415 protein-coding genes, 10 tRNA genes, 1 other RNA gene, 4 pseudogenes and 1 riboswitch (1 of these 431 only partly in view) are annotated in these 461373 nt (G+C 62.5%); of the genes and pseudogenes, 220 read left to right on the top strand and 210 right to left on the bottom strand.

The features are described 5' to 3' along the window. The 10 genes from lolB to CXP40_RS04845 form a co-directional block, all read left to right on the top strand. Window positions 1-159, top strand: the 3' end of a protein-coding gene (gene lolB, locus CXP40_RS04885; protein ID WP_106732853.1) for a lipoprotein insertase outer membrane protein LolB. 459 nt of this gene lie to the left of the window's left edge; 159 of the gene's 618 nt are visible here — the last part of the coding sequence; its start codon lies off the left edge, out of view; it ends in the stop codon at window positions 157-159. Between the two features lie 219 nt (window positions 160-378). Further along, a complete protein-coding gene (ispE, locus tag CXP40_RS04880; RefSeq protein WP_106732852.1) occupies window positions 379-1254 on the top strand; it encodes a 4-(cytidine 5'-diphospho)-2-C-methyl-D-erythritol kinase in 876 nt (291 codons plus the stop codon). Window positions 1255-1280: 26 nt separating this feature from the next. Continuing rightward, window positions 1281-1355: transfer RNA gene (locus tag CXP40_RS04875), tRNA-Gln, on the top strand. Between the two features lie 56 nt (window positions 1356-1411). Then, a tRNA-Gln gene (locus tag CXP40_RS04870) sits at window positions 1412-1486 on the top strand. A gap of 46 nt (window positions 1487-1532) precedes the next feature. Further along, on the top strand, window positions 1533-2474 hold the full coding sequence (locus tag CXP40_RS04865) for a ribose-phosphate pyrophosphokinase (RefSeq protein ID WP_106732851.1): 942 nt from the start codon (window positions 1533-1535) through the stop codon (window positions 2472-2474). Between the two features lie 105 nt (window positions 2475-2579). After that, a complete protein-coding gene (locus tag CXP40_RS04860; RefSeq protein ID WP_099522359.1) occupies window positions 2580-3194 on the top strand; it encodes a 50S ribosomal protein L25/general stress protein Ctc in 615 nt (204 codons plus the stop codon). Window positions 3195-3254: 60 nt separating this feature from the next. Further along, on the top strand, window positions 3255-3845 hold the full coding sequence (gene pth, locus CXP40_RS04855) for an aminoacyl-tRNA hydrolase (protein ID WP_106732850.1): 591 nt from the start codon (window positions 3255-3257) through the stop codon (window positions 3843-3845). 25 nt (window positions 3846-3870) lie between these two features. Continuing rightward, the gene (gene ychF, locus CXP40_RS04850; protein WP_106732849.1) at window positions 3871-4971 is read left to right on the top strand and encodes a redox-regulated ATPase YchF; all 1101 of its coding nucleotides are present in this window, start codon (window positions 3871-3873) and stop codon (window positions 4969-4971) included. Between the two features lie 326 nt (window positions 4972-5297). Beyond that, window positions 5298-6095 (top strand): HipA family kinase, encoded by a 798-nt coding sequence (locus tag CXP40_RS23630; RefSeq protein ID WP_157831679.1) that lies wholly within the window; start codon window positions 5298-5300, stop codon window positions 6093-6095. Next, a complete protein-coding gene (locus CXP40_RS04845; protein WP_106732848.1) occupies window positions 6095-6922 on the top strand; it encodes a DUF3037 domain-containing protein in 828 nt (275 codons plus the stop codon). Before CXP40_RS23630 ends, CXP40_RS04845 begins: the two co-directional genes overlap by 1 nt. Before the next feature lie 44 nt (window positions 6923-6966). Here CXP40_RS04845 and CXP40_RS23625 read toward each other — a convergent pair whose 3' ends face one another. Then, on the bottom strand, window positions 6967-7536 hold the full coding sequence (locus tag CXP40_RS23625) for a hypothetical protein (RefSeq protein ID WP_157831678.1): 570 nt from the start codon (window positions 7534-7536) through the stop codon (window positions 6967-6969). Between the two features lie 434 nt (window positions 7537-7970). Between CXP40_RS23625 and CXP40_RS04835 the strand changes: the two genes are divergently transcribed. The 12 genes from CXP40_RS04835 to CXP40_RS04785 all read left to right on the top strand — a co-directional run bounded on the left by CXP40_RS04835 (window position 7971) and on the right by CXP40_RS04785 (window position 17441). After that, entirely contained in the window at window positions 7971-8243 is a 273-nt protein-coding gene (locus CXP40_RS04835; protein WP_176450372.1) for a DNA-binding protein, read from the top strand. A gap of 14 nt (window positions 8244-8257) precedes the next feature. Beyond that, window positions 8258-8629, top strand: a complete 372-nt coding sequence (locus CXP40_RS23620; RefSeq protein WP_157831677.1) for a DUF5447 family protein — start codon at window positions 8258-8260, stop codon at window positions 8627-8629. Between the two features lie 453 nt (window positions 8630-9082). Continuing rightward, a complete protein-coding gene (locus CXP40_RS04830; protein WP_106732847.1) occupies window positions 9083-9436 on the top strand; it encodes a hypothetical protein in 354 nt (117 codons plus the stop codon). Between the two features lie 340 nt (window positions 9437-9776). Beyond that, window positions 9777-9902 carry a hypothetical protein gene (locus CXP40_RS23915; protein ID WP_256579240.1) on the top strand — a complete coding sequence of 42 codons (126 nt, stop codon included), beginning with the start codon at window positions 9777-9779 and terminating at the stop codon, window positions 9900-9902. Window positions 9903-9913: 11 nt separating this feature from the next. After that, window positions 9914-10216 carry a hypothetical protein gene (locus tag CXP40_RS04820; RefSeq protein WP_106732846.1) on the top strand — a complete coding sequence of 101 codons (303 nt, stop codon included), beginning with the start codon at window positions 9914-9916 and terminating at the stop codon, window positions 10214-10216. A 4-nt stretch (window positions 10217-10220) separates the two neighbouring features. Continuing rightward, entirely contained in the window at window positions 10221-11750 is a 1530-nt protein-coding gene (locus CXP40_RS23615) for a hypothetical protein (protein ID WP_157831676.1), read from the top strand. Then, window positions 11750-12121, top strand: a complete 372-nt coding sequence (locus CXP40_RS04810; protein ID WP_106732844.1) for a DUF5455 family protein — start codon at window positions 11750-11752, stop codon at window positions 12119-12121. Before CXP40_RS23615 ends, CXP40_RS04810 begins: the two co-directional genes overlap by 1 nt. A gap of 9 nt (window positions 12122-12130) precedes the next feature. Beyond that, window positions 12131-13234, top strand: coding sequence for a zonular occludens toxin domain-containing protein (locus CXP40_RS04805; RefSeq protein WP_106732843.1), 1104 nt, complete (start codon window positions 12131-12133; stop codon window positions 13232-13234). Between the two features lie 6 nt (window positions 13235-13240). Further along, window positions 13241-14590, top strand: coding sequence for a secretin N-terminal domain-containing protein (locus tag CXP40_RS04800; RefSeq protein ID WP_256579239.1), 1350 nt, complete (start codon window positions 13241-13243; stop codon window positions 14588-14590). Window positions 14591-14663: 73 nt separating this feature from the next. Then, window positions 14664-15947 (top strand): hypothetical protein, encoded by a 1284-nt coding sequence (locus tag CXP40_RS04795; RefSeq protein WP_106732842.1) that lies wholly within the window; start codon window positions 14664-14666, stop codon window positions 15945-15947. Beyond that, entirely contained in the window at window positions 15944-16939 is a 996-nt protein-coding gene (locus CXP40_RS04790) for a tyrosine-type recombinase/integrase (RefSeq protein WP_106732841.1), read from the top strand. The genes CXP40_RS04795 and CXP40_RS04790 overlap by 4 nt, the downstream gene beginning before the upstream one ends. A gap of 64 nt (window positions 16940-17003) precedes the next feature. Continuing rightward, complete coding sequence (locus CXP40_RS04785; protein WP_106732840.1) at window positions 17004-17441, top strand: hypothetical protein; 438 nt, start codon at window positions 17004-17006, stop codon at window positions 17439-17441. 64 nt (window positions 17442-17505) lie between these two features. Here CXP40_RS04785 and CXP40_RS04780 read toward each other — a convergent pair. Beyond that, window positions 17506-17582, bottom strand: a tRNA-Met gene (locus CXP40_RS04780). A 223-nt stretch (window positions 17583-17805) separates the two neighbouring features. Here CXP40_RS04780 and CXP40_RS23610 point away from each other — a divergent pair. From CXP40_RS23610 to CXP40_RS04775, 3 genes are all read left to right on the top strand, one after another. Further along, window positions 17806-18033, top strand: coding sequence for a hypothetical protein (locus CXP40_RS23610; protein WP_177429626.1), 228 nt, complete (start codon window positions 17806-17808; stop codon window positions 18031-18033). Between the two features lie 105 nt (window positions 18034-18138). Further along, on the top strand, window positions 18139-18303 hold the full coding sequence (locus CXP40_RS23790; protein WP_099522372.1) for a hypothetical protein: 165 nt from the start codon (window positions 18139-18141) through the stop codon (window positions 18301-18303). Window positions 18304-18328: 25 nt separating this feature from the next. Beyond that, on the top strand, window positions 18329-18775 hold the full coding sequence (locus CXP40_RS04775; protein ID WP_106732839.1) for a hypothetical protein: 447 nt from the start codon (window positions 18329-18331) through the stop codon (window positions 18773-18775). Window positions 18776-18993: 218 nt separating this feature from the next. Here CXP40_RS04775 and CXP40_RS04770 read toward each other — a convergent pair whose 3' ends face one another. Beyond that, window positions 18994-19908: a DMT family transporter gene (locus CXP40_RS04770; RefSeq protein WP_106732838.1), complete on the bottom strand. Its 915-nt coding sequence runs from the start codon at window positions 19906-19908 to the stop codon at window positions 18994-18996. Window positions 19909-20206: 298 nt separating this feature from the next. Beyond that, complete coding sequence (locus CXP40_RS04765) at window positions 20207-22132, bottom strand: bifunctional UDP-sugar hydrolase/5'-nucleotidase (protein ID WP_106732837.1); 1926 nt, start codon at window positions 22130-22132, stop codon at window positions 20207-20209. A 173-nt stretch (window positions 22133-22305) separates the two neighbouring features. Here CXP40_RS04765 and CXP40_RS23785 point away from each other — a divergent pair, with 173 nt between their 5' ends. Continuing rightward, complete coding sequence (locus tag CXP40_RS23785) at window positions 22306-22470, top strand: hypothetical protein (RefSeq protein WP_177429625.1); 165 nt, start codon at window positions 22306-22308, stop codon at window positions 22468-22470. 103 nt (window positions 22471-22573) lie between these two features. On the opposite strand, the gene moaE is transcribed toward CXP40_RS23785, so the two are convergent. The 4 genes from moaE to CXP40_RS04745 all read right to left on the bottom strand — a co-directional run bounded on the left by moaE (window position 22574) and on the right by CXP40_RS04745 (window position 25460). After that, complete coding sequence (gene moaE, locus CXP40_RS04760) at window positions 22574-23029, bottom strand: molybdopterin synthase catalytic subunit MoaE (protein ID WP_106732836.1); 456 nt, start codon at window positions 23027-23029, stop codon at window positions 22574-22576. A gap of 73 nt (window positions 23030-23102) precedes the next feature. Next, window positions 23103-23345 carry a MoaD/ThiS family protein gene (locus CXP40_RS04755; protein ID WP_099522377.1) on the bottom strand — a complete coding sequence of 81 codons (243 nt, stop codon included), beginning with the start codon at window positions 23343-23345 and terminating at the stop codon, window positions 23103-23105. Further along, window positions 23342-23818 (bottom strand): cyclic pyranopterin monophosphate synthase MoaC, encoded by a 477-nt coding sequence (gene moaC / locus CXP40_RS04750; RefSeq protein ID WP_003459465.1) that lies wholly within the window; start codon window positions 23816-23818, stop codon window positions 23342-23344. Before moaC ends, CXP40_RS04755 begins: the two co-directional genes overlap by 4 nt. Before the next feature lie 250 nt (window positions 23819-24068). Beyond that, window positions 24069-25460, bottom strand: a complete 1392-nt coding sequence (locus tag CXP40_RS04745; protein ID WP_061240684.1) for a PhoH family protein — start codon at window positions 25458-25460, stop codon at window positions 24069-24071. Window positions 25461-25966: 506 nt separating this feature from the next. Here CXP40_RS04745 and yaaA point away from each other — a divergent pair. From yaaA to CXP40_RS04660, 17 genes are all read left to right on the top strand, one after another. After that, on the top strand, window positions 25967-26746 hold the full coding sequence (gene yaaA, locus CXP40_RS04740) for a peroxide stress protein YaaA (protein ID WP_106732835.1): 780 nt from the start codon (window positions 25967-25969) through the stop codon (window positions 26744-26746). 707 nt (window positions 26747-27453) lie between these two features. Continuing rightward, the gene (gene algD / locus CXP40_RS04735; RefSeq protein ID WP_106732834.1) at window positions 27454-28764 is read left to right on the top strand and encodes a GDP-mannose 6-dehydrogenase; all 1311 of its coding nucleotides are present in this window, start codon (window positions 27454-27456) and stop codon (window positions 28762-28764) included. Window positions 28765-28815: 51 nt separating this feature from the next. Beyond that, the gene (gene alg8 / locus CXP40_RS04730) at window positions 28816-30297 is read left to right on the top strand and encodes a mannuronan synthase (RefSeq protein ID WP_106732833.1); all 1482 of its coding nucleotides are present in this window, start codon (window positions 28816-28818) and stop codon (window positions 30295-30297) included. A gap of 26 nt (window positions 30298-30323) precedes the next feature. Next, on the top strand, window positions 30324-31487 hold the full coding sequence (locus CXP40_RS04725) for an alginate biosynthesis protein Alg44 (protein WP_106732832.1): 1164 nt from the start codon (window positions 30324-30326) through the stop codon (window positions 31485-31487). Between the two features lie 10 nt (window positions 31488-31497). Continuing rightward, entirely contained in the window at window positions 31498-32874 is a 1377-nt protein-coding gene (gene algK, locus CXP40_RS04720; RefSeq protein WP_106732831.1) for an alginate biosynthesis TPR repeat lipoprotein AlgK, read from the top strand. A 14-nt stretch (window positions 32875-32888) separates the two neighbouring features. Beyond that, the gene (locus tag CXP40_RS04715) at window positions 32889-34328 is read left to right on the top strand and encodes an alginate export family protein (RefSeq protein ID WP_106732903.1); all 1440 of its coding nucleotides are present in this window, start codon (window positions 32889-32891) and stop codon (window positions 34326-34328) included. Window positions 34329-34339: 11 nt separating this feature from the next. Then, the gene (gene algG / locus CXP40_RS04710) at window positions 34340-35875 is read left to right on the top strand and encodes a mannuronan 5-epimerase AlgG (protein ID WP_106732830.1); all 1536 of its coding nucleotides are present in this window, start codon (window positions 34340-34342) and stop codon (window positions 35873-35875) included. An 11-nt stretch (window positions 35876-35886) separates the two neighbouring features. Next, entirely contained in the window at window positions 35887-37308 is a 1422-nt protein-coding gene (locus CXP40_RS04705) for an alginate O-acetyltransferase (protein ID WP_106732829.1), read from the top strand. A 10-nt stretch (window positions 37309-37318) separates the two neighbouring features. Then, the gene (locus CXP40_RS04700) at window positions 37319-38395 is read left to right on the top strand and encodes a mannuronate-specific alginate lyase (protein ID WP_106732828.1); all 1077 of its coding nucleotides are present in this window, start codon (window positions 37319-37321) and stop codon (window positions 38393-38395) included. 199 nt (window positions 38396-38594) lie between these two features. After that, window positions 38595-40046 (top strand): MBOAT family protein, encoded by a 1452-nt coding sequence (locus CXP40_RS04695; RefSeq protein ID WP_106732827.1) that lies wholly within the window; start codon window positions 38595-38597, stop codon window positions 40044-40046. Window positions 40047-40059: 13 nt separating this feature from the next. Continuing rightward, the gene (locus tag CXP40_RS04690) at window positions 40060-41193 is read left to right on the top strand and encodes an alginate O-acetyltransferase (protein WP_106732826.1); all 1134 of its coding nucleotides are present in this window, start codon (window positions 40060-40062) and stop codon (window positions 41191-41193) included. 25 nt (window positions 41194-41218) lie between these two features. Next, a complete protein-coding gene (locus CXP40_RS04685) occupies window positions 41219-41866 on the top strand; it encodes an alginate O-acetyltransferase AlgF (protein ID WP_106732825.1) in 648 nt (215 codons plus the stop codon). Window positions 41867-42128: 262 nt separating this feature from the next. Continuing rightward, window positions 42129-43565: a mannose-1-phosphate guanylyltransferase/mannose-6-phosphate isomerase gene (locus CXP40_RS04680; RefSeq protein ID WP_106732824.1), complete on the top strand. Its 1437-nt coding sequence runs from the start codon at window positions 42129-42131 to the stop codon at window positions 43563-43565. A gap of 272 nt (window positions 43566-43837) precedes the next feature. Then, on the top strand, window positions 43838-44302 hold the full coding sequence (locus tag CXP40_RS04675) for a multidrug transporter (protein WP_106732823.1): 465 nt from the start codon (window positions 43838-43840) through the stop codon (window positions 44300-44302). A 217-nt stretch (window positions 44303-44519) separates the two neighbouring features. Continuing rightward, complete coding sequence (locus CXP40_RS04670; RefSeq protein ID WP_106732822.1) at window positions 44520-45350, top strand: SDR family oxidoreductase; 831 nt, start codon at window positions 44520-44522, stop codon at window positions 45348-45350. Beyond that, window positions 45347-45715: a hypothetical protein gene (locus CXP40_RS04665; RefSeq protein ID WP_106732821.1), complete on the top strand. Its 369-nt coding sequence runs from the start codon at window positions 45347-45349 to the stop codon at window positions 45713-45715. The genes CXP40_RS04670 and CXP40_RS04665 overlap by 4 nt, the downstream gene beginning before the upstream one ends. A 21-nt stretch (window positions 45716-45736) precedes the next feature. Beyond that, window positions 45737-46897, top strand: a complete 1161-nt coding sequence (locus tag CXP40_RS04660; RefSeq protein ID WP_106732820.1) for an AAA family ATPase — start codon at window positions 45737-45739, stop codon at window positions 46895-46897. 93 nt (window positions 46898-46990) lie between these two features. Here the strand turns inward: CXP40_RS04660 and trxB are convergent, their stop codons facing one another. Beyond that, window positions 46991-47938: a thioredoxin-disulfide reductase gene (gene trxB, locus CXP40_RS04655; protein WP_106732819.1), complete on the bottom strand. Its 948-nt coding sequence runs from the start codon at window positions 47936-47938 to the stop codon at window positions 46991-46993. A 260-nt stretch (window positions 47939-48198) separates the two neighbouring features. Here trxB and cysZ point away from each other — a divergent pair, with 260 nt between their 5' ends. Both cysZ and CXP40_RS04645 read left to right on the top strand, forming a co-directional pair. Continuing rightward, complete coding sequence (cysZ, locus tag CXP40_RS04650) at window positions 48199-48930, top strand: sulfate transporter CysZ (RefSeq protein WP_106732818.1); 732 nt, start codon at window positions 48199-48201, stop codon at window positions 48928-48930. Window positions 48931-48996: 66 nt separating this feature from the next. Next, window positions 48997-50193 carry a glycosyltransferase family 1 protein gene (locus CXP40_RS04645; protein WP_106732817.1) on the top strand — a complete coding sequence of 399 codons (1197 nt, stop codon included), beginning with the start codon at window positions 48997-48999 and terminating at the stop codon, window positions 50191-50193. 126 nt (window positions 50194-50319) lie between these two features. Here CXP40_RS04645 and CXP40_RS04640 read toward each other — a convergent pair whose 3' ends face one another. The 4 genes from CXP40_RS04640 to rluD all read right to left on the bottom strand — a co-directional run bounded on the left by CXP40_RS04640 (window position 50320) and on the right by rluD (window position 53916). Further along, window positions 50320-51429, bottom strand: coding sequence for an NADH:flavin oxidoreductase (locus tag CXP40_RS04640; protein ID WP_106732816.1), 1110 nt, complete (start codon window positions 51427-51429; stop codon window positions 50320-50322). A gap of 27 nt (window positions 51430-51456) precedes the next feature. After that, window positions 51457-52047 (bottom strand): TetR/AcrR family transcriptional regulator, encoded by a 591-nt coding sequence (locus CXP40_RS04635; RefSeq protein WP_256579236.1) that lies wholly within the window; start codon window positions 52045-52047, stop codon window positions 51457-51459. A gap of 166 nt (window positions 52048-52213) precedes the next feature. Further along, a complete protein-coding gene (pgeF, locus tag CXP40_RS04630; protein ID WP_106732814.1) occupies window positions 52214-52945 on the bottom strand; it encodes a peptidoglycan editing factor PgeF in 732 nt (243 codons plus the stop codon). Beyond that, window positions 52942-53916, bottom strand: a complete 975-nt coding sequence (gene rluD / locus CXP40_RS04625; RefSeq protein WP_106732813.1) for a 23S rRNA pseudouridine(1911/1915/1917) synthase RluD — start codon at window positions 53914-53916, stop codon at window positions 52942-52944. Before rluD ends, pgeF begins: the two co-directional genes overlap by 4 nt. A gap of 138 nt (window positions 53917-54054) precedes the next feature. Here rluD and CXP40_RS04620 point away from each other — a divergent pair, with 138 nt between their 5' ends. The 4 genes from CXP40_RS04620 to CXP40_RS04605 all read left to right on the top strand — a co-directional run bounded on the left by CXP40_RS04620 (window position 54055) and on the right by CXP40_RS04605 (window position 58401). Continuing rightward, complete coding sequence (locus CXP40_RS04620) at window positions 54055-55047, top strand: outer membrane protein assembly factor BamD (protein ID WP_106732812.1); 993 nt, start codon at window positions 54055-54057, stop codon at window positions 55045-55047. Between the two features lie 192 nt (window positions 55048-55239). Continuing rightward, window positions 55240-55476: a PP0621 family protein gene (locus CXP40_RS04615; protein WP_099522406.1), complete on the top strand. Its 237-nt coding sequence runs from the start codon at window positions 55240-55242 to the stop codon at window positions 55474-55476. Further along, complete coding sequence (locus CXP40_RS04610; protein WP_106732811.1) at window positions 55466-57058, top strand: PAS domain-containing sensor histidine kinase; 1593 nt, start codon at window positions 55466-55468, stop codon at window positions 57056-57058. The genes CXP40_RS04615 and CXP40_RS04610 overlap by 11 nt, the downstream gene beginning before the upstream one ends. A gap of 2 nt (window positions 57059-57060) precedes the next feature. Further along, a complete protein-coding gene (locus CXP40_RS04605) occupies window positions 57061-58401 on the top strand; it encodes a sigma-54 dependent transcriptional regulator (protein WP_106732810.1) in 1341 nt (446 codons plus the stop codon). A gap of 87 nt (window positions 58402-58488) precedes the next feature. On the opposite strand, the gene thiO is transcribed toward CXP40_RS04605, so the two are convergent. After that, entirely contained in the window at window positions 58489-59583 is a 1095-nt protein-coding gene (thiO, locus tag CXP40_RS04600) for a glycine oxidase ThiO (protein WP_371916928.1), read from the bottom strand. Between the two features lie 112 nt (window positions 59584-59695). Here thiO and CXP40_RS04595 point away from each other — a divergent pair, with 112 nt between their 5' ends. The 7 genes from CXP40_RS04595 to CXP40_RS04565 all read left to right on the top strand — a co-directional run bounded on the left by CXP40_RS04595 (window position 59696) and on the right by CXP40_RS04565 (window position 66909). Beyond that, window positions 59696-60220, top strand: a complete 525-nt coding sequence (locus tag CXP40_RS04595; RefSeq protein WP_106732809.1) for a GspH/FimT family pseudopilin — start codon at window positions 59696-59698, stop codon at window positions 60218-60220. A 97-nt stretch (window positions 60221-60317) separates the two neighbouring features. After that, on the top strand, window positions 60318-60794 hold the full coding sequence (locus CXP40_RS04590) for a GspH/FimT family pseudopilin (RefSeq protein WP_106732808.1): 477 nt from the start codon (window positions 60318-60320) through the stop codon (window positions 60792-60794). Continuing rightward, the gene (pilV, locus tag CXP40_RS04585) at window positions 60791-61252 is read left to right on the top strand and encodes a type IV pilus modification protein PilV (protein WP_106732807.1); all 462 of its coding nucleotides are present in this window, start codon (window positions 60791-60793) and stop codon (window positions 61250-61252) included. Before CXP40_RS04590 ends, pilV begins: the two co-directional genes overlap by 4 nt. Beyond that, window positions 61249-62241, top strand: coding sequence for a PilW family protein (locus CXP40_RS04580; RefSeq protein ID WP_106732806.1), 993 nt, complete (start codon window positions 61249-61251; stop codon window positions 62239-62241). The genes pilV and CXP40_RS04580 overlap by 4 nt, the downstream gene beginning before the upstream one ends. Further along, the gene (locus tag CXP40_RS04575; protein WP_106732805.1) at window positions 62238-62711 is read left to right on the top strand and encodes a PilX N-terminal domain-containing pilus assembly protein; all 474 of its coding nucleotides are present in this window, start codon (window positions 62238-62240) and stop codon (window positions 62709-62711) included. Before CXP40_RS04580 ends, CXP40_RS04575 begins: the two co-directional genes overlap by 4 nt. A gap of 38 nt (window positions 62712-62749) precedes the next feature. After that, the gene (locus tag CXP40_RS23910) at window positions 62750-66451 is read left to right on the top strand and encodes a pilus assembly protein (RefSeq protein WP_256579235.1); all 3702 of its coding nucleotides are present in this window, start codon (window positions 62750-62752) and stop codon (window positions 66449-66451) included. Beyond that, entirely contained in the window at window positions 66451-66909 is a 459-nt protein-coding gene (locus CXP40_RS04565) for a type IV pilin protein (RefSeq protein WP_106732804.1), read from the top strand. The genes CXP40_RS23910 and CXP40_RS04565 overlap by 1 nt, the downstream gene beginning before the upstream one ends. A gap of 65 nt (window positions 66910-66974) precedes the next feature. Here the strand turns inward: CXP40_RS04565 and ispH are convergent, their stop codons facing one another. The 6 genes from ispH to murJ form a co-directional block, all read right to left on the bottom strand. Beyond that, complete coding sequence (ispH, locus tag CXP40_RS04560; RefSeq protein WP_106732803.1) at window positions 66975-67919, bottom strand: 4-hydroxy-3-methylbut-2-enyl diphosphate reductase; 945 nt, start codon at window positions 67917-67919, stop codon at window positions 66975-66977. 139 nt (window positions 67920-68058) lie between these two features. Continuing rightward, window positions 68059-68496 (bottom strand): peptidylprolyl isomerase, encoded by a 438-nt coding sequence (locus CXP40_RS04555; protein ID WP_106732802.1) that lies wholly within the window; start codon window positions 68494-68496, stop codon window positions 68059-68061. Then, window positions 68493-69002, bottom strand: a complete 510-nt coding sequence (gene lspA / locus CXP40_RS04550; RefSeq protein ID WP_099522419.1) for a signal peptidase II — start codon at window positions 69000-69002, stop codon at window positions 68493-68495. Before lspA ends, CXP40_RS04555 begins: the two co-directional genes overlap by 4 nt. Further along, entirely contained in the window at window positions 68995-71826 is a 2832-nt protein-coding gene (gene ileS / locus CXP40_RS04545; protein WP_106732801.1) for an isoleucine--tRNA ligase, read from the bottom strand. The genes lspA and ileS overlap by 8 nt, the downstream gene beginning before the upstream one ends. Next, window positions 71823-72791, bottom strand: a complete 969-nt coding sequence (gene ribF / locus CXP40_RS04540) for a bifunctional riboflavin kinase/FAD synthetase (RefSeq protein WP_106732800.1) — start codon at window positions 72789-72791, stop codon at window positions 71823-71825. Before ribF ends, ileS begins: the two co-directional genes overlap by 4 nt. A 79-nt stretch (window positions 72792-72870) precedes the next feature. Then, the gene (gene murJ, locus CXP40_RS04535; protein ID WP_106732799.1) at window positions 72871-74412 is read right to left on the bottom strand and encodes a murein biosynthesis integral membrane protein MurJ; all 1542 of its coding nucleotides are present in this window, start codon (window positions 74410-74412) and stop codon (window positions 72871-72873) included. 191 nt (window positions 74413-74603) lie between these two features. Here murJ and rpsT point away from each other — a divergent pair, with 191 nt between their 5' ends. Then, window positions 74604-74882: a 30S ribosomal protein S20 gene (gene rpsT, locus CXP40_RS04530; RefSeq protein WP_003243036.1), complete on the top strand. Its 279-nt coding sequence runs from the start codon at window positions 74604-74606 to the stop codon at window positions 74880-74882. A gap of 133 nt (window positions 74883-75015) precedes the next feature. Here rpsT and CXP40_RS04525 read toward each other — a convergent pair whose 3' ends face one another. Beyond that, window positions 75016-75303, bottom strand: a complete 288-nt coding sequence (locus tag CXP40_RS04525) for a PA4642 family protein (protein ID WP_092380120.1) — start codon at window positions 75301-75303, stop codon at window positions 75016-75018. Window positions 75304-75475: 172 nt separating this feature from the next. On the opposite strand from CXP40_RS04525, the gene dauA reads away from it, so the two are divergent. Beyond that, window positions 75476-77215: a C4-dicarboxylic acid transporter DauA gene (dauA, locus tag CXP40_RS04520; RefSeq protein ID WP_106732798.1), complete on the top strand. Its 1740-nt coding sequence runs from the start codon at window positions 75476-75478 to the stop codon at window positions 77213-77215. Between the two features lie 60 nt (window positions 77216-77275). Here dauA and CXP40_RS04515 read toward each other — a convergent pair whose 3' ends face one another. Further along, a complete protein-coding gene (locus tag CXP40_RS04515; protein ID WP_106732797.1) occupies window positions 77276-77833 on the bottom strand; it encodes a hypoxanthine-guanine phosphoribosyltransferase in 558 nt (185 codons plus the stop codon). Window positions 77834-78071: 238 nt separating this feature from the next. Between CXP40_RS04515 and upp the strand changes: the two genes are divergently transcribed. Together upp and CXP40_RS04505 are read left to right on the top strand one after the other, a co-directional pair. Continuing rightward, entirely contained in the window at window positions 78072-78710 is a 639-nt protein-coding gene (upp, locus tag CXP40_RS04510) for a uracil phosphoribosyltransferase (protein ID WP_106732796.1), read from the top strand. Window position 78711: 1 nt separating this feature from the next. Further along, complete coding sequence (locus tag CXP40_RS04505) at window positions 78712-79974, top strand: uracil-xanthine permease family protein (protein ID WP_106732795.1); 1263 nt, start codon at window positions 78712-78714, stop codon at window positions 79972-79974. A 55-nt stretch (window positions 79975-80029) separates the two neighbouring features. On the opposite strand, the gene CXP40_RS04500 is transcribed toward CXP40_RS04505, so the two are convergent. After that, window positions 80030-81043, bottom strand: coding sequence for a DUF481 domain-containing protein (locus tag CXP40_RS04500; protein ID WP_106732794.1), 1014 nt, complete (start codon window positions 81041-81043; stop codon window positions 80030-80032). Between the two features lie 144 nt (window positions 81044-81187). Beyond that, window positions 81188-82180, bottom strand: coding sequence for a DUF481 domain-containing protein (locus tag CXP40_RS04495; RefSeq protein WP_106732793.1), 993 nt, complete (start codon window positions 82178-82180; stop codon window positions 81188-81190). Between the two features lie 16 nt (window positions 82181-82196). Here CXP40_RS04495 and CXP40_RS04490 point away from each other — a divergent pair, with 16 nt between their 5' ends. Together CXP40_RS04490 and CXP40_RS04485 are read left to right on the top strand one after the other, a co-directional pair. Next, complete coding sequence (locus CXP40_RS04490) at window positions 82197-82571, top strand: MGMT family protein (protein WP_106732792.1); 375 nt, start codon at window positions 82197-82199, stop codon at window positions 82569-82571. A 43-nt stretch (window positions 82572-82614) separates the two neighbouring features. Next, the gene (locus tag CXP40_RS04485; protein WP_106732791.1) at window positions 82615-84411 is read left to right on the top strand and encodes an AmpG family muropeptide MFS transporter; all 1797 of its coding nucleotides are present in this window, start codon (window positions 82615-82617) and stop codon (window positions 84409-84411) included. 55 nt (window positions 84412-84466) lie between these two features. Here CXP40_RS04485 and CXP40_RS04480 read toward each other — a convergent pair whose 3' ends face one another. Further along, the gene (locus CXP40_RS04480; protein WP_106732790.1) at window positions 84467-85294 is read right to left on the bottom strand and encodes a mechanosensitive ion channel family protein; all 828 of its coding nucleotides are present in this window, start codon (window positions 85292-85294) and stop codon (window positions 84467-84469) included. 103 nt (window positions 85295-85397) lie between these two features. Then, window positions 85398-85877: a YajQ family cyclic di-GMP-binding protein gene (locus CXP40_RS04475; RefSeq protein ID WP_017678988.1), complete on the bottom strand. Its 480-nt coding sequence runs from the start codon at window positions 85875-85877 to the stop codon at window positions 85398-85400. 135 nt (window positions 85878-86012) lie between these two features. Between CXP40_RS04475 and CXP40_RS04470 the strand changes: the two are divergent. The 4 genes and pseudogenes from CXP40_RS04470 to CXP40_RS04455 all read left to right on the top strand — a co-directional run. Then, window positions 86013-86978, top strand: a pseudogene (locus CXP40_RS04470) (response regulator); the annotation flags it as partial. Beyond that, entirely contained in the window at window positions 86975-87886 is a 912-nt protein-coding gene (locus CXP40_RS04465; RefSeq protein WP_106732789.1) for a putative 2-dehydropantoate 2-reductase, read from the top strand. The pseudogene CXP40_RS04470 and the gene CXP40_RS04465, both read left to right, overlap by 4 nt. A gap of 71 nt (window positions 87887-87957) precedes the next feature. Next, on the top strand, window positions 87958-89976 hold the full coding sequence (locus CXP40_RS04460; RefSeq protein ID WP_106732788.1) for an ATP-binding protein: 2019 nt from the start codon (window positions 87958-87960) through the stop codon (window positions 89974-89976). A 3-nt stretch (window positions 89977-89979) separates the two neighbouring features. After that, a complete protein-coding gene (locus CXP40_RS04455; protein WP_106732787.1) occupies window positions 89980-90555 on the top strand; it encodes a cob(I)yrinic acid a,c-diamide adenosyltransferase in 576 nt (191 codons plus the stop codon). A 104-nt stretch (window positions 90556-90659) separates the two neighbouring features. Here the strand turns inward: CXP40_RS04455 and CXP40_RS04450 are convergent, their stop codons facing one another. From CXP40_RS04450 to CXP40_RS04425, 6 genes are all read right to left on the bottom strand, one after another. After that, window positions 90660-91115 carry a transposase gene (locus CXP40_RS04450; RefSeq protein WP_106732786.1) on the bottom strand — a complete coding sequence of 152 codons (456 nt, stop codon included), beginning with the start codon at window positions 91113-91115 and terminating at the stop codon, window positions 90660-90662. A 104-nt stretch (window positions 91116-91219) separates the two neighbouring features. After that, entirely contained in the window at window positions 91220-92170 is a 951-nt protein-coding gene (locus CXP40_RS04445) for a Nudix family hydrolase (RefSeq protein WP_106732785.1), read from the bottom strand. Continuing rightward, complete coding sequence (locus CXP40_RS04440) at window positions 92167-92799, bottom strand: glutathione S-transferase family protein (protein WP_106732784.1); 633 nt, start codon at window positions 92797-92799, stop codon at window positions 92167-92169. The genes CXP40_RS04445 and CXP40_RS04440 overlap by 4 nt, the downstream gene beginning before the upstream one ends. A 130-nt stretch (window positions 92800-92929) precedes the next feature. Beyond that, a complete protein-coding gene (gene argJ / locus CXP40_RS04435) occupies window positions 92930-94147 on the bottom strand; it encodes a bifunctional glutamate N-acetyltransferase/amino-acid acetyltransferase ArgJ (protein ID WP_099522440.1) in 1218 nt (405 codons plus the stop codon). A 140-nt stretch (window positions 94148-94287) separates the two neighbouring features. Further along, window positions 94288-97023, bottom strand: coding sequence for a preprotein translocase subunit SecA (gene secA, locus CXP40_RS04430; RefSeq protein WP_106732783.1), 2736 nt, complete (start codon window positions 97021-97023; stop codon window positions 94288-94290). Between the two features lie 238 nt (window positions 97024-97261). Beyond that, window positions 97262-98182, bottom strand: coding sequence for a M23 family metallopeptidase (locus tag CXP40_RS04425; protein ID WP_106732782.1), 921 nt, complete (start codon window positions 98180-98182; stop codon window positions 97262-97264). 78 nt (window positions 98183-98260) lie between these two features. Between CXP40_RS04425 and CXP40_RS04420 the strand changes: the two genes are divergently transcribed. Next, window positions 98261-98716 (top strand): DUF721 domain-containing protein, encoded by a 456-nt coding sequence (locus CXP40_RS04420; protein ID WP_106732781.1) that lies wholly within the window; start codon window positions 98261-98263, stop codon window positions 98714-98716. Window positions 98717-98870: 154 nt separating this feature from the next. Here CXP40_RS04420 and lpxC read toward each other — a convergent pair whose 3' ends face one another. From lpxC to rsmI, 18 genes are all read right to left on the bottom strand, one after another. Beyond that, complete coding sequence (gene lpxC, locus CXP40_RS04415) at window positions 98871-99782, bottom strand: UDP-3-O-acyl-N-acetylglucosamine deacetylase (RefSeq protein WP_092380093.1); 912 nt, start codon at window positions 99780-99782, stop codon at window positions 98871-98873. A gap of 111 nt (window positions 99783-99893) precedes the next feature. After that, on the bottom strand, window positions 99894-101087 hold the full coding sequence (gene ftsZ, locus CXP40_RS04410; RefSeq protein ID WP_021488111.1) for a cell division protein FtsZ: 1194 nt from the start codon (window positions 101085-101087) through the stop codon (window positions 99894-99896). Between the two features lie 42 nt (window positions 101088-101129). Beyond that, window positions 101130-102377 carry a cell division protein FtsA gene (ftsA, locus tag CXP40_RS04405; protein WP_017678973.1) on the bottom strand — a complete coding sequence of 416 codons (1248 nt, stop codon included), beginning with the start codon at window positions 102375-102377 and terminating at the stop codon, window positions 101130-101132. Window positions 102378-102392: 15 nt separating this feature from the next. Beyond that, window positions 102393-103259, bottom strand: coding sequence for a cell division protein FtsQ/DivIB (locus CXP40_RS04400; RefSeq protein WP_092380089.1), 867 nt, complete (start codon window positions 103257-103259; stop codon window positions 102393-102395). Window positions 103260-103262: 3 nt separating this feature from the next. Further along, on the bottom strand, window positions 103263-104204 hold the full coding sequence (locus CXP40_RS04395) for a D-alanine--D-alanine ligase (RefSeq protein ID WP_106732780.1): 942 nt from the start codon (window positions 104202-104204) through the stop codon (window positions 103263-103265). Continuing rightward, complete coding sequence (gene murC, locus CXP40_RS04390) at window positions 104201-105601, bottom strand: UDP-N-acetylmuramate--L-alanine ligase (protein ID WP_218238949.1); 1401 nt, start codon at window positions 105599-105601, stop codon at window positions 104201-104203. Before murC ends, CXP40_RS04395 begins: the two co-directional genes overlap by 4 nt. Before the next feature lie 34 nt (window positions 105602-105635). Next, the gene (murG, locus tag CXP40_RS04385) at window positions 105636-106706 is read right to left on the bottom strand and encodes an undecaprenyldiphospho-muramoylpentapeptide beta-N-acetylglucosaminyltransferase (protein WP_106732778.1); all 1071 of its coding nucleotides are present in this window, start codon (window positions 106704-106706) and stop codon (window positions 105636-105638) included. Next, complete coding sequence (gene ftsW / locus CXP40_RS04380) at window positions 106696-107913, bottom strand: putative lipid II flippase FtsW (RefSeq protein ID WP_099522447.1); 1218 nt, start codon at window positions 107911-107913, stop codon at window positions 106696-106698. Before ftsW ends, murG begins: the two co-directional genes overlap by 11 nt. Further along, window positions 107913-109259, bottom strand: a complete 1347-nt coding sequence (gene murD / locus CXP40_RS04375; RefSeq protein ID WP_106732777.1) for a UDP-N-acetylmuramoyl-L-alanine--D-glutamate ligase — start codon at window positions 109257-109259, stop codon at window positions 107913-107915. The genes ftsW and murD overlap by 1 nt, the downstream gene beginning before the upstream one ends. Window positions 109260-109265: 6 nt before the next feature. Then, entirely contained in the window at window positions 109266-110348 is a 1083-nt protein-coding gene (gene mraY, locus CXP40_RS04370) for a phospho-N-acetylmuramoyl-pentapeptide-transferase (RefSeq protein ID WP_099522448.1), read from the bottom strand. Further along, the gene (murF, locus tag CXP40_RS04365; RefSeq protein ID WP_106732776.1) at window positions 110349-111719 is read right to left on the bottom strand and encodes a UDP-N-acetylmuramoyl-tripeptide--D-alanyl-D-alanine ligase; all 1371 of its coding nucleotides are present in this window, start codon (window positions 111717-111719) and stop codon (window positions 110349-110351) included. Then, window positions 111712-113175, bottom strand: coding sequence for a UDP-N-acetylmuramoyl-L-alanyl-D-glutamate--2,6-diaminopimelate ligase (locus CXP40_RS04360; protein ID WP_106732775.1), 1464 nt, complete (start codon window positions 113173-113175; stop codon window positions 111712-111714). The genes murF and CXP40_RS04360 overlap by 8 nt, the downstream gene beginning before the upstream one ends. Then, window positions 113175-114902 carry a penicillin-binding protein 2 gene (locus CXP40_RS04355; protein ID WP_106732774.1) on the bottom strand — a complete coding sequence of 576 codons (1728 nt, stop codon included), beginning with the start codon at window positions 114900-114902 and terminating at the stop codon, window positions 113175-113177. Before CXP40_RS04355 ends, CXP40_RS04360 begins: the two co-directional genes overlap by 1 nt. After that, a complete protein-coding gene (gene ftsL / locus CXP40_RS04350; RefSeq protein WP_106732773.1) occupies window positions 114899-115192 on the bottom strand; it encodes a cell division protein FtsL in 294 nt (97 codons plus the stop codon). Before ftsL ends, CXP40_RS04355 begins: the two co-directional genes overlap by 4 nt. Then, window positions 115189-116133 (bottom strand): 16S rRNA (cytosine(1402)-N(4))-methyltransferase RsmH, encoded by a 945-nt coding sequence (rsmH, locus tag CXP40_RS04345; RefSeq protein WP_099522453.1) that lies wholly within the window; start codon window positions 116131-116133, stop codon window positions 115189-115191. The genes ftsL and rsmH overlap by 4 nt, the downstream gene beginning before the upstream one ends. Before the next feature lie 2 nt (window positions 116134-116135). Then, window positions 116136-116591 carry a division/cell wall cluster transcriptional repressor MraZ gene (mraZ, locus tag CXP40_RS04340; RefSeq protein ID WP_003459315.1) on the bottom strand — a complete coding sequence of 152 codons (456 nt, stop codon included), beginning with the start codon at window positions 116589-116591 and terminating at the stop codon, window positions 116136-116138. Between the two features lie 308 nt (window positions 116592-116899). Next, window positions 116900-117247, bottom strand: an RNA gene (gene rnpB, locus CXP40_RS04335) — RNase P RNA component class A. 203 nt (window positions 117248-117450) lie between these two features. After that, the gene (rsmI, locus tag CXP40_RS04330; RefSeq protein WP_106732772.1) at window positions 117451-118350 is read right to left on the bottom strand and encodes a 16S rRNA (cytidine(1402)-2'-O)-methyltransferase; all 900 of its coding nucleotides are present in this window, start codon (window positions 118348-118350) and stop codon (window positions 117451-117453) included. A gap of 89 nt (window positions 118351-118439) precedes the next feature. On the opposite strand from rsmI, the gene CXP40_RS04325 reads away from it, so the two are divergent. The 4 genes from CXP40_RS04325 to CXP40_RS04310 are packed head-to-tail and all read left to right on the top strand — an operon-like array spanning window position 118440 to window position 121753. Then, entirely contained in the window at window positions 118440-120248 is a 1809-nt protein-coding gene (locus CXP40_RS04325) for a penicillin-binding protein activator (protein WP_106732771.1), read from the top strand. Continuing rightward, a complete protein-coding gene (locus CXP40_RS04320; protein WP_106732770.1) occupies window positions 120245-120604 on the top strand; it encodes a YraN family protein in 360 nt (119 codons plus the stop codon). The genes CXP40_RS04325 and CXP40_RS04320 overlap by 4 nt, the downstream gene beginning before the upstream one ends. Before the next feature lie 25 nt (window positions 120605-120629). After that, the gene (locus tag CXP40_RS04315) at window positions 120630-121223 is read left to right on the top strand and encodes a phosphoheptose isomerase (protein WP_099522457.1); all 594 of its coding nucleotides are present in this window, start codon (window positions 120630-120632) and stop codon (window positions 121221-121223) included. Beyond that, complete coding sequence (locus tag CXP40_RS04310; RefSeq protein WP_106732769.1) at window positions 121220-121753, top strand: BON domain-containing protein; 534 nt, start codon at window positions 121220-121222, stop codon at window positions 121751-121753. The genes CXP40_RS04315 and CXP40_RS04310 overlap by 4 nt, the downstream gene beginning before the upstream one ends. A gap of 48 nt (window positions 121754-121801) precedes the next feature. Here the strand turns inward: CXP40_RS04310 and CXP40_RS04305 are convergent, their stop codons facing one another. The 7 genes from CXP40_RS04305 to rplM all read right to left on the bottom strand — a co-directional run bounded on the left by CXP40_RS04305 (window position 121802) and on the right by rplM (window position 126685). Beyond that, the gene (locus CXP40_RS04305; RefSeq protein ID WP_106732768.1) at window positions 121802-122215 is read right to left on the bottom strand and encodes a ClpXP protease specificity-enhancing factor; all 414 of its coding nucleotides are present in this window, start codon (window positions 122213-122215) and stop codon (window positions 121802-121804) included. Window positions 122216-122228: 13 nt separating this feature from the next. After that, window positions 122229-122846: a glutathione S-transferase N-terminal domain-containing protein gene (locus CXP40_RS04300; protein WP_106732767.1), complete on the bottom strand. Its 618-nt coding sequence runs from the start codon at window positions 122844-122846 to the stop codon at window positions 122229-122231. Window positions 122847-123011: 165 nt separating this feature from the next. Further along, on the bottom strand, window positions 123012-123791 hold the full coding sequence (locus tag CXP40_RS04295) for a cytochrome c1 (RefSeq protein ID WP_106732766.1): 780 nt from the start codon (window positions 123789-123791) through the stop codon (window positions 123012-123014). Next, the gene (locus CXP40_RS04290; RefSeq protein ID WP_099522462.1) at window positions 123791-125002 is read right to left on the bottom strand and encodes a cytochrome bc complex cytochrome b subunit; all 1212 of its coding nucleotides are present in this window, start codon (window positions 125000-125002) and stop codon (window positions 123791-123793) included. The genes CXP40_RS04295 and CXP40_RS04290 overlap by 1 nt, the downstream gene beginning before the upstream one ends. Next, on the bottom strand, window positions 125002-125595 hold the full coding sequence (petA, locus tag CXP40_RS04285; RefSeq protein ID WP_099522463.1) for a ubiquinol-cytochrome c reductase iron-sulfur subunit: 594 nt from the start codon (window positions 125593-125595) through the stop codon (window positions 125002-125004). The genes CXP40_RS04290 and petA overlap by 1 nt, the downstream gene beginning before the upstream one ends. Before the next feature lie 254 nt (window positions 125596-125849). Then, window positions 125850-126242, bottom strand: coding sequence for a 30S ribosomal protein S9 (gene rpsI, locus CXP40_RS04280; RefSeq protein WP_003459292.1), 393 nt, complete (start codon window positions 126240-126242; stop codon window positions 125850-125852). A 14-nt stretch (window positions 126243-126256) separates the two neighbouring features. Continuing rightward, entirely contained in the window at window positions 126257-126685 is a 429-nt protein-coding gene (rplM, locus tag CXP40_RS04275; protein ID WP_037004174.1) for a 50S ribosomal protein L13, read from the bottom strand. Between the two features lie 247 nt (window positions 126686-126932). Between rplM and CXP40_RS04270 the strand changes: the two genes are divergently transcribed. Further along, the gene (locus CXP40_RS04270; RefSeq protein ID WP_106732765.1) at window positions 126933-127970 is read left to right on the top strand and encodes an NADP(H)-dependent aldo-keto reductase; all 1038 of its coding nucleotides are present in this window, start codon (window positions 126933-126935) and stop codon (window positions 127968-127970) included. A gap of 59 nt (window positions 127971-128029) precedes the next feature. On the opposite strand, the gene CXP40_RS04265 is transcribed toward CXP40_RS04270, so the two are convergent. Further along, entirely contained in the window at window positions 128030-129169 is a 1140-nt protein-coding gene (locus CXP40_RS04265; protein ID WP_106732764.1) for an acyl-CoA dehydrogenase family protein, read from the bottom strand. A gap of 247 nt (window positions 129170-129416) precedes the next feature. On the opposite strand from CXP40_RS04265, the gene CXP40_RS04260 reads away from it, so the two are divergent. Continuing rightward, a complete protein-coding gene (locus CXP40_RS04260) occupies window positions 129417-130322 on the top strand; it encodes a GlxA family transcriptional regulator (RefSeq protein WP_177429628.1) in 906 nt (301 codons plus the stop codon). A 132-nt stretch (window positions 130323-130454) separates the two neighbouring features. Beyond that, on the top strand, window positions 130455-131417 hold the full coding sequence (locus CXP40_RS04255) for a hypothetical protein (RefSeq protein WP_106732900.1): 963 nt from the start codon (window positions 130455-130457) through the stop codon (window positions 131415-131417). Between the two features lie 93 nt (window positions 131418-131510). Here the strand turns inward: CXP40_RS04255 and zapE are convergent, their stop codons facing one another. The 3 genes from zapE to CXP40_RS04240 all read right to left on the bottom strand — a co-directional run bounded on the left by zapE (window position 131511) and on the right by CXP40_RS04240 (window position 134811). Beyond that, window positions 131511-132605 carry a cell division protein ZapE gene (gene zapE, locus CXP40_RS04250; protein ID WP_099522468.1) on the bottom strand — a complete coding sequence of 365 codons (1095 nt, stop codon included), beginning with the start codon at window positions 132603-132605 and terminating at the stop codon, window positions 131511-131513. A 108-nt stretch (window positions 132606-132713) separates the two neighbouring features. Next, complete coding sequence (locus CXP40_RS04245) at window positions 132714-134060, bottom strand: tryptophan--tRNA ligase (protein WP_106732762.1); 1347 nt, start codon at window positions 134058-134060, stop codon at window positions 132714-132716. A 121-nt stretch (window positions 134061-134181) separates the two neighbouring features. Continuing rightward, window positions 134182-134811 (bottom strand): alpha/beta hydrolase, encoded by a 630-nt coding sequence (locus CXP40_RS04240; protein WP_106732761.1) that lies wholly within the window; start codon window positions 134809-134811, stop codon window positions 134182-134184. 266 nt (window positions 134812-135077) lie between these two features. On the opposite strand from CXP40_RS04240, the gene CXP40_RS04235 reads away from it, so the two are divergent. After that, window positions 135078-135509: a YhcB family protein gene (locus CXP40_RS04235; protein WP_099522471.1), complete on the top strand. Its 432-nt coding sequence runs from the start codon at window positions 135078-135080 to the stop codon at window positions 135507-135509. A 199-nt stretch (window positions 135510-135708) separates the two neighbouring features. Here the strand turns inward: CXP40_RS04235 and cysN are convergent, their stop codons facing one another. The 3 genes from cysN to CXP40_RS04220 form a co-directional block, all read right to left on the bottom strand. After that, on the bottom strand, window positions 135709-137604 hold the full coding sequence (cysN, locus tag CXP40_RS04230; RefSeq protein ID WP_106732760.1) for a sulfate adenylyltransferase subunit CysN: 1896 nt from the start codon (window positions 137602-137604) through the stop codon (window positions 135709-135711). Window positions 137605-137616: 12 nt separating this feature from the next. Continuing rightward, the gene (gene cysD / locus CXP40_RS04225) at window positions 137617-138534 is read right to left on the bottom strand and encodes a sulfate adenylyltransferase subunit CysD (protein WP_099522473.1); all 918 of its coding nucleotides are present in this window, start codon (window positions 138532-138534) and stop codon (window positions 137617-137619) included. A 132-nt stretch (window positions 138535-138666) separates the two neighbouring features. Next, a complete protein-coding gene (locus CXP40_RS04220) occupies window positions 138667-139425 on the bottom strand; it encodes a Nif3-like dinuclear metal center hexameric protein (RefSeq protein WP_106732758.1) in 759 nt (252 codons plus the stop codon). Between the two features lie 110 nt (window positions 139426-139535). Here CXP40_RS04220 and algW point away from each other — a divergent pair, with 110 nt between their 5' ends. From algW to CXP40_RS04205, 3 genes are all read left to right on the top strand, one after another. Continuing rightward, window positions 139536-140678 carry a Do family serine endopeptidase AlgW gene (algW, locus tag CXP40_RS04215; protein WP_099522475.1) on the top strand — a complete coding sequence of 381 codons (1143 nt, stop codon included), beginning with the start codon at window positions 139536-139538 and terminating at the stop codon, window positions 140676-140678. A gap of 87 nt (window positions 140679-140765) precedes the next feature. Further along, a complete protein-coding gene (locus tag CXP40_RS04210) occupies window positions 140766-142847 on the top strand; it encodes a TonB-dependent siderophore receptor (RefSeq protein ID WP_106732756.1) in 2082 nt (693 codons plus the stop codon). A 13-nt stretch (window positions 142848-142860) separates the two neighbouring features. Continuing rightward, window positions 142861-143580 carry a DUF4198 domain-containing protein gene (locus CXP40_RS04205; protein ID WP_106732755.1) on the top strand — a complete coding sequence of 240 codons (720 nt, stop codon included), beginning with the start codon at window positions 142861-142863 and terminating at the stop codon, window positions 143578-143580. Window positions 143581-143655: 75 nt separating this feature from the next. On the opposite strand, the gene hisC is transcribed toward CXP40_RS04205, so the two are convergent. The 10 genes from hisC to CXP40_RS04155 all read right to left on the bottom strand — a co-directional run bounded on the left by hisC (window position 143656) and on the right by CXP40_RS04155 (window position 151703). Further along, window positions 143656-144708, bottom strand: coding sequence for a histidinol-phosphate transaminase (hisC, locus tag CXP40_RS04200; protein WP_106732753.1), 1053 nt, complete (start codon window positions 144706-144708; stop codon window positions 143656-143658). 79 nt (window positions 144709-144787) lie between these two features. After that, window positions 144788-146095, bottom strand: coding sequence for a histidinol dehydrogenase (gene hisD / locus CXP40_RS04195; RefSeq protein WP_106732751.1), 1308 nt, complete (start codon window positions 146093-146095; stop codon window positions 144788-144790). Window positions 146096-146217: 122 nt separating this feature from the next. After that, entirely contained in the window at window positions 146218-146853 is a 636-nt protein-coding gene (gene hisG, locus CXP40_RS04190; protein WP_106732749.1) for an ATP phosphoribosyltransferase, read from the bottom strand. A gap of 176 nt (window positions 146854-147029) precedes the next feature. Continuing rightward, window positions 147030-148295 (bottom strand): UDP-N-acetylglucosamine 1-carboxyvinyltransferase, encoded by a 1266-nt coding sequence (gene murA / locus CXP40_RS04185; protein WP_106732748.1) that lies wholly within the window; start codon window positions 148293-148295, stop codon window positions 147030-147032. A gap of 22 nt (window positions 148296-148317) precedes the next feature. Beyond that, window positions 148318-148557 carry a BolA family protein gene (locus CXP40_RS04180; RefSeq protein ID WP_003459267.1) on the bottom strand — a complete coding sequence of 80 codons (240 nt, stop codon included), beginning with the start codon at window positions 148555-148557 and terminating at the stop codon, window positions 148318-148320. A gap of 117 nt (window positions 148558-148674) precedes the next feature. After that, complete coding sequence (locus CXP40_RS04175; RefSeq protein WP_106732746.1) at window positions 148675-148983, bottom strand: lipid asymmetry maintenance protein MlaB; 309 nt, start codon at window positions 148981-148983, stop codon at window positions 148675-148677. Continuing rightward, window positions 148980-149612, bottom strand: coding sequence for a phospholipid-binding protein MlaC (locus tag CXP40_RS04170; protein ID WP_106732744.1), 633 nt, complete (start codon window positions 149610-149612; stop codon window positions 148980-148982). The genes CXP40_RS04175 and CXP40_RS04170 overlap by 4 nt, the downstream gene beginning before the upstream one ends. 14 nt (window positions 149613-149626) lie before the next feature. Further along, window positions 149627-150097, bottom strand: a complete 471-nt coding sequence (mlaD, locus tag CXP40_RS04165; RefSeq protein WP_017678927.1) for an outer membrane lipid asymmetry maintenance protein MlaD — start codon at window positions 150095-150097, stop codon at window positions 149627-149629. Beyond that, complete coding sequence (mlaE, locus tag CXP40_RS04160) at window positions 150097-150894, bottom strand: lipid asymmetry maintenance ABC transporter permease subunit MlaE (RefSeq protein ID WP_106732742.1); 798 nt, start codon at window positions 150892-150894, stop codon at window positions 150097-150099. The genes mlaD and mlaE overlap by 1 nt, the downstream gene beginning before the upstream one ends. Beyond that, window positions 150894-151703 carry an ABC transporter ATP-binding protein gene (locus tag CXP40_RS04155; RefSeq protein WP_106732740.1) on the bottom strand — a complete coding sequence of 270 codons (810 nt, stop codon included), beginning with the start codon at window positions 151701-151703 and terminating at the stop codon, window positions 150894-150896. Before CXP40_RS04155 ends, mlaE begins: the two co-directional genes overlap by 1 nt. A gap of 508 nt (window positions 151704-152211) precedes the next feature. On the opposite strand from CXP40_RS04155, the gene CXP40_RS04150 reads away from it, so the two are divergent. The 10 genes from CXP40_RS04150 to CXP40_RS04105 all read left to right on the top strand — a co-directional run bounded on the left by CXP40_RS04150 (window position 152212) and on the right by CXP40_RS04105 (window position 159195). After that, window positions 152212-153186 (top strand): KpsF/GutQ family sugar-phosphate isomerase, encoded by a 975-nt coding sequence (locus CXP40_RS04150; protein WP_106732739.1) that lies wholly within the window; start codon window positions 152212-152214, stop codon window positions 153184-153186. Next, window positions 153186-153707 (top strand): HAD family hydrolase, encoded by a 522-nt coding sequence (locus CXP40_RS04145; protein WP_003459242.1) that lies wholly within the window; start codon window positions 153186-153188, stop codon window positions 153705-153707. The genes CXP40_RS04150 and CXP40_RS04145 overlap by 1 nt, the downstream gene beginning before the upstream one ends. An 8-nt stretch (window positions 153708-153715) precedes the next feature. Further along, a complete protein-coding gene (gene lptC, locus CXP40_RS04140; RefSeq protein ID WP_106732737.1) occupies window positions 153716-154282 on the top strand; it encodes an LPS export ABC transporter periplasmic protein LptC in 567 nt (188 codons plus the stop codon). Next, window positions 154269-154808, top strand: a complete 540-nt coding sequence (gene lptA / locus CXP40_RS04135) for a lipopolysaccharide transport periplasmic protein LptA (protein WP_106732735.1) — start codon at window positions 154269-154271, stop codon at window positions 154806-154808. The genes lptC and lptA overlap by 14 nt, the downstream gene beginning before the upstream one ends. Then, the gene (gene lptB, locus CXP40_RS04130) at window positions 154808-155533 is read left to right on the top strand and encodes an LPS export ABC transporter ATP-binding protein (protein ID WP_013714100.1); all 726 of its coding nucleotides are present in this window, start codon (window positions 154808-154810) and stop codon (window positions 155531-155533) included. The genes lptA and lptB overlap by 1 nt, the downstream gene beginning before the upstream one ends. A 136-nt stretch (window positions 155534-155669) precedes the next feature. Next, window positions 155670-157163, top strand: coding sequence for an RNA polymerase factor sigma-54 (locus tag CXP40_RS04125; RefSeq protein WP_106732733.1), 1494 nt, complete (start codon window positions 155670-155672; stop codon window positions 157161-157163). A 99-nt stretch (window positions 157164-157262) separates the two neighbouring features. Continuing rightward, window positions 157263-157571 carry a ribosome hibernation-promoting factor, HPF/YfiA family gene (hpf, locus tag CXP40_RS04120; RefSeq protein WP_003459233.1) on the top strand — a complete coding sequence of 103 codons (309 nt, stop codon included), beginning with the start codon at window positions 157263-157265 and terminating at the stop codon, window positions 157569-157571. A gap of 12 nt (window positions 157572-157583) precedes the next feature. After that, window positions 157584-158048 carry a PTS IIA-like nitrogen regulatory protein PtsN gene (gene ptsN, locus CXP40_RS04115; RefSeq protein ID WP_099522490.1) on the top strand — a complete coding sequence of 155 codons (465 nt, stop codon included), beginning with the start codon at window positions 157584-157586 and terminating at the stop codon, window positions 158046-158048. A 2-nt stretch (window positions 158049-158050) separates the two neighbouring features. Next, on the top strand, window positions 158051-158908 hold the full coding sequence (gene rapZ / locus CXP40_RS04110) for an RNase adapter RapZ (protein WP_106732731.1): 858 nt from the start codon (window positions 158051-158053) through the stop codon (window positions 158906-158908). Window positions 158909-158922: 14 nt separating this feature from the next. Next, window positions 158923-159195, top strand: coding sequence for an HPr family phosphocarrier protein (locus CXP40_RS04105; RefSeq protein WP_099522491.1), 273 nt, complete (start codon window positions 158923-158925; stop codon window positions 159193-159195). 57 nt (window positions 159196-159252) lie between these two features. Here CXP40_RS04105 and pmbA read toward each other — a convergent pair whose 3' ends face one another. Continuing rightward, entirely contained in the window at window positions 159253-160599 is a 1347-nt protein-coding gene (gene pmbA / locus CXP40_RS04100; protein WP_106732730.1) for a metalloprotease PmbA, read from the bottom strand. Window positions 160600-160728: 129 nt separating this feature from the next. Here pmbA and yjgA point away from each other — a divergent pair, with 129 nt between their 5' ends. Next, the gene (yjgA, locus tag CXP40_RS04095; RefSeq protein ID WP_256579234.1) at window positions 160729-161247 is read left to right on the top strand and encodes a ribosome biogenesis factor YjgA; all 519 of its coding nucleotides are present in this window, start codon (window positions 160729-160731) and stop codon (window positions 161245-161247) included. A gap of 12 nt (window positions 161248-161259) precedes the next feature. Here the strand turns inward: yjgA and tldD are convergent, their stop codons facing one another. The 8 genes from tldD to mreB form a co-directional block, all read right to left on the bottom strand. Beyond that, window positions 161260-162702 (bottom strand): metalloprotease TldD, encoded by a 1443-nt coding sequence (gene tldD, locus CXP40_RS04090; RefSeq protein ID WP_106732727.1) that lies wholly within the window; start codon window positions 162700-162702, stop codon window positions 161260-161262. Window positions 162703-162704: 2 nt separating this feature from the next. Next, on the bottom strand, window positions 162705-163553 hold the full coding sequence (locus tag CXP40_RS04085; protein ID WP_106732725.1) for a carbon-nitrogen hydrolase family protein: 849 nt from the start codon (window positions 163551-163553) through the stop codon (window positions 162705-162707). A 49-nt stretch (window positions 163554-163602) separates the two neighbouring features. Beyond that, window positions 163603-167424 (bottom strand): YhdP family protein, encoded by a 3822-nt coding sequence (locus tag CXP40_RS04080; protein WP_106732723.1) that lies wholly within the window; start codon window positions 167422-167424, stop codon window positions 163603-163605. Between the two features lie 17 nt (window positions 167425-167441). Then, on the bottom strand, window positions 167442-168899 hold the full coding sequence (gene rng / locus CXP40_RS04075; protein ID WP_106732722.1) for a ribonuclease G: 1458 nt from the start codon (window positions 168897-168899) through the stop codon (window positions 167442-167444). Window positions 168900-169002: 103 nt separating this feature from the next. Further along, complete coding sequence (locus CXP40_RS04070) at window positions 169003-169605, bottom strand: nucleoside triphosphate pyrophosphatase (RefSeq protein ID WP_106732720.1); 603 nt, start codon at window positions 169603-169605, stop codon at window positions 169003-169005. 49 nt (window positions 169606-169654) lie between these two features. Next, complete coding sequence (gene mreD / locus CXP40_RS04065) at window positions 169655-170143, bottom strand: rod shape-determining protein MreD (protein ID WP_106732718.1); 489 nt, start codon at window positions 170141-170143, stop codon at window positions 169655-169657. Continuing rightward, complete coding sequence (mreC, locus tag CXP40_RS04060; RefSeq protein ID WP_256579244.1) at window positions 170143-171132, bottom strand: rod shape-determining protein MreC; 990 nt, start codon at window positions 171130-171132, stop codon at window positions 170143-170145. Before mreC ends, mreD begins: the two co-directional genes overlap by 1 nt. A gap of 152 nt (window positions 171133-171284) precedes the next feature. Continuing rightward, window positions 171285-172322, bottom strand: coding sequence for a rod shape-determining protein MreB (mreB, locus tag CXP40_RS04055; RefSeq protein ID WP_045734124.1), 1038 nt, complete (start codon window positions 172320-172322; stop codon window positions 171285-171287). A gap of 228 nt (window positions 172323-172550) precedes the next feature. Between mreB and gatC the strand changes: the two genes are divergently transcribed. The 6 genes from gatC (at window position 172551) to CXP40_RS04025 (ending at window position 177943) form a co-directional block, all read left to right on the top strand. Further along, complete coding sequence (gatC, locus tag CXP40_RS04050) at window positions 172551-172838, top strand: Asp-tRNA(Asn)/Glu-tRNA(Gln) amidotransferase subunit GatC (protein WP_106732715.1); 288 nt, start codon at window positions 172551-172553, stop codon at window positions 172836-172838. 15 nt (window positions 172839-172853) lie between these two features. Further along, window positions 172854-174305, top strand: coding sequence for an Asp-tRNA(Asn)/Glu-tRNA(Gln) amidotransferase subunit GatA (gene gatA / locus CXP40_RS04045; RefSeq protein WP_106732713.1), 1452 nt, complete (start codon window positions 172854-172856; stop codon window positions 174303-174305). A 118-nt stretch (window positions 174306-174423) separates the two neighbouring features. After that, a complete protein-coding gene (gene gatB / locus CXP40_RS04040) occupies window positions 174424-175872 on the top strand; it encodes an Asp-tRNA(Asn)/Glu-tRNA(Gln) amidotransferase subunit GatB (RefSeq protein WP_106732711.1) in 1449 nt (482 codons plus the stop codon). Window positions 175873-175945: 73 nt separating this feature from the next. Further along, complete coding sequence (locus CXP40_RS04035; RefSeq protein ID WP_106732709.1) at window positions 175946-176368, top strand: septal ring lytic transglycosylase RlpA family protein; 423 nt, start codon at window positions 175946-175948, stop codon at window positions 176366-176368. A 91-nt stretch (window positions 176369-176459) separates the two neighbouring features. Beyond that, the gene (locus CXP40_RS04030; protein WP_106732707.1) at window positions 176460-177554 is read left to right on the top strand and encodes a calcium/sodium antiporter; all 1095 of its coding nucleotides are present in this window, start codon (window positions 176460-176462) and stop codon (window positions 177552-177554) included. Window positions 177555-177556: 2 nt separating this feature from the next. Continuing rightward, window positions 177557-177943: a carboxymuconolactone decarboxylase family protein gene (locus CXP40_RS04025; protein WP_099522504.1), complete on the top strand. Its 387-nt coding sequence runs from the start codon at window positions 177557-177559 to the stop codon at window positions 177941-177943. A 57-nt stretch (window positions 177944-178000) separates the two neighbouring features. Here the strand turns inward: CXP40_RS04025 and CXP40_RS04020 are convergent, their stop codons facing one another. From CXP40_RS04020 to CXP40_RS04010, 3 genes are all read right to left on the bottom strand, one after another. Then, window positions 178001-178942, bottom strand: a complete 942-nt coding sequence (locus CXP40_RS04020; RefSeq protein ID WP_106732706.1) for an AEC family transporter — start codon at window positions 178940-178942, stop codon at window positions 178001-178003. Between the two features lie 189 nt (window positions 178943-179131). Continuing rightward, on the bottom strand, window positions 179132-179692 hold the full coding sequence (locus CXP40_RS04015; protein ID WP_106732704.1) for a response regulator transcription factor: 561 nt from the start codon (window positions 179690-179692) through the stop codon (window positions 179132-179134). A 15-nt stretch (window positions 179693-179707) separates the two neighbouring features. Then, window positions 179708-180961 (bottom strand): ATP-binding protein, encoded by a 1254-nt coding sequence (locus CXP40_RS04010; protein WP_099522507.1) that lies wholly within the window; start codon window positions 180959-180961, stop codon window positions 179708-179710. 197 nt (window positions 180962-181158) lie between these two features. On the opposite strand from CXP40_RS04010, the gene CXP40_RS04005 reads away from it, so the two are divergent. The 3 genes from CXP40_RS04005 (at window position 181159) to CXP40_RS03995 (ending at window position 185352) form a co-directional block, all read left to right on the top strand. Beyond that, entirely contained in the window at window positions 181159-181872 is a 714-nt protein-coding gene (locus tag CXP40_RS04005) for an SIMPL domain-containing protein (protein WP_106732703.1), read from the top strand. Between the two features lie 225 nt (window positions 181873-182097). Further along, window positions 182098-183696, top strand: coding sequence for an ABC transporter substrate-binding protein (locus CXP40_RS04000; RefSeq protein ID WP_106732899.1), 1599 nt, complete (start codon window positions 182098-182100; stop codon window positions 183694-183696). Between the two features lie 60 nt (window positions 183697-183756). Continuing rightward, window positions 183757-185352 (top strand): ABC transporter substrate-binding protein, encoded by a 1596-nt coding sequence (locus CXP40_RS03995; protein WP_106732701.1) that lies wholly within the window; start codon window positions 183757-183759, stop codon window positions 185350-185352. Between the two features lie 53 nt (window positions 185353-185405). On the opposite strand, the gene CXP40_RS03990 is transcribed toward CXP40_RS03995, so the two are convergent. Further along, window positions 185406-186635, bottom strand: a complete 1230-nt coding sequence (locus tag CXP40_RS03990; protein ID WP_106732699.1) for a Xaa-Pro peptidase family protein — start codon at window positions 186633-186635, stop codon at window positions 185406-185408. Window positions 186636-186823: 188 nt separating this feature from the next. Between CXP40_RS03990 and CXP40_RS03985 the strand changes: the two genes are divergently transcribed. The 6 genes from CXP40_RS03985 (at window position 186824) to CXP40_RS03960 (ending at window position 193303) form a co-directional block, all read left to right on the top strand. Continuing rightward, window positions 186824-187390, top strand: coding sequence for a cupin domain-containing protein (locus CXP40_RS03985; RefSeq protein WP_106732698.1), 567 nt, complete (start codon window positions 186824-186826; stop codon window positions 187388-187390). Window positions 187391-187567: 177 nt separating this feature from the next. Next, complete coding sequence (locus CXP40_RS03980; protein ID WP_371916933.1) at window positions 187568-189157, top strand: ABC transporter substrate-binding protein; 1590 nt, start codon at window positions 187568-187570, stop codon at window positions 189155-189157. Between the two features lie 177 nt (window positions 189158-189334). After that, window positions 189335-190345, top strand: coding sequence for an ABC transporter permease subunit (locus tag CXP40_RS03975; RefSeq protein WP_106732695.1), 1011 nt, complete (start codon window positions 189335-189337; stop codon window positions 190343-190345). 117 nt (window positions 190346-190462) lie between these two features. Further along, window positions 190463-191365 (top strand): ABC transporter permease subunit, encoded by a 903-nt coding sequence (locus CXP40_RS03970; RefSeq protein WP_106732694.1) that lies wholly within the window; start codon window positions 190463-190465, stop codon window positions 191363-191365. Window positions 191366-191375: 10 nt separating this feature from the next. Next, window positions 191376-192332: an ABC transporter ATP-binding protein gene (locus CXP40_RS03965; RefSeq protein ID WP_106732693.1), complete on the top strand. Its 957-nt coding sequence runs from the start codon at window positions 191376-191378 to the stop codon at window positions 192330-192332. Then, the gene (locus tag CXP40_RS03960) at window positions 192332-193303 is read left to right on the top strand and encodes a peptide ABC transporter ATP-binding protein (protein ID WP_106732691.1); all 972 of its coding nucleotides are present in this window, start codon (window positions 192332-192334) and stop codon (window positions 193301-193303) included. Before CXP40_RS03965 ends, CXP40_RS03960 begins: the two co-directional genes overlap by 1 nt. Before the next feature lie 62 nt (window positions 193304-193365). Here the strand turns inward: CXP40_RS03960 and CXP40_RS03955 are convergent, their stop codons facing one another. Further along, window positions 193366-194538 (bottom strand): HD-GYP domain-containing protein, encoded by a 1173-nt coding sequence (locus CXP40_RS03955; protein ID WP_106732689.1) that lies wholly within the window; start codon window positions 194536-194538, stop codon window positions 193366-193368. A gap of 170 nt (window positions 194539-194708) precedes the next feature. Between CXP40_RS03955 and ada the strand changes: the two genes are divergently transcribed. Further along, window positions 194709-195731: a bifunctional DNA-binding transcriptional regulator/O6-methylguanine-DNA methyltransferase Ada gene (ada, locus tag CXP40_RS03950; protein ID WP_106732687.1), complete on the top strand. Its 1023-nt coding sequence runs from the start codon at window positions 194709-194711 to the stop codon at window positions 195729-195731. A gap of 82 nt (window positions 195732-195813) precedes the next feature. Here ada and CXP40_RS03945 read toward each other — a convergent pair whose 3' ends face one another. Then, window positions 195814-196365, bottom strand: coding sequence for a DJ-1 family glyoxalase III (locus CXP40_RS03945; protein ID WP_106732685.1), 552 nt, complete (start codon window positions 196363-196365; stop codon window positions 195814-195816). A gap of 199 nt (window positions 196366-196564) precedes the next feature. Here CXP40_RS03945 and CXP40_RS03940 point away from each other — a divergent pair, with 199 nt between their 5' ends. Both CXP40_RS03940 and trmA read left to right on the top strand, forming a co-directional pair. Next, window positions 196565-197857 carry an NCS2 family permease gene (locus CXP40_RS03940; RefSeq protein WP_106732684.1) on the top strand — a complete coding sequence of 431 codons (1293 nt, stop codon included), beginning with the start codon at window positions 196565-196567 and terminating at the stop codon, window positions 197855-197857. A gap of 247 nt (window positions 197858-198104) precedes the next feature. Further along, complete coding sequence (trmA, locus tag CXP40_RS03935) at window positions 198105-199193, top strand: tRNA (uridine(54)-C5)-methyltransferase TrmA (RefSeq protein ID WP_106732682.1); 1089 nt, start codon at window positions 198105-198107, stop codon at window positions 199191-199193. 23 nt (window positions 199194-199216) lie between these two features. Here trmA and CXP40_RS03930 read toward each other — a convergent pair whose 3' ends face one another. Beyond that, complete coding sequence (locus CXP40_RS03930) at window positions 199217-199600, bottom strand: DUF4345 domain-containing protein (protein ID WP_106732680.1); 384 nt, start codon at window positions 199598-199600, stop codon at window positions 199217-199219. A 129-nt stretch (window positions 199601-199729) separates the two neighbouring features. Here CXP40_RS03930 and CXP40_RS03925 point away from each other — a divergent pair, with 129 nt between their 5' ends. Continuing rightward, window positions 199730-200164, top strand: a complete 435-nt coding sequence (locus CXP40_RS03925) for a DUF411 domain-containing protein (RefSeq protein ID WP_106732678.1) — start codon at window positions 199730-199732, stop codon at window positions 200162-200164. Window positions 200165-200215: 51 nt separating this feature from the next. Next, on the top strand, window positions 200216-201076 hold the full coding sequence (locus tag CXP40_RS03920) for a neutral zinc metallopeptidase (RefSeq protein WP_106732677.1): 861 nt from the start codon (window positions 200216-200218) through the stop codon (window positions 201074-201076). Between the two features lie 9 nt (window positions 201077-201085). Here the strand turns inward: CXP40_RS03920 and CXP40_RS03915 are convergent, their stop codons facing one another. From CXP40_RS03915 to CXP40_RS03905, 3 genes are all read right to left on the bottom strand, one after another. Next, a complete protein-coding gene (locus tag CXP40_RS03915) occupies window positions 201086-202255 on the bottom strand; it encodes a Bcr/CflA family multidrug efflux MFS transporter (RefSeq protein ID WP_106732675.1) in 1170 nt (389 codons plus the stop codon). A 90-nt stretch (window positions 202256-202345) separates the two neighbouring features. Then, window positions 202346-205483: an efflux RND transporter permease subunit gene (locus CXP40_RS03910; protein ID WP_106732673.1), complete on the bottom strand. Its 3138-nt coding sequence runs from the start codon at window positions 205481-205483 to the stop codon at window positions 202346-202348. A gap of 5 nt (window positions 205484-205488) precedes the next feature. After that, window positions 205489-206640 (bottom strand): efflux RND transporter periplasmic adaptor subunit, encoded by a 1152-nt coding sequence (locus CXP40_RS03905; RefSeq protein ID WP_106732671.1) that lies wholly within the window; start codon window positions 206638-206640, stop codon window positions 205489-205491. Window positions 206641-206764: 124 nt separating this feature from the next. Here CXP40_RS03905 and CXP40_RS03900 point away from each other — a divergent pair, with 124 nt between their 5' ends. Then, complete coding sequence (locus CXP40_RS03900) at window positions 206765-207385, top strand: TetR family transcriptional regulator (RefSeq protein ID WP_106732669.1); 621 nt, start codon at window positions 206765-206767, stop codon at window positions 207383-207385. Window positions 207386-207397: 12 nt separating this feature from the next. Here CXP40_RS03900 and CXP40_RS03895 read toward each other — a convergent pair whose 3' ends face one another. Continuing rightward, entirely contained in the window at window positions 207398-207595 is a 198-nt protein-coding gene (locus tag CXP40_RS03895) for a heavy-metal-associated domain-containing protein (protein WP_099522528.1), read from the bottom strand. Window positions 207596-207707: 112 nt separating this feature from the next. Between CXP40_RS03895 and CXP40_RS03890 the strand changes: the two genes are divergently transcribed. The 3 genes from CXP40_RS03890 (at window position 207708) to cueR (ending at window position 210968) form a co-directional block, all read left to right on the top strand. Continuing rightward, entirely contained in the window at window positions 207708-208100 is a 393-nt protein-coding gene (locus CXP40_RS03890) for a hypothetical protein (protein WP_106732667.1), read from the top strand. Between the two features lie 64 nt (window positions 208101-208164). Then, window positions 208165-210534 (top strand): heavy metal translocating P-type ATPase, encoded by a 2370-nt coding sequence (locus CXP40_RS03885; RefSeq protein WP_106732665.1) that lies wholly within the window; start codon window positions 208165-208167, stop codon window positions 210532-210534. Next, a complete protein-coding gene (gene cueR, locus CXP40_RS03880) occupies window positions 210531-210968 on the top strand; it encodes a Cu(I)-responsive transcriptional regulator (RefSeq protein ID WP_106732663.1) in 438 nt (145 codons plus the stop codon). Before CXP40_RS03885 ends, cueR begins: the two co-directional genes overlap by 4 nt. A 95-nt stretch (window positions 210969-211063) precedes the next feature. Here the strand turns inward: cueR and CXP40_RS03875 are convergent, their stop codons facing one another. Together CXP40_RS03875 and CXP40_RS03870 are read right to left on the bottom strand one after the other, a co-directional pair. Continuing rightward, on the bottom strand, window positions 211064-211951 hold the full coding sequence (locus CXP40_RS03875; RefSeq protein ID WP_106732661.1) for a PA4780 family RIO1-like protein kinase: 888 nt from the start codon (window positions 211949-211951) through the stop codon (window positions 211064-211066). 88 nt (window positions 211952-212039) lie between these two features. Further along, a complete protein-coding gene (locus CXP40_RS03870) occupies window positions 212040-212927 on the bottom strand; it encodes a LysR family transcriptional regulator (protein WP_106732660.1) in 888 nt (295 codons plus the stop codon). A gap of 100 nt (window positions 212928-213027) precedes the next feature. On the opposite strand from CXP40_RS03870, the gene CXP40_RS03865 reads away from it, so the two are divergent. Next, the gene (locus tag CXP40_RS03865) at window positions 213028-213669 is read left to right on the top strand and encodes an NAD(P)-dependent oxidoreductase (RefSeq protein ID WP_106732658.1); all 642 of its coding nucleotides are present in this window, start codon (window positions 213028-213030) and stop codon (window positions 213667-213669) included. A gap of 55 nt (window positions 213670-213724) precedes the next feature. Continuing rightward, entirely contained in the window at window positions 213725-214015 is a 291-nt protein-coding gene (locus tag CXP40_RS03860; RefSeq protein ID WP_106732657.1) for a DUF2218 domain-containing protein, read from the top strand. A gap of 4 nt (window positions 214016-214019) precedes the next feature. Here the strand turns inward: CXP40_RS03860 and CXP40_RS03855 are convergent, their stop codons facing one another. Beyond that, the gene (locus CXP40_RS03855; protein ID WP_106732656.1) at window positions 214020-214763 is read right to left on the bottom strand and encodes a 5-oxoprolinase subunit PxpA; all 744 of its coding nucleotides are present in this window, start codon (window positions 214761-214763) and stop codon (window positions 214020-214022) included. Window positions 214764-214991: 228 nt separating this feature from the next. On the opposite strand from CXP40_RS03855, the gene CXP40_RS03850 reads away from it, so the two are divergent. Continuing rightward, window positions 214992-217217 carry a TonB-dependent receptor domain-containing protein gene (locus CXP40_RS03850; RefSeq protein WP_106732654.1) on the top strand — a complete coding sequence of 742 codons (2226 nt, stop codon included), beginning with the start codon at window positions 214992-214994 and terminating at the stop codon, window positions 217215-217217. A 248-nt stretch (window positions 217218-217465) separates the two neighbouring features. Here CXP40_RS03850 and CXP40_RS03845 read toward each other — a convergent pair whose 3' ends face one another. Together CXP40_RS03845 and CXP40_RS03840 are read right to left on the bottom strand one after the other, a co-directional pair. Next, entirely contained in the window at window positions 217466-218629 is a 1164-nt protein-coding gene (locus tag CXP40_RS03845) for a type III PLP-dependent enzyme (RefSeq protein WP_017678861.1), read from the bottom strand. 436 nt (window positions 218630-219065) lie between these two features. After that, window positions 219066-221594 (bottom strand): sulfite reductase flavoprotein subunit alpha, encoded by a 2529-nt coding sequence (locus CXP40_RS03840; protein ID WP_177429624.1) that lies wholly within the window; start codon window positions 221592-221594, stop codon window positions 219066-219068. Between the two features lie 236 nt (window positions 221595-221830). Between CXP40_RS03840 and CXP40_RS03835 the strand changes: the two genes are divergently transcribed. Beyond that, on the top strand, window positions 221831-223414 hold the full coding sequence (locus tag CXP40_RS03835; RefSeq protein ID WP_106732651.1) for a peptide chain release factor 3: 1584 nt from the start codon (window positions 221831-221833) through the stop codon (window positions 223412-223414). A 38-nt stretch (window positions 223415-223452) separates the two neighbouring features. Here the strand turns inward: CXP40_RS03835 and CXP40_RS03830 are convergent, their stop codons facing one another. Beyond that, window positions 223453-225870, bottom strand: a complete 2418-nt coding sequence (locus CXP40_RS03830) for a membrane-bound PQQ-dependent dehydrogenase, glucose/quinate/shikimate family (protein ID WP_106732649.1) — start codon at window positions 225868-225870, stop codon at window positions 223453-223455. 382 nt (window positions 225871-226252) lie between these two features. On the opposite strand from CXP40_RS03830, the gene cobB reads away from it, so the two are divergent. Then, on the top strand, window positions 226253-226960 hold the full coding sequence (gene cobB, locus CXP40_RS03825; RefSeq protein ID WP_106732647.1) for a Sir2 family NAD+-dependent deacetylase: 708 nt from the start codon (window positions 226253-226255) through the stop codon (window positions 226958-226960). A 162-nt stretch (window positions 226961-227122) separates the two neighbouring features. Here cobB and CXP40_RS03820 read toward each other — a convergent pair whose 3' ends face one another. From CXP40_RS03820 to ptsP, 4 genes are all read right to left on the bottom strand, one after another. Further along, window positions 227123-229303, bottom strand: coding sequence for a hypothetical protein (locus tag CXP40_RS03820; protein WP_106732645.1), 2181 nt, complete (start codon window positions 229301-229303; stop codon window positions 227123-227125). A gap of 147 nt (window positions 229304-229450) precedes the next feature. Next, the gene (locus CXP40_RS03815) at window positions 229451-231172 is read right to left on the bottom strand and encodes a fructose-specific PTS transporter subunit EIIC (RefSeq protein ID WP_106732644.1); all 1722 of its coding nucleotides are present in this window, start codon (window positions 231170-231172) and stop codon (window positions 229451-229453) included. Between the two features lie 12 nt (window positions 231173-231184). Continuing rightward, on the bottom strand, window positions 231185-232105 hold the full coding sequence (pfkB, locus tag CXP40_RS03810) for a 1-phosphofructokinase (RefSeq protein ID WP_106732643.1): 921 nt from the start codon (window positions 232103-232105) through the stop codon (window positions 231185-231187). Beyond that, entirely contained in the window at window positions 232105-234966 is a 2862-nt protein-coding gene (gene ptsP, locus CXP40_RS03805; RefSeq protein ID WP_106732642.1) for a phosphoenolpyruvate--protein phosphotransferase, read from the bottom strand. Before ptsP ends, pfkB begins: the two co-directional genes overlap by 1 nt. Window positions 234967-235292: 326 nt before the next feature. Here ptsP and cra point away from each other — a divergent pair, with 326 nt between their 5' ends. Continuing rightward, window positions 235293-236279 (top strand): catabolite repressor/activator, encoded by a 987-nt coding sequence (gene cra / locus CXP40_RS03800; RefSeq protein WP_106732640.1) that lies wholly within the window; start codon window positions 235293-235295, stop codon window positions 236277-236279. An 82-nt stretch (window positions 236280-236361) separates the two neighbouring features. On the opposite strand, the gene CXP40_RS03795 is transcribed toward cra, so the two are convergent. After that, window positions 236362-238416, bottom strand: coding sequence for an AsmA family protein (locus CXP40_RS03795; protein WP_106732639.1), 2055 nt, complete (start codon window positions 238414-238416; stop codon window positions 236362-236364). Between the two features lie 135 nt (window positions 238417-238551). Here CXP40_RS03795 and CXP40_RS03790 point away from each other — a divergent pair, with 135 nt between their 5' ends. Continuing rightward, window positions 238552-239331 carry a TatD family hydrolase gene (locus CXP40_RS03790; RefSeq protein WP_106732638.1) on the top strand — a complete coding sequence of 260 codons (780 nt, stop codon included), beginning with the start codon at window positions 238552-238554 and terminating at the stop codon, window positions 239329-239331. Between the two features lie 276 nt (window positions 239332-239607). On the opposite strand, the gene CXP40_RS24220 is transcribed toward CXP40_RS03790, so the two are convergent. The 5 genes and pseudogenes from CXP40_RS24220 to CXP40_RS03770 form a co-directional block, all read right to left on the bottom strand. Next, entirely contained in the window at window positions 239608-240312 is a 705-nt protein-coding gene (locus tag CXP40_RS24220; RefSeq protein WP_371916932.1) for a methyl-accepting chemotaxis protein, read from the bottom strand. 150 nt (window positions 240313-240462) lie between these two features. Further along, window positions 240463-240669, bottom strand: a pseudogene (locus CXP40_RS24215) (HAMP domain-containing protein); the annotation flags it as partial. A gap of 1323 nt (window positions 240670-241992) precedes the next feature. Further along, window positions 241993-242826 (bottom strand): regulatory signaling modulator protein AmpE, encoded by an 834-nt coding sequence (gene ampE, locus CXP40_RS03780; protein ID WP_106732636.1) that lies wholly within the window; start codon window positions 242824-242826, stop codon window positions 241993-241995. A gap of 2 nt (window positions 242827-242828) precedes the next feature. Continuing rightward, the gene (ampD, locus tag CXP40_RS03775) at window positions 242829-243380 is read right to left on the bottom strand and encodes a 1,6-anhydro-N-acetylmuramyl-L-alanine amidase AmpD (protein WP_106732635.1); all 552 of its coding nucleotides are present in this window, start codon (window positions 243378-243380) and stop codon (window positions 242829-242831) included. Between the two features lie 226 nt (window positions 243381-243606). Further along, window positions 243607-245910, bottom strand: a complete 2304-nt coding sequence (locus CXP40_RS03770; protein WP_106732634.1) for a DUF1631 domain-containing protein — start codon at window positions 245908-245910, stop codon at window positions 243607-243609. Window positions 245911-246332: 422 nt separating this feature from the next. Between CXP40_RS03770 and nadC the strand changes: the two genes are divergently transcribed. Beyond that, window positions 246333-247181 carry a carboxylating nicotinate-nucleotide diphosphorylase gene (nadC, locus tag CXP40_RS03765; protein WP_106732633.1) on the top strand — a complete coding sequence of 283 codons (849 nt, stop codon included), beginning with the start codon at window positions 246333-246335 and terminating at the stop codon, window positions 247179-247181. Between the two features lie 555 nt (window positions 247182-247736). Here the strand turns inward: nadC and CXP40_RS03755 are convergent. Next, on the bottom strand, window positions 247737-249128 hold the full coding sequence (locus tag CXP40_RS03755) for an O-antigen ligase (protein WP_106732898.1): 1392 nt from the start codon (window positions 249126-249128) through the stop codon (window positions 247737-247739). Window positions 249129-249392: 264 nt separating this feature from the next. After that, complete coding sequence (locus tag CXP40_RS03750) at window positions 249393-249836, bottom strand: pilin (protein ID WP_106732632.1); 444 nt, start codon at window positions 249834-249836, stop codon at window positions 249393-249395. Between the two features lie 222 nt (window positions 249837-250058). On the opposite strand from CXP40_RS03750, the gene pilB reads away from it, so the two are divergent. The 5 genes from pilB to yacG all read left to right on the top strand — a co-directional run bounded on the left by pilB (window position 250059) and on the right by yacG (window position 254832). Further along, complete coding sequence (pilB, locus tag CXP40_RS03745; protein ID WP_106732631.1) at window positions 250059-251762, top strand: type IV-A pilus assembly ATPase PilB; 1704 nt, start codon at window positions 250059-250061, stop codon at window positions 251760-251762. 2 nt (window positions 251763-251764) lie between these two features. Then, window positions 251765-252985: a type II secretion system F family protein gene (locus CXP40_RS03740; protein WP_106732630.1), complete on the top strand. Its 1221-nt coding sequence runs from the start codon at window positions 251765-251767 to the stop codon at window positions 252983-252985. After that, window positions 252986-253855 carry an A24 family peptidase gene (locus tag CXP40_RS03735; protein WP_157831674.1) on the top strand — a complete coding sequence of 290 codons (870 nt, stop codon included), beginning with the start codon at window positions 252986-252988 and terminating at the stop codon, window positions 253853-253855. A gap of 177 nt (window positions 253856-254032) precedes the next feature. After that, window positions 254033-254641, top strand: coding sequence for a dephospho-CoA kinase (gene coaE / locus CXP40_RS03730; RefSeq protein WP_106732629.1), 609 nt, complete (start codon window positions 254033-254035; stop codon window positions 254639-254641). Beyond that, window positions 254638-254832: a DNA gyrase inhibitor YacG gene (yacG, locus tag CXP40_RS03725; protein ID WP_099522571.1), complete on the top strand. Its 195-nt coding sequence runs from the start codon at window positions 254638-254640 to the stop codon at window positions 254830-254832. The genes coaE and yacG overlap by 4 nt, the downstream gene beginning before the upstream one ends. A gap of 113 nt (window positions 254833-254945) precedes the next feature. Here the strand turns inward: yacG and CXP40_RS03720 are convergent, their stop codons facing one another. Together CXP40_RS03720 and CXP40_RS03715 are read right to left on the bottom strand one after the other, a co-directional pair. Beyond that, entirely contained in the window at window positions 254946-255161 is a 216-nt protein-coding gene (locus CXP40_RS03720) for a hypothetical protein (RefSeq protein WP_106732896.1), read from the bottom strand. A 105-nt stretch (window positions 255162-255266) separates the two neighbouring features. After that, complete coding sequence (locus tag CXP40_RS03715) at window positions 255267-255956, bottom strand: energy-coupling factor ABC transporter permease (protein ID WP_106732628.1); 690 nt, start codon at window positions 255954-255956, stop codon at window positions 255267-255269. A gap of 197 nt (window positions 255957-256153) precedes the next feature. Here CXP40_RS03715 and CXP40_RS03710 point away from each other — a divergent pair, with 197 nt between their 5' ends. The 5 genes from CXP40_RS03710 to CXP40_RS03690 all read left to right on the top strand — a co-directional run bounded on the left by CXP40_RS03710 (window position 256154) and on the right by CXP40_RS03690 (window position 260959). Next, entirely contained in the window at window positions 256154-256783 is a 630-nt protein-coding gene (locus CXP40_RS03710; protein ID WP_106732627.1) for a DUF1780 domain-containing protein, read from the top strand. Then, complete coding sequence (locus CXP40_RS03705) at window positions 256780-257328, top strand: MOSC domain-containing protein (RefSeq protein WP_106732626.1); 549 nt, start codon at window positions 256780-256782, stop codon at window positions 257326-257328. The genes CXP40_RS03710 and CXP40_RS03705 overlap by 4 nt, the downstream gene beginning before the upstream one ends. Before the next feature lie 24 nt (window positions 257329-257352). Continuing rightward, window positions 257353-257526, top strand: coding sequence for a DUF3094 family protein (locus CXP40_RS03700; protein ID WP_099522576.1), 174 nt, complete (start codon window positions 257353-257355; stop codon window positions 257524-257526). A gap of 63 nt (window positions 257527-257589) precedes the next feature. Further along, window positions 257590-258891: an NAD(P)/FAD-dependent oxidoreductase gene (locus tag CXP40_RS03695; RefSeq protein WP_106732625.1), complete on the top strand. Its 1302-nt coding sequence runs from the start codon at window positions 257590-257592 to the stop codon at window positions 258889-258891. A gap of 187 nt (window positions 258892-259078) precedes the next feature. Beyond that, window positions 259079-260959: a potassium transporter Kup gene (locus CXP40_RS03690; RefSeq protein ID WP_106732624.1), complete on the top strand. Its 1881-nt coding sequence runs from the start codon at window positions 259079-259081 to the stop codon at window positions 260957-260959. Window positions 260960-261005: 46 nt separating this feature from the next. Here CXP40_RS03690 and CXP40_RS03685 read toward each other — a convergent pair. From CXP40_RS03685 to CXP40_RS03675, 3 genes are all read right to left on the bottom strand, one after another. Further along, window positions 261006-261081 (bottom strand) — tRNA-Lys (locus CXP40_RS03685). Window positions 261082-261086: 5 nt separating this feature from the next. Further along, window positions 261087-261163, bottom strand: a tRNA-Pro gene (locus tag CXP40_RS03680). Between the two features lie 9 nt (window positions 261164-261172). After that, window positions 261173-261248: transfer RNA gene (locus CXP40_RS03675), tRNA-Asn, on the bottom strand. A gap of 206 nt (window positions 261249-261454) precedes the next feature. On the opposite strand from CXP40_RS03675, the gene CXP40_RS03670 reads away from it, so the two are divergent. After that, on the top strand, window positions 261455-263779 hold the full coding sequence (locus tag CXP40_RS03670) for a DUF1631 domain-containing protein (protein ID WP_106732623.1): 2325 nt from the start codon (window positions 261455-261457) through the stop codon (window positions 263777-263779). 9 nt (window positions 263780-263788) lie between these two features. After that, window positions 263789-264121 carry a PilZ domain-containing protein gene (locus tag CXP40_RS03665; protein WP_099522580.1) on the top strand — a complete coding sequence of 111 codons (333 nt, stop codon included), beginning with the start codon at window positions 263789-263791 and terminating at the stop codon, window positions 264119-264121. Window positions 264122-264185: 64 nt separating this feature from the next. Here the strand turns inward: CXP40_RS03665 and ettA are convergent, their stop codons facing one another. Further along, window positions 264186-265853: an energy-dependent translational throttle protein EttA gene (gene ettA / locus CXP40_RS03660; protein WP_099522581.1), complete on the bottom strand. Its 1668-nt coding sequence runs from the start codon at window positions 265851-265853 to the stop codon at window positions 264186-264188. Window positions 265854-266367: 514 nt separating this feature from the next. Here ettA and CXP40_RS03655 point away from each other — a divergent pair. Together CXP40_RS03655 and glyA are read left to right on the top strand one after the other, a co-directional pair. After that, a complete protein-coding gene (locus CXP40_RS03655; protein WP_371916926.1) occupies window positions 266368-270525 on the top strand; it encodes an EAL domain-containing protein in 4158 nt (1385 codons plus the stop codon). 147 nt (window positions 270526-270672) lie between these two features. After that, complete coding sequence (gene glyA / locus CXP40_RS03650) at window positions 270673-271926, top strand: serine hydroxymethyltransferase (protein WP_106732622.1); 1254 nt, start codon at window positions 270673-270675, stop codon at window positions 271924-271926. Between the two features lie 61 nt (window positions 271927-271987). On the opposite strand, the gene CXP40_RS03645 is transcribed toward glyA, so the two are convergent. Beyond that, the gene (locus tag CXP40_RS03645; protein ID WP_106732621.1) at window positions 271988-272494 is read right to left on the bottom strand and encodes a DUF3015 domain-containing protein; all 507 of its coding nucleotides are present in this window, start codon (window positions 272492-272494) and stop codon (window positions 271988-271990) included. 165 nt (window positions 272495-272659) lie between these two features. Here CXP40_RS03645 and CXP40_RS03640 point away from each other — a divergent pair, with 165 nt between their 5' ends. Continuing rightward, window positions 272660-273031: a PilZ domain-containing protein gene (locus tag CXP40_RS03640; RefSeq protein ID WP_099522584.1), complete on the top strand. Its 372-nt coding sequence runs from the start codon at window positions 272660-272662 to the stop codon at window positions 273029-273031. Between the two features lie 161 nt (window positions 273032-273192). On the opposite strand, the gene CXP40_RS23780 is transcribed toward CXP40_RS03640, so the two are convergent. Both CXP40_RS23780 and radA read right to left on the bottom strand, forming a co-directional pair. Beyond that, complete coding sequence (locus CXP40_RS23780) at window positions 273193-273339, bottom strand: hypothetical protein (RefSeq protein WP_177429622.1); 147 nt, start codon at window positions 273337-273339, stop codon at window positions 273193-273195. 183 nt (window positions 273340-273522) lie between these two features. Further along, window positions 273523-274881: a DNA repair protein RadA gene (gene radA / locus CXP40_RS03635; protein WP_106732620.1), complete on the bottom strand. Its 1359-nt coding sequence runs from the start codon at window positions 274879-274881 to the stop codon at window positions 273523-273525. A gap of 97 nt (window positions 274882-274978) precedes the next feature. Here radA and CXP40_RS03630 point away from each other — a divergent pair, with 97 nt between their 5' ends. Further along, the gene (locus CXP40_RS03630; RefSeq protein ID WP_106732619.1) at window positions 274979-275473 is read left to right on the top strand and encodes a GNAT family N-acetyltransferase; all 495 of its coding nucleotides are present in this window, start codon (window positions 274979-274981) and stop codon (window positions 275471-275473) included. Window positions 275474-275548: 75 nt separating this feature from the next. On the opposite strand, the gene CXP40_RS03625 is transcribed toward CXP40_RS03630, so the two are convergent. Both CXP40_RS03625 and CXP40_RS03620 read right to left on the bottom strand, forming a co-directional pair. Further along, window positions 275549-275827, bottom strand: a complete 279-nt coding sequence (locus tag CXP40_RS03625) for a YdcH family protein (RefSeq protein ID WP_099522587.1) — start codon at window positions 275825-275827, stop codon at window positions 275549-275551. A 68-nt stretch (window positions 275828-275895) separates the two neighbouring features. Beyond that, entirely contained in the window at window positions 275896-276144 is a 249-nt protein-coding gene (locus CXP40_RS03620; RefSeq protein WP_099522588.1) for a YdcH family protein, read from the bottom strand. Window positions 276145-276340: 196 nt separating this feature from the next. On the opposite strand from CXP40_RS03620, the gene CXP40_RS03615 reads away from it, so the two are divergent. Beyond that, window positions 276341-277366, top strand: a complete 1026-nt coding sequence (locus tag CXP40_RS03615) for a CNNM domain-containing protein (protein ID WP_106732618.1) — start codon at window positions 276341-276343, stop codon at window positions 277364-277366. Here the strand turns inward: CXP40_RS03615 and CXP40_RS03610 are convergent, their stop codons facing one another. From CXP40_RS03610 to CXP40_RS03580, 7 genes are all read right to left on the bottom strand, one after another. Beyond that, complete coding sequence (locus tag CXP40_RS03610; RefSeq protein ID WP_106732617.1) at window positions 277367-278143, bottom strand: ferredoxin--NADP reductase; 777 nt, start codon at window positions 278141-278143, stop codon at window positions 277367-277369. Between the two features lie 76 nt (window positions 278144-278219). Then, window positions 278220-279398: a glycine hydroxymethyltransferase gene (locus CXP40_RS03605; protein WP_106732616.1), complete on the bottom strand. Its 1179-nt coding sequence runs from the start codon at window positions 279396-279398 to the stop codon at window positions 278220-278222. Between the two features lie 15 nt (window positions 279399-279413). Further along, complete coding sequence (locus CXP40_RS03600) at window positions 279414-280148, bottom strand: amino acid ABC transporter ATP-binding protein (RefSeq protein WP_106732615.1); 735 nt, start codon at window positions 280146-280148, stop codon at window positions 279414-279416. A 13-nt stretch (window positions 280149-280161) separates the two neighbouring features. After that, window positions 280162-280854: an amino acid ABC transporter permease gene (locus CXP40_RS03595; protein ID WP_106732614.1), complete on the bottom strand. Its 693-nt coding sequence runs from the start codon at window positions 280852-280854 to the stop codon at window positions 280162-280164. Window positions 280855-280856: 2 nt separating this feature from the next. After that, window positions 280857-281594, bottom strand: coding sequence for an amino acid ABC transporter permease (locus CXP40_RS03590; protein ID WP_106732613.1), 738 nt, complete (start codon window positions 281592-281594; stop codon window positions 280857-280859). 69 nt (window positions 281595-281663) lie between these two features. Continuing rightward, window positions 281664-282563 (bottom strand): transporter substrate-binding domain-containing protein, encoded by a 900-nt coding sequence (locus tag CXP40_RS03585; RefSeq protein WP_106732612.1) that lies wholly within the window; start codon window positions 282561-282563, stop codon window positions 281664-281666. A 237-nt stretch (window positions 282564-282800) separates the two neighbouring features. Then, window positions 282801-283460 (bottom strand): GntR family transcriptional regulator, encoded by a 660-nt coding sequence (locus CXP40_RS03580; protein WP_256579229.1) that lies wholly within the window; start codon window positions 283458-283460, stop codon window positions 282801-282803. A 226-nt stretch (window positions 283461-283686) separates the two neighbouring features. On the opposite strand from CXP40_RS03580, the gene CXP40_RS03575 reads away from it, so the two are divergent. Then, the gene (locus CXP40_RS03575) at window positions 283687-284811 is read left to right on the top strand and encodes a class I SAM-dependent methyltransferase (RefSeq protein ID WP_106732610.1); all 1125 of its coding nucleotides are present in this window, start codon (window positions 283687-283689) and stop codon (window positions 284809-284811) included. A 5-nt stretch (window positions 284812-284816) separates the two neighbouring features. Here the strand turns inward: CXP40_RS03575 and CXP40_RS03570 are convergent, their stop codons facing one another. The 6 genes from CXP40_RS03570 to CXP40_RS03545 form a co-directional block, all read right to left on the bottom strand. Beyond that, on the bottom strand, window positions 284817-286136 hold the full coding sequence (locus CXP40_RS03570; RefSeq protein WP_106732609.1) for a TldD/PmbA family protein: 1320 nt from the start codon (window positions 286134-286136) through the stop codon (window positions 284817-284819). Further along, window positions 286136-287578 (bottom strand): TldD/PmbA family protein, encoded by a 1443-nt coding sequence (locus tag CXP40_RS03565; RefSeq protein WP_106732608.1) that lies wholly within the window; start codon window positions 287576-287578, stop codon window positions 286136-286138. Before CXP40_RS03565 ends, CXP40_RS03570 begins: the two co-directional genes overlap by 1 nt. 70 nt (window positions 287579-287648) lie before the next feature. Beyond that, complete coding sequence (locus tag CXP40_RS03560) at window positions 287649-287795, bottom strand: DUF2474 domain-containing protein (protein ID WP_004425073.1); 147 nt, start codon at window positions 287793-287795, stop codon at window positions 287649-287651. Window positions 287796-287805: 10 nt separating this feature from the next. After that, window positions 287806-288813, bottom strand: a complete 1008-nt coding sequence (gene cydB, locus CXP40_RS03555) for a cytochrome d ubiquinol oxidase subunit II (protein ID WP_106732607.1) — start codon at window positions 288811-288813, stop codon at window positions 287806-287808. Window positions 288814-288815: 2 nt separating this feature from the next. Then, on the bottom strand, window positions 288816-290255 hold the full coding sequence (locus CXP40_RS03550) for a cytochrome ubiquinol oxidase subunit I (RefSeq protein WP_106732606.1): 1440 nt from the start codon (window positions 290253-290255) through the stop codon (window positions 288816-288818). A gap of 419 nt (window positions 290256-290674) precedes the next feature. Next, window positions 290675-291952, bottom strand: coding sequence for an acetyl-CoA C-acetyltransferase (locus CXP40_RS03545; protein WP_106732605.1), 1278 nt, complete (start codon window positions 291950-291952; stop codon window positions 290675-290677). Window positions 291953-292183: 231 nt separating this feature from the next. Between CXP40_RS03545 and CXP40_RS03540 the strand changes: the two genes are divergently transcribed. Next, window positions 292184-293539, top strand: a complete 1356-nt coding sequence (locus CXP40_RS03540) for a 3-oxoacyl-ACP reductase (protein ID WP_106732604.1) — start codon at window positions 292184-292186, stop codon at window positions 293537-293539. Between the two features lie 140 nt (window positions 293540-293679). Here CXP40_RS03540 and CXP40_RS03535 read toward each other — a convergent pair whose 3' ends face one another. Next, window positions 293680-294672: an AraC family transcriptional regulator gene (locus CXP40_RS03535; protein ID WP_106732603.1), complete on the bottom strand. Its 993-nt coding sequence runs from the start codon at window positions 294670-294672 to the stop codon at window positions 293680-293682. A gap of 190 nt (window positions 294673-294862) precedes the next feature. Here CXP40_RS03535 and CXP40_RS03530 point away from each other — a divergent pair, with 190 nt between their 5' ends. From CXP40_RS03530 to CXP40_RS03505, 6 genes are all read left to right on the top strand, one after another. Then, the gene (locus CXP40_RS03530; RefSeq protein ID WP_106732602.1) at window positions 294863-295720 is read left to right on the top strand and encodes a MaoC/PaaZ C-terminal domain-containing protein; all 858 of its coding nucleotides are present in this window, start codon (window positions 294863-294865) and stop codon (window positions 295718-295720) included. 223 nt (window positions 295721-295943) lie between these two features. Beyond that, entirely contained in the window at window positions 295944-296249 is a 306-nt protein-coding gene (locus CXP40_RS03525; protein ID WP_039965079.1) for a nucleotide pyrophosphohydrolase, read from the top strand. Beyond that, window positions 296246-296995, top strand: a complete 750-nt coding sequence (locus tag CXP40_RS03520; RefSeq protein ID WP_106732601.1) for a methyltransferase domain-containing protein — start codon at window positions 296246-296248, stop codon at window positions 296993-296995. The genes CXP40_RS03525 and CXP40_RS03520 overlap by 4 nt, the downstream gene beginning before the upstream one ends. Window positions 296996-297070: 75 nt before the next feature. Continuing rightward, window positions 297071-297652, top strand: a complete 582-nt coding sequence (locus tag CXP40_RS03515) for a DUF4136 domain-containing protein (protein ID WP_099522608.1) — start codon at window positions 297071-297073, stop codon at window positions 297650-297652. A gap of 21 nt (window positions 297653-297673) precedes the next feature. After that, on the top strand, window positions 297674-298228 hold the full coding sequence (locus CXP40_RS03510; protein WP_106732600.1) for a DUF4136 domain-containing protein: 555 nt from the start codon (window positions 297674-297676) through the stop codon (window positions 298226-298228). Window positions 298229-298244: 16 nt separating this feature from the next. After that, complete coding sequence (locus tag CXP40_RS03505) at window positions 298245-298727, top strand: GNAT family N-acetyltransferase (RefSeq protein ID WP_106732599.1); 483 nt, start codon at window positions 298245-298247, stop codon at window positions 298725-298727. A 33-nt stretch (window positions 298728-298760) separates the two neighbouring features. Here the strand turns inward: CXP40_RS03505 and CXP40_RS03500 are convergent, their stop codons facing one another. Both CXP40_RS03500 and CXP40_RS03495 read right to left on the bottom strand, forming a co-directional pair. Then, a complete protein-coding gene (locus tag CXP40_RS03500; protein WP_157831673.1) occupies window positions 298761-299657 on the bottom strand; it encodes a hypothetical protein in 897 nt (298 codons plus the stop codon). A 2-nt stretch (window positions 299658-299659) separates the two neighbouring features. Further along, entirely contained in the window at window positions 299660-300370 is a 711-nt protein-coding gene (locus CXP40_RS03495; protein ID WP_106732597.1) for a hypothetical protein, read from the bottom strand. A gap of 251 nt (window positions 300371-300621) precedes the next feature. On the opposite strand from CXP40_RS03495, the gene CXP40_RS03490 reads away from it, so the two are divergent. After that, a complete protein-coding gene (locus tag CXP40_RS03490) occupies window positions 300622-301071 on the top strand; it encodes a DMT family transporter (protein ID WP_106732596.1) in 450 nt (149 codons plus the stop codon). A 161-nt stretch (window positions 301072-301232) separates the two neighbouring features. Continuing rightward, window positions 301233-302360 carry a diguanylate cyclase gene (locus tag CXP40_RS03485; RefSeq protein WP_106732595.1) on the top strand — a complete coding sequence of 376 codons (1128 nt, stop codon included), beginning with the start codon at window positions 301233-301235 and terminating at the stop codon, window positions 302358-302360. A 3-nt stretch (window positions 302361-302363) separates the two neighbouring features. Here the strand turns inward: CXP40_RS03485 and CXP40_RS24210 are convergent, their stop codons facing one another. The 4 genes and pseudogenes from CXP40_RS24210 to CXP40_RS03470 form a co-directional block, all read right to left on the bottom strand. After that, a complete protein-coding gene (locus CXP40_RS24210) occupies window positions 302364-303092 on the bottom strand; it encodes a methyl-accepting chemotaxis protein (protein WP_371916931.1) in 729 nt (242 codons plus the stop codon). Between the two features lie 135 nt (window positions 303093-303227). After that, window positions 303228-304250 (bottom strand): annotated as a pseudogene (locus tag CXP40_RS24205) (cache domain-containing protein); the annotation flags it as partial. A gap of 247 nt (window positions 304251-304497) precedes the next feature. Then, window positions 304498-306822 carry a peptidoglycan glycosyltransferase PbpC gene (gene pbpC, locus CXP40_RS03475; protein ID WP_106732593.1) on the bottom strand — a complete coding sequence of 775 codons (2325 nt, stop codon included), beginning with the start codon at window positions 306820-306822 and terminating at the stop codon, window positions 304498-304500. 68 nt (window positions 306823-306890) lie between these two features. Next, complete coding sequence (locus tag CXP40_RS03470) at window positions 306891-311789, bottom strand: alpha-2-macroglobulin (protein WP_106732592.1); 4899 nt, start codon at window positions 311787-311789, stop codon at window positions 306891-306893. Between the two features lie 145 nt (window positions 311790-311934). On the opposite strand from CXP40_RS03470, the gene CXP40_RS03465 reads away from it, so the two are divergent. Genes CXP40_RS03465 through CXP40_RS03455 form a run of 3 tightly spaced genes read left to right on the top strand, consistent with a single transcriptional unit; the run spans window position 311935 to window position 314807 of the window. Beyond that, a complete protein-coding gene (locus CXP40_RS03465; RefSeq protein ID WP_106732591.1) occupies window positions 311935-313281 on the top strand; it encodes an MATE family efflux transporter in 1347 nt (448 codons plus the stop codon). Between the two features lie 14 nt (window positions 313282-313295). Then, complete coding sequence (locus CXP40_RS03460) at window positions 313296-314333, top strand: diguanylate cyclase (RefSeq protein ID WP_106732590.1); 1038 nt, start codon at window positions 313296-313298, stop codon at window positions 314331-314333. Between the two features lie 12 nt (window positions 314334-314345). Next, window positions 314346-314807, top strand: coding sequence for a DUF2214 family protein (locus CXP40_RS03455; RefSeq protein WP_106732589.1), 462 nt, complete (start codon window positions 314346-314348; stop codon window positions 314805-314807). 3 nt (window positions 314808-314810) lie between these two features. On the opposite strand, the gene CXP40_RS03450 is transcribed toward CXP40_RS03455, so the two are convergent. The 7 genes from CXP40_RS03450 to CXP40_RS03420 all read right to left on the bottom strand — a co-directional run bounded on the left by CXP40_RS03450 (window position 314811) and on the right by CXP40_RS03420 (window position 320948). Next, window positions 314811-315242: a carboxymuconolactone decarboxylase family protein gene (locus CXP40_RS03450; RefSeq protein ID WP_106732588.1), complete on the bottom strand. Its 432-nt coding sequence runs from the start codon at window positions 315240-315242 to the stop codon at window positions 314811-314813. Beyond that, window positions 315239-315862: an FMN-dependent NADH-azoreductase gene (locus CXP40_RS03445; protein ID WP_106732587.1), complete on the bottom strand. Its 624-nt coding sequence runs from the start codon at window positions 315860-315862 to the stop codon at window positions 315239-315241. The genes CXP40_RS03450 and CXP40_RS03445 overlap by 4 nt, the downstream gene beginning before the upstream one ends. 1 nt (window position 315863) lies before the next feature. After that, window positions 315864-316232, bottom strand: coding sequence for a GNAT family N-acetyltransferase (locus CXP40_RS03440; RefSeq protein WP_106732586.1), 369 nt, complete (start codon window positions 316230-316232; stop codon window positions 315864-315866). A gap of 355 nt (window positions 316233-316587) precedes the next feature. Beyond that, window positions 316588-318501, bottom strand: coding sequence for an arginine decarboxylase (speA, locus tag CXP40_RS03435; RefSeq protein WP_099522624.1), 1914 nt, complete (start codon window positions 318499-318501; stop codon window positions 316588-316590). Window positions 318502-318622: 121 nt separating this feature from the next. Beyond that, a complete protein-coding gene (locus CXP40_RS03430; RefSeq protein ID WP_099522625.1) occupies window positions 318623-318994 on the bottom strand; it encodes a translation initiation factor Sui1 in 372 nt (123 codons plus the stop codon). Window positions 318995-319335: 341 nt separating this feature from the next. After that, complete coding sequence (locus CXP40_RS03425; RefSeq protein ID WP_099522626.1) at window positions 319336-319887, bottom strand: NUDIX hydrolase; 552 nt, start codon at window positions 319885-319887, stop codon at window positions 319336-319338. Next, window positions 319887-320948, bottom strand: a complete 1062-nt coding sequence (locus CXP40_RS03420) for a DUF2333 family protein (RefSeq protein WP_099522627.1) — start codon at window positions 320946-320948, stop codon at window positions 319887-319889. Before CXP40_RS03420 ends, CXP40_RS03425 begins: the two co-directional genes overlap by 1 nt. 258 nt (window positions 320949-321206) lie before the next feature. Between CXP40_RS03420 and CXP40_RS03415 the strand changes: the two genes are divergently transcribed. The 21 genes from CXP40_RS03415 (at window position 321207) to urtE (ending at window position 348577) form a co-directional block, all read left to right on the top strand. Beyond that, entirely contained in the window at window positions 321207-322820 is a 1614-nt protein-coding gene (locus CXP40_RS03415; protein WP_106732585.1) for a PleD family two-component system response regulator, read from the top strand. Between the two features lie 101 nt (window positions 322821-322921). Continuing rightward, window positions 322922-324886 carry a methyl-accepting chemotaxis protein gene (locus CXP40_RS03410; RefSeq protein WP_106732584.1) on the top strand — a complete coding sequence of 655 codons (1965 nt, stop codon included), beginning with the start codon at window positions 322922-322924 and terminating at the stop codon, window positions 324884-324886. Between the two features lie 211 nt (window positions 324887-325097). After that, window positions 325098-326885 carry a protein-disulfide reductase DsbD gene (gene dsbD, locus CXP40_RS03405; RefSeq protein WP_106732583.1) on the top strand — a complete coding sequence of 596 codons (1788 nt, stop codon included), beginning with the start codon at window positions 325098-325100 and terminating at the stop codon, window positions 326883-326885. Window positions 326886-327053: 168 nt separating this feature from the next. Then, window positions 327054-327500, top strand: coding sequence for a type II 3-dehydroquinate dehydratase (gene aroQ / locus CXP40_RS03400; RefSeq protein ID WP_024306841.1), 447 nt, complete (start codon window positions 327054-327056; stop codon window positions 327498-327500). Window positions 327501-327550: 50 nt separating this feature from the next. After that, entirely contained in the window at window positions 327551-328012 is a 462-nt protein-coding gene (gene accB, locus CXP40_RS03395; protein ID WP_106732582.1) for an acetyl-CoA carboxylase biotin carboxyl carrier protein, read from the top strand. Between the two features lie 17 nt (window positions 328013-328029). Further along, on the top strand, window positions 328030-329385 hold the full coding sequence (accC, locus tag CXP40_RS03390) for an acetyl-CoA carboxylase biotin carboxylase subunit (RefSeq protein ID WP_099522632.1): 1356 nt from the start codon (window positions 328030-328032) through the stop codon (window positions 329383-329385). Window positions 329386-329696: 311 nt separating this feature from the next. Next, a complete protein-coding gene (gene prmA / locus CXP40_RS03385; RefSeq protein ID WP_106732581.1) occupies window positions 329697-330575 on the top strand; it encodes a 50S ribosomal protein L11 methyltransferase in 879 nt (292 codons plus the stop codon). 53 nt (window positions 330576-330628) lie between these two features. Continuing rightward, a complete protein-coding gene (locus tag CXP40_RS03380) occupies window positions 330629-331906 on the top strand; it encodes a DUF3426 domain-containing protein (RefSeq protein ID WP_106732580.1) in 1278 nt (425 codons plus the stop codon). Window positions 331907-332135: 229 nt separating this feature from the next. After that, the gene (gene dusB / locus CXP40_RS03375; protein ID WP_106732579.1) at window positions 332136-333134 is read left to right on the top strand and encodes a tRNA dihydrouridine synthase DusB; all 999 of its coding nucleotides are present in this window, start codon (window positions 332136-332138) and stop codon (window positions 333132-333134) included. After that, complete coding sequence (gene fis / locus CXP40_RS03370) at window positions 333131-333451, top strand: DNA-binding transcriptional regulator Fis (protein WP_003242613.1); 321 nt, start codon at window positions 333131-333133, stop codon at window positions 333449-333451. Before dusB ends, fis begins: the two co-directional genes overlap by 4 nt. Window positions 333452-333525: 74 nt before the next feature. Continuing rightward, on the top strand, window positions 333526-335133 hold the full coding sequence (gene purH / locus CXP40_RS03365; protein ID WP_106732578.1) for a bifunctional phosphoribosylaminoimidazolecarboxamide formyltransferase/IMP cyclohydrolase: 1608 nt from the start codon (window positions 333526-333528) through the stop codon (window positions 335131-335133). Window positions 335134-335248: 115 nt separating this feature from the next. Beyond that, entirely contained in the window at window positions 335249-336538 is a 1290-nt protein-coding gene (gene purD / locus CXP40_RS03360; protein ID WP_106732577.1) for a phosphoribosylamine--glycine ligase, read from the top strand. 110 nt (window positions 336539-336648) lie between these two features. Further along, window positions 336649-339435, top strand: coding sequence for a hybrid sensor histidine kinase/response regulator (locus tag CXP40_RS03355; protein ID WP_106732576.1), 2787 nt, complete (start codon window positions 336649-336651; stop codon window positions 339433-339435). A gap of 42 nt (window positions 339436-339477) precedes the next feature. Then, window positions 339478-340074 (top strand): MarC family protein, encoded by a 597-nt coding sequence (locus CXP40_RS03350; RefSeq protein ID WP_074936284.1) that lies wholly within the window; start codon window positions 339478-339480, stop codon window positions 340072-340074. Between the two features lie 251 nt (window positions 340075-340325). Beyond that, window positions 340326-342125, top strand: coding sequence for an allophanate hydrolase (gene atzF, locus CXP40_RS03345; protein WP_177429621.1), 1800 nt, complete (start codon window positions 340326-340328; stop codon window positions 342123-342125). An 8-nt stretch (window positions 342126-342133) separates the two neighbouring features. Then, window positions 342134-342838 (top strand): GntR family transcriptional regulator, encoded by a 705-nt coding sequence (locus tag CXP40_RS03340; RefSeq protein ID WP_106732574.1) that lies wholly within the window; start codon window positions 342134-342136, stop codon window positions 342836-342838. A 73-nt stretch (window positions 342839-342911) separates the two neighbouring features. Next, the gene (urtA, locus tag CXP40_RS03335; RefSeq protein WP_106732573.1) at window positions 342912-344177 is read left to right on the top strand and encodes an urea ABC transporter substrate-binding protein; all 1266 of its coding nucleotides are present in this window, start codon (window positions 342912-342914) and stop codon (window positions 344175-344177) included. Window positions 344178-344278: 101 nt separating this feature from the next. Then, the gene (gene urtB / locus CXP40_RS03330; RefSeq protein ID WP_106732572.1) at window positions 344279-345847 is read left to right on the top strand and encodes an urea ABC transporter permease subunit UrtB; all 1569 of its coding nucleotides are present in this window, start codon (window positions 344279-344281) and stop codon (window positions 345845-345847) included. Beyond that, on the top strand, window positions 345847-346938 hold the full coding sequence (gene urtC, locus CXP40_RS03325; RefSeq protein ID WP_099522643.1) for an urea ABC transporter permease subunit UrtC: 1092 nt from the start codon (window positions 345847-345849) through the stop codon (window positions 346936-346938). The genes urtB and urtC overlap by 1 nt, the downstream gene beginning before the upstream one ends. Continuing rightward, window positions 346935-347777 carry an urea ABC transporter ATP-binding protein UrtD gene (urtD, locus tag CXP40_RS03320; RefSeq protein ID WP_106732571.1) on the top strand — a complete coding sequence of 281 codons (843 nt, stop codon included), beginning with the start codon at window positions 346935-346937 and terminating at the stop codon, window positions 347775-347777. The genes urtC and urtD overlap by 4 nt, the downstream gene beginning before the upstream one ends. A 101-nt stretch (window positions 347778-347878) precedes the next feature. Further along, entirely contained in the window at window positions 347879-348577 is a 699-nt protein-coding gene (gene urtE, locus CXP40_RS03315) for an urea ABC transporter ATP-binding subunit UrtE (protein WP_099522645.1), read from the top strand. Window positions 348578-348748: 171 nt separating this feature from the next. Here the strand turns inward: urtE and CXP40_RS03310 are convergent, their stop codons facing one another. Continuing rightward, window positions 348749-349534, bottom strand: a complete 786-nt coding sequence (locus CXP40_RS03310) for an aldolase (RefSeq protein ID WP_106732570.1) — start codon at window positions 349532-349534, stop codon at window positions 348749-348751. A 182-nt stretch (window positions 349535-349716) separates the two neighbouring features. Here CXP40_RS03310 and CXP40_RS03305 point away from each other — a divergent pair, with 182 nt between their 5' ends. Then, on the top strand, window positions 349717-351036 hold the full coding sequence (locus tag CXP40_RS03305; protein ID WP_106732569.1) for an aspartate aminotransferase family protein: 1320 nt from the start codon (window positions 349717-349719) through the stop codon (window positions 351034-351036). A gap of 74 nt (window positions 351037-351110) precedes the next feature. Here the strand turns inward: CXP40_RS03305 and CXP40_RS03300 are convergent, their stop codons facing one another. Continuing rightward, on the bottom strand, window positions 351111-352604 hold the full coding sequence (locus CXP40_RS03300; RefSeq protein WP_106732568.1) for a PLP-dependent aminotransferase family protein: 1494 nt from the start codon (window positions 352602-352604) through the stop codon (window positions 351111-351113). Between the two features lie 176 nt (window positions 352605-352780). Here CXP40_RS03300 and CXP40_RS03295 point away from each other — a divergent pair, with 176 nt between their 5' ends. The 5 genes from CXP40_RS03295 (at window position 352781) to CXP40_RS03275 (ending at window position 356812) form a co-directional block, all read left to right on the top strand. Continuing rightward, window positions 352781-353662 carry a transporter substrate-binding domain-containing protein gene (locus CXP40_RS03295; RefSeq protein WP_177429620.1) on the top strand — a complete coding sequence of 294 codons (882 nt, stop codon included), beginning with the start codon at window positions 352781-352783 and terminating at the stop codon, window positions 353660-353662. Between the two features lie 187 nt (window positions 353663-353849). Then, the gene (locus tag CXP40_RS03290) at window positions 353850-354491 is read left to right on the top strand and encodes an amino acid ABC transporter permease (RefSeq protein WP_106732567.1); all 642 of its coding nucleotides are present in this window, start codon (window positions 353850-353852) and stop codon (window positions 354489-354491) included. A gap of 10 nt (window positions 354492-354501) precedes the next feature. Then, window positions 354502-355164, top strand: a complete 663-nt coding sequence (locus CXP40_RS03285; protein ID WP_106732566.1) for an amino acid ABC transporter permease — start codon at window positions 354502-354504, stop codon at window positions 355162-355164. Next, the gene (locus CXP40_RS03280; protein ID WP_106732565.1) at window positions 355157-355915 is read left to right on the top strand and encodes an amino acid ABC transporter ATP-binding protein; all 759 of its coding nucleotides are present in this window, start codon (window positions 355157-355159) and stop codon (window positions 355913-355915) included. The genes CXP40_RS03285 and CXP40_RS03280 overlap by 8 nt, the downstream gene beginning before the upstream one ends. Before the next feature lie 138 nt (window positions 355916-356053). Continuing rightward, window positions 356054-356812 (top strand): SDR family NAD(P)-dependent oxidoreductase, encoded by a 759-nt coding sequence (locus CXP40_RS03275; protein WP_106732564.1) that lies wholly within the window; start codon window positions 356054-356056, stop codon window positions 356810-356812. A 129-nt stretch (window positions 356813-356941) separates the two neighbouring features. Here the strand turns inward: CXP40_RS03275 and CXP40_RS03270 are convergent, their stop codons facing one another. Continuing rightward, window positions 356942-357652, bottom strand: a complete 711-nt coding sequence (locus CXP40_RS03270) for a sulfite exporter TauE/SafE family protein (RefSeq protein ID WP_106732563.1) — start codon at window positions 357650-357652, stop codon at window positions 356942-356944. Window positions 357653-357830: 178 nt separating this feature from the next. On the opposite strand from CXP40_RS03270, the gene CXP40_RS03265 reads away from it, so the two are divergent. From CXP40_RS03265 to ureC, 6 genes are all read left to right on the top strand, one after another. Next, complete coding sequence (locus tag CXP40_RS03265) at window positions 357831-358667, top strand: urease accessory protein UreD (protein ID WP_106732562.1); 837 nt, start codon at window positions 357831-357833, stop codon at window positions 358665-358667. 82 nt (window positions 358668-358749) lie between these two features. Next, the gene (gene ureA, locus CXP40_RS03260) at window positions 358750-359052 is read left to right on the top strand and encodes an urease subunit gamma (RefSeq protein ID WP_017678731.1); all 303 of its coding nucleotides are present in this window, start codon (window positions 358750-358752) and stop codon (window positions 359050-359052) included. A 3-nt stretch (window positions 359053-359055) separates the two neighbouring features. Continuing rightward, on the top strand, window positions 359056-359565 hold the full coding sequence (locus tag CXP40_RS03255; RefSeq protein WP_106732561.1) for a GNAT family N-acetyltransferase: 510 nt from the start codon (window positions 359056-359058) through the stop codon (window positions 359563-359565). A gap of 4 nt (window positions 359566-359569) precedes the next feature. Then, window positions 359570-360100, top strand: a complete 531-nt coding sequence (locus CXP40_RS03250) for a GNAT family N-acetyltransferase (RefSeq protein ID WP_106732560.1) — start codon at window positions 359570-359572, stop codon at window positions 360098-360100. After that, window positions 360100-360405 carry an urease subunit beta gene (locus CXP40_RS03245; protein ID WP_106732559.1) on the top strand — a complete coding sequence of 102 codons (306 nt, stop codon included), beginning with the start codon at window positions 360100-360102 and terminating at the stop codon, window positions 360403-360405. Before CXP40_RS03250 ends, CXP40_RS03245 begins: the two co-directional genes overlap by 1 nt. Window positions 360406-360492: 87 nt before the next feature. After that, entirely contained in the window at window positions 360493-362193 is a 1701-nt protein-coding gene (gene ureC / locus CXP40_RS03240) for an urease subunit alpha (protein WP_106732558.1), read from the top strand. 39 nt (window positions 362194-362232) lie between these two features. Here ureC and CXP40_RS03235 read toward each other — a convergent pair whose 3' ends face one another. The 7 genes from CXP40_RS03235 to CXP40_RS03205 all read right to left on the bottom strand — a co-directional run bounded on the left by CXP40_RS03235 (window position 362233) and on the right by CXP40_RS03205 (window position 367736). Then, on the bottom strand, window positions 362233-362676 hold the full coding sequence (locus CXP40_RS03235; protein ID WP_021487915.1) for a hemerythrin domain-containing protein: 444 nt from the start codon (window positions 362674-362676) through the stop codon (window positions 362233-362235). Between the two features lie 75 nt (window positions 362677-362751). After that, entirely contained in the window at window positions 362752-363018 is a 267-nt protein-coding gene (locus CXP40_RS03230) for a DksA/TraR family C4-type zinc finger protein (protein WP_106732557.1), read from the bottom strand. A 76-nt stretch (window positions 363019-363094) separates the two neighbouring features. Beyond that, on the bottom strand, window positions 363095-363958 hold the full coding sequence (locus CXP40_RS03225) for an oxaloacetate decarboxylase (protein ID WP_106732893.1): 864 nt from the start codon (window positions 363956-363958) through the stop codon (window positions 363095-363097). Between the two features lie 137 nt (window positions 363959-364095). Then, window positions 364096-365097 carry a type II secretion system F family protein gene (locus CXP40_RS03220; RefSeq protein ID WP_106732556.1) on the bottom strand — a complete coding sequence of 334 codons (1002 nt, stop codon included), beginning with the start codon at window positions 365095-365097 and terminating at the stop codon, window positions 364096-364098. Window positions 365098-365150: 53 nt separating this feature from the next. Next, a complete protein-coding gene (locus CXP40_RS03215; RefSeq protein WP_106732555.1) occupies window positions 365151-365909 on the bottom strand; it encodes an ABC transporter substrate-binding protein in 759 nt (252 codons plus the stop codon). A 50-nt stretch (window positions 365910-365959) separates the two neighbouring features. Continuing rightward, window positions 365960-366733: an ABC transporter substrate-binding protein gene (locus CXP40_RS03210; protein ID WP_106732554.1), complete on the bottom strand. Its 774-nt coding sequence runs from the start codon at window positions 366731-366733 to the stop codon at window positions 365960-365962. Between the two features lie 88 nt (window positions 366734-366821). Further along, window positions 366822-367736, bottom strand: a complete 915-nt coding sequence (locus tag CXP40_RS03205; RefSeq protein ID WP_106732553.1) for a substrate-binding domain-containing protein — start codon at window positions 367734-367736, stop codon at window positions 366822-366824. Window positions 367737-367902: 166 nt separating this feature from the next. On the opposite strand from CXP40_RS03205, the gene CXP40_RS03200 reads away from it, so the two are divergent. The 6 genes from CXP40_RS03200 to CXP40_RS03175 all read left to right on the top strand — a co-directional run bounded on the left by CXP40_RS03200 (window position 367903) and on the right by CXP40_RS03175 (window position 372747). After that, complete coding sequence (locus CXP40_RS03200) at window positions 367903-368631, top strand: VC0807 family protein (RefSeq protein WP_106732552.1); 729 nt, start codon at window positions 367903-367905, stop codon at window positions 368629-368631. 33 nt (window positions 368632-368664) lie between these two features. Then, entirely contained in the window at window positions 368665-369102 is a 438-nt protein-coding gene (locus CXP40_RS03195) for a YqaA family protein (protein ID WP_106732551.1), read from the top strand. A gap of 212 nt (window positions 369103-369314) precedes the next feature. Continuing rightward, window positions 369315-370292, top strand: a complete 978-nt coding sequence (locus tag CXP40_RS03190; RefSeq protein WP_106732550.1) for a lysylphosphatidylglycerol synthase domain-containing protein — start codon at window positions 369315-369317, stop codon at window positions 370290-370292. 62 nt (window positions 370293-370354) lie between these two features. Continuing rightward, window positions 370355-371620: an Hsp70 family protein gene (locus CXP40_RS03185; protein WP_106732549.1), complete on the top strand. Its 1266-nt coding sequence runs from the start codon at window positions 370355-370357 to the stop codon at window positions 371618-371620. 168 nt (window positions 371621-371788) lie between these two features. Further along, the gene (locus CXP40_RS03180; RefSeq protein ID WP_099522666.1) at window positions 371789-372322 is read left to right on the top strand and encodes a hypothetical protein; all 534 of its coding nucleotides are present in this window, start codon (window positions 371789-371791) and stop codon (window positions 372320-372322) included. Window positions 372323-372327: 5 nt separating this feature from the next. Further along, window positions 372328-372747: a VOC family protein gene (locus tag CXP40_RS03175; protein ID WP_106732892.1), complete on the top strand. Its 420-nt coding sequence runs from the start codon at window positions 372328-372330 to the stop codon at window positions 372745-372747. Between the two features lie 76 nt (window positions 372748-372823). Here the strand turns inward: CXP40_RS03175 and CXP40_RS03170 are convergent, their stop codons facing one another. The 5 genes from CXP40_RS03170 to CXP40_RS03150 all read right to left on the bottom strand — a co-directional run bounded on the left by CXP40_RS03170 (window position 372824) and on the right by CXP40_RS03150 (window position 378195). Further along, window positions 372824-373993: an iron-containing alcohol dehydrogenase gene (locus CXP40_RS03170; protein WP_106732548.1), complete on the bottom strand. Its 1170-nt coding sequence runs from the start codon at window positions 373991-373993 to the stop codon at window positions 372824-372826. Window positions 373994-374003: 10 nt separating this feature from the next. Then, complete coding sequence (locus CXP40_RS03165) at window positions 374004-375392, bottom strand: aldehyde dehydrogenase family protein (protein WP_106732547.1); 1389 nt, start codon at window positions 375390-375392, stop codon at window positions 374004-374006. Between the two features lie 95 nt (window positions 375393-375487). Further along, complete coding sequence (locus tag CXP40_RS03160) at window positions 375488-376861, bottom strand: glutamine synthetase family protein (protein ID WP_099522669.1); 1374 nt, start codon at window positions 376859-376861, stop codon at window positions 375488-375490. Window positions 376862-377092: 231 nt separating this feature from the next. Beyond that, the gene (locus tag CXP40_RS03155) at window positions 377093-377869 is read right to left on the bottom strand and encodes an SDR family oxidoreductase (protein WP_106732546.1); all 777 of its coding nucleotides are present in this window, start codon (window positions 377867-377869) and stop codon (window positions 377093-377095) included. After that, entirely contained in the window at window positions 377866-378195 is a 330-nt protein-coding gene (locus tag CXP40_RS03150; protein ID WP_106732545.1) for a nuclear transport factor 2 family protein, read from the bottom strand. The genes CXP40_RS03155 and CXP40_RS03150 overlap by 4 nt, the downstream gene beginning before the upstream one ends. A 116-nt stretch (window positions 378196-378311) precedes the next feature. On the opposite strand from CXP40_RS03150, the gene CXP40_RS03145 reads away from it, so the two are divergent. Then, a complete protein-coding gene (locus CXP40_RS03145) occupies window positions 378312-379229 on the top strand; it encodes a LysR substrate-binding domain-containing protein (RefSeq protein WP_106732544.1) in 918 nt (305 codons plus the stop codon). A gap of 28 nt (window positions 379230-379257) precedes the next feature. Here CXP40_RS03145 and dctP read toward each other — a convergent pair whose 3' ends face one another. From dctP to CXP40_RS03120, 5 genes are all read right to left on the bottom strand, one after another. Then, window positions 379258-380310: a TRAP transporter substrate-binding protein DctP gene (gene dctP / locus CXP40_RS03140; protein WP_106732543.1), complete on the bottom strand. Its 1053-nt coding sequence runs from the start codon at window positions 380308-380310 to the stop codon at window positions 379258-379260. Window positions 380311-380435: 125 nt separating this feature from the next. Then, entirely contained in the window at window positions 380436-381761 is a 1326-nt protein-coding gene (locus CXP40_RS03135) for a TRAP transporter large permease subunit (RefSeq protein WP_106732542.1), read from the bottom strand. Beyond that, window positions 381761-382267 carry a TRAP transporter small permease subunit gene (locus CXP40_RS03130; protein WP_099522674.1) on the bottom strand — a complete coding sequence of 169 codons (507 nt, stop codon included), beginning with the start codon at window positions 382265-382267 and terminating at the stop codon, window positions 381761-381763. The genes CXP40_RS03135 and CXP40_RS03130 overlap by 1 nt, the downstream gene beginning before the upstream one ends. Before the next feature lie 158 nt (window positions 382268-382425). Further along, the gene (locus tag CXP40_RS03125) at window positions 382426-383373 is read right to left on the bottom strand and encodes an alpha/beta fold hydrolase (protein ID WP_106732541.1); all 948 of its coding nucleotides are present in this window, start codon (window positions 383371-383373) and stop codon (window positions 382426-382428) included. A gap of 92 nt (window positions 383374-383465) precedes the next feature. Beyond that, a complete protein-coding gene (locus CXP40_RS03120; protein ID WP_106732540.1) occupies window positions 383466-384365 on the bottom strand; it encodes an AEC family transporter in 900 nt (299 codons plus the stop codon). A gap of 273 nt (window positions 384366-384638) precedes the next feature. Here CXP40_RS03120 and CXP40_RS03115 point away from each other — a divergent pair, with 273 nt between their 5' ends. Next, complete coding sequence (locus CXP40_RS03115; protein WP_106732539.1) at window positions 384639-385022, top strand: hypothetical protein; 384 nt, start codon at window positions 384639-384641, stop codon at window positions 385020-385022. An 87-nt stretch (window positions 385023-385109) separates the two neighbouring features. Here CXP40_RS03115 and CXP40_RS03110 read toward each other — a convergent pair whose 3' ends face one another. Beyond that, window positions 385110-386231, bottom strand: a complete 1122-nt coding sequence (locus CXP40_RS03110; RefSeq protein WP_177429619.1) for a fatty acid desaturase — start codon at window positions 386229-386231, stop codon at window positions 385110-385112. Next, window positions 386189-387271: a ferredoxin reductase gene (locus CXP40_RS03105; RefSeq protein WP_106732537.1), complete on the bottom strand. Its 1083-nt coding sequence runs from the start codon at window positions 387269-387271 to the stop codon at window positions 386189-386191. The genes CXP40_RS03110 and CXP40_RS03105 overlap by 43 nt, the downstream gene beginning before the upstream one ends. A gap of 148 nt (window positions 387272-387419) precedes the next feature. Between CXP40_RS03105 and CXP40_RS03100 the strand changes: the two genes are divergently transcribed. From CXP40_RS03100 to CXP40_RS03060, 9 genes are all read left to right on the top strand, one after another. Then, window positions 387420-388055, top strand: coding sequence for a TetR family transcriptional regulator (locus CXP40_RS03100; protein WP_106732536.1), 636 nt, complete (start codon window positions 387420-387422; stop codon window positions 388053-388055). 163 nt (window positions 388056-388218) lie between these two features. Further along, the gene (gene ureE, locus CXP40_RS03095) at window positions 388219-388719 is read left to right on the top strand and encodes an urease accessory protein UreE (protein ID WP_106732535.1); all 501 of its coding nucleotides are present in this window, start codon (window positions 388219-388221) and stop codon (window positions 388717-388719) included. A 34-nt stretch (window positions 388720-388753) separates the two neighbouring features. Then, the gene (locus tag CXP40_RS03090; RefSeq protein ID WP_106732534.1) at window positions 388754-389428 is read left to right on the top strand and encodes an urease accessory protein UreF; all 675 of its coding nucleotides are present in this window, start codon (window positions 388754-388756) and stop codon (window positions 389426-389428) included. A 16-nt stretch (window positions 389429-389444) separates the two neighbouring features. After that, window positions 389445-390059 carry an urease accessory protein UreG gene (ureG, locus tag CXP40_RS03085; RefSeq protein ID WP_013713893.1) on the top strand — a complete coding sequence of 205 codons (615 nt, stop codon included), beginning with the start codon at window positions 389445-389447 and terminating at the stop codon, window positions 390057-390059. Window positions 390060-390079: 20 nt separating this feature from the next. Beyond that, a complete protein-coding gene (locus tag CXP40_RS03080) occupies window positions 390080-390652 on the top strand; it encodes a HupE/UreJ family protein (protein ID WP_106732533.1) in 573 nt (190 codons plus the stop codon). A 188-nt stretch (window positions 390653-390840) separates the two neighbouring features. Continuing rightward, entirely contained in the window at window positions 390841-391755 is a 915-nt protein-coding gene (locus CXP40_RS03075; protein WP_106732532.1) for a glycerophosphodiester phosphodiesterase, read from the top strand. 514 nt (window positions 391756-392269) lie between these two features. Continuing rightward, a complete protein-coding gene (locus CXP40_RS03070; RefSeq protein WP_099522685.1) occupies window positions 392270-392884 on the top strand; it encodes a LysE family transporter in 615 nt (204 codons plus the stop codon). A 236-nt stretch (window positions 392885-393120) separates the two neighbouring features. Continuing rightward, a complete protein-coding gene (locus CXP40_RS03065; protein WP_041976613.1) occupies window positions 393121-393708 on the top strand; it encodes a TIGR00730 family Rossman fold protein in 588 nt (195 codons plus the stop codon). Between the two features lie 207 nt (window positions 393709-393915). Beyond that, complete coding sequence (locus CXP40_RS03060; protein ID WP_106732531.1) at window positions 393916-394851, top strand: DUF808 domain-containing protein; 936 nt, start codon at window positions 393916-393918, stop codon at window positions 394849-394851. A gap of 319 nt (window positions 394852-395170) precedes the next feature. On the opposite strand, the gene CXP40_RS03055 is transcribed toward CXP40_RS03060, so the two are convergent. The 5 genes from CXP40_RS03055 to CXP40_RS03035 all read right to left on the bottom strand — a co-directional run bounded on the left by CXP40_RS03055 (window position 395171) and on the right by CXP40_RS03035 (window position 404487). After that, window positions 395171-396067, bottom strand: coding sequence for a transglutaminase family protein (locus tag CXP40_RS03055; protein ID WP_106732530.1), 897 nt, complete (start codon window positions 396065-396067; stop codon window positions 395171-395173). Further along, complete coding sequence (locus CXP40_RS03050; protein ID WP_106732529.1) at window positions 396064-398550, bottom strand: circularly permuted type 2 ATP-grasp protein; 2487 nt, start codon at window positions 398548-398550, stop codon at window positions 396064-396066. Before CXP40_RS03050 ends, CXP40_RS03055 begins: the two co-directional genes overlap by 4 nt. A 107-nt stretch (window positions 398551-398657) precedes the next feature. Beyond that, the gene (locus CXP40_RS03045; RefSeq protein ID WP_106732528.1) at window positions 398658-401951 is read right to left on the bottom strand and encodes a DUF2126 domain-containing protein; all 3294 of its coding nucleotides are present in this window, start codon (window positions 401949-401951) and stop codon (window positions 398658-398660) included. Window positions 401952-402136: 185 nt separating this feature from the next. Next, the gene (locus CXP40_RS03040) at window positions 402137-403243 is read right to left on the bottom strand and encodes an SO2930 family diheme c-type cytochrome (RefSeq protein ID WP_106732527.1); all 1107 of its coding nucleotides are present in this window, start codon (window positions 403241-403243) and stop codon (window positions 402137-402139) included. Window positions 403244-403245: 2 nt separating this feature from the next. Further along, complete coding sequence (locus CXP40_RS03035) at window positions 403246-404487, bottom strand: parallel beta-helix domain-containing protein (RefSeq protein WP_106732526.1); 1242 nt, start codon at window positions 404485-404487, stop codon at window positions 403246-403248. Between the two features lie 179 nt (window positions 404488-404666). Here CXP40_RS03035 and CXP40_RS03030 point away from each other — a divergent pair, with 179 nt between their 5' ends. Beyond that, complete coding sequence (locus CXP40_RS03030; protein ID WP_106732525.1) at window positions 404667-405395, top strand: bifunctional 2-polyprenyl-6-hydroxyphenol methylase/3-demethylubiquinol 3-O-methyltransferase UbiG; 729 nt, start codon at window positions 404667-404669, stop codon at window positions 405393-405395. A gap of 119 nt (window positions 405396-405514) precedes the next feature. On the opposite strand, the gene CXP40_RS03025 is transcribed toward CXP40_RS03030, so the two are convergent. Further along, window positions 405515-407815, bottom strand: coding sequence for a YgiQ family radical SAM protein (locus CXP40_RS03025; protein ID WP_106732524.1), 2301 nt, complete (start codon window positions 407813-407815; stop codon window positions 405515-405517). A gap of 289 nt (window positions 407816-408104) precedes the next feature. Here CXP40_RS03025 and CXP40_RS03020 point away from each other — a divergent pair, with 289 nt between their 5' ends. Then, entirely contained in the window at window positions 408105-410012 is a 1908-nt protein-coding gene (locus tag CXP40_RS03020; protein WP_106732523.1) for a diguanylate cyclase, read from the top strand. Here CXP40_RS03020 and alr read toward each other — a convergent pair whose 3' ends face one another. From alr to rnr, 8 genes are all read right to left on the bottom strand, one after another. Continuing rightward, window positions 410013-411089 (bottom strand): alanine racemase, encoded by a 1077-nt coding sequence (gene alr / locus CXP40_RS03015; RefSeq protein WP_106732522.1) that lies wholly within the window; start codon window positions 411087-411089, stop codon window positions 410013-410015. Between the two features lie 113 nt (window positions 411090-411202). Next, window positions 411203-412597 (bottom strand): replicative DNA helicase, encoded by a 1395-nt coding sequence (gene dnaB / locus CXP40_RS03010; RefSeq protein ID WP_106732521.1) that lies wholly within the window; start codon window positions 412595-412597, stop codon window positions 411203-411205. 117 nt (window positions 412598-412714) lie between these two features. Continuing rightward, window positions 412715-413161: a 50S ribosomal protein L9 gene (gene rplI / locus CXP40_RS03005; RefSeq protein WP_037005852.1), complete on the bottom strand. Its 447-nt coding sequence runs from the start codon at window positions 413159-413161 to the stop codon at window positions 412715-412717. Window positions 413162-413182: 21 nt separating this feature from the next. Next, the gene (locus CXP40_RS03000) at window positions 413183-414076 is read right to left on the bottom strand and encodes a hypothetical protein (protein ID WP_106732520.1); all 894 of its coding nucleotides are present in this window, start codon (window positions 414074-414076) and stop codon (window positions 413183-413185) included. Between the two features lie 36 nt (window positions 414077-414112). Beyond that, window positions 414113-414343, bottom strand: a complete 231-nt coding sequence (gene rpsR / locus CXP40_RS02995; RefSeq protein WP_003246847.1) for a 30S ribosomal protein S18 — start codon at window positions 414341-414343, stop codon at window positions 414113-414115. A 28-nt stretch (window positions 414344-414371) separates the two neighbouring features. Further along, the gene (rpsF, locus tag CXP40_RS02990) at window positions 414372-414794 is read right to left on the bottom strand and encodes a 30S ribosomal protein S6 (RefSeq protein ID WP_003246846.1); all 423 of its coding nucleotides are present in this window, start codon (window positions 414792-414794) and stop codon (window positions 414372-414374) included. A 174-nt stretch (window positions 414795-414968) separates the two neighbouring features. Next, on the bottom strand, window positions 414969-415721 hold the full coding sequence (gene rlmB, locus CXP40_RS02985; protein ID WP_037005855.1) for a 23S rRNA (guanosine(2251)-2'-O)-methyltransferase RlmB: 753 nt from the start codon (window positions 415719-415721) through the stop codon (window positions 414969-414971). Next, on the bottom strand, window positions 415718-418225 hold the full coding sequence (gene rnr / locus CXP40_RS02980) for a ribonuclease R (protein ID WP_106732519.1): 2508 nt from the start codon (window positions 418223-418225) through the stop codon (window positions 415718-415720). Before rnr ends, rlmB begins: the two co-directional genes overlap by 4 nt. Window positions 418226-418432: 207 nt before the next feature. Between rnr and CXP40_RS02975 the strand changes: the two genes are divergently transcribed. From CXP40_RS02975 to CXP40_RS02960, 4 genes are all read left to right on the top strand, one after another. Beyond that, a tRNA-Leu gene (locus CXP40_RS02975) sits at window positions 418433-418519 on the top strand. 83 nt (window positions 418520-418602) lie between these two features. Continuing rightward, window positions 418603-418689 (top strand) — tRNA-Leu (locus CXP40_RS02970). A gap of 83 nt (window positions 418690-418772) precedes the next feature. After that, window positions 418773-418859 (top strand) — tRNA-Leu (locus tag CXP40_RS02965). Between the two features lie 83 nt (window positions 418860-418942). Beyond that, window positions 418943-419029: transfer RNA gene (locus CXP40_RS02960), tRNA-Leu, on the top strand. A 123-nt stretch (window positions 419030-419152) separates the two neighbouring features. On the opposite strand, the gene CXP40_RS24200 is transcribed toward CXP40_RS02960, so the two are convergent. The 14 genes and pseudogenes from CXP40_RS24200 to CXP40_RS02895 all read right to left on the bottom strand — a co-directional run bounded on the left by CXP40_RS24200 (window position 419153) and on the right by CXP40_RS02895 (window position 434220). Then, window positions 419153-420037 (bottom strand): methyl-accepting chemotaxis protein, encoded by an 885-nt coding sequence (locus tag CXP40_RS24200; protein WP_371916930.1) that lies wholly within the window; start codon window positions 420035-420037, stop codon window positions 419153-419155. Then, window positions 420011-420172: pseudogene (locus tag CXP40_RS24195) on the bottom strand (HAMP domain-containing protein); the annotation flags it as partial. The gene CXP40_RS24200 and the pseudogene CXP40_RS24195, both read right to left, overlap by 27 nt. A gap of 1074 nt (window positions 420173-421246) precedes the next feature. Further along, window positions 421247-422542, bottom strand: a complete 1296-nt coding sequence (locus CXP40_RS02950; protein WP_106732517.1) for an adenylosuccinate synthase — start codon at window positions 422540-422542, stop codon at window positions 421247-421249. 56 nt (window positions 422543-422598) lie between these two features. After that, window positions 422599-423786: an ATP phosphoribosyltransferase regulatory subunit gene (locus CXP40_RS02945; RefSeq protein WP_106732516.1), complete on the bottom strand. Its 1188-nt coding sequence runs from the start codon at window positions 423784-423786 to the stop codon at window positions 422599-422601. A gap of 37 nt (window positions 423787-423823) precedes the next feature. Then, window positions 423824-424009: a DUF2065 family protein gene (locus CXP40_RS02940; RefSeq protein ID WP_003459207.1), complete on the bottom strand. Its 186-nt coding sequence runs from the start codon at window positions 424007-424009 to the stop codon at window positions 423824-423826. A gap of 105 nt (window positions 424010-424114) precedes the next feature. Further along, window positions 424115-424984, bottom strand: coding sequence for a protease modulator HflC (gene hflC / locus CXP40_RS02935; RefSeq protein ID WP_106732515.1), 870 nt, complete (start codon window positions 424982-424984; stop codon window positions 424115-424117). Further along, window positions 424984-426153, bottom strand: a complete 1170-nt coding sequence (gene hflK / locus CXP40_RS02930; protein WP_106732514.1) for an FtsH protease activity modulator HflK — start codon at window positions 426151-426153, stop codon at window positions 424984-424986. The genes hflC and hflK overlap by 1 nt, the downstream gene beginning before the upstream one ends. Before the next feature lie 97 nt (window positions 426154-426250). After that, the gene (gene hflX, locus CXP40_RS02925) at window positions 426251-427552 is read right to left on the bottom strand and encodes a ribosome rescue GTPase HflX (RefSeq protein WP_106732513.1); all 1302 of its coding nucleotides are present in this window, start codon (window positions 427550-427552) and stop codon (window positions 426251-426253) included. 12 nt (window positions 427553-427564) lie between these two features. Continuing rightward, a complete protein-coding gene (gene hfq / locus CXP40_RS02920) occupies window positions 427565-427825 on the bottom strand; it encodes an RNA chaperone Hfq (protein ID WP_024306757.1) in 261 nt (86 codons plus the stop codon). Between the two features lie 100 nt (window positions 427826-427925). Further along, window positions 427926-428897, bottom strand: coding sequence for a tRNA (adenosine(37)-N6)-dimethylallyltransferase MiaA (gene miaA, locus CXP40_RS02915; RefSeq protein ID WP_106732512.1), 972 nt, complete (start codon window positions 428895-428897; stop codon window positions 427926-427928). Window positions 428898-428950: 53 nt separating this feature from the next. Further along, window positions 428951-430831, bottom strand: a complete 1881-nt coding sequence (gene mutL, locus CXP40_RS02910; protein ID WP_177429618.1) for a DNA mismatch repair endonuclease MutL — start codon at window positions 430829-430831, stop codon at window positions 428951-428953. Beyond that, on the bottom strand, window positions 430831-432246 hold the full coding sequence (locus CXP40_RS02905) for an N-acetylmuramoyl-L-alanine amidase (RefSeq protein ID WP_106732891.1): 1416 nt from the start codon (window positions 432244-432246) through the stop codon (window positions 430831-430833). The genes mutL and CXP40_RS02905 overlap by 1 nt, the downstream gene beginning before the upstream one ends. 22 nt (window positions 432247-432268) lie before the next feature. Next, window positions 432269-432736 (bottom strand): tRNA (adenosine(37)-N6)-threonylcarbamoyltransferase complex ATPase subunit type 1 TsaE, encoded by a 468-nt coding sequence (tsaE, locus tag CXP40_RS02900; protein ID WP_106732890.1) that lies wholly within the window; start codon window positions 432734-432736, stop codon window positions 432269-432271. Beyond that, a complete protein-coding gene (locus tag CXP40_RS02895) occupies window positions 432724-434220 on the bottom strand; it encodes an NAD(P)H-hydrate dehydratase (protein ID WP_106732510.1) in 1497 nt (498 codons plus the stop codon). Before CXP40_RS02895 ends, tsaE begins: the two co-directional genes overlap by 13 nt. A 61-nt stretch (window positions 434221-434281) precedes the next feature. Between CXP40_RS02895 and queG the strand changes: the two genes are divergently transcribed. Beyond that, window positions 434282-435346, top strand: a complete 1065-nt coding sequence (gene queG / locus CXP40_RS02890; RefSeq protein ID WP_106732509.1) for a tRNA epoxyqueuosine(34) reductase QueG — start codon at window positions 434282-434284, stop codon at window positions 435344-435346. A gap of 99 nt (window positions 435347-435445) precedes the next feature. Here queG and orn read toward each other — a convergent pair whose 3' ends face one another. Further along, window positions 435446-435988, bottom strand: a complete 543-nt coding sequence (gene orn / locus CXP40_RS02885; protein WP_099522717.1) for an oligoribonuclease — start codon at window positions 435986-435988, stop codon at window positions 435446-435448. Window positions 435989-436017: 29 nt separating this feature from the next. After that, window positions 436018-436812 (bottom strand): class I SAM-dependent methyltransferase, encoded by a 795-nt coding sequence (locus CXP40_RS02880; RefSeq protein WP_106732508.1) that lies wholly within the window; start codon window positions 436810-436812, stop codon window positions 436018-436020. 87 nt (window positions 436813-436899) lie between these two features. Between CXP40_RS02880 and rsgA the strand changes: the two genes are divergently transcribed. Next, a complete protein-coding gene (rsgA, locus tag CXP40_RS02875) occupies window positions 436900-437931 on the top strand; it encodes a small ribosomal subunit biogenesis GTPase RsgA (RefSeq protein WP_106732507.1) in 1032 nt (343 codons plus the stop codon). On the opposite strand, the gene motB is transcribed toward rsgA, so the two are convergent. Both motB and motA read right to left on the bottom strand, forming a co-directional pair. Next, a complete protein-coding gene (gene motB, locus CXP40_RS02870) occupies window positions 437925-438929 on the bottom strand; it encodes a flagellar motor protein MotB (RefSeq protein ID WP_106732506.1) in 1005 nt (334 codons plus the stop codon). The two genes, rsgA and motB, sit on opposite strands and share 7 nt — an antisense overlap. 3 nt (window positions 438930-438932) lie before the next feature. Next, complete coding sequence (gene motA / locus CXP40_RS02865; RefSeq protein ID WP_099522721.1) at window positions 438933-439784, bottom strand: flagellar motor stator protein MotA; 852 nt, start codon at window positions 439782-439784, stop codon at window positions 438933-438935. A gap of 120 nt (window positions 439785-439904) precedes the next feature. Between motA and CXP40_RS02860 the strand changes: the two genes are divergently transcribed. From CXP40_RS02860 to CXP40_RS02840, 5 genes are all read left to right on the top strand, one after another. Further along, the gene (locus tag CXP40_RS02860; protein ID WP_106732505.1) at window positions 439905-441428 is read left to right on the top strand and encodes an HDOD domain-containing protein; all 1524 of its coding nucleotides are present in this window, start codon (window positions 439905-439907) and stop codon (window positions 441426-441428) included. 50 nt (window positions 441429-441478) lie between these two features. After that, complete coding sequence (locus CXP40_RS23900; protein ID WP_106732504.1) at window positions 441479-442294, top strand: rhodanese-like domain-containing protein; 816 nt, start codon at window positions 441479-441481, stop codon at window positions 442292-442294. A 69-nt stretch (window positions 442295-442363) separates the two neighbouring features. Continuing rightward, on the top strand, window positions 442364-443224 hold the full coding sequence (gene asd, locus CXP40_RS23895) for an archaetidylserine decarboxylase (protein WP_106732503.1): 861 nt from the start codon (window positions 442364-442366) through the stop codon (window positions 443222-443224). A gap of 167 nt (window positions 443225-443391) precedes the next feature. Beyond that, window positions 443392-445194: a molecular chaperone gene (locus CXP40_RS02845; RefSeq protein ID WP_106732502.1), complete on the top strand. Its 1803-nt coding sequence runs from the start codon at window positions 443392-443394 to the stop codon at window positions 445192-445194. Window positions 445195-445256: 62 nt separating this feature from the next. Next, complete coding sequence (locus CXP40_RS02840; protein ID WP_106732501.1) at window positions 445257-447326, top strand: EAL domain-containing protein; 2070 nt, start codon at window positions 445257-445259, stop codon at window positions 447324-447326. A 63-nt stretch (window positions 447327-447389) separates the two neighbouring features. Here CXP40_RS02840 and serB read toward each other — a convergent pair whose 3' ends face one another. Further along, window positions 447390-448604, bottom strand: coding sequence for a phosphoserine phosphatase SerB (gene serB / locus CXP40_RS02835; RefSeq protein ID WP_013713838.1), 1215 nt, complete (start codon window positions 448602-448604; stop codon window positions 447390-447392). A gap of 174 nt (window positions 448605-448778) precedes the next feature. Between serB and CXP40_RS02830 the strand changes: the two genes are divergently transcribed. Next, window positions 448779-450311 carry an AhpA/YtjB family protein gene (locus CXP40_RS02830; protein WP_106732500.1) on the top strand — a complete coding sequence of 511 codons (1533 nt, stop codon included), beginning with the start codon at window positions 448779-448781 and terminating at the stop codon, window positions 450309-450311. Window positions 450312-450324: 13 nt separating this feature from the next. Here the strand turns inward: CXP40_RS02830 and CXP40_RS02825 are convergent, their stop codons facing one another. From CXP40_RS02825 to CXP40_RS02810, 4 genes are all read right to left on the bottom strand, one after another. Continuing rightward, window positions 450325-451233, bottom strand: a complete 909-nt coding sequence (locus tag CXP40_RS02825; RefSeq protein WP_055984254.1) for a hypothetical protein — start codon at window positions 451231-451233, stop codon at window positions 450325-450327. 288 nt (window positions 451234-451521) lie between these two features. Continuing rightward, window positions 451522-452331, bottom strand: coding sequence for an aldo/keto reductase (locus tag CXP40_RS02820; protein WP_106732499.1), 810 nt, complete (start codon window positions 452329-452331; stop codon window positions 451522-451524). After that, window positions 452328-453503 (bottom strand): FAD-binding oxidoreductase, encoded by a 1176-nt coding sequence (locus CXP40_RS02815; protein ID WP_055984260.1) that lies wholly within the window; start codon window positions 453501-453503, stop codon window positions 452328-452330. Before CXP40_RS02815 ends, CXP40_RS02820 begins: the two co-directional genes overlap by 4 nt. A 63-nt stretch (window positions 453504-453566) precedes the next feature. Beyond that, a complete protein-coding gene (locus CXP40_RS02810) occupies window positions 453567-453899 on the bottom strand; it encodes a multidrug efflux SMR transporter (protein WP_013713833.1) in 333 nt (110 codons plus the stop codon). An 89-nt stretch (window positions 453900-453988) separates the two neighbouring features. Here CXP40_RS02810 and CXP40_RS02805 point away from each other — a divergent pair, with 89 nt between their 5' ends. Both CXP40_RS02805 and waaA read left to right on the top strand, forming a co-directional pair. Then, the gene (locus CXP40_RS02805) at window positions 453989-454876 is read left to right on the top strand and encodes a LysR family transcriptional regulator (RefSeq protein WP_055984262.1); all 888 of its coding nucleotides are present in this window, start codon (window positions 453989-453991) and stop codon (window positions 454874-454876) included. Window positions 454877-454919: 43 nt separating this feature from the next. Next, on the top strand, window positions 454920-456185 hold the full coding sequence (waaA, locus tag CXP40_RS02800; RefSeq protein WP_106732498.1) for a lipid IV(A) 3-deoxy-D-manno-octulosonic acid transferase: 1266 nt from the start codon (window positions 454920-454922) through the stop codon (window positions 456183-456185). Window positions 456186-456379: 194 nt separating this feature from the next. On the opposite strand, the gene CXP40_RS02795 is transcribed toward waaA, so the two are convergent. Continuing rightward, window positions 456380-457822 (bottom strand): TolC family outer membrane protein, encoded by a 1443-nt coding sequence (locus CXP40_RS02795; RefSeq protein ID WP_106732497.1) that lies wholly within the window; start codon window positions 457820-457822, stop codon window positions 456380-456382. A 223-nt stretch (window positions 457823-458045) separates the two neighbouring features. After that, window positions 458046-458152: riboswitch (TPP riboswitch) on the top strand. A 97-nt stretch (window positions 458153-458249) separates the two neighbouring features. On the opposite strand from CXP40_RS02795, the gene thiC reads away from it, so the two are divergent. From thiC to CXP40_RS02780, 3 genes are all read left to right on the top strand, one after another. Beyond that, the gene (thiC, locus tag CXP40_RS02790; protein WP_099522734.1) at window positions 458250-460133 is read left to right on the top strand and encodes a phosphomethylpyrimidine synthase ThiC; all 1884 of its coding nucleotides are present in this window, start codon (window positions 458250-458252) and stop codon (window positions 460131-460133) included. 98 nt (window positions 460134-460231) lie between these two features. Beyond that, entirely contained in the window at window positions 460232-460831 is a 600-nt protein-coding gene (locus CXP40_RS02785; RefSeq protein WP_106732496.1) for an NUDIX domain-containing protein, read from the top strand. Continuing rightward, window positions 460822-461274 carry a DUF1249 domain-containing protein gene (locus tag CXP40_RS02780; RefSeq protein WP_106732495.1) on the top strand — a complete coding sequence of 151 codons (453 nt, stop codon included), beginning with the start codon at window positions 460822-460824 and terminating at the stop codon, window positions 461272-461274. Before CXP40_RS02785 ends, CXP40_RS02780 begins: the two co-directional genes overlap by 10 nt. Window positions 461275-461373: the final 99 nt, after the last annotated feature.

Here is a 461373-nt window from a genome sequence, read left to right as displayed (position 1 = left end):
CACCTGGCGCAGCTGGAGCAGGACGGCTGGAAGGTCGAATACCAACGCTACACCGAGCAGAACGGCTACGCCCTGCCGGAGCGCCTGAAGCTCTACGGCCAAAACCTGGAAGTGACCCTGGTGATCAAGGACTGGCAGCCGCGTCAGCTCGGCCAATAAGCCAGCGGCACAACCTGTGGGAGGGGCTTCAGCCGCGACAGCTTGCCCAGCGCCTCCCATAGCACGCAGCCGCGTGGATAGGCCACGCGGCGGACCACTCCCTCTCCCATTTATGGGAGAGGGCCGGGGAGAGGGTGATTTGCCGCCCCTCTCCCCCGCCCCTCTCCCGCAAGCGGGAGAGGGGAGACAAGCCCCTAACACGACTCTTCAGCGCACCCCATGACCAACACCGCCATCCCCGCCCACGCCGAACTGATCCTGCCCGCCCCCGCCAAGCTCAACCTGATGCTGCATATCCTCGGCCGTCGCGCCGACGGCTATCACGAGCTGCAGACCCTGTTTCAGTTTCTCGACCACGGCGACGAGCTTGGCTTCAGCGTCCGCCAGGATGGCGAAATCCGCCTGCATACGCCTATCGACGGCGTGCCACATGACAGCAACCTGATCGTGCGCGCCGCCAGGCGTTTGCAGGAAGCGTCAGGCACCGCGCTGGGCGCCGATATCTGGTTGGACAAACGCCTGCCCATGGGCGGCGGCATCGGCGGCGGCAGTTCGGACGCTGCCACCACCCTGCTCGGCCTCGACTATCTGTGGAACACCCAATTGGGCGAAGATCGCCTGGCCGAACTGGGTCTGGCCCTGGGCGCCGATGTGCCGGTATTCGTGCGCGGTCGTGCGGCCTTTGCCGAGGGTGTTGGCGAGCGCCTGACGCCCGTCGAACTGGAGGAACCCTGGTTCCTCGTCGCCGCACCGCAAGTCTTTGTAAGCACAGCAGAAGTTTTCGGCTCGCCCGAGTTGACACGGGATACGCCGCCCATTAAAGTTCGCAGCCTTCTTGCGGGGGGTGGTCGAAACGACTGCCAGCCGGTCGTAGAGAAGCGTTACCCTGAAGTTCGTAACGCTTTGATCTTGTTGAACAAATTTGTTCAGGCTAGATTGACCGGCACTGGAGCTTGCATATTTGGGAGCTTCCCAAATAGGGACGATGCTGATAAAGTCGCCCGCCAACTTCCAGGCACTCTGCCGAGTTTTGTCGCTCAAGGTCGCAACATTTCGATGCTGCACCGCAGGCTCCAAGCATTGGCCAAGAAGTGAATGCTCAGCATTCGGTTATACGATACAGGGGCGTCGCCAAGCGGTAAGGCACCAGGTTTTGATCCTGGCATGCGTTGGTTCGAATCCAGCCGCCCCTGCCATAACCTCCTCCGGGAGGCATCGCAAACCGAGTCAAGCAGCATTCGATACTGAATATAGGGGCGTCGCCAAGCGGTAAGGCACCAGGTTTTGATCCTGGCATGCGTTGGTTCGAATCCAGCCGCCCCTGCCATTTTCCATACCCATCCAGGTATACCCCCAGCCGGCAGGTACTGCGCGTGTCCAAGATGATGGTCTTCACGGGGAACGCAAACCCCGATCTGGCGCGACGGATCGTTCGTCAGCTGCACATTCCCCTCGGCGATGCGTCGGTCGGTAAGTTCTCCGACGGCGAAATCATGATCGAAATCAACGAAAACGTCCGCGGTAAGGACGTCTTCCTGATTCAGCCGACCTGTGCACCCACCAACGATAACCTGATGGAACTGGTCGTGATGGCTGATGCCTTCCGCCGTTCCTCGGCGACTCGCATCACCGCAGTCATTCCCTACTTCGGCTACGCCCGTCAGGATCGCCGCCCGCGTTCTGCACGTGTGGCGATCAGCGCCAAGGTAGTGGCCGACATGCTCACCGTGGTCGGTATCGACCGCGTGCTGACCGTCGACCTGCACGCTGACCAGATCCAGGGCTTCTTCGACATTCCGGTGGACAACATCTACGGCTCCCCGGTCCTGGTCGACGACATCGAAGACCAGCGCTTCGACAACCTGATGATCGTCTCCCCCGATATCGGCGGCGTCGTTCGTGCCCGCGCCGTGGCCAAGAGCCTGGGCGTCGATCTGGCGATCATCGACAAGCGTCGTGAGAAAGCCAACCAGTCCGAAGTGATGCACATCATCGGTGATGTCGAAGGCCGTACCTGCATCCTCGTCGACGACATGGTCGACACCGCCGGTACCCTGTGCCACGCCGCCAAAGCGCTGAAAGAGCGCGGTGCCGCCAAGGTCTACGCCTACTGCACCCACCCGGTGCTGTCCGGCCGCGCCATCGAGAACATTGAAAATTCGTCGCTGGACGAGCTGGTGGTCACCAACACCATCCCGCTGTCCGCTGCAGCGCAGTCTTGCTCGCGTATTCGCCAGCTCGACATCGCCCCGGTCGTCGCCGAAGCGGTTCGCCGCATCAGCAATGAAGAATCGATCAGCGCGATGTTCCGCTAAGGAACCCGCTGACGTTAAGCGCCCCGCCTCGTGCGGGGCTTTTTGCCCTACCGCCCGAGGCTGGTCGCAAGCCATAAGGCGGTTTGGTTATTTTGGAGAAGTGAAATGACTGTTGAATTTGCCCTGAATGCCGAAGTGCGTTCCGACCTGGGGAAAGGTGCGAGCCGCCGCCTGCGTCGTAACGTGTCCATGGTGCCTGCCGTGATCTACGGTGGCGACAAAGCCCCGCAATCCATCAGCCTGCTGGCCAAAGACCTGGCCAAGCTGCTGGAAAACGAAGCTGCCTTCAGCCACGTCCTGAGCCTGGACGTTGCCGGCACCAAAGAAAACGTACTGATCAAAGCCCTGCAGCGCCACCCGGCCAAAGGCTTCGTTCTGCACGCTGACTTCGTTCGCGTCGTTGCCGGCCAGAAACTGACCGCCCACGTACCGCTGCACTTCATCAACGAAGCCAGCTCCGTTGGCGTCAAGCAAGGCGGCGGCGAAGTTCTGCACGCCCTGAACGAAGTCGAAGTTTCCTGCCTGCCGAAAGACCTGCCGGAATTCATCGAAGTCGACATGGCTGCCGTCGCTGTTGACCAGACCGTTCACCTGTCCGACATCAAGCTGCCGAAAGGCGTTGAGCTGGTTGCTCTGGCCCACGGCAGTGACCTGCCGGTAGCCAGCATCCACCTGCCGCGCGTTCGTGAAGAAGCTGCCGGCGAAGGCGCTGCCGAGTAATCGTCAGTAGCTGGCCCGGCATGCGATCACGCCGGGCCATGTTCACGAAAGGGCTCCTGTATGACTGCCGTACAACTGATCGTTGGCCTGGGTAACCCCGGCCCCGAATACGACCAGACCCGGCACAATGCAGGGGCCCTTTTCGTTGAGCGCGTGGCAGCCAGCCAGCGCGCCAACCTCTCCGTAGATCGCAAATATTTCGGCCTGGTGGGCAAGTTCGTCCATCAGGGGCGCGAAGTTCGTCTGCTCATCCCCACCACCTACATGAACCGCAGCGGCCAGTCCGTGGCGGCCTTGGCCAATTTCTTCAAGCTCAAGCCTGAAGAGATCCTGGTGGCTCACGACGAACTCGACATGCCACCCGGCGTCGCCAAGCTCAAACAGGGCGGCGGCCACGGCGGGCACAACGGCCTGCGCGACATCATCGCCCAGCTCGGTAACCAGAATAACTTCCATCGCCTGCGGCTCGGCATTGGCCACCCAGGGCACGCCAGCCTGGTATCCGGCTACGTGCTCGGACGCGCCCCACGCAGCGAACAGGAATTGCTCGACAAGAGCATCGACTTCGCCTTGGACGTCCTGCCGGAAATACTCGCCGGCGACTGGACCGTGGCCATGCGCAAACTGCATAGCCAGAAGGCCACCAAGTAACCACCTTTCCCCCGAGGGACACATCATGGGATTCAACTGCGGCATCGTCGGCCTGCCCAACGTCGGCAAGTCCACCCTGTTCAACGCCCTCACCAAGTCCGGCATCGCCGCAGAAAACTTCCCCTTCTGCACCATCGAGCCGAACAGCGGCATCGTGCCCATGCCCGACCCGCGCCTGGATGCCCTGGCCGAGATCGTCAAGCCCGAGAAGGTCATCCCCACCACCATGGAATTCGTCGACATCGCCGGCCTGGTAGCGGGCGCGTCGAAAGGTGAAGGCCTGGGCAACAAGTTCCTCGCCAACATCCGCGAGACCGACGCCATCGCCCACGTGGTGCGCTGCTTCGAAGACGAGAACGTCATCCACGTCGCCAACAGCGTCGACCCCAAGCGTGACATCGAGATCATCGACCTCGAACTGATCATGGCCGACCTCGACAGCTGCGAGAAGCAACTGCAGCGCGTGGCTCGTACCGCCAAGGGTGGCGACAAGGAATCCGTGGCGCAGAAGGCACTGCTGGAAAAGCTCATCCCCCACCTCACCGAAGGCAAGCCGGCGCGCAGCCTGCTCAAAGACCTGGGTGACGACGAGAAGCGCCTGGCCAAGACCTTCCACCTGCTCACCACCAAGCCGGTGATGTACATCGCCAACGTCGCCGAAGACGGCTTCGAGAACAACCCGCACCTCGACGTGGTGCAAGCCATCGCCGACGCAGAAGGCGCCATCGTCGTACCGGTGTGCAACAAGATCGAAGCCGAGATCGCCGAACTGGACGATCTCGAAGAAATGCAGATGTTCCTCGAAACCATGGGCATGGAAGAGCCGGGCCTGAACCGCGTGATCCGCGCCGGTTACTCGCTGCTCAACCTGCAGACCTACTTCACCGCAGGCGTGAAGGAAGTACGCGCCTGGACCGTCAAGGTCGGCGCCACCGCCCCGCAGTCGGCAGCAGCGATCCACACCGACTTCGAAAAAGGCTTCATCCGCGCCGAAGTCATCGCCTACAACGACTTCATCCAGTACAAGGGCGAAGCCGGCGCCAAGGAAGCCGGAAAATGGCGCCTGGAAGGCAAGGACTACATCGTCAAAGACGGCGACGTGATGCACTTCCGCTTTAACGTTTGATCGTTGTAAGCAGTGCATAAGCAGAACCCCGCGAAAGCGGGGTTTTGTTGTTTTTGGGGTAGGGAATTGTTGGGTTGGGGCGGCGTGAGATGAGGATTATGAATCCGCTACGAACCGCCCTACTGAGCCAGAAAGCCCCATAAATCGGGGTTTCCAGCCCTCCCCTACGCTGGCTAGACCAGTCCTTTCCAGAAAAGTCGAGGGATGTAGTCACAACCCCTTTCGTTCCTCTAGACTCACTAGTGCATCACCCACTACAAATGGGTATGATCCCAAGCCGTTTCGCCTCACACAAAGCTAACGTTACGACTACTCAAGGATGCAGAATGACTGACACAAAGCCGAGTGGCGAGGCCTCTCCTATCATCCTTCCATCGTCTATTGCCTATCAAAAACGCTTATTTCCTATCGAAATAATAGCGTCGTACCCTAATAACCAGGGCTCTGCTGATCTCGGCATGATAGGTAGTGGCCGTGATGGCAGAGATTACGCCATCAAGACAACCAAGGATGGCCGCGGGCATGTTCCAGCATCTGAAGCTTTCTCTTATGAGCTAGCTCGCCGCCTTTTGATCCCTACACCACCTTATGAGTTTGTATCTCTTCCTGGTGGTGAGATTGCTTTTGGCTCAGTATGGGAGGGCGGTGTACGAAAGCTCAGTGATCAGACACAAATTCTTCAGTTGCTTCAAGGCAATCCTAAAGTTAATGGAATAAAGCGATTCTTTAGCCGTGTATATGCTTTCGATATTTTCATCAACAATGTTGACAGGCATTTTGGTAACTATATTTGGCGGGAAAGCTTTAATAACAACTTGATAGGCCTCGCTTTCGATTTTAGTAGAGCTTGGTTTGAAACCGACCCGTACGGCTTACACGCTTTGGATCTCCAGCAGAATACTGCTCGTTCAAAGCTTGCAATTTCAGTAACTGGAAACTATGACCGTAATGAGGCTCTTAGCTGTTTAAGCGATATAGAAGGCATTGATCGCTCAGAAATTGAAGAAATTCTTTCGAACATTCCTAACGATTGGATGTCGAAGGCGAAGAAGAATGAATATAAAGCTTGGTGGCGCTCAGAAATCTGGCTCACCAGAATTGAAACTATTAGAGGCGTTCTCTAATGCTTAAGTTCGATTATGCCATATTAAAATATATGCCGGATTCTAAGCGCGGAGAGGTCGTAAACTTTGGCCTTGTAATCTATCTTGAAACCGGCCTTGACATCAGAGTATTGTCTTCAGCCGCAAAGCTAAGACTTATTGATGGTGAATCCTCACTAGAAGATATCGAGTCTTTCAAAGACTCCTTAAAGAGCATCTCGTCCTATTGCTCCAACAAAGAAGACCTTCACTCTCTTCTTCAAGTATTCAAAGGCTCCGCTTATGTTTCAGACAGCGGATTCTTTATGATCGACCATATACAACAATACGAATCCAAAGTCCTCAAATTATTTAGCGACCTTGTCAAGCCATACTCAATAAAAGAACGCCAGACTCGCGTATCAAGGATTCACACTATCCTTAAGCACCGCTTTGAATCTATGAACCTACTTGCCAAAGACATTGGTGAGCTCAGTACGCACAAGGTCGTTCATAACTATCCAATCAATGATAAGTCTGGATTTACGGCTGACTTCCTTCTAAAGAATGGAAGATTTCATATCACTGAGGCCATAGACTTTAATGTAAACGATACCAACTCGAAATTTAAAGAAGCAACAATGAAAGTCATGACCTTTATGGAGGGTAAGAAATTCCTTGGAGATGACTCTGCTTGCTACTTTATTTATTCAGCCACAGCTATAAAAGAAAAAGAAATCATTCCCCATTTAAATCTTGCCTCCGACTACAGCGACAAGGTTTTTAACCTTGAATCGAAAGAGGAAGAAACATCCTACTTCAATCTTATTTCAAGCCTCGCAATGAGAGACATGCCTCACTTTCATTAAAACCAAAAGAAATGGCTGTAATGAACCCCCATTACAGTCATTCTTTATTTATCTAAATGAAAGTCCAACTCAGAATTCACCCTTCTACTTGCCCTAACATTGGCAATAACCTTACTTCCGTCCCAAAACGCGCCATTACTCCACTCAACACTAAAGCGCTTCATTGCTCTAGCACGAAAATTTGAACACTCCATCTGCGACCAACTCATAGCATTTGGATTGCATGCCGGGTGCTGAATAAAAATACTGTTGAATATTTGCACCTGAAAACTCCAGTCGACTGGAGGCATTCCTTTCGGATGCACGTAATACGCCGAAGACTCTCCACTCTTTGGCTGTACGTTTGTTCTTTGTGGCACTGACGTTTCTGGAGTTGCGGTAACTTTAGGCTGCTCCCTTGCTGGCTCATCGCTCCAGCTTTTTGGCTCAGCCTTGCCATTCACTACGAAGGCTTCCTTCAATTTCTGAAGGTCTATCGTCACTCCCCATCCTGTTGAATAGAGGTAGATCATCCCGCTTGAGAGCAAAGCTGAAACGGCTATTGCTGCCGCATACGGTCGCCACCTTGCATGGCTGACCTTTCTTTGCGGCCGATCGTGGATATCTACCTTCACTCCCCCTCCTTGGCATCTCTTCGGGCGTACCAGCGCCTAGCTACTTCCTGTGTGATCGCTATCCCGCGTTTGGATTGGCCAAGTTTCGGTTGGCTTCGTCGAATTCGGGGCTGGTCTGGCCTATCTCCGGCGCAATCTCGCCGCTGACCAGCCATAACGAATACTGAGGAAATACCTTCACGACGGCATCTATCTCGGCGTCAGACAGTCGTGCCTTCCCGCTACGGATGTTTCCCCACCGGTATCGGTCGATGCCGGTTTCCTTCTCAAACCAGACGCTCGTCCGCTTACTGTCGAAAAGGCTTATAAGCCGATCTCTTATCATTCCTAAAAATTCTACTTAGTAGCTTGTACTTAGTAGGAAAGCGCCCGACAATGGGGCTACCTAGTAAATATTACTTAGTTGGTCTGTCAGGCAATTATAGGACATTCGCATGGAACAGTCTGGTGTAGTGGGGCTTTCGATTTCGGGAGACGCCCAACGCGTAACGGATCTCCGCGACGCACCGTTCTGCACGAAATACGTGCTGGCTCAGCTCCTGGGCATGGAGCAAATCACCGAAGACGTGGTGCGCGGCTGGATCGAAAGCCACACCGTCCCGACCGTGAAAATCGGCCGTCACCGCGTCATCAACCTGCACCGCATCCGCCGCGACCTCGACCGAGGCAAAACGATTTTCTGCGCGGGGGATTACAGCGATGACTAATCAGGTGCCCGCCCATGAATCCCTCCCAGTACCTGCTATCGCACCACAAGGATTGCGGCTGCCAGAGCTGCTTTGCCCGCAATCCGCAGGGCAAGACGTTCGCCTTTCGCCGTCACCCGCACGCCGAGAACTGCGACTGCTCTGTCTGCTGGTTAAACCGAAACTGGCAACCACCGAAGCCCGCCGCCTCCCCGTCCACACAATGCACCGACTGCCGCCCCGCTCAATGGCGCATGGTCGATGGGCGGAACTGTGTGACAGCTGCCTTGTACTGCGAGAAACACAAGCCGTCGCCCCGTCCGCCGAAGTACTGGCACGTTGTGAGCGACACCGGCAAACCCACGCCCTTCGTGCCCCTGCGCGAACCGTTCGAGCTGGTGGGGTGACTGCATGATCACTGAATGGATCATTTCACTAGAGGCCCTGTTAGCAGCACTTGGGAAGCTGCTCTTTCAGGTTCTCCACCTCTCCGCTCTGATTGTCTGCATCTTGGGTGTCGTGGCTTTTCTCTGCTTGCCCCTAATGATTGCGTATTGCGGTTATGTGCATCGAAAAGAGGCCGCCAAGAAGTCGCCTCCGGCGTCCGTGACTGGCCACCCCGGTCTGCCAGACCGAACAGCGCAATCACCGCCAGTCGCGGGCGACGGTGGCGAAACGGGATGACAAGGGCGCGGCCCTTGGTGTTAACGAACTAACAGGCTGCACAAGCGGCAACTGAAAACCTCTGCAAGTCGAGAACCCCACTCGGGCAAAAGTTCAAACTTTGTCCGCGTGGACTCGCTCGGCCTGCTGAAAGGCAAACCCGCGCAATAACGCGCAACCAAGCGAGGAAACACAACATGGCACGCACCACTATGGAACTGGCATTCATCAGCGCTGAGCGCGTGAAGTTCGACAACGTGGATCTGGTCAAGCTGTACCTGGGCGACGAACCGGACGGCGAAAAGGACGTGGGTATTTCGCTGCTCTCGATGCAGGTCTCCGAAGACGTCCGCGAAGAAGTGTGGAACGCCTGCAAAGGCCTCGACGTGCTCGAAACCGCCCGCGTAACCGTGGAAATCGAACGCGGCTCCAAGAACGCAGGCAAGTTCATCGTCCTGCACGTCGAGTCGGCCAAGCCCGCTCAGGCCGCCAAGCCTGCTGCCCAACCCGGCCAGCAACAGCCCAAGTCGGCTGAAGCTCCCAAGGCCTAACCCTGCCCACCGCCATGCTGATTCACGGCCGCGTCCTCTGTGACCTGTGCTTGGCCAACATGGGCCAAGTCTACGGCCAGCCCGCTGACTCTAGCGGCTGGGCGGCTGACTTCGGCATGGCTCCCGACTACGCCGTCTGCCCTGACTGCAAGGCCCTGGCTGAGCAAGAAGAAGACGGCGCAGCGCTCACGGACACAACGCAATAGGTGCCGGTATGGGATCGCTCGAAAGCTACCTCGCCAACGTCACCCTGGGTGATCTGTGGGCCCTGCAATTCATTCAAGGGATGGTCTATCTGGCCGCCTTTGGCCTCATTCACGGGCACCAGAGGTAACGGGCAATGGCATTCACCTGGGGGCAATACCTCGTTATCGCTGGGCTCTACATCGGCTCTCTCGGGCTCGGCGTCGCCTGGGGTGCTTTCCGGCTTGGCTGGAAAGAAATCATTGACGCATCAACCAACTGAGGAAACTCACCATGTACCAAAGCAAGAAAGAAGTCGCCATTCGTGGCGCACAGGCTGCACATGGCGATACCAGTGTCGGTAAAGCACTGGGCGCCAAAGCGGCTGCCACCTTCACCGTTGCCGCCGCTGGCATGACTGCCGGTGCGGCCAATGCGGCCATCACCGTTCCACCTGAAATCCTCGAAGTCTTCGTCGATCTGGCCACTGCCTTCGGCACCCTGATGGCTGCCGGTGCCGTGCTGTTCGGCGTCATCCGTGGTGGCGTTGCCCTGTTCAAGCTGGCAGGTCGCCTGTTCAGCGCTGCGGGCGCCTAAACCGATGGCGGCCAAGATTCGCGGCCTTGGTCGCCTGCTGGTGGCCCTCACCCTTATGGGGTGGGGGCATTTGGCGTTTGCTGAGGATTATTACTGGGTGATAGGTAGTGCTACTTCACCTCGGTATCCGAGCGCTCAGGCTGCTTTCAGCGCACTAGAGTCATCTAGCTCGACAGTTCGCCATGAGATTTATAACCAGTCTGAAGCATCCTGGTCTTACAGGTCCTACAGGATAAGTGACGGCGGTTATCTGGGATTTGGCTCCATCAACCGCAGGGGCTCTGGCTGTACCTCCCCGGCTGTCTATAACCCAACAACTGGCGGATGTGAAACGCCTAAAGACTGCGCCTCTACATCCGGTCAGCAAATCACCGCCGCTCAAGAATGCACCTACAACGCAAGCCTCAAAACTTACATCTGCCCTGACCAGATTCAGCAAGATGGCTGCCTTTATACCGGCGGCCCTAACCGTAAGTGCGTTGCTGACCTAACCGGCGGCAAAGCCATCTGTACCGGCGACTTCTACGGCTCCGGCCAACCTGCAGGCGAAGGCCCTGATTCCTGTACTGAAGAATCCTGCACCCCTCCTCGTGATCCCAACGTCCCGCCTGCTGAAGAACAGTGCGTCACCAATGGCGACTTGACCATCTGCCACAAGCCCCAGGAAGAAGGCTGCGGCACCGTCAATGGCAAAGAAGGCTGCTTTCAGGAAGAGCCCGGTTGTGGCTATTACAACGGCACCTATGGCTGCTACCCGACTGATAAGCCGCATAGAAACTGCACTTACTTCAACGGCAAGTTGACCTGTGTTAACCCCAATGACCCTACTAAGCCGATTGATGAAACCTCGCCTGACCATCCCAACAACGGCGGCAACGCCGATGGCAACGAAAACAACGACCCCAAAGCACCGGGCGACACCAACGGTAGCCCTCAAGGCTCCGACGAAGGCGCCACCAATGAAGCCATTGGCAAGCTAGGTGACGAACTCGGCGACAAGATCGGCGAAGGCAACGACCTGCTGGGCGATATCAAAGGGATTCTTGAAGGTATTGCTGAGGGTATCGAAGGCCTGACTGAAGGCTTGCTTGGCGACGAATACGACGGCTCAGGCGATGGTGACGGCGATGGCACAGAGGGCGCTGGTTCTGACCTGGGTAATGAACTGGCCGGCATGCTTGGTGACCAGATGGGCGATGCCCAGGAAGAGCAATTAGTCGCCGATGAACTCAGCCTTGATGAAATCGCTGACCGTGTAGGCGGTGATCAGTGGTTCGGTGATAACTCCCAGGTAGCTTCCCTGCTCGACTTCGCTAAAGACCTGCTTCCTTCTCACACTGGCTGCGCCGATGTGGCATATGCCTTCAATCTCGGTAGCTACAACAGCCGTATCATCCTGCCTGTCTGCGACCTCTCCCGACTCAAGACCCTGCTTGAGTGGATCATCTACGTTGTCACAGCCATCGGCCTTTGGAAAATTGCTTATTCCACCCTCCGCATGGAAGACGCCAAGGCGTCTAAGGGTGGCTTCTGATGAACTGGATAATCGGATTCTTCAAGAAGTTCTTCCCCAACCTGTTCGGCGGCCTGTCCAAATTCATCCTGGGCTTTCTCGGTCCACTGATCGGTCCCTTCATCCAGTTCTTCACCAGCTTCCTGCGTAAAGTCGGCCTGTTCTTTTTGGTGCTCGCCGCCATTGCCGCCGCCATCTTTGCCTTTGCCACCATCATGGAAACGCTGATCAGTGAAGTCGTCAGAGCGACCGCACCCGAGTGGATCGACATAGGCCGCATGTTCCTGCCGTCGAACATTAGCTATTGCCTTGGGCTGCTTATCGTCGCCCGCCTGAAATCGCTGGTGTTCATGTGGGTCACCCGCCTTTCTGAAAAATTCCTGCACACCTGAGTCCCTGCCATGGCCGTCTATATCGTCACCGGCAAGCTCGGTTCCGGCAAAACCCTGCTGCTGGTCATGCGCATTCTCGACTACCTCAAAAAGCGTCGTCGGGTCGCCGTCAACATCGATGTGAAAATGGGCAAGCTGTGTAAGCGCGACAACAAATACTCGCGCCTTGTCCGTCTCCCTGACCTGCCCGGCGCTGATGACCTGATCGGCCTTGGCATGGGCTGCGAAACCTACGATGAAGAACAGTTTGGCGGGATCTTCCTCGACGAAGCCGGCGTATGGCTCAACTCCCGCGACTGGAACCAAGGCGGCCGCTCCGACCTGCTCAAGTTCTTCCTGTTCCTGCGCAAGCGCCGTTGGGACCTCTGGTTGTGCGTCCAAAACGTCAACGTCATCGACAAGCAAGTCCGCGAATCCATCGCTGAACACGTCGTCTATATCAACCGCTGGGACCGCATAAAACTACCGTTCCCCGTTGGTCCGCTGCTGCGTATCGCCACCCTCGGCTTCTTCAAAGGCCGCCTGCCGAAAATGCATCAGGCCATCGTCAAGTACGGCGCCAAATTCAACTCGCCCAAGGTCGATGACTGGTTCTACCGCGGCGAAGAGTTCTACGACTACTACGACACCACCCAGGAATACGACAAGGGCTACGACAAAGGCTCGTACTCCATGCTGCCGCCTGGGTACTGGCGTCGTCCGCTCCCATCAGCCCAGCGCAACGCGGGGTTCTTCATGCGCACCACCAAAATCTTCTTCCGTCGTACTCGCGTCCTCAACGCTTTTGCCTTGGGCGCTTTTTTCGCCCTGGTGATCAGCGTTCCGGTATTTGGCGCTATCGCCTACAGCCGCCTGCCTGTGCAGCAGGCCCAACAGCAAACCGCACCCACAACCGCCATCCAGCCGGAAAACACCTTGGCGGATGACTTCCGCGACTACCGCATCGCCACCTACGGCCTGTTGGCCGGCCAGACCTTCTACGTGTTCACCAACCCCAACGGCGACCGCATCAGCTCGGACGACCTCATGGCTCGCGATGTGGTGGTGAAAGACCGAGGCCCCCGCGAAGCCCTGCTTGTTCGCGGTGATCAATACATTTCCCTCTACAGGTGATCCGCCATGACTGATCGTTCGGATAAGTCCTTTGCCTTGTTCTTCCTGCTGCCCCTGCTGCTCTTCCTGGTATTCACCGCACCGGCCAAATCAGCCGAACGCATCGAGCTGTATGACGCCACCCTGCAAGACTTCGTTGAGTGGTCGTCGCAGATGCTCAACAAATCCGTAGTCGTCGGCTCGGATATTCGCAGTGCTCCTATCAGCATCTTCGCCACCTATGACGGCAACGTTGAGCTTGAAGCGCTGATCGCCAACGCCGTCGCGTCCGCTGGCTTTCACCTCACTGCACGCGGCAATACGCTGCTGATCAGCGCGCAGCCCATACCCGAACCGCTCGATCTAAAGACTCGTGTCTTCCAGCTCCAGCACCTGCAAGCCGACTTCGCCTATCAATCCGTCCTCGACGTGCTACGGGCACAAACTGAACGCAACGAAAGCGGTATGCCGTCGCTGATGGCTACCCCATCGCCCACTTCAAACGCCGTCATCGTCACTGCCACACAACAGCAGCTCGATACCGTCGCAAGCCTGCTCGGGGAAATCGACAAGCCACGTCGCCAAGTGGTCATCACCGCCGTGGTGGCTGAGCTGGCCGACAACGACTTCGAAGCCCTCGGCCTCAATGTCGGTGCCAAGAATGACCGAACCGATCTGGGTGGCATCAGCCTGCGCGGCTCCGACAAATCCGACCTGGGATTCAGCCTCACCTTCAACGGGCCAACGCTCTCGGCCTTCCTGCAGGCGGTGAAAGTCAGCGGCAACAACCGTATCCTCTCAACGCCCCAGCTTCTCACCCTCAACCGGGAAGCTGCCTCCATCGTCGTCGGCCAGAACGTCCCGTTCATTACCGGGCAAACCACCAGTGGCTCTACGCCTGCCTCTGATCCCTTTCAGACCATCGTCCGCCAGGATGTGGGCGTCTCGCTCGATGTAACGCCCTTCATCACGCCATCAGGGGCCATCGAACTCAGCGTCAACCAATCCGCCTCGACTGTCTCTGATGATCGCAGTGCTGCCGACATCATCACCAACACCCGCCGCATCACCACCAAGGTTCAGCTGCCCGATGGCGGGGGCGTGCTCCTGGGTGGCCTCCGATCAGAGCAACGGGACGAATCCGTCTCCCGTGTGCCCTTCCTCTCCGATATCCCGCTTATTGGTCCCGTCTTCCGCTCGACCTCTGTCCGCACCCGTGGAACCAACCTCGTTGTGCTGCTCACCGCAGCCATACACACCGAAGACAGAGGGGTAGCTGTCCCTGATGCAGTAAGTCCGCTTGTTCCGCAGGCGGTCGAGCAGGCGCGCGGGCACTTCGGCGCAGCCGGTGGGACCGCGCGCCTAGCCGACCGCTAGGCGCGCTGACGTCCCTGTAGCACGTCAGATAAACCAATTTTAGTAACCACGTTACACCAGAGAGATACAGAGAATGAGCGCACCAAAGGACTACTACCGCATTGATATCGAAACCGGGAAAGAGAACCCGAAAAGTCGTCTGTTCTGTGATCCTCGGGCGGGTGGTTTCGTGGATCTATCCAACGTTCGAATCCTGGCCTGTAGCGTCGATACCGTCCGCCAGCTGTATCGCGGCCTGATCCGCCCGGAAATCATGAGCCTCTTCGAGAAGCCCGGCACCATCGTTGACTTCGCGGGCCAGCGTTGGCACTCGGGGCGTGTCAGCAAGGATTCCGGGTATCAGTACAAGCTGCAGAATGCTGACCTGGGCATCATCCTGCTGGTGAAGAACTTCAACGCCAAAATCGAGAACATCGGCCCACACCTGAAAATCGAAGTGTCACCCCATGCTATCGACCAGTTCTGCCCTGAGCGTCTGCAGGAACGCCTCGACTACTACGCCAGCCACGTCCTGACCAACGTCGAACGCAACCAATGCGCCGTCCACCTCGCGCTAGACTTCCAGGGCTGGCAACCGCCCGCCGATCTGGTCGCCCGTATGCACTGCCGCGCACGTTCTGCCCGTGATATTTCCGGCATCAAGGAAATCCAGTGGACGCTTGAGTCTGCCACTTACGGCAAAGGCCAGTCCTACCTGTTCGGCTCTGCCGGTGGCGTCCAGCTCGGTATCTACAACAAAACCGAACAGGCCAGAGCCATCGACAAGCTCGACTACTGGGAAAACGTCTGGAAGCGTCGCGACAGCTTCGACGAAGCCGACCCAGACAACTACAACCCGGAACAGGACGTGTGGCGCGTAGAGCTGCGTTACCACCACTCTGTGATCCAGCAATTCGCTTCCGGCTCGTTCGATCTGCACAGCGGCGAAACCATCGAAACCAACAGCTACGCCGCCTTTGCTCCGCACCTAGACGGCCTATGGCGCTATGGCCTACGCCAATTCAAGCTGCTGGCTCGCCCTGGCTACTTTGAGCCGATTTGGACACTGATCCGTGACGATGTGCGTGTGGATCTGCCGGTGGATTCCCTGGTCGATGACACCGAGTACAAGCGCCAATACAAGACCTCGCGGGGCTTCTCCGGCAAGAACGTCGAGTTATTCCTGGGAAACTTCGTCAGCCTGCTGGCACGGGAGCGAGTGGGCGCTAGGCGAGCATTTCACCGGCTCAAGGATTGGGAATGCTGGCCGGTGATCCGCGACCACTATGCCGCCAAAGGCATGGATGAAGACGGGCTGTATAAGCACATCAAAGGCATCCTGGAAGAACGCCATGTGCGTTGGGGGCGTGCTGTATGACGGCCAGGAAAGACGGCAACACCTGGACCGCTGACTTCTACGAAAACGGTCGCTCGGGTCGTCGCATTCGCAAGAAGGGTTTCAAGACCAAGGCCGCAGCCCAGCGCTATGAATCGGAGTTCTTCGTCAGCCTCAACACTACCGGCCGGCCGCTCGATGATCGCCTTTCGGATCTGGTGACGCTCTGGCATGACCTGCACGGCTGCTCGCTCAAGGATGCCAAGCATCGTCTTGCACGCACTCTGGCTACGGTCGAACGCCTCGGCAATCCGATGGCCTCCAACTTCGATGCACTCGCCTGGGCACGCTATCGCCAGACACGCCTCAAGGACGTCAGCCCGCACACCGTCAACCATGAACAGCGTTACCTGTCGGCGGTCTTCTCCGAGCTGATCCGCCTGGGTGCCTGGGTCGGCAACAACCCGTTGGCCAAGGTTCGCCAGATCAAGACCGACCAGACTGAGCTGACGTTTCTGACCTTGCAACAGGTCGAACAACTGCTGGAAGAGTGCAAGCGCTCGACCAACAACCATACCTATCCGGTTGCGTTGATCTGCTTGGCCACAGGTGCCCGATGGGATGAAGCGGAATCCCTGCCACGGGGTGCGCTATTCGGCGGTAAGGCCCACTTTCACCGGACCAAAAACCGCCAGTCCCGGTCGGTGCCGATCCCCAAAGAGGTCGAAGAGATTGCGTTAAAGGTGGGGATGCCGGGGAATGGTCGGCTGTTCATGCCTTGCCGGTCAGCATTCCGATCTGCTTACCAGCGTTGCGGCTTCCACACTCCTGGCCAGATGACCCACATCCTTCGGCACACCTTCGCCAGCCATTACATGATGGGCGGTGGTGACATCCTGGGCCTGCAACGCATCCTCGGGCACTCCACCATCACCATGACCATGCGCTATGCACACCTGTCGCCTGATCATCTGGAGTCGGCGCTTAGGCTCTCGCCTTTGGCACAAATCGGGGTGAGCGTTCATGCTCATTAAGCTTCTGAAAGCTGTATGGCTCAGGTTAAGGTGTGTACTCCCCAACCAGCCATCAGAGTCCTACATGGAAAGTAAGATCCCGCTCCCGACAGACAACATCTATAAGTTTTATGCGTTATTCGCGCTGTTTGTCTTCATCTTCTCGATTGGTGCAATCCTTTACATCAACCAAACCCACAATGATCGCGTGCTTCTTCTCTACCCAGAGCTGGAGGCGCTGAAGCACTCACAGGAGCTATCCCCTCGTGACCAGACTCGAAGGGATCTACTCCAGACCCTTTTTGAGGTTCAGAAATCGGATCTTAAGTTTTACAAGAGCGCACTTGGCTTACTATCGGGAATAGCGTTCTGGGGGATGATGTTTGGCTTCTGGCGCTGGCATCGAGAAGTACAGCCACGTATCGATGAGGCAAACCGCATTCAGCTAGAGATTGCGAAGCTCCAGCTTACAAAGCTTCAGGCTGAGATTGCGCCGCGTGAAGGCGATGTAGACAGGGTGTAGTCACTTCGTAGTCACTACCCCAGAAACGACAAAGGGCTAGCCGAAGCTAACCCTTTGAAAAATATGGTGGCTACACCGGGACTTGAACCTGGGACATCAGCATTATGAATGCTGCGCTCTAACCAACTGAGCTATGTAGCCAACGGCGCGCATTGTCCGCGTCTCGCCTATCGCTGTCAACCCCAGATCATCGATAATTTTACGTTTTATCAAGCGGTTAGGCTTCGCGAGTGGCGACTCGCTGAATCGCTCGTTTCTGAGCCTGCGGCTGACCTCTCAACTGCTCGGACGGTGCTTGCGGGGCTGTCGGGCGATGCCGGAAAATCCGCCTCCAGCAGGCTGCAGCGCCGTCGCGCGCTGGCCCATGAACCAGGAGAGCACCTTGAGAGCAAGAGACGACTTCGACGATCTGCGAGCGGAGCGTGATATGCCGACGCATTACCGCAACGAACCCAACCGCCATGCCGGGCTGTGGAAGCAGATCGCGATTGGCATCGTCGTCGGCTACAGCGTGTTGGGTATCCTCAGCGCGGTTGCCTGGATGATCATTGCGCGCTTCATGCTGGGCGATCTGTCCATCACCCTGCCGTAACAGTCACATCTCTGCATCAGCGGACGTGGTGACGATGGGGTTGGCACTTGCCATCCCCTGCCCGCCTCTTCATCCTGCCCCATTGTTTACCCAGCGAGCCCTGTCATGACGCCCATCCAGAATCTCGGCCTGGCGCTATTCGTTGTGCTTTCCATCGGTTTCGCCATCGGCCACAAGACCGAATGCAGCGATGGCCGCGTGGTTGAAACCTATCTCGCCAAAGGGCTGGCTTCGCAGTTGCTGGGGCATGATCTTTGCCAGCAACCCTGAACAACCGTCATTAAGGAATGATGTGATGAAACAGTTCGCCTTGCTTGTCAGCCTTGGCCTTCTCGGCGCTTGCGCCAATCTGGGTTCGCAGCCACCGGTGCCGGTGACGTCGCCCGTGGTGCAGGCCTTTCGCGATATCTGCCTGCAGACGGCGCCGAGCTTTGCCGAGGCGCATCGCGTGGCGCGGCAGTATGGCGTCACCGAGATGACCGACATGGGCTTCGCCACCATCGGCTTCAATGCGGACAAGAGCCTGAGCATTCAGGTGAAGGTCAGCCACGAATGCGTGGTAACCAGCGAGGCACAGGTGGATGACAGCCTGACTCGTCAGTTGCTCAGCGCCGCGGCGATCAACGCCGGCACTACGGTGCCGCGCAAGGTGCCGGTGAAGCTGATGATCGCCGGGCAGCCGTTCATCCTGATGCATGATCGCGAAGGCGGTGAGGCCTTTGTGATGCTGAAGCCGGAATGAGCGGATCGCCGCAGGGCGGATGACGCCTTTTTCATCCGCCGCCGCTGAAAGGTGGATCGAGGCGTGGTCCAACCGCAGCTAACAAGCGGTGCAGCCTTGCGTAGGAGCCCCGCCCCGGGGCGAAGCTTTTGCTTTCGCGGTGTTCATGCGATTCGCCGCGAGGCGCGGCTCCTACAGGGTGATGCAGTGCCTGCTGCGTTTGTGTAACCCCGCCGCGCCTACAGCGTTTTGCCTGGTCGCGTGGCCAGCAGCAGGCCGCCAAAGATCATCGCGGCGCCCAGCCAATGGTAGACCTGCAGGCTCTCGTTCAACAGCACCCAGCCCAGCAATGCGGTGAATACCGGCATGACGTAGTTGGTCAGCGCCGCCTTGGCCGCACCGATCACGCGGATACCGTGGTTCCAGGCCAGGTAGGCCAGCAGCGAGGCGAACACAGCGGTGTAGGTGATGGCCGAGAGGTTGGCGACGTTGAACGCCAGGTGCGCCCCCTGGCTCAGCTCGTAGAGATAGAACGGAAGGATCAGCGGCACGCCGAGCAGGATGAATGCCCCCAGCAGCGCCAGCGGTGGAATCGGCTGCAGGTAGGCCGCCCAGCGCCGCAGCAGCAGCGAATACAACGCCCAGTCGACCACGGCCAGCAGCATGATCAGGTCGCCCTGATTGAACGACAAGCTGGCCAGGCGGCTCCATTGCCCCTGGCTGATCAACACCGCCAGCCCTGCGACGGCCACCAGCATGCCCCACCAGGCACGGCGCGCCGGCCATTCGCTGAGCAGTAGCCCGGCGCCGATGAAGGTCACCAGCGGCAGGCAGGTGTTGACCAGCGAGATGTTGATCGCCGCCGTGGTCTGTGCAGCGCAGTAGAGCAGTGAGTTGTAGCCGGCGATGCCCAGCGCCCCGAGCACTAGCAGGCGCCAGCCTGCATGCCGGAGGGCTGCGCGGTGACGCCACAGCGGCACGGCAACGAAGGGCAGCAGTAATGCCAACGCCAGGCACCAGCGCCAGAACGACAGGGTGAACGGCGCGATTTCACCAGCAAAGGCGCGCGCCACCAGGGCGTTGCCGGACCAGCAAAGGTTGGCCAGCAGCAGGCCGAACAGCGCCAGCGGGCGCGAATGATTGAGTGTGTTCATAAGGCGAGCACCGCGCCGTTGGCGCGGCCTTTATCCGGGCGAGGGTTGGACGGTTGAGCACGGTCACCGAGCAGGCAGTGCTGAGCGATCATTGCATAGCTTCCGAATCAGGCGGCTTTGCACCATACGGAGGCACGCAAGGCTTGGCAAGGTGGCGGACCCTCGGGTGCGCCATGCGCACCAAGCCAACGAAGTCATGACGTTCAGCCGGGCGCGCCCGGAAACTATGGGCGCGTTGTGCGAATTTGAAGGTCGAATAGCGCGTCATTCCCGGTGCGCGCGGCGCTCCCTGCGGTCGTCAACGCTGACTGCGGCGGCGGCGCAGGGGGCGGCTCAGCAGCCAGAGAATCAGCAGCACGCCGGCCAGGACCACGGCACTGGTGCCCCACTGCATCGGCCCGGCCAGGCGGAACATATCGGCCGGATGCAGGCTCGGCGCGCGGATCATGCGCGCTTCGGCTGCCGCGCCGGTGGTGGGAATGTCGGCCAGACCGTCACCGTCGAGATCCGGCAGGCTGCGGATATGGTCGAGTAACACCTGCCATTCCTTGAGTTCCTGTACGCCTTCTTTATCCGGGTCCTGGTCGACGATGGCGTCTTCGATACGCGGCAATGGGCGGCCCTCGGCGTCCTTGGGCATGACGTCGAGCAGGCCCTTGGTCAACTCCGGCACCAGCCAGGTGAAACTGCCAACGTAGCTGGTGGCGCCGATGCTGTAGAGACGCGTGTCGTCGAGATCCAGGTCGCGGTAACCCTTGACCGCATCACCGATCTCGATGCGGCTGACGCGGTCGAACGGTACGCGCCAGGGGTTGTAGGTAAAGCGCACGCCGGAAACGCGCGGGTAATAGCTCTGGCTGTCACGCAGTTGATAGGCGAGTAGTAGCACTTCCAGCAACGACTTGATTTCGCGCGCGCTGATGTAGGCCTTGATCATCGGGTAGCCGGGCTCGTCGTCGAATTCGCCGATGCCCAGCGGGGCGATGCGGAACAGGTCGGAGACGTCCTGCACGCCGTTGCGGCCCTTGAGCAGGTCATCGCGGATGGTGCCATTGCCGGTGAACGCCAGGTCGGCATCGACGGCATGACGCAGCGCGTCGGTCACCAGGTTGGCGAGGGTCTGATCGGTGAAATCACGACCCAGACTCTGGTCGACCTTGGCCAGCGGCTGGTCGAATCGGTAGCCCTTGGGCGTGAGCATGCGCTCGCTGACTACCTGCTTGAAGTCTTCCACCTTGGCGGTGATGGAGGCATCGCCGGCGATGCTGTCGTTGACTGGATGCAGGCGGTAGTCGCGCACACGCGGTACGCCGTCGTCGCCGAGGGTCATGCGCAGCTCGCCGAGGTACTGGATTTCCGATCCGGCCTGCACCACCGGGGTATGCCCGTTGACCAGCACCGGCTGCGGCAGGGCCACGTGCGAGTGGCCGCCGACGACGATATCGATGCCCGGCACCTGCTCGACCAGCTCCACTTCCTCACCGCGCCAGCTGCCATCGGCCTGCTGGGTAACGCCCATGTGCGACAGCAGGACGACCACCTCGGCGCCCTCCTCGCGCAGCTTGGCCACGGTTTCCTTGGCGGTGGCGACCGGGTCGGCGAAGGTCAGCGGCTTGATCATCGGGCTGACGGCCACGGCATCGTTGCCGAGCAGGCCAAACAGGCCGAAGCGGATACCACCGCGCTCGATCAGCTTGTACGGCAGGATGCGTCCGGCGTCGGCGTGCGCCTGGAGGCTGTCGTCGGCCCTGCTGGTCGGATCGAAGCGCATGTTGCTCGATAACAGCGGCACCAGCGCATCGCCCTTGGCCTTGTGTGCCGCGCTGATCATCGCGGCGAGCCCGGCCGGACGGAAGTCGAATTCGTGGTTGCCGATCACTGCGGCGTCGTAACCCAGCTCACTCATCAGGCGCAGTTCGCTGCCCATCTCGCGGGCGATGGTGTGAAACAACGTACCCATGGTGAAGTCGCCGCCGTCGAGCAGCAGCAGAGGCTCTTCGCCGGCAGCCGCGCGGCGCTCGTTCAGCAAGGTGGCCAGGCGCGCGACGCCGCCGACGGTGTCGTCATCGTTCACCGTCGCCGGGGTGTATTCGTTGTTCGGGCCAAAACCGAGCAGGCGCGACTGCCAGTCGTTGCTGTGCAGGATGGTGAAACTGCGCTCGGCAGCAACCAGCGGTGTGGCGGCCAGCAGGCCGGCGAGCAGGAGTGAGGGGAACAGGCGCATGGACGATCCTTGACGATGACTGCGCACAGTATGGAGCAGGCCCTGGCGCCAGACAGCGACCAATCGAGACGCCCTTTGTCGCCAATCGAGTCAGGTATTCATTGCCCCAGGTCAGCGCCCAAGCCAAACGGCGGGACTAAGCTGTAATCAGGACTGCAACGTGGAGAAGCGCCATGGACCACTATCACCTGATGCTGATGCTGCTGATCGGTGGCTTTCTGCTGTTGGGCGTAGGCTTCAACTTCCGCGAGCACGAATGGGGCGTGCGCGTACTGGGCTTGGGCATATTGCTGATGTTGGTGCCGATTGCGTTGCGGGTGCATCTGGCGCTGGCGTAGGGCTCAAGTCAGCGTAGGGTGCGCCATGCGCACCGAGCGATGTTGATGATGTCGCTGTCTATTCGAGCGCAGTGTAGCGAAGGGCCGGTGCGCGCGGCGCACCCTACGGGCGCTGCCAACGCTCGGCGGCGCTCTGGTCGCTGCAGCGGCCTTCGACCCAGCGCGAACCTTCGCTGGTGTCTTCCTTCTTCCAGAACGGCGCGCGGGTTTTCAGGTAATCCATGATGAAGTTGCAGGCATCGAACGATGCCTGGCGGTGGGCGCTGCTGGTGCCGACGAAAACGATGGGTTCGCCAGGTTCCAGACGACCGATGCGGTGGATGATCTCGATGCCCAGCAGCGGCCAGCGCTCGCGCGCCTCATCGGCGATTTTGCCCAGAGCCTTTTCGGTCATGCCGGGGAAGTGCTCGAGGAACATGCCACCGACTTCGCGGCCATCATTGAAGTCGCGCACGTAGCCGACGAAGGTGACCACCGCGCCGATGCCGAGGTTGGCGGCATGCAGGGCGTTGAGCTCGCTGCCGGGATCGAAGGGTTGGGCTTGGACGCGGATGGTCATGGGAGGCTCGTTCGGTGAGGCGTTTTCAGAGTCGGTTTGGTGGGCTAAAGCCCACCCTACGGCTGGATCGGCATCAACCGCCGGTGACGGTGGGGAAGAAGGCGACTTCATCGCCTTCGGTCAGCGGCTCGTCGAGGCTGCACAGTTCCTGGTTACGCGCGCACATCAGGTTCTGCTCACCCAGCACTTCCCATTCGCCGCCACGGGCCACCAGATGCAGGCGCACGTCGTCGAGGGTGGCGAAGTCGCCGCTCAGTTGTTCATCGTCACGGCCCAGGGCTTCACGGTAGCGGGCGAAGTATTGCACGCGGATCATGCTTGTTCCTCCAGCTTGTAGTGACCGCTCTTGCCGCCGAGCTTTTCCAGCAGGCGTACCTGCTCGATGACCATGCCGCGATCCACGGCCTTGCACATGTCATAGATGGTCAGCGCGGCGACGCTGGCGGCAGTCAGTGCTTCCATCTCGACACCGGTTTGCCCGGACAGTTTGCAACGGGCAGTGATATGTACGCTGTCGTCGCCTTCGGCGCGCAGCTCGACCTTGACGCCAGTGAGCATCAGCGGGTGGCAAAGGGGGATCAGGTCGCTGGTTTTCTTCGCGGCCTGGATGCCGGCGATACGTGCCACGGCGAATACGTCGCCCTTGGGGTGCTCACCGGCAACGATCATCTGCAGGGTGGCAGGCAGCATGCGCACGCGCGCTTCGGCGGTGGCTTCGCGGAAGGTGGTCGCCTTGTCGGTGACGTCGACCATGTGCGCGCGGCCTTGGGAATCGAGGTGGGTCAGCACGGGAAAGCTCCTGGCGGGAATCGGCCGATTGTAAACCTGCAAGTCAGGATTTGTCCGGGGCCAGAGCGGCAAAAATCCCCGGATTTCAACCGGGCTACTGACTGCATCCGTCGACACAACTGTAGGAGCGGATTTATCCGCGATCATCGCGGCTGAAGCCGCTCCCACGAGACCGGTAGACATTCGTTGATGCAGACTAAAACGCCCCTGCTCTTGCGAACAGGGGCGCCAGTGTTTCACAGCTGAAGGGTTACATATGGGTTTCCGCGTACTCCGCGAGGATCGAGCGCGGTACGCCTTGCAAGGTGATGTGCACGCCGTGCGGGAAGTCCTTGAAGCGTTCGGTGAGGTAGGTCAGGCCCGAGCTGGGCGCAGACAGGTAGGGGGTGTCGATCTGCGCCAGGTTGCCCAGGCACACCACCTTCGAACCGTTGCCGGCGCGGGTGATGATGGTCTTCATCTGGTGCGGGGTGAGGTTCTGGCATTCATCGATGAGGATCAGGCTCTGCTGGAAGCTGCGCCCACGGATGTAGTTCAGCGACTTAAATTGCAGCGGCACTTTTTGCAGGATGTAGTCGACGCTGCCGTGGGTGCTCTCGTCCTCCATATGCAGCGCTTCGAGGTTGTCGGTAATCGCGCCGAGCCAGGGCTCCATCTTCTCCGCCTCGGTGCCGGGCAGAAAGCCGATTTCCTGATCCAGTCCCTGCACGCTGCGGGTGGCGATGATCCTCCGGTAGCGCTTGCTGACCATGGTCTGTTCGATGGCCGCGGCCAGTGCCAGGATGGTCTTGCCGGAGCCGGCAGCGCCGGACAGGTTGACCAGATGGATGTCCGGGTCGAGCAGCGCGAACAGCGCCAGCGCCTGATGGATGTCGCGCGGCTTGAGGCCCCAGGCTTCCTGGTGCAGCAGCGGTTCCTGGTGCATGTCGAGGATCACCAGCTCGTCACCCTTGATCGCCTTGATCCAGCCGACGAAGCCCTGTTCATCGAGGATGAACTCGTTGACGTGCACCGCCGGCAGGTTATCGGTCAGTTGCACGCGGTGCCAGGTACGGCCATGGTCCTGACGGGTGTCGACCTTGCTCACGCGATCCCAGAACGAGCCGGGCATGTCGTGATACCCCTTCGACAGCAGCGAGACGTCATCGACCAGTTGGTCGGTGTGATAGTCCTCGGCGTCGATGCCGCAAGCGCGCGCCTTCAGGCGCATGTTGATGTCCTTGGTCACCAGCACCACGGACAGGCCGGGGTTACGGGTTTTCAGCTCCACCAGCTGGTTGATGATCTTGTTGTCGTTGAGGTTTTCCGGCAGCCAGGTCACCGGCGCCGCACTTTTACTCATAAGGATGGAAAGACGACCGCAGGGGCCACTCTTGCCGCGCTGGATGGGTACCCCGTACTCGACGTCCTCAGGTTCGGCACCGGCGAGAATCTGATCGATCAGGCGGATGGCCTGGCGACATTCAGCGGCGACGCCGTGCTTGCCGGATTTCAGTTTGTCGAGTTCCTCCAACACCGTCATCGGGATGGCGACGTGGTGTTCTTCGAAGTTGAGCAAGGCGTTGGGATCGTGAATCAGGACGTTGGTGTCGAGAGCGTAGAGGGTTGGAGCGGTGGGCTTGGAGCGTCCGTGGTCATCCATACGTCGGTCACCTTCTTGTAGTAGCCAGGCGACGCAATACCTGGGGCGGTGCTGCGCCGGACAGAGACCGCCGACTTTTTCAGGTCGGGGCCGAAAGGTGGCAAGCAAGGTGAGGGCCAATGGCCGCCACCTGTATGCAGGTTTCGGCGGTCTTGCTTTTTTATTACTCCAATTCACATGACAGAAAAACGTTTTTTTATCGTCATGCAGGTTTATTTGCAGACGCGACAGATAGTGCTTGGCGAGCCGCCAGCACCCCGTTACAGTCCGAAGTCCTACCTGCTGTCACTCCCTTCGCTACCCCGCCCCCTCTTGCAGCATGCCGCGCCAATCAGGTGCAGGGCGCTGTTCGTTTCGCCTGACTATCTGCGATCCCGTCAGCACTGATCGCCAGCAAGCCGGCTCCCACAAAAGCATCAATGCTGGTCCTCTCAATCACTCCGATAGGTGGTCTTGCCGATCCCTGACCTCTAGAATCGCCGTCACGCTTTCTGGAGATTCCGCACATGCTGATGGTGATTTCACCGGCCAAGACCCTCGACTACGAGACGCCGCCCGCCACCCCGCGCTTTACCCAACCCGAACACCTCGACCACGCCCAGGAACTGATCGCTCAACTGCGCGACTTCAGCCCGGCGCAGATCGCCGAGCTGATGCATCTGTCGGACAAGCTTGCCGGCCTCAATGCCGCGCGTTTCGGTAGCTGGGAGCGGCCGTTCAACCCGTCCAACGCCAAGCAGGCGCTGCTGGCGTTCAAGGGCGACGTGTACACCGGGCTGAACGCCGAGGTCTTCTCCGAAGAGGATTTCGACTTCGCTCAGACTCACCTGCGCATGCTTTCCGGCCTGTACGGTGTGCTGCGCCCGCTGGACCTGATGCAGGCCTACCGCCTGGAAATGGGCACCAAGCTGGCCAACGGTCGCGGCAAGGATCTGTACGCCTTCTGGGGCGAGCGCATCAGCGGCTGGCTCAACGAAGCGCTGGCGGCTCAAGGCGATGACGTGCTGCTCAACCTGGCCTCCAATGAGTACTTCGGCGCGGTCAAACGCAAGGCGCTGAACGCACGCCTCATCGACACAGAGTTCAAGGACCTGAAGAACGGCCAGTACAAGATCATCAGCTTCTATGCCAAGAAGGCCCGCGGCCTGATGGCGCGCTACGTGATCAAGGAGCGCCTGACCAACCCTGAAGGCCTGAAGGACTTCAACTATCAGGGCTACCGTTATTCGGCCGAGCATTCCAAGACCGACAGCCTGGTTTTCCTGCGCGACCAGCCACAAGACTGACCCCTCCTCCAGCCAAGCCCATGCACCGCTCATCGGTTGTCGCATGGGCTTGGCCGCTGCGCTTGCTCACTCCCGCCTCTCTCTCGCCTGCCGCTTCGCTGCAGCGCGAGCGTTGCGTTTGCCTGTGGTTCCTGCGACCACAGGCTTGCACCTGAAAACCTGCTTGGCGTCACACTTTCAGCGCAACTGCACTTCTTTGAGAACTTATTGCCCGGCTTAGTTATCCGATAGTTTCAAGCATATTAATGAACATATTGCCATCATGCATTTTGCAACTTGCCATTATATTGCAATCAAATTAGCCGTTCAGCTCCGGTTCAGCTTCAGGACGAACGGTAGGAACTATCCGAAAGGGCCGCCACTCATACAGCCCGTAACACATTTCAATACATAACTTTCTGAACACTTGAACCTGCCAGATAGCGAATTAACTTTCGCCGGACAGTTTCACCCAAAAGAAAGTTTGTGCGCGTCAAAGGGAGAGATGGCAACCCGCCACAGTACCGATATAGAGGCCTCAAGCGAGGCGACAGCGACAACATCAAAGGGCCATCCTTCAATATAAAGGCCCGCACTTGGTGCCACTTCTGGCGCCCACTCTACTTATGCCTGAATGAACTCAAACCTATTAAAACGGTGAGTTCACGGACGAGTTTTGGCCATAAGGCCAGTATTTAAAATTGCATCAAACGGACGAGGTTAATACCATGCGAATCAGTATCTTTGGTTTGGGTTATGTAGGTGCCGTTTGTGCCGGCTGTTTGTCGGCACGAGGTCACGACGTGATTGGCGTGGATATCTCCGCGAACAAGATCGACCTGATCAATAACGGCAAGTCGCCCATCGTTGAACCGGGCCTGGAAGAACTGCTGCAACAAGGTCTGCGTCAGGGCCGCCTGCGTGGCACCACCGACGTTGCCGCTGCCGTTCTGGAAAGCGATGTGTCGTTCATCTGCGTCGGTACGCCGAGCAAGAAGAACGGCGACCTGGAACTGAACTACATCGAAGGCGTGTGCCGCGAGATCGGTTTCGCCATGCGCGACAAGCAAGAGCGCCACACCGTAGTGGTTCGCAGCACCGTACTGCCGGGCACCGCGAAGAACGTGGTACTGCCGATTCTCGAAGACTGCTCGGGCAAGAAGGCTGGCGTCGACTTCGGCCTGGCGGTGAACCCCGAGTTCCTGCGCGAGAGCACCGCGATCAAGGACTACGATTTCCCCCCGATGACCGTCATCGGTGAGCTGGACAAAGCCTCCGGCGACCTGCTGGAAAGCATCTACAGCGAGCTCGACGCGCCGATCATCCGCAAGGACATCGAAGTCGCCGAGATGATCAAGTACACCTGCAACGTCTGGCACGCCGCCAAGGTCACCTTCGCCAACGAGATCGGCAACATCGCCAAGGCCGTCGGCGTCGATGGCCGCGAGGTGATGGACGTGGTCTGCCAGGACCACAAGCTGAACCTCTCCAAGTACTACATGAAGCCCGGCTTCGCCTTCGGCGGCTCCTGCCTGCCCAAGGACGTACGCGCGCTGAACTACCGCGCCGGCAGCCTGGACGTGGAAGCTCCACTGATCGGCTCGCTGATGCGCAGCAACGCCGCACAGGTGCAAAAGGCCTTCGACATCATCGCCAGCCAGGATTCGCGCAAGGTCGCCCTGCTCGGCCTGAGCTTCAAGGCCGGCACCGATGACCTGCGTGAAAGCCCGCAGGTGGAACTGGCGGAAATGCTCATCGGCAAGGGTTTCGACCTGAGCATCTACGACCGCAACGTCGAATACGCCCGTGTCCACGGGGCCAACAAGGAATACATCGAGTCGAAGATCCCGCACGTTTCCTCGCTGCTCAACAGCGATCTCGAAGACGTCGTGGCCAAGGCCGACATCATCGTTCTGGGCAACAGCGACGAGCGTTTCGCCAAGCTGGCTGAGCAGGCGCCGAGCGGCAAGCGGGTGATCGACCTGGTCGGCTTCATGCCCCACGCCAGCAATGGCGTGGCCGAAGGCATCTGCTGGTAAGGACCCGAACGTACCTGCGCGCCCAGCGCGCGCAGGTACTCGGAGACGCATATGGACAAGCTCAAGAACGGCCTCAACCAAGCCAGCGGCTGGATGCTCTATCTCAGCCTGCTGATGCTGCTGGCACTGGCCCTGCCACGCACGGTGTTCGACCCCGAAGCGCGGGACTTCATCCTGCTCATCGGCATCGTCGGCATCTGGCGCTATTCCATGGGCGCCATGCACTTCGTGCGCGGCTGCCTGTTCCTTTACCTGGTGTACCCCTGGTATCGCCGCAAGGTTACAAAACTCGGCAAGGACGCCGACCCCTCTCATGTGTTCCTGCTGGTCACCAGCTTTCGCATCGAGGCGCTGACTACCGCCATGGTCTACCGCTCGGTGATTCGCGAAGCCATCGACTGCGGGTATCCCTGCACCGTGGTCTGCTCGATCGTCGAGCTCTCCGACGAGTTGCTGATCAAGAACCTCTGGGCTCAGGCCGAGCCGCCGGCGCATGTCACCCTGGACATCGTGCGCATCCCCGGCACCGGCAAGCGTGATGGTCTGGCCTATGGTTTCCGCGCCATTTCCCGGCAGATGCCGGACCGCGATGCGGTGGTGGCGGTGATCGACGGCGATACCGTGCTCGAGCCGGGCGTAGTGATCAAGACCGTGCCCTGGTTCAAGCTCTTCCCCAACGTCGGCGGGCTGACCACCAACGAGTTCTGCGAGGTACGCGGCAGCTACCTGATGAGCGAGTGGCACAAGCTGCGCTTCGCTCAGCGCCACCTCAACATGTGCTCGATGGCGCTCTCCAAACGCGTGCTGACCATGACCGGGCGCATGTCGGTGTTCCGCGCCAGCGTGGTGACCGACCCCGAGTTCATCCGCGACGTGGAGAGCGATCACCTGGAACACTGGCGCCTGGGGCGCTTCCAGTTCCTCACCGGTGACGACAAGTCCAGCTGGTACAGCCTGATGCGCCTGGGCTACGACACCTTCTACGTGCCGGATGCGGCGATCAACACGGTCGAGCACCCGCCGGAGAAGAGTTTCATCAAGGCCAGCCGCAAGCTGATGTTCCGCTGGTACGGCAACAACCTGCGGCAGAACTCGCGCGCCCTGCGTCTGGGCATGGGCCGCCTCGGCGCCTTCACCAGTCTGGTGCTGTTCGACCAGCGTGTGTCGATGTGGACCTGCCTGCTGGGCCTATCCGTAGCGATCATCGCCAGCATCAAGTACAGCCTGATGTACCTGCTGATCTACCTGCTGTGGATCGGCAGCACGCGGCTGATCCTGACGCTGCTGCTGATGTGCTCCGGCCACCGCATCGGCCCGGCCTACCCGGTGCTGCTCTATTACAACCAGATCGTCGGCGCGCTGGTGAAGATCTACGTGTTCTTCCGCCTCGACCAGCAATCCTGGACGCGCCAGAACACCAAACTCAACCGCGGCCTGTCCAGCTTCGCCAACTGGTTCAACAGCTGGTCGTCGCGTGCCATGACCTTCTCTGCCGCCTCTGTCTTCATCGCCGCGCTGCTGGCGCTGGTGTGACCGTACTCGAATAGGAATTAGCCACCATGAACTCCGTCGCCAATCACAACGTCGTCCATGAGTCCGAGGCCCAGCGCCAGCATGCTCGCGTCAAGCTGCCAGGACGCTTGCGCTTTACCAATGCCAAGGGCGAACGCATCGACGCACGCCTGCAGGATGTCTCTGCCGGCGGTTTCAGCTTCACCAACGAGAAGACCACACATAAGGTCGGTGATTTTCATCGCGGCCAGTTGCAGTTCCAGCTCGACAGCCTGGTGCTGGGGCTGGACGTGGAATTCCAGGTCAATGCCGTGCAGTCCGAGCAAAACCGCGTCGGCTGCCAGTTCCACAACATCGGTGCGCGTGAAGCTGCAGCCCTGCGCCACCTGATCAGCGCGCACCTGGCCGGTGAGCTGGTCAACGTCGGTGAGGTGCTGCACATCCTCCAGCGCGACAACTTCACCAAGGCGCGCAAGAGTGGCGCAGCCGGTGGCATGGGCATGTTCGGCCGCCTGCGCGCCGTGACTTTCAGCGGTGCGATCTTTCTCGTCGGCCTGGCCGCCTTCGGTTACATCGGCAAGTCGATCTACGGCCTGTACTTCGTCACCCACGCGCAATCGGCGCAGATCAGCCTGCCGGCGCTGCAGGTGACCATGCCACGCGAGGGCAGCGTGCAGAGCCTGGCGCAGCCCGATGGCATCGTCGAGAAAGGCGCACCGATCGCCACCTTCACCACCAGCATGCTGGAAATGCTCAAGGGCCACCTGGGCGACGATCAGCTCGAGCCGAGCCAGATCGAAGCGCTGTTCGCCCGCGAGATGCAGGGCACCCTGACCAGCCCGTGCAACTGCAAGATCTCCCGCCAACTGGTGGCCGACGGTCAGTTCGCCAGCAAGGGCGACGTGATCTTCGAACTGGTGCCGCAGGATGGCGTGGCAACCGTCGCCGCCAGCTTCCCTTATCGCCACCTGGAGCAGACACGCCCTGGTACCCCGGTGACCTTCAAGGTGGCCGGCGAAGACCAGTCGCGTCGCGGCGAGATCATCAGCAGCGCACTGCATGACGGCGGCCTGAGCTCAGACATCCGCGTGGTGATCCAGCCGGAAGAAACCCTGCCGGCCAGCCTCGCCGGGCAACCGGTGGACGTGGTCATCGACCGTGGTCCGTCCTTCGGCGGCCTGGTCGATCGCGCCGTCGCGGCAGGTCGCTAAGGAGATCGCCGTGAGCATGCCCCTTCTTCGCCCTGCCCTGCTCGGCCTCGCCGTCAGCGCCACGCTGGCCGGTTGCACCGGTCTGCCGGATGAGCGCCTGGCGCGCGAAGCTCTGCAGAGCGGCGACCAGCAGACGGCCGAATGGCATTTCCGCCAGCTCGCCGAAATGGGCTACAGCGACGCGCAGATCGGCCTGGCCGACATCTACGCCGCCAATGGCCAGACTCAGGATCTGGATGAGGCCGAGCGTATCTACCGTCAGGCCCTCGACGGCTCACCGCGCGCCAAGGCGCGCCTCGGCAAGCTGCTGGCGCGCAAGCCCGGCAGCAGCCTGGCCGAGCGCCAGGAGGCCGCCGAGCTGCTGGAGAGCGCAGCGCAGGCTCACGAGCCCAGTGCGCTGCTGCCGCTGACCGAACTCTACCTGTTCTACCCACAGGACTTCCCCGCCATGAACCTTGCGCAACGTATCCAAGACTGGCGCCAGCAGGGTCTGCCCCAGGCAGAACTGGCGCAGATTCTTCTGTACCGCACCGATGGCACCTACGACCAGCACCTGGGCGAGATCGAGCGTATCTGCCAGGCACGCCTGGCCAGCAACGACGCCTGCTACGCCGAGCTGGCCACCGTGTACCAGAAGCAGAACCGCGAAGACGACCGTCAGGCGCTGATCGAGCAACTGCTAGCGGGCTACCGCGCTGGCACTGTATCTCCCAACCAGGTCGACTCCGTGGCCCAGGTACTCAGCGACCCTGAGCTCGGCCAGCCGCAACCGCAGCAGGCACAGGATCTGCTCGAAGCCATCGCGCCGAGCTATCCCGCCGCCTGGGTCAGTCTCGCGCGTCTGCTCTACGACTATCCGGGTCAGGGCGATACCGAAACCCTGCTCGGTTATCTGGACAAGGGCCGTGCAGCGGCCCTGCCGCGCGCCGAGCTGCTGCTCGGACGCCTGTACTACGAAGGCAAGCTACTGCCGCAGGAGCCGAAGAAAGCCGAAGAACACCTGCGCAAGGCCGCGCCCAGCGAACCCAGCGCCAACTACTACCTGGGGCAGATCTACCTGCGCGGCTACCTCGGCGAGGTCTACGCCCAGCGGGCGCTCGACCACCTGCTCAGCGCTGCCCGTGCCGGCCAGCTCAGCGCCGACTTCGTCCTCGCGCAGATGTTCAGCCAGGGCCGTGGGGTCAAGCCCAACCCGGTCAACGCCTACGTATTCAGTCAACTGGCCCTGCCGCGCAACACGCCGCCGACCTTCGAGCTGGCGCATGAAGTGGCCGAGAGCCTGACCCCGGCACAACTGGCCGAGGGCCAACGCCTGCTGCGCGAGGAGCGTGATGCCCGCGGCATCGTCCTGCAGCAACAGGCCGCCCTGCAGGTCAGCCAGCCATGAACAAGGATGCACGCATGCAGCTAAACCGTATCGTCAGCCAATTGGGGCTGAGCGCCAGCCTGCTGGCAGCCAGCGCTGCCTGGGCGGCGGATGCGCCGAAGAATTTCGGCCTGGATGTGAAGATCACCGCGCAATCGGAAGACGACCGCGACCTCGGCACCCGCTCGGGTGGCGACGTCAACGGTATCGGTCTCGACCTGCGCCCCTGGGCCTACGGCGAGCGTGGCGACTGGAGCGCCTTCGCCATGGGCCAGGCGGTTACCGCCACCGACACCATCGAAACCGACCCGCTGCAGGACGACGGCGAAGGCAGCGAACAACGCAGCGACGCACGCCAGCCGGACAAGAGCTACCTGGCCATGCGCGAATTCTGGGTCGATTACGCCGGCCTCACCGCCTACCCGGGTGAACACCTGCGCGTCGGCCGTCAGCGTCTGCGCAGCAACGAAGGCACCTGGTGGGACACCAATATCGAAGCCGTCAATTGGCGCTTCGATACCACCCTGCTGCAAGCCACGGTCGGCGTTGCCGAGCGCTTCTCCGATTACCGCACCGACCTCGATGACCTGGCGCCCGAAGACGAAGATCGCCAGCACTTCTTCGCCGGCCTCGACTACCAGTGGACGCCCGGCCACCGCATCGGCGCCAAGCTGCACCACAGCCGCGACGACGGCCGCCTGGCCAATCCTGGCGAGCGTGTCGACGAACTGAGCAAACGCTACACCGGTGACCTGACCTGGTTCGGCCTGCACGCCGATGGCGGCTTCTTCGAGCGCAATTCGCGCAACCGCCTCAACTATTGGGCGCAGCTGACCTGGCTGCAGGGCGATACCGATCAGTTGCAGCAGGAAGTGGTCGGCAACGACCGCATCGCCAGCGGCTCGCGCAGCCAGGATGTCGACGCCTGGGCGATGGACCTGGGCCTGCGCTACAGCCTCGATGACAACTGGAAGATCGGCGCCGCCTATGCCCGTGGTAGCGGCGGTGGCGATGAAGGCAAGTCGCGCCAGTTCATGCAGACAGGCCTGCACAGCAACCGCGCCAACTTCACCGGCGTCGAATCGCGCCTGCACCGTTACGGCGAGGCCTTCCGCGGCGAACTGTCGAACCTGCAGGTGGCCAGTGCGTTCAGCTCCTGGCAGCTGGGCGAGGACTACGACGCCAGCGTCGTCTATCACCGTTTCTGGCGCGTCGATGGCGACCAGGACGTCGGCGACAGCGGTATCACTGCACCGCTGGTAGCGGGCGAGAAAGACATCGGCCAGGAAGTCGACCTGGTGCTGACCCGCTACTTCAAGCAGGGTCTGCTGCCGGCCACCGTCGCCGAACAACTGGATGATCGTTCGGCGCTGGTACGCCTGCGCGCCGGCGTGTTCCTGCCGGGCGACGCCTACGGCAGCGGCACCGATTCGGTGATGCACCGCGCCTTCGTCGACTTCATCTGGCGCTTCTGAGGGATCGGATCATGCAACCCAACGGCTTAGCCCTACCCCTGCTGCTCGGCGCGCTGTGCCTCACCGCGCCCCTGGCCCAGGCCAACCCGACACAGCACCAGTTCGACTACCGCGTGCGCAGCGCCCCGGCGGACGAACTGCATATGGAAGCGCCCAAACTGCCGGACCTGTCCGGCTACACCAAGGAGGCCGTGCTGGCCAAGATTCCGCGTGAACAACGCGGTCAGGTGGTGGTGCGGCGCATGCTGCGCCAGGACGCGCTGAAGGATTTCACCGGTGGCAACGAGCGCCTGCGCGAGTGGATCAAACGCCAGCAGGGCATGCCCCAGGCGATCTTCATCGAAGGTGGCCTGGTCACCGCTCAGGATCTGGCCAAGGCGCTGCCTGACAGCCAGTTCGCCGAGCAGGAGCCGGGCGTGTACATCGCTCGCCTGCCCATCGTCGTCGCCGAGGGCGCGACGCTGCATGTGGGCAAGGAAACCCGCGAGCTGCGCCTGTCGCAGGAGCGCGGTTCGTTCCTGGTCAACGATGGCCAGATGTTCCTCACCGACACCCGCGTCACCGCCTGGCGCGAGGCCGACAACGGCCCGGCGACCATGCGCGACAACGGCAAGGAGTTCCGCCCGTTTCTGGTGTCCTGGGGCGGCAGCGAGCTGTATATCGCCAGCAGCGTGCTGACCAGCCTGGGCTACGACAATTCCAAGTCCTACGGCGTGTCGATCACCCAGTACACACCGAGCATGCACGAGCGCCTGCAACGCGAGGAGCCGACCGGCTGGCTGATCGATTCCGAGTTCGTCGACCACTGGTACGGCTTCTACTGCTACGAAGCGCAGAACGTGGTGATCAAGGGCAACACCTACCGCGACAACATCGTCTACGGCATCGACCCGCACGACCGCTCGCACGGCCTGATCATCGCCGAGAACACCGTGTTCGGTACCAAGAAGAAGCACGGCATCATCATCTCGCGCGAGGTCAACGACAGCTGGATCATCAACAACGAAAGCTACGACAACAAGCTCTCCGGCATCGTTATCGACCGTAGCAGCGAGCACAACCTGATCGCCTACAACCGCGTGCACGGCAACCATGCCGACGGCATCACCCTGTACGAAAGCGGCGACAACCTGCTGTGGGGCAACCAGGTGCTGCGCAACCAGCGCCATGGCATCCGCATCCGCAACAGCGAGAACATTCGTCTGTACGACAACCTCTCGGCGATGAACCAGCTGACCGGCGTGTACGGCCACATCAAGGACCTGTCCGACACCGACCGCGACCTGGACCTCGATCCGTTCGATACCAAGATCTCGATGATCATCGTCGGCGGCACTTTGGCCGGTAACGGCTCCAGCCCGATCAACATCGACTCGCCGCTGTCGGTCGAGCTGTACCGCGTGAAGATGCTTGCCCCGCGCAAGAGCAGCGGCATCCAGCTCGCCGGCATCCTCGGCGAAAAACAGGACGAAATCCTCGACCTCATGGTGCGCCAGCGCCTACCCGTGCTGATCGATCCGATCGAGCCCGAGAAACTGACCAATTGATGAGGCCAACGATGATCCCATCACCCTTCAAGTCCCTTTCCCTGGCCGTGGCCTGTGCCCTGGCCAGCACCGCCCTGCAGGCGCAAGAGCGCCAGGCGCCGCAGTACCAGGTCGAAGACTGCTGTTCGCTGTGCCCGGCTGCGCACGACGCCAGCCGCTACACCACCAACTACATGAAGAACTTCGTCACCCTGCTCGATGCCGAGGAAGGCTGGCTGTTTCGCAGCGTCGAAGACCTGCGCACCGAGTTCGGCACCAGTGAAGTCGGCTACCAGCGCCTCAAGGAGCTGCGTGACGGCCTCAAACAACGCGGCGTGGAGCTGGTGGTGGTCTACCAACCGACCCGCGGCCTGGTCAATCGCAACAAGCTGTCGCCCGCCGACTACCAGCGCTTCGACTACGACAAGGCGCTGCGCAACTACCGCCAGGCGCTGAGCCGCTTCGAGCAACTGGGTATCTGGGTGCCGGACCTGACCCCGCTGACCGACGAAAACAGCGACAAGGAGTTCTACTTCCGCCGCGACCAGCACTGGACGCCCTATGGCGCCGAGCGCACCGCACGCCTGGTGGCCGAGACGGTCAAGCGCATCCCCGGTTTCGAAGATATTCCGCAGAAGGAATTCGTTACCGAACGCATCGGCCTGATGGGCAAGACCGGCACCATGCAGAACGTCGCCAGCCAGCTGTGCGGCACCGGCTACGCGGTGCAATACGTCGATCAGTTCATCACCGAACCTAAGGACGCCAGCGATGGCGACGCGCTGTTCGGCGACGAGAGCAGCCCGAAGGTCACCCTGGTCGGCACCAGCCACAGCGGCAAGAACTACAACTTCGGCGGTTTTCTCGAAGAGTACCTGGGCACCGACGTGCTCAACGCAGCCTTCCCGGGTGGCGGCCTGGAAGGCGCGATGCTCGAGTACCTGGCCAGCGATGCCTTCCAGAACGACCCACCGCAGGTTCTGATCTGGGAATTTTCTCCGCTCTACGACCTGGCTTCCGACCGCATCCACCGCCAGCTGATGGCCAGCCTGAGCAATGGTTGCAGCGGCCAGACCGAGGTGCTCGCCAGCGAGAAGCGCCTGCATCCGGGCAGCAACGAAATCCTCGTCAATGGTGAGAACAAGCTGCTGACCCTGGCCGGCAATCGCCACCAGCTCGACCTGCGCTTCAGCGACCCTGCGGTCAAGCGCGTCGACGCCACCATCTGGTACCTCAACGGCCGCCGCGAACAGCTCAAGCTGGAGAAACCCAACACCGTCGATACCGACGGGCGTTTCACCGTCGAGTTGCGCGACGAGCCGGGCTGGGGTGAACAGAACTTCTTCGCCCTGGAAATCCAGAAGCCCGAAGACAGCGCCGACGACCTGAAAGTCCAGGCCAGCCTGTGCCAGCGCCCGAGCGGCGCCAGCCAGCAAGTCGCGCGGCACGATTGAGGAGGCCACCATGCCCATACGACTCGCTCCCTTGACCCTGATGGCCGTGCTGCTCAGCGGCCCGGCCTTTGCCGAACTGCAACCGCCAGCGGGCTACTACGCCGCCGTCGGCCAGCGCGACGGCAAGGCACCCGCCTGCCCGGCGGTGCCGCAGCCGTATACCGGTGAGCTGCAGTTCACCAGCAAGTACGAGGGTTCCGACAAGGCGCGCGCCACACTCAACCGCCAGGCGGAGAAGAACTTCCGCGAGCAAACCGAGGGCATCGTACGCCTGGAGAAGGAGGGCGGACGGATGATCACCAGCTACATGCGCACCGGTCAGCCGGAGCGCCTGGAATGCGCCATCGAATGGCTCGACCAGTGGGCCAGTGCCGATGCGCTGGAGTCCGAGCAGTTCAACCACACCGGCAAGTCGATGCGCAAATGGGCGCTCGGCAGCCTGGCCGGCGCCTGGCTGCGCCTGAAGTTTTCCGAGTCGCAGCCACTGGCCGCCTACCCGCAGCAGAGCGCACGCATCGAGGCCTGGTTCACCCGCCTGGCCGAACACACGGTACGCGAGTGGAGCGACCTGCCGCTGCGCAAGATCAACAACCACAGTTACTGGGCTGCCTGGTCGGTGATGGCAGTGGCGGTCATCGATGATCGCCGCGACCTGTTCGACTGGTCCGTCAGTCAATTCCGCATCGCTGCCAATCAGGTCGATGACGAAGGCTACCTGGCCAACGAGATGCGCCGTAGCCAGCGCGCCCTGGCCTACCACAACTACGCCCTGCCGCCGCTGGCGATGATCGCCGCGTTCGCCGAGGCCAATGAAGTCGACCTGCGCGGCGAGAACCATGGCGCCCTGCAGCGCCTGGCCGAACGCGTACTGCAAGGTGCGCGCGACCCGGCTGCGTTCGCCCAGCGCACCGGCTCCAAGCAGGACATGAGCGAGCTGCGCAAGGACTTCAAGTACGCCTGGCTGGCGCCCTACTGCAGCCTCTACGCCTGCAGTGAAGAGACCCGCGAACTGAACCAGGAAATGGGGCCGTTCAACAGTTTCCGCCTCGGTGGTGAGGTGACCCAGGTATTCGGCGGGGGCGGCTAACCCTCTCCCCCGGCCCCTCTCCCGCAAGCGGGCGAGGGGAGAAAGCTACACACCGTTCAAGCTCCCTCTCCCATTCATGGGAGAGGGTTGGGGAGAGGGCAAGAACCACTCCCTGCGCCCAGTAAGCAGGGCAAACACAAACCCTCCGCTCGCGGGGGGAAAGGGGGGCGCTGCCCCGGCTGTTCACGGAGAAGCACGGATGGTCTTTTCATCCAACGTCTTTTTGTTCCTGTTTCTGCCGATCTTTCTCGGCCTGTACTACCTGTGCCCGAATCGCGGGCGCAACCTGCTGATCCTGATTGGCAGCTACGTCTTCTATGCCTGGTGGCGGGTGGATTTCCTCCTGCTGTTCGCTGCGGTAACGCTGTGGAACTACATCTTCGGCCTGCGCATCCAGGCGCATGCCGGCACAGAGGCGGCGCGCCGCTGGGTGGTCGCAGGTGTGGTCGGCAACCTGGCCACGCTGGGCTACTTCAAGTACGCCAACTTCGGTGTGGCCAATATCAACGCCGTGCTCGAATCGATGGGGATGGAACCCTTCGTCCTCACTGCGGTGATCCTGCCGATCGGTATCTCCTTCTACATCTTCCAGTCGATCAGCTACCTGATTGACGTGTACCGCCGCGATACCGAGCCAACGCGCAACCTGATCAACTTCGCGGCCTTCATTGCCCTGTTCCCGCAACTGATCGCCGGCCCCGTGCTGCGCTACAAGGACCTGGCCGACCAGTTCACCGACCGTACCCACAGCCTCGACAAGTTCAGCGAAGGCGCCACGCGCTTCATGCAGGGCTTCGTCAAGAAGGTATTCATCGCCGACAGCCTGGCGCCGCTGGTGGACCACTGCTTCGCCCTGGAAAACCCCAGCACCGGTGATGCCTGGCTGGGCATGATCGCCTACACCGCGCAGCTCTACTTCGACTTCTCCGGCTATAGCGACATGGCCATCGGCCTGGGCCTGATGATGGGCTTTCGCTTCATGGAGAACTTCAACCAACCCTATATCAGCCAGTCGATCACCGAGTTCTGGCGGCGCTGGCACATCAGCCTGTCCACCTGGCTGCGTGACTACCTGTACGTACCGCTGGGCGGCAACCGTCACGGCACGTTCAACACCTACCGCAACCTGTTCCTGACCATGCTGCTGGGCGGCTTCTGGCACGGCGCCAACTGGACCTTCCTGATCTGGGGCGCCTGGCACGGCATGTGGCTGGCCATCGAACGCGCCCTCGGCGTGAAAGCCGCACCGATTGTGTTCAACCCACTGAAATGGGCCTTCACCCTGCTGCTGGTGATGCTCGGCTGGGTGATCTTCCGCGCCGAGAACCTGGAAGTGGCCGGGCGCATGTATGCCGCGCTGTTCAGCTTTGCTGACTGGCAATTGAGCGAGCTGACCCTGGCGCGCATCACCGGGCTGCAGATGGTCACGCTGGTGCTGGCGTGGGTAGTGATAGCCGTCAACGGCGCCCGCCAGTTCCTCGCCAGCCGCAACCATGAGCCGGGCCTGACCCTGGCCAGCGCCGGCATCGCCCTGCAAGCCATCGACCTGCGCCTGGTGGCCCTGCGTGGCGCCCTGCTGCTGTTGTTCTGCGTCTCGCTGCTCAAGCTCTCGGCGCAGAGCTACTCCCCCTTCCTCTACTTCCAGTTCTGAGCGGAGGCCGACAATGAATCGCCCCATCAAGACCCTATATGTCGCGCTGTTCGCCTTGCTACTGTTGCCGGTCAGTCTGTTCGCCCTGACCCGGCTCGCCGACTACCACATGCCGGCGCAGCCAAGCGTGCTCGACGGCGGCCTGGCCAAGAGCATCGAGCGTCACTACGACGAAAACTTCCCGCTCAAGCAAGCCGGCATCAACCTCTGGGCCGCCGTGGAATACCTGGCATTCGGCGAAGGCCGCAGTGGCCTGGTGATCGGCGAAGACGGCTGGCTGTATTCGGACGAAGAGTTCGATCCAGTGGTCGACGGTCAGCGTCAACTGCGCGACAACCTGGCACTGATCCGTGGCGTACAGCGCCAGCTGGAAGAACGCGATATCCAGCTGATTCTGGCCATCGTCCCGGCCAAGACCCGTCTGTACCCGGAGCACACCGGCAACCATCGCCCCAGCGCTCTGCAGCGCAGCCTGTACCCGCGTTTTCACCGCGCGGTGCGCAACGCCGGGATCGCCGCGCCGGACCTGCTCGCACCGCTGCAGGCAGCCAAAGCCGACGCCCCGGTGTTCCTGCGCACCGACACCCACTGGACACCGGAAGGCGCCGACGTCACTGCCAAGGCGCTGAGCGAGGTGGTGCACAGCGCCATGCAACTGCGTGGCGAGCCGCAGCAGTTCGTCACCGAGACCGTGGAAACCCGAACGCACGAGGGCGACCTGACTCGCTTTCTGCCGCTGGCACCGCTGTTCGAAAACCTGATGCCGCAGGCCGACCGTCTGCAGCAGCGCGAGACTCAAGCCGCCGAAAGCAGTAGCGACGACCTGTTCGGCGACAGCGACCTGCCGGTGACGCTGGTCGGCACCAGCTACAGCGCCAACCCGGCCTGGAACTTCGCAGGTGCCTTGCGTGAACACCTGCAGCGCGACCTGGCCAACCACGCAGAGGAAGGCGGCGGCCCGCTGGTACCGATGCTCAAGTACCTGCAAAGCGACGAGCTCGAGGACCACCCGCCACAGCTGGTGATCTGGGAATTCCCCGAGCGTTATTTGCCGATGGCCAGCGACTTCACCGATTTCGACCCGCAATGGCTCGCCGCACTCAAAGACGGCGGCGAGCGCCAGGGGCTGGCTGCCGCCAGTCACTGATTCATCCCCCAAGGAGGACTATCCGATGACAACTCAAACCACCCTACGCCGCTTCACCCTGGGCGCCTGCGCCCTGGCTCTGGGCCTTGGCATGTTCCAGGCACAAGCCGATGACGGCGCCCTTTACGGGCCCAAGGCACCGAAAGGCTCAGCCTTCGTCCGCGCCTACAACGCCAGCAGCGCCGAGCTCGATGTCAGCGTCGGTCAGACCCAGCTCAAGCAGGTCGCACCACTGGGCTCGAGCGACTTCAAGTTCCTCCCGGCCGGCAGCTATCAGGCCCAGGTCGGTAACGCGCAGATGGCAGTAGATCTGGAGGCCGCGCGTTACTACACCCTGGTCAGCCAAACCGGCGCCGAACCGCGCCTGGTCGAGGAGCCGCCCTTCACCAGTCGGCAGAAAGCCCTGCTGCGCGTACAGAACCTGACTGACAGCACCCTGAGCGTGAAGACCGCCGACGGCAAGACTGCCGTGGTCGCCGACGTCAAACCCGACGGCCGCGGTGACCGCGAGATCAACCCAGTCAAGGTTGGCCTGGCGCTGTTCGACGGCGAGCGCAAGGTCGCCGACCTGAAACCGGTCACCCTCGGGCGCGGCGAAGTCGTCAGCCTGTTCGTTACTGGCGGTCAGGGCAAGTTGTCGCCGGTATGGGTCAAGCGCCCCATCGACGGTTAAGGAGACTCTGAAATAGCCGTCATTCCCGCGCAGGCGGGACAGCGGCTTCATCGCTGAACAGCGCTTGCGCTGGCCCGAAGGGGAATCATCCAGAACCTGCGTAGTCCCTGGGCTCCCGCCTTCGCGGGAGTGACGATAAATAGCTTTTTCAGAATTTTCTCAAGGCAGCGAGTTTTTTTAGAACAAGGAAAACGGCGGGTACACGTCGCACCGACACGACACGGGCAAACCACTTGATCAATCGCTCAGGAGAGACACAACCATGACCCCCATCATCCTTTCCGGTGGCAGCGGCTCGCGACTCTGGCCTCTTTCGCGCAAGCTCTATCCCAAGCAGTTCCTCGCCCTGACCGGTGAGCAGACACTGTTCCAGCAGACCCTGCAGCGCCTTTCCATCGAGGGCATGCAGCCACCCGTGCTGGTGGCCAATCAGGAGCACCGCTTCATCGTCCTCGAGCAGCTGGAGCAGATCGACCTGCAGGCACAAATGCTCCTGCTCGAACCCTTCGGCCGCAACACGGCACCGGCTGTGGCCATGGCGGCCCTGCAACTGATCGCCGAAGGCCGTGACGAGCTGATGCTGGTGCTCCCAGCCGACCATGTGCTGGACGATCAGCAAGCCTTCCGCCAGGCCCTGGCGCTGGCAACCGTGGCCGCCGAGAAAGGCGAGATGGTGCTGTTCGGCGTGCCGGCCGACCGTCCGGAAACCGGCTACGGCTACATCCGCGGCCAGGCCGACGGCACCCTGCCCGACGGCGTGGCGCGCGTCGCCAACTTCGTCGAGAAACCCGACGCCCAGCGCGCCACCGAGTACGTGAAGAGCGGCGATTACTACTGGAACAGCGGCATGTTCCTGTTCCGCGCCAGCCGCTTCCTCGAAGAGCTCAAGCACCATGATGTGGACATCTACGACACCTGCCTGCTGGCGCTGGAACGCAGCCAGCGCGACGGCACGCAGATCGCCATCGACCCAGCTACCTTCGCCTGCTGTCCGGACAACTCCATCGACTACGCGGTGATGGAGAAGACCAGCCGCGCCTGCGTGGTGCCGCTGGCCGCTGGCTGGAACGATGTCGGCAGCTGGTCGTCGATCTGGGAAGTACACGACAAGGACGACGCCGGTAACGTGACCAAGGGCGACGTGGTGATCGAGGACAGCCGCAACTGCCTGATCCATGGCAATGGCAAGCTGGTCTCGGTGCTCGGCCTGGACGACATCGTCGTGGTGGAAACCAAGGACGCCATGATGGTCGCGCACAAGGACCGCGTGCAGGATGTCAAGAAACTGGTTGGCAAGCTTGACGAGCAGGGTCGCTGCGAGACCCAGAACCACTGCGAGGTCTACCGCCCTTGGGGCTCGTACGACTCGGTGGACATGGGCGGCCGCTTCCAGGTCAAGCACATTACCGTCAAACCGGGCGCGCAGCTGTCGCTGCAGATGCACCACCACCGTGCCGAGCACTGGATCGTGGTGTCCGGTACCGCCAAGGTGACCTGCGACGATAAAGAGTTCCTGCTCACCGAGAACCAGTCCACCTACATCCCGATGACCTCGGTACACCGCCTGTCCAACCCGGGCAAGATCCCGCTGGAGATCATCGAGGTGCAGTCCGGCACCTACCTCGGTGAGGACGATATCGAGCGCCTGGAAGATGTATACGGTCGCAGCGATGCAGTAGCCGTCGGCGCCGCACACTGAGCTGTTCGTAGCCCGGATGCAATCCGGGTCGATATCGGCCCCGAATTGCATCCGGGCTACATCCTTGTTCATCCGCGGCATACGCAGTGAGCTCCCCTCTCCCATTCATGGGAGAGGGGTTGGGGGAGAGGGCAGAAGACCCCCACGTCACTCGTGGCTATCTCTTCCCCGCCCCCTTTCCCTCACTGTCACACCCTGCGACAGCCCACGCGGTTACCCTGACAAAGCACCTTGTGTAGGATGAACGCAGACTTCGCAAAAAGGCTGCCCTCATGCTGTTCGGTGTCGTACTCGTCATCACCTGGCTGATCCTGCTGATTCGCTATCCAACCAAGGCCCTGCCTGTGTCCATGGCCGCGCTGGTCGGTCTCGGCCTGGTGGCCACCTGGGTGCTCTGGCAGGAAAGTCAGGACGAGCGCTACCTCGCCCATCTCGAATTGCGCCTGAGCTACGACCCGCAGCGCTGCCCCGCCGATCGCCCGCTGGCCATCGACCTGAAGAACGGCAGCGATGCCGCCCTGCTGGAGCTGCGCTGGGAAGTCGCCGCCTACCGCCCAGGCAACGCCACCAACCTGGCCCAGCGCCTTTACGAGTCGCCACGCTACAGCGGCCCCGGCGAGCTGCTGCCGGACGCCAGCTGGAGCGACTGCATGCCCCTGCCCGACCTGCGCAGCGGCTATCGTCCGGCTACGCTGGAGTTTCGCGCCGAGCGCCTGCAAGGCAAATTCATTCGATAACCTGTAGGAGCGAGCTCTGCTCGCGAAGCTTGCGGCGTCATACGCGTTCGCGAGCAGAGCTCGCTCCTACAATGCTCAACATCCATCGCCAGGGAATCTCCGCCATGCCCCACCCAGCGCGTAGGGCGGACTCAGGAGCCTAGGCGAACAGTCCGCCATCACCTCAAGCCAAGCCTGCTAAGCTGCAGCCCCATTCGCGTCTCAGGGAGTCCCGCGCATGCCTCAACCCAGCGTTCTCATCACTGGTTGTTCCAGCGGCATCGGCCGCGCCCTGGCCGACGCCTTCAAGGCGGCTGGCTACGCGGTGTGGGCCACGGCACGCAAGGACGGTGACCTTGCGGCGCTCGAGCAGGCGGGGTTCCACGCAGTGCAACTCGACGTCAACGATGGCGACGCGCTGCAGCAACTAGCCACACGTCTGAGCGAGGAAATCGGCGGCCTCGATGTACTGATCAACAACGCTGGTTATGGCGCCATGGGCCCGCTGCTCGACGGCGGCGTCGAAGCCATGCAGCGCCAGTTTGAAACCAACGTGTTCTCCATCGTTGGCGTCACCCGGGCGTTTTTCCCGCTGCTGCGCCGTAGCCGCGGCCTGGTAGTCAATATCGGCAGCGTGTCCTCGGTACTGGTAACGCCTTTCGCCGGGGCCTACTGCGCCTCCAAGGCCGCAGTGCACGCCCTGAGCGATGCCCTGCGCATGGAGCTGGCGCCCTTCTCCATCGAAGTGATGGAAGTGCAGCCAGGCGCCATCGCCTCCAGCTTCGGCGCTAACGCCAGCCAGCAGGCCGAGGCGCTGATCCGCGAGGATTCGCCCTGGTGGCCGCTACGCGACGGCATCCGCGCCCGCGCCAAGGCCTCGCAGGACAACCCAACCCCGGCCAACGAGTTTGCCGCGCACCTGCTGGCCGCCGTGCAGCGCGACACACGCCCACGCCTGTTGCGCCTGGGCAATGGCAGTCGCGCCCTGCCGCTGCTCGCCACACTGGTGCCCAAGGCGCTGCTGGAACGGGTTCTGCGCAAACGCTTCGGCCTGGCGCAGCAGCTGTGAGCCAGGGCCTACCCGTGCGCCACTACGCCGTTGCAGGGGTGATCGCCGCCGTGCTGCTGAACCTGCTGCTACGTACCTTCGTACGTCTGGGCGGTGTGTTCACCACCCTGCTGATCGCCGCCGCCATCGCCGCCGGCCTGGCATTGGTATTTCACTGGCGGACCGGGCGCGCACCGAGCAACGCCGAGCGCTGGCGTTTCACCCTGCTCTATGGTGGCGCGCTTGGGCTGCTCTATCTCGGCTTGCTGGGCATGATGTACCTGCAGGACACGCCCAGCCCCATGGGCCTGTTTCTGTTCAGCCTGCACTACCTCTGCTACCCGGTGCTGGCCTGGCTGGCGTTTTCGCCACGTTATGGCCGCTGATTCCGCCAGGAAACCATCTGCATGCTGCATACCCTTGCCGTCGCCAACTACCGCTCGATCAACAGCCTGATCCTGCCGCTGGGCCAGCTCAACCTGATCACCGGCGCCAACGGCAGCGGCAAGTCCAACCTCTACCGCGCCCTGCGCCTGCTGGCGGAAACCGCACAAGGTGGCGTGGTCAACGCGCTGGCGCGCGAAGGTGGGCTGGAGTCGAGTTTCTGGGCCGGGCCGGAGAAGATTTCCCGGCGCATGCGTAGCGGTGAGGTGCCCGTACAGGGCGGCCCACGGCAGAACGTGATGCGTCTACGTCTAGGGTTTGCCGGAGAGGATTTCGGCTATGCCATCGCCCTTGGTCTACCCGAGCCAAGCACTTCGGCCTTCGCCCTCGACCCGGAGATCAAGCGTGAGTGCATCTGGGCCGGCCCCAGCTATCGCCCCGCTTCGCTGCTGGTGGATCGCGCCGGGCCCATGGTACGCATGCGTGAAGGACGCAGCTGGCAGGTATTGGCCCAGCACGTGCCGAACTACGACAGCCTGTTCGACCAGATCGGCAACGACCCGAATTGCCCGGAAGTCTTCCAGCTACGCGAAACCATCCGCCGCTGGCGCTTCTACGATCACTTTCGCAGCGATGCCGAGGCGCCCGCGCGTCAACCGCAACTGGGCACGCGTACGCCAGTGCTGCACCACGACGGCCGTGACCTGGCCGCCGCCCTGCAGACCATCCGCGAGATAGGCGACCGCGCGGCACTGGACGCCGCCATCGACGATGCCTTTCCCGGCAGCCGTCTGCATATCGATTTTCAAGCGGGCGGGCGCTTCGCCGTGGAATTGCGTCAGGAAGGTTTGCTGCGACCGTTGAGCGCCGCAGAACTGTCCGACGGCACATTGCGCTACCTGCTGCTGGTCGCCGCCCTGCTCACGCCACGACCGCCTTCATTGATGGTGCTCAACGAGCCGGAAACCAGCCTGCACCCGGATCTTTTGCCGGCACTCGGTCGCCTGATCATCGCTGCCTCGAAGCAGACCCAGGTGTGGGTCGTCTCCCACGCCAGCCGCCTGATCGCCACGCTGAAAGAAAGCCCCGACTGCAACACCCTGGAGCTGGACAAACAGCTCGGCCAGACCTGCATTCGCGGCCAGGGCATGCTCGACGAGCCACCCTGGCATTGGCCGGATTAAGACGTCCGTAAGATTCGCCGCGCGCACCGGCGTCTAATCGCCATCAGCTACGGTCCAGCAAAGCGCGGTGCGCACAGCGCACCCTACGTGTTCTCACAGCCCGTCGAGATAGCGCTCGACATCCAGCGCGGCCATGCAGCCGGCACCGGCCGAAGTGATCGCCTGGCGATAGACCGAGTCGGCCACATCACCAGCGGCAAACACACCGGGAATGCTGGTCGCGGTGGCATTGCCCTCGCGACCGCCATTGACCACCAGATAGCCATCCTTCAGCGCCAGCTGGCCTTCGAACAGGCTGGTATTAGGCGTATGACCGATGGCGACGAACAGCCCTTCGACACTCAGCTCGCGGTAGGCGCCGCCATATTGTTTCAAACGCACGCCGGTAACGCCGCTAGTATCACCCAGCACTTCGTCCACCTCGGCATTGAGCTGCAGCTCGATCTTGCCCTCGGCAATACGCGCATGCAGCTTGTCCTGCAGGATCTTCTCAGCACGGAAGGTCTCGCGGCGATGGACCAGCGTGACCTTGCTGGCGATGTTGGCCAGGTACAGCGCCTCTTCCACCGCCGTATTGCCGCCGCCGACCACTGCCACCTCACGGCCGCGATAGAAGAAGCCGTCGCAGGTCGCGCACGCCGAAACACCGCGGCCCATGAACGCCTCCTCACTGGGCAGCCCCAGGTAACGTGCGCTGGCACCGGTAGCGATGATCAGCGCGTCGCAGCTGTAGGTGCCACTGTCGCCAACCAGGGTGAACGGCTTGCCGGCCAGATCCACGGCGTTGATATGGTCGAAAACGATCTCGGTTTCGAAGCGCTCGGCATGCTCTTGCATACGCTGCATCAGCGCCGGGCCGGTCAGGCCGTGCGGGTCGCCCGGCCAGTTGTCCACTTCGGTGGTGGTGGTCAGTTGGCCGCCGGCCTGGATACCGGTGATCAGCAGCGGCTTCAGATTGGCGCGCGCGGCATACACCGCCGCACTGTAACCGGCAGGGCCAGAACCCAGGATGATGACGCGGGCATGACGAACGGCGGACATCGCTAACTCCTCGCAGGCCCACAGGGCCGGCAGGCCAGAATAAAAAGGGACTCTCGAAGCACTAGGGGAAGGCTTGGAAGAATGAGAGCCCCGCAAAAGCGAAACTGTGCGCAAGGCTATCCAGGCCGCCGGGCCAGCGGAAATATCCATTACCAATTCCGCGAATAGAATCCGACTATGGCTGCAAGGCGCCTCTCTGAACTTTCGCCTCGGCGGCGAAGTCGGTATGGTCGCGCGCATCAACCACTCAGGAGACAGCCATGCCCGCCGCTCCCGTCCTGTCCGGCCCGCAATACCTGCGAGAAGGCCTGAGGCTGGTACTCAGCCCCAGCCTGCGCCTTTTCGTGCTGCTGCCGCTGGCGGTCAATCTGATTCTGTTCGTCACCATGATCAGCTTTGCCGTGCAGCAGTTCAGCGGTTGGGTCGACACCTTCATGCCCACCCTGCCGAGCTGGCTGAGCTTTCTGCAGTACATCCTCTGGCCGCTATTCGTGGTGCTGGTACTGCTGATGGTGTTCTTTACCTTCACCCTGCTGGCCAACATCATCGCCGCGCCCTTCAACGGTTTTCTTGCGGAGAAGGTCGAGGTGGTGGCGCGTGGCGAGGATCACTTCCCACCGTTCAGCTGGGCCGAGCTGGCGGCCATGGTGCCGCGCACCATGGGCCGCGAGATGCGCAAGCTGGGTTACTTTCTGCCACGCGCCATAGGTCTGCTGATCCTCAGCTTCATCCCGGTGGTTAACCTGGTCGCCGCGCCACTGTGGTTGCTGTTCGGCGTGTGGATGATGGCCGTGCAGTACATCGACTACCCGGCGGACAACAACAAGATGAGCTGGCAGGACATGCTCGCCTGGCTGCGCGAGAAGCGCTGGCAGAGCCTGAGCTTCGGCGGTATCACCTACGCCGCCCTGCTGGTGCCGGGGCTGAACATCCTGATGATGCCGGCCGCCGTGGCCGGTGCCACGCTGTTCTGGGTGCGCGAGCGCAGCTAACCGTCCATCACAAAAGCGCAAACAAACCGTCACAGTCATTACATGACACAGGCAGAGACTGCGTATATGAACGCACCGTCTCTACATATCGCGCTGATCAGCGAAACCTTCCCGCCGGAAATCAACGGCGTGGCCAACACCCTCGGTCGCCTGGTCGACGGCCTGCGTGGCCGTGGCCACCGCGTGCAACTGATACGGCCGCGCCAGGACATCGACCACACGCAGGACGCCGACGGTGACCTGCTGCTGACCCGCGGCTGGCCGCTACCCGGCTACCCCGGCCTGCAATGGGGCCAGTCGTCGCTGCACAAGCTGCTCAGGCGCTGGCAGCGGCAACGCCCGGACGTGCTTTACATCGCCACCGAAGGCCCGCTGGGCCTGTCCGCTTTGCGCGCGGCCAGACGCTTGGCGATCCCAGTCGTAAGTGGTTTTCACACCAACTTCCAGCAGTACACCGGGCACTACGGCATCGGCCTGCTGACCCGGGCCATGACCAACTACCTGCGCTGGTTTCACAACCGCACGCAACTGACGCTGGTGCCGAGCATTGGCCAGAAGGTCGACCTCGAACGCCGCGACTTCGAACGCCTGGCCCTGCTCGCCCGCGGTGTCGACAGCCAGCTGTTCCATCCGCGCCGGCGCAGCGACGCCCTGCGCGAAAGCTGGGGCCTGGGGCCGGATGATCTGGCCGTGCTGCATGTCGGACGCCTGGCTGCAGAGAAGAATCTCGGCTTGCTGGTCAAGGCCTTCAAAGCCTTGCGGCAGGCTCATCCACAACGCCGTATGCGCCTGATTCTGGTGGGGGACGGACCACTGCGCGCCAGCCTGCAGGCGCAGCTCCCGCAGGCGCTTTTCTGCGGTCTGCAGCGCGGTGAAACGCTGGCCGAGCACTACGCGTCAGGTGACCTGTTTCTGTTTCCCAGCCTGTCGGAAACCTTCGGCAACGTGGTGCTGGAGGCCCTGGCCTCGAGCCTCGGCGTGGTGGCGTTCGACCAGGCAGCGGCCGCCCAACATATCCATCACGGCCACAACGGCCTGCTCGCCCGTCCCGGTGACGAGGCAGGCTTCTGCGAAGCCGCCTGTGAATTACTGGGTGATGCGGAGGTACTGCGGCATATCCGCCTCAACGCCCGCAGACATGCCAGCCATCTGAGCTGGGACGGCATCGTCGCGCTGTTCGAACAGCACCTGCGCAGTGCCATGCAACCTCAGATCAGCGTTGAAGCAGCGCTTGCCGGTAGGGCGGGTGAAACCCGCCATTGAGACAATCTGGCGGGTTGCACCCGCCCTACGTGATCACATCCACTCAAGACACGCAGGCGTAAAAAAGCCCCGATGTGCCGGGGCTGAAAACGGGGCGTCGGATCGCGACGCCCGATAGAAACGGACTCAGACCAGCGTGGTCAGCGCATCGCGGCTGAACGGCAGGATGTCCTGCTCGCGGCCCTCACGCACCTTCAGCGCCCAGTCCGGGTCGACCAGCAACGCGCGGCCCACGGCGACCAGATCGAACTCCTCCTTGTTCAGGCGCTCGAGCAGGTTTTCCAGGCTGGCCGGCTCGGCCACCTTGTCGGTCTTGACCATGAACTGCAGGAACTCGCCATCCAGACCGACGCTACCGACGGTGATGGTCGGCTTGCCGGTGAGCTTGCGCGTCCAGCCCGCCAGGTTGAGGTCGCTGCCTTCGAACTCCGGCTCCCAGAAGCGGCGGGTCGAGCAATGGAAGATATCCACGCCAGCGTCGGACAGCGGTTTGAGGAAGGCCTCCAGCTGCTCCGGGGTCTGCACCAGGCGCGCGGTGTAATCCTGCTGCTTCCACTGCGAGTAACGCAGGATGATCGGGAAGTCCGGGCCGACTGCGGCGCGCACAGCCTGGATCAGCTCGATGGCGAAACGCGAACGCGCTGCCAGGTCGCCACCGTACTGGTCAGTGCGCTGGTTGCTGCCTTCCCAGAAGAATTGGTCGATCAGGTAACCGTGGGCGCCGTGGATCTCCACGCCGTCCATGCCGATGGCCTTGGCATCGCGCGCAGCCTGGGCGAAGGCAGCGATCACCTCATCGATATCGGCCTGGGTCATACCGTGTACGACCACCTGGCCGTCCTTGACCTTCTCCATCGGGCCAAAGCCAGGAACGCTGGCATCCGGCTCGGTGCCCAGCTTGCGCACGTTACCCACGTGCCAGAGCTGCGGGACGATCTTGCCGCCTTCGGCATGCACCGCGTCGACCACCTGCTTCCAGCCAGCCAGGGCGTCTTCGCCGTAGAAACGCGGCACGTTCGGGTAGCCGTTGGCCGCCTTGTGGCCGACCGTGGTGCCCTCGGTGACGATCAGGCCCACACCCGCGGCAGCGCGGCGACGGTAGTACTCGACGACTTTGGCGTTGGGCACGCCACCGGGCGAGAAGGAGCGGGTCATCGGCGCCATGACCACACGGGTCGGCAGCTCCAGGTTACCGAGGCGGAACGGGGCGAACAGGGCTTGAACGGGTGCGTTCATCATCTTTCCTCTGGGGTCGAACGGTAATCAGGCCTGCAGCAAACGCTCCAGGCGGGTGACGAAAGCTTCCAGCGGCTGCAGGTTGCGGCCCACCTTGTGGCGAGCCAACACGCCCTGCCAGGCGTCGCTGATGAAGGTGGCGAGGTTGCCGCAGTCCTCGTCGGCCGGCAGTTCACCGGCGGCCTGCGCCTGCTCCAGGCAGTCGCGCAGGATCTCCACCGACGCCTGCTGGATGGCCGCGACCTCGGCACCGATCGCCGGCAGCATCTCGCTCATCTCGAAACTCAGGCTGCCGATGAAGCAGTGGTACTGCGGCGTCTCCTGCCTGGCGAAATGCGCCAGCAGGTCGCGGTAGTAAGCGAGGATGCGCGCACGCGGGCTCAGCGCCGGATCATTCAGCGCCTGGGCATAACGCGCCAGGCGCGGCCGATAGATGAAGGCCAGCGCCTGCAGGGCGAAGTCTTCCTTGCTGGCGAAGTAGTGATAGAAGCTGCCCTTGGGAATCCCGGCCGCCTGGACGATCTCCAGAACACCGGTGCCGTGGTAGCCGCGACGCGTCATCACCGCCGAGCCCTTGCTCAGGATCAGGTCGCGCTTGTCGAGTCGAATGCTGTTCATGGCGCCGAGCATATGACCGGTCGTCTCGCTCGCGACAGCACTATTGATATTGGTGATTAAGGATTAAAAACACAAGACGAATGCCCACGACAGAACAGGTAGGAGCGAGCTCTGCTCGCGAAGCCTTTGGGTTACAGGGTTCGCGAGCAGAGCTCGCTCCTACAGATCAGGGCTGCAGCCAGATCAGCGAAGCGAAACGCCCAGTGCGAGCGCTGCGGCGGTAGGAATAGAAGCGCGGGTCGTTGTAGGTGCACAACCCGCCACCGCTGACGGCAGTCACACCGATAGCAGCCAGGCGAATACGCGCCAGCTGGTAGATATCAGCCATGAATTTGCCGGCGTTGGCACCAGGCACGAATGCATTGGCAGCCTCGGCATGCTGTTGCACGAAGGCCTCACGCACTTCAGCCCCCACCTCGAACGCAGCCGGGCCGATGGCCGGGCCGAGCCAGACCAGCAGCTCCTGCGGTGCAACGTTCAGCGCCTTGACGGTCGCCTCCAGCACACCACCGGCCAGCCCACGCCAACCGGCATGGGCTGCTGCCACACGGGTACCGGCGCGGTCGCAGAACAACGCTGGCAGGCAATCGGCGGTCATCGCTGTGCAGGCGATACCCGGCGTGGCCGTCCAGTTGCCATCGGCTTCGATGACTGTCGCCGGGTCGGCCTCGGCCACCACGATGCCATGCACCTGGCGCAACCAGGCTGGCTGGCAACCCAGGGCATCAACCAGATGCTGACGATTGCTCGCTACCGCAATCGGGTCGTCCTCGACATGATCGCCCAGATTGAAGGTATCGAACGGCGCGGCGCTGACACCGCCACTGCGCGTGGTGACGCAAGCACGTACATTGGCTGGCGCAGGCCAGTCGGGCGTCAGCCAATCGTGGGCACTCACCCGACGAACGCCTCGCGATCCTGACGCAACAGGGTCAACAGCCACACCAGATCATCCGGCAGCGCCGACTCCCACTTCATGCGTTTGCCGGTAGCCGGGTGATCCAGCTCGAGGAAACGCGCATGCAGGGCCTGACGCGGAAACTCCTTGAGACTCTGCACCAGAGTCGGGCTGGCAGCTGGCGGAATGCGGAAACGGCCGGCGTAGACAGGGTCGCCCACCAGCGGATAGCCAACGTGGGTCATGTGTACGCGAATCTGGTGGGTACGCCCGGTTTCCAGCTTGACCCGTACATGGGTGTGCGAGCGGTAGCGCTCGAGCACGCGGTAGTGACTGATCGCTGGCTTGCCGCCATCGGTCACCGCCATGCGCTGACGCTGGCTGGAGCTGCGGCCAATCGGCGCATCGATGGTGCCGCCAGCAGTGATCACACCGATGCTGATGCACTCATAGATGCGGCTGACAGAGCGCTTCTGCAGTTGCTCGACCAGATTGGTCTGCGCCTGCAGGGTCTTGGCCACCACCATCAGGCCAGTGGTGTCCTTGTCCAGACGGTGGACGATACCGGCACGCGGCACGTTGATGATGTCCGGCACATGGTGCAGCAGCGCATTGAGCAGGGTGCCGTCGGCATGTCCGGCTGCCGGATGCACCACCAGGCCTGCGGGCTTGTCGATGACCAGCAGATGTTCGTCTTCATAGACGATGTTCAGTTCGATGTCCTGCGCGATCCACTCGCCCTGCGCTTCCTGCTCGGCATCGAGCACCAGCGTCGAGCCGGCATGTACGGTATCGCGAGGGCGCGCCACGGCGCCATCGACGGTCAGGCGACCTTCCTTGATCCAGGTGGAAAGGCGCGAACGGGAGAACTCGCCAAACAGCTGCGCAGCCACTTGGTCGAGGCGTTGACCGCCCTGTTCAAAGGGGACAACGGCCTGGAGTTGAATCAGCTGCTTGTTTATAGAAGTCATCTTCGGCAACGGCGGGAGCCTGGCCTTTGGTTTCGGCGACAGGCTTGTGGTTAAATACGGCGTCTTTGCCCCAGGGGTTTCCGGGGGCGCTCATCATAACAGGACGGCCGCGCGGCCGTCACAGGGACGCAAGCCGCCATGCAAGTGAAACACCTGCTGCTGATCGCCATCCTCGCCCTTACCGCCGCCTGCTCTTCCAAGCAGCCGGAGGTCGATGAAAACCTCAGCGAGGTGGAGCTGTACCAGCAGGCCCAGGCCGACCTGGACAACCGCAGCTACACCCAGGCCATCGCCAAACTGAAGGCGCTGGAGTCGCGCTATCCGTTCGGGCGCTACGCCGAGCAGGCGCAGCTGGAACTGATCTACGCCTACTACAAGAATGCCGAGCCGGAAGCCGCCAAGTCCTCCGCCGAGCGCTTCATCCGCCTGCACCCGCAGCACGCCAACGTCGACTACGCCTACTACCTCAAGGGCCTGGCCTCGTTCGACCAGGACCGCGGCCTGCTGGCTCGCTTCCTGCCGCTGGACATGACCAAGCGCGACCCGGGCGCCGCACGCGACTCCTACAACGAGTTCGCGCAGCTCACCAGCCGTTACCCGACCAGCCGTTACGCCCCGGATGCCAAACAGCGCATGATCTACCTGCGCAACCTGCTGGCCGCCTATGAGATCCACGTAGCCCACTACTACCTGACCCGTCAGGCCTACGTCGCTGCCGGCAACCGTGGCCGCTATGTGGTGGAAAACTTCCAGGAAACCCCGTCGGTCGGCGATGGCCTGGCGATCATGACCGAAGCGTATCAGCGTCTGTCCCTGGACGACCTGGCTGCCACCAGCCTGGAAACCCTCAAGCTCAACTACCCTGACCACCCGAGCCTGGAAAGCGGCCAGTTCGTCCCGCTCGAAGAAGAAGCCGACAACCGCTCCTGGCTGGCCAAGGCCACCCTGGGCCTGATCGAAACCGACACGCCGCTGCCGCCGGGTGAAACCCGCGCCAGCCAAGACGTGATCCGTCAATACGAAGACGCCGCACAGCAGATTCCGCGCGAACTGCAGCAAGATGCCAAGACCGGCGAAACCGCCAAGAAGCGTTCGATCTGGAGCTACCTGACCTTCGGTCTGTTCGACTGATCGATGCACGACAGAACAAGGGAGGCCTCGGCCTCCCTTTTTTGTGCCTGCGGATTTCATCCAGGCTCAGTGCCGCCGCTCTGACTTGCAGCTCGCAGCCTCGGAATCAGCTCACAGCCTGCCACCGCCCCTCTGTGCCGATGGTCTCAGCTTGGCTAAACTGCCGGCTTTAACCGGATAAAAGAGCACACCATGGGCCTGTTCCGCCTGCTGTTCTGGGTTGCCGTGATCTTCGCCGCAATCTGGATCTGGCGTCGTTTCATCAGCAAAGCCAAACCTACTCGCCCCACCGAGGACGCCGCAGCCCCCATGGTGCGATGCGAGAACTGCGGCGTGCATATCCCCAAGACCCAGGCACTGAGCCAGGATCAGCGCTGGTACTGCAGCCAGAAACACCTTGAGCAAGGCCCACACACCGGTGATCGCTGACACCAGCGTACAGAACAGCAAACAAGGGCAGCGCATCCTCAGGCTCTATCACTTCTATCGCCTGACCATCGGCCTGGCGCTGATCCTGCTGATTTCCAGCAACCTCGACGAGCAGTTGCTGGACGTCGTGCATATCGAGCTGTTTCGCACCGGCAGCTGGGTCTACCTGATCCTCAACATCTTCATCGCCGTGCTGGTGCAAAAGCCCAAACACCTGGTGCAGCTGTTCAGCCTGGCGCTGGTCGACGTGATATTCCTCTCGGCCCTGTTCTACGCAGCCGGCGGCACGCCCAGCGGCATCGGCAACCTGCTGGTGGTCGCCGTCGCCATCGCCAATATCCTGCTGCGCGGCCGCATCGGCCTGCTGATCGCCGCCATCGCGGCGATGGCGCTGATCTACCTGACCTTCTACCTCAGCCTCAGCCGCCCCGCTGCTGCCGCACAATACGTCCAGGCCGGCGCCCTCGGCGCGCTGTGCTTCGCCGGCGCCCTGTTCATCCAAGGCATCACGCGCCGCCTGCAGGTCAGCGAAAGCCTGGCCGAACAACGCGCAGCCGACGTCGCCAGCCTGGAAGAACTCAATGAGCAGATCCTGCAGCGCATGCGCACCGGCATTCTGGTGCTCGACACCCAACATCGCGTGCTGCTGGCCAACCAGGGCGCGACGCAACTGCTCGGGCGAGGTGAGCTCAGCGGCAAGATCATCGACCCGCACTGCCCAGAACTGGTCAAACGCCTCCAGCAATGGCTGCACAACCCGACCCTGCGCCCTGAAAGCCTGCAGGCACAGGTCGACGGTCCGGTGCTACAGCCCAGTTTCATCTCCCTGCAACGCGGCGACCAGCAGCACACCCTGGTGTTTCTCGATGACATTTCACAGATCGCCCAGCAAGCGCAACAGCTCAAGCTGGCCTCGCTCGGCCGCCTGACCGCTGGCATCGCTCACGAAATTCGTAACCCGCTCGGTGCCATCAGCCACGCTGCGCAGCTACTGCAGGAATCGGAGGATTTGCACGGCCCGGATCAGCGCTTGGCGCAGATCATCCAGGACCACTCCAAGCGCATGAACATGGTGATCGAGAACGTCCTGCAACTGTCACGCAGGCGCCAGGCCGAGCCGCAACTGCTCGACCTGAAATACTGGCTGCACCGCTTCGCCAGCGAATTCCGCAGCTCGGCACCGGCTGATCGACAGATCCATCTGGAAACCCAGGGCGGCAGCCTGCAAACACGCATGGACCCACACCAGTTGACCCAGGTGCTGACCAATCTGGTGCAAAATGGCCTGCGCTACAGCGCGCAGAAACACCGACTAGGCCAGGTCTGGCTACGCCTGTTCCGCGACGAGAGCAGCGACCTGCCAGTGCTGGAAATCCTCGACGACGGCCCCGGTGTGCCGCCTGAGCAGGAACAGCACATCTTCGAGCCCTTCTACACCACCGAGAACAAGGGCACCGGCCTCGGCCTGTATATTTCTCGCGAGCTGTGCCAGGGCAACCAGGCCCGCCTCGACTATAAACCTCGTGAAGGTGGCGGCAGTTGCTTCCGCATCACCTTCGCCCATCCGCGCAAACTGAGCTGAGCATGAACCGTCAGAGAGCCCTGATCGTCGACGACGAGCCCGATATCCGCGAGCTGCTGGAAATCACCCTCGGACGCATGAAGCTGGACACCCGCAGCGCCCGCAACGTCAAGGAAGCGCGCGAATGGCTGGCGCGCGAGCCGTTCGACCTGTGCTTGACCGACATGCGCCTGCCCGACGGCACCGGCCTGGATCTGGTACAACACATCCAGCAGCGTCATCCGCAGGTTCCTGTGGCGATGATCACCGCCTACGGCAGCCTGGATACCGCGATCAACTCGCTCAAGGCCGGCGCCTTCGACTTCCTTACCAAACCGGTGGACCTCGGCCGCCTGCGCGAACTGGTGGCGACCGCTCTGCGCATTCGTGCGCCCGAAGGTGAGGAAACGCCAGTCGACAGCCGCCTGCTCGGCGACTCGCCACCGATGAGGTCGCTGCGCAAGCAGATCCTGAAGCTTTCGCGCAGTCAGGCACCAGTTTATATCAGCGGCGAATCGGGCAGTGGCAAGGAGCTGGTTGCCCGCCTGATCCATGAGCAGGGCCCACGCATCGAACAACCGTTCGTGCCGGTCAACTGCGGCGCGATACCCTCGGAGTTGATGGAAAGCGAGTTCTTCGGCCACAAGAAAGGCAGCTTCACCGGCGCAATCGAAGACAAGCAGGGGCTGTTCCAGGCAGCCAATGGCGGCACCCTGTTCCTCGACGAGGTCGCCGACCTGCCGCTGCCGATGCAGGTCAAACTGCTACGCGCGATTCAGGAGAAGGCCGTGCGCGCCGTCGGCGGCCAGCAGGAAATGGTGGTCGATGTGCGCATCCTCTGCGCCACTCACAAGGACCTTGCCGCCGAAGTCGCCGCCGGCCGCTTCCGTCAGGATCTCTACTACCGCCTCAACGTCATCGAGCTGCGCGTACCGCCGCTGCGTGAGCGTCGCGAAGATATCGCCCAGCTGGCTGAGGTGATGCTCGCGCGTCTGGCCGATGGTACCGGCCTGGCCGCCGCCAAACTGCACCCCGACGCATTGGAAAAGCTGAAGAGCTATCGCTTCCCTGGCAACGTGCGCGAGCTGGAAAACATGCTCGAACGCGCCTACACCCTGTGCGAAGACGATCAGATCACGCCCGGCGACCTACGCCTGGCAGATGCCAGTGGCCCCAGCAACGAAGGCGGCGAAGCCAGCCTGGCGCAGATCGACAACCTCGAGGACTACCTCGAAGACATCGAACGCAAGCTGATCATGCAGGCTCTGGAAGAAACGCGCTGGAACCGCACGGCGGCGGCTCAGCGCCTGGGCCTGACCTTCCGCTCGATGCGCTATCGACTGAAGAAGCTGGGTATCGACTGAGACAAGACCCTGCTCACGCCTGTGTAGGAGCCGGCTTGCCGGCGATCAAGACAGCCTGCGCCGAGTCCTGAAGCCCCAGACAAGGTATCAGTGCAACCGCCCCGCTGGCGCATAAGGCGCCGGATCAATGATCGGCTCACGCCCAAGCATCAGATCAGCCAGCAACTGACAGGAGGCTGGCGCCAGCACCAACCCATTGCGGAAATGCCCGCAGTTGAGCCATAGACCTGGATACGAGGGCACTTCCCCGATAAAGGGAATGCCTTCCGGCGAGCCGGGCCGCAAGCCTGCCCAATGCCCAACCACATCGGCGTCCTTGAGTGCAGGCAACAATTCCTCGGCCGATGCTTTCAGGCTTTCCAACGCGTTATCGGTCGGCGTCTTGTCGAAGCCGGCGTATTCCAGCGTGCTGCCAATCAGGATATGCCCGTCGCGCCGCGGAATCGCATAACGCCCCTTGGCCAACACCATGCTTGGCAGAAAATCCTCGGCGCACTTGTAGAGAATCATCTGCCCTTTCACTGGCTCGACCGGCAACTCCAGCCCAAGCGTCTTGAGCAACTCACCACTCCAGGCGCCGGCCGCCAGCACCACGCGCTCGGCACGAATCTCACCAGCAGCCGTGGTCACCCCGCAGATCCGCCCGCCCTCCTGAATAAAACCAGTGACCGGGCAATGCTCACGCAGCTCCACGTTCGGCATGGCCGCCAAAGCTGCCCGCAGCGCTTTGACCAACCGGGGATTACGCACATTGGCCACACCCGGCATATGAATGGCGCTCTGGAAACCACCACCCAGAACGGGCACCTGCTGATAAGCCTCAGCAATATCCACTGGCAACAGCGCACGCCCCTCACGCGCAGCCCATGCCAGCGCCTCAGCCTCGTCATCCAGATCGAGCCAATACAGCCCCGTGACATGCACCTCGGGATCGACGCCGGTGTCCTCCAGCAAACGCTGACCGAAGCCCGGATAGAAATCCTGCGACCAATGCGCCAACGCCGTCACCGCCGCGCTGTAGCGCCAGGGATAGAGCGGAGAAACGATACCGCCACCGGCCCAGGAGGATTCGCGACCTGCGTCTGCCTTTTCCAATAGCAGCACAGCCTGTCTGGACTCCGCCAAGGTCAATGCCGACAGCAGACCAATTGCACCGCCACCCACAATCAAAGCTCGATCCACACCTATTCCTTCTTGAAAACATGGCGATGAGGTGCTTGACACTTCACCAACGTGAACTAAACCAACTAGTAGCCAGGACGGCTCTCCTACCCAATGCAAAAGGATACTTGCCATGCGCTCCCGCCCTCAGAACGCCTTCACCCTCCCTGAAACCCTGATTGCCCTGACCATCTCAGCAATAGTACTTGCCTTCGCTACGCCAGCGCTCAGCGCTTTGCTCCAACAAAACCGCCACACCACCGAAATCAACCAGATGCATGCAAGTCTGAACTACGCTCGAGGGCAAGCTATTCAGACCCGCACCATGGTCAGCCTTTGCGCCGGGGACGACAACTGCCGGGACTCGCGAGCCTGGCACGGTCGAATCCTGATTTTTCTCGATGCCAATCGTAACGGCCAGTTTGATGAAGATGAGCAGCTACTCAAAATTGTGGATATTGACCCACGTCACAGATGGAACTGGACAAATTTTCGTCAAAAAAGCCATATGAGTTTCCGACCGGACGGCACGACTCACAGCCTCAATGGCACCTTCACCCTATGCGATAAGGGCATTGCGATTCGTGGCGTTGTGATCAACATCACAGGCAGAACCATGGTCAATAAATCACCTGATAACGACCGTTGCCGTGGCTAAGCCGTTCACCCCGATGAAATAACCGGATATCCCCGTTCACTTCATATTCCCCCGGTGCCCTGCAATGCTCCACTGGTCGATATTGTCGAGACCGGTCATGCATTACTCCCGCGCTTTCACCCTGATAGAGCTGATGGTCACACTCGCTGTGTTAGCGATAGTCATCAGCCTGGCGGCCCCATCCTTTAGCAACATGCTGCAGGAAAACCGCCTTTCCGCCTTGACCAACGAACTTCAGGGTAGCTTGCAACTCGCTCGCTCCGAGGCAGTCAAGCGCCGCAACGACGTTATCGTGTGCCGAAGCAACGCCGACCAAGACGATTGTGAGAATGGGACAAACTGGGCAGGTGGTTGGCTAATGATGTCCAGCGACGACGTCCTGAAAGTTTGGGACCCCGCTCAGGGAGTTGTGATCACAGGGCCCAATACAGGAGTCAGCTTCCGTAGCAATGGCATGGCTTCGGCAGTCACAAACTGGACGGTTACCCATTCCAACTGCACCGGTCAGCAACGGCGTACTCTCTCAGTCAGCCAAACCGGTAGCACCACCCTTGCCAAAGGCGCCTGCGAATGACCCACAACGCTCCTCAGCGCCAACACGGCGCCACCCTGATCGAGGTTCTTATCGCCGTAGTCGTTCTGTCCATAGGGCTACTCGGCCTAGCCGGAATGCAGGCTACCAGCGTAAAAAGCAACCACAGCGCTTATCAGCGCTCACAAGCCACTCTGTTTGCCTATGACTTGGCAGACCGCATGCGCGCCAACCGCGATGCGGCCTTGGGCAATGATTACTTGATGGACTATCCAGCCTCCTCCAGCAGCCACTCTGTCACGGGGTCACAGGCAGCCAAAGACAAGGCTGAATGGCTCAACAATCTGGCACTGCAACTGCCGGAAGGCACTGGCAAAGTGGAAAAAACCGGGACCCTCGTCACCATCCATGTGCGCTGGAACGACAACCGGGGGCGCATTGCAAAGAGCGATGCCGAAGCTGACGCCAATACAGTGTTCACCTACCGGACTGAAATATGATCAACACATTCCCGCACCGCCAGTCCGGCCTCTCGCTGGTCGAACTGATGATTGCCATCACGCTCAGCCTGCTGCTGATCGCTGGCGTATTGCAGATTTTTCTATCCAGCAAACAGACCTACAGTACCAACAACGCTCTCTCACGAGTACAGGAAAGCGGCCGTTTCGCCATGGACTTCCTGACTCAGGATATTCGTAATACCGGATATAAAGGGCAGTGCATGGGCGAGCCGAAGAACCACGGCGTAACTGAAGTGCTATGGCGCTTGGACGACCCCATCGAAGGCTGGAACGATGTCGAGACCAGACCCGCGCAGTTACCGGATACCCCTGCTGGCACCCCCGTAGAGGGCACCGATGCGATTCTCATCAAGTTCGCTGCAGGCCCCGAGGAAATGGCCGCAGCCAGCAGCAATACAGCCACCAACCAGACCATCGACCTCGGCACCAACGCGTCTGGGGTAGCTCAGCATGCCATCACCTTGATCTCCGACGCCATCTCCTGCGACCTGTTTCGGAATACCGCCGCCACTAATGCCACATCAGTTGCTAGAGCTGCCGGCAGCGAATGGACTCATGACTACACTGATATAACCGAAGTCTTGCCTCTGCAAAACGCCACCTACTACATTCGGGCCAACTCCAATGGACGCCCAAATTCGCTCGTCAGGCAGCGACTAGGCGTAAAAAATAACAACCCAAACTGGTTAGATCCGGAGGAGTTAGTAGATGGCGTAGAGGACATGCAAATCCAATATGGTATTGCCGGGCTTGACCGGCAGGTTACCGACTATGTAACAGCCGACGACGTCACCGATTGGGGCAACGTCGTCGCCGTTCGCATCAACCTGCTGGTGGTCAGCGCGGACACCAACGTCGTGCCAGAAGACCAAGTCATCGCCTTCAATGGCGACGATGTCACCATTGCCAATCGCCGCCTGGCCCAGGTCTTCTCCACCACCATCAGTATTCGGAACCGCCTGCCATGAATAACCTTTACGCCCTCCCTCGTCAGCAACAAGGTGCAGTACTGGTCGTTGCCCTGATCATGCTGCTGCTACTTACTATCATCGGTCTGAGCAGCATGCGCGGCACCTCGCTGCAAGAAAACATGGCAGGCAATATGCGCGATAGCAATCTAGCCCTGCAGGCCTCGGAAGCTGCTCTACGCAAAGGCGAGGATGAAGTTCGTGCCAAGTTCCTCGCAGGCACTCTGGCCACGCTGGAAATAGCACCACTAAGTGGCTCCTACACCGACTTCCCGAACACGGCCAAGATTCCCGAATATGAGATAACACTGCTAGCCAAGATCCGTACCAGTACCGAGGCTGGCGCGCCTATCGATGATGAAGGCGCCCTAGTGCGTGTTGAATCAGATGGCTATGGCCTCAACACCAATAGCGACGACGACCCCAGCTCCCAAGCCCAACTCCGCTCCACCTTCCTGGTCGAGCAATGATCCTATTTGCCTGACCAATTTTTCACGGAGTTTCTCTAATGAATTCTCGCCAAATAATGCTGAACGCGTTGAAAACCAACGCCAGTTTCTTACTGACATGTTGCATTGCTGCAGCCGCAACTCCTGCGCAAGCTACCGTGGCGCAGGCCCCTCTACTGCTCGGCGGCGGCAATGTACCCGGCAACTTGGCTCTAGTGCCATCCGTTGAGTTCCCAACCGTCATCAGCGTAGCCAATGTCAGCAACACTTATAGGCATAGCGACACCTATACCGGCTACTTCGACAGCGAAAAATGCTACGAATATAATCGCCAGCAAATAACACACATTTACTTTGGCGCCATCAGTGGCAACGATGGTGGTGGATACTTTACTCCTACGCGCTGGAGTCGCACCTGTAACGGCGCTAAGGAATGGAGCGGGAACTACCTGAACTGGGCTACCACCCAGACCATTGACCCATTTCGCATGGCTCTGACCGGCGGCTACAGGGCTGTAGATACTGCAACCCAGACAATATTGGAAAAAGCGACCCGTGCAAGCCGAGCCTCCTATTTCCCTAACAGATCGGTAACAGGGAACACCACGCTCACTAACATTTCACCCTATACCAGCGGCACCTTGAGCAGCTCTGTAACCAGCGCCAATGGCAGCGTCAGCGCCGCCATTCAGGACTATCAGAGAAACAAAACCCTAAGAATCACCAACGGCACTAGCACTGCCTACTTCTCCGTACGGGTAGAAGTCTGCAAGAGTCAGGCACTGCTTGAGGCCAACTGTGTTCGCTATGGCAATGTATGGAAGCCTGAAGGGCTTATCCAACGTTACGCCAATGATATTCGCTATAGCGCCTTCAGCTACTTGAACATTGATGGAAACGGCAGAAACGGTGGCGTATTGCGCGCCCAGCAAAAATACGTCGGGCAAAGCATGCGCGTACCCGGTGTCTCCGGGTCATCAACTAACCCGGATGCGGAATGGAGCCCGACGACCGGCATCATCCACACCAATCCGCACAACGACGCAACAGGCAATAGCGGCGTCATCAACTACATAAATAAATTTGGCGAACTAACCAACGTCCATAAGTCCAACGACCCTGCCAGTGAGCTTTATTATACAGCTCTCCGTTACTTCAAAAACCAAGGGAATATTGCCGCTTACTCGAACACAACGGATGAAGCACAGAAAGATAAATTCCCCGTCATCACCAACTGGTCAGACCCTATTCAATATGCCTGTCAGAAGAACGTGATTCTGGGCATTGGTGACGTAAATACCCACGAAGACAGAAATCTACCGCATACGGACGACCCCCTGAATGTAAACGCCTATACGCAAAAGGTGTTCGATCTGGAAGGCATCAATAAAACAGCTAGCAACGTATTCACAGGGCGTGGTAACTCTGCCTACATTGCCGGCCTGGCCTACTATGCCAACACCACGGATATTCGCAGTGACGTTTCGGGGAAACAGACCGCTTCCACTTACTGGGTTGACGTGCGTGAAGATCGACTATTGGAGGGCAAAGCCAATAACCAGTATTGGCTGGCCGCGAAATATGGCGGTTTCAAAGTGCCTACCGATTTCGGTGCCGCCTTGTCCCGTACATCAGCGCTGGATGAGGCCTGGTGGTACACCACCAGCGATATGCTGGCACTAGGCACCGATGGTAACGGTGGTACTGAGAAACGTCCTGATAACTTCTTCGTTGCCAGTGACGCAACCAATATGGTCGAAGGCCTGAGAAAGGCATTCGCACAAATATCCAACGAGGTGCAGAGTACAACTGCCTCCCTGGCCACTAACTCTACCCGTCTGGAAACCGATACAGCCGTATTCCAGTCACGGCTGGACAGCCGCTTCTGGAGCGGCGACCTGCTCGCTCGGCGCGTAGGCAGTAATGGCGCGGTAGAGGAAAATCCGGCCTGGAATGCTGCTCAGAATCTCGACAACTGGGCAAACGTAGAGACCCGTAAGATATTCACCATCACCCCCGATACAACAGCAGGTACAGATGGTGAGTTTATCGCCAACAGCGGTGTCAACTTCATTTGGGGCAGTCTGGCTAGCAGCCAGCAAGCCTTGCTGACGCTACCAACGGACGCAGGCAATGTGACCGGCCAGAATAGGCTGGCCTACCTGCGCGGTGACCGTACATATGAAATCACTACCGAAGATCGCACCAAGCCCTTCCGCCAACGCGGCAGCCGCCTCGGCGACATCGTCAACTCCGACCCGCAGTTCATACATAATCAGGACTTCGGCTATTCACGCCTGAGCTGGGGCAGCAACGGCTCGGTAGGCTCGGCCTACACAACTTTCCGCGCTAGCTCCGCATACCAGAACCGCACACCCATGGTGATCGTGGGTGCCAACGACGGCATGCTGCATGGATTCGATGCCAGAGTGGGAACCGGCAGCACGAATGGAGGCAATGAGCTTTTCGCCTATGTGCCCAATAGCGTCTTCAGAAATCTGATCAGCCTGACCGACCCCGCTTACTCGCATCGCTACTATGTAGACGGCACCCCTCGTGTATCCGATGTGTATATAAACAATAGTTGGCAGACGATGGTTGTCGGTACCACCGGCGCTGGCGGCAAGAGCGTTTTCGCTCTTAACGTAACGGATCCCGGCAACATGACTGCCAGTAGTGTCAAATGGGAGTTCAGCCATCCAGATATGGGCTACACCATGGGTCAACCGGCTCTAGTTGCCCTACCCAACGAAAAATTCGGGGTAATAGTCAGTAGCGGCTACCACGACAGCGCCCCAGAAAGCGGTAAGCTTTGGATTCTGGATGCCTCTGACGGCAGTATCATCAAAGAAATCGAATTACCGACCACCGGCAACCTTGGTTCTCCATTAGCCTCGGATACTAACTATGACATGGTCGCCGACCGCGTTTACGTGGCCGACACCCAAGGTAACCTTTGGCGAATCGATCTTAGCAGCAGTAACCCTTCAAGCTGGGGAATACCTAGCGATTTGAGCAGCGGCCCGCTATTTATCGCCAAGGATAGTAGTAATAACTTACAGGCTATTACCGCCCCTCTCTCATCAGCATTCAGTGACAAAGGCGAGCATATGGTGCTCTTCGGCACCGGCAGCTTCTACCGCAACGGCGATAATGAAATACCGAACAGCCCACCCGTCGATACCTTCTACGGCATTATTGATAGAGGCCAGCCCATTGACGGTCGCGGGAATCTGCTGAAACAAGCGGTCATCAAAGAAGATACGGTGAATGGCAATCAGGTCCGAGCCATTACCAACAACGCTATAACCACTCAGACCGGCTGGTATCTTGATCTTGGCTGGATTGAAGGTACCGGTGCGACCGGGGCAAAGGGGGAGCGTGTTATAAGCAAAGCCACATTACGTACCGACCGGGTGATTTTCACCACCATGACTCCCTCGGCCGACCCCTGCGCCTTTGGCGGCACCAGCTTCATCATGGCCATGGGCCTATCCAGCGGCTCGCGCCTGAACTATGCCTATTTCGACACCAGTGGAGATGGCAAACTGGATAACGACGACATGACCCAGATTGGTGAGGAGGGAAATATTCCCTGGTCGGGCATTTCCGATACAGACGACGGCGTGATCAAGGGCGTAACCCCGCTGTACAAATGGCTGTGCTTTGCCGGTTCCAGCGGTGGCACTCCACAGTGTATACCTGTTGCTGGATCGCAACGTTTTGGCCGCCACTCCTGGCGCGAAGTGAGGAACAACTGATGCTTGGAAACCGTGCAGACGGTGTGAGCCTGAGACGCAAGACTTCAGGCTTCACCCTGATCGAAGTCATGATAGTGGTGGCGATCGTTGGCATTCTGGCCGCAATTGCCTATCCGTCCTATCAGGAGCATGTGCGCAAGACCAAACGCGCAGATGCCCAGGCCGCCCTGATGGAGCTTTCTCAATTCATGGAGCGTTATTACACCGCCAACGGTAGGTACCTGACCAGCGCCAACGTAGCACCAACCCTGCCCTTCGATACAGCCCCCAAGGACGGCGGCAGTAAGTCCTATGATTTGGCCTTCGCCGAGAACAGCCCCACAGCGAATAGCTACTCGCTTGAAGCTGTCCCTACAGGCAGCATGGAGGATGACAAGTGCGGCACCCTGACTCTGAGTAATACCGGGGCAAAAGGCCAAGACGCTGGCGCAACGCTTGCCGACTGCTGGCGACGTTAAGTCATCGCAATAAAAAAGGTCGGCGAATGCCGACCTTTTTCATACTCGCTACAGTAAAGCTCTAGTCACAACGCCTTAACCCTAAGCTCCTTCGGCATAGAGAACGTAATATTCTCCGGCCGCCCATCTAACTCCGTCTCCCCCACCGCCCCCCAGGCGCGCAACTGCTCTACCACTCCACGCACCAGCACTTCCGGCGCAGAAGCGCCTGCGGTAATGCCTACGCCACCCACGCCTTCGAACCATTCGCTCTTGAGGTCTTCAGCGCCGTCAATCAGGTAGGCCGGTGTGCCCATGCGTTCGGCCAGCTCACGCAGGCGGTTGGAGTTGGAGCTGTTTGGGCTGCCGACGACCAGCAGTACGTCGCACTCGCTGGCTAGCTGTTTGACCGCGTCCTGGCGGTTTTGTGTGGCGTAGCAGATGTCGTCCTTGCGCGGGCCGCCAATGGCGGGGAACTTGGCGCGTAGGGCGTCGATCACTTTGCTGGTGTCATCCATGGATAAGGTGGTCTGGGTGACGAATGCCAGGTTCTCGGGGTTGCGCACCTGCAGCTCAGCGACGTCGGCCTCATCCTCGACCAGGTAGATGGAACCGCCATTGCTGGCGTCGTATTGACCCATGGTGCCTTCGACTTCCGGGTGACCTTCGTGACCGATGAGGATGCACTCGCGCCCTTCGCGGCTGTAACGCACCACTTCCATATGCACCTTGGTCACCAGTGGGCAGGTGGCGTCGAAGACCTTGAGGCCGCGGCGGTCGGCCTCGTCGCGTACGGCCTTGGAGACGCCGTGCGCACTGAAGATGACGATAACGTCGTCCGGCACCTGATCCAGCTCTTCGACGAATACCGCACCTCGCGCACGCAGATCCTCTACCACGAATTTGTTATGCACCACTTCATGACGCACGTAGATCGGAGGGCCGAACACTTCCAGGGCGCGGTTGACGATTTCGATGGCGCGATCGACACCGGCGCAGAAGCCGCGGGGGTTGGCGAGTTTGATATGCATGCTGGCTGTCTCGGTATTGATCGAGGAACGAAACGACGCTATCGGTCGCTCCCGGAAGGTACAGCCTGCGCGGGATCAGTGCAGGCTGCAACAAGAGCTTCGCGGCTGAAGCCGCCCCTACAAGAGCGGCGCCACGGCGCTAAAGCGCCTTGACCTCGATGATTTCCACATCAAAGTCCAGCACCTTGCCGGCCAGTGGGTGGTTGAAGTCGATGGTGACCTGCTTGTCATCGAACGCCTTGACCACGCCTGGCAGCTCGGTATTGGCGGCATCATTGAAGATCACCAGCAGGCCTTCGGACAGTTCCATGCCCTCGAACTGGCTACGCGGCATGATCTGCACGTTCTGCGGGTTCGGCTGGCCGAAGCCCTGCTCCGGCTGCACCTGCACGCTGCGCTTGTCGCCGGCTTTGAAGCCGTACAGTGCCTGTTCGAAACCAGGCAGCAGGTTGCCATCACCGACCCTGAAGGTCGCCGGTTGCTTGTCGAACGTGCTGTCGACCACATCGCCGTTTTCCAGCTTGAGGGCAAAGTGCAGGGTCACTTCCCTATCCGGACCGATGCGTACGTCTGTCATTGCGCAGCCTCCTTCGCGGACTTGTCGCTCTTGAACATATCCAGCGCCAGCAGGATCGCGCCGATGGTGATGAAGGTGTCGGCCAGGTTGAACGCTGGGAAGAACCAGCGACTCTGCCAGTGCACCAGAATGAAATCGACCACATGGCCAAGCACCACACGGTCATACAGGTTGCCCAATGCGCCGCCCAGCACCATCGCCAATGCCACGGCCAGCAAGGTTTCATGACGTTTGAGGCGCTTGAGCCAGACCACCAGCACGACGCTGACGACGATGGCGATGGCGGCGAAGAACCAGCGCTGCCAGCCGGCGGCATCGGCCAGGAAGCTGAAGGCCGCGCCAGTGTTGTAGGCCAGGGTCCAGTCGAAGTAACCCGGGATGACTTCGATGCGCTGATACATGCTCAGCCCGCCCTCGAAGATGTCCTTGGTCACCCGATCGACGACCAGGATCAGCACGCTCAACAGCAGCCAGGGCAGATGCCCGAAACGCGAGGACTCAGGCATGCTTGCGCACCTCACCTTCGCCTTCGATGTTGCTCACGCAGCGACCGCACAGCTCAGGGTGCGCAGCATGGCTGCCGACATCGGCGCGGAAGTGCCAGCAACGGCCACACTTGGCATGAGCGGACTTGAGGATCTTCAGCTTCAGACCTTCGACCTCGGTCACTACCGCATCAGCCGGTGCATCGGCCAGCGGTGCGGCTTGCGCCGCTGAGGTGATCAGGGCGAAACGCAGCTCGTCGCCGAGCTTGGCCAGGTCAGCCTGCTTGGCCTCATCGCAGAACAAGGTGACCTCGGCCTGCAGGCTGGCACCGATGGCCTTGGCCGTACGCAGGTTCTCCAGCTCTTTGTTGACTGCCGCCTTGACCGCCATGACGCGATCCCAGTAGGCACGATCCAGCTCGAAGCCTTCCGGCAGGCGCTCCAGGCCGGCGTACCAGGTATTGAGCATGACGGATTCGTTGCGCTCGCCCGGCAGGAACTGCCAGATTTCCTCGGCGGTGAAGGCCAGGATCGGTGCGCACCAGCGCACCAGCGCCTCGCTGATGTGGAACAGCGCGCTCTGGCAGGAGCGACGCGCCACGCTGTCGGCGGCGGTGGTGTACTGGCGGTCCTTGATGATGTCGAGGTAGAAGCCGCCCAGTTCCTGCACGCAGAAGTTGTGCACCTTGGAGTAGACGTTCCAGAACCGGTAGTCGGCGTACGCCTCGATGATTTCTTCCTGTAAACGCAGGGCTGCGTCCACGACCCAGCGGTCGAGGTCGAGCATCTGCTCGGGCTGCAGCAGGTCCTTGGCCGGATCGAAACCGTTGAGGTTGGCCAGCATGAAGCGCGCGGTGTTGCGGATACGGCGGTAGGCATCGGCACTGCGCTGCAGGATCACCTTGGACACGGCCATCTCACCGGAGTAGTCGGTGGACGCAACCCACAGGCGCATGATGTCGGCGCCCAGGCTGTCGTTGACCTCCTGCGGGGCGACAACGTTGCCGAGCGACTTGGACATCTTGCGGCCGTTCTCGTCGACCACGAAGCCGTGAGTCAGCAGCGCCTTGTAAGGCGCGTGGCCATCGATGGCGCTGCCAGTCAGCAGGGACGAGTGGAACCAGCCGCGGTGCTGATCCGAACCTTCGAGGTACAGATCGGCGCGCGGGCCGTCGGTGTGCCCCATGTCGTGCGAGCCGCGCAGCACGTGCCAATGCGTGGTACCGGAGTCGAACCACACATCGAGGGTGTCGTTGATCTTGTCGTAGTCAGCTGCTTCAGCGCCAAGCAGCTCTGCGCCGTCAAGTTTGAACCAGGCTTCGATGCCCTCTTGCTCGACGCGCTTGGCGACCTCTTCCATCAGCTCGACGGTGCGCGGGTGCAGCTCGCCAGTGGCCTTGTGCAGGAAGAACGGGATCGGCACGCCCCAGTTGCGCTGACGCGAGATGCACCAGTCAGGACGACCGGCGATCATGCTGTGCAGGCGCGCCTGGCCCCAGGCCGGGACGAACTGAGTCTGCTCGATGGCTGCCAGAGCACGCTCACGCAGAGGCGCACCTTGCTTCGGCTGGGTATCCATGCCGACGAACCATTGTGCGGTGGCGCGGTAGATCAGCGGCGTCTTGTGGCGCCAGCAGTGCATGTAGCTGTGCTGGATAGGCTGATGCTTGAGCAGCGCACCGACCTCGGCCAGCTTCTCGACGATGGCCGGGTTGGCCTTCCAGATGAATTGGCCGCCGAAAAACGGCAGGTCCGGGGCGTAGACGCCATTGCTCTGCACCGGGCTGAGAATGTCGTCGTTGCTCATGCCATAGGCTTTGCAGGTGCGGAAGTCATCCTCACCATAAGCCGGCGCCGAGTGGACGATACCGGTACCGGCGCCCAGCTCGACGTATTCGGCCAGGTACACCGGCGAGAAACGCTCGTAGAACGGATGACGGAAACGGATCAGTTCCAGCGCCGCGCCGGGAGCGGTAGCGATTACCTGACCTTGCAGGTCGTAACGCTGCAGGCAGGATTCGACCAGCTCCTCGGCCAGCAGCAGGAGACGCTCGCCGGTGTCGACCAGGGCGTAGGTGAACTCCGGATGCACGTTGAGCGCCTGGTTGGCCGGGATGGTCCAGGGCGTAGTGGTCCAGATGACGATGGCGGCCGGCTTGCTCAGCTCGCTGAGGCCGAAGGCGGCGGCCAGCTTGTCTGCATCTTCGATTGGGAAGGCAACGTCGATGGCATCGGACTTCTTGTCCTGATACTCCACCTCGGCCTCGGCCAGCGCCGAGCCACAGTCGAAGCACCAGTTCACCGGCTTCAGGCCCTTGAACACGAAGCCCTGTTTGACCATCTCGGCCAGGGCGCGGATCTCGCCGGCCTCGTTGGCGAAATCCATGGTCTTGTAAGGGTTGTCCCAGTCGCCGAGCACGCCGAGGCGGATGAAGTCGGCCTTCTGCCCTTCGATCTGCTCGCCGGCATAGGTGCGGCAACGCTCGCGGGTCAGATCCGCCGGCTGATTCTTGCCGAAGGTGGTTTCGACCTTGTGCTCGATCGGCAGGCCATGGCAGTCCCAGCCCGGCACGTAGGGCGCGTCTAAACCGGCCAGGGTCTTGGAGCGGGTGATGATGTCCTTGAGGATCTTGTTCACCGCATGACCGATGTGGATGCTGCCGTTGGCATAGGGCGGGCCGTCGTGCAGGACGAACTTCGGCCGATCTTCGCCAATCTTGCGCAGCTTGCTATACAGGCCAATCTCGTTCCAGCGCTGCAGGGTCTGCGGCTCGCGTTGCGGCAGGCCGGCCTTCATCGGGAACTGGGTATCGGGCAGGTTCAGCGTAGCTTTGTAGTCGGTCATTTCGGGCTCTTCATCAGCGGGTGGCTCTTCATCAGCGGGTGGCCCTGCCAATAATCACGGGCAGCGGCGATATCAGCGGCAATCGCCGCCTTCAGGGCCTCCAGCGAGGCGAAACGCTGCTCATCACGCAGCTTGTGGTGGAAAGCCACCGAGAGACGCCGGCCATACAGATCGCCGGCAAAATCCAGAAGATGCACTTCCAGATGGGCGCTGCCGTCACCGGCAACACTGGGGCGCACGCCGATATTGGCGACGCCCGGTTGAATCACGCCATCGATTTCACAGCTCACCAGATAAACCCCGGTCAGCGGCACCTTGCGCCGCTTGAGCTGGATATTGGCAGTCGGCGCATCAAGCTGGCGGCCGAGCTTCTGCCCATGCAATACCCGCCCGGCGATACGGAACGGCCGCCCGAGCAAGGCTTCGGCCAGTTCGAAATCGCCATCGGCCAGGGCCTGGCGCACGCGCGTGCTGCTGACCCGGCCACCGAGCACTTCCACAGTCGTAGACGCATCGACGCTGAAGCCGTAACGCTGGCCGGCGGCCTTGAGAAATTCAAAATCGCCGGCGCGGTCGCAGCCGAAGCGGAAATCGTCGCCGATTTCCAGATCCTTCACGCCAAGGCCATCAACCAGCACACGCTGGACGAACTCGGCAGCCGACAGCTCGCGCAGGCGGCGGTTGAAGGCCAGGCACAGCACCATGTCGACGCCTTCGGCGGCCAACAGGGCGAGCTTGTCACGCAGGCGGGTCAGACGCGCCGGCGCGGTGTCCGGGCCGAAGAATTCACGCGGCTGCGGCTCGAAGATCACCACACAGCTGGGCACGGCCAATTCCGCGGCACGCTCGCGCAGGCGCGCCAGGATGGCCTGGTGCCCACGATGAACGCCGTCGAAATTACCGATGGTGACCACACAGCCCCGCGCCTGGGGCTGCAGGTTATGAAGACCTCGAACCAGCTGCATAACACGCTTCTTGTTCACAAAGTGGCCGATTATACGCACAGCACGCAATGCACAACAGGCATCGCGATGGGGGAAACCGCTACAACGCCCGCCGGGCAAAATCACGCGGACGGAAGCCCAATATGAGCAGCATGCCGAAGTAGGCAATCAGCCCAGCGGCCACCAGCGCACCGAGACGCAACAGGCGCACGAGCATCTCCCCTTCTGCCCAGGCTGGCATGACCTGCAGCAGCCCCAGCAGCACAGCGACCATTACCGTCACCGCCACCACCAGTTTGAACAGGAACAGTCCCCAGCCCGGCAGCGGCTGGAAGATATCGGCACGGCGCAGTTGCCAGTACAACAGGCCGGCATTCAGGCAGGCAGCCAGGCTGATCGCCAGCGCCAGGCCGACGTGCGCCATCTCCAGGCCAAACACGAACAGCGCATTCATCACCTGGGTGGCCAGTAGGCTGATGATGGCAATGCGCACCGGCGTCTTGATGTTCTGCTGGGCATAAAAGCCTGGCGCGAGAATCTTGATCAGAATCAACGCCAGCAGGCCGACCGAGTAGGCCACCAGCGCCCGCTGGGTCATCAGCGCATCCTCTACACCGAACTTGCCGTACTGGAATAGCGACACCACCAGCGGCTCGGCGAGAATCGCCAGTGCCAACGTGCAGGGCAGTACCAACAGAAAGCAAAGACGCAGCCCCCAATCGAGCAGACGACGGTACTCGTCGCGATTCTTGCTGGCGTAGGTTTTGGAGAGTGCCGGCAGCAAGATGGTGCCCAGCGCCACGCCCAGCACACCTGAGGGCAGCTCCATCAGGCGGTCGGCGTAATACATCCAGGACACCGAGCCAGCCACCAGGAAGGAGGCAAATATCGTGTTGATGATCAGCGAAATCTGGCTCACCGAGACACCGAAGATCGCCGGCCCCATCTGCTTGAGCACGCGCCAGACGCCCAGATCACCGAAACTCAGGCGCGGCAGCACCAGCATGCCGATCTTTTTAAGGTGCGGCAGTTGCCAGAGCAGTTGGGCCAGACCGCCGACCAGCACCGCCCAACCCAGCGCCATGATCGGCGGGTCGAAATAAGGCGTCAGAAACAACGCGAAAACGATCATGCTGACGTTGAGCAGCGTCGGCACGAACGCCGGCACCGAAAAACGGTTCCAGGTGTTGAGAATGGCGCCCGCCAGCGATGACAGGGAAATCAGCAATATATAAGGAAAGGTCACCCGCAGCAGATCGACGGTCAGCTCGAAGCGCTCGGCCTCATCGGCAAAACCCGGCGCCGTGGCCCAGACGATCCAGGGCGCTGCGAGCACGCCGATGGCCGTGACCAGCGCCAGCACCAAGGTCAGCAACCCTGATACATAGGCAATGAAGGTACGCGCAGCCTCCTCGCCCTGCTGCATCTTGTACTCGGCCAGAATCGGTACGAAGGCTTGAGAGAACGCCCCTTCGGCAAAAATACGGCGCAGCAGGTTGGGCAGCTTGAAGGCCACCACGAAGGCGTCCGACGCCACTCCGGCCCCGAAGGTGCGGGCGATGATGGTGTCGCGCACGAACCCCAGCACGCGCGAAACCATGGTCAGTGAACTGACGGCAGCCAGGGACTTGAGGAGATTCATGGGGTATTTCGGCTTCCATAAAGAGGTGCAGTAGCGGACAATCCGCCGCCCAACGAAGGCGTCGAGTGTAGCGAGCCACCACTGGTCAGGCCAGCACAGGAAAGCGTCATCAGACTTGACAGCAGGCAGATGGATCGGCATGATTCGCGGCCTTATTTGTCGTAACCCCCCAGTTTTCGAGGAGCTTGACGGTGGCCAACTCACCTTCTGCCAAAAAACGCGCCAAACAGGCTGAGAAGCGCCGTAGCCATAACGCCAGCCTGCGCTCGATGGTTCGTACTTACATCAAGAACGTAGTCAAGGCTATTGCTGCCAAAGATCTCGAGCTTGCCAAGACCGCTTACACTGCAGCTGTTCCGGTCATCGACCGCATGGCTGACAAAGGCATCATCCACAAGAACAAAGCCGCTCGTCACAAGAGCCGCCTGAATGCGCACATCAAGGCGCTGGGCGAAGCTGCTGCCGCTTAATCGCGACAGGTTCTTGAAAAACCGGCCCTGGTGGCCGGTTTTTTATTGCCCTAAATTCAAGTTTGCAGCCGTGCAGCCATGAAAAATGCCCGCCTCCTTGCGGAATGCGGGCATTTCTCGAAAACAGCAAAGATCAGCCGCGAGCAGCCTTGATCACTTCGATGTAAGGCTCGGCATTGCGCTGATCCTGAATCAGCGCGATGAAATCATTGCCCTGTGCATCGGTGGCCGAGAGATCGTAGCCTTCAGCGACGAAGAAACCCACGAAACGCTCGAAGTCATCGATACGCAGACCGCGATAAGCCTTGACCAGCTTGTGCAGCGAAGGCGGCGTGGCGTCCGCTGGTTCCACCGCAAGGAACAGCTTGATCGAGTCGTCGCTGATTTCTTCGCCAATCACCTGCTTCTTGTCTTTACGCATCGCCCGCTCCCGCCAGCATTACAGAGGGCCGGCAGTGTACCGCCGAGCCGCGCGCGGCTCAACGCGCAGCCGGGCAGGCTAACACGCGATCAATCGACACAACAGCCGACCTAGGTCATGCCGCACCCGACGAACTGGCTCCTATAATGCGCCAAGCCATTAGGGAGCCAGCATGTCACGTCTATCGTTGCCGCTGTTCGCCGCCTGGCGCCAGACCCTGCGCGCGGGCTACTCCTGGAAGGCCTTGCGCGGCGACCTGAGCGCCGGGCTGACGGTGGGCATCATTGCCATTCCACTGGCCATGGCGCTGGCCATCGCTGTGGGTGTGGCGCCGCAGCACGGCCTTTATACCGTGCTTATCGCCGCACCGCTGATCGCCCTGTGCGGCGGCTCGCGCTTCAATATTTCCGGCCCCACCGCCGCCTTTGTGGTGATCCTGCTGCCGATCACTCAGCAGTACGGCCTCGGCGGCTTGCTGCTGTGTACGCTGATGGCTGGCGTGATCCTGATCACCCTGGGGCTGCTACGCGCCGGACGCCTGATCGAATTCGTGCCCTATCCGGTAACACTGGGCTTTACCGCCGGCATCGGCATCGTCATTGCCGTTCTGCAGGTCAAGGACCTGTTCGGCCTGCACCTGGCCGGCACACCCCAGCATCTTCTGGAGCAGGTAAATCTGCTGATCCGTGCCCTACCCAGCCTGCAACTCGGCGACAGCCTGGTGGGCGCCGCGTGCCTGGCGACACTGCTGATCTGGCCACGCCTGATACCGAAGATTCCTGCACACCTGGTCGCCCTGGCGATTGGCGCATTGCTGGCACTGGCCCTGGAGCGCCTGGGGCTGCCCGTGGCGACATTGGGCGAGCGCTTCAACTATCAGCTCGACGGTATCGAATATCCCGGCATCCCGCCCTTCCTGCCGGACCTGGCGTTACCCTGGAACCTGCCGGGCGCCGACGGCCAGCCGCTGGTGCTTTCATTCGAACTGATCCGCCAACTGCTGGCGCCGGCATTCGCCATCGCCATGCTCGGCGCCATCGAGTCACTGCTGTGCGCGGTAGTGGCCGACGGCATGACCGGCAGCAAACATGACCCCAACGCCGAACTGATCGGCCAGGGCCTCGGCAACCTGGCCGCGCCGTTCTTTGGCGGCATCACCGCTACCGCTGCCATCGCCCGCACCGCTGCCAACGTCCGCGCCGGCGCCTTTTCACCGCTGGCAGCATTGATTCACGCGGGCGTGGTGCTAGCGGCAATTCTGTTGCTCGCGCCCCTGTTCAGCTATCTGCCCATGGCCGCCCTGGCAGCGCTGCTGCTGATGGTGGCGTGGAACATGAGCGAGCCCCACCACGTCGTCCACACCCTGCGCATCGCCCCACGCAGTGATGTGCTGGTACTGCTGACCTGCCTGGTGCTGACGGTGCTGTTCGACATGGTGCTGGCTGTCGGCGTCGGCCTGCTATTGGCGGCAGGGCTGTTCATCAAGCGCATGAGCGAGCTGACCGACACCGCAGCGCTGAGCCGACAGCAACGTCAGGCCTTGCTGGATCTGCCCGAGCACGTGCTGGCTTACGCCATTCGCGGCCCGCTGTTCTTTGGCGCGGCAGAAAAGGCGTTGAGCGTGCTGCGGCGTTTCACGCCGGGGGTGAAGATAGTCATCGTCGACATCAGCGCCGTGCCGCTACTGGACATGACGGCCATTGCCGCGCTGGACAACGTGCTGCGCGACTACCGCCAGCAGGGTGTGGCGCTGATCCTCAGCGGCCCCACCGCGCAGGTACGGCTGCAACTGCGCCACGCCGGTATTCACCGGCGCGGCGGGCAGCTGGCCTACGTGCACGATCTGCCACAAGCGCGGGAGAAAGCCTTGCGCTGGCTGGATGACAGAGCGCCAAAACCGCTAGCCGAATAGGTTCGCCCTGCGCACCGAGGAAAGCAGGTGCGCGCAGCGCACCCTACGCGCTACAAGCGCTTACAGCCCCTTGACCGCGAAAATGCCTGCGGCGTTGCGCCAGTAGCCCTTGTAGTCCATGCCGTAACCGAAGATGTAACGGTCTATGCACTGCAAGCCGACATAGTTGGCCTTCAGGTCCGGGCGCGCCTTACGCTCGTGCTCCTTGTCGATCAGCACCGCGGTGTGCACGGCACGCGCGCCGGCATGGCGGCAGAAATCGATGATCGCGCCCAGGGTGTGCCCTTCGTCGAGGATGTCGTCGATGATCAGCACATCACGGTCGATGAACGAGACTTCCGGCTTGGCCTTCCAGAACAGCTCGCCCCCGCTGGTCTCATTGCGATAACGCGTGGCGTGCAGGTAGGACGCCTCGAGCGGGAAGTTCAGCTTGGTCAACAGCTTGCCGGAGAAGATCAGGCCGCCGTTCATCACGCAGAACACCACCGGATTGCACTCGGCCAGCTCGGCATTGATCTGGCTGGCGACCTTGTCGATGGCCGCTTCAACCTCGGCTTCGGTGAACAGGCAGTCGGCTTCCGCCATGATTTGGCGAATGTGCGCGAGATCGGCGGACATGGTGTGCTCTCTCTTGATCGGACTGATGAATGGCGGCGAACAGCCTGAAAGCTGATCGAGCCGTCAAATAAAAGCGGACAAAGGTACAGACCCGTGCAGCGCTTGCCAAGTATCGCCTGACCAGCGTAGCCGACGCACAGCGCAGGGTATCGTGACTTATCAGTCACCCACCACTTGGCATGAGCAATGCTTTAATCTAACGCGATTTTTCCCAGAGCCCCGTTGGAGATCCCAGCCCATGCCCACTCGCGAGATCCGCCACCCGCTGATACGTCACAAGATCGGCCTGATGCGCCGCGCCGATATCAGCACCAAGAATTTCCGTGAGCTGGCCCAGGAAGTGGGCGCCCTGCTGACTTATGAGGCCACCAACGACCTGCCGCTGGAAACCTACGACATCGAAGGCTGGGCGGGCACCGTGCAGGTGGAGAAGATCGCCGGCAAGAAAATCACCGTGGTGCCCATCCTGCGCGCCGGCATCGGCATGCTTGACGGTGTGCTCAGCCTGATCCCCGGCGCCAAGGTCAGCGCCGTGGGCGTCGCGCGCAACGAGGAAACCCTGGAAGCGCACACTTACCTGGAAAAGCTGGCGCCGGAAATCGACTCACGCCTGGCGCTGATCATCGACCCGATGCTGGCCACCGGTGGTTCGATGGTCGCCACCATCGACCTGCTGAAAAAAGCTGGCTGCAAGGACATTCGCGCCATGGTCCTGGTCGCCGCGCCAGAAGGCATCAAGGCTGTCGAGAAGGCCCACCCGGACGTGACCATCTTCACCGCCTCCATCGATCAGTGCCTGAACGAGCATGGCTACATCATCCCCGGCCTGGGTGATGCCGGTGACAAGATCTTCGGCACCAAGCAGAAGGACGCCTGACATGTCGCAGACGGAATTCAACGATCCGCTATGGCGCCAGGGTATCTCCGGTGCGCAGATGTTGTTCGTGGCCTTCGGCGCCTTGGTGCTGATGCCGCTGATCACCGGCATGGACCCTAACGTCGCACTATTTACCGCAGGTATCGGCACGCTGCTGTTCCAACTGGTGACCAAACGTCAGGTCCCGGTGTTCCTCGCCTCCAGCTTCGCCTTCATCGCACCGATTCTGGCAGCCAAGGGCGAATTCGGCCTACCCGCCGTGATGGGCGGCGTGATCGCCGCCGGCCTGGTCTACATCCTGCTCTCGGCGCTGGTCAAACTGCGCGGCCCCAGCTTTATCGACCGCCTGCTGCCGCCGGTGGTGATCGCCCCAGTGATCATTTCCATCGGTCTGGCGCTCTCGCCGGTGGCGGTGAACATGGCCATGGGCAAGGCCGGTGACGGCAGCATCGAGCTGGTGCCTTACAGCACGGCGATGATGATTTCGATGCCCGCGCTGATCACCACCCTGCTGGTGGCCGTGCTGGGCCGCGGCATCTTCCGCTTGGTACCGATCCTCGCCGGCATCGCGGTCGGCTGCGCCATCGCTGCAGTGCTCGGGGTGATCGACACCAGCGCCGTTGAACAAGCCGCCTGGCTCGCCGTACCCGCCTTCGTCACCCCGGAACTGCACTGGGGCGCCATTCTGTACATGGTGCCGGTAGCGCTGGCGCCAGCCATCGAGCACATCGGCGGCGTGGTGGCGATCGGTAACGTCACCGGCAAGAACTTCGTCAAGAAGCCGGGCCTGCATCGCACCCTGCTCGGCGACGGCCTGGCCACTTCGGCAGCCGGCCTGTTCGGTGGCCCACCCAACACCACCTACGCCGAAGTCACCGGTGCGGTGATGCTGACCAAGAGCTACAACCCGAAGATCATGACCTGGGCTGCGGTATTCGCCATCGCCCTGGCCTTCATCGGCAAGTTCGGCGTGGCCCTGCAGAGTATTCCGGTACCGGTAATGGGCGGCATTCTCTGCCTGCTGTTCGGCTCCATCGCCGTAGTCGGCCTCAACACCCTGATTCGCCACCAGGTCGACCTTTCCGAAGCCCGCAACCTGATCATCGTTTCGGTGACCCTGGTATTCGGCATCGGCGGCATGGTCATCGGCGGCAAGGAATTCGCCCTGTCGGGGATTTCCCTGTGCGCCATCAGCGCGCTGCTGCTCAACCTGGTGCTGCCAGGTGGCGCCGGCTGGAAGAAGCGGGACGCGGAAGAAGCCTGATTCCGCAGCCCAACAAAAAGCCCGCGATGATCGCGGGCTTTTTGTTGTTACCGGCTTACCAGCCGACGCCGAACCCCAGGGTGTAGCGGGTTTCGTTCAGATCGCCCTCGGCACCACTGACGATATCTTTCTCGGCCTTCATGTTCAGCGACGCCCAGTCGGTCACCTTGTAACGCAGGCCGACTTCCGCATCGAGGCTGTAGTCCGCCGCGCCACTGAGCGGACGACCGATCTCACCGACAGTGAACAGCTCGACGGTCTTGCCGATCAGATAGCGGTTGTAGTCCCACTTCACGCTCATCGCGTAGAAACGGTCCTGCTCACCGTTGCTGTAGCGGTAATCGCTGCGGTTGGCCAGGGTGGCGATGGAGAACGCGCCCAGCTCGTCATCCCAGAACTGGTAACCGGGACCGGTACCGAGGGTGCGCTGACGCTCCACTTCCTCGATGCGGTCGCGCTTGTACTCGAAGCGCCCCTGCCAGAACCACTTTTCCGTGAGGAAGCGGTCGAGCGCATATTCGGCGCTCCAGTTGTCGGTACTGACGACGTCGTTCTTCAGCTCGCGGTTGTAGTCGGCAATCGCGTTGTGCCGCCAACGTCCATGACGGGCCTGAGTCTTGATATCGACGTCGTAGTCGTCGGAGTCGCGCTCGCCGCGCTTGTAGTCGAGACCGAGGTCGACGTTGCCCTTCCAGGTGAAATCCTCCACCAGCGGTTTGGGCTTCATGATCTGCTCGATCTGCGTCAGCTCGATGGTCTTCGGCGCTTCGCCATTGGCCAGGGTCACCTTGCCAGGCTCGGCAGCCAGCAGCGACTTGGCGCGCTCGCCATCCACCGGGCCGAGCTTGACCAGCAGCTCGTGATCACTTTCCAGGGTGGCGATTTTCTTCCAGTCCAGCGGAATGGAGCCGCCATAGTCGGTCTCCAGCAGCAATTTGCTGCCGTCGAAGAAGCGGATGGTGCCGGAGAGACGGTCTCCGTTCTTCAGCCAGACGGTATCGGCGAAGGCGGCGGAACTGCACAGAGCGATGCTCAGGCCTAGCAGGGACAGCGATGTAGAGCGCGACATAAGTTGGGCAATGGCGTTGGTGGACGAAAGCCGGGCATTATCCGCAACCCCGGCGCCAGAGCAACAGCTGACCGACCAGGATACGCAGAGTTCAGCTTTTTCCGTCGGGCGGCGTTCCGTCGGGCGGCGATCCAACGGCAGGCATCACCAACCGACGCCAACACCGATCAGGTAATGCCGATCCGACACGGTCTGGCCCTGCGCGCGCAGTTGGTCCAGCTCATAAAGCAGCGACAGGCGTGCCCATTGGTTGAGTCGATAGCGCAAGCCGAACTCACTATCGAGCACGTAGTCGATCGTATCGATATGCGGGATCTGCAGTTCGGCGTTGGCGTAGAACTCCAGGCGAGTGCCCCACAGCAGGCGCTTGTAATCCAGTTCCAGTGAGGTGGTGTTGAACGCCAGGTCGGCCACATCCGACTCCAGACGCACGCGGTTGAACTGGCCGATCAGGTCGAAACGCCCCAGCTCGTCATCCCAGAAACGATAACCTGGGCCAGTGCCGATGATGCGCTGACGGTCGATGGTTTCGAACTCATCCTCGGCCTGCTCTACACCCACCCGCCAGAACCAATGCTCGGTGAGAAAGCGGTCAAGGTCGTACTCCAGCTCCCAGTTGTCCTCGACCTTCCTGTCGTTCTTGGTCTCACGCTCCAGCTCGCCACTGAGCACATGGCGCCAGCGCCCATGCTCGACACGGGTATTGCCCTTGAGCTTCCACTCGTCGACGTCGTTCTGATTGCGCTTCATGTCCAGCTTGGCGTCGAGGTTGCCCTCCCAGAGACGATCCTCCAGCAGTGGCCGCGGCGGCACCAGGCGCTTGATCTGCGCCAGCGGCAGGGTGTACTCGCGCTCGCCCTCAACCCGCACCATGCCGCTACCTGCGGCTGCCAACCTTTCGCTACGTTCGTTGTCGAAACCGCTGCGGCGCACCAGCAGGGGTTTGTCCGAGCTGAGGGTATCGATATCCTTCCAGTCGATCAGCACCTGGCCGGCGTATTTGGTCTTGAGCGCCAACTTGCCGCCATCGAGCAGAATGATTTCACCGCTGAGGCGATCACCGTTGTCCAGCCAGACGGTATCGGCCCAGAGCGGGGCTGCCAGGGTAAAAAGGAATAAGGCGATTAGTACGCGCATGATAAGGACGAACCCTATGGGCAAGACGAAACCGCCAGAGTCTGCATGGCCGACACCACCACCGGCAAGCGTGGAAGCGCGTCGCGAGGCGCTGTATCTGGTATTGGCACAGGTGCCTGAGGGCAAGGTCGTCAGCTATGGCGAACTGGCGCAGCTGGCCGGCCTGGGCCGCGCCGCGCGCTGGGTCGGCCGCACGCTAAGCCAGTTGCCGGATGGCACCACACTCCCCTGGCACCGGGTTATTGCCGCAGGCGGGCGTCTCAGCCTGGCCGCCGGCAGCCCTTCCGGTGCCGAACAACGGGCACGTCTGCGCGCGGAGGGCATCAGCATCCTGAACGAACGTGTGGATATACGTCGCCACGGCTGGCGCCCGATGGAGCACAGCAGTTAGAGTGCGCCCTACCAAGACTCCCCCCTGCCCAGATTCGAGCCTGATGCCACGCAAATCCTGGCGAGAAGCCCTCGCGACCTACGCCAACCCCGCCACCCTGGCTCTGCTGCTTCTGGGCTTCGCCGCCGGCCTGCCCTACATGCTGGTGTTCTCGACCCTTTCGGTATGGCTGCGCGAAGCCGGAGTAGCGCGCGAAACCATCGGTTTCGCCAGCCTGATCGGCCTGGCCTATGCCTTCAAATGGGTGTGGGCGCCAATGCTCGACCAGTGGCGCCTGCCGCTGCTAGGCAAACTTGGCCGGCGCCGCTCCTGGCTGGTGCTGTCACAGGCGCTGGTTGCCATCGGTCTGATCGGCATGGCCTATTACGATCCGCAGACGCACCTGTCCTCGCTGATCGCACTCGCCGTGCTGGTGGCCTTCGCCTCGGCCACTCAGGACATCGCCATCGATGCCTATCGCCTGGAAATTCTCGGCGACGAGCATCAGGCTGCACTGGCTGCCGCCTACATGACCGGCTACCGGGTTGCCGCGCTGCTGGCCACCGCAGGTGCGCTGTATTTCGCCGAAGGCTTCGGTTCGACCGCCAAGGACTACCAATTCAGCGCCTGGACCGGCACCTACATGGTCTTCGCCCTGCTGATGCTGCCTGGCTTGCTCACCTCCATCTGGATGCGCGAGCCGCCAGCACCTGCGCACATCAATGTCGCGCCACCCAAGCATGGTTTTTTCCACCAGTTGCTGGCGATCAGCGCGGTCATCGTGCTGATCATCGCCGTGCCGACCATGTTCATCCAGTTCTATCAGAGCGATCTGATGCTCATGCTGCTCGGCGACGTCAGCATGCACGAGCTGCTCTACAACGACCGCGCCTTCCTGCGCGCGCTGCTCTACAGCACCCTGGCCTGCGTCTGCGCATCCGGGCTGTTCTGGGGCGGGCTGGCACCGGTACTGAAAACAGCTGCGGCAAGGTATGGGTTCTTCCACCAGCTGCTTTCCGTACTGCTGCTGATCATTCTCCTGATCGCCATCCCGGCCATGGTCACCCAGTTCTACGAAAGTGACCTGATGCTAGTGTTCCAGGGCCAGATAAGCCTGCAGGAGTTGCTCTACTACGACCGTGCCTTCCTGCGCGCGCTGCTCTATACCCTGCTCACCAGCCTGTCGGTCTCCAGCCTGTTCTGGGGCGGCATGGCCCCGGTGCTCACACCGATCAACGACTTCATCGTGCGCTACCGCTGGCAGGCGCTGCTGCTGCTCAGCCTGATCGCCACCTATCGCCTGTCCGATACCGTGATGGGTGTGATGGCCAACGTCTTCTACATCGACCAAGGTTTCACCAAGGAGCAGATTGCCAGCGTCAGCAAGGTTTTCGGCCTGGTGATGACCCTGCTCGGCGCCGGTGTCGGCGGTCTGTTGATCGTGCGCTTCGGCATCATGCCGATTCTGCTGATCGGTGCTGCCGCATCGGCGGCCACCAACTTGATGTTCATGCTGTTGGTGGGCATGGGTCCGCACCTGAACATGCTGATCGTCACCATCAGCTGCGACAATTTCAGCGCCGGCCTGGCTACCTCGGCGTTCGTGGCCTATCTGTCGAGTCTGACCAACCTGAAGTTCTCCGCTACCCAGTACGCCCTGCTCAGCTCCATCATGCTGTTGCTGCCGCGTCTGATCGGCGGCTATTCCGGCGTGATGGTGGAAAGCCTCGGCTACGCCCACTTCTTCCTGGCCACAGCGCTGATGGGTATACCGACACTGCTGCTGATCATCGTCCAGTGGCGTCGTGACAAGCGCCAGCCACTGCCGGATGCGACGCCACCTGCGCTCGACAAGGCCTGATTGGCAGACAGAAAAAAACCCCGGATCGACCGGGGCTTTTTCATTTCAGCGCGCCTCACTCGGCCTTGGCCAAATGCACCACCCGCTGCGGGAACGGAATACCGATGCCGGCCTCGGTCAAACGCTCCTTGGCCTGCTCGGTAAAGGAGAAGGTCACCGGCCAGAAGTCGCCGGTAGCCACCCACACACGCAGCGACAGGTTCACCGCACTGTCACCCAGCCCGGTCACGAACACCACCGGCGCAGGATCGACATGTACGCGCGGGTCCTGGGCGATTTCCAGCAGCACCTCGCGCGCTTTTTTGATGTCGCTGGAGTAATCGATACCGATATTGATATCGGCACGCCGACGCGGCTCACGCGAGTAGTTGGTGATGTGGCCGTTGGACAGGCTGCCGTTGGGCACGATGACGACCTTGTTATCGCCGGTCTTCAGCGTGGTATGGAAGATCTGGATGCTGTCGACGCTACCGGAGACACCCTGTGCCTCGATCCAATCACCAGCCCGAAACGGACGGAACAGCATGATCAGCACGCCACCGGCGAAGTTGGCCAGGCTGCCCTGCAACGCCAGGCCGATGGCCAGACCCGCGGCACCGATCATGGCGATGAACGAAGTGGTCTCTACCCCGATCATCGAAGCCACGCTGATCAGCAGGAGAATACGCAGCACGATACTGACCAGGCTGCCGATGAAGCTGCTCAGCGCGCGGTCGACCTTACGCGCCTCAAGCATGCGCCCGATGCTCGACGTCAGCCGGCTGATCAGCCACCAGCCGATCAGCAGCGTGATCACTGCCAGGGTCAGCTTGCCGCTGTACTCCAGCACCACCGGCAGCCAGGCCTCGGACATCTTCACCAGTTCCTCGACGTTCATCTCCATAGGGTGCTCCTGTTTTCCCGTACATGAAACGAAACCGCCATGGCAGGCCATGGCGGTCAAAGTGCTATCAGCCTAGGGTGCGACGCCTTGGCGCCAAAAAGGTTCAATCGCGGAAGTTGTTGTACTGCAGCGGCATGCCGAACTCGTGACCCCGCAGCAGCGCGATGGCTTCCTGCAGGTCATCACGCTTCTTGCCGGTAACGCGCACCTGCTCACCCTGGATGGCGGCCTGCACTTTGAGCTTGGCGTCCTTGATATGAGCGACGATCTTCTTCGCCAGTTCCTTGTCGATGCCTTCGCGGAAAGTGACCTCCTGCTTCATCACCTTGCCCGATGCGTAGGGTTCCTTGGTTTCCATACACTGGCAGTCGATCTTGCGCTTGATCAGGCTGCTGCGCACGATGTCGAGCATCTGCTCGAGCATGAACTCGGCCTCGGCGGTCAAGGTCAGCGCCTTGTCCTTGCTCTCGATACTGCATTTGCCACGCAGGTCGAACCGACGGTCGAGCTCCTTGATGGCATTGTCGACCGCATTGGTCAGTTCGTGTTTGTCCAGTTCAGACACGATGTCGAACGAAGGCATGAGTGGGCTCCTGATGGACGGCGCGATCCTCTTCACGGAGTGAGCGCGCCTGACTTGACGATAACTATGGCGAGCCCATTATATCCAGACTGATACGCGCCGTTTGGCGTCCTTCCTCTCTGTCTGCGAGCCAGCCACATGCCCAACCCCCATCTCAGCATCCTGGTGGTGGATGACGCCAAGTTCTCCAGCGCCATGATCGGCCGTGCACTGAGCCAGGCCGGCTATCAGGATGTGCGCTTCGCCAGCAGCGCCAGCGAAGCCTTGCAGTTGCTCGAGCAGCGCCCTGCCAGCGTGCTGCTGGCCGACTGGCTGATGCCCGAGATCGACGGCCTGGAGCTGACCGCCAGGGTGCGCCAGCTGGACGAAACCGCCGATCACTACACCTACATCATCCTGCTGACCGGCAAGGAAGGCGAAAACGTTTTGAGCGAAGCCTTCGACCGCGGCGTCGATGACTTCATCAGCAAGGCGGCGATGAACGAACAGCTGGTGCCCCGTGTGTATGCCGCTGATCGCCTGTGCAACACCTTGCAGCGCCTGCTACACGAAAACCGCATGCTCACGCACAACATCGCCAGCCTGGAGCGGCGTAACCTGGTCGATCCGCTCACCGGCCTGGGCAACCCGCGCTACCTGCAGCAGAAGCTCACCGACAGCCTGCGTCAGATCGAATCGCGTGGCGGCGCTGTGTGCTACCTGTTGATCGGCTTGCAGGACGCCAGTCAGTTGCGCAGCCAATACGGCGACCGTTTCTTCAATGAGCTGCTACATGGCGTCGCACGACGCCTGCAGCAGCTCGTCAGACCACTGGACGTGCTGACCCGTCTGGATGACAACCACTTCGGCCTGATCACCCTGCTCGAAGACCTGCACGAGTGCTCGCCCAGCAGCTTCAAGCGCCTGCATGAAGGGCTCAACTTCAAGGCCTTCAAGACCAGCGAAGGGTTCATTACGCTGAAAGCCGGCATCAGCCTGGTCGGCCTGGACGCCAAGGCGCTACCCACCACCCCGGAACAACTGATTCAGCATGCGCAAAATCTGCTGCCAGAGTCTTACGTCAGCGGCCGGGTCGCAGCCATGCGCCTGCCTCTGCCGTGACCTGGCACATCCTCGGCGCCGGTAGCCTCGGCAGCCTTTGGGCCACACGCCTGGCCCGTGCCGGCCTGCCGGTCAGGTTGATTCTGCGCAACCCGCAACGCCTCGCGGCCTACCAGCAGGCCGGCGGCCTGACTCTGATCGAAGCAGGCCAGGCCCAGCAGTACGCCATTGCCGCGGAGTTGCCACAGGCCGACGCGCCCATCCATCGCCTGCTGCTGGCGTGCAAGGCCTATGACGCGCAAAGCGCGGTGGCGACCATCGCCGAGCGTCTGGCCCCGGGCGCCGAGCTGCTGCTGTTGCAGAACGGCCTGGGCAGCCAGGATGAAGTCGCCCAACGCCTACCCAGACAGCGCTGCCTGTTCGTCTCCAGCACCGAAGGGGCCTTTCGCCCTGCCGACTTTCAGGTGGTGTTCGCCGGCAATGGCTACAACTGGCTGGGCGACCCGAACAATCCCCAGCCGCCAGCCTGGCTGGACGAGCTGCAGCACGCGGGCATCGCTCACCAGTGGAGCCCGGATATCCTCACGCGTCTGTGGCGCAAGCTGGCGCTGAACTGCGCAATCAACCCGCTCAGCGTATTGCACGACTGCCGCAATGGAGGCCTGAGCGACCATCCGGCCGAAGTTGCCACCCTGTGCGCCGAGCTCGGCGAATTGCTGCAGCGCTGCGGCCAACCGGCGGCGGCGGAGAATCTGCATGAGGAAGTCCAGCGCGTGATCCTCGCCACCGCGGCGAACTACTCGTCCATGCACCAGGACGTAGCGCAGGGACGTCGTACCGAAATCAGCTACCTACTTGGCTATGCCTGCGCCGCCGCGCAGCGTCATCAACTGCATGTGCCGCACCTGCAACACCTGCAACAGCGCCTGCTCAGGCATCTCGACGAACGCGGCTTGCCCCTGAGCTAGCGGCCCTGGCCGTGGCAATGACTGCCCTGGCGCGCTAACCTGCCGTCTTCACCCGCCACAACGATACCCTCATGAGACTGCGTCAGCGCCTCGAAAATCTGCCAGTAGGCCGCAAACTGCTTGCCGCGCTGCTGGTATTGCTCGCCGCAGTGATGCTGGTGGCCAACCTGGCCTTCATCAGCGCAGCCTACTGGATCACCCAGGAGAGCATGGCGCCGCAGGCTCTGCACACCCTCGGTCGGCTCATCGCCAGCCCGACGCTCAGCAAAGAGGCACTGAACTCACCAGCCTCGGCCCAGGCCCTGCTCAAGCGCCTGGATGAATACGCGCCACTGCGTGCCGCGGTGATCTACGACAGCAACGGCGACAGCCTGGCGCAACTGCAGCGCGGCGAAAAATTGCAGCTGCCGCAAGAGCTCAGCCAGCTGCCACATTGGCGCGAAACGGCCTTTCGCACCAACCTGCTGGTCGACCTGCCGCATCCCAGCGGTCATCCCGGAGCCCTGCTGCTGGTGGCTTCCAGCGAATTGCCTGGCGCGTTCTATACCGGAACGCTGACAGCCAGCCTGGTGATTCTGGCGTTCAGCGTGTTGCTGTGGATGCTGGTAGCCAGGCAGATCAAACGCCTGGTGACCAAGCCCATTCGCCGCCTGGAGGAGCTCTCACGCCAGGTCACCCGCGAAGAGAACTATGCGCTGCGCGCCAATCGCGGCAACCAGGATGAAATCGGCAGCCTGGCCGATGCGTTCAATACCATGCTGATGCGCATGGAAGCTCGCGAACAGCAGCTCAAACGTGCTCGCGACGACGCCCAGCAGGCCTTCGATCAGGCACAGAGCCTGGCCGAGGAAACCCGTCACTCCAACCGCAAGCTGGAGCTGGAAGTGCAGGTGCGCAGCAAGATCGAGAAGAAGCTCACCGGTTTTCAGAACTACCTCAACAGCATCATCGACTCCATGCCCTCGGCGCTGATCGCCCTCGACGAACAGCTCTACGTGACGCAGTGGAATCAGGAAGCCAGCGCCCTGTCAGGTACGCGCCTGGAAGAAGCGCTGAACCAGCCGGTGTTTCTCGCCTTCCCGCCGCTGAAACCCTTTCTCGCGCAGCTCAAGCGCACCGCCGAGCAACATCGCGTGGAGAAGATCGAGCGCGTAACCTGGCACAAGGACGAAGAGCCTCACCACTACGCCCTGACCTTTTACCCGCTGATGGGCGGCGCCGGCCGAGGCGTGGTGATCCGCATCGACGACATCACCCAGCGCCTGGCCCTGGAGGAAATGATGGTGCAGTCGGAGAAGATGCTCTCGGTCGGCGGCCTGGCGGCTGGGATGGCACATGAAATCAACAATCCGCTTGGCGCCATCCTGCATAACGTGCAGAACATTCGTCGACGCCTGTCGCCGGGCCTGGAGAAGAACGTAGAACAGGCCGAACAGGCCGGCGTCAGCTTGCCTGCGATTGAGCATTACATGGAGGCGCGCGAGGTTCCACGCCTGCTCGACGGCATCCAGCAGGCCGGCCAGCGCGCGGCCAAGATCGTCAGCCACATGCTCAGTTTCAGCCGCCGTAGCGACCGCCAGCTTTCACCTTGCGATCTGCCGGCACTGATCGATCAGGCCCTGGAGATCGCCGGCAATGACTTCGATCTGACCGACAGCTTCGACTTCAAGACCCTGGAGATCGTGCGTCAGTTCGACCCGTTGCTAGGCCCGGTGGCAGGCACCGCCAACGAGCTCGAGCAGGTACTGTTGAACCTGCTGAAGAACGCTGCCCAGGCAATTCACCAGCGCGATGAGGGTGTAGAATCCGGCCGCATCACCCTGCGCACGAGGCAGGTCGGCAGCTGGGCAGAAGTACAGGTGGAAGACAACGGCACCGGCATGAGCGAGGCGGTACGCAAGCGCATCTTCGAGCCTTTCTTCACCACCAAGGAGGTCGGTCAGGGCACCGGGCTCGGTCTGGCTGTCTCCTACTTCATCATCACCAACAATCACAAAGGGCAGATGGAGGTGCACTCCACGCCAGGCCAGGGCACCTGTTTCACCCTGCGCCTGCCGCTCGCCTCGCTGCCCGCCCAAACAGGACTCTGAGCCATGGGCTTTCGCCTCTCGAAGATCTATACCCGCACCGGCGACAAGGGTGAAACCGGTCTCGCCAACGGCCGCCGGGTCGGCAAGGACCACCCACGTATCGAGGCCATCGGCGAGCTGGACACACTCAACAGTCAGCTCGGCCTGCTACTCGCCGAACTCGACGAGGCAGCCACGACCTGGCCAGGGCTCAAGGAAATCAGCGAAGTGCTGAGCTCCTGCCAGCACCGCCTGTTCGACCTCGGTGGCGAACTGGCGATGCCCGAGTATCAGGCACTGCAACAGGGGGAAGTGCAGCGCCTGGAGGCCGCCATCGACAGCTGGAACGAAGAGGTCGGGCCTCTTGAGAACTTCATCCTGCCTGGCGGCTCGAGGCTGATCGCCCAGGCCCACGTGTGCCGCAGCCTCGCACGCAGCAGTGAGCGCCGCTGCCAACACCTCAATGCCGTCGAGCCGCTACGCGCCGAGGGCCTGGCCTACGTCAATCGCCTCTCCGACCTGCTGTTCGTCGCCGCCCGCCTGATCGCCAAGCGCCAGGGCATTGCCGAAGTTCTGTGGAAAGCTGCAGACAAGCCGTAAATCGCGACCTCACATGTAGACGGAGGGTAGGAGCGAGGGGGACTCCTAGTTCTCTAATCACGAAGCTTCTTAGACTCGCCGATGTTCGCGAGCAGAGCTCGCTCCTACAGAAATACGGCGTCCCACAACGGATAATCGGCGAGTTGCTTTACCAAACCGGCCCGCAAAGGGTTGGCGACGATATACCGAGCGAAATCACGTACGTCATCCTCTCGGCGTAAAGCCCGGTCGTGGTAGCCGGATTGCCAGACCCTACCGCTCCGCTGCAAGCGTTGGTTGATTGCCTTGGCACTACGCGACTTTACCTGCCGCAATAACCTCTCCAAGTCGCACTGTCCTAGTTGAAACAACCAGTGAAAGTGATCCGGCATAACAACCCAACACAACGAGGTGACGAGGCCTTGCGCCTCAGCGAGGCGTAATTCGTCGATCAGAAGCCGCCCCACGAAAAAGTCGTGAAACAAAGCTTTTCGACAGTGGGTAACGGCTGTAATCGCATAGATGCGGCCAGGCTCAGAAAAGCGACCGTTTCGCAGATGAGACGTATGGTAATGGGGCATTCCCTGCCTCCTGTTTGCATGCCACCTCAGGTATAGACCGTAGGAGCGAGCTCTGCTCGCGAAGCTTCTTAATCCTCTCCAATGTTCGCGAGCAGAGCTCGCTCCTACACCCCATTGGCCGGCCAGAATGCGCGGATGCCCGCAACGCCCTGGGCGCCAATCTGCCAGGCGCGCTCGATATCGGCCGGGCCGACACCGCCCAAAAGGTAAGCCGGCAGGTTGAAATGGGTCAGCATCTCGCTTGCTGCCTCCCAACCCAGCGGCAGCGCTTCGGGATGCGTTGCGGTCGCCTGCAGCGGCGACAAGGTGACGAAATCCACACCCATCTGCGCTGACAACGCCAGCTCCTCGGCATTGTGGCAGGACGCTGCCAGCCAGCGATGCTCCGGGAAAGGCCGGCCGCCAGCGGCATGCTTGCGCAACTGCTCGGCAGTCAGGTGCCAGCCTGCCGCCGGAAAGTCGCCCAGCCACTCCAGCGGCCCCTTGAGCATCAGCTGCGCCTTGCCGGCGCACAGGCCCTGCACGTCGACTGCCAGGTCGCGGTACTGCGGGTCGAACATGTTCGGCGCACGCAGCTGGATCAACCGGACACCCTGCGCCAGGGCACTGCGGATGCCGGCCAGCAGCTCGCTCGGTTCCAGGCCGTCCGGGGTGATCAGGTAACGATCTGGCAGGCGCGCGGCGGCGACGATGGGCTTGTTGGCAGCGGGAAACTCGTACTCCAGCAGTTGCCGCTCGCTGACCCAGGCCAGCGGCTGGCCTTCTGCGCCATGCGGCTCACCGCTGAAGGTCGAGACTTCCCAGACGTCCAGCAACACCTGCTTGTCCGGGTAATCGTGGCGAATCTGAATCAGCGCACGCGCCGCTTGCGGACGGATGCCCAGCTCTTCCTGCAACTCGCGGTCGAGGGCGACGCGCACTGCCTCGCCCTCTTCCACCTTGCCGCCGGGAAACTCCCACAGACCACCCTGGTGCTTATCCTGCGGGCGCTTGGCAATCAGGATGCGTCCATCGACACCCCGAATCACCGCTGCGGCGACATGAACACGCTTCACCCCTTCACCTCCTGCAATGCTGCCTGATACCAGCGTTGGAACGCCGGCCAACGATAGATGGTTTCGACATAGGCCGCTGCCGCTGTCGGTAGCGCCACACGATAGCTGCGCAGTCGCGCGGCGACCGGCGCGTAGAAGGCATCGGCGATGCTGGCCTGGCCGAACAGATAGTTGCCGGTACTGGCGTAACGCTCACGGCAGCCAGCCCAGATCGCGCAGATACGATCGATATCGGCCTGCGCCTCGTCAGGCAGTTCGGCCAGCGCCTTGTCCCGCGCCAGGTCCATCGGCAGATGACTGCGCAGCGCCGTGAAGCCGCTGTGCATCTCCGCACAGATACTGCGCGCCAGCGCGCGAGCCTGCCGCTCCAGCGGCCACAACTGCGCTTCTGGATAACACTCGGCCAGGTACTCGGCAATCGCCAGGGAGTCCCACACCGCCCCTTGCTCGATCAGCAGAACCGGCACCTTGCCGGTGGGCGAATAGCGCAACAGTTGTGCGCGACTGTCTGGCTGAAACAAACGCACCCGCAGCTCTTCGCAGTCGGCACCGGCCAGATCGACCGCCAGCGCCGCACGCAGAGACCAGGAGGAATAGTTCTTGTCGCCAATCACCAGTTGCAGTGCCATCTTGCGTGTCCTCGCCTACGTTCCTGGGAATACCCGAAGTCGCTCGACGTTAAAAGCCCGCCCCCCGAATAGCAAATTCCCGCGCGTCATGGGGTCATGAGGCGCGGGAATAATGGACGGCCGGGACTGATCAGGTGCGGTATTCGGCGTTGATCTTGACGTACTCGTGGGACAGGTCGGTGGTCCAGATGGTCTCGCTGCAGCTGCCGCGACCCAGCTCGATGCGGATGGTGATCTCCTCACGTGCCATCACCGCCGCGCCCTGCTCTTCGGTGTAGGTGGCCGCACGGCAACCCTTGCTGGCGATGCAGACCTCACCGAGGAATACATCGATCTTGCTCACGTCCAGCTGTGGCACACCGGCATAGCCGACAGCCGCGAGGATACGCCCCCAGTTGGGGTCGGAGGCGAACAGCGCGGTCTTGATCAGCGGCGAATGAGCCACGGCATAAGCCACGTCCAGGCACTCCTGATGAGTGCCACCGCCGTTGACCTGCACGGTAACGAACTTGGTCGCGCCTTCACCGTCACGGACGATGGCCTGCGCCACTTCCATGAACACTTCGAACACAGCCTGCTTGAGCTTGGCGAACAGCTCACCGGAGGCGTCGCTGATCTCAGGCAGTGCGGCCTGGCCGGTGGCGATCAGCATGCAGCAGTCGTTGGTGGAGGTGTCACCGTCGATGGTGATGCGGTTGAACGACTTGTTCGCCGCATCGCGCACCAGATCCTGCAGCACGCCCTGCGCGACCTTGGCGTCGGTGGCGATGTAGCCAAGCATGGTGGCCATGTTCGGGCGGATCATGCCGGCGCCCTTGGAAATGCCGGTCACGGTGATGGTCACGCCATCGTGCTGGAACTGACGGCTGGCGCCCTTGGGCAGGGTGTCGGTGGTCATGATGCCGGTGGCGGCAGCTTCCCAGTTGTCAGCCTTGAGGTCATCCAGCGCGGCCTGCAACGCGGACTCGATCTTCTCGACCGGCAGCGGCTCGCCGATCACACCGGTGGAGAATGGCAGCACGGCGCTTTCGGCAACACCGGTCAGCTCAGCCAGGCGCACACAGGAGCGACGCGCACGGGCCAGGCCATCGGCGCCGGTACCAGCGTTGGCATTGCCGGTATTGGTCAGCAGGTAACGCACTTCGCCGCCCAGACGCTCGCGCGTGATCAGCACAGGGGCCGCGCAAAAGGCGTTGGTGGTGGTCACCCCGGCGATACGCGAACCTTCGGCACAGCGCATCACCACCACATCCTTGCGCCCTGGACGCTTGATGCCGGCCGAGGCGATACCCAGCTCGAAACCAGGAACCGGGTGCAGGGTAGACAGCGGGCCAAGACCAACAGCCATGAGATGCGCTCCTTCAGATATAGGGTGATCGCGTCGGCGACCGAATGAGATGGTAAAACGCCGCGAGCGGCTGGGCCGTTCGCGGCGTTGTCAGGGCGCTGGCAGCATAGCCGAAGCGCCCGCCACTGCAAGCGGTCCGATCAGCCGATCTGACCGTGGCAGTGCTTGTACTTCTTACCCGAACCGCAAGGGCACGGCTCGTTACGGCCAACCTTCTGCTCGGCACGTACCGGAGCGGCGGCCATGGCAACGTCGCCTTCTCCGCCATCGTTCTCTTCAGCGGCCAGCGCCGAGGCATCGGCGTGCTGGAACTGCATACGCTCGGCCATGGCTTCGGCTTCGCGGCGCAGACGAGCTTCTTCTTCGGCCGGATCTTCGCGACGCACCTGAACGTGGCTGAGCACGCGGATGGCGTCGCGCTTGATCGACTCCAACAGCTCCTGGAACAGGGCGAAGGACTCGCGCTTGTATTCCTGCTTGGGGTTCTTCTGCGCGTAGCCACGCAGGTGAATCCCGTGACGCAGGTGATCCATGGTCGACAGGTGGTCTTTCCACAGATCGTCCAGTACGCGCAGCAGAATCTGTTTCTCGAAGGTACGCAAAGCCTCGGCGCTGGCCTGGGTTTCCTTCTCGTTGTATGCGCTCAGCAGCTCGGCAAGGATGCGCTCACGCAGGGTTTCTTCATACAGTTTGTCGTCTTCATCCAGCCACTGCTGGATCGGCAGCTTGATGCCAAAATCGCTCTGCAGGGTGGACTCCAGACCGGCGACGTCCCACTGCTCCGGCATCGACTGCGGCGGAATATGGTTGTTGACTGCGGTGGTCAGCACTTCCTCGCGGAACTCGGCGATGGTGTCGCCAACGCTCTCGGCAGCCAGCAGGCTGTTGCGCATGTGGTAGATCACCTTGCGCTGCTCGTTGGCCACGTCGTCGAATTCGAGCAGTTGCTTACGCATGTCGAAGTTACGCCCCTCGACCTTGCGCTGGGCCTTCTCGATGGCGTTGGTGACCATGCGGTGCTCGATGGCCTCGCCGGACTGCATGCCGAGGGCCTTCATGAAATTTTTCACCCGATCCGAGGCGAAGATACGCATCAGGTTGTCTTCCAGCGACAGGTAGAAGCGGCTGGAGCCCGGGTCACCCTGACGACCGGCACGACCACGCAACTGGTTGTCGATACGACGCGATTCGTGGCGCTCGGAGGCGATCACATGCAGGCCGCCGGCTTCGATCACTTGCTGGTGACGCTTCTGCCACTCGCTCTTGATCTGCGCGATCTGCTCGTCGGTGGGGTTTTCCAGCGCTGCCACTTCCACTTCCCAGTTACCGCCGAGAAGAATGTCGGTACCACGACCCGCCATGTTGGTGGCAATGGTCAGTGCGCCCGGACGACCGGCCTGGGCGATGATCTCGGCTTCCTTGTCGTGGAACTTGGCGTTGAGGACCTTGTGCTCGATGCCTGCCTGATTCAGCAACTGACTGACGTACTCGGAGGTCTCGATGGTGGCGGTACCGACCAGGATCGGCCGGCCCTGGGCCTGGCAATCCTTGATGTCGGCGATGATCGCCTGGTACTTCTCTTCCTGGGTCAGATAAACCAGGTCGTTGAAGTCCTTACGCGCAATCGGCTTGTTGGTCGGGATGACCATCACGTCCAGACCGTAGATCTGACGGAACTCGAAGGCCTCGGTATCGGCGGTACCGGTCATGCCGGACAGCTTGTTGTAAAGGCGGAAGTAGTTCTGGAAGGTGGTCGAGGCCAGAGTCTGGCTCTCGGCCTGGATGTTCACCCCTTCCTTCGCCTCGATGGCCTGGTGCAGGCCCTCGGAGAGGCGACGACCGGCCATGGTACGACCGGTGTGCTCGTCGATCAGGATCACCTGACCGTTCTGCACGATGTACTCGACGTTGCGGTTGAACAGCTTGTGCGCACGCAGGCCGGCGTAAACATGGGTCAGCAAGCCAAGGTTGTGCGCGGAATAGAGGCTCTCGCCTTCAGCCAGCAGGCCGGCCGCGGTAAGCATCTCTTCGACATACTGGTGACCAGCCTCGTTGAGCTCGACCTGGCGGGTTTTCTCGTCGACCTTGTAGTGACCTTCCTGAGTCACCACGCCTTCCTCTTCCTCGATGTGCTGCTTGAGGCGCGGGATCAGCTTGTTGATCTCGATGTACAGCTTGGAGCTGTCTTCAGCCTGACCAGAGATGATCAGCGGGGTACGGGCTTCGTCGATGAGAATGGAGTCGACTTCGTCGATCACGGCGAAATTCAGCTCGCGCTGGAATTTGTCTTCCAGGCTGAAGGCCATGTTGTCACGCAGGTAGTCGAAACCGAATTCGTTGTTGGTGCCATAGGTGATGTCGGCGGCGTAAGCAGCACGCTTCTCTTCCGGCGGCTGGAAGGGGGTAACGATGCCCACCGACAAGCCCAGGAATTCATACAGCGGACGCATCCAGTTGGCGTCGCGGCGGGCCAGGTATTCGTTGACCGTGACCACGTGCACGCCCTTGCCGGACAGCGCGTTGAGGTAGACCGCCAGGGTACCTACCAGGGTCTTGCCCTCACCGGTACGCATCTCGGCAATCTTGCCTTCATGCAGGGCCATGCCGCCGATCAGCTGCACATCGAAGTGGCGCATGCCCATCACTCGCTTACCGGCCTCACGGGCCACAGCGAAGGCTTCGGGAAGCAGCTTGTCGAGGGTTTCGCCCTGAGCCAGTCGGCCCTTGAACTCTTCGGTCTTGCTACGCAGTTGCTCGTCCGACAGGGCAATCATCTGCTCTTCGAGGACGTTGACGGACTGCACCGCCTTGACCAAGCGCTTGACTTCACGCTCATTCTTGCTTCCGAAAAGTTTTTTAAACAGAGGCGCAAACATATCGACAGGATCTTCCGGCGAATGGATGGAGGTCGGCGCAAATCGCGACCTGGCAGCCAGCATGGCTGCGGGCGAAGGGGGCATTCTACCCGGAAAACTCAGGGAGGAAAGTGACGTTGTCAGCCCGTTGCTGCCGCATAATGGCGCAGGCCACGCATCCCCGGTCAGCCAGGGGCGCGGCGTGAAACTTTATATGGGGATGAATGCTGGCAATTCAAGGTCAGCCTGTTGCCCCGACTCACTCGACGCCGTTGGCGCGCGCGATATAAAGGGCAGGATTGACCTGTCGGCCATCCTTGCTGACTTCGAAATGCACGTGATAACCGGTGGAGCGACCACTACGGCCGACCTTGGCGATGGTCTCGCCGCGCTGCACCAGATCACCGATCTGCACAGTATTGCTCTGGTTGTGGGCATAGAGAGTGACGTAGCCATCGGCGTGACTGATCTCAACCACGTTGCCATAACCGTTCTTCTTGCCGGAGAAGGTGACGATACCCGCCGCCACCGACACCACATCGCTCCCCGGTTTGGAGGCGAAGTCGACACCCTTGTGGACACTCACGCGACCGGTCAGCGGGTGCACGCGACGCCCGAAAGGCGACGACACATAACCTTGCAAAACCGGGCGACCAGAAAGTGTTTCAGCTTCACTCAGGCGACGCTCGCCAAGCAGTTGCTCCAGCACTTCCAACTGCTGCTCGCGGCTTTCCACTCGCAGCGCCAGACTGTCAAGCGCACTCATGAAAGGTGGCGGTGCATAGGCCGAAGCGCCCAGCGCATCTTCCGCGCCGCCCTGCCCGACACTGAGAGAAAAATCGAACTCGCCTGCGTCCAGCTCCGCCAATTCGGTCAGGCGCTCGCCCAGAGCATCGAGCCGCGTGAGGCGCGCCTGCAGTTCCGCGACATGCACGGCAAAGGCGTCGAGCTGACGTTGTGCGTCCTGGCGTACCACGCCAACCTGTTCACGCTGCAGATCGAGCGCTTCGGCCAGCGAGGTGTCGACCACCGGCTCGGCGGTCAACCACTTGGCGCCCATTGCTGCACCGGCACCCAGGCTCAGGACCAGCAGCAGGACCGCCGACAGCAACAACCAGCGCAGGTCCAGATTGATCGTTCGCGCCGAACCGTGACGGCTATTTAGCAGAATGATATGCATGGCTTCCCCTTTTCGCAGAGCACAGGCCGGCAGCACGCTCTGCTACCATGACGGCTCTGCAACTTAAGGCTTCCTGCCATGACGTTTCGTCCCTTGCCGGCTCAGGCACCCGCTAAGCTGTTACGCGAAGCCAAGCCCCTGAAAGCGCTGTTCGGTCAGGCGCAACGCCTTACTCACCTACAGCGTCTTGTCGATAGCCAGCTACAGCCTGCTGCCCGGGAACACTGTCATGTAGCGTCCTGGCGAGACGGCTGCTTGCTATTGATCGTGACCGATGGCCACTGGGCAACACGCCTGCGTTATCAGCAAAGAAGACTGCAACGACAACTACAGGCACTCGAAGAATTCGCGACCTTAACGAAAATCATGTTCAAGGTGCAACCTCAAGGCGGCCAGAATCGTGGAACCGGTCGCACCCTGCACTTGTCCAATAACGCCGCACAAAGCATCCAGGCGACAGCCGAAGGCATCAGCGATCCCAGGCTACGCGCCGCGCTTGAGCGCCTGGCCAGCCATACGCAGAAAGACGAATGACCCCTAATTCCGTTCGTCGGTAAACGTCTTTTTTGCCGCTTTCGCCAGATGATTGGCGCCATGAATCGTTGCAGCACTCACCTCCGACTCAACCACGCGCCATAAAAAAGGCCACCCGAAGGTGGCCTCAATTGAAGCTGGAAAGAGAGTGTGTTTACACCGCCGCAACCGGGCGCATGTAAGAGATCGGTGCGAGTTTGGCGTCCTCGAAGGTCACCATTTCCCAGGCATCGGTCTGTTCGATCAACGTGCGCAGCAAACGATTGTTGAGCGCGTGACCAGACTTGAAGCCCTTGAACTCGCCGATCAGGCTGTTACCCAGCAGGTACAAGTCACCGATGGCATCGAGAATCTTGTGTTTGACGAATTCGTCCTCGTAACGCAGGCCGTCTTCATTGAGCACACGATGTTCGTCGACCACGATGGCGTTCTCCACACTGCCACCGAGCGCCAGGTTCTGCGAACGCAGGAACTCGATGTCACGCATGAAACCGAAGGTGCGGGCCCGGCTGACTTCCTTGACGAAAGACGTGCTGGAGAAATCCACACTGGCGCTCTGCGTGCGATTGCGGAACACGGGGTGATCGAAGTCGATCTCGAAGCTCACCTTGAAACCGTCGAAAGGTACGAAGGTGGCGCGCTTGTCGCCCTCCTCCACAGTCACCTCACGCAGGATGCGGATGAACTTCTTCGGCGCTTCCTGCTCCTGCAGGCCAGCGGATTGAATCAGGAACACAAAGGGACCAGCACTGCCATCCATGATCGGTACTTCGGACGCGGAGAGCTCGACGTAGGCGTTATCGATGCCCAGGCCTGCCATGGCCGAAAGCAGATGCTCTACCGTATCCACCTTGACATCACCATTGATCAACGTGGTCGACATGGTGGTTTCACCGACATTCCCGGCCAGCGCGCGGATTTCCACCACGGGGTCGAGGTCGGTACGACGAAACACGATACCGGTATCCACCGGAGCCGGCTTCAGGGTCAGGTAAACCTTCTCCCCCGAATGCAGGCCAACGCCGGTGGCACGGATGATGTTTTTCAGGGTGCGTTGTCTGATCATGGCTTGGCCGCTATATCGCTAGTTGCGAATTGTTTTCAACAATGGTCGGGAATAATAGCAGAACCGACCTTTGCTGAACACCAATCACCCATATGCTCCTGATAAATTCCATCAATCAGCCTGGCGACGCAGGAAAGCCGGGATATCCAAGTAATCGAGATCATCCTGGGTATTGAGCTTGGCTGCAGTGGCGGCGCCACCGTGGCTCTGGCGCTGCACGGTCGGACGCTCGTAGTCCTTGTAGTTGACCGACTGCTCGCTGCGCGGCTGCGCGGCAGGCTGCTGGGCAACCGGCTGGCTGACGGCGACCTGAACGGTGTTGTCGACCACCTTGACCGGCTTCTCCATGCGCGCGCCGAGGCCGGTAGCGACCACGGTGACGTGCAGTTCGTCGCGCATGTCGGCGTCGATCACGGTGCCGACCTTGACGGTGGCATGCTCGGAAGCGAACTGTTCGATGATGTTACCCACATCGGAGTACTCACCCAGCGACAGGTCCGGACCGGCAGTGATGTTTACCAGAATGCCGCGCGCACCCTGCAGGTTGACGTCTTCCAGCAGCGGGTTGCGGATGGCCGCTTCGGTTGCCTCACGCGCACGGTTCGGACCGCTGGCGCAGCCAGTGCCCATCATCGCCATGCCCATTTCGCTCATCACGGTTTTCACGTCGGCGAAGTCGACGTTGATCATGCCCGGACGCTTGATGATGTCGGAAATACCGCGCACGGCGCCGGCCAGCACATCGTCAGCCTTGGCGAAGGCGGACAGCAGGCTGGCGTCCTTGCCGAGGATGGTCAGCAGTTTTTCGTTGGGGATGGTGATCAGCGAGTCGACGCTCTCGGACAGCGCGCGGATGCCTTCATCGGCGATGACCATGCGCTTCTTGCCTTCGAACGGGAACGGGCGGGTGACCACGGCCACGGTGAGGATGCCCAGTTCCTTGGCCACCTCGGCGATGACCGGTGCAGCGCCGGTGCCAGTACCGCCACCCATACCAGTGGTGATGAACACCATGTCGGTGCCTTGCAGCACTTCAGCGATGCGCTCGCGATCTTCCAGCGCGGCCTGACGACCGACTTCCGGATTGGCGCCAGCGCCCAGGCCTTTGGTCACGCCCGGGCCGAGCTGCAGCACGGTACGTGCGCCGATGTTCTTCAGCGCCTGCGCATCGGTGTTGGCACAGATGAACTCGACGCCCTCGATGTTGCTGACCGCCATGTGATTGACTGCGTTACCGCCGCCACCACCGACACCGATTACTTTGATAACCGCGCTTTGCGGAATGTTATCTACTAGTTCGAACATGATCCCTCTCCTTCCTTTCTAGTTGTAACGCCTACTGCAAATTTAGAAATTGCCTTGCACCCAACGCTTGATGCGTTCGAGTACCGGGGTTTTGTTTTCGTCCTGGTAAGGACTGCCTACCGACATGGAAATGCCGTCGTTCTGCTTCTGCAGCCCGTACAACAGCAAGCCCACACCGGTGGAATAAATCGGGTTGCGCACCACGTCGCCCATGCCCTTGACGCTGTGCGGTACGCCCAGTCGAACCGGCATGTGGAAAATTTCCTCGGCCAGTTCCACCGCGCCTTCCATCTTCGCCGTACCGCCTGTCATGACGATGCCGGCGGGAATCAGGTCTTCGTAGCCGCTGCGGCGCAGCTCGGCCTGCACCAGGGTGAACAGCTCGTCGTAACGCGGCTCGACCACTTCGGCCAGGGACTGACGCGACAGGTCACGCGGCGGACGATCACCGACGCTCGGCACCTTGATGGTTTCGCCAGCACCGGCCAACTTGGCCAGGGCGCAGGCGTAGCGAATCTTGATTTCTTCGGCGTACTGGGTCGGCGTACGCAGGGCCATGGCGATGTCGTTGGTAACCTGGTCACCAGCAATCGGAATCACCGCGGTATGACGAATCGCGCCTTCGGTGAAGATGGCGATATCGGTGGTGCCACCGCCGATATCCACCAAGCACACGCCCAGCTCCTTCTCGTCTTCGGTCAGTACCGAGTACGCGGATGCCAGCTGCTCGAGGATGATGTCGTCGACTTCCAGACCGCAGCGACGCACGCACTTCTCGATGTTCTGCGCGGCGTTCACGGCGCAGGTAACCACGTGCACCTTGGCTTCCAGGCGCACACCGGACATGCCCAGCGGCTCGCGCACGCCTTCCTGGTTGTCGATCACGTAATCCTGCGCCAGGGTGTGCAGCACGCGCTGGTCCGCCGGAATGGCGACGGCCTGCGCGGCGTCGAGCACGCGTTCGATATCGGCCGGGCTCACTTCGCGATCACGGATGGCAACGATGCCGTGGCTGTTCAGGCTACGGATGTGATTGCCGGCCACACCGACGAACGCCGAGTGAATACGGCAGCCCGCCATCAGTTGCGCCTCTTCCACGGCGCGCTGAATCGAGGCCACGGTGGACTCGATATTGACCACCACACCCTTCTTCAGCCCGCGCGAGGGATGAGTGCCGATACCGACGATTTCCAGCTGGCCGTCGGCCGTCACCTCGCCCACCAGCGCCACCACCTTGGAGGTGCCGATGTCCAGGCCAACGATCATCTTGCCGCTCTGCGCGCTATTCATTAGTCCTGCCTCTCCTCAATTCACTTTCTGCTCGGCCGCAGCCGGCTCCACCGGCTCACGCCAGGCCACGGCCAGGCCGTTGGCATAACGCAGGTCGATGCGCGCGATGTTCGCGCTCTGTTCTTTCAGTTCCCGCTCATAGATGGCGGCAAACCGACGCATTTTTTCAACCACGTGATCACGTCCCAGCAGGATGTCGATACGCTGCCCGCTGGCGTTCTCGGTGGCCGAAAGGAACCAGCTGCCGCGCTCGCGCAACTGCAGCCCGACCACGGTGAAACCCATCGGCCGCAGCAATTGGCTGAGCATCTGATACTGCTGCATCACCTTCGGCTGCGCCCGCTTCGGGCCGGACAGCTGCGGTAGGTGCTGGTAGTTGTCCAGCTCCTGCGGCGCGAACGCCTGGCCCTGGTTATTGAGCAGCGCTTCGTCCCCCCAACGGGCGATCGGCAACTGCTCTTCGAGGCGTACGTCGATCTGATCCGGCCAGACGCGACGCACTTCGGCATGAGCGATCCAGGGCATGCGTTCGAGTTCTTCGCGCATGCCGCGCAGGTCAGCGCTGAAGAAGTTCGCCTCGATGAACGGCGCGATCCGCCGCTGTACCGCCTGCTGGCTGACGTAAGCCAGATCGCCCTGCACGCTGATGCGCGCGATCGGGCGGTCGGCGTAGGGCAGCAGACGCTGTGCACCTTCATAGGCAGCAAAACCGAGGCCGACCAGCGCCAGCGGCCAGAGCAAGCGGCCCACCCAAGAGAAATCCGGCTTGGGCAGACGCAGGCGCATCGGCTCCTTGGTCACCAGACGGCTGGCGCCACGCGGCGCGGGCTTGCCGCGTTGCGGAGCCCTCAGCGAGTCTTGATGGCGCAGAGCGATGCTCATCGCTTAACCCCTCGCCTCGACGCTGTCAGCCAGGATCGCCAGCACCAGTTGCTGGAAATCCAGGCCGGCAGCACGCGCGGCCATTGGCACCAGGCTGTGATCGGTCATACCCGGTACGGTGTTCACTTCCAGCAGCCAGAACTGGCCGCTGGCATCCTGCATCACATCGGCGCGCGCCCAGCCCTGAGTGCCCACGGCCTCGCAAGCGCGTGCGGTCAGTGCTTTCAGCTCTGCTTCCTTCTCAGGAGACAGCCCGCAGGGAATGCGGTACTGGGTGTCATCGGCCAGGTACTTGGCGTCGTAGTCGTAGAAGGTGTGCGGGGTGCCGAGCCCGATGGGCGGCAGCACTTCGCCACGCAGCACAGCAATGGTGTACTCGGGGCCAGCGATCCACTGTTCGACCAGCACCTGGCTGTCGTAGCGTGCGGCGTCCTGCCAGGCAGCGATCAGCGCCTCGACGCTTTCGACCTTGGCCATGCCGATGCTCGAGCCTTCATGGGCTGGTTTGACGATCAGCGGGAAGCCCAGCTCGGCGGCAGCAGCTTCGCAATCAGCCTGCGAGGTCAGCACGGCATGACGCGGCGTCGGAAGGCCGAGGCTGTGCCAGACCTGCTTGGTACGCAGTTTGTCCATGGCCAGCGCCGAGGCGAGGATGCCGCTGCCGGTGTAGGGAATGCCGGCGCACTCGAGCAGGCCCTGCATGGAGCCGTCCTCGCCACCGCGGCCGTGCAGCACGATGAAAGCGCGATCGATCTTCTCGCTGTTCAGGCGCTGCAGGAAATCATCCCCCACGTCGATGCCGAAGGCGTCCACGCCAGCTGCCTGCAGGGCGCTGAGCACGGCGTTGCCGGATTTCAGCGACACCTCGCGCTCGGCGCTCTTGCCGCCGAACAGCACGGCGACGCGACCGAAAGCCTTGGGATCGAGGGTACTGTGCAAACTCATTTCGACTCCCCCACGAACAGTGGGTGCTTGATCAGTTGCGGCGCTACTGCACCAATATCACCTGCGCCCTGGCACAGCAGGATGTCGCCAGCGCGTAGCAGCGGTTTGAGCAGCGGCGCCAGGTCGGCGCCACGCTCGACATAGATCGGATCGAGCTGGCCGCGCTGACGAATGCTGTGGCACAGCTGACGGCTGTCGGCACCTGGAATCGGCTCCTCGCCAGCCGGATAGACCTCGACCAGCAGCAGCACATTGGCCTCGCCGAGCACCTGCACGAAATCGTCGTACAGGTCGCGGGTGCGGCTGTAACGGTGCGGCTGATAGACCATCACCAGGCGGCGTTCCGGCCAACCACCGCGCACAGCCTTGATCACCGCAGCCACTTCACGCGGGTGATGGCCGTAGTCGTCGACCAGCATCACGCTGCCGCCATCCACCGGCAGTTCGCCGTAGACCTGGAAGCGCCGACCGACGCCCTGGAAGCCCGCCAGGCCGCTGACGATGGCTGCGTCATCGATGCCTTCGTCGGTAGCAATGGCGATGGTCGCCAGCGCATTGAGAACGTTGTGGTTACCCGGCATGTTGACCGACACGTCGAGCGGCTCGCAGTCAGGGCGCAGTACGGTGAAATAGGTGCGCATGCCTTCCTGGCGTACGTTGATCGCACGCACGTCGGCATCTTCGGCGAAACCGTAAGTCATGGTCGGGCGGCCGACCTGCGGCAGCAGCTCGCGCACCACCGGATCATCCACACAGAGCACGGCCAGGCCATAGAACGGCAGGTTGTGCAGGAACTCGATGAAGGTCTTCTTCAGCTTGTTGAAATCACCGCCATAGGTGCTCATATGGTCGGCGTCGATGTTGGTGACCACCGAAACCATCGGCTGCAGGTGCAGGAAGCTGGCGTCGCTCTCGTCTGCCTCGGCAATCAGGAAGCGGCTGGAGCCGAGCTGGGCGTTGGTACCGGCAGCATTCAGGCGACCGCCGATGACGAAGGTCGGATCCAGGCCGCCGGCGGCGAACACCGATGCCAGCAGGCTGGTGGTAGTGGTCTTGCCGTGGGTACCGGCGACGGCGATGCCGTGACGGTAGCGCATCAGCTCGGCGAGCATCTCGGCACGCGGCACAACCGGGATACGCCGTTCCAGCGCAGTGGCGACCTCCGGGTTGCTGGTGTTGACGGCGCTGGATACCACCAGCACATCGGCTTGCTCGGCGTTTTCCGCGCGGTGACCGATGAAAATGGTCGCCCCGAAGTTTTCCAGGCGCTCGGTCACGGCCGACGCCTTGAGATCGGAGCCGGACACTTCGTAACCCAGATTGAGCAGCACCTCGGCGATACCGCACATGCCCACGCCGCCGATACCGACGAAGTGGATGCGGCGGATACGACGCATACGGCGAACTTCAGCCTTGACCGCAGCAGGAGACTTAGCCACGCATCACCTCCTGGCAGATGTCGACCACCGTGCGGGTTGCATCGGGCTTGGCCAAGCGACGCGCGGTGGCGCCCATGACATTGAGTTTTTCCAGGTGCATCAGAACCTCGGTGAGCTGCGCGGCAAGCGTGTCCGCGTCAGTGGCATGTTGCGCAAGAAGGACAGCGGCGCCCTCCTTCGCCAGGTATTCGGCATTGCGGCTCTGGTGGTCGTCGATCGCGTGCGGCAACGGCACCAGAAACGATGGCAGCCCTGCTGCCGCCAGTTCGCTGACGGTCAGCGCGCCAGCGCGGCACACCACCAGATCGGCCCAACCGTAGGCGCGAGCCATGTCCTTGATGAAGGGCGCGACCTCGGCTTCGACCGCGGCATCGCGATAACGCTCCGCAGTGATTTCGGCATGTTGTTTACCGGCCTGATGAAACACCTGCGGACGCACGTCGGCGGGGATTTTCTCCAGTGCAGCCGGCAGCAATTTGTTCAGCGGCTCGGCACCCAGGCTACCGCCCAGTACCAGCAGTTTCGGCTTGCGGCCTACCAGCGGCTCGCGCGGCGTTTCCAGGAACAACTCCTCACGTACCGGGTTACCGGTGGTGCGCCGCTTGTCGGATACACCGAAGGTATTCGGGAAGGCTTCGCAGATGCGCGTGGCAATACGCGACAGCAGCCGGTTGGCGGTACCGGCCACGGCGTTCTGCTCGTGGATCACCAGCGGTACGCCGGCCATACGCGCAGCCAGGCCGCCCGGGCCAGTGACATAACCGCCCATGCCCAGTACGCAGACCGGCTGCAACTCGCGCACGATGCGGCGCGCCTGCAGCAGCGAACACAACAGCTGGACCGGCGCCTTGAGCAGCGCCAGCTTGCTCTTGCCACGCAGACCGCTGACGTTGATCAGGTGCAGGGGCAGGCCGGCTTGCGGTACCAGCTCGTTCTCGATGCCGCGCGGCGTACCCAGCCAATGCACGCTGTAACCACGCGCCTGGAACTCGCGCGCACAGGCCAGCGCCGGGAACACGTGGCCCCCGGTGCCGCCAGCCATGATCAGGACATTACCGCGCATGGGCGACCTCCTTGTTCGGCTCGGCGAAATCCTCTTCGCTGAACTCGATATCCTCGTTGCCCAGTACGTTGCGCCGCTCCCATTCGATACGCAGCAGGACTGCCAGGCTGACGCAGCAGATCACCAGCGACGAGCCGCCGTAGCTGAGGAAAGGCAGGGTCAGGCCCTTGGTTGGCAGCAGGCCGGTGTTCACGCCGATGTTAATCAGGAACTGGCCGATCCACAGGAAGGACAGGCCGTAGGCCACGTAGGCGGAGAAGAACTGCTTGGCCTTCTCGGCCCACAGGCCGATGTACAGGCCGCGCACGCAGACGAAGACGAACAGCGCCAGGGTCGCCAGCGCGCCGACGAAGCCCAGTTCCTCGGCCAGGACCGAGAAGACGAAGTCGGTGTGCGCTTCGGGCAGGTAGAACTGCTTCTGGATGCTGTTGCCCAGACCCACGCCGAACCACTCGCCACGACCGAAGGCGATCAGCGCCTGAGTCAGCTGGTAGCCCGAGCCATACTGGTCGGCCCAGGGATCGGTGAAGGTGATCAAACGCTGCAGGCGGTATTCCTGAGTCTGCACCAGAACGAACACGGCGCCGACTGCCAGGGCCACCATCAGGCCGAAGCGCAGCATGCCGACACCGCCGAGAAACAGCATGGCCATGGCCGAGCCCATCATCACCACGGTGGCGCCGAAGTCCGGCTCCAGCAGCAGCAGACCAGCCATCGGCAGCAGTACCACGAACGGCTTGAAGAAGCCCATCCAGCTTTCGCGCACCTCCTCCTGACGGCGCACCAGGTAGCCGGCCAGGTAGACGACGACGAAGACCTTGGCGATTTCCGAGGGCTGCACGTTGAACGCGCCGAAGCCGATCCAGCGCCGCGCACCGTTGACCTCGCGACCAATGCCGGGGATCAGCACCAACACCAGCAAACCGAACGCCGCCAGCAGCAGCATCCAGCCATAGCGCTGCCAGAAGCTCATCGGAATCATCAGCACGATGCCGGCGGCGCCAAGACCGATGACCAGATAAATCAGGTGGCGAATCATGTGATACAGCGGGTTGCCGGACAGCGCCGCTGCCACTTCCGACGACGCCGAGGTGATCATCACCAGGCCCAGGCCGAGCAGGCCGAGGCAACCCGCGAGCATCGGGAAATCGACATCTAAACCGCGACCGAACAGCGGCGAGGGACGCACGCGCAGGAAGCCGAGCATCAGCGCAGCCCTCCCACGGCCTGGGCGAACAGGCGCCCGCGTTCTTCGAAATTCTTGAACATGTCGAGGCTGGCGCACGCTGGCGACAACAACACGGCGTCGCCGGCCTCTGCCAACTCGCTGCAACGCTGCACGGCTTCGTCGAGGGTCTCGACCCGCACCAGCGGCGCCGCATCGCCCAACGCATCGGCAAGGCGCCCAGCATCACGACCAAGCAGTACCACGGCGCGGCAGAAGCGCGCGACTGGAGCCTTGAGCGCGGAGAAATCAGCGCCTTTGCCGTCACCGCCAGCGATCAGCACCAGCTTACCGGCGATATCCGCGCCCAGGCCTTCGATGGCTGCCAGCGCCGCACCGACGTTAGTGGCCTTGGAGTCATCGTAGTAACTCACGCCGCCGCGCTCACCGACCCACTGGCAGCGGTGCGGCAAACCAGCGAACTGGCGCAGGGTGGCGAGCATGGCGTCCATCGGCAGGCCTACGGCATGACCGAGCGCCAGCGCCGCCAGGGCGTTGGACTGGTTGTGCGCGCCACGAATCTTCAGCTCACTCACCGGCAGCAGCGCTTCGAAGCGAAACGCCAGGGATTTCTCGCCGTTCTCTTCGAGCAGGCCGAAGCGCTTGAAGTCGGGTTTGCCCAAGCCAAATTCCCAGCTGGTCACCTGGTCAGCGATCAGCGGACGCGACAGGGCGTCGTCACGGTTGATCACCACCTGACGGGCGCCACGGAAGATCCTGTGCTTGGCCAGGTGATAGGCCGGCAGGCCGCTGTAGCGGTCCATGTGGTCTTCGCTGATGTTCAGGCAGGTGGCCACTTCGGCGTTGAGTTGATCGGTGGTCTCCAGCTGGAAGCTGGACAACTCCAGTACATACAGCTCGACGTCGTCGGCCAGCAGATCCAGCGCCGGCGTACCCAGGTTGCCACCCACGGCGACGCGCTTGCCGGCAGCGACGGCCATCTCGCCGACCAGGGTGGTGACGGTGCTCTTGGCGTTGGAGCCGGTGATGGCGACTATCGGTGCCTTGGCGTGGCGGGCGAACAGGTCGATATCGCCGGACAGCTTCACCCCGCGTGCAGCGGCTTCGGCGAGCGCCGGCGTGGCCACGGCCAGGCCCGGACTCACGTACAGCTCCGAGGCGCGGCAGAGGAAGTCCACGTCCAGCTCGCCGCAGCGTACTTCCACCTGCGGGTAGTCACGCTTGAGCGTCTCCAGCTCCGGCGGGTTCGCGCGCGTATCGGCCACGGCAAAGCGCACGCCCTGCTGCGCCAGGAAGCGCACCAGGGACATGCCGCTCTTGCCGAGGCCAACAACGATGCGGAACTGGTCGGAAGCGATCAATGACACGCTCTATTACCTCAGTTTCAGGGTGGCCAGGCCGATCAGCACGAGAATCACGGTGATGATCCAGAAACGGACGATCACGCGCGGCTCAGGCCAGCCCTTGAGTTCGAAATGGTGGTGAATCGGTGCCATGCGGAACACGCGCTTGCCGGTCAGCTTGAAGCTGGCGACCTGGATGATCACCGACAGGGTTTCCATGACGAACACGCCGCCCATGATGAACAGCACGACTTCCTGGCGGACGATCACGGCGATGGTGCCCAGCGCAGCACCAAGCGCCAGCGCACCCACGTCGCCCATGAACACCTGCGCCGGGTAGGTGTTGAACCACAGAAAGCCCAGACCGGCACCGACCAGCGCGGCGCAGAACACGATCAACTCACCGGAACCCGGAACGTACGGAATCAGCAGGTATTCGGCGAAGTTCACGTTGCCCGACAGGTAGCAGAAGATCCCCAGCGCACCGCCGACCATCACGGTCGGCAGAATGGCCAGACCGTCGAGACCGTCGGTTAGGTTCACCGCATTACTGGTACCGACGATGACGAAGTAGGTCAGCACCACGAAGCCGGCGCCCAGGGGAATGGCGACATCCTTGAGCAGCGGCAGGATCAGGGTGGTCTCCACCGGGCTCTGCGCGGTCATATAAAGGAAGACGGCGGCAGCGAGGCCAAACACCGACTGCCAGAAATACTTCCAGCGGCTCGGCAGGCCACGCGAGTTCTTCTCGATCACCTTGCGGTAGTCGTCGACCCAGCCAATGGCACCAAACGCCAACGTCACGGCCAGCACCACCCACACATAGCGGTTGGACAGGTCGGCCCAGAGCAGGGTACTGACGGCGATGGCGGTGAGGATCAGCGCGCCGCCCATGGTCGGCGTGCCTTTCTTCGACAGGTGCGACTGCGGGCCATCGTTGCGCACGGATTGGCCGATCTGACGCACCTGCAGGGTGCGGATCATCCACGGGCCGAGCCACAGCGACAGCGCCAGGGCGGTGAGCACGCCGAGGATGCCGCGCAGAGTCAGGTACTGAAAGACCGCGAAGCCCTTGTGAAACTGTTGCAGGTACTCCGCCAGCAGCAGCAGCATTTAGTGAATCTCCCCAGATACGCCACACAGCGCCGCCACGACCTTGTCCATGGCAGCGCTGCGTGAACCCTTGATTAGTAGTGTGCTGCCGGCCTGCTCGGCGCGAAGCGCTTCGATCAGCTCGGCTTGACCGACGAAGTGACGGCCTTTTGAGCCAAACTCCTCGACCGCAAAACGCATCAGCGGGCCAACGGCATACAGTGCATCGACCTTGCCCGCAGCATGGCGACCGACATCGCGATGGCCCTGTTCAGCCCACTCGCCCAGCTCGCCCATGTCTCCCAGCACCAGAACGGTGCGACCGGAGAAGCCGGCGAGTATATCCACCGCCGCACACATGGACACCGGGTTGGCGTTGTAACTGTCATCGATGACTCGCACGCCGTTCGGCGCCAGCTGCGCTACGGCGCGGCCTTTGACCGGCTGCAGGTTTTCCAGGCCCTCGACCATGGCGACCAACGGCATACCCAGGGCATGAGCGGCAGCACAGGCAGCCAGCGCATTGGCCACGTTATGCTCGCCCAGCAGGTTGAGTTGAATGCGCGCGCTACCGGCCGGGCTACGCAGGGTGAAGCCCTGGCAGCCACGCTCGTCGCGGGCCAGATCGCTGCCGTGAAAGTCCGCGCGGGTGTCGCGCAAGGCAAAACTCAGCACCTTGCGTCCGGCTGCACGGCGCTGCCAGGTGACGAAGGCCTTGTCGTCAAGGTTGAGCACGGCCACGCCATCCTTCGGCAGGCCTTCGAGGATCTCGCCCTTGGCCTCGACGATCTTTTCCGGGCCGCCGAACTCGCCGACGTGGGCATTACCGGCATTGGTGATGATCGCTACCTGCGGCCGGGTGAGGCTCACGGTGTAGGCGATTTCACCCACATGGTTGGCGCCCAGCTCGATCATCCCGGCGCGATGCTCCGGCGCCAACTCCAACAGAGTCAATGGCGCACCAAGATCGTTGTTGAGGTTGCCGCGAGTGGCCAGTACCGCACCGTTCAAGCCGGCACGCAGGATGGCGGCGAGCATTTCCTTGACGCTGGTCTTGCCACTGGAACCCGTTACGGCAGCCAGCGGGCCGGTGAAAGCCTGACGATTCAGTGCCCCCAGTTGACCGAGCGCCAGGCGGGTGTCGGCCACCAGCAATTGTGGCAACGGGGCATTCGCCACTTCACGCTCGACCAGCGCGGCGACCGCGCCCTTGGCAGCGACTTCGGCCAGATAGTCATGACCGTCGAAGCGTGGACCGGTCAACGCCACGAACAACTGACCTGCAGCGATGGTGCGACTGTCGCTACCAACGGCGGAGAACGCCACATTGGCGCCGATCACGCGCGCGCTCAAGTCGTCGGCGACTTCGCTGAGCAACCAAGGCTTAAGCATGAGTCGCCTCCCAGGCCGCCAGAGCCTTGTTCGCTTCGATCAGGTCGGAGAACGGCTGACGCACACCCATGATTTCCTGGTAATCCTCGTGGCCCTTACCAGCCAACACCAGCACGTCGGCGACTTCAGCCTGGGCGATCAGTCGTGCGATAGCATCGCCACGGCCGTGAATGAATTGCACCTGCTCCGGCGCGGCGAAGCCTGCGCGAATATCGGCAACGATCTGCGCCGGCTCTTCCGTACGCGGGTTGTCATCGGTCACCCAGACCACATCGGCCAACCGCTCGGCAACCGCGGCCATCAGCGGACGCTTGCCGCGGTCACGATCACCGCCGCAACCGAACAGGCAGACCAAGCGCCCTTCGACGTGTGGACGCATGGCTTCGAGAACTTTTTCCAGCGCATCCGGGGTGTGCGCGTAGTCGACCACCACCAAGGGCTTGTCGCCGCCACCAAGGCGTTGCATGCGGCCAGCCGGCCCCTGCAGTTGCGGTAGAACCTTGAGAATCTCGTCGAGGCCGTAGTCCAGCCCCAGCAGCGCACCGACCACTGCCAACAGATTACTGAGGTTGAAGCGACCAAGCAGATTGCTGCGCAGCACGCCTTCGCCACGCGGGGTCACCAGACGTGCGCGTACGCCGTGATCGTCGAAGTGCGCTTCGCTGCAATAAAGGAAGGCGCCGGCATCATTCAGGCTGTAGCCGATCAGTCGCGACCCGTGCGCTTGCCCGGCCAGCTCACGACCGAAGGCGTCATCGAGGTTGATCACCCGGCAACGCAGATTTGGCCAGGCGAACAGCTTGGCCTTGGCCGCGCCATAAGCCTCCATGCTGCCGTGATAATCGAGGTGATCACGCGACAGATTGGTGAACACCGCAATATCGAACTCCAGCGCAGCGACACGGCCCTGGTCCAGGCCATGAGAAGAAACTTCCATCGCTACAGCGCGAGCGCCGGCCTGCTTGAGCGAGGCCAGGGTGGCCTGCACGCCGACCGGATCGGGGGTGGTGTGTTTGCCCTGTTCCAGCGCGCCATAGAATCCAGTGCCCAGGGTACCGACGATGCCGCAGGGCTGACCGAGCAGATCCAGCGCCTGGGCCAGCAATTGGCTGACGCTGGTCTTGCCATTGGTGCCGGTAACGCCGACCAGATGCAGGGCACGGCTCGGTTCGCCATAAAAGCGGCCGGCGATGGCAGACAGCTGTCCAGCGAGACCCTTGACCGGCACCAGCACGGCACTGTCGGCATGCATGGGCGCAGCGCCTTCGGCCTCGAAGGCTACTGCCGCCGCACCGCGGGCGATAGCATCGGCGATGTGTACGCGGCCATCCTGCTGGGTACCCGGCACAGCCAGGAACAGATCGCCCGGGCGCACCTTGCGGCTGTCCAGGGTCAGTTCACGAATCAGCACGCTGCCCTCGGCAGCTGGCAACAATTGATTGAGCGGCATGGGCATCAGTTGCGCCCTCCCTGGCCAACAGCGGCCATCTTCTGCTCAGGTGGCGGCAGATTGTCTGGCGCAATGTTCATCAGGCGCAGCGAACCCGCCATCACCCGGCTGAACACCGGCGCGGAAATCAGGCCGCCGTAGTAAGCGCCCTTGCCGGGCTCATCGATGACAACGACCAGAGCAATGCGCGGATCCTGCGCTGGGGCGAAGCCGGCGAACAGAGAACGGTAGGAATTGCTCTGGTAGCCCTTGGCACCAGCATTGGTCTTACGCGCGGTACCACTCTTACCGGCCACGTGGTAACCCGGCACCTGAGCACGGAACACGCCGCGCGGCGCCTCGACCACCTGCTGCAGCATGCCCTGCAGGGTCTTGGCCACGTTGGGCGACATGACCTGCATGGCGCTCGGCTTACTGTCCACGCGAATCATCGACAGCGGCGTCATGCCGCCGCCATTGGCCAGCGCCGCGTAGGCGTGCGCCAACTGCACGGCAGTAACCGAGAGGCCGTAGCCATAGGACAGCGTGGCGGTCTCCGCCTCACGCCATTTGCGATGGTTGGGCAGATTGCCGACACGCTCACCCGGGAAACCCAGGCCGGTATCGCGACCGAAGCCCAGATTGCTCAGCACGTGATGGATATTCTCTCCACCCACGTCGAACGCGATCTTGCTCATGCCGACGTTGCTGGAGTTGATCAGGATGCCGGTCAGGTCCAACGCGGGGCCTTGCGTGCGGGAAACGTCACGAATGCTGTAGCGACCGATCTGCAGGGTGCCGTTGCCAACCTGAACGATATCGCTGGGCTTCCAGCGACCGGTCTCCAGCGCAGCGGACATCGACAGCGGCTTGATGGTAGAGCCGGGCTCGAACACGTCGATCATGGCGCGATTGCGCATGGCAGCCGGGGTCAGGTTGCGGCGATTGTTCGGGTTGTAGGTGGGATGATTGACCATCGCCAGCACTTCGCCGGTCTTCACGTCGACCATCACCAGGCTGCCGGCCTTGGCATCGTTTTCCAGCAGCGCATTGCGCAGCTCACGATGGGCCAGATACTGCAGACGCAGGTCAATGGACAACGCCAAGGCTTTGCCAGCCTTGGCGTTCTGCGCAACCTGGACATCCTTGATCAACTTGCCACGGCGGTCCTTGAGCACCTGACGCTTGCCTGGCACACCGGCCAGCCAGTCTTCGTAAGCCAGCTCCATGCCTTCGCGACCGCGATCATCGATATCAGTGAAGCCGACGACATGCGCCGCCACTTCGCCAGCCGGATAGAAGCGGCGGAACTCTTCGATGGCATATACGCCCGGCACTTTCAGGTCCAGCACGCGCTGACCGTTTTCCGGGGTCAGTCCACGCACCAGATACATGAACTCGCGCTCTTTGTTCTGCTCCAGACGTGCGGCGAAGTTGGCCGGGTCCTGCCCCAGGGCCGCGGCCAACGCTGGCCACTGTTCACGACCAGCCTGCAGTTCCTTGCCATTGGCCCAGAGGGTGGTGACAGGGGTACTGACGGCCAGCGGCTCGCCGTTACGATCGGTGATCAGACCGCGGTGCGCAGGAATCGGGATATGCCGCACGCTGCGGGCATCGCCATGCGCTTTGAGGAAGTCATGATCGAGCACCTGCAGATCGAGCATGCGCCAGGCGATGGCGCCGACCATCAGCGCCAGCAACACCAGCACCAGGCGGAAGCGCCACGGGTAGAGTGCGCCCTCGAGCCCGATCATGGACGCACCATGCGCACGGCGGCAGGGTCGGGGATGTGCATTTTCAGCTGTTCGCTGGCCAGCGCTTCGATGCGGTTGTGTGCGGTCCAGGTGCTTTGTTCGAGAATCAGTCGCCCCCACTCGGCCTGCGTCTTGTCACGCACGCTCAGTTCGCCGTACAGGTCATTGAGCAGCAGACGATTCCAATGCGCGCTGTAAGACACCGCCACTGCGGAAACCAGGATGGCGATGAACAACAGCAGCATCAGGAAGCTGCCGTTGGGCATGGACTTGATCAGCCGACGGCTCACCGCAACTTCTCCGCGATGCGCATCACCGCGCTGCGCGAGCGCGGGTTGGCTTTGAGTTCGGCCTCAGCGGCGTAGACCGGCTTGCCGATCAGCTTCAGACGCGGCTCGAAGGCTTTCGGAATGATTGGCAGGTCACGCGGCAGCTTGTCCGCCTCGCCCTTGGCCTGACGCTTCATGAACTGTTTGACGATGCGATCTTCCAGCGAGTGGAAACTGATCACCACCAGACGGCCGCCTACTTCCAGCGTCTCGAGCGCTGCTTCGAGGCCGCGCTCGAGATCACCGAGCTCGTTGTTGACGTAAATACGGATGCCCTGGAAGGCGCGAGTCGCTGGATTCTTGCCCTTTTCCCAGGCCGGATTGGCAACGGTCAGCACCTGCGCCAGATCAGCGGTGCGGGTGAATGGCTGCTCGGCGCGGCGCTGCACCACGGCACGCGCCATACGTTTGGCGAAGCGTTCCTCGCCATAGTCCTTGAGCACACGGGCGATTTCGTCTTCGTCCGCCGTGGCGATCCAGTCAGCGGCACTGACGCCGACGTCCGGATTCATGCGCATGTCCAGCGGGCCGTCATTAAGGAAGCTGAAGCCACGCTCAGGGTCATCCAGTTGCGGCGACGACACACCAAGATCGAGAAGAATGCCGGAGACCTGACCACTGATGCCGCGGACAACAGCTTCTTCGCCAAGTTCCGCAAAACTGCGCTGCACAACGACAAAGCGGCCGTCTTCGGCCGCCAATGCTTCCCCGGTGGCTATCGCCAGGGGATCCTTGTCGAACCCCAAGAGCCGCCCATCTGGCCCAAGTTTCTGCAGGATCAGCCGACTGTGCCCGCCACGGCCGAAGGTGCCATCCATATAACGACCATCACCGCGCACAGCCAGCCCCTCGACGGCTTCGTCGAGCAGCACGGTGATATGGCGGAAGTTGCTATCGGTCATGGTCACAGGATCAGGTCACGCAGGTCATCGGAAAGGGCGCCCGGCTGCTTGATGGCAGCGAGGTCGGCTTCGGCTACGGCATTCCAGGAGTCTTCATCCCAGAGTTGAAACTTGTTCAGCTGACCGACGAGCATCGCTCGCTTGTCCAGCTTGGCGTATTCACGCAAACGCGGCGGCACCAGGAAGCGGCCACTGGCATCCAGCTCGAGATCGACGGCATTACCGATCAGCAGACGCTGCAGGCGGCGGTTCTCTTCACGAAAGGAAGCCAGCTCACGCAGCTTGTTTTCGATCAGCTCCCACTCGGCCAGTGGATAAACGCAAAGACAGGGGTCAACGGCGTCGATGGTCACGATGAGCTGGCCACTGCAACGCGCAACGAGCTCGTCACGATACCGACTCGGCATCGCGAGGCGCCCTTTGGCGTCGAGACTGATGGCGTTAGCTCCGCGAAACACGGCTGCGCTTCCCCTGTAATTAGCTTTCCATGCCCAAAAAAACCCACTTCATGCCACTTCTTACCACTTGCGCACACTATAGGAACGCGCACGCCCCACCGTCAAGGCGCTCCAGAAGGGAAAAATCCTTACAGGACGGAGATTTAGCGAACAAAAGCGAGGGGAAAAGGGATGCCGGAACCGGCTTTCTGCAGATAAATCTCAACCATTCCAGCCAGCTGAAATTCGAACTTAAAGTAATTTGTTAAGAGTAAGAATTTTTCGGTATCAAACAGGAGGGAGATAGAAGCACAACACGAGAAAGGAAGGAGGAGAGTCGATCTGTAAGCCGGGTTCTGTCGAGGACAGTCATTCCTCTACGACGTACATCACTGCACGCCTTTAGCAACCTACCCGGTTCCAGCGCGGGCCACGCCGATGGAACCCTATTTGGTCTTGCTCCGAGTGGGGTTTACCTAGCCACGGACTGTTGCCAGCCGTGCGGTGCGCTCTTACCGCACCTTTTCACCCTTACCGGCGCCGAAGCGCTTAGGCGGTTATTTTCTGTGGCACTTTCCGTAGGCTCACGCCCCCCAGGCGTTACCTGGCACTCCGCCCTATGGAGCCCGGACTTTCCTCCCCCTTCTTGCGAAGGCAGCGACTGTCCGATCGACTCTCCGCCGGCAAGGGTACCGGGCGTGATGGCAAGCTGCAAGCTAGACCGATGGCGAACGCCCTAGGGTCTGTACGAAAAGTCGCCGAGCGAAGGTCAGGCGAGGCAAAAACGGGTGAGGAAGCGGAGTTTACGAGATGTAAATGAGCATTCCGAACCCGCTTTTAACGAAGCATCACCGATGCGCAGGCACTTTTCGCATAGAGCCTAGGCCTTGCGCTCCAAGGCAACTTGATAAAGCAGATTCTTGCGCACTCCGGTGATCTCCGCCGCCAGCGCCGCGGCACGCTTGAGGGGCATTTCCGCCATCAGCAGATCGAGCACCCGCAGGGCTTCGGCACTGACAGCCTCCTCGCCCTCCGGCGCCTGCCAGCCTGCCACCAGCACTACGCACTCGCCGCGCTGCTGATTGCTGTCTGCAGCCACCCACTCGCTCAGCTCGGCCAGCGGCAGCCCCTGCAGGGTCTCGAAGGTTTTGGTCAGCTCACGTGCCAGCAGTGCGGGGCGATCACCGCCAAATACATCACGCATATCCTGCAGACATTCGAGAATACGGTGCGGCGCCTCATAGAAGATCAGCGTACGCGGCTCTTCCCGCACTTGCTCCAGACGCGCACGGCGCCCCGCAGCCTTGGCTGGCAGAAAGCCCTCGAAGATAAAGCGATCCGACGGCAGACCAGCCGCCGACAGCGCCGCGATCAAGGCACAGGCACCGGGCACCGGCACCACCGCGACGCCTGCGGCACGCGCCTGGCGCACCAGGTGATAACCCGGATCGGAGATCAACGGTGTGCCCGCGTCGGAAATCAGCGCCACATCCTCGCCAGCCTGCAGCCGCGCCAGAAAGCGGCCACCCTGATCGCGTTCGTTGTGTTCATGACAGGCAGCCAGAGGCGTCTCGATGCCGAAATGCTGCAGCAGGCGCGCCGAGTGCCGGGTATCCTCCGCCGCGATCAGCGCCACCTCACGCAGAATCCGCAAGGCCCGCGCGCTGATGTCATCCAGATTGCCAATGGGCGTGGCGACCACATACAGGCTGCCTGACTGGACGCTTGCGACTGCGGGCTGACTCACTGGAAACACCTCGTTAATTGAAAGAGCGCTCATTCTAGCCGGTTCCGCCCCAGTGGCATCGCACGGATGTCGCCCCTTGGGTACAATCGCCGCTCGTTTTGCTCAAGTATCAGGATGACCCGATGATCGCTAGCCTGCGCCCTCTTTCTGCTCTTTTTCTGGCCGGCCTGCTCGCCGCCTGCGCCAGCTCGCCCTCCAACAATCTGGGCCAACTGCCGCGCACGCCACAAGCCAGCATCGAGCAGATGCTTCAGCAAGCCGCGGAGAGCAAACCGGAACAGGCTGCCCTGCTACGCCTGTCGGCAGCTGACCAGAGTTACCAGCAGAATGACGTGGCGCGCGCCACCCGCATTCTCGAGCAGGTCGACATCGCCAGCCTGCAACCCGCTCAACAGATCTTCGCCAGCACCCTCAAGGCCGAGCTGGCGATGGCCCGCAAGCAACCCAAGAGCGCGCTGAAAGCCCTGCAACACTCCAGCGTCGAACGCCTCGCAGAGCTGCCGGTCGAGCAGCAGATCCGCACCCAGCTGGTCCGTGCCCGCGCCCTCGAAGCCGACGGTCAGACCCTGGCCGCCGCCCGCGAACGCGTATTCATCGCCCCCCTGCTGAGCGGCCAGGCCGCCCACGACAACCACGAGAATATCTGGGCTCTGGTCTCCACCCTGCCGGCGCAAACCTCCGCCGGGGCCGACAGTGACCTGGCTGGCTGGCTGGAGCTGGCCCAAGTGACCAAAAGCAGCGCCACACTGGAGCAGCAGCAAGCAGCCATCGACCAGTGGGTCGCACAGAACCCGCAGCACCCGGCTGCCGAACAACTGCCCGAGGCCCTCGGCAAACTGCGCGAACTGGCCAGCCAGCCACTGACCCGCATCGCCCTGCTGCTGCCACAGGAAGGCCAACTGGCCAGCGTTGCCCGCGCCCTGCGTGACGGCTTCCTCGCCGCGCATTACGAAGCCCAGCAAGCTGGACAGAATCCGCCAGACATCAAACTGTACGACAGCTCCCGCATCGGCTCGCTGGACGCTTTCTACCAGCAGGCACAAGCCGACGGCGTGCAACTGGTAGTCGGCCCGTTGGAAAAACCGCTGGTCAAGCAGCTCAGCGACCGCGAGCAACTGCCAATCACCACCCTTGCCCTGAACTACAGCGATGCAGGCCAGGAAGGTCCGGCACAACTGTTCCAGTTTGGCCTGGCCGCCGAGGACGAAGCCCGCGAAGTGGCTCGCCGCGCCTGGAACGACGGCATGCGCCGCGCCGTGGCCCTGGTGCCGCGCGGCGACTGGGGCGACCGAGTGCTGGATGCCTTCCGCCAGAGCTGGCAGGCGCAGGGCGGCACACTGATCGCCGCCGAGCACGTCGATCAACCGGTCGAGCTGGCCCGCCAGATCGCCGATCTGTTCCAGCTGCGTGAGAGCGAAGCCCGCGCCCGCCGTCTGCAAAACACCCTGGGCACCAGCCTGGATGCACAGCCGGCGCGCCGCCAGGACATCGATTTCATCTTCCTCGCCGCCACCCCGCAACAGGCTCAGCAGATCAAACCGACCCTGGCCTTCCAGTACGCCGGCGACGTGCCGGTCTACGCCACCTCGCACCTGTTCACCGGTGCTCATAGCCAGGCCCAGTATCAGGACCTGGAAGGCATCCGCTTCTGCGAAACCCCCTGGCTGCTCGATACCCACGCACCGCTGCGCCAGGAGGTCAGCAACCAGTGGCCGCAGGCCGGCGGCAGCCTCGGCCGCCTCTATGCCATGGGTGTCGACGCCTACCGCCTGGCACCACGCCTGGGCCAACTCAAGGCACTGCCGGAGTCGCGTATCGACGGCCTGTCCGGCAGCCTCAGCCTGAACGCCACCCAGCGCATCGAGCGCCAGCTGCCCTGGGCCGAGTTCCGTGGCGGCCAAGTGCAACGCCTCCCCGACAGCATCAATTGAGCGCATACAACGATCTGGGACGAGCCGCCGAACAGGCGGCTCGCCAGCATCTGGAACGTAACGGCCTGCAACTGATCGAACAGAACTGGAGCTGTCGGCGTGGCGAGCTCGATCTGGTCATGCTCGACGGCGATACAGTAGTATTCGTCGAGGTCCGCGCCCGTCGCCACAGCGCCTGGGGCGGCGCCCTGGAGAGCATCGATGCGCGCAAGCGTGGCAAGCTGGTCATCGCCGCCGAACTCTTCCTTCAGCAACACTCACGCTGGGCCCGCTACCCCTGCCGCTTCGATGTGGTCGCCATCAGCACTGGCGGCGCCACTCGCCTCGACTGGATCAAAAACGCCTTCGATGCCTGACGGCCGTACATTCAAGGTTTAACCGATGGACATGCAATCCCGAATCCGCCAGCTGTTCCAAGCCAGCATCGACACCAAGCAACAGGCCATGGACGTCCTGGCACCCTATATCGAGCACGCCAGTCTGGTGATGGTCCAGGCCCTGCTCAACGAGGGCAAGATTCTCACCTGCGGCAACGGCGGCTCTGCCGGTGATGCCCAACATTTCTCCTCCGAGCTGCTCAACCGCTTCGAGCGTGAACGTCCGAGCCTGCCGGCCATCGCTCTGACCACCGACAGCTCGACCATTACCTCGATCGCCAACGACTACAGCTACAACGAGATATTCTCCAAGCAGATCCGCGCACTCGGCCAACCCGGCGATGTGCTGTTGGCGATATCCACCAGCGGCAACTCAGCGAATGTCATCCAGGCCATTCAAGCTGCACATGATCGCGAGATGACCGTGGTCGCCCTCACCGGCCGCGACGGCGGCGGCATGGCCTCGCTATTGCTACCGGAAGACGTCGAAATCCGTGTTCCAGCCAAAGTCACCGCACGCATTCAGGAAGTCCATCTGCTGACTATCCATTGCCTCTGCGACCTGATCGATAGTCAATTGTTTGGGAGTGAAGAATGAAGCGTTCTGCCCTGATTCTGGCCGCCCTGGCCGTTACCCTGACCCTGGCGGGCTGCGGCAGCCGCAGCATCGGCAACAAGATCGATGACCAGTTCCTCGGTCCAGAAGTCGCATCGCGCATCAGCAATGCGCACGCCGACCTGTCCACCCCGACCTCGCGCATCATAGTCACCAGCTATAACGGCGTGATACTGCTTGCCGGGCAAACCCCGCGTAGCGAACTCAAGGATCGCGCCGCTCAGACCGCCCGCGGTGTACAGGGCGTGAAGAAGGTCTACAACGAACTGCAGGTGCAGCAACCCGCCTCCCTGCTGGCACGCAGCAACGATTCGCTGCTGACCACCAAGATCAAGACGCAGATGCTGGCCGACAGCAGCGTACCGAGCGCACGGGTCAAGGTCGTCACCGAGAACGGCATCGTCTACATGCTCGGCCTGGTCACCCGCGAAGAAGCCAACGCCGCTACCCGCGTGGTACAGAGCGTGTCAGGTGTGCAGCGGGTCGTGCGCCTGTTCGAATACACCAACTGATCCAAACGCAGAAACGACAAGGGCGCCCATGGGCGCCCTTTTCATTGTTTACTTGACCACTTTCAAACTCGGCCGGCCGCTGGGACGCGGCGGCTCGTCATCAGACGGCCCATCATCGTCCGGCCCCGATTCCTCAGGGCTGCCCGCCATCGACGGCTCCATGTCGAAAACCATGCCCTGGCCATTCTCCCGCGCATAGATCGCCAGAATCGCCGCCGCCGGGATGTAAAGGCTGTGCGCAACGCCGCCGAAGCGCCCTTCGAAACTCACCGCCTGATTGTCCATGTGCAGGTGACGCACCGCACTGGGCGACGCATTGAGCACGATCTGGCCGTCGCTGGCAAAGCCAGGCGGCACCTGGACCCCCGGATACTCGGCATTGACCAGAAGATGTGGCGTGCAATCGTTGTCGACGATCCACTCATAGAGGGCGCGAACCAGATAGGGACGACTGGAATTCATGGTTTCCTCCTTCTTAGCGCATCGCGCGCTCGGCAGCGGAAAGACTGGCCTGAAAGGCCTCACGAGCGAACTGACGCTCCATATAGTCGAGCAGCGGCTTGGCCGGACGCGGCAGTTCGATACCCAGAACAGGCAGACGCCAGAGAATGGGTAACAGACAGCAATCCACCAGACTCAGCTCTTCACTGAGAAAGAATGCCTTGTCTGCGAATAGCGGCGATACACCGGTCAAGCTTTCGCGCAGCTCCTTGCGCGCCAACTGACGCTCGGCCTCCTTGCTGCGCTTGTCGAGAATACGGTCGACCAGCACACACCAGTCACGCTGGATACGATGCATCAGCAGACGACTGTTGGCGCGAGCAACCGGATAGACCGGCAGCAGTGGTGGATGCGGGTAGCGCTCGTCCAGATACTCCATCACCACGGACGATTCGTACAGCACCAGGTCACGATCAACCAGCGTAGGCACGCTGCCGTAGGGATTGACCTCGGCAAGCTTGGGCGGACAACGGCCCTGCTCGACATCGATGATCTCGACGCTGACACCTTTCTCGGCGAGCACCAGACGCACGCGATGGGAATAGTGGTCGGCGGGGTCGGAGTAGCAGGTCAACCTATTGGTCACCGCCATGGCGATCCTCCTCGCTTTTTTTGATTTTGTAGAAACACGAAAATTGCCAAGGGCAATTCTTGAAGTTGCAAGTGACACACCGCAAGGTGGCCACCCGGAATGACAGGGCACAAAAACCTGCGCGCCCATAAGGGCGCGCAGGTATATGCAGAGAACCGCAACGGTTTAATGCACGTCCTTCCAGTACTCACGCTTGAGCAAGTAGGCGAACACGAAGAAGAACGCCAGGTACAACAGTACGTAGGTACCGATGCGCTGGGACTTCAGCTTGACCGGGTTGGCCGAATAAGCCAGGAAGGTCACCAGGTTCTTCACCTTCTCGTCGAACTCGGCCTCGCTCAGCGCGCCGGTGTTCGCCTCGACGGTCAACTGATCACAGGCCTCGTGCGTGATCGGTGCACCGGTCAGCGGGTCGAACTGCTTCTTGCCGTCGGTGACGACCTGAACCTGCTTGCAGCCGATGACCTGGTTACCTTGCAGGCCAACCAATACGTTGGGCATACCGACGTTCGGGAACACCTTGTTGTTAGCGCCCAGCGGACGGCTCGGGTCTGCGTAGAAGGTGCGCAGGTAGGTGTACAGCCAGTCGTTACCACGCACACGAGCAACCAGGGTCAGGTCGGGCGGAGCAGCACCGAACCAGGCTTTGGCGTCGTCCGGCTTCATGCCGATCTTCATGTGGTCGCCGATCTTGGCGTCGTTGAACACCAGGTTGTCCAGCATGATTTCGTGCGGGATGCCGAGGTCATCGGCAACACGCTCGTAACGCTGGTACTGGGCCGAGTGGCAGCCCATGCAGTAGTTGGCGAAGGTACGCGCGCCGTCCTGCATGGCAGCCTTGTCGGCCAGATCGATGTCGACCTTGTCCAGCGGGTAGTTGCTGGCAGCGCCCATGGCCAGAGCCGGCAGCGCAGCGAAAACAAATGCAGCGAAGAGCTTTTTCATCAGCCAGTCACCCTTTCCGGAACCGGTTTGGTCTTCTCCATCCTGGTGTAGAACGGCATCAGGATGAAGTACGCGAAGTACAGGAAGGTGCACACCTGCGACAGCAGAGTACGACCCGGGGTCGGAGCCAGCACACCCAGTACGCCGAGGATGACGAAGGAAATGCAGAACACCACCAGCCAGATTTTGCTCAGCCACCCCTTGTAGCGCATGGATTTGACCGGGCTACGGTCGAGCCAGGGCAGCACGAACAGCACCGCGATGGCAGCGCCCATGGCAATAACGCCGAGCAGCTTGTCCGGTACCGCACGCAGGATCGCGTAGAACGGGGTGAAGTACCAAACCGGGGCGATGTGATCAGGTGTCTTGAACGGGTTGGCCGCTTCGAAGTTCGGCTTCTCGAGGAAGTAACCGCCCATTTCCGGGAAGAAGAACACCACGAAGCAGAACACGAACAGGAACACCACTACGCCGACGATATCTTTCACGGTGTAGTAAGGGTGGAAGGCGATGCCGTCGAGCGGTACACCGTTCTCGTCCTTGAATTTCTTGATGTCGACACCGTCCGGGTTGTTCGAACCTACTTCGTGCAACGCCAGGATGTGCAGCACGACCAGGCCGAGCAGGACGATCGGCAGCGCGATCACGTGCAGGGCGAAGAAGCGGTTCAGGGTGATGCCGGAAATCAGGTAGTCACCACGGATCCACTGAGTCAGGTCATCGCCAATCACCGGAATGGCACCGAACAGCGAGATGATCACCTGGGCGCCCCAGTAGGACATCTGGCCCCACGGCAGCAGGTAGCCCATGAAGGCTTCGGCCATCAGCACCAGATAGATCAGCATGCCGAAGATCCACACCAGCTCACGTGGCTTCTGGTAGGAACCATAGAGCAGGCCACGGAACATGTGCAGGTAGACCACCACGAAGAACGCCGAAGCGCCGGTGGAGTGCAGGTAGCGCAGGATCCAGCCGTACTCGACGTCACGCATGATGTATTCGACGGAGGCGAAAGCACCCTCAGCCGAAGGCTCGAAGCTCATGGTCAGCCAGATACCGGTAACGATCTGGTTGACCAGCACCAGCAGTGCCAGCGAGCCAAAGAAGTAGAAGAAGTTGAAGTTCTTCGGTGCGTAGTACTTGGAGAGATGATCTTCCCACATCTTGGTGGCGGGGAAGCGCGCATCCACCCATTCCATGAATTTGCTCATCAGGCCTTCTCCTGGTCCACACCGACGACGATGATGTCATCCGTCTCGTAGCTGTATGGCGGCACCGGCAGGTTCAACGGCGCCGGCTGCGCCTTGTACACTCGACCGGCGAGGTCGTAACGGGAACCATGGCAGGGGCAGAAATAACCGCCAACCCAATCCGGCCCCATATCGGCCGGAGCCACTTCCGGACGGAAGGACGGCGAGCAACCCAGATGGGTGCACAGACCAACCAGGACCAGCAGTTCGGGCTTGATCGAACGGGTCTTCTTGTCCACGTACTCCGGCTGCACGGAGGCAGCGGATTCGGGGTCAGCCACGCTACCTTCGATCTTGGTCAGGTTGGCCAGGATCTCCTCAGTGCGGCGCACGATGAATACCGGCTGACCGCGCCACTCAGCAACCATCTGCTGACCCGCCTCGATCTTGCTGACGTTCACCTTCACCGGTGCACCGGCCGCCTTGGCCCTTGCACTGGGGAACCATGACCCCACGAACGGAGTCGCAGCACCTACCGCCCCTGCAGCACCCACCACGGAGGTGGCTGCAACCAGGAAGCGACGCCGGCCTGCATTCACGCCGTCATTGCTCATTCAGTCGTCTCCCATCAGCTTTGTGGCCTGTTGTTCAGGCCTCTACTAAGTAAAAATCGGGCCGCGCAAAAAATTCGCCAAATGGTAAAGAAAAGCCCCTTTTCTGACAAGGTAATTACCCCCGAAGAGGGCGGCGAAAGCCTTGGAGGATGCGGCTTACGCGTATGCGGCACGTTGTCGCAGCATTTTGCCATGCCCATAAAAAACGCCCAGCTCCGTAAGGAAACTGGGCGCTTTTGGAAGCGTAGTCGCGATTAACGCTTCGAGTACTGCGGACGCTTACGCGCTTTACGCAGACCGACTTTCTTACGCTCGACTTCACGGGCGTCGCGAGTAACATAACCGGCTTTACGCAGCGGGCTGCGCAGGGTTTCGTCGTACTCGATCAGAGCGCGAGTGATGCCGTGACGGATGGCACCAGCTTGACCACTGACACCACCACCAGCAACGGTGACGAAGATGTCGAACTTCTCGACGGTCTCGGTCAGCTCCAGCGGCTGACGCACGACCATGCGAGCAGTTTCGCGACCGAAGAAGGTGTCCAGGGTGCGATTGTTGATCGAGATGTTACCAGTACCCGGACGCAGGAAAACGCGCGCGGTTGCGGTCTTGCGACGGCCAGTGCCGTAATTTTGAGTCGCCGACATAATGAACTATTCCGTTAAATCTTCAGTTCTTGGGGCTGCTGAGCGGTGTGCGGGTGAACAGCACCCTTGTACACCTTCAGCTTACGATACATGTCGCGACCCAGCGGGTTCTTCGGCAGCATGCCTTTGACCGCAGTCTCGATCACGCGCTCAGGAGCACGAGCGATCAGCTTCTCGAAGTTGATCTCTTTGATGCCGCCCGGGAAGCCGGAGTGGGAGTAGTACATCTTGTCGCTGGTTTTGGCACCAGTCACACGCACCTGCTCGGCATTGATTACGACGATGTAGTCGCCGGTATCAACGTGAGGAGTGTACTCAGGCTTGTGCTTGCCACGCAGACGGCTCGCGATTTCGGTGGCCAGACGACCCAGGGTCTTGCCAGCAGCATCAACGACGAACCAATCGCGTTTTACTGTTTCCGGTTTAGCAGTAAAAGTTTTCATTCTTTATAGCCTCAGGGGCCGCCCAGCAAAAATAGACGGCGGATCTTACTGGATAGTGCGTACTTTGACAAGTCAAAGGCAGCCGCATACGGACGCTATCGGGGGCTCGGGTCAGCGCGTCCACAATACGGCAAGATTCTTCGGCAGGCGGCGCATCACTTCCACCGCAGAAAGAGGTGCCGGATTATCCTGATTGCGAAAAAAATTTCAACCTGCTTGTATGACTCTTTTGCCGAAGGAGCACCTCATGGAATACCGCAAGCTAGGCCGAACCGATCTCGATGTCAGCGCACTGTGCCTGGGCACCATGACCTGGGGCGAGCAGAACAGCGAGAGCGAAGGCCATGCCCAGATCGAGCGGGCCAAGGCCAGCGGCATCAACTTCATCGACACCGCCGAGATGTATCCGGTACCGCCGCGCGCCGAAACCTACAGCAAGACCGAGCAGATCATCGGCAGCTATTTCAAACAGCGTGGCGACCGCGCCGACTGGATTCTGGCCAGCAAGATCGCCGGCCCCGGCAATGGCATCAGCCATATCCGCGACGGCCAGCTGAAATTCAACCGCCAGCACATCGTCACCGCCCTGGATGCCAGCCTCAAACGCCTGCAGACCGACTGGATCGACCTCTATCAGTTGCACTGGCCGGAGCGCCCGACCAACTTCTTCGGCCAGCTCGACTACAAGCACAAGGACGTTGAATTCACGCCACTGGAAGAAACCCTGGAAGTGCTCGACGAGCAGGTCAAAGCCGGCAAGATTCGCCATATCGGCCTGTCCAACGAAACCCCGTGGGGCACCATGAAGTTCCTGCAGCTGGCCGAAAGCCGTGGCTGGCCGCGCGCCGTGTCGATCCAGAACCCCTACAACCTGCTCAACCGCGCCTTCGAGGTGGGTCTGGCGGAAGTGGCTATTCGCGAACAATGCGGCCTGCTGGCCTACTCGCCACTGGCCTTTGGCATGCTCAGCGGCAAGTACGAAGGAGGCGCCCGTCCGGCCGGCGCACGCATCAGCCTGTTCAGCCGCTTCGCCCGCTACACCAACCCACAGTCGGAGGCAGCCTGCTCGCGCTACGTCGCCCTGGCCCGCGAGCACGGCCTGGATCCGGCGCAAATGGCCCTGGCCTTCGTCACCGCGCAGCCGTTCGTGACCAGCAACATCATCGGCGCCACCAGCCTGGAGCAACTGGACAGCAACCTGGCCAGCGCCGAGCTGAAGCTCTCCGACGAAGTGATCGCCGGTATCGAGGCAATTCACAAGGCGCAGCCCAACCCGGCGCCCTGATCCAGCGCGCAATAAAAAGCCCGGCACAATGCCGGGCTTTTTATTGCCATCAACCACCCTCAGACCAGGGAGCGAGCGATGATCTCCTTCATGATCTCGTTGGTCCCGGCGTAGATGCGCTGCACCCGTGCATCGGTCCAGGCCCGCGCCACCGGGTACTCCCACATGTAGCCGTAGCCACCGTGCAGTTGCACGCACTCGTCGAGCACCTTGCATTGCAGGTCGGTACCCCAGTACTTAAGCATCGCGGCGGTGGGCACATCGAGCTTGCCGTTCAGGTGCAGCTCTAGACAGCGGTCGACGAATACCCGGCCGACCTGAATTTCCGTCGCCATCTCGGCCAGCTTGAAACGGGTGTTCTGGAAGTCCGACACCGCCTTGCCGAAGGCCTTGCGCTCGCGGGTGTAATCGAGCGTCCACTGCAGCGCCGCCTCTGCTGAAGCCAGGGCGCCGATGCCCACGGTCAAGCGCTCCTGCGGCAATTCCTGCATCAGATAAGCGAAGCCCATGCCCGGCTGACCCAGGAGGTTTTCCTTGGGTACGCGCACATCCTGGAAGAACAGCTCGGAGGTGTCCTGCGCCTTCATGCCCACCTTCTCCAGGCGCTTGCCCTTAGAGAACCCGGGCGTGTTGGCCTCGACCAGGAACAGACTGGTGCCCTTGGCGCCTGCCTTTGGGTCGGTCTTGGCCACGACGATCACCAGATCGGCCAGCCAGCCGTTGGTGATGAAGGTCTTCGAGCCGTTGATCACGTACTCGTCGCCATCGAGCACAGCGGTTGTCTTAACGCCCTGCAAGTCGGAACCGGCGCCCGGCTCGGTCATGGCGATGGCAGTAACCATCTCGCCGCTCACCAGCTTGGGCAGGTAATGCTGCTTCTGCGCCTCACTACCGTAGTGCAGGATGTAGGGCGCGACGATATCCGAGTGCAGGGAGAAGCCAATGCCAGTCAGCCCCAGGCGCCCTATCTCCTCGATCACCACGGTGCTGTAGAGGAAATCGGCCGCCATGCCGCCGTACTCTTCGGGGATATGCGAGCAGAGCATGCCGGCCTCGCCCGCCTTGTTCCACAGCGCGCGATCGACATGACCGTCTTTCTCCCACTGACGATGATGGGGAACGGCCTCCTGCTCGAGAAACTTGCGCACGCTGTCGCGAAACAATTCATGGTCGGAGCTGAATATCGTTCTGGGGATCATGGCGCTACCTGTATCCGAGGCAAAGAGAAAAACAAGGCCTCGACTTTAGCCAAGCAACCGCTTGGTCACACTGGACACAAACGCCAAAAAATAAGACGATCCAGCCGTCGCATGACCACTTAGCCTTGAATAAGAACAAATACCTATGGTTATCCCGCAGCCACGTACTACCTTGCGTCGTGTCAGCATTCTCGCCACCGATGGCGTCTTCGCTTCCACCCTGATGCAGGCCAAGGACTTCTTCCACATGGCCGGCATCCGTTATGCCAAGCAACAGGGGCTTGGCTTTGCGCCACCGTTCGAGATCCACCTGGTCAGCCCGGACGGCCTGCCGGTGAACAGCTTCAGCAATGTCCGCCTGCCGGTGGACGGCGGCCTCGACAGCTGCGACGTGATTATCCTGCCCGCCTTCTGGGACGACTTCGACGCCCTGTGCAAGCGCTACCCACAGGTACTGGACTGGCTCAAGCGTCAGCACGCCGATGGCACGGCGATTTGCGGCGAGGCCAGCGGCGTATTCTGGATGGCCGAGGCCGGCCTGCTCGATGGCAAGGAGGCGACTACCTACTGGCGCTTCTTCCGCGAATTCGCCGAGCGCTTTCCCAAGGTACTGCTCAATCAGGAAAAACACCTGTCCGACGCCGACAACCTGTACTGCGCCGGCGGCGTCACCTCGGCCTGCGACCTCTATATCTACTTGATCGAGCGTTACTGCGGGGCCGGCGTGGCCCAGGGCGTGGCACGTGACATCCTCTACGAAGTGCAGCGCAGCTATACCCCCGGGCGCATCGGCTTCGGCGGGCAAAAGCTGCACCAGGACGTCACCGTACTGCAGATCCAGCACTGGCTGGAAGAACACTACGCCGACAAGTTCCGCTTCGAGGACGTGGCGCGCGAACACGGCATGAGCATCCGCAACTTCATGCGCCGCTTTCAGGGCGCCACCGGCGACAAACCGCTGCACTACCTGCAGCGCCTGCGTATCGAAACAGCCAAGAGCCTGCTCTCCTCCACACGCAAGAGCATCAAGACCATCAGCTACGAAGTGGGCTACGACGATGCGAGCTTCTTCGCCCGCCTGTTCCGTCAGCACACCGAATTGTCACCCAACCAGTACCGCCGCCAGTTCCAGCAGAAAGACAACCAAGCCTGACGGCCGCCCTGCCCAGTCAGGCCGCAAGGCTTCAAGTAGCGGGTAAAGCGCCAGCCCACCCTTGGTTAGGTTGGCGCCCTGCCGCAGCACCCTATGATCGACGGTGAACATAAAAACAACAGGTTCACCGCCATGCGTCGTTTATTGATTGCCCTGCTTGCCATCTGCAGCCTCAGCGCTGTGGCGGCCGATAACTGGAAACCCTTTCCCCTCGACCAGAGCGCCTATGACTACAGCGGCGACAAGCTGCGCCAGGCCTGGCCGCAGCTGACACGCGGCTTCGGTGACTATCCCTTCCCTGACGCCGGCTGGGTGGTGAGCATGGCCAGCCAACATCCACAAACCCTAGGGAAAACCGTGGCGGCCGGCACCGGCTTTAGCGGCAAGCCTGAGGAGGCCGAAGCCTATGCGCAGAAACTGCAGGAAGTCTGGCGCCTGCTGTTCCGCGGTGACTTCGCCCAGGCCAAGGAACAGGGTATGGCACTCGGCGTTGGCGGCCAGATACCGGCGATGTTCGCCCAGGTGATCTACGCCATGTTCCTGGTGCCCGATCAAACCGAGAAACATCGCCTGCTCGAAGAGGTGATTGCCTATACCGATGACGCAGGCGAACTGATACAGGCCGACATCGTCGCGCAGTTCGGCCGCGTCTACGCCAAGGCACGCCTGGGTGAAGAACTGTCAGTGCCGGTGGTAATCAAGCGTGGCTACACCTCGCAGATTCCCCAGGAGCTCGACGCCCTGCTGGCCAAACAGCCCAAGCAACCCTTCGCCCTGGCGCTGTACGGCGGATACGAAGCTGGGGTAATCCACAAGGTCGGCAAACTGGTGGGCAAGATGACCTACGGTGTCAGCGCCGACAAGATGGAAACCTACTTCCAACGCAGCTTCCAGGCCCGCGACGATCTGCCCATCGGCCATTACGAATATGCCAATGCGCTGACCTACGTGTACGGCGATGACGAAGAAGGCAAGGTCATCGAGCACCTTAAACGAGCCGTGGCGATAGAACCGATCAGCGCCATGGAGGCACTGGAAGTGGCGCATGCGCAGAAGATTCTCGCCCAGCACCAGCAGAAGCTGGCGAAGAACTGAAAAGCCGACCGTAGAGTGCGTACGCGCACCCTAGCGGGGAAGCACCAATGAAAAAGGCGACCTTGTGGGTCGCCTTTTTCATATCGCCTTCCGTCAGGGCCGGTGTGGGCGCGAGAGGAATTCGTGCGATTGCATTTCCAGCAGGCGGCTCAGCGTGCGCTGGAACTCGAAACTCAGGCGACCACCGGTGTAGAGATCCTTGAGTTCCACTTCCGCGGAGATGATCAGTTTGACGTTACGGTCGTAGAACTCGTCCACCAGGTTGATGAAGCGTCGCGCCATGTCGTCCTTGGCCACGCTCATCTGCTCGACATTGGCCAGGATCACCGCATGGAAGATCTTGCCCAGTTCGATGTAGTCATTCTGGCTGCGCGGGCCATCGCACAGCTCACGGAATTCGAACCAGGCCACGTCCTCGCAGACCCGCACGGCGTGGATCGCGCGGTTCTCGATCATCAGCGCCTCGTTCTCCACCATGTGGGTGCAGTCCGGTAGCAGGCTGCGGAAGCTGGTCAGCAGACTCTCCTCGGCAGCCGGGCCGAGCGGGAAGTGGAACAACTCAGCCTGCTCCAGCGCGCGCAGACGGTAGTCGACGCCGCTGTCGACGTTGACGATGTCGGTATGCTGCTTGAGTAGGGCGATGGCCGGCAGGAAGCGCGCGCGCTGCAGGCCGTCCTTGTAAAGGCCGTCCGGCACGATGTTGGACGTAGCGACCAGGGAAACGCCGTTCTTGAACAGCTCTTCCATCAGCGTGGCGAGAATCATGGCATCGGTGATGTCGCTGACGAAGAACTCGTCGAAGCAGATCACCCGTGCCTCGTCGGCGAAACGCTTGCCGATGATGGTCAGCGGGTTCTTCTCGCCCTTGAGGGTCTTCATCTCCTCGTGCACGCGCTTCATGAAGCGGTGGAAGTGCGTGCGCATCTTCTGCTCGAACGGCAGCGCATCGAAGAAGGTGTCGACCAGGTAGGTCTTACCGCGTCCAACGCCACCCCAGAAATACAGGCCCTTGACCGGCCCCTGCGGCTTCTTGCCGAACAGCTTGCCCATCAACCCGGATTTGCTCTGGTCGCGCGCAATCAGCTCGTCGTAGAGACGCTGCAGATGGCGGACAGCATTTTCCTGGGCCGCATCATGGAAGAAGTCGGGCCGCTTGAGATCGGCCTGATAACGCTCTAAGGGGGTCATGATTCGTTAGCCGGGCAAGTAAAAACGGGGGCGTCACTTTAGCGACGCCCCCGTTGATTGGCAATCTTGCCGTGGGCGGCAACCGCCGCCCGGTATGAACCGGCCATCTCACTCCTGCGGCGCTAACGCCTCACGCAGACGGGCGATGGCATCTTCCAGCGCCTGACCGTCAGCGAACTCGGGGCTGCTGGCCACGCTCTCGCCATCGATCCATACCGCGAACACCTGGCCTTCGACGCGCACATCCAGCGGTTCGCCGGATTGCAGGCGTTTATTGATCATGCCGGCCGACTTGCCATCGGCGAAGGATTTCGACAGCAGCAGTTGCTCGCCATCGGCATCCAGCAGACGGAAGCGGAAGCTGCCATCTTCATCGCGGAAGCTGACGAAGCGGGCGCTCTTGGCGGCTTTCTTCTTCTCGCCAGTAGCGACTTGCACCTGCTCGCGGAACGAACGCAGGCCCACCGCCTCGCGCAGCTCGCCAAGGAACGGCGTGGCGATCTTGCGCGCCTTGGCGGCGCCGGCGAGGAGAATGTCTTCCAGGTCGGCCGGCCGAGCGATCAGCGCGTTGTAGCGCTCGCGCGCCTCGCCCAGGGTGTCTTCGAGCAGCTGGTACAGGCGATTCTTCGCCTCGCCCCAGGCCAGGCCGCCTTCCAGCTCGGCCCGGAATTCGGCCTGCTGCGCGTGGCTGGCGAAGGCCTGGTACAGGGTGAACAGATGCGAACCCTCGGCATCCTTGGGCTCACCGGGTAGCTTGGAGTCGGTGACGATGCGCGCCACGGCGTCCTTGAGCTGCTTGGCTGTGCCGAACAGCGGGATGGTGTTGTCGTAGCTCTTGCTCATCTTGCGCCCGTCGAGGCCTGGCAGCGTCGCCACTTCCGCCTCGATCACCACCTCGGGCAGGACGAACAGGTCCTTGCCCTTGCCGAACAGGTGATTGAAGCGCTGACCGATGTCGCGCGCCATCTCCACATGCTGAATCTGGTCACGACCGACCGGCACCTTTTGCGCGTTGAACATCAGGATGTCCGCGGCCATCAGCACCGGGTAGCTGAACAGGCCCATGGTCACACCGGCGTCCGGGTCCTCACCAGCTTCAACGTTCTTGTCCACCGAAGCCTTGTAAGCGTGGGCGCGGTTGAGCAGGCCCTTGCCGGCGACGCAGGTGAGCAGCCAGCACAGCTCGGGAATCTCGGGGATGTCGGACTGGCGGTAGAAGGTCGCCTTGTCGGTATCCAGCCCCAATGCCAGCCAGGTGGCCGCGATTTCCAGACGCGAACGCTGGATGCGCGCCGGGTCATCGCACTTGATCAGCGCGTGGTAATCGGCGAGGAAGTAGAAAGAGTCCATCTGCGGATCGCGGCTGGCGACGATGGCCGGGCGGATGGCGCCGGCATAGTTGCCCAGGTGCGGCGTGCCGGTGGTGGTAATACCGGTAAGGATACGGGTGGTCATAGTAATTCGCTTGTCTTGCTGCAATGACTTGGTAGGCCTTCATTTGCCGTCACTCCCGCGAAGGCGGGAGCCTGGGTGCTGCGGCCCTCTGGGTTCCCGCCTGCGCGGGAATGACGGTTTTTTATAAACGCGGCAGAAGGATGTCCTTCAAGTCCGTCAGCTTGCCATGAAAAAAGTGACCGCATTCTGCCACTTTCAGCAGCTCGTGGGCACGCCCGAGATTGGCCGACCAGTCGTACACGGCCTGTGGCTCAACCACCTCGTCGGCATCAGGCTGGATCACCACCAGCGGGCACTGGCTGGCCGGCGGCACCTCGGCAGTCAGGCGATGCACCGCCGGCGCCACCATGAACAACTTGCTCGGCACCTGGCCTTGCGCCTCCAGGCGCGCGCCCAGCGCTGCGGCGACGAAGCCGCCGAAGGAGAAACCCAGCAGCGTGACAGGCAGGTTCGGGTATTCCTCCTTGAGCCAGGCGGCGACGGCATCGGCATCGTCGACCTCGCCGGTGCCCATGTCATGGCTACCGGCACTGGCGCCGACGCCGCGATAATTGAATCGCAATGTGTGATAACCACAGTCACGCGCGGTGCGCTGCAGCGTGCTCACCACCTTGTTGAGCATGGTACCGCCCTGCACCGGATTGGGATGGCAGACCAGCGCCACGCCTCGGGCGTCCGGCACCTCCAGCAGAAGGGCTTCGAGTTGACCCACGGGGCCTTGAATGAAAAGAGGGGTTTCGCGACTGAGCAACACTGAACTCCGTGACCCCGCAACGGGTCGACTCGTCTAGCAAACTGCCTGTGCGGCAAATGAACCTGTTCAGCGTCTTACGAGCTAGAAGCAATGCAAGGCAAAAACAGGAGAGGAAGCGGAGTGTACTGTTGTACATGAGCATTCCGAACCTGTTTTTAACGCAGCAGTGCCGACGCGCAGAAGACGCTGAGCAGGTTCTGGACGTATACAGCACAGGCTCAAGCCGCTAACGTAAAGCAAAGCCGTTTTGAGAGGAAGGACTCGTGGAACAGACCGTTACAGCCTGGTTGATACCCGCCCTGACCCTGGTGGTCGGCATCGCCGTGGGCTTTCTGCTCGCCCGCCTGGCCCCCAATGCTGCACCGGGCCGTACGCAGCGGCAGATGGATGAAATGCAGGCACGCTTCGAGGCCTACCAGAGCGAAGTGGTGACCCACTTCAACACCACCGCCAGCCTGGTGAAGAAACTCACCCAGAGCTACCAGGACGTGCAGGAGCACCTGTCCGACGGCGCCAACCGCCTGGCCCTGGACGAGCTGACTCGTCAACGCCTGCTGGCCACCCTGAACAGCACAGAGACAGGCGAGAAGCGCGAGCGCCTGACCCCGCCGAAGAACCACGAAATGCCCAAGGACTACGCGCCGAAAAGCGACGGCCCCGGCATGCTGGATGAGAGCTACGGGCTGAAGAAGTAACCCGCCAGCCAGAAACACCGAGCCCCGCGATTGCGGGGCTTTTTATTGGGCGCGGTTGTGGGCTACGCGGGACGGTAGGAGCGAATTCATTCGCGATCATCGTAAGCCCATATCGCGAATGAATTCGCTCCTACAAAAGACACCCCACAAACGATGAGCCCCACTAATAAGCGGGGCTCTTCATGCAGCATCGCGAATGTTAGATCGCGCCGCGACTACGCAGCAGATCCAGCACCGCCTTGACGCCCTCGTCGACCGACTGCGACTGGGTGTCGATCACCAGATCGGCATCCAGCGGCACGTCGTAAGGGAAGCCCTCGCCTGGGATGTTGTCACCACCGGCCGCGTACAGCCCCTGCGGATCACGTTCGGCGCAAATCTGCGGCGACGCCTGCACATAAACGGTCAGCGCACGCTCGCGACCGATCAGCACCTTGGCCTGCTCACGCCCTTCTGCATCCGGGGCGACGAAGGCGGCCAGGGCAATCATCCCGGCTTCGTTGAACTGACGCGCCACATGCGCGGCACGACGCCAGTTCTCGGCGCGGCCTGCGCGATCCTGCGGCAGCCCCTTGTTGAGATCGTGGCGCAGATTCTGGCCATCGAGCACGTACACCGCGCGGCCCACATCGAACAGCTTGCGCTCCACGGCATAGGCCAGAGTGCTCTTGCCGGCACCGGAGAGGCCCGTGAACAGCACGGTGGCCGGTTGCTGGCCGAAGCGCGAAGCACGCTCCTCGGTCGACACGTGCGCCAGACGGCCATGCTGACCACCACCATGGGCGACCGGAGCGGCGATGATCATGCCGGCACCGACGGTACCGTTGGTCAGGCGGTCAATGATGATAAAAGCACCCGTGGTGCGGTTGTATTCGTAACCATCCAGGGCGATCGGTGCATCCAGCGCCACCTTGACCCGGCCGATTTCGTTGAGTTTGAGCTCGCTGGCCGCGCCCTGCTCCAAGGTGTTCACATCGACGCGATGAACGATACTCGGGATCGAGCCCGGCACATAACTGGTGGCGCGTTTGATGTCGTATTTCTTGCCCGGCAGCATCGGCTCCTCGCCCATCCATACCAGCATGGCCTCGAAGCTGTCGGTGACCTGCGGACGGTTGTCGGCATGCACCAGCATGTCGCCGCGCGACACGTCGATCTCGTCTTCCAGGGTCAGGGTGATGGCCTGGCCCGGACCGGCCTGCTCCAGCTCACCCTCGAAGGTGACGATGGATTTGACCCGACTGCTCTTGGCCGACGGCAAGGCCAGTACTTCGTCGCCCTTGCGCACGATGCCGCTGGCCAGGGTACCGGCGAAGCCACGGAAGTTCAGGTTCGGACGGTTGACGTACTGCACCGGGAAGCGCAGGTCATCGAAGTTGCGGTCGCCAGCGACTTCGACGGTCTCGAGAATTTCCATCAGCGACTGGCCGGTGTACCAGGGCGAGCGCTCGGACTTGTTGACCACGTTGTCGCCCTTGAGGGCCGACATCGGCACGAACTCGAGGGTGGTCGGACGCAGGTCGATCTTCTCGGCGAAGGCCAGGTAGTCGGCCTTGATCTGCTCGAACACGCCCTGATCGAAGTCCTTGAGGTCCATCTTGTTGACCGCGACGACGATATGCTTGATGCCCAGCAAGGATGCGATGAAGCTGTGGCGCTTGGTCTGGGTCTGCACGCCGTAACGGGCGTCGATCAGGATGATCGCCAGGTCGCACGTCGAGGCGCCGGTGGCCATGTTGCGCGTGTACTGCTCATGGCCGGGAGTGTCGGCGATGATGAACTTGCGCTTGGCGGTAGAAAAATAGCGGTAAGCCACATCGATGGTGATGCCCTGCTCGCGCTCGGCCTGCAGGCCATCGACCAGCAGTGCCAGGTCGATGTCATCGCCGGTGGTACCGACTTTCTTCGAATCCTTGGTGATGGCTTCCAGATGATCTTCGTAGATCATCTTGGAATCATGCAGCAAACGGCCGATCAGCGTGCTCTTGCCGTCGTCGACGTTGCCACAGGTAAGAAAGCGCAGCAGTTCCTTGCGCTCGTGCTGGGCCAGGTAAGCGAGAATGTCCTGGCCGATCAAATCGGATTGGTGACTCATGGTGCGCGATCCTCAGAAATAGCCCTGACGTTTCTTTTCTTCCATCGACCCGGCGGCGTCGTGATCGATCACGCGGCCCTGGCGTTCGGAAGTCCGGGTCAGGAGCATCTCCTGGATGATTTCGGGCAAAGTCAGTGCCGTGGACTCCACCGCGCCGGTCAGCGGGTAGCAGCCAAGGGTACGGAAACGCACCATCTTCTTGGTGATGCGCGCCTTCTCTTCATCGGACAGGTGCTCGAGGATGCGCTCGTCGTCGATCATGATCAGCGTGCCGTTTTTCTCGATCACTTCGCGCTCGGCAGCGAAGTACAGCGGCACGATTGGAATCTGCTCCAGATAGATGTACTGCCAGATGTCCAGTTCGGTCCAGTTCGACAGCGGGAAGACGCGGATCGACTCGCCCTTCTTGACCTTGCCGTTGTAAACGTTCCACAGCTCCGGGCGCTGGTTCTTCGGGTCCCAGCGGTGCTTGCTGTCGCGGAAGGAGTACACGCGCTCTTTAGCGCGCGACTTTTCTTCGTCGCGGCGCGCGCCACCGAAGGCGGCGTCGAAACCGTACTTGTCCAGCGCCTGCTTGAGGCCTTCGGTCTTCATCACATCGGTGTGCTTGGCACTGCCGTAGGTGAAGGGGTTCATGTCCTGCGCCACACCATCGGGGTTGATGTGGGTGATCAGGTCCAGGCCCATCTCGCTGACCATCTTGTCGCGAAAGCTGTACATCTCCTGGAATTTCCAGCGGGTGTCGACGTGCATCACCGGAAACGGCAGTTTGCCTGGGAAGAATGCCTTGCGGGCCAGATGCAGCATCACGGCTGAATCCTTACCGATGGAATAGAGCATCACCGGGTTATCGAATTCGGCGGCCACTTCACGAATGATGTGGATGCTTTCCGCCTCCAGCTGCTTGAGATGGGTCAATTTGTCGAGCATGGCTACTCACGGATTGCTGTTATGGGGCCGGCGGGCCGTGGACGAGCGCGCACTCTACCACAGCACCTGCTTATACTCAGGGCGCCGGTTAGATCGAAACGTTCTAGTGTTATGCCTGCCCGTCTGGATGACTCAGACTGGATTGGGGCAGTCGATGAACAGGTGCTCGAGGGCGAAACGACGCGCCAGATAATCGCCCAGTGCCTGCACGCCATAGCGCTCGGTGGCATGATGGCCCGCGGCGATGAAGCTCACGCCATTCTCGCGGGCGCTGTGGAAGGTCTGCTCCGAGGCTTCGCCGGTCAGGTACAGGTCGACCCCGGCTGCTACAGCCTGGTCGATGTAGCCCTGCCCACCACCGGTGCACCAGCCGACGCGACGGATCAGCCCTTCGCCCTCCACCAGCAGCGGTTCACGCCCGAGCACCTGCTGCACGTGGCGGGCGAAATCGACGGCGCTCGCCGGCTCGGTCAGCGAGCCGACGAGGCCAACGGTGCGCGGGTTTTCCGGCTCCAGCGGCCCCTCGACGACGATGCCGAGCTGCCGTGCGAGCTGCACGTTGTTGCCCACTTCGGGGTGTACATCCAGCGGCAGGTGATAGGCCAGCAGACTGATATCGTGCGCCAGCAGCGCTTTCAGACGACGCTGCTTCATGCCAGTGACACAGGGGTTCTCACCCTTCCAGAAATAGCCGTGATGCACCAGCAGCACATCGGCCTCGGCCTCGATCGCAGCCTCGATCAGCGCCTGACTGGCGGTAACGCCGCTGACGATGCGGCTGACCTGCGGACGCCCCTCGACCTGCAGGCCATTGGGGCAGTAATCACTGATGCGCGACGCATTAAGAAAAGCGTCAGCTTCTTCCACTAGCGTGGTCAGGGCAATGGCCATGAAGATTCCTCACAAGCTGTTGCGGGCCGCTGCCTAATTGGCGAGCACCTCACTATAATGCGCCACCTTAAGGGCCGGATTTGGCCCCCGCAACCCTCAGGATTGTCTCGATGCCCCAGGCACTGCGTTTTCTCGGTTGGCCCCTGCTGGTTGGCGTGCTGCTCGCACTCCTGCTGATCCAGCGCTACCCGGAATGGGTCGGTTTGCCACGCCAGGAAGTGCAACTGGTGCAGGCCCCGCTCTACAGCCGCCTGCAGGAAGGCCCGGTATCCTACGCCGAAGCCGTCGACACCGCCTCGCCTGCAGTGGCCAACCTGTACACCACCAAGCTGGTGAGCAAACCAACCCATCCGCTGTTCGAAGACCCGACCTTCCGCCGCTTCTTCGGTGACAACCTGCCACGTCAGCAGCGCATGGAATCGAGCCTGGGTTCGGCCGTGCTGATGAGCCGTGAAGGCTACCTGCTGACCAACAATCACGTGGTCAGCGGTGCCGACCAGATCGTCGTCGCCCTCAAGGATGGCCGCGAAACCCTGGCCCGGGTGATCGGCAACGACCCGGAAACCGACCTCGCAGTCTTGAAGATCGACCTGCCCAATCTCCCGGCGATCACCCTCGGGCGATCCGACAGGATTCGCATCGGCGATGTCACCCTGGCCATCGGCAACCCCTTCGGCGTCGGCCAGACCGTGACCATGGGCATCATCAGCGCCACCGGGCGCAACCAGCTGGGCCTCAACACCTACGAAGACTTCATCCAGACCGATGCGGCAATCAACCCGGGTAACTCCGGCGGTGCGTTGGTCGATGCCCACGGCAACCTGGTCGGCATCAACACCGCGATCTTCTCCAAGTCCGGCGGCTCGCAGGGTATCGGCTTCGCCATACCGGTGAAACTGGCGATGGAAGTGATGCAGGCGATCATCGAACATGGTCAGGTGATTCGCGGCTACCTAGGTGTCGAGGTGCAACCACTGACGCCGGAACTGGCCGAGTCCTTCGGCCTCGATGGCCGCCCCGGCATTGTCGTCGCCGGGGTCTATCGCGACGGCCCGGCACAGAAAGCCGGCCTGCAGCCTGGCGACCTGATTCTCAGCATCGACGGCGAAGCGGCCAGCGACGGCCGGCGTTCGATGAACCAGGTAGCGCGCACCAAGCCTGGCGACAAGATTCGCATCGAGGTACTGCGCAACGGCAAATCGCTGGAGCTGAGCGCCGAGATCGGCATTCGCCCTCCCGTTAACGGCAACTGATCGGCGAGCATTTTCAAGTGGGAAATTTTCTCGATTGAGGCTATTGTAATGTTATTACATTAATCACAATCATCCGGAGACATCCCCTTGCGCGTCACTACCGCCTTGCTTGCCGGCAGCCTGTTAACACCCTGCGCTCTTGCCGCCGAATCTCCAGCCCAACTGGCTGACAGCATCATCAGCGCCCCCGGTGAACAAGCCGACGGGCCGGTGCAGGGCTACCGCGCCAAGCGTTCATCCAGCGCCACCCGTACCGACACCCCCATCAGCGAGATTCCCCAGGCCATCAGCGTAGTCCCCGCCCAGGTGCTGGACGATCTCGGCAGCAGCCGTATCGACCGCGCCCTGGATTTCGCTGGCGGCGTCTCGCGGCAGAACAATTTCGGCGGCCTGACATTTCTCAACTACAGCGTGCGTGGCTTCACCACTGGTGAGCTGTATCGCAACGGCTTCGCCATCAACCGCGGCAGTTACAGCTCGCCGGACGCATCAGCCATCGAGCGTCTGGAAGTGCTCAAAGGACCGGCCGCCGCCCTCTACGGCCGCGGCGATCCCGGCGGGCTGGTCAACATCGTCACCAAGCGCCCGCAACTGGAGCCCTTCACTCAGTTCAAAGCCAGCGCCGGGCGCTGGGATCGCTACCGCAGCAGTCTCGACGTCAACACACCGCTGAACGAGGACGGCACCCTGCTTTCGCGGGTCAACCTGGCAGTCGAAGACAACGGCAGTTTTCGCGATCACGTTGGCAACCAGCGACAGATCATCAACCCGACCTTCAGTTGGCAGCTGTCGCCCGACACCCTGCTGATGATCGACAGCGAATTTTCCCGCACCGACTCGGTGTTCGACCGCGGCATTCCCGCCGTCGACGGCAAGATGGGCGCGGTCAAGCACTCGACCTTTCTCGGCGAGACCAACGACGGCAAGATCCGCAACGACAACCAACTACTGCAGGTCAGCCTCGAGCACTACCTCAACGATGCCTGGAAACTGCGCCTGGCCAGCCATTACAGCCAGGGCACGCTGGACGGCAACAGCTCCGAACCATCGCGCCTGATTGGCGATCAGGTCACGCGCTTCTATCGCGAGCGCCGCTTCGAATGGAACGACAGCATCACCCAGGCCGAGCTGCATGGGCAGTTCGAACTGGCAGGTTGGCAACATCAGACGCTACTTGGGCTGGAATACGAGAACTATCGCAACAGCCAGAAGTACCCGCAAAGCGTTACCGGCCTGGGCTATGGCCAGGACATCTACAACCCGATCTATGGTCAGCCCAAGCCCCCCATCGTCAATCCCAACGACTTCCACGAGCACACCGAAAGCTACGCCCTCAACCTGCAGGATCAGATCAGCTTCAACGAGCGCTGGAGCGGCCTGCTCGGCGTGCGTCTGGAGCGTTTCGAGCAAAACGCACTGAACCGCAGTACCCGCGTCAGCAACGAGCAGAGCAAGGATGTCGCCACCCCGCGCGCCGGCGTGCTCTATCAGCTGACACCAGAGGTCGGCGTGTTCGCCAACGCCTCGATGTCGTTCAAGCCCAACACCATCGGCGCCCAAGGGCAGGTATTCAAACCGGAGAAAGGCCTCGGCTATGAAACCGGCCTCAAGCTCGACCTGCTCGACAGCCGCCTCGGCGCCACCGTGGCACTGTTCCATATCGACAAGGAAAACGTGCTGACTGCCGACCCGAACAACCCCGGCGACAGCATCGCCGCCGGTAAGGCGCGCAGCCAGGGTCTGGACCTGCAGGTCAGCGGCCAGCTCACCGATGCCCTACGTGTGATCGGCGCCTACGCCTACATCGATGCTGAGGTGACCAAGGACAACAGCATCCCTGAAGGTAGTGACCTGCTTGGCATCGCCCGCAACAGCGCCAGCCTGATGAGTGTTTACCAGTTCCAGAATGGCGCAATGAAAGGTTCCGAGCTGGGCGCCGCGATCACCTACGTTGGCGACCGCTCCGGGCAGACCGGCAGCGATTTCGAGCTGCCGGCCTATACCACGGTCGATCTGCTGGCGCGCTGGCAGGCCACCAAGGACCTGAACCTGGGCCTGAACCTCAACAACCTGTTCGATCGCAAGTACTACGAGCGCTCGTTCAACAACGTCTGGGTAATGCCCGGCGACCCTCGCAATCTCAGCGTCAGCCTGACCCTCAACCTTTGAATCGGAGATTCACATGCGTATTCCTGCCTACCTGCTTCTCGCCGGCCTGTTCGCCAGCAGCAGCGCTCTCGCTCACGGCCTCTGGACCGAGGAGCGCCGCGGCAATATCGAAGTCGTCTACGGCCACGGTGCCGAGGATGATGCCTTCAAGGCGGAAAAGATCAGCGGCGCCTGGGCCTATGACGCAGCGGGTCGAATGATTCCGGTGACCGTCGAACGTCTGGCCGACCACGCCCGCCTGCAACCTTTGAAGAAACCCGCCGTACTCGGTGTCGCGCTGGACAATGGCGCCTGGTCGAAGACCCCGGAAGGCCAATGGATCAACCAGGGCCGCAGTCAGGTGACGAACTCGACCCAGTCGCTGCAAACCTACAAATACAGCCTGGCGATCTACTCAGAAGACGCCAAGCTGCCTGCGCTGGAACACCTGAAGATGGTCATAGTGCCGGAAACCGACCCGCTCAAGGTCGGCCCAGGCAAGCCGCTGCCGGTGCGCGTGCTGGTGGACGGCAAGCCGATGGCAGGCGTCGAGCTGGTCGGCGACTATCGCGGCGCACCGCATCAGGTCAGCGCGGTAACCGATGCCGAGGGCCGCGCGCAGGTAACGGTGCGCAACGAGGCACTGAACATCATCAGCGCCTCGGTCTACGTACCGGTGGAGAACGACCCGAATATCGAGAGCCGTGGTCTGTTCACCTCACTGACCTTCCTCGGCCAGCCGCACCACGAGTAACCGCAACGCCATGCACCGTGCCATGAAAAAAGCCGGTGACGCGAGCGTCACCGGCTTTGCTAAAGCTCGTATCGATTACAGCCCACGCAGCGCATCCAGCAGTGCCTGGTTCTGCTCCGGCGTACCGATGGTGATACGCAGGAACTGGGCGATGCGCTGTTGCTTGAAGTGACGCACGATCACGCCCTGCTCACGCAGGCCCGCGGCCAAAGTCGCTGCATCCTTGCCCGGGTGACGGGCGAAGACGAAGTTCGCTGCCGAAGGCAGTACCTCGAAGCCCAGCCCCTGCAGGCCCGCAACCACCGCCTCACGACTCTCGATCACCTGCTGGCAGGTTTTCTCGAAATAATCACGGTCCTCGAACGCTGCGGCTGCACCGGCGATGGCCGCTCGATCAAGCGGGTAGGAGTTGAAGCTGTTCTTGATTCGCTCCAGCGCCTCGATCAGGTCCGGATGACCGACTGCAATCCCAACGCGCAAGCCCGCCAGAGAACGCGACTTGGACAGGGTCTGGGTGACTAGCAGATTCGGGTACTTGTCGACCAGGGCGATGGCCGTCTGCCCACCGAAGTCGATATAGGCCTCGTCTACCAGCACTACCGAATCCGGGCTGCCTTGCAGTAGGCGCTCGATGGCCTCGAGCGGCAGCAGACAGCCGGTCGGCGCATTGGGGTTGGGGAAGATGATGCCGCCATTGGGCCGAGCATAATCCTCCACGCGGATCTGGAACTGCTCGTCCAGCGGCACCTGCTGCTGCTCGATACCGTACAGGCCGCAATAAACCGGATAGAAGCTGTAGCTGATGTCCGGGAACAGCAGCGGCGCGTCATGCTGGAACAGGCCATGGAACGCGTGTGCCAACACCTCGTCGGAGCCATTGCCGACGAACACCTGGTTGGTCTGTACACCGTAGTAGTCGGCCACTGCCTGCTTCAGGCGGTCGCTGTTGGGGTCCGGGTACAAACGCAGGTTGTCGTTGACCTCAGCCTGCATCGCCGCAATGGCCTTGGGCGAGGGGCCATATGGGTTCTCGTTGGTATTGAGCTTGACCAGCTTGCTCAGCTTGGGCTGCTCACCTGGCACATAGGGCACCAGGTCTTTGACGAAGGGGCTCCAGAATTTGCTCATCTGCCCTTCTCTCCTCGAATGCGTAGGGTGCGCTGTGCGCACCACGGATAATCAATAGGCGCGCGTGACGCGCCCTACATCACTTGATTCGGTACTCGGCGCTGCGCGCATGCGCGGTCAGCGACTCGCCACGGGCCAGCACCGAGGCGCTCTTGCCAAGCTCCGACGCGCCATCCGGCGAGCAGAAGATGATCGACGAGCGCTTCTGAAAGTCGTACACACCCAGCGGCGAGGAAAAACGCGCGGTGCCCGATGTTGGCAGCACGTGGTTCGGGCCCGCCACATAGTCACCCAGGGCTTCTGCTGTGTAGCGGCCCATGAAGATCGCACCGGCGTGGCGAATCTCGGGCAGCCAGGCTTCCGGGTCGGCGACCGACAGCTCCAAGTGCTCGGGCGCGATACGGTTGGCCACCTCAATGGCCTGCTCCATGTCCGCCACCTGGATCAAGGCGCCGCGCCCCTCCAGCGAGGTACGGATGATCTCGGCCCGCTCCATGGTCGGCAGCAGCTTGGCGATGCTTTCAGCGACGCGGTCGAGGAAGGCGGCATCCGGGCTGACCAGGATCGACTGGGCATCCTCATCGTGCTCAGCCTGGGAGAACAGATCCATGGCGATCCAGTCCGGATCGGTCTGGCCGTCACAGACCACGAGGATCTCCGACGGGCCGGCGATCATGTCGATGCCCACCTTGCCGAACACATGGCGCTTGGCGGTGGCCACATAGATGTTGCCCGGACCGACGATCTTGTCCACCGGCGGCACGCTCTCGGTGCCGTAGGCCAACGCGGCCACAGCCTGGGCGCCACCGATGGTGAACACGCGGTCGACGCCGGCGATGGCGGCAGCAGCGAGAACGATCTCGTTGATCTCACCACGCGGGGTCGGCACCACCATTACCACTTCCGGCACGCCGGCGACCTTGGCCGGAATGGCGTTCATCAGCACCGAGGACGGGTAGGACGCCTTGCCGCCCGGCACGTACAGGCCGGCGCGATCCAGCGGGGTGACCTTCTGCCCCAGCACCGTGCCGTCGGCTTCGGTGTAGCGCCAGGAGTCCTGCTTCTGCTTCTCGTGGTAGCTGCGCACCCGCTCGGCGGCCACTTCCAGCGCTTGGCGCTGCTCGGCACTGATTCGGGTCAGGGCCAGTTCCAGGCGCTCGCGCGGCAGGATAAGGTCGGCCATGGAGGCGACTTGCAGACCATCGAAACGCTGGGTGTATTCGACCAGGGCGGCATCGCCGCACTCACGCACGGCCTGGATGATTTCCAGGACGCGCTGGTTGACGCCATCGTCGGACACGCTCTCCCAGCTCAGCAGATGATCCAGGTGTCGGGCGAAATCCTGGTCAGCGGCATTGAGTCGGCGAATGGCGATTGGAGCAGTCATGGCTAAGCCTCGTGTGATGGCAAATTTCAGGCGCCGCTAGAGTAGCAAGCCCACCGTGCGGGCACCTGAGAATTTGGCTATGACACGGATAGGCTGCCGCGACCAGAGGTCGCGGTGAGGAATCAGCCTTGGTGTCGCGCCTCGATGGCGCCACGCAGGGTATCTATCAGGGCCTGGATGCGCGCGTGCTGCATTTTCATCGAGGCCTTGTTGACGATCAGCCGCGAGCTGATGGTGGCTATCAGTTCCTGCGGCTCCAGGCCGTTGGCACGCAGGGTGTTGCCGGTGTCGACCACGTCGATGATCTTGTCGGCCAGGCCCACCAGCGGCGCCAGTTCCATCGAGCCGTACAGCTTGATGATGTCGACCTGACGGCCCTGCTCGGCGTAGTAGCGCTTGGCGACGTTGACGAACTTGGTGGCCACGCGCAGGCGGCCTTTCGGCTCCGGCGCACCGACCTTGCCAGCCGTCATCAGCTTGCACTTGGCGATCTGCAGATCCAGCGGCTCGTAGATGCCCTGGCCGCCGTACTCCATCAGTACATCCTTGCCGGCGACACCCAGATCAGCGGCACCGTGCTCGACATAGGTCGGCACATCGGTGGCACGCACGATAAGCAGGCGCACATCATCCTGAGTGGTCGGGATGATCAGCTTGCGGCTCTTGTCCGGGTTCTCGGTCGGCTCGATGCCCGCTGCAGCAAGCAACGGCAGGGTGTCATCGAGAATGCGGCCTTTGGACAGGGCGATGGTCAACATGAAACGGTTTCCTTGAGCGGAAGCGGCCTCCCGAGAGGGGTGGCCACACTATCTGCGATCTCGCGAGCTAGAGTCATGCAAGGCAAAAACAGGCGAGGAAGCGGAGTTTACAAGTTGTAAATGAGCATTCCGAGCCTGTTTTTAACGCAGCAGGACCGACGCGCAGCAGATCGCCATCAACCCGGAACGCGGCGGATCTTGGCGCCGAGCAGTTGCAGCTTCTCTTCGATGCACTCGTAACCACGGTCGATGTGGTAAATGCGGTCGATCAGCGTATCGCCGTCAGCCACCAGCGCGGCCAGCACCAGGCTCGCCGAGGCGCGCAGGTCGGTCGCCATCACAGGTGCGCCCTTGAGCTTGTCGACCCCGGTAACCACGGCCGTATTGCCTTCGACCAGGATATTGGCGCCCATGCGCAGCATCTCGTAGACGTGCATGAAACGGTTTTCGAACACGGTTTCGATGATGGTGCCAGTGCCTTCGGCCACCGCATTGAGGGCGATGAACTGCGCCTGCATGTCGGTGGGGAACGCCGGATAGGGAGCGGTGCGCAGGTTGACGGCTTTTGGGCGCTTACCCTTCATGTCCAGCTCGATCCAGTCCGGGCCGGTAGTGATTTCGGCGCCAGCCTCCTGCAGCTTGGCCAGCACGGCCTCCAGCGTCGAAGGGTCGGCGTCCTTGACCTTGACCCGGCCACCGGTAACGGCTGCCGCGACCAGGTAGGTACCGGTCTCGATACGGTCAGGCATGACGTTGAAACGCGCACCGTGCAGGCGCTCGACGCCGTCGATGATGATGGTATCGGTGCCGGCGCCCTGGATCTTCGCGCCCATGGCGATCAGGCAGTTGGCCAGGTCGACCACTTCAGGCTCACGCGCGGCGTTTTCCAGCACGCTGCGGCCCTTGGCCAGGGTCGCGGCCATCATGATGTTCTCGGTACCGGTCACGCTGACTACGTCGAAGAAGAAGTGCGCCCCGCGCAAGCCACCTTCCGGCGCCTTGGCCTTGATGTAGCCACCTTCGACATCGATGATCGCGCCCATGGCCTCGAGGCCACGGATGTGCAGATCGACCGGACGCGAACCGATGGCGCAACCACCGGGCAGCGCCACCTCGGCCTCACCGAAGCGGGCGACCATCGGGCCGAGCACCAGAATCGAGGCGCGCATGGTTTTTACCAGTTCGTAAGGCGCGACCAGGGTCTTGATCGCACGGGCGTCAACTTCCACCGCCAGCTTCTCGTCGATCACCGGCTCGATGCCCATGCGGCCGAACAGCTCGATCATGGTGGTGATGTCGTGCAGGTGCGGCAGGTTGCAGATGGTGACGGGGGCGTCGCCCAGCAGGGTGGCCGCCAGAATCGGCAGAGCAGAGTTTTTCGCACCGGAAATGCGGATTTCGCCATCGAGGCGAGCGCCGCCGGTAATGATCAGTTTATCCATAGGAATCTCGTCGCCCGCAGGCTCAGGAACGCGCGGCCCAATCGGCCTGGCTGAAGAATTTCATGGTCACGGCGTGGATGCTGCCATCAGCGATCCAGGCATTGAGGTGGGCATAGATCTGCTGCTGACGCTTGACCGGGCTGAGGGCGGCCAGTTCGTCGCTGATCAGGTTGAGCTGGAAGTTGCAGCCTTCGCCTTCGACTTCCACCTGGGTATTCGGGAGTTTTTCCTCTAGGAGGCTTTTTACTTCTGCAGCCTGCATGCTCGACCTCGACTGACGCATTCGGGCACCTGAGCCCGCGGGTCGGCCATGATACAAAAAAGCCTCCCGCCTGCGAACCCCGCCAACACCGGTGCTGACGGAACGACGGAAGACGCTTCACGCTTGCAGCGACAGCAACTCCAGCAGGCCGCTGACCTGAGCGATCTCACGCATGTCGTCGGGCAGCGCACTGATTGTCAGCTCACGCCCTGCCTTGCGTGCATCACGCATGAACGCCAGCAACAGCGCCAGACCGACGCTGCTGGACTTTTCCACTGCGCTGCAGTCCAGTGCCAGACGCGTCGCGCTGCTGGCGGCGATCAGGCGCGCGCCCTGTTCACGTAGCAGCGGGCCGGTACTGTAATCGAGCACACCACTGAGCTGAAATTGCCCAGCGGCGCGCTCGCTGATGTTCGCCTGACTCACGATTCGCCTCGAGCCTGACGCGCCCTGGCCACGGTATCGGCCCAGGTGTCGATAACCTTGTCGAGATCATTACGGTTGTTCTGCATGGACTGGGCGAACTGATCGCGGAACAACTTGCCGACGTTGATGCCGTTGATCACCACGTTACGCAACTTCCAGCCGCCATCCATCGACACCATGGTGTAGGACAGCGGGTAGACCACGCCCTTGCCATCACGAATTTCCATGCCGACCGACGTGCGCTCGCCTTCGGCCCTGCCGCTGGCCGGCAGCACGCGAATGTCCTGATTGTTGTACTCAAGCAAGGCATTGCCATAGAACTGCATCAGGCTGCGCTTGAAGTTCTCCTGAAAGCGGCTCATCTGCTCAGGCGAGGCCTGGCGCGAGTAGCGCACGGTCATCACGCCACGGGCGATGCCATCGACATCCACCACCGGCCCGAGAATCTCGTTGAGCGAGTCGTAGAAAGCATTGGGATTGCTGCGGTACTGCTCCTTGTTGGCCTTGAGGTCAGCCAGCAGGGTTTCGGTGGTTTGCTGCACCACTTCATGGGCGCTTGGCGCAGCGGTGGCCAGCAGCGGCATGGTAGCCAGCAACACCAGCAGGGAGTTACGCACGGTTTTGAACATGTCAGGAGCCCTCATCAATTGGCTTCATCTTTATTGACCGAATTGAGCAGGAATTTGCCAATCAGGTCTTCCAGCACCAGCGAGGACTGCGTGTCGTGAATGGTGCTGCCGTCCTTGAGCACCTCCTCGTCACCACCAACGCTGATGCCGATGTATTTCTCACCGAGTAGCCCCGCGGTCAGGATCGACGCAGTGGAATCCTCAGGCAGGTTATTGACGCCACCATCGAGCTCCAGGGTCACCCGGCCCATGTAGCTGTCACGATCCAGATCGATCGCAGTGACCTTGCCGATGCTCACGCCGGCCATGGTGACCTTGGCGCGCACGGTCAGCCCGGCGATGTTGTCGAAATAGGCGTAGACCTTGTAGGTATCGCCAGCACTGCCGACGCTCAGGCCGCTGACGCGCAGGGCCAGCAACAGCAGGGCCAGCACACCGGCCATGAGGAACAGGCCGACACCAATCTCCAGCGTGCGGTTTTGCATCAGAAATCTCCAAACATCAAAGCGGTCAGAATGAAATCCAGGCCAAGCACGGCCAGCGAGGCGTACACCACGGTGCGCGTGGTCGCACGGCTGATGCCTTCGGAAGTAGGTTCACAGTCGTAGCCCTGGAATACGGCGATCCAGGTCACCACGAAGGCGAAGACGATGCTCTTGATCACCCCGTTGAGCACGTCGTCATAAAAGGAAACACTGTTCTGCATGTTCGACCAGAACGAGCCCTCGTAAACGCCCAGCCAATCCACGGCGACCATGGCCGCACCCCAGATGCCGACCACGCAGAAGATCATCGCCAGCAGCGGCATCGAGATGAAGCCGGCCCACAGCCGCGGCGCGACGATGTACTTGAGCGGATCGACGCCAATCATCTCCAGGCTGGAAAGCTGCTCGGTGGACTTCATGTTGCCGATTTCGGCCGTCAGCGCCGAGCCGGCGCGGCCGGCGAACAGCAACGCGGTCACCACCGGGCCAAGTTCACGCAGCAGAGTCAGGGCGACCATCTGCCCAACAGCCTGTTCGGAGCCATAGCTGACCAGAATGTTGTAGCCCTGCAGGGCCAACACCATGCCGATGAAGATGCCGGACACGACAATGATCGCCAGCGACATCACGCCAACCGCGAACAGCTGCTTGATCAACAGCTGCAAAGGCTTGCCGGCACGGCTGCGACCGAACAGAGCGCTGACCAGAAACAGCACCGAACGCCCCAGTGTCGCGACCACATCGATACCCGCACGACCGAACAGCCGCAGCCGTTCGAGCGGTGAATTTCTGCGCATCAACCTCTCCCCAACAGATCTTCGCGGTAGTCCGGCGCTGGAAAATGAAACGGCACCGGCCCATCAGGAATGCCCTTCATGAACTGACGAATACGTGGATTATCCGACTCCATCAACTCGGCCGGAGTGCCCTGCCCCAACACCTGAGCATCACCGACGACATAGATGTAGTCGGCGATGCTGGCCGTTTCTGCAAGGTCGTGAGACACCACCACACTGGTGATCCCCAGTGCATCGTTGAGCAGGCGGATCAGGCGCACCAGAACACCCATGGCGATGGGGTCCTGGCCGACGAACGGCTCGTCGTACAGCAGAATCTGCGGGTCGAGTGCAATGGCTCGGGCCAGCGCAACACGGCGCTTCATGCCGCCAGACAACTCGTCCGGCATCAGATCCAGCGCCCCACGCAAGCCAACGGCCTGCAGTTTCATCAGGACGATGTCGCGGATCATTTCCTCAGGAAGCTTGGTGTGCACGCGCAGAGGGAATGCCACGTTCTCGAACACATCGAGATCGGTGAACAGCGCGCCGCTCTGGAACAGGACGCCCATCTGCTTGCGCATATCGAACAGCTCATCACGCGAGAGCTTCGGCAGACTGACGCCGTCGACGCGAACATCGCCTGCAGAAGGACGCAGCTCGGCAGCGATCAGCCGCAGCAGCGTGGTCTTGCCGCAGCCGGAGGGGCCCATGATGCCGGTGACCTTGCCGCGCGGAATGCGGATATCGACCTTGTCGAAAATCGATCGCGCGCCACGCTGAAAGCTGACGCCCTGCAACTCGATCGCGTACTCGTGCTCGGCGCTCATCTGAACTCCTTGAAAATAAGGCCTTCCTGGCAGACGCCGCCTCCAGAAGCGAAGACACGCGCCAACTAGGGTCTGCTCCCGTTTCATCGCGAGCCGCGTTGCCGCGAGAAATGATCCCCGGTTAGGCGCAGGACGCCGGTAATGGTCGCCCCTTGCCAAGTCCTGCAACGACAGCGGGGACCATTTTCCCGCGCAACCCGGAGGGCCGGGCCTGTTTTGCAGCGATGCGGTGTTACTCGATGACTCATTTAGACGACTAAACTTCGCATCTCGTGCCTTGCGTCGAGGCAAAACAGGCTCCGGCGCGGCCGCGAGCGAAACAGGAACAGACCCTATCGGGCCAAAATGGCCGCGAACTATAGCATTTGCCCAACATGCCGCCCAATAGCGCCCCAAAGCGGCGTTCAGACTTGCGACAGTTCCGACGTTGGCTCGTTGCACCGAGGGTGAGCGCGGGAAGCTTTTCCGTTTATAATCCCCGTCTTTTTTCGCCCGACAGCCTTACTCAATGAACCAGACCCGCGACCTGATTGATTCCGCGCAGCGCACCATCCGCCTCGAAATTGAAGCGGTGCAGGAGCTATTGCCCCGTATCAATGCCGACTTCATCAAGGCCTGCGAGCTGATTCTCAGCTGCAAGGGCCGCGTGGTCGTGGTTGGCATGGGCAAGTCCGGGCATATCGGCAACAAGATCGCTGCAACTCTGGCCAGCACCGGTACCACGTCGTTCTTTGTCCACCCGGCAGAAGCCAGCCATGGCGACATGGGCATGATCACCAAGGACGACATCGTTCTGGCACTGTCGAACTCTGGCTCGACCGCCGAGATCGTTACCCTGCTGCCACTGATCAAGCGCCTCGGTATCCGCCTGATCAGCATGACCGGTAACCCTGAGTCGCCGCTGGCCAAGGCCGCCGAGGTCAATCTGGATGCACGCGTCTCGCAGGAGGCCTGCCCGCTGAACCTGGCACCCACTTCCTCGACCACTGCCAGCCTGGTACTGGGCGACGCCCTGGCTATCGCCCTGCTCGAAGCGCGCGGCTTCACCGCCGAAGACTTCGCCTTCTCCCATCCGGGCGGCGCCCTTGGCAGGCGCCTGCTGCTCAAGGTAGAGAACGTGATGCACAGCGGCGAGAGCCTGCCTCAAGTCACACGCGGCACCAGCCTGCGTGACGCCCTGCTGGAAATGACCCAGAAAGGCCTGGGCATGACCACCGTCCTGGAGGCTGATGGCCATCTGGCTGGGATCTTCACCGATGGCGACCTGCGCCGCGCACTGGACAAGGGCATCGATGTACGCGATGCCCGGATCGACGACGTGATGACGCCGCATGGCAAGACCATTCGCGCCGAGATGCTCGCAGCCGAAGCCCTGAAGATCATGGAAGACAACAAGATCAGCGCCCTGGTGGTAGTCGACGGTGATGATCGCCCAATCGGCGCGTTCAACCTCGGCGATCTGCTGCGCGCGGGAGTGATGTAATGAACGAACTACTGCAACGCGCACGCGCCGTGAAACTGGCGATCTTCGACGTCGATGGCGTGTTGACCGACGGCCGCCTGTACTTTCTCGAAGACGGCAGCGAGTTCAAGACCTTCAACACGCTCGACGGCCACGGCATCAAGATGCTGATCAACTCGGGCGTGCGCACGGCCATCATCAGCGGCCGCAAGACACCTGTGGTGGAGCGCCGCGCCAACAACCTGGGTATCCAGCACCTGTTCCAAGGTCGTGAAGACAAACTCGTGGTACTCGACGGCCTGCTCGCCGAACTCGGCCTAAGCTATGAACAGGTCGCCTATCTCGGTGACGACCTGCCGGACCTTCCGGTGATTCGTCGTGTCGGATTGGGCATGGCCGTGGCCAGCGCCGACAGCTTCGTCCGCCAGCATGCCCACGGCGTAACCCAGGCGCGCGGCGGTGATGGTGCGGCGCGGGAATTCTGCGAACTGATCATGCGTGCCCAAGGCACACTGGATGCGGCCCAAGCCGCCTACCTGTAGAGAACAGCATGCCGCGTAAAATCCTCAATACCCTGATCTTTGCTCTGATTGCAGTCGTCGTGGCCGCACTCGGTTACTGGAACCTTGCCCCGGACAGCGCGCGCCTGACCCAGCAGACCAGCGATGACAACGTCGTCGACTTCTATGCGGTAGGCGCGCGTACCGTGCAGTTCCAGGATGACGGCAAACTGCACTACCGCATGACCGCGGACAAGCTCGAACACATCAAAAGCACCGACATTACCCTGGTCGATACCCCCAAGCTGAAGCTATATCGCGGCACCGAGTTGCCCTGGGAAGTCACCAGTCAGCGTGCCGAAGTCTCGCCCGGCGGCGTCGAGGTAGAACTGATCGACGACGTGCGCATCGCCCGCACCGACGCCAAGAACCGTCCAACCATCATCACCAGCAGCCGCATGACCGTTATTCCTGACAAGGAATATGCGCAGACCGAGCAAGCCGTTAGAATCGTCGCGGCCAACGGGGTAACCACGGCACAAGGAATGAAAGCGTACTTGAATGACGGCAGGATGCTCCTGCAGTCCAACGTAAGAGGCCAGCATGAGGTTCGTTAATACCCTCCCCCTGATTCTCAGCCTCGGCGCCGCATTGGGAAGCGCGGCTGCCTGGGCACTGCCATCGGATCGCGATCAACCGATTCGCATCCAGGCCGACAGCGCAGAACTGGATGACCGACAAGGTGTAGCCGTCTACCGCGGCGATGTGATCATCACTCAGGGCACCCTGAAGATCACGGGCGACACTGTCACCATCACCCAGACCGCCAGTGGCGACATCGACGTCTTCACATCGGTCGGCAATCTGGCCTACTACGAGCAGAAGCCGGCGGCGGACAAGGACATCGTCAAGGCCTACGGCAAAACCATCCAGTACTTCGCCAGCAATGAGCGCATCGTACTGATCGACCAGGCCAAGGTGATTCAGGAAGGCAATACCTTCGAAGGCGAGAAGATCGTCTACGACACCCGCCGCCAGATCGTAAACGCCGGTCGCGCTACAGGCGGCAACGTCAGCACACCGCGCCCGCGTATCGACATGGTCATCCAACCGAAGAACAAACCCGCGGATCAGCAGCAGTAATGGCCATTCTCAAAGCCCAACACCTGGCGAAAAGTTACAAGAGCCGCCAGGTCGTGCGTGACGTCAGCCTGAGCATCGAAAGTGGTCAGATCGTTGGCCTGCTCGGCCCCAATGGTGCCGGCAAGACCACCTGCTTCTACATGATTGTCGGCCTGGTGCGCGCCGACCAAGGCCGCGTGCTTATCGACGATCTCGATGTCAGTCATCAGCCCATGCATGGCCGCGCTCGCGCGGGCATCGGCTACCTGCCGCAGGAAGCGTCGATCTTCCGCAAACTGTCGGTGGCCGACAACATCATGGCCATTCTCGAAACGCGCAAGGACCTGGACCGCGCCGGACGCCAGGCGGAGCTGGAAAACCTGCTGCAGGAATTCCATATCCACCATATCGCCGACAGCCTCGGCATGAGCCTGTCCGGCGGTGAGCGACGCCGCGTAGAGATTGCCAGAGCCCTGGCGACCAATCCCAAGTTCATTCTGCTCGACGAACCCTTTGCCGGTGTCGACCCGATTTCGGTTGGCGACATCAAGCAGATCATCCACCACCTCAAGACCAAGGGCATCGGCATTCTGATCACCGATCACAACGTGCGCGAAACCCTGGACATCTGCGAAACCGCCTACATCGTCAACGATGGGCAACTGATCGCCGAAGGTGACGCCGAGACCATCCTCGCCAACCAGACGGTGAAAGAGGTATACCTGGGCCACGAGTTCCGCCTGTAGGTCGCCCGCTATTTCGCTACAGAAATATTGCAACCCCTAGGCAAAAACGAGAAATTCAGGCATATAATTTGCTTCCTGGCGGCGCTTCGGCGCCCTGATGTGGAAGGCGTAACTCGCCAGTAAATTAAGGTCTGCAATGAAACCATCGCTAGTCCTCAAGATGGGCCAGCAGCTGACGATGACCCCGCAGCTGCAACAGGCTATCCGCCTCCTCCAACTGTCTACTCTGGACCTGCAACAGGAAATCCAGGAGGCGCTGGAGTCCAATCCCATGCTCGAGCGCCAGGAAGAAGGCGACGACTTCGACAACAGCGATCCAATGGCTGATGGCGCCGAAAGCGCCACTCCGACCCCGAACAAGGAAGAGAGCTACCAGGAAACCACCCCGACTGTGGATAACCTGGAAGAAGGCGACTGGGGCGAGCGCATTCCCAACGAGCTGCCAGTCGACACAGCCTGGGAAGACATCTACCAGACCAGCGCCAGCAGCCTGCCCAGCAACGATGATGACGAGTGGGACTTCACCACTCGCACCTCCAGCGGCGAAAGTCTGCACAGCCACCTGCTCTGGCAACTGAACCTGGCGCCCATGTCGGACAAGGATCGCCTGATCGCGGCGACCCTGATCGACTGCATCAACAACGACGGCTACCTCGAAGAAACCCTCGAGGAAGTGACCGAATCCTTCGACCCCGAACTGGATGTCGAAATGGATGAAGTGGAAGTGGTGCTGCACCGCATCCAGCAGTTCGAACCAGCAGGTATCGGCGCCCGTGACCTGCGCGAATGCCTGCTCCTGCAACTGCGTCAGTTGCCCGCTAACACCCCCTGGCTGAGCGAAACCCAGCGCGTGGTCGGCGATTATCTGGAACTGCTCGGCAGCCGCGATTACGCCCAGCTGATGCGCCGCACCAAGCTCAAGGAAGACGAACTGCGCCAGGTCATCGACCTGATCCAGCGCCTGAATCCGCGTCCGGGTTCGCAGATCGAATCCAGCGAGCCGGAATACGTGGTGCCCGACGTGATCGTGCGCAAGCACAACGAGCGCTGGCTGGTGGAACTGAACCAGGAGGCGATGCCGCGCCTGAGGGTCAACCCGCAGTATGCCGGCTTCGTCAAACGCGCCGATTCCAGTGCCGATAACACCTTCATGCGCAACCAGTTGCAGGAGGCCCGCTGGTTCATCAAGAGCCTGCAGAGCCGCAACGAAACGCTGATGAAGGTAGCCACGCAGATCGTCGAGCACCAGCGTGGCTTCCTCGACTACGGCGACGAGGCGATGAAGCCTCTGGTATTGCATGACATCGCCGAGGCAGTGGGTATGCACGAGTCGACCATTTCACGCGTTACCACACAGAAATTCATGCACACCCCGCGTGGCATTTACGAGCTGAAATATTTCTTCTCCAGCCATGTCAGCACCTCTGAAGGCGGCGAATGCTCGTCCACCGCGATCCGCGCGATCATCAAAAAACTGGTTGCAGCAGAAAACGCGAAAAAGCCGTTGAGCGACAGCAAGATCGCTGGTTTACTGGAAGCACAAGGCATCCAAGTCGCCCGTCGGACGGTCGCCAAGTATCGCGAGTCCCTCGGCATAGCGCCCTCGAGTGAGCGCAAACGACTGATGTAGGCCAGATTGACTGAAGGCCTAAAGCCTTCAGGCCAAAGTGTTCCGGCGGCGGGTCGAACCAGACCCGTCTCTTACACAAGGCAACAAGGAGAAAGCGGTATGCAAGTCAACATCAGTGGACATCAGCTGGATGTGACCGACGCCCTGCGTGACTATATCGGCGAGAAACTGGGCCGACTGGAACGCCACTTCGACAAGATCACCAACGTACAGGTGACCATGGAGGTCGAAAAACTCAAGCAGAAGATCGAAGCCACCCTGCACATCGCCGGCGGCGAAGTCGTCGCCAACGCCGAACATCAGGATATGTACGCTGCCATCGACCTGTTGGCCGATAAACTCGACCGTCAACTCATCAAGCACAAGGAAAAGCAGCTCGAACGCCTGCAAGGCGCCACGGCCCGCTGACATTCCCTATCCATGATCCGACTTGAAAATATCCTGACCCCCGGCCGTTCCCTGGTGAACGTGCCGGGCGGCAGCAAAAAACGTGTGCTCGAACAGATCGCCAATCTGGTTGCACGCGATCTGCCCGACCTGGATGCCCAGGACATCTTCGAAAGCCTCATCGCCCGCGAGAAGCTTGGCTCCACCGGCTTCGGCAACGGCATTGCCATTCCCCACTGCCGCCTGGCTGGCTGCAGTGCCCCGATCAGTGCAGTCCTGCACCTGGAGACGGCAGTCGACTTCGACGCCATCGACGGCGTGCCGGTCGATCTGCTGTTCGTACTTCTGGTGCCGGAGGCGGCAACCGATGCCCACCTCGAACTGCTGCGCCAGATCGCCAGCATGCTCGATCGCCAGGATGTACGTGAACGTCTGCGCCAGGCCAACAGCGGCGAAGATCTCTTTCAGGTCGTCGTGGACATTCAGAACGGTCAATAAACATGCGCCTGATCATCGTCAGCGGTCGCTCGGGCTCGGGCAAGAGCACCGCCCTCGATGTACTTGAGGACAACGGTTTCTACTGCATCGACAACCTGCCAGCCGGCCTGCTGCCGGATCTTGCCGAGCGCTTCCTGCCGCATAGCGACATGCTGCTGCCGCAGGTGGCCGTCTCTATCGATGCGCGCAACCTGCTGAGCCAGCTCAAGCGCTTCCCGGAGCTGCTCGATGAAGTGCGCAAACGCAATATCCGCTGCGATGTGCTCTATCTCGATGCCGAAGACGAAACCCTGCTCAAGCGGTTTTCCGAAACCCGCAGACGCCACCCGCTGACCAACGACAACCGTTCGCTGGCCGAGGCCATTGCTTACGAGAGCCAGCTGCTGGCTCCGATCACTGATCGTGCCGACCTGAAGATCGATACCACCCGGCTGAATCTCTATCAGTTGCGTGACACCCTCAAGCTGCGCCTGCTGGGCCTGACACAGACCGGCACCGCCTTTCTCGTCGAATCCTTCGGTTTCAAACGTGGCATGCCAGTGGACGCTGATCTGGTGTTCGATGCGCGCTGCCTGCCCAACCCTTACTGGAAACCGGAGCTGCGCGACCATTCCGGGCTGGATCAACCGGTGATCGACTATCTGGCCGCGCAACCGGAGGTCGAAGAGATGTATCAAGACATCCTCGCCTACCTGGAAAAATGGCTACCACGCTTCGCCGCCAGCAACCGCGCCTATGTCACCATCGCCATTGGCTGCACCGGTGGCCACCACCGTTCGGTGTACCTGGCCAACCGCCTGAGCCAGGCACTCAAAGACTCGCTGAAGAACGTCCAGGTGCGTCACCGCGACCTCAGCTAAGGAATCCTGCCGCGATGCCAGCACGTGAAATCACCATCATCAACAAACTTGGCCTGCATGCCCGCGCCGCAGCGAAGTTCGTCGGCGTGGCGAGCACCTACCCCTGCCAGGTGCGCATCGGCCGCAGCGCCGACAGCCTGGTAGACGGCAAGAGCATCATGGCGGTGATGATGCTGGCAGCCGGCAAGGGCACCCCGGTGCATCTGTACACCGAGGGCGAGCAGGACGAACCAGCCCTGGACGCTCTGGTCGCGCTGATCGACAACTACTTCGACGAAGGCGAGTAACTCCTCCTGATAAAAACGACAAGGCCACCCGCAGGTGGCCTTGTCGTTTCTGCCGACTCAACTGCCGGCGACGGTCATTTTCTCGATCAGCACCGAGCCAGTGCAGATATTGCCGCGACGCTCAAGGTCACGACCGACTGCAACGACCTGACGGAACATGTCGCGCAGATTACCGGCGATGGTTACTTCCTGAACCGGGAACTGGATTTCGCCATTCTCGACCCAGAAGCCTGCCGCACCCCGCGAGTAATCGCCCGTCACCAGATTCAGCCCCTGGCCCATCAGCTCGGTAACCAGTAAGCCACGATCCATGCGCCGAATCAGCGCCTGCTGATCTTCATCGCCATGGGTGACGAAGAGATTGTGCACGCCGCCGGAGTTGGCGGTACTCGGCAAACCCAGCTTGCGCCCGGAATAGGTACCCAGCACGTAGGAGACCAGCTCGCCCTTTTCCACGAACGGCTTGGCGTAGGTGGCCAGGCCATCGCCATCGAAGGTCGCACTGCCCAGCGCACGCGGCAGATGCGGGCGCTCGTCAAGGGTCAGCCACTCGGGGAACAGGCGCTGACCGAGAGCGCCTTCGAGGAACGAGGACTGGCGATACAGGTTGCCACCCGAGATTGCCGCCAGCAGGTGGCTGAACAGTCCACCAGCAAGCTCGGCAGCGAACAGCACCGGTACTTCGCAAGTCGGTACCGGGCGCGCACCAAGACGGCTGACCGCGCGCTCGGCGGCACGCTGGCCGATGCCCTTGGCATCGGCCAACAGTTCACCCTGACGATTGACGTCATACCAGTAGTCGCGCTGCATCTGCCCATCGCCCTCGGCGATCATCACGCAGCTGAGGCTGTGACGGGTGCTGGCGTAACCGCCGACGAAACCGTGGCTGTTGCCATACACACGACAGCCCTGGTGGGTATTGAGGCTGGTGCCGTCAGCATTCTTGATCCGTTTGTCTGCCGCGAAAGCCGCGGCCTCACAGGTCAGCGCCTGCTCCACCGCCTGCTCCGGGGTGATCGACCAGGGATGATAGAGATCCAGCTCGGGCAACTCGCGCGCCATCAGCGCGGCATCGGCCAGGCCGGAGCACTCGTCCTCGCTGGTATGTTTGGCAATCGCCAGGGCCGCTGCCACAGTCTCACGAATGGCCTCGATACCGGTGGCCGAGGTGCTGGCCGAGCCCTTGCGCTGGCCTACGTACAGCGTGATGCCGAAACCCTGGTCGCGATTGAACTCGACGGTTTCCACCTCGCCCTGACGCACCGTGGTGGACAGCCCTTGACCAGCCGAAACTGCCACCTCGCAGGCACTGGCGCCCTGGCGCCTGGCTTCGGCGAGAATGGCCTCGACCTGCTCTTGCAGCACTGACAAGGCCTGCGGCCCGATACGTTCTACTTCACTCATAACCACTCCCGATTCTCTTGGCGCAGGCACTCTTTATGCGAAACCCAAGGCCTGCTCTCGACTACCCGCCCACGGGCCGGCAGTCACGGTTACTGCTATCATGGCGGCGTTTCCCTCTGGACCCACCCCATGTCTGATTCCTACGACGACTTCTCCCTGGAGAAGAGCAAATCCCAGGTCAAACGCGAACTGCATGCCCTGCAGGACCTTGGCGAGCGACTGACCACGCTCAAGGCGGATCTGCTGGCCAAGATGCCGCTGACCGACGCATTACGCCGCGCACTCGCCGAAGCGCCGAAACACACGGCCAACGCCGCGCGCAAACGCCACATCCAGTTCATCGGCAAGCTGATGCGCGAACAGGATGTCGAGGCGATCATCGCCATGCTCGACCAGGTGGACAGCTCCACCCGCGAATACAACGAGCGCTTCCACGCCCTCGAGCGCTGGCGTGATCGCCTCATCGCTGAAGGCGACAGCGCGCTGGAGAGCTTCGTCGAGCTTTACCCCGACGCCGACGTCCAGCACCTGCGCGGCCTGGTTCGTCACGCGCAGCACGAAGCCGCGCGCAACAAGCCTCCGGCTGCGGCGCGCAAGGTGTTCAAGTACATCCGCGAGCTAGACGAAATCCAGCGCGGCTTGCGTTGAGCCTGCATCGCATCAGGCACCGGTGCCGCCTACGGTGATCGCATCGATCTTCAGCGTTGGCTGCCCGACGCCCACCGGCACCGACTGACCGTCCTTGCCGCAAGTGCCGACGCCGCTGTCCAGCGCCAGATCATTGCCGACCATGGACACGCGGCTCATCGCCTCCGGACCATTGCCAATCAGAGTGGCGCCCTTGACCGGCGCGGTGATCTTGCCGTCCTCGATCAGGTAGGCCTCGCTGGTGGAGAACACGAACTTGCCGCTGGTGATATCGACCTGGCCGCCCCCCAGATTGGCGCAGTAGATGCCCTTCTTCACCGAACGGATGATTTCCTCGGGATCGCTCTCGCCGGCCAGCATGTAGGTGTTGGTCATGCGCGGCATCGGCAGGTGCGCGTATGACTCGCGACGACCGTTTCCGGTAGCGGCCACACCCATCAGGCGCGCGTTGAGCTTGTCCTGCATGTAGCCCTTGAGCACACCGTTCTCGATCAGCGCGGTGCACTGGGTTGGCGTGCCTTCGTCATCGACGCTAAGTGAACCGCGACGCCCAGCCAGGGTGCCGTCGTCGACGATGGTGCACAGGCTGGAGGCGACCTTTTGGCCGACCTGGCCGCTGTAGGCCGAGCTGCCTTTGCGGTTGAAGTCGCCTTCCAGACCATGACCGACCGCTTCATGCAACAGGACGCCGGACCAGCCCGCGCCCATCACCACCGGCATGCTGCCGGCAGGCGCAGCGATAGCCTCCAGGTTGACCAGCGCCTGGCGCAGCGCCTCGCGGGCGTAACCCATGGCGCGGTCTTCTTCCAGGAAATAGCGGTAGTCGGTGCGTCCGCCACCGCCATGCCCACCGCGCTCGCGACGACCGTTCTGCTCGACGATGACGCTGACGTTGAAACGCACCAGCGGGCGGATATCGGCGCTTAGGCTGCCGTCATGTGCCGCCACCAAAATACGATCCCAGACGCCAGCCAGGCTTACGGTCACCTGTTTGATACGCGGATCCAGAGCACGCGTGGCGCGGTCGATGCGTTGCAGCAGTTCGACCTTCTCGGCCCGGCCCATGACGTCCAACGGGTTGCCCTCGGCATACAACTGGGTCACCTGCGGGCTGACGAAAGCCTGCACGCGGCCCTGCTGGCCGGCGCGCGAGATCGAACGTGCGGCCTGGGCGGCTTGCGTCAGCGCATCGAGGCTGATGGCATTGCTGTAGGCGAAGCCGGTTTTTTCACCGGACTGGGCACGCACCCCAACCCCCTGATCGAGGTTGAAACTGCCTTCCTTGACGATGCCATCCTCCAGCACCCAGGTTTCCGAGACCTGGCTTTGAAAGTACAGATCGGCGGCATCGATACCAGGACCTGCTACTTCGCCCAGTACGGCGCTAAGGCTGTCGAGCGTCAGGTTCCCAGGCGCCAGCAGGTGCTCGCTGACGGATTGCAACATCGTATTCATGATCACTCCACAACGATCGGACGCGGTGCGCCCGATAAAAAGAAACGGCGGTGCTGCTGCACCGGCATGCGTTGGCGAATGCTCGCCTGTTCGGCGGCATCGCGCGAAGCCAGCAATGCGGCTTCGCCTTGATCCTGCTCGGCCAGAACGCTGCCCCAAGGGTCGATGATTGCCGAATGACCGAAGGTCAGGCGCTGCCCCGGATGTTCACCGCCCTGTCCGGCGGCCAGCACATAGCACTGGGTTTCGATGGCGCGGGCGCGCGTCAGCACCTGCCAGTGCGCCGCGCCAGTCACTGCCGTGAACGCGGCGGGTACGCTGATCAGCTCCGCGCCGGCTTCCCGCAGCGCCCCGAACAGTTCAGGAAAGCGCAAGTCGTAACACACGCTCAACCCCAGGCGCCCCACCGGCGTATCAGCCACCACCACACGCTGGCCGTGGGCAAAATCATCGGACTCACGATAACGGCCACGGTTGTCGGCGACGTCGACATCGAACAGGTGCAGCTTGTCGTAGCGAGCCGCGCGTTCGCCCTGGTCGTCGATCAGCAGCGAGCATGCACGCGGCTTGCCCTCGGCATCGTCATCCGGCGGCAACGGCAAAGTGCCGGCCACTATCCATAAACTGAGGTCACGCGCGGCCCGTTTCAACCAGGGCAGGATCGGCCCCTCGCCCACTGCCTCGGCACGGCCGATGGCGGCCAGGTCTCGACGCCCCATGGCAGCGAAGTTCTCGGGCAGCACGGCTAGGCGTGCACCGCCCTGGGCGGCTCGTTCCAGCATACGACGGGCCAGACGCAGATTGGTTTGCACGTCGTCTTGGCTGACCATCTGGATTACAGCGAGATTCATGGCGACACTCTATGCGGCTTGATGTAACAGCCTACGCCAAGACGTAACCTCATTGCGGTTTTTCGAAGGGCTTGTCGAAGCTGATCTCCGGGTCCTGCATCGGGCCCTTGACGTCGTACTGCACACTGGCAAAGCGAGCGACCTTGTCGCCGAGCAATTTGTCCACCACGAACAGCGCCCCGCCAATCGCTGGAGCGCCGACGATCAACGCCGCCAGCGGCAGGTTGTTGGTCACCGGCAGGGTCACCAGCAGCTTGGCATTGATACGTTCTTCACGCATGTCCAGGTTACCGTCGAGCTCCAGATTGCTCGACGGCCCGGTCAGGGTGATCGGCTCATGGGTGACGAACAGGCCATTGGTCGCCTGCAGGTTACCCTTGACCCGGTCGTAACTGAGCCCCTTGCCCAGCAGGTCGGAAAAGTCCAAGCGCAGGCGGCGGCCGATGGAGTTGAAGTTGAGCAGGCCGAACACCCGCAGCGCCTGGGCGGAGCCCTGCACTTCAACGAACTGACCTTTACGCAGCGAGGCGTCGAGATTGCCGGAGAAGCGCTTGAGCGAGAACCAGGCCGGCGAACCAGGCCAGTTACCGTCGGCATCCACCCGGAAGTTTTCACTGGTGACGCTGGGGGCAAAATCCCAGGCCTTGAGAATATCGCTGAGATCCTTGCCCTGCAGGCGCCCCTTGTACCAGCTCTGCGTGTTGCCTGGCGTGCCTCGCCAACCGGCTCTACCGCCGATTTTCAGCCCCTGCAGGTCAAGGTCGAGCTCATCGAAACGCACACCCTGCGCTTCGGGCCTTACCTTGAGCGACCAGGCGCCCAGTACCTTGTCACCGCGCTGCACGCGTTGGATGGCGATATCTAGCGCCGGAATCTGCCGAGGATCGATATCGGCCAGAGGATCAGGCGCATCGCTGGCCTTGGTCGCCTCAGGGTCTGGCGCCGGCAACCGCACGTGTTGCAGATCGATACGTATAGGCACACCCTCGGCATCGGCCAACAGCACACGTCCGGCCGCCAGCTCGCTGTCGAGTTGCAAGGACCAGCCCTGGCCTACTCGCGCCAGACCAAGGGTCAGCTGTTCGACCTCTTGGCCAAAGCCGCGGAAACGCCCGATATCCAGTCGCGCACTGCGAAACAGACGCTGGCTGTCGGCATCCACATTGACCGGATGATTGCTGCCGAGCTGCTTCCAGGCGTCCAGGTCCAACTCATCCAAATGCCCACGCACACGCAAGCCCTGACCTGGAGGCAGCCCTGCAGCACCGCCGCCGAGCACCACTTCACCGCGGCCGTCAGCCAGCGCTCCCGGAGGGGCGGCCAGACTCAGACTGGCAAGCTCGCCATAGTTCGCCCAGTAACGGCGCTCACGCCCGGAGAGGGTCATGCGCCAATCGGTATCACGCTCCTGCTGCGCCGTCTTGCCGAAAGGCGCGGGCAGGTCGACCACCACACCGCGCAGGTTGGAGTCGACGCGCAGCTTGCTGTCATCGCCATCCAGGGTCAGGCGCAGGCGATAAGGCAGCAGTCCGCTGACTGGCAGTTTCTGCGGTCCGCCCAGCCACTGACTGAGGGTATCGATCTGGACCTGTCCACGCAGATCGAAAACCGTACGCGCCAGCCCACGTGCACCCTCGGCGCTGATCTTGCCGCGCACCTGACGCCCGAAGACCTCGGCGCGAACATCCGGCGCACTCAGCCCAGCAGCGCTGTCGAAGCGAAATGCGCCTTGAACCTTGCTCAGTTGCAGATCGGGATTGGCTAACTTGAGGCTTGCGCCCTCGGTGGCGAAGTCCACCACCACACCAGGTGGCTGCCCCTTCTGCAGCGGAATATCAAGCTGCAGGCGCCCAGCCAGAGGCCCCTCGCCCTGCCAGCCGTCGAAGATTTCTGCGGTCCCCAGAGGCGCTTCCTGCAACAGTTTGATAGCGTCACTCAGGCTGCTCTGCACCTTGCCGTCGAGCTGCAGACGTGGTGGTTTGCCGTCGTGCAACAGCGGAATATTGGCCACGACATCGCTGACCTGGCTTTCCTGCAAGCGCCCGCTCTGTAGGCGCACGCGCACTGCATCGTCTTCGATCAGCACCTCACCCACGCCCTCGCGCAACGCAGGCCAGCCTGGCTGGAAGGCCAGCTCGGCATCCCTGACCTTGAAGAAAAGACTGAGGCTGCGCGCGCCCAACGGTGCACCCTTGTTCAACGAGCCCTGATACTGGAAGTAGCCTTCTTCGACGTGCCCCGCACGGATGGCCGTCTTCAGCCAATGATCGAGCTCGGCGCTCATGCCGGGCGCGCGGCTCGGCAGGTATTTCTCGGTGTAGGACGCATCGCCGTCGCGCATACCGACGCGCAGGTCCATGTAGTCTTCGGCCTCGGGATCGCTCAGCAGGCGGATCAGCATGTCACCGGCGACCTGCCCCTCCTCGCCATCCACACGCATGTAGGGGCTGTACAAGGTCAGACCGGTTTCACTCCAGTCCCACCTCAACCGCGCCTGAGCATGGCGGTAGCGCCAGGGCTTGGGAAACAGCTGATCCAGGTGCAGGGCGAAATTTTCGCTGTTCAGGCGCAGCTCGCCCTGGAACATATTGCCCGAGGCACTGCCAGTGACGTTCTCGGCGGCCGGCGCGCCGTGATAGGCCTGAATGCCCACCTTGTCCAGATTGGCAGCGAACTGCAGGCGCTCCGCGCCTTCACGCCGAGGGTAGTAATCGAGCAGCAGGTTGTTGAACGCACCAACCGGCGCCAGCTCGCCCAGGACATCGCGGGCTTTGTCCGGCATCGGCACCAGCGCCTGCACCAGCGGCGCCCAGGCCTCAAGATCAAGACGATCAGCCGTCAGCGCCCAGCGCTCGTCAGGCTCGCCCACTTCCTTTTGCTTCAGGTTCAGGTGCAACTCGCCGATGCGCTGCTCACCATGGGTCAAAGCCAGGGAGTCGATCTGCGCCCGCACTCCCTGCTTGTCTTGAGTGAAAAAGGCGTTGAAGGCAAGGTCCTTGAGCGTCAACGCTTCATGCTTGGCCTGGCCGCCGACCAGCTCGGGGGCATGCAGGCGCAAGGCACCTTTGTCCAGGGCCAGGCCATGGCCCTCCAGCCACAGTTCTCCACCAGCCTGCAGACGCTGTAACTGCCAGTCACCGAGCAGCGATTTCGGCAGCCAGGCGGCCCAATCACTTTGCGGCAGACTCAGATAAAGCTCAGATTGTGCCTCGCGCCAACTCTCGGGCTGCATGCGCGTGCGCAAACGCAGCGCCACCGGTTGCCCATCAGGCAGCAGCAGGCGGCCGTCGAGACGCTGAGTGTTATTGCCATAGCGCAGGCTCAGGTTGACGTAGCTGAGCAGCAGCGGCTCCTGATTGAGTGGTTGCACCACCACGCGACTGTCGAGCAGGCTGATGCGGTGGACGATCTGCAACTGTTCCAGTAGCTGCTCGACATTCACCTCGGGACCGCTGCGCTGTGGCAGCCCTTGTAACTGCCAGCCACCTTCGGCGTTCTGCTGTACGTTCAGCTGCAGACCGTCGAACTGCAGGTGGGCGATGCGCGGCTGGCGGGCCAGAAGACTACCGCCCACGTCCGGCACCAGTTGTACCCGCTCCAGGCTCAAGCCTTCCTCGTCGCTACCCAGACGCACGTCATGCGCCTCCAGTACCGGAGCAAAACCCTGCCAACGACCTTCGAGGCGACCGATGCGCACCGGCACACCCAACTGGGCCGTGGCACCGTCTTCCAACTCGAGCCGATATTCGGCTACTAACGGCACCAGCTCACGGCCCAGACTGACGTACAGCGCCGCCAGCACCAATACAGCGGCGCACAAGCCCAGGCCCCAGCGCAGCAGCGCCGAAAAGAGGCGCGCCAGGGCGCTCACCTCGGCAGCACCCGCGCTCAGAGCAGCACCACGTCGTACTGTTCCTGGGAATACATGGTTTCCACCTGGAACTTGATGGTACGTCCGATGAAGGCTTCCAGATCGGCGACGTTGCCCGACTCTTCATCGAGCAGGCGATCGACCACCTTCTGATTGGCCAGCACCCGGTAGCTTTCCGCCTGGTAGGCACGGGCTTCGCGCAGAATCTCACGGAAGATCTCGTAGCAGATGGTCTCCGGCGTCTTCAGCTTGCCGCGTCCCTGACAGGCGCTGCAGGGCTCGCAGAGAATCTGCTCGAGACTTTCGCGCGTGCGCTTGCGCGTCATCTGCACCAGACCGAGCTCGGTGATGCCGATGATGTTGGTCTTGGCGTGATCACGCTCGAGCTGCTTTTCCAGGGTGCGCAGCACCTGGCGCTGATGCTCTTCATCTTCCATGTCGATGAAGTCGATGATGATGATGCCGCCCAGGTTGCGCAGGCGTAGCTGACGGGCAATCGCGGTAGCGGCCTCGAGGTTGGTCTTGAAGATGGTTTCCTCGAGCGTGCGATGGCCGACGAAGGCGCCGGTGTTGACGTCGATGGTGCTCATCGCCTCGGCAGGGTCGACCACCAGATAGCCGCCGGACTTCAGCGGCACCTTGCGCTCCAGCGCGCGCTGGATTTCATCCTCGACACCGTACAGATCGAAGATCGGCCGCTCACCGGGGTAATGTTCGAGGCGGTCGGCAATCTCCGGCATCAGCTCGGCAACGAACTGGGTGATTTTCTGGAAGGTTTCCCGCGAGTCCACGCGAATCTTCTCGGTACGTAGGCTGACCAGGTCACGCAAGGTGCGCAGCGCCAGGGACAGATCCTCGTAGATCACCACAGGCGCCTTGGCATTCTGGATCTGCGCGCCGATCTGGTCCCAGAGGCGACGCAAATAACGGATGTCGATCAGAATTTCATCAGCGCCAGCACCCTCAGCTGCGGTGCGCAAGATGAAGCCGCCGGCCTCCTCGATGCCTTCGGCGGCGACGCAATCGGCGACTACCTGCTTGAGGCGCTCACGCTCGGCCTCATCTTCGATCTTCAGGGAAATACCGACATGACTGGTGCGTGGCATGTACACCAGATACCGCGAAGGGATGGACAACTGCGTGGTCAGGCGCGCGCCCTTGCTGCCGATGGGGTCCTTGGTGACTTGCACCACCAGGCTCTGCCCTTCGTGAACCAGGGCACTGATCGGCTCCACCGCCGAGCCTTCACGCGTGGAAATCTCGGAAGCATGAATGAAGGCCGCACGCTCCAGGCCAATATCGACGAAGGCCGCCTGCATGCCAGGCAGCACGCGCACCACTTTACCCTTGTAGATGTTGCCGACGATGCCGCGCTTCTGTGTACGCTCGACGTGCACTTCCTGCAGCACGCCGTTTTCCACCACCGCCACGCGCGACTCCATCGGCGTGATATTGATCAGAATCTCTTCGCTCATGCATCCATCCTGGTGATCATGCCGGCCGGGCTACTGCACCGCCCCGCGGACTCAAGCTTTCGGGCACGCCAAAAAACTACCTATGCTGCCACCGCCTGGGTTCTTAGCGCGGCCCTTTCGCCGGCAACTGCCAACAGGCAATACCGAATTCGCCAAGCAGCTCCGCAGTTTCGCACAGCGGCAGGCCGACCACTGCTGAATAGCTGCCCTGCAATCGATTGACGAACACGGCCGCCAACCCCTGGATACCATAACTTCCCGCTTTGTCACATGGCTCGCCGCTGGCCCAGTACGCTTCGATTTCCGCCTCGCTGATAGGACGAAAACTCACCTCACTGCTGACCACTCGCGCCGCCTCGCGGTCGCCACTGACCAGTGCCACGGCCGTCATCACCTGATGGCTACGCCCCGACAGGGCTTGCAGCATCGCACGTGACTCGGCGAAATCCGCTGGTTTACCCAGAATGCGTCCATCGAGCACCACAGCGGTATCGGCGCCCAACACCACGGCATCCTTGCGTTCGCCCAAGGCGAGCAGACCGGCGCGCGCTTTCTCACGCGCCAAACGCTCTACATAGGCTGCCGCCGGCTCGGCTGGCAACGGATTTTCATCTATCGAGGCGATTTGCGTAACGCAAGGCACAGCGATCTGAGCCAGCAATTCACGGCGACGGGGCGAGGCGGAGGCCAGAAACAGCTCGGCCATGCGGGTATCTCCCTTGGCGAACCGCGGCCAGCCGTGCGGCAGGCCGCGTTCAGTTGACGTTGAGGCGCTGGTGCAATCCACGCAGGATGACGCAGATCCAGGGCCACAGCAGGGCGCTGACCAGTGCTGGAAGGATGAAGGCCAGGGTTGGCGGACGGCTGCCGGTCAAGGCGTTGAGCCACAGTTGAACCAACTGGGCGAGACCGAACACCACCATCAGCACCATGCTCTGCTGCCACATGGGAAACATGCGCAGACGCTGGTGCAGGCTCAGCACCAGGAAGGTGATCAGTGTGAGGATCAGCGCGTTCTGCCCGAGCAACGTGCCGAGCAGCACATCCTGCGCCAAACCAAGCACCCAGGCAGTGGTCAGGCCAACCCGGTGCGGCAGCGCCAGCACCCAGTAGGTGAGAATCAGGGCGACACACAGCGGACGACCGACCTGCATGAACTCGAGCATCGGCGCCACGCTGAGCAGCAGCGCGAAGGCCAGGGTCAGCAAGATCACCCAGCCATTACGGGGCCTTACACCGACCATCAGTTCGCCTCCTGTGTGGGCGTGTCCGCGGCCGGAGCGACGCTCGACTCTGGCGCCTGTTCACCTTGGATACGTTCCTGTACGGCCTCGCGGTCGGCAGCCTCCTGAGCCTGGGCAGAATCGGTGGCACGCTGCTCGGGACTGCGACGATCGGAGAACACCAGCAGCAAGTAACGACTGCGATTGAGCGCCGCGGTCGGCGTGGCGCGAACGATGGCGAATGGCTGGCCGGAGTCATGGATGACCTCCTTGACCGTGGCTACCGGATAGCCAGCCGGGAAACGCTGGCCCATGCCGGAGCTGACCAGCAGATCGCCTTCCTTGATATCGGCGGTATCGGCGACGTGACGCAGTTCGAGGCTCTCCGGGTTGCCGGTGCCGACAGCGATGGCGCGCAGGCCGTTACGGTTGACCTGCACCGGAATGCTGTGGGTGTTGTCGGTAAGCAGCAGTACACGCGAGGTATAGGGCATGACTTCCACCACCTGCCCCATCAGGCCGCGGGCATCGAGCACCGGCTGACCGAGGAACACGCAGTTTTTCTTGCTCTCGTCGACGCAGTCCTTCTCACCCTTGTCGATCAGGATGCGGTGCGTGTAGGGGTTGGGATCGACGCCGATCAGTTCGCTGACCAGCACTTCCTCGTCCACCAACGCTGCAGAGTTGAGCAGCTCGCGCAGGCGCACGTTCTGCTCGGTAAGGGTCGCCAACTTCTGCAGGCGGCGCTGCAGCAACAGGGCTTCGGCCTTGAGCTTCTCGTTTTCGGCCAGCAATTCGCTTCGCGAGGAAATTTGCTGGGTCGCGCCTTCCCAGGCTCGCACAGGCATCTCGGCCAGTTCGTACAGGGGCGTCAACACCATGCCCATCATGCTACGCACAGGTTTGAGCGTATCGAAGCGGGCGTCGACCACCATCAGCACTGCCGACAAAACGGCAAATACCAACATGCGAATGCCCAGCGAGGGACCTTTGGCGAAGAGCGGCTTAATGAGCTGCTCCTTGTGCGCCACGAGGGCGAAAAGCGCGCGAATTCATGCGAAGGACGAACCGGTCTGGCGAAGGTTGGGCCGAGTGTACTGCAATGCTCGAATATGCGCGTGCCGCCCGGAGGCGGCACGGCAAGCGTCCACAGCCGTGGGACTCACTCGGTAGAGAGCAGGTCCATGGCATGGCGATCCATCATTTCAAGGGCCTTGCCGCCGCCGCGGGCGACGCAGGTCAGCGGGTCTTCGGCGACGATCACCGGCAGACCGGTTTCCTGGCTCAGCAGTTTGTCCAGATCACGCAGCAGCGCGCCACCACCGGTCAGCACCAGGCCGCGCTCGGCGATGTCCGAGGCCAGCTCGGGCGGCGATTGCTCCAGCGCGCTCTTGACCGCCTGGACGATGGTCGCCAGGGATTCCTGCAGCGCTTCGAGCACTTCATTGGAGTTGAGGGTAAAGCTGCGCGGCACGCCTTCGGCCAGGTTGCGGCCGCGTACGTCGACTTCACGAATCTCGCCGCCCGGGTAGGCGGTGCCGATTTCCTGCTTGATGCGCTCGGCGGTGCCTTCACCGATCAGCGAGCCGTAGTTACGACGCACGTAGGTGATGATCGCTTCGTCGAAGCGGTCGCCGCCGACACGGACGGACTCGGCATAGACCACGCCGTTCAGGGAAATCAGGGCGATCTCGGTGGTACCGCCGCCGATGTCGACGACCATCGAACCGCGCGCCTCTTCGACCGGCAAGCCGGCACCGATGGCCGCGGCCATCGGTTCTTCGATCAGGAACACTTCGCGTGCACCGGCGCCGAGCGCCGATTCACGAATGGCGCGACGCTCGACCTGGGTCGACTTGCACGGCACGCAGATCAGCACGCGTGGCGACGGCTGCAGGAAGCTGTTCTCGTGAACCTTGTTGATGAAGTACTGCAGCATCTTTTCGCAGACGCTGAAGTCGGCGATCACACCGTCTTTCATCGGGCGGATGGCGGAGATGTTGCCAGGCGTACGACCGAGCATGCGCTTGGCGTCGGTGCCAACGGCCACGACACTTTTCTGATTGCCATGGGTACGAATCGCGACCACGGACGGCTCATTCAGGACGATACCGCGCTCGCGCACATAAATAAGGGTATTGGCAGTGCCCAGGTCGATCGACAGATCGCTGGAAAACATGCCACGCAGTTTCTTGAACATTAGGAAGGGACCCTAGGCAACGCGTGGGTAAAAGTCAGACGCGGAAAAACGCGCGGGTAAAAAGTGCGGCAAACTCTAACAACGGCAGGGATTTTGAGCAAGGCGGCAATATGGTAGATTGCCTGTTTTTCCGGGCCTTGTAGCTGCACATCGCGGCCTTTGACCACTGGCTCGCGACATCCGTTCCCTGCATGCCCTCTCTGTCACACTTCCACTGGAGAACCCCCGATGGCGCTTGAACGCTCCGAGGTGGAAAAAATCGCCCACCTGGCCCGCCTGGGTCTGAACGAACGCGATATTCCGCAAACCACCGAGACCCTAAACAGCATTCTCGGCCTGATCGACCAGATGCAGGCGGTCGACACCCAGGGCATCGACCCCCTGGCCCACCCGCTGGAAGCCACCCAGCGTCTACGTGCCGACGTGGTCACCGAGAGCAACCAGCGCGACGCCTATCAGGCTATCGCCCCGGCCGTGGAAAGCGGTCTGTACCTCGTGCCGAAAGTCATCGAATAAAGGAAAGGGCCCGACATGCATCAACTAACCCTGGCCGAGATCGCCCGCGGCCTCGCCGACAAGCAATTCTCCGCCGAAGAGCTGAGCCGCAGTTTGCTGGCGCGCATCGCGCAACTCGACCCGCAGCTCAACAGCTTCATCACCGTCACCGAGGATCTGGCTATCGAGCAGGCCAAGGCCGCTGACGCCCGCCGCGCCGCCGGTGAAAACGGTCCACTGCTCGGCGCGCCGATCGCGCACAAGGATCTGTTCTGCACCAACGGCGTGCTGACCTCCTGCGGTTCGAAAATTCTCACCGGCTTCAAGGCCCCCTATGACGCCACCGTGGTCGAGAAGCTGGCCGCCGCCGGCACTGTCACCCTGGGCAAGCTGAACATGGACGAGTTCGCCATGGGCTCGGCCAACGAATCCAGCCACTACGGCCCGGTGAAGAACCCTTGGGACACCAGCCGCGTACCGGGCGGCTCCTCGGGTGGTTCGGCAGCCGCCGTTGCCGCGCGCCTGCTGCCAGCCGCTACCGGCACCGACACTGGCGGCTCGATTCGCCAGCCAGCCGCGCTGACCAACCTCACCGGCATCAAACCGACCTACGGCCGCGTCTCGCGCTGGGGCATGATCGCCTACGCCTCCAGCCTCGATCAGGGTGGCCCGCTGGCCCGCACCGCCGAGGACTCTGCCCTGCTGCTCGGCGCCATGGCCGGCTTCGATGCCAAGGATTCGACCAGCGTCGATCAACCGGTCGATGACTACCTCGCCGCCCTCGCCCAGCCGCTGGCCGGCCTGCGCATTGGCCTGCCCAAGGAATATTTCGGCGCCGGCCTCGATGCACGCATCGGCGAGAAAGTCATGGCTGTGGTCGAAGAGCTGAAAAAGCTCGGCGCCACCGTCAAGGACATCAGCCTGCCGAACATGCAGCACGCCATCCCGGCCTACTACGTGATCGCGCCAGCAGAAGCCAGCTCCAACCTGTCGCGTTTCGACGGCGTACGTTTCGGCTATCGCTGCGAAAACCCCAAAGACCTGCAGGATCTGTACAAGCGCTCGCGCGAGGAAGGCTTCGGCGCTGAAGTGAAGCGCCGCATCATGGTTGGCACCTATGCGCTGTCCGCCGGTTACTACGATGCCTACTACATCAAGGCCCAGCAGATCCGCCGGTTGATCAAGAACGACTTCGTCGCAGCCTTCAAGGAGGTCGACGTGATCCTTGGCCCGACCACGCCGAACCTGGCCTGGAAACTCGGCGCAAAGAACGCCGACCCTGTTTCCGCCTATCTGGAAGACATCTACACCATCACCGCCAACCTGGCCGGCATCCCCGGCCTGTCGATGCCGGCCGGCTTCATCGACGGCCTGCCGGTGGGTGTGCAGTTGCTCGGCAACTACTTCCAGGAAGGTCGTCTGCTCAATGTCGCACACCAGTACCAGCAGGTCAGCGACTGGCACAAACAAGCACCTAAAGACTTCTGAGCCATGGCGTAGCCATGCGCCCCATTCCCCTCTCCCGCCGGGAGAGGGTGGCGCGAAGCGCCGGGTGAGGGCCGCACCGCACAGACCGCACGCCATACAGGATTGAGGAACACTAAAGATGCAGTGGGAAACAGTCATCGGGCTCGAGATTCACGCTCAGCTCAGCACCCAATCGAAGATTTTCTCGGCCAGCGCCACCACCTTTGGCGCTGAGCCCAACACCCAGGCCAGCCTGGTCGACCTCGGCATGCCCGGCACCCTGCCGGTGCTTAACGCCGAAGCCGTGCGCATGGCCTGCCAGTTCGGCCTGGCCATCGATGCCGAGATCGCCGAGCGTAATATCTTCGCGCGCAAGAACTACTTCTACCCGGACCTGCCGAAGGGCTACCAGACCAGCCAGATGGATCACCCCATCGTCGGCAAGGGTTTCCTCGACATCGCCCTGGAAGACGGCACCGTCAAGCGCATCGGCATCACCCGCGCGCACCTCGAAGAAGACGCAGGCAAGAGCCTGCACGAAGACTTCCAGGGCATGAGCGGCATCGACCTGAACCGCGCCGGCACGCCGCTGCTGGAAATCGTCTCCGAGCCGGACATCCGTTCGGCCAAGGAAGCGGTGGCCTACGTCAAAGCCATCCACGCACTCGTCCGCTACCTGGGCATCTGCGACGGCAACATGGCTGAAGGCTCGCTGCGTTGCGACTGCAACGTGTCGGTACGCCCCAAGGGCCAGGCCGAGTTCGGCACCCGCGCCGAGATCAAGAACGTCAACTCGTTCCGCTTCATCGAGAAAGCCATCAACCACGAAGTTCAGCGTCAGATCGAGCTGATCGAGGACGGCGGCAAGGTGGTGCAGGAAACCCGTCTGTACGATCCGAACAAGGATCAGACCCGCTCCATGCGCAGCAAGGAAGAAGCCAACGACTACCGTTACTTCCCCTGCCCGGACCTGCTGCCGGTGGTCATCGAGCGCAGCTTCCTCGACGAACTGCGCGCGGCCCTGCCCGAGCTGCCGCCGCAGAAGCGCGAGCGCTTCGAGAACCAGTACGCGCTGTCAGCCTACGATGCCAGTGTATTGAGCGCCAGCCGCGAGCTGGCCGACTATTTCGAAGTGGTCGCCAAGACCTGTGGCGATGCCAAGCTGGCCGCCAACTGGGTGATGGGCGAGCTGTCCAGCCTGCTCAACAAGGACAACCTGGAGATCGACCAGTCGCCGGTGTCCGCCGAGCAACTGGGCGGCATGATCCTTCGCATCAAGGACAACACCATCAGCGGCAAGATCGCCAAGATGGTCTTCGAAGCCCTGGCTGCCGGTGAAGGCGCAACGGCTGATGAAGTGATCGAGAAGAAGGGCCTCAAGCAGGTCACCGATTCCGGCGCCATCGAGAAGATGCTCGACGAAGTGCTGGCGGCCAACGCCGAACAGGTCGAGCAGTACCGCACCAGCGACGAAGCCAAGCGCGGCAAGATGTTCGGCTTCTTCGTCGGGCAGGCCATGAAAGCCTCCAAGGGCAAGGCCAACCCGGGGCAAGTGAACGAACTGCTGAAGAAAAAGCTCGAAGGCTGAGCCGGACCGGCTCGCTTACGCTAGCTGCAACGACGCCGGGCTCGCCCGGCGTTTTTTTATGGAGTCCATGAACATGATGATCCGTAGCCCGGATGCAATCCGGGAACCTTCACTGCCCCGGATTTTATCCAGGCTACAGACCCTTGCCCTGCTCGGCGCTCTCACCCTGCTCGGCGGCTGCTCCACGTTCGGCGGCGGCCCAGGCGGCAGCGAAACCGGCAAGGCCTCCTACTACGGTGACCGCCACCACGGCCAGCGTACGGCCAGCGGCGAACGTTTCGATCAGAACGCGCTGACCGCCGCGCATCGTACCCTGCCCTTTGGCACACGCGTGCGGGTGACCAACCTCAACAACAACCGCAACGTGGTACTGCGCATCAACGACCGCGGCCCCTTCGTGCGCGGCCGGGTTATCGATGTTTCCCGGGCCGCCGCAACGCAACTGGACATGCTGCGCGCAGGCGTGGTGCCGGTCAGGGTCGAAGCACTGGACTGAGGAACAATTGGCAACAAAATCTTTCTGGCGCATCTAGCGGTCAATAATGCCATCGCTACACTAACCGCACTTTTTTCGGAGCTACCCTGCAATGACCCTGATGACCTATGTCTACCTGATCGCCGGCCTGGTGCTGCTGGTTGCCGGCGCCGAGGTATTGGTACGCGGCGCCGCCAAGCTGGCCGCACAGTTCGGCATTCCGCCACTGGTGATCGGCCTGACCGTGGTGGCCTTCGGCACCAGCGCGCCGGAAACCGCAGTCAGCGTGCAATCGGCCTTCAACGGCAGTGGCGATCTGGCCATCGGCAACGTGATCGGCAGCAATATCGCCAACGTCCTGCTGATTCTCGGTGTGACTGCCCTGGTCGCACCGCTGGTCGTCTCGCGCCAGCTGATCCGCCTCGACGTGCCGATCATGATCGGCGCCAGCCTGGTCACCTTTGGCCTGGCCTGGGACGGCGAACTGAGTCGCCTCGACGGCACCCTGCTGTTCGGTGGCGTGCTGGCCTACACCGGCTTCCTGATCTACAGCGCGCGCAAGGACAAGGGCGGCGACGATGACGAATTCGCCAAGGAATTCGGTCTCGACGAGGCGCCCAAGCCCTACGCCTGGGCGATCAATCTGGGGCTGATCATCGCCGGCCTGGTGCTATTGGTGGCAGGTTCAAACTTCCTGGTCGAAGGCGCAGTGACACTTGCACGAGCACTGGGAATTTCGGAGCTGGTCATCGGTTTGACGGTTGTCGCAGTCGGCACGTCGCTGCCGGAGTTGGCCACTTCGATCCTGGCTGCCATCAAAGGCGAACGCGATATCGCCGTGGGCAATATCGTCGGTAGCAACATCTTCAACCTGCTCTGCGTATTGGGCCTGGCCTCGCTGGTTGCGCCGGCAGCCATTCCGGTAGCCGCTAATGCGCTGGCCTTCGACTTCCCGGTGATGATCGCGGTGGCAGTGGCCTGCCTGCCGATTTTCTTCAGCGGCTACCGCATCAACCGCTGGGAAGGTTTGCTGTTCGTGGGCTACTACGTAGCCTACACCTTCTATCTGGTGATGTTCAGCACGGGCCGACCACTGGCTCAGACCTTCGGTGACGCAATGATCGGCTACGTGCTGCCGCTTACCGCCATCACCCTGGTGATCATCGCCGGGCGCGCCTGGCACAAACAGCGCGGCGAGCAGGTGTGAACATGAGCGAAAACCATGACCGCGGTCTGCAGGTACGTCGTGAAGTGATGGGCGATGCATTCGTCGATCGCGCCCTGAACAATGCCACCGAGCTTACCCAGCCATTGCAGGACTTCGTCAACGAACATGCCTGGGGTGGCGTCTGGACACGCAGCGGCCTGCCGCGCGCGACACGTAGCCTGATCACCCTGGCTGCGCTGACCGCGCTGAAATGCCCGCAGGAACTCAAAGGCCATGTGCGTGGCGCGCTGAACAACGGCTGCACCGTCGAGGAAATTCGCGAAACTCTGCTGCACTGCGCGGTTTACGCTGGCGTTCCAGCCAGCATCGATGCCTTCCGCGCGGCGCAGGAAGTGATCGACGAGTGGCAGAACAACACCAGTTCGTAGGGTGTGCCGTGCGCACGCCATCGGTGCGCACCCCACACTGACTGGCGACCGTTTCCTCTAGATCCAGCCACCCCATTGCAACAGCAACAAACCGATGTTGGTGGCGACCACTGCCGCCAGGGTGGTGATGACGATGATCGCCGCCGCCAGCTCATGGTTGGCGCCCATCGCGCGAGCCATGACGAAGCTGGCCGCCGCCGTGGGGCTGGCGAAATAGAGGAAGAGGATTGCCAGGTCCGCGCCGCGAAAGCCCAACAGCCAGGCGCCAGAGGTACTCAGCAGGGGCAGCCAGACCATTTTCATCATGCCCGAGCCGATCGCGGTGCCGCTGCTGCGATGCAGCGACGCCAGGCTCAGCGTGCCGCCGATACAGATCAGCGCCAGCGGCAAGGTCATCTGCGCGAAGTACTCGGCCGAGGTCAGAAACCACTGCGGTAGCGGGATCTTCCAGTAGGCGATCGGTACGGCCAACAGCACGCCGATGATCATCGGATTGGTCACGATGCTGCGTACGATGGCCTTGGCACCAGGCTTCACGCCTGTGCTGTAGATGGCCAACACGACGGCCGAGAGCGCGTTGTAGCAGAGGATCACCAGCGCCGCGAGCAGTGAGCCGACCGACAGACCGTAGTCGCCATACATGCTGGTGGCCAGCGCCAGACCGACAATGCCGTTGTTACCACGGAAGGCACCCTGGGTGTAGATACCACGGTCCTCGAACGGTACCCGCCAGATCGCCCAGGCCCAGGCAACGAAGAACGAGGCCACGGTAGCCAGGAAAAAGTAGGTCAGCAGTTGCGGCTGCATGGCCGCATCCAGGTCGGCCTTGACTACGCCAAGAAACAGCAGGGTCGGCATGGTGCCGCGAAACACCAGGCTCGAGGCCGTATCGATAAAGGGGGTATCGATCCAGCGTACACGCTTGAGTATCACGCCGAGAAACAGCATGGCGAACACGGGCGCAGTGATGGCGAGGGTTTGTGCTGCGACGGCGAACATATGGCACCAGAGTTGTCTGACGACCTATGTTAGCTGGCTAAGCATTTATCGGCCATGGGCACAGGACACCAATATTCGCTCGCGTAGACCGCTGGGGCATTACATTTCAGCCGCGGTCAGGCCGCTGAGCCAGATGTTTCGCGGCTAAAGCCGCTCTTACAAAAAGCACGCTCGATACGCTGCAGCGCCTCAGCGGCGAACCGGGCGCTTCTGCAATTTGCGCTGCAACGTGCGGCGGTGCATGCCCAGGGCGCGTGCGGTGGCGGAGATGTTGCCCTCGTGCTCGGCCAACACGCGCTGGATGTGCTCCCATTGCAGGCGGTCCACCGACATCGGGTTTTCCGGCACCAGGCTGTCCAGGTCGGCGTGTTCGGAGAGCAGCGCAGTGAGCACATCGTCAGCATCGGCCGGCTTGCACAGGTAGTTGGCCGCACCGCGCTTAATGGCCTCCACCGCGGTGGCGATGCTGGAATAGCCGGTGAGGATCACCACACGCATCTCGGCGTCCAGCTCCAGTAGCTTGGGCAATAGCACCAGGCCGGAGTCGCCTTCCATCTTCAGGTCGACCACGGCGTAATCCGGCAGGTCGTCCTTGGCCAGCGCCAAGCCTTCTTCGGCGCTGGAGGCGGTGGATACGCGCAAACCGCGGCGGCTCATGGCGCGCGCCATCACGCGGGTAAAGGTGGGGTCGTCGTCGACCAGCAGCAAATGGGGATGCTCTTCACCTTCGAACAGGGACTCGTCGCTCATGCTGGGTATTCCTTGTCAGGCCGCGCCATAGGCTCGCGGCAACTTCAATTCGGTGAGGGTGCCGCCTTCTTCATGGTTATACAACTTAACCGTACCACCGGCACGCGTCACACTGGCCTGGCTGAGGAACAGTCCAAGCCCGAAGCCCTTGCCCTTGGTGGTGAAGAAGGGGCGACCAAGCTGCTCGGCGATGGCCAGCGGTACGCCGGCACCATGATCGCGAATGCTCAGACGCAGCCACTGATGATCCCAGTCCAGGCGGATATCGAGCTTGTCTGGGCAAGCATCGGCAGCATTGTTCAGCAGGTTGAGCAGCGCCTGAGTGAGATCGGCCGGTGGCATGATGCGCGGCGGCGTACCACGGCCCAGGCACTGGTAGCGGTAGCTGGCTTCCGGGCGCATCAGGTGCCAGCGATTTAGGGTGGTTTCCAACCATTCGACGCAGGACTGCTCGACCACTGCCTGACGCCGATCATTCTCGGCAGCACGCACCAGCTGCTGCAGGGTGTACTTGCACAACTTGACCTGCTCTTGCAGCAAGGCCAGGTCGTCCTGCAGCGCCGGCTTGTCACGGTATTCCTGGCGCAGCTCCTTGAGCAGCACGCTCATGGTGCCCAGTGGCGTACCCAGCTCATGCGCGGCGCCAGCGGCCTGAGTGGCCACAGCCAGCAGTTGCTGGTCGCGCAGGCTTTCCTCGCGGCGTTCGGCGCGTAGCTCGTCCTGGCGGCGTAGTTCCTCGGCCATCTTGGCCACGAAGAAGGTGATCAACGCAGCAGACAGGGCAAAGCTCAGCCACATGCCATAGACCAGCAGGCTCTCACGCGCCGCCGGCAACTCGAGTGGATGCGTCCACACCAGCAGCAATGTGTAGCCGGCCAGCGCCATACCGGCCAGGACGATGGTGAACATCCACGGAAGCGTTGCGGCGGCAATGGTCAGTGGCACCAAGTAATAGGACACGAAGGGGTTGGTCGAACCGCCCGAGTAATACAGCAGCACGCTGTGGATGATCAGGTCGCAGCCCAGCTGCACGGCGTACTCGACCTCGGTCACAGGCCACGGGCCGCGCAAGCGCAAGGCCGTGCCAAGGCACAACAGCAGAGAAACGCCGAGAGTGACCGACAATTGCAACCAGGGTAGCGGTAGCATGCCCGACTTGTAGGCGAGACCGACCGAGCCCGCCTGAGCTGCCAGCACCAGAATACGGATAAGGGTCAGACGCCAGAGATTCTGGCGACTGGCGGACAATAACTGCACGGGTTCGAGCATGAAGACTCCCTTGACTGGGAGCGAGTATAACCAAGCCCGACGCGGCCTTCCGCCGCTGCGGCAACCGGACGCACACTTCGCCGTAGCCCGCTCGGTGGGCAGGATGAAAAAAAATTGCACGGCATTAACCCGGATCGCGACTCGCCTTCGTCTAACCTCGGGAAACGGCCACAAGGCCATCGAAAAAGGAACCGCACATGCGCACCATGACCCGTATCGCCACCGCCCTCGCCCTCACCGCCGCCAGCCTGGCCAGCACCGGCCTGCTGGCCGCCGAGGCGCGTTACAACCAGATCGCCCTGCGCGCCGAGGTCAATCAGGAAGTGGCGCACGATCTGATGCACGTCACCCTCTATACCGAAGCGCAGCACAACGACCCGGCCAAACTGGCCGCCGAGATCACCACTACCCTCAACAAGACGCTGGAGCAGGTGCGTCAGGTCAAGGGCGTGGCGGTCAAACTCGGCAGCCGCAACAGCTACCCGGTGTATGACGACAAGGGCCAGAAGATCACCGCCTGGCGCGAGCGCGCCGAGGTGCGCCTGGAAAGCGCTGACTTCGCCCGCTTGTCCACCCTCACCGGTGAATTGCTGCAATCGATGAAGATGGCCGGCATGGATTTCAGCATCGCCACCGACACCCGCAAAACCCGTGAAGACGCCATGCTCAAGGACGCCGTGAATGCCTTCAAGGCGCGCGCGCAACTGGCTACCGAAGCGCTGGGCGGCAAGGGCTACAAGCTGGTCAGCCTGAACCTCAACACCGGTGGCTTCCAGCCGCCAATGGCCATGCGCAACTTCGAAGCCAAGGGCATGGCGATGATGGACTCAGCCCCCACACCGCAAATCGAAGCCGGCACCAGCCAGGTCACGGTCAGCGCCGATGGCGTCATCGAAGTGCAGATGCCCTGAACCACGCTCCGCAACAAAGCAGCGCCGTTATCGCCAGATAACGGCGTTTTGCCATCTTTTTTCTGCAACTTTTTCATAAATGCGACAGCAAATTACAGCACTGTAGCGCTAACCATTTTCCACACGGCGCCCCTCTTGCCTCAGGCACAAGGCCTGCATAGTTTCGTTGGTGGTTTCTACAAGAGACTCCTCAAGGACCACAACCACAACAACGATGAGGTCAAGATGCGCAAGAACGCCGTTATCCAGGCTTTAATCACCGCTGGGCTGATCGCCAGCGCCCCCCTCGCCAGCGCCGCCAACCTGGTGTTCTGTTCCGAAGGCAGCCCGGCCGGTTTCGACCCAGGCCTGTACACCACCGGAACCGACTTCGACGCCGCTGCGGAAACCATCTTCAACCGCCTGACCCAGTTCGAGCGCGGCGGCACCAAGGTCGAGCCCGGCCTGGCGCAAAGCTGGGAAGTATCCGACGACGGCCTGATCTACACCTTCAAGCTGCGCCACGGGGTGAAATTCCACACCACCGAGTACTTCAAGCCCAGCCGCGAGTTCAATGCCGACGACGTGCTGTTCACCTTTGGACGCATGCTCGACAAGGACCACCCGTTCCGCAAGGCGTACCCCACCGAGTTTCCCTACTTCACCGACATGGGCATGGACAGCAACATCGCCAAGCTGGAGAAGCTCGATGACATGACCGTGCGCGTCACCCTCAACGAAGTGGACGCCGCCTTCGTGCAGAACCTGGCGATGAGCTTTGCCTCGATCCAGTCCGCCGAGTACGCCGACCAGTTGCTCAAAGCCGGCAAGGCCGCTGACATCAACCAGAAACCCATCGGCACCGGCCCCTTCGTGTTCAGCCGCTACCAGAAGGACGCTGTGATCCGTTACAAGGGTAATCAGGACTACTGGAAGCCCGAGGATGTGAAGGTCGACAACCTGATCTTCGCCATCAATACCGACTCGTCCGTGCGCATGCAGAAACTGCGTGCCGGCGAATGCCATGTCACCCTGTTCCCACGCCCGGCCGACATCGCCTCGCTTCAGCAGGACGCCAAGCTGAAGATGCCCGAGCAGGCCGGCTTCAACGTCGGCTACATCGCCTACAACGTTACCCACCCACCGTTCGACAAACTGGAAGTGCGCCAGGCGCTGGACATGGCGGTGAACAAGCAGGCAATTCTCGACGCCGTTTACCAGAACGCCGGGCAGTTGGCCGTCAACGGTATGCCGCCGACCCAGTGGTCGTATAACGAAGACATCAAGGACCCGGCCTTCGACCCGAAAAAAGCCAAGGAGCTGCTCACAGCTGCAGGCGTCAAGGAAGGCACCGAGATCACCTTGTGGGCCATGCCGGTACAGCGCCCGTACAACCCCAACGCCAAGCAGATCGCCGAGATCCTGCAGGCCGACTGGGCCAAGATCGGCATCAAGGCACGCATCGTCACCTACGAGTGGGGCGAATACCTCAAGCGCGCCAAGGCCGGCGAGCACGACGCCATGCTGATCGGCTGGAGCGGCGACAACGGTGATCCCGACAACTGGCTCGGCACCCTTTATGGCTGCGACGCGGTCGACGGCAACAACTTCTCCAAATGGTGCTTCGAGGACTACGACAAGCTGGTCAAGGCCGCCAAACGCACCACCGACGTAGCCGAACGCACCGAGCTGTACAAACAGGCGCAGGTGATCCTCAAGCGCGAGGTGCCGATCACTCCGCTGGCCCACTCCACCGTGTACCAGCCGATGCGCAAGGAAGTGCAGGACTTCCGTATCAGCCCGTTCGGCATCAACTCGTTCTATGGTGTAGGTATCGGCAAGTAACAATCTGCATCGGCGCCCTTGAAGGGGCGCCGATTGCAGGACGTTCAACCAGGAGCCAGCATGCCTACCTTTCCCCTTCTGCGCGGCAGTTTGCTGTTTGCCGCGCTGCTTGCCGCGCAGGCCCAGGCGGCCAACCTGGTGGTCTGCAGCGAAGCCAGCCCGGAAGGGTTCGACATCGTTCAATACACCGCAGCCACCACCGCCGATGCAACGGCGGAAACCCTGTTCGAACGCTTGGTGGACTTCGCCCCCGGCAGCACCGAAATCGTCCCGGCATTGGCAGAAAGCTGGGAAATAGCCGATGACGGTCTGAGCTACACCTTCACCCTGCGCCAGGGAGTGAAATTCCATGCCAACCAGGGCTTCAGCCCGACTCGCGAACTCAATGCCGATGACGTGCTATGGAGTTTCCAGCGCCAGCTCGACCCGGCACATCCCTGGCACAAGCTGTCGCTGCGTGGTTTTCCCTATGCCGAGGCCATGGGCCTGGCGCAGTTGATCGAGCGTATCGACAAGCTCGACGAGCATCGCGTGCGCTTCGTTCTCAAACACCCGGAAGCGCCCTTCCTGGCCAACCTGGCCATGGGCTTCGCCTCGATCTATTCGGCCGAGTATGCCGAGCACCTGCTCGCAACGAACACCTCCGAACGCCTGAACAATGCCCCGATTGGCACCGGGCCTTTCGTGTTCGAGCGCTATGCCAAGGACGCCCAGGTACGCTTTCGCGGCAACCCGGATTACTGGAATGGCGCACCGCAGGTCGAGCGCCTGATACTGGCCATCACCCCCGATCCCAACGTGCGCCAGCAAAGGCTCAAGGCCGGCGACTGCCAGATCACCCTGTTCCCACGCCCAGTCGACATCCCGGCCATGAAGGCCGACCCGAAACTGCAAGTGCTGGAGCTGGATTCTCTGCTCACCGCCTATATCGGCATCAATACCCGTCATCCGCCGCTGGACGACGTGCGCGTGCGCCAGGCACTGAACCTGGCCTTCGACAAGGCCGCCTACATTCGCGCGCAGTATGGCGAAGGCAATGCCACGCCGGCCGTGGCGCCCTACCCGGCTACCCTGTGGGACCACGACGACACCCTGCAGGACTGGCCGCACGATCCCGAACGCGCCCGCCAGTTGCTGGCCGAGGCCGGTCATGCTGACGGCTTCGCCCTGTCGATCTGGACCCGCCCCGGTGGCGGGCCAACCAACCCCAACCCCGGTATCGGCGCACAGATGCTGCAGGCCGACCTCGCCGCCATCGGCATTCGCAGCGATATTCGCGTGTTCGAGTGGGGCGAGCTGATCAAGCGCGCCAAGAACGGTGAGCACGACCTGGTATTCATGGGCTGGGCCGGTGACAACGGTGACCCGGACAACTTCCTCACCCCCAACCTGTCCTGCGCCGCGGCCGAGAGCGGCGAGAACCAGGCCGGGTGGTGCGACAAGACCTTCGATGCCCTGATCACCCAGGCACGCCGCGAACCCGAGCAGAGCAAACGCGCCGCGCTGTATCGCCAGGCCCTGACGATCTTCCATGAGCAAGCGCCGTGGATCGCCCTGGCCCATCCGAAACAGTTCGCAGCGTTGCGCAAGGGCGTCGAAGGCTTCGTACTCAGCCCGATGGGCTCGAACAACTTTTCCAAGGTGAGCGTGCCATGAGCAGCCATGGCTCGAACCTGATGAAAGCGTCTACGAACCCGACGTAGGCGTGGTTAAGCGCCCAGGCCGAAGGGGTCGTCCACCGAATGACTGGGCTGGGTAAACCAGCGCGGGCCGTCGGCGGTCATGTAGAAGTGATCTTCGAGGCGGATGCCGAACTCGCCCGGTACGCAGATCATCGGCTCGTTGCTGAAGCACATGCCCTCTGCCAACGGGGTGTCATCGCCGCCAACCAGGTACGGCCCTTCGTGAATGTCCAGGCCGATGCCGTGCCCCGTACGGTGCGGCAAACCTGGCAAGTTGTAGCCAGGCCCAAACCCTGCCGCCTCCAGGCTATACCGGGCCGCCGCGTCCACCGACGAACAGGGCGCGCCGAGCACGGCGGCTTCGAAGGCAGCTTGCTGAGCGGCTTTCTCCTTCTCCCAGAATTCGCGCTGACGCGCGCTGGGCGTGCCGAAAACGTAGCTGCGGGTGATGTCCGACAGATAACCATGAACCTTGCAGCCGGTGTCGATCAGTACCATGTCGCCGTCCTTGAGCCGCTGCGCGTGCTTGACCCCATGCGGAAAGGCACTGGCGGCACCGAACAGTACGATGCAGAAGGTCGAGCCGGGTGTTCCGACGCGGCGGTGCGCCTGATGGATGAACTCGGCAACTTCAGTGGTGCTAATACCTTCATGGAGGATGCTCGCAGCCGCCTTGTGCACTTCCAGGGTCATGTCCTTGGCACGCTGCATCAGGGCGATTTCGGCTGGCGATTTGGCTTGGCGACAGACCGTGGTGACGCTGCCGGCATCGACGAAGCGATAACCGGTGGTCAGCTGGCGAATGCCTTCAAACATGAAAAAAGGCAAAGAAGAACAAAGACCTACCTTCGGCTGCGCACCATCTTTGGGCAATTCCAGCAGACGTTTCAGGCAGTTCAGAAACAGTGCATAGGGGCTTTCGTGCTCTTGCCAGGTATTGATCACGCCAGGCACGACCTGAAAGTCGCGCACAGTGCCCTCCTCGAACGCCGGCGCCAGATACTCCAGCGCACCGCTGGCCGGCAGAATCGCCCCGACCATGCGCTCGCTGGGATGCCACTGCACGCCGGTGAAGTACTGCAGGTTGCTGCCGGCAGCCAGAAACAGCACGGCGATGTCCTGCTCGCGCATCAGCGCCTGAGCGCGGGTGATGCGCGCCTGGTATTGCGCCTCAGTGATCGGCTCCGCGCCGGCCATCATGTTCTGCAGGCGCGCCAAGGCCTGCTCCGGCGTGCTGCCGCCCACTCCCAGTGTCATCTGCACATCCTCGTCTGGCGCCCACGACGACCATCGTCACCGGGCAATTCGATTGCGGCAAAATTTAAGTGCAACTTAAATTTTGGTCAAAACTTTTTTCAGTTGGACTTAAAAAGCTCGCCCGCACCGGGCTGAAGTCCCTGCACCTCATGGGTATACTGCGCGGACCCGAACAGCGAGCCACCTCCATGACCGCAGATCGCATTGGCGAACGCTTGCGCCGCTACCGGCGCGCCGCCGGCAAGACCCTCAATCAGGTAGCGGCAGACGCCGGTCTGACCGCCAGCTTCCTGTCCCAGGCAGAGCGCAACCTGACTGGCGTATCGCTGTCGTCACTGGCGAGCATCGCCAAGTCACTGGATGTACCGCTCAACGTGTTGTTCGACCAACCCGCTCAGGCGCAGCCGGATTCCCACGTCAACGAGCGGGTGCGCTACACCGTAGGCGGCCAGTTGCTGGCTTACGAGCGCCTGTCCAGTTCATTTCCCGGCAACTCGATCAACGCGGTAAAAATGAACATTCCAGTGGGCTATCAGTCGGAACTGATCGCGCACGAAGGCGTGGAATTCTCCTACGTACTCAGCGGGCAGATCGTCTACACCATCGAGGGTCGCGACTATCCCCTTGGCCCCGGCGACTCGGTGCATTTCGATGCCGGCAAGCTGCATCGCCTGGCCAATAACGCCGATGCACCGGCCGAAGTTCTGACCATGACCACCATGGCGCTTTTCGGCGATCATCCCGCCAGCGAGTGATTTTGCGCCCCAATTCAGGGCGAATATGCGCAATGTTAGTGCTGCTTAATTTTTGTTGACCGCAATTTCAGCATGACTTAATTTCGAGCCCGACCCGGTGGGCTACCCGCCTTCACCGCATTCCGAGCTCGCGCCATACCCAGGCGCGAACAAAAAGAAAAAGAGGTTCGCATGCGTATGTCCCCCCTGTGCAAGGCACTGCTCACCGCAGGCCTGCTCACCAGTGCTTCGTTCGCCCACGCCAACAACCTGGTGTATTGCTCCGAAGGCAGCCCGGGTGGTTTCGACCCCGGCCAGTACACCACCGGCACCGACTTCGATGCAGCCTCGGAAACCATCTTCAACCGCCTTGCCGAATTCGAGCGCGGCGGCACCAAGGCACAACCGTCGCTGGCCAGCTCCTGGGACATCAGCGAAGACGGCCTGGCCTACACCTTCCACTTGCGCGAAGGGGTCAAGTTCCACAGCACCGACTACTTCAAGCCGACTCGCGACTTCAACGCCGACGATGTGCTGTTCACTTACCAGCGCATGCTCGATCGCAACCATCCGTTCCGCCAGGCCTACCCCAGCGAGTTTCCCTACTTCACGGACATGGGCCTGGACAAGAACATCGCCAAGATCGAGAAGACCGACGACATGACCGTGGTCTTCACCCTCAACGCCGTTGACGCCGCCTTCGTGCAGAACCTGGCGATGAGCTTTGCCGCGATACACTCGGCCGAATACGCCGACCAGTTGCTCAAGGCCGGCAAGGCCGCCGAGATCAACCAGAAGCCCATCGGCACCGGGCCGTTCGTGTTCAGCCGCTATCAAAAGGACGCGGTGATCCGCTTCAAGGGCAACACTCGATACTGGGCCCCGGAGCAAGTGAAGATCGACAACCTGATCTTCTCCATCAACACCGACGCTTCGGTACGCGCGCAGAAGCTGCGCGCCGGTGAATGCCACGTCACCCTCAACCCGCGCCCTGCCGACCTGCAGAGCCTGCAGGCCGACAAGAATCTCAATGTACCGACCGAGCCTGGTTACAACGTCGGCTACATCGCCTACAACGTCACCCGCGCGCCGTTCGACAAGCGCGAAGTACGTCAGGCGCTGGACATGGCGGTGAACAAGGCCGCGATCATCGACGCGGTGTACCAAGGCGCTGGTCAGTTGGCTGTGAACGGCATGCCGCCGACCCAATGGTCCTATGACGAGTCGATCAAGGATGCTGCCTACGACCCGGAGAAAGCCAAGGAACTGCTCAAGGCTGCCGGCGTCAAGGAAGGCACCGAGATCACCCTGTGGGCCATGCCCGTGCAGCGCCCCTACAACCCGAACGCACGGCTGATGGCCGAAATGCTGCAAAACGACTGGGCCAAGGTCGGCATCAAGGCGCGTATCGTCAGTTACGAGTGGGGCGAATACATCAAGCGTGCCCATGCCGGCGAGCACGACGCCATGCTGATCGGCTGGACCGGCGACAACGGTGACCCGGACAACTGGCTCGGCACCCTGTACGGCTGCGCCTCGGTAGACGGCAACAACTTCTCCAAGTGGTGCGACAGCGAATACGACAAGCTGGTGGTCGCCGCCAAGCGCGTGACCGATCAGGAACAACGCAGCGAGCTGTATCGTCAGGCCCAGGTCGTACTCAAGCGCGAAGTGCCAATCACGCCGATCGCTCATTCCACGGTCTACCAACCGATGCGCAGCAGCGTCAAAGGCTTCCAGATCAGCCCCTTCGGCCGCAACAGCTTCATCGGTGTCAGCAACGACTGATAGCCCTTTGCGCGATCGCCGCTGCGCCGACTGCCGTTACGCGACCGCCCTCGAACGACGCCCCAGGCAAATGCCCGGGGCACGTCGTGGTCGAACAGCTAACCTGCAACATGTGCGAAGGAATCGCCAGAATTCCGGGCTGCTCGATACCGTTCTGATTAGGAGTTACCCACCGCCATGCTGAGCTTCATTGCACGCCGCTTGGGCTTGCTGATCCCTACCTTCTTCGGCGTCACCCTGCTGACCTTCGCACTGATCCGCCTGATCCCCGGTGACCCGGTGGAAGTGATGATGGGCGAACGCCGCGTCGACCCGGAAATGCACGCCCAGGCCATGGAGCGTCTGGGGCTGAACAAGCCTCTGTACCAGCAGTACTTCGACTACATCGGCCAACTCGCCAGCGGCAACCTGGGCGAGTCGCTGCGCTCGCGTGAAAGCGTGTGGAAAGAGTTTCTCACCCTGTTTCCCGCCACCGTCGAACTGGCCCTGGCCGCCTTGCTGTTCGCCGGCACCCTGGGCTTGATCGCCGGGGTGGTCGCCGCACTCAAGCGCGGCACAGCGCTGGATCACGGCGTGATGAGCATTGCCCTGACCGGCTACTCCATGCCGATCTTCTGGTGGGGTCTGCTGCTGATCATGTTCTTCTCGGTGGGCCTGGGCTGGACACCAGTTTCAGGACGTATCGATCTGCTCTACGACATCCCGCCGGTCACCGGCTTCATGCTGATCGACACACTGCTTTCCGACGAGCCAGGCGCCTTCGTCGACGCCCTGCGCCACCTGATCCTGCCGGCCATCGTGCTCGGCACCATCCCACTGGCGGTGATCGCGCGGATGACCCGCTCGGCCATGCTCGAAGTGCTGCGCGAGGACTACATCCGCACCGCGCGGGCCAAAGGCCTGTCGCCGACGCGCGTGGTCTTCGTGCATGGCCTGCGCAATGCCTTGATCCCGGTGCTGACCGTGTTCGGCCTGCAGGTCGGCACCCTGCTGGCCGGTGCCGTGCTGACCGAAACCATCTTCTCCTGGCCGGGCATCGGCAAATGGTTGATCGAGGCCATCGGTGCCCGCGACTACCCGGTAGTGCAAAACGGCATTCTGCTGATCGCCTGCCTGGTGATCCTGGTCAACTTCACCGTGGACATCCTCTATGGCCTGGCCAATCCACGTATTCGCCATCAGAAGTAAGGAAGGCGCCATGCATAGCCACATCATTTGCGTAGGGTGGATGACGCGCTTTTCATCCACCGTGAAAACACGTCGGTGGATGGGTGAAGCGTCGTCCACCCTACAAGAGGTGCGCCCATGACCACCTCCACCCCACTCGACCAGAGCCTGCTCTACCCCTCGCCGCTGAAAGAGTTCTGGCAAGCCTTCGCCCACAACACCGGCGCCCTCGGCGGCCTGGCGTTCATGATCCTGCTGGTGTTCTGCGCACTGTTCGCCCCCTGGGTCGCACCGCACGATCCCAGCGAGCAGTACCGCGACTTCCTGCTCACCCCGCCGGTGTGGCTGGAAGGCGGCCAATGGCAGTTCCTGCTCGGCACCGACGAACTGGGCCGCGACCTGCTCTCGCGCCTGATCCACGGTGCACGTCTGTCGCTGCTGATCGGCCTGGCATCGGTGCTGCTGTCGCTGATTCCCGGCATCCTGCTGGGCCTGGTCGCTGGCTTTTTCCCGCGTCTGCTCGGCCCCGGCATCATGCGTCTGATGGACATCATGCTGGCGTTGCCCTCGCTGCTGCTGGCGGTGGCCATCGTCGCCATCCTCGGCCCAGGGCTGATCAACACCATCTTCGCCATCGCCATCGTCTCGCTGCCTTCCTATGTGCGCCTGACTCGCGCGGCCGTGATGGGTGAACTGAACCGAGACTACGTCACCGCTGCGCAGCTGGCCGGCGCCAACCTGCCACGGCTGATGTTCGTCACCGTGCTGCCCAACTGCATGGCGCCGTTGATCGTGCAGGCCACCCTGAGCTTTTCCTCGGCGATTCTCGACGCGGCCGCACTGGGCTTTCTCGGCCTCGGCGTGCAACCGCCGACGCCCGAGTGGGGCACCATGCTGGCCTCGGCGCGCGACTACATCGAGCGCGCCTGGTGGGTGGTGAGCCTGCCCGGCCTGGCGATTCTGCTCAGCGTGCTGGCGATTAACCTGATGGGCGACGGCCTGCGCGATGCGCTCGACCCGAAATTGAAGAATGCGCAGTGAGGAATCCGGAATGAGCCTGCTGAATATCCGCAATCTCTCCGTACGCTTCGGCCCCGCCATGCCGGTGGTCGATGGCCTCGACCTCAGCGTCGAGCAGGGCGAAGTGCTGGCCATCGTCGGTGAATCGGGTTCCGGCAAGTCCGTGACCATGATGGCACTGATGGGCCTGATCGACGCCCCCGGCATCGTCCAGGCCGACTGCCTGCAGTTCGACGGCACCGACATGCTGCGCCTCAAAGGCCGCCAACGCCGGCACATCGTCGGCAAGGACCTGGCCATGGTGTTCCAGGACCCGATGACCGCGCTCAACCCCAGCTATACCGTGGGTTTCCAGATCGAGGAAGTGCTGCAGCAGCACCTCGGTCTGAAAGGCAAGGCGGCGCGGGCCCGCGCCCTCGAACTGCTGGAACGGGTGGAAATCCCTGGTGCCGCCAGTCGCCTCGACGCCTATCCGCATCAGCTGTCCGGGGGCATGAGCCAGCGAGTGGCGATCGCCATGGCGATTGCCGCCGAGCCCAAGCTGCTGATCGCCGACGAACCGACCACGGCGCTGGATGTGACCATTCAGGCGCAGATCATGGAATTGCTGCTCGACCTGCAGCGCGATCAGGGCATGGCTCTGGTGCTGATCACTCACGATCTGGCCGTGGTCGCCGAAACCGCCCAGCGCGTCTGCGTGATGTACGCCGGGCAAGCGGTGGAGCTGGGTCAGGTGCCGGCGCTGTTCGACGCGCCCAGCCATCCCTATACCGAAGCCTTGCTCAAGGCCATCCCCGAGCACAGCGCCGGTGCCAGCCGCCTGGCCACCCTGCCCGGCATCGTGCCCGGCCGCTATGACCGCCCGCTGGGCTGCCTGCTTTCACCCCGCTGCCCCTACGTGCAGGAGCGCTGCCACCAGCAACGCCCAGCCCTGGAACCACATGACCGTGGCGCCGCGCGCTGCTTCTTCCCGCTGGAGGTGGCCTGATGAGTACCGTACTCGAAGCCCGTGACCTGACCCGTCACTACAGTGTCTCGCGCGGCCTGTTCAAGCCGGCGGCCACGGTCCAGGCGCTCAATGGCGTGTCCTTCAGTCTGCAGTCCGGCAGGACCCTGGCCGTGGTCGGCGAGTCCGGCTGCGGCAAATCCACCCTGGCCCGCGCCCTGACTCTGATCGAAACACCCAGTTCCGGTAGCCTGCAGATCGCCGGGCACGAAGTGGCCGGCGCCAGCCATGCCGAGCGCAAGCAACTGCGCCGCGATGTGCAGATGGTGTTCCAGAACCCCTACGCCTCACTCAACCCGCGGCAGAAGATCGGTGATCAGTTGGCCGAACCGCTGCTGATCAACACCCGCCTGTCGCGCGCCGAACGCCGCGAGAAAGTGCAAGCGATGATGCAGCAGGTGGGCCTGCGCCCCGAGCATTATCAGCGCTACCCGCACATGTTCTCCGGCGGCCAGCGCCAGCGCATCGCCCTGGCCCGCGCCATGATGCTGCAGCCGCAGGTACTGGTAGCGGACGAACCGACCTCGGCGCTGGACGTGTCGATCCAGGCCCAGGTGCTGAACCTGTTCATGGACCTGCAGGAGCAGTACCAGACCGGCTACGTGTTCATCTCGCACAACCTCTCGGTGGTGCGCCATGTCGCCGACGACGTGCTGGTGATGTACCTAGGCCGTCCGGTGGAAATGGGCCCGGCCGAGGCGCTCTACACCCGCCCGCTGCACCCCTACACCCGCGCCCTGCTGTCGGCGACGCCGGCGATTCATCCCGATCCGGACAAGCCGCGGATGAAGATCAGCGGCGAGTTACCCAATCCACTGAATCCACCCTCCGGCTGTGCCTTCCACAAGCGCTGCCCGCATGCCGACGAGCGCTGCCGTGGCGAGCGCCCGGAGCTGCGCCTGATCGATGCACGGCAGGTGGCCTGCCATCATGTGGAGCGGATCGTCGACTAGCTCACGGCAAAGGCAGCGGCGCTGCGTAGAGCGTCGCGGCGCTGCCTAGGCTGACGACGCGCCTATGCCGTTGGTGGCAGGGTCAGCTCGATGCTTTCGGCCAGCGAGTCCTCCAGCCGCTGCAACTCGACGCCGACCGCAGCAGCGTCGTCGGCCAGGGTTTCGGCGATATGCAGAAACTCCGTCGTGGCTTCGACGAAAGCCAACACCACCATGGGATCGAAGCGTGTGCCGCTGGCCGCGCTGATCTGCGCCACCGCCTGCGCCGGGCTGATCGGCGGCAGGTAAGGATGTCGGCAGCTCAGTTCTTCGAAGTGCCCCACCAGCGCCATCAGACGCGCCGACAGCGGAATCTGCTCGCCGAACAACCCCTGCGGATAGCCTTTGCCGTCCCAGCGCTCATGCTGGCCGTAGACGATGTCTTTGGCATCGGAGAGAAAGTCGGTGATGCTGCCCAGTTTGCGCTCGGCGCGTTCGAGCGCATCACGTCCGGCGATCACGCCCTCGCTCAGCAGGCGCAGATCATTTTCATCCGGCTCACCATGGCTGAGCAGCACACGATCCGGCAGGGTCAACCGGTCGATCACGTGCAGCATGGCCGACTTGCCCAACTGAGCGATGCGCTCTTCGTTCAGAGACTCGGACAACGCCGGCTGCTGCCGCGCCAGTGCAGCGGTCAGGCAGGTCATGTAGCGCTCGATACGCTCCAGGCGACGGCTGCTCGGGTTGTCACGCATGACGGCAACGCTGGCCATGGCCTCGATGGTGACGTCCTGCAAGCGCTGGATATCGCGCGTACGGTGCTTGACCTCAAGTTCCAGGTATTCGCTCTTGTCGCGCAGATGATCGGTGGCAGCCTTGAGTTGCAATTGTGCCCGCACGCGGGAGAGCACGATGGGCGGGCTAACTGGTTTGGTGATGTAGTCGGCGGCGCCGAGGTCGAAGCCCAACTGCTCGTCAGCCGGATCGCTGCGACCAGTGACCAGGATCAACGGGATATGTCGGGTCTGCGGATCGGTCCTGAAGCGACGGCACAGCGCGTAGTCATCCTGCCAGTCGAGCAGAATCAGGTCCGGTTGCGGTCGCGATCTGGCAGCGTGCAGCGCTTCCTCACTGCCGACCAGGCGCACCTGGTAGCGGTCGACCAATAGCGCACCCAAACGCTGGCGCGCGTCCACCGCATCGTCCACCACCAGAATCAGTTCCTGCTCCGGCCTATCGAGCATCCCGCGCATGGCGACCTCCACTGGCACCTGCCTAGTCATCATTAAAGGCGCTGGGCTGTATTTGCGCTCAGGCCGACATACAAATGACCTCGGCAGCGGTTTGAAAGTGCAATGCGGATTGGCAGCGCAACGCGAGCAGCCGACAATCGTCAGCAAACCGTGACCAGAAGGGCTGCGCCATGCTCGACCCGGAACGCTGTTGGCAGGCCGTTTGCGAACGTGATGGGGCGTTCGACGGACGCTTCGTTTTCACGGTACGCAGCACCGGCATCTATTGTCGGCCGAACTGCCCTGCGCGGCGGCCACGGCGCGACAATGTCAGTTTCCATGTCGATGCAGCCAGTGCCGAGGCCGCTGGCTTTCGCCCGTGCAAGCGCTGCTCGCCACGGGGGCAAAGCCCGGCGCAGCAGCTCGACGCACTGGTTGCGGCCGCCTGTGATCTTCTGCGCGGTGAACAGCGTCTGACGCTGCCGCAACTGGCAGCCCGCATCGGCTTGTCGCCGTCACACCTGGCCCGTGCGTTCAAGGCGCGCACCGGCATGACGCCCAATGCCTGGGCGTCGGCGCAACGCCGTCAACGCCTGGATGCCCAGTTACCACTGGCAGATAACGTGCTTGAGGCGGCCCTGGCCGCTGGCTACTCCGGCACCCGCGCGCTGTATGAAAAGCCCCAGGCCATGAGCCCGGCGCAGCGCCGCCAACGTGGTGCGGGCGAACGACTGCGCTACAGCATCGCCCCCTGCCCGCTCGGCCAGGTGCTGCTGGCAACCAGTGACAAGGGCGTTTGTGCATTGCTATTCGGCGACGAGCCGACTGCCCTGCGTGACGAGTTGCAACAACGCTTCGCCGCCGCCCAGCTAGAAGAAGATGAACAAGGTCTGCGCAACTGGCTGCAGCAAGTGTTGGCGCAATTACAGGAGCCGGAGCGCGCCGCCCATCTGCCCTTGGATATTCGCGGCACGGCCTTTCAGCAACGCGTCTGGCAGGCGCTGCAGCATATTCCCAGCGGCGAAACCCGCAGCTACGCCGACCTGGCCGGACAGCTGCACAGTCATCCACGGGCGATTGCCCGCGCCTGTGCCAGCAACGCCATAGGCCTGTTGCTACCCTGCCATCGCGTCGTGGCCAGCGATGGCAGCCTCAGCGGCTATCGCTGGGGGTTGCAACGCAAACGGCGGTTGCTGGAGCAGGAGCAGTCGTAGCGCTGTCGGTGCGCGCGGCGCACCCTACGCTTTGCTGCGCTGCGCGCTGACACCCGTAGCGCACCAGCCCTCTCACCGGCCTCTAGGCCAGCATCGCCTTGGCTACCTCGCTGCGCGTGCCGCGCCCGACCAGTTGCTCCACCAGGGTCAGGGCAAAGGCCAGTGCCGTTCCCGGGCCCTGGCTGGTGATGCAGTTGCCATCGACCACCACCGCCTCGTCGACGAAGGTGCAGCCACTCAGCCGATCACTGAACGCCGGATAGCAGGTCATCCGTCGCTGCCTGAGCACCCCGTACTGCTGCAGGGCCAATGCAGGCGCGGCGCAGATCGCGGCAAACAGCTCGCCTGCCTTGGCCTGCTTGCGCACACGTTCGGCCAACGGCTCGAACTCGGCCAGACGCTGCGCACCAGGCATCCCGCCGGGCAGGACGATCAGGTCGAAATCCTGCGCCAGCACGTCCACCAACATGGCATCAGCGGTCAGCCGGGTACCGCGGGCGCAGGTGATCATCCTGCGCTCTTCGATACTCGCCACCAGCACCTCGACATCGGCGCGGCGCAGCACATCAATCAGGGTCACGCATTCAAGATCTTCGACACCATCAGCAACTGCAATCAGTGCTCGCTTGCTCATCTCACTACTCCTTCAGACAGAAAATGAAACTGTCCACCTGGTCATAAAAGGACACAACAGACCTTGAATTCACCCGGCAAAACCTTGCTGTTATGATGCGCGGCTTTTGCGAAATCGAGCAATTTTCCGGCCTGCACGGACGGATGTGCTTTGCTTTGTGCAGACCAATTCAGGCGCGTTTGCGCCTCGGGGAGCCACCATGCTGGAAAGACTGTTCCAACTCAAAGCCCACAACACCACGGTGCGCACCGAGGTACTGGCCGGGATCACCACCTTCCTGACCATGGCCTACATTCTCTTCGTCAACCCGGAAATGCTCGCCAAGACCGGCATGGACCACGGCGCGGTATTCGTCGCCACCTGCCTGGCTGGCGCCATCGGCTCGCTGATCATGGGCCTGCTGGCCAACTACCCGATCGCCCTGGCGCCCGGCATGGGCCTCAACGCCTTCTTCACCTACACCGTGGTGATGACCATGGGCTACAGCTGGCAGACCGCTCTGGGCGCGGTGTTCCTCTCCGGCGCAATCTTCTTCCTGCTGTCGATCTTCAAGATCCGCGAGTGGATCATCAACAGCATCCCGCTGGCGCTGCGTGCCGGTATCGCCGCCGGTATCGGCCTGTTCCTGGCGATCATCGCACTGAAGAACGCTGGCATCGTGGTCGATCACCCGGCCACCCTGGTCGGCCTCGGCGATATGAGCAACGGCGGCGCGCTGCTGGCCTGCCTGGGCTTCTTCGTCATCGCCGCACTGGCCTATCGCAAGGTCACCGGCGCAGTGATGATCGGCATCCTGCTGGTCACCGGCCTGTCCATTGCCCTCGGCCTGTCCGAGCTGCAAGGCGTGATGTCGATGCCACCGTCGCTGATGCCTACCCTGCTGCAGCTGGACATTGCCGGCGCGCTGGATATCGGTTTGATCAGCGTGATCTTCGCCTTCCTCTTCGTCGACCTGTTCGACACCTCCGGCACCCTGGTCGGCGTGGCGCAAAAAGCCGACCTGCTGGACAAGGACGGCAAGATGCCACGCCTAGGCCGCGCCCTGCTGGCCGACAGCACCGCGACCATGGCCGGCGCCGCGCTGGGCACCAGCACCACCACCAGCTACATCGAATCCGCTGCTGGCATCAGTGCCGGTGGGCGTACCGGCCTGACTGCCTGCGTGGTCGCCGCACTGTTCCTCCTGGCCCTGTTCTTCGCCCCGCTGGCTGGCGCCGTTCCGGCCTATGCCACCGCGCCTGCGCTGCTGTTCGTCGCGGTACTGATGATGAGCAGCCTGGCGCAGATCGACTGGGACGACCTGACTGTCGCCGCCCCGGTGGTGGTCGCCGCCCTGGCCATGCCGCTGACCTTCTCCATCGCCAACGGCATCGCGTTCGGTTTCATCGCCTGGACCGCGGTCAAGGTACTGGCCGGCCGCTGGCGCGAACTGAACCCGGCGATGTGGGTGCTCTCGGCCCTGTTCGTGGTCAAGCTGGCCTACTTCGCCTGATCAGCCGATAACGGCGTACTGCTTCGCGAGTACGCCCTACGCCGCCCCCGGACAACCTGCGTAGGGTGGGCCGGGCGACGTTCCGCTTCAGCCTACCATCGGCCTCGTCATGATCGTTCCCACGCTCCACGTGGGAACGCCTCCTCGGGACGCTCCGCGTCCAGCGCCACCAATGATCGACGACAACGGCACATCGGCAACGGAGTCGCTACAATGGCGCCCCGTTTTCCTGCCCCATGAGTGACCGATGAGCCGCCCCGCATTCGACCCTGCCACCTACGACGCCCAACTCGCCGAGAAGAAGGCCCGCCTGGTCGAACTGCTGGCGCCCTTCGGCGCGCCGGAGCCTGCGGTGTTCGATTCGCCGCGCGAGCACTACCGCATGCGCGCCGAATTTCGCCTGTGGCGTGAAGACGGCCAGCGCCACTACGCGATGTTCGCGCCGGGCGACAAGCATACGCCGATCCTGCTCGACGACTTCCCCATTGCCAGCCTGCGCATCAACGAGTTGATGCCGCGCCTGCGCGCTGCCTGGCAGGCCAGCGAAGCCTTGTCGTTCAAACTGTTCCAGGTGGAATTTCTCACCACCCTGGCCGGTGATGCACTGATCACCCTGGCCTACCACCGCCCGCTGGACGACGTCTGGCAAGCTGAGGCGGAAAAGCTGGCCGCCGCGCTGAACGTCAGCCTGGTCGGCCGCTCCCGCGGTCAGCGCCTGGTGATCGGTCGCGACTATGTGGAAGAAGAACTGACCGTAGCCGGGCGCAGCTTCCGTTATCGCCAACCGGAAGGCGCCTTCACCCAGCCCAACGGCAAGGTCTGCGAGAAGATGCTGAACTGGGCCCATGACGCCCTCGGCCAGCGCGACGACGACCTGCTGGAGTTGTACTGCGGCAACGGCAACTTCACCCTGCCGCTGGCCACCCGCGTGCGCAAGGCCCTGGCGACCGAGATCAGCAAGACCTCGGTGAACGCCGCCCTGGCCAACCTGGCTGACAACGGCATGAACAACGTCGAGCTGGTGCGCCTGTCCGCCGAAGAGCTGACCCAGGCGCTGAACGAGGTGCGCCCGTTCCGCCGCCTGGCCGGTATCGATCTCAAGAGCTATGAGTTCGGCAGTGTCTTCGTCGACCCACCGCGCGCCGGCATGGACCCGGACACCTGCGAGCTGACTCGCCGCTTCGAGCGCATCCTGTACATCTCCTGCAACCCGGAGACCCTGGCCGCCAACATCGCCCAGTTGAGCGACACTCACAAGGTGACGCGCAGCGCACTGTTCGACCAGTTCCCCTACACCCACCATATGGAAGCCGGTGTGCTGTTGGAACGACGATAAGTCGTTTTCGCCCTTGGCCCGGCTCAGCGAGACAAACCGCGCAACGCCCACCAGGCCAACCCGGCCGATGCCACTTCGAGCAGCAGCGCGTAGAGGTTGAAGGTCTGCTGCGCGGTACCGTCCAGCCATAGCCCGGCTGCGCGTGCCAACGCCAGCACGCTGTACAACAGCACCAGCAGAATCAGCGCCGGCCGCAGCAGATCCTGGCGCAGCAGTGCCATCGCCAGGTAAGCCGCCAGCCCCAGTTGCAGGCCGCCGTAATAGGCACGCACTTCAGTCACGGCGGCGCTTCCCATCAGCAACGCGCCGCTGAAGCTGGCCATTTCCTCGGGACGAATGAAGTAGGCCAGCCCCAACACGAGCAGGGCAGCGATCTGGATCAGCAAGACGATTCGGGCAAACAGCATCGGCGAGTACCGGACAGTGATCGACTGTCGCCAGCATAGGCCGCCACGGGTCGCGACGCATAGTCGCAATGGCTTGGGCAGTCGTCATGCCGGCGCTATGCTGAGCGCTCGATTATCTGGAGCCTTGCCATGCGTCGTTCCCTGCTCGCCCTCTTCCTCGTCTCCGGCCTGGCTCACGCCAGCGAGCCTCTGACCATCGATGTCCACCGCGACGCCAACTGCGGCTGTTGCAAGGCGTGGATCAGCCATCTGCAGAACAATGGTTTCACCGTCAACGACCATGTCGAGGCCGACATGAGTGCGGTCAAACAGCGCCTTGGCGTTCCGCCGCGCCTCGCCTCCTGCCACACCGGCGTAATCGACGGCAAATTCGTCGAAGGGCACGTGCCAGCGGCCGACATTCTCAAGCTGCGTCAACGTCCCGATCTGGTCGGCGCTGCTGTACCCGGTATGCCCATGGGCTCGCCAGGCATGGAGTACGGCGGTCGTGTCGACGCCTATCAGGTCATCGGCCTGGATAACCAACGCAAGGATCAGCTGCTGAGCGACTACCCCGCCCACTGAACCGGCACGGACGCAGCTACACTGCTGCGATAACCAACCAGGGAGCGCAGCATGCGCTGGCAACGCGGTAGACGCAGTGACAACGTGGTGGATGCGCGCGGCCGTTCCGGCAGGCGACTCGGTGGTGGCCTGAGCCTCGGTGGCGTAGCGGTGATCGTCATCGTCGGCTTGCTGATGGGCCAGGACCCGCTGCAGATTCTTGGCCAGATCGCCGGCCAGGCTACCCAGCCGCAGGTCGCCCAGACACAGAGCGCACCACCGGCCAACGACCAGCAGAGCGAGTTCGTCCGCGCCATTCTCGGCGATACCGAAGACACCTGGCGCGAGCTGTTCCAGCAGGCCGGCCAGCAGTATCGCGATCCGCAACTGGTGCTGTTCTCCGGCGGGGTCAATTCGGCCTGTGGTTTCGCCAGCTCGGCGGTCGGCCCCTTCTACTGCCCTGGCGATCAGCGCGTATATCTGGACATGGCGTTTTTCCGCGAGATGGAACAGCGCTTCTCCGCTGCCGGTGACTTCGCCCAGGCGTACGTGATCGCCCATGAGGTCGGCCACCACGTGCAGACGCTGCTCGGCGTGTCGGCCAAGGTCAATACGGCGCGCCAGCGCGGCGAACGCGTCGAGGGCGATGGTGGCCTGCTGGTACGTCAGGAACTGCAAGCCGACTGCCTGGCCGGGGTCTGGGCGCATCACGCGCAACGCCGGCATGACTGGCTGGAGGCTGGCGACCTTGAAGAAGCACTGAACGCGGCCAGCGCCATCGGCGATGACCGCCTGCAAAAACAGGCGCGTGGCCAAGTGGTGCCGGACGCCTTCACCCATGGCACCTCAGAGCAGCGCGTGCGTTGGTTCAGCACAGGTTTTGAAAGCGGTCAGCCAGGGCGTTGCGACACCTTCAAGGCGGCGCGCCTGTAACACGCCGGCTTACACCACGAAGCGCTTGCTCCACCAGGCAAAGCCGCAGGCGGCAGCGCCGCACAGGGCGATCACCAGCGCCATGGGCATGGCCGAACCATCATGCAGGACGGCCACCAAAGCCGAAGCGCTGGCCGCTACACTGAACTGCATGCTGCCCAGCAACCCGGATGCGCTACCGGCATGACGTCCCTGCCCAGCCATGGCGCAAGCTGTGGCATTGGGCAACACGCAGCCGAGGCTGGCCACGCAGATGAACAGTGGAATCATCAGCGGCCACAGCTGCGCCGGTTGCCACAACGCCAGCACCAGCAGGCACAGGCCACTGGCCAGGTACACCAGCACCATGCGCCGCAGCCACAGCGCCGGGCCACCACTGCGCACCAGACGCGCATTGACCTGCGCCATGATCACGAAGCCCGCTGCGTTGCTGCCGAACAGCCAGCCATAGTGCTCGGGCGGCACACCGTACAGCTCGATGAACACGAAGGGCGAGCCGGCGATATAGGCGAACATGCCAGCCATCGCCACACCACCGGCCAGGCTGTAGCCCATGAACGGCGCATTGCCCAACAGCGCGCGGTATTGGCCGAAGGCACCATTCAGCGGGGCCGGCTGCAGGTGCTGCGGACGCGTCTCCGGTAACCACAACAGCACGGCCAGCAGGCACAACCCAGCAAAGATTGCCAGGCTGTGGAAAATCGAAGGCCAGCCCAGGGTATTGAGCAGCAGTCCGCCGCCCAGGGGCGCGAGAATCGGCGCCAGCCCCATCACCAGCACCAGTTGCGAGAACACCTTGGCCGAGGCCAGTGGGTCACACAAATCGCGCACTACCGCGCGGGTGATGACCATGCCGGCGCAGCCACCGAGGGCCTGCACGAAACGCGCGGCCACCAGCCACTCCAGACTGGGAGCCAGGGCGCAGGCCAGCGATGCCAGGGTGAACAGGGTCACCCCGACCAGCAGCGGCACGCGGCGCCCGAAACGATCCGCCAGTGGCCCGTAGAACAGTTGGCCGATGGCGATGCCGACGAAATAAGCCGCCAGTGACAGCTGAATATGCTCGACGTCGGTGCCGAACTGCTGCGCCAGGGTGGGGAAACTAGGCAGGTAGAAATCGATGGCCAGAGGGCCGAAAGCGCTGAGCGCGCCCAGAATCAGGAGGGTTCGCAGGTTCATGAATGATCCGGAGAATTATTAGCCGGCTAATCATCTCATCGACCGGGCAGCTTGCGAAAGCGTGGGCCGCCGAGGGGCGGCCCGGATGACTCAATGCGGTTGTTCTTCCTCCCTGGCCTTGCCGCGCCGGCTCACCCGTTGCGCTGCCGTTTCCACCAGCAGATAGAACATCGGGATGACGAACGTGGCCAACAAGGTCGCCGCGAGCATGCCGCCGATCACCCCGGTGCCGATGGAGTGACGACTGGCCGAGCCGGCGCCGGAGCTGATGGCCAGCGGTACGCAGCCGAGAATGAACGCCAGCGAAGTCATCACGATGGGACGGAAACGCAGCTTGGCCGCCTCCAGCGCCGATTCGAAGATGCTCTTGCCATCGGCACGCAGCAACACGGCGAACTCGACGATGAGGATGGCGTTCTTCGCCGCCAGACCGATCAGGGTGACCAGGCCGACCTGGAAGTACACGTCGTTCTGAATGCCGCGCAGCCACACTGCGAGAATCGCCCCGAACACTGCGAACGGCACGGCGGTGACCACTGCCAACGGCAACGTCCAGCGCTCGTACTGCGCGGCGAGAATCAGGAACACCAGAATCAGGCCGAAGACGAAGGCCTGAGTGCCCGAACCCTGAGTCGCCAGCTCTTGATACGCAGAGCCGATCCAGCCGAGGCTGTAGTCCTCGCCCAGTACCTCATCGGCCACCTCCTGCATCGCCGCCAGCGCCTGCCCGGAGCTGTAGCCTGGCGCCGGGCCGCCGAGGACCTTGGCCGAGGGATAGACGTTGAAACGGTCGTAGGAATCCGGCCCGAGGATGCGCCGCACCCGCAGCAGGGTCGACAGCGGCACCAGATCTCCACTGCTGGAACGTACATAGACCTGGCCAAGGTCCTCCGGCTTGCGGCGGAACTCCGACTCGGACTGCAGGCTGACCTGCCAGGTACGCCCGTAGAGCGTGAAATCGTTGACGTAGTAACTGCCGAAGGTGGCCTGCATCGCGGTGAACACATCGCTGACGCTGACGCCCAGCGCCCGCGTCTTGGTGCGATCCAGGTCGATGTAGTACTGCGGCACGTTGGCGCTGAAGGTGCTCTGGATGCCGGCCAGCTCCGGCCGCTTGCTGGCGGCCGCGACGAAGGCTTGGACCTTCTCGCCGAGCTGCTCGACGCTGCCGCCGGAGCGGTCCTGAATGAAGGACTCGAAGCCGCCGGTGGTGCTCATGCCGGTGATCGGCGGCGGGTTGAATGACAACACCAGGCCATCCTTCTGCGCAGCACCCATGCCCATGAACTCGCGCGTCAGGTTGCGCGCATCGAGCTCGTCCGTGGTGCGCTCGCTCCAGTCCTTGAGCGGCACGAAGGATACCCCGGCGTTGCTGCGCACGCCGAAGGTGAGTACGTCGAAACCGGCGAAGGTCACCACATCCGCCACTGCCGGATGCTCCATCAGTTGCTGGCTCACCGCACCACTCAATGCCTCGGTGCGATTGAGCGAAGCGGCCGGCGGCAGGTAGTAGGCATTGATCACATAGCCCTGATCCTCATCGGGCACCAGCGAGCCGGGCACCCGTGAGAACAGCAGCATGATCAGCGCGATCATGCCGCCGAACAGCAGCAGGCCGACCAACGAACGCTTGAGGAAGAAGCGCACCCCGGCGCCATAGCCCGCGGTGGCCTTGTCGAAGAAACGGTTGAATACACGGAATGGTGCTGCCGGTTCATGGTGGCCAGGCTTGAGCAGCAGCGCGCAGAGCGCAGGGGAAAGCGTCAGGGCGACGATGCCGGAAATCACCACCGACACCGCGATGGTGATCGCGAACTGCTTGTACATCTGCCCCGCCAAGCCGCCGAGAAAGCCCACCGGCACGAACACCGCGCACAGCACCAGAACGATGGCAATGATCGGTCCAGTCACCTCCTCCATCGCCTTGATCGAGGCATCTCGCGCATTCAGCCCCTGCGTGCGCATCACCCGTTCGACGTTCTCGATCACCACGATGGCATCGTCCACCACAATGCCGATGGCCAGCACCATGCCGAACAGGGTCAGCAGGTTGATGGAGAAGCCCAGCAGGTACATGCCGGCAAAGGTGCCGACCAGCGATACCGGAATCGCCAACACCGGAATCAGCGTGGCGCGCCAGTTCTGCAGGAAGATGAACACCACCAACACCACCAGCACCAGCGCCTCGAAGAAGGTGTGGATCACCTCTGTGATCGAGACCTGAACGAACTTGGTGGTGTCGTAGGGGATCTTGTAGGCGATGCCCTCGGGGAAGCGCTTGGCCAGGCGCTGCATGGTCCGCTCGACCGCCTCGGCGGTGTCCAGGGCGTTGGCACCAGGTTGCAGGTAGATGCCGAAGGCAGCGTTCTGCTGGCCATTGAGGGTGGTGACCAGCGAGTAGTCCTGCGCACCCAGCTCGACCCGCGCCACATCCTTGAGCAGCAGGCTGGCACCGGTATCGTCGGTACGCAGGATGACGCTCTCGAACTCCTTCGGGTCGGTAAAACGCCCTTGCGTGGTGACGGTGTAGGTGAAGTCCTGTGGCTCCTTCAGCGGCTGCTGGCCGAAGCTGCCAGCGGCGAACTGCGAGTTCTGCTCGCGAATGGCATTGACCACGTCGGTGGGCGTCAGGTTGTACTGCGCCAGCTTGTCCGGGCGCAGCCAGATACGCATGGAATAATCCTTGGAACCGAACTGGCTGGCATCGCCAACGCCCTTGAGACGCTTGAGTTCGTCGATGACGTTGATCAGCGCGTAGTTGCTGATGAAGATCGGGTCGCGCGAACCATCCGGCGAATAGAGGGTGATCACCTGGAGGATGTCGGAAGACTTCTTCTCCACCTTCACACCCTGGCGGCGCACTTCTTCCGGCAACTTGGCCAACGCTGCCTGCACCTTGTTGTTGACGTTAATGGTGGCCTGGTCCGGGTCGGTACCAACCGCGAAGTACACCGTCAGGCTCATCGCTCCACTGCTGGAGGAGTTGGACAGCTGGTAGATCATGTTCTCGACGCCGTTGATCTCCTGCTCCAGCGGCGCCGCCACGGTTTCGGCGATGACCTGCGAGCTAGCACCGGGGTAAGCGGCGCTGACCGATACCTGCGGCGGCAGGATTTCCGGGTACTGAGCAATGGGCAGCGCGCGCATCGCCGCCAAGCCGGCGAGCACGATGACGATGGAAATGACGGTGGCGAATACCGGGCGGTCGATGAAGAAGCGCGAGATCATGGCCGTTACTCCTGCGCCGGATTGGCTGGCGTGGCTGCCTTCGCCTCCTCGACCTTGACCGGGCTATCCGGTCGCACCTTGGCCAAGCCGTCGACGATCACCCGTTCACCATCGCTGACGCCAGCCAGAATCACCCAGCGGCCGCTGGCCGTATCACCGGTGGTGACCTGGCGCATGCGCGCGAGGCCTTGCTCGTCCACTACGTAGACGAAGGTCCCGCGCGGGCCCTGAGCGACGGCGCGCTCCGGTACGGTGATGGCGTTGGGACGGGTCAGCCCCTTGACCTGCACGCGCACGAACTGCCCGGGCAACAGTTTCTGATCGGGGTTCGGCACCACGCCACGGGCGCTGACGGTGCCGGTACCGCGGTCGATCAGGCTGTCGGTGAAGTCCACTTCGCCCGCTGTCGGATAGGCCGAACCATCACCAAAATGCACTTCCACGCTGAGTTTGCCGCTGGCCGGCAGCGCCAGGCTGCCTTCGGACACTTCGCGGCGCAGACGCTCGGCCTCGGCGTCCGGGTAGGCGAAGTTGACGAAGATCGGGTCGAGCTGGGTGATCTGCGTCAGCAGGCTGGCACTGGGATCGCCAGCGACGATCAGGCTGCCTTCGGAAACGCTTTCCTTGCTGGTGATGCCGGTGATCGGCGCCTTGACCGTGGTGTAGTCGAGGTCGATCTGGCGCGACTGCACCTCGGCCTGGGCCGCCTCGATATTGGCCTTGCTCTGCTCGAAGTTGGAGATGGCGTTGTCCAGCTCGCTCTCGCTGGCGAAGCCCTTCTTCTGCAATTCGCGGATGCGTTTGAGGTCACGATCGGTCTGGCGAAAACGCGCCTGCTCCTGCGCCAGCGCGCCCTTGGCACGGGCCAGAGCCGCCTCGTAGGGGCGCGAATCGATGCGAAACAGCACCTGATCCTTCTGCACCCGACTACCCTCCTGGTAGGTGCGTTCCTGCAGAATGCCGCCGACCTGGGCTCGAACCTGCACTTCGCGGTAACCAGCGGTTCGCGCCGGATACTCCAGCACGATAGGCAGTTCGCCGGCCTTGACCTGCTCGACCGTCACCGCCGTCGGTGGCGCCTCGGCGGCCTCGACGCTCGCGGCCAGCAGAACCAGGCTGAAGGGCAGACAGACTCCGACCAGACGAACGAAGGGCATGAGGCATTCCTCTCCTTGGCTAGACACGGGACAGAAGCAGGACAACCAAGCCCGCCACCAGCAGGCGGGGCAAAATCGGTAAACTCGGCACAATCTGAGCCTAGTTCCAATTAACCGGATCGCCATGCGTAGAACCAAAGAAGATGCGGAGAAAACCCGCTGCGCCATCCTCGCTGCTGCGGAACAGTTGTTCCTCGAGCGCGGGGTCGCCCATACCAGCCTGGAGCATATCGCCCGGCATGCTGGGGTCACGCGCGGCGCGGTCTATTGGCATTTCCAGAACAAGGCCCACCTGTTCCACGAAATGCTCAACCAGGTACGCCTGCCGCTGGAGCCACTGGCCGAACAGTTGGCCGCAGTCGACGGCCTGGCATCGCTGCAGTTGCTGCGCGACCTGTGCATAGAAGCCATGGCCAATCTGGTGCTGGATGAGCAACGCCGGCGCATCCTCACCGTGCTGCTGCGCCGCTGCGAGTTCACCGAGGATTTACGCGAAGCCGAAGAGCGCCACGAAGCCTTCGTCAATCAGTTCATCGACCTGTGCGAACAACAGTTCGCCCTGCCAGAGGTGCAACCGCACCTGCACCCCGGCATCACCCCGCGCCTGGCCTCGCGCACGCTGCACGCGCTGATCGTCGGTCTGTTCAGCGATTGGCTGCGCGATCCCAATCTGTTCGACGCCCAGACCGACACGCCAGCGATGATCGACAGCTGCTTTCGCGGCCTGCTACGGCAGTGGCCATAGCCGATCCGAGTTCTACGCGGGCGCAACCTCGTAACCCTCTTCCCGGATGGCGGCCTGGATCTGCGCAGCGTCCAGGTTGCCCTGCACTCGTACCAGCCCCGCGGCCAGATCGACTTCGACGCTGGCCGCCTGGTCCAGCGCCTGGATTGCCTGGGTGACGGCGCGCACGCAATGACCGCAGGACATTCCGCTAACCTTGAACTGTTGCATGACTGGCTCCTTGAATCAGTGGTCGATGGGAGTAGTCTCGACCTTGCCACAATGGCAAGGTCAAGCCCTTGCGTCATGTCATTCGCCGCGTTCCCGTACGAGGGTCATCACCATGCGTCTGCTCTGCTCCGCCCTTGCCCTGCTGCTGGCGCCTCTGGCCCAGGCCGAACCACTGGCCCCGTTGCCTTCGACAAGCCAGGGCGAAGGTTATGCGGTGCTGATCGTCTCACGCGAACGCCTGGAAGTGGCCACTACCTGCGAGGTTGCGCTGTACCTGCATGACCAGATGGCCGCACGCTTGCACCAGGGCCAGTCGGTGTCCTTCAACCTGCCGCCGGGCAAGGTCTCGCTGCGCCTCGGCCTGACTGGCACAGGTCCCTGTCAGGACGGTATCAACCAGCTCGCCGGTCAGGCACTGGAACTACAGGCCGGCGAGGTGCGCCGCTACCGCATCGCCATGGGCAGCGATGGCCTGCGACTGCATGCCGCGCCAACTCTGAACTGAAGACTTGACCTTGCCATGGGGTCAAGGTTGATCCTGTAGCCATCAAGCTACAGGGAGCCGAACCATGACCACTTTCGACCTGCCGATCCGAGGCATGACCTGCGCCAGTTGCGCTGGTCGTGTCGAGCGCGCGCTGAACAAGCTGCCGGAGGTGAGCAGCGCGAGTGTCAACCTGGCCAATGAACAGGCGCGTATCGAAGCGCCAGCCGGCAGCCTGCCGCATCTGATCAGCGCCATCGAGGGCGCCGGCTACAGCGTCCCCAACCAGCCACTGGAGCTCGGCATCGAGGGTATGACCTGCGCCAGCTGCGTCGGTCGTATCGAACGCGCCCTGAACAAGCTGCCGGGTGTCAGCCAGGTCGCCGTCAATCTTGCCGATGAGAAGGCGCGCCTGCAGGTGCTCGCCGGTTTTGACCCGCAACAGGCGCTGAAGGCGGTAGCTGCCGCCGGTTACAAAGCCAGCCTGCTCGATGATCGCCCCACCACGGATGATGCCCAGCACCGACTACGCCGTGAACGTCTGACCTTGCTGGCAGCCATCGTCCTGACCCTGCCGCTGGTGCTGCCGATGTTGGTCGAGCCGTTCGGCCTGCACTGGATGCTGCCGGCCTGGGTGCAGTTCCTGCTGGCCACGCCGGTGCAGTTCATTTTCGGCGCGCGCTTCTATCGCGCAGCCTGGCAGGCGCTGAAGGCTCGCGCCGGCAACATGGACCAACTGGTGGCGATCGGCACCAGCGCCGGCTACGGCCTGAGCCTGTATCAGTGGGCCGTGACGCCGGCCGGGCAGATGCCGCATCTGTACTTCGAGGCCTCGGCGGTGATCATCAGCCTGATCCTGCTCGGCAAGTACCTGGAAAGCCGCGCCAAGCGCCAGACCGCCAGTGCCATTCGCGCCTTGCAGGCATTGCGCCCGGATCATGCGGTGCGCCTGATCGATGGACGTGAGGAACGTGTCGGCATCGACGCGCTGGCACTGGGTGACCGGATTCTGGTCAAGCCCGGCGAACGCTTCCCGGTCGACGGCCAGGTGCTGGAAGGCAACAGCCATGCGGACGAAGCGCTGATCAGCGGTGAAAGCCTGCCAGTGGCCAAACAGCCAGGCGACAAGGTCACGGCCGGCGCCATCAACGGTGAAGGTCGCCTGCTGGTGGAAACCACGGCCCTCGGCGCCGAAACCGTGCTGTCACGGATTATCCGCCTGGTGGAAGACGCCCAGGCTGCCAAGGCGCCGATCCAGAAGCTGGTGGACAAGGTCAGCCAGGTATTCGTCCCGGCGGTACTGCTGATCGCCCTGGCCACTCTGCTGGGCTGGCTGGCGCTCGGCGCATCACTGGAAAACGCCCTGCTCAACGCCGTCGCCGTACTGGTGATCGCCTGTCCCTGCGCGCTGGGTCTGGCCACGCCGACCGCGATCATGGCCGGCACCGGCGTCGCCGCGCGCCACGGCATCCTGATCAAGGACGCCGAAGCGCTGGAGGTGGCGCATGCCGTGCAGCACATCGCCTTCGACAAGACCGGCACCCTCACCGAAGGCAAGCCACGCATCGTCCATATCGGTCTGGGCGAATCCAACGAGGCAGAACTGCTGCGCCTGGCCGGTAGCCTGCAACAGGGCAGCGAACATCCGCTGGCCAAGGCCGTCTTGCAGCGCTGCGCCGAACAGCACATCACGCTGCCGGCAGTGAGCGACAGCCGCGCGCTGGCCGGTCGTGGGATCGCTGGCAGTGTCGAGGGCCGCAGCCTGCAACTGGGCAGCAGCCGCCTGCTGGAGGAGAACCAATTGCAGGCTGGAGCACTGGCCGAATCCGCCCGCACCTGGGAGGCCGAGGGCCGCACGCTGTCCTGGCTGATCGAAACCGGCAACATCCCTCGCCTGCTCGGCCTGCTGGCCTTCGGCGATCAACTCAAGGATGGTGCGGCCGAAGCCATCGCCGAACTGCGCGAACAGGGCATCATCAGCCACCTGATCAGCGGCGACAACCCGGGCAGCGTCGCCGCAGTCGCCAGTGTGCTGGGCATCGACGAACCTCACGCGCAGGTACTGCCGGCGGACAAGGCCCGCCTGGTTGGCGAACTGCGCCAGCACGGCACCGTGGCGATGGTCGGCGACGGCATCAACGACGCCCCAGCACTGGCCGCAGCCGACGTCGGCATCGCCATGGGTGGCGGCACCGATGCGGCCATGCATGCTGCGGGCATCACCCTGATGCGCGGCGACCCACGCCTGGTGCCGGCCGCGCTGGACATCAGCCGGCGCACCTACGCCAAGATCCGCCAGAATCTGTTCTGGGCCTTCATCTACAACCTGATCGGCATCCCGCTGGCCGCCGCCGGCCTGCTCAACCCGATGTTCGCTGGCGCCGCCATGGCCCTGTCCAGCGTCAGCGTGGTGAGCAACGCGTTGCTGCTCAATCGCTGGAGACCGCGAGCATGAACATCGGCCAAGCCGCCAAGCACACCGGCCTCAGTGCCAAGATGATTCGCTACTACGAGTCCATCGACCTGCTGCCCCATGCCGGGCGCTCGGAGAGTGGCTATCGGCAGTACAGCAGCAGCGACCTGCACCGCCTGGCCTTTATCAAGCGGGCACGGGATCTGGGGTTTTCGCTGGAGGAAGTCGGCAAGCTGCTGGCCCTGTGGCAAGACAAGCAGCGCGCCAGTGCCGATGTGAAGGCACTGGCCGAGGAACATATCGCCACGCTGTCGCGCAAGATTGCCGAGATGAGTGCCTTGCGCGATACGCTGGTGGATCTGGCGAACAGTTGCCAGGGCGATAGCCGGCCGGACTGCCCGATCCTCAAGGGTATCGAACAGGGCGTGAGCTGTAGCGCAGCGGGATGCGCGCATCGGAGCGAAGGCGCTACGTAGCCCGGATGCAATCCGGGGCATTTGAGCGCCACCTCCAGAAGTGGCTAGGCCTGTAAAGCCAGGTGCGCACGGCGCACCCTACGCAGTTGCGCCGTTCAGCGCATCCAGGGCGGGATCGGTTCGGCGTCCTTGGGTTCGTCTTCGGCGTTGAGCAAGGCCTGCTTTTTCGCTTCCTCGGCCAGGGCGGCCTTGATCTCGCGCATCACCGCGTCGATGTCGGCAGCGTCTTCGGGTTCGGCGAATTCGCCGGTCAGCTGCGTATCGGGCAGCAGTTTGCCGGCCTCGTAGAGTGCCCACATTTCCTTGGCGTACTTGGTGTACTTGAGCTCGGGAGCGAACTGGCCAAAGTACTCGGCCATGTTGCGCACATCGCGCTCGAGCATGCTGAAGGCGTGGTTGTTGGCGGCGGCGTCCACGGCTTGTGGCAAGTCGATGATCACCGGGCCTTCGGGGCCGAGCAGCACGTTGAATTCCGACAAGTCGCCGTGCACCAGGCCGGCGCAGAGCATCTTGACGATTTCCTGGATCATGAAGGCATGAAACTCACGCGCATCATCCGGGTGCAGGTCGACGTCATTTAGCCTCGGTGCGACATCACCCTCGCCGTCGCCCACCAACTCCATCAGCAGCACGCCGTCGAGAAAGTCGTAAGGTTTGGGGACTCGCACGCCGGCATTGGCCAAACGGAACAACGCGGCGACTTCGGCGTTCTGCCACGCGCTTTCCTGCTCCTTGCGACCATATTTGCTGCCCTTGGCCATGGCCCGTGCCTGACGGCTGCCACGCACCTTGCGGCCTTCCTGATACTCGGAAGCCTGGCGAAAGCTACGTTTGTTGGCTTCCTTGTAGACCTTGGCGCAGCGCAACTCGTCGCCGCAGCGCACCACATAAACCGCTGCTTCCTTGCCGCTCATGAGCGGTCGCAGCACCTCGTCCACCAGGCCGTCTTCGACCAGGGGTTCAATACGTTTGGGCGTCTTCATCGGTGTGGATCACGGGTCCTTTTTGGCCAGAGGCGGACTTTCAGGGGCCATCCTCTCACAGCGCGGGGCAGATGCCGACTCCCTCTGTTCAGGCACTGACCAGATGACGCCTGAGCGCCTCGATGGCATAGCGCACTTTGGCCGGCTGAGCGTCGCGCCGAGGGGTAACGATATGCAGGCCGATGGGTTCCAGTTGCCAATCCGGCAGCAGCGACAACAGCTCGCCGCGAGCAAGCAGTTCACGGATTTCCGGCTCAGGCTGCAACGACACGCCCATACCCGACAGGGTGAACTGGCGCGCGGCCAGGATGTTGTTGCAGCTGATGCGCGTCTCCAGCCGCAGGCGCTGCTGTGCTCCACCAGGGCCATGCAAGGTCAGGTGCTGGCTACGCTCCAGATGCAGACCGATCCAGTCGAGCTTGAGCAACTGCGACGGTTCGACGGGTAAGCCAACGCGGGCCAGGTAGGCTGGAGCTGCGCACAGGATCATGCGCCAGTCGGTCACGTAACGAGCCACCAGACTGGAGTCCTCCTGGCGGCCGACACGGATGGCCAGGTCGATACGTGATTCGATCAGGTCAATCTGCTCATCGTGAAAGAACAGGCTCAGGCTCAACCCCGGATGGGCACCGAGCAACGGCGCCAGCGCTTCGCTCAGCAACGGTCCGGAAAACCCGACCGGGGCGGCGACACGCAACTCGCCCACCGGCGCATCACGCTGCTCGGCCAGGCGCTGCTCGGCTCGCTCGGCCAGTTCGACTATCTGTCGGCAGCTTTCATAGAACTGCGCGCCGGCCTCGGTCAGGGTCAGTTTGCGTGTGGTGCGGTGCAGCAACGTGACGCCAGTGGCCTCCTCCAGTCGGCGCATCTGCTGACTGACCGCAGAAGCCGTCATGCCCATGGCTTCGGCAGCTGCCACCATCGAGCCCTTTTGCACCACGGTAGCGAACAATGCCATGCGCTTGAGTTGCTCCATTATGAAGCCCTGCTTAATTATCAAAGTGCATAAGGCCACTTTTTCCAGACTTTATCCAGCGGTGATCATGTATCAACCATCACCTACCAAGGATTACCTCATGAAGATCGCTCTGATCGGCGCCACTGGTTATGTGGGCGCACCGCTGCTGCAAGAGGCATTGAACCGCGGTCATCAGGTCACCGCACTGGTACGCCACCCGCAAAAGCTGAGCGCGCATCCGCAGCTGAACTCCATTGAGGCGGACGTTCACGACAGCACAGCGCTGGCCGAGCAGTTGCGTGGCCATGACGCGGTGATCAGCGCCTTCAACCCGGGCTGGGGCGTGGCAGAGATTCGTGAACAGTTCATAGCCGGCAGCCGCTCGATCATCGCGGCGAGCAAGCAGGCTGGCATCAAACGCCTGCTGGTTGTCGGCGGTGCCGGCAGCCTTTATGTCGCCCCTGGCGTGCAATTGATCGACACCCCGGACTTTCCTGCCGAGTACAAGGAAGGCGCCGAGGGCGCACGCCAGGCGCTGAACATGCTGCACGAGGAGGCTCAGCTAGAGTGGACCTTTCTCTCGCCCGCCGCCCTGCTCGTTCCGGGGCCACGCACAGGCAAATTTCGTCTGGGTCACGACGAACTGCTGATGAATGGCGATGAGCCGGGCAGCATTTCGGTTGCCGACCTGGCCGTGGCGCTGATCGATGAAACCGAGCGACCGCAGCATATCCGCCAGCGTTTTACCTTGGCGTACTGAACCGAGCGCTGACGCAGGCGACCGCTCCGAACGCCAATAAACCAGAGGAATGTCCATGACTCCATTCAGCAGCAGTGCCTTCGTCGCAACCGACATCCCGGCGCGCTATATCAGCCGGCTGTGCAAGCACTTCGCACACAAGATCCCGGTCAGCTTCGATGAACAACAGGGGCGCATCGAGTTCGGCGCTGGCCTGGCGACCCTGAAAGCGGAAAACCAGGGCCTGCGCCTGCTGGTTGAAAGCACCAACAGCGAGGACCTGCATCGCCTGGAAGGCGTCGTCGGCAGTCACTTCGAGCGCTTTGCCTGGCAGGAAGAATTGACCCTGGACTGGCAGCCCGACTGATTGCTCAGAGCGCATCCAGCCGCGCACGCAAGCGGCGCAGCACCGCCAGGGACTCGGGATTGTCGCCATGCACGCAGAGGCTGTCGGCCCGCAACCGCAGCGGCTTGCCATCGATATCGGCAAACGGCTCGCCGCTGGCAATGGCCAGCGCCTGGCCAAGGATACGCTCGGGCTCCTGATGCACCGCGCCGCTGAGACGGCGTGGCGCCAGCTGCCCATCTGACAGGTAGGCGCGGTCGGCGAACGCCTCGAACATCAGCGGCACATCGGCCTCGTCAGCCAGACGCAGCTCCCGGTCATTGTCAGCCAGCGCCAACACCATCAGCGGCAGGCCCTTGCGGTAGCTGGCACAGGCATCCAGCACCGCCATCAGCAACGCATCGTCACGCACCAGATCGTTATAAAGCGCGCCATGCGGTTTGACGTAGGCCAACTGGCAACCGCGCGCTCGGCAAAAGGCATCCAGCGCCCCGACCTGATACAGCACCAGTGCGCGGACCTCCTCCGGCGAGCACTGCAGATGACGCCGACCAAAGCCTTGCAGATCCGGATAGGACGGATGCGCGCCAATGCTCACGTCATGCGCCACGGCCAGCTCGACACAGCGCGCCATGATCAGCGGATCGCCTGCATGGAAGCCGCACGCCAGGTTGGCCTGATCGATCAGCGGCATGGCCAGTTCATCGTCGCCCATGCGCCAGGCACCGAAGCCCTCGCCCATGTCGCAGTTCAGGAGAATACGGTTCATTGCGGCAGCTTAGAACGCCCGGAAAGCATGCGTAAAGCCCGCTCAACACTCGAGAATTAATCGCATTTACAAAATTTACATCTGCTTGCAGCCCAGTCGCCACGGCCTCTCCAGCCTGATGACATGGATACCAGCATCATCTGCAATTGAACCTTATATGCAAATCACTATCATCCCGGCCGTCTGCAACCGTTACGACTGCACTCTCTTACCGCCAGGAGTAGATCGATGTCCGCCCTCAATTCCCGTACCGCCTTGGCCAGCGCCATTGCCTTGGCCGCCAGCTTCGGCGCCCAGGCCAACGAGCCCATCGCTCTGGGCGACGTGGTCGTCAGCGCCTCCGGCTTCGAGCAGAAGATCACCGAAGCCCCCGCCAGCATCAGCGTGATCAGCCGCGAAGAACTGCAGCAGAAGCGCTACAGCAACCTGGCCCAGGCATTAGGCGATGTGGAAGGTATCGACATCGGCCAGGGTACTGGCAAGACCGGCGGGCTGAATATCAGCATCCGCGGCATGCCCAGCCAGTACACCCTGATCCTGATCGACGGCCGCCGTCAGAACGCTGCCGGCAACGTCACGCCCAATGGCTTCGGTGAGACGTCCACCAGCTTCATGCCACCGATGTCCGCCATTGAGCGTATCGAAGTGATTCGTGGGCCAATGTCGACCCTGTATGGTTCGGATGCCATGGGTGGCGTGATCAATATCATCACCCGCAAGGTCGGCAAGGAATGGGCTGGCTCTTTGACCCAGGATTACACCTACCAGGAAAATCGCGACTTCGGTGATACCCGTAACACCAGCATCTACGCGAGCGGCCCGCTGATCGAGGACCTGCTCGGCTTGCAGGTACGGGGCAGCCTGTTCAATCGCGAGGAGTCCGACCTGAGCTACGGCAACGGCGTGGATGTCAGCAAGCGTGGCCCCTCTCCAGTCGATGGCCGTACCAACAATCTGGGAGCACGCCTGACTCTAACTCCTCATGAGAATCACGATTTCGGCCTGGATATTGAACGCGGCCGCCAGAAGTACAACAACGACGAATGCCAGCTCGGCAGCCTCGACGGCCAGAACCGCGACTGTACTGCCAGCGCTACCACCGCCAATGGCTATGCCGACGAGCTACGATTCGAACGCGAGCAGATCGCCTTGACTCACACAGCGCGCCTGGGTTTCGGGACTCTGGACTCCAGCCTGATGCACAATCGCACCGAAACCATCGGTCGTACCATTCCAGGTGACATTATCGGCAATAGCTCCGGCATCCCAGGCACGCTAATTGGTGATGATCGTGATCTGGAGACAACCAACCTGGTTTTCGACAGCAAACTCGTAGCCCCAATAGGTGAGTCGCACATTGCCACCCTCGGCGGTCAGTGGTGGAAAGCCGAAATGACCGACGGCATCGCCCTAGATGATTTCGAACAGAAAACCTGGGCAGTCTTCGCCGAAGATGAATGGCGCTTGCGTGATGATCTGGCCCTGACGTTGGGCGCGCGCTATGACGACCATGAAGCCTTCGGCGGCCATGTCAGCCCGCGTGCCTATCTGGTATGGAATACCACGGACAGCTGGACACTCAAAGGTGGTATCAGCCGTGGCTACAAGACTCCGGATCTGAACGACCTGCATGGCGGCATCAACGGCGTCACCAGCCAAGGCTCCGTCATCACCATCGGCAATCCTGACCTGAAACCGGAAACGACTACCAGCACCGAGTTTGGTGTCTACTTCGACAGTCTGTCCGGCTTCAATGCCAACGCCACTCTGTTCCATAACAAGTTCAAGGACAAGATCGCCACCGGAGATCCAGTTACTGACCCCCTGTGCAGTGGCAACCCAGCAAGTGGCGGGCTTCCAGCCGGTACCTGCTCTCAACAGGTCAATATCGACGAAGCGGTGACCCAAGGCCTCGAGCTGGCCGCCAGCTGGAACTTCGCTCCGGCCTGGACGCTGAGCGCGAACTACACCTACACCGACAGCGAGCAGAAGAGCGGCGACAACAAGGGTGAGCCGCTGACTAATACCCCGGAACACCTGGCCAATGCGAAGCTGGCTTGGCAGACCACCGATCGCCTGAACCTCTGGCTGAAGAGCGAATACCGTGGTGAACGTGCTCGCTTCACATCGAAGTACGAGAACCTGGCCAACACCAACGGCAGCTACTCCACCAACCAGTCGATCTACGACACCCTCGGCAAGAACACCAAGGCCTATACCCTGTTCCACCTCGGTGGCTCGTTCAAAGCCTCGGAAAACGTGACGCTCAACGCAGCGATCTACAACTTGCTCGACAAAGACTTCGTCAAAGGCAAGGCCTACACCACTTACGCCAATAGTGGTGCAGCCAATGGCACGGCCTACGGTACGGACTATATCCAGAGCACCCAGTCCACCACTGGTGTCATGGAAGAAGGTCGTCGCCTGTGGCTGTCGGCAGTGATCGAATTCTGACCACAACCGCAACAAGCAAAACGCCAGCCCTTGGGCTGGCGTTTTGCTTTCTGGTCAAACCGAATACCGAACCCTTCGCTGGCCGAAGCCTATAGGGATGCCAATGCTCTGCCCCGCAAAGTCGACGTAATAACCGTCCCTGTGCTCATTGGGGCGCTCTATCCCGCTAGTTAATCTGCAAATACGGCACCTGCCGCCAGAAATGCAAACGCCCACACGAGGTGGGCGTTCATGGCCTGCAGTGGCGCTTACAGGTAGTAAGACTTCAGCGGCGGGAAGCCGTTGAACTCCACAGCGCTGTAGCTGGTGGTGTAGGCACCGGTGGACAGCCAGTACAGGCGGTCACCGCTGGCCAGGTTCAGCGGCAGGCCGTACTTGTAGTTCTCGTACATGATGTCGGCGCTGTCGCAGGTCGGGCCGGCGATCACCACCTCTTCCATCTCGCCCTTCTTCTCGGTCCAGATGGGGAACTTGATGGCTTCGTCCATGGTTTCGATCAGGCCGCTGAACTTGCCCACGTCGGCATACACCCAACGCTCGACGGCGGTACGCGACTTGCGCGCCACCAGTACCACTTCCGATACCAGCACACCGGCGTTGGCGATCAGCGAACGACCCGGCTCGAGGATGATTTCCGGCAGTTCATCACCGAAGTCTTCCTTGAGGAAGCGGGTGATTTCCTCGGCGTAGGTTTCCAGGTCATTGGTGCGCTGGATGTAGTTGGCCGGGAAGCCACCGCCCATGTTGATCATCTGCAGGGTAATGCCGTCTTCTTCCTTGAGGCGCTCGAAGATCACCTTGACCTTGGCGATGGCTGCGTCCCAGACATCGATGTCGCGCTGTTGCGAACCGACGTGGAAGGAGATGCCGTAGGGCACCAGGCCCAGTTGCTTGGCCAGGATCAGCAGGTCCAGGGCCATGTCCGGCTGGCAGCCGAACTTGCGGCTCAGCGGCCAGTCGGCGCTGGTCGAGCCTTCAGTGAGAATACGCACATAAATCTTCGAGCCCGGCGCGGCCTTGGCGATGTTGCGCAGGTCGGCTTCGGAGTCGGTGGCGAACAGGCGCACGCCCTTGTCGAAGAAGTAACGAATATCGCGGGATTTCTTGATGGTGTTGCCGTAGCTGATGCGCTCGGGGCCGACACCGGTGGCCATGACCTTGTCCAGCTCGTAGATCGAGGCGATGTCGAAGCTCGACCCCTTGTCGCGCAGCAACTCGATGATCTCGGTGGCCGGGTTGGCCTTGACCGCGTAGTAGATCTTGGCGAACGGGAAGCAGTTGCCCAGCTGATCGTAGGCATCGGCGATGATCTGACGGTCGATCACCACGAACGGGGTTTCGTGCTGATCGGCGAACGCCTTCATGCGCTGGAAAGTGGCGGGTGCGTAATAGTCTTCGACCTTGATCGACATGCTGGGGACTCCAATGGCAAAACCGGGAACACATTGATTCGGGCAGCAGAACCGCTTACAGGTTCCGCTACGTGTCGGGGCTGGCCGCGCTAAACGCTGGCCTGAACGTCTGACAGTTTCCCCACTTTGGTTCGCCTACTTCCCAAGGCATGTCGCCGAGCATCACCGGTACCGACCATAAGCCGGCCGGCAACCTCTCGTCGTCAGTACTTGAGCCGGATGGATCGTTTCCAGCATGGACGTTCGGGCGCGGACTTTAAGACCATGCGCCCCTCAGATCAACCGGAAATTCCTGCTAATTTCATCTCGTTCCAGATATCACACAAAACGTTCTGAAATGCTGAACAGGCGGGGCTTTCAGCCAGTTTGGCGCAGCCGTGTTTCAGTGCCATTGCAGCACCTCACGGCGAGCGGCTTGCACCGCTCGCCCACCGGCTCAATACACGTCGCGCCGATAGCGCCCTTCCTCGACCAGATCGTCCACCGTCTCATCGCCAAGTAGCTCACGCAGCACCGCATCGACACCGCCGGCCATGCCTTGCAGGCTGCCGCAGACATAGATCGCCGCGCCCTCGGCCAGCCAGGCACGCAGGCGCTCGTGCTGCTCGCGCAGCAGAGCCTGCACATAGCGTTTCTCGGCCTGGTCGCGGGAGAACGCCAGATCCAGGTGCTGCAGCTCACCCCTGCTCAGCGCCGCTTCTATCTCCTCGCCACAGAAGAAATCCTGGGCGCGGTTACGCTCGCCGAACAGCAGCCAGTTGCGTGCCTGCCCTGCCAGGATACGTGCGCGCAACAGCGAGCGCAGGCCGGCCAGGCCGGTGCCGTTGCCGATCAGGATCAACGGGCGGTCATCCTCAGGCAGGTGGAAGCCGCTATTGCGTCGTACCCGCGCCAGTACCTGACCACCCTCGGGCAGGTACTCGGTCAGCCAGCCGGAGCCAAGGCCCAGACTGCCATCGGCTTGCACGGCCTGACGCACGATCAGTTGCAGCACGCCATCGGCGGCGACCGAGGCGATGGAATATTCCCGCGTGCCCAGCGGCACCAGCGCATCGATCAACGCCTGAGCGTGCAAGCCAACCAGGTGAGCGAAGCTGTCCGGCAATTGCCGTTCGGCCAAGGCCTCGCTCAGGCTCGTCGTCTGGCCATCAAGCACTACCGGCTCAAAGCCGCCGAAACCGGAGTGCTGCAGCCAGGCTTGCACCCGCTCATGTGCATGGCGCGGGCGAATCTCCAGGATATCGCCGGCTTGCCAGGTACTCTGTGCAGGCGGTATGAGGCTGATGAAGAACACCGCAGCACCCTGACTGCCTGGATTGAGCAGACGTCGCTCGACCAACGGCCAGTTCTGCCACGGCATCTCCTCGAAGCGAATCGGCGCGGCGCCGGTCAGCTCGCTCAACTGCTGATGCCAGTGCTGCAGGGCGGCCTGGTCGTCGCCGTCGACCTCAACGCTGTCGAACAGGCGATGCGCACCCTGCAACCCCAGCCAGTCGTTGATGCGGCGGGCGAAACCGCAGAAATGCTCGTACTGCCGATCCCCCAGCGCCAGCACGGCATAACTCAACTGCCCCAGCGGCAGCGAGCCACCCAGCACCTTGCGCTCGAAGCCCTGCGCGGCATCCGGCGCCTCGCCATCACCGAAGGTGCTGACCACGAACAGCGCCTTCTGCGTGCGGCTCAGGCTGTCAGCGTCGAGGCGCGAGAGCGGCTCGACCCGCACCGGGATACCCGCAGCCTGCAACTGCCCGGCACTCTGCCAGGCCAGTTGCTCGGCGAAGCCACTCTGGCTGGCGAAACCAACCAGCCAACCCTCGCCAGAATCGCCGCCCTTCAAGGCACCACGTGCAGCCAGCGCCGCGCGCTTCTTGCGTCGACGATCCAGGTACAGCAGCCAGCCAGTGACGAAGAACAGCGGCATGGCTCCGGTAGCCAGCATCATCAGGATACGCCCTGGCATGCCGAAGTACTCGCCGACGTGCAGCGCATAAATGCTGGCCAGCAGCTGCGCCTTGAAGCTCTTGTCGGCGTAGCGTTCATGGCGGCTGACTTCGCCACTTTTCGGATCGATCTGGAACTGGTTCAAGGCGCGCACATGCTCGGCGCCATCGAGTACATAGAAGACCGTCGCCGGCTGACCGGCCACCGGCGGTAAGCGCAAGTTCCAGGCAACCAGCCCGGAGCCGGCAGTTTGTTGGATGCTCTGCCACACAGCGTCGTAGTCAACTTCCGGCGCAGGACCGCTGGGCACCTGACGGCCGCCACGACCACGCTCACCGCGCTGCTCGGGCAGGGTATCGGAGAGCATGCGTGTCAGTCCGTCGCGGTACCAGTCATAGGACCAGTACAGACCGGTGAGGCCAGCACAAAGATAGAACAACAGCGCCCAGGTGCCGGCGATTGCGTGCAGATCCCAGTTGAAGCTGCGGCCTTTCTTCTTCCAGTCCAGGGTCAGCCAGGTGCGCCAGCTCAAAGCCTTGCGCGGCCAGCGCAAGTACAGGCCAGAGAAACAGAAGAACAGCAGCGCCAGCGTGCTGGCAGCGGTGATCTGCTTGCCTACCTCGCCCATTGATAGAAAGCGGTGCAGCATCAGCATCAGGTGGAAGAAATCCTGACCAATGGGCTCGGCCAGCACCTCCCCGGTGTAGGGGTCGAAAGGGATGCGCGGCCCGCGGCGCTCGCCCGGCGGTGGCATAAGAAAAGCAGTGCCAGGCCCGTCATGGCGACCGTCGACCCACAACGCAGTAACACGATCAGCGGTAACGGCCTCGATCTTCGCAGCCAACTCGCCTGGCGTGAGATGCCCCTGTGCACTGGGCTGGATCTGCCAGCGCTCGGCGTTAAGCGCCCGGGTTATCTCGCCCTCGAAACTATAAAGGGCGCCGGTGATCCCCATGACGGCCAGCACCAAGCCGGCACTGATACCGAAGAACCAGTGCAGCTGGAAGATGATTTTCTTGAACACGACGGAGCCACCCTTACCCTGACCCACTGCGACGGGCGGCTACTCTATATGGGAATAATTTTCATAACCATTCATTTACGCGATATTTACGCATCTACTGCACGGCCCGTCAGCATCACCTACCGGCCCACCTGAAAACCGATGGCCGCTCTCCGCCAGAGCGCACAGTTATCGGTATAATCCCGCGTTTTACGGGTGCCAAGGCACCCTCAACGACTCCATCCAGGCACATATTCATGACCACCCAGGCCGCCGAAGTCGCCAAGCGCCGTACTTTCGCCATCATTTCCCACCCGGACGCCGGTAAAACCACCATCACCGAAAAGCTGCTGCTGATGGGCAAGGCCATCGAAGTGGCCGGCACCGTGAAGTCGCGTAAATCCGACCGTCACGCTACCTCCGACTGGATGGAGATGGAGAAGCAGCGCGGCATCTCCATCACCACCTCGGTGATGCAGTTCCCGTACCGCGAACACATGATCAACCTGCTCGACACCCCCGGCCACGAAGACTTCTCCGAAGACACCTACCGCACCCTTACGGCGGTGGACAGTGCGCTGATGGTGCTCGACGGCGGCAAGGGCGTCGAGCCACGTACCATCGCCCTGATGGACGTCTGCCGCCTGCGCGACACGCCCATCGTCAGCTTCATCAACAAACTCGACCGCGACATCCGCGACCCCATCGAGCTGCTCGACGAAATCGAGGCGGTGCTCAACATCAAGGCCGCGCCGATCACCTGGCCGATCGGCTGCTACAAGGACTTCAAGGGCGTTTACCACCTGACCGGCGACTACATCATCGTCTACACCCCGGGTCACGGCCATGAGCGCACCGAAGCCAAGATCATCCAGAATCTGGATTCCGACGAGGCGCGTAGCCACCTCGGCGACATGTACGAGCGCTTCGTCGAAGAGCTGGAGCTGGTGCAGGGTGCCTGCCACACGTTCGAGCCAGACGCCTTCCTCAAGGGCACGATGACCCCGGTATTCTTCGGCACCGCACTGGGCAACTTTGGCGTCGATCACGTACTCGATGCCGTGGTCGACTGGGCGCCGCGCCCGCTGCCGCGCGCCGCCAACGAGCGCAACGTGGAGCCGACCGAGGAGAAGTTCTCCGGCTTCGTGTTCAAGATCCAGGCGAACATGGACCCGAAGCATAGGGACCGCATCGCCTTCATGCGCATCTGCTCGGGCAAGTACACCCAGGGCATGAAGATGCGCCACGCGCGCCTGGGCAAGGACGTGCGCGTCGGCGACGCGCTGACCTTCTTCTCCAGCGAGCGTGAGCACCTGGAAGAAGCCTATGCCGGCGACATCATCGGTCTGCACAACCACGGCACCATCCAGATCGGCGACACCTTCACCGAAGGCGAGAACCTGGGCTTCACCGGTATCCCGCACTTCGCCCCGGAACTGTTCCGCCGCGTACGCCTGAAAGACCCGCTGAAATCCAAGCAGCTGCGCCAGGGCCTGCAGGAACTGGCCGAGGAAGGCGCCACTCAGGTGTTCTTCCCCGAGCGCAACAACGACATCGTGCTCGGCGCCGTCGGTGTGCTGCAGTTCGACGTGGTCGCCAGCCGCCTGAAGGAGGAATACAAGGTCGAGTGCGCCTACGAGGCGATCAACGTCTGGTCGGCGCGATGGATCGAATGCAGCGACGAGAAGAAGCTCAAGGAGTTCAAGGACAAGGCCTATGAGAACCTCGCCGTCGACGGCGGTGGCCACCTCACCTACCTGGCCCCGACCCGCGTCAACCTCAGCCTGATGGAAGAGCGTTGGCCGGAGGTGAAATTCCGCGCGACGCGCGAGCATCACTGATCCATCGAACAAGGCCCGCTCTGCGGGCCTTGTGCTATCTACTCATCCTCCTCCAGCGTCCAGGCCACCAGAGAATCGCCCAGGCGCGTACCGAACGAGCCGTGCCCGCCGGCCATTACCACCACATATTGCTTGCCGGTCTTCTCCGACACGTAGCTGATAGGCGTGGCCTGGCCGCCAGCCGGCAGCCTGTCCTTCCAAAGTTCCTCGCCGGTGCGCATGTCGTAGGCGCGCAGGTAGTAGTCCAGCGTGCCGCTGAGAAAGCCCAGACCACCAGCAGTGACCAACGGGCCGCCGAGGTTCGGCACGCCGACTGTCAGGGGAATGCCCAAGGGGGCACTGTCGCGGCTGGTGCCATTCTTGCGCTGCCAGACCTTGTCCATGCTGCGCAGGTCCACCGCCGTGACAGTGCCCCATGGCGGCGCCTGGCAAGGCAGGCCGAGGACCGAAAGAAACGGCTTCAGGCTGACCATGTAAGGCGCGCCACGATTGGGTTGCAGACCGGTTTCGCCACTGCCATAACGAACATCCTGCGCCTCCTCGCGCTTGACCAGACGCGACACGAACGCCAGATAGTTGGGCGCGCCAAACAGAATCTGCCGCTGCGGGTCGACCGCCACCGATGGCCAGTTGAACACGCCGACGTTGCCCGGGTAGATCAACGATCCCTGCTCCGATGGCGGCGTGAAGTCGCCCTCGTAACGCAGGCGATGGAACTGGATGCGGCAGATCAACTGATCGAAGGGCGTACCGCCCCACATGTCGCGTTCGCGCAGCGGCTCGTCAGGGGCATAGCTGAGTTTTGATGCCGGCTGGGTCGGCGCGGTGAAGTCGCCCTCCACCGTACCCTGCGGCACCGGATGCTCGCTGACCGGCACGATGGGCTCACCGTTGCGCCGGTCAAGCACATAGAGATCGCCGCGCTTGGTCGGCTGGATGATCGCCGGCACCGGCCCATCAGCGCCTTCGATATCCACCAGGGTGGGCTGAGACGGCAGGTCGCGATCCCAGAGGTCATGATGCACGGTGCGGAATTCCCAACGCACCTTGCCGGTTTCCAGGTCCAGCGCCACCAGCGCCGCGGTGAAACGTTCGGCCTCGGCGCTGCGCTGCACACCCCACTGATCCGGCGTCTGGTTGCCCATCGGGATGTACACCAGGCCCAGTGCCTCGTCCGCCGTGGCGATGGTCCAGGAGTTTGGCGTGCTGCGCACGTAGGTCTCGCCGGCTGGCAGCGGCTCGGTGGCATCGGGGCGGCCAGGGTCGAAGTTCCACACCAGCGCACCGGTGCGTATGTCGTAGGCACGGATCACTCCACCCGGCGAATCCACCGAGCCGTTGTCGGTCACCGAACCACCGACTATCACCAGCTTCTCGGTGACCACCGGTGGCGAGGTGGGCAGGTAGATGCCCAGCGCATCGTCGCCCAGGCCCACCTTGAGGTCGACCATGCCGGCCTCGCCAAAGTCCTCGCACGGCTTGCCGTCATGCACATCGAGCGCGTACAGCGTGGCATCGTTGGTCGGCAGGAACAGTCGCTGGGTGCAGCGCGCTGTTGTCGCTGGCGAAGGCTCCGGCGCCGCGCCATCTCGGGCGGCAATCAGTGGGCCGCGATAGGCTGCCGCATCGTGGTAAGCCAGACCACGGCAGGTCATGTGCTGGTAATACTCGGCCTGACGGTTGATCGCCGGGTCGAAGCGCCAGCGCTCCTCGCCGGTGTCGGCATCCACCGCGATGGCGATGCTGTGCGGCGTGCAGATGAACAGGTTGTCACCGACCTTGAGCGGCGTCACCTGATTGGTAATCTCGCCGGGGTCGCCCTCACCGGGCAGATCCCTCGTGTGGAATTCCCAGGCTTTCTTCAGCCGCCCGACGTTGGCCGTGGTGATCTGCTCGGCACTGGCATAGCGCTCGCCACGCGACGAGCCGCCGTAGGCAGTCCATTCGCTGGCCGAACGACTGGCTGTCGCCACACCGGCAGCGGCCATGCGCGGCTCGTCGAAACGGCCGGGCAAGCGATGATAGTCCTGCGTCAACGAATAACCAGCCATGCCCGCTCCCAGCAGCAGGCCGATACCCAGCATCACGCTGGCACCGTCACGCCAGGGTTGCCCAGGCGCGATATGCCGGTTGATCCAGGGCAGCAGTAGCCACAGGCCGAGCACGCACCACAGGTCGATGCGCGGCGCCATCTGCCACCAATCGAAACGCACCTCGAAGACTGTCCAGGCCAGGCTCGCCAGCAACACCAGGGCATACAGCCACAGCGCCGCGCGCTGACGGCGATGAACCAGCACGCCCACCAACAGCAGGCCGAGGCCGGCCAGCAGGTAGTACCAGGAACCGCCCAGCCACAGCAGATAAGCGCCACCGAGCGCCAGCAGCGCGCCCAGAACGACTGTCGCCCAAACCGTAAGCGTGAAGCGCAGGAGCTGCGCCTTGTTGTTGTCAGTCATTGCTCGCTCCCCGAAACGCTGCCCCCGGAGATCGGGGCCGTGATCTGTGGATGCGAAGTGAGGGATAGAGTTCAGCGATTCTGCGAGTAAGGCTGCACTTGCAAAGCCGTATGCTGGACGTGTCGCCACCCAACGCTCTACAGAGTGTAGAAAAACCGGCTGCTAATTGATCAACAGGTGGCCATCTTTAGCCGTGCAGGACAAGCGGAGCAGATCCGGTTGCGCCAATAACCGCGTAGGGCGGGTGCAACCCGCCATTGCCGACTGACCAACATGTAGGGTGTGCCGCGCGCACCAACACCTTTGCCCAGGTGCACGCGGCACACCCTACGGATTGGCAATTGGCTTAGAGTTGCAGCAATGCACCTGCTTCGGAGCCGCCATGCCCCATCCCAATATCGTCATTCTCACCGGCGCCGGTATCTCCGCCGAGAGCGGCATCCGCACCTTCCGCGCCGCTGACGGTCTCTGGGAAGACCACCGCATCGAAGAGGTGGCCACACCCGAAGGCTTTGCCCGCGATCCGGCACTGGTACAGCGCTTCTACGACATGCGCCGCGCGCAGTTGCGCGATGCGGCCATCGCACCGAATGCCGGGCACTTGGCCTTGGCCGAGCTGGAGGCTGCCTGGCAAGGCGAGTTTCTGCTGGTCACGCAGAACGTCGACAACCTGCACGAACGCGCCGGCTCCAAACGCCTGTTGCATATGCACGGTGAGTTGCAGTCGATGCTGTGCAGCAATAGCCAGCAGCGTTTTCCGCTGCTGGACGACATGCCGGTCACGCAGGCATGCACCTGCTGCGGCCTGGTCGGTACATTGCGCCCGGATATCGTCTGGTTCGGCGAGATGCCCTATCACATGGAACGCATCTACGACGCGCTGGAGCAGTGTGAGCTGTTCGTCAGCATCGGCACCTCGGGCCATGTCTACCCGGCGGCGGGCTTCGTCGAACAGGCGCGTCGCGCGGGCGCGCATACGCTGGAGATCAATCTGGAGCCGAGCCAGGGCCATTCGCTATTCACCGAGAAGCGCTATGGCCCGGCCACCGAGCAATTGCCCCGCTGGGTGGCGGAGCTGTTGGCGGGTTGAGCGGCATGACTGGCGCGTGTTGGCAGGCAACAGACTAGCCACGCCTTAGCACGAACGCCACCTCTCCCATTCATGGGAGAGGGTGATACAGACGACTCGGCGTTGCCGGATGCCCCTCTCCCCCGGCCCCTCTCCCGCAAGCGGGAGAGGGGAGACAAGCACCTACTGCGCAGCGTCCTGAACAGGCGCCACTGCCTCAGCCGGCACCTGCGGCTCCGGGCTGAACACCCCATTGCTCCAGGCGTAATACCCCACACCCAGCACGAGCAACAGCGCGATGATCCAGGGCCACACCACCGGCTTGTTGGCATAAGGATCGCGCAATGCGCGGTCGCTACCCTTGGGTATTGTCGCCATTTGCGTGAGCGCGGTGCCGAAGGGAATGCTGATGCGTGCCTGAGCATTCACCGCCCAGCCGTTACCATCGAGAATCGGCCCCAGACTGCGGCGGCGCAGCTTGAACCAGGCCAGCAGCATGGCCGGCCCGGAGATGGCCAGCAGCACACAGATAAACAGCAATGGAATCTGCCACCAGACCAGCGACAGAATCCCCGTGACCACTGCCGCCAGCGCCGTGCCCAGGGCACCGACCGCCAGTCCGATGGCCGCGAAGATACCGGCGAACTTGGCGATGTCGAACGCCGGGGTAGGCGTGACGGCTGGCGCTGCACCGGTTTCACCGACCTTGGCGGCGGTCTTGCTGACCATGTCGGCGTCACGACTGGCCGCAAGCTTCTGCACCTGATCGGAAACCAGCTTGGAAATACGCCGATACGGCGACCAGAACGCCTCGCGAATACTGATCGCATGCTGTACCACCTTGACCACCGTGGCATCCCAGTCGTTACCGTCGCGGTCGTAGAACAGCCCGTGGCGCCCCGCCTGCAAATCACCCTCGCTGCCGGCAGTCACCGCCACCACGATATTCAGGCTTTCCTTGCCGCGCACCGGCTCACCGCGACGGGTGCAGGCGCAGTAGAGCAGGAAGCAATCACTGGCCGCTGCCACCTTGGCGTGGGCTTCGACATTCTCGACCTCCACCACCAACTCGCAGCTCTTGCCGTCGATATACAGAACCCCGGCCTGGAAAACGGCCTTCTCGTGACGCGAATAGAACGTCTGGAAGGACACGAAGTTGCGCAGCAGTGTGACCAGGCCATGACGCAGGCGAATCAGCTTGTCCAGCTCGACCAACCCGTCCGCCGCTTCGGCCACGGTCTTGTCCTCTTCTACCAGCGCCAGCAGGCGCACTTCGGCGCCCTGCTCCACCAGTTCGAGAATACGGCCGCGTTCGAGCACCTCGGCAATCGCCACCTTCGGCGTCTCGGCGCGCCAGGCCAGGTAGTTGCCGCACAATGCGACCAGATGCTGCCACTGCTCGCGCGACAGGCTGTCCTGCTCGCCATACACCGGCACTACCACACGCTGGCGAAATTCATCGACTGCGCCCTGCCACGCCGGGTTTAGCCCCTTGCTCAGCGGCAGCTCGTCACCATGCTGCACCGTTGCCAACGGCAAGCCCGCGACCTCGCCGGCATCTGCCAGCGACAGCGATGCCAGACGCACCAGCTCCTCTTCCTTGGCATTCATCAAGGCGGCGGCACGCGGGTCGAACTCGGCCATGGCCACGCGGGTGAAGTAATCGTCGATCTTCGCGCGCACAGCGCTCAACGCTTCAACTGCCGTCACCGTGCCTTCACCGAAAGCATCCAGCCCTTGTTCGGCGGCGCGCGCATGCCAGGCATGCAGCTGACGCGCCTGATCGAAGAAGGCGGTGATCTGCTCGGCGCCGATGGCGGGCTCGCCACTGCGATCGGTCTTCGCCCCCAGGCAGGCGATGATGTCGGTGATGGCGGCCTTGAGCTCGGCATCGTCGGTCATGCTGGCAGGCACCAGGCCATCGCCATTGGATTCGTGCGGCGGGAACAACTTCGCCAGATCAGCGGTATCAGCCGGCGTCAGGCTCTCGGCATCGGACCGCCCGAGCACGCCCAGCAGGCGCCGAGCCGCCAGCCCCAGGCGTGTGCCTACGGCGTCGTCGGTGAGCGACGACAACTGCAGCGGTCCCTCCTGGAACAGCACGGCCGGATCACGCAGGCGTGCCAGCGTCCAATCCACCACATCGAGAATTTCCGGAGCACGGATACGACCGTCCTTGTTCAGGTCGATGTATTGCAGCATGCGCCGGTCCAGTTCCAGGTTGTTCACCGGGCAGGCCAGGCTGGCCCAGAGTTTCTGGTCCAGGCCGCGCAGAGCGGCGAGATCCGCCGGGGTTTCAAGTTGCACCTGATCGAAGCCACCGGCACGGAAGAAGCGCCAGCGATGCGCGAGAGCTTGGGTCATCGACAAAAGATCCTTTCTTTATGAGGGCGACTGCGCCACGCAGCCAAAGGGGGCCATCGCAGCGCATCGGCGCATAGCCCCCTTCAACAGACTCCTACTTGCCCGGCGCTGTTCAACTCAGTGTAACCGAGGCAACGGACCCTGCGCTTATTGCGCCCCAATCGCCAGCGGCTGCGCCTCAGGCTGCTTGATCAGCGCATACAGCACGCCGGTGAGCAGGCTGCCGGCGACGATGGCCAGCAGGTACAGCAGCGCATGGTTGATGGCGTTGGGAATCAGCAGCACGAACAGCCCGCCGTGCGGCGCCATCAGCTTGCAGCCGAAGTACATCGACAGTGCGCCGGTCAGCGCACCACCGGCAATGCTGGCCGGGATCACCCTCAGCGGGTCCTTCGCGGCGAACGGAATCGCTCCCTCGGAGATGAAGCACAGCCCCAGCACCCCGGCCGCCTTGCCGGCCTGGCGCTCGCTCTGAGCAAACTTGCGCCGTGCCAGCACGGTGGCGATGGCCATGGCGATCGGCGGCACCATGCCGCCGGCCATGGTCGCAGCCATCGGCGCATAGCTGCTCGACGCCAGCAGACCGACCGAAAAAGCATAGGCCGCCTTGTTGATCGGCCCGCCGAGATCCACGCACATCATGCCGCCGAGCAATGCGCCAAGCAGGATGGCATTGGTGCTGCCCATACTGTCGAGGAACTGGGTGAGCGACTGCAACACATCAGCCACAGGACTGCCGACGATATAGATCATCGCCAGGCCGGTGATCAGGCTGGCCAGCAGCGGGATGATCAGAATCGGCTTGAGCGCCTCCAGACTGTCCGGCAAGCGCACCCAGCGGGCAATGGCCTTGGCTGAATAGCCGGCGATGAAGCCAGCGACGATACCGCCGATAAAACCGGCGCCCAGCGAGCTGGCGAGCAACCCACCGATCATCCCTGGCGCCAGGCCAGGACGATCGGCGATGGAATAGGCGATGTAGCCGGCCAGCAGCGGCACCATCAGCTGGAACGCGGTCTCGCCGCCGATCTTCATCAGCGCAGCGGCCAGGGTGCCCTCCTCCTTGAACGCCTCGATACCGAAGACGAACGACAGGGCGATCAGCAAGCCGCCCGCCACCACCATCGGCAGCATGTAGGACACGCCGGTGAGCAGGTGCTTGTAAGGGCCAGATTTCTCGCTGCTGGCCGCATTGCCTTCGGCAGGCGCGGCCTCGCTCAATGGTCGCGCCTCGCTCAAGGCCTTTTCCAGCGTCTGCTGCGGCTGCTTTAGCGCCACCCCGGTGCCACAGCGGTAGACCTTCTTGCCGGCAAAGCGGCTGGTATCCACCTCGATATCGGTGGCCAGCAGCACAGCATCGGCAGCCGCGATGGCGGCATCGTCGAGCAGGTTGCGCGCACCGACCGAACCGCGGGTTTCCACCTGCAGGTCCAGGCCCATGCGCAATGCCGCCTGCTGCAGCGCTTCGGCGGCCATGAAGGTGTGCGCCACCCCGGTCGGGCAAGCGGTGACCGCGACCAGCCGGCGTCGAACACTGGGCACCGCCTCGGTGCTGTCAGCATGGGGCTGGGCGCGCTCGGCGGCGTCCTGCAGGAAACGCTGCGGGTCGGCCAGCGCCTCGGCCGGCGTGGCCTGCAGCAAGCGTTTGCCGGCGAAGCGGCTCAGCGGCAGCTCACCGGTCTTGACCACCAGCACCCAGTCGGCAGCGGCGATCTCGGCCGCGCTCAACGGCGAGCCAATCGCGCGCGCGTCATGCACCTCGACACGGGTTTGCCAGCCCAGACGCTCGGCGGCGGCCTGTAGCAGGCGCGAACACAGCACGCTGGTAACCTGGCCATTGGGGCAGGCGGTGACGATCAGCACATTCATGGTGGGTGCCTCTTATTTTTCTAAAGGGTGCAATTGCACGGCCGCTTCGAAGCGGGCCAGTTGCTCGCGATCATGGATACCGAAGCCGATCTGGGTGACCGCTTGCGCCGCCACAGCCGTGGCCAGGCGCAAGGTGCGCTCGGCCGGCCAGCCTTCGAGCAGGCCGTGCAGGCTGGCCGCCAGCAGCGAGTCACCGGCGCCGACCGTGCTGGCGACCTCGACACGCGGCGGCGTGGCGCGCAGGGCAATGTCCGGGCCGTGCCAGTCGACGCCGTCTGCGCCACGTGACAACAGCACGTGCTCGATACCCTGCGCACGCAGCGCCTGCACGGCGGCAGACAGGTCGCCGCCGCATACCTCGGCCAGTTCTTCTTCATTGGGTTTGATCAGCCAGGGGGCGACGCCCAGGGCCGCTTGCAGGGCCGCGCCACTGCTATCGACCGCCAGCGGCACTCCGCTGGCCTTGATCCGCCGCAGCAGGCTGGCGAACCACTCAGGCGTCACACCACGCGGCAGGCTGCCGGCCACCACCACGGCGTCATATCCGGCGAGCAATGGCTCCAGCTCATCCTGCAGACGTTGCAGGTGCTCGGTCTCGACCTGCGGGCCAGGGCCGTTGAGGTCAGTGATACAGCCGTCGGCTTCGGCCAGCTTGATATTGCTGCGCGTCTCGCCCGGCACACGGACGAACAGATCGTGAAAACCGCGCTTGTGCATCAGGCTCTCGAACGGCGCGGTATTGGCGCGGCCGAGAAAGCCGCCGACGCTAAGGCTGTGGCCGAGGTCGGCCAGCACCTGGGCGACGTTAAGGCCCTTGCCGGCGGCGTGACTGCGCAGCTCATGGCAGCGGTTGATCGCGCCGGGCTGCAAGCGGTCGAGACGCAGAGTCAGGTCCAGCGCCGGGTTCAGGGTCAGGGTCAGAATTCGGGCCATCAGTGCATCTCCGCCACCAGCGCACGCACGGCGCTGGCACTGTCCAGGGTCAGGGCACGGTCAGCCAGGGTTCGCGCCTGGCGGCTGTCCAACTCGCGCACGCGCGCTTTGACCAGGGCAATCGAACGCGGTGTCACGCTCAGCTCGTCCACGCCAAGGCCGACCAGTAGCGGCACGGCCAGACGGTCGCTGGCCAGCTCACCGCAGACACCTACCCACTTGCCTTGAGCATGGGCTGCGGTCACGGTCATCTCGATCAGGCGCAACACCGCCGGGTGCAGACCATCGGCCTGTGCCGACAGCTGCGGATGGCCGCGGTCGATGGCCAGGCAGTACTGGGTCAGGTCATTGGTGCCGATGCTGAAGAAGTCCACCTCGCGCGCCAGCACCGGCGCCAACAGCGCGGCCGAGGGCACTTCGATCATGATGCCGATCTGCAGGTCGCGCACGTCGATCTCTTCGCGCAGGCGCTGCACCATATCGCGCGCCGCGCGCCATTCCTCCACCGAGCCGACCATGGGGAACATGATGCGCAGCGGGCGGCCATCGGCCGAGGCGAGCAAGGCGCGCAGCTGGGTTTCCAGAATCTCCGGACGCTGCAGGCTCAGGCGAATGCCGCGCACGCCGAGGAAGGGATTCTCCTCGGCCGGCATCGGCCAGTACGGCAGCGGTTTATCGCCGCCGACATCCAGGGTGCGCACCACCAGCGGGCGACCGGCCAGCGCATCGAGTACGCGCCGGTACTCGCGCTCCTGCACGGCGTGATCCGGCGCCTGGGCATGCTCCATGAACACCAGCTCGGTGCGCAACAGGCCCACCGCTTCCGCGCCCAACTCCACGGCATCGGCGGTTTCGCCGCTGGCGCCGATATTGGCCGCCACTTCCACACGCACGCCGTCCTGGGTCTGCGCACCGTCGAAGCGTGCGGCATGCGCCTGCTCGCGACGCTGCTGCGCGGCCTCGCGCTCATGCAGCGCCTGATCACGCTCTGCCGCATCCGGGGCGATGCGCAGCAGGCCGCTGTCGCCATCGAGCAGCAGCGGCGTGCCTTGCGCCAACGCCAGCACACCATCGCCGGCACCGACCACGGAGGGGATCCCCAGGGCGCGAGCGATGATCGCGCTGTGCGCGGTAGCACCACCACGCGCAGTCAGGATGCCAGCGACGCGCTGGCGGTCGAGGCCAGCGACGTCCGACGGCACGACTTCGGCCATCACCAATATGTAGGGTTCATTCGGCTCGCTGGGCAGCTCGATACCGCAGAGGTGCGCCAGCACACGATTGCCGATATCACGCAGATCAGCCGCCCGTTCGGCCAGTAATGGGTCATGTAAGGCCTCCTGACGCTTGGCCGCCGCCTCGACCTCGACCTGCCAGGCCGATTCGGCGCTCGCGCCCTTGCCCAGGCGGCCGTCGACATCCTCGCGCAGCGCAGGGTCAGCGAGCATGGCCTGGTGGGCACTGAAGATTTCCCGAATGCTCGCCACGCCGGCGCCATCGACCAGGCGCTGAATCTGCGCAGAGACAGTCGCCAGAGCTGAATCCAGTCGCCCGCGTTCCTGCTCGACGCCCTGGCCCTGCTCGGCGAAATCAAAGATCGGCGGCGTGCGCACCAATGCCGGGCCGATGGCGATACCGGGCGAAGCACCGACCGCCAGCAAACGGCTTCCAGCGACAGGAGCGACGGCCTCGACTGGCTCCAGCTGCGCTGCGACTTCGGGCAGCGCTTCGCTCAACGGCTCGACCGTTTCCCCCAGACCACTTTCCAGTGCAGCGCGAATGGCCGGCAGCGCACTGTCGGCAATCGCCGGTTCAGCGCTGAATTCGAGCATCTGACCACGCCGCGCACCCAGCGCCAGCAGGCGGCTGAGGCTCTTGGCCGAGACCCCGGCGCCCGAGTCGCCGAGCAGGCGCACACGAATATCTCCGGCAAAACCCTGCGCCAGCTCGCTCAGCGCCTTGGCCGGTCGTGCATGCAGGCCATGGGCATTGAGCAGCGGCACACTCAGGCTGGGCCAGTCCGGCGGCACTTCACCGCCCAACGCCTCGATCACCTGGCGGCTGTCGCTGGCTTCACTGAACGCCGCCGCGCGGCCACCGATCAGCACATCGCACAGACGCTCCAGCGCCTGACGATGCGCCTCGCCCTGGCTGGCCAGGCAGAACAGGCCGCGCAACGCCTCACCGCGAAAGGTCAGCGACTGTGCCGGGGTGACGAAGGCCAGCCCGGGCCGCTCGACGCTGGTCTCGCTGTGCAGCCACCACAGGCCATCGCCCAGCGGTAGCGGCTCGCCACGCGCCAGCCCGAGGGCAAAACCGCTACGTGCGCAACCAGCCTTACGCAGCAGGCGTGCGCCCTGCCAAAGCAATTCATCGAAGTCTTCAGCCGGCTGCGCCAGCGCCACCAGTTGGCCGTCCAGTGCCAGCGCCTGCGGTGCGCCCTGCAGCAGCTCGAGTATCTGCGCCGGCTCGCGGGCTTCACGCAACGCCTGGCTCAGATCGCCCTCACCCAAGGCGCGGGTCAGCAGTTGCAGCAGGTGCAGGTGTTCGTCGGATTGGGCGGCAATGGCGATGGCAAGGTACACCTGCTGGCCGTTGCCCCAATCCACACCCGCGGGGAACTGGATCAGACTGACGCCAGTGCGCAGAACCTGATCGCGGGTCTGTGGCGTGCCATGGGGGATGGCGATGCCTTGGCCGAGGTAGGTCGAACCCTGCGCCTCGCGCGCCTGCAAGCCTTCGAGGTAAGCCGCAGTAGCCAGGCCGGCACTGGCCAGCGCATCGCCAAGCATGGCCAGGGCTTCGCCCTTGTCCGCCGCTGCCCGGCCCATCTGGATTTGGCTGGCATCGAGTTCGAGCATGGTGGTCTCCGACTTATTGTTTTGGCTAACAGACCGCTGAAGAACTACCTGCGTTGGCAATACTGCGTTAAAAACGACCTCAAAATGCTCATTTACAGCACGTAAACTGCGCTTTTTCGGTCGTTTTTGCCTTGTCTTGCCTGCCTCGCCTACGTTCTTCAACAGCCTGTTAAGACTAGGTGATGAATCGGACTGCTGAAACGTTTCATCAAACGCTGGCACCTTATCCGATAATGGGTGATCCTTGAAGCCCGGTCGTCGTCGAGTCGGTGTAGACTCCCCGCGCTTGCACGCTCGAAATCCCTTACCAGTATGGTGCTGCGCCCGTGAAACTCAGCGACATCGCCCGCCTGGCTCAGGTCTCGGTGACCACCGCCAGCTACGTGATCAACGGTCAGGCCGAACGTCGGCGCATCAGCCCTGCGACCGTGGCCAAGGTCTTGGCAGTCGTCGAGGAACATGGCTATCGCCCGGACCAGCAGGCTGCCAGCCTGCGCCGCGGGCAAAGCCGCTGCCTGGGGTTCATCCTGCCGGACCTGGAAAACCCCAGTTATGCGCGCCTGGCCAAGCTGCTCGAACAGAAAGCCCGCGCCGCCGGCTATCAGTTACTGATCGCCAGCTCCGACGACGACCCGAACAGCGAGCGGCAGCTGATCGAGCTGTTCCGTTCACGCCGCTGCGAGGCGCTGATCGTCGCCAGCTGCCTGCCGCCAGACGACCCGCTGTATCCGACCATCGTCGCCGCCGGCCTACCTGTTGTAGCCGTGGACCGCGCGCTATCACCCACCCACATCCGCTCCGTGGTCAGCGATGACGAGCAGGCCGGGCGTACCCTGACCGAAAGCCTGCTGACGCCTAAGCTCCGGCACATCGCCCTGCTTGGCGCACGTGCGGAGCTGGTCATCAGTCAGGCGCGCGAACGCGGCTTTCATTCGGCACTGAAGGGTTTCGACGGGCACATCAGCGTCTACCACGGCGAGCTGTTCAGCCGTGCCTGCGGCTACCGGCAAATGAAAACGCTGATGGATGAAGTTGGCGCGCCGGATGCCTTGCTGACCACTGCCTACGTACTGCTCGAAGGAGTGTTCGATGCCCTACGTGAACAGGGCAGCGAGCAATGGCCCGCGGTGCGTCTGGCCACCTTCGGTGACACTCAGTTGCTGGATTTTCTGCCACTGCGGGTCAATGCCATGAGCCAGCAGCACGAACGCATCGCCGAGCGCGTACTGACCTGGGCACTACGGGCGGTGGAACACAACGACTATCAGCCCGGCATCGAGGCCATCGGCCGCAGCTTCAAGGCCCGAACCTGATAGTAGGGTGCGCCATGCGCACCGACTGTCGGAAAAGACCGGTGCGCGCGGCGCACCCAACCTCTGGCTTCGATGCCGTCTGCTAACCGCCCTGAATCTTCTGCAGTAGCGGCTCGCACTGGCTCGGCTCATCGCCCGAACTGGGCGCTATCAGCGCCAACAACCCTGCCGCAGGCGCCACCGCTACACCCAACGCCACCAGGCCAACGCCACGAAGCGCCAGCGGCGTGGCCTGCACACCTGGCGACGGCTCCTTGAACGTGCCGCGCACATAGAGCGGCGAACGCAGGGAAAAAACACGAAAGCCCTTGGTTGACGGCGTGATCGTGAAATCCAGTCGCTCGCTGGCGAAGTTGGCGCTGCCATCGACCTTGATCACCGCATTGTCGGTATCGATGACGAACAGTCGCGTGCTCATCAGCCCCTGCTTGATGCCGAGATCGGCCGCCGCACAATGGATCTTCACATCCTCGTCGCCGAACAGCCTGCCAACCAGATAGTTACCAACGTTCAGCCCGGCGATTTCCATCAGCCCGCGACTTACCGCGCCATCGTTGATCAACATCTTCAGCTCGCCGTCGGCGCTGCCGAGCAACGCCGCCACCGAGTTGCCACGACCGCTGATACGCGCGTCACCGTTGAGCTCACCGAAGCTGGTCTGCATCGGTGCGAAGGTGGGGAACAGTTGCTTGAGCTTGAGATCTCGCGCACGCAGACGCATCTGGCCCTGCAGCGGCGTGGTCGCTCCATTCAGGCGGATTTGCGAATCGAGCACACCGCCGGCCATGCCGAAACGCAGTGGCTCCAGACTCAGCGCGCCATCATTGAGCACCACATGGGTGTCGAGATCGGTGATCGGCAACTGTTCGCTGTGCACGATGCGCTTACCGACGAAACGCACATCGGCGTCCATCGCGCGCCAGCGGTCGGTACGAAACTCGGAAACCGGCAGCGCCTTGTTCGCCGGCTGCACGTCCCGTTCGCCCCGTTCGCGTTTGTCCTCGCTGGAGTCAGCGCCGATCAGGGGTGCAAGGTCACTGAACAGCAGTTGGTTGGAGGTCAGCCGGCCGGACAGTTTCGGCCGCGGCTCGCGAGCCACGAATGTCAGGTCGCCGTGGATATCGCTGTCACCGATCTGGCCATTGAAACCAAGGTAGCGAAAGATCGCCCCATCGGCATCGTGCAGGTCGGCCTGCAAACGACCGTCGGTGCTGTACGGCGGAGTATCCGGCAAGGTCACGCCGGTCAGTGGATACAGGTGACCGAGGCTGGCGCCAGACAGACGCAAACGCAGATCCAGAGCGCCAAGATTCTGCGGATCGGTCAGGCTGCCGGCCAATACGATGCGAGTCGCGCCAATGCGCAGGTCGGCTTGCAGCGGGAAAGGTTGCGACGCGTCATGCAGCGCCAGCAGGCCACCAACCTTGCCGTTGCCGGTCAGCGGCTGACCACGGAAACTGCCTTTGGTCTGCCAGGCGAATGCGTAATCCTGGGCATTGCCACTGCTCTCGGCCAGACGCTCGGCTGCGCTCTTGCCGACGATATCGGCAAATGGAACAGGCTCGCCCAGCGGCTGGATAATCGCCTCCAGCCGGGAATTGCTGACCTTGTCGTCGAGCTTCACCTGCCCCTGATCAAAGCCGATGGTGCCGATATCCAACGTCCAGGGGCTGGGCTGATCAGTATCGTCGGCCTCCTCCTTACCCAGGTCGAACACCCAGTTGGCGCGGCCATCTGCCAGGCGCTGCAGATCGGCGACCGGCGCGCCAAGTTCGATACTGGGGATGCTCACTGTCTTCCATAGAAGCGGTAGCGGAGACAGGCGAAAGCGCACTCTATCGAGGCTGACGAAGGTATCGCCCTGCGCCCAATCGGGATTACCCAGGCGCAGCTGCTCGGCGGAAAAATGCGGCCAGGGCACCCAAGCGCTCAAACCCTGTTGTCCGGCCTCACGCTGCCAAACCACACGCAGGTCACCCTCGATGGCGAACGGCCGGTTCAAGGCCGCAGAAACCTGTTCGTTGATCAGCGGCCGCGCCCGGTTCCAGTCGAACAACACCAGAAACAGCATCAGTGCCGCCACCAACAGCATAAAAACGGCGAGCAACGCGCCCAACAGCTTGCGTAACTGGTGCACCCAGCGACCTCCTTATTTCACTGCCCGAGTGAAACTCGTCCATATCCATACGACTGAAAAGATTAGCCAACGCTCCCTCGCTCTGGCAGGAAAGGGGAAAATAGCCGACTCTGAACGCCCAATCGTGAGCGACCGATGCGCCTGATCGACACCCACACCCACCTCGACTTCCCCGACTTCGACGCAGATCGCGACGAAGTGCTCACACGCAGCCGCGCACTGGGCGTGCAGCGTCTGGTGGTGCTCGGCGTCTACCAGGCCAACTGGCAGCGACTGTGGCAACTGGTCGAGGAAGATGAAAGCCTGTACGCAGCTTTCGGCCTGCATCCGGTCTATCTAGACGAACATCGTCCGCAGGATCTCCTTGAGCTGCGCGACTGGCTAAGCAAACTGGCCGGGCACCACAAGTTGTGCGCCGTTGGTGAGTTCGGTCTGGACTATTACCTGGAACAGTTGGATCGACAGCGCCAGCAGACGCTGTTCGAAGCACAGCTGCAACTTGCTGCCGACTTCGAACTGCCGGCGCTGCTGCACGTGCGCCGTGCTCATGCCGCGACCATCGCCACCCTCAAGCGCTTTCGTCTGGCCCGCGGCGGCATCATCCACGCCTTCGCCGGTAGCTACGAGGAAGCACGCGAATACATCAAGCTGGGTTTTCGCCTCGGTCTTGGCGGCGCCGCTACCTGGCCGCAGGCCAATCGCCTGCGCAAGGTGGTGGCGCAATTGCCACTGGAGGCCATCGTGCTGGAAACCGACTCGCCGGACATGGCCCCGGCCATGCACCCCAACCAGCGCAACAGTCCGGAATATCTGGCTGAAATCTGTGCCGAGCTGGCAGCGTTGCGCGGTATGACGGCCGAGGAGCTGGCGGCGGCCAGCAGCCGTAATGCGGATGAGTTGTTCGGCTGGAACTAAAGCCAAGTCGCCTCTGTGGGAGTGATGCTGTTCACTTGAGGTTGCACGCGTTTGGCTCCCCTCTCCCATTTATGGGAGAGGGGTTGGGGGAGAGGGCTGAAAACATCGCATAACTGCCAGTTATCCCCTCTCCCTAACCCTCTCCCCACTGGGGCGAGGGGACTGATCGCAACCTACCGCTCTAAAGTGAACAGCATTCGCCTCTGTGGGAGGGCTTCAGCTGCGATCACTGCGAAGCATCGCCGCTAAAGCGCCTCCCACGAGGCCAGTCCTCATTCACACGCGAAACGCGCCGATCAACTGCTTGAGACGCGTAACCAGCTCGCTCAGCTCGCGGCTGGCCTGCTCGGTCTGGCTAGCGCCGGCAGCGGTACGCTCCCCTGCATAGTTGATCTCGACGATATTCTGGTCGATATCGTGCGCCACCGCCGTCTGCTGCTCGGCCGCTGCGGCGATCTGCTGGTTCTGATCGACGATCATGCCCACCGCGCCGAGGATGTTCTCCAACGCCTGCTGCACCTTGGCCGACTGACTGACCGTGCCATCGGCCATTTGGTGACTGGCGTTCATCGCCTTCACCGCCGCCCCCACGCCACCTTGCAGCTTGGCGATCATTGCTTCGATCTCTTCGGTGGACTGCTGCGTACGCTTGGCCAGATTGCGCACCTCATCAGCCACCACGGCGAAACCACGCCCCTGCTCGCCGGCCCGCGCCGCCTCGATGGCGGCATTGAGCGCCAGCAGGTTGGTCTGCTCGGCGATGCCCTTGATCACATCGAGTACCTGGCTGATCGCGGCGCTGTCACTGGCCAGCTGGTTGATTACCGCCACCGACTGGTCGATTTCTCCGGCAAGACGCTGGATTGCGCCGACCTGCTGCTCGACCAACGCCCGGCCACTGACCGTTTCCTGATTCACGCTCTGCGCGCTACCCACCGCAGCGGCGGCACTACGCGCCACCTCCTGGGCAGTGGCAGACATCTGGTTCATCGCCGTTGCCACCTGCTCGATCTGTGCACGCTGCCCGGCCACCGCCTGATTGCTCTCGCCCGAAACCAACTCGACACGATCCGCCTGACCACCGACCTCGCCCACCGTCTGCCCAACGCGCTCGATCAGGTCATGGATACGCACCACGGTCTGGTTGAACACCTGCCCCAATTCGCCCAGCTCGTCTCGGCTCTGCGCCTGGAAATTGACCGTCATATCGCCTGCGGCAACCCTGTCCATCACCTGACCCAAGGTTTTCAGGGTCGAGCGGGTGGACACGTAGAAGCCGCTGTAGAGGTAGACGATCAGCAGAAACACCACCACCAGCGCCACCACCAGCAACACCATCTGCGCACGGTTCTCGGTCAGACGCTCGCTCAGCTGGCTATCGAGGAAGGCCAGCAGGCCGTCGTTGAAGGCGTAGGTCTTGGCCATTTCCTGGCTGACCTGATCGTAGAACTGCGCCCAGGGCGTATCCAGACTGTCGGCGATGATCACCTGATCCTCGAACAGCACGCCACTGTCCTTCAGGCTCTGGCGACTGGCTTCGGCAAGGCCACCCAGGCCGTTCTGCGCGGCGACGTTACCGGCCAATGCCTCCTGCAGGCTCAAGCCGTACTCGGCGTGTAGCTTCTCCAGTTGCAACAGCAGGTCATCGAACTTGGTGCTGGCTGCCGAGTTGAGAAACCCCTGCCCCAGGGAATAGGCGCCGATAGCACGGCCTTGACTGAGCACATCGGTGATCTGCGGGGTGACGTTGGTGATCAGCTCGGTAATCTGCCGCACCTGACGCTGCGGGTCCTGGCTTAGTCCCGCCTGGCTGGCCACCAGCTTGATGAAGACTTGGGACGAGCCCAGCAGCTTCTCGACGATGACCGTCTTGCTCTGCAAAGAAGTCTCGGCCTCTGCGCTCTTCAGCTCGGCCAGCAATTCGTCGCGCTTGGCGATGAACTCCGCTTCCTGCTCGGCATCGCTGGTCACTGGCTGCAGTCCTTGCAGGCCGGCACTGAGCGACTGCTGCAGTTGATCTATACGCCCCTCCAGATCCCCCGCCTGACCGGACTGGCCAATCATCGAGTTGATCTGTACCAGATCGTTGAGGCTTTCAAGATCACGCCGCAGCTGCAAGCTGCTGCCAAGTAGCTCGAGGCTTTCCAGGGCGGTCTGGGTACCAACGAACTGTCGATAGGAGTCGCGCACCAGGTAGAAGTTGGTGACGAGCATGGGCAGGAAGAATAGAACGCTGATCAGGCTGAACTTCATACCGAAGCTGAGGCGATTCATCAGCGCGATGGCCGGATACAACACGGTCTTCACTAGACGTCTCCAGTTGCCATTATTGTTATAGGTATTGCTTGGATCGCCGCCGAGCCTCTTACGGACTGATCACGGCGCCCTGTGTCGACCGACCTGGGTTCGCCGAGCTATGCGGCAAAGACAGGCAGACAAATGTGACGAAAATCACCAAACAGGGTCGACTACCGCCTCCTTATACGCCTTATCGACACGCGTCTCTGTAACTTAAGGTTAAAGCGCGCAGCACCCTTCACTCCCTCTCAAGAGTAAGCGTAGTTCGTCACTGGAATAACATAAGGACAAAGGGCGGGAGCAACCCGCCACTGTGCGTGACAGCAGGTTGTCCCCGCCCTATGAACCGCCTGGGTACGATCTCTAGATGAATAACACCCAAACCGCGTAACCGGCATACCAGACCACCGCAGCGCGGATCAGCAGTTGCCACAGCTGATCCAGGGTATCGACACCCTCCTCGCCCATCACTGGCGGCGGCATCTCACCAGCGGCTCGCCCAGCCTTGGCCACCAGTTGCGCGGCAGAAATGTCCCAGCTCAGCAGCTCATGCAGCAAGGCACGACTGACAGCGACGAAGTTGCCGACCAGCGCGAAACTGGAAGCCAGCACCCGGGCCGGCAGCCAATCGAAAGCGTGGCGCAGTTGCACGGCGCGCTCACGCAGAGCAGGTTGCTGCGCATGCTCTGCACTCATCGCCAACAGGCGATAGGCCAGCGCGGCCATGGGGCCCAACAGCAGATACCAGAAGATCACCGCAAAGAAGCTTTGATAGGCCTGCCACAGCAGATGCCCCTGGACCTGTTGCAGCAGCTCGGTGCCCTCCTCCGGCTGCAACGAAAGGTCACGTTCGGCCACGTGGTAAGCGGCCTGACCGTCACCGCGCCGCCAGGCGTCGCGAAACGGCCCCAGCGCTGCGAGCAGATCACCACGCCCCAGGCTGTAAATCAGCACCAGCAAATGCACCGGCAAAGCCAGCCAGCCGTAAGCCAGCGGTTTGAGGATCAGCAATACCAGGCCCAACGCCAACACCGGCAACAGCACCAGAACGGCCAGGCACAGCCACGGAGCCTGCTGAAGGCCGCCTTGCTGCAGGCGCTGCAGTTGCGCCAACCAGGGGCCGTCCTGCTGGATGCGCAGACGCCAGGCGGAAAACTTCTCGACCCACAGCACCAGCAGAATCACCAGAAAACTCATTGCTACCTCTCCTTCAATTCGGCGTGCAGACGCGCCCAGTCGAACGCGGCCCCCGGATCAGTCTTGCGCCCAGGCGCGATATCGTTGTGGCCGCGGATGCGCTGCGTCGACAGCGCCGGGTAAGCGTCCAGCAGTTGCCGCGTCAGCTCGGCCAACCTGGCGTATTGAGCATCGGTATAAGGCAGATCATCCGTCCCCTCCAGCTCCACGCCCAGCGAAAAATCGTTGCAGTTGTCGCGCCCCTCGAACCAGGAAACCCCGGCGTGCCAGGCACGATCCAGACAGGAGACGAACTGCGTCAGCCCGCCATCACGCTCGATGAAAAAATGCGCGGAAACCTGTAAGGACGCGATCTCAGCGAAGAAAGGATGTTCGTCCACCGGCAAGCGGTTCTGAAAGAACGCATGCACCTTGCCAGTACCGAACTGCCCAGGTGGTAGGCTGATGTTGTGCACCACCAACAGGGAGATTTCGCCAATGGGGCGAGCATTGAAATTCGGCGATGGGCAGTGAGGGATGCCCTGAAACCAGCCGGTTGAGGGGTCGAGCTGCATGGAATGCTCCTGAACGAGCCACCACTCTAGAGCAGGTGGCTACGGCGGCCAAGCGCGAGGCCGCAACAGGATGTGCAAAGGCGGGAAAATCGAGGATCACGACTGTAGGAGTCGCGCCTCTCGGCGAATCGATAGCGAACACATCGGAAGACTTGTAAAGCTTCGCCCCGGGGCGGGGCTCCTACAAATCAAGCCGTTGCCAGGGGCGAACGCTCCTGGCAACGAATCAGCTGTGCTTGAGCTTGCGCAAGTTACCGATGACCGACTCCAGGGCGCGGTCGAACAGCAACGCATCGTCGAGCAGGCGCACAGCGTTGCGGCGGAACTCCACCGCCAGCGCGTTGCGCGTCTTCTCCAGCACCTTCATGCCGGTGCGATTGACGAACACGTACTTGCCAGTGGGTTTGATGATTGCCGCCAGCTTGCAGCGCAGCTTGTGCTCTTCATCTTCCTGGATTTCCACCCAACTACCCACACGCAGGCTGTCTACCTGCAGCAGCGCCTCGTCGTCGTCCGGGAGCGCCACGTCCGGCTCCTGCGGACGGGTCTGACCGGGCGCGAGCAGAATGATCTCTTCGACCACCTCGACCATCGCCGGGGCATCCTCGACCTCTTCTTCGACTGCCGGCAGCTCCAACAGCGGCAACTCGACGCCCGCTTCGCTCAGATCGGTGTGCGCAACATCCTCGGGCACGGCCGTTTCGGCTTCAGGGGCAGCGCGCTTGAAGCGCTGGAAGGCCTGCACGTGCAGCACTTCCAATTGGCTGAAGAATTCGCTGGTAGAGAACGGATCGAACGCCGCACTGGCCATGCCTTCGCGCAGCGCCTTGAGCAAGCCGGGCACCAGTTCCAGCAAACGCAGACGCGCCTCTGGATCTTCATGCGGGGCGACACTCCAGACCAGATCATCCATGGTCTGCAGCGCAGCCTGCCACTCGTCCGAGTCCACACCGTGCTTGAGGCAGGTCAGCATCAGCACCTTGCTCCAGGCTTCCTGCAGCAGCCGCACCACCACTTCCGGCAGGGTCTTGCCGAGCAAACGCTCATTCAGTGCCTGCTCGACTTGGCGACGGGCCAGCTCAGCCTTGGCGCTGCCTTCCTCGGCATCGCGGGTACGCTGTTCGAGCAACTCGCTACGGCGGCGCTCATCGCCAGTGAACGCCATGAACTCGGCCAGCAGTTCGGAGAAGATCGCCGGATCATCGACAAAATCGTTCAGTAGGCGCTGAACCACCTGTTCGATCTTCTGATAGAGGCTGTCACGCTGCGCATCGTCCTGATCGACCCAACCCAACGCGGCAGACGCAATTTCGTTGAGCAAGCGGCGCGCCGGATGGCTGCCACGGCTGAAGAAGGTCTTGTCCAGCACCGCCACCTTGAGCATCGGAATCTGCAGACGGCCAATCAGTGCCTTGAGCGAATCCGGCAGGGTGCGATCATCGAGAATGAACTCGAACAGCATCGACACCAGATTGATCACATCTTCATCGACCTCACCCACCACTCGCGCCTTGCCACTCTTGGCGCTGGCACGCTCGAGCAATCGTTCGAGCTGGTCACGGAGATCGAAATCTTCGACGTTGATCTGCGCCGGAGCACGCTGCTGCATGTGCGATAGCAGGCGCATCAGGTCGTTGCTGGTAATCGGCATTGCGTCGGCTGTCTGAGCCCGGCGTGGCATCGCCGTGCCGCGTACTTGCGAGAGCAGATCCTGCAGCGCACCGAACACTTCCTGCACGCCCTGATCGGCGCCTTCGAGCAACGGCATGCCTTCCTCGCCAGACGACTGGCTGTAGGAGGAAGCTGCTGGGCGCTGCTGACGGCGCGGCGGCGCGGACTTCAGCTCAGGCAAAACGCCCGCGCTGACCAGCGCCTGATTGGCCTCGGCATAAAGCATGTCGCAGCTGCCGAGCACGTACTTTTCGAACAGCTTGAGGATGATCAGCTTGACCTTGATCTCCACGCCCAGACTGCTGCAGGCGTCGAGGAAGTATTCACTGAGCAGGGTCGGGCCGAGCGGGTTGCTCTTGTCGTCCAGCTTCTTGCTGATCACCGCATTGAGGCGTGTGGTGAGATGGCCCAACGCAACAGCGTCTCGGCTCATCACCTTGGCCACCATGGCGTCCAGCGCCACGGTTTCTTCCAGTTCGTCGTTCTGCACCAGGCTCAGGCTATCGAACGACACGGCATCCAGAGCGGGTTGAGGCTTGCCAATTTCGTACTGGTTGAGATTGGCGAACGACTCGAACACCTTCTGCAGAAAGCCGCGCTCGATATTCTTGCGCTTGAGCCGCAAGTCGCGCATGGCCTCGAAGAAAGCATTCTGCTCAGCATTGCTGGTCGCCCGATCCGCCATCTCGAAGAGGGTATCGTCAGCATTGTCGAACAGGCTCTGCAGGTTCTGCTTGAGCTGTTGCGCCGCTTTGTCACGCACCTGAATCAGCGCCACGGGCAGTCTTCCTACCGGCGAAGTTGGCGATTGCTCTGCGGTGGCCTTGTTCAGGTGCACCACGTTCGCGTCGGTCTTCATTCTAGTCTCCCGCAGACTGCTCGAACCCGAGCTTCCTGGTCTGCACAGCGTCAACCGAGCGTCGTCCTTAACGTCAAAGGCCTGGCGTCAATAATGAAAAAAGTAAAGCCATTATAGGGAGGCTGCGCGCCATACCAAGCCAATTTTTCCCACAGACATGACCCAGATCACAGATAGCCACACGCCATCTTCGGACGACGGCCAATACACCTCACTCGCACCTCCACAGCCTAACCCTGACAGGCCTTAGGCGCTGCACCGATAGTCGGGCCAAGGGGGTACTCTCGTCATTAAGAGCAGCGGCGACATATAAAAGTGCCTGATCAATTCTGCAGAACGACAAAAGGCCCAGCGCCGCGATGGAGCATTGCCCTGCAACCACCTGCCTCTATAATCGCGGCTCGACTACACCGGAGCCGACCATGCCCAACCTGACCCTCGCCGACCTCAGCAGTGAAATCGAAGCCAACGTCCGCCGCGCCCTGGCCGAAGACATTGGTAGCGGTGACATCACCGCCCAGCTGATTCCGGCCGAGCGCCTGGCCAGCGCCCGGATCATCACCCGCGAAGAGGCAGTTATCTGCGGCACGGCATGGGCCGATGCGGTATTTCGCCAACTCGACCCGCGTGTCGCGGTGCATTGGCAGGTAAAGGATGGCGACAAGGTCAGCGCCGACCAGACCCTGTTCCGCCTCGAAGGCCCGGCCCGCGCCCTGCTCAGCGGCGAGCGCAGCGCACTGAACTTCCTGCAGACCCTGTCTGCCGTTGCCACCCGCTGCCGCCATTACGCCGACCTGGTTGCAGGCACCCAGGTAAAACTGCTGGATACCCGCAAGACCCTACCGGGCCTGCGCCTGGCACAGAAATATGCAGTGACCTGCGGCGGCTGCCACAACCACCGCATCGGTTTGTACGACGCCTTCCTTATAAAGGAAAACCACATCGCTGCCTGCGGCGGCATCGCCCAGGCCATCAGCACCGCCCACCAGATCGCCCCGGGCAAACCGGTGGAAGTCGAAGTGGAAAGCCTGGAAGAACTGCGTGAAGCCCTGGAAGCAGGAGCCGATATCGTCATGCTCGACGAACTGTCACTGGAAGACATGCGCGAAGCCGTAAAACTCACCGCCGGCCGCGCCAAGCTCGAAGCTTCAGGCGGGATCAATGACAGCACATTGCGCGTGATCGCGGAAACCGGCGTTGATTACATCTCGCTGGGGACGTTGACCAAGGATTTGAAGGCGGTGGATTTGTCGATGAGACTCGCGCTTTAAGACACCGATTCACTGCAGGAGCAGCGCCCCGCGGCGAATCGCAGCCTCACCGAAATCGCGCTGGCTTACAAAAATTCGCCCCGGGGCGGGGCTCCTACAATTTCAGGGCTGCCGAAGGTATAACGCGGGAGGATTAGCGAAGCGTAATTACCAAACGGCGCGGCCAACCTGGTCAACGACCGCCACAACGAACTGCTCTTCAGCGCTGCGAGCATCTGGGAGGTTGGCATCAAACATGCCATGGGCAAAGCCCATTTCCACTTTGACCCGGCAATACTCAGCTCAATACAGACTATTAAGAGCTGTCATTGAACGGGCAGTACAGCATTGCAGCCGCCACTCTTGCCCCATACATAAAACCCCATGTAATCGGATGATGATTGCTCAGACCTCAACTGGAGGCTTTATATTGGTCACAAGCCGATCTGGTCATAGCAAAATCCGCAAGCCCGATCAGATACGCCAAGTAAGAGCGACTCAGAACAGACTACGCGCGGTATAAGCAGAGGCCGAGATAATCGTGGCCTACCTCTAGTTTTTCTGGCTTTCCAACGATTACCGCGTTTTGTCCATAGGTATCCAGCCTTGCGACCAAAAACGAGGCGCCCAGTCTGTACGATGTTCTTTCAGGTATGCCTCTTGGGTTTGTGGAAGTGTCGGGACTTCATTGATCAACACGTGCCCCAGCACTAGCACGATCGGAACGGAAAGAATGCTTGCGGCGATAGCCTGAGAGCGCCCAACTGAAGAGGTAGCGCTCCAGCGAGCCATCGCCAAACCAATGAGTAGGGCCATCCAAGTTTCTGTATAGGGCATGACGAAAACACCATCGACCTGTGCCAGCACCAACGCCCCAACGATTGCCATCCACAGCCCTGCGTCCATTTCGTTGGCAAGTGTTTGACGCGCATGACGGGCTCCATGCAGCACCCCCCAAGCGCCAAGAGTGAACGCGATAAGTGTTGCAGCAAAGCCCCATTCAGCCAGCCATTGCAGAACAACCTGATGGGGGTGGGCGGCGATGGGGTTATAGACTGCTGAGTAGTGCATGGGGCCAGCACCCAACCAGGGATTGGACAGGGCCATCGCCCAGGCCCATTGCCAGATATGTTCGCGCCCCGAGAGAGTGGCACGCAAGTTATCACGTAGCGCAGGATCGAGGCTCAGCCAAAGCGGCACCAGCTTGAATAGCAACACAAATAACAAGAACCCTAACAAGCAAGCAGCAGCCTGCCATGCAAAAATACGCCACAACTTGCGGTTTATCATAAGCAGAGCAAGATGGCCGACCAGCAGGCCCAACCACAAACCTCGCCCCCCAAGGGCAAAGGCGATACACCATTGCGTGACAAGTACCAGCGCCAGCAGTGCGGCGAGTGAAAAACGCTGTCGCTGACGACACCGATCCGCCAATAGCGCAATCACGGGCATTAGCATCACCTGAAACTGGCCAAAAAAGCGCGGATTGGAGAAACCACTAAACAGCATATCGGCATTTAGCATCCGCATGCCGGAGATAAAAGCCGCCGCGTAAGCCACAAGAAACTGGAACGCATGAATAAAGCCTACAATCGCCATCGCCCAGAGTATCGCGTTTTGCCAGGCGGGGCGTCCTTTCAAGCCTCCGACAATCAGAGCCAGCAGAACTAACCCACCATAACGACTCCACTCCTTGAGCGCCCATAGCGGGTAATCGGCAAATACAGACGAAAACAGCCCCAGTAGAAACAGTCCTGCCAAAAGCAGCAGAGCAGAACGTGGCAGATGAACTTGAGGTAATAGCGCAGCGAGCGGGGCACAGGCGCACAACAGAAGAAGCTGAGAGATGCGCTGCTGGTCATGCCACGTATAGCCACTGCTCCATAGCGCCACAGCAGAAAAACAAAAAACCATTGCCAATATGGCGAGCAGGGAATAAAAAACTATAGCTGGAGTAGAACTATTCATCCTCACCAAGCAACACCCTAAAGAAAACATGAAAGGCAAAAGATTTTTTTTTTCGCGCCCCATTAGAAATCAACACGTGACATTGACGTCCATAGATACGCTCAACAGTGCTAATACTAACTCAGCCAACAACTTAAAATAAAACACCCCGCGTGATAGCGGGGTGCTAAATACATCAATTGGCATAGTGAACTTATGACTATCGACGCAAGCTTTCGTGAAAACGCCACGCCGCGCTATAAGCCCGCTTTAAATCCATAACTATCAGCTGCGGAAGTTAGCAGGCACAAACTTGGTGCAGTTAGTGTTGGAACTACCCGCCCAAGTCAGCGAGCCGGTGGTGGCATCAGCAGTTGGAGTCAGAGTAAGTGCAGCAGATCCCGTGCAGCTCGAATCGATCCCAGTGTTTAGTGCAACAGTGATCACACCGTCAGTCACCGTCAAGCCGCTGATGTACGAACCCAGCGCTTGGGTATTGGCGGCCAGCCCAGCTTTAGCGTTATCAATGCCAGTCAGGGTGTTGGTGGTGGAATAGGTTTCCGCTACTGCGATACGCGCGGAAGACATAAACCCAACCACTTCAGCCATCTTGGAACGCTTGGTGTAATCCTGATAGGCGGGCAGAGCAATAGCAGCCAGAATACCAATGATCGCAACAACGATCATCAATTCGATCAGGGTAAAACCCTTTTGCATTTGAGCTTTCATGATTCTCTCCGAAATTGAACAGGCCCATTGACCTGACAGGAGGGAAAGCACAGGGCGTGCCAACTTCCAAAGTTCCTCTTCTACAGGCTTTTAGCGAGCCACATGCGCGCATCACAGTACGACACACGCCACTAACTGCCGTTTTTCGTCACCTGCACCAGCACGGTTTGGCAGGCCACCTTCAACTGGGCTATAACGCAGGAATTATGTGTGGAGCCCGTAATGAACGACAGCATTTCCCTTTCCGGCCTGGCCAAGCAGATGGTCCTTGCCGAGCTGCTGGACGAAAAAGCCGCCCAACAGGCTCAGCAACAGGCCCAGCGCAACAAACTGTCGCTGGTCACTTATCTGGTGCAGAACAAGCTGGTAAAGAGTCGCGCCCTGGCCGAACTGGCCTCGGAGCAGTTCGGCGTTTCCTTTCTCGACCTCAACACCCTCGACAAGGAAAGCCAGCCACGTGACCTTATCAGCGAAAAGCTGGTACGCCAGCACCGCGTACTGCCTTTATGGCGTCGCGGCAACAAGCTGTTCGTCGGCCTTTCCGACCCGTCCAATCACCAGGCCGTCACCGACGTACAGTTCAGCACAGGCCTGAATACAGAGGCCATCCTGGTCGAGGACGACAAGCTCGGCGATGCAATCGACAAGTTCTTCGACTCAGCCAATAGCGGTATGGAAGATCTGGCCGATGTCGACCTCGACAGCCTAGATGTACAGGCCGTGGATGACGACAAAACTGTAGGCGACGGCGGCGCTGACGCTGACGATGCGCCTGTGGTGCGCTTCGTCAACAAGATGCTACTGGATGCGATTAAAGGCGGCTCCTCCGACCTGCACTTCGAGCCTTACGAAAAAGCCTACCGGGTACGCTTTCGCACCGACGGCATCCTGCATGAGGTTGCCCGCCCGCCCATTCAACTTGCACCGCGTATTTCCGCCCGCCTCAAGGTGATGGCCGCGCTGGATATCTCCGAGCGGCGCAAGCCGCAGGATGGCCGGATCAAGATGAAAATCTCCAAGAGCAAGGCCATCGACTTTCGCGTCAACACCCTGCCCACGCTGTGGGGCGAAAAGATCGTGATGCGAATTCTTGACCCCACCAGCGCACAGATGGGTATCGATGCACTGGGGTACGAGGAGGAACAGAAAGAACTGTATATGTCTGCCCTCAAGCAGCCGCAGGGCATGATTCTGGTCACCGGCCCCACCGGTTCGGGGAAAACCGTATCGCTCTATACCGGCCTGAACATCCTCAATACGCCTGATGTGAATATTTCCACCGCCGAAGACCCGGTGGAGATCAACCTGGAGGGTATCAACCAGGTCAACGTCAACCCCAAGCAGGGCATGGATTTCACCCAGGCGCTGCGCGCCTTTCTCCGGCAGGACCCGGATATCATCATGGTCGGTGAGATCCGCGACCTGGACACGGCCTCCATTGCCGTCAAGGCCGCGCAAACCGGGCACATGGTGATGTCGACTCTGCACACCAACAGCGCCGCGGAAACCCTGACCCGCCTGCGCAATATGGGTGTGCCATCTTTCAACATCGCCACCTCCGTCAACCTGATTATTGCCCAGCGCCTGGCGCGCAAGCTGTGCAACAGCTGCAAGAAGGAAGTGAACGTACCGCGCGAAACCCTGCTGGCCGAAGGCTTCCCCGAGGACAAGATCGGGACTTTCAAGATTTATGGCCCTGCTGGCTGTGAAAACTGTAAGGGCGGTTACAAAGGCCGCGTCGGTATTTATGAAGTGGTTAAAAACACGCCCAACCTGCAGCGGATTATCATGGAGGAAGGCAACTCCATCGATATTGCCAAGCAGATGCGTAAAGACGGCTTTAATGACCTACGCACCTCCGCTTTGCTCAAGGCCATGCAAGGGGTCACCAGCCTTGAGGAAGTCAACCGCGTAACCAAGGATTAACCATGGCGGAAAAAGCTCTAAAGACCAGTGTTTTCACCTGGGAAGGCAAGAATAAAAGCGGTGCCGTCGTAAAAGGAGAAATCAACGGACAGAACCCGTCCTTGGTTAAGGCACACCTACGCAAGCAGGGGATCAACCCCACCAAGGTGCGCAAGAAGTCGAGCCTATCCTTGGGTGGCGCAGGCAAGAAAATCAAGCCAATGGACATCGCGCTGTTTACGCGGCAAATGGCCACCATGATGAAGGCGGGTGTGCCGCTGCTGCAGTCCTTCGACATCATCGCCGAGGGCTTCGACAACCCGAATATGCGCAAACTAGTTGATGAGGTTAAGCAAGAAGTAGCTGGTGGTAACAGCTTTGCTGCATCACTACGCAAGAAACCGCAATACTTCGATGAGCTGTATTGCAATCTGGTGGAGTCCGGTGAACAGGCAGGCGCTCTTGAGAACCTACTGGATCGCATCGCTACCTATAAGGAAAAAACCGAGGCACTGAAAGCCAAAATCAAGAAGGCGATGAATTATCCTATTGCAGTAATCGTGGTTGCAGTCATCGTTTCAGCCATTTTGCTGATCAAGGTGGTACCACAATTTGAGGAAGTATTTGCCAATTTTGGCGCCGAGCTTCCAGCCTTCACTCAAATGGTGATAGGTATTTCCCAAGTCATGCAAGAGTGGTGGTTCGTTTTCCTGATCATAATATTCGCTGCGGCTTTTGCCTTCAAAGAAGCCTTGAAGCGCTCGCAAAAGCTTCGTGACTCCGTTGACCGTGGCGTCCTGAAGCTCCCTATTGTTGGCGACATCCTCTATAAGTCTGCCGTTGCCCGCTTTGCACGAACCCTTTCCACTACATTTGCGGCAGGCGTACCGCTGGTAGATGCGCTCGATTCGGTAGCGGGTGCAACCGGCAATGTTGTGTTCAGGAACGCTACCAACAAAGTCAAGGCGGACGTTTCCACAGGCATGCAGCTGAACTTCTCGATGCGTACCACCGGCACCTTCCCCAGCATGGCGGTGCAAATGACCGCCATCGGCGAAGAATCGGGCTCACTGGATGAAATGCTCGACAAAGTGGCCAGCTTCTATGAGGCTGAAGTGGATAATATGGTCGACGGCCTTACCAGCCTGATGGAGCCTCTGATCATGTCTGTTCTCGGTGTACTGGTCGGCGGTCTGATCATCGCTATGTACCTGCCTATCTTCCAGCTGGGTTCCGTCGTCTAAATGCTTGTGATCTACTTCCTGGCCAGCCATGTGCTGGCGTTTGTTTTGTGTGCTCTGCTGCTGGGTCTGCTGGTCGGTAGCTTCCTCAATGTAGTGATCTACCGTCTACCCGTGATGCTGCAACGCGATTGGCAGAGTCAGGCGCGCGAGGTGCTGGAATTGCCGCCGGCACCGACCGCTCAGACCTTCAACCTTATCCTGCCCAACTCCTGCTGCACGCAGTGCGGCCATGAGATCCGCCCTTGGGAGAACATCCCAGTCATCAGCTATCTGTTCCTGCGCGGCAAGTGCTCGAACTGCAAAACCCCGATCAGCAAGCGTTACCCCATCGTCGAACTGACATGTGGGCTGCTTTCCGCTTACATCGCCTGGCATTTCGGTTTCACCTGGCAGGCCGGGGCGATGCTGGTGCTGGCCTGGGGGCTGTTGGCAATGAGCTTGATCGATGCTGATCACCAGATTCTGCCCGACGTGCTGGTGCTGCCACTGCTATGGCTGGGCTTGATCGTCAATTACTTCGGGCTGTTCACCAGCCTGGAAGATGCTCTGTGGGGGGCGATTGCCGGTTACCTGAGCCTGTGGTCGGTGTACTGGCTGTTCAAGCTGATCACCGGCAAGGAAGGCATGGGTTATGGTGACTTCAAGCTGCTGGCCATGCTCGGGGCCTGGGGTGGCTGGCAGATTCTGCCGCTGACCGTTCTGCTGTCGTCGCTGGTCGGCGCGGTGCTGGGGGTCATTATGCTGCGCATGCGTGGCAGCGATTCCGGCACGCCGATTCCCTTCGGCCCTTATCTGGCGATTGCCGGGTGGATCGCCCTGCTGTGGGGTGATGTGATTACCGGCAGTTATCTGAAGTTCGCTGGGTTTTGAGCTAACCCAGCGACACTCGTCACTCCCGCGAAGGCGGGAGTCCAGGAGTTATCCTGACTCCACGAGCTGGGTCCCCACCTTCGCGGGGATGACGGATCGCGGCACACGCGGTTCGCATCATCCAGCAATCCCCCCTACAATCGCGGCCTTGAGCAATAACGAGGCTGCATTGGCGTCATGAAACCCTGGATACTCGGCCTGACTGGCGGCATTGGCAGCGGCAAGAGCGCAGTGGCGCAAGGCTTTATCGAACGTGGCGTACACGTGGTAGACGCCGATCACGCAGCGCGCTGGGTGGTCGAGCCAGGCCGGCCAGCGCTGACCAAGATCATCGAACACTTCGGTGCAGGTGTACTGCAAGCGAATGGCGAGTTGGACCGCGCCGCGCTGCGTAAGCTGATATTTGCCGCCCCCGAGCAACGCCGCTGGCTGGAAAGCCTGCTGCACCCACTGATCGGCCAGGAGATCGTTCAGGCGTTGGCGCGCGCAGAATCGCCCTATGCGATTCTGGTGTCGCCACTGCTGGTCGAGTCCGGTCAACGGCAGATGACCCAACGCATATTGGTCGTCGACACACCGGCCGAGTTGCAGGTGCAGCGCACCATCGCCCGCGACCAGAGTTCGGAAGAACAGGTTCGCGCCATCATGCAGGCTCAGGCCAGCCGCGAAGAGCGCCTGCGCCATGCCCACGACGTACTGGTCAATGATCGAGACAGGGTTTGGCTGGACGCGGAGGTCGAGCGCCTGCACAACTTTTATCTGACCCTGCGTGGAGGCCAACCATGACCACGACCGTTCAATGCCCCACCTGCGGTGCGCCCGTCGAGTGGAAAACCGAGAGCATCTATCGTCCGTTCTGCTGCGAGCGTTGCAAGCTGATCGACCTGGGCGCCTGGGCCGCCGAGGAGCATGCGATTCCCGGCAATGACCTGGAAGACGAGATGTTCAGTGGCGATCTGCCGACGCGGCCGCATTGATCCATCTCGCCCTGTAGGAGCCCCGCCCCCGGGGCGAAGCTTTTGGCCTTAGCGTCGCCTCGCTCGACCATTCGCCGCGGGGCGCGGCTCCTACATAAGCAGAATCGGGAACGTCAGGGACGCATAAAGGCGTAGTCGCGGTCATCATCGAGGTTGTCGGCGAGAAAGTGCAGTTCATGCGCCAGCTCCTGGGGATCACGCAGCGCCTTGCTCCGCTGGACGACCTCCGACAGCAGCGCACGCAATGCCACGACTGTCTCGTAGCCCTGCACGTCGGCGTCATGCAAGTCGTCCTGAACAACGTTTCTTGCCCAGCTGTGAACACTCATCTCAAGTCCCTCGGGGGCGTTTCTCACAGCATGGCGGCAGGCCCGTTTCGGATATTGACGGGGATCAATCCGCTCACGGCATTCAATTGGCCAATACGGCGTCATTCACTCGCCGCGATCGCTCTCCTTCCAGGGCGCCTGCAGGTAACGGCTGCGGTTGAAGGTTTCCAGCCAGTCCGGGTAAAACACCACCAGAGCAGTGACGATGGTGCCGTTGATGAACGCTTCGGGGAACGCCACCAGCCACAGGTAGCCGGCAAAGTCGTCCAGCCAGGGCGGCATGGGGAACAGCCCGTCCATCCACAACAGGGCGAGACCGCCGAGCAAGGTCATCAGGGTCGCCAATGCCGCCGGGAAGAACCCGCAGAAGAAGATATAGACGAACAGGTTGCGCGGCTGCGCGCGCTCCACACGTAGCGCGCACAACTCGGTGATCAGAGTAGGGACCAGCACCAGCAACACGCCGTTGATGCCGAGCGAGGCCAGGTCCATACGGCCGATAGCCAGCAGGCCAAGCTGCGCCGCCAGGCCGGCCAGCACGGCAAGTGGCCAGTCGAGTAGCAGGGTCACGGCAGTCATACCGATGAAGTGATAGGAAAGCCCGGAGTCGAAATCGCGACGCACCAGCCACAGCAAGAACAGCGCGAGCATGGTGCCGAACAGCAGATGCTGGCGGCGTAGATCACTGAACAGCTCGACCCAGGGCGCCCGCGCCACCGCCCAGAGCAGAGCTAGCCCGTAGACCAGCCAGCCGACCAACAAGGTGGAGAACGCCAGCAGGTTGGAAGCGATCATGCGCGCACACCCTCTCCTTCATTCATCGCCATGCCCGGCAGTCTACACCGGTACTCGGACTTGATTTTGCCGGCAGAGCACTTGCCCTGCCATTGATCGACAACAGCCAACGAAACCCTGCTGGATTTCCACGCTCACCGGAACGACTGGAGTTGCAGCACTGGCATGCGGGTAAGCGCTACGGCTAAGCTTTGGTCATGGACGATTCCGATTACCTGCGCTTACTCACGCACCAGGCCGAACAGGCCAATGCCTTCCTCTCCAACGCGAAGAAATGGGAGCGTGAGCGCTGGGTTTGTCAGCGCCTACTGCAGGCCTTGAACATACGCCATCACAGCGACGACTTCACACCCAGTGGCCAGGAGCCACCGGACGTGCTGTTTCGCGATGCCAATTTCGAAGTGTTTTTCGTGCTCGATGAAGGCCGGCGCCTCAATGACGAGTGGCGCGCCGAGCTGGAGCGTCGCCGCAGCGCCTTTTCCCTCAGCCAGTTGGTCCGGCGCGAAGCACGCCCCAAACGTATTGCAGCCAGCGAGATGCAGGCGCGTCTGGCGCCGACCTTGCGCAAGAAGGCGCATAACTATCGCGAGCGTGGCATCGACCTAGGCGAACTCGATCTGGTCGCCTTCGTCAGCCTCAAGCGCGCCGTGCTCGACTGCAACAGCCACTTCCCGCCGCCCACCGAATATCTGCGCCAGGGCTGGCGCTCGCTGTCGCTGGTTGGCCCGCGCTTCGCCCGCGTGCTGTTCGCTCACCCGGACGCGCCGGATTTTCTGCGGCACAACCTCGGGCGCAGTCTGCTGTTCGACATCGGAATCGGCCTATGAGCCCCTTGCAGGAATTGCTCGCCGAGGTGCCGCAGGTCGGCCAGGTACGCTGGATAGGGGTTCGCCCCAAGGCGCGCGAGGCGATGCTCGAAGTCGAGGCCGTGGAAGCGCGGCGTGAAGCCGGCCTGACCGGCGATCACAGCCGCCCCGGGCCACGCAATGCACGCCAGGTCACGCTGATCCAGTGGGAGCACCTAGCCGTGGTTGCCGCCCTGCTCGGCCGCGATGCGCCCATGCTACCCAGCGAGCTGCGCCGCAATATCGCGGTTGCCGGCATCAATCTGTTCAGCCTGAAGGGTCGGCGTTTTCGCATCGGCCAGGCACTGCTGGAGACCACCGGCTGGTGCCAACCCTGCGCCCGCCTGGAGGAACGTCTCGGGCGCGGTACCTTCCAGGCCATGCGTGGCCATGGCGGTATCACCGCTCGCGTGATCGAGGGCGGCATCATCCGCCTGGAGGACGACGTAAGCGTGGAAACCCTCGAAACGATATCTGACCCGCAGGACAACGACGCTCGCCAAGGCTGGCGGGCACGCCTAGAATAGCCGCATTCAAGCAGAGGCCCACCCATGACCAGTCGCCTGAGCCCCGAAGACCAACAGAAAGTCGACCAATACCTGAGCGCACCGCAGCATCAGGTCGAACGTCAACCGTTTCGCGTTTGGCGTCTGCTGGCGGTGGTCCTGGTCGTGACTATTGGCCTGGGTCTGCTGAGCCGCCTTCTGAGTCGACTGGTGCTATGAGCTGCCTTGCGCTCGCCCTCTCGCACTCACACCGCTTTTTTCAAAGCCTTGTGAGCAATATCCATGTCCCATCGCATCGTGATTGTCGGCGGCGGCGCCGGCGGTTTGGAGCTGGCCACCCGCCTTGGTAGAAAATTGGGCAAGAGTGGCGCTGCCCGGATCATTCTGGTCGACGCCAACCTCACCCACATCTGGAAGCCCCTGCTGCACGAAGTAGCCGCCGGCTCGCTGAACTCCTCGGAAGACGAACTGAACTACGTGGCCCAGGCCAAGTGGAACCATTTCGAGTTTCAGCTCGGCCGCATGTCCGGACTGGACCGTGCTGGCAAGAGCATCACCCTGGCACCGACGCTGGATGACGACGACCAGGTGCTGATGCCTGAGCGCAGCATCAGCTATGACAGCCTGGTGATCGCCGTCGGCAGCACCACCAATGACTTCGGCACGCCCGGCGCCGCTGAGCACTGCATTTTCCTCGACACCCGCGCGCAGGCCGAACGCTTCCACCGGCGCATGCTCAGCCACTACCTGCGCGCGCATGCCAGCGAGAGCGAAGACGGCTCGAAGATCGATATCGCCATCGTCGGTGCCGGTGCCACTGGTGTCGAGCTGGCTGCAGAACTGCACCATGCCGCCAAACAGCTGGCTGCCTATGGCCTCAATCGCATTCGCCCCGAAGACATGCGCATTACCCTGATCGAAGCCGGGCCGCGTGTACTACCTGCCCTGCCCGAGCGCATCGCGCGGCCGGTACATCAGACCCTGGAGAAGCTCGGCGTCACCGTACTGACCGGCGCCGCCGTCAGTGAAGTGACTGCCGATGGCCTGAAAACCGCCGACGGCAACTTCATCCCGGCCAGTCTGAAAGTCTGGGCGGCCGGCATTCGCGCCCCCGGCTTTCTCAAGGATCTCGATGGACTGGAGAGCAACCGTATCAATCAGCTGCAGGTGCGTCCGACCCTGCAAACGACCCTCGATGACGACGTATTCGCCTTTGGCGACTGCGCAGCCTGCCCGCAGCCGGGCACGGAGGGCCGCAACGTGCCGCCCCGCGCCCAGGCCGCACACCAACAGGCGTCGCTGCTGGCCAAATCGCTACGCTTGAAGATCAGCGCCCAGCCGCTGCCGGAATACCGCTATCGCGACTACGGCTCGTTGATTTCGCTGTCGAGTTTCTCTGCAGTCGGTAACCTGATGGGCAACCTGACCGGCAGCGTCATGCTCGAAGGCTGGCTGGCGCGAGTGTTCTACGTGTCGCTCTACCGCATGCACCAGATGGCCCTGTATGGCGTACCACGTACCCTGCTGCTGATGCTCAGCGACCGCATCGGGCGCAGCACCGAACCACGTCTCAAGCTGCACTGAAGCTGTCTATACTGGGGCACGGACGCCCCAGTCGCTGGCGAGCGTCCTGCTCGCCAACATCTGCCCATTCGAGGCATCGCGCATGAATACGCAATGACCCGGCAACGCCCCGCCTTCAGCCGCGCCACAGGTTCGGCAACTACCTGACATCCCCATTCCAGAATCCGCCTGCAACGGAGCATCGCAGATGCACCCAAGCAATACGCCTGCCGCCAGACCCTCGGCCATTGCACTGCTGATCGCCGCTACCGGCGTGGTCTACGGCGATATCGGCACCAGCCCGCTGTACACCCTGAAGGAAGTGTTCAAATACGGCGTAGCGCCCAACCATGAGGGCGTACTGGGCATTCTCTCGCTGATCATCTGGTCATTGATCTGGGTGGTATCGGTCAAGTACGTACTGTTCATTCTGCGCGCGGACAACGACGGCGAAGGCGGCGTCATGGCCCTGACCTCGCTGGCTCAACGTGCCGCACGCAACTACCCACGCCTGCGCAAGGTGCTGCTGCTGATCGGTCTGTTCGGCGCGGCGCTGTTCTTCGGCGACAGCATGATCACCCCGGCAATCTCGGTGCTGTCGGCGGTCGAGGGTCTGCAGGTCGCCTTCGACGGCATCGAACGCTGGGTCGTGCCACTGGCACTGGTGATCCTGGTCAGCCTGTTCCTGATCCAGAAACACGGCACAGCGCGCCTTGGCATTCTTTTCGGGCCGGTCATGCTGCTCTGGTTCAGCGTGCTCGCGCTGCTGGGCATCCATGGCATCAGCCAGTACCCGGAAGTGCTCAAGGCGCTGAACCCTTACTGGTGCATCCACTTTTTCATCGTCCACCCCGGCATCGGCTTGGCCATCCTTGGCGCCGTGGTGCTGGCACTGACCGGCGCCGAGGCGCTGTATGCCGACATGGGCCACTTCGGTCGAAAGCCCATCGCCCGCGCCTGGTTTTTCCTGGTACTGCCGGGTCTGTTGCTCAACTATCTGGGGCAGGGCGCGCTGATCCTCGCCAACCCGGCCGCCGCACACAACCCGTTCTTTCTGCTGACACCAGGCTGGGCACTGCTGCCGATGGTGGCACTGTCCACTCTGGCCACGGTGATCGCCTCCCAGGCGGTGATCTCCGGCGCGTTCTCGCTGACCCACCAGGCCATCCAGCTGGGCTATATCCCGCGCATGTTCATCCAACATACCTCGGATACCGAACAGGGGCAGATCTACATTGGCACCGTGAACTGGATGCTGATGATCGGCGTCGTGCTGCTGGTGCTCGGTTTCGGCTCATCCAGTGCCCTCGCCTCCGCCTATGGCGTGGCGGTGACCGGCACCATGCTGATCACCACGCTGCTGGCCGCTGCCGTGATGCTGCTTTTGTGGAACCTGCCCAAGTGGCTTTCCCTGCCGATACTCGGTGGATTCCTGCTGGTCGACAGCCTGTTCTTCATCGCCAACCTGCCCAAAGTCCTGGCCGGCGGCGCTTTCCCGCTGGTCGCCGGGATCGTCCTGTTCGTATTGATGACCACCTGGAAGCGCGGCAAGGAGATCGTCTTCGAGCGCTTGGGCGAGAATGCCCTACCACTCGATGTGTTCAGCGACAGCATCGCCCGCCAGCCCCCACATCGCGTCAAAGGCACTGCGGTGTTTCTGACCGCACGTACCGACAGCGTGCCGCATGCGCTGTTGCACAACCTGCTGCACAACCAGGTGCTGCATGAGCATGTGGTGTTGCTGACGGTGATCAGCGAGGACAGCCCGCGCGTTGCCGCCAGCAAGCGCGTGCAGGTTCAGGAACATGGTGAAGGCTTCTACCGCGTTCTGCTGCACTTCGGTTTCAGCGAACGCCCCGATGTGCCGTTGGCGCTCAGCCAATGCCAGGTTCCCGGGCTGAGTTTCGAGCCGATGCACACCACCTACTTCATCAGCCGGGAAACGGTGGTCTCGACCCGCCGCATTGGCATGGCCCGTTGGCGCGAGATGATCTTCTCCTTCATGCTGAAGAACGCCAACAGCAGCCTGCGCTTCTTCAACCTGCCGCTCAACCGCGTGATCGAACTGGGTACTCAGGTGGAAATCTGAAACGCAGAAACGACGAAGCCCGCACTTGGCGGGCTTCGTCGTTGTATGGTGGGTCGTGTAGGATTCGAACCTACGACCAATTGGTTAAAAGCCAACTGCTCTACCAACTGAGCTAACGACCCAAAAATGGTCGGGGTAGGGGGATTCGAACTCCCGACATCTTGCTCCCAAAGCAAGCGCGCTACCGGACTGCGCTATACCCCGATAGGAAGTTGGCTCCGCGACCTGGACTCGAACCAGGGACCCAATGATTAACAGTCATTTGCTCTACCGACTGAGCTATCGCGGAACTTCGGTCTTCCAGCTCTTCTGCGCTTTGGCTTTCGCTTTACCGCTTCAGAGGCGCGCCATTTTACGTAGCAAAATTTCCCTGTCAACCCCTGCAAACTGCTTTTACGACAATGCTTTGCAGGCAAGCCATGGACTACTATATGTTTCATCGAACTATGGCACGACGCAGGACGCGCCAGCCGAAGACGCCAGCCAGGACAGTCCATGAGCAACCAGGACAAGCCCCCCATTCATCCCAAGGTGGTCAGCCTCGCCAGCCGCGGTATACAGCCGCGCTTCAGCGACCTGGTACAAGCCTGCCGCAAGCTGGTGATGAATCGCCTGGCGGAGCATCTGAGTGGTGTATTCGGCCAGGTCGATGACACCCTGTTCGAATGTGCCGAGAAGGCTGAGAACAACAAGGTGCAGACGCTGTTCTTCGACAACATGCGCGAGATCCGCCGCCAGCGCCCGCAGATCGAGCGCAGCTACCACCAGACCATTGCCAACAATTTTTCCGATTTCCTCGACGGTAAGTTGCAGGATCAGACACCGGCCACACTCGACCCCGAGCAATTGGCCCTGGTGCAGAACGAGGACTACGAAGAAACCCTGCAAGTCACCAATATGGTCAGCCGGGTCAAGGCACGCTGCACCCAGCCACTATTTGCCCTGGAGCAACGCCTGGCGTTGCTCAACAACGGTCAGAAGCTCGGCGAGGACAGCAACCCCTTCGGCCCACAGGCCATTGCTCAGGCGTTTCGCGATGCGCTGGCGCCCTGCCCCTTCCCGCTGCAGATCAAGACCATCCTCTACATGCTCTTCGATCGCCATGTGATGCAAAGCCTCGATTCACTCTATGGCGCACTCAACCAGCGCCTGATCGATGCCGGCGTGCTGCCCAACCTCAAGTACAGCGCACAGATCACTCAAAGCGTCAGCCGCCCAGATGCCCCAACGAAAGAAGCCCCGACACCCCAACAACAAACACCAGGCAGACCGGGGAAAAGCCCTGCGCCCGTAGAGCCGGCCCTGCTCGACCTGGACCTCAGCGCACCGCCGCCCAGCGAGCCGGGCGCGTTGTTCAGCGGCTTGTCCAGCCTGCTTGGCGAGCACCGCCAGAGCCACCCTGACGCTCCACTACTCGGTGGCACACGAAGCATCATCAGCTTCTCCCCGCGTGAGGCCAGCCGCACCTACAGCGCCAGCGAACTGCTCGCTGCGCTCAACCGCATGCAACAGCAGTCAGCCCACGAACTGGCCCAGCGCCTGCATCAGCCGCAGGCCGTTGAAGGCCTCAAGGCCGACCTGCAGCAGCAGCTGGAATCACACAGCAGCCTGCCCGGCGATAGCAAGGTGTCCGATCAGGAAGCCGACGTGATCGACCTGGTTGGCATGCTGTTCGACTTCATCCTCGATGACGAGAACCTGCCGGACGCTTGCAAGACCGCGCTGTCGCACCTGCATACGCCTTATCTAAAAATCGCGCTGCAAGACAAGGCGCTGTTCACCCAGCACCACCATCCGGCGCGGCGCCTGCTCAACACCATGGCCCAGGCCGGTGTGCTGTACGGCAACGAGGGCGACGAACGCGGCCTGCTGGCCAAGATGCAGTGGGTGGTCGAACGGGTGATTCACGGTTTCAGCGGTGATCTGGGGCTGTTCGACAGCCTGATCGAGGAGTTCAACGAATACGTCGAAACCCTGCGCCACAAGGTCGAGCTGCGCGAACGCCGCGCGGTCGAGGCAGCCAAGGGCCGTGATCGCCTACTGGGGGCTCGCGAGCAGGCACTCGAGGTGATTCAGCGATGCATCGGGCAGCGCAACCTACCGACAATCATCCGCAATTTCCTCGAGCTGACCTGGGCCGATGTGCTGGTTTTCGTCCTGCTGCGCCATGGCGAGCAAAGCACGGAATGGAAGCGCTCCTGCGAAGTGGCCGAGCAGCTGGCCTGGAGCGGCACGCCGCTGAACGAGACAGAGGCGCTGCAATTGCAGGAACACCGCGTGCCGATGCTCAGCGACCTGCGCAAGGGCCTGGAATTGCTCGGCGGCTATCACGAAGACGGCATCCGTCGCCTGCTGCAGGACCTGGTGGCCTGCCAGCATGCGGTGCAAGCCAAACAACCGCAGTTGGCCGCCCAGCTCAAACCCACCCTGCCAGAAAGCCCCTTGGGCGCCATGCTCGGCGAGGATGCCGATCTGGCTCGCCAGGCACCCTCGCGCAGCAAGCTCTCGGCGCGCGCACAAGCCCTGGCCAAGGAGCTGGCCAACGTCGAATTCGGCACCTGGTTCGAGTTCGTCGATGGCAGCAAGAGCCGCGTACTCAAGCTTTCCTGGTTCAGCCCGACCACGCACAACTACATGTTCGTCGACCACAGTGGCCAGCGCGTGGCGATCAAGCCGCTAACCCTGCTGGCCAGTGAGATGGAAAAGGGCCTGGCCCGTATCGTGACACCCGAACGCGCGACGCCACTGGTCGATCGCGCGCTGACTGCCATCTACCGTGTGCTGCAGCGCTTCACTGGGCGCACGGCCGAACCCCGCTGAGGAATTTCCATGGAAGAGCGTCGTCAACACAGCCGCCATGGCACCGAGATGCAGCTGGAGGTCTTCGACCTGAACAGCGGGCAGCGCCTGGGCCGCATCGTCGACCTGTCTGCCGATGGCTTCATGCTGTTCAGCGACACCCCCCACACCGCTGATGCGGTGCTGGAATGCCGCCTGGTGTGCACCACAGGTAGCGATGCGGTACAGGAAGTACATCTGGGCGCCGACTGCCTGTGGAGCCGCCCCGGCGCTGACGGCCAGCATTGCTGGGCGGGCTTTCATATCATCGATCTGGCCGAGGACCAGGCCAAAGCGCTGGAGAGCCTGCTGGCCAGGCTCTGAACCAGCCGCGCGCCGCCACAACGAAAAACGGAGCCCGAAGGCTCCGTTTTTTCATCTGGCGAACTTACTGCGCCAGCTTCTTGTAACGCACACGGTGCGGCTGCGCGGCAGCATCGCCCAGACGTTTCTTGCGATCGGCTTCGAACTCGGTGTAGTTGCCTTCGAAGAAGTTGACCTTGCCGTCGTCCTCGTAGGAGAGGATGTGCGTGGCAATACGGTCGAGGAACCAGCGATCGTGGGAAATCACTACCGCGGCGCCCGGGAAGTCCAGCAGCGCCTCTTCCAGCGCACGCAGGGTTTCCACGTCGAGGTCGTTGGACGGTTCGTCGAGCAGCAGCACGTTGCCGCCCTGCTTCAGGGTCAGCGCCATGTGCAGGCGACCGCGCTCACCACCGGAGAGGTCCTTGACGAACTTCTGCTGGTCGGCGCCCTTGAAGTTGAAGCGACCGACATAACCGCGCGACGGCACTTCATAGTTGCCGACCTTGATCATGTCGAAACCGTCGGAAATCTGCTCCCATACGGTCTTGTTGCCTTCGAGCGCCTCGCGGCTCTGCTCGACGCTGGCGATCTGCACGGTTTCACCGATTTCGATGCTGCCGGCGTCCGGTTGCTCCTTGCCGGTGATCATGCGCAGCAGGGTCGACTTACCCGCACCGTTGCCGCCGATCACGCCGACGATGGCGCCTTTCGGAATGCTGAAGGACAGGCCATCGATCAGCACGCGGTCACCGAAGGACTTCGAGACATTGACGAAGTCGATGACCTTGTCGCCCAGCCGCGGGCCAGCCGGGATGTAGATCTCGTTGGTCTCGCTGCGCTTCTGGAATTCCTGCGACTGCATTTCCTCGAAGCGCTGTAGGCGCGCCTTGGACTTGGACTGACGCGCCTTGGCACCCTGGCGTACCCATTCCAGTTCGGCCTTCATCGCCTTGGCGTGCGACGCCTCGGCCTTGGCTTCCTGGGCCAGACGGTTGGCCTTGGACTCCAGCCAGCCGGAGTAATTGCCCTCGTAGGGAATACCGTGGCCGCGGTCAAGTTCGAGAATCCAGCCGGCGACATTGTCTAGGAAGTAACGGTCGTGGGTGATGGCCACCACGGTGCCGGGGAAGTCGTGCAGGAAGCGCTCCAGCCAGGCCACCGAGTCGGCGTCCAGGTGGTTGGTCGGCTCGTCGAGCAACAGCATGTCGGGGGCCGACAGCAGCAGGCGGCACAGCGCCACGCGGCGCTTCTCACCACCGGACAGGTGCTCGATCTTGGCGTCCCAGGCCGGCAGACGCAGAGCGTCGGCGGCGACTTCCAGCTGGCGCTCCAGGTTGTGGCCATCGGAAGCCTGCAAAATTGCTTCGAGTTTGGCCTGCTCGGCAGCCAGCGCGTCGAAGTCGGCGTCCGGCTCGGCATAGGCGGCGTAGACCTCGTCGAGACGGGCCTGGGCCTGCTTGATCTCGCCTACCGCCTCTTCGACGATGTCGCGCACCGTCTTGCTCGGGTCGAGCTGCGGTTCCTGCGGCAGGTAGCCGACCTTGATACCCGGCATCGGACGGGCTTCACCGTCGATCTCGGTATCGACACCGGCCATGATCCGCAGCAGCGTGGACTTACCGGCACCGTTGAGGCCCAGCACGCCGATCTTGGCGCCTGGGAAGAATGACAGGGAGATGTCCTTGAGAATTTCACGCTTCGGCGGGACGACCTTGCTGACCCGATGCATGCTGTAGACGTACTGAGCCATGGAGAACCTGACTGATGAGAATTGGGAGCTGAAAACGGCGCGCCACGCAGGTCGCGTGAAAAAATGATGAATGCGTTGAGGGGCTATGTTCGCGTTAGCTGTTGTACACCCTGTAGGAGCGGATTTATCCGCGAAATTCGCGGCTGAAGCCGCTCCTACCGAAAAGCCAGGGTCGTTAACGTGCGCTAGCCACCAGTTTTCACACCACCTACGTGTACGCAATGTGCAGAGACCTTAGCCCCTGCGGAGGCGAACGCCAAGTACCGCGCGGACAGTTCACGCGCGCGGCGCAAAACTACCGGAATGTGCGTGACAGGGCAAACCTACGTTCGTCGGCATAGCTGGCACTTGGCCACGTTTGCAGGCATGCTAGCCGGCTCGCGCGAGCGCAGCCATGCTCGCGCGTCCCAACGCTTAAAATAGCCCAGCACTGGCTGCAGGTTCTCAGAACGTGTCGACTCCCTCATCCCTGCCTTCCTTCTCCCCGGGCGAGTCGCGCGCACCGAAGCGTCGCATGGCGCTGAGGCGCGCACTGGTCGTGTTGGTGCTGGCGATCCTGGGATTGCTGTCCTGGCAACTGCCCCAGGAATATCGACAGTTGCTTGATAGCCAGAAGCAGCTGAGCCAGGGTTACAGCATCCAATTGGCCAAGCACTTGAGCCTGAACATGCGCCTCAAGGCGCAGGCGGGCCAGGCGATATTGCAAGGCAGCCCAGCACGCGCTGGCGACGGCAGCGCGCTGGTCGCCTCATTGCGCAGCATTTTCCCGACCCTCGACAGCGTGGCCTGGCTCGATGCCAACGGGCGATTGCTGGCCGACAGCGCCAGTGAGTCACGCGACCTCAGTTTCATTCGCAACCAGCAGCAACGCAGCGGTACGGAGCCCTATCACTTCGCTTTTAGCGCACTGGACGGCGGCGCGCTCTACCTGCTGCTACGCCAGCCTGACGACAGTCACCGAGTATTGCGCATGCGTACCAGTGCACTGCGCGGTTGGCTGCGCGAACAGCACCAGAGCGAGTACAACTGGTTACTTGAAGATCTGCTCAGCCACCGCGTGATAGCGCGCGCCGACGACCTGCAACAGACAGGCAGCATCATCGCCCCGGTTACCGCGGCAGAACAGGCGCAGAGCCTGGAGCTGATCACCCTGCCCGGCAGCGACTGGCAACTGCGCGCTCTGTTCGATGCAGAGCGCGCCGGCAACGAGCTGATGCCGACTCTGGCCGGCAAGTTTTTGCTGTTCGCACTGTGCAGCCTGCTTACCCTACTGGTTCTGTACGGCCTGCAACGCGAGCAACGCAGCCTGCAGCGCCTGAATACCGAAACACGCCGTTCGCTGCGCCAGGCCGCCAGTGCCCTGAGCGCCGTCGAAGAGCGCATTCTGGTGACTCAGGCCGACGGCAAAGTGCGCTACCTGAACCCACAGGCCGAAGCGATGTTTGGTGTTCCCAGCGAGACAGCCCGGGAACTCCATTTGCTCGATCTGCTGCCCGATCTCGACCCCCTGCTGCTCAACAGCCCACAACTGAGCAGTGATCTGGGAGCGGAGCTGATCAGAGTCGAAAGCGAGGGGCGCGAGCGCCTGTTCGCCGTGACCCGTAGCGATATCAGCGAGGTCGGGCGCCATGCCGGTTACGTCTGGGTGCTGCGCGATGTGACCGATGAACAGCAGGCCATGCGCGTACTGCAGGAAACCCGCAGGCGCTACCAGGACATCTTCGATGGCACCGGCGTGGCTCTGTGCGTGCTCGATCTCTCCGGCCTGCGCAGCCTGTTGCTGCAGCACAAGTTGCGCGATGCGGCGGGTTTGCAACGCTGGTTGCAAGCCGATGCCGAGCATCAGCAACTGCTGATCGCGCAGTTGCGCATTACCGAGGCCAACCAGGTGGCGCTAAACCTGCTCGGGGTGAAGTCAACCGAACAGGCCTGGCAACAACTGATCGACAACGGCCCGGTACAGTCGGACGACCTGTGTTACCGCCTGGCCGTGGCCGTACTCGAAGGCCCCAACCTGATGGAGCTGGAAACCCAGCTGGTCACCGCACAAGGCTTGCAGCGTCACGTCTGGCTGGTGCTGCGCCTGCCGGAAATGCTCCAGGACTATCAGGCAGTCACCCTGAGCATCAGCGACATCACCAGCCGCAAGCGCATCGAGCTGTCGCTGATCGAGCGTGAGCGTTTCTGGTCCGAAGTGGTTCGCTCGGTTCCCGACTTGCTCTACGTGCATGACATGCAGAACAAGCAGGTGCTGTTCAGCAACCACAGCCTCGGACTGCAGCTGGGCTATAGCATCAGCGAGCTCAAGGCGATGAGCAGGGACTTCTGGGAGCAGGTACTGCACCCGGACGACAGCGAATACTACTGGCGCATCCGCAACCTGCAGAAAGTGGTCGGCAACGGTTTGCTGCTCGAATCAGTGCTGCGCTGGCGTCACCGCGACGGCCAGTGGCGCTGGTTCAGCATCCGCGAACAGGCCCTGGCGCGCGATGATCGCGGGCGCGTCAGCCGCCTGATCGGCGTGGCCAAGGACATTACCGAGCAGATCGAGCGCAACCAATCGCTGCGTGACAGCGAGCAACGCTACCGCCTGCTGGCGGAAAGCATCAGCGACGTGATCGTCTCCACCGACGACAGCCTGAACCTGAACTACGTCAGTCCGTCGGTCGAAGCCATGCTCGGTTACGACGCCGAATGGGTGACGACCAACGGCCTGCAAGGCCTGGCGGCCAATCCGCAGCAGCTCGCCAGCCTCTACCTGCTGCTCGAGCGGATTCGCGACTCACTCGGCGAGCAGGATCGACTCAACCGCTTGCGCGATGAACTGCCAGATCAGCTGTTCGTCTTCGACTGCCTGCGCGCCGATGGCCACAAGATCCCAGTGGAACTGCGCCTGGTCTTGATGTGGGACGAGAACGGTCGCTTCGAGGGCATCCTCGGCGTCGGCCGCGACGTCAGCCAGCAACGTCGCGCGGAAAAAGACCTGCGCATGGCTGCCACGGTATTCGAACATTCCACCGCAGCGATTCTGGTGACCGACCCGGCCGGTTACATCGTACAAGTCAACAAGGCCTTCAGCCGCGTCAGCGGTTATTCCGCCGGGCAAGTGCTCGACCAGCTTCCAGGCATGCTCACCGCCGATCGCCAGCAGGCGGCACACCTGCAGTACATCCTCGGCCAACTCAACCAGCGTGGCAGTTGGGAGGGCGAAGTGTGGCTCAAGCGCAAGGGAGGGGAAAACTTCCCTGCCTGGGTCGGCATCACCGCGGTACATGACGAAGAAGGTGACCTGGTCAGCTATGTGTGCTTCTTCAGCGACATCAGTGAACGCAAGGCCAGCGAGCAGCGCATCCACCGCCTGGCCTACTACGACGCCCTGACCCACCTGCCCAACCGCACCCTGTTCCAGGATCGCCTGCACAGTGCCCTGCAACATGCGGACCGGCATGATGAATGGGTGGTGTTGATGTTCCTCGATCTCGACCGCTTCAAGCCGATCAACGACTCGCTCGGCCACGCTGCGGGCGACCGTATGCTCAAGGATGTGGCCGTGCGCCTGTCGGCCTGCGTCGATGGCGACGACACCGTGGCGCGCATGGGCGGCGACGAATTCACCCTGCTGCTGCAGCCGCGCGCCACCCGCGAGGGCGCACTGAATCGCGCCATTCATGTCGCTGAGCAGATTCTCTGCAGCCTGGCCCGCCCCTTCGTGCTCGAAGGCCGCGAGTTCTTCGTCACCGCCAGTATCGGCATCGCCCTCGCCCCGCAGGACGGTAGCGAACTGAGCCAACTGATGAAGAACGCAGACACTGCGATGTATCACGCCAAGGAGCGCGGCAAGAACAACTTCCAGTTCTACCAGGCCGACATGAACGCCAGCGCCCTGGAGCGTCTGGAGCTGGAAAGCGATCTGCGCCACGCCCAGGAGCAGGGCCAGTTCGTCCTGCATTATCAGCCGCAGTTCTCCGGCGACGGCAGTCGCCTGACAGGGGCCGAAGCGCTGCTGCGCTGGAACCACCCGAGCCGCGGCCTGGTATCACCCACCGAGTTCATTCCGGTGCTGGAAGAGCTCGGCCTGGTGGTCCAGGTCGGCGAATGGGTACTGGAGGAAGCCTGTCGCCAGTTCAAGGCATGGCAAGAAGAGCAGATACGTATCCCCAAAATCTCGGTCAACCTGTCGGCCCGTCAGTTCGCCGAAGGTGATCTGAGCGCACGGATCGCCACCATTCTGGACAGAACCGGCGTGGCTCCGGCCTGTCTGGAGCTGGAGCTGACTGAAAGCATATTGATGCGTGACGTCGCCAGCGCCATGCAAACGCTCGGCAACCTCAAGCGTTTGGGACTGTGCATTGCGGTGGATGACTTCGGCACCGGCTACTCGTCGCTGAACTACCTCAAGCAGTTCCCCATCGACGTCTTGAAGATTGATCGCAGCTTCGTCGACGGCCTGCCCGATGGTGAACAGGACGCGCAGATCGCTCGCGCGATCATCGCCATGGCGCACAGCCTGAACATGATGGTGATCGCCGAGGGCGTGGAGAGCCAGGCACAACTGGACTTCCTGCGCGAACACGACTGCGACGAAGTGCAGGGCTACCTGCTGGGTAGACCGATGCCCGCTCGGCAGCTCACCGCCCAGTTCAGCGGCGCAGCGCTGTTCATGCTCAGCTGACTGGCCGAACACCAGCAGGCCCTGCTCCAAACTCAGCATGAAGGCCATTTGTCAGGCTCATGACCGACCTTCATATGCCTGAATGCGACCTTTGCGGTAGAATCCGCCGCCTATTTCTTCCGCCCAACTGGTTTTCAGGGGATTGCCATGTTCAGCCGTGATTTGAACCTCGCTCGTTATGACGCCGAACTCTTTGCCGCGATGGAGCAAGAAGCTCAGCGCCAGGAAGAGCACATCGAGCTGATCGCCTCGGAAAACTACACCAGCCCGGCGGTGATGGAAGCCCAGGGCAGCGTGCTGACCAACAAGTACGCTGAAGGCTATCCGGGCAAGCGTTACTACGGTGGCTGCGAGTACGTCGACGTGGTCGAGCAACTCGCCATCGACCGCGCCAAGGAACTGTTCGGCGCCGACTACGCCAACGTCCAACCTCACTCCGGCAGCCAGGCCAACAGCGCTGTATACATGGCCCTGCTCAACGCCGGCGATACCGTACTGGGCATGAGCCTGGCCCACGGCGGCCACCTGACCCACGGTGCCAGCGTCAGCTTCTCCGGCAAGATCTACAACGCCGTGCAGTACGGCATCAATGATCAAGGCCTGATCGACTACGACGAAGTCGAGCGCCTGGCCGTCGAGCACAAGCCGAAGATGATCATCGCCGGCTTCAGCGCCTACTCGCAGGTGCTCGACTTCCCGCGTTTCCGCGCCATCGCTGACAAGGTCGGCGCCTACCTGTTCGTCGACATGGCTCACGTGGCCGGCCTGGTCGCCGCCGGTCTGTACCCGAACCCGGTCCCGTTCGCCGACGTGGTCACCACCACCACGCACAAGACCCTGCGCGGCCCGCGCGGCGGCCTGATCCTGGCGCGCAAGAACGAAGAGCTGGAGAAGAAGTTCAACTCCGCGGTATTCCCGGGCGGCCAGGGCGGCCCGCTGGAGCACGTCATTGCTGCCAAAGCCGTGTGCTTCAAGGAAGCGCTGCAGCCTGAGTTCAAGACCTACCAGGCGCAGGTGATCAAGAACGCCCAGACCATGGCCCAGGTGTTCATCGACAATGGCTACGACGTGGTTTCCGGTGGCACCGAGAACCACCTGTTCCTGCTCTCGCTGATCAAGCAGGACATCACCGGCAAGGATGCTGACGCCGCCCTGGGTCGCGCCTTCATCACCGTCAACAAGAACAGCGTTCCGAACGATCCGCGTTCGCCGTTCGTCACCTCCGGCCTGCGTATCGGCACCCCGGCCGTGACCACTCGTGGCTTCAAGGAAGACGAGTGCCGTCAACTGGCAGGCTGGATCTGCGACGTACTGGCCAACATCGGCAACGATGAAGTCGAAGGCCGCGTGCGCGAGCAGGTCAAAGCCCTGTGCGCCCAGTTCCCGGTTTACGGCAACTAAGGCTCAGCCTGAAACGAAGAAGCCCGCCAATTGGCGGGCTTCTTTTTGCCTGGGATTTGCCTCAGGCCGGTTGTTTCACATAGCGCGCTAGTTGCGCATCACGGCTCATCACGTCGAGGGTAGCGGCCAGCACCTGCTCGCTGGTGGCATCGGCTTGGCTGAAGATGCTGCCGAAGTTGTCGTGGGTGACCTTGGCGAAGTGCGCACGATCCTTGGCCTCCACACCCAGCAAGGTGGCGTAGGCGTCCAGCGCTTCACCCTGGCCCATGGCCATGTCTTCAGCGATGGAGTCGAGCATACCATTCATCGCCAGCATGGAGCGGCCGTTGTAACCCAGCGCGCCGCTGGTGTCGCAACCATTGGTACCCGAGGTCATACCGAAGGTGGCATTACCGAAGGTGCCGTTGGTGGTGGTGGCCAGAAAATGCGGGGCTATGCCACGCTGCCCTTCGAACAACATGTTGCCCCAGCCGCAGCCATTGCCACCCGCAGCGTCGGCAAATGCGCCAACACTGGCCATGCTCAACAGGCCGAAGACCAAACCTTTGCCTAGCAGTCGCTTGCTCATGTCTATCGCTCCGCATTATCGAGTAATGAAAACCACACAAGGAGCTTTGGTGAGACTTGGCCACCTGTCAAACTGATGTGCCTCAGCTGTGCCCTGCGACACAGCGGCAAAGCACGGGGCCGTCAGCCTTGGCTATAGTGATGTAAATCCTTCAGGAGTATGGGCATGAGTGAATCAGCCAACGAGCGTCGGCGCTTTCAGCGCATCGCCTTTGACGCCCCCACCGTCATCGCTCAAGGTGAGCGGCAATGGTCGGCAGCTCTGCACGATGTTTCACTCAAGGGCCTGCTGATCAAGACCCCGCGTGACTGGAACGGTGACCCGAACCAGCCCTTCGAAGCCCTTATCGAACTGGGAGACGAAGCCAAGGTAAAGATGGAAGTGGTGCTGACGCGCACCCAGCCGCAGTCCCTCGGCTTCGTCTGCCGCCATATCGATCTGGACTCCATCAGCCACCTGCGCCGCCTGGTCGAACTCAACCTTGGCGATGAACAGCTTCTGGAACGCGAACTGGCAGCGCTGGGCGAAGACGACTAGGTTCTATACGAAAAGTCGTCGAGCGAAGGTCAGGCGAGGCAAAAACCGGTGAGGAACGGACTGGGCTCGCACTCGAGTTTACGAGTGGTAAATGAGCATTCCGAACCGGTTTTTAACGAAGCATCACCGAGCGCAGGCACTTTTCGTACAGAGCCTAGTGGTCAGTGACGCAGGCAGGCCGCCTCTGCCTGCTCACGGCGCTGGCGACGCGCCTGAATACGCTGCGCCTCACGACGTGCATCGCGCGACTCGACTGCTCTGGCGTCGAAGTTGAAAGCCCGGGAAAAGAAATCGAAGAACAGGAACATGGTGGCATCTCCTTCAGTGGATACACCTTCATGCTGCGCGCCGATAGCCTGCTACCTATTGATCTCGGTCAGTTTTCGCCCCGCCCCACTCGCGGCAGAACGCCGCATGCGTGGATCGCGGCTGTAGCCCCTCCCACAGCGGACTCCTGACACCTGCGGGAAGGGCTTTAGCCACGACTTGGCTTATTCGAACAGCGCATCCAGCGCCTGTTCCAGCCGCGTGACAGCGACGACCTGCAGCCCAGGCGGCGCCTCCTTGGGCGCGTTGCCCTTGGGCACGATGGCACGTTTGAAGCCGTGCTTGGCTGCCTCTTTCAGGCGTTCCTGACCACTCGGCACAGGGCGTATCTCGCCAGACAGGCCGATCTCGCCGAACACCAGCAGGTCGTGCTGCAAAGGCCGGTTACGCAAGCTGGAGATCACCGCCGCCATCAACGCCAGGTCAGACGCCGTTTCCAGCACTTTGACCCCACCAACCACATTGAGAAACACGTCCTGGTCATAGGTCGGGATGCCGCCATGGCGATGCAGCACCGCCAGGAGCATGGCCAGACGGTTCTGATCGAGGCCCAGAGTGACGCGGCGCGGGTTGCCCAGATGGCTGGTGTCGACCAGCGCCTGCACCTCCACCAGCATCGGCCGCGAGCCTTCCCAGGTGGCCATCACCACACTGCCGGGCACCGCCTCCTGAGCGCGAGTGAGGAAGATCGCCGAGGGGTTGGAGACTTCCTTCAAGCCCTTGTCGGTCATGCCGAACACACCTAGCTCGTTGACCGCGCCGAAACGGTTCTTCACCGCCCGTAGCAGGCGCAGACGACCGTCGGACTCACCCTCGAAATACAGCACGGTATCGACCATGTGCTCCAGCACGCGCGGGCCGGCCAGCGCGCCTTCCTTGGTCACGTGGCCGACGAGAAAGATCGCCGTGCCGCTCTGCTTGGCGAAACGCACCAGCAGCGCCGCACTCTCGCGCACCTGGGCGACACCGCCTGGCGCCGACTGCAGCTGCTCGGTGAAGATGGTCTGAATCGAGTCGATCACCATCACCTTGGGGTTTTCTTGGCGGGCAGTGGCGATGATCGTCTCGATGCAGGTTTCGGTCATGACCTTGAGCTTGTCCTGCGGCAGGTCCAGCCGCCGTGCACGCATCGCCACCTGCTGCTGCGACTCCTCGCCAGTAACGTACAAGGCCGGGAAGCGTTGGGCGATGTTGCACAGGGTCTGCAGTAGGATGGTCGATTTGCCGATGCCTGGGTCACCACCGATCAGCACCACCGAGCCATCGACCAGGCCGCCGCCAAGTACCCTATCCAGCTCACCGGAAGCGGTGGAAAAACGCGGAATTTCCTCGACACTGACCTCAGCCAGGGTCTTGATATTGGCCTTGTCGCCGGCCCAGCCTGTGCGACCGCTGGGCGTAGCGCCCTCGACCACGGTTTCCACCAGGGTATTCCAGGCGCCGCACTCGCCACACTGCCCGGCCCACTTGGGAAAGGTGGCGCCACACTCGGTGCAGCCGTACATGCGTTTTGCCTTGGCCATGGGGAAATAGTCCTGCCTGTTGAGCGAAGGCTGGAACGATACCGAACTACTGGATAGATTTACAGACCACCGACACAGACCTTCACCAGGGAACACCATGCAGATCGAACTGCTACCCACCACCACCGAGCAATTACCGCTGATCCGCAATCTTTATCAGTTCTACTCCTACGACAGCTCGGACTGGGAGCAGGAGGACGTCGAGGTCGACGGTCGTTTCTACATCCATGAGGAGCACCTGCAGCGCTATTGGCAAGAGCCGGGCTGGAGCGCCAGCCTGATCCTGGCTGATGGATTCATTGCCGGTTTTCTGCTGGTCGAGCGCAGCGAACTGCCCGCCATCGATGCACCGGAATTCGCCGACCTGTTCATCCTCAAGCGCTACCGCCGACTGGGTATCGGTCGTGCACTGGTGCAGCAGGCGATGGGCGACGGCAGCACCTGGTTGTTACGCTTCTACCGCCAGGACGAGGTGGCCCTGGCTTTCTGGCAACAGTTGATGAGCGAGTTGCCAAGACCGCCGAGGGCGGTCTGGACGGAAGATGAGGCAGAGGGACTGCTGACCTATCTGATCAACCCGCCCGTGCATTGAAAGCGTTTGGCCGTAGGAGCCCGCTTGCGGGCGATCAACCGTTCACAAATATCGCTGGCAAGCCGGCGCCTACACTCACCCCTTGCAACCGTTGCCACAGCCACAGCACTGCCCGGAGGCACGCTTGAGCTGACGAGCAAGTTCGTCCTTGAGCGCAACACGGTTGAGTTTCAGCGCGCTGAGGGTGACGTCATCGAGCAGCTCGATACCGTCTTCTATCCGGCAGATGCGCTTGTCCAGCGCTTCGTACTCTTCGGCCTGGCGAGAGAACTGTTCATCGCTCTGGCGCAGGCGCTGTAGTTCGTTGCGCAGTTCGGGGAAGTCATGAACCAACGGATGGTGGTCGACGTGCATGATGAAGCCTCTGACAAGGAAGATGGCTCCAGCCTAGCGCTGCACGTCGACCGTTCATTTGATCCGGATCAAGCACTGCCCGCCTTACGCAGCAGATCGGCGATCTCGTCCTTCAGGCCCACACGCTGCAGCTTTAGCCCCTGCAATGTCAGGTCGTCGGCAGCCTCACGGCCGTCCTCTATTTCGTAGATGCGCTTGTCCAGTGCCTCGTACTCGCCAGCCAGGCGAGGGAAGTGTGGGTCACTTTGCATCAGCTTGCGCATGGTATCGCCTTGCTGAGGGAATTCGCGGGTCAACGGGTGATGTTCAAGCGGCATGGAGGACCTCCCCAAAGAGTGTCCCTTTAGCCTAGTCGAAGCTGGGCCGCGTGCCGCCAATGAGCGATCAGCGAGCCAGCCGTCAGTCGACGAGCACTGCCTGCGCCCACACTTCGAAATGAAATGTTGCAGCTTTTCTGCTTTTCCTACCGCTCTTGCGCTAAATTTGCCAACCCTTGGCCACTTATCCCCCTACATGACACTCCTGATAGCGTTCGCTGTCCTCTCCATTCTGGTTTCGTTCATCTGCTCCATCCTCGAAGCCGCCCTGCTCTCCCTCACGCCCAGTTACATCGCTCAGCAGAAGGTCGAAAAACCTCAGCTGTACGAAAGGCTGAAAGAGCTCAAAGACAAGATCGACCAGCCGCTGGCGGCCATCCTGACTCTCAATACCGTGGCGCATACCGTTGGTGCGACCGGTGTCGGTGCGCAGGTGGCAATCGTCTTCGGCGACGGTTACCTGGGTATCGCCTCGGCGGTCATGACCCTGCTGATTCTGGTGCTCTCGGAGATTCTGCCGAAGACCATCGGCGCCCGTTACTGGCGCGCCCTGGCCCCCTTCCTGCCGAGCCTGCTGCGAGCGATGATCCTGCTGCTCAAGCCGTTCATCGTGCTTTCAGACCTGATCATGCGCCTGTTCGGCGGCAAGGAGCCGGAGCATGACATTCGCCAGGAAATCAAAGCGCTGACCCTGCTCGGCCGCGAAGTGGGCAAGCTCGACGAAGACGAGCATCGGGTGATCAGCAACATCCTCGACCTGCACGAGATTCGTCTGCGCGACATCATGACGCCGCGCATCGTCTGCGAATCCGCCGCACCGGATGAATCGATCGCCGCGTTCAAGACCCGTGCCCGCGAGAGCCAGTTCTCCCGCTACCCGGTAATCGGCGAGGACGAGTCGCCGCTGGGCGTGGTGTTCCGTTATGACGCCCTGGCCGCCGAGAACGACGCCGAACCGATCACCCAGATCATGAAGCCGCTCAAGGTCGTGTCGGAAAGCATGAACGTGGAAAACCTGATGACCCTGCTCATGCAGGAGCGCCAGCACATGTGCCTGGTGTATGACGAATTCGGTAGCTGGCGCGGTCTGGTGACGCTGGAAGACATCATGGAAACCATCATCGGTAAGCCGATCCTCGACGAGACCGACGACATCCCCAACATGCGCCGCTTCGCCAAGCGCCGCTGGGAGCACCGACTCAAGGCGATCCGCGAAGACTGATCACCAGTAGTTTTCGACTGCCACCTGACCCGGCCGCCGGGTCAGGCTCAGGTTCAGACCGCGCGCCTTCAGGCGTTGACGAATGTCGTCGATCATCTGTGGGTTGCCGCAGATCATCACTCGCGAATGCTCAGGCGTCAGCTCAAGCCCGGCGGCCCGTTCCAGCTCGCCGCTGTCGAGCAGCTCGGTGATGCGCGCACTCAGGCAATCCGGCGCCTGCTCACGGGTGACCACCGGCAGGTAGGTGAGCTTGTCGGCGAACTCGGCCAGGTGCTCCAGCTCGGCAAGCCCCCGGATCAGCGGCTGGTAAGCCAGCTCGGCAGAGGTTCTTGCGCTGTACACCAGCACGATGCGCTCGAAGCGCTGCCACACCTCGAAGTCCTGCAGGATCGACAGGAACGGTGCGATGCCGGTGCCGCTGCCGAGCAACCACAGGTCGCTGCCGTCGACGAAACGATCCAGGGTCAGGTAGCCGGTAGCCATCTTCTCAACCAGCAGGGTGTCGCCAACACGCAGCCGACTCAACTCGCTGGTGAACTCGCCATCCGGCACCACGATGGAGAAGAACTCGAGAAACTCGTCGTGCGGCGCCGAAACCAGCGAATAGGGTCGCCAGACCACCGAACCGTCTGCCTTTTCCACCCCTAGACGCACGAACTGCCCGGCGCGAAAACGAAAACCGGCATCACGGGTGGTACGCAAGGTGAACAGGCTTGGTGTCAGTGTCTGTACGTCGAGCAGGCGCTCGCGTTTGAACTTGTCATCGCTGATGGTCATGTGCAACTCCTGAGCGAATGATGCCGGCAGTGTCGCGCAAAAGCCGCGCGACAAAAACCGGCAGATCGCAGGGGCATCAGACCACGGTCATGCGTCCATCCGGCTCACGACGCAGGGCAGCGGCCAGCCAGCGGGCGATGTTATCCACCTGCTCGTCCTGGCCCTGAGCGACGATGAACTGGGTGCCGACACGCAGGGCATAGCCGCCAGGCGTGGTCGGGTCGTTGCAGGTGCCGACCAGAATGCCCTCCTGCTCCAGCGCCTTGATCGTGGCAGCTGCATCCCTCACCGCGCTCATCGGCACCAGCACCTGATGCGTGAAAATCTGACCCTTGCCAGGCGCGATCACTGCCACGTTCAGCTCGCGCAGCACCTTGGCGAAGGTTTCGCTTGCCCTGCAGATGCGCCGCGCGTAGGAGCCTTTGTCCGCCTCGGCCTGTTGCAGGGTGATCAGAAAGGATGGCAGCTTGCCGGCATCGTAGTTGGCCAGTAATGCGCGGTCGATGAAACGCGCCAGACGCTCGCCATCTTCGGTATGACGACCGGCGATCAGGCTGTGTGGGCGACCCGGCAGGGTCTTGTAGGTGGAGCTGGTGAGGATATCGACGCCCAGTTCCAATGGGTTGGGGAAGGTACCGCCAGCGATCAGCCCGGACACGTGCGAAGCATCGAAAATGGTTTTTGCCCCCACTTCGCGAGCGGCAGCTACCACCGGCTCGACATCGTCCGGCGTGATGACCACCGAGCGGCCGAGCATCACCAGAGTCGGCCGCAGCGTACGCACCTGCTCAGCGGCGGCCTGTGCGTCCAGACGGCAGGCGCGGCTGTCGAATGGCAGATCGGCCACGCGCAGCCCGGCCAGTTCCGGCGTGCCGCCGCGGCGCTGACTGAGGTGCCCGCCATGGGCCGCGGCAGGCGCCAGCAGCAGGTCACCCGGCCGGCTGAAAGCGTGGAACACCGCTAGGTTGGCGATGGTACAGCTGGGCAGGCGCGGCTCAGCCCAGGCCGCGCCGAACAGGCTGCAGATGCGCTCGCGCACGGCCACTTCGAGGCCAGAAACCAGATCGGTATCCGGTTGTTCCTTGGTATAGCTAGGCCCCATCGCCGGGTAGGCGCTCAGCTCGGGCGCATAGGCCTGCTGCGACTCGGCGCTGGGCAGGTTGGCACCGGCGTAAAGCACCACGCGACCATCACGCAGCGCCGCGCCGCGCGCAGCCGCCATCGCCAGCAGTTGCTGTTCGTTGGGCATTTCCATGATCTTCGTCCGGCGTTAGTGAGAGAGAATTTTCGACAGGAATTGCTGGGCGCGGTCGGAGCGGGCGTTGATGTCGCCGAAGAATTCTTCCTTCGGGCAGTCTTCGACGATCTGTCCGGCGTCCATGAAGATCACCCGGTCGGCGACCTTGCGCGCGAAGCCCATCTCGTGGGTCACGCACATCATGGTCATGCCTTCGTGGGCGAGCTGCACCATGACGTCGAGCACCTCGTTGACCATTTCCGGGTCGAGCGCCGAAGTCGGCTCGTCGAACAGCATCACCACCGGATCCATGGCCAGGGCGCGGGCGATGGCGACGCGCTGTTGCTGGCCACCCGAGAGCTGGCCGGGATGCTTGTGCGCGTGCTCCTTGAGGCCGACGCGTTCGAGCAGTTGCAGGCCCTTCTTCTCGGCCTCGGCCTTGCTGCGACCGAGCACCTTGATCTGCGCCAGCATCAGGTTTTCCATGATCGACAGGTGCGGAAACAGCTCGAAATGCTGGAACACCATGCCGACGCGCGAGCGCAGCTTGGGCAGATTGGTGTCCCTGGCCGTGACGCTGATGCCATCGACAGTGATCTCGCCGCTGTCGATGGGCTCCAGCGCGTTGACCGTCTTGATCAAGGTGGACTTGCCGGAACCGGAAGGCCCGCACACCACCACCACCTCGCCCTTGGCAACGGTGGTCGAGCAGTGCGTCAGCACCTGGAACGAACCGTAGGATTTGCAGACATCGCTGATGGTTATCATGGCGAAGGCACTCTTAACGAATGATGGCGACGCGCTTTTGCAGGCGGCGTACGGCATAGGAAGCGAGCAGGGAGATCACGAAGTAGATGAGCGCGGCGAAGACGTACATCTCCAGCAGGCGACCGTCACGCTGAGCGATCTTCGCCGCGGCGCCGAGGAAGTCGGTGATCGAGAGGATGTAGACCAGCGAGGTGTCCTGGAACAGTACGATGGTCTGCGTGAGCATCAGCGGCAGCATGTTGCGCAGTGCTTGTGGCAAGACCACGTAGAACAGGCTCTGGCGGCCGGTCATGCCCAGCGCTATCGACGCCTGGGTCTGGCCCTTGGGCAGCGACTGGATACCGGAGCGGATTATCTCGCAGAAGTAGCAGGCCTCGAACAGGGTGAAGGTGATCACCGACGACCAGAACGGGTCGATGCGTACCGGACGCGGCGCACCGGTGATCCACTGCACCACGAAAGGCACCATGAAGTAGAACCAGAAGATCACCAGCACCAGCGGCAGCGAGCGCAGCAGGTTGACGTAGCCACCGGCGAACATCGACAGCGCGCGGTAACGCGACAGACGCATGATCGCCAACAGCGAGCCGAAGAAGATGCCGCCGATGGTGGCGAACAGCGTGAGCGTCAGGGTGAAGCTCATGCCGGTGTAGAACAGATAGGGGAGCGAGTCGACCACCACTCCCAGGTCGAAACTGCCAAACATGTTCAGCTCTCCTTCCGCAGGCCGTAGCCCGGCACAGCGGCCTTGCGCTCGACGGCGCGCATGGCGAAGACGATGATCAGGTTGAGCACCAGATACAGGGTGGTTGCCGCCGTGAAGGCCTCGAAGGTCTGGAAGCTGTTTTCCTGCATCGCCCGAGCGCTGCCGGTCAGCTCCATCAGGCCGATGGCCAGGGCAACCGAGGTGTTCTTGGTGCAACTGAGGAATTCGGAGGTGATGGCCGGTACCACGATGCGATAGGCCATCGGCAACAGCACATAACGGTAGGTCTGCACCAGCGTCAGGCCCATGGCCAGCCCGGCCATGCGTTGCCCACGGGACAGACTCTCGAGCCCGGCACGCACCACTTCGGCCATACGCGCGGCGTGGTAGCAGCCCAGGCAGATCACCGCCGTGTAGAACGCGGCGTTGGGCAGTTGCTTGAACCAGCGCCCCAGGTCGGTGGGCAGCAGCTCCGGCAGCACGAAGTACCAGAGGAACATCTGCACCAGCAGCGGAATGTTGCGAAACAGCTCGACGAAGCCGGTACCCAGCGCACGCATCCAGGCCAGCGGCGAGGTGCGCGCTACACCGACCAGCGAGCCGAGCACGATGGCGATGGTGAACGCGCCGAGGGCCGTGGCGACCGTCCAACAGGCGCCCCAGATCAGCGTCATCAGGTAGGTATTGGTGCCATCGAGCGAAGGCTCGAAAAAGATCCACCAGTTCCAGTTGTAACTCATGGCCTAGCCCATCCAGTACATGTCATGGCCCGGTCGGCGCAGGGCACCGACCGGGTTGGCGCCACTCGATCAGCGATACAGCTCGGGGGTCGGATCGTCGGTGGGCTCGGCAATGACCTTCTTCAGCTGGCCGGACATCGGGAAGTTCATGTTGATGCCACGCGGCGGAATCGCCTGAACGAACCACTTGTCGTAGATAGCGTTGATTTCACCGCTGGCATACAGCTCGTCGAGGGTGGCGTTGACCAGTTCCTTGAAGTCATCGTCACCACGGCGCAGCATGATGCCGTATGGCTCGACCGACAGCGGCTCGGCGGACATGACGAAGTCTTCAGGGTTCTTCGAGGTCGCGGCGGCGCCGGCAATGGACACATCGTCGAAGATCAGCGCCACGGCGCGTTCGGTCTGCAGGGTCAGCATGCCTTCGGCCAGGTCCTTCACGCTCAGCACGTTGAGGCCGAGGTTCTGCGCGGCATTGATCTCACTGATGACCTTGACGCTGGTAGTGCCGGCCAGGGTGACCACGGTCTTGCCCTGGGCATCGGCCATGGTTTCGATCGGCGCGCTCTTCTTGGAGAGGATGCGCACGCCAGCAACGAAATAGGTGTTGGAGAAACTCACCTGACGCTGGCGCTCGGCATTGTTGGTGGTGGTGCCGCACTCCATGTCGATGGTGCCGTTGGCCAGCAACGGCATGCGGGTGGCGCCGGTCACGGGCAGGTAGCTGACCTTCAGCTCCGGCTCGTCGAGTTTGAGCTTGATCGCATCGACGACCTTCGCGCACAGGTCCATGGCATAGCCGATGGGGCGCTGCTGATCGTCGTAGTAGGAAAAGGGCACGGCCCCATCACGGTGGCCGACGCTGATCTCCCCCAGCTCGGCAATCTTCGCCAGTGTGCCTTCCTGTGCCGACACTCCCGCTGCTGCGAACATCAGCATCATCGACGAAGCCGCAAAAATCTTCTTCATGGTTTTGCCCCCTGTTTTGTTATCGCGCAACGGCTCCCTTTCATGGGGTGCCGGCGTGCCCTAGCAAGCATCGCCAGGCCACTCTGCGGGACGGTAAAGGGCACCGTCAACAAAAAAGAATAATAAATAATGAATTCATTTTAATTGCACGAAGATAGGGCAATTTTTCGCGCAGATGCTCGAATATCGGGCGTAAAAACGCCTAGCAAGAGAGGGATTTATGCAGAAGGTAAGCGACTATTCTTGATCGCTGACGAGCGCCGAGTCCTGCAACTCGTCGATGGAATGACGCACCGTACGCGCGGTGTTCATCACGTGCTGACGCATGATCTTGCCGAGCCGACTGCCATCACGAGCAGCAAGGGCCTGCAGGATCTTCTCGTGGTCGCTCACCGCCTCTTTCCAATCCCGCGGGGCCTGACGCACGGTGTGACGGATGTTGCGAATGCGCAGTTCCAGGTTGCGGTACAGCGCCAGCAACGACGCATTGTCGGCCGCCTCGAAAATGGCGAAATGGATGGCTCGATTGAGCCGCGAATACTCCAGCGAACGTGACGCTCGGTAGGCCTCGATCATGTCCTCGTGCATCTGGCGGATGGCGTCGATCTGCGCGTCACTGATCTTCTCGCAGGCCAGCTCGCCAGCCAGCGCCTCGATGCTGGCGATGATCGGGAACAACTCCTGCAACTCCTCATCGGTGATGGTGACCACGCGGGCCCCACGCTGCGGCAACAGTTCGATCATGCCTTCGGCCGCCAGCGCCTTGAGCGCTTCACGCAGCGGGGTGCGCGAGATATCGAAGCGTTCACACAGGGCTTTCTCAGGGATTTTCTGACCCGGCTCCAGCTCGCCGCTGACGATCAGCTCACGCAGATGGTCGACGATTTCACTGTGCAACGTTCGGCGTCGGATGGGTCTAGCTTCGGAAACGCTCAATCTTGTCTCTCGCTCATGCCTTACCAAGGTCTGCCGGCAGATCGCCCGCCAGACCGCTGGGTGAGACTTAGCCATTGGCGCACACACTTGTCCAGCGGCACATGTGGCTACCTTCAGGAATGTTGGGGTGCAGCGACGCCAGCGGCTATGATGCGCCAGCTCCACACGCCTCCGGAAAACGCCTGCCATGCCGTCACTCGTCACCCCATTCGCCGACCTCGACCTGATTCGCCAGCCCGAACAGCAGAACGAACCTCTGCAGGCCTTCGATGCTGCCGACGAATACCTGTTGAGTCATGTGCACGAGCAGGGCATCGACGCCACAAGCCGGGTGCTGGTGCTCAACGATGGCTTTGGCGCCCTCGCCTGCTCACTGGCCACGCACTGCCAGGTGAGCAGCAGCGGCGACTCGAACCTCGGCCACCTGGCACTGCAGAAGAACCTGGCGCGCAATGGTGTGGCGGTGGAGGCGGTCCGCTTCGTGACGTCCAGCGAAACGCCGCAGGGACCGTTCGACTGGGTACTGATCCGCGTGCCAAAGACTCTGGCCCTGCTGGAGGAACAACTAATCCGTCTGCACGACCAGTTGGCGCCGAATGCCCGTGTGGTGGCTGGGGCAATGATCAAACACCTGCCGCGCGCCGCCGGTGATCTGCTGGAGCAATACATCGGCCCGGTGCAAGCCTCGCTGGCGGTGAAGAAAGCCCGGCTGCTCGTGGCCACGCCTGAAACCAAGGCGGCGCCGCACTCGCCCTACCCCACTCGCTACAACCTGGATAAACCGGCGCTGGAGTTGATCAATCACGCCAATGTGTTCTGCCGCGACGGCCTGGATATCGGTACACGCGCCTTTCTTCCGCATCTGCCACGCCACCTCGGCCGCGTCCGCGTCGCCGATCTAGGCTGTGGTAACGGCGTACTCGGCATCGCCTATGCCCTGGGCAGCCCACAAGCGGAACTGACGCTGGTGGACGAGTCGTACATGGCCGTGCAATCGGCGCAGGAAAACTGGCGGGCGGCACTCGGTGAGCGACCGGTGACCATACGCGCTGGCGATGGCTTGGCCGAGCAGCCGGCTGACTCGCTGGATCTGGTGCTGTGCAATCCGCCCTTCCATCAGCAGCAGGTGGTCGGTGACTTCCTCGCCTGGCGCATGTTCCAGCAGGCCCGCGCGGCGTTGGTCACCAGTGGTGAACTGTGGATAGTCGGCAACCGCCACCTGGGCTACCACGCCAAACTGGCACGGCTGTTCCGCGGTGTCGAACAGGTGGCGGCCAATCCGAAGTTCGTGGTGCTCAAGGCGAGAAAATAGATTCTCTACAAGGTCAGAGTAAACCGCGACAGCAGCGCGCCCGGCAAAGCCATCGAGCCCGTCTGCCTGGCGCCGTAGGTCCCGCCCGGCAGCAGCAGCTCCGGCTCACGGGTCAGGTCTTCCAGTTGCAGGCCGAGGAAGTCGAACAGCGAATCGTCAAAACGCATGGTGTCGACTGGCGCCTGGATCTGCCCATCCTCGACCCAGAAGGTGGCGAAGCGGGTCATGCCAGTCAGGCGTGCCGCGGGCAGGTCGGAGAAATTGCCGTACCACAGGTTACCGATGTACAGCCCGGTGCCGAGCCGTTGCAACACGTCCTGCTCGTCCAGCTCGCCGCCATGCACCTGCAAGGACAGCGGGTATTCGCCGCTGCACGCGCCATTGGCGATCAGGCCATATTCTGCGGCACTGCGTGAGCTGACCAGGCGCTCGCCGGGTCGCCCCTGGCTGATCAGGCGCAACGGCCGACGCGGCCCTTCCGCGGTAAAGGCCGGCGCCAAACCACCCTCGATGCGCTCGTCCATGGTCACCAACGGACTGAGCTTGGCTTTACCGTTGAACAGCCGCTGCAACGGGCTGCCACCCGACGCCAGCGCCTGGGCGCCGAAGCCCCAGCAGCACAGGCTGACCAGTTCTTCCAGCGCAGCCGGTGCCAGGTAGGCGCGATAAGCCCCCGGCTCCAGCGCCTTGGCCGGCCGACCGAGAAATTCCAGCTGTTGCCGCGCGCGGTCCAGCTTGCGAGCGAACGCCTGAGTGTCCCACTGCTCACTGGCATATGCACTTTTCACTGCCTGGCCGTTGCCGTGAAACAGGCTGAATTCGAAGTTGAAACTACTCGCGGCGTACCAGCCAAAGGCGCCCCAGGAGCTGGCGAAACCCTGATACTGAGGCCCCACGGCCAGAAAGCCAACCAGATCCAGACCAGCAGCCGCAGCGACGATCTGCTGCGCCATGACCGCACCGTCGAGCGAACCTGCTTCACTCGCCACCTCGCTGCGCCAAGCCTCACGGTTCAAGCGCAGATAAGGGTCATCACTCAAGGTTGGCAGCACGCCTCGCAGGCGCTGCACTATCTGCTGCAGACGCGGCAGATCCTCGTCGAGCACACCGCTGAGTGCCAGTTTGCTCTCGGCATGTCGCTGTCCCTGGTACAGCGAGAGGGTGACGTAGACCTGCTGCACATCGCCGGCCTGGCGCACATGACCCTGATTGAAACGGATGAAGCTGGACACCTCGGCGCCATAGGCCAGGGTGAAACCCTCCTCGCCCACGACTTGCGCCTGCAGATGTTCGAGCAACGCGCTGAAATGCTGACGTGCATTCATCAGGCCGCCCCTCCGAAAACGTCGATATCGGCGAATACGCAGGCTGGCGTAGCGTGCCCCACGCGAATCACCTGATTGGGTTCACCCTTGCCGCAATAGGGTGTGCCCATCACCTCGAAGGTGCTGGTGTCCCCCACCGCACGCAGGTTGCGCCAGAACCGTGAGCTGATGCCTCGGTAATTTGGGTTCTTCACCACGCCTTTTAGCTCGCCGTTCTCGATCAGTTGGCCCCACTCGCAGCCGAACTGGAATTTGTTGCGCGCGTCGTCGATCGACCAGGAGCGGTTGTTGCTCATCAGAATCCCGCGTTCGATACCGCCGATCAGTTCGGCCAGCGGCTGATCGCCTGGCTCCAGATTGAGATTGGCCATACGGTCGATGGGCGGCCGATTCCAGTTGCAGGCGCGGCTGTTGGCCACGCCTGGCAAGCCGCTGCGCCATTGCGACAGCGCGCCGCCGAGCGGACGCTGAAGGATGCCATCTCGGATCAGCAGCTGCCGTTCGGCCGGCGTGCCGTCATCGTCATGGCGGTAGCTGGACAACTCTCCAGGCACATCCGGATCGAAGCTGACATTGAGCAGCGGCGAGCCATATTGGTAATGCCCGAAATCGCTCTGACGGACAAAGCTGGTGCCGGCGAAATTGCGCTCGTCACCGAGAATGCGGTCCAGCTCCAGCGGATGGCCGATGGACTCGTGAATCTGCAGGATCATCTGGTCTGGCATCAGCAACAGATCGCGCGAACCATTCGGGGTGTTGGGCGCCAGCAGCAGTTGCAATGCTTCGTCGGCGATGCGCGCGGCGCTGCCGATCACACCCAACTGCTGCAGCACCTCGGCGCCGCCCTGGCGCGCCAGATGCGTGCCGCCGAAGCTGCGGCTCTGGCTGTCGTGTTCGTCGCTGGCGGTAACGCCCACCTGCGGGAACACATAGCGCTGGGCGCGCCGCAGGCAGGCGCCCTCGCTGTTGAGAAATATCTGCTCATGGCAGGTGAACGTCAGCCCGACGTGGCTATCGACCAGACGCGCATCCTGGGGAATCAATGCCGACTCTGCCATCAACAGCTCGAACCAGTGGGCAGCACCCGCCAGCGGCTGCTCGTAGCCTGGCATCACATCGTCGTTGTGTTCGGTGGGGTACGGCAGACTGCCGAGATCCAGCAGGTTATGCCCAGCCAAGGTGCGCGCCATCTGCTCGGCGTGCTCCAGTGCAGCCTGCAAGCCAGCCTGACTGAGATCGCTGGTGGCCGCATAGGCTTCGACACCGGCGATACGCACTGTGAGCATGGCACCACCATCGTCGACGAAGGAAGGCGCCTGCGCCACACGCCGCCGCACCCAGTAGGACTCCCTGCTCTCGCGCACATGGCGCAGCGACCAGTAGTCGGCAGTGGATTTCAGCGCGGCGAAGCGGCGTTTGAGGGTATCGCTGAGGGCGAACATCGAGCCTCCTTGGCGTGTGAACAAAGGAGGCCAGTATGGGAACAAGCACGCGCCGGGATCAACCGCGTGCTCAGCCCGGCGTCCCCAACCCCGCCGCGCTCATGAACTGGCGCAGCAGCCAGGCCACGATACCCAGCGCGGTGACGCTGCAGGCCCAGATCAGCACCAGCCAACCCAGACGCTGCCACAGCGGCTTCTTCTCTTCGGTTTCGGTCATGGCTGCGTTCTCAGTGGTAACCATCATCCACCGTCACCTTGCCTCTGAACACGTAGTAGCTCCAGGCGGTGTACATCAGGATGAAGGGGATGATGAACAACGCGCCCACCAGCATGAAGCCCTGACTCTGCGGCGGTGCGGCGGCCTCCCAGATGCTGATCGACGGCGGAATCACGTTCGGCCACAGGCTGATGCCCAGGCCGCTGTAGCCGAGGAAGATCAGCGCCAGGGTGAGCAGAAATGGCGAGTAGTTGCGGTTGTTGGCCACCGAGCGCAGCAGTGCGTATGTGCACAGCAGCACCAATACTGGCACCGGCATGAACCAGAACAGGTTCGGCAGGCTGAACCAACGCTCGGCGATCGCCGGGTGCTCGAACGGTGTCCACAGACTGACGATGCCGGTCACCGCCAGCACCACGAACACCAGTGGCCGCGCCATGTCATGCATCTGCTGTTGCAGGCGACCTTCGGTTTTCATGATCAGCCAGGTGCAGCCAAGCAGCGCATAGGCAACGATCAGGGCCAGGCCGCAGAACACCGAGAAGGGTGTCAGCCAGTCGAAGGCACCGCCGGCGAAACTGCGATTGACCACCTCGAAACCGTCGATATAGGCGCCCAGTGCCACGCCCTGGAAGAAGGTGGCAGTCAGCGAGCCGCCGATGAAGGCCTTATCCCACAGATGGCGCTTGGCGGCCTTGGCCTTGAAGCGAAACTCGAAGGCCACACCACGGAAGATCAGCCCCAGAAGCATCAGGATCAGCGGCAGATAAAGCGCGTCGAGTACCACCGCATAGGCCAGCGGGAAGGCGCCGAACAGGCCGGCACCGCCGAGTACCAGCCAGGTCTCGTTGCCGTCCCAGACCGGTGCGACGGTGTTCATCATCACGTCGCGCTCGCCGTCGTCACGGACGAAGGGAAAGAGGATGCCGATACCCAGATCGAAGCCATCCATCACCACGTACATCATTACGCCAAAGGCGATGATCACCGCCCAGATCAGCGGAAGGTCGATACCCATATTCAGCTCCTCTCCGGCAAGGTGTCGGTTTCACCATCTTCCAGGCCTTCTTCAGCCGCCGACAGCGGACGCGCTGGCGTACGCGGCTGGCCTGGCCCACCTTCGGACGTTTCCTTGCCCTCGTCGATCTTCGGCCCCTTGCGCACCAGGCGCAGCATGTAGCCGATCCCCGCACCGAACAGCACGAAATAAACCACCACGAACAGCGCCAGGGTAAAGCCCAACTGCGCCGCGCTATGCCCTGACGAAGCATCGGCGGTACGCATCAGCCCATGGATGATCCACGGCTGACGGCCGATCTCGGTGGTGTACCAGCCGGCGAGGATGGCGATGATCCCGCTCGGCCCCATCCACACCGCCAGGTGCAGGAACGGCCTGCAGGTGTACAGCCGCTCGCCGCGGCGCAGCCAGGTGCCCCACAGGCCGGTGAGGATCATCATCAGGCCCATGGCGACCATGATGCGGAAGGTCCAGAACACGATGGTGGAATTGGCGCGGTCTTCCGGCGGGAAGTCCTTCAGGGCCGGCACCTGTTTATCCAGGCTGTGGGTCAGGATCAGGCTACCGAGCGCCGGGATTTCCACCTTGAAGCGGGTTTCCTCACGCTGCATATCCGGCCAGCCAAAGAGAATCAGCGGGGTCGGCTCGTCGCCGATGTTCTCCCAGTGGCCCTCGATGGCGGCGATCTTCGCCGGTTGGTACTTGAGCGTGTTGAGACCATGCAGGTCACCGATGAAGGCCTGCACCGGTGCCACCAGCAGGGCCATCCACAGCGCCATCGAGAGCATCTTGCGGATCGCCGGGTTGTCACGCCCGCGCAGCAGGTGCCAGGCCGCCGAAGCGCCGACGAAGAAGGCGGTGGCAAGGAACGCCGCGGTCGCCATATGCGCCAGGCGATAAGGGAACGATGGGTTGAAGACCACGGCGAACCAGTCCACCGGGATCACCCGGCCATCAATGATCTCGTACCCCTGCGGCGTGTGCATCCAGCTGTTGGAGGCGAGAATCCAGAAGGTCGAGATCAGCGTGCCGATGGCCACCATCACCGTGGAGAAGAAGTGCAGGCCAGGCCCGACGCGGTTCCAGCCGAACAGCATGACGCCGAGGAAGCCCGCTTCGAGGAAGAACGCGGTGAGCACCTCGTAAGTCAGCAGTGGCCCGGTGACCGCCCCGGCAAAGTCGGAGAACGCACTCCAGTTGGTGCCGAACTGATAGGCCATGACCAGACCGGAGACCACGCCCATGCCGAAGTTGACCGCGAAGATCTTCGACCAGAAGTGGTAAAGATCGCGGTACAGCGTATTGCTGGTCTTCAACCACAGACCTTCGAGCACCGCCAGGTAGCTGGCCAGACCGATGGTGATGGCCGGAAAGACGATGTGGAAGGAAATGGTGAAGGCAAACTGGATTCGGGCGAGATCAAGCGCCTCTAGGCCGAACATGTCACATCCTCATTCAGGGTTATTTCGGCCCCAGCACGCAAAGCCGATCCATAGACTCCTGGTGTTGGAGTCAAACGAGCTGAAATTGTTCTTATGGAAGTGGTGTGCAGCCGAGAAGCTGCTGGGTAAAGCGCGAAAAGGCGTATTGATCTGGATCAATGCGCACTGAAAGACTAGCCGCTAAAGGCCTAACTGGCGCTGTGGTGATTTGCCGCGCGACAGGCCACCGCAGCGCTGGCCAGAAAAGCTTCGCCCCGGGGCGGGGCTCCTACGAAAAGCTGTGGCACCTACCTGTAGGAGCGGCGCCCCGCCGCGAACCTACGCGCAAAAAAAGAGCGGCCACGCGCTACGCGGGCCGCCCGAATCACGGAGTTGCTTACATCGAGTGATCGCGATGACTTGCGACCACCCGTATTGGATTACCGCTCGAGGATTGCGGTCACACCCTGACCACCTGCCGCGCAGATGGAGATCAGGCCGCGCCCCTCACCGGCCACCGACAGCAGCTTGGCCAGGTTGGCGACGATGCGTCCACCGGTGGCCGCGAACGGGTGACCGGCAGCCAGCGAGCTGCCCTTGACGTTCATCTTGCTGCGGTCGATGGACCCTAGGGCGGCGTCCAGGCCCAGGCGCTCCTTGCAGTAATCGGCGTCTTCCCAGGCCTTGAGCGTGCACAGCACCTGGGCGGCGAAGGCCTCGTGAATCTCGTAGTAATCGAAGTCCTGCATAGTCAGGCCGTTGCGCGCCAGCAGGCGCGGCACCGCGTAAACCGGCGCCATCAGCAGGCCCTCCTTGCCCTGGACGAAATCCACCGCGGCCGCCTCGCCATCGCGCAGATAGGCCAGCACCGGCAGGCCGCGGGCCTTGGCCCATTCCTCGCTGGCCAGCAGCACCAGCGAGGCGCCATCGGTCAGCGGCGTGGAGTTGGCCGGGGTCAGCGTGCCGCGCGGCCCACGTTCGAAGCAGGGCTTGAGGGTCGCAAGCTTCTCCGCGCTGATGTCCGGGCGCAGGTTCTGGTCGCGAGTCAGACCGAGAAACGGTGTCATCAGGTCATCGTGCCAACCCTCGGCGTAGGACGCCGCGAGTTTCTGGTGACTGGCCAGTGCCAGCTGATCCTGCTCGTCACGCGGGATGGCCCAGCGCTGCGCCATCAGCTCGCAATGCTCGCCCATCGACAAGCCGGTGCGCGGCTCGCCATTGTGCGGAATGTGCGGCGCCAGGTGGCGCGGGCGAATCTTCAGCAGGCTCTTGATCTTGTCGCCGGTGCTCTTGCTGCGATTGGCCTCCAGCAGAATCTGGCGCAACCCCTCGTTGACGCCGATGGGCGCGTCGGAGGTGGTGTCGACACCACCAGCGATGCCGCAGTCGATCTGCCCGAGGGCGATCTTGTTGGCCACCAGTATCGCTGCTTCCAAACCAGTACCGCATGCCTGCTGCAGGTCGTAGGCCGGCGTCTCCGGCGCCAGGCGCGAGCCCAGCACGCACTCGCGGGTCAGGTTGAAGTCTCGCGAGTGCTTGAGCACGGCACCGGCCACCACCTCGCCGAGGCGCTCGCCATGCAGATTGAACCGCTCCACCAGCCCTTCGAGGGCGCTGGTCAGCATCTCCTGATTGCTCGCCCTGGCGTAGACGGTGTTGGAACGGGCGAACGGGATACGGTTGCCGCCTACGATGGCGACCCGGCGCAACTGGGTCATGAGGACTCCTTGCTGGTCGAGAAATCGAAGAAACCTAAGGCGAACTATCGTCCGTCAGCTGGTTCCCAGAAACATGAGAATTACACTGTAGCCTTCTGGCCGCACAGGCTAAACCTCAAACAGGTGCGAACATTGGCCGCCTTGCCGGCATGTGAGGCAACAGAGTCAATTGCGCTCTGCCAACTGCCGCGTACAGTGACACGACTTTCGATTCGCCCGCAGGAGCCCTTCATGTCCGATCGTTACCTCGCTTTCGCCAACTCCTCCACCGGCCGCCGCCTGGTTGGCGCCCTCGGTCTACCGGCGCCGGTGCGCCTGGAACGCTGGATGGCCGGCCGCGTACGACCGATCGATGGCGCCCTGCTGTTCGGCGGTGAAGGCGACCTGGTCAAGGCCATCAAGCCTTTCGCCAGCAAGTTCACGGATCAGTTGTTCGCCGCGCGCGATGGCCAGTTCGACCTGCCCCGCTGGACCGCCGAGCACGGGCCCAAGCTCAAGGCACTGGTGTTCGACGCCAGCCACCTGATCCGTTTCGAACAACTGATCGAACTGCGTGATTTCTTCCAGCCCGCCCTCAAGGGTCTGGCCAACAGCCCTCGTGTGGTAGTGCTGGGGCGTGCGCCCGAGTCGCTCAAAGACCCAATCGCCGCCAGCGTGCAGCGCTCACTGGAAGGTTTTACCCGCTCTCTGGGCAAGGAAATTCGTCGCGGCGGGAGCGTGCAGTTGTTGTATGTCGGCAAGGGTGGCGAGCAGCAACTGGAAGGCGCGTTGCGCTTCTTCCTCTCGCCGAAGAGCGCTTACGTTTCCGGCCAGGTGCTGCGGCTCGGCGCCTGCAGTGCACAGGTCAGGGACTGGACGCGCCCGCTGGCCGGCAAGAAAGCGCTGGTCACCGGCGCCTCGCGCGGCATCGGCGCCTCCATCGCTGAAGTGCTCGCCCGTGACGGCGCCGAGGTGGTGCTGCTCGATGTGCCACAGGCAGCCGATGCGCTGCAGGCGCTGGCGGCGCGCCTGGGTGGACGCGCCGTGACCCTGGATATCTGCGCCGAGGATGCGCCGCAGCGCCTGGTCGAAGCCTTACCCGACGGCCTCGACATCGTCGTACACAACGCCGGCATCACCCGCGACAAGACCCTGGCGAAGATGAGCGACACATTCTGGAACTCGGTGATCGACGTCAACCTCAAGGCGCCGCAGGTGCTGACCCAGGCGTTGCTGGACGCCGAAAAACTGCACGACAACGGCCGCGTGGTGCTGATCGCCTCGATCAGCGGCATCGCCGGCAACATGGGCCAGACCAACTACGCGGTGAGCAAGGCCGGCGTGATCGGTCTGGCTCAGGCCTGGGCGCCGGCCCTGGCGAAGAAAGGTATCAGCATCAATGCGGTGGCACCTGGCTTCATCGAAACCCAGATGACCGCCGCCATTCCGCTGGGTATCCGCGAAGCCGGGCGACGGATGAACTCGATGAACCAGGGTGGCCTGCCGCAGGACGTCGCCGAAGCCGTGGCCTGGTTCGCCCAGCCGGGTTCCGGCGCAGTGACTGCGCAGGTGCTGCGCGTGTGCGGGCAAAGTTTGTTGGGGGCTTGAGACCGTTGCGAGGGTGGGCTGAAGCGGATCGCCGCCCAGCCCACCCTACTGCCAGAGCGATTCGTGTAGGGTGCGCCGCGCGCACCGAGGTCAACCATTCATCCGGCGGATGCGTGGTGCGCACGGCGCACCCTACGACTTCAGGCTTTGCCGCGCTTGCGAAATTCCACTGGCGTTTCCCCGACCCAGCGCTTGAACGCGCGGTAAAAGGTGCTCGGCTCGGAGAAGCCGGTGCGTTCGACGATCACTTCGATACGCTCGTCGGTCTTGAGCAACAGCTCCTTGGCCAGGCGGCAGCGGTAATCGGTGATCAGGTCGTTGAAGCGAACCCCGGCCATGGCCAGGCGCTCGCGCAAGCGCCGTGCCGGCATGTTCAAGCGCGCCGCCACCTGCTCCAGGGTGGCGCCGCCATCGACCAGCAGTTCGGCAATCAGCTCGCGCACCTGGCGCACCAGGTCCAGCCTCTCCACTTCCGCCAACTGCCGCCGCGCCAGCGACTCGTGCATGCGCAGCAATTCCGGGGCGGCGTGGCGCGAGGCCTTGTCCAGCACTGCAGCGTCGAACAGCAGCGCACAATCCTCGGCGCCCAGACTTACCGGGCAACCATAGACAGCCTGGTAGCGCTCAGCAGGCGCGCCCTCGGCATGCATGAAGCGCACTTCACGCGGGCGGAAATCGTTTTCGGTCAATGCCGCGAACAGGCGGATCACCGCCCCTGCCAGCATCTCCGGAAAGTGCCGCGGCGTATCGGCTTCCAGTCCCAGGGTCAGCACGGCCACGTCGCCCTCCACGTCCAGGCGCGCGCTGAGGGTGTCGGAGAGCAGGCGCACATAGCGCAGCGCATGGCGCAGGCCAACGCCAAAGGTTTCGCTGGAGAGAAACAGGTATTCCAGCAGCAGGCCATGGAAGGCGGGCAGGTGCTGGGCCAGGTACAGCCCGACATGCTCCTCGCCACACTCTTCGCTGGCGGCCTTCCAGAATGGCGCCTGGGCGGCATGAGGAAAGCGGCCAGCCGGCAGCCCACCAGGCGGCAGGCCAACGCGCACCAGCACGCGGTCAGGATCGGTTCCGCTGGCACGCAGGGCATCGATTACCGGGCGCATCAGCGCCACATCGTCGGTCAGATCACGCATGATTCCTGCTGTTCTTCTTATTAGTGAGCATTATTCGTGAACGGCGCCATCTTAGGGTCAGCGAGCCACCGCGCGCAAACCGCGTCGCAGGTCGGATTGACTGGCCTGCACACAAGCTGGGCAGAACAGCCAATGCCAGCGTGGGTCTGAGGGTTAAGCTGCTGTCATTCATTCGCCAAGGAGTTCGCCAATGGCCATCGACTGGCTCGACCTCGATACACCACCGGCCCTGCCCGGCCTGTTCCTGCGCGCAGCCCTGCGCCGCAAGGTGACCGGCCGCCAGCTACCCAATATCGGCCTGCGCTGCCGCGTGGACGTGGCCCCCAAGCACCTGGCGCGCTATCGCCAGGTCTGCGCCATCGCAGACAGTCCCTACCTGCCACCGGTCTATCCGCATGTGCTGGCTTTCGGTTTGCAGATGCAATTGCTCACCGACCGCCGCTTTCCGTTCCCGCTGCTGGGCCTGGTGCATCTGGAGAATCGTATCCGCGTATTGCGCCCAATGGGCGGGCTGGGGCCGTTCCAGATCAGCGTGCAGGTGACCGACCTGCAGCCGCACGACAAAGGCGCCACGTTCAGCCTGATCACCCGCCTGGAAGATCAGCTCGGCCTGCTCTGGGAAGGTGACAGCCGCATTCTCTGCCGCGCTCTGCGTCTCGACGGCCAGGCGCCGCTACGCGCCGAACAGCCGCCGCTGGAACTGATGCCACTGGCCGACTGGGCCGCCCCTGCCGATACAGGCCGGCGTTACGCGCGTGTGGCCGGCGACTACAACCCGATCCACCTCTACGCCGTAACGGCACGTCTGTTCGGTTTCCCACGCGCCATCGCTCATGGCCTGTGGAACAAGGCGCGAAGCCTCGCGGCCTTGCACGCCCACCTGCCGCAGGCCGGCTACGCCGTGGACGTACGCTTCCAGAAGCCCGTGCTACTGCCCACCCACGTTGCTTTGCAAGCCAGCGAGCCTGGCGCCAGCGGCCAGTTCCGCTTGATCGGAGAAGGTGACACCCCGCATATGGCTGGGAGCTGGCAGCCGCTAACGGTCTGACGTAGTCCGGTGTCATCCGGGAGCTGATATCGAGAACATCCGCCCCGGATTGCATTCTGCGTTGCCGTAGGAGCGAGCTCTGCTCGCGAACCTGGCCAGCGGAAAAGCTTCGCGAGCAGAGCTCGCTCCCACCAAAGTCGCTGCTCTGCCGACCTCTTCCCGCCAACGACTTGCGGTCGCCTCCGTTCGAGCCGAAGCTATGCGGCTCGAACGGAGCCACACCATGAACCTCGCTGAACTCACCGCCCGCATGCACGCCATTCGCGATCACAACGATTGGCGCCGTTACCAGAGCCCGAAGAACCTGGCCATGGCCGCCAGCGTGGAAATGGCCGAGCTGGTGGAGATCTTCCAGTGGCTGAGCGAAGAGCAGTCGCGCCAGCTGTCTGCCGACCAGCTCGCCCACGCTGGGCAGGAAGTAGCCGACGTGGTGCTCTATCTGCTGCAACTGTGCAGTGAACTGGGCATCGACATGAACCAGGCGGTGCTAGACAAGCTCGCCGACAACGAACGGCGCTTCCTCAAATGAGCGACCGCCACTTCGACGAACTCGCCACCCGTTTCGCCGAGAAGATCTATGGCGGCGCCAAGGGCGCCATCCGCCTCGCCGTGCTGCAGGCTGATCTCGCTGAAGCGCTGCCGGATCGCCCGCTGCGCGTGCTGGACGTCGGCGCCGGCCTGGGCCACATGAGCCTGTGGCTGGCCCAACGTGGCCATCAGATCACCCTCGCCGAGCCAGCCGAACCCATGCTCGAAGGTGCTCGCCAGCGCTTCGCCGAGGCAGGCCAGAATGCCACCTTCATCCAGGCGCCCTGGCAGGAGATGCTCGGCCAGTTGCAGGAGCCCTTCGATCTGGTGCTGTGCCACGCCGTGCTGGAGTGGCTGGCCGAGCCGGCGGCCATCCTGCCGGTGCTGCACCAGCTGACGGCCAAGAACGGTTGGCTGTCGCTGGCCTTCTACAACAAGGACGCGCTGATCTACCGCAACCTGCTCAAGGGGCATTTCCGCAAACTGCGCAAGGAACACTTCGCCGGCGAGAAACAGAGCCTGACGCCACAGCAGCCGGTCGACCCGCGCGAGCTGAGCACGCAACTCGCCGCCGACTGGCAGGTCGAAAGCCGTAGCGGCGTACGCGTATTCCACGATTACATGCCGCAGCAATTCCAGACCAAGGCCGAACTGATCGACCTGCTGGAAATGGAGCTGGCGCACCGCCGCCATCCCAGCTTCGAGGGGCTCGGCCGCTACCTGCACTGGATCTGCCGACCACGCTGAGCGCGTTGGACGAAGCTGGCAGGCCGGCGTAGCCTGAAACCATCGGGGATGCCGCACGCGACCACGGAGACGACCATGCGCACCGCCATAGCCCTATTCATCTTGCCGCTGCTGGCCGCCTGCCAAAGCAAGAACCCTTACCAGGCCGAGTCGCTACCCATGCCACCGGCGCCGCCCGAAGCGGCCACCACCTTCGACCGCAGCGCCTACCCTGCCGCGCCGCGTGACTACGGCCGCTACCGCAGCTGGAGCTGGCTGGATGGCCGCGCGCCTGGCGGCGATCAGTTGGCCGACAGCGTCAGCGCCGGCCTCGACCAGTATGGCCTGCGCCCGGCGCTCAATGGCCCAGGCGACGTGCTGGTCAGCGCCCGTATCAGCCAGGAAACCCGTCTGCGCCAGTATCAGGACAACGTCGGTGGCTACTACGGCACCGGCAGCCACTGGGACCGCCGCTACGGCGCCTACGGCAGCGTCCCCATCGTGCGCACCTACGAACAGAAAGTGGCCGTGGTGCGCATCGAACTGATCGACCCACGCGACCGCCAGGTGGTCTGGTCAGGCAGCGGCGAAGCGGTGGCCGGCAAGGACCAGGCGGCGCAGGCCGATGCCATGCGTGCGGCCATCCGCAGCGCGCTGAACGGCTACCCACCCTATTGATCGACAGCCCTGGAGAGCACCATGCGTAACCTGTCCTACCTGATCGCGGCGCTGCTTCTCACCGGCTGCGCCAGCGTCAGCCTGGAGCGCGACTTCGATCCCAGTCGTGACTTCGGCGCCTACCGCAGCTGGAGCTGGATGGACGACAAGCTCGCCTACCAACCCGACGACGCACGCCTGAAGAGCGATATCACCGAAGCGCGAATCAGCCAGGCCGTCGCCGAGCAGCTCGAGCAACGCGGCCTGCGCCAAGCAGCTGACGGCAAGGGCGACCTGAAAGTGCAGAGCGTGCTGATCGTCGACGAGCGTCAGGACCAGATCACCACCCAGTACGGCGGTGGCTGGGGCGGCTATTGGGGAGGTTACTGGGGCGGCCCGGCCTTCACCGAAACGCGCCGTGTGGACTACAAGGTCGCGACGCTGCAGATCGACCTGTACGACGGCAAAGACGGCAAACTGGTCTGGCGCGGCAGCGGTGAGCAGGTGATGCGCAGCCAGCCACCGACACCGGCAGAGCGCGAACGGGCGATCCGCGAAACCGTCACCCAGGTGCTCTCTCAGTATCCCCCGCGCTGAACAAGGACCGCCCCGTTTGAACGCAAACCTGCAACACCGCCCGGCCACGGCCACCGACCTCGGTGACGTGGTCGGCTTCCCACAGAACGTCGATGAATTGTTCTTCTGCTACCCCAAGGCTATCTGGCCACTCAACGTCGGCCAGCTCGCTGCCGCCATTGCCGAGCGGCGTGAAAGCACCGTGGTGGAACTGGCTGGAAAAGTCGCCGGCTTCGCCAATTTCTACCAATGGCAGCACGGCGAATTCTGCGCCCTCGGCAACCTGATGGTGGCGCCCTGGGCGCGCAGCCAGGGCGTGGCTCAACACATGGTGGAAGTGATGGAGCAGATCGCCCGCGAGCGCTACAAGGCGTCGCTGATGAAGGTGTCCTGCTTCAACGCCAACGCTGGCGGCCTGCTGCTCTACACCCGTCTTGGCTATCAGACCGTCGGTATCGTCGAACGCCGCGCTCCGGATGGCAGCCGTGTCGCCCTGGTGCAGCTGGAAAAACGACTCTAGAGCTCGCCGGCGGTTTGTCCTACTGGCGGCTCGTTAGCGGGCATCGACAGCAACCGGCATGGATTTGAGCCATCCGCGCAGATCAAGAAAAACCGAGCGGGAGTTTCCCAGCGGTAGTAAACGACCGCGTTCGACATGACGAGCCGTACCAAGCTGATAGCGCAGCGTCTGCTCCTGACTAGCGATACCGGAGAATCTGCTCGTGCGCCAGTCGCTTGCCAACAATGCGGCGCTGTCATCCACGCCAGCATTGGCAGCGGCATGCAAATGGGCCGCGTCCTGCGCCAGCCAGAGGCTCAGGCAATCTTCACATTGCATCGGTTCGGCAAACGACTCGATGCGCCCGGCGTAAAGAACTTTGTTGCCTTGGGTCAGCCGAGCTTCAGTCACCAGACGCAACACTTGCATGCTGTCGCTGAAACGCACGCGTGGGACGATTCGCAGGCTGATATCTGCGGCCAGGGACGGCGCATAGCCTTGCTTGCTCAACTCTCGGCTGTACGCAAGGTGGTAATAATCGGCCCAGTCATGACCGCTCAGAGCCTGATCAACAGGATCGATCTGGCCCTTGGCGGCCCGCCGGGCATCCTGCTCGATGGCCGATTGCGACAGGTTGGCCAGCAGCATCGAGCCAATGACCGTGCCTACGACGGCTGCACCACCACCTGCTCCAGCGCCGGAGTTCGCGACGCCCTGCATGGTACCGCTGAGGTGCCTGGAAGTTTGCTCACCAGCCTCGGAAAGCCGAGAGCCATCGATCACTACATCCGCATTCAACCAACCATCTTCCGGGGTTTCGATGATCAGCTGAAAGCCCTGTGCCAGCTGCATCTCCAATGTGTCGCTGCGAGCAGGAGAGAGGTTTGCATCGGTCGCACAGCCTGACAGCGCAAGCCCCAACAGACCTGCGCCGAGCAGTTCAAGCCGCACGATTAGTTACTGGACAGCTGCTGCGCATCGAAAGGCAGCAGTATCTTTTGCTCGGCTTCGTCCAACGCCTTGTAAAACGCATTGGTCAGATTGGGGAACTCAGGCGATTCATCCCATTCGCCTTCCGCTGCACGACTTACAGCCGAGGGCTGGAAGTAGATCAGGCGGTTGTCATCCAGGTCGACAATGGTGGTGACCATCGTCACCACGGACACAGGATCGCTGGTCGGGATCATGCCGTAATAGCTGCGAGTCGTGCCGTTAACGCCCAGCATGAGCAGCACCACTTTATCGATCCCTTCCTGAGCCTTGAGCGGCGTCATGTCGAGGTCGGCGTACCCCTGCTTGCGCTCGGCCTTTTTGAAGTCCTTGAAGTCGTAGGGCTTGTCCAGCAGCTTGACGGTATAGCCCTGAGCCTGCAGACGCTCGGCGACTTTCTGCTGCAAGCCGCGCAGGCTGGTGGAGTCCCAGCTTTCGACCTTCTTGGTCAGTCCTGAGGCCATACCCTTGTTGACGGCAACGTCCAGCAGACCCTGCTGCCCGGTCATCTGAACCGAAGGGGCTGGAATCTCGGTAATGGCGATGCCAATGCGATCCTGCTTCTCGGCCCAGAAAGCTTGATCCATGGCAACCGGCGGCTGGGGAGTGGCACAACCGGTCAGTGCAGCCAGTGCAACGAATACAACAGCCAGACCGGCACGAATTCCTTTCATAGTGTTCATCCATGTTTGTGTAAGTGAGCCTGGCACTAAGGGCCAAAGAGAGGCGCGCAAGGGTAATGCTATTTGGCCACCATGCAAAGCAGGCACATCACACAGAATCCAAATGGTTTTCACATACGTGCTGCAGTAGCCAATTCTGGATGGTGGTGATCAGAGTCACTGGACATACCCGAGAGTTGTCAGCTGCACCCTGCAGCAGAGCGCCGCATAATTACGCTCTTTAGTAGTCCTCGGAGCTCACCATGAACCACATCAGCGGCTGGCTGCTGGCCCTGCCCTTCCTCGCCGGCGCGGTGCTGCCTCTGCAGGCCGGTATCAATGGCCAGCTTGCCCGTCACCTGTCCAGTGTCTTCGCCGCCGCGCTGATTTCCTTTGCCGTTGGTAGCCTGGCGTTGCTGCTGATGACCCTGAGCCAGCGTGAAATGCCTGGCCTCGGTGCGCTCAAGGAGCTGACCTGGTGGCACTGGAGCGGCGGCCTGCTCGGCGCCTTCTTCATCGCCACCGCCGCCTTCGCCGGGCCGCGCGTCGGGGCACTGCTGTTCATGGTGCTGGTGATCGCCGGACAACTGGCCATGGCCATCACCCTCGATCATTTCGGCTGGGCCGGTTTCCGCGAAAATCCGATCACCTTCGGCAAGGTGGCAGGTCTGCTGTTGATCGTCGCCGGGATATGGATGATCCGTCGCGGCTGACGGGTGGCCGCGAATACTGGCAAATGGACACTCCAGGGATCACGAAAAGGCGCTATGCTCACGCATGCTCTTTCTGTGATCACAAAAAGCCCCGTGGAGAAGGTTCTGACGTCGCCTGCGACGGCCCGGAGGTGGCCGCCAGCGGTGACAGGCCGAAAACGATGACCGACGCCGAAGTACCGCGCCAACCCAATACCTTCGCCCTGTGGCGCGAAGTGGATGACACCCGCATCCGCACGCGCCTGGGTGGCTTCTTCTATTTTCTGGCCTGGTTGCTGACCTGGGCCTTCAGCGCAGCGCCCGGCAGCCTGATGTTCAGCGGGGTGCTGGGCTGCCTGCTGTTCGCCGCACTGCTGGCCGCGCGACTGCTGCACCGCCCTGATGGCCTCGAAAGCCCCGAGCAGTTGCAGCGCTGGCTCGACCGTCACTGGGGCCTGATTCTCCTGACCTCGCTGTGCTGGGGCCAGGCCCATGCTCTGGCGGTATACAGCAACGCCTACAACGACTCGGAAATGATCGCCACCCTGGCCACGGTGGCCTTCGCCACGGCGATGACCTTCAACTTCGCCATGCGCCGCGGCCGCGCACTCCTGGCGCTGGTCCTGCTCTATCTGCCAGGCCTGGCAGTGATGGCGCTGAACTGGCAGCAGAAACACACGATACTGGTCACCCTGATCTTCTACCTCAGCTATCTGGTGCTGGTTTTGGGGCGCAACCATCGTGAGTACCGCGCCACCCTCGAGCTGGAACTGAAGCTGCTGGAACAGCAGCGTCAGCTCGATCTACTCAGTCGCACCGACAGCCTGACCCAGCTCGGCAACCGCTATCAGTTCAATAACCTGTTTCCCAGCCTGGTGGCCAATGCAGTGCGCCAGGGCGAGCCGCTGTCGCTGGTACTGATGGATATCGACTTCTTCAAGAAGGTCAACGATGAACACGGCCACGCCGGTGGCGATGCCTGCCTGAGCGCCTTCGCCGAACGCATGCGCAAGGTATTTCGCCGCGATGCCGACGCACTGCTGCGCCTGGGTGGCGAGGAGTTCGGCGTGCTGCTGCCAGGCACCACCCTGGCCCAAGCCTGGGATCTGGCCGAGCACTTTCGTCAGGAGCTGGAGGTGGAAGGCCTGCAGTTGGACGATCAGCGTCTGGAGCTGACCACCAGTCTTGGCATCGGTTGCTTCAGCAACAGCCATGACGCCGATGCCGACGCCTTCTTCAAGCGCGTCGACAGTGCGCTCTACCGCGCCAAGCGCGAAGGCCGCAACCGCCTGGTTGCGGCAGATCACTGAGGATTACAGCCGGAACTTGCCCATCTGCCCAGTCAGATCATCGGCCAGGCGGCTCAAGGTCTGACAATCCTCACGGCAGGCGCGCACCTCGCCGGCCGTGGCGTGGGCCAGGTCGGCGATGCCCTGCACATTGCGGTTGATCTCCTCGGTCACCGAACTCTGCTCTTCGGTCGCCGAAGCCACTTGAGTGTTCATGTCGCTGATACGCTCGATCTGCTCGGTAATCGCGCCGAGCGACTGCCCGGTGCGCTGACTGGATTCGACGCCAGTGCCGGTGGCCGACTGCCCCGCGTGCATGGAGCTGACGGCCGTTTCCGCGCCCTGTTTGAGGCGTTGAATCATTTGCTGGATCTCGTCCGTCGACGCCTGGGTACGGCTGGCCAGCGTGCGCACCTCATCGGCGACCACGGCGAAGCCGCGGCCCATCTCCCCGGCGCGCGCGGCCTCGATGGCCGCGTTGAGCGCCAGCAGGTTGGTCTGCTCGGAGATACCGCGAATCACTGCCAGCACCTGGTCGATGGAAGCAACCTGCTCGGCCAGCTCGGTCACCGCTCCGGCCGCGCTGCCAATATCGGCAGACATGCGTTCTATGTGGGCGATGGACTGGCCCACCACCTGGCGCGCCGTTTGCGCCTCTTCGCGCGCACTGCGCGAGGACTGCGCGGCGTTGCTGGCGTTACGCGCGATCTCCTGCACGGTCAGGCCCATCTCGTGCACGGCGGTGGCCACCATATCGGTCATTTCCTGCTGTTGGCCGGCGCGCCCTGCGGTGTTTTCCACCACCCGAGCTACCTGAACGACCGCCGTACGTAGCCGCTCACTGGTGGCCAGCACATCGCCGATCAGGTCGCGCTGACTGGCGAGAAAACGGTTGAAGCCTCGTGCCAGGTCGCCTAATTCATCGGCTCGCGATTCATCCAGACGGCGCGTCAGGTCACCACCGCCGCCACCGATTTCCACCAGTGCCTGAGTCACCTGACGGATCGGTCGCACCAGACCGCGAGCCAGCAGCACTACCAGGCCAAGGAACAACAGCGCCACGGCGACGCCAATCAGGCTGGTCATCAGCAGCGCCTGGCGCGCTTCAGCATAGACTTCAGCCTCGGGCACTTCGCTGACCAGCAGCCAGTCGATACTGGCGAATTTCTGCGCCACGGCGAGAAAGGTCTCGCCATCGCGCTCGAAACGTACTGCCCGGCTATCGCCCACAAGCACCTGACGGCTGGCATCGGCGCCGAAGAGCTCGCCGAGCTTGCCAGTGCCGCTCAGCTCCGAACGCGGATGCACCTTGACGTTGCCCTGGCTGTCGATGAGAAACACCTGGCCGCGCTCGCCGAAACGGAACTCGCTGATCATCTTCGACATGTCCGCCAGGTTGTAGCCGAGCCCGGCCACACCGAGGGTCTTGCCGCCCTGCTTGATGCGTTGGTTGATGAACAGCGTGGGCAGCCGAGTGGTCTTGTCGATGTCGATTTCCAGCACCCGGTCACGGTCGCTGTCGACCAGGCGGTAGAACCACTGGTTCTCCGCCTGGCTGCGGTCGAGGGTGCGCATCAGCCCTTCACCGGTGGTGTAGTTGCCACTGGTCAGGGCGACGATGGAGGTGGTCATGGCGTTCTGCTGGGCACGCACACCCTCAAGGTAGCGCGCGAACTCATCACGCCGGGCCGCATCCTCACCAGCGGCCAGCCAGTCCTGCACCAGGCTGTTCTCGGCAATCGAGGCGTTGGCGGTAATCGGCGCAGTCAGCACCCGCTCCAGATCGTTACGGATAGCCAGCACCCGTGCTGGCAGCGCTTCTTCGATCAGGTAGCGCTCTGTCAGGCGATTGACTACCGCCGAGTAGATGCCGACGACGATCAGAATGCTGGCCAGCAGGGCGGCGCCCATGCTGAGGATCAATTGCCACTGAATACTGCGTTGCCAGAGGCGCATGTAGGCTTCTCCTGGTGGTGGTGTGGAGTTTGGCCAGGCAATTGGATACAAAAATGTACACAAATTGCAATTAGGTTACCGCCAGAATTCATATCGGCGGATCACGGCCAAGCTTTATTACCTCCAGCCAGGATCATTCGTAGCCATGATCAGGCCCTCAGCCCAGAGCTGCCGGCGCCTACAGAGTGGTAGCCGATTGCCCTCAGGGCCCGACGCTGAATTCCAGACGAGCGGTCTGGCCGCCTTCGTCGAGCACACTCAGTTGATGCCGGCCACTGGCGAACGCGTGGTTGAAGGGAGCATTCTGAGTGCTCTCTCCAATAGGTTGGCCATCGAGGAACCACCAGCGCCGACCGCTGCCGCCCAGGGCCGAAAGATTGAGCCTTAGCGGTTCTTGACTGCCTTGCGGCCGACGCAAGCGATCGCCATTGCGCACACCGACGATGGACAGCGGTGACACCTGACTGCTCTGTGGTGGCGGGCAGCTCGCATCGATATGTGGCAAGCGCGCGGTACGCCGCTCCCGGCGCGGCAACCAGGGCTCCAGCGGTGCCGGCCACAAGGCCAGTTCACGCGCTTCGGCCCCGGCACAACCGGAACCGACGCGCAGCCCTTGGGCATTGACCCAATAGCGCTCGCGCAACCCGCTCCCCAGTGGCTGATCGGCTGCCAGCAGCGTGGGTGGCGTGGTGCCTTCGAGCGTCCAGGCGAAACGCAGGCGTCGGCAGTTGGGGTCGTCCCTGCTCATCGGCTGCCCCAATGGCCAGCAGATGGCCGCCACACCCACCTCGGCAGGTTGTGGATCGGGCGGTGTGGCAATGCCGCGCTGGCTGTCGCGGTTGACCAGCAGATCGTGAACCTGCAGCAACAGCGGCGCGGCGGAGGCCAGTCCGAACTGGCCAGGCACCGGCGTGCCGTCCGGGCGACCGATCCAGATACCGATCAGGTGACGCGGGCCGACGCCGATGGCCCAGGCATCGCGAAAGCCGTAGCTGGTGCCGGTTTTCCACGCCAGGGTCGGGCGCTGCGCCAGGTAGGCGCGCGGGTCACGTTCAGGGCGCGCCTGACCGCTGAGAATGCGCCTGATGATCCAGGCCGAGCCGGGTGACAGCAGGCGCCGCTCGCGCAATTCATCACTCGGCTGCAGGCGCGGCTTGGCCGCCATGCCACCGCGCGCGAAGGCGCTGTAGCCTGCCACCAGCGACTCCAGGCGCGAGCCGCCGCCCCCGAGGATCAGTGCCAGATTCGGCTCGGCCAGCGCAGGCAGGCGAATAGGCACACCGGCACTGCGCAGCTCACCGGCAAAACGTTTCGGCCCGTAGGCTTCGAGCAACTGCACGGCCGGCAAATTGAGCGAGGTGGCCAGCGCCTCGCTGGCCGATACCGGACCGACGAAGCCGGCGGCGAAGTTGCCGGGCCGGTAGTCGCCATAGTGTCGCGGCACATCCTGCAGCAGCGACTCGGAATGAATCAGCCCGGCATCCAGGGCCATGCCGTAGAGAAAGGGCTTGAGCGTCGAGCCGGGCGAACGCAGAGCGCGGACCATGTCGACATGACCGAAGCGCGAGGTATCAGCAATATCCACCGATCCGAGATAAGCACGTACCGCCATGCTCTCGTGCTCGACCACCAGAATCGCCGCCGAAGTGCGCTCTGGCAGGCGCGCGCGCCAGCCCAGCAGCAGGTCTTCCAGGCGCAGCTGCAAGCCGGCATCGAGAGTGGTGCGAATCAGCGGTGGGCTGCCGGCACGGTTCAGCCGCCGCGCCAGCAAGGGCGCGAGGCTTGGCTCACGGCGCGGCGCGAGAAACACTGGTTCCTCCAACGCTTCGTCTACCTGGGACTGGGGCCACACCTGAAACTCGCCCAGGCGCCGCAGCACCTTGTCACGTGCGGCCTGGGCGCGCTCAGGATGGCGGTCCGGACGCAAGCGGCTGGGCGCCTGCGGCAGCACCGCGAGCAACGCGGCATCGGCACGGGTCAGTTGGCTCGGCGGCTTACCCAGGTAACTCCAGCTGGCCGCCGCCACGCCCTCGAGGGTGCCACCGAAAGGCGCGCGGTTCAGGTACAGGGTGAGGATTTCGTCCTTGGACAGGTGCCACTCCAGCTGCGCGGTGCGCCACAGCTGCTTGAGCTTGCCGGGCAGGTCACGCCCATGCGGATCGAGCAGCCGCGCCACCTGCATCGACAGCGTACTGCCACCGGACACCACGCGCCCGCCCGTGAGGTTCTGCCAGGCCGCGCGCCCCAGCGCCAGCGGATTGACCCCAGGGTGCTGGCGAAACCAGCGGTCCTCGTAGGTCAGCAACGCTTCCAGGTAATAGGGCGAGACCTCTTCGGGCGTCACCGGATAGCGCCATACACCATCACGGTCGGCGAAGCGCCACAACGGCGTGCCGTCCTCGGCCAGCACCACACGCGCCAGATCATCCTCGGGCAGGGGTAGTGGAAAGAGTTGGTCGGCTAGCCAGAGCAGGGCGAGGGGAAGCAGGAGGATCAGCAGCCAACGCCGCCAGCGTTTGAATGGCATGGTCAGTACAAGCTCCCGGATTCATCCGAGCTACGCAGACTGTAGCCCAAATGAATCCGGGATCGCTTTTAGCGCCCCCTCACCACCAGACTATCCGGCGCACTACCCAGTGCCTGCCAGCTCGGGCGGTACATGGATTCGACCTGCGGTGGCGGTACGCGGTAGCTGCCCGGCGTCACCGCACGGGCCAGGTAGAGCAGATGGGTGGTGCCGTACTCCTCCACATCCACGGCGGCCACGTAGCGGTCGCCACGATATTCCTGGTGTTTGATCCGCGCGTTCTGCATGGAGCGGCGCCATTCCTTGACGTTGCTGCCAGCGTCATCGAGGCTCGCCGCGCTTTGCGCCAGGTTCTGGTTCTCCAGCTCCAGGCCAGCCGGGAGCAGGTCGACGACCAGGGCGTCCGGCACGCGCTGCTTGGCCCGCACGGCCAGGTGCACCAGCACCAGCTCGCCGCTGCCCAGGCGCTGCAGATCGAGCGGGCGACCATCCATACCGAGGTACTCGCGCTCGATGCTGAGGTTCTCACCACCGGCACGCGGCGCCTGGCTCGGGTAACCGGACAGGGTCAGCTGCTGATACAGCGTGGCGCTGCCGGCGTTGCTCACGCTCAGCGGTTCGGCCAGCTCGCCACGCTCCAGCTTGATGCCGGGCTGCTGGTTGCTCAGGTCGAACTGGAAGGCGCCGCTGGCCAGCTTGGCGCTCCAGCTTTGCTCGGGTTTGCCGAGAATGCCGCGACCGGCGAGGAACAGCGAGTTGCGCTCCTGGGTCGACAACCAGCGCTGACCGGCCAGCTCATCGGCCAGGTTGAACAGACGCTGCTCGCGCTGGCCCGCAGCCAGATCATGCTCCTCCAGCAGGGCGAGAATCAGCGCCTGATCACGTAGCGGGCTGCCATAGTCAGCCATCCAGCGTTCGCCATCGCGTTGTTGGATCAAGCCCTGGTTCAACGCCTGCTCGGCACGCGGTGCATCGCCCATCAGTTTCAATGCGGCGGCCAGTTGCACCAGCGGCAAACCAGAGCGCGCATCGTTACGACGGTCGAACAGGCTGCGCAGCGCACCCAGCGGCGCCTGTTGACTGCGCGCCAACACGTAGCCAGCGTAGGCCTGCACGGCGAAGCGAGTGTGAGCGAAGTCCTGGCTGTAGCTGGCTTCAATCAGACTGCTCTGCTGCAGGTAGCGCAGCAGGCGGTCGTTGGCCTTCTTCAGGGCCTCTGGCGGTACGCCAAAGCCCTGCTCGCGAGCACGCAGGAGGAAGTCGGTGACATAGGCGGTGAGCCAGTATTCCTCTTCGCTCTCGGCGCTCCACAGGCCGAAGCCGCCACTGTGACGCTGCATGCCGAGCAGACGCTCGATACCCAGCTCGATGCTCTTGCGCCGTTGCTCGTCCGGCTCGCCTTCCAGGCCGAGGCGCTTGAGGCTCGCGGCGTCAGCGTAGAGCGACGGATACAGGCCGCTGGTGGTCTGTTCCAGGCAGCCATAGGGGTATGCCTTGAGCGCACGAATCTGCTCACCGAGGTTCAGCGGCGGACGGCTCGACAGCGCCAACACGGCCTCCAGCCCGGCAGGTTCGAACTGATTGAGAGTGCCCGCCGGCATGCTCCACGGCTCGCCCTCCCCCAGTACCGCACGGAAGTGCTGCAACTGCGCCGGATAGGCCGGACGAATACCCAGCGTCCACTCGCGGCTGAAGTCGGCCAGATCCTCGTTCGGCAGAGCCAGGCCCTGCACCTCGACATGGATACGACCCTGGCCCAGGCCACCTTCGGCGCGCACCGGAATGCGCAAGGTGGTACGCTGGCCATCCTTCAGGCTGATCGGCGACTCACCCTTGCCGAGCAGGCGCAGCTGGCCCTCGACACCCAGTTGCACATCGAGCTTCTGCTCACTGCCGGACAGGTTGGTCAGATCCAGCGCCAGGGTGGTTTCGTCACCACCGGCAAGGAAGCGCGGCATCGACAGTTCGGCGATCAGCGGCGCGGCCACCACCGTCTTGGCCTCGGCCATGCCGAAGCGCTCGTCGGTCCAGGCCTGCGCCATCAGGCGCAGCTCACCGTTGAAGTCGGGGATATCCAGGCTGACTTCGCCCTCGCCCTTGTCGTTCAGCTTCAGCGCATCGCTCTGCAGGGCGACGATCAGCACGCTGGTATCCGGACGCTTGCCACCGGCGGCGAGGCCGGCGTCACCGCCGAAGGCCAGGCTGGCGACACGCCCCTGCGCTTCGATCAGTTGGCCGTAGATATCCAGCTGGTCAGCGCCATAGGCCTTGCGCCCGAAGAAATTGGCGAAAGGATCGGGGGTGGCGTAACTGGTGATATTGAGGATGCCCACGTCGACCGCAGCGACCAGCACATGCACCTTGTCGGGGATGCTTCCGTCGGCATTGCGCGCGCTGACCTTGACCTTCAGCGGCTGCTTGGGACGCATTTTCTCCGGTGCTTCCAGGCTGACTGCCAGCTTGCGCGGAGCGCGCTCCAGCGGCAGGTGCAGCAAGCCGACGGCACGCTTGGGCGTGACCTGCGCCTTGCGCTCGCCGGGACGAACCACCAAAGCACTGAGATAGAGGTCATGACGCGCCCATTTCTTGTCGATGGGCAGCTCGAAGGTCTTACCCTCGGCCGGCACGCTGATTTCCTGCCACCACAGCGGCCCCTCGCTGGACTCGACCAGCAGGTAGCCATTGCCGGCAGCCGGCGGGGTGACGGTGATCTTGGCCACCTCGCCCGCGGCGTAGGCAGGCTTGTCCAGCGCCAGCTTGACCTGGTCCGGGCGCACCGCGCCGCCATCGGCGTTGTCCTGCCAGCGGTAACCCGCCCAGAAACGCAGGCTGCTGACCAGACCGGTCTGGCTGTCCACAACCTCGACCCGATACGGGCCCCACTCCACCGGGAAGCTGACTTTGGCAGTCCCACCGGCAGCGATCTTCAGCGGCTCGTCGCTGAGGGTGAGGAATTTCTCGTTGTAGTTGTGACGCCAGCCTTCACCGTCGGAGAAGCTCCAGAAGTAATCGCGGCGCTCACGCACCAGACGCACGTTGAGGTTGTCGGCCGCCAGCTTGTTGCCAGCAGCATCGGCTACGAGGATTTCGAACTCGGCCAGGCTATCGGCGTCGACCTCCTCGCCGTCGAACAGGCCACGCAGGCCCGGCAAACGCTCGGCCGGCCATACCGGCTGGATGATGCGGCGAGTGATCGGGCGACCACCGGACTCTTGCAGGCTGGCCTGGAGGATCAGGCGCAGCGGCGACTTGGCGTCGCTCCAGCGATTTTCCGGGCGCAGCACGGCGCGGCCCTGGTCATCCAGATTATGCTCGTCGAGTTCCTGGTCCTGGCTCAGGTCGGCCTCGGTGATGTCGCCGAACTGATAGCCCGGCAAGCTCGCCACCGCCTCACGCAGCGGACGCACGTAGAGTTGCCCGGTCAGGCGGTTGCCAGCGGCCGGGGCACCGTAGAGGTAGCGGCCAGTCACGGCGAACTCGGCACTGTCGCTCGGCGCGTAAGGCTGCTCCTGGCCCTTGAGCTCCAGAGCCATACGTTCGGGCAGGAAGTCCTCGACGAGGAATTCGTAGAGCTGCGGATTGCCGTCACCCAGGTCGAGCAACAGTTGCCAGCGGCCTGTCGGGGCCTCTTCGGCGAGCGGCAGTTGATATTGATAGAGACCGTCATCGCCTGCGTTCCAGACGAACTTGCGGCTGATCTGCTCATCCGGGCGACGCACCTCGACGCTGACCGGCTGAGCCTTGACCGGGCTGCCGTCGGCATCACGCAGCAGGCCATTGAGCAGCACGGTTTCGCCAGGGCGATACAGATCGCGCGGGCCGAACACGAAGAATTGCAGGGCATGTGCCTTGGGCCCGGTGATGTCGAATTCGGCCAGGTCCAGCGCCGGTGTGTTCAGGCGCAGCAGGCTGGTCTGTTCGTCCTGCTTGGCCACGAGCACCTGAGCCTTTTCCGGTAATGGCAGCTGCGCATGGCCAGCCGAATCGGTCTTGCCTTCAGCCAGCAGCGCACCTTCACCATCGAGCAGCTCGAGCTGCACGCCGGACTGCGCCTTGCCACCTTCCAGCGCCTGGGTGAACACGTCGAGGCGGTCGCGATAACGATGCGCGGACAGGCCGATATCACTCAGGGAGAACAGCGTCGCCGGCTGCGAGTAGCTGTAGCTGCCGGCCTCACGCATCACCGCCAGGTACACGCCCGGCTGCTTGAACGGCTCCAGGCCGGCGATGGGCAGCAGCAAGGTTTCACGGGTATTGCGCGCCGGATTTAGATCGAAACGCCCGCCATAGACCAGATCGGCCATCGGCAGCAGCTCGCGGGCTTCCCAGGTATCCAGGTTGCTGGCCCGACCCCAGCGGGACAGAAAGCGCGGCAGCGCCTCGGGCTTGATGCGGAAGAACTCGACGTTGACCTTGTCGACGTTCAGCGCGATCACCGGCAGGCCTTCGGCCAGTCGGGTCGGCAGCAGCGAGCCACGGCTGGCGAAACCGACGCTGGCCTGCAGATCGCGGGTTTCGAAGCGGCTGACCTGCTCTTTGGCGAGCTTGCCGCCATTGATCGATTTCAGGCCGGCATCGATGGTCAGCACCAGCTTGCGCTGCGGCTCCAGGTGGCGCAGGCGCAGCTCGCTGAGGTTGTCGGTCAGCTCCCAGGCGCCGTCGACCTTGCCGGCAGTGCTGTCGACCAGATGCACGCGTTCGGCGAATGGCTGGTCGGGGTCCAATGGGATGGAGAAGGTCACCGACAGTGCACTGGCACCGTCGAGCTGCACCTCGGAAACGTCGACCACTTCCAGCTCGCGTCCGGCATAGCGCTTGGCCAGCGCGTCGCGGTCGACTGCTGGTTTGGGCGCCTGCGGCTGCTGCGCAGCAGGAGCGGCGGGGGTCACCGTGGCAGGGGGTTCAGAAGAATCACAGGCGCTGAGCAGGCTCAGCACCAAGGCCAGAAGCAGTCCTTTGTTCGGCATTGCGGGCTCCGGAGAGTAGGGGCGCGAAGGCCGATACTATAGCCGAGCGGCTACTGCGCCGACGAGGCGAAGCGACGAAATCCGCCAAGCTGCGCACAGTCCACCCTGTGCCTATAATCGGCGCTTTGCTGGAACGGAAGCCCCCATGCACGCCCTGTTCGAAGCCTGGCGCCACGCGCCGACCCAGAGAAAGGTCTGGGCCCTGGCCGCCCCGATGATTCTCTCCAACCTGTCAGTGCCCATGGTGGCGCTGGTCGATACCGCCGTGGTCGGCCACTTGCCGCATGCCCACCAGTTGGCGGCCGTAGCGGTAGGCGGCAGCCTCTATACCCTGCTGACCTGGGCGATGGGTTTTCTGCGCATGGGCAGTACCGGCTTCGCGGCCCAGGCCGCAGGACGCGAGGACGGCGGCGCCCTGCGCCAGGTGCTGGTGCAGGGGCTCGGGCTGGGCGTGTTCATGGCATTGCTGCTGGGCCTGCTGGCACTGCCGTTAAGCGGTGCGGCGCTGAGCCTGATGCAACCCTCCGCCGAGCTGGATCAGTTGGCGCGCCAGTACTTTCAGATTCGCCTGTTCGGCCTGCCCGCCAGTCTGGCGACCTACGCCCTGATCGGCTGGCTGCTGGGCACGCAGAGCGCGCGAGGCCCGCTGGCCATTCTGATGACTGCCAACCTGATCAACGTGGCGCTCGACCTGCTATTCGTGCTCGGTCTGGAATGGGGCGTGGCCGGTGCGGCCTGGGCCTCGGTGATCGCCGAATGGAGCGGCGCCCTGCTCGGCCTGTGGCTGGCCCGCAGCGCGCTGGCACGCTATCCCGGCCGCCTCGACAGCAGCGCGCTGAAACGCTGGAGCAACTGGCGCCCACTGCTGGCAGTCAACCGCGATATCTTCATCCGCACCCTGGCACTGCAACTGGTGTTCTTTCTGATCACCGTGAAAGGCACGCGCCTGGGCGATGCCACGGTGGCGGCCAACGCACTGCTGCTCAATGGCCTGACGCTGACCGCCTACGCCCTCGACGGACTGGCGCATGCCGTCGAGGCCCTTTGCGGCCACGCGCTTGGCGCGCGTGATCGCGATGCGCTGCGCCGTTCGCTGCTGGTGGCCGGAACTTGGTCGCTGCTGGCCAGTGCCGCTTTCGCGCTGTTCTTCCTGTTTGGCGGCCACTGGTTCGTCGGCATGCTCACCAACATCGCCGAAGTACGTGAACTGGCGCTGACCTTCCTGCCGTACCTGGCCGTGCTGCCGCTGCTGGCCGTGTGGAGCTACCTGCTCGACGGCCTGTTCATCGGCGCCACGCGCGCCCGCGAGATGCGCGACGCCATGCTCATCGCGCTGGCCCTGGCGTTGCCGCTGGCCTGGTGGCTGCAAAGCCTGGGCAATCACGGGCTGTGGTTGGCATTTCTGGCATTCATGGGGCTGCGCAGTCTGGTGTTGGCTGTCTATGCTTGGCAACTGAGCCGTCGCGACCTGTGGTTCCCTTCCCCCACTTAAGGAGAGATCGCCCCATGCTCAGCGTCCCGCTGCCCGCCAATGAAACCGAACGCCAGCAGGCCCTCGATCGCCTGGAGCTGCTCGACACCCCTGCCGACCCCTACCTCGACACCCTGACGCGCCTGGCCCATGACCTGTTCCAGGTGAAGATGGCGCTGGTCACGCTGGTCGACCGCGACCGCCAGTGGTTCAAGAGCCGCCAGGGCCTGGACGCAGCGGAGACGCCACGCAGTCTGTCCTACTGCTCCCGCGCGATTCTCAGTGACGAGCCACTGATCGTCGAGGACAGCCAGGTAGACAAGCGTTTCGCCGGCACCGAGCTGGCACGTAACACCCCCGATGTGCGTTTCTACGCGGGTTGGCCACTGCACGACGCCAATGGCCTAGCACTGGGCACCCTGTGCCTGGCGGACCCGAAACCCCGTTTGTTCAGTAGCCAGGAGAGAGACCGACTGCACGACCTGGCCTACCTGACCGAGAGCTACCTGCAGTTACAGCACAACTCGCAGCAGGCCGATGACCTGCGCGACGCCCTCAGCCGCGAGCAGCGCAAGGGCATGCTCGACCCCCTGACGCAACTCTGGAATCGCGCCGGTCTGCTGCATTTTCTGCCGCTGGAACAGGCCACAGCCGAGCGCCAGCAGCTGCGCCTGGGCTTGATCTATTGCGACCTGGATCATTTCAAGCGGGTCAACGATACCCATGGCCACGATGGCGGCGACCACGTGCTGTGGGAGAGTGCACGGCGCATGAGCGGCGCGGTGCGCCCGCAGGATGTGGTGACCCGCAATGGCGGTGAGGAGTTCGTCATCCTTACCCGGGTGCATGATGAGCAGGAATTACTGCAGATCGCCGAGCGCATCCGCCAGGCCATCGCCAGCCAGCCCATGCAACTGGAGCACGCCGAGTTGCACCAGACCGTCAGCCTCGGCTGCGCCCTGCTGGGCTCCGACGAGAGCAGCGCGAATGCGCTCAAACGCGCGGATCAGGCGCTTTACCGGGCCAAGCACGGCGGCCGCAACCGCACCGAGTTCGCGCCCTGCCACCAATGAGAGAAAGTACTTATGGCTGCTGCGTTCGTCGCCTATCTGCACTACCTGTCGATCTTCGCTCTGTTCGCCTTGCTCAGCATCGAACACGTGCTGTTCAAGGCGCCGCTGGATCTGTCTCGTGCACGCAGCCTGATGATCACCGACCTGGCCTATGGCATCTGCGCCGGCCTGGTGCTGGCCACGGGAGTCGCGCGCGTACTGTGGTTCGGTAAGGGTGCCGCCTACTACATGGGCAATAGCCTGTTTCATGCCAAGATCGGGCTATTCGTGCTGGTCGGCCTGCTGTCGATCCTGCCCACGGTGGTGTTCATCAAGTGGCGCAGCAGCGTGAAGGCAGGCCAGGTGCCGGAGCCAAGTGCCCGGCAGGTACGGCTGGTGACCTGGAGCATTCGCCTGGAACTGCTGGCATTGCTGTTCATTCCGTTGCTGGCGACACTCATGGCGCGCGGCTATGGCGTGATCGCGGCGGGCTAGCGATCACAGACGCATGCCGATAGCCAGCCGGTTGAGACCACTCATCAAGGCCACGGCGATGGTCAGATCGGAGATTTCCCGGGGCGAAAAGTGCGCCTCCAACGGCCAGTAATCATCATCGCCGGCGTGGCTGCTGGCGATCTCGCTCAGTGACTCGGCCCAGGCCAGTGCCGCCTTCTCCCGCGCGTCGAAATGACGACTCACACGCCACCCTGCCAGGCTGTCCAGCTTGATCTGTGGCACACCCTCCTCACGCAGCGACTCACTGTGTTTCTCCAGGCAATAGGCGCAGCCGTTGACCTGCGATACACGCAGGTAGAGCAACTCCACCAGCGCCTTGCCCAGCGGGCCACGCTCCAGCGCCGCCTTGGTGGCAAGCAGGCCCTGCATCGCCTCGGCGGATAATTCGTAATAGGGCTGACGCAATGCGCTCATGACGCTTCTCCTTGAGGCGCGAGATGGAGGTTAAAAGCCAGTTGCTCGCGCGCCTGCGCCAGCATCGTTTCGGCATGCTCCTGCCCCCGCACCAGTCCTTGCAGGTGAATGAACTCCAGATCGTGAATGCCAATAGTGCTCAGCACATGGCGCAGGTAGGCGGTGAGAAAATCCGGCTGGCGAGCCAGCTCGCCACGGTAGTAGCCGCCCGAACTGACCACCACGAAGGTCGGTCGATCCGCCAGCAGCCCAACCTTGCCAGCCTCGTTGGCGGCAAAGCTGCGACCGATGCGCAGCACGTAGTCGATCCACAGCTTGAGCGCGGCCGGCACCGTGAAATTGTGCATTGGTGTAGCGATCACCAGGCAATCGCTGTTTTCCAGCTCCTGGATCAGGCGCTCGGAGACATCCAGCGCCGGATCATCGTTCGGCGCTTGCCCCACCAGTGCTCCGGCGTATTCCGCCGTCAGCGCCGGCAAGGGCTCTCGGGCCAGGTCACGCTCCAGCACTTGCGCAGCGGGATGACGCTGACGCAAACGCTCGACCAACTCCTGAGCCAGGCGACTACCACGACTCTGCTGCCCATAAGGGCCGCACTCCAACAACAGAATTCGCTGCATCTCAAAGCTCCCGACGAAAATGTATGCCAATACCCAGCAAGCCCTGACGGTAGTAGAAACGCTGCCCGCGTGCGTTACCCAATGCGGTATCCAATACGAGGTTGGCGCAGCCGAGGCGCAATGCCTCTGTACGCGCCTCGACCAGCAGTCGTTCACCAATGCCCTGGCTGCGCAGATCCTCACGGGTGATCAGGTCATCGACATAGAAGAAGCGCCCATGCAGCAGGTTCTCCTGCAAGCGGCAGCCGGCCAGGCCCAAAACCTGATCTCCGACCCGCGCCGCCAGCAGGCGATAACCTTGCTCGGCCTGACGTTGCAGGCGCTGAAGGAAATCATCAGCGTCGTTCAGGTGCGGGCGCAGAACACGCATCAGGGGGGAAGCAGGCGCGTAACTCGTCCGGGGCGGCGAGCCAGTCGTAACGACAGTCAGTGGCAGTGGTCATGGCGGTTCTCCAGCGAAGATGCCGTCACTCTAGGTAGAGACCGGCATAGCTGACAGAGCCAAAACCTTTCAAAATCACTAGGACAATACCACTCGCCCAGCACCGCCCTGCCAAGCAGGAAGACCAGCGAGTCCTGGCTGCCGGGATGGCTAGTCAGGACGTTCGGACTGGATGCAGTAGCGTACTTGCGGGGGCGGATTACGGCTGATGCTCAACACCAGCGCCAGCGCCGAGCAAGCATTGCACCTGACTCGACGATTGGCGACGGCAATCAGCTGAGGATCAGGACGCCAGGTAGGAAGAGCGGGTCAGGCCCAGGCGCAGCGCATCGAGGAACTGCGTGCGCTCACGGGCACTGATCTTGGCGCTGGCGACCTTGTCGCGGTAGTGGGTCATCAGCTCCTCGGGCGACAGGTGCACGTAGCGCAGCATGTCCTCGATGGTGTCATGGGTCTCGATACCGGCGTGCACCACGCTGCCATCGGCGGCCTGGTAGATATTCACCGAATCGGTGTCGCCGAACAGGTTGTGCATGTCACCGAGGATCTCCTGGTACGCGCCCACCAGGAAAATGCCCAGCACGTAATCCTCGCCTTCGCGCAGCTCATGCACCGGCAGGCTGGTCTCGATGGACTGCTCGTCGACGTACTGACGGATCTTGCCGTCGGAGTCGCAGGTCAGGTCCTGCAGCACCGCGCGGCGCAGCGGCTCCTCGTCCAGACGCGACAGCGGCAGGATCGGCAGGATCTGGCCGATGGCCCAGGTGTCCGGCAGGCTCTGGAACACCGAGAAGTTGCAGATGTACTTGTCGGCGAGCTTGTCGTTGAGTTCGTCGAGCACCGCGCGGTGCGAGCGCTGGCGGGCCTTGAGCTGGTTGTGCAGGCGGCGGCAGATGGCGAAGTAGCACTGCTCGGCCAGCGCCTTCTGCGCCAGGCTGAGCTTGCCGGACGAATACTGAGCCGCCACTTCCTCGATGTAGTGGGTGGCGCGCCAGTAGGTTTCGGCGACCATTTCCGGGTCGCTGTCGTCGAGCAGCTCGATCAGCACCTGGAGGATTTCCGGCTGTTCGACGCTGGCGTCGATCTCCGGCACCTTGTCGTTGTGCCGCTCGACGTCGGTCACCTGCACCAGCAGCACGGCGTGGTGCGCAGTCATCGCCCGGCCGCTCTCGGAGAAGATGTGCGGATGGGGGATTTCCTGGCGGTCGCAGAATTCCTTGAGCATGTCGACCACGGCATCGGCGTAGTCCTGCATGTCGTAGTTGATCGAGCTGGCGTTACGCGAGTGGGTGCCGTCGTAGTCCACACCGAGGCCGCCACCGACGTCGATGTGATCGACCGGTAGGCCCATGGCGCGAAGCTCGCCGTAATAGCGGATAGCCTCACGGAAGCCCTTGCGGTAGTCGGCGATGTTGGCGATCTGCGACCCCATATGGAAATGCAAGAGCCGGATGCCCTGATCCAGCCCGGCCGCGCGAAAACGCTCGACCACGGAGAGGATCTGCGCTGCGGACAGACCGAACTTGGACTTCTCGCCACCGGTGTCGGCCCACTTGGAGGATGCCAGCGAGGACAGGCGCACGCGCAGACCGATCTGCGGCGCGACCTTGAGCTCGGCCGCCTCCTCGATCACCAGAGCAACTTCCGACTCCTTCTCGATGACGATGAATACATTGTGGCCGAGCTTCTGCCCCATCAGTGCCAGACGGATGAACTCGCGGTCCTTGTAACCGTTGCAGACGATGGTGCCGCCCTTCGGCGCCAGCGCCAGCACCGCCAACAGCTCGGGCTTGGAGCCGGCTTCGAGGCCGATGGAGACATTCTGCGTGGCGATGATGTTCTCGATCACCGCCTCCTGCTGGTTGACCTTGATGGGGTACAGCGCGGTGTAGCGGCTCTGGTATTCCAGGCGCTCGATACTGGCGTCGAAGGCACCGGTCAGACGGCGCACGCGATCTTGCAGAATGTCCGGGAAGCGCACCAGCAGCGGCAACGACAGGCCGCTCTGACGCAGCTCGTCGACCTGCTGATAGAGGTCGATGGGCTGGCTGTCCGGGCCGTTGGGACGCACTTCGATACGCCCGGCGTCGTTGATCGAGAAATAGCCGGCGCCCCAGTGGCGAATGCCGTAGACACTGCGGCTATCGGCTACGGTCCATTGGCTGCCGTCGTCTTTGCGGGTGCGTCGTGCGGACATCGGGTTCTCCCATGAGAAAAGCCTGACCTTGCTGGCGGCCAGTTTAGAAATGATGAAAGCAAGATGACGTTTGCTCGGCGGTTGACCGTAGTAACGTCATCGAAGTTTAGAAAAGGGCTTATCAGCCGCCGGACTTCTTCGCGGTAAACCCGCGCTTACTCAGCTCGGCCAACAACAGCTCGACGTGATCACCCTGGATCTCGATCACCCCATCCTTGAGCGCGCCGCCGGTGCCACAACGCTTCTTCAGCGCGCTGGCCAGCTCCTTGAGCGGCTCCTCGGCCAGCGGCACGCCGCTGACGGTGGTGACGGTCTTGCCGCCACGGCCCTTGGTTTCCCGGCGCACACGGGCAATACCGTCGCCATCGGGAATGCGCGTCTGTTTGCAGATGCAGGCATCCACCGCCTGGTTGCAATCCGGGCAATGGCGACCACCATCGGTGGAATAGACGAGACCGCTCAGGGCGGAGAATGAAGAGGCTTTCTTGACCACCGGCTTGTCCTCGTAGGGGTCAGGATAGCGACTGGCTGAACGGATTCAGCCGCGAAGCCCCACTCAGGCAGGGGCAGCGCAGGCGGACAGACGTCCGCCGAAAAGGCCGCGCAGTTTAACGACAAAGGCCGGGCTTGCTAAGACCAAATTTGCGTCATTGTTCGGTACTTTGGCGACGCTGTTCGTCATCGTGCACGGAGCGCTCGGAATCAACGACGCCGTAGGGTGCGCACCGCCTTTACATCTGAGTCGGAGCTTCGGTGCGCACAGCGCACCCTACGAACTCGATACAACCACCCTCTCCCGCCCTTCGGGCACCCTCTCCCATAAATGGGAGAGGGTCATCGGAAGGCCGTAAGCGGCCGGCTCATATAGCGTTCCAGCGCCGCCAACGAGTCCGGGCAGTAAGGTAAGCGGTGAGTTTCCTCCAGCGCCTGCTCAATGCTGATGAAGCGCGCCTCCAGCACTTCTTCCGGCTGCAGCTGCAGTGGTGCATCGGACACCGCCGAATAGGCCATGCACCACAGACGGCTTTCCGGGGCGTCGTAAAGAAAGTGCGCATGCTCGATCAGTTCGGCATCGACGATACCCAACTCCTCGGCCAGCTCACGCTCGGCAGAGAGCCGATAGTCCTCACCTTCGAGCACCATGCCGCCGGCCGCTACGTCCCAATAGCCGGGATACAGCGCCTTGCTCAGAGTGCGCCGGTGCACGCACAGCAGCCCAGCCGAATTGAACAACAGGATGTAGGTGCCGCGTCCGATCAGGCGCTGCTCGCGTAGCTCGGCACGGGAAACGCCGCCCAGTGGCTGATCATGCTCATCGACCCAAGCCACCCGCTCCTGATCGGAAGCGACGCGATGCGCCGCTTCCGCTGCCGAAATCGCGACCATCAACCCTGGCTCAGCAGCTGACGCAGATCAATCATGCCGGCATTGGCACGGGAGATGTAGTTGGCCATCACCAGCGAATGGTTGGCGAGGATGCCGTAGCCACTGCCGTTGAGGATCATCGGGCTCCACAGAGTGGCTTGCGCTGCTTCCAGCTCACGAATGATCTGACGGACGCTGACGGTGGCGTTCTTCTTCGCCAGCACGTCGGCGAAGTCGACCTCGATCGCGCGCAGCAGGTGAGCCAGCGCCCAGGCCTGACCGCGAGCTTCGTAGAACACGTTGTCAATCTGCAGCCACGGCGTCTCGTACACGCCATCTCGCCCTACCAGTCCGGACTCTTCGGCGTCGTTGCCCACCTGCAGGTTCTCGTTCAGGCGCACCTGGCCGACGCTGGCCGACAGGCGCTGCGACAGCGAACCGAGACGGGTACCAGCATCGCCCAGCCAGTTGTTGAGGTTGTCGGCACGGGCATAGAACTGCGCATTCTTCTGCCCAGTATCAGACAAGCGAGCCAGATAGCGATCCAGCGACTTGATGCCCTCGCGGTATTCGGACTCGGACGCCGGCAATGCCCAGCTCTTGTTATCGAAGTGGAAACGCGGCTCGGCCTTGGCCAGGTCCGGGTCTTCGGTCGACTGCGACTGCGAGCGGGCGAAATCCTTGCGCAGCGCACGAGAGAAATCACGCACCTGCACCAGTACGCCGTATTCCCAGCTCGGCATGTTGTCCAGCCACAGGCCGGGCGGCGCGAGGTCGTTGGACAGGTAGCCGCCCGGCTTGTCGAGCAGCGTGCTGGCGACCTGTTTGAGGGTTTCCACCGTGGTGTAACCGGTCACCATCTGGCGCTGCGCCTGCTGCGCCGCGCTCTGAGCATGCTGCTGCACCTGAAACGCAGACGGCTCCTGACTCCAGTACCAGCCGACCACCAGGGCGATCAGCAGATAGACACCGATCAGGCCGCCCAGTGATCGAGCGATCAGGTTGCCACCGCTGCGGTCGCGCCCTGAGGCCTTATCGGCGCTGCCCTGCGAGTTCGTCGAACGATTCTTCCAGTCCAGCATGACAGTGTCCCTTTTTAAGCGAATTCGAGTGTTCGACCACAACCTGGCCAACGGGTTGCGACCTGTTCAGCACTATAAGGCAAGCCCACTGCAAAACGCAGGGCGCAGGCGCAAACTTACCGCTGGTACGGGAAAACTACATTTCTGTCGCTTATTCGACAGAAATACGGCCGTCAATTGATCGACGGCAATGCCAGCGCCATCAGCAAGTGATAGCATCAAGCCACCACTGACTTAACCACCTATAGAAGTCGGCCCATGACCGAGCATCTGGATCCCAGTCGCGATCGCCTCAAGCATCACTTCGCTCAGCGCGTGATTCATCAGGCGCGCCAGGTGCTGGAAGTCTGGCAACGCCTGCAACGCAGTGAGTGGAATGACGCCGGCATGGCCGAGCTGACCGAGGCCAACCTGCGCCTGCTGCGCTACGCCGAGCGCTTCGAGCAGATCGAGCATGCGCAACTGGCGCAAAACATCGGTGCCAGCCTCGACGACGTCGTGGAAAATCGCGGGCGTCTCAACAGTACCCTGATCGCCCGGCTCAATCAGGCCATGCAACGTCTTTCGCGTACCGGCCTGCGCCATAGCGATGCCTTCGAACAGACGTTCCTGCCGCCGCTGCGCAAACCGGTCTACCTGGCTCTGCAGGATACCCAGCGCGCCGAGCGCCTGGCCCAGCAACTGGAATTCTTCGGCCTGGCGGCTCAGTCACTGGACGATGCCCAGGCATTCCGCGCCGCCATCGCCGAACGCCATCCGGCGGCCATCGTCATGGATGTCGACTTCGCCGGAGCCGGCCTGGAGCTGGCCGAATCGGTACAACAAGGGCTGGAGCAGAAGATTCCTCTGCTGTTCTTCAGCCATTGCGACACCGATACCCCGACCCGCCTCGCCGCCGTGCGCGCGGGCGGCCAGGAGTTCTTCACCGGATCACTGGACGCCTCCAGCCTGCTCGAGCGCATCGAGGTGCTGACCCACGTCGCCCAGTACGACCCGTACAAGGTGCTGATCGTCGATGACTCCAAGGCCCAAGCCACGCACACCGAGCGCGTACTCAACAGCGCCGGTATCCTCACCCATACCCTGACCGAGCCGATCAAGGCGATGGACGCGCTGGCCGAGTTCCAGCCGGATCTGATCATCCTCGACATGTACATGCCCGAGTGCAACGGCGCCGAGCTGGCCAAGGTGATCCGCCACAACGACCGCTACGTCAGCGTGCCGATCATCTATCTGTCAGCCGAGGACGACCTCGACAAGCAGCTCGATGCCATGAGCGAAGGCGGCGACGACTTCCTCACCAAACCGATCAAACCGCGCCATCTGATCGCCACCGTGCGCAACCGCGCAGCCCGTGCGCGCAACCTCAAGGCGCGCATGGTGCGTGACAGCCTCACCGGTCTGTACAACCACACCCACACCCTGCAACTGCTTGACGACGCCTGCTACCGGGCGCGCCGCGAAGAGCAGCCACTGGCCTTCGCGATGCTCGACATCGACCACTTCAAGAAGGTCAACGACACCTATGGCCACCCCATGGGCGACCGCGTGATCAAGAGCCTGGCGCTATTTCTCAAGCAACGCCTGCGCAAGACCGATCACATCGGCCGCTACGGCGGTGAGGAGTTTGCCGTAGTGCTGCCGGATACCGACGAGCAATCGGCGCTCAAGGTGCTGGAAGAAATCCGCCAGCGCTTCGCCGAGATCCACTACCCGGCCCAACCGCAGGATCTGTCCTGCACCTTCAGTTGCGGTATCGCCATGCTGCAACCAGGCCTGGATGGCAATACGCTGTCCAAGCACGCCGACGAGGCGCTATACAAGGCCAAGCACGGCGGCCGCAACCGGGTGGAACTGTACCGCGGCGACTGATCGCGACCCAGGCAGAATGTGACGCAGCTCACCGCGTCATCAGGCTGTAACCGAAACGCAATAACCTCGAGCGCATCGTTCAGTCGTCGATCGAGCCTGCCATGCGTCTCAAGCTGCTCACCAACCTCAACACCCTGCTGCTGGTTACCGTCTGCATCGCCCTGGCGGCAACCTTGTGGTGGTCGCAGCGCGCACTGCAGCAGCCGGTGCAACTGATGGAGCGCTACCTGACGCTATCCCAGCAGTTTCAGCGCGAGGTGGCCGACAACATCCAAGCCTATCTGGCCAGCGGCAATGCCATGCAACACAGCGCCGCAACCCAGGCCATCGACGCCTTCGACGAATCCATTGAACAACTGCCGCAACAACTGACCGCCGAACTGCGTCCCAGCCTGGAACAACTGCGCGACTTCAGCGCCAATCAATTGCTGGCCGCAGGCAAGCTGGCTGGCGATCCGCAGGGTCTGCTGCTGCAAGCCGAGCGCGAGATGCTCGCCGCTTTGGAACAGCTCAACCAGTACGCAGCCAGCGGCAGCGGCCCGGCAGCCAGCGACTATCGCCAGCCGCTGCAGGACGCGAGCTCGCGCCTGCTGAAGCTTGCTCACGCCCGTGAACGCTTCATCAGCCAGAGGCGCAGTGAACTGCTCGGCGATGTCGAGCGCGAACTCAAGGCCCTTGCTCAGCAGGTCGAGACGCTGGATAAGCTGCCGCTACTTGGCGTGCCACAAACCGACAGTTCTGCCAGCGTCGGCTTCGCCGCGCTGCTCGGGCTGGACGACACCCAACAGGAGCAACAGGCCCAGGATCGCGGCATCGAACTGAAACGTGAACTGGGCACGCTGGTGCGCCGCTACCCCAGCGAACTGCAACGCACCCGCGAGCTGGTTGAGCAACGCCAGCAACTGGCCGTGACCACGACCGAGCGCGTAACCCAGGTGCAGCAGGCACTGGCGGCGCTGGAGCCGCTGGTAAAAGGTGAGTACGCGCGTATTCAGGGCGAGGTAAGGCTGACTCAGGGCCTGATGATCGGCCTGATCCTGCTGATCGCCCTGGTTATCGACCGCATCCAACGGCGCCTGGCACAGGTGCTCGGACATCTGGTGCCGGCGCTGTCGCAGTGGGCCAGCGGTGATTTCGCGACGCCGATCAGCATCCACTCCCGCACTCGCGAGCTGCGCGATATCGAAGACTCGCTCAATCACCTGCGCGGCTATCTGGTAGAGCTGGTCGCCAGCATCCGCGGCCATGCCGAGCATGTTGCTGGTTCAAGCCGCACCCTGGCCGACCTCAGCGGCGGCCTGCACGGCGGCGCCGAACGCCAGGCCGGCGATACAGCACTGATCCGCGACGCGCTGGGCGAGCTGGAAGCGACCATCGGCCAAGTCGCCCAGGACGCCAGTCAGACAGCCGACGCCAGCCGCGACGCCGACCGCGCCCTGGCCCAGGGCCAACAAGTCATCGGCCAGAGCCTACAGGGGTTGCACGCGCTGGTCACCGAGGTTCAGGGCAACGCCCAGGCCATCGAACGCCTGGCCGACGAAACGGTCACCATTGGCGGTGTACTGACGGTGATTCGCGGTATTGCCGAACAGACCAACCTGCTCGCCCTCAACGCCGCCATCGAGGCTGCTCGCGCTGGCGAGGCTGGCCGTGGCTTCGCCGTGGTCGCCGACGAAGTGCGCTCACTGTCGCAGCGCACCGGCAGTGCCACGGCGGAAATCCAGGACGTCATCGGTCGCCTGCAACAGGCTGCGCATCAGTCGGTACAGGCCATGCGCGCCCAGGTCGAACATGCCGAAGCGACCGCAGGCAAGGCCGAGGCCGCGGATGGTGCGCTGGACGAGATCGTCAGCGCCATTCGCACCATCGCCAGCATGGCCGAGCGCATCGCCGAGGCTACCGCGCAACAGAGCGATGCGGTCAGCGAGATTCGCGAGCACGGTGAACGCATTCACCAACTGGGTGATGACAACCTCGGCCTGATCGCCAGCGGACGCAACGAAAGCGAGCGCCTGCTGCGCCTGGGCAGCCAACTACATAGCGCCGTACAGGCGTTTCGCGTCTAGCAGGCTGTTGAAAAACTACCTACGTTTTTCAACGGCCTGCTAGCCAGCTGCGACATGGCAGCGCAGGCAGCAACCGCCCGGGAACTCGACAAGGCCGGCTGTCTCCAAGGTTCCGCTCATCCCAGGCATTCGACGCTCCGGCGCAGCGACGGCGATGCGGGTGGGCGCTTTCCGGTATCATGCCGCCACCTATCGCCGAGATATTCGCCCGATGTCACTGCGTCGACTGCTGCTTCCCCTGCTTCTGCTCTGCCTGAGCCTACCCGCCAGCGCCAACCTCTTCGATAAGCGCCCGGCCGCCTCGCCGCTTGGCACGCCGCTGAACAACAGCAGCGACTTCCTACCGGTGCGCGAAGCCTTCAAGCTGAGCCTGGTAAACAGCGATGCACAGGCAGTGACGCTGCGCTTCGTCGCGACCGAGGGCTATTACCTTTATCGCCACCGCCTCAACTTCAGCGTCGAGCCGGCCGATCTGGCGCTTGGCGACGCCGAATTGCCAGCAGGCGAGGCCAAGCACGATGAGTTCTTCGGCGATGTCGAGGTGTACTACGGCGTGCTGGATATCCGCCTGCCGCTGGAGAACCCGGACAACCGCCCGCTGCGCCTGCAGGTCGGCTACCAGGGCTGCGCCGACAAGGGCCTGTGCTACCCGCCAGAGACAGAGTTCATCGAGATCGGTGATATGCCTGCTGCCAACAGCAGCGATGCGGCCTCGGTGGCAGCCGGCTGGAACTGGAAAGAGCTGGCGCTGTTCTTCCTCGGCGGCCTGGCGCTGACCTTCACGCCTTGCGTCCTGCCGATGCTGCCGATTCTTTCCGGGGTAGTACTGCGCGGCCAACTGGGGGGCGTACGCAGCCTGACCCTGTCACTGGCCTATGTCCTGCCGATGGCCGCCTGCTTCGCCATTCTCGGCACGCTGATGGGCCTGTTCGGTGCCGGTCTCAACCTGCAGGCGCGCCTGCAGTCGGCCTGGGTGTTGGTACCGTTCGCCGCGTTCTTCGCGTTCTTCGCCCTGGCCATGTTCGGCCTGTTCGAACTGCGTCTGCCCCGTTTCCTCAGCGAACCGCTGGATCGTCTGGCCGGCAAGACCCACGGTGGTTCGCATCTGAATGCAGCTCTGCTCGGGGTGCTATCCAGTCTGTTGGTCAGCCCCTGCGTCTCGGCGCCACTGGCCGGCGCCCTGCTTTATATAAGCGCCAGTGGTGATGCGCTGGGTGGCGGCCTGAAGTTGCTCGCGCTCGGCCTCGGTATGGGTACGCCGCTGGTGCTGTTCGCCGTGGGCGGTGGTGCGCTACTGCCGAAAACCGGCACCTGGATGGTCACGGTGCGCAATGCCTTCGGCGTGCTGCTGCTGGCCGTTTCGGTATGGCTGCTCGAACGCGTGCTGCCGGGCAACCTCAGTCTGGCTCTGTGGGGGCTGCTGGCTGGTGGCGTGGCGGTGTTCCTCGGGGCGCTGGAGTTTGGGCCCAAGACACATCGGCAGAAGCTCAGCCAGATCGCCGGCCTGGCGCTGTTGGTTTACGCGCTGGCCGCCTGGGTCGGTGCATTGCAGGGTGCGACCGATCCGCTCAAGCCGCTCGGCCAGTTGCAGGCCGGTGCCAGCCAGAGCAGCGCCAAGAGCGGTGCCTGGCAAACCCTGAGCAGCCCCGCCGAACTGGACGCCGCACTGGCCGAGGCCAAAGCCAGCGGCCAGCCGCTGCTGCTGGACTGGTATGCCGACTGGTGCATCAGCTGCAAGGTCATCGAGCGCGAGGTATTCGGCAATGCCGAAGTCGGCAGCAAACTGGCCGGCTGGCGCCTGATCCGCTTCGATATCACCGAAAGCAACGCCGCCCAGCGCGCCCTGCTGGACCGTTACAAGCTGTTTGGCCCGCCAGCCATCCAGCTGTTCGCCGGCAATGGTGACGAATTACTCGATCTGCGTGTCGTAGGTGAGGTCAATGCCGCCACCTTCGCAGGGCGCCTGGATCAGGCCAGCAATCGCCAGGCAGGTCGTTGAACGCTGGCAACACGATCCTCGCCCGTTCTTTGCAAATGCTCCGGCAACGACCGAAACCAACGCTATAGTCATATTTCTGCCGCAAACAGCAGGCATCGTGTCGACTATTGCTGACATCGCGCAGCTGCGGCATAGTCCTGCGCAGCCCGAACAACAAGGAACGCGACTATGGCCACCCTACTGGTGCTACACGGCCCCAATCTGAATCTGCTGGGCACCCGTGAGCCCGACAAATATGGCGCCACCACCCTCGCCGAAATCAACCAGGATCTGGAGCAGCGCGCACGCGAGGCTGGCCATCATCTGCTGTACCTGCAGAGCAATGCCGAATACGAACTGATCGACCGCATTCACGCCGCAAAGGGTGAAGGCGTCGACTTTATCCTGATCAATCCCGCCGCTTTTACCCATACAAGCGTCGCATTACGTGACGCATTGCTGGCAGTGAGCATCCCATTCATCGAAGTGCACCTGTCCAACGTGCACAAGCGTGAACCTTTCCGCCATCACTCCTACTTCTCCGACGTTGCAGTAGGGGTGATCTGCGGCCTTGGCGCCAGCGGTTATCGGCTGGCCCTGGAAGCGGCACTCGAACAACTGACCGGGCGCGCCTGACGCGTAGCCTGGTAGACAAGTCCTACCTCACCTCTGGGAGTTGACCATTCATGGATATCCGTAAAGTCAAGAAACTGATCGAGCTGCTGGAAGAGTCCGGTATCGACGAGCTGGAGATCAAAGAGGGCGAAGAGTCCGTACGCATCAGCCGTCACAGCAAACAACCGGCCTATGCCCCGCAGCCGATGTACGCACCAGCCCCAGCTCCGGTAGCAGCGCCTGTCGCCGCAGCCGCTCCGGGCGCTGAAGCAGCTCCGGCCGCCGCACCGAAGCTGAACGGCACCGTTGCTCGCTCGCCGATGGTCGGTACCTTCTACCGCGCCGCTTCGCCGACCTCTGCCAACTTCGTCGAAGTCGGTCAGACCGTGAAGAAAGGCGACATCCTCTGCATCGTCGAAGCGATGAAGATGATGAACCACATCGAAGCCGAAGCCAGCGGTGTGATCGAATCCATCCTGGTGGAAAACGGCCAGCCGGTTGAGTACGACCAACCCCTGTTCACCATCGTTTGATGCACGGGGAGCCTGCAATGCAGAAGCTGGAAAAAGTCCTTATCGCCAACCGTGGCGAAATCGCCCTGCGTATCCTGCGCGCCTGCAAGGAGCTGGGTATCAAGACGGTGGCCGTGCACTCCACCGCCGACCGCGAACTGATGCACCTGGGCCTGGCCGACGAGTCCGTCTGCATTGGTCCGGCACCTGGCGCACAGTCCTACCTGAACATCCCGGCAATCATCAGCGCCGCTGAGCTGACCGGAGCCACGGGCATCCACCCGGGCTACGGCTTCCTCGCCGAGAACGCCGACTTCGCCGAACAGGTGGAGAACTCCGGTTTCGCCTTCATCGGCCCGACCGCCAGCGTGATCCGCCTGATGGGCGACAAGGTGTCGGCCAAGAACGCCATGATCAAGTCCGGCGTACCGGTGGTTCCCGGCTCCGACGGTCCGCTGCCGGAAGACGAGGAAGAAGCCCTGCGTATCGCCCGTGAAGTCGGCTATCCGGTGATCATCAAGGCCGCTGGTGGCGGTGGTGGTCGCGGCATGCGCGTGGTGCACAAGGAAGAAGACCTGATCAAATCGGCCAAGCTGACCCGCACCGAAGCCGGTGCAGCGTTCGGCAACCCGATGGTCTATCTGGAAAAATTCCTCGGCAACCCGCGTCACGTGGAAGTCCAGGTGCTGTCCGACGGCCAGGGCAACGCGATTCACCTGTATGACCGTGACTGCTCGCTGCAACGCCGTCACCAGAAGGTGATCGAAGAGGCTCCGGCCCCGCTGATCGACGAGAAGGCCCGCGCCGAAGTGCTCAAGCGCTGCGTCGATGCCTGCGTCGAGATCGGCTACCGTGGCGCCGGCACCTTCGAGTTCCTCTATGAAGACGGTCGTTTCTACTTCATCGAGATGAACACCCGCGTACAGGTGGAGCATCCGGTCACCGAGATGGTCACTGGCATCGACATCGTCAAGGAGATGCTCAGCATCGCCGCTGGCAACCCGCTGTCGATCAAGCAGGAAGACGTGAAGATCCTTGGTCACTCGGTCGAGTGCCGGATCAACGCCGAAGACCCGGACAACTTCATGCCCAGCCCAGGCAAGGTCAAGCATTTCCATGCTCCGGGCGGTAATGGCGTTCGCGTCGACTCGCACCTGTACAGCGGCTACAGCGTCCCGCCGCACTACGACTCGCTGATCGGCAAGCTGATCACCTTCGGCAAGGACCGCGACGAAGCCATGGCGCGCATGCGCAATGCCCTGGACGAGATCGTGGTCGACGGCATCAAGACCAACGTGCCACTGCACCGCGACCTGACCCGCGACAAGGGTTTCGTCAAAGGTGGCGTCAACATCCATTACCTGGAAAAGAAACTGGGTATGGACAAGCACTGAGTCCATGACCTGCTGCGCGTCGGCGATACGGCGTTAAAAACGATCTCGGCAAGCTGCTTGCAGCTAACGCGCTTTAGCGCGGCCCGAAGGGCGAGTGGAACGAGTAATGCTCACTTACAAATGTAAGCTCCGCTCCCTCGACCGTTTTTGCCTTGTCTCGCTCTAGCTCGCGAGGTCATGACTGAAGTGCTACACAAGGGCTGCCCTCGGGCGGCCCTTGTCGTTTCCGGCCGATAGCCGAACTGGCCGGCCGGCCATCCGTTCAAGTAAGCTGCGCGGCCAAACCGTTCCACATGCTTTCGAGGTTTCTCATGCCCTGGTTACAAGTCCGTCTCGCCATCACACCTGAGCAGGCAGAAACCTACGAGGACGCCCTGCTGGAGGTCGGCGCCGTGTCGGTAACCTTCATGGATGCCGAAGATCAGCCGATCTTCGAGCCGGACCTGGGCACCACGCCGCTGTGGTCGAACACCCACCTGCTGGCCCTGTTCGAAGCCGACACCGACGAAACCGCGCTGCTTGCCCACCTGCAACTGCTGTGTGGTGGCGCACTGCCGGAGCATCATGTCGAGCGTATCGAGGATCAGGACTGGGAGCGCAGCTGGATGGATGGCTTCCAGCCGATGCGCTTTGGCCAGCGCCTGTGGATCGTACCGAGCTGGCACGCCGCCCCGGAACCGGATGCGGTGAACCTGCTGCTCGATCCGGGCCTGGCCTTCGGCACCGGCACTCACCCGACCACCGCACTGTGCCTGGAATGGCTCGACAGTCAGAAGCTCGATAACTGCAGCGTGATCGACTTCGGTTGCGGCTCAGGCATCCTCGCCATCGCTGCCCTGCTGCTCGGCGCACCGCAGGCAGTGGGCACCGATATCGACCCGCAGGCCCTGGAAGCTTCGCGCGACAATGCCTCGCGCAACGGTATCGACCCTGCCCGCTTCCCGGTCTATCTGCCCGCCGACATGCCGCAACAACCCGCCGACGTGGTCGTCGCCAACATCCTCGCTGGCCCGCTGGTTTCCCTGGCACCTCAGATCACCGCGCTGGTCAAAGGCGGTGGACGCCTGGCGCTGTCGGGTATCCTCGCCGAACAGGCCGAGGAAGTCCGCGCCGCCTACGCAGGTGCGTTCGACCTCGACCCAACGGCCGTCAAGGACGGCTGGGTGCGCATCAGCGGCGTCAAGCACTGAACCGCGCGCAGTCGTTGCGTTAGACTAGCTGCTTGGATTTTCCGGACCCGCGCATGAGCGAAAGCCACGTCACCCAGTGCCCCAATTGCCGCACCAGCTTCCGCGTCAGTCAGGCGCAGCTGGCTGCTGCCCATGGCGCCGTACGCTGCGGCGCCTGCCTGCACGTGTTCAACGCGGCAGAGCAATTGTTCGGCCACCGTGCGAGCACACCTGCGCCAGCGGCAGCGGCAGCTAACGTGGTAAGTGCTCCGCTCAAGGCCCAACCCGACACCAGCAAGCAGCCAGCGACCAAGCCTGCCGACGATACCCTGTGGATCCATGACGATCTTGATCTGGACAGCCTCGACCTCGATGAGGAACTGGCCAGACTGGAAGAGCAGGAACAACAGCTGTCACAACAGTTCCTCGCACTGGAACAGGCGCCGCGCTATGCCGAGAACTTCGGCAGCCGCGCGACAGATGAACACGAAGATGCGCACGACGAAGCCTGGGCCGAAGCCCTGCTGCGCGACGAACCAGTCAAGCGCGAGCGCGACAGCTTCGAATTGCAGCCTACCGAGGAACAGCCAGAGCCCGCACTTGCACCGGAGCCCAAAGCCGCCATTGAGTTCACCCCCGCCACACCCCGCAAGCAGCAGCCCATCGCCGACGACCTCGACGAAGCCGACGAGCCGCGCCTGGGTGATCTCGATGACGAGCAGGACGAGCCGGAGCGACAAGACGAAGACCAGCGCACGGAACGTGAAGACCCCAAGGTAGCGCGTAACGAGCCGGGCCTGCGCGAGGAGCGCCTGTTCGAACTGGACGACGAGCCCTTGCAACTCGACTGGCGCCAGCCACAGGGCACGTCCTGGGGTCGCGTGTTCGGCTGGGGCCTGCTCAATCTGCTGGCGGTGGGCGGCCTGCTCGCGCAGTACGCGGCCTACAACTTCGACGAACTGGCACGCCAGGACCGTTATCGCCCCTGGTTCGAACAGCTGTGCCCGAACATCGGTTGCAGCCTGCCGTCGAAAGTCGACATCAGCCAGATTCGCAGCAGCAACCTGGTAGTGCGCAGCCACCCGGAGTTCTCCGGCGCGCTGATCGTCGACGCCATCCTCTACAACCGCGCGCCGTTCGCCCAACCCTTCCCGCTGCTGGAAATGCGCTTCGCCGACCTGGGTGGGCAACTGGTCGCCAGCCGTCGCTTCAAGCCCAGCGAATACCTTGCCGGCGAGCTGGCCGGGCAGAGCGAAATGCCGCCGCAGACGCCCATTCACATCTCGCTGGACATCCTCGACCCCGGCCCTCGCGCGGTCAATTACAGCCTCAGCTTCCACTCGCCCGAGTAGCCCAAAGACGGCGCGACCAGTGGTCGCAGGCCGCCCATCTAACTACTGGCGATAAGCCCATAGCTGTTCAGAATTTGTTCAAAACGACCTTTATCCGGTCATCCAGAGCGGGTATCATGCCCACCCTTTCGCGAGCACCGAACCACCATCGTTTCCCCTGAGGACACAGTGGAGGCCAGGTGTTGATCGCCCTTTGTCTCAACTGCGCACCAACAAGCAGGGACGCCCCATGTCGGCCCCACGTATTGGCCCCTACACATTGCCCAATCGGTTGATCCTGGCTCCCATGGCCGGCGTCACCGATCGTCCGTTCCGCCAACTGTGCCGCCGTCTCGGCGCTGGCCTGGTGGTGTCGGAGATGGTCACCAGCGATGTGCGCCTGTGGAACAGCCGCAAGTCCAGCCTGCGTTTGATGCACGCCGGTGATCCCGAGCCGCGTTCGGTACAGATCGCCGGCGGCGACCCGCAGATGATGGCCGACGCGGCGCGCAAGAACGTCGAGTTGGGCGCGCAGATCATTGATATCAACATGGGTTGCCCGGCCAAGAAGGTCTGCAACAAGGCCGCCGGCTCCGCGCTGCTGCGTGACGAGCCCTTGGTACGTGAAATCCTCGATGCGGTAGTCGGTGCGGTGGACGTGCCGGTGACCCTGAAGATTCGCACTGGCTGGGATCGGCAGAACAAGAACGGCATCACTGTAGCGAAGATCGCCGAAGATGCTGGCATTGCTGCGCTTTCCGTCCACGGTCGTACCCGCGCCGATCTGTATACCGGCGAAGCCGAGTACGACACCATCGCCGCCATCAAGCAGGCGGTATCGATTCCGGTGTTCGCCAACGGCGACATCGACTCCCCACAAAAAGCCAAGGCCGTGCTCGACGCCACCGGCGCCGACGCCCTACTCATTGGCCGTGCCGCCCAGGGGCGGCCATGGATATTCCGTGAAATCGAGCACTACCTGCGTACCGGCGAAACCCTGCCGGCACCGAGCCTGCTCGAAGTGGAACGCATCCTGCTGGAACACCTGGCCGCACTGCACGCCTTCTACGGCGAATTGATGGGCGTACGCATCGCCCGCAAGCATGTCGGCTGGTATCTCGCAACCCTGCCGGGCGCCAGGGAGTTTCGCGCCCAGTTCAACCGTCTGGACAGTACGGACGCACAGTGCGCCAACGTTCGCGAGTTCTTCAGCGAACGGCATAACGATGGAAACGAGGTGGCCGCATGACGTTGATGACAGAGACCCTAGTGAGTGGAATTGCACCCGTGAGTGACAACACCAGCCTTAAACAGCACCTGAACACGCCGAGCGAAGAGGGTCAGACCCTGCGCGGCGCCGTGGAGAAGGCGCTGCACAATTACTTCGCCCACCTCGAGGGCGCGGACGTCACCGACGTGTACAACCTGGTGCTCACCGAAGTCGAAGCGCCGCTGCTGGAAACCGTCATGAATCACGTGAAAGGTAACCAGACCAAGGCTTCCGAGCTGCTCGGCCTGAACCGTGGCACGCTGCGCAAGAAGCTCAAGCAGTACGATCTGCTGTAACCCCGAACTCCCGAAAAGGGCGGCCCGCATGAGCCGCCTTTTTTGCTGATATCCCCGCTCTGATGGATAGTGAAATGACCGACCAGACCACCCTTCTGCCCGTGCGCCGCGCGCTGATCAGCGTTTCCGACAAGACTGGCGTCCTCGAATTCGCTCGCGAACTGGCCGCCCTCGGTGTCGAGATTCTCTCCACCGGTGGTACCTACAAGCTGCTCAAGGACAACGGCGTAGCCGCAGTGGAAGTGGCTGACTACACCGGTTTCCCGGAGATGATGGACGGCCGCGTGAAGACCCTGCACCCGAAGATTCACGGCGGCATCCTCGGTCGTCGCGCCCTGGACGGCGCAGTGATGGACGAGCACGGCATCAAGCCGATCGACCTGGTGGCGGTCAACCTCTACCCCTTCGAAGCCACCGTGGCCAAGCCTGATTGCGACCTGGCCGACGCCATCGAGAACATCGACATCGGCGGCCCGACCATGGTCCGTTCGGCGGCGAAGAACCACAAAGACGTGGCCATCGTGGTCAACACCGGCGACTACGCTGGCATCGTCGCCTCCCTCAAGGCCGGCGGTCTGAGCTACGCCCAGCGTTTCGACCTGGCCCTGAAGGCCTTCGAACACACCGCGGCCTATGACGGCATGATCGCCAACTACCTGGGCACCATCGACCAGGCAGCAGATACCCTGTCTACCGAAGGCCGTGGCGCCTTCCCGCGCACCTTCAACAGCCAGTTCATCAAGGCGCAGGAAATGCGCTACGGCGAGAACCCGCACCAGAGCGCGGCGTTCTACGTCGAGGCGAAGAAAGGCGAGGCCAGCGTGTCCACCGCCGCGCAACTGCAGGGCAAGGAACTGTCGTTCAACAACGTCGCCGACACCGACGCAGCGCTGGAGTGCGTGAAGAGCTTCGTCAAGCCGGCCTGCGTCATCGTCAAGCACGCCAACCCGTGCGGCGTGGCCGTGGTACCGGAAGACGAAGGCGGCATCCGCAAGGCCTACGACCTGGCCTACGCCACCGACACCGAATCCGCCTTCGGCGGCATCATCGCCTTCAACCGCGAACTGGACGGTGAAACCGCCCAGGCCATCGTCGAGCGTCAGTTCGTCGAAGTGATCATCGCCCCGAAAATCAGCGCTGCCGCTCGTGAAGTGGTGGCAGCCAAGGCCAACGTGCGCCTGCTCGAATGTGGCGAATGGCCGGCCGAGCGCGCTGCGGGCTGGGACTTCAAGCGCGTCAATGGCGGTCTGCTGGTACAGAGCCGCGACATCGGCATGATCAAGGCAGAAGACCTGAAGATCGTCACCCAGCGCGCGCCGAGCGAGCAGGAAATCCACGACCTGATCTTCGCCTGGAAAGTGGCCAAGTTCGTCAAATCCAACGCCATCGTCTACGCCAAGAACCGTCAGACCGTCGGCGTCGGCGCCGGCCAGATGAGCCGTGTCAACTCCGCCCGCATCGCTGGCATCAAGGCCGAGCACGCTGGCCTGCCGGTACCGGGCGCGGTGATGGCCTCGGACGCCTTCTTCCCGTTCCGCGACGGCATCGACAATGCCGCCAAGGCCGGCATCACCGCGGTGATCCAGCCGGGTGGCTCGATGCGCGACAACGAGGTGATCGCGGCTGCCGATGAAGCCGGTATCGCGATGGTGTTTACCGGCATGCGTCACTTCCGCCATTGATTGGCTGGTGGATGGCTTCGGCCATCCGCCCTACGCCAACCTTATTTCGTAGGGTGGATAGCGCTTTTCCTATCCACCAAGCGGGCCACCGGCCCGCCTCCATTGGGAGAGACTTATGAACGTATTGATCATCGGCAGCGGCGGCCGCGAACACGCCCTGGCCTGGAAAGTGGCGCAGGACAAGCGCGTCGAGAAGGTCTTCATCGCCCCGGGCAATGCTGGCACCGCCACCGAAGCCAAATGCGAGAACGTCGCCATTGACGTACTGGCCATCGAACAGCTGGCCGACTTCGCCGAGAAGAACGTGCAACTGACCATCGTTGGCCCGGAAGCGCCGCTGGTCAAAGGTGTGGTCGATCTGTTCCGCAGCCGTAAGCTGGACATCTTCGGCCCCACCGCTGCCGCCGCCCAGCTGGAAGGCTCCAAGGCCTTCACCAAGGACTTCCTGGCGCGCCAGCAGATCCCCACCGCTGACTACCAGAACTTCACCGAAATCGAGCCGGCGCTGGCTTACCTGCGTGAGAAAGGCGCACCGATCGTGATCAAGGCCGATGGCCTGGCCGCAGGCAAGGGCGTGATCGTCGCCATGACCTTGCAGGAAGCCGAAGACGCAGTGCGCGACATGCTCGCCGGCAATGCCTTCGGTGAAGCCGGTTCGCGCGTGGTGATCGAAGAATTCCTCGACGGCGAAGAGGCCAGCTTCATCGTCATGGTCGACGGCGAGAACGTGCTGCCGATGGCCACCAGTCAGGACCACAAGCGCGTTGGCGACGGCGACAGCGGCCCGAACACCGGCGGTATGGGCGCGTACTCGCCTGCGCCGGTGGTCACCGCCGAGGTGCACAAGCGCGTGATGGACGAGGTGATCTACCCGACCGTGCGCGGCATGGCCAGCGAAGGTAACGTCTACACCGGCTTCCTCTATGCCGGTCTGATGATCGACAAGGCCGGCAAGCCCAAGGTCATCGAGTTCAACTGCCGCTTCGGCGACCCGGAAACCCAACCGATCATGTGCCGCCTGGAAAGCTCCCTGGTGCTGCTGGTCGAGGCCGCCCTGGCCAAGGCCCTGGACAAAGTCGAAGCCACCTGGGACCCACGTCCGACCGTGGGCGTGGTACTGGCTGCCGGTGGCTACCCGGGCGACTACGCCAAGGGCGACGTGATCGAAGGCCTGGATGAAGCCGCCAAGCTCGACGGCAAGGTATTCCACGCCGGCACCGCGCTGAAGGACGGCCAGATCGTCACCGCCGGTGGCCGCGTTCTGTGCGCCACCGCCATCGGCGCCAGCGTCGCCGATGCCCAGCAGCAGGCCTACCGCCTGGCCGAGAAGATTCGTTGGAATGGCATGTTCCATCGTAACGACATCGGCTATCGGGCCATCGCCCGCGAGCGCGGCGAGAGCTGATCGTTTGAGCGAAAATGCGGCACAAACAAGGCAAAATCGCTGTTTGTGCCGTATTCGCTCGAGCAAATGCTTGGCTATAATCCGGCCACTCATTTAGAAGGATTTTGCCCGTGCGCCGGCTCAGGATTGCCATCGGACTACTCGCCAGCTTGCTGTTGCTTGGCCTTGCCCTGACAGCCACGGCGAACACAGCCCCTACCGGCACGCACAGCTGGTCCTATCTGGTCGACGCCAGCGCCCGCCTGGGCCTGGAAGAGGTCCGCGCCCAGCGCCAACAGTTCAAACCCCTCAGCAAACAGTCCTTTACTTTCCCGCCCAGTGATCACGCTGTCTGGCTGCGTGCCGAGTTCGCACCGCAGCAGCAACCCGCCTGGCTGTGGATCTTTTCACCACGGGTGCAGTACCTCGATTACTACCTGCTGAGAGATGGCCAGCTGGAGCAGAACCTGCACACTGGCGAGGCCATGCCGCTGGATTCGCGACCGCTGCCGTCGCGCTTCTACCTGATGCCGTTGCCCAATGACGGCCAGGCCCGCGTCGCCTATGTCCGCCTGACCTCCAACCACCCGCTGATGACCTGGTTCAAGGTGATGGATCAGGCCGAACTGGTCAGCCTGGAAAAACCCGCCTACCTCTACGGCATGCTGTTCGGTGCTCTGCTGCTGCTGACCCTGTACAACCTCATCCGCTTCATCTACAGCCGCAGCGCCAGTGGCCTTTGGCTGGCCGGGGTTAACATCGGCCTCGCCGTGTGCTCCTCGGCCAACCTCGGCATCTTCGCCCAATGGCTGCCCAGCCTGGGCTACAACCAGTCCCTGATCGCCGACCTCTCTGCCCTGTTCGCTGCCTTCAGCGCCCTGGCCTTTGGCCTGAGCTTCATGCACGGCACGCCAGTACAGCACAGCCCCCTGAACCGCCTGCTGCGGGGTAATGCTCTACTGCTCCTGGGCTATGCGCTGTGCATCGTCGTCACCGGTCTGTTCTGGTACAGCTCGCTGGTCTACCTGCTGGTGGCTCTGAGCGCGATCAACCTGCTGCTGGTAAGCGGCCTGCACTGGCGCGCCGGTTACCAGCCGGCACGCCTGATCGCCTTAGGCATGCTGGTGTTCAACATGGGCTTCGGTTTCTTCGTGCCGGTGCTGCTCGGCTTCGATCAGCTCAATCCGGGCTGGCTGGTGCTGGGCGTATTCAGCGTTGCCACCCTGGCCGGTCTGATCCTCAGCGTGTCGCTGACCGAGCGGCAGCGGCAGATCCAGCGCGACACGCTCCAGGAAAGCACCGCCCTCGCTGCCAGCAGTGCCGAGCTGAAAGCCAAGGCCGAGTTCCTGGCCAAGATCAGCCATGAAATCCGCACGCCAATGAACGGCGTGCTGGGTATGACCGAGCTGCTGTTGGGCACACCGTTGTCGGCCAAGCAGCGCGACTACGTGCAGACCATCCACAGCTCGGGCAACGAACTGCTCACCCTGATCAACGAAATCCTCGACATTTCCAAGCTCGAGTCCGGACAGATCGAACTGGACGATGTGCAGTTCGACCTCGGCGCGCTGATCGAAGACTGCCTCGACATCTTCCGCGCCAAGGCCGAACAACAGCGCGTGGAGCTGATCAGTTTCATCCAGCCACAGGTGCCACGGGTGATCAGCGGTGACCCGACACGCCTGCGCCAGGCCCTGTTGAGCCTGCTGGACAACGCCTTCAAGCAGACCGACGAGGGCGAGATCCTGCTGGTTGCCGCCCTCGACAGCAGCGACGGCCAACATCGTCTGCGCGTCGCCGTACAGGACAGCGGTCGTCCACTGCTGCCAGAGGAACGCGACGCCCTGCTCAACGCCGAACTGCAGAGCCGCGACTTCCTATCCGCCACCCGCCTGGGCGGGCGCCTCGGCCTGATCATCGCGCGCCAGTTGGTGCGTCTGATGGGCGGCGAGTTCGGTATACAGGGCAGCGGCAACCAGGGCACGACCCTGTGGCTGACCCTGCCGCTGGACGCCGCCCGTCTGGAACAACCGGAAGCCGACCTCGACAGCCCGCTACAGGGCGCGCGCCTGCTGGTAGTGGACGACAACGACACCTGCCGCAAGGTGCTGATGCAGCAATGCAACGCCTGGGGCATGCAGGTCAGCGCCGTGCCCTCCGGCAAGGAGGCTCTGGCCCTGCTGCGCACCAAGGCGCACATGCGCGAGTACTTCGATGCGGTGCTGCTCGACCAGGACATGCCCGGCATGACCGGCATGCAGCTGGCCGCCAAGATCAAGGAAGATCCGAGCCTCAACCACGACATCCTGATCATCATGCTCACCGGCATCAGCAACGCGCCGAGCAAGGTGATTGCACGCAACGCCGGGATCAAGCGCATCCTGGCCAAGCCGGTGGCCGGCTACACGCTCAAGACCACCCTGGCCGATGAACTGGCCCAGCGCCCCAACGACACTCCCGCCCAAGCAGCGCCAACTCCGGTCAGTACGCCGCTGAACGTGCCGGCCGACTTCCGCATTCTGGTGGCCGAAGACAACAGCATCTCCACCAAGGTGATTCGCGGCATGCTCGGCAAGCTCAACCTCAAGCCGGACACTGCCAGCAACGGCGAGGAAGCCCTCAGCGCGATGAAAGCGCAGCCCTACGACCTGGTGCTGATGGACTGTGAAATGCCGGTGCTCGATGGTTTCTCCGCCACCGAACAGCTGCGCGCCTGGGAAAAGAGCGAGAAACGCCCGCGTACACCGGTGGTAGCACTGACCGCGCATATCCTCAGCGAACACAAGGAACGCGCGCGTGCCGTCGGCATGGACGGCCACATGTCCAAGCCAGTGGAGCTGTCACAACTGCGCGAGCTGATCGAGCACTGGATTGCCGAGCGCGAGCTGCGTCGCCAGCGTGATGCGCTGCCACACTGATAGTCTTCTTTACCTTCACTGCCTTTCTGCGAGCCTGCCGCCATGGCGTCCGAGTTGTTCAGCCTGTACCTGAAGATGCTGGTGCTCTACAGCCCCTTCTTCGTCCTCTCCTGCTTCATCGGCCTCAGCCGCGGCTACACCCTCAAGGAGCGCAAGCGCCTGGCCTGGAAAGTGGCGCTGGCGACGCTGATCGCCAGCGTGCTGCTGTACCTGTTCGGCAAACACATCTTCACCCTGTTCGGCATCACCATCGACGCCTTCCGTATCGGCGCGGGATCGGTGTTGTTCATCTCCGCCCTCGGCATGGCCCAGGGCAAGTCGGCGGTGCAGACAGACAACGTGCAGCAGGACGTAACCATCGTGCCGCTGACCATCCCCCTGACCGTCGGCCCCGGCACCATCGGCGCCCTGCTGCTGATGGGCGCCAGCCAGCCACACTGGGACGATAAGCTGGTGGCCGTGGCGGCGATCTTCCTCGCCAGCCTCACCGTGGGCGTGGTGCTGTACCTTTCCAACCAGTTCGAGCGCCTGCTCGGCGACCAGGGCCTGCAGATCGTCAGCCGGTTGATGGGCCTGTTCGTCTGCGCCCTGGCCGCGCAGATCATCTTCACCGGGGTGAAGAACTACCTGGTGCCGTAAGACACCGAGCTTCGAGCCCTCGGTGCGCACGGCGCACCCTACCCCTCTCGATACCGTAGGGTGCGCTGTGCGCACCGCCAGCGCCAAAGAGCCTGCACCATTCGCTTGCAGGTCAGCCCCACCTCGGTGCAAGGCCTCTCGCCAAAGCCCCTGCCGCTGTCCTGAAATCCCCGAAAATAAAGGCCTGCGCAAAACTGGCACCGTCATTGCTCTAGCGATTCCAACTTGGATACAAGATGGAATCTCGAAGCATGTCCAACGCACCTATCGCTTTCACCCTCGCGCAATGGCAACAGGCCTACCGTGACGGCCAATCCCCTGCCGAGCTGCTGCACGCCCTGCGCCTGGAACTGCGCACTGATGACAGCGCCTGGATCGCCCTGACCAGCGAAGCCCAGCTAGACGCTCAACTCGATGCACTGACTACTGCACTGCAAGGTGTAGACGGCGATATGAGCAAGCTGCCGCTGTACGGCGTACCCTTCGCCATCAAGGACAATATCGACGCCGCCGGCTGGCCCACCACGGCCGCCTGCCCCGAGTTCGCCTACAGCGCCGAAGTCGACGCCACCGTGGTCGCGCGCCTGCGCGCCGCCGGCGCCATCCTGATCGGCAAGACCAACCTCGACCAGTTCGCCACCGGCCTGGTCGGCACCCGTTCGCCTCACGGCGCGGTGCCTAACAGCTTCAACCCGGCTTATGTCAGCGGCGGCTCCAGCTCCGGTTCGGCCAGCGTGGTCGCGCGCGGTCTGGTGCCCTTCTCGCTGGGTACCGACACCGCGGGTTCGGGCCGAGTGCCGGCTGGTTTCAACAATATCGTCGGGCTCAAGCCGACCAAGGGCTGGCTGCCCAATACCGGCCTGGTGCCGGCCTGCCGCACCATCGACTGCATCTCGGTGTTCGCCCTGACCGTCAGCGACGCCCTGACCGTGGCCAATATCGCCGGTGGCTATGACGCCGCCGACGCCTACAGCCGCAAAAACCCGAACAGCGCCAAGGTCGGCATGCCGGCCAAGCCGCGCCTGGCCGTGCCGGCCAACCCCGAGTTCTTCGGCGACAGCCAGAACCAGGCCGTCTATGAGGCGGCACTGGGCAAACTGCGCGAACTGGGCGCCGAGCTGGTGGAGATTGATTTCGCGCCCTTCCAGCAACTGGCCGAGCAGCTTTACTACGGCCCCTGGGTCGCCGAACGCACCGTCGCGGTGGAAGGCGTGAACCCCGAACACATCAACCCGGTGGTGCGCGGCATCGTCGAAAACGGCCACAAGTACAGCGCCTGCGACGCCTACAAGGCCGAGTACATTCGCGCCGAGCTGAGCCGCGTGATCAACGACGCCCTGGCCGGCTTCGACGCCATGGTGGTGCCGACTTCGCCAACCATCCGCACCCTGGCCGAGATGGAGGCCGAACCGGTGCTGTTCAACAGCCAGTTCGGCACCTACACCAACTTCACCAACCTTGCCGACCTGTCTGCCCTGGCCGTGCCGGCAGGGCTGCGTGCCGACGGTCTACCGGCCGGCATCACCCTGCTCGCCCCGGCCTGGCATGACCAGGCACTGGCCGCTTTCGGCCAGCGTTGGCAGCAGGCTGTCGATCTGCCGCTGGGCGCCACTGGCAAGCCGCTCCCGGCTCAAGCAGCGAGCGACAAACCGGCACCCGGCTGCATCCGTGTCGCCGTGGTCGGCGCACACCTGACCGGTATGCCGCTGAACTTCCAGCTCAGCACGCGCGATGCCGTGCTGGTGGAGCAGACCACCAGCACTTCCAGCTATCGCCTTTACGCCCTGCCCGGCACCGTGCCGCCCAAGCCGGGCCTGGCACGGGTCACCGAGGACGGCGCGGCGATCATCGTCGAGCTGTGGGACGTACCGCAGGCGCGCTTCGGCGAGTTCGTCGCCGAGATCCCGCCACCGCTCGGTATCGGCAACCTGGAGTTGGCCGACGGACGCTGGGTCAAGGGCTTTATCTGCGAGCCCTACGCACTGAATGGCGCGCGTGACATCACCAGCTTTGGTGGCTGGCGCGCCTATATCGCCAGCACCAAGGCCTGAACCCACTCATGCCACATGCCGCTGAGCGCCCGCAGAGCCTAGCTGAGCGTATCTACGCAAGGCTCAAGGACGACATCTTCGAGTTCCGCCTAATGCCCGGCGACCGCTTCTCCGAAGGCGAGGTCGCCGCGCGCATGGCGGCCAGCCGCACGCCGGTACGCCAGGCGCTACACCGTCTGCAGCGCGAGGGTTTTCTCGATGTGCACTTTCGCAGCGGCTGGCAGGTTCGCCCGCTGGACTTCGTGCAATTCGACGAATTGTACGAGCTGCGCATCGTCCTTGAACTCGTCGCCGTACGCCGACTTTGCCAGCGCCCCACGGACGAACATCCGCCTGCACTGCAGACTCTTGCGCGCACCTGGATGGTGCGAAAGGACGAGCAACTGCAAGACGGCAGCGCTGTATCGCGACTCGATGAAGCCTTCCATTGCCAGTTGCTGGACGCGGCCGGCAACCAGGAGATGGCCCGCGTGCACCGCGAGGTCAGCGAGAAGATCCGCATTCTAAGGCGGCTGGATTTCACTCAGGCCCGACGCATCGACCTGACCTATGCCGAACACCAGCAAATTCTCGAGGCAATCCTGACCCGTCGCTCAGAAGAGGCACAGCAATTGCTCAAGGGCCATATAGAGGTCAGCAAGGCACAGGTGCATTCGATCACCTTGCACAAGCTGTACGGCGCTCGCCAGCGCGTAGAGCCGATGCCGGAATAACCGAGCCATGACCTTCACTGCCACCAATAAAAACGCTGTCCACTTAATCACAATTGTGAATGGAGATCGCACCATGCAACGTCGCAGCCTGATCAAGGCCTTTACCCTTTCCGCTTCCATCGCCGCCATGGGCCTGTCCTGGTCCATCCAGGCCGCCGAGACCATCAAGGTCGGCGTCCTGCACTCGCTGTCCGGCACCATGGCCATTTCCGAAACCTCGCTGAAAGACATGGCGCTGATGACCATCGACGAGATCAACGCCAAGGGCGGCGTACTCGGCAAGCAACTGGAGCCGGTGGTGGTCGACCCGGCGTCGAACTGGCCGCTGTTCGCCGAGCGTGGCCGTCAATTGCTGACTCAGGACAAGGTCGCGGTGACCTTCGGCTGCTGGACCTCGGTATCGCGCAAATCCGTGCTGCCGGTCTATGAAGAGCTCAACGGCCTGCTGTTCTACCCGGTGCAGTACGAAGGCGAAGAGATGTCGCCGAACGTCTTCTACACCGGTGCGGCGCCAAACCAGCAGGCCATCCCGGCGGTGGAATACCTGCTCAGCGAAGACGGCGGCGCCGCCAAGCGCTTCTTCCTGCTCGGCACCGACTACGTCTACCCGCGCACCACCAACAAGATCCTGCGCGCCTTCCTCAACAGCAAGGGCATCGCCGACAAGGACATCGAAGAGGTCTACACCCCCTTCGGCCATAGCGACTATCAAACCATCGTCGCCAACATCAAGAAGTTCTCCGCAGGCGGCAAGACTGCTGTGGTCTCCACCGTGAACGGCGACTCCAACGTGCCGTTCTACAAGGAACTGGCCAACCAGGGTCTGGAAGCCACCGAAGTGCCGGTGGTGGCCTTCTCCGTGGGTGAAGAAGAACTGCGCGGCATCGACACCAAGCCGCTGGTCGGCCACCTGGCGGCCTGGAACTACTTCCAGTCCGTGGAAAACCCGGTCAACGAGAAGTTCGTTGCCGACTGGAAGGCCTATGCCAAGGCCAAGAAGCTGCCCAACGCCGACACCGTGGTGACCAACGACCCGATGGAAGCTACCTACGTGGGTATCCACATGTGGGCGCAGGCCGTCGAGAAAGCCGGCACCACCGACGTCGACAAGGTGCGCGAAGCCATGGCCGGCCAGACCTTCGCCGCGCCGAGCGGCTTCACCCTGAAGATGGACGAGAAGAACCACCACCTGCACAAGCCGGTGATGATCGGCGAGATCCAGGAGGACGGTCAGTTCTCCGTGGTCTGGGAAACCGAAGGCCCGATCCGCGCCCAGCCGTGGAGCCCGTACATCGAAGGCAACGACAAGAAAGCCGATACCCCGGTGAAGTCGAACTGATCCCACGGTTCTCACCCGCTGTAAACCTGTAGGAGCCGGCTTGCCGGCGATCCCCCTGATCGCCCGCAAGCGGGCTCCTACAGGCCATCAAGGACACCCTTATGCCCACTGCCCTTACCCGAATTCTCCTGAGCCTGTTGCTGTTGCTGCCCCTGGCGGCGCAGGCTGGCGAGGCCGACGATTTCGTCGCTGCCAACGCCAGCAAGCAGGCCAAACTGCTGCAGGACTGGGCCGCCGCGCCCAGCCCAGAGCGTATGCCGCTGCTGCAAGCCCTGCAGAAGGGCCGCGTCGGCAGCGATGCCGACAAACGCGCCTTCATCCAACAGGACGGCACCTGGCAGGCCGCCGATGGCGCAGCCGAGGCCAATGGCACGCCACGCAAACTGCGCCAGAACAACCGCCTGCGCGGCCTGGTCGCGTTCGCCGTGGCCAGCCATCAGTTGCTCGATGACGATGCCGCCGTGCGCCTCGCCGCCGCCAAACAACTGCAGCGCAATACGCCGCCGGCACTGCTGCCGCTGCTGGAAAACCGCCTGAGCGCTGAAGCCGACGAGAACGTGCGTGACGCCATCACCCTGGCCCTGGCCAACCTGCAGCTGGAGGCCATCGACCCTGCCGTGCGCCTGGCTGCCGTAGAGCGCCTGGGCAAGACCGGCGACCCGCTGGCCCGCACGCGTCTGCAAAGCCTGCTCGATGGTGAAGAAAGCGATGCCACCGTGCGCGCCGCTGCCGAGCAGAGCCTGGCCCAGGTGAAGAACAAACTGCTGATCGGCGAACTGCTCGGCCAGGCCTTCAGCGGCCTGTCGCTGGGTTCGATCCTGCTGCTGGCCGCACTCGGTCTGGCCATCACCTTCGGCCTGCTCGGGGTGATCAATATGGCCCACGGCGAGATGCTGATGCTCGGTGCCTACACCACCTACGTGGTGCAGCTGAGCTTCCAGCGCCTGGCCCCCGAATACCTCACGCTCTACCCGCTGGCCGCGTTGCCCATCGCCTTTCTGGTCACCGCCTGCATCGGCATGGCCCTGGAGCGCACGGTGATCCGCCATCTCTACGGCCGCCCGCTGGAAACCCTGCTGGCCACCTGGGGTATCAGCCTGATCCTGATCCAGCTGGTACGCGTCACCTTCGGCGCGCAGAACGTCGAAGTGGCCAACCCGGCCTGGCTGTCTGGCGGCATGCAGGTGCTGCCGAACCTGGTGCTGCCGTACAACCGCATCGTCATCATCGGTTTCGCCTTGTTCGTCGTGGTCCTGACCTGGCTGCTGTTGAACAAGACGCGCCTGGGCCTGAACGTGCGCGCGGTAACCCAGAACCGCAACATGGCCGCCTGCTGCGGCGTGCCCACCGGGCGCGTGGACATGATGGCCTTCGGTCTCGGCTCGGGCATCGCCGGCCTCGGCGGCGTGGCCCTGAGCCAGATCGGCAACGTCGGCCCGGACCTTGGCCAGAGTTACATCATCGACTCCTTCCTGGTAGTGGTACTCGGCGGCGTCGGCCAACTGGCCGGTAGCGTGCTGGCCGCCTTCGGCCTGGGCGTGGTGAACAAATTCCTCGAGCCGCAGATCGGTGCCGTGCTCGGCAAGATCCTCATCCTCGCGCTGATCATTCTGTTCATCCAGAAACGCCCGCAAGGCCTCTTCGCTCTCAAAGGACGGGTGATCGACTGATGACCATGCCACTCAATCAAACGTTGCTGGCCCGCGCCAGCGCCAAGCTCGGCCCGCAGGTTTCGCTGGCCATCGGCCTGCTGGTGCTGGCCGTGCTGCTCGCCATGCCGCTGCTGCACCTGTTGCCGGCCGACCACGCTCTGCACGTCTCGGCCTATTCGCTGACCCTGGTGGGCAAGATCCTCTGCTACGCCATCGTCGCCCTGGCGCTGGATCTGGTCTGGGGCTACGCCGGCATGCTGTCGCTGGGCCATGGCCTGTTCTTCGCCCTCGGCGGCTACGCCATGGGCATGTACCTGATGCGCCAGAGCGCCGGTGACGGCCTCCCAGCCTTCATGAGCTTTCTGGCCTGGAGCGAATTGCCCTGGTACTGGTACGGCACCTCCAGCTTCCTCTGGGCGATGTGCCTGGTGGTACTGGCTCCCGGCCTGCTGGCGCTGGTGTTCGGCTTCTTCGCCTTCCGCTCGCGGATCAAGGGCGTGTACTTCTCGATCATGACCCAGGCGCTGACCTTCGCCGGCATGCTCCTGTTCTTCCGCAACGAAACCGGCTTCGGCGGCAACAACGGCTTTACCGGCTTCACCCGCATCCTCGGCTTCGACATCACCGCACAGAGCACTCGCGCGGCGCTGTTCTTCGCCACCGTGGTGTTGCTGGTGGGTAGCCTGTACCTGGGCTTTCGCCTGGCACGCAGCAAGTTCGGCCGGGTGCTCACCGCCCTGCGTGACGCAGAGAACCGCCTGATGTTCTGCGGCTACGACCCACGCGGCTACAAGCTGTTCATCTGGGTATTGAGTGCAGTGCTGTGCGGCCTGGCCGGCGCGCTGTACGTGCCGCAGGTGGGCATCATCAACCCTAGCGAAATGGCACCGACCCAGTCCATCGAAGCGGCCGTATGGGTCGCCCTGGGCGGTCGCGGCACGCTGATCGGCCCGCTGCTTGGCGCCGGGCTGGTCAACGGTATGAAGAGCTGGTTCACCGTGGCCTTCCCGGAATACTGGCTGTTCGCCCTGGGCGCGCTGTTCATCGTCGTCACCCTGTTCCTGCCACGCGGCGTGGTTGGCCTGCTGCGCAAGGAGAAGGATCAATGAAAGCCACTCCGGTACCTGAAACCATGCTCGAAGCCGCTTTCGACCCCACCGGCCTTGCGCTGGACACCGGCAAGAACGTCGGCAAGGGCGTCAACGTCCGCCATGGCACCATCCTTACGCTGGAAGATATCAACGTCAGCTTCGATGGCTTCAAGGCGCTGACCAACCTGACGCTGTACATCGGCGTCGGTGAGCTGCGCTGCATCATCGGCCCCAACGGCGCCGGCAAGACCACCATGATGGACGTGATCACCGGCAAGACCCGCCCGGACAACGGCGTGGCCTACTTCGGCGAGCAGTACGACCTGACCAGCATGAGCGAAGTGCAGATCGCCCAGGCCGGCATCGGCCGCAAGTTCCAGAAACCCACGGTATTCGAGGCGCTGACGGTGTTCGAAAACTTGGAGCTGGCACAGAAGACCAACAAGTCGGTATGGGCCAGCCTGCGCGCCAGACTCAGCGGCGAGCAGAAAGATCGCATCGAGGAAGTGCTGACCACCATTCGCCTGGAAGCCTCGCGCAATCGTCCGGCTGGCCTGCTCTCCCATGGCCAGAAGCAGTTCCTGGAGATCGGCATGCTGCTGATGCAGGAGCCGCACCTGCTGCTGCTCGACGAACCGGTGGCGGGCATGACCGATGCCGAGACCGAGTTCACCGCCGAGCTGTTCAAGTCGTTGGCACGCAAGCACTCGCTGATGGTGGTGGAGCACGACATGGGCTTCGTCGGCAGCATCGCCGACCACGTCACCGTGCTGCACCAGGGCAGCGTGCTGGCCGAAGGCTCGCTGGAGCAGGTACAGAACGACGAGCGGGTGATCGAGGTTTATCTGGGTCGCTGAAAAGCCCCTCTCCCCCGGCCCCTCTCCCGCGAGCGGGAGAGGGGAGAAGGCTGGCGCTCCGTAGGGTGCGCCGCGCGCACCGCATGCTTAAGGACATCGATATGCTGCAAGTCCAACAACTCCACCAGTATTACGGCGGCAGCCACATCCTCCGTGGCCTGTCGTTTGACGTGAAGGTCGGCGAGGTCACCTGCCTGCTTGGCCGCAACGGTGTGGGCAAGACCACCTTGCTCAAATGCCTGATGGGTCTGATCCCGGCCAAGGACGGTAGCGTGCAATGGGAAGGCAAACCCATCACCGCTTTCAAACCGCACCAGCGCGTGCACGCCGGCATCGCCTACGTGCCACAGGGACGCGAAATCTTCGGCCGCCTGACCGTGGAAGAGAACCTGCTGATGGGCCTGTCACGTTTTCCCGGCAGCCAGGCCAAGGCCGTGCCGGAATTCATCTACGAGCTGTTCCCGGTGCTGCGCGAGATGAAGCATCGCCGTGGCGGCGACCTGTCCGGTGGTCAGCAGCAACAGCTGGCCATCGGTCGAGCCCTGGCCAGCCAGCCGCGCCTGCTGATCCTCGACGAGCCCACCGAAGGTATCCAGCCCTCGGTGATCAAGGAGATCGGCGTGGTGATCAAGAAGCTCGCCGCTCGCGGCGACATGGCCATCCTGCTGGTGGAGCAGTTCTACGACTTCGCTGCCGAGCTGGCCGACCAGTACTTGGTGATGAGCCGTGGCGAGATCGTCCAGCAGGGCCGTGGCGAGAACATGGAAACCGAAGGCGTACGCGGGTTGGTGGCGATCTGACCAGTCTCGTAGGGTGGACGACGCTTCATCCGTCCACCACTCTGCGATGCAATGGTGGATGAAAAACGTCATCCACCCTACGTCCTGATCCGCCTTGTGGGAGGGGCTTTAGCCGCGACTCGGTAACCGCCTCAGTCGCCGTTAAAGCGCCTCCCACAGGACTTCGCCGTCCTACTCAGCGAAATCCGATCCCTCGCGCAGCAACTGGCGTTTCACGCTCTCAAGATGCAGGTGAGCGCTTTCGGCGTTGCCCTGCTGCATCTGCCGGCACGCGGCACTGGCAATCGTCGGCGCCACGGCCTTCAACGGCCGACCGCTGGCCATGGCCTTGAGCTGCACCTCGGCGGCGCGCTCCAGGTAGTAGAGGTCGTCCCAGGCCTCGGCAATGCTCGGCCCCAGTACCAACGGGCCGTGGTTCTTCAGCATCACCACATCGGCATCACCTGCCGCACGGGCGATGCGCTCGCCCTCGGCATCATTCAGCGCAAGGCCCTGATAATCCTCATCCACCGCCAGACGCTCATAGAACTTCAACGCCGTTTGCCCGGCCCAGACGAAGGGCTCGCCCTCCAGCATGCACAGCGCCGTGGCATTGGGCATGTGCGTGTGGAAGGCTGCCGTGGCACGCGGGTTGAGACGGTGCAGCTGGGCGTGGATAAAGAACGCCGTGGCCTCCGGGCGGCCCTCGCCCAGCACCACGTGACCATCGAAATCACAGATCAACAACGATGACGCTGTGACCTCGGCGAAGGCCAGGCCATAAGGATTGACCAGAAACAACTCGGGCCGCCCCGGCACCACCACGGAAAAGTGATTGCAGATGCCTTCGCCCATGCCGAGCCGTGCCGCCATGCGAAAGCAGGCGGCCAGGTCGATACGCGCCTGGACGATCTCGGCGCTGTTCAGGCCCTCTGTGGACGCCAGCGGAGCGGTGTTGATTTCGAATGCGTGGGCCATGGTTTCACTCCTGAAAACGGATGCCTCCAGCCTAGCCTGTACACACCAAGCGCCTAGGGACAGTTGCCCGATGTCGGCGAGCCAGACGCGCTGACCCAGCCATTTCCGGCATCTGGCCCTACGGCACACGGCCGCTTTGTTCCTATGGTGCAGCCATCCGCAACGACCAGCCCGAGGTCATCATGAGCACACCGATCAGCAACCAGTACGTCCACGATCTGGATCGCCAGCACGTCTTCCATTCCTGGTCGACCCAGGGCGCCCTCAACCCGCTGGTGATTGCCGGCGGCGAGGGCTGCACGCTGTGGGACTACGACGGCAAACGCTACCTCGACTTCAGCAGCCAACTGGTCAATACCAACATCGGCCACCAGCACCCGAAGGTCATCGCCGCCATCCAGGAACAGGCCGGCAGCCTGGTGACCATCGCCCCGGCCACCGCCAACCTGATGCGTGGCGAAGCGGCCAAGCGCATCCTCGCCCGCGCGCCGGCCGGTTTCTCCAAGGTGTTCTTCACCAACGCCGGGGCCGATGCCAACGAGAACGCCATGCGCATGGCGCGCCTGTACACCGGTCGCGACAAGATCCTCTCCGCCTACCGCTCCTACCATGGCAGCACTGGCGCGGCCATCGTCGCCACCGGTGACCCGCGCCGTGTGCCCAACGAATACGCCCGTGGCCACGTGCACTTCTTCAACCCCTACCTGTACCGCAGCGAGTTCAACGCGGTAACCGAGGAAGAGGAATGCGCGCGCGCCCTGCAGCACCTACGCCGGGTCATCGAATGCGAGGGGCCGGGCGCCATCGCCGCCATCCTGCTGGAGAGCATTCCCGGCACTGCCGGCATTCTGGTGCCACCGAAGGGCTATATGCAGGGCGTGCGCAAACTGGCCGACGAGTTCGGCATTCTGCTGATCTGCGATGAAGTGATGGCCGGCTTCGGTCGCACCGGCGCCTGGCTGGCGCTCGAGCATTTCGGCGTGGTGCCGGATCTGATCGCCTTCGCCAAGGGCGTCAACTCCGGCTATGTGCCGGCCGGTGGAGTGATGATTTCCAAGCCGATCTGCGAGCACTTCGACACGAACTTCTTCCCCGGCGGGCTGACCTATTCCGGCCACCCGCTGGCCATGGCCGCCATCGTCGCCACCCTGGATGCGATGAGCGAAGAAGGCATGGTGGAGAACGCCCGTGATATCGGCGCACAAGTGCTCGGCCCGGGCCTGCAGAAGCTGGCCGGGCGCTACCCGATAATCGGCGAGGCGCGTGGCGTCGGCCTGTTCTGGGCGCTGGAATTCGTCAGCGACGTACAGAAGAAAACGCCGATGCCGGCGCCAGTGATGCAGGAAATGAAGGCGGCGCTGACCGCGCGCGGGCTGCTCAGCTTCGTGGTGGAGAACCGCATCCATGTGGTGCCACCGTGCATCGTCAGCGCCGCCCAGGTAAACGAGGCGCTGGCGATCTTTGATGAAGTGTTCGCCCTGTTCGCGCCGCGCTTTGGCTGATAACCGTCGCGGCTAAAGCCCCTCCCACAAATGCCCAATGGCTCTGTGGGAGGGGCTTTAGCCGCGAACGTCTTTCACAACCCCGCCAACACCTCACCCAGTTTCTGCACGCCCGGCCGAATGCGTTCGGCATCGATGGCGTGAAAACCCAGGCGCATGAAATTCTTCGGCGCCTCGCCATCACCGAGGAAGAACTGCGCCCCGGACTCGATCAACACGCTCTGCTGCGCCGCCGCCCAGGCCAGGTGCTGGGTATCGACGCCCGCCGGCGCGGCCAGCCAGCAGGCGCTGGCACCTGGGCTGCCCATGGGCTGGCAATCGCTCAGGTCACTGCGCAGCGCCTGGTAGAGCAGCTCGCGGCGGCGGCAATGTTCTTCGCGAAAGCGCCGCAGGTGCGCGTCGTAATGCCCCTGGGCGAGGAAGTCGGCGAGCATGCGCTGGTTGTTCAACGGCGGGTGGCGATACATCAGCCGGCGCAGGGCGCGGAGCTCGTCGATCAGTTCGGCGTCGGCCACCATGTAGCCGATCCGCAGCCCCGGCGAGAAGGCCTTGGACAGGCTGCTCAGATAGATCACCCGGCCGCTGCTGTCGCTGGCCTTCAGCGCCGGCAGCGGGTGGTTGTCGAGGTTGAATTCGGCGTCGTAGTCGTCCTCGATCAGCACCTGGTCGTGCTCACGAATCTGCCTCAGCAGTTGTTCGCGCCGCGCCGTGCTCATCGCCACGCCCGTGGGTACCTGGTGCCCCGGCGTCACGTAGAGGTACTGACAGTCATCCAACCGCCGGTCCACCACCAGGCCCTGATCGTCGACATCCTGCAGGTGCACCTTGGCGCCGTGAATGTCGAAGATGCTCGCCGCATCGCGAAAGCCAGGGTTCTCCACGCCAACGCGCACACCGCGCGCCATCAGCAGGCTGGCCAGCAGATAGAGCGCGTTCTGCGAACCGAGGGTCACCAGAATCTCGTCGGCACGCGCCCAGATACCGCGCTTGGGCAGCACGCGGGTGCGTAGCTGCTCGATCAGCTGCTCATCGTCACGGTCGAAACGGTCGCCCAGCCACAGCTGGTCGCGCTCACCGCTGAGGTTCTTGCGCGACACCTCTCGCCAGCGCTCCAGTGGGAACAGTTCGCTGATCGGCTGACCGTAAATGAAGGGGTAGGTGAAACGGCTCCAGTTGCTCGGGCGCAATACGCCGTGCTTCAAACTGGGCTGCATGCGAAAGCGCGCGGCCCAATCCGGGGCAGTGGCGGCGCTGCTGTCATCGGACGGTTCCGGCTTGCGCAGCGGCGTCATGCGCAATACGGCATCGGTCTGCCCGCAGTAATCGGGGTGCAGGTAGTAACCACTGCGCGGGCGGCTGACCAGGTAGCCGTTGTCGAGCAGGCTCTCGTACACCAGCGCCACGGTGTTGCGCGAGACCGACAGCTGCTGGGACAGCTTGCGGCACGACGGCAGTGGCTCGTCGGCCGGGAAACCGCCGCCAAGAATGGCCGACACCAGCGACTCGCGAAGCTGCTCCTGAAGGCCGCGCTGACGGTCGAAATCAAGATGGTAAAAGTGATCGATCATGGCGCCCTCCAACAGCCAAACAACCCTGTGATGTAGCAAGTAGCGCGCCACTGTCGCTGGCCAGAACAAAGGCCGGAACTGCCCCTATCGCCGGCTCGTCAGGCGTCTCTAAGGTGAAAACGAAACCGCCGCCGAGCGGCCTGGACAACCCTTGTCGACACCTCTGGAGCACGCCCATGAAGCCATCGAAAACCGATTCCAAACCCTTCGGCCTGCTGCGCAAGCTGGCCCTGGCCAGTTGCCTGGTCGGCGCCTCGCTGAGCGCCCACGCCGACCTCGACGAAATCAAGTCCAAGGGCGTGATGACTGTTGCCACCGAGGATGACTACGCGCCGTTCAACTTCATCGTCGACGGCAAACCGGAGGGTTTCCACAAGGAGCTACTCGAAGACCTGAAAACCTACGCCAAGGCGCAGGGCTTCGACGTAAAGCAGGAAATCCTGCCCTGGACCGGCCTGCTCGCCTCGGTTTCGTCCGGCCAGTACGACATGGCCTTCACCGGCGCCCTGGTCACCGACGACCGCCTGCGCGTGTTCAACTTCGCCCCGCCCTTCGCCTCGGCGCAGCACTTTTACGTCAAGCGCGCAGGCGATGACAGCCTCAGCGATATCGCCAGCCTGTGCGGCAAGACCGTCGGCCTGCAGGCCGGCAGCGCCCTGCTCGCGCGCCTGCCGGAGCTGAAGAAGATGATGGAGGCCGAGGGTTGCAAGATCGGCAAGGTCACCGAATACCCGTCCTACCCGGAGGCCTACGCCGACCTGGCCAACGGCCGCCTGGACTACGTGATCAACGCGCTGATTTCGGTCAACGACCTGGTCAAGACCCGTGGCGACACCTTCGCCAAGGGCATTGCCGTGTCCGGTGATGGTTTCGCCGCCTGGCCGGTACCGAAGAACAGCCCCGAGCTGCTGGAGTTCCTCACCGGTTTCATGACCGAAGTTCGCGACAGCGGCCGCCTGGCCGAGCTGCAGACCAAGTGGTTCGGCGAAGCCTTCCCGGCCATGCCCAAGGAGCCGATCACCAAGGTCGAGCAGTTCCACGAACTGGCCGGCATGTGACAGCGGGCTGCGGCCACGTCTCTGACATGGCCGCGTAGGGTGCACCGCGCACCAGCGTAAATGGTGCCAGCGCCTCGGTGCGCACGGCGCACCCTACATGCTCATCACCAACGCACTGCCGTCTATCAGGGCCAGCTCTGGCCCTGACCTTGCTTGCAACATCCCATCCCTTTCCCTGGAGCCCGACATGAACGGACAAGCCTGGTTATTGCTGCTCGAAGGCGCCTGGACGACTCTGTGGATCTCCTCGATCGCCATCGCCCTGGGCGTCGTCATCGGCCTGGGTATCGCCCTGCTGCGCATGGCGCGCATTCCCTTTGTGGAACAGGCGCTGGTGCTCTACGTCAGCCTTGCGCGCGCCACACCGCTGGTCACCCTGGTGCTGTTCATCTTTCTCTCGGCGCCAACCTTCGGCCTGGCCATGGATCGCAACACGGCAGCGATCCTTGCCCTCACCATGAATACCGCGGCCTTCAACGCCGAAGTGTGGCGCACAGCCTTCATCAGTTTTTCCCGCGAGCAGAAGGAAGCCGCACTGGCCTGCGGCATGACCAACGGCGTGTTCTTCCGCCGCATCATGCTGCCGCAGATGATCACCAGCAGCCTGCCCGGCCTGGTCAACGAGATGTCCTTCCTGATCAAGAGCAGCCCGGCCATCGCGGTAATCGGCATCGTCGATCTGACCCGCGTGACCAATCGCATCAGCGCCGTGACCTACGAGCCGCTGCCACCGATTCTCGCCGCTGCCCTGCTGTACATGCTGATCATCGGCGTGCTGCTCAAGGTGCAGGCCATCGCCGAGAAAAAAGCCAACCGACTGGCCATGTGAGGACGCGACCATGACCGAATGGAGCATCATCTGGGAGGCGCGCGACGCCTTCCTCAACGGCGCACTCAATACGCTGATCCTGTTCGTCCTGTCGGTGCTGGCAGCCTTCGTCATCGGCTGTTTCAGCGTCTACCTGCTGGAGGGCCGCACCTGGCTGTCGACCCTGCTGCGCGGGGCGATCAACCTGATGCGCATGCTGCCCTTTCTGGTACTGGCCTACCTGCTCTACTACGGGCTGCCGGCGCTTGGCATCAAGCCCAGCGCCTGGGGCGCGGGCCTGGTGGCCCTGGCCATCTATCACGCGGCCTACTTCGCCGAGATCCTGCGCGGCGCGCGCCTGGTGCTGCCGCTCGGCCAGGTCGAGGCGGCCAAGGCCCATGGCTTCCGCCCCGCTCGCCTGTACTGGCGAATCATCTTGCCGCAACTGGTGATCCGCACCCGCCCGCTGCTCGGCAATCAGCTGATCTACGCACTCAAGGACACCGCCTTTCTCACCATCATCACCGTGCAGGAACTGACCGCCGCAGCCAACTCGGTGCAGGCCACCTACTTCATCCCCACCGAGGCGTTCATCGTGGTCATCGCCCTGTACTGGATCATCAGCATCTGCCTGGAACTGGCGCTCAAGTGGGCGAGCCGGTTCGGCGCCAAACGAGGTTTCGAACATGCCTGAGGCACCTGCGGTACAGATCGACAATCTTTCCAAGAGCTTCGACGGCGTCGAGGTGCTGCGCGACATCTCGCTGACCGTGAACAAGGGCGAGGTGGTCAGCGTGCTGGGCTCCTCCGGCTCGGGCAAATCCACGCTGCTGCGCTGCATCAACTGGCTCGAAGAGCCGGATCGCGGCAGCATTCATATCGCCGGCCAGCGCATCGGCGTCGACACCCAGGGCAAGCGCATGAACAACCGCGACCTGGCGGCGATTCGCGCCAGAACCGGTATGGTGTTTCAGAGTTTCAACCTGTGGCCGCACCTGAACGTGCTGCAGAACGTCATGGAAGCACCGATGCAGGTGAAGAAGATGCGCAAGGACGAGGCCCGCGCCATCGCCCAGACGCTGCTGGAAAAAGTCGGCATGGAACAGAAGGCAGAGGCCTTTCCCTACACCCTCTCCGGTGGGCAGAAGCAGCGCGTGGCGATAGCCCGCGCGCTGGCCATGAGCCCGGAAGTGATCCTGTTCGACGAGCCGACCTCGGCACTCGACCCGGAGCGGGTCGGTGAAGTGCTGACGGTGATGAAGAACCTCTCCAGCGAGGGCTACACCATGATCGTGGTCACCCACGAAATGGAATTCGCCCGTGCGGTGTCGGATCAGGTGGTGTTCCTGGAAAAGGGCCTGCTGATCGAGAAATCCGCCCCGGAGAAGTTCTTCACCAACCCGGAAACCGAACGCGTGCGCAAGTTCCTCGAACTGTCCGCATGAATCCGCGGCCAGCTGTGGAGCACGGCCTTTAGCCGAACGCCTTACACTGGCGCCCAACCCTGGTAGGACCGCTCTAGCTGCGCCCGACAGAGGATGCAGGAGCAGGCCATGAACCCTGATAGCAAAACGAGGTTATCCATGAGCAAGGTGGCATTCATCACAGGCGCGACATCCGGTTTTGGCCGCGCCACGGCACGACGTTTCGCCGAGGCCGGCTGGGCGCTGGTACTCAGCGGCCGACGCCTGGAGCGCCTGGAAGAGCTGAAGGCCGAACTGCAGGACAAGGTGCCGGTGCATATCGCTGCGCTCGACGTGCGCGATGCGGCGGCGGTGAAGGCGCTGGTCGACGGCCTGCAGGCGCCCTTCGACCGCATCGACGTGCTGGTCAACAACGCCGGCCTGGCGCTGGCCCCGGAGGCCGCGCAGAAGGTCGCCCTGCAAGACTGGCACACCATGATCGACACCAACGTCACGGGCCTGGTCAACGTCACCCACGCCGTGCTGCCCAAGCTGCTGGAAATCGGCAAGGGCACCAGCATCATCAACATCGGCTCGGTGGCCGGCGAATGGCCCTACCCGGGCGGCCACGTGTATGGCGCCACCAAGGCCTTCGTCAAACAGTTCAGTTTCAACCTGCGTTGCGACCTGGTATCCACCGGCGTGCGCGTCACCGACATCGCCCCCGGCATGGCCGAAACCGAGTTCACCCTGGTACGCACCAAGGGCAACCAGGCTGCCTCCGACGCGCTGTACGGCACCACCACTCCGCTGACCGCCGAAGATATCGCCGAGCAGATCTTCTACGTCGCCACCCTGCCGGATCACATCAACATCAACCGCCTGGAAATCATGCCGAGCCGCCAGGCCTGGTCGCCCTTCGCCATCGACCGCGATTGAAGGACGCCCCAGACATGGCGCCTCGCAAGGCGGGTTACGGCGATCGCGACCGAACCCGCCCGTAGGGTGCGCCGTGCGCACCGCTGCGATCCCGCAGCAACGGATACTTATCGGTGCGCGCAGTGCGCCCTACCAGATCGCCTTCAGCAGGCTGCCCAGCGACAACAGCACCAGCAGCCCACCGACCAGCACCCGCAACGACAACGGCTGCCAGCGTGGATGCAGCCACTGGCCGAGCAGGTTGCCAGCCAGCGCCGGCAATGCCAGCTCCAGCGCCAGCCGCCATAGCGCGCCGTTCAGCACACCCGCAAGCCCCAACCCGATCAGCGCAGCGCTACTGCTGGCGAGGAAGAACAGCACCGCCGTGCCGCGTAACTGGCGTGTATCGAGGCCACTGCGCAACAGGTAGATCATCAAGGGCGGGCCGCCAGCCGAAGCCACGGTGGTCGCCAGGCCGGATGCCAGCCCTGCCAACCAGGCCATGCCCTGGCTCACCGGCGTGGCAACGGACGGCCGCCATAACACCAGCATGCCCCCGCACAGACAAAGCACCGCCACCAGCGGCGCCATGATGCGGGCCGGCAGCCACAGCAACAGCCAGGCGCCCAGCGGCACCGCCAGCAGCATGCCGACCAATAGCCGCCCCAGCACACGCCCATGCACGGCGCGCAACGCCGCCGGCCACAGCGTCACGCTGCAGGCCACATCGAGAATCAGCGCCACCGGCACCGCTTCCGCAGGCGGCAGTCGCAGCATCAGTCCGAGCGCCATCAACATGGCGAAACCGAAGCCGCTATAGCCGCGCACCAACCCGGCGGCAAAGGCGATAAAAGTGAACATGAGCGCTCCGCACGAATCGACGCCCCACTCTAGAGCCGGCCAGGCACGAGAAGGCAGAGCCAGATACGGCAGTGCGACTGGCCACCGCCGCAAACAACGTAATGCGCACCGAATTGGTTCAGGGCACGCCTCTTGCTTGCCCACTCGGTCAACTATCCTGCGGAAACGCTGCCCCACCATGAATCTGCCCGCCGCCCTGTTCACGCCAAGCTGGCCTGCCGAGCTGGAGCTGGCTTACGCACGCCACGGCGAACGCACCACACCAGTGCAGAGGCGCCACCTGGGCCCACTAAGAGTGCAGAAGCACCTGTACGCAGAAGGACCGGAAGTCTGCCAGCACATCATCGTCCACCCGCCCGGCGGCATCGCCGGCGGTGACCGCTTGGACATCAGTGCCCATGCCGGCGAAAACACCTGGGTGCAACTCACCAGCCCAGGCGCGGCCAAGTGGTATCGCGCGGCCGGGGTCGCTCGGCAGGATCTGCGCCTGCGCGTCGACGCTGGCGCGACCCTGGAATGGCTGCCGCAGGAAACCATCATCTACGCTGGAGCCCAGGCCGAACTGCACACGCAGATCGACCTGCACGGCGATGCTCGTCTGTTCTACTGGGACATCGTCGCTCTCGGCCGACCCGCTGCCGACGAGCGCTTTGCCAGCGGCCACTTCCAGGCCGCGCTGGACATCCGCCGCGACGGCAAACTGCTCTGGCACGAGCGCCAGCGCGTGAGCGGCGACGACGGCCTGCTCGACTCGCCCATCGGCCTCGACGGCCAACCGGTATTCGCCACCCTGCTGGTCAGCGCCGATGTAGACAGTGATTTACTGGAACGCTGCCGGGAGCTGAAGATCGATGGCGTACGCGGTGACCTCAGCCAGCTTTCGGGCCTGCTGGTCGCGCGCTGCCTGGCCAGCGAAGCACTCAAGGCCCGTGCCTGGCTGATCGAACTCTGGCGCCTGCTGCGTCCGGCGATGCTGGGGCGTGAAGCACGCCCACCCCGCATCTGGAGCACATGACGGCGGATGTAAAAAGCGACATCCGCCCTACCCCACGACGCATTCCGGCGATGCCTGGCATACGCCCCAATGGAGTAACACGATGGATCTGAGTCCACGCGAGAAAGACAAGCTGCTGATCTTCACCGCCGGCCTGGTGGCCGAGCGCCGTCTGGCGCGCGGGGTGAAGCTGAACTACCCGGAGGCCATGGCTTACATCTCTGCCGCACTGCTCGAAGGCGCACGCGACGGCCAGACGGTCGCCGAGCTGATGCATTTCGGCACCACCCTGCTGAGCCGCGATCAGGTCATGGAAGGCGTACCGGAGATGATCCCGGAGATCCAGATCGAAGCCACCTTCCCTGACGGCACCAAGTTGGTTACCGTGCACCAGCCGATTGCTTAAGTCATGACCTATTCGATTCAAGACGCCGGTGAAGCCGACCTACCCGGCATCCTCGCCATCTACAACGACGCGGTGCAGCACACCACGGCGATCTGGAACGAGACCCTGGTGGATCTCGCCAACCGCCGCGCCTGGCTGGCGGAGCGCACTGCAGCGGGTTTTCCCGTACTGGTCGCCCATGACGCCGCCGGCGAGGTAGTCGGCTACGCCAGCTACGGTACCTGGCGCACCATCGAAGGCTTCCGTCAGACCGTCGAGCACTCGGTCTACGTACGTGCCGACCAACGCGGCCAAGGCCTAGGCCCAGCGCTGATGCAGGCGCTGATCGAACGCGCCCGCGCCGCCAACCTGCACGTCATGGTCGCCGCCATCGAGTCGGAAAATGCCGCCTCGATTCGCCTGCACCAACGCCTCGGTTTCGTCACCAGCGGGCAGATGCCCCAGGTCGGCCGCAAGTTCGGCCGCTGGCTGGATCTGACCTTCATGCAACTGATCCTCGGCGCCAAGGAGTGACCCAGTGAGCGTGACGCTACAGCGAATCGACAGCGCCGACTTCGCCAACTCCCGCGAAGGCTTGATCGTCCTTCTGCTCGATGCAGTCAACGATGGCGCATCGCTGGGCTTTCTCGCCGATCTCGACGAGCGAGGCGCCGCCGAGTATTTCACTCAGGTACAGGCGGGCATTGCCGACGGCTCCATGCTGCTCTGGGTGGCTCAGGACCAAGGCCGCGTACTGGGCAGCGTGCAACTGAGCCTGTGCCAGAAGCCCAACGGGCTGAATCGCGCAGAGATTCAAAAGCTGCTGGTACTGAGCACGGCGCGTCGCAGGGGTATCGCCCGCCTACTGATGCAAGCCGTCGAGCAGGAAGCGGCAGCCCGCAAACGTGGCCTGCTGTACCTCGACACCGAGGCCGGCAGTGACGCAGAACAGCTCTATCACCACCTCGGCTACCAGTGTATCGGTGGCCTACCCGATTACGCCTGCGGCCCAGACGGTACCTACCGGGCCAATGCCATCTACTACAAGACGCTTGCGAGGCCCAACTGATGATTCCCGGCGAATACCAAATTGCCGACGGCGAGATCGAGCTCAATGCCGGTCGCCGCACCCTGACCCTGTCCGTAGCCAACAGTGGCGACCGGCCTATCCAGGTCGGTTCGCACTACCACTTCTTCGAGACCAACGACGCCCTGCTGTTCGACCGCGCCAGCACTCGCGGTATGCGCCTGAATATCCCGGCTGGTACCGCCGTGCGCTTCGAGCCGGGACAGAGCCGTGACGTGGAGCTGGTCGATCTGGCCGGCGCGCGCCGGGTGTTCGGCTTCGCCGGCCGGGTAATGGGCGATCTTTGAGATACAAATTTTCGTAGGGTGCGCCATGCGCACCACGAGCAACGCGGATAACGACGGTGCGCACGGCGCACCCTACGGGACGAGCCAATGAAGATCAGCAGACAAGCCTACGCCGACATGTTCGGCCCCACCGTCGGCGACAAGGTGCGCCTGGCCGACACCGACCTGTGGATCGAAGTGGAGAAGGACTTCACCACCTACGGCGAAGAAGTGAAATTCGGCGGCGGCAAGGTGATCCGCGACGGCATGGGCCAGGGCCAGCTGTGTGCGGCCGACGTGGTCGACACGCTGATCACCAACGCCCTGATCATCGACCACTGGGGCATCGTCAAAGCCGACGTTGGCCTCAAGGACGGGCGCATCGCTGCCATCGGCAAGGCCGGCAACCCGGATATCCAGCCGGACGTGACCATCGCTATCGGCGCCGGCACCGAAGTGATCGCCGGTGAAGGCATGATCCTCACCGCGGGCGGCATAGACACCCACATCCACTTCATCTGCCCGCAGCAGATCGAAGAAGCGTTGATGAGCGGCGTCACCACCATGATCGGCGGCGGCACCGGCCCGGCCACCGGCACCAACGCCACCACCTGCACCTCCGGCCCCTGGCACATGGCGCGCATGCTGCAAGCCGCCGACGCCTTCCCGATGAACCTGGGCTTCACCGGCAAGGGCAACGCCTCGCTGCCCGAGCCGCTGATCGAGCAGGTCAAGGCCGGCGCCATTGGCCTGAAGCTGCACGAGGACTGGGGCACAACCCCGGCCGCCATCGACAACTGCCTGAGTGTGGCCGACGAATACGACGTGCAGGTGGCGATCCACACCGACACCCTGAACGAGTCCGGCTTCGTCGAAACCACCCTCGGCGCGTTCAAGGGCCGCACCATCCACACCTATCACACCGAAGGCGCCGGCGGTGGCCACGCGCCGGACATCATCAAGGCCTGCGGCTTCCCCAACGTGCTGCCGTCCTCGACCAACCCGACCCGGCCGTTCACCCGCAACACCATCGACGAGCACCTGGACATGCTCATGGTCTGCCACCACCTCGACCCAAGCATCGCCGAAGATGTGGCCTTCGCAGAGTCGCGTATTCGCCGCGAGACCATCGCCGCCGAGGACATCCTCCACGACCTCGGCGCGTTCTCCATGATCAGTTCCGACAGCCAGGCCATGGGCCGCGTCGGCGAGGTGATCACCCGTACCTGGCAGACCGCCGACAAGATGAAACAGCAGCGCGGCCCGCTGCCCGAGGACGCCCCCGGCAACGACAACTTCCGCGCCAAGCGCTACATCGCCAAGTACACCATCAACCCGGCGATCACCCACGGTATCAGCCACGAGGTGGGCTCCATCGAAGTGGGCAAGTGGGCCGATCTGGTGCTGTGGCGCCCGGCTTTCTTCGGCGTCAAACCGACGCTGATCCTCAAGGGTGGCGCCATCGCCGCCAGCCTGATGGGCGATGCCAACGCCTCGATCCCGACGCCGCAACCGGTGCACTACCGACCGATGTTCGCCAGCTATGCCGGAAGCCGCCATGCCACCAGCATCACCTTCATCAGTCAGGCGGCGTTCGAAGCGGGCGTGCCCGAACAGCTCGGCCTGCAGAAGAAAATCGGCGTGGTCAAAGGCTGCCGCGAGGTGCAGAAGACCGACCTGATCCACAACGGCTACCTGCCGAACATCGAGGTCGATCCGCAGAACTATCAGGTCAAGGCTGACGGCCAGTTGCTCTGGTGCGAGCCGGCCGAAGTGCTACCGATGGCACAGCGGTATTTCCTGTTCTGACGAAAAAGCCGGGCGTCATGCCCGGCTTTCGTGGGTCTATCAGGACGCCTGCTTCATCTCGTCGTAGGCGTTCAGGTAATCACCAGCCAGTTGCTGCTTCTCCTTGTCGCGCAGCAGCTTGCCGGCCATCTGGAAGAAGGTGTGCTCTTCCTCCTTGAGGTGATGTTCGACCTTTTCCGCAAGGGCCTTGGCTTGCGCCAGCCAGCTGGGGCTGCTGGGGTCGGTTTCTTCCAGGTCCTCGATCATTTCGTCCATCTGGTGATGCTCGGCAATCGCGTGGCGCGACAGGTCGACGCCTGCGTCCTGCTGCATCAGGGGAATGTAGAAATGGCGTTCTTCGGCCACCGAATGCACAGCCAGTTCCTGCTTGAGCTGAGAGAACAAGGCGTGGCGCTCGGCGCTGTCGCCTTGGGTAGCGATCAGTTTCTGCGCCAGTTCGCGCTGGATGTCGTGGCTGATGCGTAAGGCTTCGAAAATCGTCATGCAAGCACCTCTTCCTGAGTCACGGTCGTAGTAGCACTAGACCAGCAGGAGGCGAATAGGTGCCGTACCGCTTGCTCAGCGCAACTGACTGTCCTTGCTGCCACGACGGTTATAGGCGCTGAACGCCGCGCTCTCACGGTCGTGCTCGGCCTGGCAGTTCACGCACAGGCGCACACCAGGAATTGCCTGGCGACGGGCATCGGGTATCACCGCGTCGCACTCTTCGCAATGATGCAGGCTCTCGCCTTTCGGCAGTTGACTGCGAGCACGCGCAACGGCGTCCTCGATGCTGCTGTCGATCTGTTCCTGCACTGCGTCGTCGCTTGCCCAACCACCTGCCATGTTCGACCTCCTCGCACTCTCCGAACAGATATGCGCCCGGAGAATGCGAAGTGCAAGTGCAGCCGGTCGCGACAGGCTACTCGCGGACTTCCATGAACTCCTTGGCCCAAAGGATGTAGTCCTCGGGCATGGTGTACTTGTGGGTCAGCTCGGTGGCATTGAGGTCGCACGGCTGCGCACCGCGCTGTTCGCGCAGGCAGTCGTAGGTGGCCTTGATCGCGGCGAAGTAGGCAGCGTGGCCGTTGACCACGATACGCACGCCCAGGCGTGCCAGACGCTGGTTGTCGCGCAGTTCGGGGTTGCCGTAGGTGACCAGCATCAGCGGCACCTTGAGGCCTGCGGCGATCTGTTCCAGGTGGGCGAAATCCTTGACCCCGACCAGGCAGATGCCGTCGGCACCGGCGGTCTCGTAGGCGCGCGTGCGGCGGATCACTTCGTCCACCTCCAGAACGCCGGCATGGGTACGGGCGATGATCGCCAGATCCGGATCGACGCGGGCTTCCAGCGCGGCGAGGATCTTGCCGACGCCCTCCTCGATGGAAATCAGATCAGTGGACTTGCGGCCGAACTGGGCCGGCAGCAGGGTATCTTCGATGGTCAGCGCGGCAACACCGGCGCGTTCCAGCTCGACCACGGTGCGCATGACGTTGAGCGCGTTGCCGTAGCCGTGGTCGGCATCGGCGATTACCGGCAAGCGCGAGACGCGGCCGATACGCGCCGCCTGCTCGACGAATTCGCTCAAAGTGATCAGGGCGAAGTCCGGCGCACCGAGTACCTGCAGGGAGGCGACGGAGCCGCCAAGGATACCGACCTCGAAGTCGAGATCAGCGGCGATGCGGGCGGACATGGGATCGAAGACCGAGGCCGTGTGATAGCAGCGGTCGGAAGCCAGCAGGGCACGAAAAGCGCTGCGTAGCTCATGGTGGGATGCACGTTGCAGGATGGGCATGGGGCGTATTCCAAAGTCGGTTGAATCGCTTTTTTCTCTTTTTAGTAATGGCGTAGACGTGACGAATGCTAGCGCAAGGCACTTGCTGCCAGCTTTCAAACGGAGCGCCGTGGTCGATAACCAGCAAATTATCGGCCAGCCAGCTCCGCCGGCAGCGCCGGGAAGAAACCACCACCGGTCAGCAGGCCGTATGCCATCCACATGGCGACCGCCAAATAGAACAGCCGTGGCGCCCAGCTCGCCAGCATCTGCTGGCTCGCAGCCAGCTGTTGCGCCTGCAGGCGGGCGAAACGTAGCAGCGCCTCACCGGGCCGACCGGTGGCTTCACCGGTATTGAGCACGCCGATCAGCATGGCTTTGCCGTGAAAGCTCAGCCCATCGAAAGCGCGCACCAACGACTGCCCAGCCGCGACCCGTGGTGCCAGGTTGGCGAAATCCCGCCGCAGCCGCGCGCCGCTCACTGCACTGCAGGCGCGCGGCAGGGCGTCGAGCACGGGCATCCCGGCCTCCAGCAGCAGCCCGAGGCTGTCGCAGAAATTACGGACATCCGCCCGGCGCTGCAGGCTGCCCAACACCGGCAGAGCCAGCAGCAGATCGTCCAACGGGCCCGGTTGATCGGTTCGCCGCTGTTGCCAGCGTCGCCACAACGCTCGTGCACCGAACAGCAATGCCGACAGCCACAAGATCGGCATCAGCACAGCCGCCAGGTAGCCCGCGCCACTCAGACTTCCCCCAACCAAAGCAGGCAAGGGTTTGACCGCCAGCGCCAGCAGCAAAACCCCGGCCGGCAACAGCAGACGTGACTTCAACTCTGCGGCATAACGCGCCTGTTCGTCGTAGCGCTGCGCCAATTGCTCGTAGATATGCGCCAGTGCACCGGCTTCTTGCGCGGCTCGCACCAGGCCACTTTCCAATGGCGTGAACACGCCACTCAACTGGCCGGAAGTCGCCAGGTCGCGTCCGCCGCCGACCATCTGTCGCAGGCGCTTAACGGCGGCCTCGTGGCGCGCACCGAGATCCAGACTGGCCAGCGCTCGATCGATAGGCACGCCCGCCCGCTCCATCGCGCCAAGGTGAGCGAACAAGCCGGCGCGACTGCGCAGATCGAGAGTGAGATGACGACGCGACATGATCGGACTCGGTGGATTGCAGCGCTCAGGTTAACCAGTCGCCGCGCGAGGCGCTACGGAGCGATGGGCGGCATCGGCGCATGCGGCAACCAGCGTTTCAGGATCGCCTCCAGGCTGCCGTCCTCATGCATCTGCTGTAATGCGCGCTGCCAGCGCACCACGCGCACCACCGATGTCTGCGGGGAAAAGGCAATGTAGTAGGCCGAGCGCATGAACGGCACGTGCGCGGTAACGTCCTGTGGCTTGAGGTCGACAGCGGCCAACTCGCCAGCCAGGGTCAGGTCCTCAGTGGCGATCAGATTGACCCGGCCATGCTTGAGCATGGTCATCATCTGCTTCGAGCTGGGTACGCCATAGAGGTTGGTGAAGCCCTTCGCACTGAGGGTTTCGAAGGTGTACCACTGCTTGGGCAACGCCAGAGGTCCGCTGGCAGCGGCTTGCTCCAGCGTGTCGATGACGAGGGTGCGGGACTTGAGCGAGTAGAAACTGGTAGTGCCGACCACAATGGGGCCGACCCACTGGAACCGGTCCTCACGCTCGGCTGTACGCACAGTGGAGAACAGCGCGATATCTTCCTGTTGCTGAGCCAGGTACAGCGCTCGCGTCCAGGGCATCAGCTCGATCTGTCCAGTGTCGCCGGTACGCGCCAGCAATGCTCTGACCACCTCGACAGCAAGACCGCTCGGTTCGCCCTCGCGCATGAAGCTCATCGGCGGCGCATCCTCGGTGAGCAGACGCAGCTGTGCCTGTACCGGAGCGCACAGCGCCAGCAGCAGAACACATAGCCATCGATCAATACACTTGGCCATCATCGCCCCTCCCGCTTGCAGCCTAGCAAGCCGGGGCGCCCCGTGCAGCCGCTTCACTCGCTGCGCGGCAAGTCGACCAAGGTGCGCTCATCGGCCGCGGGAAACCAGTGGCGGTAGATCCGCTCCAGGCTGCCGTCGTGGCGCATCTGCTGCAGCGCCTGTTGCCAACGTGCGACCAGCGCGGGATCCGTCTTCAGGGAAAAGGCGATATAGGAGTCGTTGGGCATCAGGTCGAACTGCTCCTGCAGCTGCCCGGCATTCATGCCCTGCTCGGCGAGCATGCCGTCGAGGGTCAGGTTGTTGGCCAGCAGCAGCTTGACCCGGCGATGACGAAACATGCGCAGCATGTCCTGAGGCGTCGACACGCCATACAGGTTATCCAGGTTCTGTTCGCGCAACAGTTCGTAGCTGTACCACTGTTTGGGAATCGCCAGGGTGCCGAGGCGCCGGACGTCTTCGAGGCTGGCGACTCGAAGCCCAGCATCCTTGTGCGTGTAGAAACGCGTATAGCCGCGCGCGATCGGTCCGACCCACTGAAACTCGGCTTCGCGCTGCGCCGTACGTACGGTGGAGAACAATGCCGTGTCGGCCTGATGGCGAGCCTGGTGATAGCCGCGTGTCCAGGGCACCAGTTCGATATGCGCGGTCTCGCCAGTGCGGCGGATCAGCTCCTCGACCACGGCCACAGCCATGCCACTCGGCTTGCCATTTTCGAGATAGCTGAAGGGTCGATAGTCTTCGGTATACAGCCGCAAATCGGCAGCCGCCACATGGGCGCAGAGGCCGCAAAACAACAACAGAACGGCTACCGGGCACTTCAGATTCATCACACGCCACCGTCTAGAGCGCGCCCTACAGCGAATTCAGGACGGCCAGAACAAGGATCATAAACCCGCACCTGGCCCATCACCAAGGCTATTGCGGGGCTGTCATTTCAGCCAAATCCCTGGCGGTCACTACACGCGGTTCAAGTAGCAGTTGCAGGCGCGAAATGGCGCGTTCGCCACTCAGGGCCCGGTGCACCAGGCGCACCGCATGATCCCCCATGGCCTGCGGCTGCTGGAGCAACAGGGCATGAATCTCTCCCTCGCGCACGGCATCGAACAGCAGGTCGCCACCGTCGAAACCGACAAAGTCCAACGTACCGGCCTTGCCCAGTTGGCGCAGCGCAGCGAGGGTTGCCCGACTGCTGGTGCCATTGGGACTGAACAGGCCGTCGAGCTTGGGTAACTGCTGGCTCAGGGCCTCGGAGATGCGCTGGCGGTCATCCCCCAGGTAGGTATCGAACACCACCTGCAACCCAGTCGCCTGCGCCGCCAGCAGAAAGCCGCGCTCACGCTCCTCGGTCGATTGCAGCCCTGGCCGCAAACGCAACATCCCAACTCTGCCACCCCGCCCGAGACGCTCGGCCATTTGTTGCCCGGCCAACTGACCGGCGAGGAAGTTGTCAGTCGCCACCAACGCATAAGCGCCGTCCCCCGCAACGTCGCGATCGACATAGACAGTGGGGATGCCCTCGGCACGCAAGGCCTTGATCCGAATATCGATAACATCGTCAGCCGGAGCGATGATCAGCGCTTTGCAACCCTGCGCTAGGACGCGATCTATCAATTGCAACTGCACCTCGACGCTGCCCTCTTGAGCCGGGGCGCGTGTATAGAGCTCCAATTGCAGCTCATCAGCGGTGCGTCTCGCGCCGGCCTCCAGTTCGCTCCAGAACGCCGACGTGCCGGCCGGCACCATACCGATGCAGTCACGCGCCCAGGCAGGCGCCGACGTCAGGGAAAGAGCCGTCAGCAACAGGCAAATGGAAGGAATTATTCTTGGCATGTTCAACTCCCGGACCCTGCCATCACTTTAGCATCGCCATGCGGCACTGCGACGCCTGTCGGCAAGCTGTCGACTCATACTTTTTCACATTCAAAACCGACGGTCGGGCTAGCCCTGACGCGCCGGGCAGGCGATCATCGGGCTTCCTACGCAGACTCCAGCTACTATGACCGCCACTACTGACAGCCGTACCCCGACGCACAAGCCCCGCCCGCTGATCGATCTGGCCATCAGCATCCTGATTCCCTCGTTCATCCTGATGAAGCTGAGTGGCGAGCACCGTCTCGGCGCCGATGGTGCGCTGATCCTGGCCCTGGCGTTTCCGCTGGCCTGGGGCGCGTTCGAGCTGATCAAATATCGCAAATTCAACTTCATCGCCCTGCTCGGTCTGATCAGCGTCGCGTTGACCGGCGGCATTGGCCTGCTCAAGCTCGACACCCAGTGGCTGGCAGTCAAGGAAGCGCTGATCCCCGGCCTGATCGGCATCGCCGTGCTGGTGTCGACGCGCACCCGCTACCCACTGATCCGCACTCTGCTGTTCAACAAGACCGTGCTCAATATCGACAAGATCCACGACCGTCTGGAGCAAGGCGGCCATGTCGAGCACTTCGAGACGCGCCTGATGCGCGCCACCTACTGGCTCAGCGGCACCTTCTTCTTCTCGTCATTCATGAACTATGTGTTGGCCAAGTGGATTGTGGTCAGCCCGGCCGGTACCGAGGCGTTCAACGACGAGCTGGGACGCATGACCCTGCTCAGCTACCCGATGATCGCCATTCCCTCGATGATCATGCTGATGGCCATCTTCTACTACCTGTGGAAGACCATTCACGGCCTGACCGGCCTGAGCCTGGAAGAGATCATGGCCAACACCGGCCAGGAATCGCAGCCCTGATCAGCGCCGACCTTAGGGTCGGCCGTGCTGAACATGCTTGGGCTTTCCGCCTATCCGGCTTTGTTTCTCTCCGCCTTCGGCGCGGCGACGCTGTTGCCGCTGCAGTCCGAAGCGGTGCTGGTCGCCTTGCTGCTGGCCGGCCAACATCCCCTTTGGGCCCTGTTACTGGTGGCTACTCTGGGCAATGTGCTGGGCTCCTGGGTCAACTGGCTGCTGGGCCGCTCCATCGAACACTATCGCGAGCGCCGCTGGTTCCCGGTCAGCCCTGCTCGGTTACAGCAGGCACAGGACTGGTACGCGCGCTATGGACGCTGGTCGCTGCTGCTGAGCTGGATGCCCGTGATTGGCGACCCACTGACGCTGGTTGCCGGTGTAATGCGCGAGCGCCTGTGGGTATTTCTGGCCATCGTCACCCTGGCCAAAGCGAGCCGCTACGCGGTGCTGGCGGCGCTGACGCTGGCATGGATATGAACGTATCAGGACAACCGCTGACACAACTACAAGAGGGTGCGAATGTGCTTGGCAGTTGAGTACAGGCTGCGCCTCCCTGATACTGCGCAGCGCGCCGCGCGGGCACGATCCGCCACCGGCCGTTGCACAATGGCCGGATGGCCGATGAACAGCTGCCTCCCACAGAGGCATGCGGCCCCACTACCTCGGGGCCTAGCGAGCGAGGAATTGCGGTGTCTGTCGTAGAAGCCAAACCAAAACTGAAGCGCAGCGACCTGATCTGGACGCTGATCGGACTCAGTGCCGTGGTGCTGTCTGGCTTTCTGCTGTATCGCGAGTTGCGCAATATCTCCCTCGATGAGATCAAGGGCAGCATCGAAGCGATCTCCCACATGAACTGGCTGCTTGCCGCAGCGGCCACCCTCGGTGCCTACTGGGCACTGGCCTGGTACGACCGCATCGCTGTCGCTCACCTTGGCAAGAAGATTCCCTGGCGCTTCATCACCCTGTGCTCCTTCACCACCTATGCTCTGGCCCACAACATCGGTGCCTCGGTGTTCTCAGGCGCAGTGGTGCGCTACCGAGCCTACCGCAGCAAGGGCCTGACGCCGCAGGAAATCGGCATCCTTATCGTTTTCTGCTCCTTTACCTTCGCCCTCGGCACCCTGCTCGCCAGCGGCTGCGTGCTGATCGCTCAGCCCGACCTGATCCACCGCGTCGCCAATGTCACGCCTCTGGTCTCGGTAGTCATCGGCAGCGTCCTGCTGTGCCTGGTCGGCCTTTACGTGCTGGGCTCCTGGCGCCAGTTCAAACCCTGGACGCTGGGCAAGCTGCATGTGGAATATCCACGCCTGCCCATCGTCAGCCGCCAGTTGCTGGCCGGACCACTGGAACTGCTCTGCGCCGCGGCGATCATCTACTTCGCCCTGCCGGCCGACAATCATCCCGGCTATCTGGTGGTGCTCGGCGTGTTCCTCGCTTCCTTCTCTCTGGCGCTGCTGTCCCATGCACCTGGCGGCCTGGGTGTACTGGAAGTGACCTTCCTCGCCGCACTGCCGGAGATTCCCGCTGCCGATGTGCTGGCGGCGCTTATCGTGTTCCGCGTGTTCTATCTGCTGCTGCCGTTCGCACTGTCACTGCTGGTGGTGCTGGGCTTCGAATGGACGCAGTGGAAGCGCAAGCGCGAAGAGAGCCTTGACCTGCCGTCCTGACGGCTCGCCGTCGCCGCGCGACTGACATAGAATGCGCGGCCGTTTTTCATGGCCTGCGTTTCATGTCTTTCTCCACTCCCGCCCGCGCCTGCGGCATCGACTTCGGCACCTCGAACTCCACCGTCGGCTGGCTGCGCCCCGGCCAGGACAGCCTGCTGGTACTCGAAGACGGCAAGATCACCCTGCCCTCGGTGATCTTCTTCAACACAGAGGAACGCCGCCCGGTCTACGGTCGCCTGGCCCTGCACGAATACCTGGAAGGCTACGAAGGCCGCCTGATGCGCTCGCTCAAGAGCCTGCTAGGCTCCAAGCTGCTGAAGAGCGAAACCACCGTGCTGGGCAGCGCCCTGCCCTTCAAGGACCTGCTCGGCTTCTTCATTGGTGAGCTGAAAAAACGCGCCGAAACCCAGGCCGAGCGGCCCTTCGAAGAAGTGGTACTGGGCCGCCCGGTGTTCTTCGTCGATGACGACCCTGCTGCCGATCAGGAAGCGCAGAACACCCTGGTAGCCGTGGCGCACAAGCTCGGCTTCAAAGACGTGTCGTTCCAGTACGAGCCCATCGCTGCGGCCTTCGACTACGAGTCGAACCTGGATCGCGAGGAGCTGGTGCTGATCGTCGACATCGGCGGCGGTACCTCGGACTTCTCCCTGGTGCGCCTGGCGCCCGAGCGCCACCACCTGGCCGAACGTCAGGGCGACATCCTCGCCACCGGCGGCGTGCACATCGGCGGTACCGACTTCGACAAGCAGTTGTCCCTGGCCGGGGTGATGCCGTTGTTCGGCTATGGCAGCCGGATGAAGAGCGACGCTTTCATGCCGACCAGCTACCACCTCAACCTGGCCACCTGGCACACCATCAACGCGCTGTACGCGCAGAAAACCCAGCTCGCCCTGCAGAACATGCGCTACGACATCGTCGACGCTACCGGCATCGACCGCCTGTTCGGCCTGATCGAACAGCGCGCCGGGCACTGGCTGGCGATGCAGGTGGAAGAGAGCAAGATCGCCCTGAGCGAACAGGACGCACGCCCCATCGACCTGTCACGCGTCGAGCCGGGCCTGGTCGCCGAGCTGACGCGCCCGCTGTTCGAGAACGCCATCGAGCCCCTGCTCGAACGTATTCGCGCCAGCCTCACGCAATTGCTCGCCGATGCCGGCGTGGCGGCCGATCAGGTCGACACACTGTTCTTCACCGGCGGCTCCAGCGGCGTACCGGCGCTGCGCCAGAGCGTGGCGGCGATGCTGCCCAATGCGCGTAGCGTCGAAGGCAACACCTTTGGCAGCATTGGCAGCGGCCTGGCCATCGAAGCGAAAAAGCGCTACGGCTAGGCGCAGCGCTTTTGTAGGAGCGGCTTCAGCCGCGATTCTGGCCTCTCGCACATGCCGCTCGCGGCTAAAGCCCCTCCTACGTCAGCAGCCCAACCTGTTCTCCCGTGCATCGAACAAGAGGCTCTGGGTTATGCTTGCCGCCCATCTGAATGACCGAGGAATAACGAGATGAAAGCCCAGCTGGAAGAACTGATCGCCAAGATAAGCTCCGGCTGCCTGCCCGAGGACGAGATTGCCCGTATCGCTGACGAGGCCACGCAGGCCTATGCCGATCCGGCGGCCTTTCTCGCTGCCAACCCGGACGTCAACTACGACGACGAATTCCCCATCCCCCTGGGCGAATGGGTAGTGGTCGGCAGCCTGCCGGAAACGGTGCTGTTCCAGGCCGACAGCTACGAGGAGCTGTTCCAGCGCATCACCGAATCCTTCGGCCCGCAGGTGCAGTTCGTGCTCAAGGCCAAGCAGTTGGCCAAGACCGAGCCACTGAAAGCACTCAACCGTATCCAGGTGCAGCTCTCGGCGCTGTCGCCGGAAACCGGCGGCTACGTGCTGGTAGATTTCAGCGAGCCGCTGGATGACGAGCTGCAGGCCGTGCTGGTGTACGCCAGCGACCTACCAAGGGTGATGGAACTGGCGGTGGAAGTGGGCATCTACGCCGCACCGGCGCTGGAGGCTTTGCAGGCGGAGCAGGAGCAAGCGTGAGCCGTATGCGCCTGCCGGCCCTGACGCCAGAGCTGCAGGTCAGTGATCTGCAGGCCAGCCTAAGGTTCTACCAACAGCTGCTGGGTTTCAGGCTGCTGTACCAACGCCCCGAGGATGGTTTTGCAGCCATCGCTCTGGGCGAAGCTGCGTTGATGCTGGAACAGATGGAGCCGCATCAACAAGCAGGCGATCCCTGGAAAATTCTGCCACTCGATCACCCGCTGGGGCGCGGCATCAATCTGCAAATCGACGTGGTCGATTTGCAGCCGCTGCATCATGCACTGCTCGCCAATGACGTACCGCTGCGCCTACCGCCGGAGACGGTGGAGTACCGCAGTGGCGACAGCTGGATCAGAGTGCGCCAGCTGATGGTCCAGGACCCGGACGGTTACCTGCTGCGTTTCAGCCAGGTTCTTGACCACTGACACACTCGCTGCTCAGCCCGTAGCCCGGATAAAATCCTCGGCAAGTCCGGCCAACCACCACCGGACTGCACCCGGGCTACAAAGTCCCGCGCAACGCCTTCTCGAACAATGCGCTGTATTGCGCAGCCGTGTAGGCGATGGGGTTGGTGACTGCCGAAGGGTCCACTTCGGCCATGCGTCCGACCTGTTCGATACGCGCATCGTCGATGCCGATATCGCTCAGGCTGTGGGCGATGCCCACTTCACTGCGCAGCGTCAGCACCCACTCCAGCACCGCATCGAAGCCGCCGCCCGGCAAGGCCAGATAGCGCGCCATCTTCTCCATCTGCGGCTCGATCACGGCGCGGTTGGCAACTAGTACATAAGGCATCAACACCGCGTTAAGCAGGCCATGGTGGGCGTCGTACAGCGCACCCAGCGGATGGGCCAGCGCATGCATCGCGCCAAGACCACGCTGGAAGGCGGTGGCGCCCATGCTCGAGGCCACCAGCATCTGCAGCCGCGCCTCGACATCACCGCCCTGCGCCACTGCACGTGGCAGATACTGCTGCACCAGGCGCATGCCCTCCAGGGCGATGCCCTCGGCCATGGGGTGAAACAGTGGCGAGCAGAACGCCTCCAGACTGTGCGACAGCGCATCCATGCCAGTGGGGGCGGTGATTTTCGCCGGCAGGCCGACGGTCAGCTCGGGGTCGAGAATCACCAGAGCAGGCAGCATCCGCGCGTGGAAGATGATGCGCTTGATATGCGCGGCGTCATCGGTGATTACCGAAGCACGGCCAACCTCCGAGCCGGTGCCGGCAGTGGTCGGCACCGCCACCACCGGCGCCATGCCGGATACCTTGACCCGGCTGGCGTTATCGCCGACGTCCTCGAAATCCCACAGCGGCCGATCCTGACCGACCATCAGGGCAATGGCCTTGCCGGCATCCAGTGCCGAGCCGCCGCCGAAGGCGATCACTCCGTCGTGTCCGCCAGCCTTGAACGCAGCCACACCGTCCATCACGTTGCTGCCGGTGGGGTTGCCCTTGATCGCCGAGAACAGCCCGGCCTTCAGCCCGGCATCACGACATTGGCGCAGTGCCGCGTCGATCATCGGCAACGCCGCCAAACCTGGGTCGGTGCACAGCAGCGGCGCGCGCATGCCGAGCAAGCGGCAGGCCTCGGCCAGCTCGGCAATGCGGCCAACTCCCACGCGCATCGAGGTCGGGTAGTTCCAGTTCATGCGGTACTGATTCAGGTCCATGGCGCGCGCCTCACAGCTGAGTCTTGAAGTGGAAGGATTTTGGTCGGGTCAGTTGTTCGTAGCCGACCCGAGACAGCGTGCAGCCGCGCCCGGAGTGCTTAACCCCGGTCCAGGCCAGACCAGGGTCGAGGTAGTCGCAGCGGTTGAGAAACACCGTGCCGGCCTCGACCCGATCAGCCAAAGCCATGGCAGCGTCGACGTCGCGACTGAAGATGGCTGCGGTCAGGCCGAACTCGCTGTCGTTCATCAGCGCCAGCGCTTCCTCGTCGCTGGCGACCTTCTGAATGCCCACCACAGGGCCGAAGGATTCCTCAGTCATCACGCGCATTTCATGATTGACGTTGGTCAGCACCTGCGGCGCCAGATAAGGCGTACCTGGCGCATCCAGGGGAAACTCGGCCGGGTCGATATGTGCCCTGGCGCCCTGCTCGACTGCCTCGGCGATCTGCGCGCGGACGAAGTCGGCGGCGTCGCTGCGCACCAGCGGCCCCAGGGTAGTCTCCGGATCATCCGAACGCCCCAGCTTGTACTGGCGCACCAGCGCCACCGCGCGCTCGACAAACTCATCGAACAAAGACTCGTGCACGTAGATACGCTCGATACCGCAGCACGACTGCCCGGAGTTGAAAAAGGCGCCGTCGATGGCAGTTTCCACCGCGTGCTGCAGATCGGCGTCGGCGCGGACGTAGGCCGGGTCCTTGCCACCCAGTTCGAGCCCAACACTGATAAAACGCCCAGCAGCCGCACGCTCGACCATGGCGCCACCGGGCACCGAACCGGTGAAGGCAACGTGGTCGATACTGGGTGAGCGAATCAGCGCCTCGGTCTCGCCATGGCTCAGGTGCAGGTACTGAAACACGCCTTCGGGCAGGCCAGCTTCGGCGAAGGCCTCGACCATGCGTTCGGCGCACAGCGGCGTCTGCGCCGAGTGCTTGAGCAACACCACATTGCCTGCCAACAGCGCCGGCATCACCGCGTTGACGGCGGTCAGATAGGGGTAGTTCCAGGGCGCGATGATCAACGCCAGGCCCAATGGCTCACGGCGAATGAAACGGGTGAAGCCGGCCTTTTCCGGCAGGCGGATGTCGGCCAGCGAGCCCTCGGCGATATCGGCCATATGGCTGGCACGCTCGACGAAACCACGGATCTCGCCGGCGGCGTAACGGATTGGCCGGCCCATCATCCAGCACAGCTCTTCGGCCAGTTGCGCCTCACGTGCAGCGAAGGCTTCGATGGCGCGCCGGCCGATGGCGATACGCTCGCGCAGTGGCGTCTGCTTCCAGGCCTGCTGCGCCAGCTCGGCCTTGGCCAACGCCACCAGTACTTCAGGATTGGACGCCAGATGACGCTCGACGTAGACCGCGCCGTCGATGGGGGAAATGCATTGCAGCTTGCTCATAAGGTGCTCCAGAAATCTTGCCCGCGCAGCCCGGATGCAATCCGGGACACTCGACGAAACCGTCCCGGATCGCATCCGGGCTACGGACGGTGGAATCAGATGATTTCGAAGTAGCGATCCAGCTCCCAATCGCTGACATGGCGACGGTACTCGCGCTCTTCCCATTCACGGCTGGCGGCGAAGTGCTCGACGAAGGCATCACCGAACATCTCACGGGCGGCCTGCGACCCCTTCAGCCGTTGCGCGGCGTCCCACAGGGTGCGCGGCAGCGCCAGCTCCTCGGGGTGCTTGACCGCATAGGCATTGCCGCTGACAGGATCGGTTGGTTCCCACTCCTGCATGACGCCGTAAAGGCCCGAGCCGATGGCCACCGACAACGCCAGGAACGGATTGCCGTCGGCAGCGCCAAGGCGGTACTCCTGGCGCTGCGACTTGTCGCTACCGGGGATCACCCGCAGCGCTGCGGTGCGGTTCTCCACGCCCCAGGTGGCGTCGGTGGGCGCCCAGAAGCCGGGAATAAGGCGGCGATAGCTGTTCAGGGTCGGCGCCACCATGCACAGGAATTCCGGCATCAGACGCTGCTGCCCGGCGAGAAAATGCCGCTGCAGCTTGCTCATGTTGTGCGCCTGGCTGGGGTCGTAGAACGCCGACTTGTCTGTCTTGCGGTCACGCAACGACACATGGATGTGGCCGCTCTGCCCTGGGTATTTGCCCGACCATTTGGCCATGAAGGTGGCCATCAGCCCGTTGCGCTGGGCCAGTACCTTCATGAAGGTCTTGAACAGCGCGCCCTTGTCCGCTGCGGCTTCGGCATGGTCGTAGGCAATCGCTGCCTCGAGCACACCCGGGCCGGTTTCGGTGTGCAGGCCTTCGATGGGGAAATCCATCGCCTCACCCATTTCGAGAATCTGGTGATAGAGCTCGGCATGCACCGAGTTGCGGATCATCGAGTAGCCGAACCAGTCCGGGGTAAACGGCTTGAGATCGCGAAAGCCTTTGGCCCGCGCCGAGTCCGGGGTTTCATCGAACATGAAAAACTCGTACTCCAGCGCAGCGAAGGGCTCGAAGCCCATGTCCTGACAGCGCTGGATGACCCGGCGCAGCGTGCCGCGCGGGCACACCGCCTCGGCTTGCTGGTCGAACTCGGCGAGAAACAGCAGCATGCCGTTCTCGAAGGGAATCTCGCGGCAGGTGTGCGGCAGGATGCGCACCGGCGCGTCCGGGTAGCCGCTGTGCCAGCCGGTGTACTGGGCATTGTCGTAGAGCTGATCCTTGACGTCCCAGCCGAGCACCACATCGCAGAAGGCGAAACCGTGCTCGAGGGCGGAGAAGAACTTGCTGCGGCTCATATATTTGCCGCGCATCACCCCATCGTTATCGAACAGGCCTACCTTGACGTGGCTCAGGCCACGCTCCTCGACGATGCGCCGGGCATCGCCCAGGGTCTTTACATCCCGTGGTTTGAACATGCTAACCCCTGTGTCTTGTTGTTATCGCGGGCGGGTTAAGCGAAGAGCTGGGCATTCATGACCGGCCAGGCAAGGCCGACGACGCACGAACGCAGCGCAACGCTTGTGACAGCGTCCGTTTCAGGCTCATAGAGTGTGGTACAGGATTGCCGGGATGGCAGGGAGCGGGGCAGAAAAATAGGCGATGACGATCAAGGCGGTGGACAACCGAAGGCTATCCACCGCGACACACTAAGCTGTCGGCACCGTGCCGCCATCGATCAGGAATTCACTGCCGGTGATGGAGGCCGCCCGAGGTGACGCCAGGAAAGCGATGAGTTCAGCGCCTTCCGACGGCGTCGAAGGGCGACCGAGCGGAATACCTCCCAGCGCATCCATGATGATGCGCTTGCCTCCGTCATAATCGGTGCCCGCCTCCTCTGCCAATCGCTTGGCCAAGGCGACCGATGCCTCGGTTTCGATCCAGCCAGGGGCAACCCTCACGACGCGCACGCCTTTGGGCGAAACCTCTTTCGACAGGCTCTTGCTGTAAGTCGAAAGCGCCGCTTTGGCTGCAGCGTACGCAGTGGTCGCCTCGGGCAGCGGCAAGCGACTTTGAATGGACGTCACATGGATGATCACGCCCGCTGCACGCTGCAGCATGCCCGGAAGCAGTGCACGGTCGAGGCGAACCGCAGGAAACAGGTTCAGATCGAGCTCGCGCTGCCACTGCTCGTCATCCAGCGCGGCAAACCCTCCGCCAGGAGCGGACGAGCCACCCAGGACGTGCACGAGAATGTCGACGCCACCCAGGCGCTGCTCGGTCGCCGCCACCAGCGCCGCGCAACCGTCTGGGGTACAAAGATCCGCCTGGACGAACAGATCTGGCGGTACGGCGCTGTCGGCCTGTCGCGCGGCGGTCAGCACCTGCGCGCCCTCCGCCTGGAAAAGACGAACCACTGCGAGTCCCACACCTTTGGTCCCACCGGTCACCAGGACACGCTTGCCAGCAAACTCAAGGTTCATCATGGCGCAATCTCCAGTGAGCTGATCCGCCCGTCACGCAAACGAAAGACATGCTTGAGTGGTATCGGACTACCGGGAAAGTCACCACTCACCATTGCCGTGACGCTGACTTGATCCTCCTTGGCAAACGACTCGATGGGCTCCACCCGGTAAGTGAATGCCTTCCGCGCAGCCTGCTGCCAGGACTCGATGGCCTCGATCCCCTTATGGCAGCGGTTTTCATCGATCACGCTGGCGTCCGCATGGAAACACGCCGTCATACGTGAGATGTCATCGCCGTTGCTGATCTCGAAGTAGGCTTGAACGACACTCGGCAATTGCAGGTTCATACGCTAGGTCCTCTCACAGTTTTCGGTCTTGCAGAGCTGCGATCTTGCCTCTCGCGAGACAATCTGCTCAATTGGGACAAATGCTGATGGCCTATCCCGCATAGCAGGACTATTCGATGTCCGATTCACGCCTTACCCTTCATGAGCTGGAGGCCGTCCTGGCCGTGGCCCGCCGTGCCTCGTTTCGGCGGGCAGCTATCGACCTGAATGTTTCCACTACCGCGCTGAGCAGCACTATCGCCAAGCTGGAGATGACGCTGCAGACGCGTCTGTTCAATCGCACCACACGCAGCGTGTCGCTGACAGAGTCAGGTCGACGTTATCTGGAGCAAGTGGGGCCTACGCTGCAGGCTCTACGCGGCGCACTGGAGACGGTTCGCTCGCACAACGCCGAACCTGCTGGCGTGATCAGAATCAACGCATTTGCCAGCGCGGCACGCACAGCACTCATGCCGCTGGTCCTGGAGTTTGCCGACCGTTACCCGCGCGTCCAGATCGATCTGGTGACGGAGGAACGACTGATGGACATCGTCGCGGAAGGCTTCGATCTGGGCGTGCGCGCATCCAGCCTGATACCAGGTGACATGATCGCCATCTCACTCGGCCAGACACAGCGTTATGCCGTGGTGGGCACAGCCAAGTACTTCGCCGAACACGGCATGCCGCAAACACCTGCCGATCTGAAACAGCATGAATGCCTACGCATCCGGCTGCCCAACGGCGCCATCTATCCCTGGTACTTCGAACATGCGGGCGAAGTGCTCAGGGTTGATGTCGAGGGTCAGTTCACAGTGGATGAGCCGAGCGTAGCCAAGGCCATCGTGCAGGCGAACGTGGCGCTCGGGCTATTTCTGGAACAGGAGGTTCAAGCGGAGATCGATGCTGGAAACCTGCTGCGAGTGCTACAGAACTGGACGCCACCCAGAGATGACCTGTGCCTGTACTACCCCAATCGGAGCAATCCGTCTGCCTCGCTCAAGGCATTCACAGACCTGGCCCGAGAGAATCTCCAGCGCTGCCCGCCCCATTGCTGAGCGTTGGGCGGGCAGTCTTGGGCAGGCCTCAACCGCGATAAGGTGCTCCAGCCTTGGCCATCAATGCGTTGTACTTCTTGAAGATGTCCACCACCTTGGCGCAGCGCGGGCTGGTCTTGGCGATTTCGTCCCAGAACTTCTGCGCCTCGGCTTCAACCGTGGCCCATTCTTCGGCGGGAATTGAGGTCAGCTCCAGCTTGCCACCCTCGACCCGCAGTTGCGCCTCGCCGCCCCAGTACCAGTGCTGGCGGTAATAGTTGGAGCTGTCCATGCACAGCTTGAACAGGGTCTTGAGATGCTCCGGCACCTCGGCCCATTTGTCCGAGTTGGCGAAGTAGGAGCCGCACCAGGCGCCGGAGATGTTGTTGGTCAGGAAGTACTTGGTGACATTGGCCCAGCCGACGGTGTAGTCCTCGGTGATGCCGGACCAGGCGATGCCGTCCAGCTCGCCGGTCTGCATCGCCACCTCGACGTCCTCCCAAGGCAGGGTTACCGGAATCACGCCGAAGCGCGAAAGGAATTTGCCGGCGGTAGGGAAGGTGAAGATGCGCTTGCCCTTGAGATCATCGAGTTTCCGAACCGGCTGCACGGTGGCGAAGTGGCAAGGGTCCCAGGCGCCGGCACCGAGCCAGGTGACGCCCTTGACCTCACCATAGGCCTCGGCCCAGATCTCGTTGAGCCCGTACTGCTCGAACAACACCGGCACGTCGAGGCTGTAGCGGGTGGCGAAGGGGAAGTAACCACCGAACACCGAGACGTCCACAGGCGCGGCAATCGAGTCGTCATCACTCTGCACCGCATCGATGGTGCCGCGCTGCATGGCGCGAAATAGCTCGCCGGTCGGCACAAGCTGGTCGGCAAAATATAACTGGATCTCCATCTGGCCATTGGCAGCTTTGTTGAAGGCGTCAATCGAAGGTTTGATCACATGCTCGGCCAGCGCCGCACCAGCATAGGTTTGCAATCGCCAGGTGATTTTCTTCGGCTCGGCGGCATAGATGTGCGACGAACCGAGGGCAGCGGTGCCTACGGCTCCGGTGGTGACCGCGGCGGTCTTGAGGAAATCGCGTCTCGTACTCATGCTGGTCTCTCCATAGTGTCGATGCAGATGCAATACAACCGCTCAATGCCGCCAGAGCTGACGGCCTTACCAGTGGCCGGGCGAACCGGCTCGACTGCTGGCGCGCACGCGCCGATTTCCGTTGATCAGCCGCCGTAATGCAGTTGCGGCAACCACAGCGCAAGCTGTGGGAAGACCATCACCAGGGTCAACGCCAGCACCATGATGATGACGAAGGGGATGACCGAGACGTAGATGTCGCGCAGGGACACTTCAGGCGGAGCCATGGCCCGCATGAGGAACAGGTTGTAGCCGAATGGCGGGGTCATGTAGGCGATCTGGCAGGTGATGGTGTAGAGCACGCCGTACCAGATCAGATCGAAGCCCAGTGCACCGACCAGCGGGATGTAGAGAGGCGCAACGATCACCAGCATGGCGGTGTCATCAAGGAACATGCCCATCACGATGAAGGAGATCTGCATCAGGATGAGAATCTGCCATGGCCCCAGGTGCAGGCTGTCGACGAAGAAACCTTCGATGGCCCTGACCGCGCCAAGGCCATCGAACACCGCGCCGAAGCACAACGCGGCGAGAATGATCCACATGAACATGCAACTGATGGCCAGGGTCTTGCGCAGCGTTTCCTCCATCACCTTGCCACTCAGCCGCCCCTTGAACAGCGCTGCCAGGGTCGCTGCCGCTGCGCCGACCGCCGAGCTTTCCACCAGGCTGGTGTAGCCCATCAGGAACAGCCCGGTCATCGACAGGAAAATGAACACCGGCACCAGCCCGGCACTGAGCAGGCGCAGCTTCTCCTGCATGCTGATCTGCTCGCGCTCGGCCTGTGACAGCGCTGGGCCGAGCTGCGGCTGCAAGCGGCAGCGAATGGCGATGTAGAGCATGAACATGCCGGCCATCATCAGTCCGGGAATCGCCCCAGCCAGCCACAACTGGCCTACTGGCTGACGCGCGATCATGCCGTAGAGCACCAGCACCACGCTGGGCGGAATCAGAATCCCCAGCGAACTGCCCGCCTGGATCACCCCGGTGATCATGATCTTGTCGTAACCACGCCTGAGCAGCTCGGGCAAGGCGATGCTGGCGCCGATGGCCATGCCGGCCACACTCAGGCCGTTCATCGCCGAGATCGCTACCATGAGAAAGATGGTGCCGATGGCCAGGCCGCCCGGCAGCGGCCCCATCCAGACGTGGAACATCTTGTAGAGGTCTTCGGCGATGCCCGACTCGGAGAGCATGTAACCCATGAACACGAACATCGGCAGGGTTAGCAGCGGGTACCACTTCATCAGTTTCATGGCTGCACTGAAGGCCATCTCCGAGCCGCCATCACCCCACAACAGCAACGCAGCAGCTGCCGCGACGAAGCCGATGGCGCCGAAAACCCGCTTGCCGGTCAGCAGCAACAGCATCATCGAGGAGAACATCAGCATTGCGATCAGCTCGTAGCTCATCAGAGCGTCTCCCCACGGGCCGCGTACAGATCCTTGAAGAAGGTGGCGATCGCCTGCAGCAGCATCATGACGATGCCCAGGCACATGATGATCTTGATGGGAGCCATGTATGGCGACCACGCTGAGTAGCTGGTCTCCTTGTATTCGATGGCGTACTCGGTGGAGGAAATGCCACCGATCAGCAGCATCACCAGGTAGAAGATCAGCATGAACACGGTGATCGCATCGACCACCGCTCGGGTGCGTGGCGACCAGTTGCTGTAGGCCAGGTCCATGCGCACATGGGCGTCGAGCTGCATCGAGTAGGCGCCGCCGAGCAGGAAGTAGGCGACCATGAGGAATTGGGCGCTTTCCAGAGTCCAGATCGATGGCGTGAAGAAAGTCTTGCTGATGGAGGAGTACAGGAGCACCGCCAGCATGGCGAAGATCAGGTACATGGCGAAACGCCCGACCCTCAGGTTGAATGCGTCCACGACCCGGACGAAAGCTCTAATGCCCTTGCGCATGCAGTTTCCTGCTGTTTTTGTTCGTTATCCCGTCAGCCTAGACGAAGATTCGCCAAAGCCAACTGCCCCGCCTAGCATTAGCAGGAAACGCGCCAGCCATTAACGGCAAGCCTTTCATCGAACAAAATCAAGCACTTGGAAAGTACCGTGCTAGAGCCTCAGCGCAGCAGAAAAGCAACCAGCACTGCAACGGTGCGCTGGGCGTCCTCTTCTTGGGGCACATGGCCAAGGTCATCGAACAGCACCAGCTGGCTGCCCTCGATGTCAGCGGCGAAGCGCTCGGCATTGTCCGGAGGAATCAACCGGTCACGCGCGCCCCAGATGATCAGCGTAGGCAATTGCAGTTCGCCGATACGCTCGTGCAGCTCACCGCTGGGGGCCTGAGCGAAGCGCTGGCGCAAGGCCTGACGGTTCCCCTCGCGCAACGTCAGTTGGTAGTAGCGCTCGACCAGTTCATCGTCGACTTTGTCCAGATCGCCATAAACGTTGCGCACGCTCGACTCGATCATGCTCCGCGGCAACAAGCGGCTCATAAGCGGCGCCAAGGCCGGGATGCCTGCCAGGCGAAAGCCTATCGGTACAGACTCGGCGTTGCGCGGATAGCCGGCCGCGTCCACCAGCACCAGACGTGCGCTACGTTCGGGATGGGCCAGGGCAAAGCGCCAGGCCAACTGGCCACCGAAACTGTTGCCGACCAGCACGACACGGTTCACCCGTAAATGATCGAGCAGGGCGAGGAGAAACGCCGTGTAGTGCTCGACGTGGTAATCGCCATCGACGAATGGCCCGGTGAGGCCGAAGCCGGGCAGATCCACACTAATCACCCGGCGCCGTGGGGCCAGTTCCTTCACCCAGCCTTCCCAGGTGTGCAGGCTGGCCGACGTGCCGTGCAGCAGCAGGATCGGCTCGGGGTCATCGCGTCGGCCCTGATCACGAAGGTGTACCGACATCCCATCGATGTCGACGAACTGCGACGGCGGTGGCGCCCAGCGGGCCTTGAGCTCGTCCAGAGGGCGGTCCGGCGCCCAGTTGAGGGCGACGAAAGCGGCGAGAGTCAGCCCGAATACCAGCAACAGGCCGAGCAGCACACGGGCGAGACGTTTCATCTGGGCAGTCCTGAACGCAGCGGAAGCACGATGCTAGTCGGCCACTGCGAACACGCCTATCGCCCGGAAGAGGGAATCGCCAGACAGAACAATCAGAACCCGACCACCAGCATCCACAACGGCAGTGAAACCGCAGCCAGCAACGTCGACAGCGAGATTGCCGCGCTGACACTGCGACTGTCCTCCGCACTGCGGGCAAAAGCCATCACGTTGACCCCGCTGGGACAAGCAGCAAGCAGCACCAACACGCTGCGCGCAGTCTCGTTGAGGCCAGGTAGCTGGCCGCTGAGCCACCACACCAGCGCAGGGAAAAGCACCAGCTTGGCCAATGCCACGCCCCAGGCCTCGCCGGTCGGGCGCAGGCGATAGCGCGACAGGCTGGCGCCGAGCACGATCAGCGCGCAGGGCAGCGCAGCCTGGCCAAGCCAGGTGATCGCCCGCCACAGGCTCTCCGGTACCGGCAGCGCGGAGACGTTGAGCAGCGCCCCCAGTCCCAGGCCGATGATCATCGGGTTGGCCAGGTTCTTCAGCAGCGCGCGACCGTCGACGCGTTCCTGGCTGCCGAAGGCGGTGTAGAAACTGTGCAGGGAAAACAGCGTGAGGCTGTGAAACACCAGGATGGCGAACACGTAGAGCAGGCCGTCGTTACCCATCAGGCTGGCGATCAACGGAATGCCCACCAGCACGTTGTTGGAGAACGCCGCCACCAATCCCAGCGGCGTCGCCGTACCACGCCGCCAGTGCGCCAACACGTTGACCACGACGAACACCAGCAGTACAGGCAGGTAATAGGCCAACAACAACATCGGCGACAGACCTTCGGCCAGCGATGCCTTGGCGATACCCGCGAACAGCAGCGTCGGCATGAACAGCTTGAAGGTGATGTTGGCCAGGCCAGTCGCCGACTCGCTGGTGAGCCACTGACGCCAACCCAATACATAGCCGAGAACGATCAAAGCGAAGATCGGCAAAATTGCCTGTGCCGCGAGCATTGCTGAACCTGCCTCCAGGGAACTGCAAAAGAGGACGGATCGAGCACGACCCGCGAGGGGCGCCAAGCATACGCGCGCCCGACATCCAGCGCGATGCTTTGCCAAACATTCGTCGCCACGCTTAACACCCGGCCACAAGCCACGAGATAGAGCCCCTCGATCAAGTATTGAGGGCATCGATGTTCACTATCAGGTCAGTCAAGTTCCTATCTGCACTCATGTCCTCAAGAATTGACTCCGAAGCCACTTATTACTCCCTACGGAGACATCGACATGAAAACTCAACTGACCCTAGCCGCCCTGGCCCTTAGTCTGATCACCACCAGCGTATTCGCCGCCCCGAGCAGCGCTCCTTTCCCTCTGGTGGGCGAAGCCAAGGACAGCCAGGTGCAACAGCAACCCGTCGCACCGCTGGCCGAGAACGGCTCCGAACGTACACCGGGTAATCAACGTATCCAACTGGCCGAAGATGGTTACGACCGTACTCCCGGCAGCCAGCGCATTCAGCTGGTAGAAGGTGGCTATGAGCGTACCCCTGGTGCCCAACGCGTTCAGTTGGCCGAAGGTGGTTACGAACGTACTCCTGGCGCACAGCGTGTACAGCTGGCCGAAGGCGGCTCTGATCGCCTGATCGAACAACGTGGACGCACTGCATAAGTGCTATCGCAACACCCCAAGCCCGACACAGGCCGGGCTTTTTCATGCCTGCGATTTATAGGCGAGCGCGCACTGGCACGCTGCGAGTCACGCCGTCCCTGCAGAGGGCAAGCGGTAGATCCAGATACGTCGCAGCACAGTCGAAAACTGCCCCCACAAGGTGCCGCAGTTGTAATGCTGGCCATGACGTTCGGCGATCAGGCGCACCTCACGCGCCAGTTCGGCATAGCGCCGCGCGGGCAAATCCGGGAACAGGTGATGCTCGATCTGATGGCTGAGGTTGCCGGTCAGAATATGCAGCAGCGGCCCACCGGACAGGTTGCTCGAGCCGCGCAGTTGCCGCAAATACCAGTGCCCGCGCGTCTCCCCTTGCAATATTTCTGGCGCAAAGACCGCCGCCTTCTCGGTGAAATGGCCGCAGAAGATCACCAGAAAAGTCCATAGATTACGCAGCAGATTGGCCACCAGATTGCCCGTCAGCACAGCCATGGCATTGGCACCGAGCAGCAAGGCCAGCAGCGGAAACGCCAGATAGTCCTTGCCCCACTGCCGCGCCAGCTTGGCACCGAACTGACGCGCCAGCGGACGCACCTCCTCCTTGCTGATGCGGCCTTTTACCAGTTTGTCCAGGCGCAAGTGCTGGATCGCCACCGCGTACTGGAACAGCAGCGCCTGGATCGTCACCCACAGCGGCTGCCAGCGGTAGAAAGGCTTCCAACGCTGCTCCGGGAACAGCCGCACCACGCCGTAGCCAACGTCATCATCCATGCCCAGCACGTTGGTGTAGGTGTGATGCACATGGTTATGGGTGTGCCGCCAGAAGTCAGCGGGGCCGACGATGTCCCATTCATACTGGCGCCCGGCGAATTCCGGGTCGTTCATCCAGTCGTACTGGCCGTGCATCACGTTGTGACCCAGCTCCATGTTCTCGAGGATCTTGCCCAGACCCAGCAAGAACGTACCGAGCAGCCAGGTCGGTGGGAACCAGCCAAACATCAGCAGCGCACGGCCAGCCCAGCAGCACAGGCGCACCACACCACGCACACGGCGGATGTAGCGCGCATCGGCCTCGCCCAGGTCGGCCAGCGTGCGCTGGCGCAACGCATCCAGCTCCTGGCCTAAGGCTTCGAGCTCGACAGGGGTCAACTCACGATCGGGACGATGGCTCACAGGTCGATCTCCACATCCCCATGCGGGGCGCTGACACATAGACGGATGGACTGCCCCGGTTCGGCGAACAGTTCACCGCTACGCAGATCACGCACCGTGCCGGCCAGCAGCAAACAGGTACAACTGGTACAGATACCCTGACGGCAGCCATGAGCTGGACGCAGCCCGGCAGCTTCGGCCTGCTCCAGCAGACTTGCATTGCTGCTGCCGGAAACCCGCTGCCGACTCCGGGCGAAGCTCAAGCGGACTTCGCCAGCCGCCGTTTCGGCCAGCATCGGAAGCGGACTGAAGCTTTCCGATTGCAGGCTGCTCCCGCGTCCGGCGTCATGCCACCAGCCACATGCCTGCTCGACGAAACCACGCGGACCACAGACCCGCAGATGATCGCCCGGCAACGCAGCCAGCCGTTCGGCGGACAGGCGATCACCCTCGCCACTGAAAAGCCAGTGCACCTGGAAGTTGGCATGACGTGCCGCCAATGCCTGCAGCTCTTCGGCAAAGGCCTGTTGCCCCTGACGGCGCACCTGATGCAGCAGTGTCACCGGTGCAGTGAAGCCACGCGCCAGAGCGTCACGCAGCAGGCCGAACAATGGCGTGATGCCGCTGCCTGCTGCCATGAGCAGCACAGCCCCTTGCTCCTGAGGCCAGGCGAACTCACCGAATGCCTGGCCCAGCTCGATCACCTCACCCACCTCCAGATCGAGCAGCAGATTGGACAGGCGCCCACCCGGCTGGCGTTTGATCGCGATCTCGATGCGCCCGTCGTCTGCCACCGACGTCAGGCTGTAACTGCGTCCGTGACGCACGCCGTCCTGCTCCAGATACAGCTGGACATGCTGCCCGGCTCGCCAGTCGCGCGCATTGCCATTGCAGCGCAGTTGCAGTGCCAGCATGTCGTCGGCGACCCAGCGGCGCGACTCGACCTGCGCGAACACACGATTGAGGCGCAGCGTCGGGTGCAACTGGCGCAGGCATAGATCGACATCCGCCTCACGCAGCCAACCACCGTCACAAAGCCTACGTAGCGGCCGCAGATAACCCGCAACCCAGCGCGCCCCAGAAAGGGAAAATAAAGCCATTCAATAAATCCAGTGAACACTTGTGCACAAGACTGACAGAAAGCACGATTTTCAGTCAACAGTTGTTCACCGAACGATGCCGGCTCGGTTCGACGCTGGCGCTGCGCATTTGTTAGAGTGCGGCATCGCTCAACGACCCTGATCTCGCATGACGCCACGCGCCGAACAAAAGCAGCAGACCCGCCAAGCCCTGATGGCTGCCGCCCTCACGCTGATGGAAAGCGGCCGCGGTTTTGGCAGCCTGAGCCTGCGTGAGGTGACGCGTGTCGCCGGCATCGTGCCCACTGGCTTCTACCGCCATTTCGCCGACATGGACGAACTCGGCCTGGCACTGGTGGCGGAAGTCGGTGAAACCTTCCGCGCGGCGATCCGTCAGGTGCGCCGTCACGAGTTCGAGATGCGCGGCATGATCGACGCCTCGGTGCGCATCTTCCTTGCCGAAGTGGCCGCCAATCGCGCCCAGTTTCTGTTCCTCGCCCGCGAGCAGTACGGCGGCTCGCAACCGGTGCGCCAGGCCGTTGCGGCCCTGCGCGAACGCATCACCAGCGACCTGGCCGCCGACCTCAAGCTGATGAACCGTATGCCGCACCTCGACGATGCAGCGCGCGACGTGGTGTCAGACTTGGTGGTGAAGACCGTATTCGCCACCCTGCCCGAACTGATCGACCCACCCGCTGAAACCCTGCCGGCGCACCTCACCGCAGAAGCCAAGGTCATTCAGCAGCTGCGCTTCATCATGGTCGGTGGCAAGCATTGGCTGGGGCTGGGCAAGCCCTCCGACTAGAGCGCACCAAAATCGCTCACCCCTAACAAAAACGCACCAAATCAAAACTGACCGCCTCGCCAAGTTATCCACAACAGGCTTGAACGCCCCGCCTTGCGCCACTCTTCAGCCTTGGCAAGCCACTTGCACTATTTCCGGGCACATTGCCCCGGAATAGATACGCATGTTGGTGATCCACTCCCGAATCGCGCCACAGAGCGCCTGCCACGCTGAACTGGAACTGACCTTCGAAGCCCGCAGCAAGAGCCGCCTGCGCTGTTTCACCACTGACGGTGAAGAGGTAGGCCTGTTCCCTGAGCGCGGCCAACCGGCGCTGGCCGATGGTGAGTGCCTGCTGGCCAAGGACGGGCGCATCGTCAAGGTACGGGCCAAGGCCGAGCCGCTGCTGCACGTGACCTGCGCCAGCCCCTTCGAGCTGATGCGCGCCGCCTACCACCTGGGCAACCGGCATGTCGCCCTGCAACTGGGTGACGGCTGGCTGCGCCTGCCTGACGACTACGTGCTCAAGGCCATGCTCGAACAGCTCGGTGCTACGGTCGAAGCCGTCGAAGCGCCCTATCAGCCAGAGCAAGGCGCCTACGGCGGCGGCCATCACCATTCCCATCACGGCGATGAAGAATTCAACTACGGTCCGCGCCTGCACCAATTCGGGGTACGCAAGTGACGCTGCCCCCATCGAGCCTGGCAAAGGCAACGCCATGAAACCAGCCTGGGCATTGTTGCGCCTGGCCAGCCCGCAGCTGCCCATTGGCGGCTACAGCTACTCGCAAGGCCTGGAATGGGCCATCGACAGCGGCCTGATCACCGATGCCGCAAGCGCCGAGTGCTGGCTGGCCGATCAACTGACGCTCAACCTCGCCCGCTTCGAAGCGCCGCTGCTACTGGCTCACTGCCGCGCCGCAGACGAGGGCGACTGGCCGCGCCTGCAGCAACTGGCCGAGCAGCACCGCGCCAGCCGCGAGACACGCGAGCTGGCTCTGGAGAGCCGGCAGATGGGTTACTCGCTGCGGCAGTTGCTCGAAGGTCTACCCGAACTGGACGAGGCGGCGCGTGAAGCACTTGCTGCCCAGGACGAACCCGGCCTGGCACTGGCCTGGGCCCTGGCCGCACGCGCCTGGCAGATCAGCCCGGACGACGCCCTCGCTGCCTGGCTGTGGGGCTGGCTGGAAAACCAGCTCGCCGTGCTGATGAAGGTGTTGCCGCTGGGTCAGCAGGCCGCCCAACGCCTGACCAGCCGCCTGCTACCGCAGCTCGATGCCGCCCAGCAGCAAGCCGCCAACCTTTCCCCTGAACACTGGGGCAGCGCCGCCTTCGGCCTGGCCCTGGCGAGCATGGCGCACGAGCGCCAGTACTCACGTCTCTTCCGCTCCTGACGAGGAACAACAGCACATGAACAGCCAACCCCTGCGTGTCGGCATCGGCGGCCCGGTCGGTTCCGGCAAGACCGCTCTGACCCTGGCCTTGTGCCGCGCCCTGCGTGAGCGCTACAACATCGCCGTGGTCACCAACGACATCTATACCCAGGAAGACGCCCAGTTCCTGGTGCGCAACGAGGCCCTGGAGCCCGAGCGCATCATCGGCGTGGAAACCGGCGGCTGCCCGCATACCGCCATCCGCGAAGACGCCTCGATCAACCTGGAGGCCGTCGAACAACTCAACCGCCGTTTCCCCGGCCTGGACCTGATCATCGTCGAATCCGGTGGTGACAACCTGTCCGCCACCTTCAGCCCTGAGCTATCCGACCTGACCCTGTACGTGATCGACGTATCGGCCGGCGACAAGCTGCCACGCAAGGGCGGCCCGGGTATCTGCAAATCCGACCTGCTGGTGATCAACAAGGTCGACCTCGCGCCCATGGTCGGCGCCTCGCTGGAGGTCATGGAGCGCGACACGCTGAAGATGCGCGGCGACAAGCCCTTTGTCTTCAGCAACCAGAAAGTCGGCCAGGGTCTCGACGAGATCATCGCCTTCATCGAACGCCAGGGCATGCTCACCGCGGCCTGATTCCACTCAAGGAGAACCTCATGAATCTGCGCAAAACCCTCTACGCCATCGCACTGTTCTGTACCCCGGTGCTGGCCTTTGCTCACCCCGGGCACGGCGACTCCGGGCTGATGGCCGGCCTGGCTCACCCGGTGTTTGGCCTGGATCATCTGCTGGCGATGTTCGCCGTCGGCCTGTGGGCCGCGCAACAGAGCGGTGCGGCGCGCTGGGCGCTGCCAGTGACCTTCGTTGGCACCATGCTGGTCGGCGGCCTTCTCGGCTTCGCCGGTGTGGAAATCCCGCTGATGGAGACCGGCATCGCCGGTTCGGTTCTGGCCTTCGGCCTGCTGGTGGCCGTGGCTGCACGCCTGCCCATGGCGGTATCCGTTGCCCTGACCGCGCTCTTCGCCCTCACCCACGGCGTCGCCCACGGCCTGGAACTGCCTGATCTGGCCAGCCCCTTCGGTTACGCCATCGGCTTCATCGTCGCCACCGCGGCGCTGCACGCCATCGGCTTCGCCCTGGTGCGTTTCCTGCCGCAAGCGGCGGCACCGCTGGTGCGTATCGCCGGTGCAGCCTCGGCAGCGACCGGTGTCTGGTTGCTGGCTAGCTGAAGAGCCGCAGCCAATAGCGGCTGCCGTGGTGCGCGCAGCGCACCCTACCCCCGTAGGGTGCGCCATGCGCACCGACTCCGACGCGCCCACTGCCAATACCGCTCTTGGCGCTCCCCCTTCTGCCGCAATGCTTGCCAATGCCTCTGTAGTGGGGCACAAAGTCCCGAACCGCTTTCGAGACCCGGCCCATGCTGCGCATCACCCGATTTCTGCTCGTACCGCTGCTGCTGATCGGCGTCGTCGTGCTGGTGCTCACACTGACCAGCCGCCCGTCGAGCACGCCTGCAGTGCTCGAAGACCTCGGCGAGCGCCCTCTGGTGATCGCCCATCGCGGTGGCAAGGGGCTGTGGCCGGAGAACACCCTGTTCGCCTTCGAACGCGCCACCGCTCTCGGCGTCGATATGCTGGAGATGGATCTGCACCTGAGCCAGGACGCCAAACTGGTGGTGATCCACGATGACACCCTGGAACGCACCACCAATGGCCAAGGCCCGGTCGTGCACTTCAGCCTCGCCGAACTGCAAGCGCTCGATGCCGGCTACAAATGGACGGCCGATGGCGGTCAGAGCTATCCCTACCGTGGTCAGGGTACGCGCATTGCCGCACTGGAAGAGGTGTTCGAGCGCTTCCCATTGATCCCCAAGGCGCTCGAAATCAAGGTTCCCGATGTCGGTATGGAAGCTGTGCTCTGCGAAATGCTGGCGGCTTACGACCAACTCGATCGGGTCATTGTCGGCAGTTTTCATGAGCGCAGCCTCAAGCGCTTCAGGGAGCTCTGCCCGGAGGTCGCCACCGCAGCCGGGCCGGTTTCGGTGCGCCTGCTACTGGCGCTCAACTGGCTGGGACTGAGCGACCTGCTGTCGCCTTCCTACCCGGTGCTGCAGATACCCCCCGAGCACAGCGGCCTGACCCTGGCCACACCGCGGCTGGTTCGCAACGCACAGGCACGCGGCCTACAGGTACATCTGTGGACGATCAACGAGCAACCCAGCATGCGCGCGCTGCTGGAGATGGGCGTCAATGGCCTGATCACCGACTATCCGGATCGCGCCTTGCAGTTGTTGGGGCGCTCCACCCAGCTCGGTGCGCTGACCGAAGACTAAGCGCACAGCGCGGGCAAACACTGACTCGACGTGTGCCAGCGCGCGCCATCACCAGCTTATCCACAGACTCATCAACAGATTCAGGGGATAATCTTCACCCTGCGATTGACCATCAGAAAAAACACTGGACAAACGCACGTAATCCACCCCCTTAGCTGCGCCCACAACGGCCTGATCAAAAAAACGCCAAAGCGCTGAAGCGCTCGCCAGCAAAGGGCTACGACAAGGCTTACAGAAGTTATCAACAACATCACCCACAGCTCTCGTGGACAAACGCAAAGCTCGACTAAAGCTTCCCGAAAACATGTCAAGTCTCTGTGTTCAAAGGGAAAATGCCACTGATCAAATCTTCATCAGCACCCTGAAAACGGCGCCATTTAAGCCCCGCAGACAGGCACCACCAGCTTATCCACAGTTATTCCCACAGGCTTCGTGGAAAACTTTATTTTCCCCACCTGGCATGCTGCCTGCTTAGGCGAGTAGCCTTCGTTTCCCTGCCTAGTAAGGACGCTTCATGTTCAGTTTCTTCCTCGCCGCCATGCTGCTTGGTTTCGTGTTCAACGCCGCTCCGGGTGCCGTGTTCAGCGAAACCCTGCGCCGCGGCCTGCGTGACGGCTACAGACCTGCGCTGCTGGTGCAGATCGGCTCGCTGGTGGGCGACGCCACCTGGGCCGCACTCGGCCTCACCGGCCTGGCACTGCTGCTCGACAGCGCACAGATTCGCTACCCGCTGACGCTGGCCAGCGCGCTCTATCTGGCCTGGCTTGGCTATCAGTCGCTACGCGACGCCCATCGCCCGCCACAACCCAGTGACGATGGCCAGGTCGCTGCCGGTGGCGCTTTTGCCGCGGGCGCGGCGTTATCGCTGACCAACCCGCAGAACATCGTCTACTGGGCGGCGATGGGTGGTGCGATGGCCGCCATCGGTGTCGCCCAGCCGACACCCATGCATTTGGCGGTATTCTTCGCCGGGTTCATGGTGTCGTCGATCCTCTGGTGCTTCATCTGCGCCGGCCTGGTGGACTGGTTCCGCCGCGCCGCCTCGCTGCTCTGGCACCGCCTGACCTATGCAGCCTGCGGCGTGGTGCTGCTGGGCCTGGCCGGGATGAGTGCGCTGGAACTGGTCTGATCGCACGGCGGCTATCGCCATCATCGAAACAATCTAACGGCGCGGCGCCGGCATCGGGACTAGCCTGAACAGCATGTCCCCGCGTCAGGAAGCCGCGCCATGTACCTCAACGACCTGCTCAAGCAACTGCTCGCCAGCTACGCCTGCGCTACCTGCGGCATTGATACGCGGCACTGACACTTGGTGGCTGCGTAGCGACTGGTTACCCTTGGCGCATTCAGCCAAGGAGTTCGTCCATGTCACTGCGTAGCGTCTGCGTCTTCTGTGGAGCCAGCCCCGGCGCCAGCCCTATCTACCGCGAAGCCGCCGAAGCGCTGGGTCAGCACCTGGCCGAGCGTGGCATTCGCCTGATCTACGGCGGCGGCGCCGTCGGCCTGATGGGTGTGGTCGCCGACGCGGCGCTCAATGCCGGTGGCGAAGTGATCGGCATCATCCCGCAAAGCCTGGAGCGCGCCGAAATCGGCCACCGCGGTCTGACCTGCCTGGAAGTGGTGGATGGTATGCACGCACGCAAGGCGCGCATGGCTGAACTGGCCGACGCCTTCATCGCCCTGCCCGGCGGCCTCGGCACCCTGGAAGAACTGTTCGAGGTCTGGACCTGGGGCCAATTGGGTTATCACGCCAAACCGCTGGGCCTGCTGGAAGTGAATGGCTTCTACAGCAAGCTCGGCGACTTCCTCGATCACCTGGTTGCCGAGCGTTTCGTCCGTGCGCAGCACCGCGAGATGCTGCAAATTGCCGATAGCCCGCAAAACCTGCTCGACGCCCTGAGCGAATGGCGCCCCAGCGCGGCACCGAAGTGGGTGGATCGCGCGCCCGTCTGAGCCTATACGCAGACATGTAAGAACCTGTTCACGATCTCGCGAGCTAGAGCCATACAAGGCAAAAACAGGCGAGGAAGCGGAGTTTACGAGCTGTAAATGAGCATTCCGAGCCTGTTTTTAACGCAGTAGGGCCGACGCGCAGCAGATCGTGAACAGGTTCTAACACAATGCTACGCTCTGCGGTCTCTCCCCCACGGAAGCCGCAACATGGCCGGAAGCAGCCTGCTCGCCCTGATCGACGACATCAGTACCGTACTCGACGACGTCGCCACCATGACCAAGATCGCCGCGCGCAAGACCGCCGGCGTGCTCGGTGACGACCTCGCGCTCAATGCCCAGCAGGTCACAGGCGTACGTGCAGACCGCGAGCTGCCGGTGGTCTGGGCGGTCGCCAAGGGTTCGCTGCTGAACAAAGCGATTCTAGTGCCGGCCGCCCTACTGATCAGCGCCGTGGCGCCCTGGCTGGTTGTGCCGCTGCTGATGCTCGGCGGCCTGTTCCTCTGCTACGAGGGCGCCGAAAAACTGTTGCACAAGCTGCTGCACCGCCATGGGGAGGACGACAAGCAGGCACGCCTGGATGCCATCGCCGACCCCGAGGTCGACCTGGTGGCATTCGAGCGCGAGAAGATTCGTGGCGCCGTGCGCACCGACTTCATTCTCTCGGCGGAAATCATCGCCATCACCCTCGGCACCGTCGCCGCTACCAGTTTTCTCAATCAGGTGCTGGTGCTCAGCGGCATCGCGCTGGTGATGACCGCCGGGGTTTATGGGCTGGTCGCCGGCATCGTCAAACTGGACGACGCCGGGCTCTATCTAAGCCAGCGCACCAGTGCCTTCGCACAGGCCTGTGGTCGCGGCATCCTGCGCCTGGCGCCCTGGTTGATGAAGACGCTGTCAGTGGTTGGCACAGCAGCGATGTTCATGGTCGGTGGTGGCATTCTCAGCCACGGCCTGCCGCCGGTAGAGGCAGCGGTACACCACGCAGCCGAGTGGGTGGCGCGCGATGCCGGGCACCTGCTGTCGCTGCTCGTCCCCACCCTGCTCAATGCGCTGTTCGGCATCCTCGCTGGCTTGCTGACACTGCCGCTGGTCAGCCTGTGCGGCCGCCTCTGGCAGTCGCTTCGGCCCGCCAAGGCCGAGTGAAAAGATCAAAGCGTGTGCAAACGCCTGCGGCCCTTGCCCCGCGCTGCCTGGAGGGATTCCCCCCAAGCTTATCCACAGCTTGCTCCACGTTTTTCGGGGATAAACACCGAATCCACTCCAGGCGCACTATCGATGCGTGACAACGCAAGGCAAACCACTGGTTTACTTGAAGTTTTTCACCGTTCACAGGTGTATTTAAGCGCGTTGGCGAAAAGCTGAACAATGCCCTGCAAGACCCGAAACGGCGGGAGTGCAGCGGTTGTTCCAGAATTTGTGTACAGAGTTACCCACAGATTCCGTGCACAACTGCTGCCACCATTTATCCCGCCAACGGCAACACGGTCACCTGCACTTCCGGGTCGTGGCTGCCACCCCCCAGAATCACCCCACGCAGCGGCGACACATCGGAGAAATCCCGCCCCCAAGCCAGGGTGATGTGCTCCAGTGCCGGGCGCACGTTGTTGGTCGGATCGAAGTCCACCCAGCCCTGACGCGGGCAATACAGCGAGACCCAGGCATGCGAGGCATCCGCACCGATCAGCCGAGGCTGGCCGGGCGGTGGCTGAGTTAGCAGGTAGCCGCTGACGTAACGCGCCGCCAGCCCACGCGAACGCAGACAGGCAAGCATGAGGTGGGCGAAGTCCTGGCACACCCCACGCTTCTCTTCCAGCACTTGCAGCAGCGGCGTGGCCACCTGAGTGGCTTCAGCATCGAAGCTGAATTCGTCGAAGATCTTCTGCATCAGCGCCTGGCACGCCTGCAGCAGCGGGCGCTCCGGCGTGAAGCAATCGTCGCCGTAGTCGGCGAACACCTGCTTGAGGCGCACATAGGGCGATTCGAAGCGGTAGCGCGCCGCCTCCAGCAAAGCCGGCGCCATCCGTTTGCCGCTGTAGCTGAGAGCCGCGCTGGTAGCCTCCCAGCTTGGTGAGTCATCCAGCTCCAGCGCTGGCCGTTCCAGCACTTCGACGCGCAGCCGAGCGCTGACGACCAACGCCTCATGTGGGCGCTCGAACACCAGGCGGGTCAGGGGGTTTCCGAACACGTCCAGGCCGTCGCGACGCTGACAGGGCTGTGGGTCGATACGCAATTCCTGTTCATGACAGCGCTGCCAGGGGCATTCGCGCGGCCACAGGTGCGCCAGTTGCTGGGCCAGGGAAACCGGCGCCGAGTAACGGTAATGGGTGTCGTGGAGAACCTGATACAACGCGCTGGTCATGAGGATTGCGTCCGCTGACTGACATCGACATGGGCGAAGAAACGCAGCCCGAGGTGATCGGAGACCGCGCCGGCAGCCTCGCTGATGGCCACCAGCAAATCGGCCAGACCTTCGAGCACCGCCCGGGTGCTGCCTGGGCCGAACAATGGGTTTTCCAGGCTGGCCAGGCTGAAGGCGGTGAGCTGCTGCTCCAGATAGACCAGGTAGCGCTCGGCCGGCAGTTCGAAACGCTCGTTGAGCCCTTCCAGCGAGCGCAGCAAGGTACGTATCTGGAAGATCACGGCGTGCGGGTTCTGTTCATCAAGCAACAGCAGGTCGAGCACCGGGATCAACTGCGCCGAAGCCAGGTAACGGGTACGGTAGGTGATGCTGCTGTTGCCCAGCTCCAGCAACCATTCCAGGGCCGACTGGTCAGTGGCCGAGCCGCTGCGCAGGAAGCCGGCGAAGCTGTCGCAAAGAAACTGCAAGCGCTCGATGTAACGACCGAGCATGAGGAAGCGCCAGCCGTCGTCGCGCGTCATGTCATCGAGGGCAAAGCCCGACAGCGCCGCCAGCGACATCAGCAGGCGGTTGAGGAAATCCAGCAGCTCGCCGAAGTCGGCCGGCTGGCCTTCGAGCAACTGCGCCTCGCGCTGCAGTTCCACCAGCGCCTGCCAGTTGGCCTGGGACAGCTTGCCGCGCACACTGCCAGCGGCCCACTGCAAGCGCTGCAGATTGGAACGCAGACTGGCCGGCCAGTCGCTGCCGAGCAGCGCTTGCAGCAGACGCTCCGCCAGTTCACCCTCGTCGGGATCTGCCAGCAGGCCCAATTCCTGCGCCAGCGCCAGCGCGCTCTGCAGCGCCTGCGGGTCGTCATCGTCATCGACGTAGCGCGCCAGCATGATGCGCAGCAGGCGTGCATTGCCCTCGCAGCGCTCGGCGTAACGACCGAACCAGTAAAGGTTCTCCACCACGCGTGAAGGCAGGAAGGGGTCGCTGCGGACCAGGTCGGCGGTGCCGAGCGTACGCTGCGTCTGCCAGGGCTCGCCGCCGCTCTGCCGCGTGCCGAGCACCCAGGTATCCTTGCTTGCCCCGCCGCGCTGCATCGACACGACCTCGGCATCGGCCTCGGCGGCCACACGCGTCAGGCCACCCGGCATCACCCGATAGCCATCGGCGCTGGCCACGGCGAACACACGCATGCCGATGGCCCGCGGCTGCAAACCGCTGCCGTCCCACACTGGTGCCTGCGACAGCTTGGCCCTCGCTTGCGCGACATAGGCGTAGGGACGAGCCTGCAGGCGCTCAGCCAGCTTGGCGCGCTGCGCCTCGTCCAGATCACGGCCGAACACCGGATTGAAGCTCTGCGAAGGGAATGCCGGGCGCACCAGCAACTGGTCGAGTTTCTCCAGCGCCTCGTCCAGCACTGGCGGCTCGCCGCACCACCAGCTGGCTATGGATGGCAGCAGCAGTTCCTCGCCCAACAGGTGCTCGCTGATCGCCGGCAAAAAGCCGGGCAGGCCGGGGGATTCCAGCACGCCGCTGCCCAAGGCATTGGCCACCAGCACGCGGCCACGGCGCACGGCCTCGAGCAGGCCAGGTACGCCAAGGGCGGAATCGGTACGCAGCTCCAGCGGGTCGCAGTAGTCGTCGTCGAGACGACGCAGCACCGCGTGTACGCGGCGCAGGCCGGCCAGAGTCTTGAGGTATAGGGTGGCATCGCGCACGGTCAGGTCGCTGCCTTCGACCAGTGGATAACCGAGCTGGCGCGCCAGGTACAGGTGCTCGAAATAGCTTTCGTTGAAGCGCCCCGGCGTCAGCAGTACCACAAGCGGCGTCTCGCCGCCACTCGGCGCCTGACGTGCCAGGGTGTCCTGCAGGGTACGGAAGAAACCGGCCAGGTACTGCACGCGCAGGTCGCGGTACAGCTCGGGGAAGGCGCGCGAGACGATCTGCCGGTTCTCCAGCGCATAACCGGCACCGGAGGGTGCCTGGGTGCGGTCGGCGGTGACCCACCAGCGCCCGTCCGGCGCCCGGGCCAGATCCACTGCATACAGATGCAGCCAGGTGCCGCCCGGCGCCTGCATGCCCTGGCAGGGCCAGAGGAAATTGTTGTGGCCGAACACCAGTTCGGTCGGCAGCAAGCCTTCAGCAATCAGCTTCTGCGGCCCATACAGATCGGCCAGCACGCGGTTGAGCAAGGTCGCGCGCTGCGCCACGCCGGCGGCAATCTGCTGCCACTCGTCAGCGGGGATCAGATTGGGCAGCAGGTCGAGTTCCCACGGGCGGTCGGCGCCTTCCGGGTCGGCGTAGACGTTGTAGGTCACGCCGTTTTCCTGAATCTGCCGCGCCAGCATCGCTTCGCGCTGCGCCAGGTGTTCCGGGCGGCTGCGTGCCAGTTGCTCGTATAGACGGCGCCAGTGCGGGCGCACGTTGCCCTTGGCGTCGAGCAGTTCGTGGTAGGCGCCGGCAGGGGGCGGGTAATCGGCTAACAGGTCGTGCATGGCAGGCTCGGCAGTGGCAAGGCGGTGCAAATCCTTGAAGCACCGTGGGAGGGGCTTTAGCCGCGACCGTCGCGGCTAAAGCGCCTCCCACACATTGCTGGATTGCGTCAGACGCGACGCAGATCCAGGGTCATCGGCAGTTCATTATTATCTATCGGCTGCGTGACTGGGCGCTTGCCTGGGCTGTGGCCCAGGCGGAAGAAGCGCGCCAGACGCCGGCTTTCCGCCTCGTAAGCGTTGACCGGCAGGCTGTCGTAGTTACGACCGCCCGGATGCGCGACATGGTACTGGCAACCACCCAGCGAACGCTGCATCCAGGTGTCGATCAGGTCGAACACCAGCGGCGCGTGCACACCGATGGTCGGTTGCAGGCAGCTGGCCGGCTGCCAGGCGCGGAAACGCACGCCGCCGACGAACTCGCCAACCTTGCCGGTCGGCCGCAGCGGCACCGGCACGCCGTTGCAGGTCAACACATAGCGATCCGGGGCCATGCCGTTCACCTTCACCTGCAGCCGCTCCAGGGACGAGTCGACGTAGCGTACGGTGCCACCGACCGCCCCCTCCTCACCCAGCACGTGCCAAGGCTCCAGCGCCTGGCGCACTTCCAGGTCGATACCCTTAACCATGAAGTCGCCGGCCTTGGGAAAGCGAAACTCCAAATGCGGGGCGAACCATTCGCTGCGCAGGCGATAGCCAAAGGCACCCAGTTCCTGCAGCACATCGGCGAAGTCCTGCTCGATGAAATGCGGTAGCAGGTAACGGTCGTGCAACTCGGTGCCCCAACGCACCAGCTTCGCCGGGCGATAGGGCTCCTGCCAGAAACGCGCGATCAGCGCACGCAGCAGCAGTTGCTGAGCCAGACTCATCTGCGCATGCGGCGGCATCTCGAAGGCGCGCAGTTCGAGCAGGCCCAGGCGGCCAGTGGCCGAGTCCGGCGAGTACAACTTGTCGATGCAGAACTCGGCGCGGTGAGTGTTGCCGGTGACGTCCACCAGCAGGTTGCGCAACAGCCGATCGACCAGCCACGGCGGGCAGTCGCGCCCCGGTTCGGGCATCTGCGCGAAGGCGATCTCCAGTTCGTACAGGGCGTCGTTGCGCGCCTCGTCGACACGCGGCGCCTGCGATGTCGGGCCGATGAACAGCCCGCTGAACAGGTAGGACAGCGACGGGTGGTTGTGCCAATAGCTGATCAGGCTACGCAGCAGATCAGGACGGCGCAGGAAGGGCGAATCCCCCGGCGTCGCCCCGCCGAGGACGAAGTGGTTGCCGCCGCCGGTGCCGGTGTGGCGTCCGTCGATCATGAATTTCTCGCTGGACAGACGCGACTGCCGCGCGGCCTCGTAAAGAAATTCGCAGCGCTCGACCAGCTCGTCCCAACTGGCGGCCGGGTGGATGTTGACCTCGATCACGCCCGGGTCGGGGGTGACGCGGAAATACTGCAGGCGTGGGTCCAGCGGCGGCTCATAGCCCTCCAGCAGCACAGGGCATTTAAGCTCGGCAGCCACGGCCTCGATGGCCGCGACCAACTCCAGATAGTCTTCGAGATGGCTCAGCGGCGGCATGAACAGATACAGGCGGCCGTCGCGGGGCTCGGCGCACAGCGCGGTACGGACGATGCCGGCAGCCGATTGCCCGTTGGCCGGGCGCGCGCTCTGCGGGCCGGCACTGGCGCCGCGCCAGACACCGCGCAGCTGACGCTGGATCTGCGCCGGGCTGGGCAACGGCGGCAACGCCTGGCTAGGGTCGACCGGATTGACGTAAGGGTAGTCGGCCTGACTGACCCAGGGCATGGAATCCAGCGGCAGGCGATAGCCCAGCGCCGAGTCGCCCGGCAACAGACGGCAATGCTCGTCACGCAGGAACCAGCGCCCACTCTGCCAGCCCTCGCCGACCACCTGACGCGCCAACGGCAACACGTGGCCAACCACCGAGTCGAGCCCTTGATCGAACACCTTGCGCAGGCGCTCGCGCTCCAGCGGATCACTCAAGCGCGGGTCATCCGGGGTGACGTTGTCCGGCAGCTTGCGCTCGCGCCACAGGTAATAGAACCAATCCTCATAGGCTGGGAAAACGTTGCCAGCATCCACCCCCAGATGCGCAGCCAGCGCCCCCAGGAAACGCTCGGCAGTTTCTGCCGTCGCGCCATAGCCACGTTTCTCGTCAGCCAGCAGCTTGGGGTCGTGCCATAGCGGTTCACCATCGCGCCGCCAGAAGCAGTTCAGCGACCAACGCGGCAACTGCTCGCCGGGGTACCACTTGCCCTGACCGAAATGCACCAGTGCCTTGGGCGCATAGTGGTTGCGCAGGCGATAGAACAGGTCTGCCGCTAGGCGGCGCTTGTTCGGCCCGAGCGCGGCGGTGTTCCACTCGTCGTCATCGGGATAATCGAGAGCGACGAAGGTCGGCTCGCCGCCCATGGTCAGGCGCACGTCTTGCTTGTGCAGGTCATCGTCGATCTGCTGGCCCAGCGCCTGGATCGCCTGCCACTGCGCCTCGCTGTAGGGCTTGGTGACGCGTGGTGCTTCCCACACACGCTCGACGCTCATCAGGTGCTCGAATTCCACCTCGCACTCGTCCAGACCACCGGTGATCGGCGCCGCCGAGGATGGCTCCGGGCTGCAGGCCAGTGGGATGTGGCCTTCGCCGGCAAACAGGCCTGAAGTGGGATCGAGACCGATCCAGCCGGCGCCGGGCAAATACACCTCACACCAGGCGTGCAGATCGGTGAAATCCTTGTCGGTGCCGGAGGGACCGTCGAGAGCTTTCACGTCGGCCGTGAGCTGGATCAGGTAACCGGAGACGAAGCGCGCCGCCAGCCCCAGGTGACGCAGCAGTTGCACCAGCAGCCAGGCCGAATCACGGCACGAACCGGCAGCCAGCTCGAGCGACTGCTCCGGCGTCTGCACGCCCGGCTCCATGCGGATCAGGTAGCGAATGTCGGCCGAAAGGCGCTGATTCAGCTCCACCAGAAAATCGATGCTGGGACGCGGCTTGCGAGAAATACCGGCCAGGTACTCGGTGAACAGCGGCGTGGCCGGCAGCTTGACCAGATAAGGCGCCAGCTCGCGCTGCTCGCCCTCGGTGTAGGCGAAAGGAATGCGCTCGGCGTAGGGCTCAAGGAAGAAGTCGAACGGGTTGAACACCGCCATCTCGGCGACCAGGTCCACCTCGACCTTGAACTCGCGAGTCTTCTCCGGGAACACCAGACGCGCCAGGTAATTACCCTGCGGGTCTTGCTGCCAGTTGATGAAGTATTCGGCCGGCTCGACTTTCAATGCGTAGGAGAGAATGCGCGTGCGGCTGTGCGGTGCCGGGCGCAGGCGCACGACCTGCGGCCCGAGATTGACCGCGCGGTCGTAGCGGTAGTGGGTGACATGATGCAGCGCGACATGAATCGACACGGCGGCCTCCTGCTAGCCTGGGCGATACTCAGTGCAGCGCAAGACTTATGCCAGGGGCAACCCGCTGATTTCCCAGCGTACCGCGCCCCGCAAGCCCCTTATCGGGGCATCGCCCGCACCAAGGTCAGATGGACGCACAACTATAGAGCAGGCGCCAGCCGTAATGATGACAATTACGCAGGGAGTCAGCACTCGCCGTCGAGACTGGCGATCCACCGGTCGATCACCTCCAGCCCTTCGCGGTGGGAGGTTGAGCGCCCAAGCTCGGGCATCATGATGCTGGGATCGGTGCTGTGCAGGCGGAAGCTCAGCACCGATTTCTCCGGCGCACCGGGGTGGATGTCCACCAAACGGTCGCCGGAGCCCTTGCCCGCAGCCACCGGCTGTTTACATAGCCCATAGGCAATGCTCAGCGGCGTAGCCGGATCGAGATACAAACCCGAGGTACGCCCCGGCCCCTCAGGGTTATGGCAGTGCGAGCAGTTGGCATCCAGATAACTGCGTGCCTGATGTTCCAGGCTCTCTCCTTCGCGCGGCGCGCTCCACAGGGCATTGCGTGGCACGCTTGCTATGTCAGCCGGCATACCTTGCAGGAAGCCGATGTTCTGCCAGTACTGCAACTGGTTGGCCGCACCATCGGCGTAGGCGAAATCCTTGTTCAGATGGCGCGCCTTCGGCCCCAGCGGCTGTACGCCCTTGCCCGCCTGCTCCTCATGACACCCCGCGCACTGGTTGGCATCGGGCACCTGATAGTCGACCGACAGCACCTCGCCCGCTTCATCATGCAGTTGCAGATCGAAACTGGCGCCTGCCCAGTCCAGGGTGGCCTCGCGTTGCGCCTCGTCCCAGACATAGGGTAACGCGACCCATCCCTGCTCCTGGCGCAGCATAATGCGCGTCTCGATCAGTCGCACCCGCTTCAGCTCCACCGCTTCGGCACCGTGCTGCTCGCTACGCAGCAGTCGACCTTGGGCATCGATCGGGTAGTAGAAGGTCTTGCTCAGCACGGTGCCGACAGGGTAGTCAAAACGCTCATCGGAATAACGCGCATGGCTGCCCTGCGGCATCCATACCGTACGCAGCTTGTACGCGTAATCGGTGAACAACGGCGTATTCAGGTCGTAGGGCTGTACACCGTCGACCGGCCGCAGTTGGCCGTCACGCTGCTGCAGCACACCCCAGGCGCTGAGCTTCTGCGGATAGTCCTCACCACTGGGTAGATACAGAGGCGTGCGCGCCTGCTCGCAGGCAGCGAGCAGTACCGCGGCAATCGATAGCCAGGCGTGCTTCATGCTCACTCACCTGCCTCGGCCAGAGCTGCACGCAGTTCGACGGCGGGAAGACGGGGCAACTCGCAGCGATGTGGCCCGATGTCGGTGCTGATGTTCTTGTAGCCGCTCGGCCCATCGACATTGACGATACCCGCCTCGCCATTGTCGATGCAGATGGCCAGCTCCACCGGCAGTTTGCCATCGACCAGCTTTTCAGGGTTCACGTAGCCATCCCAGAGGATGTCCGGCAGGCGCCCATTGAGCCCGAACTTGGCCAGTCTCAGGGCCTTGAGTTCGAGGTTGTCAGGGCTGTCGCCACCCGGGCCGAAGCGATTGCCATGGATATGGATGGCCTCCGGGTAAGGGTCGAAATCATCGGTCGTGGAAAGATCGGTATAACCGGTGCTGAAGTAACTGCTGACGATGACGTTGGCAGTGCGGTGGTCGCCAATATCGTTGTCGAAGATTTCCACCTTGTCATTGGAGTTGATCAGTACCCCAGAGCCCGCCGGCACACTGGCGACCGGCGTGCCCTTGTGACCGAAGTTCCTGTGGTTGTTGCCCTCGACCTTGTTGCGGTAGACGCGTGTGGTGTGTCCTGGCTGCGGCAGGTTGGGCATGTTGAATACCAGAATGCCGCCGGTGTTGCCGGTGGCGACGTTGTCGTAAACGTCGGCACCGATGGTGTTCTCGATCTCGATACCGGCGACGTTGCGCTCGGCACGGCTGTTACGCACCACCACGTTGCGCGACTGGCCCACATAGATGCCAGCATCCGAGGCTGCGATGGCCACCACGCCGTCGATCAGCACGTTCTCGGTCTGCACCGGGTAGATGCCATAGGCACCATTCTCGGTAGCCGGGCCATTCGTCCATTCGGTGCGTACGCGGCGGATGATGATGTTCTGACCGCCCACGACCTTGAGCGCATCACCCTTGGTGTCCTCCAGCGCCAGATCCTCGATGGTGAAGTCGGAAGCGTTCACCAGCAGCCCTTCGGCACCCGACTTCTGCCCTTTGAAATTGAGGATGGTCTGATCCATGCCGGCGCCGCGCAACGTCACACCACTGACCTTGAGACTCAGGCTACGGTCAAGTTGCCAGGTGCCCGCGGGGATCTCGATCACCTCACCCGGCTTGGCCTTGATCAGCTGCGTCTGCAGTTGCTTCTGAAAGTCGAGACTGGCCGCGGGCGGCGCTTCGCTCTCCCCACATGCTGCCAACAACAGGGACAGAGCGATAACAGAGGGAGCAGCAAGGCGCATGGTAGGACTCCGATGTTGTTTTTATATTCTGGAACTATAGTGCCAATATAAAAACAAACCAAGCCCGCCATGCATCACAAGCCGAGCCATGAAACCTGGCGAGACGCTTGCAGCCCTCACCGGGAAACAACAGACTACGTCGGCCATCTCCTCCCTCCACAGCCCAAGGACAGGCCGCCATGCACACCCTCGAACGCATCTATCCGTTGAAGATGGATGAGCGCCTGGCCGCCGACCAGGCCACTCTCGACCTGCACATGCAGCGCTATGAATTCGCCAGCGACTCGCTGGCAGGCACGCGCGTGCTCGACATGGCGTGTGGCTGTGGTTACGGCAGTGCATTGCTGGCTGAACGGCATCCGGACAAGCAGATCACCGGTATCGACATCGACCCCGAAGCCATTGCCTACGCTCAGGCGAATTATCAACGCCCCAACCTGCGCTATCAGTGCGCCAACGCCGAAACCTTCGCCGACAGCGCAGGCTTCGACAGTATCGTCAGCCTGGAGACCATCGAGCACCTGCCGGACCCGGTGCGCCTGGTGGAAAACCTCTCACGACTGCTGGCCCAGGGTGGCCGCATCATTGCCTCGGTGCCGACCACGCCAACGCTCGACGGCAACCCGCATCACCTGCATGATTTCAGCCCAGCCAGCTTCGCCCGCCTGTTCCGCCGCCATGGTTTGCGCCCGCATGAGCGCTTCGAGCAGATCCAGCACTGGGAATTTTCCGGACTGTTCAAGACGTCGGAGAAAAAAGAGGCCCGCCAGCACCGTTCGGAAGGTGTCGGCAATGCCGTGCTGGCGTATTACCGCAGCCACCCGTTTTATCTGTTCAGGCGCTTGTGGTCGATCCTGCGCTACGGCCCGAGCAACCGTTACCTGACCTGCCGTTTCAGCGCTGACTGAGTCTGCCGCACCTCACGATGGCAGTGGTGGGCTGAAGCCCACTCTACCGGATACCGACCGGAGCCTCTAAAACGAAAACGCCAGCGTAATGCTGGCGTTTTCGTGAGCGCTACGATGATTCAGCGCGGTACCGCGGGTTTCTTCCCGGGCTTCTTGCCCTTGCCTTTGCCAGCGCCAGCACGTTCGCGCGCGGCTTGCTGGTTACGCGCCTCAGCCGCCGCTTTGGCCTGCTCACGCTTGTCCCAGGGCTTGCTGCCATCACTGCCACGCGGCGGCAGCCCCGTATGCTGAGTGAGTATCCTGCCTGCGTTGCCCACTTTCTTGCTGCCGACCGGCGTGGAGTTCTTGCGCCGCGCACTCTGGTAGCCATCATCAGCAGCCGGCTGGTGAGCCGGAATCAGTTGATGCTTGGCCGGGCCGATCAGATCACTGCGGCCCATGCGCGTCAGCGCTTCACGCAGCAGCGGCCACCCTTTCGGATCGTGATAGCGCAGGAACGCCTTGTGCAGGCGACGCTGTTGCTCACTCTTGACGATCTCGACGCCATCGCTCTTGTAGGTGACTTTGCGCAGCGGGTTCTTGCCCGAGTGATACATGGCGGTCGCCGTGGCCATCGGCGACGGGTAGAAGGCCTGCACCTGGTCGGCGCGGAAGCCGTTGCGCTTGAGCCACAGGGCGAGGTTCATCATGTCCTCGTCGGTGGTGCCCGGGTGCGCAGCGATGAAGTACGGGATCAGGTACTGCTCCTTGCCCGCCTCTTTCGAGTACTTCTCGAACATCTGCTTGAAGCGGTCGTAGCTGCCGATACCCGGCTTCATCATCTTGTCCAGCGGGCCACGCTCGGTGTGCTCCGGGGCGATTTTCAGGTAGCCGCCAACGTGGTGGGTGACCAGCTCCTTGACGTACTCCGGCGACTCGACGGCCAGGTCGTAACGCAGGCCCGAGGCGATCAGGATCTTTTTAACGCCCGGCAGCGCACGCGCCTTGCGGTACAACTCGATCAGGGAGCTGTGATCGGTATTGAGGTTCTCGCAGATGCCCGGGAACACGCACGACGGCTTGCGGCAGTGTTTCTCGATCTCCGGGTCCTTGCAGGCGATGCGGTACATGTTGGCGGTCGGCCCACCGAGGTCGGAGACCACGCCAGTGAAGCCCGGCACTTTGTCACGCATCTCCTCGATTTCGCGAATGATCGACTCGTGGGAGCGGTTCTGGATGATGCGGCCTTCGTGCTCGGTGATCGAGCAGAAGGTGCAGCCGCCGAAGCAGCCACGCATGATGTTCACCGAGAAGCGGATCATGTCGTAGGCCGGGATCTTCTCCTTGCCATACGCCGGATGCGGCACGCGCGCGTAGGGCATGCCGAACACGTAGTCCATTTCCTCGGTGGTCATGGGGATGGGTGGCGGGTTGAACCACACGTCCACCTCGCCATGCTTCTGCACCAGCGCACGGGCGTTGCCCGGGTTGGTTTCCAGGTGCAGCACGCGGTTGGCGTGGGCATAGAGTACCGGGTCGTTGCGCACCTTCTCGAACGAAGGCAGACGGATCACCGTCTTGTCGCGGGTCATGCGCGGGCTGTCGAGAATCTGCACCACCTTGGCTTCGTTGGGGTCTTCGACCTCCCCTTTTGCCTGCTCGATGGCACAGGCCTCGGTGTCCTGCGTATTGACGTAGGGATTGATGATCTTGTCGACGCGGCCTGGACGGTCGATGCGAGTGGAGTCGACCTCATACCAGCCTTCGGGCGTGTCACGCCGAATGAAAGCAGTACCGCGTACATCGCTGATGGTTTCGACCTGCTCGCCACGCGACAGACGCTGAGCGATCTCCACCACCGCGCGCTCGGCATTGCCGTAGAGCAGGATATCGGCGGTGGCGTCCATCAGGATCGAACGGCGGACCTTGTCCTGCCAGTAGTCGTAATGGGCGATACGGCGCAAGGATGCCTCGATGCCGCCCAGCACCACCGGCACGTGGCTGTAGGCCTCCTTGCAGCGCTGGCTATAGACCAGGCTGGCGCGATCCGGGCGCTTGCCGGCCAGGCCGCCGGGCGTGTAGGCGTCGTCGGAGCGAATCTTCTTGTCGGCGGTGTAGCGGTTGATCATCGAGTCCATGTTGCCGGCTGCGACACCGAAGAACAGGTTCGGCTCGCCGAGCTTCATGAAGTCGTCTTTGGACTGCCAGTTCGGCTGGGCGATGATGCCCACACGAAAGCCCTGGGCTTCCAGCAGACGGCCGATGATCGCCATGCCGAACGAAGGATGATCGACGTAGGCATCACCGGTGACGATGATGATGTCGCACGAATCCCAGCCGAGCTGATCCATTTCCTCCCTGCTCATCGGCAGGAACGGTGCAGGCCCGAAACACTCGGCCCAATACTTGGGATAGTCGAACAACGGCTTGGCGGCTTGCATATTTTTTGATCAGCGGGCTATCACGAGGGGCGCGGATAATAGCACAAAAATTGACCAAACCAGACTAATACGCTGGGTTTAATAGCACCTGCGCGCACCACGGCAAACGCTCAAACAGGCGCACCGATCACTCACCTGGCTACTGACTCTTGCCCAGCACCGACCTCAGGAAAGAAAGGATAGAGAAATCAGTTATTTTCCTGCAGTAGCCTTACGCCATATTTGTTTTCGTCCGATAACAATCCTGTGCATATACTCAAGTACTCGGTCAGCCGACTCCAGGACATCTATGCCGCAGCGCTTCGCCTTTCTGCTCGCTCTTCTGCTGGGACTGTCGATCACGGGCCCGGCAGCGGCGTCGGTGGAACTCACCGACGCCAGCAGCGGCATGCCGCTCAATGCGCATATCGAGTTGCTGGAAGACGCCCAAGGCACCCTGACCATCGACGACCTTGCCAGCCCTGAGCAGCAGTCGCGCTTTCAACCCGCTAACGGCCGAGCCAGTGTCGGCCAGAGCCTCAATCCCTGGTGGATCAAACTCACCCTGCAACGCGAAATGCACGCTCCCGCCTACTGGGTACTGGAGGTGGGCTCAGTGACGCAGCTGGACCTGCAGCTCTATCTCCCTGATGGCCAGGGTGGCTGGCAGTTGCGCCAGTCAGGCGAGCGAGTCCCCTTCAGCGAAAACCGCGACCACCCGTACCGACGCATGGTGTTCGACCTACCGACCCTGGGTGAGCAGCCAAAGACCCTCTACTTGCGTGCTTTCGACCCGGCAGGCAACTCCTTCCCGCTGCGAGTCTGGCAACTCGAAGACCTCACGCAACTGGCCACCCGCGAGAACCTGGCGCTCGGAGCTATCTATGGCGTGGTTTTCGCGCTGCTGTTGTACAACCTGTTCATCCTCATCTCGCTGCGCGACAAGGCCTATTTCTGGTATGTGCTGACCACTGCCTTCGCCCTGCTGTTCATCATGAGCATGACCGGCCATGGCGCACAGTACCTGTGGCCAAACCATGCGGTGCCGGCGTGGCTTGATCGCATCACCCTACCCTCGCTATGGGGCCTGTTCGCCAGCCGCTTCACCCAGACACTGTTGCAGACGCGTATCTACGTGCGCTGGGCGCATCACCTGCTGAACATGGCCTGCGTGATCTACCTGATCGCCATCGTTCTGACCCTGTTCGATCAGCGCTATCTCGCTGCCTGGGCCATCGCCCTGCTGTCGCTGACCAGCATCCCAGCAGCTCTGGGCAGCGCCGTGATCCGCTGGCGCCAGGGTTTCTTCCCAGCGCAGCTGTATCTGTACGGCTACGGGTTGGTCCTGGGCAGTGTCGCCATTCTGCTGCTGCGTACCACCGGCGTGCTGCAGCCGGCCGAGTGGAATGCCTACGTGTTCCCCCTGGCAGTGGCTGCCGAATCCATCCTGTTCTCCTTCGCCCTGGCCTATCGCATCCAGATCCTCAAGCAGGAGCGCGCCGTTGCCTTGCAACAGGCAGATCGCGAGAAAACCGCACGTTTGGCGCAACTGCAGGCCAGTGCCGATGAACTGCAAGCAGCAGTGACCGCACGCACCGCCGAGCTGGCCGCAACCAACGAGCAACTACGTGAACGCGAGCGTGAACTGCAGCACGCCGCCTTCCATGACTCGCTGACCGAACTGCCCAACCGGCGCTACCTGGTCGAGCGCTGCGAGTCGGCCCTGGCTCATGCAGAACGGCACAATGAAAGCGTGGCATTGCTGTTGATCGATCTAGACCATTTCAAACCGATCAATGACCGCTTCGGTCACGCCGCTGGCGACCTGATGCTGCAGGTAGTCGCCATGCGCCTGCGTGAGCACGTTCGCGCCGGTGATGCGGTTGCGCGCCTGGGCGGCGATGAATTCGCCGCACTGATCTGCGGTAGCGATGCCGAAAGCCAGGCCCGGGAAATCGCTGAGCGCTTGCTGGCCGAGCTATCCGAGCCCGTGCACTACGGCGCCGAGCGCCTGCGCGTAACCATCAGCATCGGCGTAGCGCTCTATCCGCGCCATGCGAAGAACTTCACTGGACTGTACAAGGCGGCAGACATGGCCCTTTACCGGGTGAAGGAACTGGGCCGCTCCGGTTCGCGCGTGCATGGCGACGATGGCGAGCTCAGCGAACAGGCCTGCCTGGAGTTGGATGTACTGAAAGTCCCGAGCGGGCTGGCCTGATCAGCCGATATAGCGCCGTGGCACCCGCGCAGTGACCTTGCTCAGCAACTCGTAGCCGATAGTGCCGCACGCCGTGGCCACTTCATCCACCGGCAACTGGCTGCCCCACAGCTCCACCGGTGAATCGACATCGGCTTCCGGCAGATCCGTGATATCCACCGCCAGCATGTCCATCGACACCCTGCCCGCCAGCTTGGCACGCTGCCCCTCGATCAACACCGGTGTACCACTGGGCGCATGGCGTGGATAACCATCGGCATAACCGCAGCTGACCGTGGCAATACGCGAGGGCCGCTCGGCCACCCAGGTCGCGCCATAACCAACGCTTTCACCGACTGCCACCTCACGCACGGCGATCACCCGCGCAGCCAGGGTCATGGCCGGTTTCAGCCCCAGTTCGCGCGCACTCAGCTCGGCGAACGGCGTAGCGCCGTAGAGCATGATGCCGGGGCGCAGCCAATCCATATGCGCCGCCGGAATGGTCAGCACGGCCGCCGAGTTGGCCAACGAACGATGATTGAAATCCAGATCCAGCAGATCGAGAAAACGCTCGACCTGCAGCTCGGTCAGCGGATGGCCGCGCTCGTCGGCACAGGCGAAATGGCTGAGCAGGTTGAGCTCGGCAACCTGCTCGGCGTCTTCGAGCCGCGCATGCCACTCACGCAGGCTGGCGGCATCGAAACCGAGGCGGTGCATGCCAGAGTCGAGCTTGAGCCAGACGTTGAGAGGACGCACCAAATCACTGGCGATCAGCGCCTCGGCCTGCGCCGCGCTCTGTAGCACCAGATCCAGCCCCAGCTGCGCAGCGATGGCATATTCACTCGCCTCGAAGCAGCCCTCCAGCAGCAGGATACGCGCCTCACCGTGCATGGCGCGCACCTCGGCCGCCTCCTCCAGACAGGCCACGGCAAAGCCATCGGCAATCTCGTGCAACGCCGTGACCACCTCACGCACGCCATGCCCATAGGCATTGGCCTTGACCACGGCGAAGGCCTGACGCCCGGGTGCGCAGCGCTTGGCCACGGCGTAGTTATGAGCGATGGCAGAGAGGTCGACGATGGCGGCAAGCGGACGCATGACGGAAGGCCTGAACGAAAAACGGGCGCCCATCTTAACCGCTGGGCGCCCGTTTTCATTGATCTGTGCCGCTGCCGCGTTGCGCTGGAAACCGTAGCGAGCGCGGCAACGACCTATTCGTCCTCGAACTGGTAGCTACCCGGCGCCAGGTTCTCGAAGCGCGAATATTTGCCGAGGAAGGCCAGGCGTGCCGTACCCAGTGGGCCGTTACGCTGCTTGCCGATGATGATCTCGGCCACGCCCTTGTACTCGGTCTCCGGGTGGTACACCTCGTCGCGGTAGACGAACAGGATGATGTCGGCGTCCTGCTCGATCGCACCGGATTCGCGCAGGTCGGAGTTGATCGGGCGCTTGTTGGGGCGCTGCTCCAGGCCGCGGTTGAGCTGCGACAGGGCAATGACTGGGCAGTTGAATTCCTTGGCCAGACCCTTGAGCGAGCGAGAGATCTCGGAAATCTCGTTGACCCGACTATCGCCGCTGGAGCCAGGAATCTGCATCAACTGCAGGTAGTCGACCATGATCAGGCCGATCTCACCGTGCTCGCGTGCCAGACGCCGCGTGCGTGCGCGCATCTCGCTCGGGGAAATACCGGCGGTATCGTCGATGAACAGCTTGCGGTCGTTGAGCAGGTTGACCGCACTGGTCAGGCGCGGCCAGTCATCATCGTCGAGCTGACCCGCACGCACCTTGGTCTGGTCGATGCGCCCCAGCGAGGCGAGCATACGAATGACGATGGACTCCGACGGCATCTCCAGCGAGTAGACCAGAATCGCCTTGTCGCTACGCATCAAAGCGTTTTCCACCAGGTTCATGGCGAAGGTGGTCTTACCCATCGACGGACGGCCGGCGACGATGATCATGTCGGCAGGCTGCAGGCCGCTGGTGAGGCCGTCCAGATCGTCGAAACCGGTCGACAGACCGGTGATCGCATCGCCGTTGTTGAACAACGTGTCGATACGGTCGATGGCCTTGACCAGAATGTCGTTGATCCCCACCGGGCCGCCGGTCTTGGGACGGTCTTCGGCAATCTGGAAGATCAGCCGCTCCGCCTCGTCGAGAATCTCCTCGCCCGTGCGGCCCTCTGGGGCATAGGCGCTGTCGGCGATGTCGTTGCTGATGCTGATCAGTTTGCGCAACGTGGCGCGCTCACGAATGATCTGCGCATAGGCCTTGATGTTCGCCACTGACGGCGTGTTCTTCGCCAGCTCGGCGAGATAGGCCAGGCCGCCGACCTGCGACAGCTGCCCTTCCTTGTCCAACTGCTCGGACAGGGTCACCACGTCGAAGGGCTCGTTACGCTCGGCCAGCTTGAAGATGGCGCGGAAGATCAACCGGTGGTCATGGCGATAGAAATCGACATCCGACACACCGTCGAGCACCCGCTCCCAGGCATTGTTGTCGAGCATCAGGCCGCCGAGCACCGACTGTTCCGCCTCGATGGAGTGCGGGGGCACTTTCAGGGCGGCAGTCTGCAGGTCGTATTGCTCGGGAATGCTGATGTCGTTCATAGGCTCGGGAAGAAAATGCTGCGATAGAAAAACAAAGGGCACGGATCGCAGAGCGATACCGTGCCCGATTGTCAGCAGACCTACGCTACAGCGCAAGCCCGCTTGGCGGCTACTTGATTAAGCAGCGACCACAACCACCTTGACGGTGGCTTCGACGTCGGTGTGCAGGTGCACAGCTACGTCGTATTCGCCAACCTGGCGAATGGTGCCGTTCGGCAGACGAACTTCAGCCTTGGCCACTTCAACGCCGGAGGCGGTCAGGGCGTCAGCGATGTCGTGGGTGCCGATGGAACCGAACAGCTTGCCTTCATCGCCAGCGGTGGCGGTGATGGTCACTTCCAGCTCAGCCAGCTGAGCAGCGCGAGTTTCAGCAGAAGCTTTCTTCTCGGCAGCAGCTTTTTCCAGCTCGGCGCGACGTGCTTCGAAAGCAGCAACGTTGGCTTCGGTGGCAGCGGTGGCTTTGCCTTGCGGCAGCAGGAAGTTACGGCCGTAACCGGCTTTAACGTTCACTTTGTCGCCCAGGTTGCCCAGATTGGCGATTTTTTCCAGCAGGATGACTTCCATTTGGGTCTTACCTCTTAACTTTTAACCTTCACCGTTCGCAGAGCCCGGGCCATTCTTGCGCGCCAGGCGACCGCGAAAATCAAACAGACTGTCGACGATGGCCAAGACCACCAGTAACGGATAGATCAGCTGCATGAACAGCAGGAGCGTGATGTACATGCCCACCAGCCAGAAGCGAGCGAGCCCACCCTTTTCTACCAAGCCATGCACCAGGGCGATCCCGGCGAACAGCAGTGGCACACTGCACAGCGGCGTGAGCATGGCCAACTGCGGCCCCAGATTGGGACCTAGGATCATGCCCGCCAGCAGCAACAGCGCCTGCGGCAGCGGCAGTCTCAGGGCGCGGAACTCGCGACCAAAACCGCCAGGGTTGTACAACACGGCCTGCCAGTAACGCCCAAGGATCAGGCTCAGCAAGCTCAGAATCTGCAGCAAGGCCGCCAGCAATCCGGTCAGCACTGGTGCGATCAAAGCCTCGAGACGCTCGCGTTCACTCACCGACAATTGCTGGTGAGGCCCATCGAACATGGTCGGCAGTAGCTTCTGCAGCTCACCGGCCATGGCCGCGATGGGTTCGCGGAACACTGCCCCAAGGACAAATCCATACACCAGGCCCAGTGCCACACTGCTCAGCAGTATGCGGTTCCAGGTCCAGTTGGCGCGCAACAACAACGCCAACCCCAGCGCGCCGACCAGCACCAGCAAGGTGCGCGGTTCGCCGAAATACCACCAGGCGATCGCCGGTAGCAGGGCCCAGGCCAGGATGCCGATGGCATCACTGGCTCCACGCCGCAGCAGCACCAGGCTGCCAGCGGCTGCACTCAACCAGAACAACAGCGGCATCGCTGCCGATCCCACCACCACGAGGGTGGCCTGCATACGGCCGCGCATGATGTATTCAGCCAGGGCGCGCATGCGATCTATTCCTTAACTCTTGTCGACTGTCCGGTCTCAGCGGCCGTGGCTGTCGGTGTAGGGCAGCAGGGCCAGGAAGCGGGCGCGCTTGATAGCGGTGGCCAGCTGACGCTGATAACGAGCCTTGGTACCGGTGATACGGCTAGGAACGATTTTGCCGGTTTCCGAGATGTAGGCTTTCAGGGTGTTGAGATCTTTGAAATCGATCTCTTTCACGTCTTCAGCGGTGAAGCGGCAGAATTTACGACGACGGAAGAAACGTGCCATGTGATTGGCTCCTCAATAGATCCGTGGATTACTCGTCAGCGTTGTCGCTGTCGTTGCTGTCGCTGTCATCGCCGTCGTTGGACTCGGCGTTTTCAGGACGTTCACGACGCTCGCGGCGCTCACTGCGGTTTTCTTCGGCCTTCAGCATCTCGGACTGGCCAGTGACGGCCTCGTCGCGACGGATGACCAGGTTACGGATCACGGCGTCGTTGTAGCGGAAGTTGTCTTCCAGCTCGGCCAGGGCCTTGCCGGTGCACTCTACGTTGAGCATCACGTAGTGGGCTTTGTGGACGTTGTTGATGGCGTAAGCCAGCTGACGACGGCCCCAATCTTCCAGGCGGTGAATCTTGCCACCGTCTTCTTCGATCAGCTTGGTGTAACGCTCGACCATGCCGCCGACTTGCTCGCTCTGGTCCGGGTGAACCAGAAAGATGATTTCGTAATGACGCATAAATGCTCCTTACGGGTTGTAGCCTGCCAACTAAGGTGGTCAGGCAAGGAGTGGGTTTTCTCGTGATGAGCTTGCCGGGCGGTAGGCGCGAAAAGGCCTGCCGTCACGGCAAGGGGCGCCATTCTAGAGAAGCCCCCTGCCGCACGCAAGACGAATTGGCGATTATTTGAGCAGTCAGCCCTTGCGCTTGGCCTGACGCTGGCGCACTGCCTCGAACAGGCAGACCCCAGTGGCAACCGAGACGTTGAGGCTGCTGACACTGCCGGCCATGGGCAGTTTGACCAGATAATCGCAGTGCTCGCGGGTCAAACGGCGCATGCCCTTGCCCTCGGCGCCCATGATCAGCACCGTTGGCCCGGTCATGTCCTGCTGATAGACCTCCAGCTCGGCCTCGCCGGCCGTACCGACCACCCACAGGCCGCGCTGCTGCAACTTCTCCAGACTGCGCGCCAGGTTGGTCACCGCCACCAACGGAATCACCTCGGCAGCGCCACAGGCAACCTTGCGCACCGTGGCGTTGAGGGTTGCCGATTTGTCCTTGGGCACGATCACCGCCAACGCGCCGGCGGCATCCGCCGTACGCAGGCAGGCCCCCAGGTTGTGCGGATCGGTCACGCCATCGAGCACCAACAGCAAAGGCGGGCCTTCGCAGCGATCGAGCAATTCCTCGAGCATCGCCTCGCCCCAGACCTGGCTGGGGCTGACGTCGGCAACCACACCCTGATGCACGCCCTCGACCCAGGCATCCATCTCACGGCGCTCGCACTGCCCGACTTTTACGCGAGACTGCGCAGCCAGCTCCAGCAAGGGTTGCACTCGAGGATCACTACGACCATCGGCCAGCCAGACCTGCTTCACCCGCTTGGGGTGATGACGCAGCAAGGCTTCTACGGCATGTACGCCGTAGATCTTTTCCAGATCACTCATGACTTGGCCTTACGCTTGCGCGGCTTGCCGGCAGGCGGCGGAGCACTGTCGCCACGCCCGGAGCCTTTGCGCGAACTACCGGCCGGCTTGCTTGCCGACTTGCTGGCAGTACCTTTGCCACTCGCACCCTTGCCAGCCTTGGCGCCAGCCAGCAACGCTTTCTTCACGTCCCGGCTTTTCTGCACGTCGGTGTTGCCCATGCCATTCGGCTTGCCACCGCGACGCGCATCATCACCCTTGCCGGCCTTGTCCTGACTCAGCTCGAAGTCGATCTTGCGCTCGTCCAGATCGACGCGCATCACCTTGACCTCGACACTGTCACCAAGGCGGAAGCTACGGCCGCTACGCTCGCCGGACAGGCGATGGTGAACCGGATCGAAGTGGTAGTAGTCGGCCGGCAGCGCGGTCACGTGCACCAGACCTTCGACGTAGATATCTCGAAGCTCGACAAAGATGCCGAAACCGGTCACGGCAGTGATCACACCGGCGAAGGTCTCACCGACACGATCCTGCATGAACTCGCACTTGAGCCAGTTGACCACGTCACGCGTCGCCTCATCGGCACGGCGCTCGGTCATCGAGCACTGCTCGCCGAGTTTCTCCAGGGTCGCCTCATCGTACGGATAGATGCGCGCCTTGGGCATGATCGCCGCACCCGCACGCTCGACGTGCTTGGTCTCGCGCTTGGAGCGAACCACGCTGCGAATGGCGCGGTGCACCAGCAGGTCGGGATAGCGCCGGATCGGCGAGGTGAAGTGGGTATAAGCCTCGTAATTGAGGCCAAAGTGCCCTTCGTTCTGCGCGCTGTATACCGCCTGGCTCAGCGAGCGCAGCATCACGGTCTGAATCAGATGATAGTCCGGGCGCTCGCGAATACTTTCCAGCAGGCGCTGGTAGTCCTTGGGCGACGGGCCGTCCTTGGACTTGCCGCGCTGCAGCGAAAGCCCCAGTTCGCCGAGGAAGGCCTTGAGCTTTTCCAGACGCTCCAGCGGCGGACCATCATGCACGCGGTACAGCGACGGAATCTCGTGATCCTGCATGAAGCGCGCAGTGGCCACGTTGGCGGCCAACATGCACTCTTCGATCAGCTTGTGCGCGTCGTTACGCTGGGTCGGGCGGATTTCGTCGATCTTGCGATCAGTACCGAAGACGATGCGCGTCTCCTGCGTTTCGAAATCGATGGCGCCACGCTCGTGACGAGCAGCGACCAGCACCTGGTACAGCGCATAGAGCTGGTTGAGGTGCGGCAGGACTTCCTTGTACTCGCTGCGCAGGGACTTGCCCTCGCTGCTCTTGGGATCTTCCAGCATCAGGCTGACCTTGTTGTAGGTCAGGCGCGCATGGGAGTGGATCACCGCCTCGTAAAACTTGTAGTCGACCATCTGACCGCTTTTGGACATGGTCATTTCGCAAACCATGGCCAGGCGATCAACGTGCGGATTGAGCGAGCACAGTCCGTTGGACAGTTCCTCCGGCAGCATCGGCACGACGCGCTCGGGGAAGTACACCGAGTTGCCGCGCTCGACCGCCTCGGCGTCCAGCGCCGAACCGACCTTGACGTAGTGCGACACGTCGGCGATGGCCACGTAGAGTTTCCAGCCACCGGAGAACAGCTTCCAGCGGCTGCTGTTCTTCTCGCAGTACACGGCATCGTCGAAGTCACGCGCGTCTTCGCCATCGATGGTGACGAAGGGCAGATGACGCAGGTCGACGCGTTTCTCCTTGTCCTTCTCTTCCACTTCAGGCTTGAGCTTGCGCGCTTCCTTGACTACTGCCTCGGGCCAGACGTGCGGGATGTCGTAGCTGCGCAGCGCGACGTCGATCTCCATGCCCGGCGCCATGTAGTTGCCGATCACCTCGACGATGTCGCCCTGCGGCTGGAAGCGCGCGGTAGGCCAATGCGTAATCTTGATCTCGACGAACTGGCCGATGCGCGCACCGGCGGTACGGCCCGGCGTAACCAGCACTTCCTGCTGGATCTTGGGATTGTCGGCGACGACGAAACCGATGCCGTTTTCTTCGTAGTAACGGCCAACGATGCTCTCATGAGCGCGTTCGATCACCTCGACGATACCGCCTTCACGGCGGCCACGCCGGTCGAAACCCGCGACCCGCACCAACGCGCGATCGCGATCGAACACCAGGCGCATCTGCGCCGGGCTGAGGAACAGGTCGTCGCTGCCGTCATCCGGCACGAGGAAGCCGAAGCCGTCGCGGTGGCCGCTGATGCGGCCGCAGATTAGGTCGAGCTTGTCCACCGGGGCGTAAGTGCCGCGGCGGGTATAGATGAGTTGACCGTCACGCTCCATGGCGCGCAGACGGCGGCGCAGCGCTTCGAGCTGATCGTCGGTATGCAAACCGAACTCTTCGACCAGTTGTTCACGACTGGCAGGCGCGCCGCGCTCGGCCAGGTGCGAAAGGATCAGCTCACGGCTGGGGATGGGGTTGTCGTATTTTTCCGCCTCGCGGGCGGCCTCGGGATCGAGGGATTGCCAATCGGCCATGTAAGGAGGATTACCTGTGCTTATGTATAAAGGTGTATGCCATATGCCTATTGAAGCGCGAAAAAGGCATCCGGGGCAGCTTTTCCGGTGACAATAATTTTTTTGGGGTCAGGGGTTTACAAGGTAAATGCCCGCCCGTATAGTTCGCGCCCACAGCGTCGAGCAGACGTTGTAACACGAAGCAGATGATGATTCATCGGTTTCTGTGCCCAGGTGGCGGAATTGGTAGACGCGCTGGTTTCAGGTATCAGTGACTTAACGGTCGTGGAAGTTCGAGTCTTCTCCTGGGCACCAAATTCGTGAAGTGGTTTGATAACCCACTTTGCAAATAAACGGATGCAACGCTCCGTGTCGGCAACGACGAACATTGCTGCTGTGCCCAGGTGGCGGAATTGGTAGACGCGCTGGTTTCAGGTATCAGTGACTTAACGGTCGTGGAAGTTCGAGTCTTCTCCTGGGCACCAAATTCGTGAAGTGGTTTGATAACCCACTTTGCAAATAAACGGATGCAACGCTCCGTGTCGGCAACGACGAACATTGCTGCTGTGCCCAGGTGGCGGAATTGGTAGACGCGCTGGTTTCAGGTATCAGTGACTTAACGGTCGTGGAAGTTCGAGTCTTCTCCTGGGCACCAAATTCGTGAAGTGGTTTGATAACCCACTTTGCAAATAAACGGATGCAACGCTCCGTGTCGGCAACGACGAACATTGCTGCAGTGCCCAGGTGGCGGAATTGGTAGACGCGCTGGTTTCAGGTATCAGTGACTTAACGGTCGTGGAAGTTCGAGTCTTCTCCTGGGCACCAAAATTCAAAAAACCGAGTCGAATGACTCGGTTTTTTATTGCCCACAAAAAAGCAGACCACCTCGCAGGGCGCGCTACGCGCACCCGCCCAGACCATGGAACAGCGAGGTGCGCACGGCGCACCCTACACTTTGAATTGCCCCAGGCTGGCCTTGAGCTGCGCTGCCAACTCATCCAACGCCCGCGCATTGCCGGCAATCGCAGTCACCGCCTCGGCCGCACGCTGCGCTTCGGCATGAATGGTCTCGACACGCCCGCGTACCGCTCCCGCACCGTCCGCCTGATGTGCCGCCGCCTGAGTGGCTGCATTGATGGCACCATGCACTTCGTCTACCGACTGCTGCACCGACTGCTGCAGGCGCGCACTGTCACGCAGCACCTGCAGCCCTTCACTTCCTTGCGCGCCTGCCTGGGCGATGGCGGCAACCGCCTCTTGCGCGCCCCGCTGTAGCGCAGCGATATGGGTCTGGATATCGCCAGTGGACTGCTGAGTCTTGCTCGCCAGCGCCCGCACCTCGTCGGCCACTACCGCAAAACCACGCCCACTCTCACCAGCCCGCGCCGCCTCGATGGCCGCGTTGAGCGCGAGCAGGTTGGTCTGCTCGGCAATTGATTGGATCACCGTCAGCACCACCTCGATCTGCTCGCTCTGCTTGGCCAGGCGCTCGATCACTGCCGAGCCATCGGCCACCCGCGCCACCAAGCCTTCGATCAGCACTGACAGACGCTGAGCGATAGCCGCATTTTCATGCGCAGCCTGGCGGATGGTGTCGACGCGCTGCAGCGCATCCTGCATGGCCTGGCTTTCCGCCTGCGCCTCGTCGGCCATTTGCTCCAACGCCTGCAGGCTGCCCGCCACCTCATCGCGCTGACGACCAGCAGCGGCCTCGGCCGCCACACCGCGCTGAGTCAGGCTGCGGATCTGCTCGCCAGTGCGCAACGCCACCTCGCCAGACTCACGCACGATGGGCTGCAGCTTGGCGATGAAACGATTGACCGCATCGGCCATTTCGCCAACTTCATCCTGACTGTCGATACTCACGCGGCGAGTCAGGTCCCCCTCGCCCGCCGCCAGGTCATTGAGCGCGGCACTGAGCAGACGCAGGCGACTCAGCACTCGCCAGCCCAACACCAGGGCGACCATTACCATTGCCAACGCCCCCACGATCAACAAGCCGAGGGCGATGTTCCAACGCAGTGAATCCGCCGCCGCGCGCACCGACTCACCACCGTTGCGCGCCATTTCCTGGGTGTAGCGCTCGGCCGACTGTAGGCGCTCACGCAGCGCGCCGGTCGCTTCCTCGGAAGCGCCAGCCAGACTGCTATCGACCAGTTCACCAGCACCGCTGACCAAAGCAGCAAAGCGGCCGTCCAGCGCAGTCAACTCCTTCTCCACCAGATCCAGCGACAGGCCCATCTGCACCTTGCCGATCGAAGCGCCCATCGGACTGATTTGCGCCTCAACCACGTACACGCGCGGATCACGCGACGCAGCTTCGACCAGCTTCTCCAGCGGAGAGTCACCCTGCCCGGCAGCGACCAGCTCGCGTACCTGTGCATTACTGCGATTGAAATTGCGCGTCAGGCGCTTGCCTTCGGCGTCATAGATGATGGCGAATAGCACCGCTGGGTCCTGCTGGGCGATTCGGGTAAGCGCCGTCAGCGCAGGAATGTCCAGATCCCAGATGGACTTCGGCGCAACACCCGCCAACAACTGCGCCAGCGCCTGACCGGATTGCTTGAGATTACCCTCGAGCACCACGCGCAGTTGCGCTTGCTCGCTCTTCAACTGGGTGGAAAGCCCTTCGCCCAGGCGAGTGCGGGTACTGCTCGACAACGCCGCCAGCCCCTGACTCATCTCGCGCTCGGCCATGTTCAGCTCTTCACCAAGGCGCTGGCTCTGACCGCCCAGGCGCTGCGCCAGATCCTCGACCATGCCCTCGACCGACGCACGCATCAGCCAGGCAGCCAAACCGACCTGTACCAACATGGCCAGACCAAGCGCGATGAACACCGGACGCAGCAGACGGCTACGCAACATGGAAACGATGGCGAACACTGGGGACACTCCTCAACGACCGTAACAGCTATAACGGCGACTTCCGGGATTTATTGAATACAAGCAAAGCGCATGCCCAGCACCCCAGCCAGAGCCCGTAAGGGCGAGCACAAAAAAGCCGCCCGAAGGCGGCTCCTGTGCGACTCGAGAAGCTCTCGATCAGGCAAACGGATGACGCAGCACGATGGTCTCGTTGCGGTCCGGGCCGGTGGAGATGATGTCGATCGGCGCACCGACCAGCTCTTCCACACGCTTGATGTAGGCGCGGGCCGCAGCCGGCAGCTCTTCCAGGCTCTTGGCGCCCAGGGTGGATTCGCTCCAGCCCGGCATTTCCTCGTAGACCGGCTGCAGGCCGATGTAGCTGTCGGCGTCGGTCGGCGCATCGACCAGCACCTGGCCATTGGCATCCTTGTAACCGGTGCAGATGCGGATGGTTTCCAGGCCGTCGAGCACGTCCAGCTTGGTCAGGCACAGGCCGGAGATACTGTTGATCTCGATGGCGCGACGCAGGATCACCGCATCGAACCAGCCGCAACGGCGGGCGCGGCCAGTGGTGGCACCGAACTCATGACCACGCTTGGCCAGGAAGGCACCGACGTCATCGAACAGTTCGGTCGGGAACGGACCGGAACCAACACGAGTGGTGTAGGCCTTGGTGATGCCGAGGATGTAATCCAGGTACAGCGGGCCGAAACCGGAACCGGTAGCAATGCCACCAGCAGTGGTGTTGGAGCTGGTGACGTAGGGGTAAGTACCGTGGTCAATGTCCAGCAGGGAGCCCTGGGCGCCTTCGAACATGATGTCCTTGCCGTCACGACGCAGGTCATGCAGCACGGCAGTGACATCAGCCATCATCGGCTTGAGCAGCTCGGCGTATTCCATGCACTCATCCAGGGTCTTCTGGAAGTCGATGGCCGGCTCTTTGTAGAAGTTGACCAGCTGGAAGTTGTGGTAGTCCAGCAGCTCGCCCAGCTTGGCGGCGAAACGCTCGCGGTGGAACAGATCACCGACACGCAGACCGCGGCGCGCGACCTTGTCTTCGTAGGCCGGGCCGATGCCGCGACCCGTGGTACCGATCTTGGCGTCACCACGGGCCTTCTCGCGCGCCTGATCCAGCGCCACGTGATAGGACAGGATCAGCGGGCAGGCCGGGCTGATACGCAGGCGCTCACGCACCGGCACACCCTTCTCTTCCAGCTTGGTGATTTCGCGCATCAGGGCGTCGGGCGCGACGACCACACCGTTGCCGATCAGACACTCGACGCCTTCACGCAGGATGCCGGACGGAATCAGGTGCAGGACGGTCTTCTCACCGTTGATCACCAGGGTGTGGCCCGCGTTGTGACCACCCTGATAACGCACGACTGCAGCGGCCTGCTCGGTGAGCAGGTCGACGATCTTGCCCTTGCCCTCATCACCCCATTGGGTGCCCAGGACGACGACATTCTTACCCATAAACTTGTCCTCTTCGCGCAAGCTTCGATGCCGGCCGCGGGCCGGCGAAAATGAATTCAGGACGCCAGGGGCGCCACCTGCCAACGTCCATCACGTAGCGCCAGCAGGCGATCACAGCCCGCCTCGCGCGCATCGGTCTCGCTCTGCCCGGGCAGCGCCTGTACCACGCGCTCGCCCTCACCACGCAGACGACGAACGGCCTGCCACAGATAGAGATCATGATTGTCCGGCGCCCAGACGCCGCTGACCGTCTCATCCACACGCATGTCACCCAGGGTGACCAGGGTCTTCAGGTCGGTAGAGAAGCCAGTAGCCGGGCGTGCACGACCGAATACCGCGCCGGTATCGTCGTAACGACCACCCTGAGCGATGGCTCCGCCCTCGCCCGGTACGAACGCCGCGAACACCACACCGGTGTGGTAGTTGTAGCCGCGCAACTCGCCCAGGTCGAAATACAGCGGCAGCTCCGGATAGCGCAGCTCCAGTGCATCAGCGATGGCCACCAGCTCATCGAGCGCAGCGTGCACCGCATCCGGCGCCTCGACCAACACGGCCTGGGCCAGATCCAGCACCTCGCGGCCACCGCATAGTTCGGCAAGCGAGCGCAGCATGCTGCCCAGCCCAGCCGGCAATGCCGCGGTCAGGCTTTCGATTTCATCCATCGCCTTGCGCTGCAGCGCATCGAACAACTGCTGCTCAGCTTCGCCGGACAGCCCAGCGGCATGCGCCAGACCACGATAGATGCCGACATGACCGAGATCCATGTGCACGTCCGGCACCGCAGCCAGCTCGAGGGTCTCCACCAGCAGGCTGATCACTTCGATATCGCTGGCCGGGCTGGCGTCGCCATAGAGCTCGGCGCCCAACTGAATCGGGCTACGCGACGTGGTCAAGGCACGCGGCTGCGCATGCAGCACGCTGCCGGCATAGCAAAGACGGCTCGGCCCCTCACGGCGCAAGGTGTGGGCATCGATACGCGCCACCTGCGGGGTGATGTCGGCACGAAAGCCCATCTGCCGACCGGACAGCGGATCGGTGACCTTGAAGGTGCGCAGGTCAAGATCCTGGCCGGCGCCAGTCAGCAGGGATTCCAGGTACTCGATATGGGGGGTGACGACGAACTCGTAACCCCAACGTTGGAACAGGTCCAGCACCTGACGGCGTGCCGCCTCGATGCGTGCCGCTTCCGGCGGCAGTACTTCTTCGATGCCATCTGGCAGCAGCCAGCGGTCTACCGTTGCCATTTCGCCATTCCCCTCTCGATCCGGGCGGCACAAGCCTTCAGTGAAGCAGATATAGAAGGGCAGTACCCAGCAGCATGCTGGCCAGCCCCATAAGGCGCAGTCGACGGTCGGGCAGACGAGCTGCCTGCATGACCGCTCCGCGCCAATGGCGCGGATAGAGGAAGGGCAGGATGCCTTCCAGCACCAATACCAGACACAGTGCGATGCCGAGTTCCTGCCACATGATTCCCACAGACGCAAAAAAGCCGGGATTTTCCCGGCTGCCGCATGATACCACGTTTTACCTTGCGGTCACCCTGGCGACGCATCGCGCCGCCAGGGCTGCCAATCAAGGCCTGGATTTTTCCAGGTAGCGGAAGAAATCGCTGCCTGGGTCCAGCACCAGCACATCACGCTTGTCAGCGAAGCTTTCGCGGTAAGCCTGCAGACTACGGTAGAAGGAGTAGAACTCCTGATCCTGACCGTAGGCGCGGGCATAAATGGAAGCAGCCTGAGCATCACCGTCACCGCGCAGCTCTTCAGCTTCACGATAGGCTTCAGCCAGCAGTACGCGACGCTGACGATCGGCGTCGGCGCGAATACCTTCGGCCAGCTCGCGACCCTTGGCGCGATGCTCGCGAGCCTCACGCTCACGCTCGGTGCTCATACGCTCGAACACGCTGCGGTTCACTTCGCGTGGCAGGTCGATAGCCTTGACTCGCACGTCGACCACTTCGATACCCAGCTCACGCTCGGCAGCGCGATTGAGGGTCGCGGTCACATCGGCCATCAGCGCATCACGCTCGCCAGATACCGATTCGTGCAGGGTGCGCTTACCGAACTGGTCACGCAGCGATGCCTCCAGACGACGCGCCAGACGCTCGTCTGCCACTTGTTTCATACCAGACGTCGCCTGATAGAAACGCTCGGCATCCTTCACGCGCCATTTGGCGTAGGCATCGACCATCAGCGCTTTCTTCTCCAGGGTCAGGAAGCGCGAGGAAGTTGAATCCAGCGTCAGCAGACGACCATCGAAGATGCGCACCTGGTTGACGTAAGGAATCTTCACATGCAGACCAGGCTGCACATCAGGCTGAACCACGCGACCGAACTGCAGCAATACCGCACGCTCGGTCTGAGCCACGATATAGAAGCTGTTCCATGCCACCAGGGCCACAACCACGGCCACGATCAGGCCGATCAGGGACTTGTTGTTCATCAACGGCCCTCCCGGGTACGCAGATTACGCTGCGACAGATCGCCGCTCAGCGGCACAGCCGGATCACGCGTTGTCGTATTGCTGCTGTTGCTGGAGCTGGAGGAAGAAGCGCCACCACGGCTATCGATCATCTTGTCCAGCGGCAGATAGAGCAGGTTGTTCTGCCCCTTGTCACCGGTGACCAGAACCTTGCTGGTGTTGCTCATCACTTCCTGCATGGTGTCGATGTACAGACGCTCACGAGTGATCTCAGGCGCCTTGCGGTACTCGGTGACCAATTTGGTGAAACGATCCGCCTCACCTTGAGCGCGGGCGATGATTTCATCACGGTAACCGTTGGCCTCTTCCAGCAGACGCTGAGCCTGACCACGCGCTTCCGGAATGACACCGTTGGCGTAGGACTCGGCCTGGTTCTTCTCACGCTGCTCGTCTTCACGGGCACGGATCACGTCATCGAAGGCTTCCTGAACTTCACGCGGCGCCGCAGCACTCTGGATGTTCACCTGAGTGATGGTGATACCGGTCCGGTAGTTGTCGAGGAAACGCTGCAGGCGCTCACGTACCTCACTGGCCATCAGTTCACGGCCTTCGGTCAGTACCTGGTCCATCTCGGTGGAACCCACCACATGGCGCACGGCACTGTCGGTGGCGTGCTGCAGACTGACTTCCGGCTGGTCGACGTTGAGCACGAAGTCCTGCAGGTTGCTCACCCGGTACTGCACGGTCAGCGGTACTTCGATGATGTTCTCGTCTTCGGTCAGCATGGCGCCCTGCTTACTGTAGGCGCGCTCACGCGTGACGTTTTCCTGGAACTTGCGGTCGATTGGCGGGAAATAGATATTCAGGCCAGGACCAACGGTCTCGTGGTACTTGCCGAAACGCAGCACCACAGCCTGCTCCTGCTCATCCACCACATAGATCGCGCTGTACAGCCATACCACCGCCAACAGGCCAAGGCCGACGAACAGCAGGCCGAAGCCACCGCCGCCGCCACTGCGACCAGATTCGTCGTCACCACGTTTCTTGCCACCGCCAAACAGCCCATTGAGGCTTTCTTGCAGCTTGCGGAACGCTTCGTCGAGATCCGGCGGCCCCTGCCGACCACCGCCTTTGCGGCCGCCCCAAGGGTCTTGATTGTTCGAGTTGCCACCCGGCTCATTCCAAGCCATAGCGTTCTCCGTACTGATAAAGCGAAGGCGCGCCCACGGCGCGCCGGCCAATGCTACCCAAAGCCCTATGGTGACAGCAAAGCCACTGTCCCAGGCTTTATTGCAAAGTATGTTGCTCGATGAAGGTCTGAGGCTCCAAACCTTCGCGACTCACCAGGCGATTGAGCTCGACTCGCGGCAAACGTACCGCCAGCAAGCTATGCCCCAACTCGTCATGCTCCTCGCTCTGCACTGCCCCCAGCGCGAAGAACTGCGCACGCAGTCGCCCCAAGCGTTGCGGCAATTGCAGCGTAGCGACGAACAAATCTTCACCCAGCAGCTCCGCCACTGCTTGACGCAACAGTTCCAGGCCACGTCCCTCGCGGGCCGACAACCAGACGCGTAGCGGTTTGCCATCAGCATCGCGCTGGATCTGCGGCTCGACACCATCCAACAAATCCAGCTTGTTGTATACCTCGAGCATCGGCAATTCGTGTGCGCCGATCTCCTTGAGCACGTTCTGTACCTGCTCGATCTGCGCCATACGCTCGGGCTCATGGGCATCGATAACGTGCAGTAGCAGATCGGAGTTGCTCGACTCTTCCAACGTAGCACGGAAGGCTTCGACCAGTTTGTGCGGCAGGTGACGAATGAAACCCACGGTATCGGCCAGCACGATCGGCCCCAGGTCGTCGAGTTCGAGACGCCGCAAGGTCGGGTCGAGCGTGGCGAACAACTGATCAGCCGCATAAACCTCGGAGGTCGTCAGGGCATTGAACAGCGTGGACTTGCCAGCGTTGGTGTAACCCACCAGAGAAACCGAAGGAATGTCCGCGCGCCTGCGCCCACGGCGCGCCTGCTCGCGCTGACTGCGCACCTTCTCGAGCTTCTGCTTGATCTGGCGAATGCGCACGCGCAGCAAGCGGCGGTCGGTTTCCAGCTGGGTTTCACCTGGGCCACGCAGACCGATACCGCCCTTCTGCCGCTCGAGGTGGGTCCAACCACGCACCAGGCGCGTGCTCATGTGATCGAGCTGAGCCAGCTCGACCTGCAACTTGCCTTCGTGGGTGCGCGCACGCTGCGCGAAGATATCGAGGATCAACCCCGTACGATCAAGCACACGACATTCGAAAGCGCGCTCAAGGTTACGCTCTTGGCTGGGTGTCAGGGTGTGATTGAAGATGACCAGATCGGCCTCAACAGCCTTGACCTGGTCGCGCAACTCCTCGACCTTGCCGCTGCCGATGAGAAACTTGGCAGTCAGGCGACTGCTGGGCACGCTAAAGAAAGCGACCATGTCAGCACCCGCCGACATGGCCAATTCTTGGAACTCCTGGGGATCTTCGCTCGCCTCGGAGTCTTGGCCTTCCAGATGAACCAGGATGGCCCGCTCACCGCCCTCATGACGCTCGAAGAACAATGCAGCCCCCTATCAGGCGTTACCCGGCTCGCTATCGCCCTGCTCGGAGTCGCCAGCGCTTGGCAGGCGTACCGGACGGCTTGGCACGACGGTGGAGATGGCATGCTTGTAGACCATCTGGCTGACAGTGTTCTTCAGCAGGATGACGAACTGGTCGAAGGACTCGATCTGGCCCTGCAGCTTGATGCCGTTGACCAGATAGATGGAAACAGGGACGCGTTCCTTACGCAGGGTATTCAGGTAAGGGTCTTGTAGCGAATGCCCTTTTGACATGTGCCGCACTCCTTTCGAGGATCAATTTCAATAATTTTAGTAGGTAAACAATGGCTTCAGGCCGTCCCACCCCCAAGGATAGACGACCAGCGGCAAGGTCTCATTTCAATATGGAGACGCTTCCCAGGTATTTCAAGACGCGAGACAGATTGTCGCAGGCCAGGCTATCGAGCCAATGCAGGTTCTCCCAACCGCGTAACCAGGTGAACTGACGCTTGGCCAATTGCCGAGTGGCGATGATGCCCCGCTCGACCATTTCGTCCCGGGACAGGTCGCCGTCGAGGTATTCCCATACCTGGCGATAACCCACCGCCCGTATAGACGGCAATCCCGCGTGCAAGTCACTTCGTCTACGCAGGGCTTGGACCTCTTCCACGAAACCCTGTTCCAACATCACCCGAAATCGTTGAGCGATGCGGTCATGCAAAACCTGACGCTGCGCTGGTGCGATAGCAAGCTGAGCAACAGTATAGGGTAATTGCCCGGCGCCTGATGTGCCCGCATCGGGATTTCCTGCAGCCTGGCGCAGGCGATGTTCGGTCATGCTCATGCCGCTCAGGCGATAGACCTCTAGCGCCCGAGTCAGACGCTGCGGATCATTGGGATGGATACGCGCAGCGGACTGCGGATCGACCACTGCCAGCTCCCGATGCAGCACCTCCCAGCCTTCGGCCGCCGCACGCGCCTCCAGCTCGGCGCGGACCGCCGGGTCAGCACTGGGCATATCGGCCAGCCCTTCCAGCAAGGCCTTGTAGTAGAGCATGGTGCCACCGACCAACAGCGGGATACGCCCGCGCGCCGCACTCTCAGCCATCGCTGCCAGCGCATCGGTGCGAAATTCCGCCGCCGAATAGCTCTCGGCCGGGTCACGAATGTCGATCAATGCATGGGGAAACGCGTCCAGAACGTCGCGCTCCGGCTTGGCCGTGCCGATGTCCATGCCGCGATAGACCAGCGCCGAGTCGACGCTGATCAGGTCGCACGGCAGCACGCGAGCGAGCTCCAGGGCCAGGTCGGTCTTGCCGGCAGCGGTCGGCCCCATCAGGAAGATTGCAGGAGGAAGCGAAGACATCGATATGACTCGAAACACGAAAACGGGCGCCCCTGACTCAGGGCTTTATTCAATTACTGACCGCGCATGAACAGCTTGTCGAGCTGATCCATGCTGAGTTGCGTCCAGGTCGGGCGCCCGTGGTTGCACTGGCCGCTGCGCTCGGTCTGTTCCATATCACGCAGCAAGCCATTCATCTCGGGAAGGGTCAGGCGCCGGTTGGCGCGCACCGCGCCATGACAGGCCATGGTCGCCAGCAGTTCGTTGAGATGCGCCTGGATGCGGTCGCTGGTGCCGTACTCCAGTAGATCAGCCAGCACATCACGCACCAACTGGGTGGCCTCGGCCTGCTTGAGCAGGGCCGGAATCTGGCGAATCGCCAAGGTTTCTTCACCGAGACGCTGCAGCTCGAAGCCCAGACGCTGGAACCATTCGCCATGCTCCTCGGCGCAATCGGCCTCGCGCTGGCTGAGGGCGATGGACTCGGGCACCAGCAACGGCTGGCCACGCAAACCTTCGCTGGCCATGGCATGTTTCAGGCGTTCGTAGGTGATGCGCTCGTGGGCAGCGTGCATATCCACCACCACCAGGCCCTGAGCGTTTTCGGCAAGGATGTAAACGCCTTTGAGCTGCGCCACGGCATAACCGAGTGGTGGAATGTCGCCCTGCTCCTGCGGCATGGGCTGAACCTGGGCAACCGGCAGTGGCGAAAAATACTCGCGATATGCAGCCTGGGCTTCACCAGCGGATACGCCGGGGTTACCGGCAGGCTGCTGGTAACCAGCACCACTGCCGCGCCAGGCCGGCTGTGCAGTGGCCGGCGAGGTTTCAAGAATGCTGGCGGCCAGGCCCATCTCGCCTTGCGGGCCGAACTCCCCGGCGGCCAGGCCGGTCGGGCGCACCACGGGCGATATGGCCGCCGGGGCCGCCACCTGATCCTCCGGGCGCACATCGGCCAGGGCACGATGCAATGTGCCGTAAAGGAAGTCATGAACCATGCGACTATCGCGGAAACGCACTTCATGCTTGGTCGGGTGAACGTTGACGTCCACCGTCGACGGATCGATTTCCAGAAACAGCACGAAAGTCGGGTGCCTGCCATTGAACAGTACGTCGCGATACGCCTGGCGCACCGCATGCGCAACCAGCTTGTCGCGCACCATGCGGCCGTTGACGTAGAAATACTGCAGATCCGCCTGACTACGGGAGAAGGTCGGCAATCCGACCCACCCCCACAAACGCAGACCGCTGCGCTCGATCTCGATTGGCAACGCCTGCTCGAGAAAAGCCGGCCCACAGACTGAAGCGACGCGGCGCGCACGACTGATCTCGTCGCCCGCCTCGTGCAGAGCAAACACGGTCTTGCCGTTGTGACGCAAGTGGAAGCCGACATCGAAGCGGGCCAGCGCCAGACGCTTGATCACTTCCTGCAGATGGTCGAACTCGGTCTTCTCGGCACGCAGGAACTTGCGCCGCGCCGGGGTATTGAAGAACAGGTCACGCACTTCCACCGAGGTGCCGACTGGATGCGCGGCAGGCTGCACCCGCGGCTCCATGTCACGGCCTTCGGTTTCCACCTGCCAGGCCTGCTCGGCATCAGCGGTACGCGAAGTCAGGGTCAGGCGCGACACCGAACTGATCGACGCCAACGCCTCACCACGAAAGCCCATGCTGAGCACGGCTTCGAGGTCTTCCAACTCACGGATCTTGCTGGTGGCGTGGCGCGCCAAGGCCAGCGGCAGGTCGTCCGGGGCAATGCCGCCACCGTCGTCGCGCACCTTGAGCAGCTTGACGCCACCTTGTTCGACTTCGACATCGATGCGTCGCGCACCGGAATCCAGGCTGTTTTCCAGCAATTCCTTGGCGACCGACGCCGGACGCTCGACCACCTCGCCCGCAGCGATCTGGTTGGCCAGGCGCGGGCTGAGCAAATGAATACGGGACATGACACTCACTACTGGGCTGCCAGCGCTGTGGCGGGTATCTGCAATGTCTGGCCGACCTTGATCACGTCACCATTGAGCTTGTTGGCACTACGCAGGGACGCCAGGCTGATCTGGTAACGCTGGGCGATCAACGCCAGGCTCTCGCCACGTGCCACCACATGCTCACGCGGGCCAGCGGCGATCTTGCCCTCGTCGCGCAACCAGGCGACGTAGGTGCCGGGTGGTGGGTTTTCGTGGAAGAACTGCTTGACCCCGGATGTGATCGAACGCGCCAGCGCCTGCTGATGGCTGGCAGTGTGCAGCTTTCTCGCCTCGTTGGGGTTGGAGATGAAGCCAGTTTCCACCAGAATTGAGGGAATATCCGGCGATTTCAGCACCATGAAGCCCGCCTGTTCGACGCGGCGCTTGTGCAGCGGGGTGATGCCGCCCATGTTCGATAGCACCTTCTGCCCGACATTGAGGCTGGAGGACAGTGACGCGGTCATCGACAGGTCCAGCAACACACCAGCAAGCATCTTGTCCTTGTCATCAAGGCTGACGTTGCCGGCGCCACCGATCAGGTCGGACTGGTTCTCGGCGTCGGCCAGCCAGCGCGCGGTTTCGGATGTAGCACCCCGTTCGGACAAGGCATAGACCGAAGCGCCGAACGCCGAGGAACGCGGCGCCGCGTCGGCATGAATGGAGACGAACAGGTCAGCGCCTTTCTTGCGCGCGATCTCGGTGCGCTTACGCAACGGGATGAAGTAATCCCCCGTGCGGACCAGTTCGGCTCGGAAACCCTTTTCGGCATTGATCTGCCGCTGCAACTCTTTGGAAATGGCCAGCGTCACGTTCTTTTCGTACTGTCCCTTGACCGGCGACAGTGCACCCGGGTCCTCACCACCATGGCCGGCATCGATGGCGACGACGATATCGCGCTTGCCATTGGGCACGGGGGTCAACTTGGGTGGCGGCTGGGTCGGCGTGACCGGCACAGGAGGTTCGCTAGTAGCAATACTGGGCGTTTGCGTAGCGGGTGGCGCACTGCCCTGGTCGAACAAATCAACGACCAGGCGATGACCATATTGCTGATTAGGCGCCAGAGTAAAACTCTTCGGCGACACCGGCGCCGACAAATCGATGACCACGCGCAGGTCGTCAGCGCTGCGCTGAGCCGAGCGCACACCGGTGATCGGGGTATTGGCGAGCGAAAGCTGCTCGAGATTGGTGGCCAGCTTGGCACCCGTGACGTCGATGACGATGCGATCAGGTGCGGCCAGGGTGAACACACTGTGCTGTACCGGCCCAGACAGATCGAAGACCAGGCGGGTATTGTCCGGGGCACGCCACAGACGCACGCTCCGTATATCGGAGGCAGCCAGGGCCTCGGCAGCCAGGGCCGCCAACAACACTCCCACAGCGGTAACCAGCGCGCCTATGCGCATAACCAACCCCATCGCTTCTTATTCATTGCTTGCCGCTCAGGGCCTTGCACCAGGCCTCCCCTCGAGCCCCATGCCCCTGCAGCAACAGCGAACGGCCGCTCGCTTGGGGGCTAATGGTAATGTCCAGGTCGGGCTTTGGCAAAACGCCCGCGCCACGCTGCGGCCATTCGATCAGGCACAGGGCATCCCCCTCGAAGTAATCACGGATGCCGAGAAACTCCAGTTCTTCAGGATCGACCAGACGGTAAAGATCGAAATGAAAGGCGCGCACGTCGCCAATTTCGTAGGGTTCGACCAGGGTAAAGGTCGGGCTTTTGACCGCACCAGCATGGCCCAGGCCGCGCAAAATGCCACGTGAAAGGGTGGTCTTGCCGGCGCCCAGATCACCATGCAGATAGATGATGCCCAGGCCACCGCTGATCTCGGCAATCCGCGCACCCAAAGTCAGCATCGCAGCTTCGTCAGCCGCTTCGAGTTTCACTTCACACAAGGACACAACTCCTCCAATAACTGACGAATGGTGCAAGGCAGATCACCAGCAGCCAGCCCGCGCCCCTGCACAGCCAGCACCTCACCTGCCCGCGCATGCAGCCACACCGCCAGGCAGGCCGCATCATACGCTGCCATGCCTTGCGCCAGCAGCGCGCCGATCAAGCCCGCTAGCACATCCCCCAACCCCGCACCCGCCATCGCCGGATGGCCGCGATCACACAACGCCAGGCGCCCGCCCGGTTCAGCGATCAAGCTGCCTGCGCCCTTGAGCACCACCACCAGCCCGAAACGTTGCGCTAACGCTCGCGCCGCAGCCGGCCGATCCGCCTGCACGCTTGCGGTATCGGAACCCAGCAAGCGCGCCGCCTCGCCGGGGTGCGGCGTGAGCACACCCTGACCAGGCGCGGTGACCTGGCCAGCAGCCAGAAGATTCAATGCATCGGCATCCCAGACCTGAGGGACATCGAGACCGCAGACAGCAGAAAGCAAACTGCGCGACCAGGCGCCCTGCCCCAGGCCAGGCCCTACCACACAGACATCGGCGCGCTCGCTCAGTGCCAATAACTGATTGGCGGAAGCGATTGCAGCGCACATGATTTCAGGCCGCCGCACCAGGGACGCCGCAACGTGCTCGGGACGAGTCGCCAGTGATACCAGGCCGGCACCGGCGCGCAATGCGCTATCAGCACAGAGTAGCGCAGCGCCGCCCATGCCCAGATCACCTCCGACCACCAGCAGATGACCGAACTGCCCCTTGTGCGCCACAGGCGAGCGGGCGCTCAACCGTGGGAGGTTGGCGGAATCGAGTCGCTGCGCCACGCTGGGCGCCTGGAGCAACAGCTGAGCGTCACCTTGCAGATCGTCGAACTGCAGCTCACCGGATAGCGCAGGACCGTCTCCCGTCAACAAGCCGAGCTTGAGGGCGATGAAGGTCACAGTCAGATCGGCGCGCACTGCCACACCGAGACTCGCGCCGCTGTCAGCATTCAAGCCAGAAGGAATATCCACCGCCAGCACCGGCAAGCCACTCTGGTTGAGCATACGTATCGCCTGGCCATAAGGCTCACGCACCGCCCCAGCCAGGCCCGTGCCAAGCAACGCATCGACCAGGATGCCAGCCAGTGGCGCGCATTCGCTCCACGGCAGGATATCCACGCCTGCACGCCTGGCCTCGGCACAAGCCTGAGCAGCGTCGCCACTCAGCGCAGCGGGATCGCCCGCCGCCAGCACTCGCACACGCCACCCGGCACGCTGAGCCAGAGCAGCAATCAGGTAGCCATCACCCGCATTATTGCCGCGGCCAGCCAGTACGGTGATTTCGTCGGCATCCGGCCAGCGCCTGCGCAAGGCGCGCCAGGCCGCATGTGCAGCGCGTTGCATCAACTCGAAGCCGGGGGTGCCGGCGGCGATCAGTTGCGCATCCAGCGCACGCACCTGTTCGGCGCTGTGCAGGCTCAACGGTAAAGAGGCGGGTAGATGCATGGCTCGCTCGCAGCGGATGTCTGGCAGAATTATACCCACGTCCATCGCCTGCGCCCGTCCCATGCCCGATCAAACCCTCGACCTCGACGCCCTCGCCCTGTCCATCAAGGACTGGGGACGCGAGCTGGGCTTTCAGCAGGTCGGCATCACCGATGTCGAACTGGGAGAGCACGAGGCGCACCTGCAACGCTGGCTCGATGCTGGCTACCAGGGCGAGATGGACTACATGGCCGCCCACGGTAGCAAGCGCTCGCACCCGGATGAGCTGGTGCCCGGCACCCTGCGCGTGGTGTCCCTGCGCATGGACTATCTGCCCGGCGATACGCAGATGGCCCAGCGCCTGCAGGAGCCGGAGCAAGCTTACGTGTCGCGCTACGCTCTGGGCCGCGACTACCACAAGCTGATCCGCAAGCGCCTGCAGCAACTGGCCGAACGCATCCAGCAGCAGATCGGCCCGTTCGGCTACCGCGCCTTCGTCGATAGTGCCCCGGTGCTGGAAAAGGCCATCGCCGAAAAGGCCGGCCTCGGCTGGATAGGCAAGAACACCTTGGTGCTCAATCGCAAGGCCGGCAGCTACTTCTTTCTCGGCGAGCTGTTCGTCGACCTGCCACTGCCGGTGGACACACCGCATGGCAGCGAGCATTGCGGACGTTGCAGCGCGTGCATGGATATCTGCCCCACAGCGGCCTTCGCCGGCCCCTACATGCTGGACGCCCGGCGCTGCATCTCCTACCTGACCATCGAGCTGAAAGGCTCGATTCCGACAGAGCTGCGCGCGCCGATCGGCAACCGGGTGTTCGGCTGCGACGACTGCCAGATCGTCTGCCCCTGGAATCGCTTCGCTCGTCCCACCGAGCAGGGCGACTTCCAGCCACGCCACGGCCTGGACAACAGCGGCCTGGCCGAGCTGTTCCTGTGGACGGAAGAAGAATTTCTCAGCCGTACCGAAGGTTCACCGCTACGCCGCGCCGGCTACGAGCGCTGGCTGCGTAACCTGGCAGTCGGTCTTGGCAATGCACCTTCGACCATCCCGGTGTTGCAGGCGCTCAATGCCCGCCGCGAACACCCGTCGGAACTTGTGCGCGAGCATGTGGAATGGGCGCTGGATCGGCACAGCGCGCTGTAGCCGGATGAATTTTCCCGGATTTCATCCGGGCTACACGAGTTAACGCCGGCACCGCGACAACCGCTCGGTGCGCGCGGCGCACCCTACGAGCGGGCTCATTTACACCTTGAGGAAATGCTTGCGGTAGTGACGCAGCTCGGCGATGGATTCGCGAATGTCGTCCAGTGCCTGGTGAGTGGCGGTTTTCTGGAAGCTGTCCTTGACCTCTGGCGCCCACATGCCCGCCAGGATCTTCAGCGTCGATACGTCCAGGTAGCGGTAGTGGAAGTAGGCTTCCAGCGCCGGCATGTACTTGTAGAGAAAGCGGCGATCCTGGCCAATGCTGTTGCCGCAGATTGGCGACTTACCTTTCGGCACCCACTGTTCGAGAAAGGCGATGGTCTGCGCCTCGGCAGCGGCGCTGTCGATCTTGCTCTCTCGCACGCGCTGAGTCAGGCCACTCTGGCCATGGGTGCGGGTGTTCCATTCGTCCATGCCGGCCAGAGCCTCGTCGCTCTGGTGAACGGCGATCACCGGTCCCTCAGCCAGCACGTTCAGCTCGCTATCGGTGACGATAGTGGCCATCTCGATGATCACATCACGCTCTGGCTCCAGCCCGGTCATTTCCAGGTCGATCCAGATCAGGTTGTTGGGGTTTTGCATGGTTAGGCTCCTTGGCTCAGGCGCCAAGTCTAGCGGATCTCGGCGCCCTTCATGTGCCAGAGAAACAGAGAGGTTTGCCGCCCTTCGCTGACGTCGAGCTCGCGATCAGCTGGCACACCCGGAATCTCGAAGGTATTGCTGATCAGCCAGCTGCCAGCGCGCATCTCGGCTTGCGCCTTGGCCCACAGGCGCGGCATCGGCACAGGCGAGAGAAAGCAGTAGACGGCATCGAACTCGCCAAGCTCGACCTGCCACAAGCTCCGATAACGAATGCTGCAGTTTTCCTGCAGCAAGCAGCGCAGCCAGGCGAAAGCGAAGAGCAGGGGCGCCGTCTCGACCCCCACGAACTGTCCGCGCGGAAACTGCCTGGCCAGCTGCAGTACCGTACCTGCCGTACCACACCCCAGGTCGACGAAGCGCAGCGGCGGCTCACGCTCGCTCATGAACTGCTGCAGACGTTGCTGTGCCTTGCGCCCACTCAGGTAGAGCGGCACCTGTTCACGCAAACTGTTCCAGTTGACCAGCAGCAACAGCACGAATCCCAGCAGGAAAAGCCAGGCCGGTAATTCAGCGCGCTGCATCACCAGCAGTGCGGGTAGAAACGCCAGATTGATCCACAACCACCAGCGTGACAGCCCCAAGCGCCAGCCGATCCCGGCGGCCACGACACCTTGTAGCAGCGCCACTGAAAACAACGACATGCGCCAAGGCAGTAACGCCAGCAGATAGACCAGCACCACCACCAGCGCCAGGGACAGGCCCTGCGCTAAAAGAGCGCGCAACAACGGTAGCCGCAGCACCGTTCTTTCCTCGCCTATCGTCATTCCCGACCTCTGTTCCTGACAGCCGAATGGCCGCCGAGCGCTCATGCTAAACTCGCCGCGATCAACACTCCACTACCCGGAAGCTCCATGGCCAAACGCCAACTCAACCGCCGCCAGAACTGGCGGATCGAAAAGATTCAAGGTGAGCGCGCGGCCCGCGCCGCCAAGCGTGAATCGAAGGCAGTGGAAGCACTGGAAGGCGGTGACCTCGGCCCGGAACAGACCGGCCTGGTAATAGCCCACTTCGGCGTGCAGGTGGAAATCGAGGGCTTGCAGGGTGAGATGGCCGGCCAGGTGTTTCGCTGCCACCTGCGCGCCAACCTGCCGGCGCTGGTCACTGGCGACCAGGTGGTCTGGCGTCCGGGCAATCAGGGTGATGGCGTCATCGTCGCGCAATTGCCGCGAAACAGTGAGCTGTGCCGCCCCGACATGCGCGGCCAACTCAAGCCAGTGGCGGCCAACGTCGACCAGATCGTCATCGTTTTCGCACCGCTGCCCGAGCCGCACGCCAACCTGATCGACCGTTATCTGGTGGCCGCCGAGCACGCGGGCATTCGCCCATTGCTGCTGCTGAACAAGGCCGACCTGATCGACGAGCAGAACCAGGTCGCGCTGGACGCTCTGCTCAAGGTCTATCGTGAGCTTGAGTATCCGTTGCTGGAGGTTTCGGCCCATCAGGGCGACGGCATGGAGCAGCTGAAACAGCGCTTGAACGGCAACGTCAGCGTATTCGTGGGTCAATCTGGCGTGGGCAAATCATCGCTGGTCAACAGCCTGCTGCCCGGCGTCGATACGCGTGTCGGTGCGCTGTCGGAGCTGACCGGCAAGGGCACGCACACCACCACTACCGCTCGACTTTTCCACTTTCCCGGTGGCGGCCAATTGATCGACTCCCCCGGCATCCGCGAGTTCGGCCTTGGCCATGTCAGCCGGGACGACGTGGAAGCCGGCTTCATCGAATTCCACGACCTGCTCGGGCGCTGCCGCTTTCGTGACTGCAAGCATGATCGCGAACCCGGTTGCGCACTGCTGCAGGCGCTGGAAGACGGCCGCGTACAGCCACAGCGCATGGCCAGCTACCGACACATCATCGCCAGCCTGCCGGAAGACGATTACTGATTGTTCAACTGGTCGAGCGGACTGCTGCCAGTCTCGAAGATATTCAACCGCTCACGCAGTTGATCGGCCGGTAGCGCGTCGGCGGGCGGCACTGGCGGGCTGCCGGCGGGGGCCGGCTCTTGTGCTGACGGCTCTGCACCCGCGCCCTGCTCGCCCTCGATAGCGCGCTGCGCCTTCTTGGTCAGCACGACGATATCGATGCGCCGATTGACCGGATTGAACGGATCCTCACGATCGAACAACGCCGACGAAGCGTACCCGACGACACGCGCTACCTGCTCGTCCGGGTACCCGCCGGCCACCAGCGTGCGCCTCGCGGCATTGGCACGGTTGGATGACAACTCCCAGTTACCGAAATCACCACGGCCGATGAACGGCTTGGCATCGGTATGCCCGCTGACGCTGATCTTGTTCGGCACAGCGCGAATGGTGTCGGCCATGGCCAGCAGGATGTCTTCGAAATAGGGCTGAAGGTTGGCACTGCCGAGGGCGAACATCGGTCGGTTCTCGGCGTCCATGATCTGGATGCGCAGGCCATCCTGAGTGATTTCGAACAGTATCTGATCCTTGAAGCGCTGCAGCTCGGGGTTCTCCTCGACCTTGTTCTGCAACTCCTGCAATAGCAGCTCCAGACGCTCCTGCTCCATCTTTTCGGCCAGGGTTTCGATCTGATCGGTGCTGACTCCGGTCTCATCCGGCTGACTCTCCGGCGTCTCGGAGATGTCCGGATTGAGGGTGCGCTCGGGCGCTGGCGTGGGCGTACCACCCAGATCGATGGCGTATGGACTGGCACTCTCGGTGAAACCGATCGGGTCCTGGAAATAGCCGGAAATGGCTTTCTTCTGTTCCGGAGTGGCCGATGTCATCAGCCACATGACCAAGAAGAACGCCATCATGGCGGTTGCGAAGTCGGCAAAGGCGATCTTCCAGGCACCGCCATGGTGTCCGCCAGCGGTCTTCTTGACCCGCTTGACGATGATGGGTTGGTTATTTTCCATGGCTTAGCTGCCGCGCATGGCCTGTTCGAGCTCGCTGAAGCTCGGGCGATGCGCCGGGTACAACACCTTGCGCCCGAACTCTACGGCCAGGGTCGGCGGCATGCCCGAGGCGGAAGCGACCAGGGTCGCCTTGATCGCTTCGTACAGGTTCAGCTCTTCCTTGGCGTCATGTTCCAGCGCGTTCGACAACGGGCCGAAGAAACCGTACGAAGCGAGAATGCCGAGGAAGGTACCGACCAGAGCGGTCCCCACCTTCTCACCGATCTGCGCGTTGTCCGCCTCGGCCAGAATCGACATGGTGATCACGATGCCCAGCACGGCCGCAACGATACCCATGGCCGGCATGCCGTCGGCGACCTTAGCCACGGCGTGCGCCGGGTGCTCCACTTCCTCTTTGAGGCTGGCCAGCTCCATATCGAACAGGCCTTCCAGTTCGTGTGGAGCCATGTTGCCGGAAGACATGATGCGCAGGTAATCGCAGATAAATGCCGTCATCCGCGCATCCTTGAGCACACCGGGATACTTGCTGAAAATCGGACTGGCGTTGGGGTCTTCGACGTCGGCCTCGATGGCCATCATGCCCTCGCGGCGACTCTTGTTGAGTATCTCGTACAGCAGCTTGAGCACTTCGAGGTAATAGGCGTGAGTGAAGCGACTGCCAAACATGCTCAACGACTTCTTGAACACCGTCATGAACATGCTGCCGGGGTTGGCCTGCAGGAATGCCCCCAGCGCCGCGCCGCCAATAATCAGAACCTCGAAGGGATGGACCAAGGCCATAAACTTGCCGCCCGAGAGTATGAACCCACCGAGCACACAGCCAAAGACAACAATGATGCCTATGATTCTTACCATGAAATAAACGCTTGAAGAGCCTAGTGGATGGGTTATTAAAAACAACCCTTCTAATTATCGGAACTTATACGCCAGACTATAGCCAGTTATGGTCAAAAGCCAGTTTCGACTCGAGCCAATATGTCGACGTCAAAGTCCCTGCCACGCACGCTGGATGCCTGGTTACAACAACTGGGCAAATTGCCACTGCCAATCGAGCAGCAGCAGCATTTGCGCCTGCGTCGCATCCTCGCCGACAGCCGCCGCACCTGGCGCGAAATTGCCGAGGCAATAGAAGCCAGCCCATCCTTTGCCCTGCAAGTACTGCGCGAAGCCAACCAGTCGGGCAACAGCCTCAGCGATCCCGCCGAGAGTGTCGAAACGGCACTTTCACGTCTGGGACTGAGCCGCTGCGAAGCCCTTCTCAACCAGGCACCTGCCCTGCCAGAAAGCGACATCCCTCTGCCATTCAAGCAGATCCTGCTGATTAGTCAGCATGCCAGCCAACAGGCGCGCGGCCTGTTCGGCGCACGCCTGGCACGCCTGTGGAATGAACTGCACGGCTGCAGCCTGCTGTTTCTCTCCCCTATCTGGCCGCTGCTGTGCGCCCATCCTCAACTCTTCGAGGCCTGGGAACAGCGCGTACTGCTCAAAGGCGAGCGCCCTGCCGTCGTCGAGAAGGAGTTGCTCGGGGTCACCTTGATCCAGCTGTGCGTCAAACTGGCCGAGCGCTGGCGCCTGCCCGAGTGGATCGTTCGCGGCTACCGCTTGCTGGAGCGAGATCGGCGTCAATTGGTCAAGGCGCTGCACATCGCCCGTGATAACGAGCATCCCCTGCATCAACAGCAGATGCTCGACGCCGACATCCCCCTGCGCCACTGGCTCACTCACCCGAGCAATTGCGTGCTGCTGGCCAACGGTCTGGCGGTATCAGCGCATCAGGCCTGGGATACCGCGCACTGCCTGCGCTGGCAAAGACTGACCGGGCTGTACCTGCAGATACCCCTGAACGAACTGCAGCAGGAAGTGCACCAGCACGCAGTGAGCAGCGCGCGCTTGATCCACGACCCCGCACTGTGGCACCCGGCGCAGGCACTGATCTGGCCCTGGGACGCTCATCGCCTCAAACCAGCCGTGAGCGTAGCTGCGCCCCCCAAGCGCGATGACCTCGCCGCCTGGCGCCAGCACTGCGCACGCCTGCTCTCCGACCCCAGCACCTTTGCCAACGTGCCACAGCTGACTGCCTGCGCCCGTGACGCCTTGCAGGCCTGCGGCCTGAAACGCGTGCTGCTGCTACTTGCCGATCGTAATCACACTCGCCTGCAGAGCCAGCAACATGCCGGCCTCGACGCCAGCGCAGCGAGCCTCAGCCTCGATCCGGCACAGAGCCAGGTGTTGAAGCGCCTGCTCAGCGCGCCCGGGCAACTGCGCCTGACACCGAGCAACATCGCGCAGTTTTCTGCCTTGCTGCCCGGCAATCTCAAAGCACTTTTCCCTAGCGAACACCTGCTGCTGCGCTCTGTGGCCAACAATGGCCGCGTGGTGATGCTGGTTATAGCGGACCAGGGCGGCCAACCACTCAATGACGTCTGCCTACAGGCATTCGGCAAGACCGTGCAGTGCATCGAGCGCGCACTGGGCAGCTTTTCCAGGCGCGGGCGCTGAAGCGCTCTGTTTCCGCTACAATCGACCTCTTTTCATTCAAGGAGGCCGTCATGTCCGCCTTCGACAACTTGTCACTGGTGATCGAGCCGGCTGAACTGGCTGACCGCCTGGACGCCCCCGATCTGATCCTGCTCGACCTGAGCAGTGCTGCGCGTTATGCAGCCGGCCATATCCCCGGCGCACACTGGGTCGATGCCAAGCGCACGCAACTGGGTGCACCGCCCGCTCCCGGCCTACTACCCGAGCAAGCCCAACTCGAAGCGCTGTTCGCCGATATTGGCCACCACGCCGATGCCACTTATGTGGTCTACGACGATGAGGGCGGCCCCTGGGCCGGTCGTTTCATCTGGCTGCTCGACGTGATCGGCCATTCGCGCTACCACTTCCTCAACGGCGGTTTGCAGGCTTGGGTTGGCGATAGCCTCGAGCTGAGCCAGGAGGAGCCTGCCGTGACCCGCACCGAGGTATCACTGACGCTGAGCGATGCCCCCACCGCCACTCGCGATTATCTGCAGTCGCGCCTGGATGCTGCCGACCTGGCCATCTGGGACGTGCGTGGCGCAGACGAATACCGCGGCGAAAAACTGAGTTCAGCGCGTGGCGGGCATATCCCCGGCGCCACCCATTTCGAGTGGACCGCGGGCATGGACCCGCAACGCGGCATGCGCATCCGTACGGACATCGCCGATGTCCTGCAAAACCTGGGCATCACGCCCGACAAGGAAGTGATCACTCACTGCCAGACGCACCGCCGCTCCGGCTTCAGCTATGTGGTGGCCAAGGCGCTCGGCTACCCACGCGTGAAGGCCTACGCCGGCTCCTGGTCCGAGTGGGGCAATCTGCCCGACACCCCCATCGAACGCTGAGCGCGCCGCCAATCAGATCTCCCCGGCCTGGCCGCGTCAGTGCCGGTTTAGAACCTTCAAGGAAACACGATGAAACAACGTCTTTTTATCCTCAGCCAGTACCTGCTGCCTCATCACCTGCTGTCGCGCCTGATCGGCTGCGTTGCCGAATGCCGCATCGGCTGGCTGAAGAATCCGCTGATCTCGTGGTTCGCCAAGCAGTACCAGGTCAACATGAGCGAAGCGCAAGTCGAAGACCTGCGCACTTACGAACACTTCAACGCTTTCTTCACCCGCGCCCTGAAAGACGGCGCGCGCCCGCTGGATGAAACTCCCGGTGCCATTCTCAGCCCGGCCGACGGCGCGATCAGCCAACTCGGCGCCATCGAGCACGGCCGCATCTTCCAGGCCAAGGGCCACAGTTTCAGCGCTGTCGAACTGCTTGGCGGCGACGCCGAACGCGCAGCGCCCTTCATGGGCGGCCAGTTCGCCACTGTTTACCTCTCGCCGAAGGACTACCACCGCGTCCATATGCCGCTGGGCGGCACGTTGAAAGAAATGGTTTACGTGCCGGGCCGCCTGTTCTCGGTCAACCAGACCACAGCGGAAAATGTGCCGGAGCTGTTTGCCCGTAATGAGCGCGTCGTCTGCCTGTTCGACACCGAGCGCGGTCCGATGGCGGTAGTGCTGGTGGGCGCGATGATCGTCGCCAGCGTCGAGACGGTATGGGCTGGCCTGGTCACCCCACCCAAGCGCGAGCTCAAGAGTACACGCTATGACGCACAAGCACGCGAGCCAATCGAGCTGGCCAAAGGCGCCGAAATGGGCCGTTTCAAGCTGGGTTCCACTGCCATCGTCCTGTTCGGCCCGAATCAGGTGCAATGGGCGCAAGAGCTGGACGCTGGCAGCGCGGTGCGCATGGGCCAACTGATGGGCACAACTCAGGACTGAGCCGCTGAGAAAAAGCACCCGCATCTCGACCGTTCGGTCATAGATCCGTACTCTGGCGAGGTAGACCGTCCACACAGACGGGCTGCCAGCCCAGGCAGATACTGCTAGAGTTCGAAAGACTATTACTAGAGCCGCCTGCTAGTGCGTGGCCGGAGCCTCCGAGTTTGATGGATAAACAGAGTACCCACCTTCAGCTATTGCGCGTTCCCACGCCGAGCAAGCAGAGCCTCAGCTTCTGCGACGGCAGCCCCCGCGATCTCAAACGTTGGATCGCTGGCCTGCCCAAGGCGAACATCGGTGAAACTGCACGCCAGCTGTATCAGAGCCTGGTGGAACTCAATCAATTCCTCACTCCCTCGGAAAACCGCCTGCAGTTGCTGGAGTTGCTGCGCCCGGAAGTCAGCTTCGTCTGCCAACACCTGGAACGCCACTTTCTCAACCAGGCCATCGTGCTCGACGAACGCCCGCGCAAGGTGGCCAACCTGTGCCAGGCGCTACAGAACCACCTGGCCGTTGGCTACAAGCTGATCATTTCCCGCGTGATCACCCGCAGCGGCAAGGATCGCGACCAACTGCTCGCCGTCTCCCTGCAGCGTGCCAGCCACAGCCTGTGCAGCCCGCTGATTCGTGCCAGTCAGCTTTACTGCCCGGTGCCCGAAGGGCTCTGGCTGGAGCTGCACCAGCTCTATCAGATCGCCTGCGAGCAGCGCCTGCAGCGTCAGGTCATTCGTGACCCGTTGGCACGCCATACTCAGGGCCAGAGCACCGAGCAGACCTACGTGACCGCACTGCTGCTGGGCTGCGCGCGTACCAACCAGATGCGCCAGAACGGCATTGCACGCCTGGCAGAAGCGCTGGAGCCTTGGAGCACGCTGGTCAAGCTGCAGCCGGGCGATCATCCGGACAGCCTGTTCGTGCTGGCGCCGCAGATCGACGGCCCGCCACGCTACAAGTCGCTGTACCAGAGCAGCGAACTGCACAACCTGCTGGGCATCGATACACAGCCGCTGGTCGACTCCATCAAGGAATACCTCGATCTGCCGGAAGAAGAGCGCGGCAAATCACGCCTGATGATTCCGGAAGGCATCAGCCTCGACCTGCTGCAACACGTCGCGGCGGCCTGGGGCGACATCGCCGAACGCACCTTCCAGCGCACTGCGGGCCACGGCAGCCTGACCCTGTGCATCGGCATGACCGCGCTGCACTTCTTCCTCGCCGGACGCCGCTCCTTCGCCGAAGTACTCAAGCGCCCTGCCGATCTCGGTGCTGCGGTATTCAAGCCCTCCACGGGCGAGCCTGATGTCTGGTCGAACGCCTTCGATGCCCAACGCAATGCGGCTGACGAAATCCACTTCGAAGAGATTCAGTACACCAAAGTAACCCCCGGCGAGCAGGCTCAACCCGAGAGCAATAGCGAAAGCTACCCGACCTTTCCTCTGCCCATCGTCAATCACAGCCCCGGTGGCTACTGCCTTTCCTGGCCAAAGGACGTTCCCAGCCAACTGCAGGCCGGCGAACTGTTAGGCGTACAAGACAATCCCAGTCAGGGCTGGAGCGTGGCCATCGTGCGCTGGATTCGCCAGGTCCGCGGCGGTGGCACGCAGATGGGTATCGAGCTGATCGCGCCACATGCCCGCCCCTGCGGCCTGCAATTACTGCGCAAAGCCGAGCAGAACAGCCAATACCTGCGCGCCCTTCTGCTACCGGAAATCAGTGCCATTTCTCGTCCCGCCAGCCTGATCACACCGCGCTTGCCGTTCCAGGAAGGCAGCAAGGTACTGATCAACGACCACGGTGAAGAACACCGCGCGCTGCTCACCCGCAGACAGGTCAGCACCGGCAGTTTCAGCCAGTTCGAATATCGCCGCGTAGGCGAAGAAGAAGGTGCGCCCGGGACACCTGTCACAGCCTCGCAAAGCCAGAAGCCTGCTGGGGAGGAAGATTTTGACTCGCTCTGGAAGTCGCTGTAGGCTCCGGCGAATTCACCATTTGTCGCCTTTTCGCGTCCGTTCGGCGCGGTAATGACCCCTCTATGGCCATCGAAAAAAAAACCATCCGCCTGCTGATTCTCGAAGACTCGCAGAACGAAGCAGAGCGCCTGGTCAGTCTGTTCCGCAACGCAGGGCACGCCACGCGCGTGCATCGCCTGACCTCCAGCGACGACCTTGCTGAAAGCCTGCAACAGACCTGGGACTTGCTGATCTGCGCCTCCAGTAGCGAGCACTTAGAACCCAGCGAGGCGATAACCGCCATTCGCCGCCAGGCCAAGGACATCCCGGTCATCCAACTGGTCGAGGACAACGACTCGGAGATGATCACCGAAGCCCTGCTGTTCGGTGCACAAGACGCCCTGCCGCAAGGTGAGGACGAACGCCTGGTGCTGGTCGCCAAGCGCGAGCTGGCCAATCTCGAAGAGCGGCGTGCCCGTCGTGCCGCCGAAGTGGCATTACGCGAAGCCGAGAAACGCTGCCAGTTGCTACTGGAAAGCTCGGTCGATGCCATCACCTACGTCCACGACGGCATGCACATCTATGCCAACCGTGCCTACCTCGAGCTGTTCTGCTACGAGGATGGCGAAGAGCTCGAAGGCATGCCGATGATCGACCTGATCGCCAGTGCCGATCACGGGGCGTTCAAGGACTTCCTGAAGAACTACCAGAGCGCCGAAGGCCACGCCGAGCTCAACTGCCAGGGCGTGCGCGCCGATGGCAGCAGCTTCGCCGCGCAAATGACCTTTTCCCCCGCCACCTATGACGGCGAGCCGTGCATTCAGGTGGTGATCCGCGCGGAAACGTCCAATGCCGAACTGGAAGAGAAACTGCGTGAGATCAGCAGCCAGGACCTGGTCACCGGCCTGTTCAACCGCAACCACTTCCTCGAGCTGATGGACAACGCCGCCGAGCGCGCCATCAACAGCGGCCAGCCCTCGACCCTGGCGTATATCCGGGTCGACCGCTACGCCAGCATGCAGGGCGAGATCGGTCTGGCCGGCATCGACCTGCTGCTGACCGATCTGGCTGGCCTGCTGCGTGCGCATTTCCCAGCAGAAACCCAGTTGGCCCGCTTCGGTGACGACGTATTCGCCGCCCTGCTTCCGGGCCAGACGCCCGAGCAGTGCCAGGCCAGCCTGGCGACGCTGCTGAAGAAGGTCGAAGGCCACCTGTTCGACGTCAGCGGCCGCACCGCCCAGACCACGCTGTCGGTCGGCGTTGCCGGCCTCAGCGAGAAAACCGCCAAGGCGCAGGAAGTCATCGACCGCGCGCACCGCTGCGCCGACGAGCTCAGCGACGGCAACGCCATCAAGCTGTTCAACCCGGCCGATGAGCTGGCCGCAGCCGCCAACCGCGGCAACCTGCTGGCGATGGTGCAGCAGGCACTGGAGAACAACAGCTTCCGCCTGCTGTTCCAGCCAATCATAAGCCTGCGTGGCGACGCCCACGAACATTACGAAGTGCTGCTGCGCCTGCTCAACCCACAGGGCGAAGAGGTGCCGCCGGCGCAGTTCCTCGCCGCGGCCAAGGACGCGGGCCTGGGCGAGAAAATCGACCGCTGGGTGATCCTCAACTCGATCAAGCTGCTGGCCGACCACCGCTCCAAAGGCCACAACACCCGCCTGTTCGTGCACCTGTCCAGCGCCAGCCTGCAGGATCAGACCCTGCTGCCCTGGCTAAGCGTGGCCCTCAAGGCCGCTCGCCTGCCATCGGATTCACTGGTATTCCAGTTCAGCGAGCCCGATGCCATTACCTACCTGAAACAGGCCAAGGCGCTGACCCAGGGCCTGGCGGAGCTGCACTGCAAGGTCGCTCTGAGCCAGTTCGGCTGCGCCCTGAACCCGTTCAACACGCTCAAGCACCTGCAGGTGGACTTCGTCAAAGTCGACGGCTCGTTCTCCCAAGACCTGAGCAACGCCGACAATCAGGAAGCGCTAAAAACCCTGCTCAGCAGCCTGCATGCCCAAGCCAAGCTGACCATCGTTCCGTTCGTCGAGAGCGCCAGCGTGCTGGCCACGTTGTGGCAGGCCGGGGTCAACTTCATTCAGGGCTACTACCTGCAAGGCCCGAGTCAGTCGATGGACTACGACTTCTCGGCCGGCGACGAATAAATCCCACCGACGAAAAAGCCGCCTGAACAGGCGGCTTTTTTATATCCGACAGAACGGCGGCGCTTATTCCTGTCCCTCACGATCACGGAAGCCCAGCAGATAAAGAATGCCGTCCAGCCCAAGGGTGGAGATCGCCTGCTTGGCCGATTGTTTGACCAGCGGCTTGGCGCGGAAAGCCACGCCGAGACCGGCCAGGCCGAGCATCGGCAGGTCATTGGCGCCATCGCCGACAGCGATGGTCTGCTCCAGCTGCAAACCTTCCTTCTGCGCCAGCTCACGCAGCAAATCGGCCTTGCGCTGCGCATCGACGATGGGCTCGACAGCCACGCCGGTGACCTTGCCGTTCTCGATCTGCAGTTCGTTGGCGAACACGTAGTCGATGCCCAGCTTGGCCTGCAGTTGCTTGGCGAAGTAAGTGAAGCCGCCGGAGAGAATCGCAGTCTTGTAGCCCAGGCGTTTGAGTTCGGCGAACAACACCTCGGCGCCCTCGGTCAGGCGCAGGGACGCGCCGATCTCTTCCAGCACGTCCTCCGACAGCCCCTGCAGCAAGCCCAGGCGCTCCTTGAAGCTGGCGCGGAAATCCAGCTCGCCGCGCATGGCGCGCTCGGTGATTTCGGCCACCTGCTCACCCACGCCGGCAGCCTTGGCCAACTCGTCGATGACCTCGGCCTCGATCAGCGTCGAATCCATGTCGAACACGGCGAGGCGGCGATTGCGACGAAACACCGAGTCGCGCTGGAAGGCGATGTCGACGTTGAGTTCCTGCGCCACGCTGAGGAATTCGGCGCGCAAGGCAACTGGATCGGCAGGCTCGCCACGCACGGAAAACTCGATGCAGCCCTTGCCCTGTTCGGCCGGCATGTCCAGCGGCATGCGCCCGGAAAGACGGTCGATATGATCGATGTTCAGGCCGTACTTGGCGGTGATCGCACTGACGCGCTGCAACTGCTCGGCGCTGACCTTGCGCGTCAGCAGAGTCACGATATGGCGCGCCTTGCCCTGGCCACCCACCCACTGACGGTAGTCGTCTTCGGAAACCGGAGTGAAACGCACCTGTTGGTCGAGTTCGTAGGCAGTGAACAGCAAGTCCTTGAGCACCGACTGGGAGCGGCCGTTGTCAGGAATTTCGATAAGGATGCCGAACGACAGGGTGTCGTGGATCACCGCCTGACCGATATCGAGGATGTTCACCCCGCCTTGAGCCAGCACCCCGGTGATGGCAGCGGTGAGTCCGGGGCGATCTTCGCCGGTGATATTGATCAGGACGATTTCGCGCAAGACGCACCCTCCAAGGCAAACGATTGAGGCAGGCAAGCGGCGAATTGGCCACCGACCGACGAAAAGGCGCACATTCTACCCAGTTTCCCGTCGATCCGGGCAGCCATGCGCTTTGCCCGCCCCAGACCGCTCGCTATACTGCGCGGCAACTTCAGTCGACAAGAGCCGTGCTCTGTGAACCGGCCTGCGCCCGTCAAACCCGATAACTTCTTCATCCTGATCTTCCACGCGCTGCGTCAGCGGCGGGTGCCTCTGGTGCTGCGTATTGCCAGCCACAGCGTGCTGCTGGTAGCCCTGGCGATGGTCATCTATGCCTGGGTCATGGGCATGCAGTTCAAGCAGGCCATGCAGCAGCAGGCCGATGCACTGGGTCAGGCGCTGATCACCCAGACGGCAGCGTCGTCCACCGAGCTGCTGGTGTCCAACGACATCCTCAGTCTCAACGTGCTATTGAACAACCTGGCGAAAAACCCGCTGGTTGCCCATGCGGCCATCTACAGCGTGGATAACCGCATCCTCGCCGAAGCTGGCTCGCGCCCGACGCGCAGCGTTCTGGGCGAAACCGAGGGTCTGTACACCACACCCATCACGTTCCAGGAGGTGATGGCCGGACAGTTGCGCATCAGCCTGGATATGAGCCAGTTCCAGCAGCCGATGACCATCAGCCTGCAGAGCATGGGCATTCTCAGCCTGATTCTGCTGGCACTGACCCTGTCGCTGAGCATGCGCCTGGGCCGCTACATTTCCACGCCCTTGCTGCAAATGCGCCTGTGGCTGCGTGACCCGGACGACCCTGCGCCGGGGGCGGGGCGCAACGACGAGATCGGTGATCTGGCGCGTCAACTGCAGGCGCGCCTGGTACCGGAAAAACCGGAGCCCGAACAGGAACTGGATAATGAACAGCTGCTCGATGACAGCGAAGACTATCTGCCAGAAGAAGACGACGAGCGCTTCGACGAGCAGGAGGAGATCGAGGCCGAGCATGCCCTCGATGAAACGCACATCAGCGATGAAGATGGCGATGACGAGCAGCTCAAGCCCTGGCCCGACGCCATAGAGCCGGATGATCCCTTTGCCGACCTGCGTGACGACTCCGAAGCGCCTGCGCCGGTTGCCAAGGCTCCGCGCCCCTCGCAAGCCAGCGCCGTGCTGGCCATTCAACTCGGTGCTCAGGAGCAGCTTCGTCGCCTACCACGCACGCGACTACTGGACCTGCTGGATCGCTATCGGGGTTGCCTGGAACAAGCTGCCGCCCTCTACCAGGGGCAACTGCATACCCTCAAGGACGGCAGCAGCCTGATGCTGTTCCATGAGCGCGAATGCGGCGAAGACTACCTGACCCACGCGATCTGCTGTGGCGAGCTGATGCGCGCCCTGGGCCATGCCCTGCAGATCGAGGTCGCCGACAGCGGCATCACCTTGCAACTACAGCTGGGGCTGACCCTGGGCCGTGATCTGGAAGAGCTGGGCCAGGCCGACCTGCTGCTCAGCGACAGCGCCCTGGACGCCCTGGCCTTGTCGCAGCACAGCCGCAACCTGCTGTTGGTCGAGCAACGCGTCGCGCAGGATGCCCTGGCCCGCCAGCGCGCCCGCATCCGCCCAATTGCCAGCCCGGAAGGGGCCAGCTGCGTGGAGCGCCTGCTCGATCCTTATCCGGCACTGCTGGAGCGGCAGCTGACGCGCATGCGCGACAGCCGCGCGCAATGACGCCCGGCGTCACTCAAGCACTGGCCAATGCGCGCCGCTGCGGCGTCTTTACACCGTAGCGCTGCAGCCAGTCCTTCCAGCGAATCCGCTCGTCACGTACCAGCCAGCCGTCCTGTTCGGCAAAACTCTCCGACAGCCATACCCCGCGGGTGCTGGCGGGCAGCAACTCGCCCTTGCGCAGGGTGAACAGCCCACCGCTGGGCACACCACGCTGCAACGCCAGCAGATAGATGTCCGGCCGCCGACGTTCCAGACGCGCCACCAGGCGACCGTCTTCTAGGCATTCGTCGACGTGAAACAGACTCAACTGACGGGCATCGCGTGGCAGCTCCAGGCTAAGGTCATAGACCAGCTGTAAGGATGCCGTAGGCAGATGCACATAGGCGCGCGGGCGCTCGAGCAAGGTCAGGTTGCCGCACTGCACTGGCCGCGCAGCGCCGGACAGCGGGCTGAGACGAAAGTGACTCGACTCGCGATAGCGCAGCGCACCCTGATAGGGCGTGGGCAACCAGGTATCGGCAAAACGCCCGCCCAGCCAGCCATCGGCACTCTCCAGCAGGCATTCCTCGGCGACTTCCTGAACCGCGGTAAGCAACGGCAGATTCAGCTCGTGCGCCGGCACGTAGCCGGAAATCAGCTTGAGGACTGTGTCACCGCGATCCGGGCGGCGCTGGCGCACCAGCAACCAGTAGTCACGACCGTGCAAGCGCAGGGTCATGCGTACCGATACGCCAAGGTTGGCCAGCTCAATGGAAAAGCGCGAACTGTCCGCCACCTCGACCGGACGGCGGCGTTCGAGCATCTGCTGGAAATTCAGCGGCTGCCCCAGACTCTGGTATCTCAGACCATCGGGGCTAGCTTCGACGAGCAGTGGCAGGGTCTTGAAGTTACTCGGGTCCTTTCGGATCAGCGTACGCGGCATCTCGACTCCTTGTTCCGGCTGGGCGTGAATCCAGCTCGACGAGCGGCCTTCACGCGAGGATCAGGTTGAAGCGAAAACTGCTCAAGGCTGCCCCAAGCCGACCACCCAGCACAACCCAAGGCTGTAAGAGGACGTGACCGGGGACCTCAGAACCTGTTCACGATCTGCTGCGCTTCGGCGCTACTGCGTTAAAAATAAGCTCGGAATGCTCATGTACAACCGTACACTCCGCTTCCTCGCTTATTTTTGCCTTGTATCGCTCTAGCTCGCGAGATCGTGAATAGGTTCTCAGCGGATACCCTGCAAAACCGCCGCGACCGTCGCGACATTGGCCGCCAGGTGCGCGGGCGTGATGGTGCCAACGATGGCGCTGCTGACGCCCGGATGAGCGAAGATCAGTTCGAAGCTGGCACGTACCGGATCGACACCCTCGGCCAGGCAGGCATGCCCACTGGCCAACGCCTTCTTGATCAGAATGCCCTTGGCGTGACTGGCAGCGTAGTCCAACACCGGCTTCTCGCCCTGCTCACTCAGGTTATAAGTGACCATGGCGCAGTCGCCTTGTTCCAGCGCCAGCAGCCCGCCCTCGACGGTCTTGCCGGAAATCCCGTAGCCGAGGATCTTGCCCTCGCGCTTGAGCGCTGCCAGCGTCTCGTACACGCCCGTTTCACGCAGTACTGCCAGATCGTTGCCATCGGAGTGCACCAACAACAGGTCGATACGGTCGGTCTCCAGGCGCTTGAGGCTGCGCTCGACCGACAGGCGGGTATGCGCGGCGGAAAAGTCGAAGTGCGACTGGCCCTGCTCGAACTCCTCACCGGTCTTGCTGACGATCACCCACTCATCGCGCTGGCCACGCAGCAGTGGACCGAGGCGTTGCTCGCTGACGCCGTAAGCAGGCGCGGTATCGATCAAGTTGATGCCCAGCTCGCGAGCCTGCCGCAGCAAGGCCAGGGCCTGCGTATCGTCAGGGATGGTGAAACCGTTGGGGTACTTCACGCCCTGATCACGGCCGAGCTTGACCGTGCCCAGGCCCAGCGGCGAAACGCGCAAGCCGGTGGAGCCCAGCGGGCGATACAGATCGTGCAGGGTGCTCATGGCAACAGTGCCTCCCATACCGGCTGCCCCAGCGCGGGGCGCGGTAGCTCAGGCAACGGAGCATGGCCAGCCGGCTGTACCTTGTCCCGTTGCAGGGCGGCCAGTACGCGGTCGGCGAAATCCGGCGCCAGCGCCAGCTTGGTCGGCCAGCCCACCAACAGGCGCTGCTGTTCGGCGAGGAAGGCGTTGTCCGGGCGCACCAGGCCCGACTGCGCGGGCTCGGCGCGATCAACGCGCAATGTCGCCCAGCGCGTCTGGCTCTGGTCGACCCAGGGCAGCAGCGAGGCCACTTCCTTTTGCGCCGCCTGAATCTGAGCGCCTTCGTCGCGCGCAACGCCGTCAGCCTCGGCCAGATCGCCGCCGAGGTACCAGACCCACTGGCCATCGGCGGCCGGATGGGTGGTGACGGTGACCCGCGGCTTCGGCCCACCGCCGAGGCAGTGCGCGTACAGCGGCTTCAGTGCCGGCCCCTTGGCCAACACCATATGCAGCGGGCGCAACTGCTGCGCGGGCTGTTCGATGCCCAGCGCGGCGAGCAGCTCGGCATTACCGGCCCCGGCGCTGAGCACCACGCGCTGCGCGCGAATCTCGCGACCGTCGACGATCAACCCGCACAGCTCACCGTTTTCCTGCAGCGGTTCGATACGCTCGGCGGCAAGCAGGCCATCACCGGCCAGTTCGGCCAGACGTGCGATCAGACTCGGCACATCGAGCACCAGCTCGGCGAGTCGATAGACCTTGCCCTTGAACTTCGGGTGCTGCAGCGCCGGCGGTAATTGCTCACCCTTGACCTGATCGACCCGACCGCGCACCGCCTTGCTGGCAAAGAAGCTGGTGAGGTTGCCGGCCAGGGTACCGGGCGACCAGAGATAATGGGCGTCGGACAGGATGCGCACACCGGAGAGGTCCAGCTCGCCACTGCCGGCCAGCGCTTCGCGCCAGCGGCGCGGCATATCGGCGATAGCTTCGGAAGCACCGGTCAGCGCGCCATGCAGGGCATATTTGGCACCGCCATGAATGATGCCCTGCGACTTCAGGCTCTGCCCGCCGCCCAGGCTGCCGCGCTCCACCAGAACGGTGGCGAAGCCCTGCTGACGCAGGCGCGCATTGAGCCAGAGGCCGGCGATACCGCCGCCGACGATCAGGACATCGGTGCTGAGAGACTGGGACATGAACGGGCCTCGGCGAAAAACAGGCGCGCAGTATAACCCGTCAACTTCCTCGCCCGCGGCCCATCAGTGCCCGGTCGATTGCGAGAACAGCTGGATCACCACCACACCACTGACGATCAGTCCCATGCCGAGCACGGCCGGCAGATCGAGCTTTTGCTGGTAGATGAACATCGCCGCGATGCTGACCAGGACGATGCCCAACCCCGCCCAGATGGCGTAGGCGATGCCCACAGGGATGGTTCGCACCACCAGAATAAGCATCCAGAAGGCGATTGCGTAACCGCCGATCACCAGCAACAGCGGCAAAGGTTTGTTGAAGCCGTCGATAGCCTTCATCGAGGTGGTAGCGATCACCTCGGCCGCGATGGCGATAGCGAGATAGAGGTATCCGGGCATGGTGGCGACTCCTGAAAGATGGCCACGATTCTAAGTGCTTCCATGATGGGATAAAGTCATTACCTATCAGCCATCAAGATAGGTTGGCCATGAACTGGAATCTCGATCAGCTGCAACTGTTCGTCCTGACCGCAGAGAGTCGATCCTTCTCCGCCGCAGCGCGGCACACCGGCCGCGCGCAATCGGCAGTCAGCACCGCCATCGCCCTGCTCGAGAGCGACCTCGGCGTGACCCTCTTCGAACGCAGCAGTGGGCGCCAGCCGCGCCTGACCGAAGCAGGCGTGGCGCTACTGGAGCAGGCCCGCAGCGTGTTGCAGCAATGTGAACGACTGGACGGCCGCGCGCTCGGCCTGGCACGCGGCGAGGAGGCGCGCCTGCGTCTGGCACAGGACGAAGCCATGCCCTACCAACCGGTGCTGGCCAGCCTGGAAGCCCTGGCGGCTGCCTTTCCCCTGCTTGAAGTGCAGCTTTCCAGCGGCGCACAGGGCGACGTGGCGCGCAAGCTGCTGCAGCGCCAGGCCGACCTGGGCCTGCTGTTTCATCATGAACAAATGCCGCGAGAGCTGGAGAGCCAGCGCTTGGGCACCATCGAGATGGTCACGGTATGCAGCCCGAACCATCCGCTGGCTGCACTCGACAGCGTGGAGCGGCGTGACCTGACCGAACATCGCCAGTTGCTGATGACCCCGCAGGACAGCCACTATCCCGGCGGCGAGCAGATCAGTCCGCTGGTATGGCGCGCCGACAGCTTCTATGTGATGGCCGAGCTGGTGATACGCGGCGTTGGCTGGGCCTGGCTGCCGCGCCATGTGGCGCAGTACCCGACCTACCAGGGCCACCTGCAGGAACTGCGCAGCGACTGGGCGCCGCTGCCGCTGGTGGTGGAGCTCGTCACCCGGCGCGACGGTGCGCTCGGTCCTGCTGCCAACTGGCTGGCCGATTGCCTGGCGCGTGAACTGCTGCGCCCGCAGGCATGATCACGCTTCCAGAGGATGACCGGCGGCGATAAGCTGCGCCCCCATGAACAGACTCCTCTACACCCTGCTGCTGCACCTGGCCCTGCCCCTGATTGCCCTGCGCCTGGCCCTGCGCGCGCGCAAGGCGCCGGCTTACGCGCGGCGTATCAACGAACGATTCTCCCTTGGCCTGCCAACGATGCAGCCCGGCGGGATCTGGGTGCACGCGGTATCGGTCGGTGAGAGCATCGCCGCCGCGCCGATGATCCGCGCGCTGCAGGCGCACTATCCCGAGCTGCCGATCACCGTCACCTGCATGACGCCGACCGGCTCCGAGCGCATCCAGGCCATGTTCGGCAACAGCGTGCAGCACTGCTACCTGCCCTACGATCTGCCGTGGGCCGCCGCGCGTTTTCTCGACCGCGTACAGCCGTGCCTGGCCGTGGTGATGGAAACCGAGCTATGGCCGAACCACATCCACCAATGCGCCAAGCGCGGTATTCCGGTGGCGCTGGCCAACGCACGCCTGTCAGAGCGCTCGGCACGCGGCTATGCACGCTTCGCCAAGCTCACCGCGCCGATGCTCGCCGAGCTGTCACTGATCGCCGTGCAGACCGAGGCCGAGGCGCAGCGTTTTCTGACCTTGGGCGCACGCCCCGAATGCGTGGAAGTGACCGGTTCGATCAAGTTCGACCTGAAGATCGATGCCGAGCTGCTGCAACGCGCCGTCGAGCTACGCCGCCAGTGGCAGGCCGAACAGCGCCCGGTATGGATCGCCGCCAGCACCCACGCGGGCGAAGACGAGATCATCCTCGCCGCCCATCGCCAGTTACTGGCGACGCGGCCGGATGCGCTACTGATCCTGGTGCCACGCCACCCCGAACGCTTCAACTCGGTCCATGAACTCTGCATCAGCCAAGGGCTGACCACACGCCGCCGCTCCATGGGTGAAGCCGTGCAAGCCAGCGACCAGGTGCTGCTGGGCGACACCATGGGTGAGTTGCTGTTTCTCTATGCGCTGGCGGATATCGCCTTCGTCGGCGGCAGCCTGGTGGCCAATGGCGGGCATAACCTGCTGGAACCGGCAGCTCTTGGCAAACCGGTACTGAGCGGCCCGCACCTGTTCAACTTCCTGGAAATCGCCGCGCAGTTGCGTGACGCCGGCGCCCTGAGCGAGGTGGAAAACGCCGCGCAGTTGGCGGACAGGGTTGCAACATTGCTCAACGAGCCGAGCGAGATGCAAAGCATGAGTCAGGCCGGCCTTAGCGTGCTCAAGGCCAACCAGGGTGCGCTGGAGCGCTTGCTGAAGGGCTTGCAGCGTCTTCTGTAGCCGGATGCAATCCGGGGCAAGCATCACGCCGGCAACATTCCCCGGATTACATCCGGGCTACGACTGATTTAGCCAGGTTCAAACACGGGTAGCGCACCACCAGCCAGATCGGTGCGCGCAGCGCACGCTACGTGGCACATCGCCAAAATGAAAAAGCCCGACTCGCGTCGGGCTTTAGCTTTGCTGCGAACGCCTCAGAAATCCTGATTGTTCTTCAGGCGCTCCTCGGCGGCAGAGGCCAGATCCGGTGGCAGGAAGTCCTTGTCCGGGTTGTAGTCCGGCTTGAGGAAGCTACCCAGCGCTTCCAGGTCGGCCGGGCTCAAGGTGCCGGCCGCCTGCTTCAGGCGCAGATTGTTGAGGATGTAGTCATAACGGGCATCGTTGTAGTTGCGCACGGCGCTGTAGAGCTGACGCTGGGCGTCGAGCACGTCGACGATGTTGCGAGTACCGACCTGGTAGCCGATCTCGGTGGCTTCCAGCGCGCTCTGGTTGGAGATGATCGACTGACGACGCGCCTGCACGGTTTCCACGTCGGTGTTCACTGCGCGGAACAGGTTGCGGGTGTTCTGCACCACCTGGCGACGCAGGCTCTCACGCAGTTGCTCGGTCTGGCCGAGACGCTGATAAGCCTCACGCACCTGCGAGCTGGTCAGGCCGCCGCTGTACAGCGGGATATTCAATTGCAGACCGATGGAACGCTGTGAAACGTCGCCGCTATAGCGCGGAGCACCAAATGCACCGGAATTGGTAAAGCCCAGGCTGTCGTTATCGCCCTGCTGATAGCTAGCCACCGCATCCAGGGTCGGCGCGTGGCCGGCCTTGCGTTGACGCAGATTTTCTTCGGCAGCGTTTACCGCGTACAGGCTGGCTTGCAGATTGAGGTTCTGTGCGGCGGCGGTATCGACCCAGGACTTCGCGTCATTAGGCGTCGGCGCCAGCACCGGCAGGGTGTGGACGATCCCTTCGACAGCCACGTAGTCGCGGTTGGTCAAGGTCACCAGCGCTTCGAAGGCGTCATCCACAGCGCGCTCGGCGAGCAGGCGGTTGGCACGGGCCGTATCGAAGCCGGCCTGAGCTTCGAGTACGTCAGTCTTGTCCGACAGGCCGACATCGAAACGTTCGTTGGCCTGATCCAGTTGGCGCTTGAAGGCCGCCTCTTCGGCACGGGTCGAGGCCAGGTTGTCCTGGGCACGCAGCACGGCGAAATAGGTTTCAGCACTTTGCAGGATCAGGTTCTGCTCGGTGGCAGACAACTCCAGTGCCGCCTGCTCGCTGGTGGCCTCGGCCGCCTGCAGCTGGAACCAGCGGTCAGCGCGAAACAGCGGCTGACTGAGGTTGGCCTGGTACACCAGGCCACTGCGCGAGATCGTCGCGCTCGGCGAATCGATTTCAGTGCGCGTGTCGCCGTAATTGGCGCCAGCAGACAGGTTGGGCAGCAAGCCAGCGCGTGCCTGTGGCACGACTTCACGGCGAGCCTGATAGTCGGCGCGTGCGGCGGCGATATCGGCATTGTTCTGCGCCGCTTCCTGATACACGGTGACCAGGTCGGTCTTGCTCGACAGCGGGGCCTCTGCGGCCTGAACCAGGCCCACCGAAGCGGCGGCCACGGCGATTGCCAGGGAAAGTCTGCGCAACATGATGGTTGTCGATCCTTGAATAGGCGGTAATCAGCAAGGCTACGGGGCGCCGCAGGCGGGGGTCAAGCGCGCCATAGGCAGCATCAGTCTAGCTGGCGGCAAGCTATGTTGCTCGTCGGGAACAATCCATCATTCGCCGTGCCAGCAGTCGTTTTCCGACGCACGGGTCGATATTTATTGACCGCCGAGTTGGTTTTCTCCCACCAGCTTGTTTAGACTGCCCGAGTTCTTGTCGGGGTGCCCCAAATGCGGGGCTGAGATTGGCAGCTGCCGGATCCCGTTGAACCTGATCAGGTTAAGGCCTGCGTAGGGAACAAGATGTCCTCGCCAGTAGATCGGCGAGTCCTCTCGGCACCGCCCATGGTGCATCTCACGCCCTTCGTCCGCTCAGGTTCCAACTCCGACATCTATCCCGGAGAGAGCCTTGATGAGCGCACAACAACAAAAGAACCTGAGCGAATCTGCACAGGTCGATCAACAGTCGGTAAAGCCCTTCCCTCGTTCGCAGAAAGTCTATGTACAGGGCTCGCGCCCGGACATTCGCGTGCCGATGCGCGAGATCAGCCTGGACGTGACTCCCACCGACTTCGGTGGTGAGATCAACGCCCCGGTCACCGTCTACGACACCTCCGGCCCCTACACCGACCCGAACGTCACCATCGACGTGCGCAAAGGCCTGGCCGATGTGCGCAGCGCCTGGATCGAAGACCGCGGTGACACCGAGAAACTGCCGGGTCTGTCCTCCGAGTTTGGCCAGCGCCGCCTCAACGATGCCGAGCTGACCAAGATGCGCTTCGCTCACGTGCGCAACCCACGTCGGGCCAAGGCCGGGCATAACGTCAGCCAGATGCACTACGCCAAGAAGGGCATCATCACCCCCGAGATGGAATACATCGCCATCCGCGAGAACATGAAGCTGGCCGAGGCCCGTGAAGCCGGCCTGCTCAATGAGCAGCACGCTGGCCATAGCTTCGGCGCCAGCATTCCGAAAGAAATCACTCCCGAGTTCGTGCGCAGCGAAGTCGCCCGTGGCCGCGCCATCATCCCGGCCAACATCAACCACGTGGAGCTGGAGCCGATGATCATCGGCCGCAACTTCCTGGTGAAGATCAACGGCAATATCGGCAACTCGGCGCTCGGCTCTTCGATTGAAGAAGAAGTGGCCAAGCTGACCTGGGGCATCCGCTGGGGCTCGGACACCGTGATGGATCTATCCACCGGCAAGCACATCCACGAAACCCGCGAGTGGATCATCCGCAACTCGCCGGTACCGATCGGCACCGTGCCAATCTACCAGGCGCTGGAAAAAGTCGGCGGCATCGCCGAAGACCTGACCTGGGAGCTGTTCCGCGACACCCTGATCGAGCAGGCCGAACAAGGCGTCGACTATTTCACCATCCACGCCGGCGTGCTGCTGCGCTATGTGCCACTGACCGCCAAGCGCGTCACCGGCATCGTGTCACGTGGTGGCTCGATCATGGCCAAATGGTGCCTGGCGCACCACAAGGAAAACTTCCTCTACACCCATTTCGAAGACATCTGTGAAATCATGAAGGCCTACGACGTCAGCTTCTCGCTGGGCGATGGCCTGCGTCCGGGCTCGATTGCCGACGCCAACGACGAAGCGCAGTTCGGTGAACTGGAAACCCTCGGCGAGCTGACCAAAATCGCCTGGAAGCACGATGTACAGTGCATGATCGAAGGCCCCGGCCACGTGCCGATGCAGCTGATCAAGGAGAACATGGACAAGCAGCTGGAATGCTGCGACGAGGCGCCGTTCTACACCCTCGGCCCGCTGACCACCGACATCGCACCGGGCTACGACCACATCACCAGCGGCATCGGTGCGGCGATGATCGGCTGGTTCGGCTGCGCCATGCTCTGCTACGTCACGCCCAAGGAGCACCTGGGCCTGCCGAACAAAGATGACGTCAAGACCGGCATCATCACCTACAAGATCGCCGCACATGCTGCAGACCTTGCCAAAGGGCACCCGGGTGCGCAGATCCGCGACAACGCACTGTCCAAGGCGCGCTTCGAGTTCCGCTGGGAAGACCAGTTCAACCTCGGCCTCGACCCGGACACCGCGCGCGCCTACCACGACGAGACGCTGCCGAAGGATTCGGCCAAGGTGGCGCACTTCTGCTCCATGTGCGGGCCGAAGTTCTGCTCGATGAAGATCACCCAGGAAGTGCGTGAATACGCCAAGGAGCAGCGCATCGACGCCGTCGATCTGGATGCCGAGCAGGGCATGCAGGCCAAGGCCGAGGAATTCAAGGCGCAGGGCAGCCAGCTCTACCAACGCGTATAGCAGGCCGTCATGGAAGCTTGATCTGACAGCGCTATGCTCGCTAGTGTGACTGGTAACGGGTCGCAGTTTGGCCCGTTACGACTATCTGGGGAGCTTCCATGGGCAAAGACGACATCGACATCATCGAACGCGAGAACTGCTTTCGCGGTTTCTATCGCCTCGACCGGATCAAGCTGCGGCATCGCCAGTTCGCCGGCAACATGGGCCCACAGCTGACCCGCGAGCTGTTCGTGCGTCACGATGCCGTTTGCGTGCTGCCATACGATCCGCAGCGCGATGAAGTGGTGCTGATCGAGCAGTTTCGCGTCGGCGCCATGGACAAGAGCAGCAACCCCTGGCTGCTGGAACTGGTCGCCGGCCTGATCGACAAGGACGAAGAGCCCGAGGAGGTCGCGCGTCGCGAGGCTATCGAGGAAGCCGACCTGCCCCTGACGTCGCTGTGGCCGATCACCCAGTACTACCCCTCGCCCGGCGGCTCGGACGAGCGCGTGCATCTGTTCGTCGGTCGCTGTAGCAGTGAAGGTGCCGGCGGTGTGCATGGCCTGCCCGAGGAAGGCGAGGACATTCGTGTTCAGGTAATGCCGCTGGAAGATGCGCTGGCCGCCGTGCGCGACGGACGTATCGACAACGCAGCAAGCATCATCGCCCTGCAATGGCTGGCGCTGAATCGTGATGAAGTGCGGGGGATGTGGTCGTGAATCTGCTGCGCGAGCGCTATCGGGTCGACCTGGTCGAGCTGCAAGCGGCTTGCGAGGCCAACTACGCACGCCTGATGCGTCTGCTGCCGAACATGCGTGAGCACACGCAAAGCCGTCGCGTAGCCCTGAGCCAGGGCGACCACCTACTCGGCATCCTGGCGCTGGAAGTGCTGGAAAGCTGCCCCTATACCACCACTCTGCGCGTGCGCCAGGAACACAGCCTGCCCTGGCTGCCGGTGCCACAGTTGGAGGTGCGGGTGTATCACGATGCGCGCATGGCCGAAGTGGTCAGCGCCGAGAACGCGCGGCGCCTGCACATACGCTACCCCTACCCCAACGCGGCGATGCATCAACCGGATGAAAAGAGTCAGCTCAACCTGTTCCTTGGCGAGTGGCTGAGCCATTGCCTGGCGTGCGGGCACGAGCCACAGCCGGTGATGTAGCCCCCGCAATCAAGCTTTGCACTGCCCGGCCGATATGCGGAGCTGTTCTGCTGGCGTGGTTTTTCATTGGCTATGTCTGAGTTAACTGTTGCATATCCC

Source organism: Pseudomonas sp. YY-1, assembly GCF_002843095.1.
GTDB lineage: Bacteria > Pseudomonadota > Gammaproteobacteria > Pseudomonadales > Pseudomonadaceae > Aquipseudomonas > Aquipseudomonas sediminis_A.
The sequence above is the reverse complement of the archived record's forward strand: the minus strand, read 5'-3'. Positions and strand labels throughout refer to the sequence as shown.

Bases quoted from the DNA above. Each gene is read 5' to 3' on its own strand.
- ispE (WP_106732852.1), top strand. From the start codon at position 379: ATGACCAACACCGCCATCCCCGCCCACGCCGAACTGATCCTGCCCGCC.
- CXP40_RS04860 (WP_099522359.1), top strand. From the start codon at position 2,580: ATGACTGTTGAATTTGCCCTGAATGCCGAAGTGCGTTCCGACCTGGGG.
- pth (WP_106732850.1), top strand. From the start codon at position 3,255: ATGACTGCCGTACAACTGATCGTTGGCCTGGGTAACCCCGGCCCCGAA.
- ychF (WP_106732849.1), top strand. From the start codon at position 3,871: ATGGGATTCAACTGCGGCATCGTCGGCCTGCCCAACGTCGGCAAGTCC.
- CXP40_RS23630 (WP_157831679.1), top strand. From the start codon at position 5,298: ATGACTGACACAAAGCCGAGTGGCGAGGCCTCTCCTATCATCCTTCCA.
- CXP40_RS04845 (WP_106732848.1), top strand. From the start codon at position 6,095: ATGCTTAAGTTCGATTATGCCATATTAAAATATATGCCGGATTCTAAG.
- CXP40_RS04835 (WP_176450372.1), top strand. From the start codon at position 7,971: ATGGAACAGTCTGGTGTAGTGGGGCTTTCGATTTCGGGAGACGCCCAA.
- CXP40_RS23620 (WP_157831677.1), top strand. From the start codon at position 8,258: ATGAATCCCTCCCAGTACCTGCTATCGCACCACAAGGATTGCGGCTGC.
- CXP40_RS04830 (WP_106732847.1), top strand. From the start codon at position 9,083: ATGGCACGCACCACTATGGAACTGGCATTCATCAGCGCTGAGCGCGTG.
- CXP40_RS23915 (WP_256579240.1), top strand. From the start codon at position 9,777: ATGGCATTCACCTGGGGGCAATACCTCGTTATCGCTGGGCTCTACATC.
- CXP40_RS04820 (WP_106732846.1), top strand. From the start codon at position 9,914: ATGTACCAAAGCAAGAAAGAAGTCGCCATTCGTGGCGCACAGGCTGCA.
- CXP40_RS23615 (WP_157831676.1), top strand. From the start codon at position 10,221: ATGGCGGCCAAGATTCGCGGCCTTGGTCGCCTGCTGGTGGCCCTCACC.
- CXP40_RS04810 (WP_106732844.1), top strand. From the start codon at position 11,750: ATGAACTGGATAATCGGATTCTTCAAGAAGTTCTTCCCCAACCTGTTC.
- CXP40_RS04805 (WP_106732843.1), top strand. From the start codon at position 12,131: ATGGCCGTCTATATCGTCACCGGCAAGCTCGGTTCCGGCAAAACCCTG.
- CXP40_RS04800 (WP_256579239.1), top strand. From the start codon at position 13,241: ATGACTGATCGTTCGGATAAGTCCTTTGCCTTGTTCTTCCTGCTGCCC.
- CXP40_RS04795 (WP_106732842.1), top strand. From the start codon at position 14,664: ATGAGCGCACCAAAGGACTACTACCGCATTGATATCGAAACCGGGAAA.
- CXP40_RS04790 (WP_106732841.1), top strand. From the start codon at position 15,944: ATGACGGCCAGGAAAGACGGCAACACCTGGACCGCTGACTTCTACGAA.
- CXP40_RS04785 (WP_106732840.1), top strand. From the start codon at position 17,004: ATGGAAAGTAAGATCCCGCTCCCGACAGACAACATCTATAAGTTTTAT.
- CXP40_RS23610 (WP_177429626.1), top strand. From the start codon at position 17,806: ATGAACCAGGAGAGCACCTTGAGAGCAAGAGACGACTTCGACGATCTG.
- CXP40_RS23790 (WP_099522372.1), top strand. From the start codon at position 18,139: ATGACGCCCATCCAGAATCTCGGCCTGGCGCTATTCGTTGTGCTTTCC.
- CXP40_RS04775 (WP_106732839.1), top strand. From the start codon at position 18,329: ATGAAACAGTTCGCCTTGCTTGTCAGCCTTGGCCTTCTCGGCGCTTGC.
- CXP40_RS04770 (WP_106732838.1), bottom strand. From the start codon at position 19,908: ATGAACACACTCAATCATTCGCGCCCGCTGGCGCTGTTCGGCCTGCTG.
- CXP40_RS04765 (WP_106732837.1), bottom strand. From the start codon at position 22,132: ATGCGCCTGTTCCCCTCACTCCTGCTCGCCGGCCTGCTGGCCGCCACA.
- CXP40_RS23785 (WP_177429625.1), top strand. From the start codon at position 22,306: ATGGACCACTATCACCTGATGCTGATGCTGCTGATCGGTGGCTTTCTG.
- moaE (WP_106732836.1), bottom strand. From the start codon at position 23,029: ATGACCATCCGCGTCCAAGCCCAACCCTTCGATCCCGGCAGCGAGCTC.
- CXP40_RS04755 (WP_099522377.1), bottom strand. From the start codon at position 23,345: ATGATCCGCGTGCAATACTTCGCCCGCTACCGTGAAGCCCTGGGCCGT.
- CXP40_RS04745 (WP_061240684.1), bottom strand. From the start codon at position 25,460: ATGGATGACCACGGACGCTCCAAGCCCACCGCTCCAACCCTCTACGCT.
- yaaA (WP_106732835.1), top strand. From the start codon at position 25,967: ATGCTGATGGTGATTTCACCGGCCAAGACCCTCGACTACGAGACGCCG.
- algD (WP_106732834.1), top strand. From the start codon at position 27,454: ATGCGAATCAGTATCTTTGGTTTGGGTTATGTAGGTGCCGTTTGTGCC.
- alg8 (WP_106732833.1), top strand. From the start codon at position 28,816: ATGGACAAGCTCAAGAACGGCCTCAACCAAGCCAGCGGCTGGATGCTC.
- CXP40_RS04725 (WP_106732832.1), top strand. From the start codon at position 30,324: ATGAACTCCGTCGCCAATCACAACGTCGTCCATGAGTCCGAGGCCCAG.
- CXP40_RS04715 (WP_106732903.1), top strand. From the start codon at position 32,889: ATGCAGCTAAACCGTATCGTCAGCCAATTGGGGCTGAGCGCCAGCCTG.
- algG (WP_106732830.1), top strand. From the start codon at position 34,340: ATGCAACCCAACGGCTTAGCCCTACCCCTGCTGCTCGGCGCGCTGTGC.
- CXP40_RS04705 (WP_106732829.1), top strand. From the start codon at position 35,887: ATGATCCCATCACCCTTCAAGTCCCTTTCCCTGGCCGTGGCCTGTGCC.
- CXP40_RS04700 (WP_106732828.1), top strand. From the start codon at position 37,319: ATGCCCATACGACTCGCTCCCTTGACCCTGATGGCCGTGCTGCTCAGC.
- CXP40_RS04695 (WP_106732827.1), top strand. From the start codon at position 38,595: ATGGTCTTTTCATCCAACGTCTTTTTGTTCCTGTTTCTGCCGATCTTT.
- CXP40_RS04690 (WP_106732826.1), top strand. From the start codon at position 40,060: ATGAATCGCCCCATCAAGACCCTATATGTCGCGCTGTTCGCCTTGCTA.
- CXP40_RS04685 (WP_106732825.1), top strand. From the start codon at position 41,219: ATGACAACTCAAACCACCCTACGCCGCTTCACCCTGGGCGCCTGCGCC.
- CXP40_RS04680 (WP_106732824.1), top strand. From the start codon at position 42,129: ATGACCCCCATCATCCTTTCCGGTGGCAGCGGCTCGCGACTCTGGCCT.
- CXP40_RS04675 (WP_106732823.1), top strand. From the start codon at position 43,838: ATGCTGTTCGGTGTCGTACTCGTCATCACCTGGCTGATCCTGCTGATT.
- CXP40_RS04670 (WP_106732822.1), top strand. From the start codon at position 44,520: ATGCCTCAACCCAGCGTTCTCATCACTGGTTGTTCCAGCGGCATCGGC.
- CXP40_RS04660 (WP_106732820.1), top strand. From the start codon at position 45,737: ATGCTGCATACCCTTGCCGTCGCCAACTACCGCTCGATCAACAGCCTG.
- trxB (WP_106732819.1), bottom strand. From the start codon at position 47,938: ATGTCCGCCGTTCGTCATGCCCGCGTCATCATCCTGGGTTCTGGCCCT.
- cysZ (WP_106732818.1), top strand. From the start codon at position 48,199: ATGCCCGCCGCTCCCGTCCTGTCCGGCCCGCAATACCTGCGAGAAGGC.
- CXP40_RS04645 (WP_106732817.1), top strand. From the start codon at position 48,997: ATGAACGCACCGTCTCTACATATCGCGCTGATCAGCGAAACCTTCCCG.
- CXP40_RS04640 (WP_106732816.1), bottom strand. From the start codon at position 51,429: ATGAACGCACCCGTTCAAGCCCTGTTCGCCCCGTTCCGCCTCGGTAAC.
- CXP40_RS04635 (WP_256579236.1), bottom strand. From the start codon at position 52,047: ATGAACAGCATTCGACTCGACAAGCGCGACCTGATCCTGAGCAAGGGC.
- rluD (WP_106732813.1), bottom strand. From the start codon at position 53,916: ATGACTTCTATAAACAAGCAGCTGATTCAACTCCAGGCCGTTGTCCCC.
- CXP40_RS04620 (WP_106732812.1), top strand. From the start codon at position 54,055: ATGCAAGTGAAACACCTGCTGCTGATCGCCATCCTCGCCCTTACCGCC.
- CXP40_RS04615 (WP_099522406.1), top strand. From the start codon at position 55,240: ATGGGCCTGTTCCGCCTGCTGTTCTGGGTTGCCGTGATCTTCGCCGCA.
- CXP40_RS04605 (WP_106732810.1), top strand. From the start codon at position 57,061: ATGAACCGTCAGAGAGCCCTGATCGTCGACGACGAGCCCGATATCCGC.
- CXP40_RS04595 (WP_106732809.1), top strand. From the start codon at position 59,696: ATGCGCTCCCGCCCTCAGAACGCCTTCACCCTCCCTGAAACCCTGATT.
- CXP40_RS04590 (WP_106732808.1), top strand. From the start codon at position 60,318: ATGCATTACTCCCGCGCTTTCACCCTGATAGAGCTGATGGTCACACTC.
- pilV (WP_106732807.1), top strand. From the start codon at position 60,791: ATGACCCACAACGCTCCTCAGCGCCAACACGGCGCCACCCTGATCGAG.
- CXP40_RS04580 (WP_106732806.1), top strand. From the start codon at position 61,249: ATGATCAACACATTCCCGCACCGCCAGTCCGGCCTCTCGCTGGTCGAA.
- CXP40_RS04575 (WP_106732805.1), top strand. From the start codon at position 62,238: ATGAATAACCTTTACGCCCTCCCTCGTCAGCAACAAGGTGCAGTACTG.
- CXP40_RS23910 (WP_256579235.1), top strand. From the start codon at position 62,750: ATGAATTCTCGCCAAATAATGCTGAACGCGTTGAAAACCAACGCCAGT.
- CXP40_RS04565 (WP_106732804.1), top strand. From the start codon at position 66,451: ATGCTTGGAAACCGTGCAGACGGTGTGAGCCTGAGACGCAAGACTTCA.
- ispH (WP_106732803.1), bottom strand. From the start codon at position 67,919: ATGCATATCAAACTCGCCAACCCCCGCGGCTTCTGCGCCGGTGTCGAT.
- CXP40_RS04555 (WP_106732802.1), bottom strand. From the start codon at position 68,496: ATGACAGACGTACGCATCGGTCCGGATAGGGAAGTGACCCTGCACTTT.
- lspA (WP_099522419.1), bottom strand. From the start codon at position 69,002: ATGCCTGAGTCCTCGCGTTTCGGGCATCTGCCCTGGCTGCTGTTGAGC.
- ileS (WP_106732801.1), bottom strand. From the start codon at position 71,826: ATGACCGACTACAAAGCTACGCTGAACCTGCCCGATACCCAGTTCCCG.
- ribF (WP_106732800.1), bottom strand. From the start codon at position 72,791: ATGCAGCTGGTTCGAGGTCTTCATAACCTGCAGCCCCAGGCGCGGGGC.
- murJ (WP_106732799.1), bottom strand. From the start codon at position 74,412: ATGAATCTCCTCAAGTCCCTGGCTGCCGTCAGTTCACTGACCATGGTT.
- CXP40_RS04525 (WP_092380120.1), bottom strand. From the start codon at position 75,303: ATGCGTAAAGACAAGAAGCAGGTGATTGGCGAAGAAATCAGCGACGAC.
- dauA (WP_106732798.1), top strand. From the start codon at position 75,476: ATGTCACGTCTATCGTTGCCGCTGTTCGCCGCCTGGCGCCAGACCCTG.
- CXP40_RS04515 (WP_106732797.1), bottom strand. From the start codon at position 77,833: ATGTCCGCCGATCTCGCGCACATTCGCCAAATCATGGCGGAAGCCGAC.
- upp (WP_106732796.1), top strand. From the start codon at position 78,072: ATGCCCACTCGCGAGATCCGCCACCCGCTGATACGTCACAAGATCGGC.
- CXP40_RS04505 (WP_106732795.1), top strand. From the start codon at position 78,712: ATGTCGCAGACGGAATTCAACGATCCGCTATGGCGCCAGGGTATCTCC.
- CXP40_RS04500 (WP_106732794.1), bottom strand. From the start codon at position 81,043: ATGTCGCGCTCTACATCGCTGTCCCTGCTAGGCCTGAGCATCGCTCTG.
- CXP40_RS04495 (WP_106732793.1), bottom strand. From the start codon at position 82,180: ATGCGCGTACTAATCGCCTTATTCCTTTTTACCCTGGCAGCCCCGCTC.
- CXP40_RS04490 (WP_106732792.1), top strand. From the start codon at position 82,197: ATGGGCAAGACGAAACCGCCAGAGTCTGCATGGCCGACACCACCACCG.
- CXP40_RS04485 (WP_106732791.1), top strand. From the start codon at position 82,615: ATGCCACGCAAATCCTGGCGAGAAGCCCTCGCGACCTACGCCAACCCC.
- CXP40_RS04480 (WP_106732790.1), bottom strand. From the start codon at position 85,294: ATGGAGATGAACGTCGAGGAACTGGTGAAGATGTCCGAGGCCTGGCTG.
- CXP40_RS04475 (WP_017678988.1), bottom strand. From the start codon at position 85,877: ATGCCTTCGTTCGACATCGTGTCTGAACTGGACAAACACGAACTGACC.
- CXP40_RS04460 (WP_106732788.1), top strand. From the start codon at position 87,958: ATGAGACTGCGTCAGCGCCTCGAAAATCTGCCAGTAGGCCGCAAACTG.
- CXP40_RS04455 (WP_106732787.1), top strand. From the start codon at position 89,980: ATGGGCTTTCGCCTCTCGAAGATCTATACCCGCACCGGCGACAAGGGT.
- CXP40_RS04450 (WP_106732786.1), bottom strand. From the start codon at position 91,115: ATGCCCCATTACCATACGTCTCATCTGCGAAACGGTCGCTTTTCTGAG.
- CXP40_RS04440 (WP_106732784.1), bottom strand. From the start codon at position 92,799: ATGGCACTGCAACTGGTGATTGGCGACAAGAACTATTCCTCCTGGTCT.
- argJ (WP_099522440.1), bottom strand. From the start codon at position 94,147: ATGGCTGTTGGTCTTGGCCCGCTGTCTACCCTGCACCCGGTTCCTGGT.
- secA (WP_106732783.1), bottom strand. From the start codon at position 97,023: ATGTTTGCGCCTCTGTTTAAAAAACTTTTCGGAAGCAAGAATGAGCGT.
- CXP40_RS04425 (WP_106732782.1), bottom strand. From the start codon at position 98,182: ATGCATATCATTCTGCTAAATAGCCGTCACGGTTCGGCGCGAACGATC.
- CXP40_RS04420 (WP_106732781.1), top strand. From the start codon at position 98,261: ATGACGTTTCGTCCCTTGCCGGCTCAGGCACCCGCTAAGCTGTTACGC.
- lpxC (WP_092380093.1), bottom strand. From the start codon at position 99,782: ATGATCAGACAACGCACCCTGAAAAACATCATCCGTGCCACCGGCGTT.
- ftsZ (WP_021488111.1), bottom strand. From the start codon at position 101,087: ATGTTCGAACTAGTAGATAACATTCCGCAAAGCGCGGTTATCAAAGTA.
- ftsA (WP_017678973.1), bottom strand. From the start codon at position 102,377: ATGAATAGCGCGCAGAGCGGCAAGATGATCGTTGGCCTGGACATCGGC.
- CXP40_RS04400 (WP_092380089.1), bottom strand. From the start codon at position 103,259: ATGAGCATCGCTCTGCGCCATCAAGACTCGCTGAGGGCTCCGCAACGC.
- CXP40_RS04395 (WP_106732780.1), bottom strand. From the start codon at position 104,204: ATGAGTTTGCACAGTACCCTCGATCCCAAGGCTTTCGGTCGCGTCGCC.
- murC (WP_218238949.1), bottom strand. From the start codon at position 105,601: ATGCGTCGTATCCGCCGCATCCACTTCGTCGGTATCGGCGGCGTGGGC.
- murG (WP_106732778.1), bottom strand. From the start codon at position 106,706: ATGCGCGGTAATGTCCTGATCATGGCTGGCGGCACCGGGGGCCACGTG.
- ftsW (WP_099522447.1), bottom strand. From the start codon at position 107,913: ATGCTCGGCTTCCTGCGCGTGCGTCCCTCGCCGCTGTTCGGTCGCGGT.
- mraY (WP_099522448.1), bottom strand. From the start codon at position 110,348: ATGCTGCTGCTGCTGGCGGAGTACCTGCAACAGTTTCACAAGGGCTTC.
- murF (WP_106732776.1), bottom strand. From the start codon at position 111,719: ATGCTTAAGCCTTGGTTGCTCAGCGAAGTCGCCGACGACTTGAGCGCG.
- CXP40_RS04360 (WP_106732775.1), bottom strand. From the start codon at position 113,175: ATGCCCATGCCGCTCAATCAATTGTTGCCAGCTGCCGAGGGCAGCGTG.
- CXP40_RS04355 (WP_106732774.1), bottom strand. From the start codon at position 114,902: ATGATCGGGCTCGAGGGCGCACTCTACCCGTGGCGCTTCCGCCTGGTG.
- rsmH (WP_099522453.1), bottom strand. From the start codon at position 116,133: ATGACCGATAGCAACTTCCGCCATATCACCGTGCTGCTCGACGAAGCC.
- rsmI (WP_106732772.1), bottom strand. From the start codon at position 118,350: ATGAGCGCTCTTTCAATTAACGAGGTGTTTCCAGTGAGTCAGCCCGCA.
- CXP40_RS04325 (WP_106732771.1), top strand. From the start codon at position 118,440: ATGATCGCTAGCCTGCGCCCTCTTTCTGCTCTTTTTCTGGCCGGCCTG.
- CXP40_RS04315 (WP_099522457.1), top strand. From the start codon at position 120,630: ATGGACATGCAATCCCGAATCCGCCAGCTGTTCCAAGCCAGCATCGAC.
- CXP40_RS04310 (WP_106732769.1), top strand. From the start codon at position 121,220: ATGAAGCGTTCTGCCCTGATTCTGGCCGCCCTGGCCGTTACCCTGACC.
- CXP40_RS04305 (WP_106732768.1), bottom strand. From the start codon at position 122,215: ATGAATTCCAGTCGTCCCTATCTGGTTCGCGCCCTCTATGAGTGGATC.
- CXP40_RS04300 (WP_106732767.1), bottom strand. From the start codon at position 122,846: ATGGCGGTGACCAATAGGTTGACCTGCTACTCCGACCCCGCCGACCAC.
- CXP40_RS04295 (WP_106732766.1), bottom strand. From the start codon at position 123,791: ATGAAAAAGCTCTTCGCTGCATTTGTTTTCGCTGCGCTGCCGGCTCTG.
- CXP40_RS04290 (WP_099522462.1), bottom strand. From the start codon at position 125,002: ATGAGCAAATTCATGGAATGGGTGGATGCGCGCTTCCCCGCCACCAAG.
- petA (WP_099522463.1), bottom strand. From the start codon at position 125,595: ATGAGCAATGACGGCGTGAATGCAGGCCGGCGTCGCTTCCTGGTTGCA.
- rpsI (WP_003459292.1), bottom strand. From the start codon at position 126,242: ATGTCGGCGACTCAAAATTACGGCACTGGCCGTCGCAAGACCGCAACC.
- rplM (WP_037004174.1), bottom strand. From the start codon at position 126,685: ATGAAAACTTTTACTGCTAAACCGGAAACAGTAAAACGCGATTGGTTC.
- CXP40_RS04270 (WP_106732765.1), top strand. From the start codon at position 126,933: ATGGAATACCGCAAGCTAGGCCGAACCGATCTCGATGTCAGCGCACTG.
- CXP40_RS04265 (WP_106732764.1), bottom strand. From the start codon at position 129,169: ATGATCCCCAGAACGATATTCAGCTCCGACCATGAATTGTTTCGCGAC.
- CXP40_RS04260 (WP_177429628.1), top strand. From the start codon at position 129,417: ATGGCCGGCATCCGTTATGCCAAGCAACAGGGGCTTGGCTTTGCGCCA.
- CXP40_RS04255 (WP_106732900.1), top strand. From the start codon at position 130,455: ATGCGTCGTTTATTGATTGCCCTGCTTGCCATCTGCAGCCTCAGCGCT.
- zapE (WP_099522468.1), bottom strand. From the start codon at position 132,605: ATGACCCCCTTAGAGCGTTATCAGGCCGATCTCAAGCGGCCCGACTTC.
- CXP40_RS04245 (WP_106732762.1), bottom strand. From the start codon at position 134,060: ATGACCACCCGTATCCTTACCGGTATTACCACCACCGGCACGCCGCAC.
- cysN (WP_106732760.1), bottom strand. From the start codon at position 137,604: ATGAGTCACCAATCCGATTTGATCGGCCAGGACATTCTCGCTTACCTG.
- cysD (WP_099522473.1), bottom strand. From the start codon at position 138,534: ATGCTCGACAAATTGACCCATCTCAAGCAGCTGGAGGCGGAAAGCATC.
- CXP40_RS04220 (WP_106732758.1), bottom strand. From the start codon at position 139,425: ATGGCCATTGCCCTGACCACGCTAGTGGAAGAAGCTGACGCTTTTCTT.
- algW (WP_099522475.1), top strand. From the start codon at position 139,536: ATGCCCCAGGCACTGCGTTTTCTCGGTTGGCCCCTGCTGGTTGGCGTG.
- CXP40_RS04205 (WP_106732755.1), top strand. From the start codon at position 142,861: ATGCGTATTCCTGCCTACCTGCTTCTCGCCGGCCTGTTCGCCAGCAGC.
- hisC (WP_106732753.1), bottom strand. From the start codon at position 144,708: ATGAGCAAATTCTGGAGCCCCTTCGTCAAAGACCTGGTGCCCTATGTG.
- hisD (WP_106732751.1), bottom strand. From the start codon at position 146,095: ATGACTGCTCCAATCGCCATTCGCCGACTCAATGCCGCTGACCAGGAT.
- hisG (WP_106732749.1), bottom strand. From the start codon at position 146,853: ATGTTGACCATCGCCCTGTCCAAAGGCCGCATTCTCGATGACACCCTG.
- murA (WP_106732748.1), bottom strand. From the start codon at position 148,295: ATGGATAAACTGATCATTACCGGCGGCGCTCGCCTCGATGGCGAAATC.
- CXP40_RS04180 (WP_003459267.1), bottom strand. From the start codon at position 148,557: ATGCAGGCTGCAGAAGTAAAAAGCCTCCTAGAGGAAAAACTCCCGAAT.
- CXP40_RS04170 (WP_106732744.1), bottom strand. From the start codon at position 149,612: ATGTTCAAAACCGTGCGTAACTCCCTGCTGGTGTTGCTGGCTACCATG.
- mlaD (WP_017678927.1), bottom strand. From the start codon at position 150,097: ATGCAAAACCGCACGCTGGAGATTGGTGTCGGCCTGTTCCTCATGGCC.
- mlaE (WP_106732742.1), bottom strand. From the start codon at position 150,894: ATGCGCAGAAATTCACCGCTCGAACGGCTGCGGCTGTTCGGTCGTGCG.
- CXP40_RS04155 (WP_106732740.1), bottom strand. From the start codon at position 151,703: ATGAGCGCCGAGCACGAGTACGCGATCGAGTTGCAGGGCGTCAGCTTT.
- CXP40_RS04150 (WP_106732739.1), top strand. From the start codon at position 152,212: ATGAACCAGACCCGCGACCTGATTGATTCCGCGCAGCGCACCATCCGC.
- CXP40_RS04145 (WP_003459242.1), top strand. From the start codon at position 153,186: ATGAACGAACTACTGCAACGCGCACGCGCCGTGAAACTGGCGATCTTC.
- lptC (WP_106732737.1), top strand. From the start codon at position 153,716: ATGCCGCGTAAAATCCTCAATACCCTGATCTTTGCTCTGATTGCAGTC.
- lptA (WP_106732735.1), top strand. From the start codon at position 154,269: ATGAGGTTCGTTAATACCCTCCCCCTGATTCTCAGCCTCGGCGCCGCA.
- lptB (WP_013714100.1), top strand. From the start codon at position 154,808: ATGGCCATTCTCAAAGCCCAACACCTGGCGAAAAGTTACAAGAGCCGC.
- CXP40_RS04125 (WP_106732733.1), top strand. From the start codon at position 155,670: ATGAAACCATCGCTAGTCCTCAAGATGGGCCAGCAGCTGACGATGACC.
- hpf (WP_003459233.1), top strand. From the start codon at position 157,263: ATGCAAGTCAACATCAGTGGACATCAGCTGGATGTGACCGACGCCCTG.
- ptsN (WP_099522490.1), top strand. From the start codon at position 157,584: ATGATCCGACTTGAAAATATCCTGACCCCCGGCCGTTCCCTGGTGAAC.
- rapZ (WP_106732731.1), top strand. From the start codon at position 158,051: ATGCGCCTGATCATCGTCAGCGGTCGCTCGGGCTCGGGCAAGAGCACC.
- CXP40_RS04105 (WP_099522491.1), top strand. From the start codon at position 158,923: ATGCCAGCACGTGAAATCACCATCATCAACAAACTTGGCCTGCATGCC.
- pmbA (WP_106732730.1), bottom strand. From the start codon at position 160,599: ATGAGTGAAGTAGAACGTATCGGGCCGCAGGCCTTGTCAGTGCTGCAA.
- yjgA (WP_256579234.1), top strand. From the start codon at position 160,729: ATGTCTGATTCCTACGACGACTTCTCCCTGGAGAAGAGCAAATCCCAG.
- tldD (WP_106732727.1), bottom strand. From the start codon at position 162,702: ATGAATACGATGTTGCAATCCGTCAGCGAGCACCTGCTGGCGCCTGGG.
- CXP40_RS04085 (WP_106732725.1), bottom strand. From the start codon at position 163,553: ATGAATCTCGCTGTAATCCAGATGGTCAGCCAAGACGACGTGCAAACC.
- rng (WP_106732722.1), bottom strand. From the start codon at position 168,899: ATGAGCGAAGAGATTCTGATCAATATCACGCCGATGGAGTCGCGCGTG.
- CXP40_RS04070 (WP_106732720.1), bottom strand. From the start codon at position 169,605: ATGGCCGAGCTGTTTCTGGCCTCCGCCTCGCCCCGTCGCCGTGAATTG.
- mreD (WP_106732718.1), bottom strand. From the start codon at position 170,143: ATGGTCGGTGTAAGGCCCCGTAATGGCTGGGTGATCTTGCTGACCCTG.
- mreB (WP_045734124.1), bottom strand. From the start codon at position 172,322: ATGTTCAAGAAACTGCGTGGCATGTTTTCCAGCGATCTGTCGATCGAC.
- gatC (WP_106732715.1), top strand. From the start codon at position 172,551: ATGGCGCTTGAACGCTCCGAGGTGGAAAAAATCGCCCACCTGGCCCGC.
- gatA (WP_106732713.1), top strand. From the start codon at position 172,854: ATGCATCAACTAACCCTGGCCGAGATCGCCCGCGGCCTCGCCGACAAG.
- gatB (WP_106732711.1), top strand. From the start codon at position 174,424: ATGCAGTGGGAAACAGTCATCGGGCTCGAGATTCACGCTCAGCTCAGC.
- CXP40_RS04035 (WP_106732709.1), top strand. From the start codon at position 175,946: ATGATGATCCGTAGCCCGGATGCAATCCGGGAACCTTCACTGCCCCGG.
- CXP40_RS04030 (WP_106732707.1), top strand. From the start codon at position 176,460: ATGACCCTGATGACCTATGTCTACCTGATCGCCGGCCTGGTGCTGCTG.
- CXP40_RS04025 (WP_099522504.1), top strand. From the start codon at position 177,557: ATGAGCGAAAACCATGACCGCGGTCTGCAGGTACGTCGTGAAGTGATG.
- CXP40_RS04020 (WP_106732706.1), bottom strand. From the start codon at position 178,942: ATGTTCGCCGTCGCAGCACAAACCCTCGCCATCACTGCGCCCGTGTTC.
- CXP40_RS04015 (WP_106732704.1), bottom strand. From the start codon at position 179,692: ATGAGCGACGAGTCCCTGTTCGAAGGTGAAGAGCATCCCCATTTGCTG.
- CXP40_RS04010 (WP_099522507.1), bottom strand. From the start codon at position 180,961: ATGCTCGAACCCGTGCAGTTATTGTCCGCCAGTCGCCAGAATCTCTGG.
- CXP40_RS04005 (WP_106732703.1), top strand. From the start codon at position 181,159: ATGCGCACCATGACCCGTATCGCCACCGCCCTCGCCCTCACCGCCGCC.
- CXP40_RS04000 (WP_106732899.1), top strand. From the start codon at position 182,098: ATGCGCAAGAACGCCGTTATCCAGGCTTTAATCACCGCTGGGCTGATC.
- CXP40_RS03995 (WP_106732701.1), top strand. From the start codon at position 183,757: ATGCCTACCTTTCCCCTTCTGCGCGGCAGTTTGCTGTTTGCCGCGCTG.
- CXP40_RS03990 (WP_106732699.1), bottom strand. From the start codon at position 186,635: ATGACACTGGGAGTGGGCGGCAGCACGCCGGAGCAGGCCTTGGCGCGC.
- CXP40_RS03985 (WP_106732698.1), top strand. From the start codon at position 186,824: ATGACCGCAGATCGCATTGGCGAACGCTTGCGCCGCTACCGGCGCGCC.
- CXP40_RS03980 (WP_371916933.1), top strand. From the start codon at position 187,568: ATGTCCCCCCTGTGCAAGGCACTGCTCACCGCAGGCCTGCTCACCAGT.
- CXP40_RS03975 (WP_106732695.1), top strand. From the start codon at position 189,335: ATGCTGAGCTTCATTGCACGCCGCTTGGGCTTGCTGATCCCTACCTTC.
- CXP40_RS03970 (WP_106732694.1), top strand. From the start codon at position 190,463: ATGACCACCTCCACCCCACTCGACCAGAGCCTGCTCTACCCCTCGCCG.
- CXP40_RS03965 (WP_106732693.1), top strand. From the start codon at position 191,376: ATGAGCCTGCTGAATATCCGCAATCTCTCCGTACGCTTCGGCCCCGCC.
- CXP40_RS03960 (WP_106732691.1), top strand. From the start codon at position 192,332: ATGAGTACCGTACTCGAAGCCCGTGACCTGACCCGTCACTACAGTGTC.
- CXP40_RS03955 (WP_106732689.1), bottom strand. From the start codon at position 194,538: ATGCGCGGGATGCTCGATAGGCCGGAGCAGGAACTGATTCTGGTGGTG.
- ada (WP_106732687.1), top strand. From the start codon at position 194,709: ATGCTCGACCCGGAACGCTGTTGGCAGGCCGTTTGCGAACGTGATGGG.
- CXP40_RS03945 (WP_106732685.1), bottom strand. From the start codon at position 196,365: ATGAGCAAGCGAGCACTGATTGCAGTTGCTGATGGTGTCGAAGATCTT.
- CXP40_RS03940 (WP_106732684.1), top strand. From the start codon at position 196,565: ATGCTGGAAAGACTGTTCCAACTCAAAGCCCACAACACCACGGTGCGC.
- trmA (WP_106732682.1), top strand. From the start codon at position 198,105: ATGAGCCGCCCCGCATTCGACCCTGCCACCTACGACGCCCAACTCGCC.
- CXP40_RS03930 (WP_106732680.1), bottom strand. From the start codon at position 199,600: ATGCTGTTTGCCCGAATCGTCTTGCTGATCCAGATCGCTGCCCTGCTC.
- CXP40_RS03925 (WP_106732678.1), top strand. From the start codon at position 199,730: ATGCGTCGTTCCCTGCTCGCCCTCTTCCTCGTCTCCGGCCTGGCTCAC.
- CXP40_RS03920 (WP_106732677.1), top strand. From the start codon at position 200,216: ATGCGCTGGCAACGCGGTAGACGCAGTGACAACGTGGTGGATGCGCGC.
- CXP40_RS03915 (WP_106732675.1), bottom strand. From the start codon at position 202,255: ATGAACCTGCGAACCCTCCTGATTCTGGGCGCGCTCAGCGCTTTCGGC.
- CXP40_RS03910 (WP_106732673.1), bottom strand. From the start codon at position 205,483: ATGATCTCGCGCTTCTTCATCGACCGCCCGGTATTCGCCACCGTCATT.
- CXP40_RS03905 (WP_106732671.1), bottom strand. From the start codon at position 206,640: ATGCCCTTCGTTCGTCTGGTCGGAGTCTGTCTGCCCTTCAGCCTGGTT.
- CXP40_RS03900 (WP_106732669.1), top strand. From the start codon at position 206,765: ATGCGTAGAACCAAAGAAGATGCGGAGAAAACCCGCTGCGCCATCCTC.
- CXP40_RS03895 (WP_099522528.1), bottom strand. From the start codon at position 207,595: ATGCAACAGTTCAAGGTTAGCGGAATGTCCTGCGGTCATTGCGTGCGC.
- CXP40_RS03890 (WP_106732667.1), top strand. From the start codon at position 207,708: ATGCGTCTGCTCTGCTCCGCCCTTGCCCTGCTGCTGGCGCCTCTGGCC.
- CXP40_RS03885 (WP_106732665.1), top strand. From the start codon at position 208,165: ATGACCACTTTCGACCTGCCGATCCGAGGCATGACCTGCGCCAGTTGC.
- cueR (WP_106732663.1), top strand. From the start codon at position 210,531: ATGAACATCGGCCAAGCCGCCAAGCACACCGGCCTCAGTGCCAAGATG.
- CXP40_RS03875 (WP_106732661.1), bottom strand. From the start codon at position 211,951: ATGAAGACGCCCAAACGTATTGAACCCCTGGTCGAAGACGGCCTGGTG.
- CXP40_RS03870 (WP_106732660.1), bottom strand. From the start codon at position 212,927: ATGGAGCAACTCAAGCGCATGGCATTGTTCGCTACCGTGGTGCAAAAG.
- CXP40_RS03865 (WP_106732658.1), top strand. From the start codon at position 213,028: ATGAAGATCGCTCTGATCGGCGCCACTGGTTATGTGGGCGCACCGCTG.
- CXP40_RS03860 (WP_106732657.1), top strand. From the start codon at position 213,725: ATGACTCCATTCAGCAGCAGTGCCTTCGTCGCAACCGACATCCCGGCG.
- CXP40_RS03855 (WP_106732656.1), bottom strand. From the start codon at position 214,763: ATGAACCGTATTCTCCTGAACTGCGACATGGGCGAGGGCTTCGGTGCC.
- CXP40_RS03850 (WP_106732654.1), top strand. From the start codon at position 214,992: ATGTCCGCCCTCAATTCCCGTACCGCCTTGGCCAGCGCCATTGCCTTG.
- CXP40_RS03845 (WP_017678861.1), bottom strand. From the start codon at position 218,629: ATGTCGATCAAGGTCGAAGACTATTACGCACCCGCCACTTTCCAGCGC.
- CXP40_RS03835 (WP_106732651.1), top strand. From the start codon at position 221,831: ATGACCACCCAGGCCGCCGAAGTCGCCAAGCGCCGTACTTTCGCCATC.
- CXP40_RS03830 (WP_106732649.1), bottom strand. From the start codon at position 225,870: ATGACTGACAACAACAAGGCGCAGCTCCTGCGCTTCACGCTTACGGTT.
- cobB (WP_106732647.1), top strand. From the start codon at position 226,253: ATGCCCCATCCCAATATCGTCATTCTCACCGGCGCCGGTATCTCCGCC.
- CXP40_RS03820 (WP_106732645.1), bottom strand. From the start codon at position 229,303: ATGACCCAAGCTCTCGCGCATCGCTGGCGCTTCTTCCGTGCCGGTGGC.
- CXP40_RS03815 (WP_106732644.1), bottom strand. From the start codon at position 231,172: ATGAATGTGCTGATCGTCACCGCCTGCCCCAATGGCCAGGTTACCAGC.
- pfkB (WP_106732643.1), bottom strand. From the start codon at position 232,105: ATGGCCCGAATTCTGACCCTGACCCTGAACCCGGCGCTGGACCTGACT.
- ptsP (WP_106732642.1), bottom strand. From the start codon at position 234,966: ATGCTCGAACTCGATGCCAGCCAAATCCAGATGGGCCGGGCAGCGGCG.
- CXP40_RS03790 (WP_106732638.1), top strand. From the start codon at position 238,552: ATGCGCCTGATCGACACCCACACCCACCTCGACTTCCCCGACTTCGAC.
- CXP40_RS24220 (WP_371916932.1), bottom strand. From the start codon at position 240,312: ATGTCTGCCACTGCCCAGGAGGTGGCGCGTAGTGCCGCCGCTGCGGTG.
- ampE (WP_106732636.1), bottom strand. From the start codon at position 242,826: ATGAGTTTTCTGGTGATTCTGCTGGTGCTGTGGGTCGAGAAGTTTTCC.
- ampD (WP_106732635.1), bottom strand. From the start codon at position 243,380: ATGCAGCTCGACCCCTCAACCGGCTGGTTTCAGGGCATCCCTCACTGC.
- CXP40_RS03770 (WP_106732634.1), bottom strand. From the start codon at position 245,910: ATGAAGACCGACGCGAACGTGGTGCACCTGAACAAGGCCACCGCAGAG.
- nadC (WP_106732633.1), top strand. From the start codon at position 246,333: ATGCCCAACCTGACCCTCGCCGACCTCAGCAGTGAAATCGAAGCCAAC.
- CXP40_RS03755 (WP_106732898.1), bottom strand. From the start codon at position 249,128: ATGAATAGTTCTACTCCAGCTATAGTTTTTTATTCCCTGCTCGCCATA.
- CXP40_RS03750 (WP_106732632.1), bottom strand. From the start codon at position 249,836: ATGAAAGCTCAAATGCAAAAGGGTTTTACCCTGATCGAATTGATGATC.
- pilB (WP_106732631.1), top strand. From the start codon at position 250,059: ATGAACGACAGCATTTCCCTTTCCGGCCTGGCCAAGCAGATGGTCCTT.
- CXP40_RS03740 (WP_106732630.1), top strand. From the start codon at position 251,765: ATGGCGGAAAAAGCTCTAAAGACCAGTGTTTTCACCTGGGAAGGCAAG.
- CXP40_RS03735 (WP_157831674.1), top strand. From the start codon at position 252,986: ATGCTTGTGATCTACTTCCTGGCCAGCCATGTGCTGGCGTTTGTTTTG.
- coaE (WP_106732629.1), top strand. From the start codon at position 254,033: ATGAAACCCTGGATACTCGGCCTGACTGGCGGCATTGGCAGCGGCAAG.
- yacG (WP_099522571.1), top strand. From the start codon at position 254,638: ATGACCACGACCGTTCAATGCCCCACCTGCGGTGCGCCCGTCGAGTGG.
- CXP40_RS03720 (WP_106732896.1), bottom strand. From the start codon at position 255,161: ATGAGTGTTCACAGCTGGGCAAGAAACGTTGTTCAGGACGACTTGCAT.
- CXP40_RS03715 (WP_106732628.1), bottom strand. From the start codon at position 255,956: ATGATCGCTTCCAACCTGCTGGCGTTCTCCACCTTGTTGGTCGGCTGG.
- CXP40_RS03710 (WP_106732627.1), top strand. From the start codon at position 256,154: ATGGACGATTCCGATTACCTGCGCTTACTCACGCACCAGGCCGAACAG.
- CXP40_RS03705 (WP_106732626.1), top strand. From the start codon at position 256,780: ATGAGCCCCTTGCAGGAATTGCTCGCCGAGGTGCCGCAGGTCGGCCAG.
- CXP40_RS03700 (WP_099522576.1), top strand. From the start codon at position 257,353: ATGACCAGTCGCCTGAGCCCCGAAGACCAACAGAAAGTCGACCAATAC.
- CXP40_RS03695 (WP_106732625.1), top strand. From the start codon at position 257,590: ATGTCCCATCGCATCGTGATTGTCGGCGGCGGCGCCGGCGGTTTGGAG.
- CXP40_RS03690 (WP_106732624.1), top strand. From the start codon at position 259,079: ATGCACCCAAGCAATACGCCTGCCGCCAGACCCTCGGCCATTGCACTG.
- CXP40_RS03670 (WP_106732623.1), top strand. From the start codon at position 261,455: ATGAGCAACCAGGACAAGCCCCCCATTCATCCCAAGGTGGTCAGCCTC.
- CXP40_RS03665 (WP_099522580.1), top strand. From the start codon at position 263,789: ATGGAAGAGCGTCGTCAACACAGCCGCCATGGCACCGAGATGCAGCTG.
- ettA (WP_099522581.1), bottom strand. From the start codon at position 265,853: ATGGCTCAGTACGTCTACAGCATGCATCGGGTCAGCAAGGTCGTCCCG.
- CXP40_RS03655 (WP_371916926.1), top strand. From the start codon at position 266,368: ATGGCGCTGAGGCGCGCACTGGTCGTGTTGGTGCTGGCGATCCTGGGA.
- glyA (WP_106732622.1), top strand. From the start codon at position 270,673: ATGTTCAGCCGTGATTTGAACCTCGCTCGTTATGACGCCGAACTCTTT.
- CXP40_RS03645 (WP_106732621.1), bottom strand. From the start codon at position 272,494: ATGAGCAAGCGACTGCTAGGCAAAGGTTTGGTCTTCGGCCTGTTGAGC.
- CXP40_RS03640 (WP_099522584.1), top strand. From the start codon at position 272,660: ATGAGTGAATCAGCCAACGAGCGTCGGCGCTTTCAGCGCATCGCCTTT.
- CXP40_RS23780 (WP_177429622.1), bottom strand. From the start codon at position 273,339: ATGTTCCTGTTCTTCGATTTCTTTTCCCGGGCTTTCAACTTCGACGCC.
- radA (WP_106732620.1), bottom strand. From the start codon at position 274,881: ATGGCCAAGGCAAAACGCATGTACGGCTGCACCGAGTGTGGCGCCACC.
- CXP40_RS03630 (WP_106732619.1), top strand. From the start codon at position 274,979: ATGCAGATCGAACTGCTACCCACCACCACCGAGCAATTACCGCTGATC.
- CXP40_RS03625 (WP_099522587.1), bottom strand. From the start codon at position 275,827: ATGCACGTCGACCACCATCCGTTGGTTCATGACTTCCCCGAACTGCGC.
- CXP40_RS03620 (WP_099522588.1), bottom strand. From the start codon at position 276,144: ATGCCGCTTGAACATCACCCGTTGACCCGCGAATTCCCTCAGCAAGGC.
- CXP40_RS03615 (WP_106732618.1), top strand. From the start codon at position 276,341: ATGACACTCCTGATAGCGTTCGCTGTCCTCTCCATTCTGGTTTCGTTC.
- CXP40_RS03610 (WP_106732617.1), bottom strand. From the start codon at position 278,143: ATGACCATCAGCGATGACAAGTTCAAACGCGAGCGCCTGCTCGACGTA.
- CXP40_RS03605 (WP_106732616.1), bottom strand. From the start codon at position 279,398: ATGGAAATGCCCAACGAACAGCAACTGCTGGCGATGGCGGCTGCGCGC.
- CXP40_RS03600 (WP_106732615.1), bottom strand. From the start codon at position 280,148: ATGATAACCATCAGCGATGTCTGCAAATCCTACGGTTCGTTCCAGGTG.
- CXP40_RS03595 (WP_106732614.1), bottom strand. From the start codon at position 280,854: ATGTTTGGCAGTTTCGACCTGGGAGTGGTGGTCGACTCGCTCCCCTAT.
- CXP40_RS03590 (WP_106732613.1), bottom strand. From the start codon at position 281,594: ATGAGTTACAACTGGAACTGGTGGATCTTTTTCGAGCCTTCGCTCGAT.
- CXP40_RS03585 (WP_106732612.1), bottom strand. From the start codon at position 282,563: ATGAAGAAGATTTTTGCGGCTTCGTCGATGATGCTGATGTTCGCAGCA.
- CXP40_RS03575 (WP_106732610.1), top strand. From the start codon at position 283,687: ATGCCGTCACTCGTCACCCCATTCGCCGACCTCGACCTGATTCGCCAG.
- CXP40_RS03570 (WP_106732609.1), bottom strand. From the start codon at position 286,136: ATGAATGCACGTCAGCATTTCAGCGCGTTGCTCGAACATCTGCAGGCG.
- CXP40_RS03565 (WP_106732608.1), bottom strand. From the start codon at position 287,578: ATGTTCGCCCTCAGCGATACCCTCAAACGCCGCTTCGCCGCGCTGAAA.
- CXP40_RS03560 (WP_004425073.1), bottom strand. From the start codon at position 287,795: ATGACCGAAACCGAAGAGAAGAAGCCGCTGTGGCAGCGTCTGGGTTGG.
- cydB (WP_106732607.1), bottom strand. From the start codon at position 288,813: ATGGGTATCGACCTTCCGCTGATCTGGGCGGTGATCATCGCCTTTGGC.
- CXP40_RS03550 (WP_106732606.1), bottom strand. From the start codon at position 290,255: ATGTTCGGCCTAGAGGCGCTTGATCTCGCCCGAATCCAGTTTGCCTTC.
- CXP40_RS03545 (WP_106732605.1), bottom strand. From the start codon at position 291,952: ATGACCCAGTTGCGCCGGGTCGCCATCGTAGGCGGCAACCGTATCCCG.
- CXP40_RS03540 (WP_106732604.1), top strand. From the start codon at position 292,184: ATGTCCGATCGTTACCTCGCTTTCGCCAACTCCTCCACCGGCCGCCGC.
- CXP40_RS03535 (WP_106732603.1), bottom strand. From the start codon at position 294,672: ATGCGTGATCTGACCGACGATGTGGCGCTGATGCGCCCGGTAATCGAT.
- CXP40_RS03530 (WP_106732602.1), top strand. From the start codon at position 294,863: ATGGCCATCGACTGGCTCGACCTCGATACACCACCGGCCCTGCCCGGC.
- CXP40_RS03525 (WP_039965079.1), top strand. From the start codon at position 295,944: ATGAACCTCGCTGAACTCACCGCCCGCATGCACGCCATTCGCGATCAC.
- CXP40_RS03520 (WP_106732601.1), top strand. From the start codon at position 296,246: ATGAGCGACCGCCACTTCGACGAACTCGCCACCCGTTTCGCCGAGAAG.
- CXP40_RS03515 (WP_099522608.1), top strand. From the start codon at position 297,071: ATGCGCACCGCCATAGCCCTATTCATCTTGCCGCTGCTGGCCGCCTGC.
- CXP40_RS03510 (WP_106732600.1), top strand. From the start codon at position 297,674: ATGCGTAACCTGTCCTACCTGATCGCGGCGCTGCTTCTCACCGGCTGC.
- CXP40_RS03495 (WP_106732597.1), bottom strand. From the start codon at position 300,370: ATGAAAGGAATTCGTGCCGGTCTGGCTGTTGTATTCGTTGCACTGGCT.
- CXP40_RS03490 (WP_106732596.1), top strand. From the start codon at position 300,622: ATGAACCACATCAGCGGCTGGCTGCTGGCCCTGCCCTTCCTCGCCGGC.
- CXP40_RS03485 (WP_106732595.1), top strand. From the start codon at position 301,233: ATGACCGACGCCGAAGTACCGCGCCAACCCAATACCTTCGCCCTGTGG.
- CXP40_RS24210 (WP_371916931.1), bottom strand. From the start codon at position 303,092: ATGGTGGCCACCGCCGTGCACGAGATGGGCCTGACCGTGCAGGAGATC.
- pbpC (WP_106732593.1), bottom strand. From the start codon at position 306,822: ATGCCATTCAAACGCTGGCGGCGTTGGCTGCTGATCCTCCTGCTTCCC.
- CXP40_RS03470 (WP_106732592.1), bottom strand. From the start codon at position 311,789: ATGCCGAACAAAGGACTGCTTCTGGCCTTGGTGCTGAGCCTGCTCAGC.
- CXP40_RS03465 (WP_106732591.1), top strand. From the start codon at position 311,935: ATGCACGCCCTGTTCGAAGCCTGGCGCCACGCGCCGACCCAGAGAAAG.
- CXP40_RS03460 (WP_106732590.1), top strand. From the start codon at position 313,296: ATGCTCAGCGTCCCGCTGCCCGCCAATGAAACCGAACGCCAGCAGGCC.
- CXP40_RS03455 (WP_106732589.1), top strand. From the start codon at position 314,346: ATGGCTGCTGCGTTCGTCGCCTATCTGCACTACCTGTCGATCTTCGCT.
- CXP40_RS03450 (WP_106732588.1), bottom strand. From the start codon at position 315,242: ATGAGCGCATTGCGTCAGCCCTATTACGAATTATCCGCCGAGGCGATG.
- CXP40_RS03445 (WP_106732587.1), bottom strand. From the start codon at position 315,862: ATGCAGCGAATTCTGTTGTTGGAGTGCGGCCCTTATGGGCAGCAGAGT.
- CXP40_RS03440 (WP_106732586.1), bottom strand. From the start codon at position 316,232: ATGCGTGTTCTGCGCCCGCACCTGAACGACGCTGATGATTTCCTTCAG.
- speA (WP_099522624.1), bottom strand. From the start codon at position 318,501: ATGTCCGCACGACGCACCCGCAAAGACGACGGCAGCCAATGGACCGTA.
- CXP40_RS03425 (WP_099522626.1), bottom strand. From the start codon at position 319,887: ATGGTCGCGATTTCGGCAGCGGAAGCGGCGCATCGCGTCGCTTCCGAT.
- CXP40_RS03420 (WP_099522627.1), bottom strand. From the start codon at position 320,948: ATGCTGGACTGGAAGAATCGTTCGACGAACTCGCAGGGCAGCGCCGAT.
- CXP40_RS03415 (WP_106732585.1), top strand. From the start codon at position 321,207: ATGACCGAGCATCTGGATCCCAGTCGCGATCGCCTCAAGCATCACTTC.
- CXP40_RS03410 (WP_106732584.1), top strand. From the start codon at position 322,922: ATGCGTCTCAAGCTGCTCACCAACCTCAACACCCTGCTGCTGGTTACC.
- dsbD (WP_106732583.1), top strand. From the start codon at position 325,098: ATGTCACTGCGTCGACTGCTGCTTCCCCTGCTTCTGCTCTGCCTGAGC.
- aroQ (WP_024306841.1), top strand. From the start codon at position 327,054: ATGGCCACCCTACTGGTGCTACACGGCCCCAATCTGAATCTGCTGGGC.
- accB (WP_106732582.1), top strand. From the start codon at position 327,551: ATGGATATCCGTAAAGTCAAGAAACTGATCGAGCTGCTGGAAGAGTCC.
- accC (WP_099522632.1), top strand. From the start codon at position 328,030: ATGCAGAAGCTGGAAAAAGTCCTTATCGCCAACCGTGGCGAAATCGCC.
- prmA (WP_106732581.1), top strand. From the start codon at position 329,697: ATGCCCTGGTTACAAGTCCGTCTCGCCATCACACCTGAGCAGGCAGAA.
- CXP40_RS03380 (WP_106732580.1), top strand. From the start codon at position 330,629: ATGAGCGAAAGCCACGTCACCCAGTGCCCCAATTGCCGCACCAGCTTC.
- dusB (WP_106732579.1), top strand. From the start codon at position 332,136: ATGTCGGCCCCACGTATTGGCCCCTACACATTGCCCAATCGGTTGATC.
- fis (WP_003242613.1), top strand. From the start codon at position 333,131: ATGACGTTGATGACAGAGACCCTAGTGAGTGGAATTGCACCCGTGAGT.
- purH (WP_106732578.1), top strand. From the start codon at position 333,526: ATGACCGACCAGACCACCCTTCTGCCCGTGCGCCGCGCGCTGATCAGC.
- purD (WP_106732577.1), top strand. From the start codon at position 335,249: ATGAACGTATTGATCATCGGCAGCGGCGGCCGCGAACACGCCCTGGCC.
- CXP40_RS03350 (WP_074936284.1), top strand. From the start codon at position 339,478: ATGGCGTCCGAGTTGTTCAGCCTGTACCTGAAGATGCTGGTGCTCTAC.
- atzF (WP_177429621.1), top strand. From the start codon at position 340,326: ATGTCCAACGCACCTATCGCTTTCACCCTCGCGCAATGGCAACAGGCC.
- CXP40_RS03340 (WP_106732574.1), top strand. From the start codon at position 342,134: ATGCCACATGCCGCTGAGCGCCCGCAGAGCCTAGCTGAGCGTATCTAC.
- urtA (WP_106732573.1), top strand. From the start codon at position 342,912: ATGCAACGTCGCAGCCTGATCAAGGCCTTTACCCTTTCCGCTTCCATC.
- urtB (WP_106732572.1), top strand. From the start codon at position 344,279: ATGCCCACTGCCCTTACCCGAATTCTCCTGAGCCTGTTGCTGTTGCTG.
- urtC (WP_099522643.1), top strand. From the start codon at position 345,847: ATGACCATGCCACTCAATCAAACGTTGCTGGCCCGCGCCAGCGCCAAG.
- urtD (WP_106732571.1), top strand. From the start codon at position 346,935: ATGAAAGCCACTCCGGTACCTGAAACCATGCTCGAAGCCGCTTTCGAC.
- urtE (WP_099522645.1), top strand. From the start codon at position 347,879: ATGCTGCAAGTCCAACAACTCCACCAGTATTACGGCGGCAGCCACATC.
- CXP40_RS03310 (WP_106732570.1), bottom strand. From the start codon at position 349,534: ATGGCCCACGCATTCGAAATCAACACCGCTCCGCTGGCGTCCACAGAG.
- CXP40_RS03305 (WP_106732569.1), top strand. From the start codon at position 349,717: ATGAGCACACCGATCAGCAACCAGTACGTCCACGATCTGGATCGCCAG.
- CXP40_RS03300 (WP_106732568.1), bottom strand. From the start codon at position 352,604: ATGATCGATCACTTTTACCATCTTGATTTCGACCGTCAGCGCGGCCTT.
- CXP40_RS03295 (WP_177429620.1), top strand. From the start codon at position 352,781: ATGAAGCCATCGAAAACCGATTCCAAACCCTTCGGCCTGCTGCGCAAG.
- CXP40_RS03290 (WP_106732567.1), top strand. From the start codon at position 353,850: ATGAACGGACAAGCCTGGTTATTGCTGCTCGAAGGCGCCTGGACGACT.
- CXP40_RS03285 (WP_106732566.1), top strand. From the start codon at position 354,502: ATGACCGAATGGAGCATCATCTGGGAGGCGCGCGACGCCTTCCTCAAC.
- CXP40_RS03280 (WP_106732565.1), top strand. From the start codon at position 355,157: ATGCCTGAGGCACCTGCGGTACAGATCGACAATCTTTCCAAGAGCTTC.
- CXP40_RS03275 (WP_106732564.1), top strand. From the start codon at position 356,054: ATGAGCAAGGTGGCATTCATCACAGGCGCGACATCCGGTTTTGGCCGC.
- CXP40_RS03270 (WP_106732563.1), bottom strand. From the start codon at position 357,652: ATGTTCACTTTTATCGCCTTTGCCGCCGGGTTGGTGCGCGGCTATAGC.
- CXP40_RS03265 (WP_106732562.1), top strand. From the start codon at position 357,831: ATGAATCTGCCCGCCGCCCTGTTCACGCCAAGCTGGCCTGCCGAGCTG.
- ureA (WP_017678731.1), top strand. From the start codon at position 358,750: ATGGATCTGAGTCCACGCGAGAAAGACAAGCTGCTGATCTTCACCGCC.
- CXP40_RS03255 (WP_106732561.1), top strand. From the start codon at position 359,056: ATGACCTATTCGATTCAAGACGCCGGTGAAGCCGACCTACCCGGCATC.
- CXP40_RS03245 (WP_106732559.1), top strand. From the start codon at position 360,100: ATGATTCCCGGCGAATACCAAATTGCCGACGGCGAGATCGAGCTCAAT.
- ureC (WP_106732558.1), top strand. From the start codon at position 360,493: ATGAAGATCAGCAGACAAGCCTACGCCGACATGTTCGGCCCCACCGTC.
- CXP40_RS03235 (WP_021487915.1), bottom strand. From the start codon at position 362,676: ATGACGATTTTCGAAGCCTTACGCATCAGCCACGACATCCAGCGCGAA.
- CXP40_RS03230 (WP_106732557.1), bottom strand. From the start codon at position 363,018: ATGGCAGGTGGTTGGGCAAGCGACGACGCAGTGCAGGAACAGATCGAC.
- CXP40_RS03220 (WP_106732556.1), bottom strand. From the start codon at position 365,097: ATGTCGCGTCGTCATCTCACTCTCGATCTGCGCAGTCGCGCCGGCTTG.
- CXP40_RS03215 (WP_106732555.1), bottom strand. From the start codon at position 365,909: ATGATGGCCAAGTGTATTGATCGATGGCTATGTGTTCTGCTGCTGGCG.
- CXP40_RS03210 (WP_106732554.1), bottom strand. From the start codon at position 366,733: ATGAATCTGAAGTGCCCGGTAGCCGTTCTGTTGTTGTTTTGCGGCCTC.
- CXP40_RS03205 (WP_106732553.1), bottom strand. From the start codon at position 367,736: ATGCCAAGAATAATTCCTTCCATTTGCCTGTTGCTGACGGCTCTTTCC.
- CXP40_RS03200 (WP_106732552.1), top strand. From the start codon at position 367,903: ATGACCGCCACTACTGACAGCCGTACCCCGACGCACAAGCCCCGCCCG.
- CXP40_RS03195 (WP_106732551.1), top strand. From the start codon at position 368,665: ATGCTTGGGCTTTCCGCCTATCCGGCTTTGTTTCTCTCCGCCTTCGGC.
- CXP40_RS03185 (WP_106732549.1), top strand. From the start codon at position 370,355: ATGTCTTTCTCCACTCCCGCCCGCGCCTGCGGCATCGACTTCGGCACC.
- CXP40_RS03180 (WP_099522666.1), top strand. From the start codon at position 371,789: ATGAAAGCCCAGCTGGAAGAACTGATCGCCAAGATAAGCTCCGGCTGC.
- CXP40_RS03175 (WP_106732892.1), top strand. From the start codon at position 372,328: ATGCGCCTGCCGGCCCTGACGCCAGAGCTGCAGGTCAGTGATCTGCAG.
- CXP40_RS03170 (WP_106732548.1), bottom strand. From the start codon at position 373,993: ATGGACCTGAATCAGTACCGCATGAACTGGAACTACCCGACCTCGATG.
- CXP40_RS03165 (WP_106732547.1), bottom strand. From the start codon at position 375,392: ATGAGCAAGCTGCAATGCATTTCCCCCATCGACGGCGCGGTCTACGTC.
- CXP40_RS03160 (WP_099522669.1), bottom strand. From the start codon at position 376,861: ATGTTCAAACCACGGGATGTAAAGACCCTGGGCGATGCCCGGCGCATC.
- CXP40_RS03155 (WP_106732546.1), bottom strand. From the start codon at position 377,869: ATGATGAACCTTGAGTTTGCTGGCAAGCGTGTCCTGGTGACCGGTGGG.
- CXP40_RS03150 (WP_106732545.1), bottom strand. From the start codon at position 378,195: ATGAACCTGCAATTGCCGAGTGTCGTTCAAGCCTACTTCGAGATCAGC.
- CXP40_RS03145 (WP_106732544.1), top strand. From the start codon at position 378,312: ATGTCCGATTCACGCCTTACCCTTCATGAGCTGGAGGCCGTCCTGGCC.
- dctP (WP_106732543.1), bottom strand. From the start codon at position 380,310: ATGAGTACGAGACGCGATTTCCTCAAGACCGCCGCGGTCACCACCGGA.
- CXP40_RS03135 (WP_106732542.1), bottom strand. From the start codon at position 381,761: ATGAGCTACGAGCTGATCGCAATGCTGATGTTCTCCTCGATGATGCTG.
- CXP40_RS03130 (WP_099522674.1), bottom strand. From the start codon at position 382,267: ATGCGCAAGGGCATTAGAGCTTTCGTCCGGGTCGTGGACGCATTCAAC.
- CXP40_RS03125 (WP_106732541.1), bottom strand. From the start codon at position 383,373: ATGAAACGTCTCGCCCGTGTGCTGCTCGGCCTGTTGCTGGTATTCGGG.
- CXP40_RS03120 (WP_106732540.1), bottom strand. From the start codon at position 384,365: ATGCTCGCGGCACAGGCAATTTTGCCGATCTTCGCTTTGATCGTTCTC.
- CXP40_RS03115 (WP_106732539.1), top strand. From the start codon at position 384,639: ATGAAAACTCAACTGACCCTAGCCGCCCTGGCCCTTAGTCTGATCACC.
- CXP40_RS03110 (WP_177429619.1), bottom strand. From the start codon at position 386,231: ATGTGTCAGCGCCCCGCATGGGGATGTGGAGATCGACCTGTGAGCCAT.
- CXP40_RS03105 (WP_106732537.1), bottom strand. From the start codon at position 387,271: ATGGCTTTATTTTCCCTTTCTGGGGCGCGCTGGGTTGCGGGTTATCTG.
- CXP40_RS03100 (WP_106732536.1), top strand. From the start codon at position 387,420: ATGACGCCACGCGCCGAACAAAAGCAGCAGACCCGCCAAGCCCTGATG.
- ureE (WP_106732535.1), top strand. From the start codon at position 388,219: ATGTTGGTGATCCACTCCCGAATCGCGCCACAGAGCGCCTGCCACGCT.
- CXP40_RS03090 (WP_106732534.1), top strand. From the start codon at position 388,754: ATGAAACCAGCCTGGGCATTGTTGCGCCTGGCCAGCCCGCAGCTGCCC.
- ureG (WP_013713893.1), top strand. From the start codon at position 389,445: ATGAACAGCCAACCCCTGCGTGTCGGCATCGGCGGCCCGGTCGGTTCC.
- CXP40_RS03080 (WP_106732533.1), top strand. From the start codon at position 390,080: ATGAATCTGCGCAAAACCCTCTACGCCATCGCACTGTTCTGTACCCCG.
- CXP40_RS03075 (WP_106732532.1), top strand. From the start codon at position 390,841: ATGCTGCGCATCACCCGATTTCTGCTCGTACCGCTGCTGCTGATCGGC.
- CXP40_RS03070 (WP_099522685.1), top strand. From the start codon at position 392,270: ATGTTCAGTTTCTTCCTCGCCGCCATGCTGCTTGGTTTCGTGTTCAAC.
- CXP40_RS03065 (WP_041976613.1), top strand. From the start codon at position 393,121: ATGTCACTGCGTAGCGTCTGCGTCTTCTGTGGAGCCAGCCCCGGCGCC.
- CXP40_RS03060 (WP_106732531.1), top strand. From the start codon at position 393,916: ATGGCCGGAAGCAGCCTGCTCGCCCTGATCGACGACATCAGTACCGTA.
- CXP40_RS03055 (WP_106732530.1), bottom strand. From the start codon at position 396,067: ATGACCAGCGCGTTGTATCAGGTTCTCCACGACACCCATTACCGTTAC.
- CXP40_RS03050 (WP_106732529.1), bottom strand. From the start codon at position 398,550: ATGCACGACCTGTTAGCCGATTACCCGCCCCCTGCCGGCGCCTACCAC.
- CXP40_RS03040 (WP_106732527.1), bottom strand. From the start codon at position 403,243: ATGAAGCACGCCTGGCTATCGATTGCCGCGGTACTGCTCGCTGCCTGC.
- CXP40_RS03035 (WP_106732526.1), bottom strand. From the start codon at position 404,487: ATGCGCCTTGCTGCTCCCTCTGTTATCGCTCTGTCCCTGTTGTTGGCA.
- CXP40_RS03030 (WP_106732525.1), top strand. From the start codon at position 404,667: ATGCACACCCTCGAACGCATCTATCCGTTGAAGATGGATGAGCGCCTG.
- CXP40_RS03025 (WP_106732524.1), bottom strand. From the start codon at position 407,815: ATGCAAGCCGCCAAGCCGTTGTTCGACTATCCCAAGTATTGGGCCGAG.
- CXP40_RS03020 (WP_106732523.1), top strand. From the start codon at position 408,105: ATGCCGCAGCGCTTCGCCTTTCTGCTCGCTCTTCTGCTGGGACTGTCG.
- alr (WP_106732522.1), bottom strand. From the start codon at position 411,089: ATGCGTCCGCTTGCCGCCATCGTCGACCTCTCTGCCATCGCTCATAAC.
- dnaB (WP_106732521.1), bottom strand. From the start codon at position 412,597: ATGAACGACATCAGCATTCCCGAGCAATACGACCTGCAGACTGCCGCC.
- rplI (WP_037005852.1), bottom strand. From the start codon at position 413,161: ATGGAAGTCATCCTGCTGGAAAAAATCGCCAATCTGGGCAACCTGGGC.
- CXP40_RS03000 (WP_106732520.1), bottom strand. From the start codon at position 414,076: ATGCGCGCCCTGGCTGAATACATCATGCGCGGCCGTATGCAGGCCACC.
- rpsR (WP_003246847.1), bottom strand. From the start codon at position 414,343: ATGGCACGTTTCTTCCGTCGTCGTAAATTCTGCCGCTTCACCGCTGAA.
- rpsF (WP_003246846.1), bottom strand. From the start codon at position 414,794: ATGCGTCATTACGAAATCATCTTTCTGGTTCACCCGGACCAGAGCGAG.
- rlmB (WP_037005855.1), bottom strand. From the start codon at position 415,721: ATGAGTGATCTGGAAAAGATCTACGGCGTACATGCCGTAGAAGCCTTG.
- rnr (WP_106732519.1), bottom strand. From the start codon at position 418,225: ATGGCCGATTGGCAATCCCTCGATCCCGAGGCCGCCCGCGAGGCGGAA.
- CXP40_RS24200 (WP_371916930.1), bottom strand. From the start codon at position 420,037: ATGGCCGATGCGGTCAATCGTTTCATCGCCAAGCTGCAGCCCATCGTG.
- CXP40_RS02950 (WP_106732517.1), bottom strand. From the start codon at position 422,542: ATGGGTAAGAATGTCGTCGTCCTGGGCACCCAATGGGGTGATGAGGGC.
- CXP40_RS02945 (WP_106732516.1), bottom strand. From the start codon at position 423,786: ATGGCAACGGTAGACCGCTGGCTGCTGCCAGATGGCATCGAAGAAGTA.
- CXP40_RS02940 (WP_003459207.1), bottom strand. From the start codon at position 424,009: ATGTGGCAGGAACTCGGCATCGCACTGTGTCTGGTATTGGTGCTGGAA.
- hflC (WP_106732515.1), bottom strand. From the start codon at position 424,984: ATGAACAACAAGTCCCTGATCGGCCTGATCGTGGCCGTGGTTGTGGCC.
- hflK (WP_106732514.1), bottom strand. From the start codon at position 426,153: ATGGCTTGGAATGAGCCGGGTGGCAACTCGAACAATCAAGACCCTTGG.
- hfq (WP_024306757.1), bottom strand. From the start codon at position 427,825: ATGTCAAAAGGGCATTCGCTACAAGACCCTTACCTGAATACCCTGCGT.
- miaA (WP_106732512.1), bottom strand. From the start codon at position 428,897: ATGTCTTCGCTTCCTCCTGCAATCTTCCTGATGGGGCCGACCGCTGCC.
- CXP40_RS02905 (WP_106732891.1), bottom strand. From the start codon at position 432,246: ATGCGCATAGGCGCGCTGGTTACCGCTGTGGGAGTGTTGTTGGCGGCC.
- CXP40_RS02895 (WP_106732510.1), bottom strand. From the start codon at position 434,220: ATGCATCTACCCGCCTCTTTACCGTTGAGCCTGCACAGCGCCGAACAG.
- queG (WP_106732509.1), top strand. From the start codon at position 434,282: ATGCCCGATCAAACCCTCGACCTCGACGCCCTCGCCCTGTCCATCAAG.
- orn (WP_099522717.1), bottom strand. From the start codon at position 435,988: ATGCAAAACCCCAACAACCTGATCTGGATCGACCTGGAAATGACCGGG.
- CXP40_RS02880 (WP_106732508.1), bottom strand. From the start codon at position 436,812: ATGACGATAGGCGAGGAAAGAACGGTGCTGCGGCTACCGTTGTTGCGC.
- rsgA (WP_106732507.1), top strand. From the start codon at position 436,900: ATGGCCAAACGCCAACTCAACCGCCGCCAGAACTGGCGGATCGAAAAG.
- motB (WP_106732506.1), bottom strand. From the start codon at position 438,929: ATGGAAAATAACCAACCCATCATCGTCAAGCGGGTCAAGAAGACCGCT.
- motA (WP_099522721.1), bottom strand. From the start codon at position 439,784: ATGGTAAGAATCATAGGCATCATTGTTGTCTTTGGCTGTGTGCTCGGT.
- CXP40_RS02860 (WP_106732505.1), top strand. From the start codon at position 439,905: ATGTCGACGTCAAAGTCCCTGCCACGCACGCTGGATGCCTGGTTACAA.
- CXP40_RS23900 (WP_106732504.1), top strand. From the start codon at position 441,479: ATGTCCGCCTTCGACAACTTGTCACTGGTGATCGAGCCGGCTGAACTG.
- asd (WP_106732503.1), top strand. From the start codon at position 442,364: ATGAAACAACGTCTTTTTATCCTCAGCCAGTACCTGCTGCCTCATCAC.
- CXP40_RS02845 (WP_106732502.1), top strand. From the start codon at position 443,392: ATGGATAAACAGAGTACCCACCTTCAGCTATTGCGCGTTCCCACGCCG.
- CXP40_RS02840 (WP_106732501.1), top strand. From the start codon at position 445,257: ATGGCCATCGAAAAAAAAACCATCCGCCTGCTGATTCTCGAAGACTCG.
- CXP40_RS02825 (WP_055984254.1), bottom strand. From the start codon at position 451,233: ATGCCGCGTACGCTGATCCGAAAGGACCCGAGTAACTTCAAGACCCTG.
- CXP40_RS02820 (WP_106732499.1), bottom strand. From the start codon at position 452,331: ATGAGCACCCTGCACGATCTGTATCGCCCGCTGGGCTCCACCGGCTTG.
- CXP40_RS02815 (WP_055984260.1), bottom strand. From the start codon at position 453,503: ATGTCCCAGTCTCTCAGCACCGATGTCCTGATCGTCGGCGGCGGTATC.
- CXP40_RS02810 (WP_013713833.1), bottom strand. From the start codon at position 453,899: ATGCCCGGATACCTCTATCTCGCTATCGCCATCGCGGCCGAGGTGATC.
- CXP40_RS02805 (WP_055984262.1), top strand. From the start codon at position 453,989: ATGAACTGGAATCTCGATCAGCTGCAACTGTTCGTCCTGACCGCAGAG.
- waaA (WP_106732498.1), top strand. From the start codon at position 454,920: ATGAACAGACTCCTCTACACCCTGCTGCTGCACCTGGCCCTGCCCCTG.
- CXP40_RS02795 (WP_106732497.1), bottom strand. From the start codon at position 457,822: ATGTTGCGCAGACTTTCCCTGGCAATCGCCGTGGCCGCCGCTTCGGTG.
- thiC (WP_099522734.1), top strand. From the start codon at position 458,250: ATGAGCGCACAACAACAAAAGAACCTGAGCGAATCTGCACAGGTCGAT.
- CXP40_RS02785 (WP_106732496.1), top strand. From the start codon at position 460,232: ATGGGCAAAGACGACATCGACATCATCGAACGCGAGAACTGCTTTCGC.